429 protein-coding genes, 2 tRNA genes, 1 pseudogene and 1 riboswitch are annotated in these 435,788 nt (G+C 61.7%); of the genes and pseudogenes, 194 read left to right on the top strand and 238 right to left on the bottom strand.

What is annotated here, in order from left to right; genetic code table 11:
* On the top strand, positions 1-558 hold a 558-nt coding region (locus AAD018_RS13695; protein ID WP_412005272.1), incomplete at its 5' end, for a DUF4177 domain-containing protein.
* Here AAD018_RS13695 and AAD018_RS13690 read toward each other — a convergent pair.
* On the bottom strand, positions 555-809 hold the full coding sequence (locus AAD018_RS13690; protein WP_367314653.1) for a BolA family protein: 255 nt from the start codon (positions 807-809) through the stop codon (positions 555-557). The two genes, AAD018_RS13695 and AAD018_RS13690, sit on opposite strands and share 4 nt — an antisense overlap.
* A gap of 79 nt (positions 810-888) precedes the next feature.
* Here AAD018_RS13690 and AAD018_RS13685 point away from each other — a divergent pair, with 79 nt between their 5' ends.
* Positions 889-1,518, top strand: a complete 630-nt coding sequence (locus AAD018_RS13685; RefSeq protein ID WP_367314652.1) for a DnaJ domain-containing protein — start codon at positions 889-891, stop codon at positions 1,516-1,518.
* A 204-nt stretch (positions 1,519-1,722) separates the two neighbouring features.
* Here the strand turns inward: AAD018_RS13685 and AAD018_RS13680 are convergent, their stop codons facing one another.
* Positions 1,723-2,193, bottom strand: coding sequence for a hypothetical protein (locus AAD018_RS13680; RefSeq protein WP_367314651.1), 471 nt, complete (start codon positions 2,191-2,193; stop codon positions 1,723-1,725).
* Between the two features lie 131 nt (positions 2,194-2,324).
* Entirely contained in the window at positions 2,325-2,777 is a 453-nt protein-coding gene (locus tag AAD018_RS13675; RefSeq protein ID WP_367314650.1) for a hypothetical protein, read from the bottom strand.
* Positions 2,778-2,954: 177 nt separating this feature from the next.
* Between AAD018_RS13675 and cobS (AAD018_RS13670) the strand changes: the two genes are divergently transcribed.
* A complete protein-coding gene (gene cobS, locus AAD018_RS13670) occupies positions 2,955-3,941 on the top strand; it encodes a cobaltochelatase subunit CobS (protein WP_367314649.1) in 987 nt (328 codons plus the stop codon).
* Between the two features lie 65 nt (positions 3,942-4,006).
* Here the strand turns inward: cobS (AAD018_RS13670) and AAD018_RS13665 are convergent, their stop codons facing one another.
* Positions 4,007-5,152: a TRAP transporter substrate-binding protein gene (locus tag AAD018_RS13665; protein WP_367314648.1), complete on the bottom strand. Its 1,146-nt coding sequence runs from the start codon at positions 5,150-5,152 to the stop codon at positions 4,007-4,009.
* An 18-nt stretch (positions 5,153-5,170) separates the two neighbouring features.
* Positions 5,171-6,199 carry a hypothetical protein gene (locus AAD018_RS13660; RefSeq protein WP_367314647.1) on the bottom strand — a complete coding sequence of 343 codons (1,029 nt, stop codon included), beginning with the start codon at positions 6,197-6,199 and terminating at the stop codon, positions 5,171-5,173.
* A 308-nt stretch (positions 6,200-6,507) separates the two neighbouring features.
* Here AAD018_RS13660 and AAD018_RS13655 point away from each other — a divergent pair, with 308 nt between their 5' ends.
* Genes AAD018_RS13655 through grxD form a run of 3 tightly spaced genes read left to right on the top strand, consistent with a single transcriptional unit; the run spans position 6,508 to position 7,319 of the window.
* The gene (locus tag AAD018_RS13655) at positions 6,508-6,750 is read left to right on the top strand and encodes a BolA/IbaG family iron-sulfur metabolism protein (protein WP_367314646.1); all 243 of its coding nucleotides are present in this window, start codon (positions 6,508-6,510) and stop codon (positions 6,748-6,750) included.
* Positions 6,747-6,887 (top strand): hypothetical protein, encoded by a 141-nt coding sequence (locus AAD018_RS13650; RefSeq protein WP_367314645.1) that lies wholly within the window; start codon positions 6,747-6,749, stop codon positions 6,885-6,887. Before AAD018_RS13655 ends, AAD018_RS13650 begins: the two co-directional genes overlap by 4 nt.
* A 57-nt stretch (positions 6,888-6,944) precedes the next feature.
* Positions 6,945-7,319: a Grx4 family monothiol glutaredoxin gene (gene grxD / locus AAD018_RS13645; protein ID WP_367314644.1), complete on the top strand. Its 375-nt coding sequence runs from the start codon at positions 6,945-6,947 to the stop codon at positions 7,317-7,319.
* On the opposite strand, the gene AAD018_RS13640 is transcribed toward grxD, so the two are convergent.
* Positions 7,316-7,618 carry a cell division protein ZapA gene (locus tag AAD018_RS13640; RefSeq protein WP_367314643.1) on the bottom strand — a complete coding sequence of 101 codons (303 nt, stop codon included), beginning with the start codon at positions 7,616-7,618 and terminating at the stop codon, positions 7,316-7,318. The two genes, grxD and AAD018_RS13640, sit on opposite strands and share 4 nt — an antisense overlap.
* Complete coding sequence (locus AAD018_RS13635; protein WP_367314642.1) at positions 7,618-7,971, bottom strand: hypothetical protein; 354 nt, start codon at positions 7,969-7,971, stop codon at positions 7,618-7,620. Before AAD018_RS13635 ends, AAD018_RS13640 begins: the two co-directional genes overlap by 1 nt.
* Positions 7,972-8,164: 193 nt before the next feature.
* Between AAD018_RS13635 and tkt the strand changes: the two genes are divergently transcribed.
* From tkt to gap, 3 genes are all read left to right on the top strand, one after another.
* On the top strand, positions 8,165-10,183 hold the full coding sequence (gene tkt / locus AAD018_RS13630) for a transketolase (protein ID WP_367314641.1): 2,019 nt from the start codon (positions 8,165-8,167) through the stop codon (positions 10,181-10,183).
* A 289-nt stretch (positions 10,184-10,472) separates the two neighbouring features.
* Entirely contained in the window at positions 10,473-10,616 is a 144-nt protein-coding gene (locus tag AAD018_RS13625; protein WP_367314640.1) for a hypothetical protein, read from the top strand.
* A gap of 51 nt (positions 10,617-10,667) precedes the next feature.
* Positions 10,668-11,672, top strand: a complete 1,005-nt coding sequence (gene gap / locus AAD018_RS13620; protein WP_367314639.1) for a type I glyceraldehyde-3-phosphate dehydrogenase — start codon at positions 10,668-10,670, stop codon at positions 11,670-11,672.
* 37 nt (positions 11,673-11,709) lie between these two features.
* On the opposite strand, the gene AAD018_RS13615 is transcribed toward gap, so the two are convergent.
* A complete protein-coding gene (locus AAD018_RS13615; RefSeq protein WP_367314638.1) occupies positions 11,710-12,447 on the bottom strand; it encodes an extensin-like domain-containing protein in 738 nt (245 codons plus the stop codon).
* The gene (locus tag AAD018_RS13610) at positions 12,444-13,397 is read right to left on the bottom strand and encodes a L,D-transpeptidase family protein (protein ID WP_367314637.1); all 954 of its coding nucleotides are present in this window, start codon (positions 13,395-13,397) and stop codon (positions 12,444-12,446) included. The genes AAD018_RS13615 and AAD018_RS13610 overlap by 4 nt, the downstream gene beginning before the upstream one ends.
* Positions 13,398-13,584: 187 nt before the next feature.
* On the opposite strand from AAD018_RS13610, the gene AAD018_RS13605 reads away from it, so the two are divergent.
* Entirely contained in the window at positions 13,585-13,743 is a 159-nt protein-coding gene (locus tag AAD018_RS13605) for a hypothetical protein (protein WP_367314636.1), read from the top strand.
* Between the two features lie 6 nt (positions 13,744-13,749).
* Here the strand turns inward: AAD018_RS13605 and coaD are convergent, their stop codons facing one another.
* Together coaD and AAD018_RS13595 are read right to left on the bottom strand one after the other, a co-directional pair.
* Positions 13,750-14,244 carry a pantetheine-phosphate adenylyltransferase gene (coaD, locus tag AAD018_RS13600; RefSeq protein ID WP_367314635.1) on the bottom strand — a complete coding sequence of 165 codons (495 nt, stop codon included), beginning with the start codon at positions 14,242-14,244 and terminating at the stop codon, positions 13,750-13,752.
* Positions 14,245-14,321: 77 nt separating this feature from the next.
* Positions 14,322-14,756: a CBS domain-containing protein gene (locus tag AAD018_RS13595; protein WP_367314634.1), complete on the bottom strand. Its 435-nt coding sequence runs from the start codon at positions 14,754-14,756 to the stop codon at positions 14,322-14,324.
* A 133-nt stretch (positions 14,757-14,889) separates the two neighbouring features.
* Here AAD018_RS13595 and AAD018_RS13590 point away from each other — a divergent pair, with 133 nt between their 5' ends.
* Positions 14,890-16,389, top strand: a complete 1,500-nt coding sequence (locus AAD018_RS13590; RefSeq protein WP_367314633.1) for a CoA-acylating methylmalonate-semialdehyde dehydrogenase — start codon at positions 14,890-14,892, stop codon at positions 16,387-16,389.
* Between the two features lie 185 nt (positions 16,390-16,574).
* On the opposite strand, the gene AAD018_RS13585 is transcribed toward AAD018_RS13590, so the two are convergent.
* The gene (locus AAD018_RS13585; protein ID WP_367314632.1) at positions 16,575-17,537 is read right to left on the bottom strand and encodes a glycosyltransferase family 2 protein; all 963 of its coding nucleotides are present in this window, start codon (positions 17,535-17,537) and stop codon (positions 16,575-16,577) included.
* 103 nt (positions 17,538-17,640) lie between these two features.
* On the opposite strand from AAD018_RS13585, the gene AAD018_RS13580 reads away from it, so the two are divergent.
* From AAD018_RS13580 to AAD018_RS13565, 4 genes are all read left to right on the top strand, one after another.
* Positions 17,641-18,777, top strand: coding sequence for an acyl-CoA dehydrogenase family protein (locus AAD018_RS13580; protein WP_367314631.1), 1,137 nt, complete (start codon positions 17,641-17,643; stop codon positions 18,775-18,777).
* Between the two features lie 56 nt (positions 18,778-18,833).
* Positions 18,834-19,868, top strand: coding sequence for an enoyl-CoA hydratase/isomerase family protein (locus AAD018_RS13575; protein WP_367314630.1), 1,035 nt, complete (start codon positions 18,834-18,836; stop codon positions 19,866-19,868).
* A complete protein-coding gene (gene mmsB / locus AAD018_RS13570) occupies positions 19,865-20,734 on the top strand; it encodes a 3-hydroxyisobutyrate dehydrogenase (RefSeq protein WP_367314629.1) in 870 nt (289 codons plus the stop codon). Before AAD018_RS13575 ends, mmsB begins: the two co-directional genes overlap by 4 nt.
* 373 nt (positions 20,735-21,107) lie before the next feature.
* On the top strand, positions 21,108-21,245 hold the full coding sequence (locus AAD018_RS13565) for a hypothetical protein (protein WP_367314628.1): 138 nt from the start codon (positions 21,108-21,110) through the stop codon (positions 21,243-21,245).
* A gap of 35 nt (positions 21,246-21,280) precedes the next feature.
* Here AAD018_RS13565 and uvrA read toward each other — a convergent pair whose 3' ends face one another.
* The 3 genes from uvrA to AAD018_RS13550 all read right to left on the bottom strand — a co-directional run bounded on the left by uvrA (position 21,281) and on the right by AAD018_RS13550 (position 26,190).
* The gene (gene uvrA / locus AAD018_RS13560) at positions 21,281-24,145 is read right to left on the bottom strand and encodes an excinuclease ABC subunit UvrA (RefSeq protein WP_367314627.1); all 2,865 of its coding nucleotides are present in this window, start codon (positions 24,143-24,145) and stop codon (positions 21,281-21,283) included.
* 84 nt (positions 24,146-24,229) lie between these two features.
* Positions 24,230-25,399: an MFS transporter gene (locus AAD018_RS13555; RefSeq protein ID WP_367314626.1), complete on the bottom strand. Its 1,170-nt coding sequence runs from the start codon at positions 25,397-25,399 to the stop codon at positions 24,230-24,232.
* A gap of 110 nt (positions 25,400-25,509) precedes the next feature.
* Positions 25,510-26,190 (bottom strand): outer membrane protein, encoded by a 681-nt coding sequence (locus AAD018_RS13550; RefSeq protein ID WP_367314625.1) that lies wholly within the window; start codon positions 26,188-26,190, stop codon positions 25,510-25,512.
* Positions 26,191-26,626: 436 nt separating this feature from the next.
* Between AAD018_RS13550 and AAD018_RS13545 the strand changes: the two genes are divergently transcribed.
* Entirely contained in the window at positions 26,627-27,157 is a 531-nt protein-coding gene (locus AAD018_RS13545; protein ID WP_367314624.1) for a hypothetical protein, read from the top strand.
* Here AAD018_RS13545 and lpdA read toward each other — a convergent pair.
* From lpdA to AAD018_RS13510, 7 genes are all read right to left on the bottom strand, one after another.
* Positions 27,133-28,530 (bottom strand): dihydrolipoyl dehydrogenase, encoded by a 1,398-nt coding sequence (lpdA, locus tag AAD018_RS13540; protein ID WP_367314623.1) that lies wholly within the window; start codon positions 28,528-28,530, stop codon positions 27,133-27,135. The genes AAD018_RS13545 and lpdA overlap by 25 nt on opposite strands.
* Before the next feature lie 114 nt (positions 28,531-28,644).
* The gene (locus tag AAD018_RS13535) at positions 28,645-29,223 is read right to left on the bottom strand and encodes a DUF924 family protein (protein ID WP_367314622.1); all 579 of its coding nucleotides are present in this window, start codon (positions 29,221-29,223) and stop codon (positions 28,645-28,647) included.
* 88 nt (positions 29,224-29,311) lie between these two features.
* Positions 29,312-30,574, bottom strand: a complete 1,263-nt coding sequence (locus tag AAD018_RS13530; RefSeq protein WP_367314621.1) for an MFS transporter — start codon at positions 30,572-30,574, stop codon at positions 29,312-29,314.
* 162 nt (positions 30,575-30,736) lie between these two features.
* Positions 30,737-32,035: a TRAP transporter large permease gene (locus tag AAD018_RS13525; RefSeq protein WP_367314620.1), complete on the bottom strand. Its 1,299-nt coding sequence runs from the start codon at positions 32,033-32,035 to the stop codon at positions 30,737-30,739.
* 1 nt (position 32,036) lies between these two features.
* Positions 32,037-32,564, bottom strand: a complete 528-nt coding sequence (locus AAD018_RS13520) for a TRAP transporter small permease (RefSeq protein ID WP_367314619.1) — start codon at positions 32,562-32,564, stop codon at positions 32,037-32,039.
* Positions 32,565-32,574: 10 nt separating this feature from the next.
* Positions 32,575-33,540: a TRAP transporter substrate-binding protein gene (locus AAD018_RS13515; protein WP_367315195.1), complete on the bottom strand. Its 966-nt coding sequence runs from the start codon at positions 33,538-33,540 to the stop codon at positions 32,575-32,577.
* A 121-nt stretch (positions 33,541-33,661) separates the two neighbouring features.
* A complete protein-coding gene (locus AAD018_RS13510) occupies positions 33,662-34,141 on the bottom strand; it encodes an Lrp/AsnC family transcriptional regulator (RefSeq protein ID WP_367314618.1) in 480 nt (159 codons plus the stop codon).
* Positions 34,142-34,268: 127 nt separating this feature from the next.
* Here AAD018_RS13510 and AAD018_RS13505 point away from each other — a divergent pair, with 127 nt between their 5' ends.
* Positions 34,269-35,066, top strand: a complete 798-nt coding sequence (locus AAD018_RS13505) for a phenylalanine 4-monooxygenase (RefSeq protein WP_367314617.1) — start codon at positions 34,269-34,271, stop codon at positions 35,064-35,066.
* Between the two features lie 22 nt (positions 35,067-35,088).
* Here AAD018_RS13505 and AAD018_RS13500 read toward each other — a convergent pair whose 3' ends face one another.
* On the bottom strand, positions 35,089-36,186 hold the full coding sequence (locus AAD018_RS13500) for a vWA domain-containing protein (RefSeq protein ID WP_367314616.1): 1,098 nt from the start codon (positions 36,184-36,186) through the stop codon (positions 35,089-35,091).
* A 268-nt stretch (positions 36,187-36,454) separates the two neighbouring features.
* Between AAD018_RS13500 and edd the strand changes: the two genes are divergently transcribed.
* The gene (gene edd / locus AAD018_RS13495; protein ID WP_367314615.1) at positions 36,455-38,254 is read left to right on the top strand and encodes a phosphogluconate dehydratase; all 1,800 of its coding nucleotides are present in this window, start codon (positions 36,455-36,457) and stop codon (positions 38,252-38,254) included.
* 36 nt (positions 38,255-38,290) lie between these two features.
* Here edd and AAD018_RS13490 read toward each other — a convergent pair whose 3' ends face one another.
* Positions 38,291-39,139 carry a sulfotransferase family 2 domain-containing protein gene (locus AAD018_RS13490; RefSeq protein ID WP_367314614.1) on the bottom strand — a complete coding sequence of 283 codons (849 nt, stop codon included), beginning with the start codon at positions 39,137-39,139 and terminating at the stop codon, positions 38,291-38,293.
* 432 nt (positions 39,140-39,571) lie between these two features.
* Between AAD018_RS13490 and AAD018_RS13485 the strand changes: the two genes are divergently transcribed.
* Both AAD018_RS13485 and eda read left to right on the top strand, forming a co-directional pair.
* On the top strand, positions 39,572-40,177 hold the full coding sequence (locus tag AAD018_RS13485; protein WP_367314613.1) for a pyridoxamine 5'-phosphate oxidase family protein: 606 nt from the start codon (positions 39,572-39,574) through the stop codon (positions 40,175-40,177).
* Positions 40,178-40,462: 285 nt separating this feature from the next.
* A complete protein-coding gene (gene eda / locus AAD018_RS13480; protein ID WP_367314612.1) occupies positions 40,463-41,104 on the top strand; it encodes a bifunctional 4-hydroxy-2-oxoglutarate aldolase/2-dehydro-3-deoxy-phosphogluconate aldolase in 642 nt (213 codons plus the stop codon).
* Here the strand turns inward: eda and AAD018_RS13475 are convergent.
* Together AAD018_RS13475 and AAD018_RS13470 are read right to left on the bottom strand one after the other, a co-directional pair.
* Positions 41,088-41,324 (bottom strand): hypothetical protein, encoded by a 237-nt coding sequence (locus tag AAD018_RS13475; protein ID WP_412005271.1) that lies wholly within the window; start codon positions 41,322-41,324, stop codon positions 41,088-41,090. The two genes, eda and AAD018_RS13475, sit on opposite strands and share 17 nt — an antisense overlap.
* Positions 41,325-41,385: 61 nt before the next feature.
* Positions 41,386-44,115, bottom strand: coding sequence for a [protein-PII] uridylyltransferase family protein (locus tag AAD018_RS13470; RefSeq protein ID WP_367314610.1), 2,730 nt, complete (start codon positions 44,113-44,115; stop codon positions 41,386-41,388).
* Positions 44,116-44,289: 174 nt separating this feature from the next.
* Here AAD018_RS13470 and AAD018_RS13465 point away from each other — a divergent pair, with 174 nt between their 5' ends.
* From AAD018_RS13465 to AAD018_RS13450, 4 genes are all read left to right on the top strand, one after another.
* Positions 44,290-44,733 carry a DUF2852 domain-containing protein gene (locus tag AAD018_RS13465; protein WP_367314609.1) on the top strand — a complete coding sequence of 148 codons (444 nt, stop codon included), beginning with the start codon at positions 44,290-44,292 and terminating at the stop codon, positions 44,731-44,733.
* Between the two features lie 62 nt (positions 44,734-44,795).
* A complete protein-coding gene (locus tag AAD018_RS13460) occupies positions 44,796-45,239 on the top strand; it encodes an RDD family protein (RefSeq protein ID WP_367314608.1) in 444 nt (147 codons plus the stop codon).
* A 123-nt stretch (positions 45,240-45,362) separates the two neighbouring features.
* Entirely contained in the window at positions 45,363-46,178 is an 816-nt protein-coding gene (locus AAD018_RS13455) for an arginyltransferase (protein ID WP_367314607.1), read from the top strand.
* Positions 46,175-46,564, top strand: a complete 390-nt coding sequence (locus tag AAD018_RS13450) for a VOC family protein (protein ID WP_367314606.1) — start codon at positions 46,175-46,177, stop codon at positions 46,562-46,564. The genes AAD018_RS13455 and AAD018_RS13450 overlap by 4 nt, the downstream gene beginning before the upstream one ends.
* 109 nt (positions 46,565-46,673) lie before the next feature.
* On the opposite strand, the gene AAD018_RS13445 is transcribed toward AAD018_RS13450, so the two are convergent.
* The 3 genes from AAD018_RS13445 to AAD018_RS13435 all read right to left on the bottom strand — a co-directional run bounded on the left by AAD018_RS13445 (position 46,674) and on the right by AAD018_RS13435 (position 51,231).
* Complete coding sequence (locus tag AAD018_RS13445) at positions 46,674-49,025, bottom strand: TRAP transporter large permease (RefSeq protein WP_367314605.1); 2,352 nt, start codon at positions 49,023-49,025, stop codon at positions 46,674-46,676.
* A gap of 12 nt (positions 49,026-49,037) precedes the next feature.
* Positions 49,038-50,021, bottom strand: a complete 984-nt coding sequence (locus AAD018_RS13440) for a TRAP transporter small permease subunit (RefSeq protein ID WP_367314604.1) — start codon at positions 50,019-50,021, stop codon at positions 49,038-49,040.
* A gap of 127 nt (positions 50,022-50,148) precedes the next feature.
* Positions 50,149-51,231: a TRAP transporter substrate-binding protein gene (locus tag AAD018_RS13435; RefSeq protein ID WP_367314603.1), complete on the bottom strand. Its 1,083-nt coding sequence runs from the start codon at positions 51,229-51,231 to the stop codon at positions 50,149-50,151.
* A 513-nt stretch (positions 51,232-51,744) separates the two neighbouring features.
* On the opposite strand from AAD018_RS13435, the gene AAD018_RS13430 reads away from it, so the two are divergent.
* From AAD018_RS13430 to ilvN, 4 genes are all read left to right on the top strand, one after another.
* The gene (locus AAD018_RS13430; protein WP_367314602.1) at positions 51,745-53,490 is read left to right on the top strand and encodes an acetolactate synthase 3 large subunit; all 1,746 of its coding nucleotides are present in this window, start codon (positions 51,745-51,747) and stop codon (positions 53,488-53,490) included.
* Between the two features lie 13 nt (positions 53,491-53,503).
* A complete protein-coding gene (locus AAD018_RS13425; protein ID WP_367314601.1) occupies positions 53,504-54,349 on the top strand; it encodes an FkbM family methyltransferase in 846 nt (281 codons plus the stop codon).
* A 95-nt stretch (positions 54,350-54,444) separates the two neighbouring features.
* Complete coding sequence (locus AAD018_RS13420; RefSeq protein ID WP_367314600.1) at positions 54,445-54,840, top strand: hypothetical protein; 396 nt, start codon at positions 54,445-54,447, stop codon at positions 54,838-54,840.
* A 3-nt stretch (positions 54,841-54,843) separates the two neighbouring features.
* On the top strand, positions 54,844-55,401 hold the full coding sequence (gene ilvN, locus AAD018_RS13415; protein ID WP_367314599.1) for an acetolactate synthase small subunit: 558 nt from the start codon (positions 54,844-54,846) through the stop codon (positions 55,399-55,401).
* 52 nt (positions 55,402-55,453) lie between these two features.
* On the opposite strand, the gene AAD018_RS13410 is transcribed toward ilvN, so the two are convergent.
* Positions 55,454-55,696: an EF-hand domain-containing protein gene (locus AAD018_RS13410; RefSeq protein ID WP_367314598.1), complete on the bottom strand. Its 243-nt coding sequence runs from the start codon at positions 55,694-55,696 to the stop codon at positions 55,454-55,456.
* Between the two features lie 281 nt (positions 55,697-55,977).
* Entirely contained in the window at positions 55,978-57,093 is a 1,116-nt protein-coding gene (locus tag AAD018_RS13405; protein WP_367314597.1) for an anhydro-N-acetylmuramic acid kinase, read from the bottom strand.
* A 66-nt stretch (positions 57,094-57,159) separates the two neighbouring features.
* Here AAD018_RS13405 and tyrS point away from each other — a divergent pair, with 66 nt between their 5' ends.
* The gene (tyrS, locus tag AAD018_RS13400) at positions 57,160-58,413 is read left to right on the top strand and encodes a tyrosine--tRNA ligase (RefSeq protein WP_367314596.1); all 1,254 of its coding nucleotides are present in this window, start codon (positions 57,160-57,162) and stop codon (positions 58,411-58,413) included.
* Positions 58,414-58,460: 47 nt separating this feature from the next.
* Here the strand turns inward: tyrS and AAD018_RS13395 are convergent, their stop codons facing one another.
* Positions 58,461-59,006, bottom strand: a complete 546-nt coding sequence (locus AAD018_RS13395; protein WP_367314595.1) for a peptidylprolyl isomerase — start codon at positions 59,004-59,006, stop codon at positions 58,461-58,463.
* On the bottom strand, positions 58,999-59,505 hold the full coding sequence (locus AAD018_RS13390; protein WP_367314594.1) for a peptidylprolyl isomerase: 507 nt from the start codon (positions 59,503-59,505) through the stop codon (positions 58,999-59,001). Before AAD018_RS13390 ends, AAD018_RS13395 begins: the two co-directional genes overlap by 8 nt.
* Positions 59,506-59,633: 128 nt before the next feature.
* Here AAD018_RS13390 and AAD018_RS13385 point away from each other — a divergent pair, with 128 nt between their 5' ends.
* The 9 genes from AAD018_RS13385 (at position 59,634) to AAD018_RS13345 (ending at position 68,706) form a co-directional block, all read left to right on the top strand.
* The gene (locus AAD018_RS13385) at positions 59,634-60,827 is read left to right on the top strand and encodes a phosphoglycerate kinase (protein ID WP_367314593.1); all 1,194 of its coding nucleotides are present in this window, start codon (positions 59,634-59,636) and stop codon (positions 60,825-60,827) included.
* A gap of 43 nt (positions 60,828-60,870) precedes the next feature.
* Entirely contained in the window at positions 60,871-62,430 is a 1,560-nt protein-coding gene (locus AAD018_RS13380) for a hypothetical protein (protein WP_367314592.1), read from the top strand.
* A gap of 108 nt (positions 62,431-62,538) precedes the next feature.
* Positions 62,539-63,468, top strand: coding sequence for a class I fructose-bisphosphate aldolase (locus tag AAD018_RS13375; RefSeq protein WP_367314591.1), 930 nt, complete (start codon positions 62,539-62,541; stop codon positions 63,466-63,468).
* A 322-nt stretch (positions 63,469-63,790) separates the two neighbouring features.
* Positions 63,791-64,090: a septum formation initiator family protein gene (locus AAD018_RS13370; RefSeq protein ID WP_367314590.1), complete on the top strand. Its 300-nt coding sequence runs from the start codon at positions 63,791-63,793 to the stop codon at positions 64,088-64,090.
* 155 nt (positions 64,091-64,245) lie between these two features.
* Positions 64,246-65,262, top strand: a complete 1,017-nt coding sequence (gene pdhA, locus AAD018_RS13365; protein WP_367314589.1) for a pyruvate dehydrogenase (acetyl-transferring) E1 component subunit alpha — start codon at positions 64,246-64,248, stop codon at positions 65,260-65,262.
* A gap of 18 nt (positions 65,263-65,280) precedes the next feature.
* Positions 65,281-65,709 (top strand): hypothetical protein, encoded by a 429-nt coding sequence (locus tag AAD018_RS13360; protein WP_367314588.1) that lies wholly within the window; start codon positions 65,281-65,283, stop codon positions 65,707-65,709.
* A gap of 39 nt (positions 65,710-65,748) precedes the next feature.
* On the top strand, positions 65,749-67,125 hold the full coding sequence (locus AAD018_RS13355; RefSeq protein WP_367314587.1) for a pyruvate dehydrogenase complex E1 component subunit beta: 1,377 nt from the start codon (positions 65,749-65,751) through the stop codon (positions 67,123-67,125).
* Positions 67,122-67,385 carry a hypothetical protein gene (locus tag AAD018_RS13350; RefSeq protein ID WP_367314586.1) on the top strand — a complete coding sequence of 88 codons (264 nt, stop codon included), beginning with the start codon at positions 67,122-67,124 and terminating at the stop codon, positions 67,383-67,385. The genes AAD018_RS13355 and AAD018_RS13350 overlap by 4 nt, the downstream gene beginning before the upstream one ends.
* On the top strand, positions 67,375-68,706 hold the full coding sequence (locus tag AAD018_RS13345; RefSeq protein ID WP_367314585.1) for a pyruvate dehydrogenase complex dihydrolipoamide acetyltransferase: 1,332 nt from the start codon (positions 67,375-67,377) through the stop codon (positions 68,704-68,706). The genes AAD018_RS13350 and AAD018_RS13345 overlap by 11 nt, the downstream gene beginning before the upstream one ends.
* A gap of 115 nt (positions 68,707-68,821) precedes the next feature.
* On the opposite strand, the gene cysE is transcribed toward AAD018_RS13345, so the two are convergent.
* The 17 genes from cysE to AAD018_RS13260 all read right to left on the bottom strand — a co-directional run bounded on the left by cysE (position 68,822) and on the right by AAD018_RS13260 (position 82,098).
* Complete coding sequence (gene cysE, locus AAD018_RS13340; protein ID WP_367314584.1) at positions 68,822-69,625, bottom strand: serine O-acetyltransferase; 804 nt, start codon at positions 69,623-69,625, stop codon at positions 68,822-68,824.
* 90 nt (positions 69,626-69,715) lie between these two features.
* Complete coding sequence (locus tag AAD018_RS13335) at positions 69,716-70,018, bottom strand: DUF7742 family protein (protein ID WP_367314583.1); 303 nt, start codon at positions 70,016-70,018, stop codon at positions 69,716-69,718.
* Complete coding sequence (locus AAD018_RS13330) at positions 70,018-73,920, bottom strand: baseplate multidomain protein megatron (protein ID WP_367314582.1); 3,903 nt, start codon at positions 73,918-73,920, stop codon at positions 70,018-70,020. The genes AAD018_RS13335 and AAD018_RS13330 overlap by 1 nt, the downstream gene beginning before the upstream one ends.
* On the bottom strand, positions 73,920-74,354 hold the full coding sequence (locus AAD018_RS13325; RefSeq protein WP_367314581.1) for an NlpC/P60 family protein: 435 nt from the start codon (positions 74,352-74,354) through the stop codon (positions 73,920-73,922). Before AAD018_RS13325 ends, AAD018_RS13330 begins: the two co-directional genes overlap by 1 nt.
* On the bottom strand, positions 74,351-75,229 hold the full coding sequence (locus tag AAD018_RS13320) for a DUF2163 domain-containing protein (RefSeq protein ID WP_367314580.1): 879 nt from the start codon (positions 75,227-75,229) through the stop codon (positions 74,351-74,353). The genes AAD018_RS13325 and AAD018_RS13320 overlap by 4 nt, the downstream gene beginning before the upstream one ends.
* Positions 75,226-75,861 carry a phage distal tail protein, Rcc01695 family gene (locus AAD018_RS13315; protein WP_367314579.1) on the bottom strand — a complete coding sequence of 212 codons (636 nt, stop codon included), beginning with the start codon at positions 75,859-75,861 and terminating at the stop codon, positions 75,226-75,228. The genes AAD018_RS13320 and AAD018_RS13315 overlap by 4 nt, the downstream gene beginning before the upstream one ends.
* Before the next feature lie 10 nt (positions 75,862-75,871).
* Complete coding sequence (locus AAD018_RS13310; RefSeq protein WP_367314578.1) at positions 75,872-76,522, bottom strand: phage tail tape measure protein; 651 nt, start codon at positions 76,520-76,522, stop codon at positions 75,872-75,874.
* Positions 76,509-76,715 carry a rcc01693 family protein gene (locus AAD018_RS13305; protein WP_367314577.1) on the bottom strand — a complete coding sequence of 69 codons (207 nt, stop codon included), beginning with the start codon at positions 76,713-76,715 and terminating at the stop codon, positions 76,509-76,511. Before AAD018_RS13305 ends, AAD018_RS13310 begins: the two co-directional genes overlap by 14 nt.
* Positions 76,712-77,023: a gene transfer agent family protein gene (locus AAD018_RS13300; protein ID WP_367314576.1), complete on the bottom strand. Its 312-nt coding sequence runs from the start codon at positions 77,021-77,023 to the stop codon at positions 76,712-76,714. The genes AAD018_RS13305 and AAD018_RS13300 overlap by 4 nt, the downstream gene beginning before the upstream one ends.
* A complete protein-coding gene (locus AAD018_RS13295) occupies positions 77,023-77,436 on the bottom strand; it encodes a phage major tail protein, TP901-1 family (RefSeq protein ID WP_367314575.1) in 414 nt (137 codons plus the stop codon). Before AAD018_RS13295 ends, AAD018_RS13300 begins: the two co-directional genes overlap by 1 nt.
* A 24-nt stretch (positions 77,437-77,460) precedes the next feature.
* Positions 77,461-77,853, bottom strand: a complete 393-nt coding sequence (locus AAD018_RS13290) for a DUF3168 domain-containing protein (protein ID WP_367314574.1) — start codon at positions 77,851-77,853, stop codon at positions 77,461-77,463.
* Positions 77,850-78,182, bottom strand: a complete 333-nt coding sequence (locus AAD018_RS13285) for a head-tail adaptor protein (RefSeq protein WP_367314573.1) — start codon at positions 78,180-78,182, stop codon at positions 77,850-77,852. The genes AAD018_RS13290 and AAD018_RS13285 overlap by 4 nt, the downstream gene beginning before the upstream one ends.
* Positions 78,179-78,778 carry a head-tail connector protein gene (locus AAD018_RS13280; RefSeq protein WP_367314572.1) on the bottom strand — a complete coding sequence of 200 codons (600 nt, stop codon included), beginning with the start codon at positions 78,776-78,778 and terminating at the stop codon, positions 78,179-78,181. Before AAD018_RS13280 ends, AAD018_RS13285 begins: the two co-directional genes overlap by 4 nt.
* A 157-nt stretch (positions 78,779-78,935) precedes the next feature.
* Positions 78,936-80,117, bottom strand: a complete 1,182-nt coding sequence (locus tag AAD018_RS13275) for a phage major capsid protein (protein WP_367314571.1) — start codon at positions 80,115-80,117, stop codon at positions 78,936-78,938.
* A 33-nt stretch (positions 80,118-80,150) separates the two neighbouring features.
* Positions 80,151-80,705, bottom strand: a complete 555-nt coding sequence (locus AAD018_RS13270; RefSeq protein WP_367314570.1) for an HK97 family phage prohead protease — start codon at positions 80,703-80,705, stop codon at positions 80,151-80,153.
* An 11-nt stretch (positions 80,706-80,716) separates the two neighbouring features.
* On the bottom strand, positions 80,717-80,944 hold the full coding sequence (locus AAD018_RS13265) for a GTA head formation protein, RCAP_rcc01685 family (RefSeq protein WP_459382423.1): 228 nt from the start codon (positions 80,942-80,944) through the stop codon (positions 80,717-80,719).
* Entirely contained in the window at positions 80,941-82,098 is a 1,158-nt protein-coding gene (locus AAD018_RS13260) for a phage portal protein (RefSeq protein ID WP_367314569.1), read from the bottom strand. The genes AAD018_RS13265 and AAD018_RS13260 overlap by 4 nt, the downstream gene beginning before the upstream one ends.
* A gap of 252 nt (positions 82,099-82,350) precedes the next feature.
* Here AAD018_RS13260 and AAD018_RS13255 point away from each other — a divergent pair, with 252 nt between their 5' ends.
* On the top strand, positions 82,351-82,614 hold the full coding sequence (locus AAD018_RS13255) for a hypothetical protein (RefSeq protein ID WP_412005270.1): 264 nt from the start codon (positions 82,351-82,353) through the stop codon (positions 82,612-82,614).
* A gap of 94 nt (positions 82,615-82,708) precedes the next feature.
* On the opposite strand, the gene AAD018_RS13250 is transcribed toward AAD018_RS13255, so the two are convergent.
* The 13 genes from AAD018_RS13250 to AAD018_RS13190 form a co-directional block, all read right to left on the bottom strand.
* Positions 82,709-83,074 (bottom strand): NADH-quinone oxidoreductase subunit A, encoded by a 366-nt coding sequence (locus AAD018_RS13250; protein WP_367314567.1) that lies wholly within the window; start codon positions 83,072-83,074, stop codon positions 82,709-82,711.
* 243 nt (positions 83,075-83,317) lie between these two features.
* A complete protein-coding gene (locus AAD018_RS13245; RefSeq protein ID WP_367314566.1) occupies positions 83,318-84,100 on the bottom strand; it encodes a crotonase/enoyl-CoA hydratase family protein in 783 nt (260 codons plus the stop codon).
* A 142-nt stretch (positions 84,101-84,242) separates the two neighbouring features.
* Positions 84,243-85,109, bottom strand: coding sequence for a hydroxymethylglutaryl-CoA lyase (locus tag AAD018_RS13240; RefSeq protein WP_367314565.1), 867 nt, complete (start codon positions 85,107-85,109; stop codon positions 84,243-84,245).
* Between the two features lie 49 nt (positions 85,110-85,158).
* Positions 85,159-85,827 carry a glutathione S-transferase family protein gene (locus tag AAD018_RS13235; RefSeq protein ID WP_367314564.1) on the bottom strand — a complete coding sequence of 223 codons (669 nt, stop codon included), beginning with the start codon at positions 85,825-85,827 and terminating at the stop codon, positions 85,159-85,161.
* Between the two features lie 3 nt (positions 85,828-85,830).
* Complete coding sequence (locus AAD018_RS13230) at positions 85,831-87,759, bottom strand: ATP-binding protein (RefSeq protein ID WP_367314563.1); 1,929 nt, start codon at positions 87,757-87,759, stop codon at positions 85,831-85,833.
* Entirely contained in the window at positions 87,759-88,166 is a 408-nt protein-coding gene (locus AAD018_RS13225) for an ASCH domain-containing protein (protein ID WP_367314562.1), read from the bottom strand. Before AAD018_RS13225 ends, AAD018_RS13230 begins: the two co-directional genes overlap by 1 nt.
* Positions 88,156-88,602: a hypothetical protein gene (locus AAD018_RS13220; protein WP_367314561.1), complete on the bottom strand. Its 447-nt coding sequence runs from the start codon at positions 88,600-88,602 to the stop codon at positions 88,156-88,158. Before AAD018_RS13220 ends, AAD018_RS13225 begins: the two co-directional genes overlap by 11 nt.
* Positions 88,599-90,182: a carboxyl transferase domain-containing protein gene (locus AAD018_RS13215; protein ID WP_367314560.1), complete on the bottom strand. Its 1,584-nt coding sequence runs from the start codon at positions 90,180-90,182 to the stop codon at positions 88,599-88,601. The genes AAD018_RS13220 and AAD018_RS13215 overlap by 4 nt, the downstream gene beginning before the upstream one ends.
* 180 nt (positions 90,183-90,362) lie before the next feature.
* The gene (locus AAD018_RS13210; RefSeq protein ID WP_367314559.1) at positions 90,363-90,896 is read right to left on the bottom strand and encodes a lysozyme inhibitor LprI family protein; all 534 of its coding nucleotides are present in this window, start codon (positions 90,894-90,896) and stop codon (positions 90,363-90,365) included.
* Entirely contained in the window at positions 90,893-92,056 is a 1,164-nt protein-coding gene (locus tag AAD018_RS13205; RefSeq protein WP_367314558.1) for an isovaleryl-CoA dehydrogenase, read from the bottom strand. The genes AAD018_RS13210 and AAD018_RS13205 overlap by 4 nt, the downstream gene beginning before the upstream one ends.
* 75 nt (positions 92,057-92,131) lie before the next feature.
* Positions 92,132-93,016 (bottom strand): hypothetical protein, encoded by an 885-nt coding sequence (locus AAD018_RS13200; RefSeq protein ID WP_367314556.1) that lies wholly within the window; start codon positions 93,014-93,016, stop codon positions 92,132-92,134.
* 73 nt (positions 93,017-93,089) lie between these two features.
* Positions 93,090-94,292 carry a DegT/DnrJ/EryC1/StrS family aminotransferase gene (locus tag AAD018_RS13195; protein WP_367314555.1) on the bottom strand — a complete coding sequence of 401 codons (1,203 nt, stop codon included), beginning with the start codon at positions 94,290-94,292 and terminating at the stop codon, positions 93,090-93,092.
* Positions 94,293-94,335: 43 nt separating this feature from the next.
* Entirely contained in the window at positions 94,336-94,998 is a 663-nt protein-coding gene (locus tag AAD018_RS13190; protein ID WP_367314554.1) for an HAD-IA family hydrolase, read from the bottom strand.
* Positions 94,999-95,114: 116 nt separating this feature from the next.
* On the opposite strand from AAD018_RS13190, the gene glmU reads away from it, so the two are divergent.
* Together glmU and glmS are read left to right on the top strand one after the other, a co-directional pair.
* Positions 95,115-96,452 carry a bifunctional UDP-N-acetylglucosamine diphosphorylase/glucosamine-1-phosphate N-acetyltransferase GlmU gene (gene glmU / locus AAD018_RS13185; protein ID WP_367314553.1) on the top strand — a complete coding sequence of 446 codons (1,338 nt, stop codon included), beginning with the start codon at positions 95,115-95,117 and terminating at the stop codon, positions 96,450-96,452.
* Positions 96,453-96,456: 4 nt separating this feature from the next.
* The gene (glmS, locus tag AAD018_RS13180; RefSeq protein WP_367314552.1) at positions 96,457-98,277 is read left to right on the top strand and encodes a glutamine--fructose-6-phosphate transaminase (isomerizing); all 1,821 of its coding nucleotides are present in this window, start codon (positions 96,457-96,459) and stop codon (positions 98,275-98,277) included.
* A 7-nt stretch (positions 98,278-98,284) separates the two neighbouring features.
* Here the strand turns inward: glmS and AAD018_RS13175 are convergent, their stop codons facing one another.
* Complete coding sequence (locus AAD018_RS13175) at positions 98,285-98,776, bottom strand: D-galactarate dehydratase (protein WP_367314551.1); 492 nt, start codon at positions 98,774-98,776, stop codon at positions 98,285-98,287.
* A gap of 93 nt (positions 98,777-98,869) precedes the next feature.
* Between AAD018_RS13175 and moaA the strand changes: the two genes are divergently transcribed.
* Both moaA and AAD018_RS13165 read left to right on the top strand, forming a co-directional pair.
* Positions 98,870-99,868 carry a GTP 3',8-cyclase MoaA gene (gene moaA / locus AAD018_RS13170; RefSeq protein ID WP_367314550.1) on the top strand — a complete coding sequence of 333 codons (999 nt, stop codon included), beginning with the start codon at positions 98,870-98,872 and terminating at the stop codon, positions 99,866-99,868.
* 136 nt (positions 99,869-100,004) lie between these two features.
* Positions 100,005-100,604: a short chain dehydrogenase gene (locus tag AAD018_RS13165; protein WP_367314549.1), complete on the top strand. Its 600-nt coding sequence runs from the start codon at positions 100,005-100,007 to the stop codon at positions 100,602-100,604.
* Between the two features lie 27 nt (positions 100,605-100,631).
* Here the strand turns inward: AAD018_RS13165 and AAD018_RS13160 are convergent, their stop codons facing one another.
* The 3 genes from AAD018_RS13160 to argE form a co-directional block, all read right to left on the bottom strand.
* A complete protein-coding gene (locus AAD018_RS13160) occupies positions 100,632-101,429 on the bottom strand; it encodes a glycosyl transferase (RefSeq protein ID WP_367314548.1) in 798 nt (265 codons plus the stop codon).
* A gap of 136 nt (positions 101,430-101,565) precedes the next feature.
* Positions 101,566-102,726, bottom strand: coding sequence for a M20 aminoacylase family protein (locus AAD018_RS13155; RefSeq protein ID WP_367314547.1), 1,161 nt, complete (start codon positions 102,724-102,726; stop codon positions 101,566-101,568).
* An 84-nt stretch (positions 102,727-102,810) separates the two neighbouring features.
* Positions 102,811-103,980, bottom strand: a complete 1,170-nt coding sequence (gene argE / locus AAD018_RS13150; protein WP_367314546.1) for an acetylornithine deacetylase — start codon at positions 103,978-103,980, stop codon at positions 102,811-102,813.
* Between the two features lie 221 nt (positions 103,981-104,201).
* Between argE and AAD018_RS13145 the strand changes: the two genes are divergently transcribed.
* The 6 genes from AAD018_RS13145 to AAD018_RS13120 all read left to right on the top strand — a co-directional run bounded on the left by AAD018_RS13145 (position 104,202) and on the right by AAD018_RS13120 (position 110,979).
* A complete protein-coding gene (locus AAD018_RS13145) occupies positions 104,202-105,212 on the top strand; it encodes an ABC transporter ATP-binding protein (protein WP_367314545.1) in 1,011 nt (336 codons plus the stop codon).
* Positions 105,205-106,242 (top strand): ABC transporter ATP-binding protein, encoded by a 1,038-nt coding sequence (locus AAD018_RS13140; RefSeq protein ID WP_367314544.1) that lies wholly within the window; start codon positions 105,205-105,207, stop codon positions 106,240-106,242. The genes AAD018_RS13145 and AAD018_RS13140 overlap by 8 nt, the downstream gene beginning before the upstream one ends.
* Before the next feature lie 10 nt (positions 106,243-106,252).
* On the top strand, positions 106,253-107,968 hold the full coding sequence (locus AAD018_RS13135; protein WP_367314543.1) for a peptide ABC transporter substrate-binding protein: 1,716 nt from the start codon (positions 106,253-106,255) through the stop codon (positions 107,966-107,968).
* A 103-nt stretch (positions 107,969-108,071) separates the two neighbouring features.
* Positions 108,072-109,109, top strand: coding sequence for an ABC transporter permease (locus AAD018_RS13130; protein WP_367314542.1), 1,038 nt, complete (start codon positions 108,072-108,074; stop codon positions 109,107-109,109).
* Complete coding sequence (locus AAD018_RS13125) at positions 109,102-110,106, top strand: ABC transporter permease (protein ID WP_367314541.1); 1,005 nt, start codon at positions 109,102-109,104, stop codon at positions 110,104-110,106. The genes AAD018_RS13130 and AAD018_RS13125 overlap by 8 nt, the downstream gene beginning before the upstream one ends.
* A 105-nt stretch (positions 110,107-110,211) precedes the next feature.
* A complete protein-coding gene (locus AAD018_RS13120; RefSeq protein WP_367314540.1) occupies positions 110,212-110,979 on the top strand; it encodes a lysophospholipid acyltransferase family protein in 768 nt (255 codons plus the stop codon).
* Here AAD018_RS13120 and AAD018_RS13115 read toward each other — a convergent pair.
* Both AAD018_RS13115 and AAD018_RS13110 read right to left on the bottom strand, forming a co-directional pair.
* Entirely contained in the window at positions 110,976-111,878 is a 903-nt protein-coding gene (locus AAD018_RS13115; RefSeq protein WP_367314539.1) for an MBL fold metallo-hydrolase, read from the bottom strand. The two genes, AAD018_RS13120 and AAD018_RS13115, sit on opposite strands and share 4 nt — an antisense overlap.
* A gap of 61 nt (positions 111,879-111,939) precedes the next feature.
* Positions 111,940-113,235 (bottom strand): DUF3422 family protein, encoded by a 1,296-nt coding sequence (locus AAD018_RS13110; RefSeq protein WP_367314537.1) that lies wholly within the window; start codon positions 113,233-113,235, stop codon positions 111,940-111,942.
* Positions 113,236-113,309: 74 nt separating this feature from the next.
* Between AAD018_RS13110 and AAD018_RS13105 the strand changes: the two genes are divergently transcribed.
* Positions 113,310-113,843: a pseudouridine synthase gene (locus AAD018_RS13105; protein WP_367314536.1), complete on the top strand. Its 534-nt coding sequence runs from the start codon at positions 113,310-113,312 to the stop codon at positions 113,841-113,843.
* Here the strand turns inward: AAD018_RS13105 and AAD018_RS13100 are convergent.
* Entirely contained in the window at positions 113,840-115,351 is a 1,512-nt protein-coding gene (locus AAD018_RS13100; RefSeq protein ID WP_367314535.1) for an NAD(P)(+) transhydrogenase (Re/Si-specific) subunit beta, read from the bottom strand. The genes AAD018_RS13105 and AAD018_RS13100 overlap by 4 nt on opposite strands.
* A gap of 13 nt (positions 115,352-115,364) precedes the next feature.
* On the bottom strand, positions 115,365-116,936 hold the full coding sequence (locus AAD018_RS13095; RefSeq protein WP_367314534.1) for a Re/Si-specific NAD(P)(+) transhydrogenase subunit alpha: 1,572 nt from the start codon (positions 116,934-116,936) through the stop codon (positions 115,365-115,367).
* Positions 116,937-117,128: 192 nt separating this feature from the next.
* Between AAD018_RS13095 and AAD018_RS13090 the strand changes: the two genes are divergently transcribed.
* The 3 genes from AAD018_RS13090 to AAD018_RS13080 are packed head-to-tail and all read left to right on the top strand — an operon-like array spanning position 117,129 to position 119,570.
* Entirely contained in the window at positions 117,129-117,890 is a 762-nt protein-coding gene (locus tag AAD018_RS13090; protein ID WP_367314533.1) for an SDR family NAD(P)-dependent oxidoreductase, read from the top strand.
* On the top strand, positions 117,887-119,080 hold the full coding sequence (gene kynU, locus AAD018_RS13085; RefSeq protein WP_367314532.1) for a kynureninase: 1,194 nt from the start codon (positions 117,887-117,889) through the stop codon (positions 119,078-119,080). Before AAD018_RS13090 ends, kynU begins: the two co-directional genes overlap by 4 nt.
* Position 119,081: 1 nt before the next feature.
* The gene (locus AAD018_RS13080) at positions 119,082-119,570 is read left to right on the top strand and encodes a GNAT family N-acetyltransferase (protein WP_367314531.1); all 489 of its coding nucleotides are present in this window, start codon (positions 119,082-119,084) and stop codon (positions 119,568-119,570) included.
* On the opposite strand, the gene AAD018_RS13075 is transcribed toward AAD018_RS13080, so the two are convergent.
* Both AAD018_RS13075 and AAD018_RS13070 read right to left on the bottom strand, forming a co-directional pair.
* On the bottom strand, positions 119,552-120,229 hold the full coding sequence (locus AAD018_RS13075) for a D-lyxose/D-mannose family sugar isomerase (protein ID WP_367314530.1): 678 nt from the start codon (positions 120,227-120,229) through the stop codon (positions 119,552-119,554). The two genes, AAD018_RS13080 and AAD018_RS13075, sit on opposite strands and share 19 nt — an antisense overlap.
* A gap of 25 nt (positions 120,230-120,254) precedes the next feature.
* On the bottom strand, positions 120,255-121,031 hold the full coding sequence (locus AAD018_RS13070) for a gamma-glutamyl-gamma-aminobutyrate hydrolase family protein (RefSeq protein WP_367314529.1): 777 nt from the start codon (positions 121,029-121,031) through the stop codon (positions 120,255-120,257).
* Positions 121,032-121,218: 187 nt separating this feature from the next.
* Between AAD018_RS13070 and AAD018_RS13065 the strand changes: the two genes are divergently transcribed.
* On the top strand, positions 121,219-121,449 hold the full coding sequence (locus tag AAD018_RS13065) for a hypothetical protein (protein ID WP_367314528.1): 231 nt from the start codon (positions 121,219-121,221) through the stop codon (positions 121,447-121,449).
* Positions 121,450-121,474: 25 nt separating this feature from the next.
* Here the strand turns inward: AAD018_RS13065 and AAD018_RS13060 are convergent, their stop codons facing one another.
* The 4 genes from AAD018_RS13060 to AAD018_RS13045 all read right to left on the bottom strand — a co-directional run bounded on the left by AAD018_RS13060 (position 121,475) and on the right by AAD018_RS13045 (position 124,542).
* Positions 121,475-121,903 (bottom strand): GlcG/HbpS family heme-binding protein, encoded by a 429-nt coding sequence (locus AAD018_RS13060; protein ID WP_367314527.1) that lies wholly within the window; start codon positions 121,901-121,903, stop codon positions 121,475-121,477.
* 66 nt (positions 121,904-121,969) lie between these two features.
* Positions 121,970-124,126 (bottom strand): malate synthase G, encoded by a 2,157-nt coding sequence (locus AAD018_RS13055; protein ID WP_367314526.1) that lies wholly within the window; start codon positions 124,124-124,126, stop codon positions 121,970-121,972.
* 66 nt (positions 124,127-124,192) lie between these two features.
* Positions 124,193-124,345, bottom strand: a complete 153-nt coding sequence (locus AAD018_RS13050; RefSeq protein ID WP_367314525.1) for a DUF2256 domain-containing protein — start codon at positions 124,343-124,345, stop codon at positions 124,193-124,195.
* 2 nt (positions 124,346-124,347) lie between these two features.
* A complete protein-coding gene (locus tag AAD018_RS13045; protein WP_367314524.1) occupies positions 124,348-124,542 on the bottom strand; it encodes a hypothetical protein in 195 nt (64 codons plus the stop codon).
* Between the two features lie 101 nt (positions 124,543-124,643).
* Here AAD018_RS13045 and pepN point away from each other — a divergent pair, with 101 nt between their 5' ends.
* The 7 genes from pepN to AAD018_RS13010 all read left to right on the top strand — a co-directional run bounded on the left by pepN (position 124,644) and on the right by AAD018_RS13010 (position 135,225).
* Positions 124,644-127,196 carry an aminopeptidase N gene (gene pepN / locus AAD018_RS13040; protein ID WP_367314523.1) on the top strand — a complete coding sequence of 851 codons (2,553 nt, stop codon included), beginning with the start codon at positions 124,644-124,646 and terminating at the stop codon, positions 127,194-127,196.
* Between the two features lie 100 nt (positions 127,197-127,296).
* On the top strand, positions 127,297-128,520 hold the full coding sequence (locus tag AAD018_RS13035) for an FAD-dependent monooxygenase (protein ID WP_367314522.1): 1,224 nt from the start codon (positions 127,297-127,299) through the stop codon (positions 128,518-128,520).
* A 476-nt stretch (positions 128,521-128,996) separates the two neighbouring features.
* Complete coding sequence (locus tag AAD018_RS13030; protein WP_367314521.1) at positions 128,997-130,301, top strand: AAA family ATPase; 1,305 nt, start codon at positions 128,997-128,999, stop codon at positions 130,299-130,301.
* A 50-nt stretch (positions 130,302-130,351) separates the two neighbouring features.
* On the top strand, positions 130,352-130,864 hold the full coding sequence (locus AAD018_RS13025; RefSeq protein WP_367314520.1) for a hypothetical protein: 513 nt from the start codon (positions 130,352-130,354) through the stop codon (positions 130,862-130,864).
* Between the two features lie 12 nt (positions 130,865-130,876).
* Positions 130,877-132,757, top strand: coding sequence for a cobaltochelatase subunit CobT (gene cobT, locus AAD018_RS13020; protein WP_367314519.1), 1,881 nt, complete (start codon positions 130,877-130,879; stop codon positions 132,755-132,757).
* A 290-nt stretch (positions 132,758-133,047) separates the two neighbouring features.
* Entirely contained in the window at positions 133,048-134,844 is a 1,797-nt protein-coding gene (locus tag AAD018_RS13015; RefSeq protein WP_412005278.1) for an aminopeptidase P family protein, read from the top strand.
* A gap of 39 nt (positions 134,845-134,883) precedes the next feature.
* Positions 134,884-135,225 carry a DUF427 domain-containing protein gene (locus AAD018_RS13010; RefSeq protein ID WP_367314517.1) on the top strand — a complete coding sequence of 114 codons (342 nt, stop codon included), beginning with the start codon at positions 134,884-134,886 and terminating at the stop codon, positions 135,223-135,225.
* Positions 135,226-135,292: 67 nt separating this feature from the next.
* Here AAD018_RS13010 and AAD018_RS13005 read toward each other — a convergent pair whose 3' ends face one another.
* From AAD018_RS13005 to AAD018_RS12925, 17 genes are all read right to left on the bottom strand, one after another.
* Positions 135,293-136,936 (bottom strand): chloride channel protein, encoded by a 1,644-nt coding sequence (locus AAD018_RS13005; RefSeq protein ID WP_367314516.1) that lies wholly within the window; start codon positions 136,934-136,936, stop codon positions 135,293-135,295.
* A 587-nt stretch (positions 136,937-137,523) separates the two neighbouring features.
* A complete protein-coding gene (recN, locus tag AAD018_RS13000; protein WP_367314515.1) occupies positions 137,524-139,176 on the bottom strand; it encodes a DNA repair protein RecN in 1,653 nt (550 codons plus the stop codon).
* A gap of 33 nt (positions 139,177-139,209) precedes the next feature.
* The gene (locus AAD018_RS12995) at positions 139,210-140,058 is read right to left on the bottom strand and encodes an outer membrane protein assembly factor BamD (RefSeq protein ID WP_367314514.1); all 849 of its coding nucleotides are present in this window, start codon (positions 140,056-140,058) and stop codon (positions 139,210-139,212) included.
* A 115-nt stretch (positions 140,059-140,173) separates the two neighbouring features.
* On the bottom strand, positions 140,174-141,085 hold the full coding sequence (gene lpxC, locus AAD018_RS12990) for a UDP-3-O-acyl-N-acetylglucosamine deacetylase (protein ID WP_367314513.1): 912 nt from the start codon (positions 141,083-141,085) through the stop codon (positions 140,174-140,176).
* A gap of 204 nt (positions 141,086-141,289) precedes the next feature.
* On the bottom strand, positions 141,290-142,843 hold the full coding sequence (gene ftsZ, locus AAD018_RS12985) for a cell division protein FtsZ (protein WP_367314512.1): 1,554 nt from the start codon (positions 142,841-142,843) through the stop codon (positions 141,290-141,292).
* Between the two features lie 347 nt (positions 142,844-143,190).
* Positions 143,191-144,522: a cell division protein FtsA gene (gene ftsA / locus AAD018_RS12980; RefSeq protein WP_367314511.1), complete on the bottom strand. Its 1,332-nt coding sequence runs from the start codon at positions 144,520-144,522 to the stop codon at positions 143,191-143,193.
* A complete protein-coding gene (locus AAD018_RS12975) occupies positions 144,519-145,442 on the bottom strand; it encodes a cell division protein FtsQ/DivIB (protein WP_367314510.1) in 924 nt (307 codons plus the stop codon). The genes ftsA and AAD018_RS12975 overlap by 4 nt, the downstream gene beginning before the upstream one ends.
* The gene (locus tag AAD018_RS12970) at positions 145,430-146,344 is read right to left on the bottom strand and encodes a D-alanine--D-alanine ligase (RefSeq protein WP_367314508.1); all 915 of its coding nucleotides are present in this window, start codon (positions 146,342-146,344) and stop codon (positions 145,430-145,432) included. The genes AAD018_RS12975 and AAD018_RS12970 overlap by 13 nt, the downstream gene beginning before the upstream one ends.
* A gap of 60 nt (positions 146,345-146,404) precedes the next feature.
* A complete protein-coding gene (gene murB, locus AAD018_RS12965; protein WP_367315193.1) occupies positions 146,405-147,331 on the bottom strand; it encodes a UDP-N-acetylmuramate dehydrogenase in 927 nt (308 codons plus the stop codon).
* A gap of 75 nt (positions 147,332-147,406) precedes the next feature.
* Entirely contained in the window at positions 147,407-147,670 is a 264-nt protein-coding gene (locus tag AAD018_RS12960; RefSeq protein ID WP_367314507.1) for a DUF2484 family protein, read from the bottom strand.
* Positions 147,667-147,927: a DUF2484 family protein gene (locus AAD018_RS12955; RefSeq protein ID WP_367314506.1), complete on the bottom strand. Its 261-nt coding sequence runs from the start codon at positions 147,925-147,927 to the stop codon at positions 147,667-147,669. The genes AAD018_RS12960 and AAD018_RS12955 overlap by 4 nt, the downstream gene beginning before the upstream one ends.
* Positions 147,928-148,014: 87 nt before the next feature.
* Positions 148,015-149,412, bottom strand: coding sequence for a UDP-N-acetylmuramate--L-alanine ligase (gene murC / locus AAD018_RS12950; RefSeq protein WP_367315192.1), 1,398 nt, complete (start codon positions 149,410-149,412; stop codon positions 148,015-148,017).
* 30 nt (positions 149,413-149,442) lie between these two features.
* A complete protein-coding gene (gene murG, locus AAD018_RS12945) occupies positions 149,443-150,528 on the bottom strand; it encodes an undecaprenyldiphospho-muramoylpentapeptide beta-N-acetylglucosaminyltransferase (protein WP_367314505.1) in 1,086 nt (361 codons plus the stop codon).
* Positions 150,525-151,688, bottom strand: coding sequence for a putative lipid II flippase FtsW (gene ftsW, locus AAD018_RS12940; protein WP_367314504.1), 1,164 nt, complete (start codon positions 151,686-151,688; stop codon positions 150,525-150,527). Before ftsW ends, murG begins: the two co-directional genes overlap by 4 nt.
* Positions 151,689-151,909: 221 nt before the next feature.
* Positions 151,910-152,362 carry a methylated-DNA--[protein]-cysteine S-methyltransferase gene (locus AAD018_RS12935; protein ID WP_367314503.1) on the bottom strand — a complete coding sequence of 151 codons (453 nt, stop codon included), beginning with the start codon at positions 152,360-152,362 and terminating at the stop codon, positions 151,910-151,912.
* 67 nt (positions 152,363-152,429) lie between these two features.
* On the bottom strand, positions 152,430-154,184 hold the full coding sequence (locus AAD018_RS12930; RefSeq protein WP_367314502.1) for a hypothetical protein: 1,755 nt from the start codon (positions 154,182-154,184) through the stop codon (positions 152,430-152,432).
* 362 nt (positions 154,185-154,546) lie between these two features.
* The gene (locus tag AAD018_RS12925; RefSeq protein ID WP_367314501.1) at positions 154,547-155,689 is read right to left on the bottom strand and encodes a serine hydrolase domain-containing protein; all 1,143 of its coding nucleotides are present in this window, start codon (positions 155,687-155,689) and stop codon (positions 154,547-154,549) included.
* 390 nt (positions 155,690-156,079) lie between these two features.
* Here AAD018_RS12925 and AAD018_RS12920 point away from each other — a divergent pair, with 390 nt between their 5' ends.
* Together AAD018_RS12920 and ptsP are read left to right on the top strand one after the other, a co-directional pair.
* Positions 156,080-157,261: a BaiN/RdsA family NAD(P)/FAD-dependent oxidoreductase gene (locus AAD018_RS12920; protein WP_367314500.1), complete on the top strand. Its 1,182-nt coding sequence runs from the start codon at positions 156,080-156,082 to the stop codon at positions 157,259-157,261.
* A gap of 125 nt (positions 157,262-157,386) precedes the next feature.
* Positions 157,387-159,630 carry a phosphoenolpyruvate--protein phosphotransferase gene (gene ptsP / locus AAD018_RS12915; protein WP_367314499.1) on the top strand — a complete coding sequence of 748 codons (2,244 nt, stop codon included), beginning with the start codon at positions 157,387-157,389 and terminating at the stop codon, positions 159,628-159,630.
* A gap of 212 nt (positions 159,631-159,842) precedes the next feature.
* On the opposite strand, the gene folE2 is transcribed toward ptsP, so the two are convergent.
* Complete coding sequence (gene folE2 / locus AAD018_RS12910) at positions 159,843-160,946, bottom strand: GTP cyclohydrolase FolE2 (RefSeq protein WP_367314498.1); 1,104 nt, start codon at positions 160,944-160,946, stop codon at positions 159,843-159,845.
* Between the two features lie 92 nt (positions 160,947-161,038).
* A complete protein-coding gene (gene metZ, locus AAD018_RS12905) occupies positions 161,039-162,208 on the bottom strand; it encodes an O-succinylhomoserine sulfhydrylase (RefSeq protein WP_367314497.1) in 1,170 nt (389 codons plus the stop codon).
* 56 nt (positions 162,209-162,264) lie between these two features.
* A riboswitch (SAM riboswitch) is annotated at positions 162,265-162,342 on the bottom strand.
* 122 nt (positions 162,343-162,464) lie between these two features.
* Between metZ and AAD018_RS12900 the strand changes: the two genes are divergently transcribed.
* The 3 genes from AAD018_RS12900 (at position 162,465) to AAD018_RS12890 (ending at position 164,498) form a co-directional block, all read left to right on the top strand.
* A complete protein-coding gene (locus tag AAD018_RS12900) occupies positions 162,465-163,373 on the top strand; it encodes an alpha/beta hydrolase (protein ID WP_367314496.1) in 909 nt (302 codons plus the stop codon).
* Between the two features lie 27 nt (positions 163,374-163,400).
* Positions 163,401-164,102: a glutathione S-transferase N-terminal domain-containing protein gene (locus AAD018_RS12895; RefSeq protein WP_367314495.1), complete on the top strand. Its 702-nt coding sequence runs from the start codon at positions 163,401-163,403 to the stop codon at positions 164,100-164,102.
* Between the two features lie 66 nt (positions 164,103-164,168).
* Positions 164,169-164,498 (top strand): PilZ domain-containing protein, encoded by a 330-nt coding sequence (locus AAD018_RS12890; protein WP_367314494.1) that lies wholly within the window; start codon positions 164,169-164,171, stop codon positions 164,496-164,498.
* Positions 164,499-164,501: 3 nt separating this feature from the next.
* On the opposite strand, the gene AAD018_RS12885 is transcribed toward AAD018_RS12890, so the two are convergent.
* From AAD018_RS12885 to AAD018_RS12870, 4 genes are all read right to left on the bottom strand, one after another.
* Positions 164,502-165,107 carry an inner membrane-spanning protein YciB gene (locus tag AAD018_RS12885; RefSeq protein ID WP_367314493.1) on the bottom strand — a complete coding sequence of 202 codons (606 nt, stop codon included), beginning with the start codon at positions 165,105-165,107 and terminating at the stop codon, positions 164,502-164,504.
* Positions 165,108-166,010, bottom strand: coding sequence for an EamA family transporter (locus AAD018_RS12880; RefSeq protein ID WP_367314492.1), 903 nt, complete (start codon positions 166,008-166,010; stop codon positions 165,108-165,110). It abuts the gene before it with no gap.
* Between the two features lie 53 nt (positions 166,011-166,063).
* Positions 166,064-167,143, bottom strand: coding sequence for a signal recognition particle-docking protein FtsY (ftsY, locus tag AAD018_RS12875; protein WP_367314491.1), 1,080 nt, complete (start codon positions 167,141-167,143; stop codon positions 166,064-166,066).
* Between the two features lie 79 nt (positions 167,144-167,222).
* Positions 167,223-168,917: an NAD(P)H-dependent oxidoreductase subunit E gene (locus AAD018_RS12870; RefSeq protein ID WP_367314490.1), complete on the bottom strand. Its 1,695-nt coding sequence runs from the start codon at positions 168,915-168,917 to the stop codon at positions 167,223-167,225.
* A 159-nt stretch (positions 168,918-169,076) separates the two neighbouring features.
* On the opposite strand from AAD018_RS12870, the gene AAD018_RS12865 reads away from it, so the two are divergent.
* The gene (locus tag AAD018_RS12865; protein ID WP_367314489.1) at positions 169,077-169,484 is read left to right on the top strand and encodes a hypothetical protein; all 408 of its coding nucleotides are present in this window, start codon (positions 169,077-169,079) and stop codon (positions 169,482-169,484) included.
* A 6-nt stretch (positions 169,485-169,490) separates the two neighbouring features.
* Here AAD018_RS12865 and xseA read toward each other — a convergent pair whose 3' ends face one another.
* Entirely contained in the window at positions 169,491-171,029 is a 1,539-nt protein-coding gene (gene xseA / locus AAD018_RS12860; protein ID WP_367314488.1) for an exodeoxyribonuclease VII large subunit, read from the bottom strand.
* Positions 171,030-171,099: 70 nt separating this feature from the next.
* Here xseA and purD point away from each other — a divergent pair, with 70 nt between their 5' ends.
* Positions 171,100-172,353: a phosphoribosylamine--glycine ligase gene (purD, locus tag AAD018_RS12855; protein WP_367314487.1), complete on the top strand. Its 1,254-nt coding sequence runs from the start codon at positions 171,100-171,102 to the stop codon at positions 172,351-172,353.
* A gap of 65 nt (positions 172,354-172,418) precedes the next feature.
* On the opposite strand, the gene AAD018_RS12850 is transcribed toward purD, so the two are convergent.
* From AAD018_RS12850 to AAD018_RS12830, 5 genes are all read right to left on the bottom strand, one after another.
* Complete coding sequence (locus tag AAD018_RS12850) at positions 172,419-172,928, bottom strand: CarD family transcriptional regulator (protein ID WP_367314486.1); 510 nt, start codon at positions 172,926-172,928, stop codon at positions 172,419-172,421.
* Positions 172,929-173,163: 235 nt separating this feature from the next.
* A complete protein-coding gene (gene fdxA, locus AAD018_RS12845; RefSeq protein ID WP_367314485.1) occupies positions 173,164-173,499 on the bottom strand; it encodes a ferredoxin FdxA in 336 nt (111 codons plus the stop codon).
* 51 nt (positions 173,500-173,550) lie between these two features.
* Complete coding sequence (locus tag AAD018_RS12840) at positions 173,551-173,943, bottom strand: RNA-binding S4 domain-containing protein (protein WP_367314484.1); 393 nt, start codon at positions 173,941-173,943, stop codon at positions 173,551-173,553.
* Positions 173,940-176,834, bottom strand: coding sequence for a helicase-related protein (locus AAD018_RS12835; protein WP_367314483.1), 2,895 nt, complete (start codon positions 176,832-176,834; stop codon positions 173,940-173,942). The genes AAD018_RS12840 and AAD018_RS12835 overlap by 4 nt, the downstream gene beginning before the upstream one ends.
* 25 nt (positions 176,835-176,859) lie before the next feature.
* Positions 176,860-177,414 (bottom strand): hypothetical protein, encoded by a 555-nt coding sequence (locus AAD018_RS12830; RefSeq protein WP_367314482.1) that lies wholly within the window; start codon positions 177,412-177,414, stop codon positions 176,860-176,862.
* A gap of 75 nt (positions 177,415-177,489) precedes the next feature.
* Between AAD018_RS12830 and AAD018_RS12825 the strand changes: the two genes are divergently transcribed.
* Positions 177,490-177,777: an SCP2 sterol-binding domain-containing protein gene (locus AAD018_RS12825; protein WP_367314481.1), complete on the top strand. Its 288-nt coding sequence runs from the start codon at positions 177,490-177,492 to the stop codon at positions 177,775-177,777.
* 5 nt (positions 177,778-177,782) lie between these two features.
* Complete coding sequence (locus AAD018_RS12820) at positions 177,783-178,742, top strand: alpha/beta hydrolase (protein ID WP_367314480.1); 960 nt, start codon at positions 177,783-177,785, stop codon at positions 178,740-178,742.
* Here AAD018_RS12820 and AAD018_RS12815 read toward each other — a convergent pair.
* Entirely contained in the window at positions 178,739-179,509 is a 771-nt protein-coding gene (locus AAD018_RS12815; protein WP_367314479.1) for an HpcH/HpaI aldolase family protein, read from the bottom strand. The two genes, AAD018_RS12820 and AAD018_RS12815, sit on opposite strands and share 4 nt — an antisense overlap.
* Positions 179,510-179,630: 121 nt before the next feature.
* Here AAD018_RS12815 and AAD018_RS12810 point away from each other — a divergent pair, with 121 nt between their 5' ends.
* The gene (locus AAD018_RS12810; RefSeq protein WP_367314478.1) at positions 179,631-180,335 is read left to right on the top strand and encodes an NAD(P)-dependent oxidoreductase; all 705 of its coding nucleotides are present in this window, start codon (positions 179,631-179,633) and stop codon (positions 180,333-180,335) included.
* Here AAD018_RS12810 and AAD018_RS12805 read toward each other — a convergent pair.
* The 6 genes from AAD018_RS12805 to AAD018_RS12780 all read right to left on the bottom strand — a co-directional run bounded on the left by AAD018_RS12805 (position 180,332) and on the right by AAD018_RS12780 (position 187,904).
* Positions 180,332-182,146 carry a M3 family oligoendopeptidase gene (locus AAD018_RS12805; protein ID WP_367314477.1) on the bottom strand — a complete coding sequence of 605 codons (1,815 nt, stop codon included), beginning with the start codon at positions 182,144-182,146 and terminating at the stop codon, positions 180,332-180,334. The genes AAD018_RS12810 and AAD018_RS12805 overlap by 4 nt on opposite strands.
* A 94-nt stretch (positions 182,147-182,240) precedes the next feature.
* Positions 182,241-183,092: an amidohydrolase family protein gene (locus tag AAD018_RS12800; RefSeq protein WP_367314476.1), complete on the bottom strand. Its 852-nt coding sequence runs from the start codon at positions 183,090-183,092 to the stop codon at positions 182,241-182,243.
* The gene (locus AAD018_RS12795; RefSeq protein WP_367314475.1) at positions 183,085-184,674 is read right to left on the bottom strand and encodes an ATP-dependent DNA ligase; all 1,590 of its coding nucleotides are present in this window, start codon (positions 184,672-184,674) and stop codon (positions 183,085-183,087) included. The genes AAD018_RS12800 and AAD018_RS12795 overlap by 8 nt, the downstream gene beginning before the upstream one ends.
* Entirely contained in the window at positions 184,671-185,690 is a 1,020-nt protein-coding gene (locus AAD018_RS12790; protein ID WP_367314474.1) for a ligase-associated DNA damage response exonuclease, read from the bottom strand. The genes AAD018_RS12795 and AAD018_RS12790 overlap by 4 nt, the downstream gene beginning before the upstream one ends.
* A gap of 120 nt (positions 185,691-185,810) precedes the next feature.
* The gene (gene rpoH, locus AAD018_RS12785; RefSeq protein ID WP_367314473.1) at positions 185,811-186,707 is read right to left on the bottom strand and encodes an RNA polymerase sigma factor RpoH; all 897 of its coding nucleotides are present in this window, start codon (positions 186,705-186,707) and stop codon (positions 185,811-185,813) included.
* Between the two features lie 183 nt (positions 186,708-186,890).
* Positions 186,891-187,904, bottom strand: coding sequence for an RluA family pseudouridine synthase (locus AAD018_RS12780; protein WP_367314472.1), 1,014 nt, complete (start codon positions 187,902-187,904; stop codon positions 186,891-186,893).
* Here AAD018_RS12780 and AAD018_RS12775 point away from each other — a divergent pair.
* Positions 187,903-188,208 (top strand): DUF6476 family protein, encoded by a 306-nt coding sequence (locus AAD018_RS12775; RefSeq protein ID WP_367314471.1) that lies wholly within the window; start codon positions 187,903-187,905, stop codon positions 188,206-188,208. The two genes, AAD018_RS12780 and AAD018_RS12775, sit on opposite strands and share 2 nt — an antisense overlap.
* A gap of 5 nt (positions 188,209-188,213) precedes the next feature.
* Here the strand turns inward: AAD018_RS12775 and AAD018_RS12770 are convergent.
* Together AAD018_RS12770 and AAD018_RS12765 are read right to left on the bottom strand one after the other, a co-directional pair.
* Positions 188,214-188,290: transfer RNA gene (locus tag AAD018_RS12770), tRNA-His, on the bottom strand.
* 44 nt (positions 188,291-188,334) lie between these two features.
* The gene (locus AAD018_RS12765) at positions 188,335-188,820 is read right to left on the bottom strand and encodes a GNAT family N-acetyltransferase (protein ID WP_367315191.1); all 486 of its coding nucleotides are present in this window, start codon (positions 188,818-188,820) and stop codon (positions 188,335-188,337) included.
* A 24-nt stretch (positions 188,821-188,844) separates the two neighbouring features.
* Here AAD018_RS12765 and AAD018_RS12760 point away from each other — a divergent pair, with 24 nt between their 5' ends.
* On the top strand, positions 188,845-189,039 hold the full coding sequence (locus AAD018_RS12760) for a DUF6324 family protein (RefSeq protein ID WP_367314470.1): 195 nt from the start codon (positions 188,845-188,847) through the stop codon (positions 189,037-189,039).
* On the opposite strand, the gene AAD018_RS12755 is transcribed toward AAD018_RS12760, so the two are convergent.
* The gene (locus AAD018_RS12755) at positions 189,023-189,481 is read right to left on the bottom strand and encodes an MmcB family DNA repair protein (RefSeq protein WP_367314469.1); all 459 of its coding nucleotides are present in this window, start codon (positions 189,479-189,481) and stop codon (positions 189,023-189,025) included. The genes AAD018_RS12760 and AAD018_RS12755 overlap by 17 nt on opposite strands.
* Positions 189,482-189,635: 154 nt before the next feature.
* Here AAD018_RS12755 and ribB point away from each other — a divergent pair, with 154 nt between their 5' ends.
* From ribB to nusB, 3 genes are read left to right on the top strand one after another with little or no spacing between them, the layout of a single operon-like run.
* On the top strand, positions 189,636-190,760 hold the full coding sequence (gene ribB, locus AAD018_RS12750; protein ID WP_367314468.1) for a 3,4-dihydroxy-2-butanone-4-phosphate synthase: 1,125 nt from the start codon (positions 189,636-189,638) through the stop codon (positions 190,758-190,760).
* Positions 190,760-191,284, top strand: coding sequence for a 6,7-dimethyl-8-ribityllumazine synthase (locus tag AAD018_RS12745; protein ID WP_367314467.1), 525 nt, complete (start codon positions 190,760-190,762; stop codon positions 191,282-191,284). The genes ribB and AAD018_RS12745 overlap by 1 nt, the downstream gene beginning before the upstream one ends.
* Positions 191,284-191,751 carry a transcription antitermination factor NusB gene (nusB, locus tag AAD018_RS12740; protein ID WP_367314466.1) on the top strand — a complete coding sequence of 156 codons (468 nt, stop codon included), beginning with the start codon at positions 191,284-191,286 and terminating at the stop codon, positions 191,749-191,751. Before AAD018_RS12745 ends, nusB begins: the two co-directional genes overlap by 1 nt.
* Positions 191,752-191,820: 69 nt before the next feature.
* Here nusB and AAD018_RS12735 read toward each other — a convergent pair whose 3' ends face one another.
* From AAD018_RS12735 to AAD018_RS12715, 5 genes are all read right to left on the bottom strand, one after another.
* The gene (locus AAD018_RS12735; RefSeq protein WP_367314465.1) at positions 191,821-192,555 is read right to left on the bottom strand and encodes a COG3904 family protein; all 735 of its coding nucleotides are present in this window, start codon (positions 192,553-192,555) and stop codon (positions 191,821-191,823) included.
* Positions 192,552-193,835: a hypothetical protein gene (locus AAD018_RS12730; RefSeq protein WP_367314464.1), complete on the bottom strand. Its 1,284-nt coding sequence runs from the start codon at positions 193,833-193,835 to the stop codon at positions 192,552-192,554. The genes AAD018_RS12735 and AAD018_RS12730 overlap by 4 nt, the downstream gene beginning before the upstream one ends.
* 12 nt (positions 193,836-193,847) lie before the next feature.
* Positions 193,848-194,705 (bottom strand): glycosyltransferase family 2 protein, encoded by an 858-nt coding sequence (locus tag AAD018_RS12725; protein WP_367314463.1) that lies wholly within the window; start codon positions 194,703-194,705, stop codon positions 193,848-193,850.
* Between the two features lie 388 nt (positions 194,706-195,093).
* Complete coding sequence (locus tag AAD018_RS12720) at positions 195,094-195,609, bottom strand: hypothetical protein (protein ID WP_412005269.1); 516 nt, start codon at positions 195,607-195,609, stop codon at positions 195,094-195,096.
* Between the two features lie 32 nt (positions 195,610-195,641).
* Positions 195,642-196,235 carry a riboflavin synthase gene (locus AAD018_RS12715; protein ID WP_367314461.1) on the bottom strand — a complete coding sequence of 198 codons (594 nt, stop codon included), beginning with the start codon at positions 196,233-196,235 and terminating at the stop codon, positions 195,642-195,644.
* A 142-nt stretch (positions 196,236-196,377) separates the two neighbouring features.
* Here AAD018_RS12715 and AAD018_RS12710 point away from each other — a divergent pair, with 142 nt between their 5' ends.
* The 3 genes from AAD018_RS12710 (at position 196,378) to AAD018_RS12700 (ending at position 200,918) form a co-directional block, all read left to right on the top strand.
* Positions 196,378-197,658, top strand: coding sequence for a capsule biosynthesis protein (locus AAD018_RS12710; RefSeq protein ID WP_367314460.1), 1,281 nt, complete (start codon positions 196,378-196,380; stop codon positions 197,656-197,658).
* A 106-nt stretch (positions 197,659-197,764) separates the two neighbouring features.
* Positions 197,765-198,901, top strand: coding sequence for a polysaccharide biosynthesis/export family protein (locus tag AAD018_RS12705; protein WP_412005268.1), 1,137 nt, complete (start codon positions 197,765-197,767; stop codon positions 198,899-198,901).
* A 4-nt stretch (positions 198,902-198,905) separates the two neighbouring features.
* Positions 198,906-200,918: a capsular polysaccharide biosynthesis protein gene (locus AAD018_RS12700; protein ID WP_367314458.1), complete on the top strand. Its 2,013-nt coding sequence runs from the start codon at positions 198,906-198,908 to the stop codon at positions 200,916-200,918.
* Between the two features lie 94 nt (positions 200,919-201,012).
* On the opposite strand, the gene ribD is transcribed toward AAD018_RS12700, so the two are convergent.
* Both ribD and nrdR read right to left on the bottom strand, forming a co-directional pair.
* A complete protein-coding gene (gene ribD / locus AAD018_RS12695) occupies positions 201,013-202,086 on the bottom strand; it encodes a bifunctional diaminohydroxyphosphoribosylaminopyrimidine deaminase/5-amino-6-(5-phosphoribosylamino)uracil reductase RibD (protein ID WP_412005277.1) in 1,074 nt (357 codons plus the stop codon).
* 23 nt (positions 202,087-202,109) lie between these two features.
* Positions 202,110-202,580, bottom strand: coding sequence for a transcriptional regulator NrdR (nrdR, locus tag AAD018_RS12690; RefSeq protein ID WP_367314456.1), 471 nt, complete (start codon positions 202,578-202,580; stop codon positions 202,110-202,112).
* A 174-nt stretch (positions 202,581-202,754) separates the two neighbouring features.
* Between nrdR and AAD018_RS12685 the strand changes: the two genes are divergently transcribed.
* Complete coding sequence (locus tag AAD018_RS12685; protein ID WP_367314455.1) at positions 202,755-203,426, top strand: SDR family oxidoreductase; 672 nt, start codon at positions 202,755-202,757, stop codon at positions 203,424-203,426.
* Between the two features lie 103 nt (positions 203,427-203,529).
* Complete coding sequence (locus AAD018_RS12680) at positions 203,530-203,733, top strand: dodecin family protein (protein WP_367314454.1); 204 nt, start codon at positions 203,530-203,532, stop codon at positions 203,731-203,733.
* A gap of 43 nt (positions 203,734-203,776) precedes the next feature.
* Here AAD018_RS12680 and AAD018_RS12675 read toward each other — a convergent pair whose 3' ends face one another.
* The 10 genes from AAD018_RS12675 to AAD018_RS12630 all read right to left on the bottom strand — a co-directional run bounded on the left by AAD018_RS12675 (position 203,777) and on the right by AAD018_RS12630 (position 214,770).
* Positions 203,777-204,181 carry a secondary thiamine-phosphate synthase enzyme YjbQ gene (locus AAD018_RS12675; protein ID WP_367314453.1) on the bottom strand — a complete coding sequence of 135 codons (405 nt, stop codon included), beginning with the start codon at positions 204,179-204,181 and terminating at the stop codon, positions 203,777-203,779.
* A gap of 4 nt (positions 204,182-204,185) precedes the next feature.
* Complete coding sequence (locus tag AAD018_RS12670) at positions 204,186-204,527, bottom strand: hypothetical protein (protein WP_367314452.1); 342 nt, start codon at positions 204,525-204,527, stop codon at positions 204,186-204,188.
* Between the two features lies 1 nt (position 204,528).
* Complete coding sequence (rpoD, locus tag AAD018_RS12665) at positions 204,529-206,523, bottom strand: RNA polymerase sigma factor RpoD (protein WP_367314450.1); 1,995 nt, start codon at positions 206,521-206,523, stop codon at positions 204,529-204,531.
* Positions 206,524-206,701: 178 nt separating this feature from the next.
* Positions 206,702-208,642 (bottom strand): DNA primase, encoded by a 1,941-nt coding sequence (gene dnaG, locus AAD018_RS12660; RefSeq protein WP_367314449.1) that lies wholly within the window; start codon positions 208,640-208,642, stop codon positions 206,702-206,704.
* 121 nt (positions 208,643-208,763) lie between these two features.
* Entirely contained in the window at positions 208,764-209,309 is a 546-nt protein-coding gene (locus tag AAD018_RS12655) for a sarcosine oxidase subunit gamma (RefSeq protein ID WP_367314448.1), read from the bottom strand.
* Complete coding sequence (locus tag AAD018_RS12650) at positions 209,302-212,217, bottom strand: sarcosine oxidase subunit alpha family protein (protein WP_367314447.1); 2,916 nt, start codon at positions 212,215-212,217, stop codon at positions 209,302-209,304. Before AAD018_RS12650 ends, AAD018_RS12655 begins: the two co-directional genes overlap by 8 nt.
* Positions 212,214-212,456 carry a sarcosine oxidase subunit delta gene (locus AAD018_RS12645; RefSeq protein ID WP_367314446.1) on the bottom strand — a complete coding sequence of 81 codons (243 nt, stop codon included), beginning with the start codon at positions 212,454-212,456 and terminating at the stop codon, positions 212,214-212,216. Before AAD018_RS12645 ends, AAD018_RS12650 begins: the two co-directional genes overlap by 4 nt.
* Positions 212,457-212,459: 3 nt before the next feature.
* Entirely contained in the window at positions 212,460-212,966 is a 507-nt protein-coding gene (locus tag AAD018_RS12640; protein WP_367314445.1) for a hypothetical protein, read from the bottom strand.
* Between the two features lie 72 nt (positions 212,967-213,038).
* Positions 213,039-213,539 (bottom strand): hypothetical protein, encoded by a 501-nt coding sequence (locus AAD018_RS12635; RefSeq protein WP_367314444.1) that lies wholly within the window; start codon positions 213,537-213,539, stop codon positions 213,039-213,041.
* Positions 213,517-214,770 carry a sarcosine oxidase subunit beta family protein gene (locus AAD018_RS12630; RefSeq protein ID WP_367314443.1) on the bottom strand — a complete coding sequence of 418 codons (1,254 nt, stop codon included), beginning with the start codon at positions 214,768-214,770 and terminating at the stop codon, positions 213,517-213,519. Before AAD018_RS12630 ends, AAD018_RS12635 begins: the two co-directional genes overlap by 23 nt.
* Before the next feature lie 413 nt (positions 214,771-215,183).
* Here AAD018_RS12630 and AAD018_RS12625 point away from each other — a divergent pair, with 413 nt between their 5' ends.
* Positions 215,184-216,170: a hypothetical protein gene (locus AAD018_RS12625; protein ID WP_367314442.1), complete on the top strand. Its 987-nt coding sequence runs from the start codon at positions 215,184-215,186 to the stop codon at positions 216,168-216,170.
* Positions 216,171-216,294: 124 nt separating this feature from the next.
* Here the strand turns inward: AAD018_RS12625 and AAD018_RS12620 are convergent, their stop codons facing one another.
* On the bottom strand, positions 216,295-216,708 hold the full coding sequence (locus AAD018_RS12620) for a VOC family protein (RefSeq protein ID WP_367314441.1): 414 nt from the start codon (positions 216,706-216,708) through the stop codon (positions 216,295-216,297).
* A 126-nt stretch (positions 216,709-216,834) separates the two neighbouring features.
* Between AAD018_RS12620 and AAD018_RS12615 the strand changes: the two genes are divergently transcribed.
* Both AAD018_RS12615 and AAD018_RS12610 read left to right on the top strand, forming a co-directional pair.
* Positions 216,835-218,142 carry an O-acetylhomoserine aminocarboxypropyltransferase/cysteine synthase family protein gene (locus AAD018_RS12615; RefSeq protein ID WP_367314440.1) on the top strand — a complete coding sequence of 436 codons (1,308 nt, stop codon included), beginning with the start codon at positions 216,835-216,837 and terminating at the stop codon, positions 218,140-218,142.
* Positions 218,143-218,353: 211 nt separating this feature from the next.
* A complete protein-coding gene (locus tag AAD018_RS12610) occupies positions 218,354-221,014 on the top strand; it encodes a hypothetical protein (protein ID WP_367314439.1) in 2,661 nt (886 codons plus the stop codon).
* Positions 221,015-221,077: 63 nt separating this feature from the next.
* Here the strand turns inward: AAD018_RS12610 and hppD are convergent, their stop codons facing one another.
* Positions 221,078-222,175, bottom strand: a complete 1,098-nt coding sequence (gene hppD, locus AAD018_RS12605) for a 4-hydroxyphenylpyruvate dioxygenase (protein WP_367314438.1) — start codon at positions 222,173-222,175, stop codon at positions 221,078-221,080.
* 140 nt (positions 222,176-222,315) lie between these two features.
* Here hppD and AAD018_RS12600 point away from each other — a divergent pair, with 140 nt between their 5' ends.
* Positions 222,316-222,771 (top strand): Lrp/AsnC family transcriptional regulator, encoded by a 456-nt coding sequence (locus AAD018_RS12600; protein ID WP_367315190.1) that lies wholly within the window; start codon positions 222,316-222,318, stop codon positions 222,769-222,771.
* Between the two features lie 14 nt (positions 222,772-222,785).
* On the opposite strand, the gene cobT (AAD018_RS12595) is transcribed toward AAD018_RS12600, so the two are convergent.
* Positions 222,786-223,796: a nicotinate-nucleotide--dimethylbenzimidazole phosphoribosyltransferase gene (gene cobT, locus AAD018_RS12595; RefSeq protein WP_367314437.1), complete on the bottom strand. Its 1,011-nt coding sequence runs from the start codon at positions 223,794-223,796 to the stop codon at positions 222,786-222,788.
* A gap of 66 nt (positions 223,797-223,862) precedes the next feature.
* Between cobT (AAD018_RS12595) and cobS (AAD018_RS12590) the strand changes: the two genes are divergently transcribed.
* Positions 223,863-224,603 carry an adenosylcobinamide-GDP ribazoletransferase gene (gene cobS, locus AAD018_RS12590; protein WP_367314436.1) on the top strand — a complete coding sequence of 247 codons (741 nt, stop codon included), beginning with the start codon at positions 223,863-223,865 and terminating at the stop codon, positions 224,601-224,603.
* Here cobS (AAD018_RS12590) and AAD018_RS12585 read toward each other — a convergent pair.
* The 9 genes from AAD018_RS12585 to AAD018_RS12545 form a co-directional block, all read right to left on the bottom strand.
* Positions 224,600-225,289, bottom strand: a complete 690-nt coding sequence (locus AAD018_RS12585) for an FG-GAP repeat domain-containing protein (RefSeq protein ID WP_412005276.1) — start codon at positions 225,287-225,289, stop codon at positions 224,600-224,602. The two genes, cobS (AAD018_RS12590) and AAD018_RS12585, sit on opposite strands and share 4 nt — an antisense overlap.
* Before the next feature lie 140 nt (positions 225,290-225,429).
* Positions 225,430-225,753: a 2Fe-2S iron-sulfur cluster-binding protein gene (locus tag AAD018_RS12580; protein ID WP_367314433.1), complete on the bottom strand. Its 324-nt coding sequence runs from the start codon at positions 225,751-225,753 to the stop codon at positions 225,430-225,432.
* A gap of 149 nt (positions 225,754-225,902) precedes the next feature.
* Positions 225,903-227,348: a Do family serine endopeptidase gene (locus AAD018_RS12575; protein ID WP_412005275.1), complete on the bottom strand. Its 1,446-nt coding sequence runs from the start codon at positions 227,346-227,348 to the stop codon at positions 225,903-225,905.
* Positions 227,349-227,585: 237 nt separating this feature from the next.
* Positions 227,586-227,756 (bottom strand): DUF2065 domain-containing protein, encoded by a 171-nt coding sequence (locus AAD018_RS12570; RefSeq protein ID WP_367314432.1) that lies wholly within the window; start codon positions 227,754-227,756, stop codon positions 227,586-227,588.
* 3 nt (positions 227,757-227,759) lie between these two features.
* On the bottom strand, positions 227,760-228,797 hold the full coding sequence (gene hflC, locus AAD018_RS12565; protein ID WP_367314431.1) for a protease modulator HflC: 1,038 nt from the start codon (positions 228,795-228,797) through the stop codon (positions 227,760-227,762).
* A complete protein-coding gene (gene hflK / locus AAD018_RS12560; protein ID WP_367314429.1) occupies positions 228,797-229,963 on the bottom strand; it encodes an FtsH protease activity modulator HflK in 1,167 nt (388 codons plus the stop codon). Before hflK ends, hflC begins: the two co-directional genes overlap by 1 nt.
* An 83-nt stretch (positions 229,964-230,046) precedes the next feature.
* The gene (locus tag AAD018_RS12555) at positions 230,047-231,522 is read right to left on the bottom strand and encodes an FAD-dependent oxidoreductase (protein WP_367314428.1); all 1,476 of its coding nucleotides are present in this window, start codon (positions 231,520-231,522) and stop codon (positions 230,047-230,049) included.
* Positions 231,523-231,525: 3 nt separating this feature from the next.
* Positions 231,526-232,311, bottom strand: coding sequence for a ribose-5-phosphate isomerase RpiA (gene rpiA / locus AAD018_RS12550; protein ID WP_367314427.1), 786 nt, complete (start codon positions 232,309-232,311; stop codon positions 231,526-231,528).
* 86 nt (positions 232,312-232,397) lie between these two features.
* Entirely contained in the window at positions 232,398-233,063 is a 666-nt protein-coding gene (locus AAD018_RS12545; RefSeq protein ID WP_367314426.1) for a thiamine diphosphokinase, read from the bottom strand.
* Positions 233,064-233,201: 138 nt separating this feature from the next.
* Between AAD018_RS12545 and AAD018_RS12540 the strand changes: the two genes are divergently transcribed.
* Positions 233,202-235,049 (top strand): hypothetical protein, encoded by a 1,848-nt coding sequence (locus AAD018_RS12540; protein ID WP_367314425.1) that lies wholly within the window; start codon positions 233,202-233,204, stop codon positions 235,047-235,049.
* Between the two features lie 41 nt (positions 235,050-235,090).
* On the opposite strand, the gene AAD018_RS12535 is transcribed toward AAD018_RS12540, so the two are convergent.
* Positions 235,091-235,318, bottom strand: coding sequence for a DUF2842 domain-containing protein (locus AAD018_RS12535; protein ID WP_367314424.1), 228 nt, complete (start codon positions 235,316-235,318; stop codon positions 235,091-235,093).
* 13 nt (positions 235,319-235,331) lie between these two features.
* Entirely contained in the window at positions 235,332-236,624 is a 1,293-nt protein-coding gene (locus AAD018_RS12530; protein ID WP_367314423.1) for an adenylosuccinate synthase, read from the bottom strand.
* 129 nt (positions 236,625-236,753) lie between these two features.
* Between AAD018_RS12530 and secG the strand changes: the two genes are divergently transcribed.
* The 3 genes from secG to AAD018_RS12515 all read left to right on the top strand — a co-directional run bounded on the left by secG (position 236,754) and on the right by AAD018_RS12515 (position 239,784).
* Positions 236,754-237,113 (top strand): preprotein translocase subunit SecG, encoded by a 360-nt coding sequence (gene secG / locus AAD018_RS12525; protein WP_367314422.1) that lies wholly within the window; start codon positions 236,754-236,756, stop codon positions 237,111-237,113.
* 159 nt (positions 237,114-237,272) lie between these two features.
* Positions 237,273-238,916 carry a CTP synthase gene (locus AAD018_RS12520; protein WP_367314421.1) on the top strand — a complete coding sequence of 548 codons (1,644 nt, stop codon included), beginning with the start codon at positions 237,273-237,275 and terminating at the stop codon, positions 238,914-238,916.
* A gap of 1 nt (position 238,917) precedes the next feature.
* Positions 238,918-239,784: a PhzF family phenazine biosynthesis protein gene (locus AAD018_RS12515; protein ID WP_367314420.1), complete on the top strand. Its 867-nt coding sequence runs from the start codon at positions 238,918-238,920 to the stop codon at positions 239,782-239,784.
* Positions 239,785-239,903: 119 nt separating this feature from the next.
* Here the strand turns inward: AAD018_RS12515 and AAD018_RS12510 are convergent, their stop codons facing one another.
* The gene (locus AAD018_RS12510) at positions 239,904-240,671 is read right to left on the bottom strand and encodes a MipA/OmpV family protein (RefSeq protein ID WP_367314419.1); all 768 of its coding nucleotides are present in this window, start codon (positions 240,669-240,671) and stop codon (positions 239,904-239,906) included.
* Positions 240,672-240,895: 224 nt separating this feature from the next.
* Here AAD018_RS12510 and AAD018_RS12505 point away from each other — a divergent pair, with 224 nt between their 5' ends.
* From AAD018_RS12505 to AAD018_RS12465, 9 genes are all read left to right on the top strand, one after another.
* Positions 240,896-241,339 carry a tellurite resistance TerB family protein gene (locus tag AAD018_RS12505; protein WP_367314417.1) on the top strand — a complete coding sequence of 148 codons (444 nt, stop codon included), beginning with the start codon at positions 240,896-240,898 and terminating at the stop codon, positions 241,337-241,339.
* Positions 241,336-242,100 (top strand): phosphate/phosphite/phosphonate ABC transporter substrate-binding protein, encoded by a 765-nt coding sequence (locus AAD018_RS12500; protein WP_367314416.1) that lies wholly within the window; start codon positions 241,336-241,338, stop codon positions 242,098-242,100. Before AAD018_RS12505 ends, AAD018_RS12500 begins: the two co-directional genes overlap by 4 nt.
* 61 nt (positions 242,101-242,161) lie before the next feature.
* The gene (locus tag AAD018_RS12495) at positions 242,162-242,938 is read left to right on the top strand and encodes an ABC transporter ATP-binding protein (protein ID WP_367314415.1); all 777 of its coding nucleotides are present in this window, start codon (positions 242,162-242,164) and stop codon (positions 242,936-242,938) included.
* Between the two features lie 48 nt (positions 242,939-242,986).
* The gene (locus AAD018_RS12490; RefSeq protein WP_367314414.1) at positions 242,987-243,709 is read left to right on the top strand and encodes a transporter substrate-binding domain-containing protein; all 723 of its coding nucleotides are present in this window, start codon (positions 242,987-242,989) and stop codon (positions 243,707-243,709) included.
* A gap of 36 nt (positions 243,710-243,745) precedes the next feature.
* Positions 243,746-244,561, top strand: a complete 816-nt coding sequence (locus tag AAD018_RS12485) for an alpha/beta fold hydrolase (RefSeq protein WP_367314413.1) — start codon at positions 243,746-243,748, stop codon at positions 244,559-244,561.
* A 3-nt stretch (positions 244,562-244,564) separates the two neighbouring features.
* The gene (locus AAD018_RS12480) at positions 244,565-245,431 is read left to right on the top strand and encodes an ABC transporter permease (protein ID WP_367314412.1); all 867 of its coding nucleotides are present in this window, start codon (positions 244,565-244,567) and stop codon (positions 245,429-245,431) included.
* Positions 245,428-246,225, top strand: coding sequence for an ABC transporter permease (locus AAD018_RS12475; RefSeq protein ID WP_367314411.1), 798 nt, complete (start codon positions 245,428-245,430; stop codon positions 246,223-246,225). Before AAD018_RS12480 ends, AAD018_RS12475 begins: the two co-directional genes overlap by 4 nt.
* Before the next feature lie 204 nt (positions 246,226-246,429).
* Entirely contained in the window at positions 246,430-247,107 is a 678-nt protein-coding gene (locus AAD018_RS12470; RefSeq protein ID WP_367314410.1) for a type 1 glutamine amidotransferase, read from the top strand.
* A complete protein-coding gene (locus AAD018_RS12465) occupies positions 247,104-248,456 on the top strand; it encodes a glutamine synthetase family protein (RefSeq protein WP_367314409.1) in 1,353 nt (450 codons plus the stop codon). Before AAD018_RS12470 ends, AAD018_RS12465 begins: the two co-directional genes overlap by 4 nt.
* Positions 248,457-248,483: 27 nt before the next feature.
* Here AAD018_RS12465 and AAD018_RS12460 read toward each other — a convergent pair whose 3' ends face one another.
* On the bottom strand, positions 248,484-248,666 hold the full coding sequence (locus AAD018_RS12460; RefSeq protein ID WP_367314408.1) for a hypothetical protein: 183 nt from the start codon (positions 248,664-248,666) through the stop codon (positions 248,484-248,486).
* A 274-nt stretch (positions 248,667-248,940) separates the two neighbouring features.
* Between AAD018_RS12460 and AAD018_RS12455 the strand changes: the two genes are divergently transcribed.
* Positions 248,941-250,143 carry a DegT/DnrJ/EryC1/StrS family aminotransferase gene (locus AAD018_RS12455; protein WP_367314407.1) on the top strand — a complete coding sequence of 401 codons (1,203 nt, stop codon included), beginning with the start codon at positions 248,941-248,943 and terminating at the stop codon, positions 250,141-250,143.
* Here AAD018_RS12455 and AAD018_RS12450 read toward each other — a convergent pair.
* The 4 genes from AAD018_RS12450 to AAD018_RS12435 all read right to left on the bottom strand — a co-directional run bounded on the left by AAD018_RS12450 (position 250,140) and on the right by AAD018_RS12435 (position 254,172).
* Positions 250,140-251,087, bottom strand: coding sequence for a LysR family transcriptional regulator (locus AAD018_RS12450; RefSeq protein WP_367314406.1), 948 nt, complete (start codon positions 251,085-251,087; stop codon positions 250,140-250,142). The two genes, AAD018_RS12455 and AAD018_RS12450, sit on opposite strands and share 4 nt — an antisense overlap.
* Positions 251,088-251,096: 9 nt before the next feature.
* Complete coding sequence (gene phaR, locus AAD018_RS12445) at positions 251,097-251,633, bottom strand: polyhydroxyalkanoate synthesis repressor PhaR (RefSeq protein ID WP_367314405.1); 537 nt, start codon at positions 251,631-251,633, stop codon at positions 251,097-251,099.
* Positions 251,634-251,771: 138 nt separating this feature from the next.
* A complete protein-coding gene (locus AAD018_RS12440) occupies positions 251,772-252,218 on the bottom strand; it encodes a phasin family protein (RefSeq protein ID WP_367314404.1) in 447 nt (148 codons plus the stop codon).
* Positions 252,219-252,375: 157 nt separating this feature from the next.
* Positions 252,376-254,172, bottom strand: coding sequence for a PHA/PHB synthase family protein (locus AAD018_RS12435; protein WP_367314403.1), 1,797 nt, complete (start codon positions 254,170-254,172; stop codon positions 252,376-252,378).
* 122 nt (positions 254,173-254,294) lie between these two features.
* Between AAD018_RS12435 and phaZ the strand changes: the two genes are divergently transcribed.
* Positions 254,295-255,569 (top strand): polyhydroxyalkanoate depolymerase, encoded by a 1,275-nt coding sequence (gene phaZ / locus AAD018_RS12430; protein ID WP_367314402.1) that lies wholly within the window; start codon positions 254,295-254,297, stop codon positions 255,567-255,569.
* Between the two features lie 91 nt (positions 255,570-255,660).
* Entirely contained in the window at positions 255,661-256,758 is a 1,098-nt protein-coding gene (locus AAD018_RS12425) for a Hint domain-containing protein (RefSeq protein ID WP_367314401.1), read from the top strand.
* Positions 256,759-256,767: 9 nt separating this feature from the next.
* Here the strand turns inward: AAD018_RS12425 and AAD018_RS12420 are convergent, their stop codons facing one another.
* From AAD018_RS12420 to AAD018_RS12375, 10 genes are all read right to left on the bottom strand, one after another.
* Positions 256,768-257,469, bottom strand: coding sequence for an alpha/beta fold hydrolase (locus tag AAD018_RS12420; RefSeq protein ID WP_367314400.1), 702 nt, complete (start codon positions 257,467-257,469; stop codon positions 256,768-256,770).
* The gene (locus AAD018_RS12415; RefSeq protein ID WP_367314399.1) at positions 257,466-258,584 is read right to left on the bottom strand and encodes a cobalamin-independent methionine synthase II family protein; all 1,119 of its coding nucleotides are present in this window, start codon (positions 258,582-258,584) and stop codon (positions 257,466-257,468) included. The genes AAD018_RS12420 and AAD018_RS12415 overlap by 4 nt, the downstream gene beginning before the upstream one ends.
* Before the next feature lie 16 nt (positions 258,585-258,600).
* The gene (locus AAD018_RS12410; protein ID WP_367314398.1) at positions 258,601-259,554 is read right to left on the bottom strand and encodes a nuclear transport factor 2 family protein; all 954 of its coding nucleotides are present in this window, start codon (positions 259,552-259,554) and stop codon (positions 258,601-258,603) included.
* The gene (locus AAD018_RS12405; RefSeq protein WP_367315188.1) at positions 259,551-260,306 is read right to left on the bottom strand and encodes an SDR family NAD(P)-dependent oxidoreductase; all 756 of its coding nucleotides are present in this window, start codon (positions 260,304-260,306) and stop codon (positions 259,551-259,553) included. The genes AAD018_RS12410 and AAD018_RS12405 overlap by 4 nt, the downstream gene beginning before the upstream one ends.
* Before the next feature lie 16 nt (positions 260,307-260,322).
* On the bottom strand, positions 260,323-260,949 hold the full coding sequence (locus tag AAD018_RS12400; protein ID WP_367314397.1) for a hypothetical protein: 627 nt from the start codon (positions 260,947-260,949) through the stop codon (positions 260,323-260,325).
* A gap of 66 nt (positions 260,950-261,015) precedes the next feature.
* On the bottom strand, positions 261,016-261,399 hold the full coding sequence (locus AAD018_RS12395) for a VOC family protein (protein ID WP_367314396.1): 384 nt from the start codon (positions 261,397-261,399) through the stop codon (positions 261,016-261,018).
* A gap of 12 nt (positions 261,400-261,411) precedes the next feature.
* Positions 261,412-262,359: an ester cyclase gene (locus tag AAD018_RS12390; protein ID WP_459382424.1), complete on the bottom strand. Its 948-nt coding sequence runs from the start codon at positions 262,357-262,359 to the stop codon at positions 261,412-261,414.
* A gap of 103 nt (positions 262,360-262,462) precedes the next feature.
* Positions 262,463-263,788, bottom strand: coding sequence for a histidinol dehydrogenase (gene hisD, locus AAD018_RS12385; RefSeq protein WP_367314394.1), 1,326 nt, complete (start codon positions 263,786-263,788; stop codon positions 262,463-262,465).
* 97 nt (positions 263,789-263,885) lie between these two features.
* On the bottom strand, positions 263,886-265,226 hold the full coding sequence (locus AAD018_RS12380) for an MFS transporter (RefSeq protein ID WP_367314393.1): 1,341 nt from the start codon (positions 265,224-265,226) through the stop codon (positions 263,886-263,888).
* Positions 265,227-265,352: 126 nt separating this feature from the next.
* Positions 265,353-266,093, bottom strand: coding sequence for an alpha/beta hydrolase (locus AAD018_RS12375; RefSeq protein WP_367314392.1), 741 nt, complete (start codon positions 266,091-266,093; stop codon positions 265,353-265,355).
* Positions 266,094-266,562: 469 nt separating this feature from the next.
* Here AAD018_RS12375 and thrS point away from each other — a divergent pair, with 469 nt between their 5' ends.
* From thrS to AAD018_RS12345, 6 genes are all read left to right on the top strand, one after another.
* Positions 266,563-268,509, top strand: a complete 1,947-nt coding sequence (gene thrS, locus AAD018_RS12370) for a threonine--tRNA ligase (protein WP_367314391.1) — start codon at positions 266,563-266,565, stop codon at positions 268,507-268,509.
* Between the two features lie 172 nt (positions 268,510-268,681).
* On the top strand, positions 268,682-268,984 hold the full coding sequence (locus tag AAD018_RS12365; protein WP_367314390.1) for a BufA1 family periplasmic bufferin-type metallophore: 303 nt from the start codon (positions 268,682-268,684) through the stop codon (positions 268,982-268,984).
* A gap of 57 nt (positions 268,985-269,041) precedes the next feature.
* The gene (gene bufB / locus AAD018_RS12360; RefSeq protein ID WP_367314389.1) at positions 269,042-269,881 is read left to right on the top strand and encodes an MNIO family bufferin maturase; all 840 of its coding nucleotides are present in this window, start codon (positions 269,042-269,044) and stop codon (positions 269,879-269,881) included.
* Complete coding sequence (locus AAD018_RS12355; protein WP_367314388.1) at positions 269,878-270,600, top strand: HvfC/BufC family peptide modification chaperone; 723 nt, start codon at positions 269,878-269,880, stop codon at positions 270,598-270,600. The genes bufB and AAD018_RS12355 overlap by 4 nt, the downstream gene beginning before the upstream one ends.
* Entirely contained in the window at positions 270,597-271,112 is a 516-nt protein-coding gene (locus tag AAD018_RS12350) for a DoxX family membrane protein (RefSeq protein ID WP_367314387.1), read from the top strand. Before AAD018_RS12355 ends, AAD018_RS12350 begins: the two co-directional genes overlap by 4 nt.
* 174 nt (positions 271,113-271,286) lie before the next feature.
* Positions 271,287-271,493 carry a cold-shock protein gene (locus tag AAD018_RS12345; RefSeq protein WP_367314386.1) on the top strand — a complete coding sequence of 69 codons (207 nt, stop codon included), beginning with the start codon at positions 271,287-271,289 and terminating at the stop codon, positions 271,491-271,493.
* 40 nt (positions 271,494-271,533) lie between these two features.
* Here the strand turns inward: AAD018_RS12345 and thyX are convergent, their stop codons facing one another.
* Entirely contained in the window at positions 271,534-272,451 is a 918-nt protein-coding gene (gene thyX / locus AAD018_RS12340; protein ID WP_367314385.1) for an FAD-dependent thymidylate synthase, read from the bottom strand.
* A gap of 148 nt (positions 272,452-272,599) precedes the next feature.
* Here thyX and AAD018_RS12335 point away from each other — a divergent pair, with 148 nt between their 5' ends.
* Positions 272,600-273,028, top strand: coding sequence for a VOC family protein (locus AAD018_RS12335; RefSeq protein ID WP_367314384.1), 429 nt, complete (start codon positions 272,600-272,602; stop codon positions 273,026-273,028).
* The gene (locus AAD018_RS12330; RefSeq protein ID WP_367314383.1) at positions 272,995-273,852 is read left to right on the top strand and encodes a DUF1194 domain-containing protein; all 858 of its coding nucleotides are present in this window, start codon (positions 272,995-272,997) and stop codon (positions 273,850-273,852) included. The genes AAD018_RS12335 and AAD018_RS12330 overlap by 34 nt, the downstream gene beginning before the upstream one ends.
* Here the strand turns inward: AAD018_RS12330 and AAD018_RS12325 are convergent.
* The 3 genes from AAD018_RS12325 to AAD018_RS12315 form a co-directional block, all read right to left on the bottom strand.
* On the bottom strand, positions 273,846-274,355 hold the full coding sequence (locus tag AAD018_RS12325; protein ID WP_367314382.1) for a MarR family winged helix-turn-helix transcriptional regulator: 510 nt from the start codon (positions 274,353-274,355) through the stop codon (positions 273,846-273,848). The two genes, AAD018_RS12330 and AAD018_RS12325, sit on opposite strands and share 7 nt — an antisense overlap.
* Before the next feature lie 93 nt (positions 274,356-274,448).
* Positions 274,449-274,667: a succinate dehydrogenase assembly factor 2 gene (locus AAD018_RS12320; protein WP_412005274.1), complete on the bottom strand. Its 219-nt coding sequence runs from the start codon at positions 274,665-274,667 to the stop codon at positions 274,449-274,451.
* Positions 274,668-274,702: 35 nt separating this feature from the next.
* On the bottom strand, positions 274,703-275,092 hold the full coding sequence (locus AAD018_RS12315; protein ID WP_367314380.1) for a helix-turn-helix domain-containing protein: 390 nt from the start codon (positions 275,090-275,092) through the stop codon (positions 274,703-274,705).
* 78 nt (positions 275,093-275,170) lie between these two features.
* Between AAD018_RS12315 and AAD018_RS12310 the strand changes: the two genes are divergently transcribed.
* Positions 275,171-276,373 (top strand): pyridoxal phosphate-dependent aminotransferase, encoded by a 1,203-nt coding sequence (locus AAD018_RS12310; protein WP_367314379.1) that lies wholly within the window; start codon positions 275,171-275,173, stop codon positions 276,371-276,373.
* A 16-nt stretch (positions 276,374-276,389) separates the two neighbouring features.
* Here AAD018_RS12310 and AAD018_RS12305 read toward each other — a convergent pair whose 3' ends face one another.
* The gene (locus AAD018_RS12305) at positions 276,390-276,686 is read right to left on the bottom strand and encodes a hypothetical protein (RefSeq protein ID WP_367314378.1); all 297 of its coding nucleotides are present in this window, start codon (positions 276,684-276,686) and stop codon (positions 276,390-276,392) included.
* 342 nt (positions 276,687-277,028) lie between these two features.
* Here AAD018_RS12305 and AAD018_RS12300 point away from each other — a divergent pair, with 342 nt between their 5' ends.
* The 11 genes from AAD018_RS12300 to AAD018_RS12250 all read left to right on the top strand — a co-directional run bounded on the left by AAD018_RS12300 (position 277,029) and on the right by AAD018_RS12250 (position 291,771).
* Positions 277,029-277,427 carry a hypothetical protein gene (locus tag AAD018_RS12300; protein WP_367314377.1) on the top strand — a complete coding sequence of 133 codons (399 nt, stop codon included), beginning with the start codon at positions 277,029-277,031 and terminating at the stop codon, positions 277,425-277,427.
* Between the two features lie 346 nt (positions 277,428-277,773).
* Positions 277,774-279,411, top strand: coding sequence for a phosphate ABC transporter substrate-binding/OmpA family protein (locus tag AAD018_RS12295; RefSeq protein WP_367314376.1), 1,638 nt, complete (start codon positions 277,774-277,776; stop codon positions 279,409-279,411).
* Positions 279,412-279,491: 80 nt separating this feature from the next.
* Positions 279,492-280,514, top strand: a complete 1,023-nt coding sequence (locus tag AAD018_RS12290) for a DctP family TRAP transporter solute-binding subunit (protein ID WP_367314375.1) — start codon at positions 279,492-279,494, stop codon at positions 280,512-280,514.
* A 265-nt stretch (positions 280,515-280,779) separates the two neighbouring features.
* Positions 280,780-283,374: a serine/threonine-protein kinase gene (locus AAD018_RS12285; RefSeq protein WP_367314374.1), complete on the top strand. Its 2,595-nt coding sequence runs from the start codon at positions 280,780-280,782 to the stop codon at positions 283,372-283,374.
* Between the two features lie 286 nt (positions 283,375-283,660).
* Complete coding sequence (gene egtB / locus AAD018_RS12280) at positions 283,661-284,923, top strand: ergothioneine biosynthesis protein EgtB (RefSeq protein WP_367314373.1); 1,263 nt, start codon at positions 283,661-283,663, stop codon at positions 284,921-284,923.
* Positions 284,916-285,854 (top strand): L-histidine N(alpha)-methyltransferase, encoded by a 939-nt coding sequence (gene egtD / locus AAD018_RS12275; RefSeq protein ID WP_367314372.1) that lies wholly within the window; start codon positions 284,916-284,918, stop codon positions 285,852-285,854. Before egtB ends, egtD begins: the two co-directional genes overlap by 8 nt.
* A gap of 563 nt (positions 285,855-286,417) precedes the next feature.
* Positions 286,418-288,370, top strand: coding sequence for a Tad domain-containing protein (locus AAD018_RS12270; protein ID WP_367314371.1), 1,953 nt, complete (start codon positions 286,418-286,420; stop codon positions 288,368-288,370).
* A complete protein-coding gene (locus AAD018_RS12265) occupies positions 288,367-288,921 on the top strand; it encodes a TadE/TadG family type IV pilus assembly protein (protein WP_367314369.1) in 555 nt (184 codons plus the stop codon). The genes AAD018_RS12270 and AAD018_RS12265 overlap by 4 nt, the downstream gene beginning before the upstream one ends.
* A gap of 1 nt (position 288,922) precedes the next feature.
* Entirely contained in the window at positions 288,923-289,492 is a 570-nt protein-coding gene (locus AAD018_RS12260) for a TadE/TadG family type IV pilus assembly protein (protein ID WP_367314368.1), read from the top strand.
* A 184-nt stretch (positions 289,493-289,676) separates the two neighbouring features.
* On the top strand, positions 289,677-290,591 hold the full coding sequence (locus AAD018_RS12255) for an MBL fold metallo-hydrolase (protein WP_367314367.1): 915 nt from the start codon (positions 289,677-289,679) through the stop codon (positions 290,589-290,591).
* Positions 290,592-290,661: 70 nt separating this feature from the next.
* Positions 290,662-291,771: a PAS domain-containing protein gene (locus AAD018_RS12250; RefSeq protein WP_367314366.1), complete on the top strand. Its 1,110-nt coding sequence runs from the start codon at positions 290,662-290,664 to the stop codon at positions 291,769-291,771.
* 102 nt (positions 291,772-291,873) lie between these two features.
* Here the strand turns inward: AAD018_RS12250 and AAD018_RS12245 are convergent, their stop codons facing one another.
* The gene (locus AAD018_RS12245; protein ID WP_367314365.1) at positions 291,874-293,559 is read right to left on the bottom strand and encodes an NAD+ synthase; all 1,686 of its coding nucleotides are present in this window, start codon (positions 293,557-293,559) and stop codon (positions 291,874-291,876) included.
* A gap of 110 nt (positions 293,560-293,669) precedes the next feature.
* On the opposite strand from AAD018_RS12245, the gene AAD018_RS12240 reads away from it, so the two are divergent.
* Complete coding sequence (locus AAD018_RS12240) at positions 293,670-295,199, top strand: MORN repeat-containing protein (protein WP_367315187.1); 1,530 nt, start codon at positions 293,670-293,672, stop codon at positions 295,197-295,199.
* Positions 295,200-295,206: 7 nt separating this feature from the next.
* Here AAD018_RS12240 and AAD018_RS12235 read toward each other — a convergent pair whose 3' ends face one another.
* Positions 295,207-296,733, bottom strand: a complete 1,527-nt coding sequence (locus tag AAD018_RS12235) for a cryptochrome/photolyase family protein (RefSeq protein ID WP_367314364.1) — start codon at positions 296,731-296,733, stop codon at positions 295,207-295,209.
* The gene (locus AAD018_RS12230; RefSeq protein ID WP_367314363.1) at positions 296,727-297,392 is read right to left on the bottom strand and encodes an SDR family NAD(P)-dependent oxidoreductase; all 666 of its coding nucleotides are present in this window, start codon (positions 297,390-297,392) and stop codon (positions 296,727-296,729) included. Before AAD018_RS12230 ends, AAD018_RS12235 begins: the two co-directional genes overlap by 7 nt.
* 212 nt (positions 297,393-297,604) lie before the next feature.
* Between AAD018_RS12230 and AAD018_RS12225 the strand changes: the two genes are divergently transcribed.
* From AAD018_RS12225 to AAD018_RS12195, 7 genes are all read left to right on the top strand, one after another.
* A complete protein-coding gene (locus AAD018_RS12225; protein ID WP_367314362.1) occupies positions 297,605-299,173 on the top strand; it encodes a 2-isopropylmalate synthase in 1,569 nt (522 codons plus the stop codon).
* A 134-nt stretch (positions 299,174-299,307) separates the two neighbouring features.
* Complete coding sequence (locus AAD018_RS12220) at positions 299,308-300,354, top strand: rod shape-determining protein (RefSeq protein ID WP_367314361.1); 1,047 nt, start codon at positions 299,308-299,310, stop codon at positions 300,352-300,354.
* A gap of 149 nt (positions 300,355-300,503) precedes the next feature.
* Positions 300,504-301,403 (top strand): rod shape-determining protein MreC, encoded by a 900-nt coding sequence (gene mreC, locus AAD018_RS12215; RefSeq protein WP_367314360.1) that lies wholly within the window; start codon positions 300,504-300,506, stop codon positions 301,401-301,403.
* Positions 301,396-301,935, top strand: coding sequence for a rod shape-determining protein MreD (locus tag AAD018_RS12210; RefSeq protein ID WP_367314359.1), 540 nt, complete (start codon positions 301,396-301,398; stop codon positions 301,933-301,935). Before mreC ends, AAD018_RS12210 begins: the two co-directional genes overlap by 8 nt.
* Entirely contained in the window at positions 301,932-303,881 is a 1,950-nt protein-coding gene (gene mrdA / locus AAD018_RS12205) for a penicillin-binding protein 2 (RefSeq protein ID WP_367314358.1), read from the top strand. The genes AAD018_RS12210 and mrdA overlap by 4 nt, the downstream gene beginning before the upstream one ends.
* Positions 303,878-305,017: a rod shape-determining protein RodA gene (gene rodA, locus AAD018_RS12200; protein ID WP_367314357.1), complete on the top strand. Its 1,140-nt coding sequence runs from the start codon at positions 303,878-303,880 to the stop codon at positions 305,015-305,017. The genes mrdA and rodA overlap by 4 nt, the downstream gene beginning before the upstream one ends.
* A complete protein-coding gene (locus AAD018_RS12195; protein ID WP_367314356.1) occupies positions 304,998-305,945 on the top strand; it encodes a 2-hydroxyacid dehydrogenase in 948 nt (315 codons plus the stop codon). The genes rodA and AAD018_RS12195 overlap by 20 nt, the downstream gene beginning before the upstream one ends.
* A 6-nt stretch (positions 305,946-305,951) precedes the next feature.
* Here the strand turns inward: AAD018_RS12195 and AAD018_RS12190 are convergent, their stop codons facing one another.
* Both AAD018_RS12190 and AAD018_RS12185 read right to left on the bottom strand, forming a co-directional pair.
* Positions 305,952-306,716, bottom strand: coding sequence for an SseB family protein (locus AAD018_RS12190; RefSeq protein WP_367314355.1), 765 nt, complete (start codon positions 306,714-306,716; stop codon positions 305,952-305,954).
* Positions 306,709-307,305, bottom strand: a complete 597-nt coding sequence (locus tag AAD018_RS12185; protein WP_367314354.1) for a uracil-DNA glycosylase family protein — start codon at positions 307,303-307,305, stop codon at positions 306,709-306,711. Before AAD018_RS12185 ends, AAD018_RS12190 begins: the two co-directional genes overlap by 8 nt.
* A gap of 268 nt (positions 307,306-307,573) precedes the next feature.
* Here AAD018_RS12185 and AAD018_RS12180 point away from each other — a divergent pair, with 268 nt between their 5' ends.
* On the top strand, positions 307,574-308,440 hold the full coding sequence (locus AAD018_RS12180; RefSeq protein ID WP_367314353.1) for a DUF2927 domain-containing protein: 867 nt from the start codon (positions 307,574-307,576) through the stop codon (positions 308,438-308,440).
* 125 nt (positions 308,441-308,565) lie between these two features.
* Here the strand turns inward: AAD018_RS12180 and AAD018_RS12175 are convergent, their stop codons facing one another.
* Positions 308,566-308,901 carry a hypothetical protein gene (locus tag AAD018_RS12175; RefSeq protein WP_367314352.1) on the bottom strand — a complete coding sequence of 112 codons (336 nt, stop codon included), beginning with the start codon at positions 308,899-308,901 and terminating at the stop codon, positions 308,566-308,568.
* 502 nt (positions 308,902-309,403) lie between these two features.
* Between AAD018_RS12175 and AAD018_RS12170 the strand changes: the two genes are divergently transcribed.
* The 4 genes from AAD018_RS12170 (at position 309,404) to AAD018_RS12155 (ending at position 313,126) form a co-directional block, all read left to right on the top strand.
* On the top strand, positions 309,404-310,057 hold the full coding sequence (locus tag AAD018_RS12170; RefSeq protein ID WP_367314351.1) for an ABC transporter ATP-binding protein: 654 nt from the start codon (positions 309,404-309,406) through the stop codon (positions 310,055-310,057).
* Complete coding sequence (locus AAD018_RS12165) at positions 310,041-311,636, top strand: capsule biosynthesis protein (protein WP_367314350.1); 1,596 nt, start codon at positions 310,041-310,043, stop codon at positions 311,634-311,636. Before AAD018_RS12170 ends, AAD018_RS12165 begins: the two co-directional genes overlap by 17 nt.
* A gap of 5 nt (positions 311,637-311,641) precedes the next feature.
* Positions 311,642-312,988, top strand: coding sequence for a mechanosensitive ion channel domain-containing protein (locus tag AAD018_RS12160; RefSeq protein WP_367314349.1), 1,347 nt, complete (start codon positions 311,642-311,644; stop codon positions 312,986-312,988).
* Between the two features lie 63 nt (positions 312,989-313,051).
* A tRNA-Gln gene (locus AAD018_RS12155) sits at positions 313,052-313,126 on the top strand.
* Positions 313,127-315,418: 2,292 nt separating this feature from the next.
* Here AAD018_RS12155 and AAD018_RS12150 read toward each other — a convergent pair.
* Positions 315,419-315,631: a LysR family transcriptional regulator gene (locus AAD018_RS12150; RefSeq protein WP_367314348.1), complete on the bottom strand. Its 213-nt coding sequence runs from the start codon at positions 315,629-315,631 to the stop codon at positions 315,419-315,421.
* Between the two features lie 95 nt (positions 315,632-315,726).
* On the opposite strand from AAD018_RS12150, the gene AAD018_RS12145 reads away from it, so the two are divergent.
* Together AAD018_RS12145 and AAD018_RS12140 are read left to right on the top strand one after the other, a co-directional pair.
* On the top strand, positions 315,727-315,876 hold the full coding sequence (locus AAD018_RS12145) for a hypothetical protein (protein ID WP_367314347.1): 150 nt from the start codon (positions 315,727-315,729) through the stop codon (positions 315,874-315,876).
* A gap of 283 nt (positions 315,877-316,159) precedes the next feature.
* Positions 316,160-316,366, top strand: coding sequence for a hypothetical protein (locus tag AAD018_RS12140; protein ID WP_367314346.1), 207 nt, complete (start codon positions 316,160-316,162; stop codon positions 316,364-316,366).
* A gap of 1,172 nt (positions 316,367-317,538) precedes the next feature.
* Here AAD018_RS12140 and AAD018_RS12135 read toward each other — a convergent pair.
* The 5 genes from AAD018_RS12135 to AAD018_RS12115 all read right to left on the bottom strand — a co-directional run bounded on the left by AAD018_RS12135 (position 317,539) and on the right by AAD018_RS12115 (position 321,966).
* Positions 317,539-318,336, bottom strand: coding sequence for an N-acyl homoserine lactonase family protein (locus AAD018_RS12135; RefSeq protein WP_367314345.1), 798 nt, complete (start codon positions 318,334-318,336; stop codon positions 317,539-317,541).
* A complete protein-coding gene (locus AAD018_RS12130; RefSeq protein WP_367314344.1) occupies positions 318,333-318,623 on the bottom strand; it encodes a putative quinol monooxygenase in 291 nt (96 codons plus the stop codon). Before AAD018_RS12130 ends, AAD018_RS12135 begins: the two co-directional genes overlap by 4 nt.
* Entirely contained in the window at positions 318,623-320,122 is a 1,500-nt protein-coding gene (locus AAD018_RS12125) for a tripartite tricarboxylate transporter permease (protein ID WP_412005267.1), read from the bottom strand. The genes AAD018_RS12130 and AAD018_RS12125 overlap by 1 nt, the downstream gene beginning before the upstream one ends.
* A gap of 13 nt (positions 320,123-320,135) precedes the next feature.
* Positions 320,136-320,891 (bottom strand): hypothetical protein, encoded by a 756-nt coding sequence (locus AAD018_RS12120; RefSeq protein WP_367314342.1) that lies wholly within the window; start codon positions 320,889-320,891, stop codon positions 320,136-320,138.
* A gap of 67 nt (positions 320,892-320,958) precedes the next feature.
* Positions 320,959-321,966 (bottom strand): Bug family tripartite tricarboxylate transporter substrate binding protein, encoded by a 1,008-nt coding sequence (locus AAD018_RS12115; RefSeq protein WP_367314341.1) that lies wholly within the window; start codon positions 321,964-321,966, stop codon positions 320,959-320,961.
* Between the two features lie 134 nt (positions 321,967-322,100).
* On the opposite strand from AAD018_RS12115, the gene AAD018_RS12110 reads away from it, so the two are divergent.
* The 3 genes from AAD018_RS12110 to AAD018_RS12100 are packed head-to-tail and all read left to right on the top strand — an operon-like array spanning position 322,101 to position 324,891.
* Entirely contained in the window at positions 322,101-323,192 is a 1,092-nt protein-coding gene (locus AAD018_RS12110) for an isocitrate/isopropylmalate dehydrogenase family protein (RefSeq protein WP_367314340.1), read from the top strand.
* Positions 323,189-324,220, top strand: a complete 1,032-nt coding sequence (locus AAD018_RS12105) for a Gfo/Idh/MocA family protein (RefSeq protein WP_367314339.1) — start codon at positions 323,189-323,191, stop codon at positions 324,218-324,220. The genes AAD018_RS12110 and AAD018_RS12105 overlap by 4 nt, the downstream gene beginning before the upstream one ends.
* A gap of 2 nt (positions 324,221-324,222) precedes the next feature.
* A complete protein-coding gene (locus tag AAD018_RS12100) occupies positions 324,223-324,891 on the top strand; it encodes a GntR family transcriptional regulator (protein WP_367314338.1) in 669 nt (222 codons plus the stop codon).
* Positions 324,892-325,068: 177 nt separating this feature from the next.
* Here AAD018_RS12100 and AAD018_RS12095 read toward each other — a convergent pair whose 3' ends face one another.
* The 9 genes from AAD018_RS12095 to AAD018_RS12055 form a co-directional block, all read right to left on the bottom strand.
* Positions 325,069-325,449: an ester cyclase gene (locus AAD018_RS12095; RefSeq protein WP_367314337.1), complete on the bottom strand. Its 381-nt coding sequence runs from the start codon at positions 325,447-325,449 to the stop codon at positions 325,069-325,071.
* Between the two features lie 391 nt (positions 325,450-325,840).
* Positions 325,841-326,041, bottom strand: a complete 201-nt coding sequence (locus AAD018_RS12090) for a hypothetical protein (protein ID WP_367314336.1) — start codon at positions 326,039-326,041, stop codon at positions 325,841-325,843.
* Between the two features lie 22 nt (positions 326,042-326,063).
* Positions 326,064-326,267 carry a hypothetical protein gene (locus tag AAD018_RS12085; RefSeq protein WP_367314335.1) on the bottom strand — a complete coding sequence of 68 codons (204 nt, stop codon included), beginning with the start codon at positions 326,265-326,267 and terminating at the stop codon, positions 326,064-326,066.
* Positions 326,268-326,425: 158 nt separating this feature from the next.
* Positions 326,426-326,719 carry a hypothetical protein gene (locus tag AAD018_RS12080; RefSeq protein WP_367314334.1) on the bottom strand — a complete coding sequence of 98 codons (294 nt, stop codon included), beginning with the start codon at positions 326,717-326,719 and terminating at the stop codon, positions 326,426-326,428.
* 219 nt (positions 326,720-326,938) lie between these two features.
* Complete coding sequence (locus AAD018_RS12075; protein ID WP_367314333.1) at positions 326,939-327,106, bottom strand: hypothetical protein; 168 nt, start codon at positions 327,104-327,106, stop codon at positions 326,939-326,941.
* Complete coding sequence (locus tag AAD018_RS12070; RefSeq protein WP_367314332.1) at positions 327,103-327,426, bottom strand: SMP-30/gluconolactonase/LRE family protein; 324 nt, start codon at positions 327,424-327,426, stop codon at positions 327,103-327,105. Before AAD018_RS12070 ends, AAD018_RS12075 begins: the two co-directional genes overlap by 4 nt.
* 359 nt (positions 327,427-327,785) lie before the next feature.
* The gene (locus tag AAD018_RS12065; protein ID WP_367314331.1) at positions 327,786-328,001 is read right to left on the bottom strand and encodes a hypothetical protein; all 216 of its coding nucleotides are present in this window, start codon (positions 327,999-328,001) and stop codon (positions 327,786-327,788) included.
* Entirely contained in the window at positions 327,998-328,183 is a 186-nt protein-coding gene (locus AAD018_RS12060) for a hypothetical protein (RefSeq protein WP_367314330.1), read from the bottom strand. The genes AAD018_RS12065 and AAD018_RS12060 overlap by 4 nt, the downstream gene beginning before the upstream one ends.
* 708 nt (positions 328,184-328,891) lie before the next feature.
* Positions 328,892-329,230: a helix-turn-helix domain-containing protein gene (locus AAD018_RS12055; protein ID WP_367314329.1), complete on the bottom strand. Its 339-nt coding sequence runs from the start codon at positions 329,228-329,230 to the stop codon at positions 328,892-328,894.
* An 800-nt stretch (positions 329,231-330,030) separates the two neighbouring features.
* Between AAD018_RS12055 and AAD018_RS12050 the strand changes: the two genes are divergently transcribed.
* From AAD018_RS12050 to AAD018_RS12040, 3 genes are all read left to right on the top strand, one after another.
* Positions 330,031-331,005: an alpha/beta hydrolase gene (locus AAD018_RS12050; RefSeq protein ID WP_367314328.1), complete on the top strand. Its 975-nt coding sequence runs from the start codon at positions 330,031-330,033 to the stop codon at positions 331,003-331,005.
* A 226-nt stretch (positions 331,006-331,231) separates the two neighbouring features.
* A complete protein-coding gene (locus AAD018_RS12045) occupies positions 331,232-331,354 on the top strand; it encodes a hypothetical protein (protein ID WP_367314327.1) in 123 nt (40 codons plus the stop codon).
* Between the two features lie 43 nt (positions 331,355-331,397).
* Positions 331,398-331,937, top strand: a complete 540-nt coding sequence (locus AAD018_RS12040; protein ID WP_367314326.1) for a nuclear transport factor 2 family protein — start codon at positions 331,398-331,400, stop codon at positions 331,935-331,937.
* 263 nt (positions 331,938-332,200) lie between these two features.
* Here AAD018_RS12040 and AAD018_RS12035 read toward each other — a convergent pair whose 3' ends face one another.
* Positions 332,201-332,353, bottom strand: coding sequence for a hypothetical protein (locus AAD018_RS12035; RefSeq protein WP_367315221.1), 153 nt, complete (start codon positions 332,351-332,353; stop codon positions 332,201-332,203).
* On the opposite strand from AAD018_RS12035, the pseudogene AAD018_RS12030 reads away from it, so the two are divergent.
* From AAD018_RS12030 to AAD018_RS12010, 5 genes and pseudogenes are all read left to right on the top strand, one after another.
* Positions 332,352-332,402 (top strand): annotated as a pseudogene (locus tag AAD018_RS12030) (hypothetical protein); the annotation flags it as partial. The gene AAD018_RS12035 and the pseudogene AAD018_RS12030 sit on opposite strands and share 2 nt — an antisense overlap.
* A gap of 18 nt (positions 332,403-332,420) precedes the next feature.
* Positions 332,421-332,600, top strand: a complete 180-nt coding sequence (locus tag AAD018_RS12025; protein WP_367315220.1) for a hypothetical protein — start codon at positions 332,421-332,423, stop codon at positions 332,598-332,600.
* 46 nt (positions 332,601-332,646) lie between these two features.
* Complete coding sequence (locus tag AAD018_RS12020) at positions 332,647-333,543, top strand: helix-turn-helix domain-containing protein (protein ID WP_367314325.1); 897 nt, start codon at positions 332,647-332,649, stop codon at positions 333,541-333,543.
* A 1,017-nt stretch (positions 333,544-334,560) separates the two neighbouring features.
* Positions 334,561-336,615 (top strand): bifunctional diguanylate cyclase/phosphodiesterase, encoded by a 2,055-nt coding sequence (locus tag AAD018_RS12015; RefSeq protein WP_367314324.1) that lies wholly within the window; start codon positions 334,561-334,563, stop codon positions 336,613-336,615.
* A 985-nt stretch (positions 336,616-337,600) separates the two neighbouring features.
* A complete protein-coding gene (locus AAD018_RS12010; protein ID WP_367314323.1) occupies positions 337,601-338,278 on the top strand; it encodes a serine hydrolase in 678 nt (225 codons plus the stop codon).
* A gap of 955 nt (positions 338,279-339,233) precedes the next feature.
* Here AAD018_RS12010 and AAD018_RS12005 read toward each other — a convergent pair.
* The 11 genes from AAD018_RS12005 to AAD018_RS11955 all read right to left on the bottom strand — a co-directional run bounded on the left by AAD018_RS12005 (position 339,234) and on the right by AAD018_RS11955 (position 353,982).
* On the bottom strand, positions 339,234-339,656 hold the full coding sequence (locus AAD018_RS12005; protein WP_367314322.1) for an RHS repeat domain-containing protein: 423 nt from the start codon (positions 339,654-339,656) through the stop codon (positions 339,234-339,236).
* Between the two features lie 88 nt (positions 339,657-339,744).
* Positions 339,745-340,131, bottom strand: coding sequence for a hypothetical protein (locus AAD018_RS12000; protein WP_367314321.1), 387 nt, complete (start codon positions 340,129-340,131; stop codon positions 339,745-339,747).
* Positions 340,132-340,133: 2 nt separating this feature from the next.
* Positions 340,134-340,445, bottom strand: coding sequence for a scabin-related ADP-ribosyltransferase (locus AAD018_RS11995; RefSeq protein ID WP_367315186.1), 312 nt, complete (start codon positions 340,443-340,445; stop codon positions 340,134-340,136).
* A 9-nt stretch (positions 340,446-340,454) separates the two neighbouring features.
* Positions 340,455-340,733, bottom strand: a complete 279-nt coding sequence (locus tag AAD018_RS11990; RefSeq protein WP_367315185.1) for an RHS repeat-associated core domain-containing protein — start codon at positions 340,731-340,733, stop codon at positions 340,455-340,457.
* A 138-nt stretch (positions 340,734-340,871) separates the two neighbouring features.
* Positions 340,872-341,282 (bottom strand): hypothetical protein, encoded by a 411-nt coding sequence (locus AAD018_RS11985; RefSeq protein ID WP_367314320.1) that lies wholly within the window; start codon positions 341,280-341,282, stop codon positions 340,872-340,874.
* Entirely contained in the window at positions 341,275-341,838 is a 564-nt protein-coding gene (locus tag AAD018_RS11980; protein WP_367315184.1) for an RHS repeat-associated core domain-containing protein, read from the bottom strand. The genes AAD018_RS11985 and AAD018_RS11980 overlap by 8 nt, the downstream gene beginning before the upstream one ends.
* A gap of 846 nt (positions 341,839-342,684) precedes the next feature.
* Complete coding sequence (locus AAD018_RS11975) at positions 342,685-347,295, bottom strand: RHS repeat-associated core domain-containing protein (protein WP_367314319.1); 4,611 nt, start codon at positions 347,293-347,295, stop codon at positions 342,685-342,687.
* Between the two features lie 10 nt (positions 347,296-347,305).
* Positions 347,306-347,731: a DcrB-related protein gene (locus AAD018_RS11970; protein WP_367314318.1), complete on the bottom strand. Its 426-nt coding sequence runs from the start codon at positions 347,729-347,731 to the stop codon at positions 347,306-347,308.
* Between the two features lie 9 nt (positions 347,732-347,740).
* Positions 347,741-349,645, bottom strand: a complete 1,905-nt coding sequence (locus AAD018_RS11965) for a type VI secretion system Vgr family protein (RefSeq protein ID WP_367314317.1) — start codon at positions 349,643-349,645, stop codon at positions 347,741-347,743.
* A 131-nt stretch (positions 349,646-349,776) separates the two neighbouring features.
* Positions 349,777-352,881: an efflux RND transporter permease subunit gene (locus AAD018_RS11960; protein ID WP_367314316.1), complete on the bottom strand. Its 3,105-nt coding sequence runs from the start codon at positions 352,879-352,881 to the stop codon at positions 349,777-349,779.
* Between the two features lie 6 nt (positions 352,882-352,887).
* Entirely contained in the window at positions 352,888-353,982 is a 1,095-nt protein-coding gene (locus tag AAD018_RS11955; RefSeq protein WP_367314315.1) for an efflux RND transporter periplasmic adaptor subunit, read from the bottom strand.
* Between the two features lie 285 nt (positions 353,983-354,267).
* On the opposite strand from AAD018_RS11955, the gene hemP reads away from it, so the two are divergent.
* From hemP to AAD018_RS11940, 3 genes are all read left to right on the top strand, one after another.
* The gene (gene hemP, locus AAD018_RS11950; protein ID WP_367314314.1) at positions 354,268-354,444 is read left to right on the top strand and encodes a hemin uptake protein HemP; all 177 of its coding nucleotides are present in this window, start codon (positions 354,268-354,270) and stop codon (positions 354,442-354,444) included.
* Entirely contained in the window at positions 354,441-354,893 is a 453-nt protein-coding gene (locus tag AAD018_RS11945; RefSeq protein WP_367314313.1) for a hypothetical protein, read from the top strand. Before hemP ends, AAD018_RS11945 begins: the two co-directional genes overlap by 4 nt.
* A gap of 110 nt (positions 354,894-355,003) precedes the next feature.
* On the top strand, positions 355,004-355,915 hold the full coding sequence (locus tag AAD018_RS11940) for a LysR family transcriptional regulator (RefSeq protein WP_367314312.1): 912 nt from the start codon (positions 355,004-355,006) through the stop codon (positions 355,913-355,915).
* On the opposite strand, the gene modC is transcribed toward AAD018_RS11940, so the two are convergent.
* From modC to modA, 3 genes are read right to left on the bottom strand one after another with little or no spacing between them, the layout of a single operon-like run.
* The gene (gene modC / locus AAD018_RS11935; protein WP_367314311.1) at positions 355,912-356,955 is read right to left on the bottom strand and encodes a molybdenum ABC transporter ATP-binding protein; all 1,044 of its coding nucleotides are present in this window, start codon (positions 356,953-356,955) and stop codon (positions 355,912-355,914) included. The genes AAD018_RS11940 and modC overlap by 4 nt on opposite strands.
* Positions 356,952-357,653: a molybdate ABC transporter permease subunit gene (modB, locus tag AAD018_RS11930; RefSeq protein ID WP_367314310.1), complete on the bottom strand. Its 702-nt coding sequence runs from the start codon at positions 357,651-357,653 to the stop codon at positions 356,952-356,954. Before modB ends, modC begins: the two co-directional genes overlap by 4 nt.
* Positions 357,653-358,381 carry a molybdate ABC transporter substrate-binding protein gene (gene modA, locus AAD018_RS11925; RefSeq protein ID WP_367314309.1) on the bottom strand — a complete coding sequence of 243 codons (729 nt, stop codon included), beginning with the start codon at positions 358,379-358,381 and terminating at the stop codon, positions 357,653-357,655. The genes modB and modA overlap by 1 nt, the downstream gene beginning before the upstream one ends.
* Before the next feature lie 93 nt (positions 358,382-358,474).
* Between modA and AAD018_RS11920 the strand changes: the two genes are divergently transcribed.
* A complete protein-coding gene (locus AAD018_RS11920; RefSeq protein ID WP_367314308.1) occupies positions 358,475-359,704 on the top strand; it encodes a 3-deoxy-D-manno-octulosonic acid transferase in 1,230 nt (409 codons plus the stop codon).
* Here the strand turns inward: AAD018_RS11920 and AAD018_RS11915 are convergent.
* Positions 359,650-360,813 (bottom strand): arginase family protein, encoded by a 1,164-nt coding sequence (locus tag AAD018_RS11915; RefSeq protein ID WP_367314307.1) that lies wholly within the window; start codon positions 360,811-360,813, stop codon positions 359,650-359,652. The genes AAD018_RS11920 and AAD018_RS11915 overlap by 55 nt on opposite strands.
* Before the next feature lie 109 nt (positions 360,814-360,922).
* On the opposite strand from AAD018_RS11915, the gene AAD018_RS11910 reads away from it, so the two are divergent.
* From AAD018_RS11910 to AAD018_RS11890, 5 genes are all read left to right on the top strand, one after another.
* Positions 360,923-361,390 carry an NUDIX hydrolase gene (locus tag AAD018_RS11910; protein WP_367315183.1) on the top strand — a complete coding sequence of 156 codons (468 nt, stop codon included), beginning with the start codon at positions 360,923-360,925 and terminating at the stop codon, positions 361,388-361,390.
* 58 nt (positions 361,391-361,448) lie between these two features.
* Positions 361,449-361,841: a DUF1178 family protein gene (locus AAD018_RS11905; protein ID WP_367314306.1), complete on the top strand. Its 393-nt coding sequence runs from the start codon at positions 361,449-361,451 to the stop codon at positions 361,839-361,841.
* Between the two features lie 63 nt (positions 361,842-361,904).
* Complete coding sequence (locus tag AAD018_RS11900) at positions 361,905-362,549, top strand: SDR family NAD(P)-dependent oxidoreductase (RefSeq protein WP_367314305.1); 645 nt, start codon at positions 361,905-361,907, stop codon at positions 362,547-362,549.
* A gap of 207 nt (positions 362,550-362,756) precedes the next feature.
* Positions 362,757-363,992, top strand: a complete 1,236-nt coding sequence (locus tag AAD018_RS11895) for an aspartate kinase (protein ID WP_367314304.1) — start codon at positions 362,757-362,759, stop codon at positions 363,990-363,992.
* 173 nt (positions 363,993-364,165) lie between these two features.
* Entirely contained in the window at positions 364,166-365,263 is a 1,098-nt protein-coding gene (locus AAD018_RS11890) for a rhodanese-like domain-containing protein (RefSeq protein ID WP_367314303.1), read from the top strand.
* 181 nt (positions 365,264-365,444) lie between these two features.
* Here the strand turns inward: AAD018_RS11890 and AAD018_RS11885 are convergent, their stop codons facing one another.
* Complete coding sequence (locus tag AAD018_RS11885; protein WP_367314302.1) at positions 365,445-366,218, bottom strand: ABC transporter permease; 774 nt, start codon at positions 366,216-366,218, stop codon at positions 365,445-365,447.
* 108 nt (positions 366,219-366,326) lie between these two features.
* Here AAD018_RS11885 and AAD018_RS11880 point away from each other — a divergent pair, with 108 nt between their 5' ends.
* Together AAD018_RS11880 and AAD018_RS11875 are read left to right on the top strand one after the other, a co-directional pair.
* Positions 366,327-368,429, top strand: coding sequence for a 4Fe-4S binding protein (locus AAD018_RS11880; protein WP_367314301.1), 2,103 nt, complete (start codon positions 366,327-366,329; stop codon positions 368,427-368,429).
* Positions 368,426-369,313, top strand: a complete 888-nt coding sequence (locus tag AAD018_RS11875) for an FAD:protein FMN transferase (RefSeq protein ID WP_367314300.1) — start codon at positions 368,426-368,428, stop codon at positions 369,311-369,313. The genes AAD018_RS11880 and AAD018_RS11875 overlap by 4 nt, the downstream gene beginning before the upstream one ends.
* A gap of 53 nt (positions 369,314-369,366) precedes the next feature.
* On the opposite strand, the gene AAD018_RS11870 is transcribed toward AAD018_RS11875, so the two are convergent.
* The 6 genes from AAD018_RS11870 to pedF form a co-directional block, all read right to left on the bottom strand.
* Entirely contained in the window at positions 369,367-370,185 is an 819-nt protein-coding gene (locus AAD018_RS11870; protein WP_367314299.1) for an FAD binding domain-containing protein, read from the bottom strand.
* Positions 370,186-370,281: 96 nt separating this feature from the next.
* Positions 370,282-372,648: a xanthine dehydrogenase family protein molybdopterin-binding subunit gene (locus AAD018_RS11865; RefSeq protein WP_367314298.1), complete on the bottom strand. Its 2,367-nt coding sequence runs from the start codon at positions 372,646-372,648 to the stop codon at positions 370,282-370,284.
* Between the two features lie 111 nt (positions 372,649-372,759).
* On the bottom strand, positions 372,760-373,251 hold the full coding sequence (locus AAD018_RS11860) for a (2Fe-2S)-binding protein (protein WP_367314297.1): 492 nt from the start codon (positions 373,249-373,251) through the stop codon (positions 372,760-372,762).
* Between the two features lie 34 nt (positions 373,252-373,285).
* The gene (locus tag AAD018_RS11855; RefSeq protein ID WP_367314296.1) at positions 373,286-373,828 is read right to left on the bottom strand and encodes a CoxG family protein; all 543 of its coding nucleotides are present in this window, start codon (positions 373,826-373,828) and stop codon (positions 373,286-373,288) included.
* 77 nt (positions 373,829-373,905) lie between these two features.
* The gene (locus AAD018_RS11850; RefSeq protein WP_367314295.1) at positions 373,906-374,814 is read right to left on the bottom strand and encodes a substrate-binding periplasmic protein; all 909 of its coding nucleotides are present in this window, start codon (positions 374,812-374,814) and stop codon (positions 373,906-373,908) included.
* Between the two features lie 25 nt (positions 374,815-374,839).
* Positions 374,840-375,541, bottom strand: a complete 702-nt coding sequence (pedF, locus tag AAD018_RS11845) for a cytochrome c-550 PedF (RefSeq protein WP_367314294.1) — start codon at positions 375,539-375,541, stop codon at positions 374,840-374,842.
* 173 nt (positions 375,542-375,714) lie between these two features.
* On the opposite strand from pedF, the gene AAD018_RS11840 reads away from it, so the two are divergent.
* The 7 genes from AAD018_RS11840 (at position 375,715) to AAD018_RS11810 (ending at position 381,407) form a co-directional block, all read left to right on the top strand.
* Positions 375,715-376,887 carry an ABC transporter substrate-binding protein gene (locus AAD018_RS11840; protein ID WP_367314293.1) on the top strand — a complete coding sequence of 391 codons (1,173 nt, stop codon included), beginning with the start codon at positions 375,715-375,717 and terminating at the stop codon, positions 376,885-376,887.
* A gap of 68 nt (positions 376,888-376,955) precedes the next feature.
* The gene (locus AAD018_RS11835; RefSeq protein WP_367315182.1) at positions 376,956-377,912 is read left to right on the top strand and encodes a YVTN family beta-propeller repeat protein; all 957 of its coding nucleotides are present in this window, start codon (positions 376,956-376,958) and stop codon (positions 377,910-377,912) included.
* A 4-nt stretch (positions 377,913-377,916) separates the two neighbouring features.
* Positions 377,917-378,693, top strand: a complete 777-nt coding sequence (locus AAD018_RS11830) for an ester cyclase (protein ID WP_367314292.1) — start codon at positions 377,917-377,919, stop codon at positions 378,691-378,693.
* 71 nt (positions 378,694-378,764) lie between these two features.
* Positions 378,765-379,208 carry a hypothetical protein gene (locus tag AAD018_RS11825; RefSeq protein ID WP_367314291.1) on the top strand — a complete coding sequence of 148 codons (444 nt, stop codon included), beginning with the start codon at positions 378,765-378,767 and terminating at the stop codon, positions 379,206-379,208.
* The gene (locus AAD018_RS11820; protein WP_367314290.1) at positions 379,201-379,920 is read left to right on the top strand and encodes an ABC transporter ATP-binding protein; all 720 of its coding nucleotides are present in this window, start codon (positions 379,201-379,203) and stop codon (positions 379,918-379,920) included. Before AAD018_RS11825 ends, AAD018_RS11820 begins: the two co-directional genes overlap by 8 nt.
* A gap of 106 nt (positions 379,921-380,026) precedes the next feature.
* Positions 380,027-380,809, top strand: coding sequence for an ABC transporter permease (locus AAD018_RS11815; protein WP_367314289.1), 783 nt, complete (start codon positions 380,027-380,029; stop codon positions 380,807-380,809).
* 58 nt (positions 380,810-380,867) lie between these two features.
* The gene (locus AAD018_RS11810) at positions 380,868-381,407 is read left to right on the top strand and encodes an SEL1-like repeat protein (RefSeq protein WP_412005266.1); all 540 of its coding nucleotides are present in this window, start codon (positions 380,868-380,870) and stop codon (positions 381,405-381,407) included.
* On the opposite strand, the gene AAD018_RS11805 is transcribed toward AAD018_RS11810, so the two are convergent.
* Together AAD018_RS11805 and AAD018_RS11800 are read right to left on the bottom strand one after the other, a co-directional pair.
* Positions 381,347-382,039 carry an ABC transporter ATP-binding protein gene (locus AAD018_RS11805; RefSeq protein ID WP_367314287.1) on the bottom strand — a complete coding sequence of 231 codons (693 nt, stop codon included), beginning with the start codon at positions 382,037-382,039 and terminating at the stop codon, positions 381,347-381,349. The genes AAD018_RS11810 and AAD018_RS11805 overlap by 61 nt on opposite strands.
* Before the next feature lie 2 nt (positions 382,040-382,041).
* Positions 382,042-383,013: an ABC transporter substrate-binding protein gene (locus tag AAD018_RS11800; RefSeq protein ID WP_367314286.1), complete on the bottom strand. Its 972-nt coding sequence runs from the start codon at positions 383,011-383,013 to the stop codon at positions 382,042-382,044.
* A 198-nt stretch (positions 383,014-383,211) separates the two neighbouring features.
* On the opposite strand from AAD018_RS11800, the gene AAD018_RS11795 reads away from it, so the two are divergent.
* The 4 genes from AAD018_RS11795 to AAD018_RS11780 all read left to right on the top strand — a co-directional run bounded on the left by AAD018_RS11795 (position 383,212) and on the right by AAD018_RS11780 (position 389,229).
* A complete protein-coding gene (locus AAD018_RS11795; RefSeq protein WP_367314285.1) occupies positions 383,212-384,978 on the top strand; it encodes a PQQ-dependent methanol/ethanol family dehydrogenase in 1,767 nt (588 codons plus the stop codon).
* A 137-nt stretch (positions 384,979-385,115) separates the two neighbouring features.
* On the top strand, positions 385,116-385,805 hold the full coding sequence (locus AAD018_RS11790; RefSeq protein ID WP_367314284.1) for a response regulator transcription factor: 690 nt from the start codon (positions 385,116-385,118) through the stop codon (positions 385,803-385,805).
* A 44-nt stretch (positions 385,806-385,849) separates the two neighbouring features.
* A complete protein-coding gene (locus AAD018_RS11785) occupies positions 385,850-387,028 on the top strand; it encodes an FIST N-terminal domain-containing protein (protein ID WP_367314283.1) in 1,179 nt (392 codons plus the stop codon).
* Positions 387,022-389,229, top strand: a complete 2,208-nt coding sequence (locus AAD018_RS11780) for a hybrid sensor histidine kinase/response regulator (protein ID WP_367314282.1) — start codon at positions 387,022-387,024, stop codon at positions 389,227-389,229. The genes AAD018_RS11785 and AAD018_RS11780 overlap by 7 nt, the downstream gene beginning before the upstream one ends.
* On the opposite strand, the gene AAD018_RS11775 is transcribed toward AAD018_RS11780, so the two are convergent.
* Complete coding sequence (locus AAD018_RS11775) at positions 389,226-390,050, bottom strand: EcsC family protein (RefSeq protein ID WP_367314281.1); 825 nt, start codon at positions 390,048-390,050, stop codon at positions 389,226-389,228. The genes AAD018_RS11780 and AAD018_RS11775 overlap by 4 nt on opposite strands.
* A 30-nt stretch (positions 390,051-390,080) precedes the next feature.
* On the bottom strand, positions 390,081-390,566 hold the full coding sequence (locus AAD018_RS11770) for a GNAT family N-acetyltransferase (protein WP_367314280.1): 486 nt from the start codon (positions 390,564-390,566) through the stop codon (positions 390,081-390,083).
* 85 nt (positions 390,567-390,651) lie between these two features.
* Here AAD018_RS11770 and AAD018_RS11765 point away from each other — a divergent pair, with 85 nt between their 5' ends.
* Both AAD018_RS11765 and AAD018_RS11760 read left to right on the top strand, forming a co-directional pair.
* On the top strand, positions 390,652-391,257 hold the full coding sequence (locus AAD018_RS11765) for a flavin reductase family protein (RefSeq protein ID WP_367314279.1): 606 nt from the start codon (positions 390,652-390,654) through the stop codon (positions 391,255-391,257).
* A 1-nt stretch (position 391,258) separates the two neighbouring features.
* A complete protein-coding gene (locus AAD018_RS11760) occupies positions 391,259-391,915 on the top strand; it encodes a CatB-related O-acetyltransferase (protein ID WP_412005273.1) in 657 nt (218 codons plus the stop codon).
* Here AAD018_RS11760 and AAD018_RS11755 read toward each other — a convergent pair.
* Entirely contained in the window at positions 391,912-393,585 is a 1,674-nt protein-coding gene (locus AAD018_RS11755; protein ID WP_367314277.1) for a SulP family inorganic anion transporter, read from the bottom strand. The two genes, AAD018_RS11760 and AAD018_RS11755, sit on opposite strands and share 4 nt — an antisense overlap.
* Positions 393,586-393,834: 249 nt before the next feature.
* On the opposite strand from AAD018_RS11755, the gene AAD018_RS11750 reads away from it, so the two are divergent.
* The 4 genes from AAD018_RS11750 to AAD018_RS11735 all read left to right on the top strand — a co-directional run bounded on the left by AAD018_RS11750 (position 393,835) and on the right by AAD018_RS11735 (position 396,495).
* Positions 393,835-394,707 (top strand): S-methyl-5'-thioadenosine phosphorylase, encoded by an 873-nt coding sequence (locus tag AAD018_RS11750; protein WP_367314276.1) that lies wholly within the window; start codon positions 393,835-393,837, stop codon positions 394,705-394,707.
* A 10-nt stretch (positions 394,708-394,717) separates the two neighbouring features.
* Positions 394,718-395,347 carry a LysE family translocator gene (locus AAD018_RS11745; protein WP_367314275.1) on the top strand — a complete coding sequence of 210 codons (630 nt, stop codon included), beginning with the start codon at positions 394,718-394,720 and terminating at the stop codon, positions 395,345-395,347.
* Positions 395,344-395,886: an adenine phosphoribosyltransferase gene (locus AAD018_RS11740; RefSeq protein WP_367314274.1), complete on the top strand. Its 543-nt coding sequence runs from the start codon at positions 395,344-395,346 to the stop codon at positions 395,884-395,886. The genes AAD018_RS11745 and AAD018_RS11740 overlap by 4 nt, the downstream gene beginning before the upstream one ends.
* A gap of 207 nt (positions 395,887-396,093) precedes the next feature.
* Positions 396,094-396,495, top strand: coding sequence for a VOC family protein (locus AAD018_RS11735; RefSeq protein WP_412005265.1), 402 nt, complete (start codon positions 396,094-396,096; stop codon positions 396,493-396,495).
* A gap of 73 nt (positions 396,496-396,568) precedes the next feature.
* Here AAD018_RS11735 and AAD018_RS11730 read toward each other — a convergent pair whose 3' ends face one another.
* The 12 genes from AAD018_RS11730 to AAD018_RS11675 form a co-directional block, all read right to left on the bottom strand.
* Positions 396,569-397,987, bottom strand: coding sequence for an FAD-binding oxidoreductase (locus AAD018_RS11730; RefSeq protein WP_367314272.1), 1,419 nt, complete (start codon positions 397,985-397,987; stop codon positions 396,569-396,571).
* Positions 397,984-398,793 (bottom strand): MBL fold metallo-hydrolase, encoded by an 810-nt coding sequence (locus AAD018_RS11725; protein ID WP_367314271.1) that lies wholly within the window; start codon positions 398,791-398,793, stop codon positions 397,984-397,986. The genes AAD018_RS11730 and AAD018_RS11725 overlap by 4 nt, the downstream gene beginning before the upstream one ends.
* Positions 398,794-398,981: 188 nt before the next feature.
* On the bottom strand, positions 398,982-399,572 hold the full coding sequence (locus AAD018_RS11720) for a GNAT family N-acetyltransferase (protein ID WP_367314270.1): 591 nt from the start codon (positions 399,570-399,572) through the stop codon (positions 398,982-398,984).
* Positions 399,569-400,834 (bottom strand): M16 family metallopeptidase, encoded by a 1,266-nt coding sequence (locus tag AAD018_RS11715; protein ID WP_367314269.1) that lies wholly within the window; start codon positions 400,832-400,834, stop codon positions 399,569-399,571. Before AAD018_RS11715 ends, AAD018_RS11720 begins: the two co-directional genes overlap by 4 nt.
* Positions 400,831-402,222, bottom strand: a complete 1,392-nt coding sequence (gene thrC, locus AAD018_RS11710; RefSeq protein WP_367314268.1) for a threonine synthase — start codon at positions 402,220-402,222, stop codon at positions 400,831-400,833. Before thrC ends, AAD018_RS11715 begins: the two co-directional genes overlap by 4 nt.
* Positions 402,219-402,884 carry an SURF1 family protein gene (locus AAD018_RS11705; RefSeq protein WP_367315181.1) on the bottom strand — a complete coding sequence of 222 codons (666 nt, stop codon included), beginning with the start codon at positions 402,882-402,884 and terminating at the stop codon, positions 402,219-402,221. The genes thrC and AAD018_RS11705 overlap by 4 nt, the downstream gene beginning before the upstream one ends.
* Positions 402,885-403,004: 120 nt before the next feature.
* Positions 403,005-403,796 carry a cytochrome c oxidase subunit 3 gene (locus tag AAD018_RS11700; RefSeq protein WP_367314267.1) on the bottom strand — a complete coding sequence of 264 codons (792 nt, stop codon included), beginning with the start codon at positions 403,794-403,796 and terminating at the stop codon, positions 403,005-403,007.
* 25 nt (positions 403,797-403,821) lie between these two features.
* Positions 403,822-404,403 carry a cytochrome c oxidase assembly protein gene (locus tag AAD018_RS11695; protein WP_367315180.1) on the bottom strand — a complete coding sequence of 194 codons (582 nt, stop codon included), beginning with the start codon at positions 404,401-404,403 and terminating at the stop codon, positions 403,822-403,824.
* Positions 404,404-404,417: 14 nt separating this feature from the next.
* Entirely contained in the window at positions 404,418-404,618 is a 201-nt protein-coding gene (locus AAD018_RS11690) for a hypothetical protein (RefSeq protein ID WP_367314266.1), read from the bottom strand.
* Positions 404,615-405,544, bottom strand: coding sequence for a heme o synthase (gene cyoE, locus AAD018_RS11685; protein WP_367314265.1), 930 nt, complete (start codon positions 405,542-405,544; stop codon positions 404,615-404,617). The genes AAD018_RS11690 and cyoE overlap by 4 nt, the downstream gene beginning before the upstream one ends.
* Before the next feature lie 40 nt (positions 405,545-405,584).
* Positions 405,585-406,436 (bottom strand): cytochrome c oxidase subunit II, encoded by an 852-nt coding sequence (gene coxB / locus AAD018_RS11680; protein WP_367314264.1) that lies wholly within the window; start codon positions 406,434-406,436, stop codon positions 405,585-405,587.
* Positions 406,437-406,567: 131 nt separating this feature from the next.
* The gene (locus AAD018_RS11675) at positions 406,568-407,128 is read right to left on the bottom strand and encodes a GcrA family cell cycle regulator (RefSeq protein ID WP_367314263.1); all 561 of its coding nucleotides are present in this window, start codon (positions 407,126-407,128) and stop codon (positions 406,568-406,570) included.
* A gap of 134 nt (positions 407,129-407,262) precedes the next feature.
* Here AAD018_RS11675 and AAD018_RS11670 point away from each other — a divergent pair, with 134 nt between their 5' ends.
* Together AAD018_RS11670 and AAD018_RS11665 are read left to right on the top strand one after the other, a co-directional pair.
* Positions 407,263-408,081 carry an ABC transporter permease gene (locus AAD018_RS11670; RefSeq protein ID WP_412005264.1) on the top strand — a complete coding sequence of 273 codons (819 nt, stop codon included), beginning with the start codon at positions 407,263-407,265 and terminating at the stop codon, positions 408,079-408,081.
* Positions 408,081-408,638, top strand: coding sequence for a glutathione peroxidase (locus AAD018_RS11665; protein ID WP_367315179.1), 558 nt, complete (start codon positions 408,081-408,083; stop codon positions 408,636-408,638). Before AAD018_RS11670 ends, AAD018_RS11665 begins: the two co-directional genes overlap by 1 nt.
* A 3-nt stretch (positions 408,639-408,641) precedes the next feature.
* On the opposite strand, the gene AAD018_RS11660 is transcribed toward AAD018_RS11665, so the two are convergent.
* The gene (locus AAD018_RS11660; protein ID WP_367314261.1) at positions 408,642-409,412 is read right to left on the bottom strand and encodes an AAA family ATPase; all 771 of its coding nucleotides are present in this window, start codon (positions 409,410-409,412) and stop codon (positions 408,642-408,644) included.
* Between the two features lie 231 nt (positions 409,413-409,643).
* Between AAD018_RS11660 and AAD018_RS11655 the strand changes: the two genes are divergently transcribed.
* The 3 genes from AAD018_RS11655 (at position 409,644) to gndA (ending at position 413,309) form a co-directional block, all read left to right on the top strand.
* On the top strand, positions 409,644-410,825 hold the full coding sequence (locus tag AAD018_RS11655; protein ID WP_367314260.1) for an aspartate aminotransferase family protein: 1,182 nt from the start codon (positions 409,644-409,646) through the stop codon (positions 410,823-410,825).
* A 79-nt stretch (positions 410,826-410,904) separates the two neighbouring features.
* Positions 410,905-411,831, top strand: a complete 927-nt coding sequence (argF, locus tag AAD018_RS11650) for an ornithine carbamoyltransferase (RefSeq protein WP_367314259.1) — start codon at positions 410,905-410,907, stop codon at positions 411,829-411,831.
* Between the two features lie 80 nt (positions 411,832-411,911).
* Positions 411,912-413,309, top strand: coding sequence for an NADP-dependent phosphogluconate dehydrogenase (gndA, locus tag AAD018_RS11645; RefSeq protein ID WP_367314258.1), 1,398 nt, complete (start codon positions 411,912-411,914; stop codon positions 413,307-413,309).
* 56 nt (positions 413,310-413,365) lie between these two features.
* Here gndA and hrpB read toward each other — a convergent pair whose 3' ends face one another.
* Entirely contained in the window at positions 413,366-415,735 is a 2,370-nt protein-coding gene (gene hrpB, locus AAD018_RS11640; RefSeq protein ID WP_367314257.1) for an ATP-dependent helicase HrpB, read from the bottom strand.
* Positions 415,736-415,880: 145 nt separating this feature from the next.
* Between hrpB and meaB the strand changes: the two genes are divergently transcribed.
* The gene (gene meaB / locus AAD018_RS11635) at positions 415,881-416,873 is read left to right on the top strand and encodes a methylmalonyl Co-A mutase-associated GTPase MeaB (protein WP_367314256.1); all 993 of its coding nucleotides are present in this window, start codon (positions 415,881-415,883) and stop codon (positions 416,871-416,873) included.
* A 104-nt stretch (positions 416,874-416,977) separates the two neighbouring features.
* Entirely contained in the window at positions 416,978-417,259 is a 282-nt protein-coding gene (rpmB, locus tag AAD018_RS11630; protein WP_367314255.1) for a 50S ribosomal protein L28, read from the top strand.
* 224 nt (positions 417,260-417,483) lie between these two features.
* Here rpmB and AAD018_RS11625 read toward each other — a convergent pair whose 3' ends face one another.
* Together AAD018_RS11625 and AAD018_RS11620 are read right to left on the bottom strand one after the other, a co-directional pair.
* Positions 417,484-418,176, bottom strand: a complete 693-nt coding sequence (locus AAD018_RS11625; RefSeq protein ID WP_367314254.1) for an NAD-dependent deacylase — start codon at positions 418,174-418,176, stop codon at positions 417,484-417,486.
* Between the two features lie 7 nt (positions 418,177-418,183).
* Positions 418,184-418,495 carry an arginine transporter gene (locus tag AAD018_RS11620; protein ID WP_367314253.1) on the bottom strand — a complete coding sequence of 104 codons (312 nt, stop codon included), beginning with the start codon at positions 418,493-418,495 and terminating at the stop codon, positions 418,184-418,186.
* 279 nt (positions 418,496-418,774) lie between these two features.
* Between AAD018_RS11620 and ettA the strand changes: the two genes are divergently transcribed.
* Positions 418,775-420,430, top strand: coding sequence for an energy-dependent translational throttle protein EttA (gene ettA / locus AAD018_RS11615; RefSeq protein ID WP_367314252.1), 1,656 nt, complete (start codon positions 418,775-418,777; stop codon positions 420,428-420,430).
* Complete coding sequence (locus AAD018_RS11610) at positions 420,427-421,413, top strand: hypothetical protein (RefSeq protein WP_367314251.1); 987 nt, start codon at positions 420,427-420,429, stop codon at positions 421,411-421,413. Before ettA ends, AAD018_RS11610 begins: the two co-directional genes overlap by 4 nt.
* Before the next feature lie 455 nt (positions 421,414-421,868).
* On the opposite strand, the gene AAD018_RS11605 is transcribed toward AAD018_RS11610, so the two are convergent.
* Positions 421,869-424,724, bottom strand: coding sequence for a Hint domain-containing protein (locus tag AAD018_RS11605; RefSeq protein ID WP_367314250.1), 2,856 nt, complete (start codon positions 424,722-424,724; stop codon positions 421,869-421,871).
* A gap of 483 nt (positions 424,725-425,207) precedes the next feature.
* On the opposite strand from AAD018_RS11605, the gene AAD018_RS11600 reads away from it, so the two are divergent.
* Entirely contained in the window at positions 425,208-425,414 is a 207-nt protein-coding gene (locus AAD018_RS11600; protein ID WP_367314249.1) for a cold-shock protein, read from the top strand.
* 30 nt (positions 425,415-425,444) lie between these two features.
* On the opposite strand, the gene AAD018_RS11595 is transcribed toward AAD018_RS11600, so the two are convergent.
* Positions 425,445-425,837: a BrnA antitoxin family protein gene (locus AAD018_RS11595; protein ID WP_367314248.1), complete on the bottom strand. Its 393-nt coding sequence runs from the start codon at positions 425,835-425,837 to the stop codon at positions 425,445-425,447.
* A gap of 177 nt (positions 425,838-426,014) precedes the next feature.
* On the opposite strand from AAD018_RS11595, the gene AAD018_RS11590 reads away from it, so the two are divergent.
* From AAD018_RS11590 to AAD018_RS11580, 3 genes are all read left to right on the top strand, one after another.
* Positions 426,015-426,800, top strand: a complete 786-nt coding sequence (locus AAD018_RS11590) for a Stf0 family sulfotransferase (protein WP_367314247.1) — start codon at positions 426,015-426,017, stop codon at positions 426,798-426,800.
* Positions 426,801-426,963: 163 nt separating this feature from the next.
* Entirely contained in the window at positions 426,964-427,173 is a 210-nt protein-coding gene (locus tag AAD018_RS11585; protein ID WP_367314246.1) for a cold-shock protein, read from the top strand.
* 37 nt (positions 427,174-427,210) lie between these two features.
* The gene (locus AAD018_RS11580; protein ID WP_367314245.1) at positions 427,211-427,714 is read left to right on the top strand and encodes a DUF4329 domain-containing protein; all 504 of its coding nucleotides are present in this window, start codon (positions 427,211-427,213) and stop codon (positions 427,712-427,714) included.
* Here AAD018_RS11580 and AAD018_RS11575 read toward each other — a convergent pair.
* Together AAD018_RS11575 and AAD018_RS11570 are read right to left on the bottom strand one after the other, a co-directional pair.
* The gene (locus tag AAD018_RS11575) at positions 427,708-428,316 is read right to left on the bottom strand and encodes an SOS response-associated peptidase (RefSeq protein WP_367314244.1); all 609 of its coding nucleotides are present in this window, start codon (positions 428,314-428,316) and stop codon (positions 427,708-427,710) included. The genes AAD018_RS11580 and AAD018_RS11575 overlap by 7 nt on opposite strands.
* 7 nt (positions 428,317-428,323) lie before the next feature.
* Complete coding sequence (locus tag AAD018_RS11570) at positions 428,324-428,995, bottom strand: arylesterase (RefSeq protein WP_367314243.1); 672 nt, start codon at positions 428,993-428,995, stop codon at positions 428,324-428,326.
* Between AAD018_RS11570 and AAD018_RS11565 the strand changes: the two genes are divergently transcribed.
* From AAD018_RS11565 to AAD018_RS11555, 3 genes are all read left to right on the top strand, one after another.
* Entirely contained in the window at positions 428,994-429,689 is a 696-nt protein-coding gene (locus AAD018_RS11565; RefSeq protein ID WP_367314242.1) for an ABC transporter ATP-binding protein, read from the top strand. The genes AAD018_RS11570 and AAD018_RS11565 overlap by 2 nt on opposite strands.
* Positions 429,690-429,813: 124 nt before the next feature.
* The gene (locus AAD018_RS11560; RefSeq protein ID WP_367314241.1) at positions 429,814-432,342 is read left to right on the top strand and encodes an ABC transporter permease; all 2,529 of its coding nucleotides are present in this window, start codon (positions 429,814-429,816) and stop codon (positions 432,340-432,342) included.
* A gap of 85 nt (positions 432,343-432,427) precedes the next feature.
* Positions 432,428-432,985, top strand: coding sequence for a gamma-glutamylcyclotransferase family protein (locus tag AAD018_RS11555; RefSeq protein ID WP_367314240.1), 558 nt, complete (start codon positions 432,428-432,430; stop codon positions 432,983-432,985).
* Between the two features lie 174 nt (positions 432,986-433,159).
* On the opposite strand, the gene gltX is transcribed toward AAD018_RS11555, so the two are convergent.
* On the bottom strand, positions 433,160-434,479 hold the full coding sequence (gltX, locus tag AAD018_RS11550) for a glutamate--tRNA ligase (RefSeq protein WP_367314239.1): 1,320 nt from the start codon (positions 434,477-434,479) through the stop codon (positions 433,160-433,162).
* Positions 434,480-434,530: 51 nt separating this feature from the next.
* On the opposite strand from gltX, the gene AAD018_RS11545 reads away from it, so the two are divergent.
* Complete coding sequence (locus tag AAD018_RS11545; protein WP_367315178.1) at positions 434,531-434,932, top strand: metallopeptidase family protein; 402 nt, start codon at positions 434,531-434,533, stop codon at positions 434,930-434,932.
* A gap of 51 nt (positions 434,933-434,983) precedes the next feature.
* Positions 434,984-435,610 (top strand): dTMP kinase, encoded by a 627-nt coding sequence (gene tmk / locus AAD018_RS11540; protein WP_367314238.1) that lies wholly within the window; start codon positions 434,984-434,986, stop codon positions 435,608-435,610.
* Positions 435,611-435,788: the final 178 nt, after the last annotated feature.

Genomic DNA, 435,788 nt, shown 5'->3' with positions numbered 1-435,788 from the left:
GGCAAAGACAGCTCGTACCCCGGCACCATCCCGCCCGCATCACCGCTTCGCGATTGGACCTCCCGCGCCGATTTGCTAGACCCTGCCGCGCATACAGGAAAGAACCCCATGACCCTCTACGAATACCGCGTCGTCCCGGCGCCCAAGCGCGGCCTTAAGGGCAAGGGCGTCAAAGGCGGCGAAGCCCGTTTCGCCAATGCGCTGGAGACCGCGATCAACGATCTGGCCGCCGAGGGCTGGGACTATGTCCGCACCGACACCCTCCCCTTCGAGGAACGCGACGGGCTGATGTCGAAAAGCACCAGCTTCCAGAACCTGCTCGTCTTCCGCCGCCCCCGAAGTGAGGCCGAGGAGATCTCGGATGAGACGCGCGAGGAAATCCTCGCCATCGCACCCCCAGAGGCGGCCGAGCCGGAGCCGGAGCACCCCCCTCTGGCCGCGCGCCGCGACGACGACGACCCCGATGTCGATCCCTCGCGCCTGGCCGCGACGCTCGACGATGTGCCGGAAGGCCCCAGCCCGCAGATTACCGCAACGCGCCGCGACACCGACAGCTAACGGATGTCCAAAGCCAGCGCATGGATCCGCCCGATCAGGTCGGGTCCAAGCGCCGCATGCACCGCCCGATGCCGGGCCACGCGCGACATATCGCCGAGTGCGGGCGCGGCAATCGTCACGTGAAAATGGCTCTCCCCGCTGCCATCATCGCCCATATGCCCAGCGTGGCTTGTGCTATCGTTGCGCACGCTGACCTCCGCGCCGGGCCACTCTGCGACCAATCGCGCCTCTATCTCGTCTGCAACCGCCAATTATTTTCCTCCTGCCTCTTCAATCCTTGGACCCGATGTTTAAACTCCCACGCTCGAGTCGAAAAGCGAGGCAGAGCAGATGTCCAAAGACGATCCGTTCGGGTTCGACATGTCCGTGTCGTCAGCCAAGAAAAAGAACCCCCGCGCCCGCAGGGGCATGTCCGGCGCGTTCGAGACGTCTACACGGGTCTGCGATCACCCCAATTGCCAGGAGGCGGGCAAATACCGCGCCCCCAAAAGCCCGGATGTCCTCGACGACTATTACTGGTTCTGCAAGGACCATGTTCGCGAATACAACACCAAATGGAATTTCTTCGACGGCGCGACCGAGGCGGAATATCTCGAACAGGCCGACAAGGACCGCGTCTGGGAACGCGAGACGAAACCCTTCGGCAAACGCTCCGAGGAACAGCGCGCCTGGGCCCGGCTCGGCGTGGACGATCCCCATCAGGTACTGGGCGAAAACGCGACCCGCAATCCCGGCAAGGGCGCGGGCGTCCGCAAGCTGCCGCCCACCGAACGGCGCGCCATCGATATCCTCGAAGCCAAGGACAACTGGACCAAGCCCGAGATCCGCAAAGCCTACAAGGCGCTTATCAAGGTGCTGCATCCGGACATGAATGGCGGCGACCGCGGCCACGAAGAACAGCTGGCAGAGGTCGTCTGGGCCTGGGACCAGATCAAGGCCAGCCGAAATTTCCGGGATTAAACCGATACGCGCATTGGTTTGATTCACTGGGCGTAATCGGATGCGCAGCATCTGCGGGCCCAAACCCATGATCTAGAAAGACAGGTTCCAGCCAAGTATCTTTCTTGGGACGGCGGGCGGGGCGATTTTGGGACGGCGGGCGGGGCGATGCGCGAGGCCGCAGGCCAAGCGCGAGCGCCGGACCGCCGGACGTCCGGGCTGCCTTTACAGATCCTCGTCGTCCGTCACCTCACCCTTGCGCAGATCCAGCATCATCAGATGCGCTCCGGCCAGCATCCCCGCCAGAACGACCAGCAGGACCGGTGCCTCCACGAGCGTGATCGCAACCGAAATCGGCCCATAGATCGTGCCATATCCCGGCAAGGCCAGTGTTCCGGCCACCACCGCCCCGAAAAGCGCGACCCAGACAGCCGTCGCCAAGGCCCGCACCGCGCCTTGCCATCCCGGAAACCCAAGATGCGCCTCGCCGGTCTGGTAGGCAATCGCCGATCCCAGCATCCCGCTCAGGATGACCCAGAACTCATAAAGCCCGAACTCGGTCATGAAACCGCTCCGCATCTGCCGGACCACCGTATAGGCGATAAGCCCGCCATACAGCGTGATGGCCAGCATCACACGGCGGCGGCGCAGTTGAGCGAAGCTGCGGCCCCAGATGCCGCGCGTGTCACGTCCCATATAAAACTCGAATAAAACCCCTGGGTTCGGTTTTGGCGCGACTCCGCCGATATTTGAAAGGCTTTCCAAGAAACCAGACAGAAACGGTCAGTTTCAGCCACCTTTCTGACAGCCTTTCGCCCCGATTGCCGTCAGACGCTCGCCTTCTGCGGGACATCGCGCCGCATCCGGCGCGCCATGATGTGGATCCCACTCATCAAGATGATCCACATCAGACCCGCCGGCCAGATAACGATCAGCAAAAGCAGCCCGGCAAAGGACAGCTCCAAAGCGTCCCGAGCAATCGCGGCGATCATCGTGTCATTGACCAAGATGATGCCGATCGAGGCTGTCAGACTGCCGATCCATGTCGCAAGCAATGCCCCGCCCAGCGCCAGTTGCAGGCCGATCCAGCCAGACCGGCCGAACAGCTGGGCCACGGCCACACCTCCGATCACGCCGCCCAGTCCTGCGAGGACAAGAATGAGGGCCGACTCTTGGTTCGTCCCCGGACACTCGCCGATCCCGCAAAACCCGATCGACACGCAGATCGCGGCGGTCACGCCCATCGCCAGCCCAATCGCCGCGTAATTCCATATCGTCATACCGGATCTCCCGTCCTTGCATCCGCTGGCAGATCACCCGCCCGGCTCCGCAACAGCCCTGCCCCTCTCGTGCAGCTTTTACGCAGATCCCATCCCGTGCGGCACCCCTTCCCCTTGAAGGCCCTCGCGATATGTTGCATCCCCGATCCGATCTTCCCAGAACGAAAGCCTCCCGCCATGGCCGACGGCACCCAGACGCCCGCTTCGAAACCGACCGAGGATATCTCGGTGCGCGATACGTTCGGCCTCGACACCGACATGAAGGTCAAAGGCTTCGCCGAGCGGACCGACCGCGTCCCCGAGATCGACACGACCTACCGCTTCGATCCCGACACGACGCTGGCGATCCTCGCGGGCTTCGGCTGGAACCGCCGTGTCATGATCCAGGGCTATCACGGCACCGGAAAATCGACCCATATCGAACAGGTCGCCGCCCGTCTCAACTGGCCTTGTGTGCGCGTCAATCTCGACAGCCACATCTCCCGGATTGACCTGATCGGCAAGGACGCGATCAAGCTCAAGGACGGCAAGCAAGTCACCGACTTCCAGGAAGGCATCCTGCCATGGGCCCTGCGCAATCCCTGCGCCATCGTCTTCGACGAATACGATGCGGGCCGCGCCGATGTCATGTTCGTCATCCAGCGCGTGCTCGAGGTTGACGGCAAGCTCACCCTGCTCGACCAGAACGAGGTGATCGAACCCCACCCCTCCTTCCGCCTTTTCGCGACAGCCAACACCGTGGGGCTCGGCGACACGACGGGCCTTTATCACGGCACCCAGCAGATCAATCAGGGTCAGATGGACCGGTGGAGCCTTGTGGCCACGCTCAACTATCTCAGCCACGACGCCGAGGCCGCGATCGTTCTGTCCAAGAACCCGCATTACAACACCGAAAAGGGCCGCAAGACCGTCGACCAGATGGTCACCGTCGCAGGCCTGACCCGTACCGCCTTCATGAACGGAGAGCTCTCGACCGTGATGAGCCCCCGGACCGTCATCGCCTGGGCTCAGAATGCCGAGATCTTCCGCGATATCGGCTATGCTTTCCGCCTCAGCTTCCTCAACAAATGCGACGAGCTCGAACGCCAGACGGTCGCCGAATTCTACCAGCGCTGCTTTGACGAGGAACTCCCCGAAAGCGCTGTCAGCATGGCGCTCGGCTAGGATCAGCCCAGACCGGCACGGCCAAAGAGCATCAGGTCTCTGGCCATACCGGTCCGCGCAAGTCCCTATCGGTCGAAAAAGTCGAAGGCAGCGGACGACCACAAGGGATCGACGCTCCGCCTGCGCGACAGATATTCCGCCTGATCCAGCGGCGCACCGCCAAGCATCAGCGACCGGTGCGCATCGAAGCTCTCGAAGATCCGGCGCGCCAGATCGTCGTCATTGGCCACGCCCGCGACGACCTCAAGCGACTTGGTCGCAACCGCATCCCAGACCTCGTCCGGCAACAGCGTCGGCTCGACACCGTATTCCTCGATCATCTGCGTCAGCGCGATCCCGCTATTACCGTAGTAATCCGACGAATGGCGCGAGATCTCGATCTCGCATGCCGTTTCGATGATATAGCGGTCGCGATCCTCCAGACTGTCCCAGAAAGCCGTGTTCATCCCCAGCGATGCCATCGTCCCGGGCTCGTGGAAACCAGGATACATGTATGTGCTCAGCAACTTCTGGAACCCGAAATCCAAATCGTTATAGGGCCCGACCCATTCGGTCGCATCGATCGTCTGCTCGAACAAAGCTGTCACGATGCCGCCCCCCGGCAGCACCACGGCTTCGGCGCCCAGCTCCGAAAGAACCTGCCCGCCCAGCCCCGGCATCCGCATGGTCAGACCGTTGAAATCCTCGGCGCTTTCGATCGGTTTGCTGAACCAGCCGCCCATTTGTACGCCAGTGCCGCCCACCGGCAGCGATTTGACACCGAACGGCGCGTTGACCTCATCCCAAAGGGCTTGGCCCCCGCCATAGGACAGCCACGCGGCCTGCTCCACCATCGTTAGCCCCAAAGGAACCGTGGTAAAGAAGTTGAGCCCCCGGTGTTTGCCCTGAAAATAGTATTCGGCCGAATGATACATCTCGATATCGCCGGCTCCGGCGGCATCATGCACCTCCAGGGCACCGACCAGCGCGCCGGGACCGTAAATCTCGACGGTCAGCCGCCCCTCGCTCATCTCGGTGATGTTTTTGGCCACGCGCGCCGCGCTATCGGCCAATCCGCCAAGGCCCGCGGGCCAGGATGTCGCCATCCGCACCGTCCGCGTCGGCGCCGTCTGCGCGATGGCTGGCGCGGCAAGCAGTCCGGCGGCGCCCGCAAACCCGCCCCTGAGGACAGAGCGGCGTGTGGATCTCGCTGTAGTGTTCTCGATCGACATTGTCATTTTCCCCACCGCCTAAAGCAAATCTGACAGAATGCGTTTGCGGCCTTCGAAATACGAGGCCTCCCCGATATCGCTCCACCCGGCGACATCCCTCAGAAAGAGCAGATAAGACTCGACCGCGCCCGCCCGACTTTCATCCAGCCCCTGCATGTCTTCCAAAAGCGCCCGGCCCGCCTCCATTTGGGCCTGCCATAGCTCCGGCGCCTCATCCAAGAGCGTCACATCGGAGGAGATCGCGGTAAAGGCTTGCGCATTGCGATAGGCGGCCTGCGATCTGACCTGGCCGTTATGTGCAGCCGCGCAGCGCTCGATCAGAAGTGCCCCGCTCTCGCCCAGCTCCGCGACCAGATCCCGGTTCACGCCCAGCGTGATGGCCGAACTGGGAAGACCCGCGCTCGGAGCGCACAGATAGGGGAAGGTCTGGTGAAGATCGCGTTCGACGATCTCCTGAACGGACAGCCCTTCAATCCCGAATGCCTCCGTCATATCCGCGCCAAGCGCCACCGGTGACACGCCCATCCGCTCCCAGGCAAGCAGGCCCGCGCCCATGCTGGCGATAGGCCCCTGAATGGACGCGATCGAGGTGATCGGCTCCCGGCTCCAGATCGGCATCGGGCCCGTATCACCGGCCAGAAAAGAGGTGACATTCGCGGCCTGACCAATCCGGTCCCAGACAGCAGCGCCGGAGCTGACGTAGATCCAGGCCTCCATCTCCTGAGACGCCATCCCGCCCGGCATCGCCGAGAACAGCATCAGCGCCGGATCGTCCGCCACAAAGGCCGCGTCGGACGCCAGATAAAGATCCGCCGACCCGTCTCCAACGGCCTCGCGAAACCCGGCCGCCTCTTCGGCAGGCCGAACCGAAAGATCCAGCGTGACCCGCCCATCCGACAGGCGCGCGATCCGCTCGGCCAGACGCGTTCCATCCTCGCTGCGATCCGTGATCATGCGCAACCGCCGCGCAGCCTGGGCCAGCGCCGGAGCCGCCAGCCCGATCCCGGCGCCTCCCGCCAGTCCCGCCAGAACAGATCTTCTTTTCATGCCAAACCCCTTCGCGACCCTGAGCCCTACCGACCTCAGGATCGTGACGAAAACATGACGCAGATCATTTAAAATCAATACAAAATTGGGGCCCGATCCAGCCTCCCCGGCCAAGCTTGAACTAGCTCCTCACCCGTCTCTCAAACCGACCCTGCCGTCTTTGCCTGCTCAAATATCCCCGTCGGAGGCTCCCGCCCGTGCCGCTCACCCGGCGCCCGGATCCGGCAGAGGCATCGCGCCACATCCCCTTGCGGCCCCGCCCTCCGGGCCCTACCTTGATACTAGCGACACAGAAGGACCCGCCCCGAATGGCCATGCAGGCACGCGATATCGAAGATCTGATCCGCGACAGCTTTCCGCAGGCGAAGATCACGATCAGCGATCTGGCCGGAGACGGGAACCACTACGCCGCCGAAGTCATTGACGAAAGCTTCCGCGACATGAACCGGGTCCAGCAACAACGCGCCGTCTATGCCGCCCTCAAAGGCAAGATGGACGGCAGCAACGGAGACCTCCACGCTCTCGCTCTCACCACAAAGGTGCCGGAATGATGCTTATCCTCCTCCTCGCAGCCGCCCTCGCAGGCGCTTTGATCTTCACCGCACAGGCCGGACCCAGACAGGACCGCCTGCCCGTCCGCATTCGCAAGGACGAGGACCGCAAGCGCCTGCCGCACCGCAAGAAATAGCCAGACGCAGCGCACCGCGCCGCTCTGTTGACCGATATCCGAAAGGACGATGACCCGATGACCACCGACACCCCGACCGCCGAAGCCCAGATCAAAGACACCGTGGCCCAGAACGACGTCGTCCTCTTCATGAAAGGGACCAAGGAGATGCCCCAATGCGGCTTCTCCTCGCGCGTGGCGGGCGTGCTCAACTTCATGGGCGTCGATTTCAAGGACGTGAACGTGCTCGCCGATGAAGGCCTGCGCCAGGGCATCAAGGATTATTCCGACTGGCCTACCATTCCCCAGCTCTACGTGAAGGGAGAGTTCGTCGGCGGCTGCGATATCATCACCGAGATGACGCTCTCGGGCGAACTGGACGATCTGCTCGACGACAAGAAGATCGCCTTCGACAAGGCCAAGGCCGACCAGATCCGCCAGTCCAACGCCTAACCCTCCAGCCGCGCCTCGACTGCATCGGCCAGCGCCTCGGCCCGTTCGGTCGCGGCGCGCAAGCCCGTCACATCCGGCGCGCTGACCGGCGCGGCCCCGCCTTCGGTCGACGCCCGGTCCGCCAGCATCAGCCCCGACATCAGCAGCATCTGCGTCTCCGTCATCCGCCCCGACTGGCTCGCAAAGGCCTGCGCCTCCCGGTCGAGCATCCGTGCGGCCGCCTCCAGCGACGGCTCCTCGCCGTCCTGACAGGCCACATCGAATGTCCGGCCCCCGATCGTCAGCTTCACCACCGCCATCACGCATCCTCCCCGATCACAGGCTCCAAAGCGGCCAGAACCGTCTCTACCTCGGCCTTGTCCGCCGCCCGCGCCGCCTTAAGCGCATCAAGCTCCGCCGCCAGTGCCGCATTCACCAGCGACGCATCGGCAAGACCCGCCGCATTCGCCTCGCGCAACTGCGTATTGACCGAACGAAGCGCGTCATTCGTCGCCCTGAGCCGCTGCAGATCGCTGTCGAGCCGCGTCATCTCCTCGGCCTGCCGCGACAGCGACACCTCCAGCTCGTCCATCTGCCTGAGCTGATCCAGACCTTCCGAGATCCGCGCCAAAGCGCGCTCCAGCCGGGCTTCCAGTTCGCTGCTTTCGCTCATCCGCCTGCCTTCACCTTTCCCGCCGCCCGGAAAAGTCCGGAGCGGCCTGCTGCCCGATTCGCCGCCGGGCCTGTCTCAAAGTTTCGCCGATTGACGCCAGAGCCGCAAATCACCGGGCCGCGCGGTTGCGCTCCGCGTCGCCCCTGCTATGCAATCGGCCAAGCTCTGCCGCTTTCCGAAAGGACCGTTTCCAGTGGATATCGATACCCTCCGCGCCACCCATCCCGATCATTTCGCCCGCGCTGCCGCGATCCGTGTGCTCACGCTCGATGCAGTCGCCGCCGCCAATTCCGGCCATTCCGGCATGCCGATGGGCATGGCCGATGTCGCCACGGTCCTTTATTCCAAGCATCTGCGCTTCGATCCCAAGGCCCCCGACTGGCCCGACCGTGACCGCTTCATCCTGTCTGCAGGTCACGGCTCCATGCTGCTTTACAGCCTGCTCTACCTCACGGGTTACGAGGCGATGACGCTTCAGCAGATCAAGGACTTCCGCCAATGGGGCGCCCGCACCGCAGGCCATCCCGAACATGGCGAGGCGCCGGGGATCGAGACGACCACCGGCCCGCTCGGCCAAGGCATCGCCAATTCCGTTGGCTTTGCCATCGCCGAAGAAGCCCTGCGCGCCCGGTTCAGCGACCGGGTCGTCAACCACCACACCTATGTCATCGCCGGTGACGGCTGCTTGATGGAAGGCGTCAGCCAGGAAGCCATTGCCTTCGCGGGCATGCAGCAGCTGTCCCACCTCGTCGTCTTCTTCGACAACAACAACATCACCATCGACGGCACCGTCGATCTGGCCGACCGCACCGACCAGACCGCGCGCTTCGAAGCCTCCGGCTGGCATGTGCAAGAAATCGACGGCCACGACCCCGACGCCATCGATGCCGCGATCACCGCGGCCAAGGCCGATCCGCGCCCGTCGATGATCAACTGCACCACCAATATCGGCTACGGCTCGACCGCGCAGGACACCTCCAAGGCCCATGGCGCTCTGACCGATGCCGATCTCATCGCGGACGCCAAAAAGGCCTATGGCTGGACGACCGGCCCGTTCGAAGTGCCGGATGACACCAAATCCTGGTGGGAAAGTCTCGGCAAACGCGGCGCCGAGGCGCGCGCCGACTGGCAGTCGCGCTATGACGGTCTGTCCAGCACCAAGCGCAAGCAATTCGATGCCGCCCTCAGCGGCGAGGCCCCCTCCAAGCTTTCGGCCACGATAAAGGCGCTGAAAAAGCAGATCTCGGAAACCGCGCCGAAACACGCGACCCGGAAATCCTCTGAAAACGCGCTCGAGGTCATTAACCCGATCTTCCCCGAGACTATCGGCGGCTCCGCCGACCTGACCGGCTCGAACAACACCAAATCAGGCGATATGACGATCTTCTCGCCCGAGAACCGCAAGGGCCGCTACATCCATTACGGGATCCGCGAACACGGCATGGCCTCCGCGATGAACGGGATCATCCTCCATGGCGGCCTGCGCCCCTATGGCGGCACGTTCATGGTCTTCACAGACTATGCCCGCCCCGCCATTCGCCTCTCCGCGCTGATGAAGCAGCCGGTCATCTACGTGATGACCCATGACAGCATCGGCCTGGGCGAAGACGGCCCGACCCACCAGCCGGTCGAACATCTTGCTGCCCTGCGCGCGATCCCGAACCTTCAGGTGATCCGCCCCGCCGACGGTGTGGAAACCGCCGAGGCATGGGAGATCGCGCTCCAGACCACCGACAGACCCACGATCCTCGCCCTCTCCCGGCAAGGCCTGCCCACCGTCCGGACCGAGCACAAGACCAAGAACCTGACCGCCCAGGGCGGCTATGTCCTGGCCGAGGCCGAGGGCAAGCGTCAGGCGATCCTAATGGCCACCGGCTCCGAGGTTTCCGTCGCGCTCGCCGCCCGCGATCTGCTACAGGCAGACGGGATCGGCACCCGTGTCGTCTCTATGCCCTCGATGGAGCTCTTCGCCGCCCAAGAGGAAAGCTATCGCAAGCGCGTCCTGCCTGGCGGCGCGCCTGTTCGCGTCGCCATCGAGGCAGGTGTCCAGCAAGGTTGGGACCGCTACCTGTCCGGCGAGCGGGGCCGCAAGGCGAAATCCGGCTTCGTCGGCATGTCCAGCTTCGGCGCCTCCGCGCCCGCCGAAACCCTCTTCGAGAAATTCGGCATCACCGCCGAGGCCGCCGCCCAAAAGGTGCGCGATCTTCTCTAGGCACGCATCCCGCGACCGCCCCGGCCCCTGCGCCGGGGCCTCTCGTCCAAAGACGCGCGGCGGCTGGACGCAAGGCTGGTTTTGGCCCGTTGCGCCGCTTTTCGGCGAACGCTCCGTTAACCCGGCTGCCGTATCAAAATTCACCGACACGATACCGACCGGATACCGACGTGATACCGAAGGCCCAAATGACCCCGTTCCGCGCCGTTAACCCGAATCTCCTGGACGGGCCGGCGAAGACCCGCCCGCCGCACAAGCCTGCGCGCGGCCTCCCCTGGCGACACCCCCGATGACCAACAGCATCGCCATCGGCCTTCTTCTTGTAATCGCAGGGTTTTTCGCCCTTGATTACTATGTTCTCGAGCTCGATGCCCCGATTTTTCTGGGCAAAAAGGCGTTCGAACTCATCGAATACCTCGCCTTCTGGCGTTGACCTTTCGGCCCCGATGGCAATGGTGGCCCCAACCAGTAAGGAGGATGTCTCATGACCGTCAAAGTCGCCATCAACGGCTTCGGCCGCATCGGCCGCAACGTGCTTCGCGCCATTATTGAATCGGGCCGGACCGACATAGAAGTTATTGCGATCAATGACTTGGGCCCGGTCGAGACCAACGCCCATCTCCTGCGCTACGACAGCGTTCACGGCCGGTTTCCCGCTCAGGTCTCCACGACAGAGGATAGCATCGACGTCGGTCGCGGCCCGATCCGCGTCACCGCGATCCGCAGTCCCGCCGATCTGCCCTGGGGCGATGTCGATATCGTCATGGAATGCACCGGCATCTTCACCTCCAAAGAGGCCTGCCAGGCCCATCTCGAAAACGGCTCCAGCCGCGTCTTGATCTCCGCTCCCGGAAAAGATGCCGACAAAACAATCGTCTACGGCGTCAATCACGACAGCCTGTCCGCCGATGACGTCATCGTCTCGAACGCCTCCTGCACCACGAACTGCCTGACGCCGGTCGCCAAGGTCCTGCACGACACGTTCGGCATCAAACGCGGCTTCATGACCACCGTCCACAGCTATACCGGCGACCAGCCGACGCTCGATACGATGCACAAGGACCTCTACCGCGCCCGCGCCGCCGCCGTGAACATGATCCCCACATCGACCGGCGCGGCCAAGGCCGTCGGCCTCGTCATGCCCGAACTCAACGGCAAACTCGACGGCGTCGCAATCCGCGTGCCCACCCCGAATGTCTCGGTCGTCGACCTTACGTTCGAGCCGGAACGCACTGTTACGGCTGAGGAAATCAATGACGCCATGCGCAAGGCCGCAGGCGCTGGACCGCTCAAGGGCATCCTCGGGATCGTCGACGATCAACTTGTCTCGTCCGACTTCAACCACGACCCGCATTCGTCGATCTTCGCGACCGACCAAACCAAGGTCCTCGACGGCACGATGTGCCGGATCCTGACCTGGTACGACAACGAATGGGGCTTCTCGAACCGTATGTCCGACACCGCAGTCGAGATGGGCAAGTACCTCTGAAAACAGACCGCCCCGGCCTCGCGCCGGGGCCTTCGCCCTACTGACAGATCCGGTAGCCGCCTTTGCGCGACTTTACGTCGAGATGAAGATGATCGTCATGAGTGGCATCCGTGCCGGGTCCCAGAACGGTGGTAAAGCTCAGGCAAGCCCCGCCGCGCACCGCCCGCTGGAACGCTTCCTCGATCGTCCCCGCATCCGCCCGGGGCTCAATCGCGAGTGAGGTGCCGTCCTCGAACCGGAACCCCATCACATCGACCGCATTTCCAAAGGAATGTTCGCTCAGCTTGCCAGTTGCGGCATTGTTCCGGCGACGACAGATATAGGTCGAGCCGTGATCGATCCCGGTCACGGCCCCTTTTTCTTCCATCATCTCGGCGGCAGGCAGCACGATCCGCGCCGTCCACTCCGCCAAAGCCACAGCCGTCTCGCAACGCATCATCGCATCGGGCTGGAGCGTGAGCCCCGGCACGATCTCGGACACCATGACAGGTCGTGTGATCCCGCAATCGCCGTCCGATGGATCAGAGACAGCATCCCGCGTTTCATAGACCGTCCTATAGTTATCCAGATCCGCCAGACAGGCCTCAAAGGCATCGTCCGTCTCCGTCAGCCCGACCCGCACAGGCGGGGTCAGTGCGTCCTGCGCCTCCGGGGCGACGATCTCCTCGCGATCCTCCGGATCGGGCCGCGCCATGGGCGTAAGGGACGTATCGGGCGCCAGATCCTGCGCCAGAAGCGGTCCCGCAAGACAGATCAGAACCAAAGCGGCCCTCACTCGATGAACTCCACGCTCACCCCTTGCGTGACCATCTGCGCCAGTTCCTGCACATCCCAGTTCGTCATCCGGACGCATCCATGGCTCTGGCTGACGAACAGCTTCGCAGGCTCCGGCGTGCCGTGGATCCCATAGGTCGGCTTGGACAGATCGATCCAGACCAGACCCACCGGACCGTTCGCGCCCGGCGGCAGGGTCAGCACCTCGTCGTTGTCGCCCTGCTGAAAATTCACATCCGGATTATAGGTGTAAGTCGGCTCCACCGCGACCGCGTTGACCTCGACCTTACCGGAAGGCGACGGCGTCGACTCCGAGCCTACCGCAACCGGATAGTTGCCAAGAACGGCCCCGCTTGCATCTAATGCCTCAAGGCGCCCCGTCGCCTTTTGCACCAAGATCCGCGCCACCTCTCCGGTCGCATCCGCCTTGGGATACACGACCGTGATCGTCTCGCCTTCGGCAAAGGAGGCGCCCGGGTTCATCGTGACCAGAAAATCCTCATCCATGTGAAACTTCTCGGCCAAAGCCTCGGCCCCGCTCTCGTAGCCCAGCCGGTCCAGTTCGGCGAGCTTGGCGTAATCCTCGGGCAGCGTGCCGCCCACATGTTCAAGATCGGCCGCCGTGATCGTATAGGTCCCGGCCACCGGCGCGCCGCTGCCTGCGCCCAAAGCCTCCCAAACCTCGGCATCCAGCTCCCCGTCCACAGTCAGCCCCTCGCGCCGCTCGAACGCCTTAAGCGCGCTCTCCACCATGCCGCCCTTATAGCCGTCCACCACGCCGGGCGAGATATCGGCCCGATCCAGCAGCACCTGCGTCTTGACGGCCAGGGCCGTCTGCCCGTCCGCCAGCGGCGCGCCGTCGAACGTGGCAGAGTTGATCTCTTCGGGGGTGAGCGCCATGGCGGGCGCGGCCGTGCAAACGGCAAGGGAAAGGGCTAGGAAGCGGGTCATCTGAAAAACCTCTGTGTTATCTGCTCTCTAGCCAACTCCGAACCGGTCATTTAGTTCGACCCCGCGCCTAATCTGCTTTGCATTCACGTCATAGCGGCTTTCGAAAACCGGCATCTGGTGCAACGGGAAAAGCTGTCTAGATAGGGCTCAACAGACGGCGCAATCCCGCGCCAGAAAGGAGAGCCACATGTCCCTCATCACCACACTCAAGGATCAAGCCCGCAAGCGCGCAGCCTACCGCCGGACCGTGTCCGAGATTAGAAAGCTGCCCCTCGACGTGGCCCTCGATCTCGACATCGACCGCGCCGATGCCAAGCGGATCGCAAGCCGCGCCGTCTACGGCTAAGCGAGGCTAGGACCGCGCCCGCCGGATCAACGCCTCGTTGACATCCGGCGGCACGAATTTCGACACATCCCCCCCAAGCCGGGCGATCTCCTTAACCAGTTTCGAGGCGATCGCCTGGTGTTCGGCCTCGGCCATCATGAACACCGTCTCGATGCTGTCGTCGAGCTTTCGGTTCATGCCGACCATCTGATATTCATACTCGAAATCCGCAACGGCCCTGAGGCCGCGAATGATGATCTGCGCGCCCACATCGCTGGCGCAGTCGATCAGCAGGTTCTCGAACGGATGGGCCACGATCTCGACCCCGTTTTCGGCGCTGATCTGCGCGCATTGCGCCTCGACCATGGCGACCCGCTCATCCAGATCAAACATCGGCCCCTTGTCGCGGTTGATCGCAACCCCAATCACCAGCCGGTCCACCAGAAGCATCGCCCGCCGGATGATATCAAGATGCCCAAGCGTGATCGGATCGAAAGTGCCGGGATAAAGACCAATGCGCATGGGTCGTCCTTGAACGTCACAAAGAAGTGGCCCCACGCAACATTATTGCGCAACTAATGGCAAGCGGTAAAAGCGGATCAATGTCCCATGATCATGCTCTCAAGCGCGGTCTTCTCGCCTTCGAGCTCTGACAGACGCGCCTTGACGACATCTCCGATGGAAATCAGCCCGACCATCGTCTCACCGTCCATCACCGGGATATGGCGAAACCGCCCATCCGTCATCTGGCCAAGCACGGCATCCGTCGTATCATCCGGAGCGCAGGTCGTCGGGTTCTTCGTCATCATGTCGCCCGCCGTCTCCATCAGGCACTCCGTGCCGCGCTTGCCGATCTCCCGGACGATATCCCGTTCGGACAGGATCCCGTCCGCCCGCGCCCCGTCGCCCGAGACGACAACGGTCCCGATCCGCTTCTCCGACAGCATCTTCACCACATCCGATACGGTGTGATCGGGCCGGACGGTGACGACGTCGTCGCTCCCCTTCATCTTCAGGATCTGTTTGACGAGCATGGGCTCCTCCTCTCAAGGCCGTATCCCTTGACCCCAGCGTCAACTCCCGCGAGCGCCCTGTCAAGCGCGGCCCCTTGTTCCTCCGGGCGCCCCGCGACTATGGTCGCGCAAATTGCACGCACGGGAGGATATCATGCAGGACCTGACCCACTACATCGGCGGCAGCCATGTCGCCGGAACATCGGGCCGCTTCGCCGATGTCTTCAACCCCGCCACGGGCGAGGTTCAGGCCCGCGTCCCGCTCGCCTCCTCGGACGAGATGGACCGTGCCGTCCAGATCGCCGCCGAGGCGCAGCCCGCCTGGGCCGCCACCAATCCGCAACGTCGCGCCCGCGTTCTGATGCAATTCGTCCACCTTTTGAACCGCGACATGGACAAGCTGGCCGAGGCGCTCTCCCGCGAGCATGGCAAGACCCTGCCCGACGCCGCAGGCGACGTGCAGCGCGGCCTCGAAGTCGTCGAATACTGCATCGGTGCGCCGCAAATGCTGAAGGGAGAGTTCACCGACAGCGCCGGCCCCGGCATCGACATGTATTCCATGCGCCAACCGCTCGGCGTCACCGCCGGGATCACGCCCTTCAATTTCCCCGCCATGATCCCGATGTGGATGTTCGCCCCCGCCATTGCGTGTGGCAATGCCTTCATCCTCAAACCGTCCGAACGCGACCCGTCCGTCCCCCTCATGCTGGCCGAGCTGATGGAGGAAGCGGGCCTGCCCAAGGGCATCCTGCAGGTCGTCAACGGCGACAAAGAGGCGGTCGACGCCATCCTTCATCACCCCGTCATCCAGTCGGTGGGCTTCGTTGGCTCCACCCCGATCGCTGAATATATCTACTCGACCGGCTGCGCGAACGGCAAACGCGTCCAGTGCTTTGGCGGCGCCAAGAACCACATGATTGTCATGCCCGACGCCGATCTGGACCAGGCCGCCGACGCGCTCATTGGCGCAGGCTACGGCGCCGCGGGCGAGCGCTGTATGGCGATCTCGGTCGCCGTCCCCGTGGGCGACGAGACGGCCGACCGCCTCATCGACAAGCTCGCCCCCCGGATCGAAGCGCTCAAGGTCGGCCCCTACACCTCCGGCACCGATGTCGATTACGGCCCTGTCGTCACTGCCGCCGCCAAGCAGAATATCGAACGACTCGTCCAGTCCGGCCTCGATGCAGGCGCCAAGCTCGTCGTCGATGGCCGCAATTTCAGCCTTCAGGGCTACGAAGACGGCTTCTTTCTCGGCCCCCACCTCTTCGATCACGCGACCCGCGACATGGAGATCTACCAAAAGGAAATCTTCGGCCCTGTCCTGACCACCGTGCGTGCCCAGACCTATGAAGAGGCTCTGACGCTCGCCATGGACCATGAATACGGCAACGGCACCGCAATCTTCACCCGCGACGGAGACGCCGCCCGCGATTTCGCAAACCGCGTCAATGTCGGCATGGTCGGCATCAACGTCCCCATCCCCGTCCCGCTCGCCTATCACACCTTCGGCGGCTGGAAGAAATCGGCCTTCGGAGACCTCAACCAACACGGCCCCGACGCTTTCAAGTTCTACACCCGAACCAAAACCGTCACCGCCCGCTGGCCCTCCGGCATTAAAGAAGGCGGCGAATTCTCGATCCCTGTGATGGAGTAAACGTCAACGTCATTGCACCAGCGATGACGCGTGCCGGTAAGCGGTTGCGAAGCAACTGCGGCGGACACCCGGTCGCAATCCTGGGTGCACCGCCAGACACCCCCGTACCACCAGAACTCCGGGCTCCGCCCATTCGAGTCTCGATCTCTCCTCCGAAGAGATCCCCGCCCGCAGCGGAGTGACCTTCACTCCTCCCGATGCGCCGCCGCCTTTTCCGGATCGTAATGGCGGCTCCCCCGCCCGAGGATCCCGCGAAATCGGCCCGCCGCATAGCCGAACTTGTAGACCGCCTTCGCCGCATGCCGCCGACCAAGCAGAGGCGAAACCGCCATCAGCACCACCCCCTCGATGGCCCGCGACAGCGACTGCGCGATCGCCTGCCCCGCAGGCTTGCGGTTCAGCACATAGGCATTCGTCGACTGATCGCGCGCCCGCCGGTAATGATAGCCCGCCTGCAACCGCCGCTCCGGGATCCGGTCATAGACCAAGGCCTCCGGCACCCACCCTGTCCGCGCTCCGGCGGCTGTGAAATCACGGCTAAATTTCGTGTCCGACCCACCTGTAAACTGCAACGCCTCGTCAAACCGCAGCCCGGTCTCGCGCACCTTGTCCAGCCGAACGCACCAATTGTTCGTGTAGATGTTGAACGCGTCATCCGTGCCCGCGCGCACCCCCTCGGCCCGCTGCAGGTTCCGCTTCTTTGCCCGCTCTTGCAGATGCTCCAGAAAGGCCGCCGGCCAGGCTCCAATGCGATCCTCGGCCGCCTCAAGCACCAATGGACCGCCCGCCAGATCCAGATCGCGCTCCGTCACCGCACCAATCATCCGGACGAGCCAATCCTCCGTCACACGCTCGTCGTCATCGACGAAGGTCATGTAATCGCAGCCTTTTTCCAGCGCGATCTGTAGCGCGCGGTTACGCACCATCGGGATCCCCGGACGCGGCTCGATGTCGAAGAGTACCTCTTCCGCCACCTGCCCCCGAAACGCTTCAACGATCTCCCCGACCGTCGGGGCCTCCCCGTTCTCCACGAACACAAACGTCACCTCGGCCCCCTCGGGCCGCGCCATCGCCGCGAAGGAGTCAAGCAAAACCCGGAACATATCCGGCCTCTTATGGGTGACGGCGGCAACGGCAATCTGGATCATCCCTTTCTCCTACAGTCCCCGAAAAAGAGCGCAACCCTTGCCCTCGGCGCGATCGCGGCCCATGAATTAAACAAGCGTTCAGTTTTACGGGGGAGGAGACGCCGTGGATTTCGGATTGAGCGAGGAGCAAACGGCCATCTTCGACATGGCCCGCGACGTCGCAAGCGAGCATATCGCCCCCCATGCCCGAACATGGGAAACGGACGGCACGATCCCTAAGGATCTCTGGCCCAAACTGGCCGAGCTGGGCTTCGCGGGCCTCTATGTGAGCGAGGATCGCGGCGGCTCGGGTCTCTCCCGGCTTGATGCGACGCTCGTCTTCGAGGCGCTCTCCATGGCCTGCCCCTCCGTCGCCTCCTTCCTGTCGATCCACAACATGTGCGCCAAGATGATCGACGCCTTCGGTTCGGACGCGCTCAAGGACCGCCTCCTGCCGCCCGCGCTGACGATGGAGACCATCCTCTCCTATTGCCTGACCGAACCCGGCTCCGGCTCGGACGCCGCCGCGCTCAAGACCCGCGCCGAGCGCACCAACGAAGGCTACACGCTGACCGGCACAAAGGCCTTCATCTCCGGCGGCGGCTATTCGGACGCCTATATCGTCATGGCCCGCACCGGCGAGGCGGGCCCCCGGGGCATCTCCGCTCTCATCGTCGAGGACGGCGCGGACGGACTTTCCTTCGGCGGGCTCGAAGACAAAATGGGCTGGCGCTCGCAACCCACCCGCCAGGTTCAGCTCGACGCCTGCAAGATCCCGGCCGAGAACCTTCTGGGCGAGGAAGGGCATGGCTTCCGCTACGCTATGATGGGCCTCGATGGCGGGCGCCTCAACATCGCCGCCTGCTCACTTGGCGCCGCCCAGGCCGCCCTCGATGCGACGCTCGCCTATATGGCCGAACGCACCGCCTTCGGTTCGAAACTTCAGGACTTCCAGGGTCTCCAGTTCCGCCTCGCCGATATGGAGATCGAACTTCAATCGGCCCGCACCTTCCTGCGCCAAGCCGCATGGAAACTCGACCAGAACACGCCCGATGCCACCAAATTCTGCGCCATGGCCAAGAAACAAGTGACCGAGGTCGGCAGCCGCGTCGCCGATCAGTGCCTGCAACTCCATGGCGGCTACGGCTATCTGGCCGATTACGGGATCGAGAAGATCGTTCGCGATCTGCGCGTCCACCAAATCCTCGAAGGCACGAACGAGATCATGCGCCTGATCACCGCGCGCCACCTTCTTAGCTAGACCCGCGCTGTCCCGGGCCTGACCCGGGACCTCCCGCTCAAAGGCAAGACCGCCCCATGCCCGATATCCTCATCCGCAAGACCGCCCGCGCGGGTCACATCACGCTCGACCGGCCAGAGGCCCTCAACGCCCTTACCTGGGAGATGTGCCGCGCCATCGACACCGCGCTCGAGGACTGGCGCAGCGATCCCGACATCGCCCTTGTTCTGATCGACGCCGCAGGCAACCGCGCCTTCTGCGCCGGCGGCGACATCGCCGAGATGTACGAAGCCGGCCAGCGCGGAGACTTCGACTACGGCGCGCAGTTCTGGGCCGACGAATACCGCCTCAACCTCAAACTCTCCCGCTACGACAAACCCATCGTCAGCTTCCTGCACGGCTTCACCATGGGCGGCGGCGTCGGCATCGGCTGCCACGGCTCGCACCGCATCGTCTGCGAGAGCAGCCGCATCGCGATGCCCGAATGCGGCATCGGCCTTATCCCCGATGTCGGCGGCTCGCTGCTGCTGGCGCGTGCACCGGGCCGCCTTGGCCTCTATCTCGGCCTCACCGGCGCCCGCATGTCGCCCGGGGATGCAATCCAGTGCGGCTTTGCCGATCACTTCCTCCCCGAAGACAGCTGGCCCGCGCTGAAAACCACCCTCAGCGACACCGGCGACATCGCCGCCCTCCAACCCGAGACGCCGCCGCCCTCGGATCTCGCCAAAAACCAGCCCCAGATCGACACCCTCTTCGAAGCCAGCACCGTCGAGCTGATCCTCGACGCCCTGGACGCCGCAGGCACCGACCTCGCCGAAAAGACCGCTGCCCAGATCCGCAGGAACTCGCCGCTCTCCATGGCCTGCGCGCTCACGCTGATCACCCGCCTCACCGAGAGCTCGACGCTGGCCGAGGCGCTGAACTGGGAATACCGCTTCACCTCCCGCGCGGCCCGCTACGGCGATTTCCTTGAAGGCATCCGCGCGGCCATCATCGAAAAAGGCAGCACCCCGAACTGGCGCCATCCCATCGGCGGCATTAGCGGAGACGATCTGGCCCGCATGCTCGCGCCCGTCCCGAACCCGCCTATCGCAGAAGGAGACATCCCATGAAAATCGGCTTCATCGGCCTAGGCAATATGGGCGCTCCCATGGCCCGCAACCTGATCGCGGCGGGCCACGACGTCACCGGCTTCGATCTGGCCGCGACCCCCGAGGGCATCACAATGGCCCATTCCCTCACAGAGGCTGCCGACGGCGCGGAAATCGTAATCACCATGCTCCCGAACGGAGAGATCCTGCGGCAGGTCGCGAGCGACCTCCTCACTCATATGAGCCCCGGCAGTATCCTCCTCGATTGCTCCACCGTTGACGTCGCCAGCGCCCGCGCTGTCGCCGACCAAACCGGGACCAAAGGCATCCCCAGCCTCGACGCTCCCGTCTCTGGCGGCGTCGGCGGCGCGACCGCAGGCACGCTCACCTTCATGGTCGGCGGCCCGGACGACGCCTTCGCCAAGGCCAAGCCACTCTTCGACATCATGGGCCAGAAAGCCGTCCATTGCGGCCCGTCCGGCAACGGTCAGGCCGCTAAGATCTGCAACAATATGATCCTCGGCGTCACGATGATCGCCACCTGCGAGGCCTTCGCGCTCGCCGACAAGCTCGGCCTCGACCGGCAAGCCATGTTCGACGTCGTCTCGACCTCCTCGGGCTATTCCTGGTCAATGAACGCCTATTGCCCCGCCCCCGGGATCGGTCCGCAAAGCCCGGCGGATAACGATTACATACCCGGTTTCGCGTCCGAGCTGATGCTCAAGGACCTCCGCCTCAGCCAGCAGGCCGCCGAAGATGCCGATGCTGACACGCCCATCGGGCAGGCTGCCACAAATCTCTATGCCCAATTCGTAGAAGACGAAAATGGCAAGGGGCAGGATTTCAGCGCGATGCTCCCGAGGTTCGAAAGCAGATCCCGCAGCTGACCGGCGGGTCAAGGCAGCCGCAGGCTCCGCGCGCCAGCGCGGCTTGGCCTTGACGCGCTGGTCAGCGGCAAGACCCTCGATCTGGCCTGTTTGATGGCAGACCTGCCAGCAAACGGCCTCTCAGCAAAACCCACTCAAAAGCAAACCGCGCGCCCGTCAAAAACAAGGCGTCACGCCGCCCTCCCGTTATAAAGAAAAATGCGCGGTAGCGCCCCTTTAGGCTTTGCTCTGCAAAACCGCCCCGCAAACCCGATCAAACGGCCTCAACCGGCGGTTAGACGCCGAATTTCTCTGCTGACGACCGGCCACATCTTGCATCCTCGCCTGCCGACCCCAGCTTTCCTTACAGAAACGCTAGGAAAAGGAACCTCATATGCAAGACCCCGCCGACACCAACAAAACCAGCCTCACGACCTGGATGAAATCCGATCTCACGATCACCGCGCCGGGCTGGGCCTATGCCGCCGCCGGACTGGTCGCCCTGGTGCTGCTCGGGGTCGCTCTCGACTGACATGCGCACTCGACGGCCCAAGCAAGCGCGGCGGATCACTCCGCCGCCATCTTGCGCGCGGTCAGCATCGGCTTGAGGTAGTGCCCCGTATGGCTCTCCTCGACCTCGGCCACCTGCTCGGGCGTGCCGACGGCGACCAGAGTGCCGCCGCCATCGCCGCCCTCGGGGCCGATATCGATGATCCAGTCGGCGGTCTTCACCACGTCGAGGTTATGTTCGATCACAACAACCGTATTGCCCTGCTCGACCAGCTCGTGCAGCACCTCGAGCAGCTTGCGCACGTCCTCGAAATGCAGACCCGTCGTCGGCTCATCGAGGATGTACAAAGTCCGCCCAGTCGATCGCTTGGCCAGCTCCTTTGATAGCTTCACCCGCTGCGCCTCGCCGCCCGACAGCGTCGTCGCCTGCTGGCCCACCTTGATGTAGCCCAGCCCCACGCGCACCAGCGCATCCATCTTCTCGCGGATAGACGGCACCGCCTTAAAGAAGTCCTGCGCATCCTCGACGGTCATATCCAGCACATCGGCAATCGACTTGCCCTTGAACTTGATCTCCAGCGTTTCGCGGTTGTAGCGCGCCCCGTTGCAGGTCTCGCAGGTCACGTAGACATCCGGCAAAAAGTGCATCTCGATCTTGATGACCCCGTCGCCCTGACACGCCTCGCAGCGCCCGCCCTTGACGTTGAAGCTGAACCGCCCCGGCTTGTAGCCGCGCGCCTTTGCTTCGGGCAGGCCCGCGAACCAGTCGCGGATCGGAGTGAACGCCCCGGTATAGGTCGCGGGGTTCGACCGGGGCGTGCGCCCGATGGGCCGCTGGTCGATGTCGATCACCTTGTCCAGATGCTCCAGCCCCTTGATCGTCTCGCAAGGCGCGGGCGTCTGCCGCGCTCCATTCAGCTGCATCGAGGCTGTCTTGAACAGCGTCTCGATGGTCAACGTCGATTTGCCCCCGCCCGAAACACCGGTGACGCAAACGAACTTGCCCAGCGGGAAATCGACCGTCACGTCCTGCAAATTGTTCCCGGTCGCCTTCTTGACCGTGACCTTCTTCTTGTTGCCCTTGCGGCGGGTGCCCGGCACCTCGATCTCGCGCCGCCCGGCCAGATAGTCGCCGGTCACGCTGTCTTCCTGCGCCATGATCTCGGACGGCGTGCCGTGGGCCACCACCTGCCCGCCATGCACCCCGGCTCCGGGGCCGATATCGAAGACGTAATCAGCCTCGCGGATCGCCTCCTCGTCATGTTCGACGACGATCACCGTATTGCCCTGATCCCGCAGGTTCTTAAGCGTCGTCAAAAGCCGGTCATTGTCCCGCTGATGCAGCCCGATGGACGGCTCGTCCAGTACGTAAAGAACCCCGGTCAAACCAGACCCAATCTGCGAGGCGAGCCGGATACGCTGGCTTTCCCCGCCTGACAGCGTCCCGGCATTCCGGCTCAGCGTCAGATATTCAAGCCCCACATTGTTCAGGAACCCAAGCCGCTCGCGGATCTCCTTCAGGATCGCCCGCGCGATCTCGTTTTTCTGCGCCGTCAACGCTTCGGGAACGGCCTGACACCACTCGAATGCCTCGCGGATCGACATCTGCACGACCTGCCCCACATGCAAACCAGCGATCTTGACCGCCAACGCCTCAGGCCGCAGCCGGTAGCCATCGCACGTCCCGCAAGAGCGGTTGTTCTGGTAGCGCTCGAACTCCTCGCGGATCCAGTTGGAATCCGTCTCGCGATAGCGCCGCTCCATATTGGGGATCACCCCCTCAAAGGCGCGCTTGACCTGATAGACCCGGCCCCCCTCGTCATAGCGGAACTGGATCTCCTCATCGCCAGAGCCGCGCAAAAAGACCTGCTGCACCTTCTCCGGCAGATCCTTCCACCGTGCATTCTTGTTGAACTTGTAATGCTTGGAAATCGCCTCGATCGTCTGAAGGAAATACGGGCTCTTGCCCTTTCGCCACGGCGCCAAAGCTCCGTCCGAGATCTTGAGCGTCACATCCGGCACCACCAGCCGCTCGTCGAAAAACAGCTCCACCCCCAACCCGTCGCAGGACGGGCACGCCCCGAACGGCGCGTTGAAGGAAAAGAGCCGCGGCTCGATCTCGGGGATCGTAAAACCGCTGACCGGACAGGCGAAATTCTCGGAAAACGTGATCCGCTCCGGCTCGCCCTCGCCCTCGCTCGGCGCCGTCTCGAGGATCGCGATCCCGTCCGCCAGATCCAGCGCTGTCCGAAACGAATCCGCCAGCCGCGTCTCCAGCCCCTCGCGGATCACGATCCGGTCGACCACCACGTCGATATCGTGCCGGAACTTCTTGTCGAGGGTCGGCGGCTCGTCCAGCTCGTAGAACTCCCCGTCGACCTTGACCCGCTGAAACCCCTGCTTGCGCAGCTCCAGAAACTCCTTGCGGTACTCGCCCTTCCGGTCGCGGATAATCGGCGCGAGCAGATAGCCGCGCGTGCCCTCCTCCATCGCCATGGTCCGATCGACCATGTCCTGCACCTGCTGCGCCTCGATAGGCAGCCCGGTGGCGGGCGAATAAGGCGTGCCGACCCGCGCAAAGAGCAAGCGCATATAATCGTAGATCTCGGTCACCGTCCCCACGGTCGATCGCGGGTTCTTCGACGTCGTCTTCTGCTCGATGGAAATGGCCGGCGACAGGCCCGAGATGTGATCCACATCCGGCTTTTCCATCATGTCGAGGAACTGCCGCGCATAGGCGCTCAGGCTCTCCACATACCGCCTCTGCCCTTCGGCATAGACCGTATCAAAGGCCAGCGACGACTTGCCCGACCCGCTAAGCCCGGTAATCACCACAAGCTCGTCGCGGGGAATATCGACATCGATGTTCTTGAGATTGTGCTCGCGCGCGCCGCGAACCTCGATCTTTTTCAGCTCTGGCATCTCGGCCCCCGGGTCCCGTGTCAGCTTAACCAGATAGGGGCTGGGGCCGGATTCTCCAATCGAAAAATGAGAACGAAAAGCGAACTAGACGTAACGCTCCTGACGCCTGCGGACAGAAAGAGCAAGATGCGCCAGACCGCCTGCCACCAGCGCCAGCGCAAGACCGATCATCATCGCGCCCGCTCCCCCGGCGGCCAGAACGACAAAGAGCAGCGGCGTGCCGATCGTGTTGCCGATATTGCCGGTCTGCGCCATCGCTCCGTTGGCCTTCGCGCGCGCATCTGTCGCCTCATTGAGCTGCGGTACCGCTGCAAAGCTGGCCCCCTGAATCAGCCCCAGCGACGCCGCAAAGGCCAAGCACAGGACCGGATCCCCCGGAAAGACCGCCAGCGCGACCGCACAGACCGCCGAGGCCGCAAAGCCCAGCAAAACAACCCGGATCGCAGGCCACCACCGCAGCAAAAAGACCCCAAGCGTCAGCGACGAGACGATGGAGATCAGCGGCAGCGCGATCATCACAGGCGCCCGCACGGCTTCGTCGATGAAGGGCGGCACGAGCGTCAGGAAACTGACGAAACAGAATGTATAAAAGAGCCATCCGATACCCGGCGCGCTGATCCACGGCGAGGCGTAGATCCTCCCATGCGTCCGCAGCATATGGCGCAAGGACAGCTGCGGCCGCACCCGCGCGCCATCCGCAGGAACCAGCCAAAGCACCGCGACCGCAAAAACCGCCATATAGATCCCGTGCGCGCCCATCAGCGCCGCAACCCCGCTGCGTTCGGCCAACGGAACCCCCAGAAACGACAGCAGCGCGAAGGCCACCCCGAAAAACGAGCCCCACAGCGTCAGCGCCGCGCCGCTGTCCCGGGGCGTCGCCAGCCGCGCGATCAGGGTCGGCGCGGCCACCACGATCGCCAGATGCGACAACCCTTCGATCAGGCGCGAGACCAGAAACATCTCAAAGCTCGGCAGCGTCGCCTGATAAAGCGACACTGCCGCCCCGACGAACAGCCCGCCGATCAAGGTCCGTCTTAACCCCGCTCCGGCGACCAGCAATCCGGCCACGACGCCCAAAACGATCCCCGTCGCGCCGACCAGCGAAACGGTCAGCCCAATGGCCTTGCCCGCCTCGGGATAAAGCGCGGGCAGCCGGTCGAAGACGACGCTCATCTTGCCATATTGCGCCGCAGCCCCGAGCCCGGCGAGCCAAAGCAGGAAGATGATAGGCCAAGAGGTCCGCTCGGTCTGCATGACAGCTACCTGCGCCCACGACACGGCGCCGTCAATCGCACCCTTGACCCAGGGCCAACAAAAAAGGACCGCCGGTCTCCCGGCGGCCCCCTCCAAGCGTTCAGGCTTGTTTAGAAGCGGTAGGACAGACGCGCACTGACGGTCTGGTAATCCACGTCAGCATCGGTGTCGTCGAACTCGTTGAAGTCATGCTGCATGTATTCCACGCCCAGCATGATCCGCTCGGTCACGAGGAAATCTGCACCGGCACCAAAGGCGATCCCGGTATCAGAGACGTCCTCATCATCGGCTTCGATGTCGAGATAAGCCAGACCGGCCGTACCATAAAGCATCGTGCGACCCAGCTGGTAGCCAGCCCGGCCCATAACACGTGCACCGAAGTTGATCTCGGCATCCGCGTCAGCGCCATCCGTGGCTTCCGCACCGATCTCGCTTTCGCCAAAGAACAGGGCGACCTCGGGGCCGTAAACGAAGTTATTGTTCACGAAGTTATAACCGCCGTGGATCTGATAGGCGCCAGCCGTATCGTCATCATCGAAGTTCTCGAAGAGAAGCTCGGCTTCGTCCTGAATGTCCTCGTCGTCACCGTCTGCGGTGAACGTACCACTGCCCAGGCCGGCACCGACATAGGCGCCCGAGAAATCCCAGATCGGGGCAACAGGCGCGACCGGAACCGGCGCTGCGATGATCGGCTCGGGGGCCGGCTCCACCAAACCGCCTGCAAAGACAGGGGCGGACATCAGTGTGACCATGGCGGTCAGGGTAGTCAGGCGACGCGTTTGAATGCGCATTTTATGTGCTCCTTTTTCGGCACGATTATTTGTACCGATTAGTTTGGTTACTGCCGCAGCGACTTAAAAGAGCGGGCCAGACAAATTGCCATTCACGCCAATGAGACCGGTGTCTTTCAGCGCAAAAGGGCCGAGCATCGGCCAAGCTTCGCTGATATAGGCGTGAGCATGTTTCAGCCCCGAAAGCAGACGTGAGGCAGTGGGAACGGTCCTCTCAAGGTCCGGAAAACATGACTTTTCTCTATCTTCCCAAGGCTTAGCCGTCTGTGCAAGGATCGCCACAGGAGAGGGAGAAAGGAGTTTTTCAGATGTTTGATTTCAAACCGACATATGTTGTGACCATAGCGGGCCCTGGGGCGGGTCTTGAAAAAAGGCGCGGCCCGCCAGTGCCAATGCGCGATGCAGATCCGTCACACTCCGCCGAACGGAGGGTCGGATGAGCGGCGTTACGACTCAGCCATGGATGGCGTTTATCGATCTGATCGCCGGATCGAACCTGGCCTATGGCGGCGTGCTGGCGCTCCATATCTTTTCCATGGCCGCGCTCATCGGCAGCGCGCTTGCCCTTGATCTAAGGCTCCTGCGCATCTCGCACATTGCCACGATCGAAGAGATGGCGGGCCATATCAGGCCGATCTGGCTCGTCAGCATCGCCATCGCCATCCTGACAGGTCTGCTGCTGTTCCTGATCGACCCCGCCGCCTTCACCGGCAACGGCTGGTTCATCGCCAAGATCGCGCTTCTGGGCGGCATCGTCTTGAATGCCATGGTGCATGCCCGGATCACCGTGCTCAGCTCCTGGACCCAATGGCGCGCGGGCTTCGTCTCAGCAGTTCTCTGGCCCGCCCTGACCCTGGCCGCCGTGATGTCGGGACAGGACGACCGGCCCGGCACCGATATCATCACTGATACCGAGCTGCCGGTCCTGATCGGCGAGTTGGATCAGAAGTGGATCGCCCGTCCGTAAGCGTCGAGCACGCTTTCATGCATCATCTCGCTCAGCGTCGGATGGGGGAAGACCGTCTCCATCAGGTCTTCCTCCGTCGTCTCAAGCTGCCGCCCCACGACATAGCCCTGAATGAGCTCCGTCACTTCGGCGCCGACCATATGGGCGCCCAATAGCTCTCCGGTCTTGGCGTCAAAGATCGTCTTGACCATCCCTTCCGGCTCTCCCAGCGCAATCGCCTTGCCGTTACCGATGAAAGGGAAGTGCCCGACCTTGATCTCGTGGCCCTTCTCCTTGGCCTGCTCTTCGGTAAACCCGACAGAGGCGACCTGCGGGTGACAATAGGTGCAGCCCGCAATCGCCTCCTTGCGCACGGGATGGACGTTGTTCTTGCCCGCGATCAGCTCGGCCACCATGACACCTTCATGGCTCGCCTTGTGCGCCAACCAAGGTGCGCCTGCGATATCGCCGATGGCGTAAAGTCCCTCGACCCCGGTGCGGCAGTATTCGTCCGTTACGACATGGGATTTCTCGACCGTCACGCCCGCCTCCTCAAGGCCCAGACCCTCGGTATTGCCGACAATGCCGACTGCTGAAATTACCGTGTCGTAGTCGTGCTTTTCCACCTTGCCGCCGCTCTCGATACTGGCCGTCACCTTGTCCTTGCCGCGCTTCAGCTCCTTGACGATGGCCTTGGGCAGGATCGTCATCCCCTGCTTCTCGAACTGCTTCTTAGCGAAGTCCGAGATCTCGGCATCCTCGACCGGCAGGATCCGGTCCATCACCTCGACCACCGTCGTCTCGGCACCCAGCGTGTTGTAGAAGCTGGCGAATTCGATCCCGATTGCGCCCGATCCGATGACCAGCAGCTTTTTCGGCATATGCGCCGGCTGCAGCGCATGTTTGTAGTTCCAGACCCGCTTGCCGTCCGCCTCCAGCCCCGGCAGATCCCGCGCCCGCGCGCCCGTAGCGAGAATCACGTTCTTGGCCGACAGCGCCTCCTCGCCCTTGTCGGTCTTCACGCTGACCTTGCCCTTGCCGGTCAGCCGCGCCTCGCCCATCACGACGGCGACCTTGTTCTTCTTCATCAGGTGGCCAACTCCTTGATTAAGCTGCTTGGCCACATCCCGCGACCGTTTGACCACCGCATCGAGGTCATATCCGATCCCGTCCGCCTTCAACCCGAACTCCTTGGCGCGGTGCATCAGGTGAAACACCTCGGACGAGCGCAGCATCGCCTTGGTTGGAATGCAGCCCCAGTTCAGGCAGATCCCGCCCATATGCTCGCGCTCGATGATGCAGGTCTTCAGCCCTAGCTGACTGGCGCGAATAGCTGCCACATAGCCGCCCGGACCTGCGCCGATGACAATAAGATCATAGGATGTATCGGCCATGGCGCAGTCCTCGCAGCACAAGATTGTTTAACGTTGAACAAGTCCTGCCACAGCCCGCCCGGATTGTCACCCAGCGGACGGTCAGCCCCTCGTTCCAATGCTGAAAGATGCGTCTTACGCCGGCTCCTTCAAGGCCCGCACCGTCGCACCATAGCCGCCCTCGTCCAGCCAACGCTTCTCGACCTCGGTCGTCTCGCGGCTGAGCGCCTCGTTGCGGAACGGGAACCGGCCGAAGCGGCGGATCACCTCGCGGTGCGCCTTTGCGTGCAAAAGGTTCGATGCGCCCTGATCCGGCATCCGCGTCAGGATCAGCCGTACGGCCCGGTCCTGATCGCACAGGTTTTCGGAATGCATCAAAGGAAGATAGAAAAACTGCCGCGCAGGCTCGTCGATCTTGAAATCCCATCCATGCCCGATCGCCGCTTTCGCCGCCGCGCGCGAGATCCGGTCGGTCGTGAACGCCTCCGCCTCACCGCGATGAATGTTGCGCGAAAACTGGTCGGTCAGGATCAGATATGCCAGCGTGCCGCTCGCATAGGTCAGCCATAGAGAAAACGCGCCCTCCTTGGCCTCCTCCAGCGCGTCTCCGAACCGATCCGTGATTTCGGTGTCGCGCGCGGCGTCGGCATCGTACCAACCGGAGGGGCCAACCTCGTCCAGCCAGTATCCCAGAACGTCGTCAGGGCGGGTCATCGCGAGCCTCGTTATCGCTGCGTCAGCACTATCTCAAAAACTGTTTCAGCATCCAAACCACCTGACAAGCCAATTGGTTGCCTTAGCGTTAAGCTGCATCTTCCCCGTCACTGAGCTCTGTCTCGATATAGACCTCCTGCGCCATATCCACAGCGACGGGCGACGCGGTGGCAAGAACCGGCGCATAGGGCGTCATTTCCTCCACCGGGGTGGCGCCCGGCCGCCGCGACATCCGCCAGGCGGCATAGCCCGCCAGCGACACCAGAAGCACCGCGATCAGAACGAAGAACCCCGCCGGGCCCAGAACGCTCATCAACCAACCGATGGCCAAAGGTCCCGAGATCGCTCCCACTCCGTTGATAAAGACCAGCCCGCCCGAGGCCGCAGCCATATCCTCGTGTTCGAGGAAATCGTTCGTATAGGCGATCAGCAGCGCATAAAGCGGGTTCGACGCGCCGCCGACTACAAAGGCGGCCATCAGCAGCACGCCGTAGCTTTGCCAGAAGATGAACCCGACGATGGCCGCCAGCCCTCCGACCGCCGACATCAGCAGGATCAGGAGCCGCCGGTCGATCCGGTCCGACAGCCATCCAATCGGCCATTGCGCGATCAGCGCCCCGATATAGAAGGCCGACACGAAAAGCGAGATCTGCGGCACGCTCAGCCCCGCCTCGGTCCCAAAGACCGCCGCCATCCCGAACTGCGCCGCAAAAATCCCGCCCATCAGGAACATGCCAACGCAGCCCAGGGGCGACGTGCCGATCAGCTCCCGCAGGCTCATCCGCTTGGCCGCGCCGAAGGCGGGCGTCGGTGAGATCGACAGAAGGATCGGCGCGAACGAGACCGAGACCAAGACCGAAGCCAGAATGAACAGCGCATAGCCCGACGCGTCGAAGCCGAAAAAGAGGTACTGCGCCAGCACGATCCCGGCCATCTGCACGATCATGTAGACCGACAGCGCCTTGCCCCGGTTGGAGTTGTCGGCGGCATTGTTCAGCCAGCTCTCAGCGGTCACGTACACGCCTGAAAAGCAGAACCCGATGATAATCCGCCCCACCGTCCAGGCAGGCCAGTAAGTCAGCGCCGGATAAAGGATCATCACCGCCGAGATCAGCGAGGCAAGCGCCGCAAAGACCCGCACATGGCCGACATTGCGGATCATCTGCGGCGTGAACCAAGAGCCGCCCAGAAAGCCGACGAAATAGGCCGACATAACGAGCGACATCTCGAATGTCGAAAACCCCTCGATCCCGCCGCGCACACCCAAAAGCGTACCCTGCAGACCGTTGCCCACCATCAGCATGAACATCCCCAAAAGGAGAGCCCAGCTCGAGCCGAGAACCTGTATCATGGCGTGGCCTTTCGCGGGCAGGTGTTCTCTTGCCGCCTATGCCCGCATCGCCATCAGGGCAAGGTCTGAAACGACGGTTTGCGGCTTGTTTTCGCCCCCCTTGTCCGGCGGCTATCGACTCAGTCTAGACCATGGTCCGTAAGCGACCGGTTAACGTCGCTCTCAGCCCATCGCGTCCGGCAGGACGGTGACGATCTGCGGGAAAACCGTGATCAGGATCACCCCCAGCAAAAGCAGCAGAAAGAACGGAAAAGCCGCCTTGGCGATGCGCAGGATATCGATCCCCGTCAGCCCCTGAATGACGAAGAGGTTGAACCCCACCGGCGGGGTGATCTGGCTCATCTCGACTACGATCACCAGATAGATCCCGAACCACAGCGGATCGATCCCCACGGCCGTGACCATCGGCATGATGATCGACGTCGTCAGCACGACGACCGAGATCCCGTCCAGAAAACAGCCCAGCAGGATGAAAAACAGCGTCAGCACCGCCAGCAGCGCATAAGGAGACAACCCGAACGTGCCGATCCACTCCGCAAGATTGCGCGGCAGGCCGGTGAACCCCATCGCCACCGACAGATAGGCTGCGCCCAGCAGGATCGCCGCGATCATGCAAGAGGTCCGCGTCGCCGACATCAGCGCCTCGAAAAACGCGCCCCATGAAAAGGTCCCCGACGCCCAGGCCAGCACCGTGGCCAACACGACACCCAACGCCGCTGCATCGGTCGGAGAGGCGATCCCGGTATAGATCGACCCGATCACTCCTCCGATCAGCAGTGCCACCGGAATCAGGTTGCGCGAGGCGCGGATCTTCTCGCGAAAGCTGGCCCTCAGCGTCTCGGTCGGGATCAGACCCGGATCGCTCCAGGCCCGCACCGCGACATAGCCCGCAAAAAGCAGCACCAGCATCAGGCCCGGCAGGATCCCCGCCACGAAAAGCCGCGCGATGCTCTGCTCAGTCGCCACGCCATAGACGATCAGGATAATCGAGGGCGGGATCAAAAGCCCCAGCGTGGCCGATCCCGCCAGCGTGCCCAGGATCAGCCCTTCGGGATAGCCGCGCTTGGTCAGCTCCGGCACCGACATCCGCCCAATGGTCGCCGCCGTCGCCGCCGAGGACCCCGAAACGGCGGCAAAGATAGCGCAGCCCAGAACGTTCACATGAAGCAAGCGCCCTGGCGCCTTCACCAGCCACGGCGCGAGCCCCGAGAACATATCTTCGGACAGCCGCGAGCGCAGCAGGATCTCTCCCATCAGAATGAAAAGCGGCAGCGCCGCCAGAGCCCAGCTGTGGCTATGCCCCCAAAGCGTCGTTGCAAGGATTAGCCCCGCAGGCGCGCCCGAGAACAGCGTGATCGCAACGAACGCGACCAGCCCCAACGCCACCGCGATCCAGACGCCCGAGGCGAGCAGCGCGAACAGCACACCCAGCAGAACCAAGGCGGTAACGGGATCGCTCACCTCAGATCTTCCACGCTTTGCAGGACCGAGGCTCTGCCGGACGGCGTACCAGCTCGATCGCGCTGTCCAAAGCCGCAACGGTGAACAGCCCCAGCCCCAGAACCAGTGGCACCTGCACGATCCAAAGCGGCACGGCCACGATCCCCGTCGAGGTATCGCCATAGCGCAGGCTCTCTTCGATCAGGCTGCCCGCGTAGAAACTCGCATAGCCCCCCGCCACCGCGACCAGCACCAGCACCGCCACGCCCAGCCAGCGCCGCACGCCCGGACCGAACCGGTCCGTGACCAGCGTCACCCGCACATGCGCCCCCTCCCGCAGCGTATGCGGCATCGCCAGAAACGTCGCCGCCGCCAGCATGAAGCCTGCGAAATCCGCATAGGACGGGATGGTCGAGGGCAGCACGGGCCCGAAAATCCGCGCCGACAGGTTCAGCAGGATCTGCGCGCTGATCAGCAGACAGATCCCAAGGATCATCGCACCGGCAACAAACCCGGCGCCGCGATAGACCCCATCGAGGATCCTGCGCATAAGGCCCGCCCTAGTTGCTCTGATAGCCCGTCAGGATCGACTTGGCCTGATCGGACGCCGCATCCTCCCAGGTCTCCAGCATCTGCGTGCCGACATCCAAAAGCTCGGCCATCAGCGCGTCGCTCGGCGCATAAACCTCGACGCCATTCTCGGCCAGCACCGCCGTCTTTTCCTCAGCCTCGGTCGCCGACATCTCCCAGCCGCGCTGCTCTGCCGCCGCCGCTGCGTCCATCACGGCAGCTTGAGTCGCCTCGTCCAGCCCGTCAAAGACCCGCTGATTCACCACCACGATGTTCTTGGGCAGCCACGCGTTGATCGGGCTGAAATGGCTCACGAAATCCCAGGCCGAGGAATTGGCTCCGGTCGAGGGCGACGTGATCATCGCCTCCACCTGCCCTGTTGAAAAGGCCTGCGGAATGTCCGGCGCTTCGACCTGCACGGGCGCCGCGCCCACGATCTGCGCGAATTCTTCCAGCGAGGCGTTATAGGCCCGGAACCGCAATCCCCCAAGCCCGTCCACGCCCGCGATCTCTCCATTCGTGTAGAGCCCCTGCGCAGGCCAAGGCACGGAAAAGAGCGGCATTAGACCCTCTTCGGCCAAAAGCTCCGTGATCACCGGCTTCTGCGCCTCCCACAGCTTCTGCGCCTGCTCGTAGCTGGTCGCCAGAAACGGCTGCGTGTCCAGACCGTAAGCCGCATCCTCGTTCGACAGACGGCTCAGCAGAAACTCCCCGATCGGCACCTGCCGCGAGCGCACGGCGTTCTTGATCTCCGCATGCGGAAAAAGCGATCCCGCCGAATGCACCGTGATATCCAAAGCGCCATCCGTCGCCTCCCTCAGATCATCGGCGAATTGCGCGATATTCTGCGTGTGGAAGGTGGCATCCCCATAAGGCGTCGGCATATCCCAGGCCTGAGCCAGGGCCCCGCCCGCGCTCAACATCATCCCCGCGGCGGCAGCGATCCAGGTCTTCATCATCGTCTCTCCTGTCGAACCGGGGCTCTGGCAGCGGCCCCCTTCCGGCACCTCGACGGGCACCGTCTCGCATGGTGACGTAAAGTCAGCCGCAATGGCAATGGCCGATTGACTTCGGGCCCTAGCCCTCCTCCGGCTCCGCCAGCGAAACAGGCAGGGCTGCCGCAACCTTGGTCTGGCGCAGCACGAAGTTGGTCATCGCGTTACGCACGACGCCCAGCCGCAACACCTCTTTCATGATGAAATGCTCTAGCGCCTCGGGATCGGTCTCGGCCACCTTCAGCACGTAATCGCTCTCCCCGGTGATCGACGCACACTCGATCACCTGAGCGCTCCCGTCCACGAACGCATTGAACGTCCCGACCGACGCCTCGCTGTGATCGGTCAGCGAGATATGGACATAAGCAAACGCCTTCAGCCCCAGCTTCTTGCCGTCGAGAATGGCGGCATAGCGGCGGATATACCCCTCGTCTTCCAGCTTTCGGACCCGCCGCCAGCACGGCGACGGCGACAGCCCGACCGCCTGAGACAGATCCTGCATGCTCGCCCGCCCGTTCCGCTGAAGCTCCCGCAGGATCCGGCGCTCATAGACATCCAGCATGATCTTTCCCTCATTTCGAGCCTCAGCGCAAAAACCCACCTCAGATCTCGGCAAAACCGTCAACAACAGACAGAACCCTCCTCATTCAACATCATATCCTGTCTTCAGACCAGTCAGGGAGGATCCGATGCCAAATTCCACGAGCTACACCGCCAAGATACCGGACGAGAGCGGCCAGATACCCTATACCGACGCCGAAAATGCCGTCTGGGCCGATCTCGTCGCCCGGCAGCAGCCCAACGTCGAGAGGTTCTCGGCTCCCGAATATCTCGCCGGTCAGCGCAAGCTCGACCTGCCCCGCACCCGCATTCCGCAATGCAAAGACGTCTCCGAGCGCCTTCTCGATCTGACCGGCTGGCAGGTCGAGCCTGTCCCCGCGCTCATCGGCTTCAAGCAGTTCTTCGGCATGCTCGCGAACCGGACCTTCCCCGCCGCCTCCTTCATCCGGCGCCGCGAGGATTTCGATTATATCGAAGAGCCCGACATCTTTCACGAGATCTATGGCCACACGCCGCTTCTCACCGCCCCCCATTTCGCCGTTTTCTCGCAAAAGATCGGAGAAACCGGCCGCGCCTGCGAGAGCGCCGATTATGCCTGGCTGATCCGCCTTTACTGGTTCACCATCGAATTCGGCCTTCTCCGGTCAGGCGGTCAGATCAAGGCCCTCGGCTCCGGCCTCGCCTCATCGCCGACCGAACTGATCCATGCCGTCACCGAAGCTGGCCCGCAGCGCAAACCCTTCGACGTCATCGACATCCTGCGCACGCCCTATCGCATCGACATCCACCAGCCGATCTACTTCGTCCTCGAAGATGCCGACCAGCTCTTCGAGGCGATGGACCGCGACCTGCATGTCGACATCCGCACGGCCCGCCAGATGGGCCTGCACGCCCCGACCTATCCGCCCGAGGCAAAAGCGAGCTAATGTCTCTCAAGGGCGCGGATCGTTACCGGTCGCTCTCAAACCCGCCAGGCCACCGGTCATCGACGAAAACGAAGTCTCCCCGCGGAATCGCGATCGGCTCAAGGTCCATCCCGTCCTGCACGAGTGTGTATTCCCCCGGCGGGATCTGATGCGGGGGGCCGGCAGTGACGTGAAAGATCTGTCCCGTCGGCCCCCGCAGCTCGAACTTGGCAGACGACCACATAACGGCGACGGTCGCGAGACCGTAATCCGAGGCCGAGATCGTCCGGATATCGTTCGGCTCCGCGATGAAGGGCGGCGAGGTGAAATTGGGAAAGGCGAACCGGTAGGCGCCCGCCGGAAGCGGCTCGAATGCGGTCTCTGACAAACGCGTCAGCACGGTGCCGCTCGAGGCGTCGATTACATCAACAGACCCAAGAACACCGCTGCCTAACCGAATCTTCGACACCCCATCCGGATCCTCCTCCGGCAGAGGAAGAGAGGCGTCCAGCACAAGCATGTCCCGAAGCTGGCCAAACGTCTCGTGCAGCGCATCCATCGTCTCGACGCCATGATACGTTCCGCCCGTCGTGTTGGCGATGCAGCTCAGGCTGTCCCTCACCCTCGCGTCCACCACGACCCCCACCACATGGATGGTGACGTCGACCCCCTCGCGGCGCAGCTCGCGCGCCACAGCGCAGGGATCACCCCCGCAGGTCTCGAACCCGTCGGACACCAGAACGACCGATACCGCCTTGTCGGCCTGGCGGATCACAGCCCCGGCGCGCCGCAAGCTCGCCGCGATGGGCGTACCGCCGCCGGGCCGGATATAGGCCAGCGAATACATCATATCCGCCCGCGACATCGCCCCCGGAGCGGCGATAAGCTCCACCCCACCGCAGGCTTGGGGCCGGGGGTGACTGTAGGACATGAGCCCCGCCTCGATCTCCTCCGGCAAGCTATCGATCAACCCCGCCATGACATCGGTCGCCGCAGCGATCCGGGATACACCATCCAAAGACCGCGTCATCGACCCCGACCCGTCCAGAATGAAAAGAACCCGCCCCCCGGGCGCCTCCTCCGCCTGCGATACAGGCGCGAGAGCCATCAACGCGCCGATCAGAAATGACAAAGTCTTCATGAAAACCTCCAGGGATCCAATAATCTCAGACGAATAAAATAAGGAAAACGAACCTAAGGTAGAAGATACCGACCAATCCCCCGATCTCCAAAAGAAAACCAGTCTCATGACGCGTCGGACCCATCCATACCGATGGCGCCGATCCACCCGACTCCACCCGTTCCGCTGCTAGGTTCCAGCCAAACGCGAGCCATGCATCCACCGCCCGTTGTTAGCGCAAACACCGCATGCTAAACTTGCGCCAACCCCTCCAGTCAGGAGCAGCCTCATGCCACTCGACGACACTATTGCCCGCGTCACCGACCGGATCCGCGAACGCTCGCGCGACACCCGCACGGCCTACCTCTCCAACATGGCCCGCGCCGCCGAGGACGGCCCCCGCCGCGCGCATCTGAGCTGCGGCAACCAGGCCCATGCCTATGCCGCGATGGGCGGCGACAAGGATGCGCTCACCGGCACCGCGCCTAATATCGGCATCGTCACCGCCTACAACGACATGCTCAGCGCCCACCAACCCTTCGCCACCTATCCCGATCAGATCAAGGAGGCCGCCCGCGCGGCCGGGGCCACCGCGCAGGTTGCAGGCGGCGTGCCCGCCATGTGCGACGGCGTCACCCAAGGCCAGACCGGCATGGAGCTCTCCCTCTTCTCCCGCGACGTCATCGCGCTGGCCGCAGGCGTGGGCCTCTCGCACAACACCTTCGACGCCGCGCTCTATCTCGGGGTCTGCGACAAGATCGTCCCCGGTCTCATCATCGCCGCCGCCACCTTCGGCTACATCCCAGGCCTCTTCGTGCCCGCCGGTCCCATGACCTCCGGCCTGCCCAACGACGAAAAGGCCAAGGTCCGCCAGCAATTCGCCGCCGGAGAGATTGGCCGCGATAAGCTGATGGAGGCCGAGATGGCCTCCTATCACGGCCCCGGCACCTGCACCTTCTACGGCACCGCCAACACCAACCAGATGCTGATGGAGTTCATGGGCCTCCACCTGCCCGGCGCAAGCTTCGTCAATCCCGGCACACCTTTGCGCGACGCGCTCACCAAAGCAGCCACCGAACGCGCCGCCGAGATCACCGCCCTCGGCAACGCCTATACCCCGGTCAGCGAGGTTCTCGACGAGAAAGCCTTCGTCAACGGTCTCGTGGGCCTCATGGCGACCGGCGGCTCCACAAATCTCGTCATCCACCTGCCCGCCATGGCCCGCGCCGCCGGGATCCACATCACGCTCGAGGATTTCTCGGACATCTCCGAAGCCGTCCCGCAGATGGCCAAGGTCTATCCGAACGGTCTGGCCGACGTGAACCACTTCCACGCCGCAGGCGGGCTCGCCTACATGATCGGCAACCTCCTCAAGGCGGGCCTCCTGCACGAGGACGTCCGCACCGCCGCCGGAGACGGGCTAGAGCTCTACACCCAGGAGCCCAAGCTCGACGGCGACACGCTCACCTACGGCCCCGGCCCCACGACCAGCCAGAACGACCGCATCCTCCGCCCCGCCTCCGACCCCTTCTCGCCGCATGGCGGGCTCACCCAGCTCAAGGGCAATCTCGGCACAGGCGTCATCAAGACCTCCGCCGTCGACCCCTCGCGCCACATCATCGAGGCGCCGGCCCGCATCTTCCACGACCAGCACGACGTCAAAGCCGCCTTCCAGAACGGAGAGTTCACCTCCGACACCATCGTCGTCCTGCGCTTCCAGGGCCCGAAATCCAACGGCATGCCAGAGCTGCACGCCCTGACGCCCGTCCTTTCCGTCCTGCAGGACAGAGGGCTTAAGGTCGCCCTCGTCACCGACGGCCGCATGTCGGGCGCCTCAGGCAAGGTCCCGTCAGCCATCCACGTCTGCCCCGAAGCGGCGGCGGGCGGCCCCCTCGCCTATCTCCAGGACGGAGACATCGTCCGCCTCGACGCCACCACCGGCACGATCGAAACCCACGCCGATCTGACTGCCCGCCAGCCCGCCAAACCCGACCTCACCGGCAACGGCACCGGCGTCGGCCGCGAGCTGTTCGAAGCGTTTCGAAAGAACTGCGGCATGGCCAGCGCAGGCGCAGGGGTGGTGGTATAGGTTCGAGAGACTTGAGACCACGCCAGCTCCAGACACCTAGCGCGACTTCAGCCACCGATCGATCTGCCTGTAGCGAGGAATATGCGCCCATGGATCGTCGCGCCGCATGATCTCGTTCCATCGCCCCTTCGTCGCCGAGAAAAATGTCGCGTCCAATCCATAGATGTCCAGGATCCGCCGACGCAGCGCAGGGTCCAGTATCTCTTTCTTCTGGCCTAACGCGCGTCCGGATCGGTTCTTTTCCAGGGATGCGATCACCTCTCCAATGTCAGGCACGATGGGAGAGAGAAGAAGCTCAAGCTGACTGGACAGATCGTTCAACAGCAGGATCTTCAGATTGGCCGCGTGCATCCGCTTCTTGCGACCCAATTGCGGCGTCCAATGGCCATCTCGCGGAAGATGCCGCTCATCCGCAAGGTTCTCTTCGATAAAGGATGCCAGTGCGTAAAGGTTCGCACGATGCGCCTCAATGGTCGATGCATCGGGATCCAGATCGTAATGCGCGAGGAGAGTGTCGCGCAGACGGACGAAACTCCGATGCCGCTCGCCAATTACCTTGTCGGAGTAAAGGGAAAAAAACCGATCCACCGGATGGCGGATGACGGTGAACGCAAAATCTTCCTGCGCGACATCCTTGTCCGTAAGGCCAAGCGCCATAGCCCTCAGAAAATTCCGGTCTTCCTTGTGAATTCTGATCTGGTTTTCGTAGATCGTTCCCTGTTCGAGACGCCAAAGGACGTTCTTTACGAAAGTACAGCCAGATTTTGGAATAACGAGATATCGTATCGGGAGGTTAGAGATCGTAAAAAGATAATGGACCGCATTCAAATTCTCTGCCTTGGCAATGATCTTGGCTGCCTTTTCATTCGATCTCGACCATCTCATTTCTGAGGTCCTGTCCTTTGTCTGGCCCGCAATCCGGATGCGGGCGCCTGCTTGTCCGATGGCTTTCTGCCGCTCTCCAATACCACCCTCCGTCCTAAGCCTCCAACGCATTGCGGCGGATCCGGCCACCAGAGGATAGCCGCGAACAAGACGTCCCGCACCGCTCTCCACTGGTACAAGGCAGCCAATCCGCTGGACGGCACAGAGCCGCAGCCGCTTCAGGATCTTTTACAAGATGCAGCAAGCGCAGGATGGGTGATTTCACCCGTCACCCAAACCCACCATAAATCACAGGACCACGTGGTCCGCACACGCGCAGACAGATTTGACGTCCCGGGCTTGACCCGGGACCTCTCTTAACCCGCGCGCATCCACGAACCCTATCCGCATGACGCCTCTTCCGCTAAACCCCTCCCCGCTAAACCCCTCCCCATGCCCACCTTCCTCACCTCCGAAGACGAGCTCCTCGCCCTCTACGGCACGCCCAGACCCGCCTCCACGGTCAAGGTCGCCCGCCACCTCACCCCAGAATACCGCGCCTGGATCGAAGCCGCGCCGTTCTGCGCACTTGCCACTGTCGGGCCCAAGGGGACCGATTGCTCTCCGCGCGGCGATGACGGGGCCGTTGTGCAGATCGTGGACGACACCACGCTCGCCCTACCCGACCGGCGCGGCAATGACCGGATCGACACGCTACGCAACATTATCCGCGATCCGCGCCTGTCGCTGATGTTCCTCGTGCCCGGCTCGGCCACGGTCATCCGCGTAAACGGCACCGGCCGCATCGCTGCCGATCCCGGCACGCTCGAGCGCTTCGCCATTCACGGCAAAGCGCCCCGAAGCGTCCTCTTCATCGAGATCGGCGAGATCTATTTTCAATGCGCCCGCGCCGTCCTGCGCGCGGGCCTCTGGACCGGGCAAGAGGCGCCGGACCTTCCGACCCCCGGTGACATCCTCGCCTCGATGACCGAAGGAGAGGTCGGCGGCCCGTCCTACGACGCTGCATGGCCGGACCGCGCCAGAAAGACGATGTGGTAGACACCCCGCGCGACGCGCCCCGGCCCCCGAGCCGGGGCCTCCCCCTTCGACGCACTTCCCGGCCGCAAATCAGGCGCCAACCACCGATCCTTGCCTATGGTTCCAGCGTTGCGCAGCCTTTTGTCCGAACGCTTCGTTAACCCCGCATCATGCCGGGAATCCACCGACCAGATACCGACGCGATACCGACCAGATACCGAAGGGCCAAATCCCTTGTTTTGCGCGTGTTAACCTCTTCCATCTGTCGCTCAATCCGCTACTGCTAAACCGAAAGAGGAGGCTCTGATGACCCCAGAAAAGATGAGCGACGCTACCGAAGCCCTCTGCCGCAAAGCTCCGGTCATTCCGGTCCTGATCGTCGAAAAAGCGAGCGATGCCAAGCCCTTGGCCGAAGCGCTCATCGCCGGAGGCCTGCCCTGCCTCGAGGTAACTTTGCGCACAGAGGCCGCCCTCGAAGTCATCGCCGAGATGGCCCAGGTCGCCGGAGGCCATGTCGGCGCAGGCACCCTCCTGACTCCTCAAGACGTTGAAAACGCAAAGAAATCCGGCGCGACTTTCGGCGTCTCCCCCGGCGCCACCGACCGAATTTTGGACGCCGCAGAGGCCAATGATCTCCCTCTCCTGCCCGGCGCAGCCACGGCCACGGAGGCCATGCAACTCCTTGAAAAAGGATACAGAATCCAGAAGTTCTTTCCCGCCGAAGCCAACGGAGGCGCCCCCGCCCTCAAGGCGCTCGCCTCTCCTCTCCCGCAGATCAGCTTCTGTCCCACAGGAGGCGTCAGCCTCGCCAATGCGCCTGATTATCTGGGTCTTTCCAACACCCTCTGCGTCGGCGGAAGCTGGGTCGCTCCAACGAAGGCGTTCGAGGCAAAGGATTGGAAAACAATAGAAAACCTCGCCCGAGAGGCGGTCACTCGCCTGTCCTAGCTCGCCGTCCACCGCGCCGCCGAGGCTCGGCCATTGCCCCCAAACCATCCCGCAGGACCTGCGTCATCGGATGATCGGGCTCCACGATCCCATAGGACATCAGCAAGGTCTCGATCCGCGGCCTGACCGCCTCCCCATCCGGGACGGTCAAAACCCAGTCCAGAAAGATCGATCGGCATTCCGAAGCCGCGATCCCTTCGATCCGGTAGGCCTCACGCATCAGCCCCTTAGGATCTATATCCTTGTTGCACATGACAATTTTCCCCTGGCTGGACAAAGACCTAGGGCGCGCCTCTAGCTCCGGCAAGGGCTGCTGAAATCCGGGCCTCCGCACGATCGATCTGATCGATCAGAGCCCCCTGCAGATCGTCCATTGTCGCAAAGCCTGTCTCTCTCAGGAGAAACGCCCGTGCGCCCTCGCCCGCGGCTTCAGGCTCGAACGGACCGGCCGTCAAAAGCCGCATTCCCGTCTGGAGCGTTCGCAGAAGCCGGGCGACATCTGCAAGCTCCGTCTCATCCGCAGCCTCCAGCTGCTGAGCGATCCCGCGCTCCGGAGAACCCGCGAGCAGCGTCAGGCTTTGGGCGAAAAGTTCAATGTCCTGAAGGCGTCCCGGCCCGTCCTTCATGTTCCAAAGACCTCCGGGCTTCGCCTCGAACAGGCGCCGCCGCATGTCGTCAAGGTCCGCCAGAACGGCGTCTTTCTGGCCCATATCGACGAGCAAATCCACGCGAAATGCCTCGAACCTTTTACAGAAAACCTCGGGCCCCGCGACTGCTCTGGCGCGGGTGAGCGCTAGATGCTCCCATGTCCACGCTTCATTTCGCTGATAGCTTTGAAAGGAGTCCCAACCGGTCGCGACGGGCCCTTGTCGCCCGGACGGCCTGAGGCGCATATCCACCTCATAGAGCCGCCCCTCCGACATTGGCGCAGACAGGGCTGTGACAAGCGCCTGTGTCAGACGGGCATAGTACAGCCGCGCCGCAAGGGGCCGCCCGCCATCGGAATCCGCTCCGGCCTCGGCCTCGTAAATCACCAATAAATCAAGGTCCGACGTGGCATTCAGACGCTGCGCGCCCAAGGATCCCATCGCCACGACCAAAGCGCGTCCCCCCGGCACGGACCCATGCTTTTTGGCAAACTCTTCAGAGACAACGGGCAACAGGGACTGCAACACGGCATCTGCCAGATCCGCATAGCTGCAAGCCGCTTCATCGGCATCGATCAGCCCGCGAAGATGGTGAACCCCTACCCGAAAATGCCACTCCCGCGCCCAGCGACGTGCGGTGTCCAACTTCCGCTCGTAATCAGCCTCAGCCGCCAAAGTTTCGCTCAGCGCAGTGCGTAGACCTGCTGCTCCGGGCCATGCAACGAAGAATTCACCCCCGATCACGGCATCCAAGACACTGGAATTACGAGATAAATAGGAAGCGAGAGCCGGGGAAGTCGCGCAGATATCGACGATAAGCGAGACAAGTTGCGGGTTGGCCTCGAAGAGCGAAAACACCTGCACGCCCGCCGGAAGACCGCGCAGGAACCGATCGAACTGGTTCAAAGCTTCCTCCGGCCGCGCCGCCCGGTGAAGCTGGGTCAACAAATCAGGCTTGAGTCGACCAAAAATCTCGACCGCGCGAGGCGATCGAAGTGCAGGATAGCTCGCCCATTGCTCGACCATATCGGCACCAAAATCGGACGGCGGCCCGCCATTGGACTTCGTTGGTTCAAAGAAGTCCTCGGTCAGAGAAGAAACCGCCTCGAGCCGCTTCCCAAGCATGTCTTTAAGGTCAGGCGGATCCATATCCATGAAGGCGGCAAGACGGTCGAAGCCTTCAGGTCCTGTCGGCAGACTATGGGTCTGCGCATCACGGATCATCTGCAGCCTATGTTCAACCTCCCGATAGGCGCGATAATGACCCGCGAGCGCGGTTGCGGTCTCTGCAGGCACCCATCCCGCTTTGGCCAGGCGGTCCAGCGCCTCCACGGTTCCGCGACATCGAAGCGAAGGGTCGCGCCCGCCTGCAATCAGCTGGCGGGTTTGGGTAAAAAATTCGATCTCCCGAATACCTCCACGGCCCAGTTTCAGGTCGTATCCATCAAGCGCGCGGCCATGCAGACCCTTGTGCTTCCGGATCTTCAAACGCATGTCGTGAGCGTCTTGGATCGCTGCAAAATCTAGATGTTTGCGCCAGACAAACGGGGCAAGCGTGTCGAGAAATCCCTGCCCCGCCCTGATATCTCCCGCCGCGGGACGCGCCTTTATATACGCAGCCCTTTCCCATGTCCGACCGACACTCTCATAATAGCGCTCCGCCGCTTCCATCGAGAGGCAGACCGGCGTGACGCTGGCATCAGGCCGAAGCCTCAGATCGGTCCGGAACACATATCCATCCGCAGTTCGGTCGTTCAGAAGTGCCGCCATCTTGCGGGTGATCCGGATCAAAGCGGCACGCGCCTCCGCGTAGTCGGATGGGTCGTACTGTGTCTCATCGAAAAGGCAGATAAGATCGATATCGGAGGAATAGTTGAGCTCGCGCGCTCCCATCTTTCCCATGGCAAGCACCGATAAACCCGCCATCGGCGCTGCTCCCGGCAATCGTCCGCGTGTCCGTTCAGCATCGATCAAAGGAGAGAGCGCAGCGGTGATGGCTGCATCTGCAAGATCGGTTAGCCAGCCGGTCACCTGCTCTAGCGTCCATACTCCGCCCAGATCGGCAAGCGCGGTCATCAGGGCAACACGCCGTTTTGCCTGACGAAGACGGGGGCCAAGGTCGGGAAGCGGGCGAGCCAGATCGCCAAGTTCTGATCGGCAGGCCATCTCCGGGTGATCCAATGCGGAGCGGAACCAGGTCTCTTCCTGCCGCAGAAGATCGGCGAGGTACGGGCTACATCCTGCAGCGCCCCGAATGAGAGCTCTCAAGGCAGGGTTCTCATCGTAAAAACGGCGTTCGATATCGTTTCCCAGCGACGGATCGAAGGGGCGCGGCGATCGAAGGATCCGTGAAGCAAACCTCATAAAATCAACTGTGTGGACGCCTATTGTCCGGCGTCAATGCAATTCTCTGGCGCTCTGATGTAAAAAACTTTCACATTGTCTCTTGATCTGCTGCTGACCCATTCCCATCTTCAATAATGTGAAAAGCCTTCACATGATGTCGAAACGCCCTCTACCGACCCAAAGGAGATCTGAATGTATACCGCGTCCCCCTACCCGCAAACGACCGAGATGCGCCGGCCAAACTGGTTTGCGCGCTCGGAAGCCTGGCTCGACGAGCGCGGCAAGCCAGCTTGGATCGTCGCAATGGTCCTCGGGTTCATTTTTGTCTGGCCCATTGGTCTCGCGATCCTTGCCTATATGATCTTTGGTAAGCGCATGTTCGCAGGTGGCGGTGGCTGCGTCTCCCGTAAACTCCACAGCTCAAGAAGCTCGACGGGCAATAGCGCCTTCGATGCATACAAGGCCGATACCCTGCGCCGCCTGGAAGACGAGCAAGCCAGCTTCGAGCAATTCCTCGAACGCCTGCGGGACGCGAAGGATAAGGCAGAATTCGATCAGTTCATGGACGAGCGTGCGAGCCGCGAGGATGACGATCAGGGCGATGAGAACGATACCCCGAACGGACAGCCTGCCTGATCCTATTTATCGAAGAGCGGCCCCAATCTGGGCCGCTCATGAATACCAACCCGGAGACCAAGATGTCTGTAGCATTGACCCGCCTGCCCGATCCTATCCACGCGCCGGATTTCTACGAAAGCGTAACGGTCAAACGGGCGCTAAGCTGGATCATCGATGTAACGCTTGTTGCGATCCTCTGCGTCCTGCTTTTGCCATTCACCGCGTTTCTCGGCCTTCTTGTCTTCCCTGCGATGATGCTTGCTGTCGGAGCGCTTTATAGGTGGATCACGATCTCGGCCCGGTCTGGCACATGGGGCATGCGCCTGATGGGGATCGAGCTTAGGAATGCCGATGGAGATCGATTGAGTAGCGATCAGGCCTTCATGCATACCGCGCTCTATATCGGTGCGGTTCTTGTGGCGCCATTACAGTTGATCTCTGTTATTCTGATGCTGACGACCCCGCGCGGACAAAGCCTGTCCGACATGATTTTGGGTACGGCGATGCTCAACCGAGCGGTGTAGGCCGCGGTTCCGGCTCGCGGAATGCGACCAAAGACTTAAGGATCCTTTAAGGCTGAGGGCAAAGTCATCTTGGCCTTTGACAAACGTCACGCTAGTCTTTGAGGATCAACCTTAAGAAGTGTTATGCGCCACACCCTTCCGATCGCCCCTCAGTTCTACGTGACGGCTCCCCAGCCTTGCCCGTATCTTGACGGCCGTATGGAACGTAAGCTTTTCACTGCCCTGCAAACCGACAATGCCGAAAAGCTGAACGACACTCTGTCGCGCCAGGGATTCCGGCGCTCGCAGAATGTCCTTTATCGCCCGGCCTGTTCGGAATGCACCGCCTGCCTGTCTGCGCGAATCCGCGTCGCCGATTTCGAATCGTCGAAGAGTCAGCGCCGTATTCTCAAGCGGAATGGGGATCTTGTTCGAAAGGTCAGCTCTCCTTGGGCGACGGATGATCAATATGCGCTGTTCCGAACCTATCTCGACAGCCGCCATTCCGATGGCGGTATGGCGGATATGGATATCTACGAATTCGCGGCCATGATCGAGGAAACTCCGATCAGAAGCCGCGTGGTCGAGTATCATGAAGGTGATGTCTTGCGCGGTGTGTGCCTGACGGATGTGCTCGAAGACGGTCTTTCGATGGTCTACAGCTTCTTCGATCCAAAGCTCGAAAAGCGATCTTTGGGGACACAGTTGATCCTCGATCATGTGGATATCGCCCGAGAGGCTGATCTGCCTTATGTGTATCTTGGATACTGGGTCCCGGGCTCACCAAAGATGGGATATAAAAGTCGGTTCGGAGCGCTCGAAGTCTACCGCGGCGGAGAATGGCAGCGCCTGACCGATCCTTCGCATTTCGCGAAAGAGGCACATCCCCTCTCTGTTGATCCGATCGCCGAGCAAGTGGCTCGCATTCAATTGCCGGATAGTCGCCCTACAAGCAAATGACGCGGTCGCATCTGCATGCCGTAGCTCTTCTGGTTTCCGATTATGATGAAGGCCTCGCTTTTTGCGTTGGTGTGCTGGGCTTTGAACTGCGTCAGGACAAAACCCTAACCGCCGACAAGCGCTGGATTCTCGTCGCGCCTCCAGGGGCGGAAACAGCTCTTCTTCTGGCGCGTGCTGCCACACCGGAACAGAACAGAGCCGTGGGCCGGCAGGCCGGCGGGCGGGTTGGTTTCTTTCTGCAGACAGGAGATTTTGCAGTTGAGCATGCCCGGCTCTCGGCTGCAGGTGTCATCTTCGAAGAAGAGCCGCGACACGAACCCTACGGGACCGTCGCGGTTTTTCGCGACCCGTTCGGAAATCGCTGGGACCTGTTGCAGCTTTCCTGAACCTGACCTTCCAGGCGAGGCAAAATCTTCTAGAAGATTTTGGAGTACATATCCTTCTAGAAGGATATGAACCCAAGATTTTTCTAGAAAAATCTTTCCAGCGTCGAGCCTAATTCAACAGGTTTGGAATGATCGTGACGACACCTGGGAATAAGGCCAGCAAGGTCAGACCCGCAACCTGGATCAGAACAAAGGGAATGACGCCTGCATAGATATGACCCGTCGTCACCTCTTTGGGTGCGACCCCCCTGAGATAGAAGAGTGCAAAGCCAAAGGGCGGTGTCAGGAAGGACGTCTGCAGATTGACCGCGATCATGATCGTGACCCATTTGGGATCCATGGTTCCGCCATAGATCACCGGCCCCACGATCGGCACGACGATGTAGATGATCTCAAGAAAGTCGAGCACGAAGCCCAAGATAAAGAGCACCAGCATCACGATGAGGAAGACCGTGAATTCATTGTCAAAGCTTCTAAGGAATTGCTGGATGTAGTGCTCTCCTCCAAAGGAGATTACCACCAGATTCAGCAGTTGGGACCCGATCAGGATCGTAAAGACCATGCTCGTGACCTTGGCCGTCTCTCGCACGACCGGCGTCAGAACCCCTCCAAGCCAAAGGACGGCGCAGCTGTAAAGAATTCCGAACATTGCGAAGAGAAAGCAGCTGAAAGCCGCAAGAAAGGCGAGCCAGCTTTGAAGGTCGGCGCCCGGACGGTTCACCCGCAGATCGAAGTTCACCCCGATCAAAATCATCGTCACGATCGAAAGCGTTGTCAGAATGACAATCATTCCCGAGCGGCCCTGATCTTTCAGACGGCGATAGGCGGCCAGGAGCAGCGCACCCCCCGCGCCGAGTGCCGCCGCTGGCGTCGGATTGGTAATCCCGCCAAGGATCGAGCCCAGAACCGCGACGATCAAGACGAGCGGCGGGAAGACCACGCGCAAAAGCTCATTTCGGCCCAACAAAACCGCTGCCTTGGCACATCCATAAAGAGCAAGCGCGAGCGGGATTGCCAGAATAAGTGTCCTTACTCCGGGCCGCATTGTCGGTCCCATCAGCAAGATATCCGCAAGGATGGCCAACACGATCCCGATACCACCAATGATCAGCGGCCGTGGATTGGCCGTCGGCGCGACCCCACGCGCAACTGTCAGCCAAAGAGCAAGCAGGAGAAATCCAACAGCAAGACCGGTGCCGATGGGCGGAGCGTTGTCGATCCGCTCCTGCATCCGCTCGAGCCGTTCTTCTGGCGTGAGCTCTCTGGCTTGTTCGACCCCGCCTGCCTCGTTGATGACCGCTTGCTCGGCTAAGGCCGCGTCCCAGGCGCTTTGGCCATGCAGTTCAATCATAGCCTCCGCGCATTGAGGTGAGACATTTGTGCGTAGCGACGCAGACTGACCCGCATCCGAAAAGCTGTCGACCCGGACGGACTGACTTCCAACGATGTTAACTTGGCCTAGAACGATGACCCCGATGATCAGCGCGGCCGGGATCCCCAGAAACCAAGTCAGAGCCTCGTTTCGGGTGATGATCTCGCCATTGGCGCTTCCCATCTCGACCGCCGGGGCCTTGGATGGGTTCAGCAAAGCGTATCCAAAAGCGTAGAGGCCATAAAGCAGCGCGAGGAGAATGCCGGGCAGCAATGCCGCCTGAAAGAGCGTTCCGACGGAAACGACCGCAGGCTCGCCCAGATAGGTCAGCGCATCCGAGCAACCCACGTCCTGGGCGCGTTGTTCTTGTGCGGCCGAGTAGAGATCCCCAGCGAGCGTTCCCAGAAGAACAATCACGATCGAAGGCGGAATAATCTGTCCAAGCGTTCCGGAGGCGGCGATGACCCCGGTAGAAAGCTGTGGAGAGTATCCGTTCTTGAGCATCGTCGGCAAAGAGAGAAGGCCCATCGTAACGACGGTGGCTCCGACGATCCCGGTCGAGGCTGCAAGGAACGCACCGACCACGACGACGGAAACGGCCAAACCGCCCGGAAGCGGGCCAAATACGCGGGCCATCGTCTTGAGCAGATCGTCGGCGATCCGGGACCGCTCGAGCGTGATGCCCATCAGGACGAACATCAGGACGGCGAGAAGTGTTTCGATCGACTGACCGGCCAGCACTCGTTCGTTGATGCGGTTAACGATGAAGGACACATTGCGGTCCAGCGCCGTCTCCCAGCCCTGAATGAAAACAGGCTCTCCGATCCGCGGCAGATCGGGATATCGGAAAACCGATATCGTGTCGGGTCTCAATCCCTCAGCGACAAGGGCCCTATACTGCTCGGACGAGGTATCGATAGCCTGATGGATCAGCAGGCCCGCGCTGTCGAGCGCCGCTATAATAGCAAAGGAGATGATGGCGGAGCCACCAATGGCAAAGGCGACGGGAAAGCCGGACAGGATCCCGGCAAAGAGCGTCAAGAAGACGATAAGGAGCCCGATTTCAACTCCGTCTAGACCGAATAGCATATCGTCCGCCCCTTACTGACGCGCAAGATGTTCGGGCGCGGCCATTTCGACCTCCCCGGGTTCAAGAACGTCTCTGTCTAGATATTTACCTTCGCTCTCTTCACCCTCTTTCCACTCCAGAAAGGAGCGGAAGAAGAATGCGATGCCCTGTAGGAAGACCAGCCCCGCAAACATCACCAGAAGGACCTTGAAGAGGAAGTAGGCGTCAAACCCGTTGGGAGAGAAGCCGATTGTCTCGACATTCCAGCGTAGGGCGCGGCTTTTCATCATTAACCGATCCAACGTGTCCGATGCCGATGGGTTTGGGGTAACAAGGTGGCGCCAGAGGAAGAACCAGCCATAGAGCCAGACTAGGATGGCAACCGGCATCATGAAGACCAGCGAGCCAAACATATCGATGACCCGCTTGGCCCGGTGGCCGATGGCGGAATAGACCAGATCGACGCGCACATGGCCGCCCTGCACGAAGGTGTAGGTGCAGCACAACGTCACCACGAGCGCGTTCTCGAACTTCAGCATTTCAGCCCACCAGCTGATGTCCTTTGTGAAGGAGGTGCCGATACCGAGTGAGATCTGCGACGCCGTGAAAATCCGCTGCATGAAAACGATGAGGATCTGCTGGAGCACCATCAAAAGACCGGCCCATGCGAAGATGCGACCGATCAGGTTCGCCCCTCCTTCGAGGCCGCGCACGACGCCCCACATGAATTCATTTCGGATGAACCCGATGATCGCGACGACCAAAACGATCAGCAGCACCGCAAAGAAAAATTCGACCGAGCCGCCGAAGTAGATGAAACGCATGAGCGCTTCTTTGTCAGACCAATTGAGCCAGGCCGCCGGCTGCGCGAGTGCCGCGCCTATATTGTAGAAGGCTTCAAGAAGATTGCCGAAAAACCACTGTATCGCGCCGCTCTCTTGAAATGCATCCAGACAGCTAAGCGTGTCCTCATCGCGGGCCCGAAAAAATCCGGTGCAGGCGGTTTCGTTTTCCATGGTAAAGCCCCCGATAGAACAAGGCCGCTCCAAGCACTATGTGCATCCCTGCGGTCTTGTTTTTCGTAAGGCCCTTCCCGGAAGGAAAGGGCCTGACGTGATCGTCGTGCGGATTTTATCCGGGCAATTAGCCCAGGATACGATCCCGCTGGGTCCGGTACACGCCCTCGGAGCGCGTGATCCAGTTGGAAGAGGAGCGCATCGACTCCATCGCACTTCCATGGATCTGAGCGTAAAGCTCGTCATCCATATACTGGTTGAGCGTTTCCTCAGCCGCAGTGCCCATTGCATCCCAGACGCTGTCGGGGAATTCGAGGATCTTCACACCGCCGGACTGCAGACGCTGAAGTGCCGAACCATTGTTGGAGAGGAACTGAGCGAGGTTCCATTGGTGCGCTTCGGCGCTGGCGATCTCGATGATCTTCTGCTGCGCGGGTGTCAGCTCTTCAAAGACATCGCGGTTCGTCGCAAGCGACAGGCCTGCGCCAGGCTCATGGAAGCCTGCAGCATAGTAGAACTGGGTGATTTCCTGGAAACCGGCCTTTTCGTCAGCCCAAGGCCCGATCCATTCGGTGCCGTCGATCGCACCGGAAGCGAGCGCCTGATAGACTTCCGCACCCGGAAGGTTCTGAACAGACGCACCCATCTTGCCAAGTGCTTCGCCGCCAAGACCCGGCATCCGGAACTTCAGACCGTTGAAATCGCCCGGTCCGGTGATCTCCTGGCGGAACCAGCCGCCGGCCTGCGCACCGGTGTTGCCCGCCAGGAACGACTTCAGACCGAAGATCTGACCCAGTTCGTCGTGCAGGTCCATGCCGCCGCCGAAATGATACCAGTTGGTCAATTCCTGCGCTGTCATGCCGAAGGGCACGGCGGTAAAGAACGCGTAGCCGGGATGCTGACCGACGAAGTAGTAGTCAGCGCCATGATACATGTCCGCCTGACCGGCGGTCACGGCGTCGAAAACTTCGAATGCGCCGACGAGCTCGCCGGCGGCTTTGACGTCGATGGTCAGCTGGCCATCGGACATTTCGGTAATCGTATCAGCGACACGTTGTGCCGCGTCGAAAACGCCAGCAAGTCCGCGACCCCAGGTCGTGACCATGGTCAGTGTACGATTGCCCTGTGCATAAGCCGGTGCCGCAAGCGTTGTCGCTGCAGCTGCCGAGCCGCCCAGAGCCGACGTCTTCAAGAAAGAACGACGATCCATAGGTGGTATCCTCCCATTTTTTTAAACCTGCCCCCTCCCCCCGGGGACGGGCCAACTCGTTGCAAGTGGCGCGAGACTAGCGTCTGGGACAGGGGTGTAAATAGCGGAAAAGCGCTTCTTTTCGGCGCATTTGCCAAAGTTCTCAGCGACTTTGCGATACCGAAAGTTGCGTTAGCGGTCACAGATGATGGGCGGGGGAATGCTCTTTACATCTCGGATTGGGATGCAGGTCCCTCACCTACTCTCTTCCGCAGAAAGGAAGTTGCGGAGATTCGCAAATTTGCGACACAATCTCCCGAGGACTGTTGACCTCCCAAAAGAAGACCGGCATAGGTATGTTGCACGATGGAGAAAATGATGAAGCTCGTACTCATTCTTGTAGGAAAAAGGCGCATGGGTCGATAATCGACAACCAGACCGGTTCCCATGCGCCCCCGATACAATCGGGGGCTTTTTTTTGTCTAACGCATGTATGATGACGCGCAGAACTGACGACACACGGAGATCCTCAAGATGACACGTCAGATGACTGGAGCAAAAATGGTGGTTCAAGCGCTGAGAGATCAGGGTGTGGACACGGTATTTGGATATCCCGGCGGCGCTGTCCTTCCAATTTACGATGAGATCTTCCAGCAGAATGAAATCCGTCACATCCTCGTTCGCCACGAGCAAGGTGCGGTTCACGCTGCCGAGGGCTATGCCCGTTCGACCGGAAAGCCAGGCGTGGCCTTGGTCACTTCCGGCCCGGGTGCGACGAATGCCGTCACTGGTCTGACCGATGCGCTGATGGATTCGATCCCGATCATTGTTTTGACCGGGCAGGTTCCGACCTTCATGATCGGCTCAGACGCCTTTCAAGAGGCCGATACGGTCGGGATCACCCGTCCCTGCACCAAGCATAACTGGTTGGTGAAAGAGACGGACCGTCTGTCCGCGACCATTCACGAGGCGTTTCACGTTGCAACCCATGGTCGCCCGGGACCGGTTCTGATCGACATTCCGAAGGACGTCCAGTTCGCCACAGGCAAGTACAGTCCAGCCCACGCGGTAGAGACGCATTACGCTCCCCGGACTGACGGCGATCCCGAGGCGATCGAAGTGCTCGTCGAGCTGATCGAGACCGCAAAGAGGCCTGTCTTCTATACCGGCGGAGGGGTTATCAACTCTGGCCCCGAAGCCAGTCAATTGCTGCGCGAACTCGTCGCCGAGACGGACTTTCCCATCACGTCCACACTGATGGGGCTCGGCGCTTATCCCGCATCCGGCAAAAACTGGCTGGGCATGCTCGGGATGCATGGTCTCTACGAGGCCAATATGGCGATGCATGGTTGCGATCTGATGATCAATATCGGTGCCCGTTTCGATGACCGGATCACGGGGCGCACAGACGCATTCAGCCCGGGCTCCAAGAAGGCTCATATCGACATCGATCCCTCTTCGATCAACAAGGTCATCCATGTCGATGTCCCGATCCTCGGTGATGTTGGCACCGTTCTGAAAGAGGTTCTGCGCATCTGGCGTGAGCGTGGATCGAAGACCGCCGACACCACATTTTGGTGGGACAAGATCAAGGAATGGCGCAAGATCAATTGCCTTGCCTTTACCCAAGAAGGTCCGTCGATCAAGCCGCAATACGCTCTGGAACGGCTCGAGGCGCTGACGAAGGATCATGATCGGTACATCTGCACCGAGGTCGGCCAGCATCAGATGTGGGCCGCGCAATATCTGGGCTTCGAAGAGCCGAACCGATGGATGACCTCTGGCGGGCTCGGGACGATGGGCTATGGCCACCCCGCCTCGATCGGTGTGCAACTGGCCCATCCAGATGCACTGGTGATCAATGTCGCCGGCGAGGCCTCCTGGCTGATGAATATGCAAGAGATGGGCACGTCAGTTCAGTACCGCTTACCCGTCAAACAGTTCATCCTCAACAACGAACGCCTCGGCATGGTCCGCCAATGGCAGGAACTCCTGCATGGAGAGCGCTATTCCCAAAGCTGGTCCGAGGCCTTACCCGATTTTGTCAAGCTGGCGGAAGCCTTCGGAGCCAAGGGGATCATGGTTTCAGATCCCGCAGATCTGGACGATGCGATCATGGAGATGATCAATCACGACGGTCCGGTTCTTTTCGACTGCCTGGTCGAGAAGCACGAGAACTGTTTCCCGATGATCCCGTCAGGTAAGGCGCACAATGAGATGCTGCTCGCCAATGCGCAAACTCAGGGACAGATCACGGCCACGGGGGCAGTATTGGTCTAGCAAGGATCACCAGATGAGCGAGCCATCGACCCTCGAACGCAAAAAGATCGTGACCGTAGACTCCTGCTTCGGTCCGATCGAAGCCTATGAAGATGACCTCATCACCGAACATCTTGAGCAATTCGGGAACCACACTCGGCCCGAATTCGCTTTCGCCACAAGTGTTTTGATGCCTCACACCAAAATGTTCGATCTTGGCGCGCATATCGGCACGTTCTCGATGACCGCGATGGCAAAGTTGTCCTCCAATGCGCAGATTCTGGCGGTCGAGGGAAGCCCCGCCACCGCAGCGATCTTGGATCGCAATATCGGCCGCCTAACGCAGGACGAAAAAGGACTCCAGATCGATGGCCGTCCAAAAGTCACGGTGTTGAATGCTCTGATGGTTCCGTCCGAAGACCGGTTCTCTCTGGCCGAAAATGAAACCAATACCGGGGCCAGTAGGCTTTCCGTGCAGCAGCACGACACAGCTCCTAAAATAGAGACGCCGCAATTCGGGATCGATCAGCTTGTCGAGCGGTACTTCCGGCCCGACTACATAAAAATCGACCTGGAAGGTATCGAAGGTCTGCTTCTGGGCTCTTCCACGTATGTCTCGGGAACCAAGCCACTGATCTATATGGAGATTGCCCGGCACGTGATGGCCAGCTTCGGAACGAAGCTAACCGAACTCGATGCGTTCATGAAGAAGCTGGGATACGTCTTTTATGTCAATGATTTCGCCCGAAACGGCCCTCACGACATCTTCCGGGTTCGCCATATCAGCAGTCTCGCGACCTACAGAAAGTTCTTCGACGTCCTCTGCGTGCCGGAAAGCAGTGAGCTGAGCGGAACCTTCAGCCGCTATTTCGGGACGTGAGATAGCCGAAATGCTAAGTCCGGGCTTCAAGATGGCAATCGCAATTCGCTTCGGCCAAAATCGGCAATTTTCTCAGAAAGAGCGGGATTGAAGAGATGATCGATAAGAAAGATCGCGCTAGGGGTCTGGATCCCGCAAAGCGCAAGGAAAAGGACGATGCGCGTCAACGCAAGATCATGGCCAACAGCTCTGACAAGGCCGCGCGCAAGCATGCGAGGACGATAAAGGCCATTGAGAACCGTCGTGTTCGGCGGACCGGAAAGGTCGATCTGACTCTCGCAGAGTATTCCGAAGAAAATGCGGATGCCCTTCGGCTCTCCCATCGTTGTAAAGACAGACATTGGGGCACTAAAAATGCGGCCACGCACAGGGCACACCGCAGCGAAGAGCGCGCTTTGCTTGATGAAACGGCCGGCCAGACCCCGTCAGGTCGACGCCGGGCTTCCCTGATCCGGACGGGTTTGCGGAACCACAACGAGAAAGAGGAATAGGATATGTCAGCCCTTAAGATCAAAAAAGGCGCCACGAGCCATTCCGCCTACAACCTGCGCCCCGCCTTCTCCGAAACGATCGAGCGTCACACCCTCGCGGTCGTCGTGGGCAACGAGCCGGGCGTTCTGGCACGGGTGATCGGCCTCTTTGCGGGGCGCGGTTATAATATCGAAAGCCTGACGGTTGCGGAAATCGACCACGAGGGACACCGCTCGCGCATCACGATCGTTACCACCGGCACGCCGCAGGTGATCGAGCAGATCCGGGCGCAGCTGGGCCGTATCGTTTCGGTCCACGAGGTGCACGACCTCACCGTCGAAGGCGCATCCGTCGAGCGGGAGCTGGCTTTGATGAAAGTGAAGGGAACCGGTGACAAGCGGGTCGAAGCCATGCGCATGGCCGATATCTTTCGGGCCAAGGCCGTCGACAGCACGCTTGAGAGCTTCGTTTTCGAACTGACCGGAACGCCCGAAAAGATCGATGCCTTCATCGATCTCATGCGTCCGCTTGGTCTGTCGGATATTGCGCGGACGGGCGTTGCTGCCCTGTCTCGCGGGTAAGTCCCGCCGCCTCCGGGGGGAAGATAGAGAGGGGAGGCGGCGGAGCTCGGTCTTAGCCGCCCGAAGGGACGAGACCATTCGCTTCAGCTGCCGCCATCTCTTCGACATCGGCTGCACCATCGGCATTCACGTCGATTGCCGTGAACAGGTCTTCCGTCATGTCGGGATATGCAGCGGTCAGCTCAGGGTAGCTGTAGAGCCCATCACCATCGGTATCGATCGCAGGATCGACTTCCTGAGCGATAGCGGGAAGGGCGAAACCAATTGCAGCAAGGGTCAAGACAAGCTTTTTCATTGTAAGTACTCCTGTTGATCACTGTTACGAGAAGCGCCTGTATCTGCGTCCTCGAGACTGATCTGACAGCAGGCCGATCGGTATCGCCACACAAACCGAGGATTGCCCGATATCCACGCGGAGCTTTGCTGCACGGCCCATTTTTCAGGCGCGGCTTTCCGCGCGAGCTGCCGGTAGGGGGCTTTTTCGGCGGATTAGCACCATAAAAAATAGGGCTTTTAAGCGGTGCGCAGCCAGAATTGGCCTATTTGGACGAACCCGCGAGCGAATCGCTTTGGGTTTTACAAAGCGATTTTTGCCAGCTTCCCGGGATCTGTGACGAATCCGCCGCAGATCGGTGCGGTAACACCTGTCGAACCGGGCGCAGATGTCGGCAATCCGCGAAGCACCCGCGCTGCGAGAAAGGCAAAGGCCTGCGCCTCGAGCATATCGCCATTCAGACCGACAGCCTCGACCGGATCAGCGGCGCCCTCGGTCCGAGCCGCGATCATCGCCATCATCACCGGATTGTGCCGTCCGCCGCCCGTCACGAACAATCGGCCCGGCCGGGACGGACAGTGTCTCACCCCCGCAGCGACCGTGGCGGCTATCACAGCACATAGGGTCGCTGCCGCATCTGCATCGGACAGCGCGCCAACGCGGTCTACCAGATCCACGACATCCAGCCGGTCCAGCGATTTCGGCGGGAGGTCTGAATAGAAGGGATCGGTCAGAACAGCGGCGACGATCGTTTCATCGACATGCCCCGCCGCTGAAAGCCGTCCATCCTGATCTTCGGCAAGGCCAAGGCGGGTCTTCATCAGATCATTGAGCGGCGCATTTGCAGGCCCGGTATCGAAAGCAAGGATCGCTCCGTCCTGCGATGGATCGGGCATATACGGATCGCACCAAGTCAGGTTCGCGATGCCGCCGAGGTTGAGAAAGGCGACCGGCTTATCTTCCTTCATCCAACGCGCACACGCATGGTGATAGAACGGAGCGAGCGGCGCGCCCTGCCCTCCCGCCGAGACATCCGCCGATCTAAAATCATGCACCACCGGGCAGCCCAGCATCTCGGCGAGCCGCTCGCCCGAGCCGGCCTGCAGAGTCCTATGATGGGCCGGATCGTGAGACAGGGTCTGGCCGTGAAACCCGATCAGATCGATATCTTCGAACTGCGAAAGGAGATCGATATGCGCGGACGTCACGACATCTGCTGCCGCCTCGACCTCCGGCCCAGACCATTGACCAAAGGCAGCCCGGATCACCTCTCGCTCCGTCGAAGTGTAGGCGCGGTAGTCGCTCGGCCCAAAGCCTAAGATCCGCTCTCCATCCGTTTCTAGGACCGCCGCATCGACCCCGTCGAGCGAGGTTCCCGACATTGAACCCAAAACGCGCAGGACAGACCCTTTCGACATGCCGCTTTCCCTGACCAAGGACCGCCACTATAGAAGGCGGCACCCGCAAATCTAGAGAACGGTCCCATGACATACCATCCGAAATCGGACTTCATCGCCATCATGATGGAGCGCGGCTTCGTCGCAGATTGCACCGACTATCAAGGCCTCGACGAAGCTTTGGCGAAAGGAACCGTTCCCGGATATATCGGCTTTGACGCTACTGCATCCTCATTGCATGTCGGCTCGCTGATCCAGATCATGCTCTTGCGTTGGCTGCAGAAAACCGGCCATAAGCCGATCACCCTGATGGGCGGCGGTACGACCAAGGTTGGCGATCCCAGCTTCCGCTCGGATGAACGTCCACTGCTCGGCCCCGAACAGATCGACGAGAATATCGCCGGTATCCGCAAGGTCTTTGCCACCTATCTAAGCTATGGCGACGGCGCGACCGACGCGATGATGATCAACAATGCCGAATGGCTGGACGATCTGAATTACCTCGATTTCTTGCGGGATATCGGGCGGCATTTCTCGATCAACCGGATGCTGTCCTTCGAGAGCGTCAAGTCGCGGCTCGACCGGGAGCAATCGCTGTCGTTTCTCGAGTTCAACTACATGATCCTTCAGGCCTACGACTTCCTCGAGCTGAACCGCCGCTATGGATGCGTTCTGCAGATGGGCGGATCCGATCAATGGGGGAATATCGTCAACGGGATCGACCTGACCCGCCGGGTTCTCGATCACGAGATCTACGGTCTGACTTCGCCTCTTTTAACGACTGCGGATGGGCGCAAGATGGGCAAATCAGCAGGCGGCGCGGTGTGGCTCGACGGCGATCTGCTGTCTCCCTACGAGTTCTGGCAGTATTGGCGGAACACGATGGACGCCGATGCGGGGCGTTTCCTCAAGCTTTATACCGAGTTGCCCGTAGAGGACTGCGACCGGCTCGGCGCGCTCGAGGGGGCCGAGATTAACGAGGCAAAGATCCGTCTTGCTAACGAGGTGACAGCGCTTCTTCACGGACCCGATGCGGCACAGGCGGCCGAAGCGACGGCGCGTGAAGTGTTTGAAAAAGGCGGGGTCGGAGACGATCTTCCGACACTTTCGCTGACCTCGGAGGATCTGGGCGACGGTATCTCGGTAGTCCAGCTACTTGTCCGGTCAGGTCTCGCGCCCTCCGGCAAGGAGGCCAAGCGGATGATCGAAGGCGGCGGCGCGCGTCTGGACGATCAGCCGCTCACCGATACGGGACGTTTCTTCGACCGGGCCGCCCTCTCCTCACCGCTGAAGCTCAGCGCAGGCAAGAAGCGACATGCACTGATCCGGCTCGACGATTAATCCTCATAGATTGGACCCCCTCGCCACAGAGCGAAGGGGTCCGTTGACTATTCCGCCACCGTCACGGATTGCATGACATCCGCTTCACCGACGACAGCACCGTTGCCGCCCGTGCCCCGCTTGATGGCATCGAGGATTTCCAGACCCTCGGTCACCTCTCCGACAACCGTATACTGGCCGTCCAGATGAGGAGCGGCATCGAACATGATGAAGAACTGGCTGTTGGCAGAGTCGGGGTCCGAACTGCGTGCCATTCCAACGGTGCCCCGCGCGAAGGAGCGATCGGAAAATTCAGCCTCCAGATCGGGACGTGACGAGCCGCCGGTCCCGGCCTGGCGCAAATCGCCCGACGCCAATCCGAATTCGACATCGCCGGTCTGCGCCATGAAGCCGTCGATCACCCGGTGAAAGACAACGCCATCATAAGCGCCCTCCCCGGCCAGCGCTGTGATCTGCTCCACATGATTGGGCGCCACGTCCTCAAAAAGGTCGATCATGATCGTCCCGTTCGCCTCACCGGCGACCTCGATCTCGAGACCCGTCGCTGCAGCAGGACCGGCGGTCAGAAGGGCCAGCATCAGAACATTACGCATCGGCAGCCACCTTCACGCTCATCATCCGGTCGGGGTTCATCGGCGGCTCACCCCTGGTGATCTTGTCGACATGCTCCATCCCCTCAATGACGCGGCCGTAAACAGTGTACTGCCCGTTCAGGAAATGATTGTCGCTGAAGTTGATAAAAAACTGCGAGTTGGCCGAGTTGGGGCTCTGCGACCGGGCAGCGCCCAGCGTTCCCCTGTCATGAGGCAGCTTCGAGAACTCCGCAGGCAGGTCCGGCAGATCCGATCCGCCCGTTCCGGCAGAACGAATGTCGAAATCCTTCTCCATATTGCCGTTCGCGACATCGCCGGTCTGCGCCATGAACCCGTCGATCACCCGGTGAAAAGCCACGTTGTCATAGGCCCCCGACCGGGCAAGCTCTTTCATGCGCTCTGCATGTTTGGGCGCCACATCGGTCAGCAGCTCTATCGTGACGGAACCATCTTTCAGCTCGATGATGATCGTGTTTTCGGGGTCTTTTATGTCGGCCATCTGGGCCTCCTTGAACTTTCAGTTGACGAAGACCCTAGGGCGAGCACCTACCTTTGCCAAGGCTGAGACCTTGACCAGGCCCGATCCCCGGGCGATCAACCGCCCAATACCGAAAAAGGAGCATCGGCATGGGATGGACCAGCCTCGACGGGATCGATCTTGCGGACAAACGCGTTCTGGTGCGGGTCGATATCAACGTGCCGATGGACGACGGCAGGGTTACCGATGCCACCCGGATCGAGAAGGTCGCCCCGACAATCGCAGATATTCTGTCCAAGGGGGGGCGGCCAATCCTGCTCGCGCATTTCGGTCGACCGAAGGGACATAGAGTTCCTGAGATGTCGCTGAAGCCGCTTCTTCCTGCGCTGCAAGATGCTTTCGGAGTTCCCGTTCGATTTGCTGCAGACTGCGTAGGGGCGGAAGCACAATCAGCCGCAGGAGCGCTTCCCACTGGGGAGGTCCTTCTGCTCGAAAACACGCGCTTTCACAGTGGAGAAGAGGCGAACGCCTCCGACTTTGCGGCGGAGCTGGCAAAGAACGGCGATGTCTACGTAAATGATGCCTTTTCGGCAGCTCACCGGGCCCATGCATCGACCGAAGGCCTTGCACGACGTCTTCCCTCTGCTGCGGGCCGGTTGATGGAGCAGGAACTGAAGGCGCTTGCGCAGGCGTTGGAGGATCCCGAACGCCCGCTGATCGCGGTCGTCGGAGGCGCGAAGGTCTCGACGAAGCTCGACCTGCTGGCGCATATCGTCACCCGCGTCGACATCCTTGTCATCGGGGGCGGCATGGCCAACACGTTCCTCGCGGCGCAGGGTCATGAGATCGGCAAATCGCTGGCCGAACGCGACATGACAGAGACCGCCCTCGAGATCCTCGATAAGGCGAAAACTGCAGGTTGCCGCATCCTCCTGCCAGCCGACATCGTGGTCGCCCGCGCGTTCGAAGCGCATGCCGACAATCAGACGGTTGACGCCTCGGACTGCCCGCCCGACGCGATGATCCTGGACGCCGGGCCGGCCACGGTGGACGAGATCAAGGCGGCTATCGATGCTTCCAAAACTCTGATCTGGAACGGTCCTCTCGGTGCGTTCGAGATCGAGCCTTTCAATGCTGCGACCGTCGCCGCAGCACAGCACGCCGCAGCTCGAACGGATGAGGGTGCTTTGGTTTCAGTCGCCGGCGGTGGAGATACGGTCGCTGCGCTCAATGCCGCCAAAGCTGCTGAGCGATTTACCTATGTGTCCACCGCAGGCGGCGCCTTCCTTGAATGGATGGAGGGCAAGACCCTGCCCGGGGTGGCCGCATTACAAACAGACTGATAACCATTCAGGTTACTCGCATTTGAGGACAGGGATTTTTCACATGAAATTGACAACATGCTCTATCGCAATGGTGTCTTTCCTGCTTGGCACGCCAAGCCTTCAGGCACAGGACAAGGCCGAGCCAAGCTTGCTTGATCTTTTCACGCTCGAGGCCATCGCGACACGGTTTCTTCAAAGCGGTGTCTCGATGGCGCGGTCGTTCGCCGACATCACCTATGATGGGCTAAGCGCCGATCCCCTCGGCAGCCGCTATAGCCTTGTGGGGCTGGTCATTCGCCCCGACCTCGAGAGCATCGCAGGGGCAGAATGCTCGATTTCAACAGAGCGCCTGACCCTCAGCGGCGCGCCTTTGGCATCGATCGAGAGGGTTCGGCTGACTGCGACGTTGGATGAGACCGTCATAGATTACGACTGTTTGCCGCGCGAAATTCGACCCGTCATCGGAATGGCGGGGATCGAGGACATCATCGTTCCACGCCTCCGGTTTGATATCGAGTATCATATACCCTCTGGGCAGGTCGGGACCTCGATGATCGCGGACGTTGCGGATCTTGTTTCGATCTCGGGCTATATGGACGCAGATTATGTCAGTTACCGCATGGATGCGGAAACGAGCGAGCCGGGCCTGCGCATCGATCTGGATGAAATGCGCCTCAGCATAGAAGACCAGGGCATCTGGAGCCGGGTCGAGCAGATTGTCCCTAAAGAAGCGCGCAGCGAGGACGCCTTGGCCAAGTTGATCGAAGGCGTGCTGACCGACGCTTTGATTAGGGCCAATGGCCCGCTCGATCCGGATCTGTCACCCGAGCAAGTTCGATTTGTTGCACAAGCGACTGATATCGCATCACAGTTTCAGGACGGTCCTCGCCGGGTTATTCTGAATATGCAGCCATCCCGCCCGATCCGGCTTGGACCGCAGGAAGACACGGAAACAAAAGCTCTTTTTGCTGATTTGGCCCCCCAGTTGACGACCCAGCCGCCGGAGCTGTCAGAGACCCTCCCGCTCGATCTGCTCGAGACCGCGATCTCAGGCAATCTCGCCGATGCCGATCGCCTCACCATCGGGACAGCCCTTGCAAGCGGGATCGGCGCACCGCGTGACCGCGATCTTGCGCGGGATGTCCTTGCGCCCATAGCGGATGCTTCACCCGAGGCGGCCGTGCTCATGGCGGAGCTGACAGAGGACCCGGAAGAGGCTTATGTCTACGCAAGAACGGCCGCCGCGACAGGGATGGGACATGCGCTTAGCCTGATGGATCGTCTGGAGACAGAGGTGACGTTTCAGGATCTGATCCGGCTGCAAAGCACTGACGAAATCGACGCCCAGGTCTATAACTCTGTCGGAGCGATGCGCGGTCAGGCCCTTGCCAGGCTGATCGGAACAAGAACGCCCCGAAGCTATGAGCGTGCCTATTATTGGGCGGTTCTGGCCGCCGCCGCGGGCGACCGTCCTTCGGCGGATCTCCGCGACGAAGTCGACGAGATGATGCGCGTCAGAGGAGCGGACGCTGAGTGGGAGCCGATTGCATCGCGGATCAGTCGCGCAGCTCTGGAAACCTGGATCGACCGCGATCTGCCAAACGCTCTTTTGGCGGAATAGTCCGAAGATGTTAGCGAAAACAGAGGCTTCTGTTGGCGCTAACCAGTTGCAACCTAAGACACGGCGGGTCAGGACGACACAGAACACGGCAACAAAAGGGTGGGCCCTATGAAAGCGACGCGTGCGGTACAGCGAATTCTGTCGAATTACGAAGGCGAAGCGCCGGGCGTGAAGGCCAACCTGTGCCGGATGCTGATGACCGGAAAACTGGGCGGCACCGGGAAGATGATAATCTTGCCGGTAGATCAGGGATTTGAGCATGGTCCGGCCCGCTCCTTTGCCCCTAATCCGGATGGATATGATCCGCATTATCACTACAAACTGGCGTTGGATGCTGGACTGAACGCCTATGCCGCTCCCTTGGGAATGTTGGAGGCCGGGGCGGACACCTTTGCCGGGCAGATCCCGACAATCCTCAAGGTGAATTCGGCCAACTCCTTGATGCCAGACGAGCAATCGAAGGATCAGGCAATCACGGCAAGCGTCGACGACGCGCTGCGGATCGGGGCCTCGGCGATCGGGTTCACGATCTATCCAGGCTCCTCCTCCGGTCTGGAAATGTTTCAGGAAATCAAGGAGATGCGGCGCGAGGCGCAAGCCAAGGGCGTGGCCACCGTCATCTGGTCCTACCCGCGCGGTGAGGCGCTCGACAAAGACGGTGAGACGGCTATCGATATCGCGGCATATGCTGCGCAGATCGCGGCCCTGCTGGGCGCACATATCATCAAGATCAAGCTTTCGACCGATCACCTATCGCTCCCCGAAGCGAAAAAAGTCTACGAATCCGAAGGGATAGCCATCAAGGACCAGGCCGATCGCGTGCGCCATTGTGTGCAATCCGCGTTCAACGGTCGTCGGATCATGGTCTTTTCGGGTGGCTCGAAAAAGGGCGAGAACGACGTCTACGATGATGCCCGCGCGATCCGTGACGGTGGCGGAAATGGCTCGATCATCGGCCGCAATTCGTTCCAGAGAAGCCGCGAGGACGCGCTCGCGATGCTGGGCAAGCTCGTGGATATCTACCGCGAAAAAGCGTAAAACGGCGTGTCGGTATCCGGTCGGTATTGCGTCGGTATCCGGTCGGTGGAATCGGAGTACCTATCGCGAGCTACGATCTAGGAATACCGATTGCAAATGGATCACCTTAGCCGGGTTCGAGCCGACCAAGGCTCGTCCCGGCATCGATCTGAGCCGTAACCGCGAGGACCGAACCCACGTCGCGCGACCGGATCAGCTCTGGATCTAGCGGTGGGCAGATCCGAGCGGAGCCGAACAAAGGGGATTCACAAAGCGAATCGGATATGCGAGTCTGCGCTGAACGGAGGCGGTCAGACTTCCGGTACTGAGGCATTGGCAGGTTATGACGGTACGGTCACGCTCCGCATTGGGCGGTCTTCTTTACGGCGGAGGAGCACTGCTGCTCGCGCTTTATTTTACCTTTGCCGCCGTACAGGGCGATTACGGCCTCTTCCGCCGGGCCGAGATAGATGCCGAAGCCGCACAACTTGCCGCCGAGCTTGAAGCGCTGAGTTTCGAAGTCTCCGAGATGGAGATCCTGACCCGGCGCCTGTCGGACGATTTTCTGGATCTGGATCTACTCGATGAACGCGCACGCGATATGCTCGGCATGGTGCGCGCCGACGAGATCGTCATTCCCTAAACAAACAGATTTCCGGAACGGAACCGACCGGCTTTCAAGGGATTGGGTCCCAAGGAATGGCGATCGGGAGAATGGGGGTCGCAATCCGGAAAAGGCTGGGCTACGGATTGTTTAGCGTTAAACTATCCCCCAACCTCGCCGCAGGGAGGTGCCGAATGGCCGCACGCAAGACGACGAAAAAGCCCAATGTTTCGGCCGAGGAGCTGAAGCATTACTACCGGGAAATGCTGCTGATCCGGCGGTTCGAGGAAAAGGCCGGTCAGCTTTACGGGATGGGCCTGATCGGCGGCTTCTGCCACCTTTATATCGGTCAGGAAGCGGTTGTCGTGGGCCTCGAGGCGGCGGCGGATGAAGGCGACAAGCGCGTCACCTCCTACCGCGATCACGGACATATGCTGGCCTGCGGAATGGATCCCAAAGGTGTCATGGCCGAGCTGACGGGCCGCGAAGGCGGCTATTCCCGCGGTAAGGGCGGCTCGATGCACATGTTCTCGAAAGAGAAGCATTTCTATGGCGGACACGGGATCGTCGCCGCTCAGGTGCCGATCGGAGCAGGGCTCGCGTTTTCGGACAAATATCGCGGCAATGACCGGGTCACCTTCGCCTATTTCGGCGACGGAGCTGCAAACCAGGGTCAGGTCTACGAGACCTATAACATGGCGGAGCTATGGGATCTGCCCGTCGTTTTCGTCATTGAAAACAATCAATACGCGATGGGCACAAGCGTGAAGCGGTCCACCAAATCCCCGTCGCTCTGGGAGCGCGGCGCAGCCTACGGCATCCCCGGCGAAGAGGTCGACGGAATGGACGTGCTGGCCGTGAAAGCCGCCGGAGAGAAGGCGGTCGCGCACTGTCGGGACGGGAAAGGTCCCTATATCCTCGAGGTGAAGACCTACCGCTATCGCGGCCATTCGATGTCGGATCCGGCCAAGTACCGCACCCGCGAGGAAGTCCAGAAAATGCGCGAGGAGCGTGATCCTATCGAAGGCGTCAAACAGATGCTCCTGACCGGCAAGCATGCCAGTGAAGATGACCTCAAGACGATCGACAAGGAGATCAAGGACATCGTCAACGAAGCGGCCGAGTTCTCAAAAGAAAGCCCGGAGCCCGATGTAAGCGAGCTTTGGACCGATATCCTGGCAGAGGAAGTTCCGCAGGAGGCGTCGGCTTGATCGGTGGATCCGTCGGACATGCCTTGGATCGCCTTCCCCGCGCCTGGGGTCATGTTAATCGGTCTGGCTCTTGTCGCGGCAGCCGCTCCGGTCGCCGCGCTTGTCGTTCGCAAGACGCTGCGCCCGCAGATCGAGCTCCCTTTCGGCCAGATCCTGCAGATCACTGCGATCTCTTTGGCCGTCTGGATGGCCACGCCGATGGTATTCGCACCCGTCCTGCTTGCCATAACCGGCCTGGCTCGCAGCCTTTCGGCCGTGATGGTCGGAGCGCCTCTGGGCCTTCTCTTCTATCTGCTGGTCTTTCGCTATCTGATCAGGCCGCATGTCCCCGCTCGCGCCCGAAGCGGGCGCGCCGCCATCTGGAGTGCTGCGGCGGCCCTTGGCGTGCTGGCCGGGCTGCTCGTCCTGTTCTCTGTGATCCTGTCTCCGGGCTATCGTGGCCTGTGATGAAGGATCGCAGTCTGTCCTCTTGTTCGGAGATGTCTCATGGCAACTGAAATCCTCATGCCCGCCCTGTCCCCGACAATGGAGGAAGGGACGCTCGCCAAATGGCTGAAGAAGGAGGGCGATACCGTGTCCTCCGGCGATATCATCGCTGAGATCGAGACCGACAAGGCCACGATGGAATTCGAGGCGGTCGATGAGGGTGTGCTTGGCAAGATCCTCGTTGAGGAGGGCACCGAAGGGGTCAAGGTAAACGCCCCGATCGCCGTGCTGGTCGAGGAAGGAGAGGATGCGTCCGACATCGAGGTGTCCGACACGCCCGCCCAGGCCCCTGCCCCCGCCGACAAGGAGCAATCCTCGGAAACCGCGCCAGCCGCCGCGAAAAGCCATCCCGAGCCGCAGGTCGACCGCTCGCCCGATTGGGCCGAGGGAACCGAGGTGAAATCGACGACCGTCCGCGAGGCGCTACGCGACGCGATGGCCGAAGAGATGCGCAGCACCGACGAGGTCTTCGTCATGGGCGAGGAGGTCGCCGAATATCAGGGTGCCTACAAGATCACACAAGGCCTGCTGGACGAATTCGGCGCCAAGCGGGTGATCGACACGCCGATCACCGAACACGGCTTTGCCGGTCTTGGCGTCGGCGCGGCCTTTGGCGGGTTGCGGCCTATCGTAGAGTTCATGACGTTTAACTTCGCCATGCAAGCTATTGACCAAATTATAAACTCCGCCGCAAAGACACTCTACATGTCCGGCGGTCAGATGGGCTGCCCCATCGTCTTCCGCGGCCCGAACGGGGCCGCCGCCCGCGTCGGTGCGCAGCACTCACAGGATTACGCGGCCTGGTATTCCATGGTGCCGGGCCTGAAGGTCGCGATGCCCTATACGGCCGCCGATGCGAAAGGGCTGCTCAAATCAGCAATCCGCGATCCCAATCCGGTGATCTTCCTCGAGAACGAGATCCTTTACGGACGCAGCTTCGACGTGCCCGTCCTCGATGATTTCACGGTCCCCTTCGGCAAGGCGCGGATCGCGCGCAGCGGATCAGATGTCACCATCGTCAGCTTCGGCATCGGCATGACCTACGCGATGGAAGCGGCCGAGCGGCTGTCCGGCGACGGGATCGAGGCCGAGGTCATTGACCTGCGCACCCTGCGCCCGATGGATCGCGGCGCGATCATCGAGAGCGTCAAGAAAACCAACCGCTGCGTGACGGTCGAGGAAGGCTGGCCCGTCGGCTCTATCGGCAACCACATCTCGGCACTGCTGATGGAGGAGGCGTTCGATTATCTCGACGCTCCGGTCATCAACTGCACAGGCAAGGACGTGCCGATGCCCTACGCGGCGAACCTTGAAAAGCTTGCGCTGGTGACGACCGACGAAGTGGTCGAGGCGGTGCGAAAGGTGACCTACAAGTGAGCGTGCGGATCGATGTGATGGGCCGCGACGCGGCGGCAGAGGCGTACCGGCTGACCGTGCATCTGCCACACGGGCCGGCCGACGTCATGCTGCCCGAACGCTTGGCCGGACGAGCCCCGTCGCACCAGACCGCCTATGAGTTTATCGCGGAGCGCGCCTCTGCCATCGCCGCCGCTGCCCAGGCGCGCCTTTGGGGCCGCACGCCGCCTGCGCCCTACGACACCCTCACCCTGATCGGGGAGCCGACCCATGCCGACTAAAATCCTAATGCCCGCGCTTTCGCCCACGATGGAAGAGGGCACGCTCGCCAAATGGCTGGTCAAGGAGGGCGACACCGTCTCCTCAGGCGATCTGCTGGCCGAGATCGAAACCGACAAGGCGACGATGGAATTCGAAGCCGTTGATGAAGGCACGGTTGGCAAGATCCTCGTGGACGAAGGAACCGAGGGCGTGAAAGTGAATGCGCCCATCGCAGTCCTGCTTGAGGATGGCGAAAGCGCCGAGGATATCGGCGATGTCTCGTCCGAGCCGAAGGACGCCCCCGCATCGTCAAAGGCCGCACCGGCAGAGCCGTCCGGACAGACCGACCCGGCCGAGGGCTATGGCCGCAACGGCGCCGCCCCCGAGGCGCCAAGCGAACCCTCATCCCAGCGCGCGGACGGGGAGCGTATCTTCGCATCCCCCCTCGCCCGCCGGATTGCCAACGACAAAGGCCTTGATCTCGCCTCCATCAAAGGTTCAGGACCGAAGGGCCGGATCGTCAAAGCGGATGTGGAAGCCGCCGAGGCACAGCCCGCCAAGGCAGCAAATGCAGCCGCAGAGGCACCAAAGGCCGCCGCTCCTGCGGCAGGGCCCTCAGCGCAGTCCGTCCTGAAGATGTATGAGGATCGCGAGACCGAAGAGGTCAAGCTCGACGGGATGCGAAAGACGATTGCCGCTCGCCTGACCGAGGCCAAGCAGACGATCCCGCATTTCTATTTGCGGCGCGACATCCAACTCGACGCGCTGCTCAAGTTCCGCAGCGATCTGAACAAACAGCTGGAAAGCCGCGGCGTGAAGCTGTCGGTCAACGACTTCATCATAAAGGCGGGCGCGCTGGCCTTGCAGGCCGTCCCCGATGCCAATGCCGTCTGGGCCGAGGACCGGATCCTCAAGCTCAAACCGTCGGATGTGGCCGTCGCCGTCGCGATCGAGGGCGGGCTTTTCACGCCGGTTCTGCGAGACGCGCATCTCAAATCGCTCTCCGCCCTTTCCGCCGAAATGAAGGATCTCGCCACGCGCGCCCGCGACCGCAAGCTTGCCCCTCACGAGTACCAGGGCGGCAGCTTCGCGATTTCCAACTTAGGCATGTTCGGGATCGACAATTTCGACGCGGTCATCAACCCGCCGCACGGCTCGATCCTCGCCGTCGGGGCGGGCATCAAAAAGCCCATCGTCGGTAAGGATGGCGAACTGACCACCGCAACCGTCATGTCGGTCACACTCAGCGTCGATCACCGGGTGATCGACGGCGCGCTCGGGGCGGAGTTCCTCCAGGCCATGGTCGACAATCTGGAAAATCCGGTCGTCATGCTCGCCTGATGATCCTTTTCATCTGGCGAAAAATACTCCGGGGATTTTCAAGGGGCAGCGCCCCTTGAAGGCCTGCGTGGCCTGAACGCAAAAGCATCTTGCGTGGCGCAGCCACACATCGGAATCACTGCTTCAGAAGCTGATCCATCGTCACGGATGGCTGCGAGCAGCCCGCCTCGCCCACGATCCGCGCAGGCACGCCCGCGACGGTCTTCATCGGTGGCACATCCCCCAGAACGACCGATCCGGCGGCGATCCGGCTGCAATGGCCCACCTCAATATTGCCAAGAACCTTGGCACCCGCACCGATCAGGACGCCGTCGCCGATCTTGGGGTGACGATCGTCATCCTCCTTGCCGGTCCCGCCAAGTGTCACCGAATGCAGCATGGAGACATTGTCGCCAACCACCGCGGTTTCCCCGATGACGATGGAATGGGCGTGATCGATCATGATCCCGCGTCCGATCCGGGCAGCCGGGTGGATATCGATCCCGAAGACCTCGCTCACCCGCATCTGCACGAAATAAGCCAGATCGCGGCGGCCCTCCTGCCACAGCCAATGACCAAGCCGGTAGGCCTGAACGGCCTGAAACCCCTTGAAGTAAAGCAGCGGCTGCATCAGCCGGTGGCACGCAGGATCGCGCTCATAGACCGCCACCAGATCAGCGCGGGCCGCTGCAATCAGCTCCCCATCCTTGGCGAAGCCCTCATCAGCCAGCTCGCGCAGGATCTGCTCGGACATCTCGGGCGACGCGAGTTTCAGGGAAATCCGAAAGGCCAAAGCCCCTTCGAGAGAGCGATGATGCAGGATAGAGGAATGGACGAGGCCGCCCAGAAGCGGCTCCGAACGGACAGCCTCTTCGGCTTCGGTTTCGATCCGCGACCAAACCGGATCCACCTGGGTCAGGCTCGTCTTGACGTTTGCCATCTGAGATCTCCTCGTTGATCTTTCACTATGGCAGATGGGGCTGCCCTGCAAATATCAAAGATGTGAGGGATCCGATCACGGATTGGAATATCAGTCAGAGCGCCGTGCGGGATCCTGCCTCCAATCGTCAAGACCGGCCAAAGCCTGTCCCAGAACCTCCGTCCAGACCGGATCATAGCGCAGCCGCTTTGGCGCAAGAGGGTGGGCCATGGCCGCCGCGGCAAGAGTTCCATCGCCCCAGACCGAATGAGCCCGTCCCGTTCGCCGCCTCCACAGATCGGCGATATGCGCACGCTCGCAAAGCGCCTGCATAGCCTTTCTTCGCTCGGGGGCGGCGCGGCAGAGCAAAGCCCGCGCCGCCAACTCGATATCGACCGACAGAACCGCCCGCATCACAGATCAAAGCTGCGCCGGACGAACGGCCCTGGCCCGAACCTGTCCGAAACTTGCGCGACACCGATCTCGGCGGCGCCGAATACGCTATCGGCCGTTCGCTGGGCCCCAGTATAGCGCCAGACCGGCGCATCGAGCAGGACCTCCCGGACAACCGCTTCGGCGCGATAAACACGCAACAGATACTGCTCGCGCTCTTCGCCCAGAGGCACATCGAGCCCGGTCCAGGTATCGCCGTCGATCCGGGTGCGGCGGATCCAGCTCAGATCCAGATCCGATCCTAACAGAGCCCCCTCCAGGTGCCCAGGCCGGTAGGGCCGCAGACCGTTCCCCTGAAAGCTGTGGACCAGATAATCATAGGCCGGATCGTCGATTGGCCGCTGGGCCGGACCGTAGCGGAAATGTTGCTCCACCCCCCGAAGCGAGGCGGGCATCTCAAGTTGACGAGGCGCCCCGTCCAACAACACGAACCGCGATCCCGGCGGCCAGTCGGCCGGAGCGATCCCGTCGCTGCCCGCCTGCCCCCTAAGCCGCAAGGTCAGATCGTAGATGTTCTCGTCAACAAGCTTCGCCGTAGCGAACTGGAAGACCTCCCAGCCATCCGGCGTCCCATCCCCGATCGCCGCGACATTCGCGCCCGATAGAAGCCGGTCGAGTGCAACGCTGCTGAGCTCGCCCCGAACCAGTCTCACACGCAAGGCCGCACCGCGGTCCACGACGCCGGGAGGCGCTCGGAAAAGCGGCGTCTGGGTAAGGCCGATCACCGATTGGGCCGCAAAAATATCACTCAGCGCGTAGTCGCTGTCCTGCGTCGAGCCATAAAGCGCGACCGATCCCGGCCATGGAACACCCGTGAAGGCAACATGCGGTGCATGGGGAACTTCCTCACCGCTGAGAAGCGGCAGATCGAGGAAGGTCGCGGCGACAGGAACCGGCGCAAGGAACGAGCTTTTCGGCACGCCTTCCTCAAGCAGCTCATGGGGCCGATAGGTCTCCGGCTCAACCCGCGTCGCCTCCAGCAGCTGTGCCTCCGTCTGCTCCACCCGGTCGACGCGAAAGAGCCCCCGCTCCGGCACCCGAAGAACATCGCCCGCCCCGATATCAAGTCGCGACGGCGGCAATGTGAGCGTCAGCGTATCACGCGCCACGCGCGCCTCGGACAACCAGCGTTCCGCGATCCGCTGCCCTTCGGCCCGCGTCAGGACCAGGGACAGATCCGATTGCGAAACCGATGCTGACCCGTCGCCCGGAAACACCGCTTCTGAGGAAGCAACCGCATAGCTGTCATCGCCTTCGACAAAGCTCACGCGCACCCGGCCGGATGTCTCGGCTTCCGGCAGACGCACCGCCTCGATCGGTCCAGCCGCATCCGCCTCCTGCACGATATGATCAAGCGTCACCGCCTGCGTCTCGCGCCCGGTCCGGGTCTGAAAGACAACCTTTCCGTCCCGCTCGACCGCATCAAAACCATAGGCGATCATCAGCGGCTGAAGCGCCGCTCGCGCCGTCGTCACGTCGCTCAGGGCATAGCCCCGGACAAGCCCCCAAAGCTCCGACGTGTCGTAGTCGCTCAGCCCGGCCCGCTCGCAGATCTCCTCGACCACCGACGCCAGAGGCCGCGCCGAGGCCCGTCCCGTGATCCAGTGACCGCGGGCATGATTGGCGCCATCGCTCCAGGTCTCACGGTCGTTCGGGAAAAACGGAAAGGGCCGTGCATCCCAGGCCCAGACATGAAAGCGATTGAACCGCAGAAGCCGGACCCCTGTCTCGGGCATGACCGGATTATTCCATTCCTGCGAATAGAAAAGGAACATCGCCCGCAGGTACTGAAGCTGAATAAAGTCGTCGCGCAGCCCGTTCGAATAGCGCGGCAAACTCGATTCCGAGGATTTGGGATCGACGAACTTGTTCGGCTGGTTCGTCCCCTTGTCGACCGCCGCACAGCCCAATTCGGTGAACCAGATCTGCTTGGATCCCGGCACCCAGTCCGTCGGATTGGCCTGACGAACCCCGCCGATGCGATTGTGATGCGCGTTTGCCCACCAGCCCTGCAGATCCTTGTAGCGAAAGACCCAAGGCTCGCCGTAAGCGCCATCGGTAATCGGGGTCCGGATTTGCGCCGCCCGCGCCTCGGGCGAATGATAATACCAGTCGTATCCCTCCCCGCCCTCGATATTGGAAGTCAGGTATTTAAGGTTATAGATCGATCCCCAATCGGCATCCGCGTGATCGTCGCCATCCCGCCAATCCGACAGCGGCATGTAATTGTCGATGCCGATGAAATCGATCGCATCATCGGCCCAAAGCGGGTCGAGATGAAAAAAGACATCCCCCGATCCATCCTGCGGATGATAGCCGAAATATTCCGACCAGTCGGCGGCATAGCCGATATTGGTATCCGGCCCGAGGATCGCGCGCACCTCGCGGGCCAGCCGAACCAATTGCGCCACCGCGGGAAAGCTGTTGGCCGCCCCCCGGATCTGGGTCAGCCCGCGCATTTCAGAGCCGATGCAAAAGCTGTCGATCCCGCCTGCTGCGGCGCATAGATGCGCATAATGCAGGATGAACCGGCAATAGGACCACTCCGCCGGTCCGGTATAGGTGATCGTCTCACCGCTCCGGCTGAAATGCTCGGGACGCGCCTCGCCAAAGAACGCAGCCACCTCCGCCTCCGCAGCCGCCGTGCCATCGGTCGATCCCGGCTGGCCCGGCGCCTTCAGCGTCGTGATCCGCCCTCTCCACGGCAGCACCGCCTGATCGGCGGCATCGCTGTAGGGATCGGCGCGTCCATTCCCCGCAAGCTGCTCCATCAGGATGAACGGATAGAAGACGACGCGCTTTTGCTGGCCCGCCAGATGCTGGATCGCCTGAATGACCGATGCGTCCGACGGCGTGCCGCCATAGACCGGCCTACCATCCTCGGTCGGCACAACCTCCACCTGGCCGCGCCCCGCGCCCGAGACCGCCCAATCGCCGCCGCCTGCCGAACGCTCGACCTTGGGTTTGAGCCGGCAATCGCCCGCTCGCAGATCGTCCCCGAACCACGACACGATCAGGGACACCGATACGCATTTCGGAACCTCCTCGACCAATGCCTCGACTGAGGTCACGAAATCCGTCTTGCCCGACGGCGTGTTGATATTGGCGATCTCGGTTTGCCCATACTCGATCTGCCGCCGCACCGGGGACGTGGCCAATGAAAACTCACCGCTGCCCGGCATCATCGCGACAGCACGCACGATCTGCGGGATGTCCTGCGGAGGCAGGTCCTCCGGCACCGGACGCATCACTTCGAACGACAGCTGCGGGATCCGGTTGCCGAACTGGCCCAGTGGCAGGTTGTCGAGCACCACATAGGCGGTGCCGCGATAGGCAGGCACGTTGCCCGCGCCTTCGATGGCCTCGATCTTGGCATCGGGAAGTTGGTCCTGCCCGCCTTTGTAGACACGCATGTTCAGATCATCGCGCGCGATCTCGACCCCGTCCGCCCAGACGCGCCCCACGCGGCTGATCTCGCCATCACACAAGGCGACCGCCATGTTGATATAATAACTGTATTCCTTGGTCTTGGGCTGGCTCGGTGCCCCGCCCTTCCCGCCGCCTCCGCCGGAGGTCTTGGTCTTCTCGCGGAATTTCGACGCCCAGATCACCTGGCCCGACACCCGCATGCGTCCGAAGATGCGCGGGATCGCCGTCCCTTCGCTCGCGCCCGTCAGGCGGAACCGGTCGACGCGCCCGACCTCGACCGTCTGGCTGCCAGAGCCCATGAGCCGCTGATCGATGACCCGGCCCAGCGCCGCGCCCGCTGCGCGACCGATGACAGCCGTCGACAGACCCAGAACCGAGCCGCCGATCGTACCACCGATCGCCATGCCCGCCGCGGAAAGAACAAGTGTCGCCATCAGATAGTCCTCTCAGGAAAGGCAAAACGCGCCACGATCCGGCGCCGCCAGGGCTCGCTCAGCGGGCTTTCGACCACGCCGTGTTCGGAATAGGCGTGAATGAAAGAGGCCTCGGCCCCGGTCCCGGCCTGGATCCCTAGATGCTTTGCCACGGCCCCTGCCCGCATCCTGAACAGCAGAACATCACCGGGCATCTCTATCGCCCCGTCCCTCGCCGCCAGATGCCGGAGCGCAGCGCGCCAAAGCACCTCGTCGCCCTGCGGCTCGGACCAGTCGGCGCTATAGGCCGGAACGGGTTCGGGCTCGGCCCCGTGGCAATCGCGCCAGACGCCGCGCAGCAGGCCAAGGCAATCCGTGCCCGCCCCCTTCACCGAGGCCTGATGCAGGTAAGGCGTGCCGATCCAATCACGCGCCGCCGCAACGACCGCGCTCATCGCGTCCGGCTCCCGCCGCTATTGTCACCCGAACGCGTCGGCACGCTGATCAGCCAGTCCTCGCCGGGGATATCCGGAAAGCCTTGAAAATTCAGATAGTTGTTGAACTTGAGCCGGCAGGTCTCGGCCCGCTTGTCGCAGCCCGCCGTCATCCGCAGCGTATCGCCCTCGGCCACATCCGCCCGGATCGGAGCCCAAAGCTCCACCACGCGCACCCCGTCGATGACCCGGTCATGTTTGATGACGCCCGACAACCCCACGGCCGCGCCGCTCGTCAGTGTCAGCGTGCCGCGCTCAAACCAGCGGTCCTCGAAATTCAGAAGACCGGGAAAGCGAAAGACCTGCCCCTCCGTCTCCGCGCTCGCCACTTGGCTCGTCACATAGCCGTCCGCGTTCAGATCGAAGCGGCAGGTCTCATCGCCCAGAACCGCGCCGCAGCCGCGCTGAAAGACCCGTCCCATCGGCTCGTTCAGCTTCTCGGCCAAACCGCGCAGCTCGGCATGGAAGGCCCCGCCCTGCCGCCGGATCTCTCCGATCGAGCCCTTGAACTGCAGCATCCGCTCGGTCACATCGGCCCAGTTCACCAGCCAGGCGCGTACCTCGGCCCCGTCAAAGCGCCCTGCCTCGATATCGGCCTCGCGGATCGACGCATCGCTCAGCGCGCCCATCGCCTCGGTATTGTCCACGGACAGACCCGTCGTCTGGCTTAGCGCCTTGGCGGTAAGACCGCTATCGGCCCGGAACGAGATATCCTCGAAGCTCAGCTCGGTGTCGTGATCGGTGAACCCCAGAACCGTCCCGTCCGCACGCGTCACCGCCCAGCAGCGGCAGACCGTGGTCGTGCCGGTTCCCAGATGCTCCAGAAGCGCGCTCATACCCGCACCTCGACAATCGGTACATTCGGCACTTCGCCTGCCCGAAAGCTGGCGACCGAGGTCTGGATCCGGTCGACATCGAACCGCACCGGCACGTCGAACTCGAACCCGGCCCGGATCGTCACGCCTTCAGCGGGCGGCTCCGCGAAAGAGATCTCTCCGGTCGCCGTATCGATCTCGAAATCGATGCGCTCCTGAAGCTCGACCTGCTCCAATGCGATCCGGACCGTCCCGGCTACGGGCTTGCGGATCGGACGCGCATAGCATTGATCGCCCGACGCATAATCCTTGATCAAAGGAAAGACATCCTGCCGTTCAGGCGTTCCATACCCTATGATCTGATCGAAGGCTGTCACATCCTTGGACGGCAGGCTCGATTTGAAATCGCCCCAATCCTTCCAGCGAAACCCGAACAGCTGCCCCTGACGCGCCTCGAAAAACGCGATCAGCGCCTCGACATCGTCGAGCGACCGCAAGCCCACGCCCGCATCATAGCGCCTGCGCGAATCTCGCCAGGGCGTGTTGCGCTCTTCGAACCCGTTGGCCAGCGTCACGACCTCCGTACGCCGCTCCGGGCCGCCGACCGATCCGAAACTCAGCGCGGCGGGAAATCTCACCTCGTGAAAGCTCATAGCGTGCTCCTCATGCGTTGCGCTGGCCGCGGCCCAGCATCCGGCTCATCTGAGCGGCGATCTGGCCTTGGCTGCGCTGAAACCCGGCGACGTCGGGCGTGGTGATGTTCATGACGATCTGCGATGCGCCGCCCCCCTGGGCGCGCACACCCAGACGGCCATCGGCGCCCCGGGTCAGCGGCATGATCGCCTCAGGTCCCGCCTCGCCCATCAGGCCCATCCCGCCGCGCATCGGAAAGGTCGTCGGGCCGCTGACGACACCGCCTTTTGCAAAGGGCGTCACGCGCCCCGAGGTAAACGCGCCGCCTTTCTCGTATGGCATCAGCCCGCTGACGATCGAATTGATCCCGTCCGAGATCAGACCGCCGAAATGGTCCGTCACCGGCCGCATCGCGGTGTTGTAGGCCGTGTCGATGATCGACCGGCCCAGCACGTCGAGCGCATCGGCCAGCTTCATTCCGTCGAAGGCCAGCCCGTCAAACGCGCGCCTAAGGCCGCGGCTGATCCCGCTTTCCAGATTGCCCAGATCGCGCACCGTGCCGTCCATCCCGCCGCGCAGGCTCGCCAGCTCCGCGCCGAAAGCCGCCGTCATCCGGCTGGCTTCGCCCAGATCGCTTTCCAGCCCGTTCAGCTCCGAGCCAAGCTCGTCATAGTCCGCCATCCTGTCCTCCGTCCGCGTCGGGATATGCCGCCGCCAGTTCCTCAAGCCGGGAGCGTCCCAGCGGCGCCTCAGCCGCGCTGCGTCCCAGCAAAAACATCAGCTCCGCCGGGCTCAGCGCCCAGAACTCCGCCGGTTTCAGACCGGCGCCGTGCAGCCCGGCCCGCATCAGGCCGGGCCAGTCGAGCCCTCTCATGGCTGCGAAAAAGCCCGCGCCAGAAGCGCCGCCGCCGCCTTGGCTGCGCCCACCGGGCCGCCCTCGATCTCGGCAGTCAGCAGATCCGCCCAGCGGCCCTGCCAACCGCCACCGCGTAGGCCCGCCACGACCAGCGCCATCACGTCGCCCGCGCGGAACCCGCCCGCCTCGAACCGCTCGACCAGATCGACGATCCCCTCGCTTTCAAGCTCGGCCTCCAGTTCGGCCAGCGCACCTAGCGTCAGCTTGCAGACATGCCGCTGGCCATCGATCACAAGGCTTACCTCTCCTGCGAAGGGATTGCCCATCACAAAGCCACGAAGCTCAGCTCACCGGCCGAGGCCATGCTCAGCTCATAGGTCGCCTCGCCCTGAAGCTGGCCCGCATACTCGATCGACGCGATCTGGAACGCGCCTTCGATCGTGCCGAAATCGGGGATGATGACCTGAAAGTTCGGCACTTCGCCGTCGAAAAAGACCTGCCGGATCCGCTCGTCCGTGGCCGCATCCTTGAAGATGCCCGACCCCGACAGCGCCGCGCTTTTCACGCCCGCGCCGCCCAGCAATTCCCGCCAGCCGCCCTGGCTTTCCAGCGACGTCACATCGACGCTCTCCGCGTTAAAGCTGATCCGCGTCGCCCGCAAACCGGCGGCGGTTTCGAACAGGCCATCGCCTGTCATGTCGATCTTGATAAGAAGGTCCTTGCCGTTCTGAGCCGCCATGAGCTTTACTCCATAAGTCGTTGATTAAGCGTCGTCGTCGACGATCGCACGAAAGATAAGGTCGATCCGCCGGACGCCCTCCTGCGAGGTGCGCCGCGCCCGGGCGCGCAGAAAATCGAGCGCCACAAGCGTGCCGCGCTCCAGCGCCAGATCGGCGTCCGAAAGCACATCGCTGATCTCGCCCGCCACGGTCTTGGCGCTCCGAAACCCACTGGCATCGCTGATCACGGACACGGTGAAGTCATGCCGCGCGACCTTCGCACCGACCCCCGACCGGTCCCGAACCGTCTCCGGGCCCAGCGTCACGTAAAGCTCCGGCAAGGGCCCCGAAGGCAGCGCGTCGAAGACCGGTGCGCCGACCCCAGCCAGCGCCCCATAGACCGCCGCCTGCAGCGCCTGAGAGACGGCATAGCTCATGCGGTCACCTCCTCGGCGCTGCAGACCAGATACCGGCGGCTTGCATCGCGTTCGGCCACGGCATCGATCCGGTAGAACCGCTCTCCGTCGCGGAACCGTTGTCCTGCCACAGGCCGCGAGCGGGCCCCCACCGGCGCCGCCCGCACCGTGATCTGGTAGGGCACCGCCGACACCGCCGTCGTCACGCCCGCTTTGGCGCGCCCACGCCCCGGCGTAATCTCCGCCCAAAGCGATCCGAGGATCTCCCAGGAGGCGCTATAGCCCCCCGCCCCGTCAGGCGCTTCGACCCGATGCTCGAGCACCAGCGCCCGGTTCAAACGCGGGATCATCGCGTCACCCCCCGCCCGATCCGGCGCGCCTTGTAGCGCTCGATCAGGGCCGTCACGCCGAACGGCATGCAGCCATCGCCCAAAGCGGTCTCGTGGCGGTATTCGTAGTAATGCGCGGCCAGCAGCAGCACCGCCTGCGCCAGATCGGATGGCAGCGCATCCCAGCTCGCGCCATAGCCCGCGCGCAGCCGGATCTGGACCGAGCCGCCGATCGGGATCGCGGGCAACGCGCCCGAAACCGACATCAGCCACGGCACCTGCGCATCGGGCTCCAGCCGCAGGCTCGACGCCGCGATCTCGCGCTCCGATCCATCGGGAGCGACCGCGCGGACAGACAGGATCTCCTGCACCGGCGCCAAGGGCAGCGGCTGGGCTCCGGGGCTCTTCCACAAGGTCAGGCGCAGCAGAAAGTCTCGCGTAATCAGCGCCTTGCCGGTTCGCCCTTCGATCCCGGCAATCGCCGCCCGCAAAAAGCTCTCGAGCACGCCATCCTGCAATCCGGTCTCGCCAAAGCCGGTGCCGAGCCGCAGGTGGTCTTTGAATTGCGCGACCGGCAGCGCCCCGGCGGACACGGCAGTCTCTTCGGTCAACATCATCGTCGGTCTCCAGCAAAAGCCGTTTGTTAGGTGGACGCACGCCACCGCACCCCTCGGACGGAAGGGAGCAGCTAGACGGTGCGGCTTGCCTTACGGCGTGCGCCCGTCGAGATGGACCGGCTCTGTCCGAGCCGGCCATCCCATCCGCACGTCCCGTTTAGGAGGTCGAGGCCTTGAGGACCTTGATCGCCGCGAAATCGCTGACATCGCCGCCTACGCGCTTGGTCGCGTAGAACAGCACATGCGGCTTGGCCGAGAACGGATCGCGTAGGATGCGCAGGTCCGGACGTTCAGCCACGGTGTAGCCGGTCGCGAAATCGCCGAACGCGATCGAGTGGGATCCGGAGGCCAAATCGGGCATATCCTCGGCAATCAGCACCGGATAGCCGACGAGCCGCGCAGGCTCGCCCGCCGCCAGACCGTCGGACCACAGGAAGCGGCCGTCATTGTCCTTGAGCTTGCGAATTTTGCCCGCCGTCTTGGAGTTCATGACGAAGGTGCCATTGGCGCGGTATTCGGCGCCCAGCGCATAGACCAGCTCAATGATCGCATCGGCATCGGTGATGTCGCCATCGGTGCCCGAGGGAACATAGCCCAGCTCGCCCCATTCCTCGGTGCCATCGGCCACGATGGGATGACCCAGGAACCCTTTGGGCTTGTCGACACCGTCGCCTGACACGAAGGCCTGCGCCTCGGAGCGTGCGAATTTCTGCGCGATCCGGCCCGCGAGCCAACCCTCGATATCGAAGGCCGCATCATCGAGCAGCCGCTGCGACGCTTTGGGCAACGCCGACAGCTCATGGAGCGGGATCGAAATCCGGTCGATGCGCGGCGTGTCCGTCTCTGTCACGCCGCCCGCTTCGGCAACCCAGCCTGCGCCCATTTCCGTGTGATCGACCAGTACGTCAAAGGACGTGCTCTCGACCTGCACGACATTGGCGATAGACCGCAGCGAGGCGGTCGAGCTCAGCGTGGATTTCACCGTCTCGGAGGTCTGCGGATCCACCAGATAGCCGCCATCAGCCGCCACAGATGTGCCCAGCGCCTTGCCTTCCAGTTCCAGCCCGCGCAGCCCGTCATCGTCGCCCGAGCGCAGATAGGCGGCAAAGGCCTTCTGATGGGGCTGGCCCTCTTCGGCCTTGGTGTCCAGAAGCGGGCGGCGCGCCGCCAGGGTCTTGCGATCGAGTAGGGTCATACGGTCGTCCTGCCTTTGAAGTTTGGTTTGAATGTCGTCCTTGAACGTCTTGATCTCGCTGGCGAACCCGCTCATCGCGGCCGCCAGATCGCTGGCCGGAGACACAAGCTCCCCGGCCCGAGCCTTCATCTCGGTCTTGCTCATTCTTGATCCTCTGTCAGTTTCGAGAGTGCCGGCTCAGGTCCCGGCAAGCAGACGGCGTCCTTCCTCGATCGCCGCCGCCAGATCGCGCATCTCGGTCGCTTCGGGATCCTCTCCCTTGGCGTCCACGCGCGCTTGAGGAAGCATCGGGAATGTCACCAGCGACACTTCCCAAAGCTCCAGTTCCGACAAGAGCCGTTCGCCCTTCGCCGATGTTCCCGCCTTCACCGTCCGGTAGCCGATCGAAAGCCCGTCAATGGCCCCCGCCGCGACCAAAGCCGCCGCCTCCCGCGCCTGCGCCACCTCGTCCAGAAGGCGTCCTTTGACGTAAAGGCCGCGCTTATCCTCGCGCACCTCGTCCCAGACGCCGATCGGCTGCGCCGGATCGTGCTGCCACAGCATCTTGACCCGTCCGCCCGCCTCCGTCAGCCGCGTCAGCGACGCGCCATAGGCCCCCGCCTCGACGATATCACCGCCCTGATCGCAAACCCCGAAAAGCGAGGCATAGCCTTCGATCACCGCGCCTCCGGCCGCCGCTTCGCGCACCGAAACCTCGCCGCCTAGGCGGCAGAATTTGTGTTCCAGATCCATGCTCGTTCCCCTTATGGCGCCACAGTCAGGATCGACTGAAACGCTTGCGCCAAAATCACGCCCACCACGCCGTACACGGTGAGCCAAAGCCGCTTGTCGAGCCGCTCCATCATCGCTTCGATCTTCTCCAACCGCGTATCGAGCTGCGCGAATTGCAGGGCCGCGATCCGCTCATGGGCCGCGATCCGCATACCGGGCGCGCAATCGAAGGCCTCGAACCCAAACCGCTCCTCGCTCACGTCTCCATCTCCTTGGGCGGCAGCCCCAGAAGACGGCGCTTTTCGGCCTCGGTCAGGAAATCGGCGTCCCCGACGCGCCGCCAAAGCGCCTCCCGCTCCACCGACAAGGCGGGCACCCCATCGAGATCCGGCGCCAGCGCCAAAGTCTCGCCCATGAAATCGGACAGCCAATCGCCCAGCGCGCTCAGCGCCCGGCTCGCGAACGGCAGAACCGTCAGCCGATAAAAGGCCCGGTTCGCCTCGGCATAATTGGCATAGGTCGCATCCCCGGGGATCCCCAGCAGCATCGGAGGCACCCCGAACGCGACCGAGATCTCCCGCGCCGCCGCTTCCTTGGCCTGCTGGAACTCCATATCCGACGGCGAAAAGCCCATCGGCTTCCAATCGAGCCCGCCTTCCAGCAGCATCGGCCGCCCCGCATTGCGCGCCCCCTGATGCTGGCTCTCCATCTCCGATTGCAGCCGGTCGAACTGATCGGCCGATAGCTGCCCCTGCCCGTCGATGCCCCGGTAGACGATCGCACCCGAGGGCCGCGCCGCATTATCCAGCAGCGCCTTCGACCAGCGCGAGGCCGCATTATGCACATCGATCGCCTGCGCCGCCGCCTGCATCGGGCTCAGCCCGTAATGGTCGTCCTGCGGATGAAAGCTCCGGATGTGGCAGATCGGGGAGACGCCGCCGTTCAGATCGAACCGATGCTTGCGCCCCCCTACAGCATACTCATAGGCAACCGGCCAGCCGTCGGCGCCAGGCACCAGGCTCATCCGGTCCGAGCGCAGCACATGCAGCTCCACCGGACGCTCCTCGCCCACCGCTTCGACATAGCCGTTCCCGGTCAGCAGAACCTGACCGTAAAGCGCCTCAAGAAACGCCTCCCCGCCCTGCCCCAGATTGGGCCGCGCGAGCAGATCGATCAGCGGATGCTCGGCATAGCGCGTCTGCCGGTCCTGCAAGCCCAAAGGCAGCGTCGCGGCGGCCTCTGCGATCAGCTTGACCGCGCGAAAGCCCACCGGATTGCCCGCGAACCCCGTGCGCGTTAGCGACGCCGCATCCCGAGGGCTCCACGCCACCCGGCCCGCGCTGGCATGCGCAATCACCCGCCCCGTGGCCGAGGCCTTCGCCTCGGGTGCGCTGCGCTTCAGAAAATCGAACATGCCCGTCTCCTCGAATCTCGCAGGGTACGTGTCCTGCGTCGTTGAGAGAGGTTTTGACGGCAAAGCCTGAACGAGTGCTGACAGGTCAGTTCGATGGGTGTTGCGGGAGGCGGTGTGTGGAGCGGTTGTTATGGAACGGGGTGTGGCTAACGTCTGCTCCGCGGGACGAAGCTGCCGTTGCCGACTAGCCTACCGAAGTGCCATAATACTTGGATGAGAGACTGCGATAAGATAAATTGGCAAGACTGGGAGTTGGTCGAAGAAAACGAACGGACGCTTCTTGAAAAGCAGCTACGAACGGAAATAGGAGTTGCGCATCATCTATATCAAGCTGTTGAAAGACTTAGAGTAATTGCAAGAGACTATGCTTCGGATGATGTTCTTGTATCCGATCCGACCGTAACGCCGCAATATTATGTTGTGCATTTGACATGGTCAGATACGCCAAGTGAAAACGAAGAATTCCCAACCTTCTGTTCGGTTTTGAAATCTCTTTTGCCGCTCGAATATCAGTGAGGGCCATGCAATTTGGGCTCCAAGCGGATGTCGGATGCGTCACGCAGTATAGATTAAGCCGAACTCCGGGTGACCACTCGCCCAACCGACCCCCTCACTCCCAGTCGAGAGCGCCCTTCTTCCATTCATAGGCAAAGCCCACGACGAAGACCGCGATGAACACCATCATCGACCAGAACGCGAGCTCCGAGATCCCCTGGAACGCCACGGCCCAGGGCATCAAGAAGATCAGCTCCAGATCCACGACGATGAACAGGATCGACACCAGATAGAAGCGCACGTCGAACTTCATCCGCGCATCGTCGAACGCGTTGAACCCGCATTCATAGGCGCTGACCTTCTCGGGATCGGGATTGCGCACCGCAAGGACGACCGCCGCGAGGATCAGCACCAGTCCTAGCCCGATGGCCAGTCCCAGGAAAATCACAATGGGCAGGTACTCTCTCAGCAGGTCATCCATGGACCGGATCCTCGTCAGCAAATCGCGCCGTCTGTCCCTACGACGCCCCCGGCAAAGGGTCAACGTCCTCCGCCTGTCAGGCATGTGAACAATCCCAGCTCCAGAGGCCCTATTCTTCAGCCCCGTTGCGTCAACGCCGACCGTTCGCCCCGTTAACCGAGATGGAGCCTTAAAATCCACCGACGCAATACCGACGCGATACCGACCGGATACCGAACCGCCGTTTTCAGCAAAACCGGGCCGTTAACCCGCTCCGCGCATCCACGCCGCCTTGCGCTTGCCGAAGAACGCCGCCGTGCCCTCTTCGGCCTCATCGCCCTCCCAGCGCGCAACCAATGCGGCAATCGACCGCTCCACGTCATCGGCCTGCCCGAAAGAGCGCAGGAGCGCCTTGGCTTCCGCCACCGCACCGGGCGCGGCATCGAGATACGGCGCAACCTCCGCCTCCACAGCCTCGTCCAGCTCCGCCTCCGGCACGGCGCGGGCCAAAAGCCCAAGCGAAACAGCCTCTTGCGCCCCAAAAAGCCGCCCTGAAAAGAACACCCGGCGCGCCTTGGCGACCCCCATCCGGGCGGCCACGTAAGGCCCGATCGTCGCCGGGATCAGCCCCAGCCGCACCTCGGTCAGCCCCATCTTCAGGGCATCCACCCCCACCGCGACATCGCAGACCGACACAAGGCCCACGCCGCCGCCAAAGGCATTGCCCTGCACCCGCCCGATCACCGGTTTGGGCAGCGCGTCCCAGGCCCCAAGCATCTCCGCCAGCTTGCGCGCCTCCGCGCCCCGCGTCGCCGCATCCGCCGCCATCTGCTCACGCATCCAGCCCAGATCGCCGCCTGCGCAAAAGGACTTGCCCTCGCCTGTCAGGACCACCGCCCGCACGGCGTCATCGGCGGCCAATATGCCAGCCGCTTGAGAGAGTTCCGCGATCATCTGCGCCGACATCGCGTTATGCTTTTCGGCCCGATCCAGCGTGACCCGAGCCACCCCGCGCCCTTCGATCTCGACCCTGACTGTCTCGCTCATATGGCCTCCGTCCGGCCCGTCCGGACCCTGTTAACGCTTTTGCCCCAATATCAGGACCTCAGACGCGATTCGCTCGTCCTGCTCCAAAACCGGCACATCGCACTGCCGCTAACCTTAACCTTTCGGTCATTAAGGTTAACGCTCACCCCGCCTTCATGGCCAAGGCGATCTCCCCGGCCCGCGCCAGCGCGTCCCGGTCGATCCCCGTCTCAACCCCCAGCGCCTCCATCCGGGCTGCCACCGCTTCAGTCGCGACATTCCCCGGCGCTCCGGGCGCATAAGGACACCCCCCAAGCCCGCCCACAGCGGCATCGAAAACCCGCAATCCAGCCTCCACGGACGCCTCGATATTTGCGACCGCCCGCCCTCCGGTATCGTGAAAATGCCCGGCCAGAGCCTCCGCCGGAGCAACAACCAGAACCGCCTTCAACATCCGCGAGACGCTCTTCGGATCCCCCGCCCCGATCGTGTCACCCAAGGACACCTCCATCGGCGCCAGCGCCCGTAACCGCTCGACCACAGCCGCCACCGCCCCCGGCGCCACCTCCCCGTCGAACGGGCACTGGATCACGCAGGACACGTAGCCTCGCACGGGCACGCCTGCGGCCAAAGCGGCCTCTACGACCGCACCAACCCGCTGAAAACTCTCGTCAATCGACGCGTTGAGATTGGCCCGGCTGAATCCCTCCGTCGCCGAAACGAAGACGGCGATCTCCCCGTCGAACCCCTCCGGGGCGGCGTCCAGATACCGCTCAAAACCTTTAAGGTTCGGCACCAGCACCCCGTAGCGCAGACCGTCCAGATGCGGGACCCCCGCCACGATCTCGGCGGTCCCCGCCATCTGCGGCACCCATTTGGGAGAGACGAAACTGCCGATCTCGATCCGGCTCAACCCGGTCCCGGCTAAAGCCTCGATCAGCCTCAGCTTCTCACCCACCGGGATGATCCGCGCCTCGTTCTGAAGCCCGTCACGTGGCCCCATCTCATAGATCCGGACCTCGCCCGTCATGCGGCTCTCTTCATCTTGTCATAAATATGCATGATCCGGCCCTCCGCCATCAGGCGCCCGGCTCGGCCGGCCAGGCGGGGTAGAAGTCCCGATCGTAAAGCCGCTTGCCCTCGCCCGGCAGGCTCTCCTGAAACGCCTCGCGCTCGGCGCAGCGCCCATACCAGGCAGCAAGCTCCTCATAGGGCTCAATCTTCGTGAAATGCCGCGCCATGTAGACCGCCTGCCCGACCGAGATATCGGCGGCCGAAAACCCGCCCTCCAGCAACCAGTCATGCCCGCCCAGAGCCTGCTCGATCGCTTCATAGCATTTGCCGATCCGGGCCGCTTCCAGCTTCATCACGATGGGCGAGCGCATCGCGTCCTCATAGAGCATCACATGCTGCTGCGTGAGCGTCGCTGCATGCTGGCTGATGGTCTCCGCGAAATGGACCCAAACCAGCCAGTCGCGCCGCTCCGCCTTGCCGGGAAGCCGCCCCAGACCGGCCTTGGGATAGCGCTCGCACAGATATTCGGTGATCGCGCCCGTCTCGAACATCACATCCCCGTCGATCTCGAGCGCCGGAACTCGCCCCGCCGGGCTTTTCTCAAGGAAATCAGGGGCCCGCAGCGCCTTTCCAAAGCGATGGAGTACAATCTCGAAGGGCACCCCGATCTCGTTCAACAGCCAGAGCGTCCGCATCGAACGGGTCTGCGGGCAGTGATGCAGACGAATATCCAAACCCTACTGCTCCTCGTCTTCCAGCCGCACCAAGGGAGCGCCTGCCGTCACCTGATCCCCGGCCTTGGCGAGCACTTCGGCGACCCGTCCCGCGCGCCCGGCCTTCAGGACATGCTCCATCTTCATCGCCTCCAGAACGGCCAATCGGTCGCCTTCCGCCACCTCGGCGCCCGCCTCTACATAGACCGCCTTGACCAGACCCGGCATCGGCGCCTCGACCGTGCCAAGCGCCGCCTCCGCACCGCCCCGCGCCAGCGGATCAGGAATCCGGAACCCATAACTTGCGCCCCAAAGGACGGTCACCCAGGGATCTACCATAAGAACCGTCGCAGGCACCTGCTGGCCGTCGACAAACCAACGCTCCTGTCGCCGCTCGATCTCGTGGCGCGCGTCTTCAATCCGAACCTCAAAACGATCCCGTCCAAGAACCGCAAGCCGCCCTTCGATCTCCTCGTCCCGCCAGATCAGATCAATCCGCCGCTCCAGCGGCGCCCACAAAGCGAACCCGGCAAAGTCCGGCATCCCGCCTTGCATCGCGGCGCCTACAATCGCCAGAGACCGCGACCGGCTGCATGGCACATTCTCGACCGCCAGCGTCTCCAGATGGCGGTCTATCAGCCCCGTATCGAGCCGCGCCGCCGCGAAGTCCTCGTGCCGCACCAGACGGCGCAGGAACCCCAGATTAGTCACGGTTCCAACGACTTGCGTCTCCGACAGACCCCGCTCAAGCCGGGCAAGCGCCTGCGCGCGGGTCTCTCCATGGGCGATCACCTTGGCGATCATCGGATCGTAATGCGGGCTGATCTCGTCGCCCGTCCGCACGCCGCTATCGGCGCGGATTGCGTCCGGAAAGGCCAGATGATCCAGTCGCCCCGTCGCAGGCAAAAAGCCGGCAGGCACGTCCTCCGCATAAAGCCGCGCCTCGACCGCATGGCCGGTCAAAGGCGGCACATCGGGCATCACTTCACCCGAGGCCACGCGCAGCTGCCACTCCACCAGATCGACGCCGGTCACGGCCTCCGTCACCGGGTGCTCGACCTGAAGGCGCGTATTCATCTCCATGAACCAGAACCCGTCAGGCCGCAAAGGCCCCGAGCCGTCCACGATGAACTCGACCGTCCCCGCCCCAGCATAGCCAATCGCCTCTGCGGCCCGGACCGCAGCGCCAGTCATCGCCTCCCGCACCTCCTCGGTCATCCCTGGCGCGGGCGCCTCCTCGATCACCTTCTGGTGCCGCCGCTGCAGCGAGCAATCGCGTTCATATAGATGAACCGCCCGCGCCCCGTCTCCGAAGACCTGCACCTCGATATGCCGCGGCTGCTCAATGAATTTCTCGACCAGCACCCGGTCGTTCCCAAACGCCTTCGCCGCCTCCGACCGGCAGGCCTCCAGCGCCTCGGCAAAGTCCTCGGCCCGCTCCACCAGCCGCATCCCCTTACCGCCGCCGCCCGCAACTGCCTTGATCAAAACAGGGTACCCGACGACCTCCGCTGCCTCTTCCAGCCGTTCGGCGTCCTGATCGGCGCCGCGATAATCCGGCACGACCGGCACCCCGGCCTTTTCCATGACTTCCTTGGCCGCATCCTTAAGCCCCATGGCCCGGATCGCCTTAGCCGACGGCCCGATAAAGACCAGGCCCGCGGCCTCGACGGCCTCTACGAAATCGGGATTCTCGCTCAGAAATCCATAGCCCGGATGGATCGCCTCGGCCCCCGTGGAAAGCGCCGCTTCAATGATCGCATCGCCGCGCAAATAGCTTTCGGCGGGCGCCGGAGGCCCGATGCGAACCGCCTCCCCCGCCATCGCCACATGCTGCGCCCCCGCATCGGCATCCGAGAACACCGCAACCGTCCGCACCCCTAACCGGTCGCAGGTCCGCATGATCCGGCAGGCAATCTCGCCCCGGTTCGCGATCAGGATCTTTGAGAACATTACCGCAAATCCTCCACTACACGGAACCGCTCGCAGATCAGCTCCATCTCAGGGTCGAACCCGCCATTGCGCCCGAAATACGCCTCATGACCGCGCCGCCAGTCGTCATAGGTCCCCTCTCCCTCGGCCACCGCGAAATCCTCAGGCACGTCGCAGAACCGCTGCCGTGTAACCTCGACCGTTTCGACCACCAGCTGTGGCACCCCGTCCCAATCGAGCACCACATCGCAATGCCCCTGAAGCGGCATGTCATCGGGATCATCGTTGAAATCGCGCGCTGCACCGCAGGTCGCCGTCTTGACGCCCGAACGAACCAGCCCGATCAACTCGGCATTCAGCTCCCGGCTGTCACCGAACTTGAAACCGACAGCGCCGGGATATGTCTTTTGCAGGTCCTCAAGCGTCATGATCCGCCTCCGAATAGGCTCTGTAGCGGTGCCGGAAGATGAGGTTGGGCCGGTCTCCTTCCAGCAGATAAAAGACCACGCCTGCGGCAACCACCGCCTGCCCGAGCACCAGAAGCGGCAAAAGCTGGTCGGTCACGGCGATCGAGCCGACCAGCTTGACGTCCCGCGCCAGACCGATCACCTGCCGCGCCGCCAGCAGCACGGCCAGCACCAGGGACCAGGGCGCCCCGATGGCGAGCCCAAGCGCCGCCACCAAAGCCAACCCGCCGAAAAAGGCCCACCAGATCGACGCGCCTGCCCAGATCGCCAGCACAACCTCGAAGGCGCCTGTCGCGGCGAACCATCCCGCAACGAGCCACAGAACCAGCCCGGGCCGCCCCTTGGGATGGGCCGCCGCCTCGGACGGGGTGACCTGAACCCATGGCGCGCCCCTCACATGCGAAAGACGCCGAACCGCGTCTCCTCGATCGGTCTGTTCAAAGCGGCCCTGAGCGACAGCGCCACCACCTGCCGCGTCTTGCGCGGATCGATCACCCCGTCATCCCAAAGCCGGGTCGAGGCATAAAGCGGATGCGACTGCTCCTCGAACTGGTCGATCACCGGCTTCTTGAACGCGGTCTCCTCCTCGGCGCTCCAGTCTTCGCCGCGGCGTTCCATCGCCTCGCGCCGAACGGTCGCCAGAACCCCCGCCGCCTGCTCTCCGCCCATGACCGAGATGCGCGCATTGGGCCAGGACCACATGAAATTCGGGCTATATGACCGCCCGGCCATGGCGTAGTTTCCAGCCCCGAACGAGCCGCCGATGACAACCGTTACCTTGGGCACCGATGTCGTCGCCACCGCCGTCACCATCTTCGCGCCATGCCGCGCGATCCCCTCGTTCTCGTATTTCTTGCCGACCATGAAGCCGGTGATGTTCTGCAGGAACAAAAGCGGGATCTTCCGCTGCGAACACAGCTCGATGAAATGCGCGCCTTTCTGCGCCGCTTCCGAGAACAGCACGCCGTTATTGGCCACGATCCCCACCGCCAGCCCGTCGATCTGCGCAAAGCCGCAGACCAGCGTGTCTCCGAACCGCGCCTTGAACTCGTCGAACTCCGATCCATCCACAAGCCGCGCAATCACCTCACGCACGTCATAGGGCGTCCGCAGATCGGCAGGCACGACGTCGAGCAGGCTTTCGGCGTCATACACCGGAGCCTCCGCGTCGCCCTCGGCAACAGCCGCCGGAGGCCCCAGCGACGCCACCGCCTGCCGCGCCAGCGCCAGAGCATGGGCGTCATCCTCGGCCAGGTAATCCGCGACCCCGGAGAGCCGCGTATGCACGTCGCCGCCGCCGAGCTCCTCTGCCGTGACGACCTCGCCCGTCGCCGCCTTCACCAAAGGCGGGCCGGCCAGGAAGATCGTCCCCTGCTCCTTCACGATGATCGACACATCCGACATCGCAGGCACGTAAGCCCCGCCCGCCGTACACGAGCCCATGACCACCGCGATCTGAGCGATCCCTTGCGCGCTCATCCGCGCCTGATTGTAGAAGATCCGCCCGAAATGGTCCCGGTCGGGAAAGACCTCGTCCTGGTTGGGCAGGTTCGCTCCGCCGCTATCGACCAGATAAATGCAGGGCAACGCACATTCTTCGGCTATTTCCTGCGCTCTTAGGTGTTTCTTAACGGTGATGGGGTAATAGGTCCCTCCTTTCACCGTCGCGTCGTTGCAGACCACCATCACATCGCGGCCCGCAACCCGGCCCACCCCGGCGATCACACCTCCGCAAGGCGCGGCCCCGTCATACATCCCATGCCCGGCGGTCGCACCGACCTCAAGGAACGGAGATCCCGGATCCAAAAGCCCCGCGACGCGCTCGCGCGGCAGCATCTTGCCACGCGACAGATGCCGCTCCCGCGCCCGCTCGCCGCCACCGGCAGCCGCCGCCTTAGCCGCGTCTTCAACTCTCTGAAGAAACTCCAAATGCAGCGCTCGTTGCTCGCCCGGCCCCGCAACAGTCCCGATCTTCATCTTTGTTCTTCCTCGAAAGGACACAAGGTCTCAAACCCGCTCTCCAACACGTCTTCCGATATCCAAGACGCATCAACCTGCCGCGGCAAACAAAACCGAGTCCTCTTCGATTCAAAAGCCCGCCCGCTAAGGCCTGCATAGACGTAAGGCGCTGATAGGTCGTTGGATTTCATCTTCGGCTCACCTTTGTACAGGACCTTGAGACCGCCGCTTGGAAATCGTCTCCAGATACAGCGTCTGCTCTGCCGTTCTGCGCAATCGGCAAGCGGATATCGCGGGTCCAGCACCTGTTCCGCCGCCCCAAAGTGACTGCTCATATCTGCAATTTGCGTCCCGATAGGCAATCCAGGCCCGCTGCATCGCCCGCAGACTTTCCGCTCGTGGGAGGAGGTTGGAGCCAACTGTCTCCAACTCGGCATCTATTTTCTGTGCTCCGGCCATCATGTCTTGATAAATCACGTTCAGCCGGGCGTCCCACCAGTCCAGTTCCTCACCAAGGCAATACACCATACCAGCCGTGGTCGAGCCTGCCGGAAGGGATCCATCCTCGCTCTGCGGCGTCTCCATGCAATCGTTCGCAGCAAGACCAATACAAACCCGAGCATCCTCGGCGACCTCCACGCACTCGTTTGTAGCCGCGATGTCAAACTCGATGTCCTCAGCATAAGAAAAAGACGCAAAGACGCTGAAACAGAAAGCAAATCCTGCCTTCACCCCATCGCCCCCATCAGCTCCCGGCCGACCAGCATGCGCCGGATCTCAGAGGTTCCCGCCCCGATCTCCATCAGCTTGGCATCCCGGAACAGGCGGCTGACGGGGCTGTCATTCATGAAACCCGCCCCGCCCATGGCCTGCACCGCCTGATGTGCCTGCTTCATCGCCTCTTCGGAGGAATAAAGCACGCAAGCCGCCGCATCCTGCCGCGTCACCTGACCCCGGTCACAAGCCTTGGCGACCTCGTAGACATAGGCGCGCGCCGAGTTCATCGCGGTATACATATCCGCGATCTTGCCCTGCATCAGCTGGAACGACCCGATGGGTTTTCCGAACTGCTTGCGCTCGGCCAGATAAGGCATGACTTCGTCGAGGCAGGCCGCCATGATGCCCAGCCCAATCCCGGCCAGAACGACCCGTTCGTAATCCAGCCCCGACATCAGCACCTGAACGCCCCGGCCCTCCTCGCCGAGCACGTTTTCGAACGGCACCTCGACATCCTCAAAGATCAGCTCAGCGGTGTTCGAGCCGCGCATCCCCAGCTTGTCGAAATGCGGCGAGGTCGAGAACCCGGTCATCTCTTTTTCGATCAGAAAGGCTGTGATCCCCTTTGATCCGGCCTCGGGGTCGGTCTTGGCATAGACCACCAGCACATCCGCATCGGGCCCGTTCGTGATCCAGTATTTCGTGCCGTTCAGCCGGTAGTGATCGTTCCGCTTTTGCGCGGTCAGCTTCATCGAAACCACGTCCGATCCCGACCCGGCCTCGGACATCGCCAATGCACCCACATGCGCGCCGCTACACAGCTTGGGAAGGTACTTCGCCTTCTGCTCCGCATCACCATTCAAGGCGATCTGATTGACGCAAAGATTGCTATGCGCCCCGTAGGACAGCGACACCGAGGCAGAGGCCCGCGCGATTTCCTCGACCGCCACGGTATGCGCCAGATAGCCCATCCCAGAGCCGCCATCCTCTTCGGATACAGTGATCCCAAGCAGGCCCAACTCGCCCATCTCGGACCACAGATCGCTCGGGAAGGTGTTGTCGCGATCGACATCGGCGGCGATCGGTTTGATCCGCTCCTGCGCCCAGCGATGGACCATCTCGCGCAGGGCGTTCACATCCTCGCCCAGATCGAATGACATGGAGGAGGTGAACATGGGCGGCTCCGTTATTGAACAAGTGTTCAATAACTAGGCGGAGCCGCCGATCCGGTCAACAGATTAGCAGGTGCCTTATCTGCAGATCCCGGGGCCATCTTCAACGAAGGCCGCAATCCGCGACTGTTCCTGCGCGGTCAAAAGCAGGTATCGCGTATCCTCGAGCCGCTGCCAGGCATCGCGCGCCACGGCCTCGAGCCGCTCTTCGCCGCTTCCAAGCTCCGCCTTCACCCGTGCTGCGCCTTCGCGGCAAATTCCGAAAAGCTGACGCTTCCGGCGGCCATCGACGCCCGCGATGAAAAGCTCCGCATCAAGCGCGTTCTTGCAGCCGTCCTTTTGTGCCAAAGCCAAACCGCGTGCTGCCACCATATCACCATCGCTGGCCCATTCAGGAGGCAGTCGCAGATCGTAGTAAGGCAACGCGGGGTTATGCGAGGCGAATGTCCCCTTCGGATTGGGGATTAGCCAAACATGCACCATGGCAAGCCGCCCCCGCCCGTCCTTTTGAAGGACATTGCCCTGAAACCAGTTCTCCGCGATCCCGCCAATCAGGGGCCGAGCCTCGCGCATCGCCGCCAGAAACTTCACCGCATCATGCACATGCCAGATGTCTTGCGATCCCGCGAACCCTTCAGGTATCGCCTCATCCGGCCCGATCCGCATATTATAGGCCAGCGCGACCAGCCGCGGCTCGCCGCCGACACGCGAATAGACCAGGTTCGACGGTCTGAGAAAGTCGATCTGTTCGCCTTTGGTGTAGTCGGGATTGTCGGGGTGGAAATAATGACGCCCCATCAGGGACGCATCGCCGCCAAAGGGCTTCCAGCCGGTCCTGCGCGCGGTGCGGAACTCCTCGTAGGGGGCCGCCGCCGCACGGGCTTCGGCAAGCTGCCTGGACAAGGTCTGTGCCTCTATCGGCCCCGCAGTCAAAAGCGCGAGAGCCAGAAGAAAACGCCACATACGGTGCCTCTTGTGTTTGGGTTCGGTCTCGATGCGTTAAGCGGCATCTACACTGTTATACGATAGCAGCCGGCTATTCCGCCGCAGCCCGGCCGGATTTTGCCGAAGTCACCTCGTCGCGGATGATCTGTGCAATCAGCGCGCAATCCTCTTCAGAGAAAGTGAGCGGCAGGCGCATGTCCAGAAGACCGCTCAGCACGCGGTCGGTCTGCGGCAAGGGATCAGAGGCGACATAGCGCCAATGATCATAACGCGAGGTGAAACCCGCCGGATCGGGCGCACCAAACCATTTCAACTCGACCCCTCGGCTGACGCATCCGCCGACGACCCGCTCGATCTCCTCGGGCTCCCAACCGGGAAGCAGGAACTGAAAGGAGGACGCGACATAACGCTCCGCCTCCGGACGGTGCGGCAGGTAAAGATCCGGCGTGCCGCGCAGCCCCTCCTCCATGGCGCGGTAACGCGCGTTCCACCGCTGCGCCTGTTCGTCGAGGATCGCTAACTGAGGCCGCAAGATCGCCGCACGCAGATTGTCCATCCGGCCCGAGATATTCGGCGTTTCGAACCGTAGGGCCTCAAAGGCCTCCTTCGGCGGTGACGCCCGATGCCGATCATAAAGCATATAGCTGCCCGACAGCAGGATCATCCGCGCCATCACCGCCTCATCGTCCGAGACGATCAGACCGCCCTCACCGGAATTGACGTGTTTGTAGGTCTGGGTCGAATAGCAGCCGATCTTGCCGTGCCGGCCCGATGGAACACCGTTCCACGCCGCTCCCATCGTATGCGCGCAATCCTCGATCACCGTGACACCCGCCGCATCGCAAAGCGCCATCAGCCGGTCCATATCGCACAGATGCCCGCGCATATGGCTCAGCAGCAGAACCTTGGCCCGGTCAAGCTTGACCTCCAGATCCTTCATATCGATCACCAGATCCTCTGTGACCTCCACGAAGATCGGCTTTGCCCCAAGGCTCGCAATCGCCCCCGGCACTGGCGCAAGCGTGAAGCCATTGCTGAGCACCGCATCACCTGGACCCACACCGCACGCGCGCAAGGCCGTCGCCATCGCGTAGCCGCCCGATGCGACGGCAAGGCAGTACTTCGCGCCGGTCAGCGCCGCGAAATCCTCTTCCAGCAGCGCCGCCTCTCCGGCCTCGCCCGGGCTCACATTGTAGCGGTGCAGCCGTCCGTGCCGCAGAACGTCCATCGCAGCCGCAATCCCGGCCTCCGGGATAGGCTCCTGCTGCGTGAAACTGCCGTTGAACCGCTTCATTCGGCCATCCTGTGATGCCCGGTCGTTGCGGTCAACGATTCCACTAAAGCGCCAACCTTTCGACGATCCCCGGCAATTCGTCGTAATGCGCCAGAAGTGCTTCAGGAGCGAGCGCCGCGACCTCGTCCCCATCCGGCCCGAAGGTCACGAGGATCGAGGCCACGCCAGCGGCAGCCGCCGTATCGCGATCCGTCTGGGTATCGCCGACAAGACAGGCCCGCTCCGGATCTCCGCCCGCCCGGCGCACCGCCTCGATGAAAGGGGCCGGATTGGGCTTTCGCACCGGCAACGTATCGGCCCCCACGAGCGAGGCGAAAGCCTCCCTAAACTCCAACGACACCATCAGCTTTTCGGCCAGCGTCTCGGGCTTGTTCGTACAGATCCCCACAGCATATCCCATCTCTCCAAGGCGCGAGACCGCCTCGCGGATCCCGGGATAAAGCACCGTATGCGTGTCGATATCGGCGTCGTAATACTCGATCAGCCGGGGATATTGCCGGTCGATCTCCTCGGACCAGTCGCCGTCCACCCGGGCGAACCCCGCCTCCAGCATGGCGCGTCCACCGCGATGGGCGATGCCGTCATCGGCGCCCCGGCTCAGCAGATCGCCAAGCTCCAGATCCCGAAAACAGGCATTCGCCGCCGCCAGCAAATCGCCCGCCGTATCGGCAAGCGTCCCGTCGAGATCGAAGATAACCGTGCGCATGCCTGTCTCCCTTGGTCCGTAATCATACGAAACGTGATGTGAAGCGCCGAGCCCTTGCGCCAAGGGGGCTTTGCCGTCAAGACCGACAAAAATCGTCGCGAGGCAGGACGCAGCATATGGAAACGGCACTTATCATCCTCGCTGCGGGCAAGGGCACCCGGATGAAATCCGACCGTCCCAAAGTGCTGCACGAACTCGCCGGTGCGCCGCTTCTCCATCACGCCATGCGCGCCGGATCGGCGCTCTCGCCCGCCCGCATCGTCATCGTCGCAGGCCACGAGGCCGAGGCGGTAAAGGCCTCCGCCCTCTCCCTCGATCCCGATGCGCAGACGGCGCTCCAGACCGAACAGCTCGGCACCGGTCACGCTGTCCTTCAGGCCCGCACGGCTCTGGAAGGCTTCGAGGGGGACGTCATCGTGATGTTCGCCGACACACCTTTCGTCAGCCCCCAGACATTGCAGGCCATGGCCCGCGCCCGCCGGGACCATGCCGTTGTCGTCCTCGGCTTCGAAGCCGCCGATCCCGCCCGCTACGGACGCCTCCTCATGCAGGGCGACACGCTCGAGCGCATCGTCGAATTCAAGGACGCCTCGCCCGACGAACGCGCAATCACCCTTTGCAACAGCGGCGTTGTCGCCGCCGATGCCAAAACCCTCTTCGATCTGCTGGACGATGTGACGAACGACAACGCGGCGGGCGAATACTACCTGACCGACATCGTGGGCTTGGCCCGCGCACGCGGTCTGTCCGCCACGACCGTGATCTGCGACGAGGCCGAAACGCTCGGCGTCAATTCCCGCGCCGATCTCGCCGCCGCCGAAGCCGCCTTCCAGACGAAGGCCCGCGCCGATCTTCTGGAGGCGGGGGTGACCATGACTGCTCCCGACACCGTCTTCCTCTCGCTCGATACAGCCATCGGCCCCGACACGACGATCGAACCCAACGTCGTCTTCGCCCCCGGCGTCACGGTCGAAAACGGGGCCGTCATCCGCGCCTTCAGCCATCTGGAAGGCACCCATATCTCTTCCGGAGCCGTGATCGGCCCCTATGCCCGCCTGCGCCCTGGCGCCGAGATCGCGGAAGGCGCGAAAGTCGGTAACTTCGTCGAGATCAAGAATGCCGAGATCGCAAGCGGCGCGAAGGTCAATCACCTCACTTATATCGGCGATGCGAGTATCGGCGAGAACGCCAATATCGGCGCGGGGGTCGTCACCTGCAATTACGACGGCGTCTCCAAACACCGAACCGAAATCGGCGCTCGCGCGTTCATCGGGTCAAGCACGATGCTCGTGGCGCCGGTCAAGGTCGGGGACGAAGCGATGACGGCCAGCGGATCGGTCATCACCTCTGATGTGCCCGAGGGCGATCTGGCCCTTGGCCGCGCGCGTCAGACCAACAAGCCGGGCCTGGCCCGAAAGCTCTTTGCGCGGCTGCGCGCGGCGAAAAAGGACTAGGCCCATGTGCGGTATCATCGGCGTTCTCGGCGATCACGAAGCAGCTCCCATTCTGGTCGATGCGCTCAAGCGGCTGGAATATCGTGGCTATGACAGCGCCGGGATCGCAACCGTCCGCAACGGCCAGCTCGACCGCCGCCGCGCCGTTGGGAAGTTGGTGAACCTTTCCGATCTGCTGGTGCACCAGCCGCTTTCGGGCAAGGCAGGCATCGGCCACACCCGCTGGGCGACCCACGGCGCTCCGACCGAAGGCAACGCCCACCCCCATCAGGCCGGACGGGTCGCCGTCGTCCATAACGGGATTATCGAGAATTATCAGGACCTTCGCGAGGAGCTGGCCAGCCACGGCATCACGCCCCAGACCGATACGGACACCGAAACCGTGGCCCTGCTGGCCGAGCATTACCTCGATCAGGGCAACAGCCCGCGCGACGCCGCTCAGCTCACGCTGTCCCGCCTCGACGGCGCCTATGCGCTTTGTTTCCTCTTCGAAGGTGAAGAGGATCTGCTGATCGCTGCCCGCAAGGGCTCCCCGCTTGCCATCGGCCATGGGGACGGCGAAATGTTCGTCGGCTCCGATGCCATCGCCCTCTCGCCCATGACGGACCGTATTACCTATCTCGAAGAGGGTGACATGGCCGTCGTTACCCGAACGAGCCTCGAGATCCGCAATGCCGAAAACCGCGTCGCCAACCGCCCGGTCAAGACGATCCGCATCGATGCCGCCCGTATCGACAAGGGCGGCCACCGCCACTTCATGGCCAAGGAAATCGCAGAGCAGCCAACCGTTCTCGCCGACGCAATCTCGCGCTACCTGCCTGCGGGCGCGGATGACATCGTTCTGCCCGAGGCCATCGATTTTACCGCCATAGACCGCCTGACCATGGTCGCCTGCGGTACCGCCTTTTATGCCTGCAATGTCGCGAAATACTGGTTCGAACAACTCGCCCGCCTGCCTGTCGAAATCGATGTCGCCTCCGAATTTCGCTACCGCGAGCCTCCGGTGCCCAAAGGGACCGCCGCGCTCTTCGTCAGCCAATCGGGCGAGACGGCGGATACGCTTGCGGCCCTGCGGTACTGCGCAGGCAAGGCGGACCGGATCCTCTCGGTCGTCAACGTGCCCGAAAGCTCCATCTCCCGCGAAAGCGATCTGGCTCTGCCGATCCATGCGGGCGTCGAAATCGGCGTCGCCTCGACCAAGGCCTTCACCTGCCAGCTTCTGGTCCTCGCCCTTCTCGCGCTCGAAGCGGCCCGCCAACGCGGAGAGATCACCGCAGGAGAGCTTCAGGACCGGCTCGAGGATGTCCGCGCCCTGCCCGGCCTGCTCAATCAGGCGCTGACCATCGGCGATCCGGTCGAGCGGCTGTCCCGCGATCTGGCCGAAGCCCGCGACATCCTCTTTCTGGGTCGCGGCGCGATGTATCCGCTCGCCCTCGAAGGCGCGCTCAAGCTCAAGGAAATCAGCTACATCCATGCCGAGGGTTACGCATCCGGAGAACTCAAGCACGGCCCTATCGCCTTGGTTGACGACCACGTGCCGGTCATCGTGATGGCCCCGCGCGATGCGCTCTTCGAGAAGACGATCTCGAACATGCAGGAGGTGATGGCCCGGGGCGGACGGATCCTTCTGGTCAGCGACGCCAAGGGGATCAAATCGGCCGGAGACGGCGTCTGGCGCACGATCCAGATGCCCGACGTCTCCGCCTTTCTGGCACCGATCCTCTACGCGATCCCGGCTCAGCTTCTAGCCTATCACACCGCCGTCGCCAAAGGTACGGATGTCGATCAGCCACGCAATCTCGCGAAATCAGTGACAGTCGAGTAGCGGCGGATCAGTCGGCGTAGACCGTCAGCTCCGGCAGATCGGTCAGCGGCACCTCCAGAAGGCGCAAAGCCGCCAAGGAAATCTGGCTGCCCGATCCGGAGGACCCGCCCGACGGGCGCAGCTCCACATTGGCGGACCTCCCGCCCCCGCTCAGCTCCACCCGCCCGGGCGTCACCTCGCTGACAAGCGGCGTCTCCAGCCAGAACCCCGGCTCCGTCGGCGATCCAAGCGAGGCGATCGTCGTCCCCAGCCGCCGTTCGCTGGCCGCTTCCTCGGGCGCAGGAGCGGCAGCCGCCTCGGCTCGGTCCTCAGCGGATGTCGTATCGAACTCGTCCACGGTCCGCGCTGCGGCAGGAGGCGGCGGCGGCGGGGTCGGATCCAGCGTCCTCGGAGGAGCAGCCTCCGGCGCAGGACCGGATCCCGGCGCCATCGCGGCCTCGCGCACCTGATCGCATCCCGCAACCAGGCCGATCGAAAGAAGAAGGGCATATGATTTCATACCGGCACGCTAGGATGACCCCGAGGGACGAACAAGCCCCGCAGACCTTTGGCGCACTTGAAGAGTTTAACTTCCCTGCATACGGTCCTTTACATGAACACCCTCATCGATCCCTTTCACCGCACGATCGACTATCTGCGCCTGTCGGTGACGGATCGGTGCGATTTCCGCTGCCTGTACTGCATGTCCGAGCAGATGACCTTTCTTCCGAAGAAAGAACTTCTGACGCTCGAGGAACTCGACCGCCTCTGTTCGACCTTCATCGGTTTGGGCGTGAAAAAGCTCAGGATCACCGGCGGCGAGCCGCTTGTCCGGCGCGAGATAATGACATTCTTTCGCGCAATGTCCCGCCATCTGGAGAGCGGCGCGCTGAACGAGCTAACCCTGACCACCAATGGAAGCCAGCTCGAGCGATTCGCGGGCGATCTCGCCGATGCGGGCGTGCGCCGGATCAATATCTCCCTCGATACGCTCGACGAAGAGAAATTCGCCCACATCACCCGCTGGGGCCGTTTGCCGCAGGTCATGCGCGGCATCGACGCCGCCCAGAAGGCCGGTCTGCGCATCAAAATCAACACCGTCGCGCTCAAGGGCTTCAACGAAGACGAGCTTTTCACACTCACCGAATGGTGCGCCTCCCGCGACATCGATCTGACCTTCATCGAGGTGATGCCGATGGGCGATCTCGAAGAGGACCGCCTCGATCAATATTGGCCCCTCTCCGATCTGCGCAGCCGGATCGAGGAACGCTATACCGTCACGCCTCTGGCCGAACGCACCGGCGGCCCAGCGCGCTACATGCGGCTCGAAGAGACAGGCCAGAAGGTCGGTCTCATCACGCCGCTGACCCACAATTTCTGCGAAAGCTGCAACCGTGTCCGCGTCACCTGCACCGGCGAGATCTACACCTGCCTCGGCCAGGAGGGGAAATCGGACCTGCGCAAGCCGCTGCGCGCGTCCGAAGAGGACGCCCATCTCGAAGACGCGATCCGCGCCGCCATCGCGCTTAAGCCCAAAGGGCACGACTTCGACTATTCGCGCCAGACCGAAGGCGGCAAGATGACCCGTCACATGAGCCATACCGGCGGCTAAAACGCTCCGCTGGACGCTTGACTCCGCCTCCTCCTGCTGTCCGGGTCAGCTCGGTCAGACCTGCCCTCGCAGGCACCGCAGATGTCATCAAGAGGCGAGAGAACCCCAAAGATCAACGATATAAAGGCGATCCCGAATGAAGATAATCGTGATCGGCGCGGCCGGAGATATCGGACAGGCCGCCTGCAAGGAACTCGGCGCGCGACACGAGATTGTCACCGCCGGACGCTCCAGCGGCGATCATCAGATTGATATCGCCGATATCGACGCCGTAAAGGATCTCTACCGCACAATCGGCCGGTTCGATGCCGTAGTCTCCTGCGCAGGCGACGCGACCTTCGCCCCGCTAGCCGACATGGATCAGGATGCCTTCATGATCGGCCTTCAGCAGAAGGTCATGGGACAGGTGAACCTTGTCCTCGCCGGTCTGAATCTCATCGCCGATAGGGGATCCTTCACGCTCACAAGCGGCGTGCTGGACCGCGATCCGATCCGGATGGGCTCGAACGCGGCCACCGCGAACGGCGCATTGGCAGGCTTCGTCAAAAGCGCCGCGATCGAGATGCCCCGCGGGCAATGGATCAACGTGGTCAGCCCGGGGATGCTGGACGTCTCGGCGCCCCGCTATGGCGCATGGTTTGCCGGCCATAAGCCTGTATCATCGGGCGATGTCGGGCTCGCCTACGCGAAATGTGTCGAGGGGGCCCAAACGGGCCAGGTGGTCATCGTCCAATAGGCGCCCGTCCCGTCACCCCTCTGGGCGCTAGGCCCAATCCTCTCCCAGATCGGCCCGCGCCCGGTCGATCCAATGCTCCTTCAGCCATGGCGTGGCCCGGCACCAGCGCAGGAGCGATCCGCGATAGCCCGCCACCGCCTCGTCCATCTTCGGATTTCCGTGAAAACAGACAACGCTGGCGCCTTCCGGAAAGCGCGGAACCCGCGTATAATTCAAAGGCGGCAGATCCATGCAATCGTGCTTGAAGCTCACGACCTGCGCCTCCGGGATATAATCGAATACATCCCGCTCCATCGCCTCGTGCGATGTATGCCGCTGCTCGGATCCCCGCGCTTTTTCGACCGCACCCACAGGATCCGCAGCCACGCTGTCATAGAGAAATCCGTGCTCTGCCGGATCGAAGCGGAACACCGATCCATGCCCGGTCGGTCGCCCCCGGCGCGCCTCCACCCAGTCATGGCGCATCCGTACCTTGCCCGGCGCCCCATCATGGATCGGCGCCAGTGGACCCGTGATCACGACATCCAGATCAAAGCCCAGCACCGGCCCCTCCACAGGAAGAACCCCCGGCCGAAAAAGCGAAACCTTCCGCATCGCCCCCTTACGGTCGGCAACTGCCAGAGCGGCATCCATCTCGGCACGAAAAGGCTCCTGCGGAAGATCGATCACCTCGATCTGAGGATGAAACCCCGCCGCATCCTCGGTCATGCAAAAAAAGCGGATCGGACGGTCAAAATGCCGCCGAGCCCCGGAATAAAGCCGGTTCACATATTCGGGTCCGTAAAGCGAGCCCCATTTGATGCAGGCCACGAGTGCCGACGTCACGACATCGCTCCTGTCGCGCCACCGCAAAAAACAGCTAAGACGACATTAAGGTTAACGCTGCCCTTAACAAAAATCGTCCTCATCTTGCCAAAAATACCTCCGCCGGAGGCACCTGCCCGCGCAACCGGCGCATTTGTCAAGCTGCCGGGAGCCGCATCTCCACCAGCTCCGCCCACCAGGAGCAGCCCGCCGGGATGGCGTCGTCATTGAAGTTGTATTCCGGATGATGAACCGCCGCCGTATCTCCATTGCCGACAAGGATATAAGCCCCCGGACGTTCCTCGAGCATGAAGGCAAAGTCCTCGCCCCCCATCACCAAAGGTGCCGGATCGCATTGCCCCGAAACCCGGCGCGCCGCTTCCGCCGCGAAATCCGTTTCGGTCTCGTGATTGACCATCACCGGATAATTCCGCTGGTAATCGACCCGCGCCACCGCCCCGAAGACCTCGGCCTGACCGGTTGCGATCGCGGTCAGCCGATCCTGCGCTAGGTCGCGCATCTCAGGCGACATCGTCCGAACCGTTCCCTTGATATGAACCGTCTGCGGGATGACGTTGAAGGCGGTGCTCGATGTCTGGAAGGACGTGACCGAAACGACGATCTGCTCGGTCGGATCGGCGTTGCGGCTGGCAATCGTCTGAAGCGCCGTCACGATCGAGGCCGCCGCGACGGTTGTATCGACCACCTCCTGCGGCTTGGCCGCATGGCCGCCCTTTCCTTCCACCTCGATCTCGAACAGATCGGTCGCCGCAAAGAACGCGCCTGGCCGGATCGCGAAAGACCCGACAGGCCTCCCGGGCCAGTTATGCATCCCGTAAACCTCGTCGATGGACCAGCGATCCATCATGCCGTCCTCACACATCTCCCGGCCGCCGCCGCCGCCCTCTTCGGCGGGCTGGAAGATCAGGACGACCGTACCGTCGAAATTCCGCGTCTCCGCGAGATACTGCGCGGCCCCCAGCAGCATTGCCGTATGCCCGTCATGGCCGCAGGCATGCATCGCGCCGGGTGTCTTGGACGCATACTCGACCCCCGTCGCCTCGTGGATCGGAAGCGCATCCATATCCGCCCGCAGCCCGATCGTGCGACCGCCATCGGTCTTGCCCTTGATAACACCGACAACGCCCGTCCGGCCAATCCCCTCGACCACCTCGTCGCATCCGAACTCCCGCAGCTTTTCCGCGACCAGCGCCGATGTCCGCTCCGTCTCGAACAGGATCTCAGGATGCGCGTGGATATCCCGCCGCCATTCGGTGATATCTCCGTGGAGATCGGCAAAGCGGTTCTTGATCGGCATGGGTGTCCTCCGGAAATGTTCGCCCGGATCCTGACCCAGGACCGGTGCGGCAACAAGAGCTAGCCGCAAATTCTCAACCAAAGCCTAAGCTGGAGCGGCCAGATCCTCGATCAAGCGATCCAGCATGGCTTCTCCTGCCTGAAACTGGCTGATCTCGATATATTCGTCGGGCTGATGCGCCTGCGCGATATCGCCCGGCCCGCAGATCGCGACAGAATATCCCGCATCCTGAAAATGCCCGCCATCGGTGCCGTAACTAACCGTATGGACGCCGTTATCTCCCGTCAGCCGCCGCAGCAATGTCTCGGCGGCGCCGTCCGTTTCGGGTTTCAGACCGGGGCCAGGCACCGACAATTCGACATGGATCGCAGCATCCTCAGAGACCTGCCGGATCTCCGCCTCGATCCGGGCGGCTTCCTCGCGCAGCCGCTCCAGCCACTCGGCGGCGGTCTCGGTCGGAACGCAGCGCACATCGACGCCGAACCGGCAATCGCGCGCCGTGATATTCTGCGCCGTACCGCCCGCAATCGTGCCCACATGCAAGGTCGTGAAAGGCGGATCGAACATCGCCTCGATCTCGCTCGGGGCCTTACGCATATTCGCTTCGGTCTGCTGCCTGATCCATTCGACGAGCCGCGCCGCCGTCATAACAGCCGACACGCCGGTATGCATGAGGCTGGAATGCACCTCGTGCCCGCGTACGTGAACCTCGAGGCCGTCACAGCTCTTGTGGCCGGTGACCACCTTCATCCGCGACGGCTCGCCCACGATGACCGCCCGCGCCTGCGGAAGATCCCGGCGCATCGCAGCAGCCAGACCCGGCGCACCCAAAAGCCCGACCTCCTCGTCATAGGAGAACGCGATCTGCAGCGGACGCTGGATCCCCGCCGCCAGCGCCTTGGGCACAGCCGCAAGCGCCAAAGCGTCGAACCCCTTCATATCGCAGGTCCCGCGCCCGTAAAGCCGGCCGTCCCGTTCGGTGACCGCGAAGGGACCGCTCAACCAGTCTTGCCCGTCGATGGGCACCACGTCCGTATGACCCGACAGAACGACGCCGCCCTCCACCTCGGGGCCGATATTGGCGTAGATCGACGCCTTCTTTCCGGTCTCGTCATAAACTCGGTGCGCGGCGACGCCATGCCCGGCCAGATACTCCTCCACGAAATCCACCAGCGGCAGATTCCCGTCGCGACTGACCGAGGGGAACGCGACAAGCGCTTCGAGAAGATCGCGCGCGGTCATGTCAGATGCCATCTTGGTTCCTCCGGATCAGGCCGCTCTCAGGCTGCGCCCGGACAGGGCATAGGTCAAGACCACTGCCCAATTGCCGCGCAGTTAATCCCTCTGATGGCCCTTTGAGACCCGAAAGAGGCTTGCGGCATGCAGAGTAACTGCTAACGTTTTGACCTATTCACACTTCGGTAACGGGACGTGTGCCAACAATAAAAGACAAGAAACCGCACGGGAGGGTTTCGATGGCCGATGGCGCCGCTTCGCGCAGCGATGTCATTCTTGATGTATCCGGCTTGAAAACCGTCTTCCGCACCCGCGGCGGCGAGGTTCATGCCGTCAACGATGTCAGCTTCGATCTCCGGCCCGGAGAACTTTTAGGCGTCGTCGGCGAAAGCGGATCGGGCAAGTCGGTGACGATGATGTCGCTGCTCGGCCTTCTGCCGCAGCCCCCGGCCGAGATCCGGGCGGGCACGGTGATGTTCGGCGGCCAGGACCTGCTCAAGACCCCCGACCGGGACCTGCGGCATATCCGCGGCGCCCGCATCGGCTTCGTCTTTCAGGATCCGATGACCTCGCTCAACCCGGTCTTCACCGTCGGCTACCAGCTGCGAGAGCCGCTTCGCAAACATATGGGCCTGTCCAACAAGGCCGCGCAGGACCGCGCCTTTGAACTGCTCGAACTCGTGGGCATCCCCGATGCCCGCAGGCGGCTTTCGGACTACCCGCACCAGTTCTCCGGCGGCATGCGCCAGCGCGTCATGATCGCCATCGCGCTGGCCTGCGATCCCCAGATCCTGATCGCGGACGAGCCGACGACCGCGCTCGATGTCACGATCCAGGCCCAGATCCTCGATCTGATGGCCGAGCTGCGCGAGCGGCTGAAGATGGCCGTGATCTGGATCACCCACGATCTGGGCGTCATCGCGGGCATCGCCGACCGCGTTCTGGTGATGTATGGCGGGCAGGTTGTCGAACAGGCCCCGGTGCACGAGCTTTTCACCGCACCAAAGCATCCCTACACCCAGGCGCTTCTGACCACGATCCCGCATATCCGCGGTGCCCGTGCCGACAAGCTGACAGTGATCGAAGGTCAGCCGCCGATCCTCTCGGCCGCGCCCGCCGCCTGCTCCTTCGCCGCCCGCTGCCCGGTCGCGTTCGGGCGCTGCAAGCAGGAGAATCCGCCCCGCTTCCCCGTCGCCCCTGACCACGATGCCGCCTGTTTTCTGCTGACCGAGGAGCCTGCCCATGCCTGACGGCTCCCCCCCGCCGCTGGTTTCGGTCCAGAACCTCAAAATGCATTTCCCGATCCATGCGGGCCTCATCCGCCGCCGCGTCGGAGAGGTGAAGGCCGTCGACGGCGTCTCATTCGACATCGCCGAAGGCGAGACGCTCGGCCTTGTCGGCGAGTCCGGTTGCGGCAAATCCACCTGCGGCCGCGCCATCCTGCGCCTTTACGATCCGACCGAAGGCGAGATCCGCATCGACGGCACCGACATCGCCAGCCTGAACCACAAAGACCTGCGCGCAAAGCGCCCCGTGATGCAGATGGTCTTTCAGGACCCGCAAGCCAGCCTCAACCCCCGCATGACGGTCGAGGCGATCATCGCCGAACCCCTTGACGAACACACGAGCATGACCACCGCAGAGAAACGCGAAAAGGTGCGCGAGCTGATGGATGCGGTCGGGCTCAACCGCGCCTTCGCGGGCCGTTATCCGCATGCCTTCTCGGGCGGCCAGCGCCAGCGGATCGGCATCGCCCGGGCCCTCGCGCTTAACCCCAAATTCATCGTCTGCGACGAACCCATCGCGGCCCTCGACGTCTCGATCCAGGCCCAGGTCGTCAACCTGCTCGAGGATCTGCAACGCCAGTTCGGCCTGACCTATCTCTTCATCAGCCACGATCTGTCCATGGTCCGCCATATCGCGACCCGCGTTGCTGTGATGTATCTCGGCAAGATCGTGGAAATCGCTCCGCGAGAGGCGCTCTACGAGGCGCCCAAACACCCCTACACGCAGGCCTTGCTCAGCGCGGTCCCCGAACCCGATCCCGCCTTCCGAACCGCGCGAACGATCCTTCAGGGCGACGTGCCCTCGCCCGCGAACCCGCCGCAAGGCTGCAACTTCTGCACCCGCTGCCCGCAGGTCATTGACATCTGCCACAAGACAGAACCTGCAATGCGCGAGCTTGCCCCCGGCCAGTTCGCCGCCTGCCATCTTTACAACGAGACTTCCGATCACGCGGAAGCACCCGAGGCACAACAAGAGCAACTGGAAGTCCAATAAGGAGAGAGACATGAAACTCAGAACAGCCCTGTTCGGCGCCGCGGCCTCGATCGCCGCCACCGGCGCATGGGCCGAAGCCCATGAAGGCGAGCGAGGACGTGACGGTCAGCTCAACATCATCTACTGGCAAGCGCCCTCGACCCTGAACCCGTTCCTGTCGGGCGGCACCAAGGAGGTCGAAAGCGCCTCGCTCATCATCGAACCGCTCGTGCGCTTCAACCCGCAGGGCGAGATGGTGGCCTGGCTCGCAGAGGATATTCCGACCGTCGAAAATGGCGGCGTGGCCGAGGATCTGACCTCGATCACCTGGACCCTCAAAGAAGGCGTCCAATGGTCCGACGGCACGCCTCTCACCTCCGAAGACGTGATCTTCACCTGGGAATACTGCACCCACCCCGAAGGCGGCTGCGCTCAGTCGAGCTATTTCGACGGCGTCTCCGACGTTGTGGCGGTCGATGACCGCACGATCCGCGTCGAGTTCTCCTCGCCCAAACCGTTCCCCTATACCGCCTTCGTCGGCTCCGAGAGCCCGATCATCCAGAAGGCCCAGTTCCAGGAGTGCCTTGGCGCCCGCGCGCCCGAATGCACCGACGCCAATTTCGGCCCCATCGGCACCGGCCCCTTCATGGTCACCGACTTCCGGCCCAATGACGTCGTCACCTTCGAGGCCAATCCGAACTTCCGCGAAGAGGGCAAGCCCGCCTTCGCCAGCGTGAACTTCAAAGGCGGCGGCGACGCCCTCGCGGCAGCCCGTTCGGTGCTCGAAACCGGCGAATTCGACTACGCCTGGAACCTGCAGCTTGCGCCCGAGGTCCTCGATCAGCTCGCCGCCGCCGGCAATGGTCAGATCGTCACCGCCTTCGCGACTTCAGTCGAGCGTCTGCACCTGAACCAGACCGACCCCGATGCCAGCCTCGGCGAAGGCCGTGCGACGATGGATCACCCCCATCCCTTCCTCACGGATCCGCGCGTCGGACAGGCCCTTTCGATGGCCATCGACCGCCAGCTGATCGTCGATGTCGGCTACGGCGCGGCCGGTCAGGTCACCTGCAACGTCCTGCCCGCGCCGGAGGCCTATGCCTCGACCGCCAATGACGCCTGCAAGACGCAGGACATGGAAGGCGCCAAGGCGCTGCTCGAAGAGGCGGGCTGGGTCGACAGCGATGGCGACGGCGTCCGTGAAAAGGACGGCGAGCGCTTGTCGGTCCTCTACCAGACCTCGACCAACGCGGTTCGTCAGGACACCCAGGCGATCATCAAACAGCTCTGGGAAGAGCTTGGCGTCGAGGTCGAGCTTCGCAATATCGACGCATCGGTCTTCTTCGGCGGCGATCCGGGCAGCCCGGACACGTTCCAGAAGTTCTTCGCAGATATCGAGATGTACACCAATAACTTCGCCGGTGTGGATCCTGAAGCCTACATGGCCAACTGGCGCTGCTCTGAAATCCCCTCGCCCGAAACGCAATGGCAGGGCTCCAACATCCAGCGCTTCTGCTCCGAAGAGTACGACGCCCTGGTCACCCAAATGTCCGAGACCGCCGGTCTGGAAGAGCGGGCAGAGCTGGCCAAGCAGATGAACGACATGCTCATGCAGAGCTATTCGATCGTTCCGCTGGTCCACCGCGGCAATCCCTCGGCCCATGCCAATTCCCTCGGCGGAATTGAGATGAACGACTGGGATGCGGAAATCTGGAACATCAAGGACTGGTACCGCCAGGACGGATGATCAGACGACGGGGCGGCGCCCACCCGGCGCCGCCTTACCCGTTCCGCTCCCGACAGAGGCCCCGCCTCCAACGGCCCACTCCCTTCCCTAACGGATCAGGCCCATGCTGACCTTCACCATCCGCAGGCTCCTGACGGCGGTTCCGACGCTGCTCTTCATCAGCCTCGTGATCTTCCTCCTGCTCGAACTGGCGCCGGGCGATCCGATGGCGCAGGTCCCCCTGACCGTGCCCCCCGAGGTGAAGCAAAGGATGCGCGAGGCCCTCGGCCTTGGTGAGCCCGTCCCCGTCCGTTTTTACAAATGGCTGGTCCAGATGTTCTGGGTCGAACCCAAGGTCTTTATCGACTGGATGACCCGCGACAGCTGGCTTCTCGGTTGGCTTCCCGACACCGCGCTCTACGGCGGGGAGCAGCGCGTGATCTCCTGGCAGACCCGCTCTCCGGTCATGGACATCATCGTACAGCGCCTGCCCCAGACCCTCTGGGTCGTCGGCATGGCCTATGTCATCGGTGTCCTGATCGCGCTGCCCATCGGGATCATCTCGGCCTACCGGCAATATTCCGTCTTCGACCAGGTCGGCACCTTCGTGTCGATGATCGGTTTTTCCATCCCGCCCTTCTTCTCAGGGGTGGTCGTGATCGTCATCTTCTCGGTCCAGCTCGGCTGGTTCCCGTCGATCTACGACACCACCCACCGCGTCGTCGATTGGGAGACGTTCAAAGTCCAGATCAGCCAGATGGTCATGCCGGTCATGGTCCTCGCCTTGCAGACCACCGCCCAGATCAGCCGCTTCATGCGCGCCTCGATGCTCGACAATCTGGGACAGGACTACGTCCGCACCGCCCGGGCCAAGGGCATGCGCGAGCGCACCGTCGTTCTGATCCACGTCCTCAGGAACTCCATGATTCCCGTCGTGACAGTGATTGCGCTGGGCGTGCCCTCGATCTTCGGCGGGGCCATCATCACCGAACAGATCTTCAAGGTGAACGGCATCGGCCAGCTCTTCATCACCGCGCTTCAGGCGAACGATCTGCCGATGGTTCTGACCGTGGCCTTCATCTTCGCCTTCCTCATCGTGCTCTTCAACCTGATCGCCGACGTGCTCTATGGCGTCCTTGACCCCAGGATCCGCTATGACTGATCAAACAGCGACAGCCGACCCCGCGCCCATCAAGGCGGCCAAGGAGCGTGGCCAATGGGCCGATGTCTGGGCGCAGTTCCGCACCCATAAAGGGGCACTCATCGGGTCGGGCGTCTTCCTGACCATCGTCGCGACCGTCCTCTTCGGGCCCTATATCTGGACCGTCGATCCCGGCTATCAGGACTTCCGCTCGCGCAATGTGCGCCATATCCTCGCCTGCTTCTCTCTCCCGTGGGGAGAGATCGCGAGCTGCTTCACCTCCCCCGATACCGCCGCCGTCAATGTCACATGGGTCCACCCGCTCGGCACGGACAATATTGGCCGCGACACGCTCGCCCGGCTCCTGTTCGGAGGCCGCATCTCCATGGCCGTCGGCCTGACCGCCATGGCGATCGCGTTGCTGCTCGGCACACTGATCGGCATCCTCTCGGGCTATTTCCGCCGCATCGACGGCCCGCTCATGCGGCTCACAGATCTCTTCCTCGCCCTGCCGCTCCTGCCGCTTCTGCTGGTCATGGTCCTGCTCTTCCGCGAGCGTCTCTCCAGCGCATTTGGCCCCGAAGGCGGCATCTTCATCCTCATCGTCTGCGGCATCGGCATCACCTCCTGGATGCCCACCGCCCGCATCGTGCGCGGCGACGTCCTCGCCTTGAAAGAGCGTGAATTCGTCCTCGCCGCCCGCTCCATTGGGACCCGACCCGCCCGGATGATCCTGCGGCACGTCCTGCCAAACGTCATGAGCCCGATCATGGTCTCGGCCACCCTCGGCATCGCCACCGCCATCATCACCGAATCCGCGCTCTCGTTCCTCGGCCTCGGCTTTCCGCCGGACTTCCCAACCTGGGGCCGCCTGCTGAACGACGGGGTGCAATACATGCAGCAATACCCCGAACGCGTCGTCTGGCCGGGAGCGCTCATCTCCGTCGTCGTGCTGTCGGTCAACTATATCGGAGACGGCCTGCGGGATGCCCTCGATCCCCGCATCCGCGGCCTCTGACCCAAACGGCTGGTCCTATCCGCTCGTGACGCTACGTCATTTCTAATGCTTGTTGCTATTTTGAACAATGTTCACAAATATCGGGCAAGACGACGGAGGACGACCATGTTTGCACCTTATCTCTTTCCCATCGGGTACTGGATCACGTCGATCCTCTTCACGCTGCTCGCGGCGCCGCTCCTGATCTTGCCAAGCCGCAAACCTCTGATGAAATGGCTGCGCCTTTATGCCCGGACGATGGTCGGGGTGATGCGCCATCTCGGCGGCATCGATCTGACCTTCAAGGGCCACGAGAACCTGCCGGATGGCCCCTTCATCCTGGCCCCGAAGCATCAAAGCTGGGGCGACGGCTTCGCCTCCTTCTCGCAGATCCCGGATCTGGGCTTCGTGACGAACAACCGCATTCTGAACTACCCGCTCGTCGGTCCCATCCTGCGCAAGATCGACGCCATCGTCATCGATTCCTGCGGCGGAGATGCCGCCCGCGACAGCGTCACCGGCAACGGCCTCGACACCGCCCGCACCGAAGGCCGCCATCTTCTGATCTACCCCGAAGGACGTCTCGTCCCCGTCGGCGAGACCGAGCGCTTTCGCAAAGGCGTCTATCACATGTACGAGGCCTATGGCTGCCCCGTCGTGCCCGCCGCGACCGACCTTGGTGTGCGCTGGCCGCAGCACGACACGTTCACCGTCCCGGGCCCCGCCACGCTCGAATTTCTCGAACCGATCCCGCCCGGCCTCGATAAAGAGACGTTCATGACCCGCCTTCAGGACGCCATCGAAGGCCGATCCAGAGCGCTTCTTGAAGAGCAGCGCGCCGCCGGAACCCTGCCGGACGGCGTCGAACTGCCGCCTCTGCCGCAGCCCGCCTAAAGCCCGTTCACCGGAACCTTCAACACCGGGCGGCCCTTCTCGTCGCGCGGCACATGCCCGGCCCGCATGTTCACCTGCAAGGATGGCAGGATCAGCTTGGGCACCGGCAGCGTCGCATCCCGCGCCTCGCGGATCTCGATGAACTCGTCCCGGCTCTGCCCCTTGCCGACATGGATGTTCGACGCCCGCTCCTCGGCGACCGTCGTCTCCCACGCGATCTCGCGCCCGCCGCCCGCACCGTAATCGTGGCACATGAAAAGCCGCATCTCCTCCGGCAGGCTTAGGACGCGCTGGATACTGTCGTAAAGCTGCCCCGCATCCCCGCCCGGAAAATCCGCCCGCGCCGAGCCGCTATCGGGCATGAAAAGCGTATCGCCCACAAAAGCCGCGTTCCCGATCACATGCGTCATGCAAGCAGGCGTATGCCCCGGCGTCGCCATAGCGAAAGCCTCCAGATCACCGATCCGGTAGCTGTCGCCCTCCTCGAACAGGTGGTCGAATTGCGATCCGTCCCGCTGAAATTCGGTTCCCTCGTTGAAGATCTTGCCAAAGACATCCTGCACCTCGAGGATTTGCGCCCCGATCCCGATCTTCCCGCCGATCCGATCCTGCAGATAAGGCGCCGCCGACAGGTGATCGGCATGGACATGCGTTTCGATAATCCAGTCCAGCGTCAGATCCTGCGCCGCGATATGGGCGATGATCCGGTCCGCATGATCGCTGGTGATCCGCCCGGCCGCATAATCGATGTCCATCACGCTATCGATCACCGCGCAGTGCCGCGTTGCGGTATCGACCACGACATAGCTGATCGTGTTGGTCGCCGCATCGAAGAACGGCACCACCTCCGGCACCGCGCTCAGATCGATCCGGGACGCAATCTTGGCCTCAAGGGTCATGGCTGTTCTCCCTTCAATCACGGTCAGGGTGCCGCAAATCCATCAGCCCGCGCAAGAGCGCTCAGATGCGCTTGCGGATCCGCCGCACCATCCACCAGACGCCCAGAATGACAATCGGCGTGACGATGGCGGTCAAAGCAAGCTTGCCCAGACCCACGCCCTGCGCCAGCGGCTCAAGCACATATAGCGCCAGATTGACCGCGTAATAGCTGATCGCCACGACCGACAGCCCCTCGACCGTCTTTTGCAGTCGCAACTGCAGATCCGCCCGCTTGTCCATGCTCTCGAGCAGCGACTGGTTCTGCGCCGACCGCTCCACATCGACCCGCGTTCGCAGCAGCGACGACGCGCGAGAGGCCCGCTCCGACATCGCCGCCAGCCGCCCCTGCGCGGCCTTCACCGTCCGCATCGCCGGATCGTAGCGGCGCATCATGAACTCTGCAAAGGTCTGCCGCCCGCCGAAACGCTCCTCGCGCAACACCTCGATCCGCTGGTTCACGATGGCCTCATAGGCCGCCGTCGCCCCGAACCGGTACGAGCTGCGCGCACCCATCGCCTCAAGCTCGGACGAGACGGCCAGCAGCGATTTCAGCGTCGCATCCGGCTTGGCCACATCGCCGGTCATCTCTCCGACCAGATCGGTCAGCGCCTCGTCCACGCGCGTCAGATCCGAACCCATATCGCGCACCCGCGCAAAGCCGAGCATCGACATCGTCTTGTAGGTCTCGATCTCGCAAAGCCGCTGCACGATCCGCCCGATCCGGCGTGATCCGCATTCGTCCTGCACAAAGACGGCAAAGCGCATATGCCCCTTCTCGTCGATGCGGAAATCGCCCGCAATCGTCGCGCTGTCGTCCAGAACCCGGCTTGCGGCAAGGCTCTCGGGGACGAACCATTCGGCCATCCGCTCCGCGATCGCCTCCTCCCCCGGCCAGGTCTCGACCCGTACCAGGGCCGAGGTCATGCGAACCCCCGGAGAGGCCGCAAGCCAGTCATCGGGAAACGCCGCGAATGTCGTCCCGTCGAAAGGACGCTCCGCCAGACCGTCCCCGAACAGCGTATAGGTCACGAATTCCGTATGCGCTTCCCACTTAAGCTGATGCCGCCCCAACTGCCCGAACCAGTGGGTTGCCCCCGGCGAGGGATGCGGCGCGCCATGCCGGTCCAGCAGCGCGATCAGATGCGCCCGATCCTCGCCCTTGTCCCGCGAGGCCGCATCCTCGGGCCGCTTGATCGCCAGATAGGCCGCATGACAGGGCGCATCCAGCGTCGGAAAGGGGCGGGCATGCAACTCGTTCGCCAACTTGTAGCGAAGATCGTGATCCGCGACCGGACTGGTATGGGCGTCTCTCGGCATGGGCGTTACCTAGTCTGACTGAGGGGCGTGAACAGCCGCTTTACTTCACCCGCCGTTCTAGCACAGCTTCCCCCATGGCCCGCACGATCCTTTTCAACAAACCGATGAACGTGTTGTCGCAGTTCACCGATGGCGGCAACCGGGCAACGCTCGCTGACTATATCGACGTGCCGGGCGTCTATCCCGCAGGCCGCCTCGACCGCGACAGCGAGGGGCTGCTTGTCCTCACCGATGACGGCCGCCTTCAGGCGCGCATCTCCTCGCCGAAGTTCAAGGCGCCCAAAACCTATCTCGTCCAGGTCGAGGGCCTCCCCTCGGACGACGCGATCACCGCGCTGGCCAAGGGCGTCATGCTCAAAGACGGTCCAACGAGACCGGCTAAAGCCAGCCGGATCGAGCCGCCCGATCTTTGGCCCCGCGATCCGCCGATACGCGTGCGCCAATCCATCCCCGACAGCTGGATCAGGCTCACCCTCACCGAAGGCCGCAACCGACAGGTCCGCCGCATGACCGCCCAAATCGGCCATCCGACGCTGCGGCTGATCCGTTGGAGCATCGGCAACTGGACGCTCGATGGCCTGCCCCCCGGAGAGTTGCGCGACACCTAGTCAATCAGCGGCAGCAGCTTATCGACCGAGGCCTTCGCGTCGCCATAGAACATCCGCGTGTTATCCTTGAAGAAAAGCGGGTTCTCGATCCCCGAATAGCCAGTGCCCTGCCCTCGTTTGGAGACGAAGACCTGCTTGGCCTTCCACACTTCCAGAACCGGCATCCCGGCGATTGGAGAGTTCGGATCGTCCTGCGCCGCCGGGTTCACGATGTCGTTCGAGCCGATGACGATCACCACATCCGTCGACGGGAAGTCGTCGTTGATCTCGTCCATTTCCAGCACGATGTCGTAGGGCACCTTCGCCTCGGCCAGAAGCACGTTCATATGCCCCGGCAAACGCCCGGCGACCGGGTGGATGGCAAACCGCACCTCTTTGCCCGCCGCACGCAGCTTGCGCGTCAGCTCGCTGACCGCCTGCTGCGCCTGTGCCACCGCCATGCCGTAGCCCGGCACGATCACGACGCTGTCCGCCTCGTTCAGAGCCGAGGCCACACCGTCCGCCTCGATGGCGACCTGCTCGCCCTCGACGGCCATCTGCTCCCCAGACGCGCCGCCAAAGCCGCCCAGGATCACCGACACGAAAGAGCGGTTCATCGCCTTGCACATGATGTAGCTCAGGATCGCACCGGACGAGCCCACCAAGGCGCCTACCGTAATCAGAAGATCATTGCCCAGGGAGAACCCGATCGCCGCGGCCGCCCAGCCCGAATAGCTGTTCAGCATCGAAACGACGACCGGCATATCCGCCCCGCCGATCCCCATGATCAGGTGATACCCGATGAACAGCGCGGCGAGCGTCAGAATGACAAGCGGGAACGTCCCGCCCGAGCCGAGAAACCAGAAGAGGCAAATCAACGACAGCGCAGCCGCCCCCGCATTCAGCGCATGCCCGCCCGGAAGCTGCTTGGCCGAAGTGTCGATCTCGAACGGCAGAAGGCTCGAGCTGCCCGACAGTTTGCCATAGGCCACGATCGACCCGGTAAACGTGATCGCGCCGATCCAGACGCCCAGGGCAAGCTCGATCTGTAGGATCGTGATCTCCACTGGGATCTTCTTGGCGACCACCGCGCCAAATCCGCGGAACTGCTCGGCCACGGCCAGCGCCTCGGGCGTGACGGCGACGTCATAGGGCCGGGGGAAGATCTGCCCGGCCTCTGCAAAGGCTGCCGCGACGCGGCCGATCTCGATATGAGCGTTCAGCCCCACGAAGACAGCCGCCAGACCGACCAGCGAATGCATCGCCGCCACCAACTCCGGCATCTGCGTCATCTGCACGCGCGTCGCCAGCTGATAGCCAATCGCTCCGCCCAGAGCGATCAGCACGAGCGAGGCCACCCACAGCCCCGATCCCGGCCCGATCAGCGTCGCCAGAACGGCGATGGCCATCCCCACGATCCCGTACCAGATCGCGCGCTTGGCGCTTTCCTGGCTGGACAGCCCGCCCAGCGACAGGATGAAGAGAACGCCCGCGACCACATAGGCCGCATTGGTGAATCCAAGTTCCATGATGCGCGTCCCCTTACGATTTCTGGAACATGGCGAGCATGCGCCGTGTCACGAGAAAACCGCCGAATATATTGATCCCGGCCATAAAGACCGCGAGGCCCGCCAGCAGCATCACGAGGACCGACCCCGATCCGATCTGCAAAAGCGCCCCCAGAATGATGATCGACGAGATGGCGTTGGTCACCGCCATCAGCGGCGTGTGCAGGCTGTGCGCCACGCCCCAGATCACCTGAAAGCCGACGAAACAGGCCAGTGTGAAGACGATGAAATGCTGCATAAAGCTCGCCGGCGTATATAGCCCCGCCAGCAAAAGCAGCACACCGCCCACAGCCAGAAGGCCCACCTGAAACTTCGTCTGCTGCTGGAAGGCCAGCGTCTCCTGCGCGCGCTTCTCCTCGGCCGTCAGCTCCTTGGGCTTTTCCTTCTTCGGAGCCGCCGCAATCGCCGCCACCTTCGGCTTCGGCGGGGGATAAGTCACCTCTCCGCCATGGGTCACGGTCGCGCCCCGGATCACGTCGTCTTCCATGTCGTGATCGATGACGCCGTCCTTTTCAGGCGTCAGATCGGTCATCAGATGGCGGATATTCGTGGCATACAGCGTCGAGGATTGCGCGGCCATCCGGCTCGGGAGATCCGTGTAGCCGACGATCGTCACGCCGTTATCCGAGACAATCTTCTCGTCCTTGACCGTCAGCTCGCAATTTCCGCCCCGCTCGGCGGCCAGATCGATGATCACCGATCCCGGCTTCATCGCCTCGACCATGTCCTTGGTCCACAGAACCGGCGCATCCCGGTTCGGGATCAGGGCCGTCGTAATGACGATATCGATATCGGGTGCCATCTCGCGAAACTTGGCAAGCTGCTTTTCCTGAAACTCGGGCGAGGACGGCGCGGCATAGCCGCCCGAGGCGCTTGAATCCTGGCTATCCTCGAAATCGAGGAAGACGAACTCCGCCCCCATCGACTCGATCTGTTCGGACACTTCGGGCCGCACATCGAACGCGTAGACAATCGCCCCCAGCGACGTCGCCGTCCCGATCGCGGCCAATCCTGCCACGCCTGCGCCCACGACCAGCACCTTGGCCGGCGGCACCTTGCCCGCCGCCGTCACCTGCCCGGTGAAGAACCGCCCGAAATTGGTGCCCGCCTCGATCACCGCGCGATAGCCCGCGATATTGGCCATCGAGCTTAGCGCATCCATCTTCTGCGCTCGGCTGATGCGCGGCACCATATCCATCGCCACGACCGTCGCGCCGGTCTTGGAAACGGTCTTCATCTGCGCCTCGTTCGATCCCGGATAAAAGAACGACACCAGCGTCTTGCCCTCTTTCAGCCGCTTGGCCTCGGTCTCGGTCGGCGGGCGGACCTTGGCGATCACATCCGCCTCGCTCCAGACCTTCGCCGCGCTTTTCAGGACCGTCACACCGGCCGCCTCATAGGCCGCATCCTCAAAGCCAGCCGCGCGTCCCGCGCCCGCCTCGATCAGGCAGTCATGCCCCAGCTTCTGCAATTCCGTGGCGCTTGCAGGCGTCATCGCGACCCGCGCTTCACCGTCTGCGATTTCCTTGGGTGTGCCGATCTTCAAAGGGGGGCCTCCTTCCGTCTTGGCGTCCGAACCGGACCTCGCCTTGCTTAGCCAAGGTAATTTTCTTTCACAAGACGGCCACCCCGCTTTGCAAATGGAATACGATTGCATGCCGCGCCGTCACCGACCCGGTCGCCCTTGCCTCCCCGCCGCCGCACCGCCACTCTGGCGTCAGGTCCAAAGGGAGGTTTCATGGAACATCAAGGACGCCACGCCCTCGTCACCGGCGGCGGCAGCGGCATCGGATACGAAATCGCCAAGGACCTCGCGGCGGCAGGCGCCACGGTCACGATCACGGGCCGCCGCACCAGCCTCCTCAAAAAGATCGCAGAGCGGCACGAGCGCATCCATCCCCTCACCATGGACGTCTCCGACGAAGGCAGCGTCCGGGACGGCATCGCGCAGGCCGCCTCCGATCACGGGCCCGTTGCGATCTGCATCGCCAATGCGGGCATCGCAGAAGGCGGCCCTTTCGCGGGCGTTGCGCTCGAGGATTGGCGCCGCGTTCTGACCACGAACCTCGACGGCGCCTTCCTCACCCTGCAGGCCGCCATGGCCACGCTCGACCGGGACAGCTGGGGCCGGATGATCGCCATCAGCTCGATCGCCGGGGTGCGCGGCCTCAAAGGCGCGATCCCCTACACCGTCTCCAAACACGGCATGATCGGCCTGATCAGGGGCCTCTCCGAAGAATACATGGGCAGCCAGATCACCTTCAACGCCGTCTGCCCGGGCTATGTCGAAACCGATATCGTCACCAGTCAAGCCACGGCCATCGCCAAGCGACAGAACATCTCCGAAGACGAGGCGACGCAGTACATGGCCAAAGGCAACCGCCACCGCGTCCTTCTTCAAGCCGACGAGATCTCGGCGGCAACGCTCTGGCTCTGCTCCGAGGCCGCTCGGTCGGTCAACGGCCAGACCATCCAAATCGCCGGAGGCCAGGTCGCGTGACCGACTTCACTCGAACCAAAACGCTCTTCGACATCCCCGAAGGCATGATCTACCTCGACGGCAACTCTCTCGGCCCCCTGCCCAAAACCGCAGCCGCGCGCGTCGCGCAAACCCTGCAGGACGAATGGGGCGCCCAGCTCATCGGTGGCTGGACCGCCGCCGGATGGATGGAGCAGCCGACCCGCCTCGGTGACCGCATGGGCCGCCTGATCGGAGCCGAGCCCGGCACGACGACCATCGGCGACACGCTCTCGATCAAGGTCTTCCAGGCCCTCTCCGCCGCGCTGCAACTGCGCCCCGACCGGCGCGAGATCCTCAGCTGCACCGGCAATTTCCCGACCGATCTCTACATGGCGCAAAGCCTGATCGACGCGATGGGCAAGGGTCATAGCCTCAAGATCGTCCCGCCCGAGGAGATCGCCGGCCACATCACCGACGCGACCGCCGCGCTTTTGCTGACCGAGGTCGACTACCGCACCAGCCGCCGCCACGACATGGCCGCTCTGACCCGCAAGGCCCACGCCCATGGCGCCCTCGCAATCTGGGATCTGGCCCATTCCGCGGGCGCAATCCCCGTCGACATGACCGGCACCGGCGCCGATATCTGCATCGGCTGCACCTACAAATATCTCAACGCAGGCCCCGGCGCGCCTGCCTTCATCTCGGTCGCGAGGCGGCATCTGGACAAGGTCGAACCGATCCTCGCCGGATGGCTCGGCCACGCCGCCCCATTCGCGTTCGAGCCGGACTACCGCCCCGGCCCCGGTATCGAGCGCTTCCGCGTCGGCACGCCTCCCGTCCTGCAAATGGCCGCCCTCGACGCCGCGCTCGACATTTGGGACGACATCGACCTCGGTGCCCTCCAGACCCGCTCCGCCGCGCTATGCGATCTCTTCATTACCGAAGTCGAAACCCGCTGCCCCGATCTGACCCTCGCCAGCCCCCGCAGCGCGACGGAGCGTGGCAGCCACATCTCCTTCCGGCATCGCGACGGCTACGCCATCATGCAGGCCCTCATCGCAGATAAGGTGATCGGAGACTTCCGCGAACCCGACATCCTGCGCTTTGGCATCACGCCCCTCTTTATCGACGAAGAGGACATCAAGATAGCCGCAGAGCGGCTTGAATCCATTATGAAATCCGGTCTATACCAACAGGACGACTACAAGATCCGCAAGGCCGTCACCTGACATGATCGAGATCCGCCCGTTCCACGTCTCCGAGACGGCATCGGCCCGCCGCCTTCTCCACGATGCCGTCCGCATCGGCGCCGCCGAGTTTTACTCGCAGGAGGAACGCCGCGCCTGGTCCGCCTCCCCCACACCAGAGCCGGAATGGCGCGACCGCGTCGCCGATCACATCACGCTCATGGCCTACGAGGTCCTGCCCGAACTTGACGTGCTCGCGGGCTTCGGCACGATCCGGCGGGACGGCTATATCGACTTCCTCTTCGTGGCCCCCGACAAGCGCCGCACGGGTCTCGCCGGGCAGATCTACGATGGCCTCCTCGATGCCCTCCCTGACCCAAAGCCCGAAACGCTGACCGTCCGCGCCTCGCTTTATGCGCGCCCGTTCCTCGAGCGGCGCGGATGGCAGGTCACAGGCGACGCCAGCGAAGAGCGCAATGGACAGACCCTGCAAACCTTCCACATGGCGCGGCCCTACAGCCGGGACGCGTAATCGCTCACCAGAAGATGCCGCGGCGGCGCGTCTTCCTCGACCTCGGCAAACCGCCCAATGGGCTCGCGAAAGACATTGTCGGTCTCGTCATCATTCACCGTCGACACCTCCCCGATCAGCACATCGCCCCCCTCGCCCCAGAAGGCATGCCAATCCCCCGGCATCAGCGTCACGCTCTCTCCCGGCGCCAGCTTCAGAACCTCGCCGGGCGCAAAATCCCGCGCGATCCCGTCGCAGAAGACCCGCCCGCCCGCGCTCTCGTCAAAAGCTCCTTCGGCGTCCGAGCCATAAAGCTCCACCGCCAAGGTCGCGCCGCCGCGATTGATGATATCCTCGGCCTTGATCACATGCGTATGCATCGGCGACAGCTGATCTTTGCGCGAAATCAGAAGCTTCTCGGCATAGCACATGCCCTGCCCGGCCCTCAGATCCTCCAACCTCCCATTGCGCAGGGTGAAGAGGAACAGCCCCATCTCATCGAACCGGCCCTCCCCGTAATCGGTAATGTCCCAACCGCACCGCCGCTCCACGATCGCCGCCGCCTCGGGCCGCCGGAACTCTGCCTCGGACCAGCGCGCAAAAGGCGGCAGCACAAAGCCGTGCCGCGCAATCATCTCCTCGGCCTCGGCCATGATCTCATTGATCCGGCTACGCTTCATGTCTCAGCTTCCCAAAAATGACAGGTCACGCCGACAGCCGCACCCGTCCGTCTCGCCCGGCCGCCCAGACCCGCGCGGCTTCTCCAAACGCCTCGAACAATGGCCGAGAGACAGGATCGGCCGCCGCGTTCCACTCCGGATGCCACTGCACCGACAGGGTAAAGCCCGTCGCGCCCTCGACATGCAACGCCTCTGCCGTCCCATCGGGCGCCGTTCCATCGATCACGATCCGCTGCCCCGGCGTCTTGATCCCCTGCCCATGCAGCGAATTGGTCATCACCTCCCGCGCGCCAAAGAGCCGATGAAACGCGCTCCCCTCGCAAAGCGTCACCATATGGCGCAGCGCGAACTTCTCCTCCAGCGTCCCATCGGGCGGCATCCGGTGATTGTCCCGCCCCGGCAGATCGCGGATCTCCGGATGCAGCGTGCCGCCCATCGCGACATTCACCTCCTGAAAGCCCCGGCAGATCCCCATGAAAGGCTGCCCCCGCTCGACCAAGGCCCGGATCAGCGGCAGTGTTAGCGCATCGCGGCTCCGATCAAAGGCGCCATGCGCGGGCGTCTCGTCCTCGCCGTATTCCTCGGGATGCACATTCGGACGCCCCCCGGTGAAGAGGAACCCGTCGCAGACCTCCATCAACTCCTCGGCCCGCGCCATCGACGGATCCGACGGCACGATCAGAGGCAGGCAATCGGCAACATTGGCCACCGCACATGTGTTGATCGTCCCGCCCGCATGGGCCGGATACTCGTCATTGACGAGATACGAATTACCGATGATGCCAATGACCGGGCGGGTCATGCCAAACCTCCGTTGCCTCTTCAAAGCTCAACATAAGCACCTTCCGAGCCGCGAAAATCCGTTATTTTCGCACAGTGCCCCTGCAAGTCCGGAATCCCGGACTGCCGGTTCATGACATGAACCGATAGCACAGACATCAGGATCATTTGTTAGATCCTGTTTTCGTTAAAAAGTAGTGGAGTACATCATGATTTTAGAACTCAACGATGAATTCGTCATCAATCCTGGACCGTGGTGGGCCTCGCCGGACGGCATCGATCCAGACGACATCATGCCGGTTCAGCCCCCTCTCGAGGGCCCCGACTACGGCATCGTCTTGCCGAACGGAGAGTTGTCCAGCAACCCCGGCGCCTTTCAGCGGTGGGTCGAACAGGACAGGCTCGAGACCAGCATCGCGGACAGCCTCGAGTTCCTCTAGGCCTGCAAGACGACAGGGAGGGGCGCTACGCCTCTCCCTTAAGCCCTGCCGCCTCAATCCCGGCCAGCGCCGCCTCCGCGTCATTGTCGGATGTATCGCCCGTCACGCCCAGCGCCCCGATCACCACTCCCGCATCGTCGCGGATCAGCACACCGCCCGGAACCGGCACGACCTGCCCGCCAAAGACCCCGTTCGCAGCGGCCATGAAATAGGCCTGCTGTTCGGCCCGCGCCATCTGCGCGCTGCCCGGCATATGCAGCATCACGGCGCCATAGGCCTTGCCTTGCGCAATCCCGAACCGCCCCGGAGACGCCCCGTCCTCGCGCTCGAACGCCTTCACATGCCCGCCCGCATCCAGAACCACGACCGAAAGCGGTTTCAGCCCCATCTGCCGCCCCTTCGCCAGCGTCTCCCGCACCATCACGCGGGCCTGCTCAATCGTAATCTCTGCCATAGGTCTTCTCCTCCTGCGCCGTGACCGGCTTTTCTTCAGCGGTATTCCCGCCGAAGGCCAATCGATTTACCCCGCCGCCTTCAGCTCCAGCCGGCGCTGATGCAACACCGGCTCCGTATAGCCCGAGGGTTGCTCGCGGCCCTTGAAGACCAGATCGCAGGCCGCCTGAAACGCCAGCCCGTCATAGCCCGGCGCCATGGGTCTGTAGGCCGGGTCGCCCTCGTTCTGCCGGTCCACGACCTTCGCCATCTTGCGCATCGCGGCCATCACCTGATCGCCCGAGACCACGCCGTGATGCAGCCAATTCGCCAGCGCCTGCGAGGAGATCCGGCAGGTCGCCCGATCCTCCATCAGGCCCACATCGTGGATATCAGGCACCTTCGAGCAGCCGACCCCCTGATCGATCCAGCGCACGACATAGCCGAGGATCCCCTGCGCGTTGTTCTCGATCTCGCGCGCAATCTCTTCGTCGGACCAGTTCCGCCCTTCGGCGACCGGGATCGTCAGCAGATCCTCCAGCGTTCCGCGCGGCCCGCCCTTGGCCAGCTCGTCCTGCCGCGCCAGCACGTCAAGCGTGTGGTAATGCGTCGCGTGCAGCGTCGCTGCCGTCGGCGACGGCACCCAGGCACAGGTCGCCCCGGCCTCGGGATGCCCGATCTTCGCCTCCAGCATATCGGCCATCCGGTCCGGCATCGCCCACATCCCCTTGCCGATCTGTGCGCGCCCCTTCAGCCCGCAAGCAAGCCCGATATCGACATTGCGATCCTCGTAGGACTTGATCCACGCGGTCTCTTTCATCGCGCCTTTCTCGACCATGGGTCCGGCTTCCATCGAGGTGTGGATCTCGTCTCCGGTCCGGTCGAGGAAGCCGGTATTGATAAACGCCACCCGCGATTTCGCCGCCCGGATGCATTCCTTGAGGTTCGCCGATGTCCGCCGCTCCTCGTCCATGATCCCGATCTTGACCGTGTTGCGCGGCAGCCCCAGCATGTCCTCGACCCGGTCAAAGGTCTCGACGGCAAAAGCGACCTCCTCGGGCCCGTGCATCTTGGGTTTGACGACATAGACGCTGCCCGTTTCGGAATTGCGCGGCCCGTCTGTCTTCTTCAGATCATGCATCGCGATCAGCACCGTGCAGACCGCATCCATCAACCCTTCCGGGACGTCCGAGCCATCCTCCAGCAGGATCGCCGGGTTGGTCATCAGATGCCCGACATTGCGCACCAGCATCAGCGACCGGCACTTCACCGGAACCGCCGAGCCATCCGGCGCCGCATAGCTGACATCCCCGTAAAGCTCCCGGGTGACCGTCTTGCCGCCCTTCTCGAAGGTCTCGCTCAGATCGCCCTTCATCAGGCCCAGCCAGTTGCGATAGGCCTGCGCCTTGTCCTCGCCATCGACACACGCGACGCTGTCCTCGCAATCCATGATGGTCGATACCGCCGCCTCAAGATTGACGGCAGCGATCCCGGCGGGATCATCCTTGCCGATGTGATTGTCGCGATTGACCAGAACTTCGATCCGCAAGCCGTTGTTCTGAAAAAGGAACATCCCGAACCCGCCGGACTCCGTATGCCCGAGGAACTGTCCCGGATCCGACAGTCCCGCCGATCCGCCGCCCTGCTGCAGGGAAAGCGCTCCACCCGAGACACCCAGCTCCGTCACATCGCTCCAGGACCCACTTGCAAGCGGCACGGCCTGATCCAGAAAACCCTTCGCCCAGGCAATCACCCGCGCTCCGCGCTCCGTGTCATAGCCCCCACCCGAAGGCAGATCGCCCAGCGCATCCGTGCCGTAAAGCGCATCGTAAAGGTTGCCCCACCGCGCATTCGCGGCGTTCAGCGCGAACCGCGCATTGGTGATTGGCACGACAAGCTGCGGTCCCGGAAGGTTCGCTATCTCGGGATCGACGCCCTCCGTCTCGATCTGAAAGTCCGGCCCCTCCGGCACAAGATACCCGATCTCCTCGAGGAACGCGCGGTAGCCGACGCCGTCATGAACCGCCCCGCGATGCTCCACATGCCAATCGTCAAGCTTCGACTGAAGCGCCTCGCGGCGGGCCAGCAAATCGCGGTTCCGGGGCGCAAGATCCGACAGCAGCTGCGCGAACCCCTCCCAGAATGCCTCGGCCTCGATGCCGGTCCCCGGAAGAGCCTCTTCATCCACAAACCGCGCCAGAACGGCATCCACACTCAAGCGCCCGCGCGCGACCCGGTCCGTCATCGTCATCCTCCCAGAGATCTGCCGTCCTGCGCCGGACAGTAGCGGCAACCTCTCCGGAGGCAACCGCTAGCGCGCCTTCCGGCACCGGTCAGAGCAATAGCGGACCTCGTCCCAGACATCGGCCCATTTCTTGCGCCAGGTGAAAGGGCGCTCGCAAACGGCGCAGATCTTGCTCGGAAGATCGCCTTTCCGAACGGCCTTTCCCGCCTTGCGCGGCATCCCTACTGGGACACCACCGCGCCGGTGCGGCCATCGACCTGATCCTCGGACCCGCTCGGCGCGCCGCCCGAGATCACCAGATATCCCACGAAGACGATCAGCAGAACGACGCCGAACCCGGCGGCGGCCCCCATCCCGATCAACGGGCCCTTGTGCTTCTTTTCCTGCTTCTCGAGGTCGGTATCGGGTGCGGACATGGGGCTACTCCTGTAAAGGCGGGCAAGGCCGGGTTGTCGCCCGGCAGTCACAGACCTAACGTGCACCGGTAGCCCCGGTTCCCCCAAGGAGAGCAAGCCCGATGAAGGACAGCACGCCCCAGCGCATTCACCTCTCGGACTACACGCCGCCGGCCTATCTGGTGGACGAGGTCCATCTGACCTTCGTACTCGATCCCACCTCCACCCGCGTCAAAAGCCGCATCGCCTTCCGCCCCAATCCGGACGCGCCCGGCACCTTCGCGCTGCACGGCGAGCATCTTGATCTGATCTCCGCCAGCATCGACGGCGAGCCGGTCGATCCGGCCTTCACCGAAGACGGCCTGACGCTCAGCGTGCCCGAGGCGCCCTTCATCTGGGAGGCCGAGGTCGAGATCTCGCCAGAGACCAACAAGGCCCTCGAAGGACTGTACCTGTCGAACGGCATGTACTGCACCCAATGCGAGGCGCAGGGCTTTCGCCGGATCACCTACTATCCCGACCGCCCCGACGTCATGGCGACCTTCACGGTGCGGATCGAAAGCGATCTGCCCGTTCTGCTCTCCAACGGCAATCTGACCGGCCGCGGCGACGGCTGGAGCGAATGGCACGACCCCTGGCCCAAGCCCGCCTATCTCTTCGCCCTCGTCGCAGGCGATCTGCTCGACGTCCACGACACCTTCACCACGGCCTCCGGCCGCGAGGTGCAGCTCGCCGTCTGGGTCCGCAAAGGGGACGAGCATAAATGCGGCTGGGCGCTGAACTCCCTCAAGAAATCCATGGCATGGGACGAAGAGGTCTACGGGCGCGAATACGATCTCGACATCTTCAACATTGTGGCCGTCGACGACTTCAACATGGGCGCGATGGAGAACAAGGGCCTCAATATCTTCAACGCCTCCGCCGTCCTCGCCAGCCCCGACACGTCGACCGACGCCGATTTCGAGCGGATCGAGGCTATCGTGGCGCATGAATACTTCCACAACTGGACCGGCAATCGCATCACCTGCCGCGACTGGTTCCAGCTGTGCCTCAAGGAAGGGCTGACCGTCTTCCGCGACCAGCAATTCACCTCCGACATGCGCTCCGCCCCGGTCAAGCGGATCGAAGACGCGATCCTGCTGCGCTCCCGCCAGTTCCGCGAGGATGCAGGCCCCCTCGCCCATCCGGTGCGCCCCGAAAGCTTTGTCGAGATCAACAACTTCTACACCGTCACCGTCTACGAAAAGGGCGCCGAGCTGATTGGCATGCTCAAGCGGCTCGTCGGCGACGACGCCTATTACCGCGCGCTCGATCTCTATTTCGACCGCCACGACGGCGACGCGGCCACGATCGAGGATTGGATAAAGGTCTTCGAGGACACGATCGACGGCGACCTCTCGCAATTCATGCTCTGGTATTCCCAGGCGGGCACCCCGCGCCTGACCGTCACCGAAACCTTCGAGGACGGCACCCACGAGATCATCCTCGAACAGACCATCCCCAACACACCGGGCCAGACGAACAAGCATCCCCACCATATCCCGCTGGCCTTCGCCCTCTTTGATCCGACAACCGGCGCGCAGCTGGGCGAGGAAGTTCTCGCCGACCTCACCGAAGCGCGCACCGTCCTGCGCCACGAGGGGCTCGAGCGTAAACCGGTCCTGTCGCTCAATCGCGGTTTCGCCGCGCCGATCATCCTCGACACGACATCGCTTGCCGATAATCGCCTCTTCGCGTTGGCCAACGAAACCGACAGCTTCAACCGCTGGGAAGCCGCGCGATCGCTCACCCGTGACGGTCTGATCTCTCTGGCCACCGGCGAGGGCGGCCCGGACGACCCCTATTTCGACGCGCTCGCAGGGCTCGTTCAGGACGACACGCTCGATCCCGCCTACCGCGCCCTCATCCTCGGCCAGCCGTCGCAGGACGACATCGCCCAGGCCATCTTCGAGGCGGGCGGCACCCCCGATCCGCTCCTGATCTACCGCGCCACCGAAGCGCTCCGCCTGCGCGTCGCCCAGCGCCTTCAGGACATCCTCCCGGCGCTTTATGCCAAGATGCAGGTCCACGGTGTCTACAGCCCCGAGGCAAGCGATACCGGCAAGCGCGCTCTGGCCAACCGCCTGCTCGGCCTGCTCTCCCGGCTCGATGGCGGCACCGCCGCCCAGATCCAGTTCGACCGCGCCGATAACATGACGAACCAGATCGCCGCGCTCCACGCCCTTCTCAGCATCGACCGGGGCCAGACCGCCCTTGCCGCCTTCGAAGCGCAATGGCGCGACGACCGCCTTGTGATGAACAAATGGTTCTCCGCCCAGACCGGCACCGCCGCGCCCGAGGCTGCCGTCGCCACCGCGCGCACCCTGACCGAGCGCGAGGATTTCGACTGGACCAACCCCAACCGCTTCCGCGCAGTGATGGGTGGCCTGATCGCCAATTCGGCGGGCTTTCACGCCGAGGATGGCGCAGGCTACACCTTCCTCGCGGACTGGCTGCTCAAGGTCGACGCCAAGAACCCGCAACTCGCCGCCCGCATGTCCGCCGCCTTTGAGACCTGGAAGCGCTATGACGCGGACCGACAGGATCTTATCAAGACGCAACTCGACCGGATCCTGGCCAAGGACAGCCTCTCCCGCGACCTGACCGAGATGATCTCCCGCATCCGAAACGCCTAAAAGTTCGCCCATACGCCAAGAAAACAGGCACGAACCCCTTTTTTGGAACGTTCCACGGCGCGTGTCCCTTCTTTCTGGTGACCCTAGAAGGAGGACCAGCATGTCACGACGCGTTTTGATCTCCGGAGCGAGCATCTCCGGCCCCATGACCGCCTATTGGCTCGCCAGACGAGGCTTCGACGTCACCGTCATCGAACGGTCCGATAGCCTCCGACTGGGCGGCCAGAACATCGATCTGACCGATGCCGCCCGCGACATCGTGCGGATGATGGGCATCGAGGACAAGATCAAGGCGCAGCATACCGGCGAGAAAGGTCTGCAATTCGTGGACAGCGACGGCAAGGCCGCAGCCAGCTTCCCGACCGACAAGAAAGGATCGCTCACCCGCGAGATCGAGATCCTGCGCGGCGATCTGGTCGAGATCATCGTCAACGCCAATCCCGACAGCGTCGATTACCGCTTCGGCGAGACGATCGAGGAGATGACCGAAACCGGCAACCAGGTCGATGTCCGCTTCGCCAGCGGCAAGACGGACTCCTTCGATCTGGTGATCGCCGCCGACGGCATGAACTCCTCGACCCGAAAGATGATCGTCAACGAGCCCGATCAGGAGAAGTATCTGGGGTGCTGGTCGTCCTATTTCACGATCCCGCGGCTCGAGCGCGATAACGACTGGTGGCGCTGGTATACCAGCCCGACCGGCGTCATCGCCTTCTTGCGACCTGACAATCAGGGCACGATGCGCGCCTCCGTCAACTTCCTCAGCGACGAAAGCGATCCCCCGCATATGTCGCTTGAGGACAAGAAGGACCGCCTGCGCGCCCGCCTCGACGGCGCAGGCTGGGAGGCGGACCGCATCGCGGACGCCCTGACGGATGTGGAGGACATCTTCCTCGGCCCGCTCCACCAGATCAAGGCAAGCCGCTGGTCGAACGGCCGGATGGTCCTGGCCGGAGATGCCGCGCACTGCCCCACGCCCTATACCGGCATGGGCACGACCCTTGCGGTCATCGGCGCCTATGTCCTGGCCAACGAACTGGCCGAGCATGACGACCACACCAAAGCCTTCCAGGCCTACGAGGACAGGTTCCGCGCCTTCGCCGAAGCCTCGCAAAAGCTCCCGCCCGGCGTGCCGGATCTGGCCTATGCCAATTCAAAGCTAAAGGTGAAGCTGATCAATTCCGGCGCAGCCATCGGCGCCTCGGGCCCCGTTCAGTCCTTGATCTCGCTCTTCACCGGATCGGGAAAGGACAAGAACGACTTCACCCTGCCGGATTACGCAGAGCCGGCGGACAAGGCGGCAGCAGACCAACGCGCCGCCTGATCCAAGCCGAACCGGGCAAGCCTGCGGCGGACACGCCGCGGGCCATCCCAGTTGCCGTTTCAACACAGCAAATAGCGACGCCGCGAAAAAGCATTTGCCGCAGCCCGGGTCTGCCCTTAGGAGAGCCGCCTGACATGTGCCCGGGGCACCCCAATCGCCCCTCAACCAGGAAAGGGCAGACCATGCTGAATTGCTTATCCGCCCGTCTGGGCCCGATCACAGCCTAAGTCCCCACCGGCCTCTGTGATCCCGTATCGGTCCTCCCGCCGATCCATCTGTCTTACAGTCTTCAGGTTCGATCCAATGGACAGCTCTGTCTTGCCGGAACGCGCACCCGCCCTCCCCGGCGGTGCCGCGCCATCGAAATCTCGTCCGTTCCCTCTTCGGATCCAGGATAGCCGTCCTCCCGCCCCGGCGCACGGGGGATCCATCCATCTTGTCCCGAAGACACCCCGTTTCTACGAAAGCGTCCCCCCATGGACCTTCTGACCACGACACTCACCGCAGCCGTTCAAAGCGACTTCTTCGCAGGCGGTCTGGCTCTCGGCGCATTCGGCCTTTTGGCCGCCTCCCTGCGCCTTGGGGGCCAGATGCTCCACCGGATGATCTCGCGCCGCATCTGGACCAGCCTGACGCTCGACAACCGCAGCACGGCCTATCGGCATTTCTACATCTGGATGGAGCATAACGACGTGCTCGCCGGATCGCGCCATGTCCGCATGACCGATGATCGCTGGGCCATCGGCACCAAGGGTTACGCGCCTGCCCCGGGATCGCACTGGTTCATCCATCAGGGCCGGATCTGCCGCCTAGACCGCGACCTCAGCGAAAAAGCCAAAGTCGGTGCGCCCTACGAACAGCGCCCGATGGAAACGCTGCACCTGACCATCCTCTTCGGCCAGATCGGCACGCTCCTGCGCTGGATCGACGAAGGACGCCGCATCGCCTGCACGAAGGATCGGATCGGGCCGGGCCTGCATATCCTCAAGGGCGATTACTGGGACAGCCTCGGCGACGTCCCCCGCCGCCGGATCGACACCGTGCTCGTGGACGACGACCGCATCGAGCGCGTTCTTGAGGATATGCGCTGGTTCTACGCCGCCCGCGACTGGTACGCCAAGCGCGGCGTGCCGTGGCGGCGCGGCTATCTCTTCCACGGGCCGCCCGGCACCGGCAAATCCAGCCTGATCCGGGCGCTCGCCTCCGAGCTTTCGCGCGACATCGCCGCGCTGGATCTGGGCCGCCCAAGCCTCGGGGACGACGATCTGCGGGACGCGATGGCCTACGCCCCCACGGGATCCCTGATCGCTATCGAGGATGTCGATGCCGTCTTCACCCGCCGCGACAGCGCCGAAAAACCCACAGGCGTCAGCTTCTCGGGCCTGCTCAACGCGATCGACGGCGTGGCCGCGCAGGAAGGCCGCGCGCTGATCATGACGACCAACCACAAGGAAAGGCTGGACCCCGCCCTGATCCGCCCGGGCCGGGCCGATCTCCATATGGAGCTCGGCCTCATCAGCGCCGCCACGGCGACCCGCCTGTTCGAAAGGTTCTTCCCCGAAGACCGCGCGCTGGCCCGGCAATTCCGAACCCGGTTGGACGGGCACCGCATCAGCCCGGCAGCGGTGCAAGGCTGGCTGCTGGCAAGCAGCGCGGACCCGGTCCGGGCGGCAGGCGCATCGGGCCTGATCCCCGCCGGGCCGCGAATCCCGCCGCCGGATCGCCCTTGCCGGGCGGCGGCGTCGCCATACCGTCTGCCCATCCCCCTTTCCAAACCGTAAGCCTACCCCCAGTTAATCTTAACGCGCCCCTCGCCGGAAAAGAGCTGTCCATGCCCGTCTTTGCCTCTCAAATATCCAAACCCGCCGCTCTCCTTCTCGCGCTGGTCTCTCCGGCTTACGCGGATCTCGATCTCGGCCCCGATCCGCTCCCCGATCTGGTTCCGCTGAACGAGCTGACCGAGGATGACGTCTGGCCCTCCTACCGCGCCATCCGCTGCGCCGCGCTCTACGATGCGCTCGACCGGTTCGATCTGCCGCCCGCCGCGCTCGGCGCGGGCGGCGATGCCGCAAGCCTCGCTGAAAGCTTCGAAACCGCCGCCATCCAGGCCTGGCGCATCGGCGCGGGCCAGCCCGAGCAGGAGGACAGCTTCTTCTCCTCGGCCGCCCCCGCTCCCATCGCAGGCGGGATCGAGCTGATGTCCGTCAGCTACCAGGTCCGCCTCTCCACTGCCTTCATCGAAACCGGGCGGCCCGTGCGGAACGGCGATCTTGTTACGCTCGATCTGGCCCATTGCACCGCGATGATGGGCCGCGCACCCTTGCCAGCGCCCCCCGCCGACTGACATATCCAAAGCATGGCCCAGAACACCGATCACCCCGCCGACCCGTTCAAGAAAGCGCTCGCCGACGCGACCCGCACGCTCGCTGACGATCCCGATCTGGGCGTCACCTATTCCGTCGACCCTCCGGGCCAGACCGGCGACACGATCCGCCTGCCGCAGGTCTCCCGCCGGATGACCGCCGATGAAGTGCTGCTCACCCGTGGCACCGCTGACGCCTACGCGCTCCGCCACCGCTACCACGACGACGGCACCTTTCAGAAATACGCCCCCCAAGGCCAGATGGCCCGCGACCTTTACGAGGCGATGGAAACCGCCCGGATCGAAGCCGTCGGCGCCCGCCATATGCCCGGCACGGCAGGCAATATCGACGCCAAGATCGGATCGGAGGCTTCCCGACGCGGCTACGACCAGATCCGCGATCCGGCCGAGGCGCCGCTCAGCGTCGCGGCAGGCTACCTGATCCGCCATCTGGCCACGGGCCGCACCCTGCCGCCTGCCGCCGACAATGTCATGCAACTCTGGCAAGGCTATATCGAGGAACAGGCCGGCGGATCGCTCGAGACCCTGCAGGAGGCGCTCGGCGACCAGCAGCAATTCGCCCGCCTCGCCCGCCAGATCATCGACGATCTGGGTTACGGCGACCAGTTGGGCGACGATCCCGATGACAGCGACGACGCCTCCGAGGACGACGCCGAGGACAGCGGCCAGGACGATGACCAGCCCGACAGCACCGGGCAGGACGACGATCAGCGCGACGACGAGATGGACGCCGCCCCCGAGCAGTCCCAAGAGGACCAGCAGGACGCCTCCCAGGCCCAGGTCTCCATGGACGACATGGCCGAAAGCGAGATGGGCGAAGAGGCCGAGATGCCCGAAGGCGAAGCCCCGCTCGAGCCGCCTGCCCCGCAACCCGTCTCCGAGGCTGATCCCAACTACGACGTCTACGAGACCGCCCATGACGAGGAAATCCGCGCCGAGGACCTCGCCGATCCGGCCGAACTGGAACGCCTGCGCGCCTATCTCGACCAGCAGCTCGACCCGCTTAAAGGGGCCGTCTCGCGGCTCGCCAACAAGCTTCAGCGCCGCCTTCAGGCCCAGCAGAACCGCGCCTGGGAATTCGACCTCGAGGAAGGCATGCTCGATGCGGGTCGCCTCGCCCGCGTCGTCGCCAACCCCACGACGCCGCTCTCCTTCAAGGTCGAAAAGGACACCGAATTCCGCGACACGGTCGTCACGCTGCTCCTCGACAATTCCGGCTCCATGCGCGGGCGCCCCATCTCGATCGCCGCGATCTGCGCCGACGTGCTCGCCCGCACGCTCGAGCGCTGCCAAGTCAAGGTCGAGATCCTCGGTTTCACCACCCGCGCCTGGAAAGGCGGCACCTGCCGCGAAGCGTGGCTCGCCGCAGGCCGCCCCTCCCAGCCGGGCCGCCTCAACGATCTGCGCCACATCATCTACAAATCCGCCGACGCCCCGTGGCGGCGGACCCGCGACAATCTCGGGCTGATGATGAAAGAGGGGCTGCTCAAGGAAAACATCGACGGCGAAGCGCTCGAATGGGCGCATCGCCGCCTCGTCCACCGCCCTGAAAGCCGCAAGGTCCTGATGGTGATCTCGGACGGTGCCCCGGTCGATGACAGCACGCTGTCGGTGAACCCCGCGAATTACCTCGAAAAGCACCTGCGCGACGTGATCGCCATGGTCGAGAAGAAGAAGCTGGTCGAACTGCTCGCCATCGGCATCGGCCATGATGTGACCCGCTACTATGACCGCGCGGTGACGATCACCGATGTCGAACAGCTCGCCGGGGCGATGACCGAACAGCTCGCTTGTCTCTTCGATCCCGACCCCCGCGCCCGCGCCCGCGTCATGGGGATGCGCAAGGTCGCCTGAACCGGGGCCGGACCCGATTTAATCAATCTGGCCCTGAGAGAGATGATTGTGCACGTCGTTGCGCGACCGGACCTCCGCTCGCGGCGTTAATCAGGCACGACGCCGAAAATCCACCGACCAGATACCGACGCGATACCGACCGGATACCGAACGCTCAAATCCAAGCCCCGCTTGGCGTTAACCGCTGATTCTCTGGGATCTGCCGCAAAGGGTCCGGGCGCGCCCTCAAGACCCTCGACATCCGCCTTCCCACGGGGCAGCAAAGGACATCTCCAATGAGGATCGCGCCGATGCTTCAGACCTTCGCTCCCTCGACCTCGCCCGATCAGTCGCCTCCGCGCCTCGCCGCGCTCAGGCAGCAGCTCGAAAGCAAGCAGCTCGACGCCTTCCTGATCCCCCGCGCGGACCGCTTCCAGGGCGAATATGTCGCCCCCGCCGACGAGCGTCTAGCCTGGCTCACCGGCTTTACCGGCTCGGCGGGTTTCGCTGTCGTAACCTCTTTAAAAGCCGCGCTTTTTACCGATGGGCGCTATACGCTTCAGGGGCGGAGCCAGACCCCGGATGAGATCGATATAGTCGGCATCCCGGGCACGAAACTCGCCGATTGGCTGGGCGAGCATCTGGGCACCGGCCGCGTCGCCTATGACCCGTGGCTGCACACGGCAGGCCAGATCGAAACGCTCCGCAAGACGCTCGCCCCGGGCCTCGACCTGATCCCGTCGGACAATCTCGTCGACCTGGTCTGGGACGACCGGCCCGAGCCGCCCGCAGAGCCCTTCAGCGCCTATCCTGCAAAGCTTGCCGGTCAGACATCGGCAGGCAAAATCAACGAGATAGCGGACAAACTTCGCGAAGCGCACCGCTCCGCCACGGTCTTGACCCAGCCCGACAGTCTGGCCTGGCTGCTGAACATCCGCGGCTCCGACATCCCCCGCAATCCGGTCCCCCACGCCATGGCCATCCTGCACGAGGACGGGCATCTCGACCTCTTCGCCGCCGAGGAAAAACTGGCCGGGCTCGACGACCATTTCGACGCTGATATCACCCGCCGCGACCCCGGCGAAATCCTGCGCTATATCAAGAAGTCGAGCAGCCCCGTCCAGGTCGATCCCGACACCCTCCCGGACCGGATCGCAACCGTTCTGGCGGATGCCGATATCACCGTGGAACACGCGCCCGATCCCTGCCTTTTGCCCAAGGCCCGCAAGACCGAAACCGAGCTGGCCAATACCCGCGAGGCGCATCTGCGCGACGGCGCCGCCGTGGTCGACTTCCTCGCCTGGCTCGACGCACAAGCCCCCGGAACCGTTGACGAAATCACCGCCGTCACCGAGCTGGAGAACCGCCGTCACCAGACCGGCCAGCTTCTGGATATCTCCTTCGAGACCATCGCGGGCTCCGGCCCCCACGGCGCCATCGTGCATTACCGCGTGACGAACGAAACGAACCGCACCGCCCAGCCCGGAGAGCTCTTTTTGATCGACAGCGGCGGGCAATATATCGACGGCACAACCGACATCACTCGGACCGTTCCGATCGGCGAACCCACTGAAGATCAACGGAAAACTTACACCGCTGTTCTGCAAGGCGTCATCGCCATCTCGACCGCGCGCTTTCCCAAAGGCACCGCCGGACGCGACCTCGACCCGCTCGCCCGCGCCGCCCTGCGCCGCATCGGCCGCGACTACGACCACGGCACGGGCCACGGCGTCGGCGTCTACCTCTCCGTCCACGAAGGCCCGCAGCGCCTCTCCAAAGCCTCCCAGATCCCCCTCGAACCCGGCATGATCCTCTCCAACGAGCCAGGCTATTACCGCACGGACGATTTCGGCATTCGCCTTGAAAACTTGATCGCGGTCGAGCTGCCACAGCCTCTCGACGGCCAGGACGACCGCGACTGGCTCGGCTTTGAGACCCTGACCTGGGTGCCCTTTGACCGAAGGCTAATCGACACGAGCGCACTGGCCCGGTTCGAGAGAGATTGGATCGATGCCTACCACGCTGAGATCATGGAGAAAATCGGCGGCCGGGTGACAGAAACCGACTGGCTCGCCGGGGCCTGTGCCCCTTTGACACAGAGCGCCTGACCCGTCACTGTTAGCGCGATCACTGGGGAGAACTTGACGATGGCCGATCACATCAAGATCCGCAAAGTAGGCGGAAAATGGACCGTCCGCGCCGGTGGCGCCGTCTTGGGCGAAAGCGCAAATGTGCTCGAGCTCAGCGAGGGCGACTACCCGGCTGTGATGTACTTCCCCCGCGACGACATCGCGATGGCCTTCCTCGATGCGTCCGGCCGCACGACCTATTGCCCGCACAAGGGCGAGGCACGCTACTTCCATATCGTGGCCAAGTCGGGCCAGATCGATGATGCAGTCTGGTCCTACGAAGACCCGAAATCCGGCGTTGCCGAGATCAAGGATCACCTTGCGTTCTACACCGATCGCGTTGCGGTCGAGCAGATCTAGGGCGGCAAATTCTTCTAGAAGAATTTGAAGAATTTTCTAGAAAATTCTTGCCCTTAGCGGCATCCGGTTATGAATGCTCCTCCGCTGCCGTCGCGGCGAGCGCCCGATTGAAAGCCTTGAGCGCGTCGACCTGAAAGAGAGCGCCCCACAGCTCCGGCGGTCCGTCCTTCACCCGGCGCACGACCGGAATGAAGGCATAGTTGCCCGCCTCGAACATCGGCATCGCCTGCTCCAGCGTCGCATCCGCATCCAGAACAACCCCGCGAGAGATCATGTCCCGGCATTGCTCCTCGGACGCCGCTTTGGGATGATCCGGCCCCCGCATCACGCTGGCCACTTTGAAGACGCCGAGCAGATAGGCCTGCGGCCCTGCCGCCAGATGCACCCCGCGCCGCTCCAGCTGGGTAAGAAAGAACGACCGATCAACGAGCCTTGAGGCTACCGCTGTCGACATCGACACCGACGTCATCACCGCGATCCCCGTCTGCCAGTCCCCTGTCAGCTCGAAGACGATAAGCGTCGTCGAAATCGGTGCTCCCAGCACCGCCGCCGCGACCGCGCCCATCCCGGCGAGCGCATAAAGCGTTCCGGTCCCCGACACATTCGGGAAAATCCCCGTTGCGACCAGCCCGAAAGCCAGCCCCGTCAATGCTCCGATCATCAGGGACGGAGAGAACACGCCCCCTCCCATCCGGCCTCCGACCGTGATCGACACCGCGATCACCTTGAGGATCACAAAGATCACCGCCTCGCGAAAGCCCAGCGTTCCCATCAGGGCCAGCGAGGTCGTCTCGTAACCGACCCCGATGATATGCGGATACCAGATCGCGAGGCCCCCCAGCAAAAGCCCGGCGACGGCAGGCCTCAGGTAGCGCGGCAAGCGCGTGCGCCCCTGCACGTGGTTCGCCACGTCGTCGGCCCAAAAGATCGCCTTCATCTGCACGACCGCGACAAGCCCGCAGATTAGGCCCAGGATCAGGAAGGCGGGCAATTCCACATAGAAGATCAGGGCGTTAGGCTCAGGCAGTGTGAACTCCGTCAGCCCTCCGAATTCCAGCCGGTTGATAACGGTCCCGGCAACCGAGGCGATGACGATCGGCGCGAAGGCATGAACCGCAAAGTGCCGCAGGATGACCTCCATCGCGAACAACGCACCCGCGATCGGCGCATTGAACGAGGCCGACACCGCCGCCGCAACCGCGCATCCCAGAAGATCCCGCCCGGTGATTCCGTCCGCCCGGATCGCGTTCGAAACATAGGTCGACATCACCCCCGCCAGATGGACGACAGGCCCCTCCCGCCCGGTCGATCCCCCGGTTGAGAGCGTGATGAAGGAGGCCAGGGTCGAGATCAGACCGCGCCGCCGCTGCACACGGCCATCGCTCAGCGCCGCCCCTTCGATCACGTCAGCGACGCCCCTGACGCGCCCATCCTCGGTGAAAAGATGCAGGATGATCCCGACGGTTGCGCCGCCGAGCACAGGGATGATCAGAACCCAGTACCAGTCCAGCGAGGCGGCAAAGGAATGGAGCAGATTGACATCGTCCGTGCCGTAAAGAAACGCCTGCAGCGCATCGATCCCTTTGCGGAAAAGAAGCGCGGCAAACCCTGCCGCGATCCCGATCATCAGTGCGATGAACCAGAACTGAATTTGCGACGGCCCTTTGTGCCGTACCACGTAGATCCCATCGCGGCAGGACTTCAGCACCATCCGCGCGGTATCACGCAGAAAACCAGAAGACGAAGGCGGATCCGAAGGCGTCACAGGACTCAAGGCTCATTCAGGCGCGCCAAGGCGGAGAGCACGCAGTATCACCGGGATATCCGCTCCGCCTGCCCATGCTAGGTCAAAGCGCGAGGCGCTCCAAGCAAGATCTTGGCGGGTCTTGTCCCCGAATCGCGCGACAAGATCCAATGCAACCTTCGCGAATGAAACTCTTTCATGACGAGGCATCCGGGTCTCATCCCCCCTTGGGGGGGATTGAGGATTAATGCACCTTTTGTTAATTATTATCTCATAAGAGCGACGGCCTCTTAGCCAAGGTTTCGCTCATCGACCATAGATCAGGGGAAGACAAAACGGGTTTAGACGTTGTTTTCGCTGCCAATTTTTTAAACGACATATCGGGGTGGCTCCATGTTGGAGCCGCCCTTTTTCGTGGCCGGACCGGAATCTGAACCAGCCCGCATCGCGCAAGAAAAGCAGAAAACCGGCAGATCAAGGTCGGAAACACACTGTTCTGACTGAGGTAGAGCACCTGTCCGACGTCCCTGATCACCCGGATCGGACGATCCCTGTCATTGCGCTTCGATCAATACCCGTGCCGCCTCGCGCGCAGCCTCTGTGATCCGGTCACCCGAGATCATCCGCGCAATCTCATCCACCCGGTCCCCCTCCTCCAGAGGCGTCACCGTCGACAGCGTCGTCTCCGCCTCCTGCCGTTTCTCCACCCGCCAGTGATACCCGCCGCGCGCCGCAACCTGCGGCGAATGCGTCACCACCAGAACCTGCCCGTCCTCCGCCAACGAGGCAAGCCGCCGCCCTACAGCATCCGCGGTTGCGCCGCCCACCCCACGATCGATCTCGTCGAAGATCAGCGTCAGTCCCGAAGCCGTGCCCGTCAGGCATACCTTGAGCGCCAGCAGAAACCGCGACAGCTCCCCGCCCGACGCGATCTTGGCCAGCGGACCGGCCGGCGCGCCCGGATTGGTCGCGACCACGAAGGCAACATCGTCAATCCCCTCAGGCCCGGGCGACCCCTCGGCAATCTCGGTCGAAAAGATCGCACGCTCCATCTTGAGCGGCGCAAGCTCGCCCGCCATTGCTGCGTCCAGCCGCGACGCCGCCGCGCGCCGCGCGCCGCTCAACGTCAGGGCCGCCGCTCGATAGGCCTCATCAGCTTCAGCGGCGGCGTCGCGCAATGCCGTGATCTCACCGGCCCCACTCTCAAGGGCCGCGACCTTCGCCCGGATCTCCTCGGCAAAAGTGCCAAGATCGTCAGGCGCCACCCCATGCTTGCGCGCCAGTCCCCGGATCGCGAAAAGCCGCTCCTCGGTATTTTCGAGCGCATGGGCATCGAAGGACAGCCCCTCCAGCGCCTCAACGACCCCGCCTTGCGCCTCGCCAAGCTCGACCATCGCGCGCTCCAAAGCGGCCAGCGGCGCATCAAGCCGCCCCTCCGCCTCTCCGGCCACGCCCTCGAGCCAGCGCAGCCCATCCGTCATCTGTCCTTCGGCGCCCTGCAGTCCAAGGGCCTGCTCGGCCCGCCGGATATCCTCGCGGATCTTCTCAGCGGCCTGCATCAACCGCCGCTCGGTATCGAGCGTCGCCTCCTCGCCCGCCTCGGGGTTCAGCGCATCCAGCTCGGAAACCGCGTGGCGCAGGAACTCCTCCTCCGCCTGAACCTCTTGCAAACGCAGCTCGGCCGCCTCGACCGCCGCCATCGCCTCACGCCGCGCCTTCCAGCCCGCGCGCACGGCCTTTCGCTCAGTCTCGACCCCGGCGAACTGATCCAACAAAGCCCTGTGACCCCTGGGATCGAGCAACCCGCGATCGTCCTGCTGTCCGTGCAACTCCACCAGCCGGTCCGACAACGCCCGCAGGACCTCACCCGAGACGCGCCGGTCGTTGACCCAGGCCGTCTTGCGCCCATCGCGCGCATTCACGCGCCGCAGGATCAACTCTCCGTCAAAGCCAATCCCGGCCTCCTCCAGCACCTCTGCCACAGGATGATCGTCCGCCAGATCGAACCAGGCCGTCGCCTCGCCCTGCTCGGCCCCGGCGCGCACCAGCTCGGCCCGGCCGCGCCAGCCCAGAACGAACCCCAGAGCATCCAGAAGGATCGATTTGCCCGCCCCGGTCTCTCCGGTGAGCACGTTCAGACCAGGCTGGAACCGCAGCTCCAGCCGGTCGATGATCAGCATGTCCCGGATGTCGAGCCCGCGCAGCATGTCAGATCCGGAAAGCCCGCGTGCCGCCCGAGGTCACAACCACTGGCCGCGCACGACCTGACGGTAGATCTGCGACAGCCAGTTGTCGCCCACCGGCTCGGCGCGCAGCCCTTGCCCGGTCAGCAGCGCAAAGCTGTCCTGATACCAGTCCGTTCCGCGATAATTGTAGCCCAGGATCGCGCCCGCCGTCTGCGCCTCGTCCGTCAGGCCCAGCGACAGATAGCTTTCGACCAGCCGGTGCAGCGCCTCGGGCGTGTGGGATGTCGTCTGGAAATCCTCCACCACGATGCGAAACCGGTTGATCGCCGCCGCATAGTGCCGCTTGCGCAGGTAATAGCGACCGATCTCCATCTCCTTGCCCGCAAGGTGATCGAAGGCCAGATCGAATTTCAGGATCGAGGAGCGCGCGTAATCGCTTTCGGGATAGCGCTCGATCACCGTGCGCAAGGACTGCAAAGCCTGAAAGGTCAGCCCCTGATCACGCCCGACCTCGTCGATCTGATCGTAATAGGACAGCGCCAGAAGATATTGCGCATAAGCGGCATCCTCGTCGGCGGGGTAGAAATCGATATACCGCTGCGCCGCCGCGCGGCTGTTGGGATAGTCGCGCGCCTGATGATAGGCGAAGGCCTGCATGATCAGACCGCGCTTGGCCCATTCGCTATAGGGATAAAGCCGCTCGATCTCGCCAAAGAAGAAGGCCGCGTCATCCTCGTTGCCATCGGCGAGCTCGAATTCACCACGCTCATAGATCTGCTGCGCGGAAAACGCCTCAAGATCGCTGCCCTCGGCATCCGGAGCCCGATTGCCGCCACAGGCAGCAAGTGTTCCCATCAGCAGGACGGTCATTGCCATCCGGGCCCATGCCCTGCCCCAGCTCATTTCCCGATGACCTCTCGTTCGTCGCACGGTGTCTCACCGCTGCCCTTCGGGACCATCTAGCATGAAAAAATCCGGGGCAAAATGCCTTTGCGACCGATCCGGCGTCAGAGCAGGATCAGGCCACAAGTCGCAGATCGTCAACGGCAATCCCGGTCCCGGGCAGCCGCCGCATCTGCGCACGATCGCAGGTTACGACCCGCACCGCATCCGGCGTCGCAAAGAGGACCCGCAGCAGCGCATTGGTCAGCGCATGACCGGCCCGAATGCCCTCATACCGGCCAAGGATCGGCGCGCCCGCCGTCGCCAGATCGCCAAGCGCATCCAGCATCTTGTGGCGCACAGCCTCATCCGCGTGGCGCAGGCCGCCGGGGCTCAGAACCGACGCCCCATCGACGACGACGGCATTGTCCATCGACCCGCCAAGGGCCAGCCCTTCGGCGCGCATCGCATCCACATCCGACTGGCGGCAGAATGTCCGACTGTCGCACAGCTCGCGAATGAACGTACCGTTGCCCATATCCAGGACCTTGCGCTGACGTCCAATCGCCGGATCGGGAAACTCGATGGTGAAATCAATCTCCAGCCCGTCCGCAGGAAGCAGCTTGGCTGTCGAAAGCCCCGCCTTCACCTCGACCGGACGCAGGATCTCGAAGGCCCGGACCGGCGTATCGAGCCGCTGCAGTCCGACATCGAGGAATTTGCGGACAAAGCCCGCAGCACTTCCGTCTAGGATCGGAACCTCGGGACCGTCCAGCTCGATCTCGGCATTGCCGATCCCGCACCCGGCCAGCGCAGCCATGATGTGCTCGATCGTGGAGACGTCAACACCGCCCTCGCCCACCAGACGCGTGCAGAGCGGAACCTGCGCAACGCGGTCCCATAGAGCCGGGATACGCACAGCCTTGTCCAAACGGTGAAACCAAATGCCGTGATCTGCCGCGGCCGGACGAACGGACATGCGAACAGGTCGGCCGCTATGCAGGCCGATCCCGTTAAACTGCGCCGTTGTCCTCAGTGTCGTTTGCAACAGATGCCTCTGACGATTGGTTAAGATTTCGCTCATCGTCAGCTATGGGAGAGGCCCGCGCAGTACAATTCACGCTTTGCAACGGCCTGAAACAGAGGGGACCGGAACATGGCAATAGTTTGCTTTCGCGCCCTCAACCCTTTGTTGTGGAATAGAAAAAGCCGCCCCGAAGGGCGGCTCTCTTTTTTCAGATTGTGACCGGCTTTAGTTCGCCTGACGCCGCAAGAAGGCGGGAATCTCGATCCGTTCCTGGTCGGGATCGACCGCAGGCTCGGGTTGGGCCGCCGGTTGGGGCCGGCTCATCCCCGGTTGAACACGCGGCAAATCAGCCTCGTCCTGGGGGTGTCCGGTCATCCGGTTGATCAGCGAATTGATCCCGAAACGCGGCTTTTCTTCCTGCTCGGCGGCAGGCTCGGCGGCGCCGGGTGCTTTCTGAACCGCATGCTGCAATCGCGCCATCGTCTCGGCGGAGGGCTGACCGGGAGTTTCGGCGTTCTGCATTACGACCGGCTCAGGCGCGGCCTGCTGAACCGGCTCGGGCTCAGGCTGATAGGCCGGGGGAGGCATATCGCCTTCGGACCAGAGCGATTCCGCAGCAGGCTCATCGACCGGCGCATAGCCCGGGAAAAGCTCAGGCTCTTCCTGCTGCGGCTCGGCTTCGGCGACCAGCGCGATTTGCGGCTCCGGGGCAGGTTCGGCCACCGGCGCGTCCTGCGTCTCAAGCGACACCTTGTCGGTCAGCGGCGGCCCAGACAGGCTCCGGCGCGGCAGCGGCGTCTCGGCGTGGCTCTCGGCGGCATCGATACCGGTCGCCACGACGCTCACGCGCATCTGCCCTTCCATCGTGTCGTCCAGGGTCGAACCGACGATGATGTTCGCATCGGGATCCACCTTCTCGCGGATCTTGTTGGCTGCCTCGTCCAGCTCGAACAGCGTCAGATCATAGCCGCCCGTGATGTTGATCAGCACGCCCTTGGCGCCATTCAGGCTGATCTCGTCGAGCAGCGGGTTGGCAATCGCCTTCTCTGCGGCCTCGATCGCGCGGTTCTCGCCATCGGCCTCGCCCGTGCCCATCATCGCCTTGCCCATCTCGTCCATCACGGCGCGCACATCGGCAAAGTCGAGGTTGATCAGACCCGGCCGGACCATCAGATCCGTAACGCCCTTCACACCCTGATAAAGGACATCATCGGCCAGCCCGAACGCCTCGGTAAAGGTCGTGCGCTCATTGGCGAGCCGGAAGAGGTTCTGGTTGGGAATAATGATCAGCGTATCGACGACCTTCTGAAGCGCTTCGACGCCCTCCTCAGCCTGCCGCATCCGCTTGGCACCCTCGAACTGGAAGGGCTTGGTGACGACACCGACCGTCAGAACGCCCAGCTCCCGCGCCGCCTGCGCAATGATCGGAGCGGCGCCGGTCCCGGTGCCCCCGCCCATCCCGGCGGTGATGAAACACATATGCGCGCCCGCCAGATGATCGACGATCTGCTCGATGCTCTCTTCGGCAGCAGCTGCCCCGACCGAGGGCCGCGCCCCGGCGCCCAGCCCTTCGGTGACCTTCACGCCAAGTTGAACCCGGCTCGGGCTCTTGGAGCTTTGCAGCGCCTGCGCGTCGGTATTGGCGACGACGAATTCGGTGCCTTCCAGCTCCTTTTCGATCATGTTGTTGACCGCGTTGCCACCGGCACCGCCAACGCCGAACACGGTGATCCGCGGCCGAAGGTCGTCCTGCCCGGGCATGGTGAGATTAAGTGCCATATCTGCTCCGCCTGTTATGTCGCCCGCGACGTCTGACGCGCCGTCGGATCTGCCTGCTTTGTCCCGACTTTAGAGCGCAAAGCCCCCTACGTCACGTGTAAAGAGCGCTTTTGCTACAAAATATTGCAGCTCCCGTGACCCCAATGGCGGGATTTGGCCCACTCACCGAGATCTAGCGTAGCGACATCCGGACACGACTAGAGAGCGCACAAACCAAAGGCACTCCGCAGGTCTCCCCGCTCTCGATCATCGATGTCAGGTCAGCACCGCTCGCGCCAAACCGTCGGCATTATGGTTGCCGTTAAAGTAAGATTACCGACAAAGACGTCCCGACTACAAGAACACTCTTACCAATTGTCCTTGAACCACTTCACCGCTCGCTTGAGCGACCGGGCCGGATAGCGCTCTGCCGGGATCTCGAAATCCCACCATTCGTCCTGCGGATGCGCCGCGAAGAGGCACAGCCCCACCGCCGAGGCAAAGGCCGCCCCCGTCGCCGCCTGCGGCAACCCTTGCACGCGCAAAGGCCGCCCAAGCCGCACCTGCTGGCCCAATATCTTGGAAGCGAGCCCGTCGAGCCCCGGGATCTGGCTCCCCCCGCCGGTCAGCACGATCTGCTGGGACGGCAGATGCTCGAACCCCGCCGCATCCAAGCGAACGCGCACTTCCTCGAGGATCTCCTCGACCCGGGGCCGCATGATCCCGATCAGCTCGGCACGGCTGACCGTGCGCCGGTCATGCTCCCAATCGCCGGTATTGCCGCCGATCTCGATCATCTCGCGGTCGTCCATGCCAGTGGCGACCACGCCGCCATAAAACGTCTTGATCCGTTCGGCCGTCGCGGTCGGCACCTGAAGCCCCATCGAAATATCCGACGTCACATGATCGCCGCCCATCCGCACCGTGTCGGCATAGATCATGTGCTTCTTGACGAAGATGCTCAGCCCCGTCGCGCCGCCGCCCATATCGATACAGGCCGATCCCAGCTCCTGCTCGTCCTCGACCAATGAGGAAATCCCGCTCGCATAGGCGGATGAGGCAACGCCCGCCAGCTCCAGATCGCAGCGCTTGATGCAGTAAAGGATGTTCTGGATCGCCGTCGCATCCACGCTCAGCATATGCATATCGGCGGCCAGAACATTGCCCATCTGCCCGCGCGGATCGCTCAGCCCCGAGCGGTGATCGAGCGCGAAATTCACCGGATGCGCATGCAGCACTTCGCGCCCGTCGCCAATGTCCGGCACGTCGCAGGCCGCCAGCACCCGGCCGATATCGGCCTCCTGCACCTGCGCATCCTCAACCTCGACCGCCCCGGCCAGCCCGTAAGAGCGGGGCCGCGCCCCCGCCAGACAGGCGATCACATGATCGACCCGGACATTGGCCATCTTCTGCGCGGCCTGCACAGCGGTGCGGATCGCCCGCTCCGTCTCGGTCATCGCATCGACTTCGCCGAACCGGACCCCGCGAGACCGTGTCGTCGCCGCTCCAATCACCCGGAACGAGGATTGCCCGGCCATCGAGCCCACCCCTTCGACGCCAAAGGTCTCTGGCCCGTCAAAGCGCAGGATCAGGCAGGCGATCTTGGAGGTGCCCACATCGAGAATGGCGATCACGCCGCGCTGCATCGCCGCCCGCCGCATGTGCCGCATCGCCCGCTGGTTCTCGTATAGCTCCGTCATTGCCCGCTCGTCCTCGTCATCGCTCTTGCATCCCTCAATGTCTCGACTGCCTGCGGCGCCATCCGGATCGTCGGACGCGCGGGGTTTCTGAAATCGACCACCGTCACATCCCGCTCCAGCGCATCCTGCGCCTCATGCAGCGCCACGATCCGCTCCATCGCCGCGACCGCATCCTTGGCGGGCAGCATCACGCGCTGATTGCGGTCGAGCACCAGATCCCAGCGCCGCTCGCCCATCCGCACCAGCCCGCGCACGCGCCGCAGGATCGGATCGGCCGCCGCAAAGACGGCGAGCCCCTCTTCCAGCGCATCGGCCGCCCCGTCGCCCGCGATCAAGGGCAGATCCGGCCGCTCGATCCGGGTGGCCAGCGGGCCGACGATGACATGCTCGGCGTCCAACAGTTGCAGCCCGTCGCGCGAGCGCCAGATCGCGACCGGCACACGCGGCTCGACCTCGACCGACAAAACCCCGCCGGGTTTGACCCGCAGCCAGGCATCCTTGACCGGATCCAGTGCCACAACTGTCCGCCGCATCTGCTCCAGATCCAGATCAAAGGACGAGATCGGAAACTCCACCGGCAGCACCGCCCGCACGCCATCGGCCAGCGATCCGTCCACACCATCGATCGTCATCAGATCGACCTGAAATTCGGGCCGCCCCTCGATCTGCAACCGCGCCTCCGCCACCGCGTCGACGACGATCTGCCGGTTGCTCTCCTGCCCGACCCAGCTTGCGATCAGCCCGCCAAGCACCAAGAGCGGCAGCCCGCGCCGCAGCATCCACAGGTAAAACGGCGTGAGCATCATCCGCTCCAGCCGGTAGCTCCACCGCGAGGGCGCCGGATCGCGCTTGACCGGCGGCTCGGCCCGCCCGCCGGACGCATCGCCGCCGCGCTTCAACGGAGGGGTCAGCGGTCGCATGACGCATCCTCCACCATCCATCGGCACAGATCGGGAAAGCTCATGCCCGTCGACGCCGCCTGCTCGGGCGTCAGCGAGGTCGGCGTCATCCCCGGCTGCGTATTCGTCTCCAGCAGGATCAGACCATCAAGCCCGCGCGCCTCATCCCAGCGGAAATCGGTGCGCGTCACACCCCGGCAGCGCAGCACCTCATGCGCCCGCAGCGCATAATCCAGACAGGCCTCGAAAATCTCCGAAGGCACCTCCGCAGGCACCACATGCCGCGAGCCGCCCTCAACATACTTCGCATCGTAATCGTACCAGCCATCGGTCAGGATATCCGTGACCGTCAGCGCGCGATCCCCGACCACCGTCGTCGTCAGCTCGCGCCCCGGCGCGAAGGCTTCGACCATCACGGTCTCGGGCATCTCCTCGCCCAGAACCGGAGGCCGGTTCGCCCCCGCCTCCACCAGATAGACCCCGACCGAAGAGCCTTCGTTATAAGGTTTCACGACATAAGGCGGCACCATAACATGCCTTGCCGCTACCTCGGCCTTCGGGACCAGCACACTCTCCACCACCGGCAGCCCCGCCTCGCGATAGACGGCCTTGGTCCGCTCCTTGTCGAGCGCCAGCGCCGAGGCAAAGACCCCCGAATGCGTGTAGGGAAGCCGCATCCATTCGAGCAGCCCCTGAACGCAGCCATCCTCGCCCCAGCGGCCATGCAGACCGTTGAACACCACATCCGGAGAAATCTGATCCAGAACGGAACACAGATCGCGGCCCGCATCGACCTCGATCACTTCACATCCTGTCGTCCGCAAGGCGGCCGCGCATTCGCGCCCCGAACTCAGAGAGACCTCCCGCTCCGCAGAAGGCCCGCCCATCAACATCGCCACCTTGGGGTCTGTCCTGCTCGACATGCCCAAGTGCCTCGAAATTCCGACCGTTGCCCGGCCGTGTGTGCCCCTTATGCGGAGCGTTTACTTAGGGGCCGGTTCGCCGACCCTCATGATTTCCCACTCTAGCGTCAGACCACTGGAATCGTAAACCTTTTTCCGGACCTCTTCGCCCAATTCTTCCAGATCCGCCGCTGTGGCATCGCCCGCATTGGTCAGAAAGTTCGAGTGTTTTGCATTCATGACCGCCCCGCCCCGTCGCGCGCCGCGCATCCCGGCCTCGTCGATCACCTTCCAGGCCTTCAGATCATGGGTATCGTCCGCCTTGCCGGTCGAAGAAAAGCCCGCCGGATTGCGAAACGTGCTGCCCGCCGTCCGGTCCTTGGTAGGCTGCGTCTCGTCGCGCTTGGCCAACTGCTGCGCCATTCGCTCGGCCAGCGCCTCCGGATCGCCTTTCGGCCCTTCAAAAACCGCCTCCACGATCACCGCCCCGTCCGGCACGCGGCTCGAGCGGTAGGCCAGATCCAGCTCCGCCGCAGACAGCGTGACAAGCGATCCGTCGCGCAAGACGACCGTCACCTCGACCAGAACGTCCTTCACATAAGAGCCATAACAGCCCGCATTCATCCGCACCGCCCCGCCGATGCTCCCCGGAATGGTCCGCAGAAAGGTCAGATCCACCCCGGCCTGCGCTGCCTTGCGCGCCACATGCGCATCGAGCGCCGCCGCCCCGGCCCGGACCCGCGATCCCTCCACCTCGATCCCGTTAAAGCCCCGCCCCAGCCGGATCACTACACCGCGCACGCCGCCATCCCGCACGATCAGGTTCGAGCCGACCCCCATCGGAAACACCGGCACCTCTGGGGCAAGCTCCGCCAAAAAGGCGCTCAGATCCTCGTCATCGGCGGGCTGAAAAAACCACTCCGCCGGCCCGCCGACCCGAAGCCAGGTCAGATCCGCCAAGGACCGCTCGGCAGTCAGCGCGCCGCGCGGGCTTGATATATCCGTCATCTTCATCCGATCTCTCCCGGCGGGCTTTGTGGTCAAGTCGAACGGCCCGCTAAGGTTCCGGACATCGGCCAGCCGTCACGCATCATCCCGCCGCAGCCCCGTCACACGCAACACCCACCGTCCAAGGTACCGCAGCGGCCAGCGGAGCACCGAGGCCGCCCCCAGCAGAACCAGAAGGCCAAAGCCGATCCCGTTCTCCATCACGAACCAGATCCAAAGCGGGATCCCCGTCCCGATCAGCCAATAGGCCAGCTTCCAATGATGGTCCTTCGTCGGCAGCATCGCCCCGATGCTCGCCACCCCGAACCAGATCAGCATCAGGATCAGCGGAGCATTCACTTCGGAACCCTCGGCTGCTCCCCCCGGAAGCGTTTCCAGAAATAGATCAGCGGGTTGCGGAACATCGACACAAACCCGGCCATAGCGGCCAGCCCCCAAAGCCAGCCATCGGCGATCCAGACCCAGCCGATCAGGATCGGAGCAGCGATGAGCAGCATGATCCCAGGTGGATACTGCCAGCGCATCGGCATGAACGCGACCGCGGTGGCAATCACCACCCAAAGGCAAATCAGAAGGATCGGCAAGCTGACGGGCACGGGCGGTCCTTGTGTCGCTTCGGTTGCATCGACCTGTCTCCCCTCACCAAAAAGGGGAGACAGCTTTGACCGATACTACCAGAAGATTTAGCCCGCCTTAAGGCGCTCCGGCAATGCATTCGCCCAGGTCGAAATCGTACCGGCCCCAAGACAGACAACCATGTCGCCTGGCCTTGCCTGCTCTTTCACAAGCCGAACCAGATCGTCCTCTCCGGTGACGGACCGCGCATGGCGGTGCCCATGCCGGATCAGCCCCGCCACCAGATCGTCGCGCGACGCGCCCTCGATCGGATCCTCCCCGGCAGAGAACACCTCGGCGATCCCCGCGACATCGGCATCGCTGAAGCAATTGCAGAACTCCTCGAAAAGCGAGGACAGACGCGAATATCGGTGCGGCTGATGCACCGCGATCACCCGGCCCTCGCTGGCCTGCCGCGCGGCCTTCAGGACGGCGGCAATCTCGACGGGGTGATGCCCGTAATCGTCGATGATAGTCACGCCATCCACTTCGCCGACCTTGGTAAAGCGCCGGTTCACACCGCCGAACTTGGCCAGAGCCTCGCGAATCTCGTCTCCCTTCATGCCCAGATGCCGCGCCACGGCGACGGCACTCAAAGCATTCGAGACGTTGTGATCCCCCGGCATCGGCAGGCTGCAGCCCTCGATCACGCCCGCATCGCGCAGCTCAACATCGAAATGCGCGATCCCGGCCTTGTAATGCAGGTTCACCGCCCGCACATCCGCCTGCGCGTTGAACCCGAACGTCACGACCCGCCGGTCCGTGATCCGCCCCACAAGCGCCTGCACTTCGGGATGATCGGTGCAGCAGACGGCCAGCCCGTAGAACGGAATGTTCGACACGAAACTGTCAAAGCCCCGGCGCAGGCTGTCGAAATCGCCCCAATGCTCCATATGCTCGGGGTCGATATTGGTCACGATCGCAATCGTCGCCGGCAACCGGTTGAAGGTACCGTCGCTCTCGTCGGCCTCCACCACCATCCATTCGCCCTGCCCCACGCGCGCATTCGAGCCATAGGCATGGATGATCCCGCCATTGATCACCGTCGGATCCAGCCCGCCCGCATCCAGCAGCGCCGAGACCATTGTCGTCGTCGTCGTTTTTCCATGCGTGCCCGCCACCGCGATATTCGAGCGAAGGCGCATCAGCTCAGCCAGCATCTCCGCGCGGCGCACCACCGGCAGGCCGCGCCGCCGGGCCTCGGCCATCTCGGGATTATCCGCCTGAATTGCTGTCGAAACGACAACCACCTCGGCTCCATCCAGATTGTCCGCCCGCTGCCCTTCAAAGACAATTGCCCCAAGCTCCGTCAGCCGCTCGGTGATCTTGGAGGATTTCAGGTCCGATCCCTGCACCGTATAACCGTGATCGAGAAGAACCTCGGCGATCCCCGACATGCCGATCCCGCCGATCCCGACAAAATGGATCGGCCCGACATCGACGGGGACTTTCGTTGCGGCGGCCATGAGCGTTCCATCCATTCTTGTTCTTCTCCGTTATCCGCCCGCGATACGCTCCACCAGAGCCACCAGACGCTCCGTCGCGTCGGGCCGTCCGGAAGCCAGCGCCGCATGGGCCATTTTCACCGCTCCATCGGGATGACCCAGCACGAGGGCGATTTGTTCCGACAAAGACTGCGCATTAAGCTGAGATTCCGGCACAAGGATCGCGGCCCCCGCCTCCACAAGGCTCCGCGCATTGGCCGTCTGGTGGTCTGCCGTCGCGGCAGCATAGGGCACTAGGATCGCAGGCCGCCCGATGACGCTCAGATCCGCAACCGACGAGGCGCCCGCCCGGCTGATGACAAGCTGCGCCTCGCTCATCCGCGCCGGGATATCGTCAAAGAAGGGCTGTACATCGGCGCCGATGCCATGCTCGTCGTAAAAGGCCGCAACCCGCTCGCCGTCTTCGGCCCGCGCCTGATGGCTGACCTTCAGATGCCGCCGCATCGCCTCGGGCAAGGCGGCAATCGCACCGGGCACGACATCCGACAGGATCTTCGCGCCCTGCGAGCCGCCGATCACCAGAAGCTGCATCGGATAATCGCCGGGCGGAATATAAGGCGCACCCTCCCGCTCCAGCACCGCATTGCGCACCGGATTGCCAATCGGCTCGCCCTCGACGCCCTCAGGCAACTCGGTCGGCCAGGTCCCGCAGGCCACAGCATCGACGCGCTTGGCAAAAAGCTTGTTCACCCGTCCCAGAACCCCGTTCTGCTCGTGGATCATGCGCGGGATGCCCAGCAGCGTCGCCGCCGCCAGCGCCGGGATCGACGGATAGCCGCCAAAGCCGACCACAAGCGCAGGCGCATCCTGCCGCATCTGCTGCAACGCCGACACGCTTCCGCCCAAGATCCGCGCAGGCGCCATCGCCTTGGCGACAAGGCCGCCTCGGGCAAAGGTCGCGCTTCTGACCTCGCGGATCTCCACCGCCGCCGGAAAGCCGCCCGCATAGCGCGCGCCGCGCTCGTCCGTCGACAGGATCACCCGCCAGCCCATCGCCAGCATCGCCTCGGCGAGCGCCTGCGCGGGGAACATATGCCCGCCAGTGCCGCCCGCTGCGATGACGATCAGACGGCTCATCGCCCGCGTCCCAGCAGATCCGAAATCTCACCCTGAGGCCGCGTCCGCGTGAAGGCCAGAAGCATCCCCATCGCGATCCCGCTCGCGATGATGGACGAGCCGCCGTAGCTGACGAACGGCAGCGTCATCCCCTTGGCGGGCAAAAGCCGCACGGCCACACCCATGTTGATCATCGCCTGAACGCCGAATGCGCAGGCCAGCCCGGTCCCCGCGAGCCGGATGAAAGGATCACGCTCCTTCATCAGCCGCGTGAGCGAGCGCACGACGATAGCCGCGTAAAGGACGATGATCACCAGAACGCAGATCAGGCCGTATTCCTCGGCGGCGACCGCGATGATGAAATCGGTATGCGCATCGGGCAGCGACCACTTCACCTGCCCCTCGCCCAGACCCACGCCGAAAAAACCGCCTTCGCGGATCGCGTTGGTGGCATAACCCAGCTGCGTCGTCGGATCGACATCGGGGCTCAGGAACCCGTCAATGCGGCGCGCGAAATGCTCGGATCCCGAATAGGCGATGGATCCCGCCAGGATCGCCAGCATCCCGAGCCCCACCAAAAGGGCAATCGGCGCACCGGCCACGAAATACATCACACCCCAGGAAAACATGACAAGGCAGGCCTGCCCGAAATCGGGCTGCAGGGCGAGAAGCGCGCAGATCGTCATCGCCAGAAAGAAAGAGTAGGTCCGCCCGGGCGGGCCGCCGATCTCTCCGGCGGCGGCCATGAACCAGGCGGCCACGACGATGAAGCCGGGTTTGAGGAATTCCGACGGCTGCACGCTGGCAAAACCCAGCGAATACCACCGCACGGCGCCCTTGCCGAAATCGGTGCCAAAGACAGGCAGGAAGATCAGCGCCACGAAGGCGGCCAGAAAGCCCAGCACCGCCAGACGCCGCACGACGACCGGCATCATCATCGAGGTGATCGCCATCGCGATCAGCGCCGCCGCGCCAAAGACGGCCTGCCGGGTCACGTAATGGAAAGGCTCGAACCCGTTCTTTTCAGCCAAGGGAGGGGATGCGGCAAAGCCCAGAAGCAGCCCCATGCCGAATAGCCCTAGCACGAAGGCCATCGACCAACGGTCGATGGTCCGCCACCACCGTGGAAGAATCGGATCGCCGCTCCGGATCGGAGCCGCTCCATAGACCATTTCCGTCATGGAGTTCTGCCTACTGCCTCTGCCTTGTCCCTTTTCGGGATCTGACCAAGGGCTTAGCCCGAAATCAGGCGCAAGGCCAAGGAAAATTGAGCCATAGGCCGCAATTTGCAACCCGCGATGGCCCCCGGGGCAATCCGCACCCTCTCCGCGGGGGCAGAATTTTCTAGAAAATTCTGGCAGCCAAAATCTTCTAGAAGATTTTGCCCCGCCCCGCGCCGGTCTCAGATCAGCAGAGAATACGCGCCTTCATGGCGCAGCAGCGCGATTTTTGTCTCTATCCCTCCGGGGGCGGAGAACCCGCCCAGCCCAGAGGCGCCGACGACGCGGTGGCACGGAATGACGACCGGGATCGAGTTGCCGCCGCAGGCCGCCCCGACCGGTTGCGGCATGGCGCCCAGATCCGTCGCAATCTGCCCGTATTGCCGCGTCTGCCCAAACGGGATCGCCTGCATCGCCGCGCAGACAGAGCGCTGGAACGCCCCGCCCGACGGCCGCAGCGGCAGATCGAACACCGTCAGGTCCCCGGCAAAAAAAGCCTGCAACTGCCGCTCCGCCTCCCGCAACAGCTCGGTCTCCGCCGCCCCGTCCCGGCGCCAATGGATCGCCGTAATCGCGCCGTCCTCCTCGGTCAGGGACAGCCACCCAAGCGGTGTTTCGACGCATCGCGTTGGCATATTGTCTCCTTCCGCCTGTACCGGACCGATCCTAGACCGGCCAAAGCCGCACCAAAAGAGGTTCCGCTCAGTTCTGCTCCGGGATCACAAGCTCCACATCGAACGCATAGGGCACCTCGACGATCGGCCCCGCTGTGAAGAGCTCGATCTCATCGACCTGCCCGTAGTAGAATTCGACCTGGCGACGCGAGGCGGCCGCTTCATCGGAATAATTCACCGTCTTGAACGGTTTGAGAAACCGCCCACCCGACCGCGCGAAATGCCGATACTGGACCTGAACATTCCCGGGCACCTTGTTGAAGCTGGTGATGATCCGGTTGCCATCCATCTCCAGCCAGTCCGGCAGAACGTCAGCTCCAAGCCGTTCCCGTTCGATCCCGGGCATCGTCTTCACGATGAACTGCCCCTGGACCCGTTCAGGCGTCACGGGAAACTGCTCAAGATCGTACTCGATCCGGTTGATCGTCCAGTCATAGGCATCTTCGCCTAGCGCGATGGGATCGCCGGATGCATCGACGAATGTCGCCTCCACCGCCTCGTCCTCCAGTTCGTAACGCGAAAAGACATCGAGGAAGAGCCCGCTGACCGCATCGGGGTAGTCAAACGCCACCTGCGCCGAATAGCCGTTCTGGCGCGGCGTGATCGCCCCTGCGATCTCATCCGCAGGGATCTCGAACGGCTCGGAGGCAAGCCGTGCGGCGACCTGCTCTCCAAGATAAACCGGTCCGCCCAGTTCAATCCCCGGCAGCGTCTGCACCTCGTCCAGCGCGTCGAAATCCACGACATCCAGCACCACCAACTCGCTCAGCATCTCCCCGCCGTCCGGCGCCAGGATCGTCACGCTGACATCCCGGGGGATCCCGTTGAACCCGGCGCTTCCGTGGTAAAGATCCGGAGCCATCATGCCGCTTTCGGTCATCGCCTCATCGATCAGCGCCTCGACTTCCGCGTCCTGCAGATCCCCCGATAGAGCCTGCTCCAAAAGCCCGTCCAGGATCTCGACCATCGCCTCGATCTGCTCCGGGTGGCCCCAACTGCCGCTGCTTCGGAACAGATGCTGCCCGGTCTCGTCACGGGCCTCGATAAAGATCGCATCCGTCTCAAGATCCACCGGCTCCCCGTCGGTTCGTTCGATCTGCACAAAGACCTGATGATCCTCCTGCGCCGTAAAGGTGACCTCGTAGGGCCCGATCTTCTGCGTCTCGCCAATGTCGCGGGGGCCGAACTCTGCCTCCAGCACCGCGCCCGGAAGGTCCGCCTCGAACCGCCCTTCGATCTGCCCGGCCAAGCTCGCATCCTCCGGCGTCGTTCCCTCCGCATTATAGATCACCCGAACCCATGTGCCGTCGAAGACCCCCTGGATCGACGGATCGGTATTGTCATATTCGGTCCCGATGCCGATCCGTCGCCCATCCTCGAGTATCACCGTCTCCCAGGTCAGCTGCGAGTCGAGGGGAAAGTCGAAAGCCTCAATCGGAACGGCCGCGCCCGTAAACGACAACTCGGCCGCCAGCGTCTCGAGATAGATCTGCACCATCTCGGAGGTAGATCCGTAATCCTCGACAATCGTGATCTCGGGCGAGGTATACTGGACCGTCTCGGGCGGCATTTGTGACTGCAAGCGGCGGCTCTTTATCCAGTAAAGCATCCCGTAGGTCCCGTTGAACCCCTCGCGCAGCGCCTCGTCCTCGATCGTCGCGATCCGCGTGCGGACCTCCGCCTCTTCCGCCTCGAGCGCAGCCAGCTGATCCTCCAGATCCTCCTCGCATCCCGCCAGAGCAATCACCGCCATCAGACATAGCGGCCCCTTGAAAAACCTCATCGAAATCCGTCCCCTTAAACCTATTCCCCTCCCCCTATCGCCAGATCAGGCAAGGCTCAATGCAGCGCCGCATATTGCGGGCCCGCGAGGACTTTGCGGGACGATGTCGTAATCCAAACCGGGATCCCGCAGGCACAAGCGCACCGAAAATGACACAGCACTGCTCTGGAGAGCGGATCTGCGAGCTGACGCGGTCACTCATGCTGGCTGGACAACGGGCGGCCGTCTCAGGATCGACCACTTCCAAAACCGGATCTCTTCAGGCGCCGATCTGGTCTCAGCCCGTCGGCAGGTGCCCAACCACATGGGCGGACATGTCATCCAGGCGCGGGCAGCCCTCTTTCCCGCACCCGGCAGCCCTGTCAGCTGGCATATACCGCCGTTTCAAATGCTTCATAGGTTCGCATATAGGGCTCTTCCGCAAAGGGCAGAGACTGCGTGAAGATCACACCGGCCACGTCCGAGCTGCGATCGACCCAGTAATGCGTATTGCAGACGCCGGCCCAGCTTTGTGACCCTGCCTTCCTGCGGCCCGGCACATCGGACTCGAACCGAATGGCTGCAAAGCTGTGCGTCGTCCCTTCGGGAAGGACCACATCAGCGCTTACCGGTGGAGCGACAGTGACCATACGCTCGAACAGCTTTCCTTCCATCTGGTCTTCCAGCATCGCGGCAAAGGCACCTTCCGAAAGGATGCGGTTGCCGTTCAGCTCCCCGCCGCGCAGAACCATCCTCAGAAATTTGATATAATCCGGCGCTGTCGAATAAAGGCAATGTCCCATGCCATATACCTCCGGCTGCGGCGGCGGGGCCAGGTCAAACGGGCCGAACCTGCCGTCTTCACCGCGGGCCTGAACACCGGCCAGGCGGTCCGCCATGGCGTCCGGTTCGAAAGCGGTGTCCGTCATGTCCAGAGGATCGAAGATTTCCTCCCGGCAGAATTGGTCAATGCGCCGCCCGTCGAGGGCTTCGACGACTTGTCCCAACCAGTCGATACTCGGACCATAGCCCCAGCGTTCGCCCGGATCATACATCAGCGGGTAGCTCAGCGAGGCCTTGGTGCCGCTCAGAATGCTAGGATGGCCCGTCACCGCAAGGTATTTGGCAGCGTCAGGAGACCAGAACTCGTATTCCAGCCCGCTCCGGTGGGTGGCAAGATGGCGCATAGTCGCTTTCGTCTTGGGCGCGCGCATGATGGGCGTGTCACCATCCCAGCCCTCCAGGACCTGCAAGGCATCCCACTCTGGCAGTACATCCGCCACAGGCGTGTCCATCGACATCTTGCCCCGATCGATCAGGATCATCGCAGCAAGCGATCCGATAGCCTTCGTCGCCGAGAAAATTCGAAAGACGGTATCCTCTGCGGCGGCGCGCCCTTCGGCGGCTTGCCCGGCGTGTCCCGAATAGGTCACGCCGTCGGCATTCGCACTCATCGCGACAACAAACGGCACGTCCCGCGCCGCAACGGCATCCTTCAGGACTTGGTCAATGTGATCAGGCGACATGTTTCCCTCCCAAAATTTATCCCGAAAGGGTAAAGACTTGCACGCAACAAGCAAACATCCTCTCAAAGCAACGTCTTGCGCAATCTGAAGGTGGCCACGCGCATCGCGATAGACGCTGCAACGCCGACCGAATTCTGGTATTTCTGTCACCGACCGAACACCAACCTAAATCGCCTGAGTTATCCTGTGGTTTACGTGGATCGCCAAACTCGGTCCGGCCCCTTCAAGACTGTCTCCCGGGTCCAAAGCAAACATCCGCGCAGCCTCGTCGACATGGATGCGCAGATCTTCACACCGCCCTTTACATCCGCACGGTCAGGCCGGTTCCAAATGTCACGACCCGAACCTGCCACCTTGCCCTGAACCGCCCGCTCTGCCACCTCCCGTTCCATGACGCGAACCCTCATCATCGGCGCAGGCGCGGCGGGCCTGATGTGCGCGGCCCATGCCGGGCCGGACACGCTCGTGATCGACCACGCCAAGGCAGCCGGAGAGAAGATCCGCATCTCCGGTGGCGGGCGATGCAACTTCACGAACATGCATACGGCGCCCGACAACTTTCTCTCGCAGAACCCGCATTTCGCCAAATCCGCGCTCTCGCGCTACACGCAGTGGGACTTTCTGGACCTCGTCCAGGCCCACCAGATCGCCTGGCACGAAAAGACCCTCGGACAGCTCTTCTGCGACCGCTCCGCCCGCGACATCATCGCGATGCTGCTGGCCGAGATGGAGAAGGCAGACGCCACCCTTCAGCTCCAGACCTCCGCCCTCGACATCGCAAAGACCGAGACCGGCTTTCGCGTCACACTCGAAACCCACGGCAAGCGCCGGACGATCACTCCGCAACACATTGTCCTCGCCACCGGCGGCAAGTCCATCCCCAAGATGGGCGCCACCGATTTCGCCTACCGCATCGCCCGCCAGTTCGGCCACGCCGTCACCCAGACGCGTCCCGCCCTCGTCCCGCTCACCGTCGAAGACCGCTTCAAGCCGCTCGCCGGAACTGCAGCCCCCGCCCGCGTCTGGACCGAAACCTGCGCCCCTTTCGAAGAGGCCGTCCTCTTCACCCACCGGGGCCTCTCCGGGCCCGCCATCCTGCAAGCCTCCTCCTACTGGACGGACGGAGCGCCGCTGTGGATCGATCTTCTTCCCGATACGGATCTGGCTGTCGATCTAAAGGCTCAGAAAAAGTCTTACGGACGCAAGGCCCTGACCACCGCGCTTGCCCGCCACCTGCCCCAACGCCTCGTCGATCACCTCGCCTCCGAACTGGCACTGACAGGCAACGTCGCCGACCAGCCCGATGCTGGTCTCGACGATCTGGCCGCCGCCCTCGCCGCCTGGAAGGTCACCCCCACCGCGACCGAAGGCTACCGCACCGCCGAAGTCACGCTGGGCGGTATCAACACCGACGGGATTTCCTCGAAAACCCTGCAATCAAAGACCGTCCCGGGCCTTTACATGATCGGCGAAGCCGTGGATGTCACCGGCTGGCTCGGCGGCTACAACTTCCAATGGGCCTGGTCCTCCGGCTGGGCCGCCGGGCAGGCCATCGCGCAGACCGCCGCCTGACCGGCAAATGGCCCCGCCCCCTGTCACCCTCCGTTAACATTCCCGTCGTTGCGCCGGTCTCGCACAGGCTGTAAGCCGAAGACCGCGCCCCGTCACTCCGGGGCCTGACCGGGGGACCCACCACCATGCCGCACCGCGCCGAGACATCGAGCCGCGCCCTTCTGGGCCGCTTGCGCGATGCCATGGCCGACGGCTCGGGCAGCGGTCAGGCGCGGCTCGACAGGATCGTCGATCTCATCGCAAGCTCGATGACCACCGAGGTGTGCTCGATCTACCTGTTCCGCGACGAAGAAACGCTCGAGCTTTGCGCCACGCGCGGCCTTGCCCCCGAAGCGGTCCACCAGACCCGCATGCGCCTCGGCGAAGGCCTTGTCGGCCGCGTCGCGCGCCAGAAAACCGTCATCAATACCGCCGACGCCCCGTCCCACAAGGGCTTCCGCTACATGCCCGAGACCGGGGAGGAACGTTTCTCCTCCTTCCTCGGCATCCCGATCCAGCGACTTGGGGAATCGCTCGGCGTGCTCGTCGTCCAATCGAAGGAAGCCCGCCAGTTCACCCCCGACGAGGTCTACGCGCTCGAGGTGACGGCGATGGTTCTCGCCGAGATGACCGAACTGGGCGCCTTTACCGGCGGCGATCACGGCATGCTTGTGCGCCACCAGCAGCCTGCCCTCTTGCGCGGCGTCTCCGCCCAGGAAGGCGCGGTTGAAGGCTGCGTCTTCCTGCACGAACCCCGCGTTGTCGTCACCAATCCCTTCGCGGGCGACGAGGCCCAGGAACTCGCCCGCCTCAACGAAGCCGTCGACGAGCTTCGCGTCTCCGTCGACCAGATGCTGTCGGGCACGCTCGGCACCGGCGAACAGGCCGCCGTTCTCGAGGCCTATCGCATGTTCGCCAATTCCCGCTCCTGGCTGCGCCGGATGGAGGACGACGTCAAAAGCGGCCTCTCCGCCGAAGCCGCCGTCGAAAAGGAACAATCCCTCGCCCGCGCCCGGATGGAGCAGGCCGGCGACGGCTATCTGCGCGAAAGGCTCCACGATCTGGACGATCTGTCCAACCGCCTGCTACGCATCCTGACCGGTCAGGGGCAGGAAACCGGCGCCGAAATGCCGTCCAATCCTGTCCTCGTCGCTCGCAATATCGGCCCCGGAGAGCTGCTGGATTACGGCAAGACCCTGCGCGGCATCGTGCTGGAGGAAGGCTCCGTCGGCTCGCATGCGGCTATCGTCGCCCGCGCCTGGGCGATCCCCCTCGTCATCAACGCCAAAGGGGTGCTGAGCGAAGCACTCAACAACGATCCGATTCTCGTCGATGGCGATCAGGGCATCGTCCACCTGCGCCCCGACGATACCGTTCAGGGCGCCTTTCGCGACAAGATCGCCATGCAGGCCCGCGCGCAGGAACGTTACGCCTCGCTGCGCGACAAGCCGGCCGAGGCAAAATGCGGCTCCGTTGTCCGGCTCGAGATGAATGCCGGCCTGATCGCCGATCTGCCCTCGCTCGTCGGCTCGGGCGCCGAGGGCGTGGGCCTCTTCCGGACCGAGCTTCAGTTCCTCGTCCGCAACCAGATGCCCACCCGCACCGAGCTTGTGGACATCTACAAGCGCGTCCTCAAGGCGGCGGGCGACAAGCGCGTCGTCTTCCGCACGCTCGATATCGGCTCCGACAAGGTCCTGCCCTATATGAAGCCGCAGGACGAACCGAACCCGGCCTTGGGCTGGCGCGCGATCCGCGTCGGCCTCGACAAGCCGGGCGTTCTGAGAATGCAGCTACAGGCCCTGATCCGCGCGGCCGATGGCGGCCCGCTCACGGTGATGTTCCCTTTCATCGCCCAATACGAGGAATACACCGCCGCCCGCGCCGAGCTCGACAAGGCGATCGAACGCGAGCGCATCCTCGGCCATGTCCTGCCGTCCGAGGTCAAAGTGGGCGCGATGCTCGAAACCCCGTCGCTGGGTTTTGCGCCCGAGAAGTTCTTCGAGGAAGTCGGGTTCCTCTCCATCGGCGGCAACGATCTCAAACAGTTCTTCTTCGCCGCCGACCGGGAAAACGAACGGGTCCGCCGCCGCTACGACACGCTGAACGTGTCCTTCCTCAGCTATCTGGAAATGGTGGTCGAACGCTGCCGCGCCACAGACACCCCGCTCTCCTTTTGCGGAGAGGACGCGGGCCGCCCGATCGAAGCCGTCTGTTTCGCTGCCATGGGCCTGCGCGCCCTCTCGATGCGCCCCGCCTCCATCGGCCCGGTCAAGCACCTCCTGCGCCGCGTCAATCTCGATGAGGCCAAGGCCGTCATCGACGAGGCCCGCACCCGAGGTGACATGAGCGTGCGAGGTGCAATGGCGGAGTGGCTGAAGACCGTCAAATAGCTCGTAAACACTCGACACTATCGCACCGCCATTGTTTCCGCTCGTTGCCCCCAGCGATGATCGCGCGGCTCGTTAACCCGCACAGGCCCTCGCGACTCACCGACCAAATACCGACGTAATACCGACCGGATACCGAAAGCCCATTTCAGCGCCGATCAGGGCGTTAACCTATTAAGGTCAGCCGGACGGAACGCGAACTTTAGGTCCGTCGCCTAACCAACTGCAATCAAACTCGAAAACAGCTTCGGATCCATGCTTTCTGACGCGAAGGTATCGCCTTCCGTCAGAACGCTCACGGCGTCATGCGAATGCAGGCTCTCCTGATGGCTCGCGATCACCCGGAAATCCACAACCCGTTGATCTGCGAGCAGTTCTTGATAGAATAACCGCGCCGCGTCCTCGACAAAGATCGGATTGGCGGCATTCAGCTCCGCAAAGGCCTGCTCGTCCTCGCGCTTGACCATCACTTGCGTCTCAGTCGGCACCGCTGTCCGGCACAGCTCCACCAGATCCTCGAACCACAAACATCCAGCTTTTTCATCCACTTGCACCGAAATCCGTGCGACCGATCTCTGCGAATGCGGCGTCGCCAACTGCCCCCGAACCTGCCGCGCATGCTCGCTCAATTCCAGCGAACAGGGACAGGTCGACGAATAAACGTAATCGAGGTGAACGATCTTCTTCCGCTCCCCTGCCAGATCAACGACTTCAAGCGCTATATCGTAGTATTGATACCCTTCAAGACCCGACCGTAAGCTGCTGACTTTAATCGGAAAAGAGAGCCGCATCTGAATGCGCGCGTCAAAGCTCTCAAGGTCCGTCTTGTAGTCGTCCAGTGCCGCCTCGATCACCTCGAAACTAAACGTCTCCTCCGCCCGCCGGTAGAAGGTCCGCATGATCCGGCTCATGTTGATGCCCTTCTTCTCGGCCTCCAGGCTCACCGTCCCGGTCACGCTGGTCTCGAGCGTCAGTTCATTCCCCTCCCGCGTATGAAAGCGGATCGGCAGACGAAAGTTACTGATTCCAACATGTTGGATCGCCTGCTTCGCCCCCCGGATCAGCGACGACGGCCCATTCTGCAGGTCCGGCAAGGACGCTTTATAGGCCGCGTCGACCTCGAAATCAGCCGGATAGGTCCGCGCCAAAGCTGGATAATTCGACACCTCCTGCCCCGGCAAAAGCCGCGCAACCAACGGATCTAGATCCGCCACTTCCTCCGCCGTCGCAGCCCCCGCCCATTGCCGAAGCAACGCCAAGGCCTGTTCGGCGGCCTCGCGATCGGGTTCGCGGTCAAAGTCTCGGGAAATAAGGTTCATCGTGTCCTCCGTCCGATGGACAAGGCTTCACATATGGCCCGTGCAACGCCGATTTCCAACGGCAGCTTAAGAATTATGCAACCTTTTCGGTGTCAGCTGCGTTTCAAAGCCCCGCGAAAGTCAGCGATTAGATCCTCCGCGCTTTCCAGACCGCAACTGACCCGGATCAACCCGGGCGTGATGCCCAGCATATCCTTCTGTTCATCCGGAAGGCGCTGATGCGTGGTCGTCGCGGGATGCGTCACGATGCTTTTTGCATCGCCCAGATTGTTAGAAATCGTAAAGATCTCCATCCCGTTGAGCGCGTCAAAGGCCCGCTCCTTGGACCCCAGATCGACCGCCAGAACCGTGCCGCCCGCCCCCATTTGCTCCATGGCGAGCGCGTGCTGCGGATGCCCGCTAAGCCCCGGATAAATCACCTTTTCTCCGTCATCACCCAGCGCCGAAGCCACCGCCAGTGCCGTCTCAGCCTGCGCCCGGACCCGCAGATCCATCGTCTCAAGCCCCTTGAGCATCATCCAGGCGGTGAAGGGGCTCATCGCCGCCCCGGTATGCTTGAGGTAAGGCTCCACCGTTTTGCGAATGAACTCCTGCGTCCCAAGAATAATACCGCCCAGCGCCCGGCCCTGCCCGTCGATATGCTTGGTCGCCGAATAGATCACCACATCCGCGCCCTGCTCGATGGCCCGCGAATAGACCGGAGTGGCAAAGACGTTGTCGACCAGAACCAGCGCCCCAACCGCATGGGCTAGCTTTGAAACTGCTTCGATATCAATGACTTCAAGAACAGGGTTCGAGACGCTTTCAAAGAAAACCGCCTTGGTCCCCGGCCGGATCGCCGTCTCCCACTCAGCCAGATCGGTCCCGTCGACAAAGGTCACCTCGACCCCGTAGCGCGTCAGCACCTCCTCGAGGATATAAAGGCACGACCCGAAAAGCGCCCGCGCCGACACCACGTGATCCCCCGCCTTCAGCATCGAGGTCAGCGCCCCGCTGACCGCCGCCATGCCGCTCGCCGTCGCAAACCCGTCCTCAGCCCCTTCGATTGCCGCGATCCGGTCCTCGAACATAGCGACCGTAGGGTTGCCGTAGCGCGCATAGATGAACTCATCCTGCCCTGTCTCGAGAAACCGCGCCTCGGCAGCTTCGGGTGTGTCATAGACGAAGCCCTGTGTCAGATAGATCGCCTCGCTCACCTCGCCGTACTGACTGCGCCGGATCCCGGCATGAACCGCCTTGGTGCGGCTGGACCACTCGGTCATGTTCTTCTCCCTGAAGGCACCCGCCCACAAAAAAAACCCCGGACCGACAAAGGCACCGGGGCTGACCCTGCACCTCTTTAGCGGCATGTTTAACGTGGCCCGCAATCCGGTAACAAATCGCCACGAGTCCCGCCTACCGCTGCCAGGCCTCACGGTCAAGCAACGCGCGGGCCGTTGTCATCTCCTTGAAACGTCTCCGTCACGTTGCCGAAACATCCGAAGCCTAAGGCGCCATCAAGATGTGGTGGTGAGGACGATGACCCTTATCAAGATCAACGCAAGCAGCGCGGAAATCGGCAACGCCGCGCAGTCGGCCAGCACCACCGGTCCCGTCATTGTGATGATCCACGGCTACAAATATGCACCGGATCATCCACAGGCCTGCCCGCATGATCTCCTCCTCTCCGTCGCGCCGCAACGTAGCTGCAACCGGATCGTCAGCTGGCCGCGCAGACTGGGCTTCGGACGGCAGACATCGGAAGGCACCGCGCTCGCCTTCGCCTGGCACGCCCGCGGAACGCTGGGCCAAGCCTATCGCCACGCCGGAGAGGCAGGCCTTCATCTTGCTCGCGAGATCTCGGCCCTCAAGGCAGCCGAGCCAACCAGACCCATCCATATCTTTGCCCATTCTCTGGGAGCGCGGGTCGCTCTTTCGGCCCTGCACCAACTCCAGCCGGGTGACGTTCACCGCATCATTCTGCTGACCGGTGCCGAGTTCCGCGATCGAGCCGCGGCGGCGATGGAAACCCCGGCGGGACGCACTGCCGAAGTGATCAACATCACGACCCGCGAGAACGACTTTTTCGATCTTGTGACCGAGCGGTGGCTGTCTCCGCTTCGGATCTGGCGGCGGACCTTGGGGCATGGGCTGAGAGATCCCCGTCCGAACTGGCTCGATATCGAGATCGATCAGCCCGAGAGCATCACCGCCCTGCGCGGCTTCGGGTTCCCCATCGCTCCTGTCGCGCGCCGGATCTGCCACTGGTCCACCTATCTGCGTCCAGGTCTCTTCCCGTTCTATCAGGCGCTCCTGCGGCGGCCCGAGCAACTCCCTTTCTCGGCCCTGCGCGCCGCATTGCCCGAAAGACAACGCCGCCGCTGGACGCGCCTTCTAGCGCCCCCGCGCGCCCTGCCCTTGCCCTTTGCGCCAAAGACGCCATCCTGACGGGCAACTAGACCCCAGGGAGGCTCCATGGCGATCGATCTATATTATTGGCCCACACCAAACGGCTGGAAAATCTCCATCGCGCTCGAAGAGATGGGGCTCCCCTACAACCTGCATCTCATCGATATCGGTAACGGCGATCAGTTCGCCCCGGATTTCCTCAAGATCGCGCCGAACAACCGGATGCCGGCCATCGTCGATCCGGAGGGCCCGGATGAGAAGCCGATCTCAATCTTCGAATCCGGCGCAATCCTGCAATATCTCGCTCGCAAGACCGGCCAATTCGGCGGCGCGACAGAGCGGGATCGCATCGCGGTCGACCAGTGGCTCATGTGGCAGATGGGCGGGCTTGGCCCCATGGCCGGTCAGGCGCATCATTTTTTGAAATACGCGCCCGCGATGGATCCGCCGAACGATCTTCCCTACGCCAAGGACCGCTACCGCAACGAGACGGCGCGCCTTTACGGCGTTCTCGACCGCCAACTGGCCGAAACCAGCTATGTTGCCGGATCCGAGTTCACCATTGCGGATATGGCGATCTGGCCCTGGGCCTCCCTGTGGGAAGGCCAGCAGCAAACACTCGATGACAAACCACATATGGCCCGGTGGCTTGACCAGGTCGGTGCACGCGATGGCGTTCAGAAGGGTCGCGCGGTCGCGGCTGACAAAAGAGGCGACATCCAGACCGATCGAAAGGCACAATCCGTTCTATTCGGAAACAAAAGCTGAGTTCTGCTAAGATTATTTTAATCTCAAGCCTCTAGGGATCAGGACAACCTGACTCTGGAGGCCATGATGAATTTCCGTGATCGCCGACTGCCTTGCCGCTTCGACGTCGCCGTCAACACCTCGGCTGGAGCGACAAGCGCACAAATCCTGAATGTGACGCGCAAAGGGGCGCGTGTCGCAGGTCTGCCCCTACAGAAGCAGGGAGACGAGGTATCGCTTAAGATCCTTCACCGCGACGTGAAGGCCACCGTGATGTGGCAGACAGGCGAAGTGACCGGTATCGCGTTCAAGGATATGCTGGACCTTCGTCAGTTCGACGCGATCCGAAAGCCAAGGGCTGTTCGCACCACAAGCCGCAAGGTTCGCAAGGTTCACAGTTTCCAGGAGATCGGGTGATCCCTACTCCGTCGTTTCCTCTTCCGGCATGTATTTTTGCAGGGAAACGATTTGCAGCCAGATGAAAACGAAAAGTGCCGCGGGAAAACCGAAGGTCTCGATCTTGACCCAGGTTTCTTCGGACATGGTGCGCCAGACAAACTCGTTCGCGGCGGCAAGCACGACAAAGAACACAGCCAACCGGCGCGTCAGAATCATCCATCCCTCCTCTGACATGGCGAGCATCTCGCCCATCACCCAGGCCAAAGGGCTCTTTCCTCTCAGCAGGCCGATCCCGAGGATCGTAGCCAGACATCCGTAAACGATGGATGTCTTCATCTTGAAGAAGCGCTCGTCATTGAACCACGCCGTCAGCCCGCCGAAAAAAATGACCATGAACGCAGTGAAAATCTGCATTCGGCTCAGCTCGCCTGTCAGGTACCAAAGTACCCCCATCGCAACGAGCAGGATTGGTACAGAAGCCAGGGTCGCTACGATAAACCCCGAGTAATCCACACCGCCAAAAGCAAAGTTCTCGTCCCGGATCCTCATGTAAAGGATGAAGAACGCGACCGTCGGCCCCAGCTCAAGCACTTGTTTTACAAACGGATTTACGTCTCTCTTTGCCATCTAGCCCCCAAATTCCACGATGACCGCACCTATCGCAATCAACCCCATCAGCCCTGCCCGTCGCGGCCCGACGGTCTCCCCCAGAATAAGCCACCCAATCAGCGCGGCAAAGATCGTCGACGTCTCGCGTAGAACAGCCGCTTCTCCCACACTGTCAAGCCGTGTCGCCATCATAACGGCGCCAAATGATCCGAAGGCGATCAATCCGCCTAGAACGCCCCGGGCCATCAATGGTCCAAGCGCCGGTGGGTTCTCCATCCGCCGCCAGCGAAGCGCCGCCACGACAGGCATCCACAAGCCGTCGAGAAAAAAGAACCATGCCAGGAAGGTAAAGGGATTTGCCGCCGCACGGATGCCATAGGCATCGATTGTCGTATAGAGCGCGACGAAGAGCCCCGTCAGGAAAGCCAGTCCAAGGGCAGTCTGAAGCTGCCGGATGGGCACCGTCGCATGTGCGAGATTGTAGCCTGCAAGCCCGAAGATCCCCGCAAGCAGCACCGCCACGCCCAGCCATTGGACCAGCATGAACGTTTCAGCGAAAAGAAGGCTCGCCCCGATCACAGTGAAAAGCGGCCCGGTCCCGCGCACCACGGGATAGACGACCGTATAGGCCCCTTTCGAATAGGCGAACCCCTGCAGCAGCTTGTAACCCACATGGATGACGAACACGACCGCGAAGATCGGCCACATATGATCGCCTGGCCAAGGCACCACGAAAAGCGCAAAGGGGGCCGCCATCAGGCAATAGCTCGCATCGATGGCACCCCGGCTCAGCCAAGGATCATGCCGCCCCTTCTGGAGAGCTCCGAAGATCGCATGCAGGAACGCCGCCAGAAGAGCCAGAACCATCGCGAGGCGATGACCTCCATCGGTTCCTTCAAGAGAGATCAGCCACTCCGTCAACCAATCATGCCAAGTCTGAAGGCCCCGATCTGCTTGACAATACTCATCAAAGACTACTGGCTGACACCCACAAGAGCCGCTGCGAATTCCTCGGGATCAAAGGGCGACAAATCATCGATTTGCTCGCCGACTCCGATTGCATGGATAGGCAACCCGAACCGATCCGCGAGGGCGACAAGAACCCCGCCTTTCGCGGTCCCGTCAAGCTTTGTCATCACAAGCCCCGAAACATCGGCCAGCTTTTGAAACGTCTCGACTTGTCCCAGCGCATTCTGTCCTGTCGTCGCATCCAGCACCAGCAAGGTGTTATGCGGCGCTTCGGGATCGCGCTTTCGGATCACGCGAACGATCTTTGCCAGCTCCTCCATCAGATCTTGCCGGTTCTGAAGCCGCCCAGCCGTGTCGATCATCAGCAGATCAGCTCCGTCCTTTTCCGCCATCGCCATCGCATCATAGGCAAGGCTCGCAGGGTCCGACCCTTCCGGCGCGGTCATGACAGGAACGCCTGCCCGCTCTCCCCAAACCTGCAACTGCTCGACCGCCGCGGCCCGAAATGTGTCGCCTGCGGCGATCACTACGGATTTGCCCGCGGCCCGGAACTGGCTGGCCAGTTTGCCGATTGTTGTCGTCTTTCCAGATCCGTTTACGCCGACGACCAAAACGACCTGCGGACGCTTGGCGTAGATCGGTAGCGGTTTGGCCACCGGCTCCATGATCCGGGCCACCTCGGCGGCCAGAGCGCCCTTTATCTCGCGGGTCGAGACCTTCTTTCCGAACCGCCCCTCCGCGAGATTTTCGGCAACACGCAACGAAGTCTCGACCCCCATATCCGACTGGATCAGCACCTCCTCGAGGCTTTCAAGCATCGCATCGTCGAACACTCGGCGCGGCGCGGACTGATCCTCCGCCCGTCCGAAAAGACGGCCCAGCAACCCGCCGGATTCAGTACTGTCGACCTCCGGCTCAGGGGCAGGCTCGACCGCTATCTCAGGCAGCGGCTCGGGCGACGGAATCGGCATCGGAGGCGGCGTCCGCTGAACTTCGCTGCCCTCTTCTACGATAGCTTCGATCCCCTCCTCGAGTTTCGAGGAGGATTTGAACATCCGGTCCTTGAGCTTTCCGAAAAACGACATGAAGCACGCGCCTTGGCTTGAGGGACCCGCTTCACCTACTCCCGCATGAGGCCGCTCTCAAGCCCGAGCGGAGCAACGGTCAGATTTCATCGGGAAAATATCGCATGACATGCATGAACGGATTGACCGCCGCCTGCCCGAGACCGCAGATCGACGCATCCTGCATGACTTTCGCAAGGTCCTCCAGAAGAGGTTGGTCCCACTGGTCGGCCTGCATCAGCTTGACCGCCTTCTCGCAACCGACCCGGCACGGTGTGCATTGACCGCAGCTTTCGTCCTCGAAGAAGCGCAGCATGTTCAGGGCAGCTGCACGGATGCTGTCCTGATCGGACAGCACAACGACCGCAGCCGAGCCAATGAAACTGCCATGAGCCTGAAGCGTGTCGAAATCGAGAGGCACTTCGTCCAGCGTCGCGGGAAGCAACCCTGATGATGCACCTCCCGGCTGATAGGCCTTAAAGATATGACCTTCCTTCATTCCGCCAGCCGCCGTGATCACGTCTTTAATCGTGGATCCTGCGGGCAAGAGATGAACGCCAGGATTGGTGACACGACCCGATACCGAATAGCTGCGCAAACCGGTTCGTCCGTTGCGCTCGACACTGGACAGGATCTCAGGACCTTCCCGGCAAATGCGGGCCACCCAATGAAGCGTCTCTACGTTGTGAACCAAAGTTGGTTGGCCAAAAAGGCCGACCTCGGCGACATAAGGTGGACGGTGACGCGGGATGCCGCGCTTACCTTCGATCGACTCGATCATCGCGCTTTCTTCACCGCAAATATAGGCGCCTGCACCCCTTCGCAGCTCGATGAAGCCTTGTGAAATTAGGCCTTCAGATTCGAGCGCCTCGATCTCGCGCGCGAGAATCTGCAGGACCGCGGGATATTCGTCCCGCATGTAGATATAGCATCTCTTCGCTTCGATCGCCGCACCGGCGATCAACATACCTTCGAGAAAGAGATGGGGCTCACGCTCAAGGTAATAGCGATCCTTGAAGGTTCCCGGCTCGCCTTCATCGCCGTTGACTGCCAGATATCTTGGTCCGGGATGTTCCCTGACAAAGCTCCACTTTCGTCCACTGGGGAACCCCGCACCGCCAAGGCCGCGCAGACCGCTGGCGAGGACGGCGTCTTGAACAGCCTCCCAATTGCAAGTGCGTCGAAGCTCTTCAAGCGCTGTATACCCCCCCGCAGCGCGGTAAGCAGCTAAGTCCTGGTAGTTTGGAACATGCGTATGGATATGGGCATTGGCAATCGCGTCGCGGACCATCTCAGTCGTCGCAAAGTCCACGTGATTGTGACCTAATTCGCAAACTGGGGCGGTGTCGCAACGACCCATGCAGGGCGCGCGCACGACGCGGACATCTTTGGGATCGAGCTCTGCCTCGAGCGCTGCTTTCAATGCATCCGCACCGGCAAGCTGACAGGAAAGACTATCGCAGACCCTGATGGTCAATGCAGGTGGCGGGGTCTCTCCGTCCTTTACGATGTCGAAATGCGCATAGAACGATGCGACCTCGTAGACTTCGGCCTCGCTCATCCGCATTTCTTCGGCCAAAGCCTTTAGATGTGGGCTCGACAGATACCCGAACCGATCTTGGATCAAATGCAGATGTTCGATCAGCAGATCAGCGCGGCGGGGACTATCCTGAAGCAGATCGCATATATCAAGATGCGCCTGATGATTCAGCGCTCGTCCCTTGGGTCGGTGCCGTCCTTTGCCCCGCCCCGATTTCCAAACGCCCTTGCTCTGCTTTTCGCCGTCAAGCGCCATAGTGTCCTCCGCATGGCTGCTGGCACTCTACTGGTCCCTCTGGGCACGACCACGCCAAAAACGACCGGATGACGATCCGAAACGCAAAGGCCAAGCAGGAAGCTGCTTTGCTTGGCGTTGAGACTGGCCACATGGCGGACAGCTTGTCATAAAGACCGAATGAGACATGCCATAGCCGCCCTCGCCTTCGCTATTGCGCTTCCTGCCGCAGCGGAAACACCTTTATCAGCCGAAGAATTCGGAGCCTTCACCGAAGGCAAGACTCTGAACTTTTATCGCGATGGGGTCCTTTTTGGCGCGGAGCAGTACCGCTCGAACAAACGGGTGCGCTGGTCCTTTATCGCGGGACAAGAGCAACAGGACTGCATGGAAGGTGTCTGGTACGAACAAGAAGGTGATATTTGCTTTTCCTACGAAGATGGGCTTGTTGACCAATGCTGGGCGTTCTTTCGCGATGGCGACGGCTTGCGGGCGACATTCCGAAACACCGTGCCGAACGTGACCGGCTACACGGCGCAGGAAACGACTGAACCGCTTTTGTGTCTTGGGCCAAATGTAGGGGTCTGACGGGGTCTAGAGCAGAGTACCCTGCTCTGGGGGCGGTGGTTTGCGAGATGCTTTTTTCGGCTTCCCGTTAAGTGGCAGGCGTCCATCGGCGAACTCGATCTCCAAATGCTGCGCCGTCTCAGCCTGCGCCTTTCGGGTCAGAACAGCATCCCCGTCTCGTACAACAGCATATCCGCGCTCGAGCGTTGCGCGATAGCCCAACGTCTCGTGAAGGCGCACAAGCGCCTCAAGACGAGCCGACCGATCCGCGATCACTCTGGCAGATCCTTCGGAAAGACGGCGCTCCAACTCCAAAAGCTTCATTTGCAATCGGTTCAGATCTTTAAGGATCTCATGGACCTTCAAACCATCCGAGCGGCGGGCGAGCCGCTCGCGATCCATAGCGATCCGGCGAGACAAGGCGGGTGTCAAACGTCGGTCCCGATCTATCAGGCGCTGCCGGTCCGATTCGATCCCGCGTCGCAGCAGCCCGGGTCTGAGAGAGCCTGCTACCTCGCCCAGTCTGATCCGGCGCACCTGCGCGGTCCGGCGCAGCGCATCGGGCAGCCTCGTCTCCCAAAGATCAAGCCGTTGCCGGGCACTTTGCGTCAGCGCATCACTGCGCGGCAGGGCGCGGGTCAGATCCCGCAGCCGCTGGCGCCTTTGTGTAATCGCTGCAGTTACCGCGCGCGACAGCCGCGTTTCCTGCTCCCCGATCCAGGTCAGCAACTCAAGTCGAACTGGCACAGCGAGCTCCGCCGCCGCTGTTGGCGTCGGGGCGCGCCTATCCGAAACGAAATCGATCAGTGTCGTATCTGTCTCGTGACCGACCGCCGAGATCAGGGGGATATCGCTCTCCGCAGCAGCCCTGACCACGCTTTCCTCGTTGAAGCCCCACAGATCCTCGAGCGATCCGCCGCCGCGCGCCACGATCAGAAGATCCGGACGGGGAAGCGCTCCTCCTTCGCTGAGCGCATTGAAGCCGTGGATAGCCCGCGTGACATCCGGCGCGCAGGCCTGTCCCTGCACCGCGACCGGCCAGACCAGAACCTTGCGCGGAAACCGGTCGCGCAGACGATGCAGGATATCGCGGATGACAGCGCCCGACGGCGAGGTCACGACCCCGATCACCTCGGGTAGGTAGGGTAAGGGGCGCTTACGGCTTTGCTCAAAGAGCCCCTCGGCGGCAAGCATTGCCTTGCGCTTTTCCAGCATCGCCATAAGGGCGCCAACACCCGCCGGCGCAATCTCTTCGATGACGATCTGGTACTTGGACTGGCCCGGAAACGTCGTCAGCCGTCCCGTCGCGACGACCTCCATCCCCTCTTCGGGTTGCGTCGCGAGCGCTTGGGCACGTCCTTTCCAAATCACGCCCGCTATCACCGACCGGTCATCCTTCAGATCCAGATACAGATGCCCCGACCGAGGACGGGAGACGCGCCCGACCTCGCCGCGCACCCGGACGAAAGAGAACTCGCCCTCCACAACTCGTTTGACTGCCCCCGAAAGCTCGCTAACCGTAAATTCCGGCGCGTTCCCGGCCTGCCCGTCATCGATAAGATCCATGTCGCCGCTCCTTGCCTGGCGCTTCTGCTCACCCTAGAACGCGGCTTAGGCAAGGCCAAGGCGAGAGCGCATGAACATCCTGATCCTGGGCGGCGGTGGCCGCGAACACGCGATGGCTTGGGCTGTTCGGCAGAACCCGAAATGCGACCGGTTGTTCATAGCGCCCGGTAACGGCGGAACCGCCGGCATTGCGGAAGCGATCGATCTGAACATCGAAGACGGCAAGCAGATCACAAAGTTCGCTCAGGGCGAGGACATCAATTTGGTCCTCGTCGGACCCGAGGCTCCGCTGGTTGCGGGCGTCGCCGGCGGGCTAAAAGCGGCGGGCATCCCGGTTTTTGGCCCGACAGCTGCAGCCGCCCGACTTGAAGGATCCAAGGCGTTCACAAAAGAGATCTGCGATGCCGCCTCGGTTCCGACAGCGGCTTGGGCGCGCTTTGATGCATCGGATGCAGCGCATGCCTATATCGACGAGGTCGGCGCACCCATCGTCGTCAAGGCCGATGGTCTGGCCGCCGGAAAGGGTGTGACCGTCGCCGAAACCGCGCTGGCTGCCCATGACGCCGTCGACGCCCTTTTCGCTGAGGCGGGCGCCTCCTGCGTTATCGAGGAGATGCTGACTGGAGAAGAGGCCTCGTTCTTCGTGCTTTGCCAAGGCGAAAACGCTTTGCCGCTGGGCACGGCGCAGGATCACAAACGCGCCTTCGACGGCGACCTCGGCCCCAATACCGGCGGCATGGGCGCCTATTCCCCCGCACCGGTCGTGACAGATACGGTCACCGCGCGCGCCATGGACGAGATCATCCGCCCCACCCTTCGCGAAATGGTGCAGCGCGGCACACCGTTTGAAGGGATTCTCTACGCGGGACTCATGATCGAGAACGGCGCGCCTAAGCTTATTGAATACAACGTCCGCTTCGGCGACCCGGAAGCTCAGGTTCTGATGATGCGGCTGGGCGCACAGGCGCTCGACCTGATGCAAGCCTGTGCCGAAGGACGTCTGGAGGAGGCGCGCGTCAACTGGGCCGACGATCATGCCCTCTGCGTCGTTCTAGCGGCCAACGGGTATCCCGGCGCCTATGAAATAGGTAGCCGGATCGATGGCTTGCCTAGCCTTCCGCAGACCAGCGACCGAATGGTTTTCCATGCAGGCACCGCCCTCGAAGACGGCACCACCCTCGCAACAGGCGGCCGCGTCCTGACCGCCACAGCCCGCGGCGCTTCCCTGCAAGAGGCCCGCGATGCGGCCTATGATCTGGCCCGGCGCATCGACTGGCCCGAAGGACGCTTCCGCACCGATATCGGCTGGCGCGCCTTGTCGTGACACCACAAACGAACACGCCGCACCTTATCCAAGGCGCGGCGTTGTCCTATCAAGGATGCAGCAGCTTACGCGGCGCGGCTGATTAGAACGTCACCGATTTCCTTTGCGGCATCGGTCTCGTCCCCGTTGCCCACGGCTGCAATCTCACGCGTAAGACGCTCCAGCGCAGCCTCGTAAAGCTGACGCTCCGAATAGCTTTGTTCTCGCTGATCGTCGGCCCGATGCAAATCGCGCACAACTTCTGCGATGGCGATCAGATCGCCAGAATTGATCTTCTGTTCGTATTCCTGCGCCCGGCGGGACCACATCGCCTTTTTGACCTTGGCTTTGCCGCGCAGCGTCTTCATTGCGGCGGACACCACATCAGGCGAGCTGAGTGAGCGCATTCCCACTTCGGTCGCCTTGTGCGTCGGTACGCGCAACGTCATCTTGTCCTTCTCGAACGAGATCACGAACAGCTCCAGTGTAATCCCGGCCACTTCCTGCTCTTCGATCGAGACGATCTTGCCGACGCCATGCGCTGGGTAGACGACAAACTCGTCTGGGCTAAAGTCTCTTTTCTTCGATTTAGTCATACCGGTCTTTCTCCTCGGTCATCTCGGCAGTCACACCTTGACATCAAGCGACAGAAAACCGGCGGAGACGCATCTCCGTCGGCCCAGATGTCGCAATGTCTATTCAAATGGTGGACAGCATTGAGCGCCTTATAGCACAGAAATGGCTTCTTCGCTACGGTGCGATACACTGCCAAATACCAATGTCCGTTGGAGAGAAGCGGGACGTTGTTTTCAAGTACCGTTCAGGCCCGAATCAGCCGCCCTCGCCTGCGGCTTCTGAGAAGAGCTCCATCTTGCCTTCCTTGCCGTCCATCTCCTCGGCGGTCGGAAGCGGATCCTTCTTGGTGATGATCACCGGCCAAATCTCTGAATACTTGCGGTTGAACTCGACCCACTTCTCCATATCCGGCTCTGTATCGGGGCGGATCGCATCGGCTGGGCACTCCGGCTCGCAGACGCCGCAATCGATGCACTCGTCGGGATGAATGACGAGCATGTTCTCGCCTTCGTAGAAACAGTCGACCGGGCATACCTCGACGCAATCGGTGTATTTGCAGGCGATGCAGCTGTCGTTGACGATATAGGTCATAATGCCTTCCCGATTGTCGGACCCCATAGCGACCTACGCATAAAGACCGCCCTAATCAAGATCACCCGAGCCGGTATCGCGACGATGACGGATTATGTAGCGGCGTTCCTTCTTGCCCGGGCGTCCCTTGCCGTCGAAAGATGGGTTTGGATCGCTCCGGGGCGGGGGCGGCGGGCTCAGATCCTCATACAATTCCTGCGCTTCAGCAGCGGGGCCGCGACGTTCTCCGATTGCCAGAATGCGTACGACCCGAACGGCACGCCCTTGCGGGAACGTAAGGACCATGCCCGGCCCGACCATCCGCGCCGGTTTCGAAATCGGCGTGCCATCGACGCGCAACCGCCCTTCGCTGACCAGCCGGGTGGCGATGCTGCGCGTTTTGAAAAACCGGGCATGCCACAACCATTTGTCCACCCGAATGGTCGGCGCCGGATCGCCCGTCACTCGGGCTTGAAGCCTTGCAAGGCAGCCGCAAAGGGATTGTCGGGATCGATCTGCTTCTCGCGCCGTGCCGGTTTGGCGGCGAAGGTCTTTGCCTTTTGATCGGCCTTCCCTTTTCCACGCGGCCCGCCTCTGCCCTGCGGCTTAGGCTTGCCTCCCTGCTTGGGCCGCTGCCCTTGCCGCGAAGGCCGGTTGCCGGCCCAGGTGAAGGTGTAGAACACCTCCATCTCAGGTTCTGCCTTAGTGTCCGGCATGGCACTTGCTGCACTTTCGCCCTCGGCATCCACATCAGGGGAAACAGGGGTGGCCGTCTCAGGCTGAGCCGTAGCTGCCGACATCGTCAGCGCATCTGGTGGCATGTCCGGCACGCTTTTAGAGATTTCGGTTGGAATCTCCGGTTGTGGATCCTCCACCGGCGGTGAAAGCGGCGGCGCATCAGGCGTTTCGACCGGTGTTTCCTCCGGCGCCGGCGGCTGTGTCTCATCGGACGGACCGGGCCGTTCCGGATCACCTTGCGCCGCTTTCACCTTCAGCCGTTCGCTCTTCTCGGCCTTGTAGCCAAGGCCTTCCATCAGCTTCGAAAACTGCTCGAGCGTCATTCCGGTGATCGAGAGCATATCGGGATTGGCCTCGAAACCGCCGCGCGTGTCTTGCCCCCGGATCAGATCGGCAAGCCGCTCCAGCATGTCGATCCGGATCGCCCGGTCGCCCGCCGCGCGATAGCCCGCAACGGTCCAATACCCGGACGGCAAACCTTCGGTCACAGGTACCGTCACCAACCCGGGCGGAGGGCTCTCGGGGAATTCCTGCAACTCCTTCGCCAGCGACCACAGCACCAACCGCAGCCGAACCGGTGCGGGCTTCAGCAGAAGCGGCTGAAAGATCGTGAACTGCCCGAACCGCACGCCATGCTTGCGCAAGGCCGCGCGGGCATCCTGCTCCAGCGCCTTCACCTCCGAGGCCACGTCAGCGCGCGGCAGGATCCCCATCGCCTCGACCATCCGGAAGGCAAAGCCGCGTGCAAGACCTGTCAGCGTCTCGTCCTTGGACATCGCCAACAGCGGCTCGAACAGCGTTGCGATCTTGCGGTCGATGAAATGCTGTAGCCGCCGCTTCACCTTTTCGGCGATCTCGGCCCCCGCCTCGTCATCGACAAAGGCGGCGATCTGCGGCTTGAGCGGTTCAGAGCCCGCAACCAGCTTGCCGACCGCCATCTCTCCCCACATCAGGCCGCCCTGCTCGGTAAAGTCGATCTCGGTATCGGGCGCATTATAGAACCGGTCCGCCCGCAGATGCATCTGCGGGACAATAGCGGCAAGCGACGCGGCGCGCAGCGTCTTGGCCTCGTCCGGGCTGGATGCGCTGTCCTGCCGGAACCGGAACCCGTCCAGCTTTCCGACAAACTGCCCTTCGACAGTCACTTCGCCCTTATCGTTCACCTCGGCCATGAGGCGCTCCTTCTGTTTGAGCCGCCGGAGCAAAACGCTGGTCCGGCGATCCACGAATCTTTGGGTCAATGCCCCGTGAAGGGCATCCGATAGGCGGTCTTCTACCGCCCGAGTCTCGCCGCGCCAATGCATTTCATCGCGCGTCCAGCCCTTCCGCTGCGCGACATAGGTCCATGTGCGGATATATGCCAGCCGCTTGGAGAGCGTGTCGATATCCCCGTCGGACCGGTCGATCCGCTTGACCTGGCGGGCCATCCAATCATCGGGCACCTGCCCGTGCTGATGCAGGAACCCATGGATGTCACTCAGCAAACCGGCATGTTCGCTTGCGCTGATCCCCCGAAAATCAGGCACGCGGCAGACATCCCAAAGCAGCCGCACAGACCGAACATCAGAGGCCCGCGCCATCACCTCGGCCTCTTGCGCCAGCGTCTTGAGCGCGGCCAGATCGTCGCTTTCACGCACGCGCGTCAGCCACTCGTCGTCCGTGCGCTCCTCTAGCGAGGCGATCAAAACACCAACCGATCCGAACCGCAGATCGCCGTTCCGCCATTGCAGTTTGCGCACGGGGGCAAAGCTGTGGCTCGTGATCGCCTCCACCACGCCGGGATCCATCTCGGTCACTTCGCCGGTCACGCCGAAGGTCCCGTTGCTCATCCCCCGGCCCGCCCGGCCCGCGATCTGCGCCAGCTCGTTGGGCATCAGGGGCCGCATGCGGCGCCCGTCGAATTTCGTCAGACTGGAGAACGCGACGTGATCAATATCGAGGTTCAGCCCCATCCCGATCGCATCCGTCGCCACGAGGTAATCGACATCCCCGTTCTGATAGAGATCGACCTGCGCATTGCGCGTCCGCGGGCTCAGCGCACCCATTACCACGGCAGCCCCGCCCTTCTGGCGCCGCAGAAGTTCGGCGATGGCGTAAACATTATCGACCGAAAACCCGACAATCGCCGACCGCGGCCGCAGGCGAGAGACCTTCTTGGACCCGCTGTAACTCAGCGTGCTCAGCCGCTCGCGGCCCATGAAATGCACCTTCGGCACCATTGCAGCAATCGCGCTGCGCATTGTCGAGGCGCCCAGAAACAACGTTTCTTTATGCCCCCGCGCATTCAGCAGCCGGTCGGTAAATACATGCCCCCGCTCGGGATCGGCACAGAGCTGGATCTCGTCAATGGCCAGAAAATCGCAGCCCATTCCCTCGGGCATCGCCTCGACCGTGCAGACCCAATAGGCGGCCCGCTCCGGCACGATCCGCTCTTCGCCGGTGATCAGAGCGACGACCGACGGGCCGCGCACAGCCACGATCCGATCATAGACCTCGCGCGCCAGAAGCCGCAGCGGTAGGCCAATGATGCCGGTCGGATAGGCCAGCATACGCTCGATCGCGTAATGCGTTTTGCCGGTGTTGGTCGGGCCGAGAACGGCCGTGATCTGTGCTGTCATGAGGGTCCCCGGCGCGCCGCGCCGTTCAGATCGTTTGCCCGTCGAGCCGGCGTTCGAGCCGTTCGATCGCCCCTGCGATGGAGGGCTCAAGCGGATGAACGGCTGCCGCCGCCTCATAGGCTTCCAACGCGCGAGCGGGTTCTTCCATCGCTTCGAACATGATGGCAAGTCCGGCCATTGCGCCGAAATGGCGCGGCTCAAGAACAAGCGTCTGTCGCAGATCGTCAAGCGCCGGACCGAATAGCCCTAACTCGAAATAGGCCTGCGCCCGTCCCGCATACCCTTCGGCAAAATCCGGCGCATGGTCGACCAGCGCCGAGAAATGATCGAGCGCGGCCTCGGTGTCGCCAACCTCGATCGCTTCGCGACCCCGTTTTACGAGTAAATCCATGGAAGCCGAGCCAGACCTGCCCCATTCGGTATAAATCTGCTCTTCAATCGAAAGATACGTGTCTTCTGTCGCGTCCTGCAGTTGATCGTAAAGCGCATCGAGCTTGCCAGTCTCGGCGACTGCCGCAGTGCTGATCAGTAGGGCGCCTGCCGTCACGATATGTTTGATCTGTCCAAGAGAGCGATACATGATACCGATATTAGCGGAAGACAGCGGCGATGCTAGCCTTGACCGCGTCACAAAATGTAGAGGACGATCCAAAAGATGAGTGATGTCGTGACAGAGGCGGTTGCCGCCCTCAACGCAAAGATGGACGGCGGCTTTGACGGCAAGGCCAAATTCGTGATCGAGGATGAGGGCTCTATCATCATCGACGAGGCCGGCGCGCGCGCAGCCGACGAAGAGGCCGAGGTCACGCTGACCGCCTCGACCGAGACCTTCAAGGCAATCCTCGACGGCGAGGAAAACCCGACCACAGCCTTCATGACCGGTAAGCTGTCGGTCGATGGCGATATGGGTCAGGCGATGAAACTGGCCGGCGTGCTGAGCTGACGCCGATGGAACAGGCGCCCTTCCACCACGATGTCTCCCGCGGCCCCGAAGGCGGCGCCGCCTATTGGTTGCGCACCGAGGACGATCTTCGGATCCGCATCTCGGTCTGGACATCTCCGGACACGCAAAAGGGCACTGTTCTTCTTTTCCCCGGACGCACGGAATACGCTGAAAAATACGGCGTCACCGCCGCCGCACTGGCCGAACACGGCTATTCGTCGGTCGCGGTGGATTGGCGGGGGCAAGGCCTCGCCGATCGCCTCTTGCCCAACCGCGCCACCGGGCACGTGCTGCGCTTTCCCGACTATCAGCTCGACGTGGCCGCCGTCATGGCGGCCCTTCCATCGCTGTCACTGCCCGCGCCCTATAACCTCATCGCCCATTCCATGGGCGGCTGCATCGGCTTGCGCTCGCTGATGGAGGGTCTGGCCGTCGACACCGCCACCTTCTCGGGTCCGATGTGGGGAATCCGCCTGACCCCGCCGCTGCGCCCCGTCGCATGGGGCCTTTCGACCCTGTCGCGCCCGCTGCGCTTCGGTCACATCTATCCCCCCGGCCAGGGCGGAGAGACCTATGTGCTGCGTGCTCCGTTCGAGGATAACACCCTCACCTCCGACGCCGAGATGTTCGATCTGCTCAAAGAACAGCTAATCAATCACCCCGATCTCGCGCTTGGCGGGCCCAGCCTGCACTGGCTGAATGAGGCGCTCCGCGAAATGCGCCACCTCGCCAGCCGCCCCTCGCCCGACATCCCCGCCATCGCCTTTGTCGGAGAGAACGAGCGCATCGTCGACAAGCTTCGGATCAAGGCGCGCATGGACCGCTGGCCCCGAGGCCGGATGGAGGTGATGGAGCGCGGAGAGCACGAGCTTTTGGTCGAACGCGCCGAGATCCGGTCGCGGATCATCGACGAGGCGGTCGAGATGATCGAAAACCCGCCAAAAGCGCTCGCGACCGTCGCCTAACCGGTCGCCTCGCCGATCTGGCGCACCGCTTCGCGCGCACCCTGCGCCATCCAGGAATGCTCGGATCCAACCACGAATGTGGTCAGGCCGTACGCACTGCACTCCGCCGCCTTGGCCGCATTTGGCACCCAGGTCACGAAGCCGCGCCCCTTGGCCGCGCAGGCCTCCCCCACCTTGCGGAAAGCCGCGTCCAGCTCGTCGCTCGACAGATCCCGCTTGCCATAGGCCACCGACAGATCCGCCGGCCCGATGAACAGCGCATCGATCCCGTCCACGCCCGCGATCGCCTCGCAAGCCTCCACACCGGACGGCTCCTCGATCTGCGCGATCACCACCGTCTCGTCCGACTGATCCAGAACCTCGCCCATCCCGCGCGTCGCGAACCCCGCCCAGCGGGTCGAACCGGCAAATCCGCGCCCGCCTTCCCCGAAATGCGCCGCCTTGGCCACGGCGGCCGCGGTCTCGGCGCTACCCACATGCGGCACCACGACGCCCACCGCGCCCGCATCTAGGGCCATTAGAATATTGGCAGGCGTCCCCGCAGGCACCCGCACCAGAGCCGGAAAATCCATCGCCCGGGCCAGCGCAAGGCACGCATCCAGCCGCCCGCGATCAAACGCCGCATGCTCTGCATCGAGGCACAGAAAATCGAGGCCCGTCGGCGCCAGAACTTCGATCATTTCATGCGCCGGGGTCTTCAAAAACGTGCCCACCAGCCGCTCCCGCCCGGTTAGACGCGCCCGAAACCCCGAAATCCGCTTGCCCATCTCATCCTCCTGATCCGCGTCGCGCGACCCTCGCCCCGGCAGATCCGAACATCAACCCAAAGAGGCGAGGAACGGAAAAGCGACGTCGCCCGTTAGCCCTCGAACCACGAGGAGGCGAAGCATGTCCCAACCCCGCAAAACGATTGTCATTCTGGGCGCAGGCGGCAAAACCGGGCTGGAGCTTGTCGCCCAGGCCAGGGCACGCGGCCACCGCGTTCATGCGGTCGAGCATAACACGCCCTTCGACGCCGCCGACGGAAAGGACGTCCTGCATTTCGAACATGACGTCATGACAGACGATCTCGGCGACGCGATGGAGGGCGCGGATGCCGTCCTCTCCGGTCTCGGGATCGCTGCCGGGCCGGACACCGTCTTCAATCCTCCGCCGCTTTACACCGAAGGCACAAGACGCACGGTCGAGGCGATGGAAAAGGCCGGTATCAAACGCCTGATCGTGGTCTCCGCCTCGTTCACGCAGACCCTGTCGCGCGGCCCGATGTGGTTCCGCGGCGCGGCGGCCGTCGGGCTCAAGTCGATCTTCGAGCAGATGAAACAGATGGAATGGTATCTGCGCGGCAAGGACGGCCTCGACTGGACCGCCGTCCGCCCCGGCTGGCTCCTCGAAAAGCCGCTGACCGAGGATTACACCGTCAGCGAGGACGTCATCCCCGACGATCTGATCCGCACGCGCCATGCGGACCTTGCCCATTTCATGCTGACCTGCCTCGAGGACGGCACCTGGATCAAAGGCACGCCCGCCATCGCGAGGCCCGAGGACGCCAGCGTCTCAAGCCCGCTGGCCGTCCTCAAAGAGATGACGGGCTAGCTGTCCATCGCCTCAAGCTCGTCGATCATCCCCTCGATCATCGACAGCCCCTTGTCCCAGAACGCCGGCTCCGACGCATCCAGCCCGAACGGCGCCAAGAGCTCTTTGTGGTGCTTCGACCCGCCCGCTTTCAGCATGTCGAAATACTTCTCCTGAAAGCCTGCATCGCCCTCTTCGTAGACCGCATAAAGCGCATTCACGAGGCCATCGCCGAACGCATAGGCATAGACGTAGAAGGGCGAATGCACGAAATGCGGGATATAGGCCCAGAAGGTCTCGTAGCCGTCCATGAACTCGAAGACGGGACCAAGGCTTTCGCCCTGAACCGACATCCAGATCTCGTTGATCTGATCGGGCGTCAGCTCTCCGCCACGCCGCGCGTCGTGCAGCTTGACCTCGAAATCATAGAACGCGATCTGCCGGACGACCGTGTTGATCATATCCTCAACCTTGCCCGCCAGCAGAACCTTGCGCTCGGCATCGTCCTTGGCCGCCGCCAGCAGCTTGCGGAAGGTCAGCATCTCGCCAAAGACTGACGCCGTTTCGGCCAGCGTCAGCGGCGTGGAGGACAGAAACTCCCCCTGCTCCGCCGCCAGCCGCTGATGCACCCCGTGCCCCAGCTCGTGCGCCAGCGTCATCACATCGCGCGGTTTTCCTAAATAGTTCAGCATCACATAAGGATGCACATCCGTGACGGTCGGATGCGCGAACGCCCCCGGCGCCTTGCCGGGCGTGACGCCCGCATCGATCCAGCCATCGGTAAAGAACGGTTGCGCCAGCTCCGCCATCTTCGGATCGAACCCCGAATAGGCGTCCAGCACGGTGCCCTTCGCCTCGTCCCAGCCGATCTTGCGGTCATCCTCCATCGGCAACGGCGCGTTCCGGTCCCAGACCTGCATCTTGTCCAGCCCCAGCCACTTCGCCTTCATCGCGTAATAGCGGTGGCTCAGCCGCGGATAGGCGGACGTCACCGCATTGCGCAGCGCCTCCACAACCTCCGGCTCGACATGGTTCGACAGGTGCCGAGGCGTCTGAGGCGTCTCGTATTCGCGCCAGCGCTGCTCGATCTCGCCCATCTTGGTGAGCGTGTTGTGCACCCGCGCCACCAGGCCGATATTCTGGCCGAGAACCCGCGCGATCTCCCGCGCGGCAGCCTCCCGCACCGACCGGTCCTGCTCGGTCAGAAGCGTCGTCGCCGCCTCAAGCCCCAACTCCTCGCCGTTCACGGTGAAGGCCAGCCCCGCCATCGTCTCGTCGAACAGCTTATTCCAGGCCGACCCCATCGTCGGCGACAGATCATGCTCGAACTTCTCCAGCTCATCGGACAACTGATAGGGCTTCATCGCCCGCAGACGGTCAAAGACCGGCTTATACCGCGCCAGATCCGTATTCTGCTCCAGCAGCCGCTCAAGATGATCGTCGTTCAGCCGGTTCAGCTCCAGCATCCAGAAGACCAGCGGCGCGGTGTAATTGGTGATCTTTTCCTGACAATCCGAATAGAACTTCGCCCGCTCCGGATCGGTCGTCTTCTGATAATAGGACAGCCCCGCAAACGACATGATACGCCCCGCGATCATGTCGATCTTCTCGTTGCGCTGCACCGCCTCCAGCAGCCCCGCCGCATCGAGCGATGCCAGCTTGCCTTCGTAACCGGCGGCAAAATCGCGAGAGGCCGTCTCGAGCCAATCCAGATCCCGCTTCAGCTCGGGCGCATCCTGCCCTGCATAAAGATGCGACAGATCCCAGACCGGCAGATCCCCGAACGGGCTGTCTCCGGACGTTGCGTTTGCGTCGAATGTACGGGTTTTCATGCGGGCCTCTCCTTTGGCCCCCTAGCTAGGCGAGCTTGCGGCCAAGGAAAACCGGCAAGCGTCCCTTTCACCGTCTTTTCGCGCGGCAAAATGCTTAAAGGCGGTAAAGCCGGGCGGGTGTCTCCGCAAAAATACGCTGGCGGCTCTCCTCATCCGTCACGACATCGAACACCGCGTCCAGCAAAGCGCCCGCATCCGGCATCCGGGCATCCCCCAGCATCAGATGCGGCCAGTCCGACCCCCAAAGGCACCGCTCGGGATTGGCGCGCACCAACGCCTCCACAAACGGCGCGGCCTGGTCATAGGGCGGATCGCAAAGCCGATAGATCGCGCTCAGCTTCACATGCACATGCCCGTCGGCGAGCAGCCGAAGCAGCGTCTGAAACCCCGGCTCCTCGACCCCAAGCGTCAGATCCGGCCAGCCCAGATGATCGATCACCAAGGGCGTCGCAAGCGCCCGGATATCCTGCTCAATCGCCTCCAGATGCGCATGTGTATGCAGCAGCATTTCGATATGCAGATCCCGCTCGGCCAGCGCAGGCGCCAACGCCAAGGCCCCCTCCCAGGACAGCACGCCGCCATGCACATGGTTCAGCCGCACGCCCCTGAGCCGCCAGTCCGGGAACCGGTCCAGCACGGCCCCGTCCGCCTTGTCCGAAACCAGCCCGATCCCGGAAAAGCCCGGGCCAAGCTGCCGAATCGCCTCGACCGTCACTGAGTTATCGAGCCCATAAAGGATCGAATGCACCAGCACCCCGCGCTGGCATCCCAACGCAGAAAGCTGCGCGCGATAGCCCGCAACCGTCGCCGCCAGCCCGATCTCCGGCGGGTCCTCCGCCCGCCCCGGCGCCAAGGCAAACTCGGACCCGATGATATGCGCATGGCTGTCGACCGCCCCCTCGGGCAACGCCTCACGTGGCACCCTGGGCACAGGCAGATCAGCCATAGATCTCGAGCATCTCGTGCAAATCGGTCAATGTATTCGCCTCCTGTATCGGTTTGTCATGCCGCCAGCGCGACATCCGCGGAAACCGCAAGGCAATCCCCGACTTGTGCCGCGAGCTGGACTGGATCCCCTCGAATGCAATCTCGAAGACATGTTCCGGCGTCACCTGCCGCACCGGTCCGAAGCGTTGCAACGTGTTCTTGCGCACCCAGGCGGTGATCTTGCGAAACTCCACATCGGTCAGCCCCGAATAGGCCTTGGTAAACGGCACCAGATCGTTCCCGGACCAGACGGCAAAGGTGAAATCCGTGAAGAGGTTCGCCCGCCGCCCATGCCCCTGCTGCGCATAGATCATCACCGCATCGACCGTCAGCGGATCGACCTTCCACTTCCACCAATCGCCCTTCTTGCGCCCGCTCAGATAGGGGCTCCCCGCCCGTTTGAGCATCAGCCCTTCGGCCCCCAGATCCCGCGAGCGCTCCCGCTCCTCGGCCAGCCCCTCCCAGCTGTCGAACGGTACATCCTCCGAGAGCCGGATCGGAGCATCGCCGGGAAGCCCCCCAACCAGATCCGTCAGGATCACCCGCCGCTCCGCAAAGGGCGTCTGGCGGATATCCTCGCGCCTCCATTCCAGCAGATCATAGGCCTTGAGAATGACCGGGGCCTCCGCCAGCAGCCTTTTCGGCACCGTCTTTCGCCCGATCCGCTTTTGCAGATCGTTGAACGACAGCGGCGCCTCGTCCCGCCAGGCCAGAACCTCCCCGTCCATCACCGTCCCGTCGGGCAGGAAATCGACCAGCCGCGCAAGCTCCGGAAAGCGGTCCGTCATCAGGTCCTCGCCCCGCGACCACAGGTGATGCTGCCCCTCCCGCAAGATGAACTGCCCGCGGATGCCATCCCATTTTCTCTCGGCTTTCCAATCCTCTGGAGCGCCAAGATCATCGAGATCATCCAGCTGATAGGCCAGATAGAACGGATAGGGCTTCGACAGATCCGAGGTCGGATCGTCCGCCAGAACAAGGCTCTCGAACGTCACCGTCTCGGGTGTCCAATCCCCCATCAGCTTGTGCGTGACCTCCGCCTCGTCCTGCTCGGTCGCCCGCGCCAGCGCGCGCGTGACCAGCTTGGCCGACACCCCGATGCGAAAGCCGCCGGTGATCAGCTTGTTAAAGAGAAACCGCTCCGTTGCCGCCAGCCGGTTCCAGGCCTCCAGGACCGCCGCCTTCCGCTCTGCCTCCTCGAGGCCGGAAAGCTGCTTCACATAGGAAATCCAGTAGGATAGCGACTGATCCTCATCTTCTTCCGCCTCCGGAAGAACCAGCGCAATCGTCTCTGCCAGATCGCCGACAATCGGATAGGCCTCCTCGAACAGCCACAGCGTGATCCCTGCCCGCTCTGCCGCCCATTCGCGCAGGAGCGTCGTGTTCACCGACCGCTTCGGCCGCCGCCCGGTAAACAGCGCAACCGTCCATAGCCGATCCTCATCCGGCGCCTCCTGAAAGTAAGACGTCAAAGCCTCGACCTTCCGCGTCGTCTTCGTCGTCTGATCGACAGCAGTAAAGAGCCGGGCGAACCGTTTCACTCCACCACCTCTTCGGCGGCATCCAGCGCCTCGCCTTCATATTCGGTCTCGACAATGGCCGCGTCATACCCTTCGGAGTCCAGCCACCGGCGAAAGATCGACGTATAGCCATGCGTGACGAAGATCTTCTCCGCCCCCGTCTCCCGGATCGCCATGTTCAGCCCCGCCCAATCCGCATGATCGGACATGATGAACCCGCGATCCGCCGCCCGCCTGCGCCGCACTCCGCGCAGCGCCATCCAGCCCGAGGCAAACGCCGTCGAGGCCTGCCCGAACCGCCGCGCCCAAGGCGTCGCAAGCCCCGACGGCGTCGACAGAACCAGCGCCCCGGCATGCGCCTTCACATCCAGATCCGGTGTCACCCGGATCGTGTCCGGCAACGCAACACCCTGACTCCGCAACACCTCGTTCGTGTTCTCGATCGCCCCATGGGTCAGGATCGGCCCGATCGATGGATCCAGCCCCACGAGCAACCGCTGCGCCTTTCCCAGCGCATAGGCGCCGAGCAGGGAAAACCGCCCCTCCGCCGCATTGGCAGCCCACCAGCGATTGATCTCGTCCTTCAACACCGCCTGATCGGTCCAGGTAAAGACCGGAAGGCCAAACGTGCATTCGGTAATGAACGCATGGCACAGCACCGGCTCGAACGGCTCGGACAGGCCATCGGCCACCGTCTTGTAATCGCCCGACGCCACCCAGACCTCGCCCTTATGCTCCACCCGGATCTGCGCCGATCCCGGCACATGACCCGCCGGGTGAAACGACACGGACGCGTCCCCGATCCGCCGCGTCTCGCCATACCGAATGGTCTCTAGCGAAATCTCCCCAAGCCGGTGCCGCATCACGGGCGCCGCAGCTTCGGTCGCCAGATAACGGCCCATCCCGTCGCGCGCGTGATCGGCATGCCCATGGGTGATCAAGGCCCGGTCCACGGGCCGCCAGGGATCGATATAAAAATCACCGGCCGGGCAATAGATGCCCTTGTCGGTGAAGGTCAGTACAGGGTCTTTGGCCATGGCGTGAAAGGATAGAGCATCCCCCGCCCGGGGAAAGAAACTGGATTGCAGACAGACCGCAAAGACAAAGGGCCGGTTCGAAAACCGGCCCTCATGTTCAACAGGTCAGGGGAAAAGGGCCTAGGCCGTCGCCAACATGCCCCGCTCGTCCGCCAGCTCACGCATCCGCGCTTGCAGCTTTTCGAACGCCCGCACCTCGATCTGGCGGATGCGCTCGCGGCTGACATCGTATTGACCCGACAGCTCTTCAAGCGTGATCGCTTTGTCCTGCAAGCGGCGCTGAACCAGGATATCCTTCTCGCGGACGTTCAGGACATCCATGGCCTCGTTCAGCAGCTCGCGGCGGCTTTCCAGCTCGTCCCGCTCCGCATAATCGCCGGCCTGATCGGCATCCTCATCCTCAAGCCAATCCTGCCATTGCGTGGCACTATCGCCATCGCTACCGACCATGGCATTCAGCGACGCATCGCCGCCCGACATCCGCCGATTCATCGAGATGACCTCGGTTTCGGTCACGCCCAGATCATGCGCAATTCGCTGAACATTCTCGGGCCGCAGATCGCCATCTTCCAGCGCGCCGATCCGGCTTTTCGCCTTGCGCAGGTTGAAGAACAGCTTTTTCTGCGCGCTGGTCGTGCCCAGCTTCACAAGGCTCCAGGATCGCAGGATATATTCCTGGATCGAGGCCCGGATCCACCACATGGCATAGGTCGCAAGCCGAAAGCCCTTCTCGGGATCGAACCGCTTGACCGCCTGCATCAGACCGACATTCGCCTCTGAAATCACCTCAGCCTGAGGCAATCCATAGCCGCGATAGCCCATGGCGATCTTCGCCGCGAGCCGCAGATGCGATGTCACCATCTTATGCGCGGATTCAGTGTCTTCCTTCTCCACCCACGCCTTGGCGAGCATGTATTCCTCTTCGGGCTCCAGCATCGGAAACTTACGGATCTGCTGGAGGTACCGGTTCAAGCCCTGCTCTGGCGAGGGGGCGGGTAAATTGGTGTAACTGGCCAAATCTTTCCTCCAATGTTTATTAACTTAACATTGATATGGTGAGTCGATCCAGACCTTACAAGATGTCGCAGGCCAACTGAACCGATTAGTTCAAAATGGGTATACCGATAGGGCTGGCTCCCGTCCAGCCCCTTCTCTGTGTGTTTTTGTCAAGAATTCGTGCAGATTTTGCACAATTCGCTGTTACGTCTTCAGCGCATCCAGCAAACCCTGCATGTCCTGAGGAAGATCCGCGTCAAAACAAAGATCCTCGCCGCTCACCGGATGCACGAAGCCCAGCACGCCCGCATGCAGGGCCTGCCGCGCAAAGCCGCGCACCTGCTCTACCGTCTCCGCGCCAAGCGCCTTTTCCGAAAGCTTGCGCCGCCCCCCATAGACCAGATCTCCGATGATCCCGTGCCCGATATGCGCCAGATGCACCCGGATCTGATGGGTCCGGCCCGTCTCGAGCCTGCACGTGACGCGCGCCGCGCTCTCTCCGAACCGCTCTGCGACCTGTAGACGCGTGACCGCATGGCGGCCAGATCCGAAATAGACCGCCTGCTTCTGCCGGTCGGTCCGATGGCGCGCCAGCCCGGTCGTGATCTTCACTGTCCCGCCTGTCTCGACACTAACCCCGCGTATCCCCCGCAGCCGCGGATCGGCGACATCCGGCACTCCGTAGACCAGCGCCTGATAGACCCGCTCCACGCTATGCGCTTCGAACTGTGCGGCCAGCCCCTGATGCGCCCGGTCGCTCTTGGCGACCACCAGCAGACCCGACGTCTCCTTGTCGATCCGGTGCACGATCCCGGGCCGCGCCACGCCGCCCACGCCCGACAGGTCCGCCCCACAATAATGCAGCAGCGCGTTGACCAGTGTGCCCGACGGCGTGCCCGGCGCGGGATGCACCACCATCCCGGCAGGTTTGTTCACCACGATCAGATCCGCATCCTCGAACACGATCTCCAGCGGGATCGCCTCGGCCTCCATATGGGTGGCCTGCGCCTCAGGCAGAACGATCTCCACCAGATCGCCCTCCGCCGTGCGCGCCTTGGCGTCCTGCATCACCGTCCCGTTCACCTGAACCGCGCCCTCTCCCAACAGCCGCACAAGCTGCGACCGGCTCAGCGCCGCCGCCTCTGGCACATCGCGCGCAAGCGCCTTATCGAGGCGGGGCGGAGGATCAGCAGCGATCCTGAATCGAAGAGGCTCCATGAACGACGCTCCTGACGATCTGCCCGAGCCGGCAAATCTGCGGTTTCTCCGTCGGCTGGTCACGCTCCTGACCGCCGTGATGATCGGAGGGGTTCTACTGATCGTGGCGCTTCTTGTCATGCGGCTTGCGCCGACCGAGGCCGCCCCGATCCTGCCCGACCGAATCACCCTTCCGGATGGCGCGACCGCCACCGGCTTCACCGTTACGGACCGGATGATCGCGATCGTGACCGAGGACAGCCGCATCCTGATCTACGATCCCACCGGCCAGACACTCCGCCAGACGATCCAGATCGAGAACTAGGGGGGTGGTACCAGCGCCCCGGCTCGAACGGGGGACCTCCTGATCCACAATCAGGCGCTCTAACCTACTGAGCTACGCCGGCACACCGCGCGCAATAGCGCCGGGCAAGCTCATTTGCAAGACCGCTCAGGGCGCAAATAGAATCTCCCAATCCTGCTCCACCAGATCACATCCGTAGCTTTGAACCGGCCGCGAAGCGACCCGGATCCACCCAACCTTCGCATAAAGCGCGCAGGCCGCCTCGTGGCTTTCATGGGTCGACAGCCGCATCGCCCCGGCCCCGTTTTCGCGCGCGAACGCCATGCAGGTCTCCAGCAGACGCCGCCCCATCCCGGTCCCGCGCGCCTCCGGCTCTAGCAGAAACAGCCGCAGCCGCGCCCAGCCCGGCTCTTCCATCATGCAAAAGATGCACCCGGCGGGCGCCCCGTCCTGCTCCGCTATCCAGCCGCGCCCGCTTGCGCCTGCAAAGAACCGGTCCAGAACCCCGCGCACGACCGCTCTAAAGCTGTCGTCAAAGCACGCCTCCTGCGCATACAGCGCCGCATGCCGCTCCACGATCCAACCCGCATCCTCCGGGACCGCCGAACGCAGCGCCACCCTTGTCATTTCCATCCGCTCCACGCTAATCCCCTGTCCATGGGTATCAACAACGAACGCGATCTCGAAGCCAACCTGCAAATCGGTCCAACCGACCGGGGCATGGTCCGCCTTTTCATCGAAGGCGGCGGAAGCGAGATCCCCATGGATTTCGACCCCGCAGAGGCCCGCGAAATCGCCGAGGAAATCCTCGCCGCCGCCAAGGCCGCCGACGCGCTCAGATCGAAAAAATAGCTCCCGGATCGCGCAGCCCCTGAAGCCGCCGCGCCGCATGCCGCGCAAACCGCGCCGTCATCGCCTTGCGCCGCGCCGGCGCCAGCTTATCCGCCTCGGGCATCCGGACGATCTCGGCATCATAGGCATCCGCCAGGATCAGACCGCTCTCCAACGGAAGCAACTCTGACGGAAACGCCTCATCCACCCCCCAGAAATACCGGTCGCAAAACTCCAGATACCCCTCCCATTTCCGGTCCGAGGTGAAATCCGCCCGGCTCGACTTGCACTCGACGATCCAGATCTCGCCTTTCGGTCCCAGAGCCATCACATCGACCCGCAGCCCCGGCGCCGGAATGAATTCCTCAAGACAGGCAAAGTCATGGCTCGCCAGATGACGGCAGATCCCCCGCGCCAAAAGCTGGCCGGGCCGAAGAGGATCCAAAGACATATCATCGGGCATGGCTTTCATAATGAACAAAGAGTGAACACAAGACAAGATCCTTCATCTGACCAAAATATGCAAAATCCGACGCTGCGGCATCTCAAACCGCGCTCTGGCCATCGCGGCATCCGCGAGATATCCAGCGCCCATCCTACCCGAAAGGTCGCGCCCCATGAGTTTCGAACAGCCCGGACCGGTCGAGGAAAGCTGGACCGACGCCATTTCCTCAACCGAGGAAATTATTGAGGATGCGCGTAACGGGCGGATGTTCATTCTCGTCGACCATGAGGACCGCGAAAACGAGGGCGATCTCGTCATTCCCGCCCAGATGGCCACGCCCGACGCGATCAATTTCATGGCGACCCACGGACGCGGGCTGATCTGTCTGGCCTTGCCGGGCGAGAGGATCGACGCGCTCGGCCTGCCTCTGATGGCCTCGCAAAACTCCTCGCGCCACGAAACCGCCTTCACCGTCTCGATCGAGGCCCGCGAAGGCGTCACCACCGGCATCTCCGCCGCCGACCGCGCACGCACCGTCTCAGTCGCCATCGACAGCGCCGCGACCGCCGCCGATATCGCGACCCCGGGCCATGTCTTCCCGCTGCGCGCCCGCGACGGCGGCGTTCTCGTGCGCGCAGGCCATACCGAAGCTGCCATCGACGTCTCCCGCCTTGCGGGCCTCAATGCCTCGGGCGTAATCTGCGAGATCATGAACGAAGACGGCTCCATGTCTCGCCTACCTGATCTCGTCGCCTTCGCTCAGCTTCATAATCTCAAAATCGGTACAATCAGCGATCTCATCTCCTACCGCCGCCGGCATGACAATCTCGTGCGGGTCCGCGATCGCCAAACGATCCAGAGTGAATTTGGCGGCGAGTGGGAAATGCGGATCTTCACCGATGAAACCCAGGGCGCCGAGCATATCGCGCTGGTCAAAGGCGATCTGTCCGGGGACGATCCCGTCCTCGTGCGTATGCATGCCCTCGATCCGCTCCTTGATGTCGTCGGCGTCGGCGGCACCGGCCGCGCAGCGGAATTCGGCGACGCGATGAAGATAATCGCCGAGGAAGGCCGTGGCGCGCTCGTTCTTCTGCGCGATCTGCACATGCGCCTTGCCGCAGGCGAGGAAACTTCGCCTCAGACACTCCGGCAATACGGGCTCGGCGCACAGATCCTGTCGTCGCTGGGCCTGTCGAAACTCATCCTCTTAACCAATTCCCCGCAGCCCAAGGTCGTCGGCCTCGATGCCTACGGGCTCGAGATTGTCGCGGTGCGCAAGATATCGGAGATCGGATAATGGCAGGCTCCCAGCACCATGTTTTGGATCGGCCCGGCTTTGACAACCCCGTCAAGCTGCTGATTGTCGTGGCGCCTTATTACAAGGACATCGCCGATGCACTCGTCGCCGGCGCCAAGGCCGAGATTGAGGCCGCGGGCGGCACCCACGATCTGATCGAGGTGCCCGGCGCACTCGAGGTTCCTACCGCCATCGGCATCGCCGAACGGATGAGCAATTTCGACGGCTATGTCGCGCTCGGCTGCGTCATTCGCGGCGAGACGACCCATTACGAGACCGTCTGCAACGACAGCTCCCGCGCGATTACGCTTCTGGGCCTGCAAGGTCTGTGCATCGGTAACGGCATTCTTACGGTCGAAACTCGCGAACAGGCCGAGGTCCGCGCCGAAGTGGACGGCCAGAACAAGGGCGGAGGAGCCGCGGCCGCCGCGCTCCACCTGATCGCACTCTCCCGCAAATGGGGGAAGAAAGGCAAAGCCATCGGCTTTGGCCGCGACATTCTTCTGGCGAGCGACACGGTCTGATGGCGCTCTCGGGAAATCAGAAGCGGCAGATGCGCTCTGCCGCGCGGCTCTTCGCGGTTCAGGCACTCTACCAGATGGAGATGTCGGACCGCACGGTCGAAGCGGTCGTGCGTGAATTCGAGGATCACCGCTTCGGCGAGGTCTTTGACGATTATGAGATGGCCGAAGGCGATCCTGACACTTTCAAGGCCCTTATGGACGGCGCCGTCACCGATCAGGCCCGGATAGACCAGATGACCGACCGCGCCCTCGTCGCCAAATGGCCCATCGCCCGGATCGATCCGACCCTGCGCGCCCTCTTTCGCGCCGCCGGGGCCGAGCTTGTCGGGCGCGATACGCCGCCAAAGGTCGTCATCACCGAATTCGTGGACGTCGCGCGCGCCTTCTTTCCTGACGGCAAAGAGGCCAAATTCGTGAATGCGGTGCTCGATCACATGGCCCGAGAGGCCAAGCCTGAGGCGTTCTGAGCGATCCCGTCATCTACGCCGCTGGTTCTACCCGGCGACCGCTGGCAGCGACCTGAACACGACGATGCCTCAGCGATCTCCAATCTCCGTCGCCAGACCGTAAGTCTCAAGCTCATTCGGCGTCAGGATGTAGATCTCGTCCGGCGGCGTCACCAGCGCATGCTGCATGACAAGCGGATCGACCCCCATCTCGTCGAGATACCGCATCACTTCGCCCTGCCCCCGCTGGATATCCTCGACCGCCGTGAAGGCGGGCAGAACGGTGCTTTCGCCGAAATAATGCTGATGCACCCCGACCGAGGCAGAGATGTGAACCCGCCGCTCCGTCCCGGCGGCAAGGATATAAGGACAAGCCGAAAGACAGACGCCATCGGCGGTCATCTCGGTCGACAGCCTCTCGTCTCGAAGACGACGACCGATATCGAGCGCATCCAGAACCGACCCCCCCGGACTCATCAGCCGGATCGTCTCGATGGTGCCGACACGGTTCAGCTCTTCATCGAAACGGGCGGCGTCCCCCTGCTCGATCGCGCCGGTCAGCGTCAGAACATCCCCCTCTCGGTCAAAGACAAGCCGGCGCGGCAGCGGGCTCGTATCCGGTCCGGTCGTGATCCGGCGCGGCGCGTAGCGGCGGGTCTGATCGCCCGGCGCCGTCGGACGATCGAAGGTCGGCGCCTTTGACGGCGAGAGAATCGACGGCAAACGACCCAGCAGATCGGTGCTGAACATCAGGATCGCGACGCCCACCTGCAAAACCAGGATCCAGCGGATCGCCTTCTGAACGGGAGGAGCTGTGGTCGTCATGCGCTTCGGTCGGACGAGGGCAGCGGCTCGACATTGGCACCCGGCGCGGCCGCAGCGGGCGGAGTGGCTTGCCGTCGCGGCCGCTCATGGTCGTGGATCGCCTCCATGTCATGAGCGGCCTTCAGCGCGGCGCGCAGCTCGGTCAGCGTCAGCGTATCCTCGATGCTCTGCTCGCGGCGGCCCGCACGAATCGCGGCCTGCGTGATCGCAAGAATGAAAACAAGGACGGCGGGCAGAAGATCGATGGCGATGGCCCCGGCCCAGGACGGCACGAAGTTGCCTGCATAAAGGATTACCGCATCGGCGGTCGAGATCGGCGTATAGGTCGTCTCTTCTGGCTGCTCCATCGCCATCACGCCTTCGGCGGCGGCCTGCAGGCTTTCTGCGCGGGTCGACAACACACCGAGGACGCTGTCAATGGTGCGGGCCTGATCTCCCCGGTTCGCATCCGTACGCCCGTCAAGCTCCGGCAGAACTACGGAGGCATCGAGATCGGCAGCCGCACGGGCCACCAGCGGCGCGACGGAAAGTTGACGCAGCTGGGTGATAAGACCCGCAAGACGCACGGCCTCCTCGGAAAATTCCACCGACCGCTCCTCGACCGCACCAGTCCCGACGGTCAGAGACCGCATCCGCGACAGGATCTCGTTGCCTTCGATGAAGGCCTGCTCGATCAGAGGATCCTGCGCCCCGATCTGCGCCTCGAGGGCCGCGAGCTCGGCGGATTTCTGGTTGAGAACGCGGAAGACAGCGCCGCGACCCGCAAGGCCCGACAGCGACCCTTCGGCCTCCTGCTCGGAGAGATCCTGGAAACTCTGGCGCACGCGCGAGACATCGCGCTGGAGTCCCTGAGCCGTGACAGCGGTCGTATGCGCCTGTTCGAGGCTGTCCTGATAGTCGCCGATCGTCTCGGCGAGATGCTGCTCTACCGCGGCCGCCCCCGCCAAAGCCGCGGCGTTCAGCCAGGACGACATGGCGACAATCGCGACCGAGCCAAGCAACATCGAGCACAAAAGCCCGACACGAGCCCCCGCCGTCCGGACAGCGGGCAGAAGCCGCATCATGTAGGACCAGAAAACGAAGATCCCGACCGAGACGGCGACGGAGTAGGAAATCGCAGCAAAGACACTTAGCGCGCCATTGTCGTCGAGAAGGGACGAGACACCCAGATAAGTATAGATCCCCGAGGCCACGGCCAGCACGCCAAGGGCGGCACCGGTGATGCTGTCGAGCCAACTGACATGGGCCTCCAGCTCTCGGGAATAGGGCGTACTTTTCATCTCTCGCTCCTTCTAGGGCGCGGTCAGTCCAAAGTCTGCGCGGATCCGTGCGATCCGCTCTGGGTCCTCAATGCGATGAGTTTGCGCATAAGACAGCTTGCTGTCGATGGTGCCTCTGCGGGCGACCATGTTTTCTCCGTGCCCGACAAGGTACAGCGCCGCCGGAAACGGGATCGGGGTCATTTCAAGGCCGTAGTAGGCCATGCGGGCCGGAATAGCGGGATGCGCCTTCATTTCGCTTAGAACCGTCTTACTGGCGCGCGAGCGGCGAAAATCGAACCGGACCGCGTTGGACGAGCCGCAGATCCGGTTGAAGGGGATATGGCCTGGCTCGGGATCGAGCGGGGCAAGATGCCCGCCCGGCTCCTCGATCATGTAGCCGCGCTCGACATAATAGCCCGCACCGTTATCGGTGGCGTGAATATGTTCGACAACGCCAGGATGCAGAAGGTCATCGGCATCAAACTGAAAGAGATAACCGTCATCCTTTCGGATCTTCGCCGCGTGGTGGATGATGGCGCGCCGCTTGCGACCCTTGTCGAAAAAGGCGTCGGAGCCCGGATAGCGCAGGAACTGCACCTGGTCGTCAAACTCGATCCCATCCGGTTCGTCCTGCCCGCAAATGATCAGCTCCCACCGGCCCGAGGTCTGGGCGCGCATCGATGCGAGCGTCGCGGCAAGGTTGTACGAGACCGTGCCCCAATCACCCGAGCGGCTTCGCGAGACAAGTGGCATCGCAAATAGTGTGACCGGATCGCCGGAGGGTGAATCGAACCGATTTAGGCGCTGCCAAAACTGCCCTTTAACACGCATCTGCGCCGGAGTCTTGCCGCGTAGGATGGTCTTGATCGTCTTAACGGTCTTGGCCATGGCGGGCGCCTTTGTCATGTCGCCCCCGGGCGTGATGTGGCGGGCCCACACGCAACCGTGCGGTTCATTAAATTCCCGAGGACCTGTATGTACAGGTGGGCGCCAGATAACCGGACCAGGATCCGATCAGAGCCAGCTCCCTCGGAATTGCTTAAGGCCACCGGAATTTGACCGAGCACGAGAAGGGCAGAACCCGCCGCTCTCTTAGTTAGGGGGCCGTGGCCCCCGGGGCAAGGTGTGATCGAGTGTTGCGACACGGAGGCGCTTGCGCGCCACGACATGTTTCGGGCCGTCCGGCATTGACTGTGGCGCATGACGGTCAAGGCCTTGTGCCGCCCCCCACCAGCGGATTTGCATATTTGTGACAAGATGAAGAGGGAGCCGCACCCTAAAAGAAGCGGTCTGCCTGAATGAACCCGGCGGTTCGGGCCGCTTCGGCCCAGTCCCGCTCGATCGCGGTTTCGCCAATGACCAGAACGCCATCCGCCGGAAGACCCCGCGCGCGCAGGGGCGCTGCGAGGGTGACGCGCATACCAGGCCAGCTATGCGTGAAGAGCGGTGCGGCGATCCTGTCATCCAAAGGCGGGATCGGCACCTCGCCCAGCGGAAAGCCCGGCTGCACCACCGCCAGCTTGTCGCATCCGGTGAGCGCCACAAGCTTTGCCGCCCGGCTCGCGGGCAGGACATCCCCGGCGCGCAGGAGCCGCAGCGCATTGCTGGAAAAGAGGAAACCGATTACATCGCGCCCCGTGCTGGCTCGAACGCCGGCATAGGTCTTGTAGGGCAGGCCCAGCTCCTTCGCGCGGCGGACCCGCACCCGAACAACCTCCAACGGCAGCTTCGGTAGAAGATCGGCCCTGGCGCGCGTCCAGACATGCCGTCGCCAGGCTCGGCCATCCTCCATGGAAGGGCCATTGTTATGGCCGATCCCTGCGTTCATGCGACCTCTGCCAGACGCGCCACATAACGCGCGAGCGTGTCTATCTCGAGGTTGACTGCATCCCCGACCGCCGCATCGCCCCAGGTCGTGGCCTCTTTGGTATGCGGGATGAAGTTGATGCCGAACTCCGCACCCTCCACCTTGTTCACGGTTAGCGACGTGCCGTTGAGCGCGACCGACCCCTTGGGCGCAATGAACCGCGCCAGAGCCTCCGGCGCGCGCAGCGTCACCCGCGTGCTCGCCCCCTCATCCGTCATCGCGATGATCTCAGCCACGCCATCTACATGGCCCGAGACTATATGCCCGCCGAGCTCGTCCCCTACCCGAAGCGCGGGTTCGAGGTTGATGCGCTTACCCGGCGCCCAGTTGCTTTCGGCGATATTTGTCTTTTCGACCGTCTCGGCGCTGATATCGACATCAAACCAGTCGTCGCCCTTGGCCACGACCGTCAGGCAGACGCCGTCACAGGCAATCGAGGCGCCCAGATCAACGGATCCCATCTCGTAGCTAGTGCCGATCCGCGCCCTGAGATCGCCTTGACGCGTCACGTCTCGGACCTCGCCGATATCCGTCACGATCCCGGTAAACATGTGGCCATCCTCCGCCGATCCGCCCCTTTGGTAGGCCGCGGCTCGCCGAGGAGCAAGCGATCCTCTTTTGCGATAGGGAAAATTAAGGTTAAGCAGTCAAAGTCACCTCGCAATATCCGCGTTAGTTAGGCCCGTCACATTCATGCAAAGCGAGCGAAAGTTCCTTTTTCTTCAAGGCCCTCACGGCCCTTTCTTCTGGCGTCTGTCCTGCATGCTGCGCGCGGCGGGGGCTCAGGTGACGCGCGTCGGCTTTAACGCAGGCGACCGCGCTTTCTGGCATGACGCTGCAAGCTATATCGCCTTTAAGGACCGCGCCGAGGCTTGGCCCGAGCGCTTTGACAAGATCGTGGACGAGCGCGAGATCACCGATATCGTCCTTTACGGCGACGTGCGTCCGATCCACGCTCAGGCAATCGAGCAGGCCCGGGATCGCGGGCTGACGATCCACGTCTTTGAAGAAGGATATCTCCGTCCGTTCTGGGTCACATACGAGCGTGGCGGGACCAACGGTTATTCGCGTCTGATGGACATGTCCGTCACCGATATGCGCAGGGCGCTGGAAAAGGCCGACCCCGATGATCCGCCGGCTCCGGCCAGTTGGGGCGATATGCGCCAGCATATCTTCTACGGCGCGCTTTACCACACCTTCGTTCTCTTCTGGAACGGCGCTTACGCGAATTTCCAGCGCCACCGAGAATTGCCCGTGAGCGCGGAGGTCGTGCTTTATGGGCGCCGTCTTCTTTTGATGCCCTTTCACGCGCTGGGCCGGGCCCTCTCGACGGCGCGAATTAATCGCTCGGGCCACCCTTTTCACCTTGTTCTGATGCAGCTTGAGCACGATGCCAGCTTTCTCGCCCATTCCCGCTTCACCCGGATGGAGGAGTTTCTACAAGTTGTCATCGAAGGCTTCTCGGCGGGAGCGCCGCGCCATCACCATCTTGTGTTCAAGGCCCATCCCCTTGAGACGGGGCGCAGCCCGCATAGCAAGCTCATCGCCCGCATTGCCGCCGAACAGGGTGTGACGGGCCGCGTGCATTATGTTAGAGGCGGCAAGCTCGCAGGGCTGCTCAACAATGCGCGATCCGCCGTTACTGTAAATTCCACCGCCGCCCAGCAGGTGCTTCGGCGCGGAATTTCACTAAAGGTCTTCGGCGATGCCGTATACGACAAGCCGGAGTTCGTCTCCGAGCAACCGCTGGCTGACTTCTTTGCCCAGCCCAAGCGTCCAGACCGAAGCGCCTATACGGATTATCGCCTGTTCTTGCTGGAGACGAGCCAGGTTCCCGGCGGATTCTACGCCGCGCGTAGCCGCAGACCGCTTTTGCGCCAAGTGGTCGACATGATGCTGCAACCCGAAGATCCCTATGACGCGCTTGCTGCCGGGACCGCTGCGCCACGGCAACAGTTGCGCGTTGTTCCTTGAACTTTCGCCATCTTTTTGCCGAATTGACCTGCGCTTTCCCGAAATCTTTGCGACAAACGGCGCAATCGCCGGGCCGAAGACCTGCCCGCATGAAGGAGATATGTCCGTGACCGATTGCACGCGTCTGACGAAAGTCGCAGCTTGTACCGCCGCCATTCTCTCTTTGTCCGCCTGCGGACTGCCGCGTTCTGGTCCGACCAAGGCCGAACTGCTTGACGCGTCCGTTGTTGAGGGCGGGCAGGCCTATGTTGTCGCCGTCAATGACAACGTGAATGCCATCGCGTCCGTCGATCAGACGCTCGGTTTTCCTGCCTCGTTCCGGAATGCCGCCGTCGTCGGCTCCGATACGATTCGCGCAGGCGACGTACTGGGCCTGACGATCTACGAAAACGTCGATGACGGTCTTCTGGCAGCGCCAGGGCAGAACGCGGCAATCCTCAATGAGGTGCAGGTCGACGGATCAGGCTTTATCTTCGTGCCCTATGCGGGCCGAATCCGAGCGGCAGGCAACACGCCCGAGGCCGTTCGGCAGGTCATCACCAACCAACTCGGAGAACAGACGCCCGACCCGCAGGTCGAGGTGCGCCGCGTCGCCGGTGACGGCGCCGCCGTGTCCGTCGTAGGCGCCGTCACGGCGCAAGGCGTCTACCCGATCGAGCGGCCCACGCGAACGCTCTCGGGCATGCTCGCCCGCGCGGGCGGCACCGTGGTTGAACCCGAAATCACACGCGTGACCCTTTTGCGTAATGGCGAACGCGGCTCGATCTGGTTCGAGGATCTCTACAGCCAGCCCGGCAACAACATCGCTCTGCGCAACGGCGACCAGATCATCGTCGAGCAGGACACCCGCAACTACACCGCCCTAGGCGCAACCGGGCAGCAGACGCTCGTTCCCTTCGAAAAACAGACGATCTCCGCACTCGAGGCGCTGGCGCAGGTCGGCGGTCTGTCCTCCTCCATCGCGAACCCGACGGGGGTCTTCATCCTCAGACGCGAGCATGAATCCATCGCCGAACGCCTCGTCGGCGCGGATCTGCCCAGCGATCAGCGGGTCGTCTACATCATTGATCTGACCGAACCGATGGGCCTTTTCCATGCCCGCGGCTTCGACATTCGCGACGGCGATACCATCTACGTGACCGAAGCGCCCTACACCCAGTTCAACAAGGGCGTGGCCGCGCTGACCGGATCGCTTGGCGCCGTGCGCACCGTGAACCAGACCGCGACCGGTCTGGGCGGCTGACCGCGTGACCGACGCCGCCGGGCCACGGCGGCTCTACGTCTATAATGGCGGGTTTCTCACGCAATCGCGCATCCGGCGCATCCTGTCCCTCTCGGGCTGGGATGTGCGCCTCGGCAAACCTTCCGAAGGCGACTGGATCGGCGTCTGGGGGAAAAGCCCCACCTCCCCGCGCGGCGAGAAAGTCGCCGAGCTCACCGGCAATCCCATCCTTCGGGTGGAAGACGCCTTCCTGCGCTCCGTCCGCACCGGCCGCGACGGAGACGCCCCGTTGGGCCTCCATCTCGACACCAAAGGCGTCCATTTCGAGGCTGAACATCCCTCCGATCTCGAAACCCTCCTGAACGACAATCCCCTCGATGACACCTCAATCCTCGATACGGCGCGGGCGGGCATGGCGTGGATGACCGCCGGGCGCCTGTCGAAATACAACAGCCACGACCTGACGCTCACGCCGCCCGATCCCGGCTATGTCCTCGTGATCGACCAGACACGCGGGGACGCCTCCGTCGCAGGCAGCCGCGCCGATGCCAACACCTTCCGCGAGATGCTCTTTTACGCGCAGGACGATTATCCCGGCGCCCGCATCCTGATCAAAACCCACCCTGAAACTGTCGCGGGCCACCGGCAGGGCTATTTCGACTCTTCCGACGAAAGCGACCGGGTCAAGCTCATCGATGCCCCCTTCGCCCCGCAGGTCCTTCTGGAAGGCGCGATCGCGACCTACACTGTCTCCTCGCAAATGGGGTTCGAGGCGATCCTCGCAGGCCACCGCCCCGTCACTTTTGGCCAGCCGTTCTATGCCGGATGGGGCCTCACCGACGACCGCCTCCCGCTCGACCGCCTGTCCCGCCGCAAGCGGAACCTGACGCGCGCGCAGCTTTTTGCAGGCGCGATGATCCTCTATCCCAAATGGTACGACCCTTACGGCGACCGCCTCGCGACCCTCGACCAAACGCTGGCCACGCTCGAGGCGCAGTCGCGCGCCTGGCGCGAGGATCATCACGGCACCATCGCCCACGGCATCCGCCTGTGGAAACGCGCGCCCATCCGCCGCTTCCTTCACACCGGCAAGGTGCGCTTCACCGACGATCCCGGCCGCGCCATCGCCATGGCCGATCCGCCCCAACGCCTTATCAGCTGGGCCGGCAAAACCACGCCCGAACTTGAGACCGTCGGCGCCATCCGGGTCGAGGACGGCTTCATCCGCTCCCGCGGCCTCGGGGCCGAGTTGATCCCGCCTCTCTCCCTCGCCTTCGACGATCTGGGCATCTACTACGATCCCTCGCAGGAAAGCCGCCTCGAGAGGCTCATCGCCGCCAGCGAGGCCCTGAACGACACCGCCCGCGCCCGCGCGAACCGCCTGAAACACAGCCTCATCGCCGCCCGTCTGAGTAAATACAACCTCGCGGGCCAGCCGCTCCCGAACCTGCCCGAGGGCCACCGTATTCTCGTGCCCGGTCAGGTCGAGGACGACGCCTCGATCCTCAAAGGCACCGGCGCGATCCGCACCAACCGCGCCCTTCTCGAGGCGGCCCGCGCTGCCAATCCGGACGCGATCCTCATCTACAAGCCCCATCCCGATGTCGAAGCGGGCCTGCGCAGCGGCGATCTCGACGCATCCGATCTGGCCGATATCGTCACCCGCGATACCAGCCCGATGGACCTGCTCGATCACGTCCACGACGTCCACACCATGACCTCCCTCCTCGGCTTCGAAGCGCTGCTGCGCGGGATCAAAGTCACCTGCTACGGCACGCCCTTCTATGCTGGCTGGGGCCTGACGACCGACCTCGGTCCGCCCTGCCCGCGGCGCACGGCGCGGCCCGACCTGACGGGGCTGATCCACGCCGCGCTCATCGATTATCCGCGCTATCACGACCCGGTCACGAACACGGCCTGCCCGCCCGAGATCGCCCTCCAGCGACTCGCCGAATCCGAGATTCCGGCCCCCGGCCCCTTCAACCGCAGCCTCGCCAAACTCCAGGGCCTCTTCGCCAGCACCCCTTTCTGGAGGTGACACCGCTCTCGACTCAGACGCAGCGTCAGCCATTGTCCCAGCCTCGCGCCGGGACCTCTGCTCCAATCCAACTGGCTATCTGCAAAAAAGCTGCCTAGAGCGATCTGCCCCGCACCCAGCGCGCCATCACATCCCCGCCCAGCGGACGCACCTCCGCCAGCGCGAACCGCTCCGCCTCGCTCAACCAAGCGATCTCGAGCGCCCCCAGCGCCGGAACGCCTTCGGCCCCCAGCGCCAGCCCCGCCGCCATCGTCACAAGCTCATCCACCAGCCCCGCCTGCAACAGCGAAGCGGCAAGGCTCCCGCCCCCTTCGCAGAAGACCCGCGTGAGCCCGCGCTCCCCTAGCGCCATCAAGGCCGACCGCACATCCACATAGCGCCCTCGCACATCGCACGGCACACCCACCGCCCCCTGCGCGGCGAATGCCTCGGGCAGCGGATCCTCGCGCCCATGACAGACCCAGACCGGCACCTCGGCGCCCGTCCGCGCCAGCACGCCGTCCTCGGGCAACCCCGCCCGCCGCGACAGAACCACCCGCACCGGCTGCGCGCTCACACCCAGCCCCCGAACCGTCAGCGACGGATCATCAGCCCGCGCTGTCCCGCCGCCAACCATCACCGCATCGTGGCGCGCGCGCATCGCATGCACCGCCCGCCGCGCCTCGGGCCCTGTGATCCACTGGCTCTCTCCCGATCCGGTCGCGATCCGCCCATCGAGCGACATTGCCAGCTTCAGCGTCACCATCGGCCGCCCGTCGGTCAGCCGCATCAGGAATCCCGCATGATCGCGCCGCGCTTCAGCCTCCATCAGCCCGGTCTCGACCGTTACCCCCGCCTCGCGAAGCCGCGCATGGCCCCGGCCCGACACTTTGTGAAACGGATCCTCCATCGCCGAGACAACCCGCGCCACGTCCGCCTTGATCAGCGCATCCGCACAAGGCGGCACCTTCCCGTGATGCGAACAGGGCTCCAGCCCGACATAAACGGTCGCCCCCCGCGCCGCCGCGCCCGCCTGCCGCAAGGCCAGAACCTCGCCATGCGGGCCCGTCTGCCCGTCCGTCATCCCGCGCCCCACGATGCGCCCATCGCGAACGATCACGCAGCCCACCGCTGGCCGAGGCCAGACGCGCCCCAGCCCGCGCCGTCCCAAGGACAGCGCCAGCTGCATGAAACGGCGGTCGCCCGCCTGCGTCACGTCTCGTCTGCCGGATCCTCGGGACGCAGCTCGGCAACGAATTTATCGAAATCGTCAGCCGCCTGGAAGTTCTTGTAAACGCTGGCAAATCGCACATAGGCAACCGTGTCGATCCGTTGCAGCGCTTCCATAACGATCTCTCCGATCACCTTGGAATCGATATCCGTCTCGCCCATGCTCTCAAGCCGCCGCACAAGACCGGAAATCATCTGATCGATCCGCTCGGGATCGAGGGGCCGCTTCTGAAGCGCAATTCGGATAGACCGCTCCAGCTTGTCGCGGTCGAAATCCTCGCGTTTCCCGTTCGACTTGATCACCACCAGATCGCGCAGCTGCACTCGCTCATAGGTCGTGAACCGGCCACCGCAGGCCGGGCAAAACCGGCGTCTGCGGATCGCCACATGATCTTCGGCAGGGCGAGAATCCTTCACCTGAGTGTCGACATTTCCGCAAAAGGGACAGCGCATGAAAAGATACCTCGATCTTGCCCTAGGGGTCTCGGCCCCACTTATCCACATGACTATAGGAGGCCCGCCACAATTTGGGTAGATGCCAATTCCACCCCCAAAACCTTGCGTTGGCCTGACGGCAACACCGCCCTACCTGACCTGCTGAATCCCACGACATATCGGAGCTCTCCCATGTCCAAGACCCTCTTCATCACCGGCGCCTCCTCCGGCATCGGCGAGGCAACTGCCCGCGCCGCCGCCAGCGCAGGCTGGAACGTCGCGCTGATGGCCCGCAGCGCGGACAAGCTCGAGGCGCTCGCCTCCGATATCGGCGACCGGGCCCTCGCCATCCCCGGCGACGCCACCAAACTCGAAGCACAAGAGGCCGCCATGACCCTCACCGCCGAACGCTTCGGCGGGATCGACGCGGCCTATGCCAATGCGGGCACCGGTGTCAGCACACCGGGCACCGAAACCGGCGATCCGCAGGAATGGCAGGGCATGATCGACATCAACATCATGGCAATCCTCTGGACCGCCCGCGCCGCCATTCCGCATCTGAAAAAGACCAAGGGCCACCTGATTTTCACCGGCTCCGCCGCAGGCCGGATGCATATCAAAGGCTCGATCTACGGCGCCACGAAATGGTTCGTCCACGGCTATGCAGGCAATCTCGCCGAGGAGATGCGCGAGTGGGGCGGGCGCTGCACCGTCATCGCGCCGGGTATGGTCGACACCCCCTTCTTCGACGAACCGCGCCCGGACAAGCTCAAGCCCCGAGATGTCGCGGATGCCGTCTTGCACGCTATCACCGCCAATCCGCGCAATTGCGTGCGCGAAATCTTCCTGATGCCGAACGACTGACAAAGACCCCACAGTCTTTACGCGCCATGCTATACCCTAGGTCCAACCAACGGGCTGCGGACCCTTAGCGGTGCCCCGGCTCTTTCAAAAGAAGGATCGAACCATGAGTGTTGCCCGCGTCACAGAGATCTCCGCCACATCGACCGTTAGCTTCGAGGATGCCGTTAAGATCGGCGTTGACCGCGCGAACAAGACGCTACGCAACGTCGCCAGCGCCTGGGTCAAGGAACAGACGGTGCGCGTGACAGACGGAAAGATCGACCATTATCAGGTCAACTTGATGGTGACCTTCGTTCTCGAGGATTAAGCCGTAGGGCGGGGTTCACCCTGCCTACCGCTCCAACCTGACCCTATCGCAGCATCGCGACGATCTCCCGCCGCTTGGGCGCGTCGCGATGCTCGAACAGGTAAATCCCCTGCCAGGTCCCCAGCTGCATCCGGCCCCCGATTACCGGGATCTGCAAACTGACCGGCAAAAGCGCCGCCTTAATATGCGCGGGCATATCGTCGGGCCCCTCATAGGTATGGGTCAGATAGGCCATCGACGGATCCGTGGTCGGCGGCACCAACCGCGCGAAAAACGCGGCCAGATCCGTCTGTACCTCGGGATCCGCATTCTCCTGAATGAGCAGCGAACAGGAGGTGTGCCGCACGAGAAGCGTCAGCACCCCCTCGCCCTGGACAAGATCCGCTACCTGCCGCGTGACGTCGTAAAGCCCCGGCCCGCGCGTTTCGACACTTAGCGTGCGTTGCACCGGATTACTGGCTGAACCCGTCGCGGGTCAGTTGGCAGGACGTGTCATAGGATCGGGGCTGCGGGCAGGACAACGCCTGCTGCGGAAAGCTGATTGCGCGATCCTCGAAATCGATCCGGAACCCGGCCCGGCCGCGCACCCATTCGCCCTCGCCCAGAACATCCGAGAACGCATCGCAACTGCGCCCCAGATAGAGCGTCCCCGACGGAATAACCGGCTGGTTCGGCGTCAGCACATATCCATTCCGATTGCAGTTCAGCCCGTATTCGCGACCCTCGGTCGACGTATACCCGAATGCGGAGGCTGTTCCGACGATCAGCCACAAACCTGTCAGAAAGATCCGCATCTCACTGATCCAGGAAAGATCGCAGCTTACGCGACCGTGACGGATGCTTGAGCTTGCGAAGCGCCTTCGCCTCGATCTGCCGGATCCGCTCGCGCGTCACTGAAAACTGCTGGCCGACTTCCTCCAGTGTGTGGTCCGTGTTCATTCCAATTCCAAAGCGCATCCGCAAAACCCTCTCTTCTCTGGGGGTCAAGGATGCCAGAACTCTGGTCGTTGTTTCCTTCAAGTTTTCTTGAATGGCACTGTCGAGCGGCAGAACGGCGTTCTTGTCCTCGATGAAATCGCCAAGCTGGCTGTCTTCCTCGTCGCCAATCGGCGTCTCCAGAGAAATCGGCTCCTTGGCGATCTTCATCACCTTGCGGACCTTCTCCAGCGGCATCTGCAGCTTCTCGGCCAGCTCTTCGGGCGTCGGCTCGCGGCCGATCTCGTGCAGCATCTGGCGGCCCGTGCGGACCAGCTTGTTGATCGTCTCGATCATATGGACCGGGATCCGGATCGTCCGCGCCTGATCGGCAATCGACCGGGTGATCGCCTGCCGGATCCACCACGTCGCATAGGTCGAGAATTTATAGCCGCGGCGATACTCGAACTTGTCGACCGCCTTCATCAGGCCGATATTACCTTCCTGAATAAGATCAAGGAATTGCAGGCCGCGGTTCGTGTACTTTTTGGCAATCGAGATCACCAGCCGCAGGTTCGCCTCGACCATTTCCTTCTTGGCCTGACGCGCTTCCTTCTCGCCCTTCTGGACCTGCTGAACGATGCGGCGGAACTCGCTGATATCCAGACCGATATACTGACCGACCTGCGCCATGTCCCCGCGCAGCTCTTCGATCTTCTCCGTCGACCGCTCAATCAAAGCCTGCCAGCCGCGACCGGGCTTCTCGCTCATCTCACCGAGCCAGTTGGGGTCCAGCTCGCGCCCGCGATAGGCATCGACGAATTCACGCCGGTTGATCCGCGCCTGATCGGCCAGCTTCACCATCGAGCTGTCGATCGACATAATGCGCCGGTTGATCCCATAAAGCTGGTCGATCAGCGCCTCAATCCGGTTGTTATGCAGATGCAGGCTATTCACCAGCTCCACGATCTCCGAACGTAGCGTCTGATAGGTCGTCTCTTCCTTCGCCGAGAATGATGAGTCCTCGTTCAGCGTCGCCGAGATCCGCGCATCCTGCATGTCGCTCAGCTTGGCGAAGTCGCGCGCAATCAGCTCCAGCGTCTCCAGCACCTGCGGCTTGAGAGCGGCCTCCATCGCAGCAAGCGACATGTTCGCCTGCTCGTCTTCGTCGTCGTCATCGTCCTTGGCGATCGGATTGCCGTCCGCGTCGAGCTCCTGCTCTTCGGTCTTGGCTTCCCCACCCGCGGCAGGTGCAGCAGTCGCAGCGGGCGCACTCACAACGGTCTCTTCGTCGTCCTCGCCCATCTGATTGCCGAACGTGGTCTCAAGGTCGATCACGTCGCGCAGCAGAATGTCTTCGGACAGAAGTTCGTCCCGCCAGATCGTGATTGCCTGAAAGGTCAGCGGGCTTTCGCAAAGCCCCAGAATCATCGTGTTCCGCCCAGCCTCAATCCGCTTGGCGATGGCGATCTCGCCCTCGCGGCTCAGCAGCTCGACCGATCCCATCTCGCGCAGATACATCCGTACCGGATCGTCAGTCCGGTCCAGTTTTTCGCTCTCGGCGGACGATACCGCAACATCACGATTCGAGGACGTCGTCGCGACCTCGGTCGACCCTTTCTGGTCGTCGCCGTCCTCGGCTTCTTCCTCTTCGATGATGTTGATGCCCATTTCGGATAGCATCGACATCACATCTTCGATTTGTTCGGAATTCACCTGATCGGGCGGAAGCACCTGATTCAGTTGATCATAAGTGATGTAACCACGTTCTCGCGCTTCCGCGATCATCTTCTTGACGGCGGTCTGGCTCATATCGAGCGAGATATCGGCGTCAGCATTATCGGACTTGCGGTCGTCGTTGTCTTTGGCGGCCATCCGTGGCTCCTGTCACTGCACCTTCGTCAGATAGCGCGTCCTCGCTGTCCACCAAGGGCGAATCGGGTGATTCGTTGCTCCGAATCAATCGACGTCGGAGATGATTCGCAAGCGGCTGCCTGAAAGGAGTGCCCAGCTGTGACCTCCTGCCACGCTGTTGCTCTCTCAAACCGCCTGTTTATGGGTCGTTTTGCGGTCCGATCTGCTTTAGCAGCGCCTCGAACGCGCTCTTTTCATCCTTCTTGATCCGCGCTCCATTGGGCCCGGTCTGATACTCAGTTTTATCGTCGTCTCTGACACCAGCGTTTCTCATCGCTTCAGCTGATCGAGCTACTCGTCGCGTAACCTTCTCATCTGAGAAGTCAGCTATATCGTCCTCAGCCTGCCTCATCTCAAGTCGGTGTCCGCGATTTACTTCAAGTAAAGCTAGTTGCTCGGCAACGGTCATTTGCGGGATGTCGCTCTCGAGGTCTTTCTTTAAGGCTGGAAGAACCCTGACATAGGGGTCCGACCGAATTCTCGAGGAGACATGGCTTAGACCCATCTGTCCTATATTCTCCAAGATTTGCTCGTCACTGTGAGATAGATAGAGCTCAATCAAAACAGAAAGAACTTTCTGATAGTCTTCATCAGCGAATTGCATTTCCTCTAAAGTCGGTTCGAAGGTCTCCGTCAGGCCGGGGAATTTAAGCAGAACAGCTAGAATGACCGTCTCTCGTAAAAGCTCAATCTGTAATTCTGATGGAGTCTGGGCAAGGAAACTTAGCTTTGCTGCAGCAGATGCTGCACCAGATCGCTTCTTAGACCAAGCGCCCCCAGGTGCCCAGTTCTGGGGGCGAAATTCGTGATCTCGGAATTGCTTAATAGCCTGACCGTAATAAAACTTCACATCACGATCATTGATTAGTGAGATCTTGGAACGTAGGCGACGCATCAACCCAGCGCGCGCTTCTGGAGTATCTGTCGGCGCTTGTTTCAGCTCCCTATCCCAGAGCATTCGAACCATAGGGACGGTTTTCTCGCTCTCGAGAAGCGTCTGCATCGTCTCTGTGCCCTTCTCACGCAGGACATCATCGGGATCCTGCCCTTCCGGCATCAGCGCGAACCGCAGGGACTGCCCCGCCTCCAGCAGCGGCAGCGCGATATCGATCAGCCGCATCGCCGCTCGCAGCCCGGCCGTGTCTCCGTCCAAAGCGATGATCGGCTCCGGCGCAATCCGCCACAAAAGCCGCAGCTGATCTTCCGTGATCGCCGTCCCCAGCGGAGCCACCGCCCCGGTAAACCCCGCCTCGCTCAGCGCGATCACATCCATATAGCCTTCGGCGACAACAAGCGGCTGCCCCTTGCCCGCCGCCTCGCGCGCGCGACCGTGATTGTAAAGCTGCCGCCCCTTGTCAAAGAGCAGCGTCTCGGGCGAATTGAGATACTTCGCCCGCGCGTCTTTGGCCATCGCGCGCCCGCCAAAGGCAATCGCCCGCCCCCGCGCATCGCGGATCGGAAAGATGATCCGGTCCCGGAACCGGTCATAGGGATCGCCGCCCCGGTCGCTTTCGGCCGCGATCCCCGCATCGATTACATCCTGCGCCGCCATCCCCTTGCCGGTCAGCGCCGCAAAGGCCCCGCCCTGCTCGGGCGCGAAGCCGATCTCCCAGCGCTCCAGCTTGGCCGCATCGAAACCGCGCCCCTCCAGATAGGCCCGCGCCTCGGCCGCCCCCCCGGTTTTGAGCTGCAGGCGGAACCAGCGGGCCGCCTCCTCCATCACGCCCGTAAGCTCGGTCCGCCGGTCGGCCCGCGCCTGCTCCTGAGGCGAGGCCTGCGGCACCTCCATGCCCGCCTCGCCCGCAAGGATCTTCACCGCCTCCATGAACCCGACATTCTCGGTCTCGCGCACGAAGGAAATCGCATCGCCCTTCGCATGGCATCCGAAGCAGTAATAGAACCCCTTCCGGTCATCGACATGGAAGGACGCCGTCTTCTCCTGATGGAACGGACAAGGCGCCCAAAGATCCCCCTTGCCCTGATTGGATTTGCGCTGGTCCCACGCCACTTTGCGCCCCACGACCTGCCCGAGGCTCAGCCGGTTGCGCAACTCATCCAGAAATCCCGGGGGCAAGCTCATGACTGTCATTATCCGCCGCAGCCTGAGTCAAGTCGAGTCACAGAATTAGCAGCGGAAATGAGCATAATCGCAGCGCGAGCCTTCAATTTAGATAGCGCCGCAAGAAAAGGCTTTTGAGCACTCACCCGCGCAAAGCCAGCCCTTCCGAAGCTTCGCGCAGATCACCAACGAGCGTCTTCGCAAACGAGCGCATCACAAAGATCTCCACCGTTTCCTCCGACGTCCGGACGAGCATGGCGCCCGTATGCTTGACCAGCGACCGCACTACCGCGCCGGAAGGAAACGCAGACACCCGCAGATCTACCGGCACGAGCCGCGCAAGCACATCGACATGCTGCTCGCCGCAGATTTTGAGAGAGACCCAGCCGTCCGACTGGTCCACCACCGCGGCGAGCCCATCCAGATCCGCCGCCAGCGCGGGCCCGCACAGCAGCGCCTGCCCGCGCGCGAACCAAAGACATCGCGCCTCGCCCGAAGCCAGCATCCGTCCCGGCTCCGACAACCGGAGCCCATGCGTCGCCTCAAGAGCAGCACTCACAGCCTGCTCCTGACCCGCGAACGGGGAAATCCATGTCAACGCACCAGCATCGCCCACCTCGATCCGTAGACCCGCCTGATCCACGGGCAAAGCCTCGCCAAAAGGATCGGAGGCGACCAGCCTAACCACGCATCCGACCTCCCTCAGGATCGAAGAAGACCGGACCGGTCACCTCGCAAACCGTGCGGACATCGCGCAGATGATCCACCATCTCGATCACCTCGCCATGCCGCGCGCGCCCATCCGCCAGAAAACCGAGCGCTAGATCGTGCCCGAAGGTTGGCGAATATCCCGCGCTCGTCACATAGCCTGCGCTGTTCTCGCGGATCGCCTCAGCCCCTTCGGCAAACAGATGCGCCCCCGCGAGCAGCCGCCCGTCTTCTGCCAAAGGCCGCAAACCAACCAAATGCTCCCGCTCCGGCCCGTTCAGCCCGGGCCGCGCCGCCATGACCTTCCCAATACACTCCTTCTTGTCAGACACCATCCGGCCAAGGCCCAAATCAAAAGCCGTCGTCCGCCCATGTAATTCCGCATGGGTCAAAAATCCCTTCTCGATCCTCAGAACGTTCAGCGCCTCCATCCCGTAGGCGCCGCCGCCGAGCCCTTCGGACTGCGCAACCAAAAGCCGGAACAGCGCATCGCCATAGCGCGAGGGCACCGCGATTTCATAAGAATGCTCCCCCGAGAACGAGATCCGAAATAGCCGCCCTGCGACCCCGCACATCTCGACCGGTGCGCATGCCATGAACGGCAGATCGACTGGCCCAGTCAGGCTCTCCAGCACCTCCCGTGACCGCGGCCCCGCCACCGCGAACTGGGCCCACTGATCCGTCACCGACGCGAACCGGACGTTCAGATCGGGCCGCAGCACCTGCGCGGCAAACTCCATATACCGCATCACCTGCCCCGCGGCGGCGGTCGTCGTCGTCACAAGGTAATGCCCCTCGCCCAGACGGGCGCAGGTCCCGTCATCCATGACGAACCCGTCCTCGCGCAGCATCAAACCATAGCGCACCCGGCCTGCGCCGACCTCGGACATCAAATTACAATACAGAAAGTCCAGAAACGCCGCCGCGTCCGGCCCCTGCACATCGATCTTGCCCAGCGTGGAGACGTCACAGATCCCGACCGCCTCACGCACCATCCGCACCTCCCGGTCGCAGCTCTCGCGCCAGGTCGTCTCGCCCGCGACGGGAAAATACGACGGCCGATACCACAGGCCCGCTTCGATCATCGGCGCCCCCCGCGCCACGCTCGCCCGGTGCGACGTCGTAAACCGCTCGGGCGCAAAGCCGTGCCCGCGCCCGCCCGCGCCCATCGCGGCAATCGGCACCGGCACATAAGGCGGGCGGAACGTCGTCGTGCCCGTCTCGGGGATTCCCCGCCCCGTCGCATCGGCCAGCACCGCCAGCGCCAGCACGTTCGACCCCTTCCCTTGATCGGGCGCCATCCCTTGCGTCGTGTAGCGCTTCATATGCTCGACAGAGGTGAAATTCTCCTGCGCCGCCAGCCGCACATCCTTGACCGTCACGTCGTTCTGCTGATCAAGCCAGGCCCGCCCCGGCCCCTCCACCACCCAAAGCGGAGAGATCCTATAATGCCCATCGCGCGCCCGCGGCACCGCGACCGGAACGACCCGCTTGGCCAGCGCATCCAGCGCCCCCTTCGCCGCCTCAAACCCGCTCGCAAGGCAGCCCGCCGTCGAAAAGACGCCGCCTGCCGCGCCCGCAACGCGCATCCCCGGGATCGCGTCCTCTTGCGGAATGAAGGACTGGATCGCCTCGTCCCAGACGGGCCGCCCATTCATATGGCAGGTCAGATGCACCGCCGGGTTCCACCCGCCCGACACGCAAAGGCAATCCGCACGAACTTCGCGCAGACCGCGCACCGTGGCGATCCGCACCCGCTCGAGGCCGCGCCGCCCCGTCGTGCCGACGACCTGCGCCCCGGCATGAACGGCAAAGGGCTGCCCCTCCGCCGCCCGCTCCGGTTCCGCCCGGCTGTCATAAACCGCCGGATCCGCCCCGGCATCCACCAGATCCGAGGCGACGTCATAAAGGCTGTCGTTATTGCCGAACAGAACCACCCGCTGCCCCGGCAGCGCCGCCCAACGATTGGCATAGGCCTGCACCGCGCCCGCCATCATGATCCCGGGCCGGTCATTGTCCGGAAACGCAATCCCGCGCTCCAACGCGCCCGCACACAGCACCGCCTGCTTGGCCGCGATCCGCCAAAAGCAATCGCGCAGCCCCTGCGCCCGGTGCCGCTGAACCCGTTCGAGCGCGCCAAAGGTCCCCTGATCATAGGCCCCCGTGACGGTCGTGCGTGTCATAAGCCGCACATTCGGCATCGCCGCAAGCCGCGTGACGGCGCCCTTGGCCCACTCCGCCCCCGGCTTGCCATCGACCTCCTCGCGGACCGCCAAAAGCCGCCCGCCCATCCGGTCATCCTCATCGGCAAGGATCACATCCGCCCCCGCCTCGGCCGCTGTCAGAGCGGCCATCAACCCCGCCGGACCGCCGCCGATCACCAACAGATCGCAAAAGGCGAACGCCGTCTCGGATCGCCCCGGATCCGCCTCGCCGGACAAGGCACCAAGCCCCGCTGCCCGCCGGATCACCGGCTCGTACAGACCCTCCCAAAAGGCGCGCGGCCACATGAACGTCTTGTAATAAAACCCCGCCGCCAGCATCGGAGCCAGCGCGTCATTCACGCTCATCGCGTCCCAGCGCAGCGACGGCCAGGCATTCTGGGAGCGCACCTCGAGCCCGTTAAAGACCTCCTGCACCGTCGCCCGCACATTCGGCTCGCGCGCCGCGCCCTCGCCCACGGTCACCAGAGCGTTCGGCTCCTCCGAGCCTGCCGTCACGATCCCGCGCGGCCGGTGATATTTGAAAGACCGCCCGACCATCCGCACGCCCGCCGCAATCAGCGCCGAGGCAACGGTATCGCCCTGATAGGCATCGATATCCCGCCCATCGAACCGGAACCGCAACGGGAGCCCCCGGTCGATCAGCCCGCCACCCGCCAGCCTCATTCCGCCAGCTCCACGCCGTAGATCTCATGCGTGACCGTATCGCGCTCCACGATCAGCCAAGCCCCGCAGCCCGCCTCGTGAAACCACCAATCCCGCACCCGCCCCGCCGGGTTCTCCCGCAGATGCACGTAACTGTCCCACGCCGCCGGATCGTCCGCCTCAGGCCGCTCCAAAGCGGCGCCCTGATAATAGAACTCTCGCCGGTCGCGCTCGCCGCAGAGGGGGCAAGTCAGCCGCATCGTCTAATTCCTCAGACACACGATCGGATCGACCCGGTAAAGGCGATAAGTCGCTGGATCCGCGCCCGCGTGAGACAGGTCGGCCAAGTGATCGCATTGATCGTCAAGCCCCAAGCTGAACGTCGTCGAAACAGAGATATCGATTTGATCATCCGTCCGGGCGACAATCTCAAAGCCTCCCTGATCTGGACAGCTTTGAACGCAAGTCGCGGGCGGATCAAAGCTGGGGCAATAGGCGGATCCCAGGACGATCTTGTTGGAATGGCCTTCCCGCCAAAGATGAGGGCTATTTCCCAAACGCGCGATCACCCGAACTGATCCGCCTGTTTGGGAAAGCGGCAGAACATCGACCACAAGAACGGCGACATCTTGCTCTAGTCTCCTCTCCAGATCCGCTTTTTCATACGCACGGGCAAAGCAGCCCTCAAACAAACCAGATCTCTGCTCTGCCGCAGCGAACGAACAGATCATCCCGAAAACCGCCGCGCTCGGACCGATCATGCTGCGCATCTGCCCTCCTTTACTTCCAGAATCCATCCATACACCGCACAGCCACCATCTCTTCCATCCACCGCAAACCGCTCAGCGTTCGTCATACCAGAACCCCTCGCAGGCCGCGTCCGCGACCTGAAACAGACGATATGTGACCGGATCGCCCTCCGCTTCGGCCAGGATAGAAGTGCCGCCGCAATCGTCATGTCGACCGATGGTCAGACTCTCCGTCCGGATCTCGAGGATCCCGTCCTCCTGCCGGAGGATGTCGAACGTACCCCCATCGCATTCCACACCGCAGCCCGTGGCACCATTGCGCTCCCAACACAGCAGCGATTGCGACAGAACTCTCCCGCCGAACCCGTCCTTCACCGCATGCCCCTGATCGGCAAAGACCGCCTCGATCTCGGCCCCGGAAAAGGAGGAGCTGCCGATATCATCTCCAAGCCGCAGCCGCATCGCGGCGACCACCTGATCCGGGTTCTCCGCCAGATGCCGCTCGCCATAGACGCGAACGTAGCATCCCGGCTCCGGAAGCGCTCCCGCAGACCCGGCACAAAGGCCCACACTAATGCAGATTATGCTGCGCACCCGTACCCTCCTCGTCCATCAGCCCCACGCCGTCCCGAAACCGGTCCAGCCGGAACCGCGCGGCGACCTCGTGGGGCTGCCCCGTCGCCATCAGGTGGGCGAACACGTTCCCCGACCCCGGCACCGCCTTGAAGCCGCCATAGCACCAGCCGCAATTGAGATAGAGCCCCTCAATCCCCGTCCGGTCGATAATCGGCGAGCCATCGGGCGTCATGTCCATGATCCCGCCCCAGGATCGCAGAACCCGCGCCTTGCCGATCATAGGCATCAGCGTCATCCCGGCCTCCATCACGTGTTCCTTCATCGGCAGGTTCCCCCGCGCCGCATAGGACGCGTAGAAATCCAGATCGCCGCCGAAGACGAGCCCGCCCTTGTCCGACTGACTTATATAGAAATGCCCCATCCCGAAGCTGACTACGTGGTCGATCACCGGCTTCAGCCCCTCGGTCACGAAGGCCTGCAGCACGTGGCTCTCGATCGGCAATCGCATCCCGGCCATCGCCGCCACCTGCGATGACCGCCCCGCAACCACAATCCCGACCTTGCCGGCCCGGATCGCCCCGCGCGAGGTCTGCACCCCCGTCACCCGGCCGCCCTCGACATCGATCCCCGTCACCTCGCAGTTCTGGATCAGATCGACGCCCAGCGCATCGGCACCCCGCGCATAGCCCCAGGCCACCGCATCATGCCGCGCCGTGCCGCCCCTCGAATGGTAAAGCCCGCCATAGATCGGAAAACGCCCCTGCTCGAAATCGAGGTAAGGTAGCATCTCCCGCACCCCCTCTCGGTCGAGCAATACAGCATCGTCGCCCTGATTGATCATCGCATTCCCGCGCCGCGCAAAGGCATCGCGCTGCCCGTCCGAATGGAAGAGGTTGATCAGCCCCCGCTGTGAATGCATGACGTTGTAGTCCAGCTCTCCCTCGAGCCCCTCCCACAGCTTGAGCGAATGGGAATAGAACTCCGAATTGCCCGGCAGGAAATAATTGGCCCGCACGATCGTCGTATTCCGCCCGACATTGCCGCCGCCCAGATAGCCCTTCTCGAGCACCGCGATATTAGTCAGCCCATACTCGCGCGCGAGATAGTAGGCGGTCGACAGCCCATGTCCTCCGCCGCCGATGATGACGGTGTTATAGGCATCCTTCGGCTCGGGATTACGCCAGACGGGACCCCAGCCGCGCTGCCCGCGCAGACCCTCCCGAATGACTCTCCAGCCGCTATAGCGCATTACCATCTCCCTCTCACAAGAAACCTAGACAGCAGCGCCGAGGAAATACAATCGACCTGCGACATGAGACGTCGGTTCTTGCATCAGACTTCGTCCTATCCAGATCGTCAAAACGACATGCCTCAGAAGACGGCGGCAAACGCATCACTATATCCTTCAGCCCAGGATCGACCTTTGCGTCCGGCCGATGGGCGCTCAAATCACGGTCGTGATGCATCCTTGAAATTCTTGCCGATACAGAGCGAGACATGAGGGCAGGAAATTGCCAAGGCTTTCTCTAACGTCTCAGTGAAGGCAGAAAAAACCCGCATACTCCCGAATTGGCGGATCTGATCTCATCACGCGAACTGTGATGGCTCTTGCCACGAGAGCGCGCTAAACCAATGACAAGAAGCCTTTTGCGGACCAGACCGATGAGCAACATATCGCCTTTTAATATCCTGATCATCGCGCAGAAGGGGCGTCTGCAATACGAGGCAATCCTCTTCGCGGCATCCTTAAAGAAAGCAGCCCCAAAATTCCCGGGCCGTTTGATCGTAGGGGAGCCGCAACCGGGTCCGCTCTGGGAGCAGGATCCTCGTATCGAAACCGAACCGCGGAAGCTGCTGGAAGAACTGGGCGCTGAAATCCGCCCGTTTGAGTCCCGCTATTTTGGCGGAACCTATCCTTACGGCAACAAGATCGAGGGCCTTTCGGTTCTGCCCGAAGGCGAGCCGTTTATCTTTTTCGACACCGACACGCTGATCCTAAAGGATCCAATGACGCTCGATATCGATTTCGCAAAACCGACCGCGTCGCTCAGACGCGAAGGCACTTGGCCCGTGCCCGAGCTTTACTGGCCGGGATATACGGCGATCTGGAAGAGCCTCTACGACCGGTTCGAGCTTGATTTCGAAAGCTCACTGGACCCCGATCAACCCGACGAGTTCTGGCGGCGCTACCTTTACTTCAATGCCGGCTGGTTCTTCTTCGAAGATCCTGTCGCCTTCGGCGATCTTTATCTCAGCATGGCGCTATCGGTTCGCGACGACACACCAAAGGAGATTGAGCTCCAGCCGCTCAAACCCTGGCTTGATCAGATCACCCTCCCGCTTGTGATCCACGCGCTGGGTGGTGGACGCGAAGGGCCGCACGAGCAGTTGGACGGAAGCCATAGTTGCCACTGGCGCTCTTTGCCGCTTCTCTATGCGCGTGAGAGTGATGCGGTGGTCAAGCAATTGCATGATATTGCGATGCCTCATCGCCTGAAGAAAGTCCTCAAGGAATACGATCCCTTCAAGCGGACGATCTACCAGGAGCGTGGCGAAAAGGCGCGCGCGCTGTTCGATCAGTCGGCATTGCCTCGTAAAGAGCAGGATATCCGCGCCCGATTGCGCCGCGAGGGACTTTGGATGAGGTAGTTGTCCCTCTTTGCCTTTCTAAATATCCCCGCCGGAGGCTCCTGCAACTGCCTCCTTCCGACGATCCGATCCCAGCGAGATTATGCGCCGCCCGCATTCTTAAGAGGAATGCGCCGTTAGGCGCTCAATGCTCGAACACCCTCTCGAGATCAGGAAAACCCTTCACCTCGATCGGATTTCCGGACGGGTCGTGAAAGAACATCGTCCACTGCTCCCCAGCCTCGCCCTGAAACCGCACCTGCGGCTCCAAAATGAAGGACATCGTCTCGCCCTTGAGGCGCTCAGCGAGCGCCTGCCAGTCCGCCAGATCCAACACCACACCGAAATGCGGCATCGGTACATCGACCTCACCCACCCTGCCCGTCGCGGCGACACGAAAAGGCTCGCCTAAATGAAGGCTGATCTGATGACCGAAAAAATCGAAATCGACCCAGGTAGGCGTACTGCGTCCTTCGGCGCATCCCAGGACACGTCCATAGAAATCCCGCGCCACGTCTAGGTCGGTCACATGAAAGGCAAAGTGAAACGGCGTCGGCATCGCAGGCTCCTTGAGGATGGCGGAACGGTTGAGCCACCGTCCCGCCTGATCTAGACACGAAAGCCAGGGCACGACCAGCCTCTCCGGCCCGATCCCATAAGGGCCCCCATCGATGAAGGATCTCCTATGCCAGATGACGCCAGCCAGACCGGCCCCTCCTACGGCTTTGACACGCTTCAAATCCATGCCGGTGCCCGTCCGGACCCTGCAACCGGCGCGCGGCAGACGCCCATTTACCAGTCGACAGCCTTCGTCTTTCGCGATGCCGATCACGCCGCCGCGCTCTTTAACTTGCAGGAGGTCGGCTATATCTACTCGCGTCTGACCAATCCTACGATCGCCGTCCTTCAGGAGCGCATCGCAACGCTCGAAGGCGGCGTGGGCGCGGTTTGCTGCTCGTCCGGGCATGCCGCCCAGATCATGGCGCTCTTTCCGCTGATGTCGCCGGGCAAGAACATCATCGCATCGACCCGGCTTTATGGCGGAACGGTCACACAGTTCACCCAGACGATTAAACGCTTCGGATGGTCCGCCAAATTCGTCGATTTCGACGATATGGAGGCCGTCAGGGCGGCGGTCGACGATGATACGCGAGCGATCTTCTGCGAAGGGATTGCCAATCCGGGCGGCTACATCACTGACCTGCGCGCCGCTGCTGATGTCGCCGATGCCAATGCGATCCCTCTGATCGTCGATAATACTTCTGCCACGCCCTATCTGTGCCGCCCGATCGAACATGGCGCTGCGCTGGTCGTGCATTCGACCACCAAATATCTGACCGGGAACGGAACGGTGACCGGCGGCGCGGTCGTCGATAGTGGAACATTCGACTGGGCAGCCTCCGGCAAGTTTCCGTCGCTGAGCGAGCCTGAGCCTGCCTATCACGGCCTCAAATTCGCCGAGACCTTTGGACCGCTCGCCTTCACGTTTCACGGCATTGCCATCGGGCTGCGCGATCTGGGAATGACGATGAACCCGCAAGGCGCCCATTACACCCTTATGGGAATGGAGACATTGTCGCTTCGGATGGAGCGGCACGTGGAGAATGCAGTCAAGATCGCCAAGTGGCTGGAGGCCGATCCGCGCGTCGATTACGTGACTTATGCAGGTCTCGAAAGCTCGCCCTATTTCAGCCGGGTCAAATCCGTTTGTCCAAAAGGCGCAGGGGCTCTGTTCACCTTCGCTGTCAAAGGGGGCTATGATGCCTGTATTAAGCTGATCGACAGTCTCGAGATCTTCAGCCACGTGGCCAATCTCGGCGATACGCGCAGCCTAATCATCCATTCGGCCTCCACGACCCACCGCCAGCTCGACGCCAATCAGCAACGGGCGGCGGGCGCCGATCCAGAGGTCGTGCGTGTCTCGATCGGGATCGAGGATGCCGACGATCTGATCGCCGATCTCGACCAGGCGCTCGCCAAGGCAACGGCCTAAGAGAAGCGCTCCGGCAGACTGTCTTTCCGGAGCGCGATCCTATCGAGAGCCATGCCCCTATCTGGCGGCCAGCCCGCGGGAGACGACCGGCAGGCTTTCGCCCGATGCAAAGGCACCGTCTTTCCTCCGCCCCGGCACTGGGATATCAAATCAGAATAGGGACGGACCTTCTGGGGCAGGGTTCGGGAATAAACGGGTTAACCGACGTCATATGATTGCGAGATTCGCACTTTCGCTCTCGACAGAGGGCATCCAGCTTTTGCATCGTGTCGAAGGCGGCTGGATTTTTGTCGGCGATGTCGCCCTCGATCATCCCGATCTCAAGACCGCTCTGGCCGATCTTCGAGCATGCGGTGAAGAGCTGGCCGGGGGTTCCTATTCCTGCAAAATCGTTCTTCCCAATGATCAGATTAGATATCTCAGCCTGATCGAACATCATGTGACAGAGGATCGGGTTCGCGATGCGCTTGAAGGCTCGACGCCCTATGCGGTGGATGACCTGAGCTACGACTGGCGCGAGATCGCAGGCCATACCTTCATTGCCGCTGTCGCTCGTGAAACGCTGGACGAGGCGGACCAGTTTACTCGCTCTCACGGGTTCACCCCGCATTCTTTCACCGCGATCCCCGAGGCTTTCACCTTTGACGGCGAGCCGTTCTTTGGCGCGGCAAAAGATGTTCCGGATGCCGCCCGCGATAGCAATGCGATCCACGTTATCGGCGTTGCAGATGCGTCGTCTTCCGATCCTGAAGGTGAGGCTGAGCCAAAGCTCTCGCTCAACTTTGACAATTCGGAGACGGCAGGTCCTGCAAGTGAAAATCAGCTTTTTGCTGAAGACATGCAATCGGAAAGCTCATTTCCGGAGCAGGTCGAGACACCAAAGGCGTCTCCGGTAGAGTCGGCCGATGAGCCCATTTCGAAAAAAATCCCTGAATCTCTTGAGACGCTCCATCCTATTGAAGACACCTCTAGTCTCGCGGACGCTGATGCTGAGCCGAACTTGATCAGTGAGGTTCCAGATGAGCGATCCGCGCCAGACCTTCTTTCTCTGCTAATTAGTCCGGATCCCTCCTATTTCGTCATCCCTGATCAAGCACACCACGAGAAGCCAGCAATACAGCTTGCAGAGCACGTTTTACCAGAACCAGCTCTCTCAGCTGCTTCTGAATTCGCAGAGCCATCCCCTGCAGTCTTCGAGACAAAACCAAGCGTCAAAGAGGCTGGGCAATCCCCTTTCCTTGCCGTTGCGCCTGCCGCTTTGGCCGCGTCCCATCCCGTGGCTGGCAGCACCGCGCCTGCCATTACGTCTACTGGCGATGCCCCCATCGGACCCACGAAGCAGGCGCCAGCCGTCGCTGCGACTCTGGACCCGAAGCCGCTCTTTCCCGAAGAGACGGCTCGCACAAACGTACGCAAATGGGCGCTGCCTGTCGCCGCTGCTTTGGTAGTTGCTGTCGGTGCTGGAGCAGCGGTCTGGCTGGGTTCGCCCACCGCCGACAATTCCGCGGGGGCAGAGCTGGCCTCATCCGATCAAATCGCAATCCCAGTCGCAATCCCGACTGAGACCGCCCCCTTCCCGAGTGAGACGCAAGAGCGCGAAGAGGCAGTTTCACCAGCGCTGGCCGGCGCTGTTGCGGGCGCAATTGCCGACCTCGCAGCACCCGAAGCCCCTGAGGAAACGACGGCACCTGAGACAGCACCGCTGATAGAAACGACTGCTCCAGCAGAAAGTACCTCCCCTCAGATCCCAACCCGCACCGAGATAGCGCGCCCCGGTGCCTCACCTCAGTCTCCAATGACGGCATCCGATGTCCGGCGCCTTGTTCTCAGCACACCGGAAGCTGAGCGGCGCCATATCGCGACCGGCGTTTGGCAAAAAGCTCCCCGCCGAAGCCCCGTTCCAGTAAGCGCCGAGATTGGCGATCCCCGTTTCCCCTTAATCGCCTCGCCTGTTGAGCCACCCGCTGCCCGGCCTGAATTGACGACAGCTGTGATCCTATCAAGCGATCTTCCTATGCCGGTCCCAATGAATCCTCCGGCTCCGACCGAGAGCTTTGTTCTGGACGACCGTGGCTTTGTCGAAGCGGCCCCGGATGGCGCAGTCACGCCGGATGGGGTCGTGGTCTATGCCGGAGCGCCACCTGTCATTCCCCCTCTGCGGCGAACCCTTTCCGAGCAGGAAAACCCTGAGGACACAGCGGTGGGCCCATCGCGCGAGGCGGCGACACCGGGCGGCGTAAGCTTGGAGGCTCTGGCTTCTGATGCCCGCCCAAGGCTGCGCCCCGCAGCCCTGCCGCTTCCTCTGACCGAAGGACCGGCAGCCGATCCCGAGACATCCGCTCGCCTCAGACCACAGGCGCGCCCTGAAGATCTAGCATCCCGTCGCCCTGATACACCGGCCCCAGGCGCGGTTGCCTCCGCCCTCGAGACTGCGCTGACGACGCCTGCGGATCCAATGGTCGTCGGCACAGCTCAAGCTGTCACGCGCTCGCTTCGTCCGTCGAACCGGCCCGCTAATCTGGCCGCCCGCCGTGCTTCGGTGGCTGCCGCGGCACCCACTCCGGCCCCGGCGCCCGCCCCTGCTCCACCTGTCCCGGCGCCTCAAGTTGCTCAACCATCCGGTCCGACATCGACAACGGTCGCGCGCGGGGCCACGATCGACAATGCGATCAACCTGCGCCGGGTGAACCTGATCGGTGTCTATGGCCGCCCAAATGCTCGAAGCGCACTGGTGCGTCTCCCCAATGGTCGGTTTATGAAGGTCCAACCGGGCGACCGTCTTGATGGCGGTCGGGTTGCAGCGATCGGCGAGAGCCAGCTCAGCTACGTAAAGCGCGGCCGGACTATCGTTCTTGACGTCCCGTCGGGCTAAGGCGGTGATATCGGGACGGCGGGCGGGGCGATCTGTGCAGCAGGAGCGTCGTCTCGGCGTCCCTTACGAGGTCTCGTTCAGGACACCACGCGCAATTTGATCGGCCTCTATCGACTCAAAAAGCGCCTTGAAGTTGCCCTCCCCAAATCCGTCGTCGCCTTTACGCTGGATGAACTCGAAAAAGATCGGTCCGATTACCGTTTTCGAGAAGATTTGCAACAAGATCCGCGTCTCACCTCCCCCCACGACGCCCTCGCCATCAATGAGCACGCCATGGGTCATCATGCGCTCCTTTGGCTCCTCATGCCCGGACACGCGGTCGTAACTGAGATCATAGTAGCTCTCGGGCGGTTTCGGCATGAAGCGGATCCCATTCTCAGCAATCGCATCAATCGCATCGTAAAGATCACGCGCCCCAACGGCGATGTGCTGGATGCCCTCGCCCTTGTAGCGCTTGAGGTATTCCACGATCTGTCCGGTCTCTCCGCGATCTTCGTTGATCGGGATGCGGATCCTCCCGCAGGGCGATGTTAGCGCCCTGCTGAGGAGCCCGGTGAACTTGCCCTCAATATCGAAAAAGCGGATCGCCCGAAAGTTGAAGAGATCCCCGTAGAACTTGAACCAGACGTCCATATTTCCCTTGTGGACGTTATGAGTAAGGTGATCGAGATAGTAGAATCCCACACCTTCGGGATGAGCGGTGCCGATCCAGTCGAATTCGGCGCTATAGGAGCTGGTCTCGTAATAATCCTCAACAAAGTAGATCAGCGATCCACCGATCCCGATAATCGCGGGCACATCGAGCGTCTTGCCGTCCCCGTCATAGGGTTCGGCGCCTTTCGAAATGGCATGGTCGAACGCGTGCTGTGCATTCGCCACCCGCCACGCCATCGATGGCGCGCAGGGTCCATGTTCTTCGACAAACCGGCGCGCGTGACTGCCGGGCTCGTCATTCAGGATGTAGGTGATGTCACCCTGCTGCCAGACTTCGATGGCCTTCGCCCTGTGTGTCGCCACATGCCGATAGCCCATACGCGCAAAGAGAACCCGAAGCTCCTCAGGTTCGGGATGTGCGAATTCCACAAATTCGAACCCATCGGTGCCCGCCGGATTTTGCTCTGTAATCTCAGCTTTCGGGGCATCATGTGGGAATGGTCCCATCCCGGCCTCTCCTCTTGCAGCATCTTCGCGTACACTATATCTCCGATACCGTGCTAGTAGCGCGCAAATCTGACGACCTCCTATGAATATATCGTTTGAATTTGACAGAAACCGAACGTTCTGCGCGTATAGCCCGCATGATCTTGGATGATGTGGACAAACGCCTTCTCCGAACGCTGCAGCGGAACGGTCAGATAACGGCGCAAGAGCTCGGCGAAGTGCTTGGCCTGTCGGCCAGCCAAGCAGGTCGGCGACGGCAGCGCCTCGAGGCCGAAGGCCTCATTACTCACTATGCCGCCCAAATCGATCCCGAACCTCTGGGGCTAAGCATACAGGCTTTCGTTCAGGTCCATCTCGGCACACACGGTCCCGAGGCGGCACGTGATATCTCGCGCCTGATACACAGCAGGACCGAGATTACCTCGGCCTGGACAATGACCGGTGAGGCTGACTACCTCCTGCGGGTCTGGACGCCCGATCTCAAGGCGCTGCACCGCCTAATCCATGATGTGCTGCTACCGCATCCAGCCGTGGCTCGTGTTCAAAGCCAGATCGTAATGGACCAGCTCAAGACCGATGCGCCACTGCCGCTCTAGCCTCCGCAGGCTGATCAGCCATCGCTCACCCCGGCTTCGGCGAAGGTCGCCATATCCTGATGACAGGCAAGTGCGCCACGTAGGATCTGGATGGCAAGCGCGGCGCCGGAACCTTCGCCCAGCCGCATCCCGAGCTGCAGCAAAGGTATCTTTCCAAGCGCGTCCAGGATCTGTCCATGTCCCGCTTCAGCGCTCAGATGACCCGCAACTGTGTGATCAAGCGCACCGGGCACGGCCTGTTCGAGGCTTGCTGCCGCCGCCGAACAGATGAACCCGTCAAGAATGACCGGGATGCGGTGCGCTCTTGCGCCCGCGATCGCTCCTGCCATCGCGGCCAGCTCGCGTCCGCCCAGGCATTGCAGCAGGCCTAATGGCCCCTGTTGCCCGTGGAGCGAGACGCCTGCCTCCACAACCCGGCGCTTGATCGACAGACCGTCGTCGCCCACGCCTGTTCCACGCCCGGCCCAACTGCCTGCATCGCCACCGAAAAGAGCAGCTGCAAGCGCGGCCGCCGATGTGGTGTTGCCGATCCCCATCTCGCCGGTGACGACGAGATCCGCCTCCGGGCTCACCGCGCCCCATCCGGTCGCGAGGGCGGCAACATAATCTGCCTCGCTCATCGCGTGACCGGTGGTGAAATCTGCTGTCGGCGTGTCGAGCGAGAGCGCATGGATGTCGAGCGTCGCCCCGGCCAGACGGGCAAGCTGATTAATCGCAGCCCCGCCCGCCCGGAAATTGGCCACCATCTGCGCCGTGACCTCTGCGGGAAAGGCCGAGACGCCCTGCGCGGTTACGCCGTGATTACCCGCAAAGATGAGAATTTGAGGCGAGTTGCATCGCGCAGCAGGATCGCCGCGCCAACCGATATACCATTCTGCCAGTTCCTCGAGCCGCCCCAGCGCACCCGGCGGTTTCGTCAACTGGGCGTCACGATCTCGCGCTGCAGCTGCGGCTGTGTCATCGGGGCCGGGGAGCCCGGTCAGGACATCGTGGAACTCGGCAAGCGTGGCAAAGGGTGCGGTCATTTTCATCCATCGTTGCAAAGGTCTCCGCTCCTCTTTACCGCTGGGCACCGCAAAGGGAAGGCCGCTTTGATCGAGCTTGCAGATATCGCCCGCGCTCTGGGTCTTTTGACCCGCCTGCCCGTCCCCGTGGACGCAGAGGCGGCCATGGCGCGCGGGGCGCGGGCGGCTTGGGCCTGGCCGCTCGTCGGGATGCTTGTCGGAGGGGGTGCGGCGGTTGCCGGATATGGCGCCGCGCTTCTCTGGTCCTCGCCCCTGATCGCAGCAGTGATCGCGCTTGGCCTGATGACCGTGCTGACCGGAGCGATGCACGAGGACGGGCTGGCCGACTGCGCGGACGGCTTTTTCGGCAGCCATGAGCGGGAGCGGCGCCTTGCGATCATGAAGGATAGCCGGATCGGGACGTTCGGGGTGATGGCGCTTGTTTTTATCACCCTCCTCAAGGTCGCGGCACTTGCCATCCTGCTGGCGGAACCTGCTATTCCCCTCGGCCTCGTGGTCGCCGCTATGCTGTCGCGGTCGATGATGGTGCCGCTCATGTGGCTTCCGAATGCCCGCACGAACGGGTTGTCACGCGCGGTCGGAACGCCGCCCGGCTCTGCGCTGTCGCTTGCTTTGGCAACCGCCTGCGTTGCGTCGCTGCTCGTCCTGGGGTGGTCCGCTCTTACGGCTATCGTAGCGGCGGTTCTTGCCGCGATGGCTTGCGCCGCAATCGCACGCTCCAAGATCGGGGGGCAGACCGGCGATGTTCTCGGAGCCACCCAGCAGATTAGCGAAACAGCGGTTCTGCTGACACTGGCCGCGCTTTAACAGCGCAGGGCGGTTTCGAAGGACGGAGCTCCCTCGAACGGGCCGATCCTGCGAACGTCGAAGCCATTTGTCGTCCAGCGAACCCCAAGAACAGAGCGCCAGTCGGCATCTGCGACGATCATTTCAGGCAAACCGCCACAGGATCGAATCCCGCTTGAAATATAAGGCTCGCCGATCCGGTGGTTGGTGATACCCTCCAGAGCCGCGACCTCGGTCAGCGTGTTATCCTCGAACCGCCACACGCGCAGGATCTTCGCCAGGTGGGGTCGATCCACATAGGCGATCTCGATTGCGCCGTCCCCGTCAAGATCGGCCCAGGCGACCGGGGCGAGCCATCGATGTCGCCTGCCGATATAGGGCGTTGTCGCAAGCAAGCGGTAGGGACTGTCGCCCCACGATCCCGAAGGCTCAGTCTTATCGGCGCCGTAAATCGCGATCTGCGCGCCTTTGGTGAGACTCGATCGAACAGTGATGATCTCTAAATATCCATCTCCGTCCAGATCGATCGCCCGTGGCGCGACGTCTTCGAAGACATGTCCCTTACCGGCGGCCACAGATGTATAGACATAGTCAGGTCGGCATCGAAGTAAGTCGAACTGTCCGAAGACAATGGACAAGGTTTCTGCCTCAGGCACATCACCTAAAACACGATGCCCGTAGATGTCCGTTGGATCCGCATAGTGCATCAACGTGATGTGGCCGGGGAGTCCGCGGACGATGTCGAATGGCCCAGCATTATCAGAAAACGAGACGCTGCATGCCCGGCTCGTCGTGGATAGACAGATCAGTACCAAGGCAAGCGCAGCCGCAGCGCCGCGCCATGTCATCAAATCTGCTTTTCAGGCATCTGTACGACAAGCCCATCAAGCGCGTCGCTCACCTTAAGCTGGCAGGTCAGGCGCGACCGCTCGGGATCCGGCTGATAAGCGAAGTCGAGCATATCCTCCTCCATCGGGTCCTTAGCCGGCAGCTTGCCCACCCAGGCTGGATCGACATAGACATGGCAGGTCGAACAGGCACAAGCGCCGCCGCAATCGGCCTCGATTCCCGGAATGCCGTTGTCGCGCGCGCCTTCCATGACCGACAGGCCATCTGCGACCTCCACCACATGCTCTTTGCCTCCGTGTTCAATATAGGTAATCTTGGCCATGTCGGGTCCTGATCTGGTGTCTTTGCCCCCCTTGTCCTAGCGGGACTGACCGGCACGTCAAACGCTTTTCTAGGGTGGTCTTACCCCGATAAGAAAAAAGGGCACCTCCAAAAAGATGCCCCTTGATCGGCCTATTCAAAAGTCGAGGGTCATTCTTCCTCGACCGGCAGCGCAACAAAGCGCGGTGCGCCATCGCGGCGCACGAGAAGAAGGATGGACTTGCGCCCTTCCTCGAGTGCCTCATCGACTTGTGAAGTCAGATCCGCGATGGCAGTCACATTCTGCTGCCCCGCTTCGGTAATGATGTCGCCGGGACGCAGGCCCTTTTCGAAGGCGGCACTATCCTCGTTCACATCCGTGACGAAAAGGCCCTCGACCGTCTCGCCGAGTTGCAACTCCTCGCGGAGCGCATCGTCCAGCTCGGCCAGCGTGAGCCCCAAAAGCTCGGTCTCGCCGGTCTCGGGTTCCTCGTCGGTCTGCGCCCGGGCGGGGATCGCGGCCTCGGCGGTCTCGCGACGTCCCAGCGTGACACTGAGCGTCTCGCGCTCGCCCTCGCGCAGCACGATCACTTCAACGGCCTTGCCGACAGCGGTGTTGCCAACCTTGCGGACAAGCTCGCGGATATCGCCAACCTCGGTGCCGTCGAAGCTAAGGATCACGTCGCCCGACAAAATGCCTGCCTCTTGCGCCGGTCCTTCGGGAACATTCGTGACCAATGCACCTTCGGCCACCTCAAGCCCCTCGATCGCGTCAACCAGATCGTCGGTGACATCCTGGATGTTGACGCCCAGCCAGCCGCGGCGGGTTTCGCCGAACTCCTGAAGCTGATCGACGACGCGCGTCACAACCTCAGAAGACATTGCGAAGCCGATGCCGATCGAGCCACCGTTAGGCGACAGGATCGCGGTGTTCACACCGATCACTTCACCGTCGAGGTTAAAGAGTGGACCGCCCGAATTACCCCGATTAATCGCCGCATCCGTCTGAATATAGTCGTCATAGGTCCCGCTGAGTTCGCGGTTGCGGGCCGAGATGATTCCGGCGGATACAGAAAAGCCCTGCCCCAGCGGATTGCCCATCGCCATCACCCAGTCACCGACTTCGGCGCTGTCACCGCTGCTATCGCCGAAGGGCACGAAGGGCAGTGTCTCGTCTTCTGGCAGCTCGACCTTGAGCAGCGCAATATCGGTGTTCGGATCGGTCCCTACGACCTCGGCAGGAAGCTCGTCCTCGCGGTCATAGAACTCGATGAGGATCTCGTCGGCCCCCTCGATCACATGGTTATTCGTGACGATGTAGCCGTCACCCGAAATGATGAAGCCCGACCCCAGCGCCGAAGACCGGCGCGGGCCGTTGTCACGCTCGGGCAAATTGCGGAAAAAGTCCTCAAACGGAGAGCCTTCGGGAACGATCCCCTGCGGACCGGCCCGTCCGGCGACGGTGGTGGAGGTCGTGATATTCACGACGGCCGGGCTGATCTGCTCGGCCAGTTCAGCAAAAGAGGACGGCCGGTTCTGCCCCTCGACGTTCAACTCCTGACCGCTAACCATCTGCGCGCCGCCGATGGCTATGGCGGAACCCAGAAGCAGTGCCATGAGCGTCTGCCTAGTATCGGGCCGGGTACGGGAAATCACTTTGGAATTGCTTTGCACGGGATACTCCTTGTTTCGCATATGCCGTGAAAGGCGGGGAAACTCCGCCCGGCGATGCCGCGTGTTCTAAAGTTGTAGATGAATGTAGGGCGTGTTTGCTGCAACGCAAAGGGTCGTCGCATCTGGTCACTTGCCTGTGAAACAAGGGCGAGCGCATCAGATAGGGAGAAACCGTGCGATTCAGACGAGGCTGACACCCGTTGCGAGCGCAGCGAGGCCAATCAGACGCCGTGTCTCTAAAGGCAACTCGCGCAGCGTCTGAAGCATGTCTTCAATAGCAGAAGGGGCCAGCGCATAGACCAGCCCCTCCACGATCAAGACTAAACCGATCGCCAGGATCGCCCAGCTCATCGATCAGTTGCCAAGCGGCGCTGTCTCCTCATCCGCGGCGTTGCCGCCACCATCATCCGGCGAAGCTGGGATCGGCGCTTGTTCGACAGGCGCGGCGCCCTGACCGCCCTGACTTTCTGTCGAAGGACCTTCCTCCGGCAAAATTGCCTGGATCTCCGACGGGTCCAGACCCTCGGCTCGAATCGCGCCGAACAGCTCGCGCACGATCTCGCTATCGGGCGACAGAACGAGAGTAGAGTTCTGCTGCTGCAAGGACTGCTCGAACGCCGAGAGCGAGCGCTGGAACTCAAAGAACTGCCGGCGCGGGCCATAAGCTTCTGCAAAGATCGCATTGCGGCGCGCATCAGCTTCACCGCGAATGATCTGCGCTTCGCGTTCCGCGTCAGATGTCAGCTCAACCACCGTCCGGTCAGCCTGCGCTGTGATCCGCTGCGCCGCTTCGCGGCCTCGTGCTCGCTCGTCTTCGGCTTCGCGTTCCCGTTCGGCAATCATCCGGTTGAAGGTCGCCTGAAGGTTCTCCTCGGGCAGATCGGTCCGCTTGAGCCGGACGTCGATTACCTCAAGTCCAAGAGCAAGCGCTTCGCTGATTGCGCCATTGCGGATCTGAAGCATCAGTGTAGCCCGGTCCGTCGACAGGATGTCATTTGAACTGACCGAACCCAGAACCTCCCGCATTTCGGCGCGTAAAATACCGTCGAGACGGCGTGCGGCTGACTCCTCGCCGCCTTCACCGACGGCTTCACGGAACCGGCGAACGTCCGATATCCGGTAGCGCGCGAACGCATCGACGACGAGCCGCCGATCATCAAGCGGTGTGACCTCCAAAGGCTCAACATCGCGGCTGAGAATTCGGTCGTCATAGCGCACGACCCGCTGGATGAGCGGGATCTTGAATGCCAATCCCGGCTCTTCCTTGACGTCGACGATCCGCTCGAATTGCAGAACAAGCGCCTTCTCACGCTCGTCCACAATAAAGAGGGACGACATGAGACCTAGGACGACAATTGCCAGGATTGGCAGAAGGACGGTTGCTTTATTCATCAGTTCGATCCTTCCGACGTCGTGGTCTGTCCGCCACGGCGCAACTCATTCAGCGGCAGATACGGCACAACACCCTGTCCGCCGGCCCCGCCGCTCGCGGCTTCGTCCAGAATAATCTTGTCAACTCGGCCAAGCACACGCTCGATCGTCTCAAGATAAAGACGTCTCTGCGTAACTTCTGGTGCCTTCGCATATTCCTCGGCAATAGCGACAAAGCGGTTCGCTTCACCAACAGCGCCGTTCACTTCGCGTGCGCGGTAGGCTTCAGCGCCCTCAAGCGTTTGAGCTGCATTACCACGTGCTTCAGCGAGAACGCGGTTGGCATACCGGTCCGCCTCGTTTCGAAGTTGATCCCGCTCCTGCTCCGCGTTTTGCACGTCCCGGAAGGCCGCAATCACCGCACCGGGCGGATCTGCCTTATCAAAGTTCACACGCACAATATTAACACCGCTGCCATAGCTATCGAGCGTCGATTGAATAAGCGTCTCAAGGCGATCGGCGATTGCTCCACGATCCCGGTTCAGGACCGGCGCCAGCTCGGACTGGGCGATAATCTCGCGCATCGCGGACTCGGACACGGCCCGGATCGTTTGCGGTGGATCGGACAGGTTGAAGAGATATCTGTCCGGCTCCGTGATGTTCCAGACAACCTGGAAATCGATATCTACGATGTTTTCATCGCCCGTTAGCATAAAGCCCGCTTCACCGCCGGTGCGGCCCGTGCCGATCTCCTCGGTCTGCTCTCGAGTCACTTCAAGCTTTTCCGCTGTGATAAACGGCCAGGGTGCGAAGTTCAGACCCGGTTCACCGACACTGTAGAATTCGCCAAGGAAAAGCTCGACCGAGCGTTCTTCCGGGCGGACTGTGTAAAAGGATGAGGCTGCCCAAAGCGCAATCGCGCCCAGCGCGATCAAGCCGATCGTGCCGCGTCCGATGCCGCCGGGGCCATCCCCGCCAGATCCCGTGCCGCGACCGCCACCTTGGCCCCCCATAAGAACGCGGAGCTGTTCACGTCCCCGATTCATCAGCTCGTCGATTTCCGGAATCTGAGGCCCGTCGCCTCTGGGACCTTGGCCAGTCGGCCGTCGCCGATCCTCTCCGTCCCTATCGTCGCCGCCGCCGTTTCCGGATCCACCGCCCCAGGGGCCGCTCCCACGTCCTGCCATCTAAATTGTCATCCCTTGCTCATCGTCCGCGACCTCGAGGCCGCTCTCGTGTTGCCTTCTAACTGTGAGTCCCGACCGGAAATTCAAGCAGTTCTCACAGGACTGCGCATTGTGACGATTTCCTCCGAGATCGTCGGATGAACCGCAACGGTCCGGTCAAAGTCTTCCTTGGTCGCTCCCATTTTGATCGCAACGCCCGCCAGCTGGATCATCTCCCCGGCCTGAGCACTCACGATATGGCATCCTAGCACCTTGCGGGACGCGCGCGAGACGACGAGCTTCATCAGAACCCTGTCGCTGCGCCCGGCAAAGGCCTGCTGCATCGGACGGAACGAGGTGCAAAAAACCTCGATCTCTTCCTGATCCCGCGCCTCTTCCTCGCTCAGACCGACCGTGCCGAGTTCTGGCTGAGTGAAAATGGCGGACGGAACGAGATCGTGATCGGGCTTGGTGGGCTTGCCCTCAAAAACGGTCGAGACGAACGCCATCCCCTCGCGGATCGCGATAGGTGTCAGATTGAGACGATTGGTCACGTCCCCGATCGCATAGACCGACGGGACCTTCGTCTGGCTGTATTCGTCAACGACGATCTCGCCGCGGCGGCCCAGCTCAATGCCCAGATCCTGAAGCCCCAACCCGCGAGAATTGGGATCGCGGCCAGTCGCGAAGAGCACCTGATCATAGACGCCCTCCTGACCGGAGGTGGATTTGACCCAGATCGGCCCCTGCTTGCCGCCATATTCGCCGGAAGCCTCCGCCACCGATTGACGTTCGCGGACCGCGGTTACGCTGGCGCCCATGGCAGCATCAGAGGCGGTGCCCTTCGCCTCGCCCTCTTGATGGTCACTCGCACGCTTCATCTCGAAGATGTTTGTGCCCAGCCGAAGATCAATCCCGCGCTCGCCCATCATCTCGGCCACGAGGCCGCGCGCCTCGTCGTCGAAGCCCCGCAGGATCTGGGCGCCGCGATAGTATTGCGTCACTTCGACACCGAGCCCGTGCAGGATGCAGGCAAATTCGCAGGCAATATAACCGCCGCCCACAATCAGGATCGATTTGGGCAATTCAGGCAGATGGAAAATATCATTCGAGGTGATCCCCAGATCCGCGCAAGGCAGATCGGGCCGCACCGGATGTCCACCGGTTGCGATGAGAATATGCTTCGCAGTTTTTTCGATACCGTCGGATAGGCGAACGGTATGCGGATCGCCCAATGCAGCACGGCTGTCGAAGATCTCGACACCCGACTGGTTCAGAAGGCTGCGATAAACTTCTTCAAGACGTCCCAATTCTGTTTCGAGGCGACCGCGGAAGGACGGCCAATCAAAGGCACCGTCTTCGACGTCCCACCCATAGGAACGGGCATCACGGAAGCTCTCGCGATAGCTTGAGGCGAAGACCATCAGCTTTTTAGGCACGCAGCCGCGGATCACGCAGGTTCCGCCCATGCGGTCCTCTTCGGCAAGCGCAACCGTCGCGCCTTGCGCCGCTGCCATCCGTGCGGCCCGTACGCCGCCGGAGCCGCCGCCGATTACGAAGAGATCATAGTCAAAGGCCATCACTTACTCCGGCAGATCAGCAAACAGGTTTTCCGTGCCATCCAGATCGACCCAGGGTTCGCGCACAGCGTCGGCATCTGCCTCGATCACATCGACATGCCCGTCCTCGTGACCGAGGAAAACCGTGTCGCAGATATCGAGGAAAAGCCCGTTCTCAACAACGCCTGGCACCTGGTTGAGCATCAGGCTCAGCTGGTGGGGCTTCCCAATTCGCCGCAAATGCAGATCGAGTATTTGGTTGCCCTCATCCGTCACGAATGGTTGCCCGTCTACCATTCTCTGCGAAACCGTGCGGCCTGCGACGTCAAGCGAGGACAGCATCTCCTCGATCAGCTGTTTGGTCAGGGACAGGCCGAACGGGATTACCTCGATCGAGAGAGGGAAGGCCCCCAGACCCGCAACCGTCTTCGAGCTATCGGCAATCACCACCATCCGGTTTGAAGCAGTCGCCACAATCTTCTCCTGAAGCAATGCGCCCCCGGCCCCCTTGATAAGGTTCAGGTCAGGATCGTATTCGTCCGTTCCGTCAATCGTGAGATCCAGCCAGCCCGCCTCATCCAGCTTCAAGACCTCGATCCCGACATCCTGCGCCAGCTTGGCCGTTCTGGTCGATGTCGGCACGCCGCGGATCTTCAGCCCCTCATTGCGAACCCGCTCCCCCAGACAGCGCACCATCCATGCGGCAGTAGAGCCGGTGCCGAGACCGACAGTCATTCCGGATTTCACAAGCTGCGATGCCTCTCGGGCTGCAGCAAATTTCGCCGTATCGATCGGGGACAACTCGGGCATGGGCAAACCTCGTGGCAACAGCGTGAGCGCGTTATAGGCGGAAAGATCGGGGCGGTGCGAGCGGAGAATCCTCGTGTCGACGCAGTTCAGGGCCATCCTTCTGTGCGGTAGAGCCGCTCGATCACGTGATCGAGCGGCTCTCGCGGCAGCAAAACCAGCATGCGCGGAGCATCCGGAACCAAGGCGATAGGCCCCGAGACCTCATTGGACGTCCCAATGCGACCGTCCGGTGCAAATTCGATACCACCGGTCGGCCAACGCAAACCCTCGCTTTCGACACGAACCCGGCCCATCGGAAAAAGCGAGAAGATGGATCCCAGCGGTAAATCAAGGGTCAGGCGTGGCGGGCAGAGGAAGACGAGAGTCTCCTCTCCCAGAACGATACAAGGACGATCCGGATAGCGCACCAGAACGGTCAATGTCGCCAACTCGTGATCAAGGCGTTTACCGGTCAGACCCAACGCCAAGACAAGCGGCGTGCTAATTGATCGGAGCGCCTTATCGAAATCCGTACTGTCCTGCTCATCGATCTGATATATGCGCCCTTCCAGCCTCGGATCTGATAAAGCAGAATCCATATCTCCGATCACAAGATCGGGAACCTGCCCTGCTGCAAGAACCGCTTGCGCTCCGCCATCGGCTGCGACGACATGGCTTACGCGTTCGGAAAGGGTCGTGAAATCATCCAATTCCACAGCTCCTGCCCCAACCAAAAGGACCGGCTCATCGCTCGAAAGGATGGTGCGGCTCATGAGGTCTGACCGATTTCGGCGCGTCTGCGCCACATTTTCGCCATGAAATGATACCTGAAAAAACCCCAGATCGTTCCTGTTTGCGAACCAATTGATGATACAGAGGCGAATAGAGGCCTGTTTAAAAGCGAGCGTACCATGTCTGAATCGAATAAAGTTCTTTCAGTGTCCTATGGCACCTTTTCCTGCACGCTGGAAGGTTTCGACGATTCGGTCGAGACGATGAAAGCTGTCGCAAGCTATTTTCGCGATCTGGCGGCCGAGGATCGCGATTTCGGCGTCGACACATGGGAGCCCAATCCGGAAACACTCGCCCGTATTGCGGAAGGGGAGTACGACCGCCGCGTCGATGCAACCGTCACCGACGGGGAAATCGTTCTGACGACAGGCGTCGCTCTCGCGGAAGCGGAGGAGGAAAGCGACGAGACCGGTGGTAACCGGATCGCCAATCGCCTTCGCCGTATTCGCGATGTCGCTGCAGCCGGCGCCGCGGTCGCAGATTCCTCGAGCGACGAGATCATCACTAGAGACGAAGAGCCGGTTACTGTTGCTGTGGTTGATACGCTTGAGGAAGAGATTGCGCAGGGCAGTGGCGATCTCGATCCAGAAGAAGATATCAGCATCGAGGATTCTTTAGAGGCTGAGCAGCCTCCCGAAGAGCAGTTCGATGAAGATGAGGACGAGATCGAGGAAGTCCTTTGGCCTGAAAAGGTCGAGGAAGAAACCGCATCCGAGGAAGAGGACACACTCGAGGAAGAGGATACGCCCGACCCCGATGAAGAGATCGAAGATACCTCCGAGATCGAAGAGATTGCTGCTCTTGACAGTCTAGAGGGAGAAGAGGTCGACGAAGACGACGAGGTCGACAGCGCTTCTTCCGAAGAGGAGACCGTAGCGGAGGATGCAGAGGAAAACATCGAGGATGACAACGAAGAGGCGTCATCCCAGGAAGCAGAATTTCCCGTCTCGCCCCTTCGCGCGCGTATCATCAAGCTGCGCCGCTCTGATCTCGCCAAGCCAGAGGATGAGACTGCCGAGCAAAATACTAACGCTGTAGCGGACGACGTGCCGTCATCCGACAATGAGAGCGATGCCCTCACCGCGCAGGCCGACGAGACGGATCTCGATGATGACGCGGACGACATCGAAGATGTTGCGGGCTCCGAAGATGTTTTCGTCCTGACCAACGCGGCCCAGCCCGACGCCGAGGAGGAAGACGATGACGATCTGGAAAGCGGGGACGAGGAAGAGATTGCGGAGAGCGAGGACGGTTCCTCGGACGAAGCGCCATCCGACGACGATCGTGAAGATGCTGGTATCGCCGGTGCTCGCTTTGCCGCCCGCCTGTCGAAACGTCATCAGTTTGAAACCGACGTAAGCCACGATGACGAGGATATGGAACGTATCCTTGATCAGACCAATGCGCAGCTCGACGAACCGGAGAGCCGCAGCCGTCGCTCGGCCATCGCTCAGCTCAAAGCAGCGGTCGCTGCAACGGTAGCTGATCGTGAAGGCAATGATAGCTCTGCGGCGGACGACAATCCCGAAGACGCCTATCGCGAAGATCTGAGCGAAGCGGTGAAAGCTCGCGGACCGGAAGCGAGCCGCCCGGCCCCGCTCAAGCTCGTACCATCGCAACGTGTAGGCTCTGAGGACGACGCCAGCGCGTCTTCGGCAGCCTCAAAGACCGATGCGCCAAGCTTTGCTGAATTCGTTCGCACCGTCGATGCCGAAGATTTGCCCGAACTTCTCGAAGCGGCAGCGGCACATACTACCTTCATCGAAGGGAAAGCCCAGTTCTCGCGTCCTCAGATCATCCGCAAGATCAACGACCTTGCAGGGGCAGACTTCACCCGCGAAGACAGCCTACGCCACTTTGGCAAGCTCCTGCGCGACGGTCGGATCCGGAAGGCCTCAGGCGGACAATTCGCGGTGACAGAAGATACTCGCTACCGCCCGGACGATCAGGACATGGGTGTCGCGTAAACGCAGATTCTGATGCGGCCCTCTCCGGGGCCGCATCCAGTCTACGCGTCCGGATCCGCCTGCCCTACCCCTTTGAAGACGTTTTTAAAGGGAAGAGCCCAGAGCAACCCCAACGTCAGATAGATCAGAAGTTCGACCAGGATCGGAGGGCGAGCACCGATGTCGGTCAGCCATGCCATCAGGGATACCGCGATTATCGCATAGACTGGCAGACCAATCAGGAGAATGATCAGCGCCCAGCGTCGCTTGGCCTTGTAGGACAGTGCCATGTCCAAGATCTCCTTAGTCAGCGAACGGATCGGTCACGAGGATCGTATCGTCCCGTTCAGGAGAGGTGGACACTAGGGCAACGGGACAGCGGATCAATTCCTCGATCCGTCGCACGTACTTGATCGCCTCGGCGGGAAGATCGGCCCAGCTGCGGGCACCGGCAGTGCTTTCCTGCCAGCCCGGAATGGTCTCGTAGACCGGAACAACCCGCGCCTGCGCCTCGGCGGCGGTCGGCAGGTAATCGAGCCGCTCTCCATCCAGATCGTAGCCGACACAGATCTTAAGCTCGTCCAGCCCGTCCAGCACATCCATCTTGGTCAACGCGATCCCGTTCATACCCGAAAGCGCGCAAGTCTGCCGCACCAGCACCGCATCGAACCAGCCGCAGCGCCGCCCCCGGCCCGTAACCGTCCCGGTTTCGCGCCCGACTGTCGCCAGATGCTGACCGATCTCGTCGTCCAGCTCGCAAGGGAAAGGCCCCTCGCCCACGCGTGTTGTATAGGCCTTTACGATGCCCAGAACGAAGCCGACCGATCCCGGACCAAGTCCCGTCCCGTTGGCTGCCATCCCCGCAAGCGTTGTCGAGGACGTAACGAACGGATAGGTCCCGAAATCCACATCAAGAAGCGATCCCTGCGCCCCTTCAAAGAGGATCCGCTTGCCCGCCCGTCGCTTTTCATCAAGCACCTTCCAGACCGGCGCCGCGAATTGCAGGATCTTCGGCGCAACCTCCAGAAGCGCGCTTTTCAAAGCATCTCGGTCAATCTCAGGCAGTCCAAGCCCGCGACGCAGCGCATCGTGATGCACCAAAAGCCGCCCGAGCCGAGCATCAAGCGTCGTCTCGTCCGCCAGATCAGCGACCCGGATGACGCGCCGTCCAACCTTGTCCTCATAAGCCGGACCTATCCCGCGCCCGGTTGTCCCAATCTTAGCGACGGAATTTGACTGCTCGCGCGCACGGTCCAGCTCTCCATGAATAGGCAGAATAAGCGGCGTATTCTCGGCAATCATCAGGTTCTCGGGGCTGACCGTGACCCCCTGCTTCTCGATCCGGTCAATCTCGTCCACCAAGGCCCAGGGGTCCAAGACGACCCCATTTCCGATTACGCCCAGCTTGCCCTCGCGAAGGATACCGGAAGGAAGCAGCGACAGCTTGAAGACCTCACCTTCGATAACCAGCGTATGACCGGCGTTATGCCCGCCTTGAAAGCGAGCGATCACATCGGCCCGCTCGCTCAGCCAGTCGACGATCTTGCCTTTTCCTTCGTCACCCCATTGGGCGCCGACGACGACGACATTGGCCATCCGGTCTCTCCTTCTTGTCCCGCGCCCCTCTTAAAGAGCCGCAACGTCGCCGGAAAGCACCAATCGCGCGGGTTGCAGCGGTCGCTGCGATGGCCTATCTCGCCCCAAACCAAAGCGTTACGGATCCCCATGGAAAACGTCATCCTCATCGTCCACCTCCTGCTCGCGCTGAGCCTGATCGGCGTGGTGCTGCTTCAGCGTTCCGAAGGTGGCGGTCTTGGAATTGGGGGCGGCGGTGGGAATACCGCGGGCCGCTCGGGCACAACCGCACTGAGCAAGGTCACTTGGGCCCTCGCCGTGGCCTTTATCGCAACTTCGATCACGCTGACTATCGTCGCGGCGCAACAGACAGCAGGTGCCTCTGTTGTGGACCGGCTAAGAGACGTGCCCGTCCCAACCGAGGCAGAGGAAACGCTGCCGACCGGTCAGGACCTGCTGCCCCCCTCTTCGTCGGATGCAGGCGCTCCGCTTACACCGACGCTCGACTAGCACCACAAGAGTTTGCGGCGGGGCGATTAATCGGACGCATCATCTTGCGGCTAGTCCCCGAATCCCGTAACACTTAAATCCCGTGATACCGCGCAGTGTTGGGTCTCTCCGGCCCTGCGCAAAACGATCGAATTGGCACTCACGGGAGCATCCGGATATATGGCGCGCTTCATCTTCATTACCGGCGGCGTAGTCTCGTCGCTCGGAAAAGGGCTCGCCTCGGCGGCCCTGGGCGCGCTTCTTCAGGCTCGCGGCTATACTGTCCGCCTGCGCAAGCTCGATCCTTATCTCAATGTCGATCCCGGAACGATGTCGCCTTTCGAACATGGGGAAGTCTTCGTCACCGATGACGGCGCGGAAACCGACCTCGATCTCGGCCATTACGAACGGTTCACCGGCGTAGCTGCCCGCGCCACCGACTCCATTTCTTCGGGCCGGGTCTATTCCAACGTCCTCGAGAAAGAGCGCCGCGGCGATTATCTCGGCAAAACCATCCAAGTGATCCCGCATGTCACCAACGAGATTAAGGATTTCATCCGCATCGGCGAAGATGAAGTCGATTTCATGCTCTGCGAGATCGGCGGCACCGTCGGCGATATCGAGGGTCTGCCCTTCTTCGAGGCGATCCGCCAATTTTCGCAGGACAAGCCGCGCGGCCAATGTATCTTCATGCACCTGACGCTCCTGCCGTGGATCGCGGCATCGGGAGAGCTCAAGACGAAACCAACCCAGCACTCCGTCAAAGAACTGCGCTCGATCGGCATCGCACCGGATGTGCTGGTTTGCCGGTCTGAACGGCCCATCCCCCAAAAAGAACGCGAGAAACTGGCGCTCTTTTGCAATGTGCGGCCAGACAGCGTCATTGCTGCAATGGACCTCAAATCAATCTACGAGGCGCCGCTGGCCTATCACAAGGAAGGCCTTGATCAGGCGGTTCTCGACGCCTTCCAGATCAGCCCGGCGCCAAAGCCTGATCTGAGGGTCTGGGAAGACGTCGCCGACCGCATCCACAACCCCGAAGGCGAGGTCCGGGTGGCCATCGTCGGTAAATATACCCAGCTTGAGGATGCTTATAAGTCCATCGCCGAGGCGCTGACCCATGGCGGCATGGCCAACCGCGTCAAAGTCCGCATCGAATGGGTCGATGCAGAGCTTTTCGAACGTGAGGACGCCGCGCCCCATCTCGAAGGTTTCCATGCCATCCTCGTCCCCGGCGGCTTTGGCGAACGCGGCACCGAAGGCAAGATCAAGGCCGCCGAATTCGCCCGGACCCGCAATATCCCCTATCTGGGCATCTGCCTTGGCATGCAGATGGCGGTGATCGAGGCGGCCCGCAACGTCGCGGGCCTGACCAATGCCGGATCGCAGGAATTCGACCACGAGGCGGGCAAGGAGCGGTTCGAGCCGGTCATCTTCCACCTCAAGGAATGGATCAAGGACAACCAAAAGATCGCCCGCGATGTGCTCGACGATAAAGGCGGCACGATGCGACTCGGGGCCTATAACGCGACGCTTCAGGACGGCTCCAAAGTGGCGGAGGTCTATGGCAAAACCGCAATCGAGGAACGCCACCGCCACCGCTATGAAGTCGACATCAAATATCGCGACAAGCTCGAAAAAGAAGGACTGTGCTTCTCGGGGATGAGCCCGGACGGACGCCTGCCTGAAATCGTCGAATGGTCGGACCATCCGTGGTTCATCGGCGTGCAGTTTCACCCCGAACTCAAATCCAAACCCTTTGCACCGCATCCGCTTTTCGCCGATTTCGTCCGCGCTGCCGTCGACACGTCCCGGCTGGTCTAAGGTGGACCTGTCCTATCACATCTACGACGTCTTTACGAAGACCCCCTTTTCCGGAAACCCGCTTGCCATCGTCACCGAGGCAGACGCGCTGACAACTGCGCAAATGCAGACCATCGCGCGCGAGTTCAACCTTTCCGAGACGATCTTCGTGATGGCGCCCCGCGATCCGGCGAACAGCGCGCACGTGCGAATTTTCTTTCCAACCACAGAGATCCCCTTCGCAGGTCACCCCACGATCGGCTGCGCGCTGCATCTGGCCGCACAGAGCGGCGCATCCGAGATCCGGCTCGAAGAAGAGGCAGGTCTCGTTCCAGTCACGATCAACGATGGCCGCGCGGAGTTCACCGCTCCGATCCCGCCGCGCCTGACCGACGCCAAGGTCGACCGGTCTCTTCTGGCGCAAGCTCTGGATCTTGCGCCCGTCGATCTCGCCTCCACCACGCCGAGGGTCGGCACCGGCGGCCCGGCCTTCCTGTTCACGCAGCTGTCAGGTCCGGACGCGCTCGCACGCGCCCGCCCGATCGAGCCGCACTGGTCTGCACTGATGACGGAGTGCGGCATCGACAGCGGATATCTCTACATCACCGAGGCTGGTGGATATCGGGCTCGCATGTTCTCCCCAACCGCAGGCATCCCAGAAGATCCTGCGACAGGCTCGGCCAGCGCGATCCTCATGGCGCATCTGCTCGAAACGACAGGTCTGCCCGAGGGCGAAAGCCGATTTCAGCTCCGCCAAGGCATCGAAATGGGTAGGCCAAGTCAGATCGACGTTACCGCCCGTGTCACAGGCAAAGATCTCGTTTCAGTCAGGGTGGCTGGACACGCGGTCCCCATAGCGACAGGCGCCATTGTCTCTCCGGCAACCTGATCGTTCTTTGCCTTCGAAATATCCTGGGGGTTTGGGGGCAACGCCCCCAAGGCCTGCGTGGCCCGAACGCGATAAAACCAATTGGCGCCGTTAGGCGCCTCCTCTAGGCAGCCTGCGCTTCAGAAGCCGAAGGAGAATGTCCGCACCAGACCGACGCGGGCCGTATATTGGTCTTCGCTGCCTTCTTCCATGATCGGGCTGTCGGCGGCATCGCCGAGGTAGCGGTCATAGGCCACCGCCCCATCGACGGACCAGCGGTCATTGAAGCGATAGCTCACGCCAACTTCCAAACCTGCGGACAGCGCACCGCCTTCAGGATCGAACGCATCGAAGTCGGAAGCAGCAGCCTCTTCCTCGGTGATACCGAAATAGGTCTCCGCATAATCATCAGACCCAAAGAAAACCCGAGGGCCAACAGACATACTCAGCTGATCCGTCGGCCGCAGGATCGCGTCCGCACCAACCTCGCCAACAAGGCTCTCATGCCCGCCAAAACCCTGTCGCAAATCGGCGAAGACCTCGTAGCCCGGCTGTGTGTAGACAATGCCGAACCCCAACTCGAGTGCACGGTCAATATCGTCCAGCCCGTCCAATTCACCGAAATCGTCTGAATCGCGCTCCCCGATCGATCGGAACGAGCCGCGAAAGCTTAGGCCATCCGCCGGATCGCCGCCAAAGGAGCGTCCATTGCCGAAGCGGACCTCTTCTAGCGACAGCTTGAAATCGGGCTGCGTCTCGTACTCGTCCGAGCCGAAATATTCCGGACGGACCTGAACGCCCGCTCCAAAGGAAAATTCAACGCCGGCCCCCGTATCGGGCGACGATTGCGCAAATGCGCCAGCGGGGATCCAAAGGATCGCCCCAATAAGAGCCCCGGCTCTTTTCATTCGAATCGCTCCCGTAAGACGCGAGTGCCACGCCTAGTCCGCAAGTTAGCTGCGAATTGAAACCGATCAAGGCCCAACACTCCTCAGACCGATCACGTCTTGCCTAACCTGTGACACATTTAAATCAGGTAAAGATTTCAGATAGCTGTGATTGGCTAATTCAAGCGCATCAATCCCGCATCCTGGCCTTTCCCAAGATAGGTCCGCGCCCTATACCCATTCTCATGTTTGCCGATTTTCTCAAGCGCCTGACCGCGCCGGACCCCGCCCCCCTGCCCGAGCTGGACGCCCGCCTCGCTCTGGGTGCCCTTCTCGTTCGGATCGCGAAATCCGATGGCACCTATGATGCGACAGAGATTGCGCGGATCGATCGCATCCTCGCCCGCCGGTACGATCTTAATCCCGTCGAGGCGGCCCAGCTGCGCGCCGATTGCGAGCGGATCGAACACGAGGCGCCGGACACCGTGCGTTTCACGAAGGCGATCAAGGAAACCGTGGCATACGAGGATCGCGAGGCAGTGCTCGAGGCCCTTTGGGACGTGGTTCTGGCCGACGGCGAACGCGACGATCACGAGGATGCGCTGCTCCGCATGGTCGCCCCGATGCTGGGCGTCACCGATCAGGACAGCGCGCTCGCCCGTCAACGGGTGGAGGCCCGCCGCATTTGATCGCCGCTCTGCCGATGTATCTTCGGCCCGAAAACCGGGCCGCTCATGATACCTTATGGTCCCTGATCCGCGATAATCTGAATGCAGGCGGACTTGATCCCCCCAATACGCTCTCTCATGATCTCGATATCTGGACCGGCTGGACTAGCCCCGATCTATTGCTCGGCCAGATCTGCAATCTGCCCTATCGCGCCAAGCTTAGGGGCAAAGTCCATATCGTCGGCCTCCTTGATTACGGCCTGCCCGATGCGCCGCCCGGCTATTATTACAGCTATTTCGTCACGCATGATCCGACGGTTAAGGATTCGCTCGCCCTCGTGAATGCACGTTTTGTCTGCAACGAGACGCTATCGCAATCCGGCTATGGCGCCCCTCAGCTTTGGGCGAAACGACACGGCACGCATTTTGCAAATGTGACAGAGACCGGAGCCCATGCCGAAAGCGTGCGCGCGCTAAAGGAGCGCCGCGCGGATATTGCGGCGATCGATGCAATTACCTGGAACATGCTCGAACGAAGAGGCGAAACCGACGGTCTTCATATCATCGGACAAACCGATACCTCGCCTGGTCAGAGCCTCATCACCGCCCGGCCTGACGCAGTCGCGCCGTTGCGCAAGGCGATCAGCCAGGCGATCGAGACCCTGCCGGACGCGCATCGCGTAAATCTTGGTATTCGCGGATTGGTTGTGCCTGACCTCGAGGCATACGATCTCCCGCTGCCGGATCCTCCTGAAACGCAAGGGCAACAGAGCACCTGCTGACTTGCAATCCGGGACGATCTGCGCCCTACTCTGCCGCTGAAACCAAACGTCCGGACCACCCTTGACCGACACCGCGCCCGTGATCGAGATCCGTGATCTCCACAAGAGCTATGGCCAGCTCGAAGTCCTCAAGGGCGTCGACATCACGGCCCGCAAGGGTGATGTCGTCTCTCTCATCGGCTCCTCCGGATCAGGCAAGTCCACGCTCCTGCGGTGCGCCAATCTGCTTGAGGACAGCCAGCAAGGCGACATCCTCTTTTGCGGTGAGCCCGTCTCTTGGAAGGGCACCGGCGCGGGCAGACATCCGTCCGACCGAAAGCAGGTCATGCGCATCCGCACCAACCTCTCGATGGTGTTTCAGCAGTTCAACCTCTGGGCTCATATGACGATCCTGCAGAACGTTATGGAAGCCCCGCTCACCGTGCTCGGTCGCGACCGGGCCGAGGTTGAACCGGCGGCTCGCGCCTATCTCGATAAGGTCGGCATAGGCGACAAGGCCGATGCCTTTCCCGCCCAGCTTTCAGGCGGTCAGCAGCAGCGCGCCGCCATTGCCCGCGCCCTGTGCATGGAGCCTAAGGCCCTTCTCTTTGATGAACCCACTTCGGCCCTCGATCCAGAGCTGGAGCAGGAGGTCGTCCGCGTCATTCAGGCGCTCGCCGAAGAGGGCCGCACCATGATTCTCGTCACCCACGACATGAAGATGGCTCGCGACGTGTCGGACCATGTCGTCTTCCTCCACCAAGGCCGGATCGAGGAACAGGGCGCCCCTGCCCGGCTCTTTACCGATCCCAAGACAGACCGTCTGCGCGGCTTCCTCTCCTCGACGCTCGCCGCCTGAGACGCTATCCACACCCATCAACATCAATAAACCACAGGGAACACACTCATGAAAAAGCTGCTACTGACGACCGCGATTGCGTTTGCAGGCACCGCTGCTCTGGCTCAGGACGTTGTCCGCCTCGGAACCGAGGGCGCATACCCTCCCTATAATTTCCTCGACGACAACGGCGAGGTCGCAGGCTTTGAGCGTGTCCTGGGCGACGAGCTGTGTGCCCGCGCCAACCTGACCTGCGAATGGGTGACGAACGATTGGGACAGCATCATCCCCAACCTCGTCTCCAGCAACTACGACGTGATCATGGCCGGCATGTCGATCACCGACGAGCGTGACGAGGTTATCGACTTCACCCAGAACTACGTGCCGCCCGCAGCCTCCGCCTATGCGGCGCTCAGCGAGGATGCAGATCTTGAAGGTGGCGTCGTGGCCGCTCAGGTCAACACCATTCAAGCGGCTCATGTCGCCGCCTCCGGTGCCACACTTCTGGAGTTTGCAACCCCCGACGAGACCGTCGCAGCCGTTCGCAACGGAGAGGCCGATGCCGTCTTCGCCGACAAAGACTTCCTCGTGCCGATCGTGGACGAGGATGCCGAGATGGCTTTTGTCGGAGACGACGTGCCCCTCGGCGGCGGGCTGGGCGCCGGGATCCGCGAATCCGATGGAGAGCTACGCGAAACGCTCGATGCCGCCATCCAGTCGATGAAAGACGACGGCTCGCTCAATGCCCTGATCAAAGAGTGGTTTGGAGACGACGCTCTCGTCTTCGAATAAAGCCATCGGGGAGCGTTCCGGCGCTCCCCTTTTCCCATGTGGACACTTGACCAGCAGCACGAGACTTCAGCCGGCACGGTTGCCGCTGGTCGGACCGGTCATGGACCGGATCTGGTGCTCGCCCATGGCTGGCCGTGGTCCTCCTTCGCTTGGCACCGCATCATTCCCGCGCTCGCCGAGCGCTACCGCGTCCATTGGTACGACATGCCGGGCTTTGGCCGATCCCAGATGGGCGGACCCCGCTCCGCCTCCATCGATGTCCAAGGCGAGGTCTTCGGCGAAATGCTCGACGCCTGGGAGCTAGAGCGCCCGCTTGTCGTCGCCCATGACTTTGGTGGCGCGGTGACGCTTCGCTCACATCTCCTTCACGGTCGCGATTTTGCGGGTTGGATTCTGATGAACGTCGTCGCGATGAGACCTTGGGGATCGGAGTTCTTCGATCATGTCGGTCGCCATGTGGACGCCTTTACCGGCCTGCCGCCGCATATCCATGCCGCTCTCGTCAACGCCTATATTGGCGGTGCGCTCGCGCACGAGATCGACCCAGGCGACCGCGCGCAGCTGGCCGCGCCTTGGCTCTCCGAAACGGGCAAAGACGCCTTCTACGCTCAGTTTGCCATGGCTGACGAACGGTACACGGCAGAGGTCGAGCCGGACTTCGACAAGGCGCGATGCCCGGTGCGCATCCTTTGGGGTAAGGATGATCCCTGGATCCCCCTTTCCCGCGGCAAAGCGCTTGCCAGCGCTATGGGTGCCGATCTGACCGAACTGCCCGGCCTTGGTCACCTGCCGCAGCTCGAAGATCCCGCCACGGTCGAGCGCACCCTGCGCGACGCGCTCGAGGATATGTAGCCGATGTTCTCCTTCTGCGCCGATCCCAGCACGCTCGAAGGAGCTCGCTGGCTGGCGTGCTACCTGACCACCGGGAAGCACATGGTGTTCTATGCCAGCTTCGGAACGGTCCTGCTTCTGCTCGCAATCACCGCACCGGCCGCCCTCGCCTTCGGGTTTCTCGGAGCCATGGCCGCGCGCGGCCCAGCCCCGCTCAGCTGGATCGGCAAGACCTATATCGCCATCGTCCGCGGCATTCCCGATATCGCCTTCTTCCTCTTCTTCGTCATCGCCCTCGATCAGGGCTTCGAATGGATCCGGCACCAGATCCTCTGTCCCGACTGGGAACAGCCCATCCGGCAAGGCAATGATTTCGTCGTCTGCTCGGCCGCCAAGCTGCCACTCTCCTCGTCTCCGCAATGGGTCCACGAAATCTACGGCTTCCTGATCGCTGTCCTGACCTTCGCGATCGTCTTCGGCGCCTTTGCGGCCAATGTCCTCTACGGCGCCATGCGGGCCGTTCCCCGCGCCCAGATCGAAACCGCTCAGGCCTATGGCATGACCCCGCGCCAGACATTCTGGCGCATCCTCGTGCCGCAAATGTGGGTCTATGCCCTTCCCGGTCTCGGCAATCTCTGGATGGTCCTAATCAAGGCCACGCCGCTTCTGTTCCTGCTGGGCGTCGAAGACATCGTCTACTGGGCGCGCGAGCTTGGCGGGGCGAAGACACCGCGCTTCACAGACTACCCGCACGGAGATTGGCGGCTCTGGTATTTCCTTTTCCTGCTCGTCTTCTACCTCGCCTTTACCAAGGTCTCCGAAGCCGCCCTCGAACGCCTGATGGCACGCCTCACCCATGGCCAGGCCTTCGGAGCCAGAGCCGCCTCATGACCTGTCTCGAAACGATCCAGGCCTACGGATTGCGCTCACTGGGGATCGGAGAGCGTCTTTTGCCGCGAGACGACTTTACTCTTTGCCAACAGTTCACACTGATCGGCTCGGGGCTGATCTGGAACATCTATTTCGGTCTGGTCGCGCTCTTGGCCGGGTTCATCCTCGCGACGGCACTCGCCTTGGGCAAGGAAAGCCGCCTGCCCCCGATCCGGGCCCTCAGCCGGGGCTTTATCCTGCTCTTTCGCGGCTCCCCGCTCTTCATCCAGTTCTTCCTCGCCTATTTTCTCTTCCTGCGCCTCAGACAAGCCGGGATCGGACCTGACTGGCTGACCAGCGCATGGGCGGGCGCGGCCATCGTGCTTTTCCTGAACACCTCCGCCTATTCAGCCGAGATCTTCCACGGCGCCCTGCGCACCATCCCGCGCGGGGAGATAGAGGCAGCCGACGCTTACGGCTTCACAGGCCTCAAACGCTTCACCCGCATCGTCTGGCCCACCATGCTCCGCCTCGCCTGGCCCGCCTATATTAACGAAGCCATCTTCCTTTTTCACGCCACGACACTGGTCTTCTTCTCCGGCTTCCCCGCCTCGCAGCAGCGCGGCGATGCGCTTTATTATGCAAGCTACTTCGCCGATAAGACCTTCAATCCCTTCGTGCCCTACCCGATCCTCGCGGGCTATTTCATACTGCTGACGCTGACGATCATCACCCTGATGGGATGGATGAACCGTCGCCTGAACCGTCACCTGCCACAGGCCCCCAAACGCCCCCGCATGATGATCCTGCGCTAGCGCGAGCCGCCCCGCGGCTCGCATCTCTGCCCACCCCAAACGCCCGCTCGTCATCTCGCCTCGGAGGCCAAAGACGAAAGGAGCGCTGGATGACACACTCGGCGAGCCAATCCTGGCAACGAGGGACCAAAAAACATCGCTTGCAGTGCAGTGGCGGGGGCAGCGCCTCCATGCTAGTACCCACCAAAAGAACGAAGGCCTCCAATGAAGATCGGCATTCTCCAAACCGGCCACGCTCCCGACGAAATCCGCCCAACCCACGGGGATTACACCGATTTCTTCCAGCGTCTTCTCGGCGGTCAGGGTTTCACCTTCGCCACTTGGAGTGTCGTCGATGGCACATTTCCAGAGAGTCCTGACGACGCCGATGGCTGGCTCATCACCGGCTCCAAACACGGCGCCTACGAGCCCCTGCCCTGGATCGCCCCTCTCGAGAATCTGATCCGCGCGATCCGCGCGGCAGGCAAACCCATGATCGGCATCTGCTTCGGCCATCAGATCATCGCCCAGGCCCTTGGCGGCAAAGTCGAGAAATTCTCCGGCGGCTGGTCCATCGGGCGTCAGCCCTACCACATCGACGGACAGACCCATCATATCAACGCCTGGCACCAGGATCAGGTGACGCAGATTCCACCGAACGCCGAGGTCATCGGCCATAACGACTTCTGCGCCAACGCCGTGCTGACCTATGGCGACCAGATCCTCACGCTTCAGCCGCATCCGGAGTTCGACCCGGACACCATTCGCGGCCTTATCACCCATCGCGGCCGCGGCATCGTCCCGGAAGTTCAGCTCGACGCCGCCGAGAGAACCCTAAACGTTCCCCTCGACACCGCAGCCATTGCGACGCGCATGGCCGCTCATTTCAAGGCCCCCCGATGACCCACTGGACGCAGACCCTTCCCGACGCCGCCCAGCGATATCTTGCAGGCCAGCGCCTCGACGAGGTCGAATGCATGATCCCCGATCTTGCCGCCATCGCCCGAGGCAAAGCCGTCCCGGCGTCGAAATTCGAGCGTCAGACCGAATTCTTCCTGCCCAATTCCATCTTCTTTCAGACGATCACCGGCGGCTGGGGCGAAGCTGCGGGCGATGGGGGCTTTACCGAACCCGACATGGTCCTGAGGCCCGACATGGCCACCGCAACCGCTGCGCCCTGGACGGGCGACTGGACGCTGCAGGTCATCCACGACGCCTACAACCACGATGGCACACCCGTCCCGTTCGCCCCGCGAAACGTCCTAAAACGCGTCTGTCAGCTCTATGCGGACAAGGGCTGGACCCCGATCGTCGCCCCAGAAATGGAGTTCTACCTTGTCGCGCGCAACATCGATCCTGCCGCCGCGATCCAACCCATGATGGGCCGCTCCGGTCGACCCGCTGCGGCGCGTCAGGCCTATTCGATGTCAGCCGTCGACGAATACGGACCCGTCATCGACGATATCTACGATTTCGCCGAGGCGCAGGGCTTCGAAATCGACGGCATCACCCAGGAAGGCGGCGCCGGTCAGGTCGAGATCAACCTGCGCCACGGCGACCCGGTCTATCTGGCCGACGAAGTCTTCTACTTCAAACGGCTCATCCGCGAGGCCGCACTCAAACATAACTGTTTCGCCACATTCATGGCCAAGCCCATCGAGGGAGAGCCTGGATCGGCCATGCATATCCATCACTCCGTCCTCGACGCCGAGGGTCGGAACATCTTCTCTGACGGCACGACCGAAACACCGGCCTTTCACCACTTTATCGGCGGGATGAAAAAGCACCTGCCCTCGGTCGTCGCCCTACTCGCCCCTTACGTGAACAGCTATCGCCGCTACGTGAAGGATCACGCCGCTCCAATCAATCTTGAATGGGGCCGCGACAATCGCACGACCGCGATCCGTATTCCTGTCTCAGGTCCGGACGCGCGCCGCGTGGAAAATCGCCTCGCCGGAATGGACTGCAATCCCTATCTGGGGATCGCAGGATCGCTCGCGACAGGCTATCTGGGAATGCTCGAGAAAACCGACCCGGGCGCGGAATTTAGAGGCGATGCCTACGATGCCGAGGAGGACATTCCCCGGGGGCTTTTCGCGGCGCTCGATGCGTTTGACAGTAGCGCGGCGATGCAGGAAATCCTCGGCCCGGAATTCGCACGCGTCTACTCTATCGTGAAGCGCGCCGAATACGACGAATTCCTGCAGGTCATCTCCCCCTGGGAGCGAGAGCACCTGCTTCTCAACGTCTGACGAAACAGACGTTGAACGCGCCTGCTCTCAGATCTCGACGCCGTCCTCGCTGTTATCCTCCGCCGTCCGATTGTGCCGATCACGCCCGTCGTCATCAAAGCCTCTGGACGTCGCTGCATTACCCGAAAGCCCGGTCTGACCCGTCGATCCACAAGCTGCCAGCCCAAGCATCAAACCCGCAACAAGCAAACTCTTAAGAGAAACGGTCATCGACACCTCCATCGGAAATTGAGAATCCTAATCTGTATTTAGAGTGGGATCAGACGGTTTCACGTCACGTGCTCAGCCCTTTCGATCACAGAAACGAGATAGCTTCGAAGAAGGCCAGCATGGCATAAGCCGGTTCGCATCGCTCATTTCAGTTCAAACTCGGGCAGGCATTGCTCTGCTCGATAACCGCGCACGCTGCAACGCGAGCAAAAGGTCTAGTCACCCACAGCCACATAAGTTAATATATCCGAAAATTATATTCGGATAATATGAAATGAACCGCGCAGTCCCCGATGTCCATACGGCCGAACCGATCCCGGCATCCGCCCAGTCGGCGATCGAAAGCTTGCTTCGGACCGGCGATCTTTTCCGCTATACTGCCAATGAAAAAGCCCCGGTTTCCCTCTTGGAGTCGGAATTCGCGGACCTGATGGGCACTCGCTATGCACTCGCGGTCTCCTCCTGTTCAGCCGCACTTTTCCTTTCGCTCAAGGCATTGGATCTAAAGCAGAATGCCCGCATACTTATCCCCGCCTTCACCTTCGCCGCAGTCCCGTCCGCGGTCGTTCACGCAGACTGCATCCCGGTTCTCGTAGAGTGCGGCGACAACTACCGTATCGATCTGGAAGACTTCGCCGCAAAGCTACCGCAGGCCGACGCAGTGCTCATTAGCCATATGCGCGGCCATACGTCGGACATGGACGCGATCATGGGGCTCTGCGATGCCGCAGGGCTCCCGGTGATCGAGGATGCGGCGCATTCCCTTGGCACGCTTTGGACTGGTCGAAAGATCGGCACGATAGGCCAAATCGGATGTTTCAGCTTTCAGTCCTATAAGATGGTAAACGCAGGCGAAGGCGGGATCCTGATCACCGACGATGCCAATCTCGTCGCCCGCGCGATCATCATGTCCGGCGCCTACGAGCATATGTGGAAGAAGCACGCGCAGGACGCATCACTGACCGAGGCGCTGAGCCGCTGGCAGAACCAGCTCCCCCTCTACAATCTTCGTCTGTCGAACCTCTCGGCAGCCATCATCCGCCCGCAACTGGCCGAGATCCCGCGCAGGGTCCGCGATGGTCTTCGGAACCACGACTATGTTGCGGCCCGCCTTTCTGCAGAACCCGGCTTCCACGTCCCGCCGCCTCTGCCCCAGGAACAGCGCGCTCCGGATTCGCTACAGTTCAATCTTGTCGGCCTGACGCCGGATCAGCAAACGGCCTTCGCGGGCACCGCTGCCGCCCGCGGGGTCAAAGTGCAGATCTTCGGTCAAAGCACGGACAATGCCCGTGCCTTCTGGAACTGGCAGTTCCTAGGGGACCTGCCTGATCTGCCCGCGACACGCGCCATGCTGAAGAAAGCCTGTGACGTAAGGCTTCCGGCCCGTCTAACGCTCGAGGAGTGCGACGCCATCGCTGACATTCTGATCGACGCGATGCGCGAGGCAGTACGGACCGACGAAAGGAACGTGGCCTAAAGAACCCGCATCGTATCGCGCAGCCACGGCATCTCCTGCGTCGTCGGAGCCACGATCGCATCAGCTATCTGCGAACGCAGGTCGCCTGAAACCCATCCGGGCACGCTGCCGAGCAGATCTTTCCGCGCCATCAGCGATATCCGCCGCGACAGGGTCCCGAATGGCAAAGGCATCACATCCACCTTGTCGCGAAACCGCGACGCCCTGAGCCATCCCAGCGGGGTCAGGATGGACCAGCCCGTCCCCTCCGCCACCATCGCAAGGATCGCATGGTAGCTGTCCAGCTCGAACCGGTGCGAGAAGTTCAGTTGCTGGCTTTTGAGATGCGCCGCAATCTGACGGCCCATCAGGTGCCGTGTCGTATAAGAGATCAGCGGCATGTCCCGAAGCATCTCAGACCCCGCACCTTTCGGAACCGCCGCGATGAAGGGCTCGGCAAGCAGCGGATGGACCTCGACCCAGTCGGGGAGCGCCCCGCCCTCAGCCACAACCGCAATATCCAGTGCCCGTTGATCCAGCAGATCAAGCAATCGGTGCGACGCTCCGGTCTCCAGCAGGAACTGGCAATCGGGCATCGTCTCCGCCATGCCTGCCAGCAAACGCGGCGTGACCTCAGCGTCGAAATCCTCGACGATCCCGAGCCGCAGGCGCGTCATACGAGTATAATCGGCAGAGGCGAGTTCGGCTCGTGCCAAGGCCGCCTCGTTCAGGATCGCATTGGCCCGTCTTAGGAAAAGCTGCCCCGCCGCCGTCGGACTGATCGGCCGGGTCGACCGATCCAGAAGCACCGTCCCAAGAACGCCTTCGAGGTTCGTGATCTGCTGGGATACCGTCGCCGGAGACGATCCCAGTCGACGCGCCGCCGCCGAGATCGAGGCTTCCTCCGCAGTCGCCACGAAAACCTCGACGCCCCAAAGGGTGATCCGTCCTGGCCCGTCTGCCATCAATCGGGCTTACTTGCTCATCCGCGAAAGCTTGCTCTGCAACTCCGCAAGCTGCTTCTTGATCTCGTCCAGCTCGGTCGCATCGTCATCGCTCTCCATCTGCGGACCCGAACTGCCCATCAGTCCCCCGGTCATCGCCTTCATGAACGCTTCCTGCTGCGCGCGCATCGCATCATAGCCCGGCATTTTCGCCATCGGATTCATGTTTTCCATCATCTTCGACTGACCGTCGCGCAGCATGTCAAAGCTCATCGCCAAAAACTGCGGCACGACCGATGCGGCCTGCGTTGAGTAGCTGCGCACCAGATCGTTCAGCACTCCGACCGGCAGCACGCTTTCTCCGCGAGATTCGTGTTCTGCAATGATCTGAAGCAAATATTGCCGAGTCAGATCGTCTCCGGATTTGAGATCCACAATCTGAACCTCGCGTCCGTCCCGGATAAAGCCCGCAATATCCTCGAGCGTCACGTAGTCGGACGTCTCGGTGTTATAAAGCCGTCGACTGGCATAACGCTTTATCAGCAACGGTTTGTTGGTCTCTGCCAAGATACTCCCCCCAAACGACTGCCGATCTTTGCGGCATTGCAGCAAGCCTAAGCGCGCCTCGCCCAAAAAGAAAGGGCGAGCCGCAAGGCTCGCCCAGTAGACATCACCATCGGGAAGGCGATGGAGATGAGGCAATCGTTACTTCGCAGCAGCCTTCTTGGCAGCGGCAGTCATTTCGTTCGTGGTCTTCTTGGCCATCGACGTCATGTCCTCGGACATGTCCTTGCCAGCGGCAAGCATCAACTCGACGGTTTCCATCTGAACTTTCTTCGCGACTTCAGCGAAGGCAGCCATGTGCTCGGATGCGCTCTCGGCCCAGCTGGAGGCAAAGTCGGTCATCGACTTGGCATAGTCAGCAGGCTCGGATTTCGCAGCGGTGAGCGAGCCCATCTTGGCGAGGGTCTCTTTCGTCCACTTCGAGGAGATCTCGGTCGACTTCTCGGCTGCATCCAGAGCAACGTGGCTCATCTTCTCGTTGAGGGTTGCCTGCGTCTTGAACGCATCTTCCATGACCTTCGTATCGACGGGGAACGAACCCATCATGTCTTTGAAGATCGCGGTGTAATCTTGTGCCTTGGGTGTCATATCAGTTGTCCTTTCGGTGCCACTCTCAATTGGGTCTCGACCGGCTCATCCGACTCAACCCTTGTTCTGTCACAGAATATGCATGCTGCGGCGCAGCATTGCAAGGTTTTTCTGCGCTGCAGCGTAGATTTCTTGCGGATGCAGCAATATCAGGGGGTTAGCTGTCCGAAACGCTTAAAACATAGGTCCCCGGCGCCGATCCAAGGCTGGGATGCTCCGAATCCCCGGGCGATCTCGCCTTGATCTTCTTGCCTGACATCTTCGCCAGCCAGACTTGCCAAAGCGGCCACCAGGACCCGTCCTGCTTGGTCGCCGCGTCCAGCCATTCATCGGGGCTCACCGTCAGATCATCGCCCGTCCAATGGCCGTATTTCTTCTTCGCAGGCGGATTGACGATCCCCGCTATATGCCCCGACCCGGACAGGATAAACGTCTTGTCTGTCGATCCCATCTGCTGGATGCCGCGATAGCTCGACCGCCAGGCCGCGATATGGTCGGTCTCGCACGCAATTGCGCAAAGCGGCACATCGACATCCTCAAGGTGCAGCCGCTCGCCCAGAATCTCGATCCCGCCATCGGCGAACCGGTCCTGCTGACAAAGCTGCCGGAGGTACTGAACCGACATCGCCGCAGGCAAATGCGTGCCATCTCCGTTCCAGAACAGCAGATCGAAAGCCGGCGGCGCCTGCCCCATCATATAGCTCTTGATCGCCGGGCCGTAGATCAGATCGTTCGACCTCAAAAAGCTGAAGGTCCTTTGCATATAGAATGCATCAAGGATCCCGTTACGCTCGACCTCCTCTTCGATCCCGTCGACGAAATCATCGTCCAGAAACACACCGACTTCGCCCTGATCCGAAAAATCCGTCAGCGTCGTAAAGAACGTCGCCGAATTCACGCTGGTATCGCCCCGATGTTTCATCAGCGACAGCGTCAGAGCCAGCGTCGTGCCTGCGATGCAGTATCCCACGACATTGACCTTTGGCACATCGCAGATCGCCTTCACTTCGCGGATCGCGGTCAGATAGCCCTCCTCGATATAATCGCCGAGCGCCGCATCCCGGTAGCTCGGATCGGGATTCACCCAGCTGACAACGAACAGCGTGAACCCCTGCTCCACCACCCAGCGGATCAGCGAATTCTGCGGCTTCAGATCGAGGATGTAGAACTTGTTGATCCAGGGCGGGAAGATGATGAGAGGCGTCTGATGGACGGTCTTGGTCTTCGGCGCATACTGAATCAGCTCGAAGAAACGATTGCGAAAGACGACCTCGCCTTCGGTCGTCGCAAGGTTCTCTCCGACCTTGAATGCATCCTTGTCCGCCAGCGTGACCTGAAGATCCCCCTCATTCGCTTCAAGATCCGCAACCAGATTCTCGAGCCCATCGACCAGGCTCTGCCCGTCCGTCTTGACGGCCTGCTCCAGCGCTTCGGGGTTCGTGCCAAGAAAATTGGAGGGCGAGAATAGATCCACGATCTGCCGGGAGAAGTAATCGAGCCGCTTCTTCTCTTTTGGATCCAGACCTTCAATATCACCGACCGCGCGCGTGATTGCGTCGGAATTGAACATGTATTGCTGCTTGAGGAAATTGAAATAAGGATGTGTTTCCCAAAGCGGGTTCGCAAAGCGCCGGTCAGAGCCTGTCTCGTCAGGCGGCGCGGTCAGCCTGCCCGAGGCAAGCGCCTGCTGCGCCTCGACATAATGCTTCAGCGATTTGCCCCAATAACTCACCTGATGCTCGATCATCTTGGCCGGGTTCTGCATCATATCCGTCAGGTAGGCGGCCATCGCCTTCACATAAAGATCCTGACTTGGCCCCTGCAATGCCTCAGGAACGGACCGTTTTGCGCTTAATGCTCCCACAAGGCGTTGCGTCAGCTCTTCGATTCGGGCGAGGTTGTGCTCTAGTGCTTCAAGGTCTCCGTGGCTCTGCTCGGAATTCGTTGTTGTCATAAGTCGGCCCCCGGAGTACTTTGCAGGTGCAGCATAGCGCGTGCAGCAATCAGGCGCGTGTACTGAATGTGAAATGTAACAGGCTATTCGTCCCAACTCAACGAAAGGCCTGGGGAGTGATCATGCGCTTTATGGCGACATACGATCTGATGGAAACGACCCGAAACACCAACCAATGGCTTGGTGCAACAGCGCTTGCGTTTGGCTCTTACCCGGCCATGGCCATGCTGCCGAACCCGATGCTCAGCTGGATCCGCGCTTGGGGAGAAGTGACCGAACGGTCCTTCGCCCGCATGGTCGCCCGTCCCGACTGGGGCATTCCCTCCGTGACCGGCCCCGATGGACGCGATCATCCGGTCGAGGTTGAAACCGCCCTCTCGAAACCTTTCGGCGATCTGGTCCACTTCAACGTGACCGGCCGCACCGAAGCCAAGCGCCGCGTCCTTCTTGTGGCTCCGATGTCGGGGCACTACGCCACGCTCCTGCGTTCTACGGTGATCAGCCTGCTGCCCGATTGCGACGTCTACATCACCGACTGGCACAATGCGCGCGAGATCCCGGTCTCCGAAGGCAAGTTCGATATCGAGGATTATACCCTCTATCTGCTCGACTTCATGAAGCATCTGGGCAGCGACCTGAACGTCATCGCCGTCTGCCAGCCCGCCCCTCTCGCCCTCGCCGCGACCGCGTTGCTGGCAGAAGAGGATCCGAAGGCCCAGCCGCGCACCCTTACCTTGATCGGCGGCCCCATTGATCCGGATGCCAACGCAACCGACGTCACCGATTTCGGTCGCCGCGTTACGATGGGCCAGCTTGAAGAAACGATGATCCAGCGGGTCGGCTTCAAATATCCCGGTGTCGGCCGAATGGTTTATCCAGGCCTGCTGCAACTTGCATCATTCATGTCGATGAATGCCGAAAAACACACCAAGGCCTTCACTGACCAGATCCTGCGCACCGCCAAAGGCGAGGCGTCCGATCATGATAAGCACAATGGTTTTTACGATGAATATCTCGCCGTGATGGATATGACGGCGGAATTCTACCTATCTACAGTTGAGCGGATCTTTAAGGGTCGCGAAATTGCCGACAATGCTTTTACGGTCGCCGGCCGGACCGTGGATATCGGAAAGATCACGTCGGTCGCGGTCAAGATCGTCGAAGGCGAGAATGATGATATTTCCGCGCCCGGCCAATGCCTTGCGGCATTGCCTCTTCTGACGGGAGTTCCCGACAGCAAGAAAGCGGCCCATCTCGAACCAGGCGCGGGACATTACGGGATCTTTGCCGGAAAATCCTGGCGTAAGAATATCCGGCCTCTCGTGCTTGACTTTATCGATACGAACCGGGAAACGACGTCTCGGACGAAACCCGCCAATAAAAATGCAGCCGCTTAACAATTAATTGCGTTGCCCGGTATAAAGACGGGATATCTAGAACACAGCATGCCATTCGAGCAAAGATCAGGTAAGAGTAGAGTAGATACTAATGGCCACCTTCAATCTTCTTATATTCAACGCGAATAACCTGACCGACGCCGAGGGAAACCAGGCCTTCTCTGTCAGGGATACGAACTCGCAATCGACCAGCGACGATCTCTTCGTCGGAAATGACGCTGGTCAGCAAGTCCAGATCGAAGATAACGGAAACGGATCAGCTTCAGGCGATCAGAACATCTTCGAGGATGGTACTGGCCGCGATCAAACGCTCGCTGAAGCAACCTCGTTTACCTACGTCGATGCAAGCGGCAACACGGTCACCACCGAGTTTCCAGCAGGAACTCAGGTTCAGGCGGAATTTTCAGGAACGCTCGGAAATGGCGATCGGATCGTTGCAATCCGCCTCGACCCTCCCGGCGGTGGAGGAAATGATCGGGCAACCGTTGGATATGCCGTCATCGATGGCAATGGCGATGGCGTAGCTCCCGCCCCGGGGAGCAATGTCGGTCCCCTGACCGGAGAGGCTGCGGGCGATCAGAACAATCCTTACTCCGACTTCGCGACCGACGTCGCCTGTTTTGCTGAAGGCACGATGATTGAAACCCCGAACGGCTGGGTTGCCATCGAAGAGCTTGAAATCGGCGACATGGTTCTGACGCTCGATCGTGGCCCCCAGCCAATTCTCTGGATCAACGGCGACAGCTTCGACATGGCAGCGTTTGCACAGAATGCCAACACGGCGCCTGTCAAACTTCCGGCCGGAACGCTCGACGCAGACAAAGACACATATGTCTCGCCGCAGCACCGACTTCTGTTCACATCTCCACAGGCGGAACTGATGTTCGGCAGCTCCGAGGTTCTCGCGCCCGCCATTCATTTCGACGGCTGGAACGGGATCGAGCAGGTCAAGCCCGAGGGCGGCATCCACTATATCCACTTCGCGCTCGATCATCATGCGATCATCCGCGCAAACGGTGTCTACGCTGAAACCTTCTTCGGCGGCGCCCTTCTGGCAGGTCACATTGCCGATCTCGATCTTGGCGCACCGACTTTCCTCAAGGCGATGAGCCCGGCACGCCCCTTCCTCAAGGCTTTCGAGTTGAGCATCCTGCTCGGCACGGAAGAACCGCTCAAGGAAGCGATCTAAATCGATCTGTCAAACGGGGTAACGCAACCAGTCCGAAAGGGCTTGCGTTACCTCCTGAGGCGTCTCCAGACTTGGAAGATGCCCTGCCGCCTCAATAATCTTCAGCACGGCTCCCGGAATCAGTTCGGCCATGAATTCATGCCGCCGCACAGGGCACAGCGCGTCGTGCCGCCCGCATAGCACCAGCGACGGGATGGTAATCTTGCGCAGCACGGCCTGCTGATCGGGCCGCCGCTGCAGCGCCCGCGACTGCCGAATGAAAACCTCTGGCCCCAGATCGCGCGCCATCGCCATGACCGTGTCTAGAACCTCCATCCGCCCCGGTCCCGGTGCCAGATAGGCCGGTTTCATCTCGTCGCGCATCACATCCTCAAGCCGACCGGTTTTGGCCGCGATGATCTGCGGCTCGCGCATCGCCGCGATCTGCGGCGTCTCGGCCAGCGGGTTGGTGTCCATCAGCGCGATCCGCGTCACCCGCTCGGGCGCGCGCCGCAGAACCTCCATCGCGACGATCCCGCCCATCGACAGGCCCGCCAGAGCAAACCGGCGCGGACAATAATCCAGCACCCGGCTCGCGATCTCCTCAACCCGGTCACCTTCATTGATCGGCGCAACCATGACTCCCGTCTGCCGCGACAGCGCGTCAATCTGCGGCCCGAAAAGCCGTGCATCGCACATCAGTCCCGGCAGCAGGACAACCGGATCGATCACGCCCGCCGCGCTCCTTCGACAAGCGCCCCGATCTTGGCCCAGGCGATCTCGGGATCGACCGCGCCAAAGCCCGCGAAGGTCCCGAAGCCGCAATCGCTCCCCGCGATCACCCGGTCCTCGCCCACGATATCGACAAATCGCGCAATCCGCTGCGCCACCAAATCGGGATGCTCCACGAAATTGGTCGTCGTATCGACGCAGCCCGGCACCAGGATCTTGTCCTCCGGGATCTCGGATTTGCGATCGCGGAACACGGTCCATTCGTGTCCGTGCCGCGGATTGGACGTCTCAAAGAGCAGATGCGAGGCGCCGACATCCATCAGAACGGGAAAAACCGTCGCCATGTCGATATCGCAGATATGCGGCCCCTCGTAATTGCCCCAGCAGATATGCACCCGCACCCGCAAGGGATCGATCCCGTCCAACGCGTGATTGAGCGCCTCCACATTCGCCTCTGCAACCTTAAGGAACTCGGCGTCGCTGAGATCCTGAAACAGCATGTGCCGCGATAGCGCCAGATCCGGGCAATCGAGCTGCAGCACCAGCCCCGCCTCGACAATCGTCCGGTACTCCTCGCGCATCGCATCCGCCAGGGCCGCCAGATACGCTTCCCGGCTCGGGTAGTGGTCATTCTGCAAGAACAAAGAGATTACCCCGGGAGACGCCGCATTCATGAACGCTTCCTCGGCCCCATGCGCCGCCATCGCGTCCTTGAGATGCCGGATATCCCGCTCGAGCTCTCCCTGCCCCTTGGACTTGACCTCGCCGACACACATGGGCCGCGCATATTTCGGTGTCCCCCCGTCCGAGGCCAGCCGCTTCATGTAACCCGGAAAGAGCTTGAGATCCCCCGGCGGATTGCGCGGGCTGTCGCCATCGAACCCTGTATAGCGATCCTTTACATAGGTCGCGTAACTGATCTTCGACATCTCGCCGTCGCTCACCACGCTCACGCCTGCTTCGACCTGCCGCTTCACAGCCGCGCCAACCGCCTCGGCCATCACGCCGTCAAAGGCCGCCGCATCGACAGCCTCCCCGCGCTCGCGAGCAAAGATCATATCGACCACGGCCTGACTGCGCGGAAGGCTCCCCGCATGGGTCGTTTTCACTGTCATCTATTGTCCTTCCCCATCAGCCTGCCGCCGCATGGATCTGCATCCAGATCGCGGTCTCGTCCCACAGCGTCCATTCCCGCCGCAGCCCCCACGGCCCGAACTCGGCCTGCGTAATCCCCATCACATGCACCGGCGCTCCGCTCGGCGCGCCGAACGCCCCCCAGCCGTCATGCAAACCGGTAAGCGACCACCGCACCGCAGCGCGAGGCGCCATCATCGGATCCTCCCGCCCGATCACGTGATGCAGCTTGAACTCCGCCGACGGAAAGGCTGCGCGCAGCCCCAGCCAAACCCGGTCCGCATCGCGCCAGCCATGGCCGTCGATCCCCCCGGGATAGGCCAGCTCGCAAGCCCGGTCCCATTCCGCCGGGATCACCGAGAATTCCGCCGCCATTAACCGCTCCAGCAGATCGGCGAGCCGCGCCCCCCACTCATTCTCATTCCCACGTCCCAGATAGGGCCCGTCCTGATCCTGATCCGGCGTAAAGGCGCGCCGCCCGGCGGCGACCTTCTCCGCGGCCCAATCCCGTGGATCCTGCCCGATCTGGCGCACCACCGCACCATTGTCGCGGATCAGCCACTCGTCGCTGATCTGGTTGTCCTTGGCATAGCAATCGGCCAGCGCCCGGCTCGCAACTGCGCGCCCTGTCGGCGCACCAAAGATCCCGTGGCCCAGATGCGTCGCAGTCGAATAGATCCGATGCGAGGACAGCATCCCCGCCTCCGGATCGCCCGACCAGATCACATCCTCGCCCAAAAGCCGCCGGTCCGGAAACTCCACCAGCGTCGCCATTGTCGCCGCCGTCATCCCGGGCTCGCCGGTGCCGATCCCCCAGGGCGTGCGCACCACGACCTCCGGGTGGTAATAATCCCGCATCCGCGCGCCAAGCCCCCGGTCCTCCCAGATCTCGCGCGTGATCCCCAGAATATAGTCCGGAAAATCCGCAAACCGCTCGTCGAACCCCTTCATTCCGCCGTCCATCCTCCATCGACCAGCAGGCTCGTTCCCGTGATCATCGCCGCTGCATCCGAGGCCAGAAACACCACGGCCCCCATGATATCTTCCACCTCGCCCACCCGGCCCAACTTGATCTTCTCCTCGATCCAGGCTCGCTTCTCCGCTTGCGCAAAGGTCGAAGCGGTCAACTCCGTAAGGATAAAGGTTGGGCAGATCGTGTTGACCCGGATGCCGCGCCCACCCCATTCGATCGCCATCGCCTTGGTCATCCCCTCGACCCCATGCTTGGTCGCGCAATAGACCGCGCGCTCAGGCCCGCCCACATGGCCCATCTGGCTTGAGATCTGCAGGATCGCCCCGCCGCGCGGCATCTTCTGCGCCACCGCCTGCGCCAGAAAATAGGCCGCCCGCAGATTCACGCCGACAACCGCGTCAAAATCCTCCGGCACGGTCTCGATCGATGGCCCGTGCCGGGCAAGTCCCGCCGAATTGCAAAGGATATCGAACGGCCCCCTGGCCTCGATGCCTGCGCGCACCGCCTCCACATCCGTGACATCAAGCGTCCAGGCTTCGGCCTGATATCCCTGCCCCTGCATCGCGGTCACAGCCGCATCAAGCGCGTCGGCCCCGCGTGCCGCGACCACAACAGACGCACCAGCCTCCGCCAAAGCCGCGGCGCATCCCAGCCCGATCCCGCGCGAGCCGCCCGTGACCAGCGCCCGCTTTCCCGCCAGCCCGAAGGACGGCGTCCGAGGAAGTTGCATATCCATAGGCCGGACCCTAGGCATCCCCTCCGGCAGAGGCAACGCCGCGCAAAGGCGGAAAATCGGCATAGCGCGCCCGGCGCGCCTCAAGCGGCTCACATGGCTCCGCTCCGGCGCGCAGCAGCATCCCCTTCGGCGCCACATAGGACGAGATCGTCCGCCACGGCGCTGGCCGCCAGACGAGGTTGAAGGCGCACAGCTTCGGGAAAAACCACATCTCCGAATAGGGCAGATGATCATGGATCCACCAGGCCAGATCCCGCCAGTCCCGCCCCACCTCGTAGCGGTCCACGAACCAAGGGATCACGATCGATGCTCCCGCAACCGCCGCCTCCCCGGACGCCCAATCCCAGATATGACATTCCATCGGATTGTCGTTTCGCGCGCAATTCAGACGGTTCTCGTTCCCGAACCGGTTCACAGCGCGCGACCGATATCCCGACCGCACCGCGACCCGGCCAAAGGTCTCCTCCAGCGGGTCGAGCAATTCGGTACAGAACCGCGTTCCCGTTTCCACCGCCAGATCTGGATCATCTGGAATATTCTGCATCCCGTAGAAATTCGCGATCTCAGAATAAAGAAATTCCCGCATGTAAAAGTGCCGCGAGAGCCGCACCCGCCCCAACGTCTCAAGGCTCCACATGCTTTGCGGTCGCCGCACCTGTCAGAGGATCCGCTTCATCTGGCCAAAAATACTCAAGATCCCACCCTACCAGCTCGGCGCCTCGGTCTGGGGCGAATAGCTGCCAAAGCTCCATTCATGCCCTTCGGGATCCTTCGCCCGCCAACGCTGCGTGCCCCATTCGGTCTCCTCGGGCGGATAGACCTCCCCCGCGCCCGCCGCCATGGCCCGCGCGTGATGGGCGGCCACATCCTCGACCACCAGATAAATGCCCGGCGATCCCTTCGGCAGATCCGCCGTGCCGATCAGGATCACGCCATTGCCATAGCGCAGCTCCGCATGCTGAAGCGCCCCCGCCTCATCTTCTTGCTTGAACAGCAGCTCGAGCCCAAAGGCAGCCGTCAAAAACTCGATCGCCGCCGCACCGTCCTTATACGACAGATACGGCACCACACTCGGATGATCGGCCATCACGCCCTCCGCTCAAAGAATCTCTCGCATCCGTCCTAACACATCGACGCCCAGTTGAGCCCACACATCCAGCAGATCGATCAGCACCCAGTTCTCCCGGATCATCCCCGCATCGACCCGCCAGAAATCGAGCGAGCGCATCGTGATCTTCTGCCCTGCCGGCGCGATCCCCAGCCAGCCGTCACCAGTGACCGTCATCCGCATCCCCGGCCAGCCCGTGAACCCGACATAATCGCCCTCAGCAAAAAGATGCCCGTTCGCCGGATCCCCGTTCCGGTCCGGCAGAGCATTCAGAAACGGCACCTGATGATGCGCCCGAAACCCGTCGATCCCCCGCGCCGTCCCGATCCCAGCCGGCCCGTACCACGAGCAATGCGGATGCCAAAACGCGGGCAGCCGCATCGCCTCGACACTTTCGGTCGATTTGCCCAGATGCTCCAGCATCTCCCGCACAACACCCAAAGCCGCCGCCCCATCGCCTGCCACCCGAAGCCCATCCTGCGTCTGAGGCCCTGGCACCTGCCAGTCCCGCCCGGTGGACGGCCCCATCGGCCAGAAGCCCGCCTGCATCACAAGCTCGGGGATGTCCCAGATCGCCTGCATCTCGACGATCCGCTTCTCCTCGATCCTGAAAAAGTCGTGATACCGCATCGCCGCAATCCGCCCCGTTGGCGGTATCCCCAGATAGGGCGCCGTAAACCGCCCGGCCCAATAGCCGCAAACCCCGATCCACTCGGACCCGTTCGCATCGTGCCCCCGCAGCCGGATCAGATCCCGCCGCTCCAGATCGGGGAACGCTGCGAACAGAGGCGCCATCCCAATCTCGAACAGCCCCTCCGCCCCAATCGCATCTCCCAAAGGATGACACAGCCGAACCGCCGTCTCTGGGGTCATCAAAGCACCCAGCGCCTCCCGATACGCTCCGGCCCCCTCATCCGCCGCAGACCCCAAAACCTCAATCACAGCGCAACCACTTCCTCATCTTGCCAAAAATACCTCTCCGGAGGGGAACTGGGACGGTGGGCGGGGCGATGCGCGCAGCGCGAGCGTCGTCCCGCCGTCCCTACTCCGCCGCATCCCGGTACGGAGCACCCTCCCCGTAAGGCACGTTCACCCCGCCATAGCGTCTTACCCGGATATTGCACTGCTCCGCATGACCCACGAATCCTTCCAGCATGCACAATCGCGACCCATATGAGCCGACCAAAGCCGCCGCCTCGTCGCTCGTGACCTTCTGATAGGAATGCGTCTTCAGAAACTTGCCGACCCACAAACCGCCCGTATACCGCCCCGCCTTTTTCGTCGGCAGCGTATGGTTCGTCCCGATCACCTTGTCGCCATTGGCCACATTCGTCCGCGGCCCCAGAAACAGCGCCCCGTAGGAGTGCATGTTCTCCAGATACCAATCGTCCCGATCGGTCATCACCTGCACGTGCTCGGACGCGATCTCATTGGCGACCTGCAGCATCTCGTCATGATCCGCGCACAGGATCACCTCCCCGTAATCGCGCCAGGACGCGCCCGCCGTCTCAGCCGTCGGCAGGATCTGAAGCAGCCGGTCGATCTCCGCGAGCGTCTCATCGGCAAGCCTGTGCGAGGTCGTCAGCATCACCGCCGGTGAATTATACCCATGCTCCGCCTGCCCAAGCAGATCGGTTGCGCAGATCTCCGCATCGACCGTCTCGTCGGCGATGACCATCGTCTCGGTCGGCCCGGCAAACAGATCGATCCCGACCCGCCCGAACAGCTGCCGTTTCGCCTCGGCCACAAAGGCATTGCCCGGGCCGACCAGCATATCGACCGGCGCAATCGTCTGCGTGCCCAAAGCCATCGCGCCGATCGCTTGCACGCCGCCCATCACATAGATCTCGTGCGCGCCGCCTATCTGCATCGCGGCGATCACCGCCGGGTTCGGGCGGCCCTGAAACGGCGGGGTGCAGGCGATGATCCGCGGCACACCCGCGACCGAGGCCGTCGCCACTGACATATGCGCCGAAGCCACCATCGGGAACTTCCCACCCGGCACATAGCATCCCACCGATTGAACCGGGATCGTCTTGTGCCCCAGGATCACACCCGGCATCGCCTCCACCTCGATATCGGTCATCGACGCCCGCTGCGCCTTGGCAAAGGCCACGACCTGATCGTGGGCAAAACGAATATCGGCCATCTCGCGCTCGGACACTTGCGCCACGATGCCCTCGACTTCGCTCTCGCTCAGCCGGTAGCTCTCCCGCGAATAGCCGTCGAACTTCTCCGACAGCTCCCGCACCGCCCCATCACCGCGCATCTCGATATCGGCGAGCAGCCCTTCGACCGTCCCTCGCACCTTGGCATCGTCCTGCGCCCGCTCGCCCGCGCTGCGCGCCTCCTTCAGATGCTCCGCCATGCCAATCCTCCCGATTGCTTTACCTGCGACTCGCCGGTCCAGACCAAAGGATACGCCCCCCTCGTCCCGCCTCAACGTCAAAACGCGCGTCCCTCCCTCAGCGCTGCAAAACGCGCTGCTCCGCCGGACGATAAATCGCCAGAACCGCCACAACGGACAGCGCCAAAAGAGCCGCCGGAAGCAGCGTGGCCCCCGCCTTTAGCGCCAGAACGGCACCCTCCGTCTGCGGCACGACCTCCCCGCCCGACGCTTCCTGCCAACCATAGGCCCCAAGAATCAGCGACAGGATCAGCGGCCCGACCGCGTTCGCCGCCTTCTGCCCGAAGAGCCAGATCGCGGAGAACGCGCCCTCGATCGCCTCTCCGGTCCGGGCCCGCGTGACATCCATCAGGTCCGGATAGATCGCCCAAGGGATCTGCTGGTAAGATCCGTTGGCCGCTCCGACCAGAAGGAACACACAAAAAACCAGTCCCAGATCGCCCGAGGGCAGCACCGCAAAGACCGCGCAAAGAACTCCAATGTAAAAGACCAGCCCGGCCACCAGCGCCATCACCTTGCCGAGCCGCGCCGACAGCCAGACCCAGCCCGCCTGGCTCAGGATCGAGCCGATGACGAAGGCCGCAAACATCAGCGACGCCATTGGCAACCCCGTCGCCGCTTGGCTCAGTGCCGATGAGCCAGGATCGATCACCAGATAGACCGCCGCGAACGGTACCGCCGCCGTTAGCACCGCGATCCCCAGCGTCATCAATCCGTAAATCAGGACCAGTCGCACGAAGGCGCCATTGGACAGCACCATCCGGACCAGACCAAGGAACCCTTCCGTCGTGCCTCTCATGATCCGCGGCGCGCGCCATGTCGCCCACACCGACAGCCAGACCGCGATCACGGTCACCGGTGCAAAGATCGCCATCGCCACGAAATACCCCTGGCTCGCCGCCACGGCCGGGATCAGCGCCCCGCCCACGAGGATCCCTAGCGAGGCAAAGGCCATGCGCCAGCCCGTCATCGCCGAGCGCTCCGCCGCATCCTGCGTCATCTCGCCAGCCATCGCTCCATAGGGAATAGCGATCATGGTAAAGCCCAGCGTCGCCACGGCAAAGAACCCGCCGACCCATACCAGATCCAAAGCCGCCGTCCGGTCCGGCGCGGCAAAGATCCCCAACATGCCCAGCGCCAGCACCACCGCGCCCACGACCATCCAGGGCGCCCGCCGCCCGAACCGCGTCTCGGTCCGGTCGCTCAGAAACCCCACCAGCGGATCGGTCACCATGTCGAAGGCCAAAATTGCGGTCGTCAGCGCCCCGGCCCAGACCACCGGCACGCCCAGAAACTGCGTCAGAAAGGACAGAACCAGCAGCTGCTTGACGACCACGAAGACGTTCACGCCCATATCGGCCAGCCCCCAGCCGGCCTTCTGCCCGATGCTCAAACTCATACCGTCCTCCCAGGCACCACCAAGCGCAAATCACGCGCCGATAGCAAGCCGCCCCGCGCTCCCGAAGGCTCCGGGCGGGCGGGTGTCGCTCCGGCGCAGCCGCGAGCGCAGTCGCCCGTCCGGATGTCAGATACGCCCCAGCACATCCTCCACCGCCGCCTCGATCAGCGCCAGCTCACCTGGCGCCGAAAATCTGTGATCGGACCCTTTCGCGAGCGTCAACCGCACATCCTCCCCTTCCAGATGCTCCAGAAGCCGCAAAGCCCAGCCCATAGGGACATCCGCATCCGCGGTCCCCTGCAGCATACGCACCGGCACATGCGCGGCCAGCGGCGAGCGCAGGACCAAACGCGCCCGCCCCTCCTCGATCAGCCGCCGCGTAATGACATAGGGCTCCCCGTAGTCCGACGGCACCGCCACGGCCCCCTCCGCCATCAACCGCGCCCGATCCGCCTCCGAAAACCCGGCCCAGTATCCATCCTCGGTAAAGTCGGGCGCAGCCGCGATGGTCACGAGACCCGCAACCAGATCGGGCCGGTCCCGCAGGATTAGAAGAGAAATCCAGCCGCCCATCGACGAGCCCACCAGAACCTGCGGCCCTTCCGTAACCGCTTCGATCACCGCCAGCGCATCCTCGAGCCAGTCGCCGATGGCACCCTCCTCGAACGCCCCGTCCGACGCACCATGTCCGCCATAGTCAAGCCGAAGGAACCCGCGCCCCGTCCGCTCGGCCCAGTCTTGCAGATGCACCGCCTTGGTTCCGGTCATGTCCGATTTGAACCCTCCCAGAAAGACGACCCCCGGGGCCTCCCCATCGGTTTTTTCGTAGGCAAGCCGCCCGCGCGCTCCGTCCAGATAATCCACCAATCATCCCTCCATTCCGGTCCCGATCACGCTATGCGAGAACGCGCCTGCTTCGCATCCCGAAAATGACCGGAGGAAGATCGGAAACCTTCGCTCGAGAGACCGACCGGACCGGCCCATCCCAAACATGTCGTCGGTACGAGCGCCCGTATGGTCATCGGCCTGATCAAACCTGCGGCTGAGCTTATCGAACTCACCCAGAGCCGCATCTCGGTCCGCCTGGTGCGGTCGCCGAAAACTCGCATATCTGTCTGCCTCGGATCCGACAGCAAACCATCAACGATCTCCCATTTAGATCACGTTTGTTTCCAAAACATCATTTAATGACACAATTCGACCGACAGGATACCGACGCAATACCGACCGGATACCGCATCCCCTTGACGGAGCTCAGACGCCCCGTCATCAAGCACCAATATCAACCCGCAACCGGGCGTCCCGTAGGCGCCAAACTGACGAGGAGCATCGGACCATGTCCCAGATTTCCCTGACTTTTCCTGATGGTAACAGCCGCTCTTACGACAAGGGCGTCACCGCCCAAGACGTTGCAGCGTCGATTTCGAACAGTCTCGCAAAAAAAGCGATCTCGGCCAATATCAATGGTGATCACTGGGATCTCCAATGGCCAATCGAGCAAGATTCCTCCATTGAAATCAATACGCTGAAGGACGAAGCTCCAGCGCTCGAGCTTATCCGGCACGACCTAGCCCATATCATGGCCCGCGCCGTTCAGGAGATCTGGCCCGATATCCAGGTCACCATCGGCCCCGTCATCGCGAACGGTTGGTACTACGACTTCGACCGCGCAGAGCCCTTCACACCCGAAGATCTCGGACTCATCGAAAAAAAGATGAAAGAAATCATCAACCTGCGTGATCCCGTCCGAACCGAGATCTGGGACCGGGAGCGCGCGATCCAGCATTACAAGGACAGCGGCGAGCCCTATAAGATCGAGCTGATCGAGGCGATCCCCGGCGACGAGCCGCTGCGGATGTACTGGCACGGCGACTGGCAGGATCTGTGTCGTGGGCCCCACCTTCAGAATACAGGCCAAGTCCCTGGAGATGCGTGGAAACTCATGTCGGTCGCCGGAGCGTATTGGCGCGGTGACAGCGACCGGGCGATGTTGCAAAGAATTTACGGGGTCGCCTTCCGAAATAAAGAGGATCTTAAGAAACACCTGCTAATGCTCGAAGAGGCGGCAAAGCGCGACCACCGCAAACTCGGACGCGAAATGAACCTCTTTCATATGCAAGAAGAGGCGCCCGGTCAGGTCTTCTGGCATCCCAACGGTTGGTCGATCTATACCGAATTGCAGGACTATATGCGCCGCAAGCAACGCGCGGCCGGATATCAGGAGGTGAATACACCGCAAGTCGTCGATCGCTCCTTGTGGGAGAAATCAGGACACTGGGATAAATATCAAGAGCATATGTTTATCGTCGAAGTCGACGAGGATCACGCCCGGGAAAAGGCCGTCAATGCGCTCAAGCCCATGAACTGTCCGGGTCACGTTCAGCTTTATAATCAGGGTCTTAAATCCTACCGCGATCTTCCCTTGCGCCTTGCCGAGTTTGGCTCGTGCAACCGGTACGAACCTTCAGGCGCGCTCCACGGCATCATGCGTGTGCGCGGCTTTACCCAGGATGACGGCCACATCTTCTGCCGCGAAGATCAAATCGAGGGGGAGTGCGCTGCTTTCATCGATTATCTGGCGGGGGTCTATAGCGATCTTGGCTTCGACACCTTCGAGATCATGTTCGCGACACGGCCTGAAAAGCGTGTCGGCAGCGAGGAATCCTGGGACCATGTCGAAAGCGCGCTGGAAAGCGCGATCAAATCAACCGGTCATCCCTATACCCTCGACGAGGGGGAAGGCGCTTTCTACGGCCCCAAGCTTGATTTCAAACTGACCGACGCCATCGGTCGCGAGTGGCAATGCGGCACCTTTCAAGTCGATCCCAATCTGCCGGAACGGCTTGATGCAACCTATATCGCCGAAGACGGTGCGAAACATCGTCCCTATATGCTCCACCGGGCCTGCCTCGGCAGCTTTGAGCGGTTCATCGGCATCCTGATCGAGAATTCTGCCGGAAAGCTGCCCTTCTGGCTCGCCCCCCGACAGGTGGTGGTGGCCACAATCGTGTCGGATGCGGACGACTACGCGAACGAGGTTGTTGAAATACTTCGGCAGAACGGTATTCGTGCCGAAGCCGATACTCGTAACGAAAAGATCAATTACAAAGTCCGCGAACATTCGGTCGGCAAGGTGCCCGTCATCCTTGCGATCGGTCAGCGGGAGGTGGAAGAGCGGACAGTTTCCATTCGGCGACTTGGAGAAAAACAAAGTAGTGTCAGACCCTTAGAGGAGGTTACAAATGATCTCGCCCGCGAAGCAACACCGCCGGACCTGGCCTAAATCTGACTGGTTCTCGCTGTAACCGGATCCTTGCGAGCCGTGACAGGCGTTGACGGCTGCGTGATTGACGCGCTCGTGAATGGGCAGGGCAAGGTCTGCGGTTCTATCCTGCGAACGTCCCCGCATCCCGCGGGCAGACCACAGTTCGATACGACATAAGAAAGGTCGCTCCATGTCCACCACGATCAAGACGTTCGCCATCGCCTCCGCCGTCGCTACAGCCGTATCCGGCCTCGCCCAAACCGCCAACGCCCAAGCGAACGAGAAGTGCTACGGTGTGTCCCTCGCCGGCGAAAATGACTGCGCCGCCGGTCCCGGAACGACCTGCGCCGGCACGTCGACCGTCGACTATCAAGGCAATGCCTGGACACTCGTTCCCGCAGGTACCTGCAGCGAGATTGAACTTCCAACTATGGCCGATGGCTCCGAACGGGCTGGGTCTCTCGAAGAGCTCGACCGCGATCTGCCTGCATAAACCTCGCGCGCCCGCCAGATCCTTGAGCGGGCGCCTTCCCAACCGAAAGCTGGTTGAATGCTGGACACCACTGACAGAACCTTGCCAAACCAGCCCGGAATTGGCTTTAAATCCCAGCATTTTCAGGACCTTCTGGACGATCCGGGTCCTGTGGCCTGGCTTGAGATTCATGCTGAAAACTATATGGGCGATGGTGGTCGACCCCTGGCGCAGCTCCGCGAGCTCAGCGCGCACTTTCCGATCTCAGTCCATGGCGTCGGCCTTTCCATCGGCGGCGAGCGCCAGCTCGATCCCGATCATCTGGCCCGGCTCAAATATCTTTGCGACTGGCTCTCCCCGGCAAGCTTCTCGGAACACCTCGCCTGGTCGACCCACGATACCGGCTATTTGAACGACCTGCTGCCTCTTCCCTACGACAAGGTATCCTTGAGCCGGGTCGCTGGTCACATCGCGCAAGTGCAGGATACACTCGGTCGCCAGATGCTTCTCGAGAACCCCTCCAGCTACCTGTCCTTTGACACCTCGACGATGACCGAAACTGAGTTTCTAAGCGAGCTGACGACCCGGACCGGCTGCGGCCTGTTGCTTGATGTGAATAACGTCTTCATCTCCGCCACCAACCTCGAGACTGAACCTCAAGCATATATTGACGCCTTTCCCACCGATGCTGTGGGAGAAATCCATCTCGGAGGGCATGACGAAGAGGATCAAGGCAGCAGTCGTCTTTTGATCGACAGTCATGCAAAATCCGTAGCTGATCCCGTGTGGGATCTTTTAGCGTATACGCTGTCCCAAACCGGTCCGGCACCGCTGCTTGTTGAATGGGATACCGATGTCCCGCCCTTCCCCGTCCTACGCGACGAAGCGGCCCGTGCTCAGCTTGCGCTGGCCGGATGACACCTTTTACAGCCGCTCTTTTACGCCCGGACGCATCGCCTCCGGACGATATCTCAAAAGCCACCCGAAATCGTTTTGATATCTACCGAAATAATGTCGCGGTCTCGTTGACCGGAGCGCTGGAAGCCGCCTTTCCGACCGTCCGAACTCTTGTCGGTGACGAGTTCTTCAAGGCGATGGCTGGGATATTCCTTCGCGGACATCTTCCACAGGACCCTCGTCTTGCGCTCTATGGGGGGGAATTGCCAGCCTTTTTGGATAGCTTTCCTCCCGCTAAGGACCTGCCCTATCTTCCAGATATCGCAAGGCTCGAACAGGCGCTTCGCGAAAGCTACCACGCAGCCGATGCGCGCCCTATCCAACCGGCGAGATTGACGGATCTGACCGAAGATGAGCTGCTCGGCACCTGTCTTGTCCTTGCACCGGCATCCAGGACCATCCGATCCAATTGGCCGATCCATGGTATCTACAAGGCTCAGACCGACAAGAGCCTCAGGCCTAAGATGAGAGCCGAGACTGTGCTCATCACCCGTTCAAAATACGATCCGGTCATGACCGTCGTCGATCCCGCAAATGTGGGGCTGCTTGAGGCGATTGCGGATCAGCAGACGCTAGGCGCTTCCCTTTCGAGCCATCCCGGCGCAGATCTTACATCTGTGCTTGGTCTTCTTCTCGGGCAAGGCACAATCATAGATCTCCATCGAAAGGCCAACCCATGAATACCCTCTACCGCACGGTCGATAGCCTCGATCGCGCTGCCTTTACGATCCTGCCAACCCTGGCGCGCGTGATTTTTGCAGGCGTCCTCTTCTTTTACTTTTGGAACTCAGCCTTAACCAAGTTGGATGGCACTTCGTTGAGCCTTGGAGCCTATGCACAGATCTTCCCGCGCGCCATGGAAGCCGCCGGGTTCGATCCTTCTCAGCTTTCCCCTGTCCAGACAGCGATCGTCTGGGCGGGAACGATGGCGGAGTTTGTGTTACCCGTTCTGCTTCTTATCGGCCTTCTGACACGTCTGGCAGCCGTGGGTATGATCGGCTTCGTCTTGGTGCAAACCGCAACTGACATCTTAGGGCATGGTGCCGATTCTAGCACGATCGGTCTGTGGTTTGACAGATTACCGGACGCCGCACTGGCCGATCAAAGAGCGCTGTGGATAGCTCTGTTCTCTATTCCGCTCTTTCTTGGCGCAGGTCCGCTGTCCTTAGATCGCCTTCTCTTCAGGCGCTGAGGCCTCGGAATCGGCAGACGGCCACCGATCTCCTGTTCACCCTATCCTGACGGTTTGAAATTCCCAGAATCACGCTATCGTTGAGTAGAAGCCGAAGTGACGTCCCCTCGCGCGAGGGCGCCGGACGATTGGCACCTGGGTCCGACCTTGGACACGACGAGAGGAGAGACGGAGATGCCCACTGGCACCGTGAAATGGTTCAACACAACCAAAGGTTACGGCTTCATTGCCCCGGATGACGGCGGAAAGGACGTATTTGTCCATATCTCGGCCGTCGAAAGATCCGGAATGACCGGTCTTGCCGATGATCAGAAGATTGAATTTGACCTCGAAGAAGGCCGCGATGGCCGGCAAATGGCGGGTAACCTGAAGGCGCTCTAGTCGCACTGGGGCCAACTAGATGATGGATATGGCCGGTCCATTAGGGATCGGCCGATCCGATAGCGGCTTGAAATTCCCTCCATTCCCCTTTCGAAAGACCAGAGTTGTCTTGGCTGACATCTTCTCCAGCGAGCATACGCTTGAGAACGGCGAGACCGCTTGCCGAGAACTGAGCGCCGCCAAGTCTGTAATCCTCAAAAGCAGAATAGGCCGCGGGGACCCAATCGCGCACAATATCGCAGATCACCTCCGCATAGACCCGAATCTCCATTTGCGCATGGGCATCTGCTCGAAGCCTCAGGAAATGGAAGAGGTTATGCAGATCGACCTTCCAGTACCATTGCGTGTAGATATTCGCGGGTAGGTTCATGCGCGCGAGTTCCCGGGCCAGCCCCTTTTGTCCCTCTTGGCCCAGCATCTCTTCGTAGTGGTCGTAGGCCCGACCGGAGTCGGATTTCAGGATCTCGAGAACGCGTTCCGCCTCATCTCCCTCAAGGGTCTCTCCGCGTCCCTGATTGTTCGAGGTCGATTGCGCCGCAAGCGCGTCTGGCTGCGGAATGTAGAACTCGCGATCAAGGATCGAATAGCGCGCGGAATACTCGTTCACATTTGCAGTCCGATGCCGGATCCACTGCCGGGCAACGAAGACCGGCAGTTTGACGTGAAGCTTAACTTCGCACATCTCGAACGGTGTCGAATGCCAGTGTCTCATCAGATAGCGGATCAGCCCCTCATCGTTCTGAACCGACTTAGTCCCTTTGCCGTAAGAAACGCGTGCGGCCTGACAGATGGCGGCATCATCGCCCATGTAATCGATAACGCGAACGAAGCCATGATCTAGAACCGAATGGGCTTTGTAGAGATGCGCTTCCATCCCCTCACTGACGGCCCGGAGCGTCGAGCGAGGAGCATTGCGTAAAGCGTCTATCTCATCCTGCTGGCTCTGTGTGACGGCCATGTTTGATCCTTCCACTCTTCGACTCGCCTCGCCACCCTATCTGGCGAAAAGACGTCGTGCGACCTCAATATTTGGTGCCGCAACGGAGCGTCTGGTAGATACGAGAAAGACAAGTTAGTGAGATGATCGAACAGAGGGAGATCTCATCATGCCACTGAAATACCTTCACACCATGGTCCGCGTAAAGGATTTGGAGAAATCGATGGCGTTCTATGAGCTTCTTGGCCTCAAGGAAACGCGGAGAATGGAGAATGACGGCGGACGTTTCACCCTAGTCTTCATGGCGCCTCCGGGACAGGAGGAATGTCCGGTTGAGCTGACTTATAATTGGGATGGTGACGATGCCCTTCCCGATGACAGCCGACATTTTGGGCATCTCGCTTATCGCGTCGACAATATCTACGATATGTGCACCAAGCTTCAGGAAAATGGCGTGACGATCAACCGTCCTCCGCGTGATGGTCACATGGCCTTTGTGCGGTCGCCTGACAATATATCAATCGAACTCCTTCAAGAGGGTGACGCTTTACCAAAGGAAGAGCCTTGGGCGAGCATGCAAAATACAGGCCACTGGTAAGCTTGCAGACCGCGCAGTATCTATTGAAAGGCGACGGGATGACGGTCTCGCGGACCGACACTCTTTCACGATGCGTCAGGCAAACTCGAAACCGCCGTATGGGGGTGGCCATTTGTTTGGGATTGACGGCTCTGTCTCTTGGCTCTTTGGCCGAAGCAGGCTGTCGACAAGCGCTCGTTCTCGCTCTTGATATATCAGGATCTGTGGATCAGGCAGAGCATTCCCTCCAGCGCCGTGGTCTCGCGGCTGCGCTGAATTCAGATGATGTCCGCGCTGTTTTGTTAAAAGATATCGAAAATCCCGTAAGATTTTCGGTCTTCGAATGGTCTGGCCCTGGCGACCAACAGACAATTTCGGACTGGCTCCAGGTCGATAGCGACGCAGCTTTGGATCAACTTATCCAGCGGATTGAAACTGCACCGCGAGTGGCGGCCAATCCTTCAACCGCTCTCGGTCAGGCGATGCTGCATGGAGGGGAGCTCCTTACATCACAGCCCTGCTGGCAATTGACACTCGATATCTCGGGCGACGGCGTCTCGAACACCGGCCCCCGTCCGCAGGATGTTGATCTTGATCCGGCTATTACGGTGAATGGGCTTGTTATCAAAACGACCCCAGCTCCAATCGGCCGTAGAATCCGGGAGCAGACCGACGAGCTTGAGGTCTATTTTGAAACGAATGTCGTCAGAGGCGATCTGTCCTTCATCGAGATCGCTAATGGCTTTGAGGACTACGAGCGTGCCATGCGACGCAAGTTGTTAAGAGAGCTGACCAGTCTCACTGTCGGTTCGGCCAGTCTGTCCGCTCCTCGGCTGGCTCAGTAGATATAGCGGATCTGATCGGTCCAATACCGCTCTACACGGCGCAGGGCTGTCGTGATTTCGTCCATCCCCTGCATCCCAAGCACACCATTACTTTGAAGGCCATCCGCATGTCCCTCAAAGAGACGCCCTACGACATCGCGGATCATGCGCCCCTTATTCGTAAGGCGCACACGGACGGATCGCCGGTCAATTTCGCATCGCTCGTGATGCATGTAGCCGCTTTCGACCAGCTTCTTTAGATTATAGCTGACGTTGCTACCCTGATAGTAGCCGCGTGTCTTGAGCTCACCCGCCGTCACCTCGTTGTCCCCTATATTGAAGAGCAACAAGGCCTGAACCGCATTGATTTCAAGAACGCCGACCCGTTCGAACTCATCTTTAATGACGTCGAGCAAAAGTCGATGAAGACGCTCTACCAACGCTAAGGCTTCGAGATAGCTCGTCATGAAGGCGGCCGAATGGTCGCTGGTCTGGGTCGGTTCAAGGTCAGTGTGAACGGTCATGTCCGGCTGTTCCTCATTATCGGGTTGAGCCAGAAATGACGGGAAATCCCGAACAATAAGTTAAACGGTGATCAAAAGCTGCTAAAGTTTGACTTAGTTCAGCATATGGCGTCGGATATCAGCGACAAGGAGGCGATATGTCTCTGGAGCCTCTTCCTGTCCGGTTATCCAACGATAGAGGTCCTGATCGTTCTCGTTGAGCATATCGTCGTAGAGGGACAGCCTATCAGGCTCCATCGTATTGAGTCTGCTCTGGGCATAAGCCGACAGGATCAAATCCATCTCTTTCATCCCGCGTCGCATCGACCTCATGGCCAGGCGCCGGATGCAAATCTCTCGAGGCTCGCTCATCCTTGCTCTGCTAGGCGCTTGCGCAGCCGTTTCTCCAGACGTGAAAGCTGATCGGATGCACCGTCGATCACCGTTTTGAGCTGGCGCATCTCAATAAGCACGTCCTTCATATCGCTCCCCACCGCATCCTGCTCTGGCGCATCGAGCCCATCGCCCTTGCCAGTCATCAGCCAAGTCAACGACACGCCTAAAAGACCCGAGAGCATCTGGAGCTTATTGGCGCGGGGCTCGTTGAGGTCCTCTTCCCAATTTCGAAGGGTGCTTAGCTTTATCCCCAAGCGTTTGGCCAACTCCTGTTGATCCAGACCCGCTGCTTCGCGCGCTCCGGCGACCCGGTCGCCAAATGTCGCTGCTTCGGCGCTGTACCAGCTCTCGACTTCGGTCATGAAGCATCCTCTGTCTTGCGTGCATACGTCCCCGCTCCTATGACAGCGGGAGGCCCATATTCCAACCCGGAGGCTCTCATGTCTTTTCTCTCCGCGACACTCGATCGCGTTCAGCCGTCAGCGACGATTGCCGTCACGAACAAGGCGCGAGAGCTCAAGGCCGCGGGCCGGGACGTGATCGGCCTCGGCGCTGGAGAACCGGACTTCGACACGCCCGAAAATATCAAGAACGCCGCCAAGGTTGCCATCGACGCTGGCAAGACGAAATACACCGCAGCCGACGGTATCCCCGAGCTGAAAGAGGCGATCTGCGCCAAATTCAAGCGCGACAATGGGCTGAACTATACCCCCGCGCAAATCTCGGTCGGCACCGGCGGCAAGCAGATCCTCTACAACGCGTTGATGGCCACTCTGAACGAGGGCGACGAGGTCGTCATTCCAGCGCCCTATTGGGTCAGCTATCCTGATATGGTCAAACTCGCTGGTGGCATGCCTGTGACCATTGAGGCCGGTGTCGATCAAGGCTTCAAGATCACACCCGATCAGCTCGAGGCTTCGATCACTGACAAGACAAAATGGTTCATCTTCAATTCGCCGTCCAATCCAACGGGTGCGGGATACACCGCCGATGAGGTGAAGGGGCTGACCGACGTTCTGATGAAGTATCCGCATGTTTGGGTCATGACTGACGACATGTACGAGCACCTTACCTACGATAACTACGTTTTCGCGACCCCTGCCCAGATCGAGCCCGGCATTCTGGACCGCACGCTGACCTGTAACGGTGTCTCAAAGGCCTACGCGATGACCGGCTGGCGGATCGGCTATGCAGGCGGGCCGGAAAAGCTGATCTCGGCGATGCGTAAAATACAGTCGCAGTCGACATCGAACCCTTGTTCGATCTCGCAATGGGCTGCTGTTGAGGCGCTTAATGGCACGCAGGAATTCATCGCCGAGAACAACCGTACCTTCGCTCGGCGCCGCGATCTGGTCCTGTCGATGTTGCGGAAGATCGATGGGATCAGTGTGCCGACCCCAGAAGGCGCGTTCTACGTTTACCCATCGATTGCAGGATTGATTGGCAAGACCTCGGCAGGCGGGACGCGTCTTGACAGCGATTCGACCTTTGCAACTGCCCTGCTTGAGGAAAAGGGCGTCGCCGTCGTCTTTGGCGAGGCGTTCGGCCTCTCGCCCGCCTTCCGGATCAGCTACGCCACCTCCGACGAGGCGTTGACTGAAGCCTGCACCCGAATACAGGATTTCTGCGCGACGCTGACCTGACGCCGCACAGACTACTTCATACTCTCACCGCATCACGGCTTCGTCTGTCGAAGCGGTCGCGCATCCATTTCAAGACACCACCGGGTTCGACAGGCTCGAACCGCGGATCGGCCGTGGGATCTTTTTCGGGCTGCGCCCGGTGAACTGGGATCGGACCGCCCAGCAAACTATGCGGTGGGAAGTGACCGGACGGCTCGAAGGACGTGATCGCCAAAACCTCTGGCGATGTGCGTTTGACAATGGATCGCCCGCGAGACGCGGGATCGGACCGGTGATCGACACGCGGGTCGACCACCCAAAAAGGCGGATGCATGGAATGTCCTGACATCTTTTGGAACGGGTGAACGCCAATTGGCGCTCTAGAACGGTATAGGCTGCCTCTAGCAGCGGGATAGGGTTTCCGTTTTCATAGTGTCCTCCGTTCTGATGGCAGACGGCAGCTCGCTAACATACCTGCGACATATTGGAAAGGAGTTCCAAGTCATCGGCGGGAAACTGCATGCGTTATGACTATGTTCCGCGAACAGACGTATAACTCAGATCGAAGCGGACAGTATCAAACAGCATAGAAAGACGGTCAGAAGGCTGATACGCACCTCAGCGCCCCAAAAGACGGGCCACGATCAACTGACCAAAGACTCGGAGACGCCCAACCATGTCGCAGATTCTTCCTCCCTATTATTTCCGCGTTCGTGAAAATGGAGCGACTGTATTTCGGGTGAGCACCGACAATCGGCATCGCCGTATCGAGATGGACCAGATTGCTGTCATAAACACGCGCAACGGCACAGTCCGGCCGAAGAACGGGATCGAACTCACAGAGGAAGATCAGACCGAGATCGACCAGTGGATGTCCAAGCGGACGGAGATCCTGAAGAAGAGGGACATCGACGACATCCACCGAGCGGTGGATTATCTAAACCTGACCACCCAATGGGCCCAGTCCTCTGCCACCGATGACGAGCTTGAGGAGGTGACAGACGCACTCTTGATGGCCATGCATGATCTTCGAAGCGTCTTGGTTCGGAAAAAGTCACACCGTTTGAACGGCTGAGCACGCTTATTGATGCGTTCTCGACGGCGTTGACATAAGGTGAGCCTCGAAAAGAGGTTTTTCAGGATGCAACACCTTTGATCAGCAGCCCGCAGATGCGAGCAGTGTTTTGCCTACCAGGCAGCTGGATTGGGCGAAAAAATGCTCGCGCTCAGAGGGCTTTTTTAAGGCAGACACGTTCTATCTGCCTAGTTTTAAAAGCTCTTTCGCACGAATTCCCTTTCGTTTACAGTGTGTTCACGTTTTCAAAACACGTCATCAATCCGCAAGGTTGACCACGAATTGTCAACAAATTGGCCGTCCGGTGCACCGATTTGGTCGCATTTGTCCGTCACTGAAGACCTAGATGAGGCCGTTGGCCTTCTTCCCTAACTGCTCAATCGCCTCGGAGGTTCACCCCATGAAGACCAGAGCGCTAAAAACTTTGCTGGCCACTACCGGTCTTAGCACACTCATGCTTGGCGCAGTTGCCAATGCAGAGCCTGTTACCCTTGAAACACTGGACAAGTCTGTATCGATTGCGGGTGACCTGCTCGAATTTGATGGTCAAACCTATGTCGTACGGACAGCAATCGGCACCGTTTCGATTGCCACAGACTTCGTGACCTGCGGCGGCCCCGGCTGCCCCGACGCTGAACCCGATGATTCGCAATTCTCAATCGCTGGGTCCCGGTCGCTGACGGACGAGCTGATTCCGGCTCTCGTCAACGGCTATGGTCAGAGCGTTGGCGCCGATCTCATGAAAGAGATCCGGAATGGCAACGACACAACTTATGAAGTGTCCACAGACGAGCGCGGAACAGCTGAAATCAGCATTGCGCCGTCAAACACTCGTGATGGTCTGCAAGCTTTGCTGCAAAACAACGCGACCTTCGCGCTGGCAACTCGTCCGGCCCGGAACCGCGAAGTCGAAGCTTTTGCGGAAAACAATCTCGGTGACCTGCGCTCGCCAGGTCAGGAACACATCGTGGCCCTCGACGGTCTCGTCCTTGTTACGCATCCGGAAAACCCCGTCCGTGCCGTTTCCGAAATCAACGCAGCGCTTGCCTTCGGCGGTCAGATCAGCAATTGGTCCGAACTCGGCGGTCGGAATGGTCCTATCAACCTTTATGTTCGCGAAGCCGACAGCGGCACACGCGAAGTCTTCGACGCTCTCTTGATGCGCCCGAACGGCCTGACCGTTAATGGCAACATCACGATCCTCGAAAGCGATGCTGAAATCACCGAAGCGGTCAAGAATGACCCCAATGGTTTTGGTTTCACAAGCTTTGCCAAGGCCGACGACGCAGCCGCTCTTGCCATCGAAGGTGTCTGCGGCCTGAGAACGCCGCCGACATCTTTCACGATCAAGACGGAAGAATATCCGCTGACCCGTCTGCTTTACATGTACAACACGGACGATCAGCTTCCTTTCCACGCGCGTGACTTCCTTGATTACATCTCGACAGAAGATGGGCAGCAACTTGTCGCGAATGCTGGTTTTATCGATCAAAGCGTCTCGTCCGAAACGATCAACTCCCAAGGTATTCGTGTAGCCTCGGCTATCGTGAACAACGAAACACCCGAAGAACTGATCTCGATGCGCAACATGTTCGAGCTTCTTCTCGCAGCCGACCGTCTTTCTACGACGTTCCGCTTTGAGACGGGGTCGGCACGCCTCGATAGCCGCGCCGAAGCTGACGTTGAACGTCTGGCCGAGCTTCTTTCGAGCCCGCGTTTCGCGAACAAGGAAGTGCTGTTCGTTGGCTTCACCGACTCCGTCGGACGGGCCGATCTGAACGAGCTTCTCTCGCAACAGCGGGCAGAACTGGTTCGCCGGTCGGTCCTCGCTGCGAACCCGGATCTGAATACCTCTACCCAAACCCGTGCAATCGGCTTTGGCGAGGTTTCACCGCTCGGCTGCAACGAGACGGATACCGGTCGCCGGATCAACCGTCGCGTTGAGGTATGGGTTCAGGACGTGGTCGCAGGCGACCGCACCTAATCCGGCATCTAAACGGTACATAGCTTGATCCTGTCTGTCTGCTCCGGCGGGCAGCGGGATCGGCGAAAGGAGTAAGATCGATGAAGTTTTTATCGACACTAGTAGCGGCTACGCTGGTCGCACCCTTCATGGCCGCCGCTGACCCGACAGGATGTGACGGTAACGAAGAAGTTCTAAAGTTCAGTGTTGTCACCTCCCTGCAAGGTCACCCTAAGGGTGAGGCAGCGATGGAATATGCATCGCAGATAAACGCTCAGATGGACGGGCGCTACTGCGTCGAAGTCTACGGCAGCAGCGAGCTTTATCCTGATGACGAAACTCTGTTCCAGGCAATGCTGGATGGCGATGTACATTTCGCGATGCCCGCCTTTGCCAAAATCTCGGCCTATAGCCAGAAGTCGGATATCTTCAATCTGCCATTCCTCTTCGACGGTCCTCTGCACGTCCTCGAATTCCTGCAATCCGATGTCATCAATGAGATCGGCGAAGAGGTGAAGGACGACGGCTTTGAAGTTCTGGGATATGTCAGTAACGGCATGCGCCAGTTTTCCGCAACCGTTCCGATGCGCAGCCCTGGCGATGCCGAAGGCTTGACCTTCCGGGTCTCTTCTAGCTCGCCAATCACTGCAGCAGTGTTGGACATCATGGGTGTTACACCAAAGAAGCTTAAGTTCTCGCAAGTCTATGACGCGCTCGCTTCTGGTGAAGTCCAAGGCCAGGAGAACACTTGGGCCAATATCGCCACGAAGGAATTCTACCGCGTTCAAGCGGCTGTGACTGAGACGAACCACACCTATATCGGCTATCCGATGATGACCTCTCAGAGCTTCCTCAATGACCTTGATGAGCAGACACGCGCGGATTTCATCACTATCGCCAACCTGGTCACACACGAGCGCAATCGTTTCGCGTTCGAACTGAACCAGCAGCAGCGTCAGTATATTCTGGACGACGACGGTATCATTCTGCGCCTGACCCCTGCTGAGATGCAGGAATGGCGTGACGCCTTCGCTCCGATCCTAGATCGATTTAAGCCCAGCATCGGGACTGAGTTTGTAGATGCGGCCATCCGGATCAACGCAGAGGCCGATCCCTTCAACTAGACGTAGGGATCTCCTGACTGACTTGGCGTCTGCCCGGCTGAAACGTCGGGCAGACGTCGTTCGTTTCGACCAATTTCGTTGCCAAATCATCGCTTTGCCCGAAAAGATGTCAGGCAAAACCCGTGAATCGACCACGAAAATGTCTGATTTGAGATGAATTTTGTTAAGAAGGCCTGCCATGAGTCGGCGTAGGTATTCGACAGGCGACGCTCTCGACCATCGGGATGTGACGCAAACTAGATGCGCTTGGGGGCGCTGAGACGTGATGAAGAACGCACCGAAAGACGAAAGCGAAAGTCTCGACGAGCACGATCGTCATGACGAGCTTGAAGACGGAACAAAATTGCTTGGTGGTCTCTACACGATCACCCGGTTCCTGAATGCAGGCGGCTTCGGCATCACCTATCTCGCGACTGACAGCCTCGAGCGAACGGTCGTTATCAAGGAATGCTTTCCCGCCGCTCTTTGTCGCCGCGTCGGAACTGTCGTCAAGGTTCGCTCCCGTAGTCAAGAAGATGCGCTCAAGACGGTCATCAAATGCTTCGCTCAAGAAGCACGTAGCCTTTCCAAGCTGGATCACCCGAACATCGTTAAGGTCCACCTGGTCTTTGACGACAACGAAACCGCCTATATGGCAATTGATTACGTCAACGGTCCCGATCTTCTCGACCTGATCGACCAGAAGTCCCCGCTTCTGACACCGTCAAGCATCACGTCGATGCTGCGCCGTATGCTGGACGCCATTGGCTACATCCACTCGCAAGGCCTGCTCCACCGCGATATCTCGCCCGACAACATCCTTGTCGATGAAGCCGGTAAGCCGATCCTGATCGATTTTGGCGCCGCTCGGGAGCAAGCCTCCCGCAAAACCCGCGTTCTGACCGCTGTCAGCGTCGTTAAGGATGGGTATTCGCCACAGGAATTCTACCTGCAAGGATCCCAGCAATCGAACGCAAGTGACCTCTATGCGCTCGGTGCCAGCTTCTATCACGTCATTACAGGGGAAGCCCCGCCTCCTAGCCAAGAACGCCTTTTCGCCGTGGCCGAGGGCAAGGACGATCCGTATCAGCCGCTTGCCGGACAGCACGAAGGCTATTCGGAGGATTTCCTGCGATCCATCGACAAGGCGATGGAAGTCGTTCCGAAGAACCGCGTCCAATCGGCTGCTGAATGGCTTGCCCTCATGGACGGCACCGCAGATGCGGCCAATGTCGTCCATATCGGTCGCCAGCCCGAGGATAGACGCCGCGAAGAGACTAAATCCGCGGCGGACGACGAGGAAAGTGCAGCGGCGGCTGCAGTTGTCTCACCACCTCCGGAGAAATCGAACAAGACAGCGTTAATGGCCGGCGCCGGCCTGGCCGCTCTCGTTGCTGGTGCCGCTGGCATTTACATCGCAACGTCCGGAGGATCTGCCGACGAGTCCGCGCCGCAAATTGTTGCGGGAACGACTGTGACTGAAGCCGCTGAAAGCACGCCTTCTCAGATCGCGGCGCAGCCCGACACACCCGCAGCGTCTGCCGATACAGAGGTCGCTGCAACCCCGGAGGCCAGCGAGCCCCCCGCCATCGTCGAGGCGCCTGAGGTCACTACAGAGCCGACAACGGTAGAAACGGCCGAGGTCGAGCCTACAACCTCAGAGGATCCGGCTCCTATCGTCCAACGTGACACGATCGAAGAAGCTCAAACAACCGAACCGGAGATCGAAGACGCAAGCCCATCGACAGAAGTCGCCGCTGCCGAAATCGAGACACCTGACGTTCCGGTTACGACGCCCGACGCCATTGAGCCCAGCATTGTCGAACCGGCGGAAGCGCCAACAGACGCGATTGCCCTGGCTGTCGACACGGCGCTTGCCGACACTCCACAAGCTCCGGAGTCTTCGCTTCGGCCTGTGACACGTCCGACCGATCTGGCAGAAACTGGCGCAGCGGCGATCCCCGATGACCTGCCCGTGACAGTGCCGGATCTGGTGACGCCCGAAACTCTGGCCGCAACGCGCACGGCAAACGGCGATACACTCACCGAACTTCAGCCGGGAACCAGTGACGTTGTCGCCTCCGTCTCCTCAGGTAATTTGACTGTCTTGCAGGAAGGACAGGGAATACCGTTGGGCGCAAACCTTGTTGCGAACACGGATCAGGCCAACATTACCGCATCGGTCTCCGAACCGCGTGAAACGGTTGCCGTCACATCTGAAATGATCGTCGAACAATCATCCGAACCGACAGGATTTTTGATCATTGGTGACAACGCCGCCTCCTCAGAAGCTGACAGTGTTGATGCCGGTGACATCGCAAGAACGATTGATCTTTTGAACAGCGGCGTCTCGGCTGTCCCAGCCCCGCAGCCGGCACCTGAGCCGGAGGAGCCCGTTGTCGCAGCGATCGAACAGCCGGAATCTGAGCCAGTGACAAGCTTCATTCAAATCGCCCCCCCCGCGACCGAAGTTGAACCGGAAGAGCCTGCAGCTCCGACCGAGCCGGAAGGAAATGCGTTCGAGATCATCACCTTTGGTGGTGATGCTGAAGCAAACGCATCGCCAACCGCACCCGCAGCGGATCTTGCCTTGAACTGGCCCTTCGTGACTGCAGCGGCACAGACAGAATACGGTCGTTTCCCGCAGATCATCGGCATCAATGACAATCCGATTGTGCAGATCGAGAACGACTGGCTCAGAACCGGTCTGACGATCATGTCGATCAACGGTCAGCTCGTTGAAACAAGCGAAAACTTCCAGGATGCGTTCGAAGCCTCTGCAGAGCGCATCGGGAACGACCGGCTTTCGGCCAGCGTCCTTGTGATCGAGCCTGGAGCAGATAGCTTTGCCGAACGCATCCTGACGCTGCCTCTCGAGTAAGTTTCGCATCCGAACACATACGCAGAAGATCTGAAAGGCTCGCGAACCAGTAGTTCGCGGGCCTTTCTTCTTTGGATGCACTCGCTTAGCCCTGAACGTCCCAGTCCTTTCAGGGCTACGACCCGTCCTGCCTAAATGTATTGGCCAGCTCTGGCGTATCTTTGCCTGGATTAGAAAAGGACGAGATCGTGATCGAACCTGCGGTTGTTTTGTCGCAAAGCGCGGGACATCCTGATCGCCTGTCGTCGCACGAAAATCTATGAAGCTGGACCGAGGAAGGCCCTTTATGTCCCCGATTTCCGCCCCCGCGCCTCTGGCCGCCAAAGAGGCGGCTTCCGTCTTTCAATCGGTTAGGGCTCAGACCGAAACGCTGGTCGCGCCGCTTTCGGAGGCAGATATGATGCTGCAATCGATGGAGGACGCCAGTCCGGCAAAGTGGCACCTCGCCCATACCACATGGTTCTTTGAAGAATTCATCCTGAAGCCAAGGGACCCTGACTATCGCACAATAGATGACAGGTTCGCCTTCCTGTTCAATTCCTATTACGTTCAGGCCGGGCCGCGTCATGCTAGAGATAAACGTGGTCTCGTGTCCCGCCCCGGCACATCCGAAGTCATGGATTATCGTCACCACGTTGAAGCGGGTTTGCACTCTATCCTAGATGCCAATCGTGATGATGCCAACGATATCGCGGCCCTCGTTGAACTGGGCTGCCATCACGAAATGCAGCATCAGGAGCTGCTGATCACCGATCTGCTTCATGCGCTTTCTTATAATCCGCTTCTGCCAGCCTATCGCGATCCGCAGCCTATGCCGGTGACCCAGGAAATCTCGTTGACTTTCACCTCCCACGACGGTGGTCTGCGTGAAATCGGTCATGGCGGAACCGGTTTTGCCTATGATTGCGAAAATCCGCGCCACCAGACCTATATCGCTCCGTTCCAGTTGGCTGATCGGCCGGTTACGAACCGGGACTGGATCGCTTTCATGGAGGATGGCGGATACTTGAACCCGACCCTTTGGCTTATGGATGGATGGGCGACCACGCAACGTGAAGAGTGGACATCTCCGCTTTACTGGTGGTCAGAGGATGACGTCTGGTGGAGCTTCACGCTGCGAGGGCCGCAGCCCGTCAATCTCGACGCGCCTGTGGTTCATGTCAGCTACTACGAAGCGGATGCCTTTGCCCGATGGGCCGGAGCCCGGCTACCCACCGAGGCAGAATGGGAAGTCGCCGCATCTCTTAAACCGATAGAGGGCAACTTTCTGGAAAGCACTGCGCTTCGCCCTCTGCCAAATGGCGGTCTTTGGGGGGATGTCTGGGAATGGACCCAAAGCCCCTTCACTCCCTATCCCGGTTTTACGCCGCCCGATGGAGCCATCGGCGAATATAACGGTAAATTCATGATAAATCAGATGGTTCTGCGAGGCGGCTCATGCGCTACACCTCTCGCTCAAATGCGTCCGACCTACAGAACCTTCTCCTATCCCCACCAACGCTGGCAGATGCTGGGTCTTCGTCTGGCAAAGGACGATACCCGTGGATAAACGGATTGTAGAAAACCAAGCACTGCTTAACGAGGCGCGTGCCGGTCTGACGGCGATACCGAAGTCCCTACCCAGCAAGTGGCTTTACGATGATCGTGGCAGCGCGTTGTTCGAACAGATCACAGGTCTTCCAGAATACTATCCGACACGCACCGAAATCGGTATTCTCACCGATACCGCTTCCCGACTTGCACGTTATGTTCCCAAGGGCGGAGCTCTCGTCGAACTTGGAAGCGGATCGAGTCTTAAAACTCGGATTCTGCTTGACCAACTGCCTGATCTCGGAACCTACCTTCCAATCGATGTTTCCGCTAGTTTTCTGCAAGCGTCAGCCTCCGATCTCGCGCGCAGCTACGCCTCCATCACAGTCACACCCGTCGTGGCTGACTTTTCTGATGACATCGATTTCCCGGTCGAACATGGAGCCCAGCCCAAGACTGCGTTCTTCCCCGGCTCAACATTGGGCAATCTGACCGCCGACGAGGCCACGGCTCTTCTAACCCGCGTACGTCAGTGGCCTGGTATCGAGGCATTCATCATCGGAATCGACTTGGTCAAGGACATCCGGACGCTTATTAACGCCTACGACGATGCCGCCGGAGTAACGGCGGCCTTCAATCGCAATATCCTTCACCGTATCAATCGCGAAGCGGGCGGAACCTTTGATCCTGATCGTTTCGCCCATGAAGCTCGTTGGAGTTCTGAGCATTCACGGATCGAGATGCATCTTGTCAGCCATGTCGCACAGACCGTTCAGCTCGCCGAAACCGAGATTGCCTTTCGGCCCGGCGAAAGCATCCACACCGAAAGCAGCCACAAATACACCGAGGACACACTCGAAAAGATCGTTCGCGCCGCAGGCTGGACCGTCGATCTCTTCCTGACGGACGCCAGCAAGGCTTTCGCTGTCGCAGCCCTTCGTCCGAAATGACGTTCTGCACCTTGTCCGTAGACGACTGTGAGTAACAAAGTTGGCCCGACAATGTGGCGTGCGGCGCCATGGTCCTGCCGTTCTCGACGAATTCTAACAGCAAGCGATCAATATCGAGACCGAAGCAGGTGAGTTCAGAAGGACACTTCGCTCGAGAGGCGAGCTTCATCATCAAAACAATAGGAAATTGAGCCTCTGGTCTCGGGAACCACCTCTTAGAGAGCCCTCTGGTTGATTCGCAGCCACATCTGCAACGCGCTGTAATCCTTTGAATTGTCTTAACATGGCGAACAGTTTCTAGATATTTCGCGCATTGTGATTGCAAATCCACAATACCACCCGTCTTTCGACAAGTTCGGACCAAATTTGCTCATGCTGTTTGAGTAAGAAACTGTTAAGGAAGGGATCACCACTCAGGATGTCTAGCCCGCTCTTCTGCCGAGCGGACGAAAGGTAAAGCAATGTTTTCTGCGCGCGTAAGGAATAGCGTGACCTCGGCCTTTGCTCGGTCGACCCCGCGAATCTCTCACCTCCAGCGTTTCCGCAAGGATAATGAGGGTGGCATGATGATCTTCAGCTTGTTCATCTTTCTGATGATGATCATGGCCGGAAGCCTCGCCGTCGATTTCATGCGTCTCGAGTCGGAACGTGCTCGCCTTCAGACATCCATAGACCGCGCCGTGCTTGCTGGCGCCGCTCTCGATCAGACACTGGATCAGAGAGAGGTTATCACCGACTATCTCAAAAAATCAGGCGTCAAAGGATATGTCCCGGACGATAAGATTGTCGTTGTCAATAATGGCCGCGAGCGGTCCGCGAAGGTTACCGGCATCGTGAACCTTGATACGGTTCTTATGCAGTTCATCGGCATCAATCAGTTGGCCGCAGCCGCAGCTGCAAAGGCAGACGAGAGCACGCCGCATATCGAAATCTCTCTGGTTCTGGATATCTCCGGCTCGATGGGACGAAACGGGCGGATCGAGAAACTTCGCGAAGCAGCGGAAGGCTTTGTGAACATTATTATCGAGGACGCTCAGGACGCCAATACGTCGTCTCTCAAAACGATTTCGATTGTTCCATATTCTGCGACGGTCAATGTTGGTGAAGACCTCATGGACTTCTACAATGTAGACGGAAACACGGATCACCCTTATTCGAACTGTGTAGAATTTGAGGATTCTGCATTCGAGACAACGGCACTCAGCAAAACCCTTCTTCTTCAGCAGTACCCACATTTCGACAATCGTAATAATGACAGATACGAACCTCATGAAGACCATGCCAGTGTAGGCGAACGCCAGCTCGAGGCCCCTCGCTGCCGAAGAGCGGCTGATGTCGATCCGAATACAAAGGTCGAGGACAACGCAATTTTGGCCTTCCAGACCCAAGCTGGAGATAACAGCCCGCTTGTCGAACATATTCGTGACCTGACTGCGGATGGATCGACGAGTATCGATATCGGTCTAAAATGGGGTCTTGCCCTGCTCGATCCGGGTAGCCGCGATGTTAACGCAGATCTACGCACTGCCAATATCATTGAGGATTTGGCGCAGAACCGTCCATTGGATTTCGACACAAGCGAGGCGACGACCCGTAAGATCCTCGTCTTGATGACAGATGGTATGATGAACTGGGTGGTTCCGCCCCGTCAAGAATTCCGCGATCGCCCGTCGAACGTCTTCTTCGATGAAGATACGGGGTTTAAATCGGTTCTCCTGCGCGGTCAGATTACAACGCCCGACGGTGTCACCGCGCCGATGGAGCGTGTGTCTGTAAGCGACAAGAACGACAATGCTCCGGGCAATGAGTGGTATTGGGTCGAAGAAGAAGAGTACATGCCGTGGCCTGATACTCCGGCCGCCCGCGTCGCTTGGCTCTATCTCAACGAAAGTGATGAGTACGATAGCGGCGATCGCTTCGATACCGCAGATTTGATCGCCGTTATGAACGAGCTTCCGAATGCGGACTATAATGACGTCAGAACGACGGACGAACAGAACGAAGACAAAGCTCTATGGGACAGCCGTGCTGACTGGGCTTATCTTCTTGATGGAGTTGATCCGCCGCTCACTAGGTTGAGCCATCCAGATCTGTTCGACCGCTACGAAATGGTCGATCTCCGGGATGATCTTCTTGAAGATTTGTACGATGACGGCGAACTCTCGGATGAAGAATGGGCCATGTATCAAACACTTTGGGCTGATGCAAAAGACAACGAAAACGCAAAGTCTCGCATGCTGGAGCTGTGCAACATTGCCAAGGGTTTGACACCTGATAGCCCGCAAATAGCGGATAATGATCCGCCCCTACCCTTGGAGATGGACGACACCAATGATCGCAATGTCACGATTTACAGTGTTGCAATGAACTTGAGCGGCGACACTGCGGCTCGGGATCTGATGCGCAACTGCGCGACACGCGGTGAGAAATATTTCAAGGACACCAACACCGCAGGAATTGTCGATGCTTTCAAGGACATCGCTCTCGACGTCAAGGCATTAAGGTTGACACAATGATCCGCGTCTTGTCATCGCTCCACCAAGCAGCCTCTCGTTTTCGCAAAGATGAAAGCGGCAACCAGACTATTGAGTTCATCATCTTCTTCCCAACGGTAATGTTCCTCTTTCTTGCTGCGGTCGAGGTGGGCGTCTACTCGATCCGGCATGTCGTTCTGGAACGCGGACTGGATCTGACCGTAAGGTCGATCCGTCTCAACCAAGCTGCTATCACAGCTGAAGATATCCGTGCGGATGTTTGTGCAAACTCACTAATGATCCCGGATTGCCCCAATCAGGTCCGTGTCGAAATGCTGGCTTTGGACGCACGCAATTTCACTGACTCAAGCGTTCCGGCTGAGACGAAATGTCTTGATATCAGTGACGGAACGCCTGTTCAGCCGGCAAACGAAGTGCAAGAGGGAGCGCCTAATCAGCTCATGGTTCTGCGTGTCTGCGCTTTGTTCAATCCTTTCTTCCCGACAACCGGGTTTGGAAAGTCGATCCCCAAGGCAAGTGGCGGATCCTACGCCCTCGTCTCTCTCGGAGCTTTTGCAATTGAGCCCTTCTAGTATGAAACAGCGTCTTAACCAGTTCCGCCGCGACCAGGATGGGGTTCAATCCATCGAAATCGCTCTCATGTTTCCATTACTCGCGTGGGGTTTCCTCGCTTGTTACATCTTCTTCGATGCCTATCGAGAACGAGCTTTGAACATCCGGATGGCTGATACGATCGCAGATATCGTCAGCCGCGAGGTCAATCCAGTCGATGATAGTTATATCGATGGCATGTACCGCCTTCAGAAGACACTGACACGCTCCAAAACCACGCCCACGCTCATCATTTCCAGTATCACCTACGATTTGGACAATACCCAATACCTGGTCGAATGGTCCGAAGCGCGCGGCGGCAGCATTCCTCTTCCGACCGGTGCAATCGGCGATACGCAAATTTCCGACCGACTGCCAATCATGTCGGATGGCGATACAATCGTACTTGTTCAGACCAAATCCGACTTTCAGCCATTCTTTAATATCGGCATGTCAGGTTTTGACCTCAACGAATTCGTTGCAGCCCGTCCTCGTTCAGGTAGGATTTGCTTTGATACTTGTCCGGCATCTCCGGATGACCCGATCATCTAATCCAAGACGCACCGAGTTCTTGGCGCGATCGATGGGCCTCTTTCTTGATAAGGAAGAGGCCCTTGGTGTTTAAACGGCATGTCGATCGTGCAGATGTGACCGCGATCCCTTCGGAACAGCCCTTTCCATTCGCTGACCTGCCCTATTTGAAGGACTATCGGGACCATCGGAAGGATATCTCAAGATGCATTTTACTCGTCGACAGACGCTGGTGGCCGGACTGGCCTCCCCTGCTCTGATCCTCACCCCCCAGATCGCGACAACCGCTGGACATTCGGAAACGTCGTTCTTGCCGTCCCATCGATCCTTTCAGCTGGGAGAGTTCAAGGTCGTGACCTTGCTTGATGGCCACACGCCGCGCGATGAACCCCAGTCGATTTTTGGCATGAACGTCTCTGCCGAAGAATTCCAAAGCGTGAGCGAGGCGAACTTTATCGGCACCGACGCCGCGCATTTCTTTTTCACACCAACCTTGGTTGATACAGGATCGGAAGTGATCCTGTTCGACACCGGGCTTGGGCAGGGCGGCTTGCAAACCGCACTCGGCGATGCCGGATACAGCCCGGAGGATATGACCCATGTCGTGATCACTCACATGCATGGCGATCATATCGGAGGACTGATGTCCGACGGTGCTGCAACTTTCGGGAACGCGGAGCATCTAACCGGCAAGCAAGAGTTCGACTATTGGACTCAGAATTCAAACGAGGCAGTCACGGCGAACGTCACACCTCTCCAGGACCGGTTCACGCTTTTGGACGATGGAGCCGAAGTAAGGACCGGGATCACAGCTCGCGCGGCATTCGGACATACTCCCGGCCATATGACTTACTTGCTGGAAAGCGGCGGTCAACAGATGCTCCTGATGGCAGATCTGGCCAACCACTACGTCTGGTCGCTGGCCTATCCCGACTGGGAGGTGCGGTTCGACATGGACAAGGAAGCAGCCGCCCAGTCGCGGCGTAATATTCTTGGTATGGTCGCAGCGGAGAGAATTCCGATCATCGGTTATCATATGCCCTTCCCCGCAGCTGGCTTCGTCGAGGAGCGGGGAGAAGGCTTTCACTACATTCCGGTGAGCTATCAGTTCATCGGTTAAAGGCCGATCTTAGGAATTTATTCATTCCCATGTTGTTCTCTCCAGTCAAAGATCCCGACTGGAGAGACAGATGACCGCTCCCATTGATGCCGCCAACTTCGTAACGATCGATCGTCTCGTTGATTCTCTCGCACAGATCATGTTTTTGATCGATGTCGAACCTGACGGCGGTTTTCGGTATCGCAGACTCAACCTGATGCATCAGACGCTTACCGGTCTGACCAACGAGGATTTGATGGGGCGGACGCCTCAAGAAGCCCTTCCTCCGCGGGTCGCCGACGCCGTCTGTCGCAATTACTCGATCTGTCTCAACAGTCGCAAACCTTATACCTATGAAGAAGTTCTCGAAATGAAGGGGGGCGCACGATGGTATCAAACAACGCTCTCGCCCACCTTCAATGATGATGGCGACGTCTGTCTAATCATCGGAAGCGCTGTCGATATCACCGATTACAAGCAACGTGATTTTGAGTATGTCGCGGAACAATCCCAGCTCACTTCGCTGATCGACGATCTGCGCCTGTTCTCCGCCATGGCTGTCGAAGATATGCGCGGGCCGCTCAGGACTATTTTGGGTCTCGTAGCCATCATCAAGGACGGATTCCTCGATCTCGGTGACGAAAAGATTAACCACATCGATATGATCGAGAATGTCACCGAGTCGGCGCTGAACACGATGGGAGGAATCCTCGAACGTGCGGAAGAGTTCAGCCTTAAGAGCGAATCGCATACAGACATTAGTCTGGAAAAGATCTGCAAGGAGTTCACGGCCCTTCTCGATCCGGAAAAAAAGTTCCGGATCGTCTTTCCCCACCATCGCATCAAGACAGACCGCGTCGCGCTGCAACTGATAATCCGAAGCCTTCTCGAAAATGCGCTGCGCTATGCTGGCCGCAAGATCGAATTGTCAGTCATGCAGGATAACGGATCCGACGATCGGCTTTGGTTCACCCTGTCAGATGATAGCCTCGGACCCGCTCCTAACTTAAGGGCAGACGGTCGCTGTGTTGTGCCTCGTCGGGACGATTCCGATGCAAGACCTGAGATGCTTCTTGTGAGGGATTTGATTGAAGAAAGAGATGGAACCATCCGGCAGATCAACACCAATCGCCCGGGAACCTGGGTCGGTTTCTCGCTTCCCGGACAGCTCCTTTCTCAGAACGAGCTGGTAGAAAGCTAACGGTCCGAGAATCCCTTATGCCTCAAGACAGCGAGTAAAAGCTTATTATTTTGGTGAAAAGCCTCAATCGGCGAGGGTCTTCCGAGGCTCACCATATGTGGATTAGCCGCTTGGGTCTCGCCATCTGTTGACGATCGGATACCGCCGATCAAGCCAGAATGCTCTCGGAGAGAGACGTGCCCCCGGAGCAGATTGGAACCGCTTATACTCACTGATATAAATCAGATGTTCGATCTTCTTGACGATCTCTCTCTCGTAGCCTGCCTCAACGCAATCGGCGACTGACTTTTCGTCGTCCACCAGCATTTTGAGGATGCCATCAAGCACCTCGTAAGGCGGCAGCGAGTCCTCGTCCTTCTGATCCGGTCGCAATTCGGCGGAAGGAGGTTTTTCGATGATAGAAACGGGAACGACCTCTCCCTCCGGCCCCTTCATCCAGGTCCGCCAGGTCCGGTTCCTCCACCGGCAGATGTCAAAGACGCGGGTCTTGTAAAGGTCTTTGATCGGGTTGTAGCCACCTGACATGTCGCCATAGATCGTGGCATACCCGACAGCGACCTCAGACTTGTTTCCGGTCGTCAACAACATTTCCCCGAACTTGTTCGACTGCGCCATGAGAAGAAGCCCGCGCAACCGCGACTGTATATTCTCCTCGGTGACGTCTTCCGCCTGCCCTTCAAAAAGCGGTGCAAGTGCATCGTGGACGGCCTCTTGCGATCCCGCAATCGACACTTCATCCAACTGGCATCTCAAAAGTCCGGCCGCATCCGCTGCATCCTGCAAGGAACTCTCGGACGTATATCGGGACGGCAACATGACACAGCGGACCTGATCCGCTCCCAACGCATCGACCGCAATCGCAGCCACGAGCGCCGAGTCGATCCCCCCCGAGAGTCCCAGCAAGGTCTTTGAGAACCCGGTTTTCGACATATAATCACGCAACGCCTCAACCATGACGCGGTAGTCCTGCTCGAAAGAGCACGGAATATCCGACAACATTCCGGGTTCAGGCGACCACCCGCCCTCTTCCCGCATAAAGGCTATCTCTCCGTAGCCTTCTTCAAAAAGAGGCATCTGCATGACCAACGCGCCATGACGATCCAGAACAAACGAGCCGCCATCGAACATCTGATCGTCCTGTCCGCCCACAAGGTTGAGATAAACCAGGGGAAGTCCCGTCTCGACCACTCGCGACACCATGTGATTGAGGCGCACTTCCATCTTGTCGCGAAAATAGGGCGATCCGTTAGGGATGACGAGGATCTCGGCACCGCATTCCGCCATCGTCTCGGTCACATCCGGATACCAGGCATCCTCGCAAATCGGATTCCCGATCCGCGGGCCATGATTGTCCAAGCTCCAAGGCCCCTGAACCTGCCCTCGATTGAACACCCGAACCTCGTCGAAGACATTGAAGTTCGGAAGAAAATGCTTGAACGCACGGCTAACGATCCGACCGTCATGAAAGACGTGATAGGCGTTGTGCAGCCGGGTTCCGTCAAGGAAAGGCCCGCCAATCGCAATCGCCGGGCCAGCGACACAGTCCGACATGAGCCGGTCAAGATGCTGCGCAGCATCAAGAACAAAAGCCGGTTTCCGGATCAGATCCTGCGTCTGATATCCTGTCAGGAACATCTCGGGCAAAGCGACAAGATCGACCCCTCGCTCGCGCCCTTCCTTCCAAGCCGCCAAAGCCTTCGCCGAATTGCCCGACAAATCTCCCATAACGGGATTGAGCTGCGCCAGAAGAATACGAAAGCGCGCGTTGATATCCGTTGTTCCATCCATACAAATGCGATGTAGCAGACCCACGGCGCGAGGAAACCCGCTCCTGAAGCTTGACGGCCCTCCTCCCGCCTATACCCTGCGAAAAACTTCCCCGAGGACTTGAAATGAGCATGACCCTGACCCGCCTCGCCACGATCGGACTGGCTCTCGTCCTTGCCGCCCCGCTTCCCGCGCAGGACGTCGAAACAAAACAGTACGAAGACGGCGGGGTCTACGAAGGTACGTTCCGAAATGGAAAGCAGCATGGTCAGGGGACCTACCGGCTACCAAACGGATATGTCTATAGCGGTGAATGGGTGGATGGAGAGGTCCGCGGACAAGGCACCGCAGAGTTTCCCAACGGATCGGTCTACGAAGGAGAATTTGCCAACGGCAAGCCGGAAGGAACCGGCAAGATCACGTTTTCCGATGGAGGAACCTATGAGGGCGAATGGGTCGACGGAAAGATTACCGGCGAAGGACAGGCGACCTATGCGAATGGCGTCACCTACGAGGGCGGCTTTCTGAACGCGACACATCATGGCCGCGGGACCATGCGTGCGCCGTCGGGTTACGTCTACGAGGGCGACTGGCTCAATGGCGTCAAAGAAGGCCAAGGCACGATCACCTATGCCGAAGGCGCCGTCTACGAAGGCGCGCTGGTAAACGATCAGCGTCAGGGTGAAGGCACGCTGACGCTGCCCGATGGTCTGACCTATACCGGGACCTTCGAGGCGGGAGAGATCCAAGGCGAAGGCCGCCTGATCCAGCCGAACGGCGATATCTACGAAGGCACCCTTGTGGCAGGCAAACGCGAAGGCCAAGGCAAGGTGACCTACGCCAACGGCGACGTCTATGAAGGTGCCTTTGTCAATGATCGCCGGGAGGGACAAGGCACCTTCACCGGAACCGATGGCTATACCTATAGCGGAAGCTGGGTCGACGGGCGCATTTCGGGCGAGGGAACCGTCACTTACCCAGATGGCGCGGTCTACACGGGTGAGCTGGCCGAAGGTGTCGCAAACGGTCAAGGAAAGATCACCTATCCCGATGGCGCCACCTATGAAGGAGCTTGGGTCGCCGGTGTGATCGAAGGCGAAGGCACCGCCGCCTATCCCGATGGTATCATCTATGAAGGCAGCTTCGAGAACGCTTTGAACCACGGCTTCGGCGTCATGACCTACCCCGACGGATACCGCTATGAAGGCAATTGGGTCGAGGGCCAGCGCGACGGCGAGGGCAAGGCGAGCTACGCGGACGGGACCGTCTATGAGGGGATGTTCTCGGAAGGCGAGCGGGAAGGTCAGGGCACGATCACAATGCCGGGCGGCTTCACCTATACGGGTGAGTGGCAGGATGGTGAAATGAGTGGAAGCGGCGTCGCGACCTACTCGAACGGCGACGTCTATGAAGGCAGCTTCGTCGGCGGCAAACGTCAGGGTCAAGGCACGATGCGCTTTGCCAGCGGAGAGGAAGCCTCCGGCGAGTGGACCAATGGTGCGCTGGCCACACAGGATGCTCCTGCCACAGAAGAGGACGCAACCAGCACACCGGATGCGCCAGCAGAAGAGGCGTCACCCGATAGTGAGGGCTCGACCGACACAAACGCCGAGACTGAGACCGAACCTCAAGAGACCGAGGCGACAGAGCAAAGCAACTAAGGTCTGGTTAGACCAGTGCCCCCTTATCAAGCGCGCTGAGCCAGTCCTGAGCTTCCTTCAGCACGGTCTCTTTGCGGTCGTCGTCCATCCGGTCCCAGTTGCGGTACATTTGCCCCATCCGCGGATTATTCTCGAACCGGGCTCGGTGCCGGTCCATGAAGTGCCAGTAAAGTAGGTTGAAAGGGCAAGCGCCCTCGCCCGTTTTCTTGGACACCTTATATTCGCAGCTTTTGCAGTAATTCGACATCCGGTTGATGTAAGCTCCGCTCGAGATGTACGGCTTCGAACCCACGATCCCACCATCTGCGAATTGGCTCATCCCGATGACATTCGGCGCTTCGACCCACTCATAGGCGTCCGCATAGACGGCCAGATACCATTCATGGACCTGATGGGGATCGACCCCCGCAAGCAACGCGAAATTACCGGTAACCATGAGCCTTTGGATGTGGTGGGCGTAGGCCTCTTCTGCTGTCTGCGCCACGGCTTGTGAGACACAGTGCATCTTAGTCTCATCGCCCCAATAAAAGCCGGGCAGATCGCGCGTGTGATCTAGGCCATTACGAGTGGTATAGTCCGGCCCTTCAAGAAAATAGATGCCCCGCATATATTCGCGCCAGCCGATGATCTGGCGGATATAACCTTCGGCCGCATTGATCGGCGCATCCCCGGCCCGAAAGGCGGCCTCTACCGCCTCGCAGACCTCCATCGGATCCAGCAGACCGGCATTGATGTAAAAACTGATCAGCGAATGATAAAGGAACGGCTCCCCCGTCATCATCGCATCCTGGTAATCCCCGAACTTCGGCAAAGCATGCTTTACAAAGCGGGTCAGCTGCCGCCGCGCCTGCTCCTGATCCGTCGCGAACCAGAACGGACGCAACGCTCCGAAATGATTGTCGAACCGGCGCTCGACCAGATCGAGAACATCCTCGACCACATCATCGGGCGTGAATTGCATTGGCCCCGAAAAATCGATCCCGCCGGGCGGTGGCTTGCGGTTCTCATGATCGTAGTTCCACTTCCCGCCAACCGGATCGTCGCCATCCATCAGAAGACCGGTCTTGCGGCGCATCTGCCGGTAAAACCACTCCATCCGCAGCTCTTTGCGATCCTTCGCCCAATCCTCGAATTCCTTGTGCGACGCGATAAAACGCGTATCGGCAAACTGGTGAACAGGGATCGGGCTTTCTTCGAGCAGGGAAATCAATCGCCACTCACCGGGCTCAGTTGCGATGACATCCGTCGCACCATGCGCCTCCGCGCGCCGGATCAGCTCTCCAACGATGCTGCCTGAATTGTCGGCGTCATCAAGCTTCGTATACTCGACGGTCCAACCCTCGTCCTTCAACCGGCTTGCGAATTTTCGCATCGCGGCAAAGATGAAAGCGATCTTTTTTGGATGATGACGAACATAGGAGGCTTCGTCCGCAACCTCCGCCATAACCACGACATCGCGGCTCTTGTCAGCCTCTCGCAGGGCCGAAAGACCGGAACTCAACTGATCCCCCAGAACTAGAACCAGCTTCACCATGGGATCTCAGCTCCCGAATAGTCGTAAAATCCGCCTGAGGATTGGACCGAAAGATCCGCTACGACATCCAGAAGATCCGCGGCCGCCTGCCCGGCCGAAACCGTCTTGTGGCGCCCCGCATACTCGGCGGTGAACGGCGTCTCGACCGTCCCGGGATGAAGAGCCACGCAAATTCCCTGTTTATGCGTCCGCCTCATCTCGATCGCGGCGCCATGCAGGATCTGATTCAAAGCCGCCTTTGCCGCCCGATAGGCATGCCAGCCGCCAATCTTGTTGTCCCCGATCGATCCGACCCGGGCCGACAGCGCTGCAAAAACCGACCGACGGTCCTTGGGTAACAATCTAAGAGAATGCTTCAGCACCAAGGCCGGTCCGATCGCATTCACTGCAAACTGATCCGCAAATCCGTCGAAGGTGACGCTCGAGAACGCCTTTTCCGGCTCGTGCCCGTTCACCACCAAAGCCCCGGTCGCCACGAAGATCAAATCGAAAGGCCCTTCGAGCGCTCCGAGTATTTGCTCAACAGACGCCTCATCCGTCACATCAAGACCGTCCTGCGTCCGAGAGATCCTCGTCACCTCGGCGCCCCTCTGTTCTGCCTCCTGCGCGATGGCGCTGCCGATCCCGCCCGAGGCTCCGATGATCAAAGCTCGTTCCATAGAGGCGACAGCTAGCGCCCTGCTACCACATGGCAAAATCTGAGCATTTCCCGTCTTCCACCGAAGCCAAACGTGGCTATACTAAGCGCATGGCACAGTCGCAGTTCCGCCTTCTCCTTCTTCTTAGCCGCCTCTGAGCGTGCCTTTCGGCGCGACCGCTCAGGGGGGATCAGCGCCGGACCAAAGCTAAGACACCAAATGGAGAATGAAGAATGACTGATCCCAAGGACAGGGTGCTGATCTTCGACACGACACTGCGCGACGGCGAGCAAAGCCCTGGCGCCACCATGACCCACGCCGAGAAACTGGAAATCGCTTCGCTGCTCGACGAGATGGGCGTGGACATCATCGAGGCGGGCTTTCCCATAGCATCCGAAGGCGATTTCAACGCGGTCTCCGAGATCGCGAAACACGCCCAAAACAGTGTCATCTGCGGCCTCGCCCGCGCCAACCTCAAGGATATCGATCGCTGCTGGGAGGCCGTCAAGCACGCCGAGAGGCCCAGGATCCATACCTTCATTGGGACATCGCCGCTCCACCGGGCGATCCCGAACCTCGATCAGGATCAGATGGCAGAGCTGATCGAACAGACCGTCACCCATGCCCGCAATCTTTGCGACAACGTGCAATGGTCCCCGATGGACGCGACCCGCACCGAGGAAGACTACCTCCTGCGCGTGGTCGAGATCGCCATCAAGGCGGGTGCCACCACGATCAATATCCCCGACACGGTGGGCTATACCGCACCCATCGAAAGCGCGGATCTGATCCGGATGCTGATTAACCGCGTCCCCGGCGCCGACCAGATCATCTTCGCAACCCATTGTCACAACGACCTTGGCATGGCGACGGCCAATTCGCTCGCCGCAGTCGAGGGCGGAGCGCGCCAGGTTGAATGCACAATCAACGGTTTGGGAGAGAGGGCTGGTAATACCGCCCTCGAAGAGGTCGTGATGGCGCTTAAAGTGCGCAATGACATCATGCCCTACCACTCGGGCATCGATACGACGAAGATCATGAACATCTCGCGCAGGGTCGCGACTGTCTCGGGCTTCGCGGTTCAGTTCAACAAGGCCATCGTCGGCAAGAACGCCTTCGCCCATGAAAGCGGGATCCATCAGGACGGCATGCTCAAGAATGCCGAAACATTCGAGATCATGCGCCCGGAGGATGTGGGCCTGTCCGAAACCTCGCTTGTCATGGGCAAGCATTCGGGACGCGCTGCCCTGCGCTCCAAGCTCAAGGATCTCGGCTTCGATCTGGCCGATAATCAGCTTCAGGACGTGTTCGTTCGCTTCAAGGCCCTCGCCGACCGTAAGAAGGAGGTCTACGACGAGGACCTCGTCGCGCTGGTATCAGAACAGACGTCCGAAGGCGAAGATGCAATCAAACTGCTGTCCCTCGCTGTCGCCTGCGGCACAGACGGGCCGCAGACCGCCGCGCTTAAGCTAATGATCGCGGGCGAAGAGAAGGACGTCGAAGTTACGGGCGATGGCCCGATCGACGCTCTGTTCAACGCGGTCAAGCAGCTCTCGGGCGAGAATGCGACGCTTCAGCTCTATCAGGTCCATGCGGTCACGGGCGGCACCGACGCTCAGGGCTCCGTCACCGTCAGGCTGGAGGAGAATGGACGTATCGCCACAGGACAAGCCAGCGATACCGACATCATCGTGGCCTCCGCCAAGGCCTATATCAATGCGCTCAACCGGCTCATCTTGCGACGGCAAAGCGGGAATCCGGGCAGCGATCTTAAGACGGTGAGCTATAAATCGGTCTCGTGACCCAAGGTTTGCGGCGGGTCTTTGCTGACAGACCTTCCGCAAGGCCTTTCCCCTTGCCTGCGCCGCTCCTATAAGGACGACCGGTCGCAGCCAAGGGGAGTCGCGACCCAATAGCACTGGGATAGGGGCAGCGAATGGCACGTTTCGGAGGCTTCGGCGGGCTTTTCTCGTCCGATATGGCGATCGACCTCGGGACAGCGAATACGCTCGTCTACGTCAAAGGCAAGGGCGTGATCCTCAGCGAGCCATCCGTGGTCGCCTACCATGTAAAGGACGGCCAGAAAAAGGTGCTCGCTGTTGGAGAAGACGCGAAGCTGATGCTAGGCCGGACACCCGGCAGCATCGAGGCGATCCGCCCGATGCGCGAAGGCGTCATCGCCGACTTCGATACGGCGGAAGCGATGATTAAGCACTTCATCCGCAAGGTGCACAAACGCACGACATTCTCCAAACCCAAGATCATCGTCTGCGTGCCCCATGGTGCAACCCCGGTCGAAAAACGCGCGATCCGTCAATCGGTTCTCAGCGCTGGCGCCCGCCGCGCGGGCCTTATTGCCGAACCCATCGCCGCCGCCATCGGAGCCGGGATGCCTATCACCGATCCGACCGGCAACATGGTCGTCGATATCGGCGGCGGAACCACCGAAGTCGCCGTCCTGTCGCTCGGCGACATCGTCTATGCCCGCTCCGTTCGCGTCGGCGGCGACCGGATGGACGAGGCCATCATCTCCTACCTGCGCCGCCAACAGAATCTGCTGATCGGCGAATCCACGGCCGAGCGGATCAAGACCTCGATCGGCACCGCCCGGATGCCCGACGACGGCCGCGGCGCCTCAATGCAGATCCGGGGTCGGGACTTGCTGAATGGCGTGCCCAAGGAAACGGAAATCTCCCAAGCACAAGTGGCCGAAGCTTTGGCGGAACCCGTTCAGCAGATCTGCGAGGCCGTGATGACAGCGCTCGAGGCGACCCCGCCGGATCTCGCCGCCGATATCGTGGACCGAGGCGTCATGCTTACGGGAGGTGGCGCACTTCTGGGCGAGCTTGATCTCGCGCTCAGGGAGCAGACGGGCCTGGCTATCTCAGTTGCTGACGAGTCGCTCAATTGCGTGGCCCTCGGCACCGGCAAGGCGCTCGAATTCGAGAAACAGCTTCGCCACGTGATTGATTACGATAGCTAAACCTGCGGAACCCGAAAGACATTTTCGGGGTTCGCTCTTTTGATCTCTCTTTGTTCAACCCAATGTGACCGCTATGCTGGTCAAAATGGCAGACTATTGATTGGGGTCGGCCCGCAACGGCAAGGCGCGCAAGCTGAAAGAGACGCATTGTGGCGATGGACAGAGGCTCGGGACAGGATTTCGTAGGCCCGCTCAGGCGGCTCTTGGTTGGCATCCTGCTGCTCTTCCTGATCGGCATTTTCATCGTCTGGCGTATCGACAGCCCGCGCGTTGAACGGTTTCGCGCGGATGTGATCGACCGGGTTGTGCCCAGCTTTGACTGGGTCATGGCTCCGATCACGGGAACGGCCCGCATCGTGGCAGATTTTCAAAGCTATACGAGGATCTACGAGCAGAACCAGGAACTCAGAAGGGAATTACGGCGCCTGCAATCGTGGAAAGAAGCGGCCTTGCAGCTCGAGCAGCAGAATGCCCGCCTGCGCGATCTTATCGATATGCAGCTCGATCCGCGCCTGACCTATGTAACGGGCGTGGTCCTCGCCGATAGCGGATCACCCTTTCGGCAGTCCGTCCTTCTGAATGTCGGCAGCCGCGACGGCGTCCGCGACGGATGGGCGACCATCGACGGTCTCGGCCTCGTCGGTCGGATCTCGGGCGTCGGAGCCGAAACCAGCCGTGTCATGCTTCTGACCGACACATCCAGCCGCATCCCCGTGACGATCCAGCCTTCAGGCCAGAAGGCAATCCTCGTCGGCGATAACACGATTGGACCCCTGATAGAGTTTCTCGAAGATCCTGACGTCGTCCGCCCCGGCGACCGGATCGTAAGCTCGGGTGACGGTGGCGTCTTTCCCGCAGATCTCCTCATCGGATCCGTCACGCTTGGGACAGACCGCAGGCTCCGCGCCCGCCTTGTCGCCGACTACGAACGTCTGGAGTTCCTACGTGTCCTGAGAAGCCAGCCGAGCGAGGCGATCACCGATCCCGGATCGCTCATCGCCAACCCAGGCATCGGACCCATGCCGGTTCAGGACCGCCCCGATGGCTGAGACCCCAACCTCAAGAATTTGGAGCCATCGGTTGCTCTTCGCCGCCGTGTCGCTCGGGATCATCTTCTTCAGCCTTGTTCCGATCAACGCGGTTCCAAGTCGTTGGATCCCGCCCGATCTGCTCCTCGCCCTCGCTTTCGCCTGGGTCGCGAGACGTCCGGATTTTGTGCCCGTCTGGCTGATCGCCATAGTATTCCTGCTGACCGATTTCCTTTTCCAGCGCCCGCCCGGCCTTTGGGCAGCATGGGTTGTGATCGGGACCGAAATCCTACGATCCCGAACCCGATCCCTGCGCAACAGCTCCCTGCTTTTGGAATGGCTGACAGCTGCGGGTATCATTCTTGTAATCTTCGTGGGTCATCGCATTTCATTGACGATAACCTTCGTGCCCCTTCCACCCTTGGGGCGTAGCCTGCTTCAGGTCGGTGCGACGATTTTGGCCTATCCGCTTGTCGCCATTGTGTCCCATCTGTTCTTTGGCGTAAAAAGGACGGCCCCCGGCGAAGTAGACTCATTTGGACACCGCCTATGAAACGTGGACCTCAGGAAGCGCAAGACAGCACTCGCTGGATCAACCGGCGGACCTTTGTCATGGGCGGCGTGCAGCTTGGCATCATTGGTGCTCTGGGCTGGCGGATGCAATCGATGCAGGTCGACCAGGCGGCGCAATACCGGCTCTTGGCCGAAGAGAACCGGATCAATGTGCGGCTCATCGCACCCTCCCGGGGCCTGATTTTTGATCGCGATGGCCGCCCGCTTGCCACGAACGAGCAGAATTACCGGATCGTTATCGTCCGCGAGGATGCCGGCGATATCGGAGAGGTCCTCGCTCGGTTAACCCAGCTCGTCGATCTGCGCGAAGAGGATCTGACCCGCGCGATCGAGGAGATGGAGCGCCGCTCGCCCTTCGTGCCCGTCACCATCGCCGACCGACTGTCCTGGGAGGACGTGGCTCAGGTCGCCGTCAACGCTCCTGCCCTGCCGGGTGTGACAGCTGAAGTCGGCCTTTCTCGGGGCTACCCGATGGGTCCCGATCTCGCCCATGTCGTGGGCTATGTCGGGCCGGTCTCGGATTTCGACCTGACACGCGGATACCTCTCTGAAGACGAGGATCCGCTCCTTCAGATCCCAAAGTTCCCCGTTGGAAAGACCGGCATCGAAGCAAAGATGGAGCAAACCCTGCGTGGCAGCGCAGGCACCAAGCGGATCGAGGTCAATGCCGTTGGCCGTGTCATGCGAGAGCTGGACCGCCTTCCCGGAGATGCGGGCGCCGATCTTCAGCTCTCCATCGACACACAGCTTCAGAACTTTGTTCAGGCTCGCTTGGCCGGAGAAAGCGCAAGCGCCGTCGTTCTCGACTGCGAAACCGGTGACATCCGCGCAATCGCGTCCTCTCCCTCGTTCGATCCCAACCTCTTTACCCGTGGGATATCGGTCAAGGATTGGACCGATCTGAATGAGAACAAGTACAGACCGCTGGCCGCTAAAGCTGTTCAAGGCATCTACCCGCCGGGGTCGACCTTCAAGATGATCACAGCCCTCGCCGCGCTCGAGGCCGGTGTTGTCGGACCCGAAGAGACGGTCTATTGCCCGGGCCATATGACTGTCTCAGGAACCCGCTTCCACTGCTGGAAACGCGGCGGCCACGGCAATATGAATTTCCACGAAAGCCTGAAGCAAAGCTGCGATGTCTATTACTACGACATCTCGCAGCGCGTTGGCATCGACCGGATCTCCGAGATGGCCAAGCGCTTCGGGATCGGCGTAAAGCACGATTTGCCACTCAGCGCGGTCGCCACCGGAATTGCTCCGAACAGGGAGTGGAAGCGCCTGACCCGCGACGAAAGCTGGCGTATCGGCGATACGATCAATGCCTCCATCGGACAGGGCTACGTTCTGTCCTCCCCGCTCCAGCTTGCCGTTATGACCGCGCGTCTCGCCACGGGCCGATCGGTCACGCCCCGTCTTGTCCGAACGGTCGATGGCATCGCCCAACCGTCTGGTGCGGGCAAGCAGATGGAGCTCAACCAGAATATCCTCAACCGCATCCGCCGGTCGATGTACGATGTCTGCAATCATCGTCGGGGGACGGCCTATCGATCCCGGATCGTCGCCGAGGGCCTGGAAATGGCTGGCAAGACCGGCACGAGCCAGGTCCGCCGGATCACCGTTGAGGAACGCGCACGGGGCGTGACACGCAACGAGGATCTTCCATGGGAGCGCCGCGATCACGCGCTCTACGTTGATTATGCACCCTATGACAATCCACGCTACGCCGTCGCAGTTATCGTCGAACATGGCGGAGGCGGATCGCGTGCCGCCGCTCCAATCGGACGCGATATCACCCTGCAGGCTCTTTACGAGGGCGAACCACCGCTAGAGGCCTATCCCGCCGGGGTGCACGAGGAAATTAAGGAGATGCGCGCGCGGCTGAACCTCCGGAACTTCGACGACGTCTCGGGAAGCGATAAAGCGTGAGCTATCTCGTCTACAACACGCCGTTTGTCCCATCGGGGCTCCGCAAGCTTCTCTTTCTGAACTGGCCGCTGATCTTCCTTCTGATCGCTGTGGCAAGCGCTGGCTTCCTGATGCTCTATTCGGTTGCTGGCGGCTCGATGTATCCTTGGGCGAGACCTCAGATCGAGAGGTTCGCGCTCGGGTTCATCCTGATGATCGGCATCGCGATGGTGCCGATCTGGTTCTGGCGCAACATGGCGGTCCTCGCCTATATCGGATCGCTCGCTCTTCTCGTGGCGGTCGAATTCATCGGGGTCGAGCAAAAGGGCGCGCAGCGTTGGATCGATCTGGGTCCGATGAATCTCCAGCCTTCAGAGATTGCCAAGATCACACTCGTGATGCTGCTTGCGGCCTATTACGACTGGCTTCCGCTTAAGAAGACCTCTCATCCGTTCTGGGTTATCCTCCCGCTCTTCTTTATCATGCTTCCTGTTTTTCTGGTCCTCAAGCAGCCGGACTTGGGAACGTCCCTCCTGCTTGTCATGGGCGGCGGTACGATGATGTTTCTGGCGGGCGTCCACTGGGCCTATTTCGGCACGGTCGTTGCAGCCGGTATCGGGACGATCATCGCCGTATTTCAGTCGCGAGGCACGCCGTGGCAGCTTCTGAAGGACTACCAATACCGTCGGATCGATACGTTTCTCGACCCGTCAAACGATCCGCTAGGGACCGGGTATCACATCACCCAAGCGAAGATCGCGCTCGGATCAGGCGGCGCCACGGGACGCGGCTTCATGCAAGGCACGCAAAGTCGACTGAACTTCCTTCCTGAAAAGCATACCGACTTCATTTTCACGACCCTCGCCGAAGAATTTGGCTTCATCGGCGCCTCGACGCTTCTCGTTCTCTACGCCCTGATCGTCCTCTTCTGCATCGCGACCGCCATGACGAATAAGGACCGGTTCTCATCGCTGTTGACCGGGGGGATTGCGATGACGTTCTTCCTTTTCTTCGCGGTCAACATGTCGATGGTTATGGGCCTCGCTCCGGTTGTCGGCGTACCGCTTCCGCTGGTCTCTTACGGGGGGTCGGCCATGCTGGTTCTGATGATCGCCTTCGGTCTCGTGCAAAGCGCCCATGTCCACAAACCCCGCTGACCCGGCGCAGATCCTCTTCGCCGCGACAGAGGCGCGTTGGAACACCTATGAGACGCCTCTGCGCGATGCGTTTGACGAGATTGACCTGTCCTATCGTCTCGCAACGGAGCTGCCGCCGGACCAGGTGGACTTCATAATCTATGCTCCGAACGGCCCGGTTCAGGATTTCGCGCCTTTCACACGCCTTCGCGCTGTCCTGAACCTCTGGGCCGGGGTCGAAAACGTTGCCGGAAACGACACCTTGACGGCTCCTCTCGCCCGCATGGTCGATCCAAGCCTGACACAAGGTATGGTCGAGTGGGTCCTGGGCCACACCCTGCGCCATCATCTCGGAATGGATGCGCATATCGTCAATCCAGGGAACGACTGGACGCCAGCCGCCCCTCCTCTAGCCGAGGACAAGCGCGTGACCATACTCGGATTGGGTGAGCTTGGCCTAGCTTGTGCCGAAGCCCTGCACCGCGTCGGATTTCAAGTCGCAGGATGGAGCCGGTCCAGAAAAGAGGCTCCCGGCATTATATGTTTGCACGGACAGGACGGTCTCGTGGACGCCCTGCGTCGCGCGGACATCCTTGTCCTGTTGCTGCCTCTGACATCGCAAACCGAAAACCTCCTGAACGCCGACCGTTTGGCACAGCTCCCATCGGGATCGGTCATCCTCAATCCCGGTCGGGGCGCTCTCATCGACGACGACGCGCTGCTCGAAGCGCTGAAGCGCAACGTCGCCCACGCGACCCTCGATGTGTTCAGAACGGAACCGCTCCCGCAGGATCATCCGTTCTGGCACCATCCGCAGGTGACCGTCACACCGCATATCGCCTCGGAGACACGTCCCAGATCTGCCGCGCGGGTGATCGCCGAGAATGTCAGGCGCGGCATCGCAGGAGAGCCGTTGCTGCATCTCGTCGACCGCACAGCCGGATACTGAACACCCTCACTTCAACCGCGGCGGAAGTGTCGGATCCAAGGCACGCGGTCTTTCGGCCTCCGGCAGATCGATCCGCAAACCCACGTTAGCCAGACGGTCCAAGACGGGATCTGATGACGCGATAAAGATCACATCGATCGACCTGTCATCCTCTCCGCTGAAGACAAGCGCCTCTCCAATCGCAGCAGCCAATGCCGCCTCGGCTTCCGGAACGACATCCACGAACGCCAGCACATAACCCGCGCGCCCATCCGCATAATCCGCCGCAACCAGATAGGCCGTCGAAGCCAACCCGGCGAACGTCCCGAATTTGTCCTCGATGGCCCTAATGATCCTGTCCGGCAAACCTTCGGGCAGACGGACCGATCTGATCTGATCCATCGCCGCCGTCGGTCGCTCGACCAGGATCCCGGCGAGCCATGCGATCTCCTCGCCCGATAAAAGGATTTCCGCTTCGGTGCCCAGGTTCAGCGCAAGCCCCAGACCCGCCCCCGATAGCAGATCAGCCAGTTTCCGTCCTGACATCGCCGCGTAAGGCTTTGCCGCTCCAGCAAAATCCGCCAGACGAAGCTCGCGGTCAAAGGCCAGGGCAACAGATCCCGACCCGGGATCAAACAGCATCGGCTCGATCATCTCCCCGCTTGGGTCCGCCTCAAGGAGCAGGACCAGATCACTCTCGGCCAGCCGGTCGAAGAACCGCAGACGCAGCGTCTCATCCTCTGGCGCAGCCGTCATCGCAATCACGGCGCGATCAAGTGGCGTCTCAATCATGCAAAGCGTCCTCTACGGATGTCTTCAGAACCGGCAACAAATCGGTCTCGAACCAGGGGTTACGTTTCAGCCAGGCCGTATTCCTCCAGGACGGATGCGGCAACGGGATGATATCCGGCGCATAGTCCCGCCAAGATGCGACGGTTTCGGTCACACTCTTCGTCTTTCCCAAATGCCATTTCTGCGCATACCCGCCAATCAGAAGCGTCAGCTTGATATCGGACAACGCCGCCAGGATCTCTTCCCTCCACGTCTCGGCACAGATCTTGGGAGGAGGAAGATCCGACCCAGCGGCATCATAGCCGGGGAAGCAAAAGGCCATCGGGACGATCGCAACACGGCGCCGGTCGTAAAACGTTGCCTCATCCACCCCAAGCCAGTCTCTCAACCGGGTACCCGACGCATCCCAGAACGGCGTGTTGGCCTCATGAACCCGTAATCCCGGCGCCTGTGACGCGATCAGGATCCTCGCTCCTTCGCGAAACCACACAACCGGATTGGGCCGATGCGCCGTCGCCGTTTGGGCAAACCGCTCCCGACACAACGTGCAGGCGGACAGATTCCCTCTGAGACGGTCAAGATCAGACATGCAAAGTCAAAATAGGACGACGCCCGCCAGTGCCAGTCCAAAAGGCTGAGAAACACAACCGAACTCCAGGACATAAAGCGCCCAAGCAAGATCGGCCGGTAAGTTCCGCTTACTCAACGACAAAAGCGCCCGCTCGACAGTCACGACAGGATATTGCGTGAGGGGTTGCACGTTTGCCGCATTGATGACGTGATCGCGCGTATGCTGAACTGAACCTTGCGCGACTCGTATGCGTTTTTCTTCGGTGCTGGTTTAAGGAGCTGGATATATGACGACATCGGACCGGTTTCAGTGTGCGATCCTTTCCGCCTGTATAACCGCCCTGACACTCACCGGTCCCGCCCATGCGGAAACGCCCTCTTCCCTCAAAGACAGCCGTCTCGGGCAGTACTATGCCGCCGTGCAGTCAAAGCTGATGGCAGCGGGGCGTCTCAGACGCGACCCCAGCCCGTCGGATGCTCCTTACGGCCCCTCCGGTCTTGCGCGGAACTTCTTCGAAATCGCCATGCGGCACGAATACGGGACCTCAGGCCAGAAACCACTCCTCAGATGGGAGGATCCGGTCCGATATTCGATCCGCTTCGGCGCGTCCGTCGGGCCAGCACAGCAGCGCGCGGATCATGCCTCGATTTCCGGGATGTTCAGTGAAATCCGGCACCTGACAGGGCATCCGATCAGGCAGGGCGGCTCCGCGAATTTCCACGTCTTCGTTCTTGGCGAGGCAGAGCTGAAAGGTATCGCGCCCATTCTTCGACAAGAGGTCGCGGGCCTTTCTGCCAGTCAGGCCCGATCCATCGCACGCATGCCGCAGAGCCATATGTGCCGGGTGGTCGCCGTGCCTCACCAGCACAAATCGCGTGGGTACCGAAGCGTGGTCGCGATCATTCGCGCCGAACATGCGCCCGTAATGCGCGCCTCCTGCATTGCTGAGGAAATCGCCCAGGGGATGGGCCTTCCGAACGACTGCCGGACCGCAAGGCCATCGATCTTCAATGATGATGAGGAATTCGCGGTGTTGACCCACCACGACAAGACGCTTCTGTCGATGCTTTATAGTCCGTCTCTTAGATCCGGGATGAGCGCCGCCGAAGCGCGCCCGGTCGTCGAGCAGCTGTCGCGTCTCGCCACACGATAAAACGCCAGCCCCTCAAGTCACTTTCGCGACAAGAGGAACTGGCGCTCCGCAACGCACCTCGGCAAGACAGGGAGAGATGCAGGGAGGGGTGCGTTGGTGTCAGGTCCAGCCAACCGGCCGGATCTTTAGTTGTCTGCGACGCCTTCGTCTTCATTCGCGCTGCGCAGCTGGATCAGCTCGGCAACGCTGTATGCGGACGGGTCGACACCAAGCTGAGCGGCGAGCTGGGCTTTACCGGCATTGGCACCGATGCTCTGCGTCGAGACGATCTCGGATCCGCCATCGCGGTAGAAGTCTGCAAGAGTGCGCTCTTCGTTTTCGCCAGCGGACCGCAGAACGATTAACTCGTGGGTGGAAAGAGTACCAGGCTCGACACCAAGCTGTAGGGACAGCTGATCGTTGGCGAGAACCGGACCGGCAAGAGTGACAGCGGCTACGGCGGCAATGATGAACGTTTTCATATCTTTTATCCTTTAGTAGATGGCCCTGTGCGGAGGACCTGTGCGTTTGCGTTTGCTTCGAAGACTGTTGCCCTCGACACGAATGAAGATGAGCGCCCCGCCGTCTTTTCGCCATTATCGAAAGATAGAGATACTGAAGTGCAAAAATGCACATAACTAAGTAACTGATATATAACAATAATAATAGATTACAGGTTTGTGATGGCTATATCTGCAATAAATCTGCGCGACCACGCTCTTTTGTGTGATCTCCCTGTGCGCCTGCGTGATTGGTTGAAACAAAACTCTATAGATCGCGGTCTCGGCCCGCTCGATCCCAAGTATGCCCTGCTGCATTCACCGGCAGACATGCCGACATAAGGCCGATCTATTATAACGAAAGATCAATCGGCCGAGATCGGCCAGCGGCCGCATCTTTCCACCAATCGCCTGACACTCCATGTTCCGTTAACTTAGACCGGGATAAGGTCGTATAGGGTCCGAAGGATCACAGGTTTGAACCATGCTTGAATTCGACAATGTCAGTAAGTCGTTCTGGACCGGGACCCAGCGCAAGGTGATCCTTGACCGGGCCTCCTTCCGGGTCGAGCTTGGAACATCCCTTGGCATCCTCGCTCCGAACGGCACCGGCAAGACCACGCTCATCAACATGATGGCGGGTCTGGAAAAGCCGGATGAGGGGACAATCCGCCGATCCTGCCGCATCTCCTTTCCGCTCGGGTTTATGGGCGGCGTGGTCAACAAGCATACAGGCCTTGAAAACAGCCGCTATATCGCGCGGCTCTACGGTCTTGATCCCGACTACGTCGAGGCGTTTTGTAGGTGGCTTTGCGGAATTGAGGAATATTTTGATATGCCCGTCGGGACCTACAGCTCCGGTATGCGGGCGCGGTTCACCTTCTCGCTCATGCTGGCTCTCGACTTCGACATCTATCTCATCGATGAAGGGATGCCATCGACCACCGACGTAGAGTTCAACCGCAAGGCAGGTCAGATCCTGCGCGAAAGACTGGAGACGACGACCGTTGTAATCGTGTCGCACCAACCCGAGACACTCGAGAAATTTGCCCGCACAGCCGCCGTCCTGCGCGACGGGCATATTCATCTCTTTGATACGCTGGAAGAGGCCAAGGTCCTGTATGACTACCAAAGCTAAGGCACAGAAATTCAGCCTCCAGGCCAGCGAGACAATCGCGAGCCGGGCACTTCAGAAACGGGGTCAGCCCACCGTTCGGGTCGTCAAGCGCCGGACTGATCCGTCCGGCGCCGCGGCGGGATCCGCGCTTGGTCCAACCTCTATCGAAGAAATCCAGGCAGAAGGCCTGACGGCAAAGCAGCTGCGGACAGCAAGACGGCTGGCCGGAAAGAACGGTCTCAATCCCCAGTCCGATTTCGAGGCGGTTCGCGAACTTCGCCTGCGCGGCATCGATCCCTTCAAACGATCCGGCGTCCTCGATGTCGTGCCCGCCGGGCAACCCCAATCAACAGAGGTCGCGAAAGAAAGCCGCGTTCAACTTCCGCAGACGATGCCGAAGGGCCAGAAGAACCTCCCTTCCAAAGATCTCGCCTCACCTCAGCAGCGAACCGTCGAGATTCAAGCGATCCAGCGAGATATCGCAAAGCGGCGCAGGCGTCGTTTGGCGATGCTGCTGGCACGCATGACGGCCTTCGTATTCCTGCCGACCATCTTCGCAGGATACTACTTCTATGTGCTGGCCACGCCGATGTACGCGACGCATACGGAATTCATCGTCACAAAGAACCAGTCCCAGGGCGCCGGTGGCGGCGGGGGGATAGGCGGGCTATTCCAGGGCACCGGGCTTGCCACCCAGCAGGAAAGCGTTGGCGTGCAATCCTTCCTCCAATCCCGCGAGGCGCTCCAGCAGCTCAATGATGACAAGGGCTTCATCGCGCATTTCAGTCAGGACTGGATCGATCCGATCCAGCGGCTCGAACCGGACGCCACATTCGAGGATGCCTTTGACGTCTACAAAAAGAGGGTAGAGATTTCCTACGACCCGACTGAGGGCCTCTTGAGGATGGAAGTCGTGGCCGCCGCGCCCGAGACCGCAATCGAATTTGCGGACGCGCTCATCGATTACGCGGAAGAGGAGGTCGACAACCTGACCCAACGCGTGCGCGAGGACCAGATGGCCGGCGCGCGTCAAAGCTACGAGGAAGCGGAACTGCGCAGATCCGAGGCACTCGCCGAGCTTGGGCGCCTGCAGTCTGAGGTGCAGTCAATCGACCCCGTCGGTGAAACCGCGGCGCTCGTGCAGCAGATTGCCCAGCTCGAAACCCAGATGCAGACCAAACAGCTGGAACTGCGCGGTCTGATGGACGTCAGGCGCCCCAATCAGGCGCGCGTCGATGGCGTTCAGGGCGAAATCGACAGGATCGCCGCTCTGATCGAACAGCTGAGGGAACGGGCGACACAGGCCGGAACAGAAGGCGTCAGTCAGGCCGTCAAGAACAGCGAGTTGCGCACGGCGGAAGAGAACTATCAGTTCCGTACCGTCATGGTGCAACAGGCCCTCCAGCAGATGGAAACGGCCCGGATCGAGGCGGATCGCCAAAGCAGCTACCTCTCGCTCAATGTTGAGCCGATCGTCCCGGACGAGCCGTCTTATCCAAGGGCCTTCGAAAATACGATCCTGACCTTTCTTCTGCTGATCGGGATCTATCTGATGACCTCTCTGACAGCGTCGATATTGCGCGAACAAGTGACATCGTAAGACCCATGCAGATCCTCAAGGCCCTTCTTGTCGCGCTGGCCCTCTTTGCCGGACCGGGCGCGACCGCCCAGACGACGACGGACCAGCCGAACGGGACGATCGCGACCGGCAGCGACAGCACTCCCGATGCCGCGATCGAAACCCGCATGCGCGCCATCCTCGATGAGCTTGGCGGCTACGGCGATGTGAGCATAACGGTCAATTCCGGTGTCATGACCCTGCGCGGAGAAACCGACGAAACGGCCGACGCGACCGAGCTGACGGCTCTGGCCGCCCGGATCGAAGGGGTGGTCCAGGTCAAGAACGAGGTGCAGGCCACCGCAGACATCTCCCGCCGGCTGGATCCCGCAATGGATCGTCTCGCGTCCCGCCTGACCCAGATCCTCTCCGCCTTTCCGCTGCTTTTGGTGGCGCTCTTCGTCTTCGGCCTGATCGTTTTCGCGGGCATCGCCATCTCCCGACTGAAAGAGCCATGGGAACGCCTCGCCCCCAATGCCTTCATTGCGCAGATCTACCGCCAGATCATCCGCCTGCTCTTCATCATCGGCGGCCTTGTCATCGCGCTCGACATCATGGGCGCGACCGCGCTTCTGGGCACGATCCTCGGCGCTGCCGGTATCATCGGTCTTGCCATCGGTTTCGCGGTCCGTGACACGGTCGAGAATTTCATCGCCTCCGTCATGCTCAGCTTCAGACAACCCTTTCGGCCCAATGACGTGGTCGAGGTCGAAGGCCATGAGCAAGGCAAGGTCATCCGCCTGACCAGCCGCGCCACGATCCTGCTCAGCTTTGACGGCAACCATATCCGCATCCCCAATGCGATTGTCTTCAAAAGCCGGATCACGAATTTCACCCGCAACCCCGAGCGGCGGTTCCTTTTCGAAATAGGCGTCGCCTCTGATGCGGATCTGGCCGCCATCCGAAAACTCGCGACGCAGGTTGTCAGGGATCTGGCCTTTACACTGGCTGAACCTGAGCCGCTGGTCTGGATCGACAGGATCGGTGACGGCGCGATCTTCCTGACGGTCACGGGCTGGATAGACCAACGCGAAACCTCCATCCATCGCGCAAGAGGAGAGGCGCTTCGGCAGGTAAAGAACGCGATCGAAGCCGCTGGCGTCGAAGTGCCAGACACCACCTACCGCGTTCAGGTCCTGGGCGGCAATTTGCTCGGCATCGAAGAAGCCGATACGGTCCAGCCCGCTTCGCCCGGACAAGTTTCCGGCCCCGACCCCGAAGATCCCGATCCCGTCGATACCGCGAACGAAGACGCTCTCGACAGGATGATTGACGGCGAACGCGAGGATGAAAGCCGATCGGATCTCCTCTCGGAAGATGCACCTACGGAATAAAGCAATCTCGTCATCCCGGGTCTTGCGTCGCCCCACGGCTAGCAGTAAGACGCGTCTCGCCAATGGGGTGTAGCCAAGCGGTAAGGCATCGGTTTTTGGTACCGTGTATCGTAGGTTCGAATCCTACCACCCCAGCCAGGCACCTCTCTCCCACCGGCATTCTCTCTTTTCCCGTTATATCACGACGAGATTTCAGCGCCTTGGCAGTAAGGCCCTGTCGATGAGACTTGGCTCGAAGGCGGTTACGCAGCCAACCAGGCTAGGCATCCCGGTTCGCTGCTTAGGCGGTCCGACTTTACGAACATCCCAGAGGGGGCAGTCTATAGGTCGGCGAACTTCTGGATCTGGTCTGCCCAGACAGGCAGGACGCCGGTCTTAATCAGGCAATCGAAGGTCCGTCCCGCTGGTCGTGCGCCTGTCGCAATCGCCTCAAGGACCTCGGAGTCAGCAGAGCCAAATCGCTGAGATCCTGCACCCGGCGCCGGCAGGTGCCTTCTGCGACGATTTGCGCCGCGATGCTCTCTGGCCGGAACCTTACGATCAGCGCTCCCGGCCTCAGATCGACCTACTCGATCCACGCAAGCCTCTCGCCGCAGCGCACGGGATTGCGCAAACTTCTCCAACGCGCTCGCCAACCGCGCGGTGGATTAATCCCCCAGCATCAGAGCAAAGATCCGTGACGAGGTCCAAGACGCATCGATCAGCATCCGCTCGAGGGGGTGGGCGAGCACTCTCCAGCCGCACGGATGTGCTTGGCGTCGATCCGCGATAACCGGTGCGAGAGCCATACAGGACCACTATCCCTTTTCGCGTCAAACAGTTCGGCGTCAACCGCTCCCCGATGCATCGAAAAGCTTGCCAGTCAAAGGAGAAGGCGCAGTCCTGCGCGCGCCTGCCCCACCTGGTCCTCCAAATGCAGTGGACCCCCTTCCAAGGCGCGGGGTCAATGAGGGCGGGATGCAGCCCCCTGATGATCCGGCTCTCACGACGGATCCGCCTCGCATAGAACCGATTGCGCAAGAGCTGAAGAAGATACACGTACGAGAAGGGCAAACCGCCTACAAAAAGAACCCGACGTTGGCTGGCGCAACATATTACAGCATGCCGCGATGCATTCGAAGTTTGGGAAAGAGCCCATCTTGTTCGATACTACGCGGTGCACAAATGACGGTTTCAGCTTTATCGATTTGCCTAAAACTTAGTCATTTTTCAAAAACTCTACCCTGCGCGACTTCGCTTCTTAAGCTTCTCAATATTATACTGTGCTTTCGGTTGAGGAATGACGTGTTGCCGAAATTCATCTACAAGAGTTCATACTGAAGGAACGCGCTATTATAGCAAAAATGAGTCCAAGATGGATGGCCGCGAGTTTAATGCGCTCGGTCTAAAAGCAAAGGTGCCCGAGTGATGTTCAACTTCTTTCGACGATTGATAGGTTGATTCCGTCCCACGACGTATGATCCCAAGAAGCCTCCTCTCGGAATGGAAGCAGCGAATCTAGAGCAGTCAACCAAACAAATTCAGAGAAGGAAGGGATCGAAAACAAAAAATTGGCGAGACATAAACTGACGCTAGAACAGAATGGAGAATGACGAACTCGTAGCCGGATTGCTTTTTCAAGTTCGATGAGGTTCCGTCAGTTCAAATCTGTGAACCGACACCGGGGGAGCCGCAGCAAACGGCTATGTTTTTCCGAACCCGCCCTTCGTGGCCAACGCAGCGAGGTATCAGGAGAGCCTGCGATGACCGATACTGCTTGCGCTGCAATTGGCTTCCTCTCAAAGCCGGCAAGACGTGTTCGCTTGATGATCTCCGAAAGATTTCTAGCAAAGTCCTGACCATGTGGCAGCGGTCAAGACTGCGTCAAACGATACTTGTTCCCGGCTCCGCTTTCAGTCGTACGCCATTTGGGCAAGTCTTTTTATAACCGAATGGACTGGGAAAATCCCCTGGTCTGACCGACGGGCCTTACTCCGCATAGGACATTACGATCGCGCTGAATGCCGTATTCACCTCTGCCGCGCGTCCACCTCCACTGCCTGAGGGTTCGCGACGAGCAAACTCTGCTACGAGAACCGGAGCATCGCGTCTGTGTAGCGGATGGCGGACGGCCGATCATGGGGAAACGCTATTGCATCATACTTAATAAGTCATTGTAGAATTAGCGGGAGCTCGGACAGCCCAGCATGATGTACGGGGGGATGAAAGAAGGCTAAATCAATTAGATTCTGCTCGACCTATGCCTCTAAAATAGACGAGGTCTTCCGCTCAATCTAGCGTGGGCAAAGGCGTACTTTTCGCGAAAGACTTCAATATTGGGAGAATAACTTGAACAGCGGCGATTTGCGTTAAGCTGATACACAAATGTTGGCCCACGCCGCGATCCGAGTGTCGGGCGTCTTCCGCAAATTGATCCGCCATCTCGATGATCTACCGAGCAGCATCGATGAATGCCTCATCGGCTGGCGTTACTAAGGCACCATGCCTGCCGCGCCAGAACAAGCAAACGCTAAGATTTTCCTCGATAGTCCGTAGCCGTGCAGTCAGGGCAGGTTGGGAAACGCCCAGAACCTCGGACGCCTGAGTAAAAACTCCTTTCCTCACTTGGCGCGACGACACAGCGATAATCCATACCTGAAACATATATTACTTTCACTTGTGGAAATTATCGGAAGCATTGGTTTTCGCCCCAACAAAGAAAAGCGCTGGAAAGGAAAGCGATAGAACAGGAGATCCTAGTGAAAACCACCGTCGCTTCGATCGCGCTCGTTGCCTCTACAACGTTTGCGCTAGCCGATGATATCAGCGCTCTCTCGACTGCATCTGATGATACTTTTGCGCTCGAAGTCTGGTCCGAACACCTGCCCGATGACTTCACGCGCAAATAACAAGATCTGCGTATAGAAGACAGGAGGCTCATCTTAAAACCAGTGTTATCCGGCTGATTTTAAGACAATGAAGCGGGGCACCTTTAATACCGGGTCAGCAACAACTTTATCTTGACCACGCGTATTCAGGTGACTGGCACAAAGGCCGACCTCATTCTCGCTTGCAGGACTGTTCATACGTGAGCCAGGTAAGGTTTCCGCTGCAATCTGGACGCCCAGGCAGGAAAACTGGTCATTTTTCTCAATCGGCACAGCTGCCTCGGCTGGCAAGCCGCATTACGAGTTGAAGACAACTGCCAATACCTTGTCGGCACTGCCGATCCTGCCCGCCTCAATTGGTCCGATCGACCTCCGCATCACGCGCGATTGCGAGATTTTCACGCTTCTGACCCGGTCGGAAGGCCAGGACTGGGAAGTGATCGAACAGATCATTCGCCCGGACCTGCCACTGGTCCTATACGTCGGTCTCTGCGTATGCCGATTACGATAGCGTGGCTCCGATCTATGTGACTTTCAACTCTACAACACCGAAGGCGCTCCGACTGAGAATGCGGGCCTGATCGCTCATGTTGACAGTTTCGATATTCAGTGTCCCAGAACGGGCTGTCTACCAATTGGGAACATCGATGCGCCCGCAGTTCTAGATGTGATCGCTCAACACTGCGCAAATGTGATGGACGACTGATTGATGCAGTCAATTCGATTGTCTGCGTGCAGCGCCAATAGTGCGCAGCATGCCCGTAACGCTTAGTAATCGGAGGGAGACCTTTGTACGTGTGTGTTAGAACGTCAGCAACCTCACCTTCCCGACCCGCATGATTAACTGCAGGGGTAGCGGCGGCAAAGCGTTGTCAGGATCGGTGTCCGGCAGCATCGACAAGGCAACTAAGTCGGTCGACTGTAGATGAACCGTAGCGCCTGTACTTGTACGTGTTTCTTAGAACGTGGAGTGCAGGGGGACCTTGCTTGGACGATCGCTAGAGAGCAAATTGAATTCCGCATCGAGGCGGCTGATCTGCGCGGGATTAAGAAACCGCATTGTTTGTCTCGTCGGGGTGCTCAAGGAAGAACCCGTAAGACAAATGCGCATAGATGTTCCCCGAGGACCCTCAGGTCAGACCGCGGTTAAGAAATGACTTCGCGAGAACGCAGATATCTTCTCTGAGTCTGGTGCCTCGCGCACACGTTCGTCTCCACCGCGCTCCGTGTCTTTTGGAAAACCTAAGATCTTCTAAAGGTCCCGGATTTCAGGACAAGCGCCAGTCTGTTGGACGAGACCAGAGGCACGCCAACAGCCGCGCGGGGTCCGATCTTGCGGTGCCGGGCCGCAAGGCCCCGCACCGTGGAGGCTGCGGTTTACCTGCCAGCAACGATGATCCTACGCACACCATAATGCGCCAGTTCAGACGCCAGCCGTTCAGACAAAGTCTCGATTGCTACAGCGGTTGGCCCTGCTCCGAACCGCTCTCAAGCAAATTTCACGACATCCGGATCGGCGGACGAATGGATCAATCCAGGACGGTCCTGCGCCGGCACCTAGACCAAGTTCGGGGGCGTCAGTCGGCACGCCGCTGAACTGAGCGACAGGCGTGCCCCCCCCCCAGCGGATGTCAGACCAATGTCGGATGCGCCGGTAGAATCCATCCGCGATGACACCGATCCTTAGATCGTGAAGTCTCTGTTTGGCCCGGCATCCAATCGAAAGATATCGCTGGACAAGGTGCTCGGGAAATAGGCTCGAACAAGCGGATCATGGCCCGGCACGACCAGACGTGGCGACGAGGCAAGCCTGTCCAAAGTTGTAAATCCGTCCAGCATGTCCTCCAGATCGACGACAATAGGGAAAGGTTTGCGCGCCAGGAAATTCTCGTAGAAATGGGCTGCGTCCGACGCCAGGACCATCCAACCCGCTTGCGTTCGGATACGGACGCATTGCAATCCGCGGCTATGGCCCCCGATGCAATGCAGCGACACGCCATCGGCCAGCTCCGCATCGCCGTCATAGAACGTCACCTTGCCCGCATAAAGCCGCTTGATCGCCTCGCAGACATGGGCTGCTGTAAAGGGCATACGAAGAGTATCGTGGCACATGCAGGGGCCGGTGGCGTAGGCCATCTCTGCAGCTTGCATGTGCAGTCGCGCATTCGGGAACAGATGCAGCCCGCCCGCATGATCGTAGTGCAGATGGGTGACGATGATGTCGGTCACGTCTTCGGGCCTGACCCCGAACGGGGCCAGCGCCGCCACCGGATCGAGCCGGATCGGCCGCCCACGAAAGCTGGCCTCCGCCGCATCATACCCGGTATCGACCAAGATCATCTGCGGCCCGCGCTTTAACAGCCACATGAAGTAATCCATCGCATGGGGTGCGTCGTGGTTGTCGTCAAAGATGAAGCTGTCCGCGCGGGTCCGCGCCGTTCGCTCCGCATATTTGACGGCATAGACCTCCCATTCGCTCACGATGCGACCTCGGCATATGTGCGGATATCCTTCCTTTCGATCATTTCGGCCACATGGGCATCGAAAGTCTTGAAGTAAGCGGAGGCAAGATGAGCCTCGAAGGCGGACCGGTCCGTGTAGAGCTCGTAGAGAAACACCTCGTTCGCGCGGCCCGGGTCGGTGCAGATGTCAAAGCGATGGCACCCCGGTTCTTGTGTCAAAGAGGTTCGCGCATTCTGAAGCATCGCGGGCATGAAGGCCTCGATCTGACCGGCTTTGATCTGAAAGGTCACAACAACCGCGTACATTATACTCTTCTCCTGCGCAGTCGCCCGAAGATCCCTTTTACCGCTGGTATCTGCGCAGCGATCAAAACGAGGTTCAGCGTCAGCAAAATGGCAGCAACCGGGCGCGAGGCAAAGACCACCAGATCGCCACCGGAAATAAGGAGAGACCGGCGAAGGGTCTCGTCAAAGAGCCCGCCCAGAATGACCCCGATGACCAGCGGCGCGATGGGATATTTCAGAAGATTCATGAGATAGGCAACAAAGCCGACACCCAACATCAGGTAGAGGTCATTGATACCGCCGCCCACACTGAACGATCCGATTGTGGTCAGAACCATAACGATCGGCAGGAACACGACCTGCGGAATCGAAAGGATCTTGATAAAAATACGCGCCGTGAACAGCCCCATGATGAACATCGTTAGCGAGGCCAGCACCATGATCGCAACGACACGCAAGATGATCGCGGGATCGATCGTCGGCCCGGGAATGATGTTGTTGATCTTGAACGCTCCCATCAGCGCCGCCGCCGGGGGCGACCCGGGAATACCGAGGACCAGCAGCGGGATCAGCGCGCCTCCAATGCAGGCATTGTTGGCCGTCTCGGAGGACAAAAGCCCCTCGAGCGAGCCTTTCCCGAACTTGTCGCCTTCCTTGCTGACCGTCTTGCCCACGCCGTAGCTGACCCAGCCCGCTACGTCCTCACCGACGCCGGGCAATGCGCCAACGCCGGTGCCGATCACGCCGGACCGGGTGATCGTGGGCAGGTAGCGACGGATGGATTTCAGGTTCGGCAGGATGCGGCCCTTCAGCTGGGCCACCTTCCCCATTTCCACATGCCGCATCCCTTCGATGATCTGTGGCACCGCGAAGGCACCCATCAGAACCGGGACCACCTGAAATCCACTCAGCATATAGGACCAGCCGAAGGTGTAGCGTGGCTCTGACAAGAGCGGGTCGAGCCCGACCATGGCCATCGCCAGCCCGATCAGCCCCGATATCCAACCCTTGATCACAAGATCTTCGGACATCAGCGTTCCGGAGAGAAGGATCCCGAAAAGCGCCAAAAGAGCTTTTTCGGGACTGGCGATATTCTGAGACAGCAAAAGCAAAAGCCAGACGAAGACCAAAAGCGCGATGGTTCCGATCAGGGTGCCGATGAAGCTGGCCGTCGTGGTCAGACCAAGCGCCTCTCCGCCGCGCCCTGCCCGAGCAAGCGGATAGCCATCCATGGCTGTTGCTGCGCTCGCTGCGGTGCCCGGTATGTTTAACAGGATAGATGGATAGGAGCCGCCATAGGTCGCGCCGACATACGCGCCCAGCAAAGCGATCAAAGAATAATCCAGTGGGATCTTATTCCCGAAAAAGCCGGTCAGGATCGTCACAGCCAATGTCGCCGTCAGTCCGGGCAAGGCCCCAAAGGTGATCCCCAAAAAGACCGAGATGATGAGATAGGCATAGGTCAGCGGGTCCAGGACAAGACCCATGAACGCGCCGCCAAATCCCGAAAGCTGCGTCATCACGAAGTCCATCTCAGGATCTCCAGATCGGACGGATCGTGACGAAGTAATGGTATTCGATCTGCTTAAAGAGAAGTCCGCCCCGGTTCGGTACGTTTTGCCGAAAACCAAAGGCCATGGCACAGACCAGCAGTGTCGGCGCAACAACCGCGATGACCGGCACGGCGCGCAGCACCCGGTCGCCCTTGGCGCGCAGCAGCATCACAAGTGTCAAACCGGCCCAAACAGCAAGCGTCAGCCAATCATCGTCATGGGCGGCCCATTCGGATTGGGGCAGATGCCTTGCCATCGCATAGGCACCACAGACGGCCACAGCCCCGGCCGACGCGGCCATGCGCGCCCTCAGACCCTTGTGGTAGCCAAAGGTGAGCGCCGTGATCAACAGGCCGCTGCAGAGGATGAAGTCGACACGTGGCACCAGCCCGGTGATGTAGAAGAATAGAATGATACCGATGGTGCAGAAGCGCCAAGCCTCATCTGGGTTCCAGCCAATACCGACTGAAGACATGGCAGCGCTGGCCCCGCCAGATCGAATGGCAATGATCAGAAGAATTACGGAAAGGACGAGAAGTGCCAAGAATATCGCAAGTGGAACGATCGCCGCCGAGCTTTGCCAGGCGGCAGCGCTGACCCCCGCGCGGTTACCGCCCCAAAGCGGAATATCCATCGTACGCCAGAGAAAGAAGAGCGACAGCACGATTAGCGCAAGAGCTCCCAGAAAATCGCGAGCCCGCAGGATCGCGGTCTCATGATCCTTTTCGCGCTGCATCAGGTCCCCTCCCCTGGTCGGGTCCGGGCGCAGGATAATCCCGCATCCGGAGTGTCAGCCGTCCGACTTACGGCTTCTCGATGCCAAGGCTGGCAGGATCGACCGTGGTCGCCCCGAGGTCCTGCAACGTGTAGGCGAAATTGCTTTCCAGCGTGGCAAAGATCGCCTGCGCTTCTTCGCCATAGGCGCCACTGACCGCGTAGCTGTTGGCCTCGGCCCATTCGGCCACGACGTCCGAGGCAATCGCCTGCTCGAACGCTGCCCCGAGGGTCGCCTTGATATCATCGGACGCGCTGTCATGAACGGCAAAGCCGATCGCCTGCATCAGCGGCAGGTACTGGTCCAGCCCGTCATAGATGTCGAAGGCCGAGGGGACAGTCATGCCGGCAATCTCGGCGTTTTCGGGCGTCAGCATAGCCAGCGGCTTCAACTGTCCGCCCTCGATCAGCGCCGCCTGCTCTGCCAGAGACGTGACGACAAGCTGCACTTCACCGGCCATCGCTGCCTCCTGCCCAGGGGCAGACCCTTGATAGGGGATGAAGAGGAACTCGGCATCCGTGCCATTCTGAATGGCCAGCAGGTTCAGGTGATGGATGGACCCGGCCCCCGACGCCGCAGCCGGAATAGTGCCGGGGGTGGCCCTTGCAGCATCGATGAGCTCTTCGAGGGAGGTGTACGGGCTATCCGCCGGGACCGAGATCAAATCCGGAGAGCCCCCGACAATAAACGGATACCAATAATCGAACGTCTGGTCCCAGCCACCCTGCACAGACGCAGTCACGTTGGACTCGGAAAGGCCAACGAGCGTGTAGCCGTCATCAGGTTGGTTCATCACATAGACCATCCCGTTAGAGCCCGCGACGCCCCCGGTTTGGTTGATCACACTAATGCTGACCGGCAGGTGCTTCTCCATCTCCGCCATGATCATGCGGTTGATGCTGTCGGTCCCGCCGCCCGCGCCCCACACCACAGCTGTGATGATGTCGCGGTAGGGATAGTCTTGCGCTGAGTTGGCCGTTCCCAGCCCGCTGGCAAGGACCGCGATCGCGGCCATTCTGGCAAGTCTAAGTTTCATTATTTGACCCTCCCTAAGTCATCGTAGTATATGTTGCATTTATTTGCGTATGCATTAAATAATTCATTGTCAACTTTTCGTTCTGATGAGATTGAAAAACTCGCTCACAAGTCCCCCGCAGAAAGGCCATCGATATGACCAAGACATTCAGCATTGCGGTATTTCATGGCGACGGGATCGGCCCTGAAATCATGGCCCCGACGCTCGAAATCCTGCGGCGCATGTCGGAGGCGTCCAACGGCTACGCACTGCGTTTCATGGCCCCCCCCGCAGGGGCGGCTCACTACGCGGCAACCGGCGAATCGCTTCCGGCAGCGTCCATGGAAACAGCGCGAAACGCCGACGCGATTTTGCTGTCCGCAATGGGCCTGCCCGATGTCCGGTACGAGGATGGCACAGAGATTTCTCCGCAGATCGATTTGCGAAAGGCGCTTAAGCTCTTTGCCGGTGTTCGGCCTGTCCGCCTTAAAGTCGGGCAAAAAAGCCCGTTGAACCTGCCCCCCGGCCGCGAGATCGATTTCGTGCTGATCCGGGAAAGCACCGAAGGACTGTTTTACACCCAGGGTCGAGGCGAGGTGACTGAGAACGAAGCGCGCGAGACCCTGCTTGTCAGTCGCGACGTTTCGGAAAAGCTCTTCGCTTTCGCCTTCGCACTTGCCAGGACCCGCAAGGAAACCGGGCGCGGGCCGGGCCGGGTAACCTGCGTGGACAAGGCAAATGTTTTCCGGGCCTTTGCCTTTTTCCGTCAGATGTTCGACGCCGAGGCTGCAAAGTACCCGGACCTGACGGCGGATCACGCCTATGTGGACGCGACCGCTCTTTGGATGGTTCAGAAGCCGTGGGATTTTGACGTGCTTGTGACGGAAAACATGTTCGGCGATATTCTGTCGGATCTCGGAGCTGGCCTGATGGGCGGGCTTGGACTTGCTCCCTCCGCTGACATTGGCCTTGACCACGCTGTGTTCCAACCGTGCCACGGATCAGCCCCCGATATCGCCGGACAGGGCCTTGCCAATCCATTCGCGATGATCCTGTCAGGGGCCATGATGCTGGAATGGCTTGGGATCAAACACGCGGATCCGGAAATGACGACGGATGGATCCAGACTGCGCGAAGCGATCGAAGAGGTTATTGCTCAAGGCGACGCTGTCACCCGCGACATCGGTGGCACGGCATCGACGAAAATCGCGGCCAACGCCGTGCTCGATGCACTATTCGTGGCATGACGAAGACCCCGGAATTGAAAGTGGCCTGCATTGGCGCGGGCTATTTTAGCCAGTTTCATTACGGCAGCTGGGCTCGCATGGATCGGATCAAACTCGTCGGTTCATGCGACCGAGATATCGAGAAGGCCAAGGCGACTGGACTGCCTGCCTATTCCGACCTGAACCGCATGCTGGCAGAGCAAGATCCGGATCTTCTCGATCTTATCCTCCCGCCCGAGGCCCATGCCAAAACAATCAGAACTGCAATCGGCGCCGGGCTAAAGTGGATCATTTGCCAAAAGCCCTTCTGTCGCGACCTTGCCGAGGCCGAGGACATCACAGCCGAAGCCGAGGCGGCAGGCACGGTGATTGTCGTGCATGAGAACTTCAGGTTTCAGCCATGGTACCGCACCATCAAAACCGCGCTCGACCGAGGCGATATCGGCCAGGTTCAGCAAGTTACATTCCGGCTGCGGCCGGGGGATGGACAGGGCCCCGAGGCATATATGGCCCGGCAACCCAATTTTCAGAAGATGACCCGGTTTCTTGTCCACGAAACCGCCGTTCACTGGGTCGATACATTCCGCTTCCTGCTTGGCGATCCATTGGCCGTTTATGCTGACCTGCGCCAGATAAACCCCGCAATTGCCGGTGAAGATGCCGGCTACATTCTGTTCGATCACCCGAATGGCGTCCAGGCTTTGTTCGATGGCAACCGGCACCTCGATCATGCCGCCGACAACCTGCGGCGCACCATGGGAGAGGCGCTTTTCGAAGGAACGGAAGGCGTGATCAAATTGAGCGGGGATGGGGCGGTCCATCTGCGCCCGTTTGCATCGTCCGACATTCAGGTTCTGATGGGGCCGGACATGTGGGATGGGTTTGGCGGCGATTGTGTCCACACTCTGCAATCGCATGTGGTCCGGTTCATTCTGGACGGAACGCCTTTGGAAAATCGAGCCTCCGAATACCTCACGGTTGAACGGATCGAAGCCGCCATCTACGCTTCAGCGCAAAGGGGCTGCAAACTGCCTCTTGGAGCGCAGTGACCATGTCGGAAAAGACCCTCTCCAACTCTCAACGTGCCGTTCATGAGCTTCGCGAACGGATATTTTCAGGCGATCTCAGCGCGGGCTCCGATCACTTGGAGTCGGAGCTGGCAAACTTGCTGGACATGTCGCGCACCCCGGTGCGCGAAGCGGTTCTGACCCTCGAGAGCCAGGGGTTGCTTGAGCTTCGCCCGCGCAAGGGCGTGCGCATCCTTCCGCTGTCGCCCGATGACATGGCCGATATCTACGACGTTCTGACCGAACTGGAGAGCCACTCCGCTGAACGAGCCGCAGAGGCTCGATACGATGAGCAGGATCTGGCTTTCCTCGCCAAAGCGATCGACGACATGGACAAGGCGATTGCCGCGTCCGACCTCGACGCTTGGGCCGAAGCGGACGATCGGTTCCATGCCGAACTTGTAAGACTGGGACGCAATAGCCGTATCGCAGGTATTGTCGGTATGATGAGCGATCAGGTCCGTCGCGCACGCATGACCACCCTTTTCATGCGCCCATTGCCCACAAAATCCAACGAAGATCATAGACAGGTTTACGACGCCATACGCGATGGCGATGGATATCAGGCCAGAGAAACGCACAGGGCACATCGCCAGCATGCCAAATCAATAATTGTCGAACTGCTCCAAAGGCATCGTCTGAAGTTTCTTTAATTGATTTGGTTATACCAGCCCATTCCGGACATCCAATTTGCAGCCTTAATGCTGCGGTCACAATTCGCAGCGAAAGCGAAAATCGTAAGCTCATTGAAGTTGAAAGTGCGGACATTCAGGGCCTTCGCTGCGCCGTCCAGCAAGGTCAGGTCTAATGAGGCATAGCTTCATGGACGCTTATCTGATCTGACCCACAAGCGTCAGCCTGTCGGGCATTTGCCAAGGTTTAGCGATGGCTCCGTCTTCCAGACAATGGACAGCGATGACTGAGAGTTCTACGGATCGGCCTGTCGGTGCGTAACCAATGATCTCGCACATATGGGTTCCGCGAAGCATGTCGATCACAGTGACCATGTCGGCGGCGAAGTGCAGGCTGCAGACGGCGAACTGGATGTCGGGTATATCGTCCTTGTAGGCATCGATTTCCGCCAGGTAGCTGTCGACGTTGCGGGTAGGACCCGACGGACTTTCGCCGTGAATGAACCATGCAACGCCCACTATTCCTACGAAGGGATCGTCGTCGCGAGAATTGAATGCCTCATAATAGCGTTCAACCATTCCAAAAGCGGCTCTCTCACTCAGAAGCGGTGAGGCCCGCACATCGGCGAAGTGACCGACATCGGGTGCTGGCCGAGCACAGGCGCAGGTGCCCGAGCACGAGGTTATTGCGACGTGGTTCGATCACGAGGATCTCGCTTTCGAAAACACGAAACTGCGTAAGTTCCTCGGTGTGGATATCATGCGATACAATTCGCGGTGGGCTGCTGCGTTCGGGATCTCCTTCCCAAGCCTCGATCCGCTCGCGCAATGGCCTTACGCCGGGCGAGCTTTAGAGAGACCGAAGCCAATTGAGGTTTGGTGTGGTTTCAGCCGGTATGGCCTGAGGAATTGTAAGATCGACCTCGCCCATGCCTGCGAGTGGGTTTTCTACCGTTTGCTAGTTGCGATACTATTCTCTGACGTCGATCCGCGCCGGAATAATTCCGTTCGATGCGAAGGACGCACCTATATCACCCACGCTCGTATGACCGTCATCGACCATCACGCGCTGGTTTTCGCAATCGGTTGGCGCGACGTTCCGTTCGTCGAGCCGCGACCAATCCGTCGGCCCATGCCGTACAAGATAAACGATGTTGTCTCGTGTGAACATATAAGCCAATCGCTGATATGGCTCAAAGATACAGCCGATCCTCAAACTCGCGAGGTCCCGATGTCTCTGCGGACATGGCCATCTCGCCGATATGCTTAGAAACTTGAGCCGCGCTTGGCGTTCGGTATTCCTGCGCAAACATGGCTAAGGACGAAGAAAAGACTAACGTGGTGGAAAACGCCGTTTGCACCAATATCCTGGAGAGGCGCGTATTTGTACGCGTCATTCATCGTCTCCTTTCTTAGGACTGGTTAGAGATTATGCGTAAAGTTCGTGGCGACCGAGTTATTGGTCAGGACGCTTAATCGCCACCCTTCGCTTACTCCCCGTTCAAGGCGAGCTCTATCGTGCTCCGTCGTCCGCCCTCGTGATCGTCGTTCATGATCATGATGATCTCGACAAGTTGAGCGAGCTCGAGCGAGCGCGTATCAGGGCGAGCATGTGAGCGCGCTCTAGGACGAGCGTGGTTAACGTGCGGTGGATATTCTGTACGCCCCTGCCAATTTCAGAAACCTGAAGATCGCCCAGCATTCTTGTTACGGAGACAGTTGCGGTATGCGCCGCGGCGTGTGTGCCGCGCAAACCGATGCCTGCTGCTGCGACGGCCAGACCGATAGCCACGGCGGTTAAAATGCCGCGTCGTGTTGGGCCGTTATGACTGTTGATCGAGCCGGTCATAGCGGCTCTCCCTTCTGTTGTGTGAGGACCTTTCTCGACGGATTGCGTGTCGCGGCTCTAAGTTCTAGTCGCTGCGGCGAGCCTCGGTCCGAAACGCCGCCCTCTTCAACCGAAGCGAGAAAGCTTCAGGCGGCATTTTATGGTTGCATTCGCACATGGATGCGGAGCAAGGCGCCAGTGATCTGACGGTCCGCGTCCGCACAGACCCGCAGGACATCGTCAGACCGCATCAGGCGCTCCTAATGTCGATAAGCGGTCCCATGGAGATACAGCGGTCAGCGCCAGAAACACGGCAGGAGCAATCTCGGACGAGCCGTCGGTACCGCGACGCGATGCCATCTTGGGCAGCCGATCACGTCCCCCCGAGATCGCGCTTGGACGGGTCATCGTGTGGCCTCCTCGATCAGTGGCCGCCCGTCCAGCCCGGGTAGAGCGATCCCCGGTATCCGGCTGCTGTCACGAAAGGTGGGCCCCGCAGCTGCGATGACGAAGAAGGCATCGCCCGCTGGATCGAAGGCGAGGTTCGCAATCAAGGGTGCGCCTATATTAATTAAGGCCGGTATCTTGCCCTTCGCAGCGATGCGGCGGACGAATAGAGCCCCGACATGTGCGATGTAGAGTGTGCCGTTTTCCGACCGCTCATATTCGCCGGGCTGTAGCACTTCCGCCGGAGTCCTGAACTTGCCAGACGCGTCGAAGATAATCACGCGGGCTTATCATGGGGTCGAGGCTAACTTCAGACCTGCGGCATCGAAGACCACACCCTCGCTGAAGTCCGGCAGGTCGGCGAAGATGTATGCATCTTGCGCCGCCACAACTTCAGACAACGCCGCCGCTGCTACAAGTGTCACAGCTTGGGTGAGCGCTAAAAGCGCCTAGGGACATCGGCGCAGCCAAGGCAAGCGCTATCTCGACGTTCTCCGCCTTGATCGCACCTGCACAGGAAGCGCGCAAAATGCTCAGTGAAGTTCGACTTGCATCTGCCCCCTGAGATCTCATGCCGTGTCATGCGCGTTGGCCCCCTCCGCGACGTCGACGGTGGCGCCCGTCATCGGACGCGCTGCGTCTAAGACGGGTAGCAGGCGGTCAGCGCGATGTGCTCGGGCTCGAGGGGGCCAATGTTCATCAGATGGTAGTTCTCCTCGAGGCATTTGGCGCCTTGGGTACATGGCTCGGGCGTCTGTGGGCCGGAAAGTCCGGTGCGGACAGCAGTCGGCACAATCGCTTTCACCATCACGCCTGACGCAGCGGCTGCCGCGGCTGAATTTACGAGCTCGTTCACGCCCCCCTGGACGCCACATATCGTGCGTTGCCGGGTCTGACGTGACGCACCAAGGACGAGGATCTCGCTATGACGCATCCGCGCTCGCGCTCCATCATCGGTAGCGTAAACTCGCAGATGAAGTTCGCAGCACGGGCGAGGTTCACCTCGATCGCGTCCGGATCGGTGATATTGGCAATCATGCGTGCAGGTTCGAGAGCGACGGCACGTGCGACGCGGGTAAGGACAGCTGCCTGTCCGGTCAGTTCTCCTACCCCCTCATATGCGCTCTGTGCCCGCGCGCCAATGGCCGCAACGCTCGTGCCGGTGGCAACCAGGCTCCCATGGCGAGAAGCGTTCGGCGTGTCGCATCGGGTCGGATCGGTTGATCATGCTATATTCTCCTCATATCCAACACACTTTTGCTTGCAGGGTCGGCTTTGGGGTGACGAGAAGCCCAGCGCCCCGTACCGAGAGCCAGATCGACCTCTCAACTGGCCTCGTACGGGCGCCAAGTCTAGAGGCGGCCGTTCCTTGTCCTGGTGAAGATAGGATAGACACGACATGGGGCGGTCATTGCATAGGACATGCAGGGCTTTGCACAATTGTGCCAGGCTCGACCGCTACTGTCATATCGACGATCCGAGATGCCGGTGGGTCCAAAGACTCACGGTCGCTCTATGGCGTTGACCGCCGATAGGATTACTGCGTTCGCGTGGATACGGCGGGGATTGAGCCGAGACCGGCGGCGGCGCGCGCTAACTTCAGACAACTGGTCAGCAACGATCGTCAAAGACACCCTTGGCGCCAGCTTTCGGGCGCCTTCGTCTTTCAGGCTGCGCGTATCGTTCCCGGCGTCGCCCCGAACCGTGCCGTGAAGTACCGCGTGAGGTGACCCTGATTAGCAAACCTCAGCAGTAGGCGATTTCCGCGACGGGCAGTTGCGTGATCGTCAGCATCTTTTTTGCCCGCTCGCAGCGGCGCTCCGTGACGTGGCTCAAAACCGGCAGGCCGATGGTTGCCTCGAAGGTGCGCGTGAGGTGGCCCGGTGACAGACATGCGATGGCGGCCAGTTCGGCGATGGTCAGCGCTTTGTCGTAATGTGCCTCGACATAGTCGATGACCTGGGCCATGCGAGCGTCTCTGGGGCGTTCGGGCTCCACGGGCGACATCGCGGCCTGCCCTGCGGCCAGCGCGAGGAACTGCAGCGTCGCGCCATCGAGATAAAGTAAGGCGGCCGGCGCGGGCATGTTGGCGTAGCGCCAAATCGTGTCTAGGGGAGCGATAGCGGGGGCGCGAAGAGCGAGGTGGCGTAGAATGGAGGAAATGAATGCCCTGCCATTCCACGACTCGCTAGTAGAGCACGGATCGTGCAATCCGGAACTGCAAGAATAGAAGGTCAACAGATCTATAGCTTTCGATCTTCACTTCCGTGTTGGGCGGGGAGATGTTGAGCGTATTCTGCCCATCCGTCTTTCTATGCTCTCTCAGACCATCTCCACGATCTATCCTTATATGTCCAAAGCCTTTTCGCTTAGTGACGAATGCATGTTCAGGAATTAGGGGTTCGACGATTTCGAACGGCTTCTGCGGTGTGCTGATCAGGCTTATCCCGAACGATCCGGTGGACCGACGCGCCTGAGAGCTGGATGCGTGAGGCGAGTTGCGGAATATCTCCATTAGACTTCCGACCGGACGATCCGCCGCTTTATACCGAAAGCCTCTCAACCTACCATCTGCCACCTGATCGTGTTCAAGTGCTACTACGAAGATTTGACATCGCTTTCGGCCCCGATCTCAAGACGCGATCGATCTGTCGTTGCGAAAGAAGACTTTGGATACCGGCAGATCTCGCCTCGCACCTTCGAGTAGAACAAGTCTTGCGCCGGGCCGGTTTGTATTGGGCACCTGCCACAGAGAGCCGCTCCGGTATCCAGTCGTCGTTTCTCAGGCGTAATGCTTCAAATACTTGGGATGTGTGTTCAAGCGCGGGGCAGGCGGGCGGCATAGGTTTGGGTCATCGCAACGAACCCGAACCGGAGATACAAACATGTCACGTCTTTCATTCAAAATCGCATCTTTCGCGACCGCCGCTTCCCTCCTGATGGGAAACACCGCGATGGCCGAGTTGACCACCCAGACGTTCACCTTCGAGAATGCAGGCGCGACGCTATCCGGTACGCTCTACCTGCCCGAAGACCACGACGGCTCCGCCCTGCCGACTGTTGTCGTCACCGGCTCCTGGACTTCTGTCGAAGAACAGATGCCTGCACTTTACGCTGCTGAGATGGTCGAACGGGGCTTTGCTGCCGTCACCTTCGACTTCCGCGGCTGGGGTAAGTCCGGCAACCTGCCCGCTGCAACGCCGGGCGGGATGCGCTTTATCGAGGATCCGGTGGCCAAGATCTCGGATATCGATGCCGCCGTGACACATATCGCGAGCTTTGCAGAGGTCGACGCAGAGATGATCACCGGCCTCGGGATCTGTGCATCGGCCGGTTACATGGTTGATGCGGCAACGCACAATGACATGATCCGCTCCGTCGGTCTGGTGGCTCCCTGGCTACAGGACCGGGCGATCATCGAGACTGTCTATGGCGGTCCCGAGGGGATCGCGGGGCTCGTTTCCGTCGCCGAGGCGGCCGAAGCGCAGGGAGGAGAAGTGATCCACGCAGCCTATACCGAGGACAGTCTGATGGCGGACTTCGACTACTACGGCAATTTCAAACGCGGCCTCATCGCCGCCTATGACAACAAATGGAACAATGCAGGCTGGAACGACTGGCTGTCCTATCAGCCGGTGGACAGCGCGCCCGATCTGACCCAACCGCTCGCCATCGTGCATTCTCGGGCGGCTGCGATCCCGCAAGGCGTCGACGCTTTTCTCGACGGCTATGACGGCGAGGCGACGGTCGAATGGTTCGACGATGTCGCGCAGGACGGATTCTATGACGGTCAGGCCAACATCGAGGCCGCTGCCGATATCGTGGCCAATCATTTCCGGATTACCGCGCCGGATACCTGATCCCGGTTTTAGGACGCAGCCTACGTTTCGTGTCGCTGCGAGAAAGACGCCCGCTCGATTTTTCGAGCGGGCGTCTCTTTTCTCGGACGGGAGACGGAGGCGTCTGCAGGATCGTGCAAATCTTTTGCCGCCAGCTTCAAGTCAGAGAGCGCGCCGCGATGTATCTTTGAGATATCGGAAGGCACAGCGTCCTTCCCAAGTACACACCAGATCCTGGAGAGATCCCATGCTCAAGACACTTGCCCTAATCGCCGCTTTCACCGCCCCCGCCGCTTGGGCTTCGCTCACCCCTGAGGAAAATACCAAGCTCCTGCCCGAGCGGATGGCCCAGAGCGACGCGATGATGTGATCGGCCCTACGCTTCAGCTCACTCACTTAGAAAGGACCCTAAAATGACCCGCTTTGCCTCTCTCGCCCTCGCCACCTTCCTCGCTGCTCCTGCCACAGCACAGATCGGCGGCGACCCTGTCACCACAGAGACCTTGGTCGATCGCGCCGAGATGATCCGTATTGCGGACGCTATCGATGCCGCCGTCGACGCTAAGGATTGGCCCGCCGCGCGCGCTTTCTTCACAGAAACGATCGAAGTGGACTTCACCTCACTGGCCGGAGGGGAGCCCGCGACCATTCCCGCCGACACGCTGATAGCCGGTTGGTCCGGCAACCTGACCGAAATGAAGGAGAGCTTTCACTTGCGCGGCAATCACCGGATCGCCTTCGACGGTAGTGATACCGCCCTGATGACGTCACACGGCTATGCCTGGAACCGGATGCCCACGCCTGATGCGCCCGATGGCGCGCTTTGGGAAGTCTGGGGCACCTACGAGCACGGCTTCACCCGCTCTGGAGATGCTTGGTTGGTGGACTCCATGACTTTTACCGCCACAGCGCAGCGCGGCGAGACATTCGTGCGCGACACGCCAGGCAACTGACCCCCTAAACAGCAGAGATCCCATGTCCCAGGTCCATTTCAGCACCTGGGGCATACTCAGGCCTTGACCGCGTCTATGCACTTTACGCCCTCAACGATGGCAACAAGGTCGTCGTCGCCGCGCGTCGGACAGATAAGTCTTCGAGATCGAGGCCCGTGCGCCGGATGAGGTACTGGCCGCCACGATTGATGTGACTGATCCAGGCCAAGTCGATGTCGCCGTCCAGGCTGCGATGGACCGCTTTGGCCGCATCGATCTGCTGGTCAATAATGCAGGTACGGCATCGTCGGCGCGGTTGAGGAGACGTCGGACGGCGTTTTGCGCGACCCGACAGAGACCAACTTCTTCGGCGCCGTAACCGTAACCAATGCCATGTTGCCGATCATGCGCGCGTAGCGGTCCGGCGCCATCGTCATGGTTTTGTCTTTCGGCGGACAGATGTTGTTTGCTGGCTTCGGGCTGTACCCGGCTTCGAAATTTGCAATGGAAGGCCTGACCGAGGCGCTCGCACGGGAGATCGCGTCGTTGCGGCTGGCAATGGGTTGGGATGCCGTCGACGCGATCCGCGATCACGCGCAATCGGTTCTGGCCGAGCTCTCGGTTTGGGAGAGCGTGGCCCGCGATATCCCGATCGATGCCTCAAAGACGATCGCCGCCGAATGATCCGGCGCACCTGTGACGCGAGCTGCCGGCGCGCTACACTTTGGCCATGCCGAACCGCTATCGCGACATCTATCCGTCCCTTCCCCTGCTCGACAGTGAAGGAACTCTTCATGCCTCGGCAGCTCAGCTGATGAGCGTGCAGTATTTCCAAGCTCCGCCCGATATGATGCCCGAAGATGTGTTTGCAGAGCATCACTTGCTATTGAACCTTAAGGACGACCCCCACCGCGTCCAGAACCGCCGCGACGGCCAGATGCGCGACTTTACCTTCCGCAAGAACGAGATCGTGATGACGCCCGCGGGCACCCGCTCCGGATGGCGCTGGTTCGCGACCTCTGACGTCATCGTCATCACGCTCCAGCCTGAAGCCGTCGCGCATTTCGCAGAACGCGAGCTTGGGATGCTGCTGGACGAGACGCAGTTCAAAGACACGCCGCAATTTCTCGATGCCGATCTTTGCACCGCAGGCATCATGATGCGCGACACGTTGGAAGCCGGCGATATTACCTCCGCCGTAATGTTCGAGGCGATGGCCCGCGTTTTCCTGGTCAAGCTGCTGCAACGCTACGGCAAACAGCGCCCGGAAGAAATCGCGGCCGCCGGTCGCTTCACATCCGCCCATCATCGCCGCGTGCTTGCCTACGTGCGCGCAAACCTCGACCGCACAATCGCGCTCGAGGATCTGGCACGCGAGGTTGGCATGAGCCCCTCGAGCTTCAGCCGCACCTTCAAAGAGGTCATCGGCCGCACACCCATGCAGTTCGTTCTGTCCTACCGCATCGAGCAGGCCCTGAAGATGATGAACGACCCGGCCCGACCCTTGGGCGAGATTGCCCTCGCCTGCGGCTTCGCGGACCAGGCCCACTTCTCGCGCTCGTTCAAGCAAGTCATCGGGACCACCCCGTCCAAGCATCGCGCAACGGCACTGCCAACGCCGGGATAAGGTGACCGGCCCGCACACGGCTATACATCAACTTAATCAAAACTACGAAGGCACTATTCAGTACTCCAATTTAACGCGAATGCCTCGGACCTTAAAGCAGATATACATGTATCGTTCCTTGTCCCGGAACGCCCCCGGGCATGGTTCCGGTCATGTCCTTGACCCACTCAGGTCAAATGGACTTGGCCGGACAAGCCACAGACAAAGGCGATCTCAGCGATTAGGAAGTATACCCCATCGGCAGCAATATCACGCGGGCGATGAGGCGGATCTTCCACTCAGTCCCGATCCGGAACCGGCCATCGAGGTGGGTTCGCCTACTGCCGTGACGCTCTTCGATACTGCACGCAACCCTCGAGAACGCTTAGTTGCCATACATCCACAGCAAGTCTGATACGGGACCTGTGCGGAGTGGAGATACGATATCGGTTCAATACGCTGCGTTTATGCTATTCGCCCGCAGGACATCTTATCTTGATGCAAGACAAGAAATAATATTAAATTTTTACAAAAACTGTCGTGCCTGCCAGAACTAGAATCAACTCCGGCTTGGGGAAGCGGAACTACAACGATCTGCAGCATGGCGGCTTGACAGTATCGATTACCTTAAGCGGAGATATTCTCGTCTTGCGGCGCATACTTTCTAAGTGAGGATGGCCCATTGTCCCCGTTCGTATTGTCTCCAAACGCCTCGGGACGATCTCAAATTCCGGGCGTTCGCTCTAAGCACATGTCTAAGATAGACTCAAGTCATTTGGATAAAGGAAAGATCTGGGGTTTTAGGTTTTTCATCAATGGTGACCTTTTCACCTTCCCCGCTTCCAGGAACCATCGTGAATCTGTCAGCGCTACAAGGCGCTAGTTTCAGAGGAGATGAGATCTTTAAGGATCATAATTCGAGTATTTTCATAGCATCTTAAGCTTAGAAGTCTAAAATGATTAATAATTTTGGCCTCTGCGTAAGATGACTGTTAAGCTCTGTTGCGTAGCGAAGGTACATAGTTTCTGGAGACTAGAGTGTACCACCTCATTGAATGCCTAACGCAGGAGCATCATTACGGGTTGCTTGCTGTTGCTGTTCTAGTCTGCCTCAGTGGCTCGCTTTTGACAGCGATCGTCGCACGGAAGACGATTGTTTCATATGGGGTGCGAAGGCGCATTCAGATATTTTTGGCGGCGCTGATCGGCGGCACTGCTATTTGGTCAACTCACTTTATCGCCATGCTGGCTTATGAGCCTGGATACCCTCATGGATATGATGCGACGTTAACCGCCGTGACCTTACTTATATCTGTAAGCGGCTTATTCATCTCCAAAATGATACTCGGATATGCATCATCGCCTCTCAACTATGGGTTGGGGGGCATTACTTTCGGGTTGACGGTTGTCGTGATGCATTATGTTGGGATGGTCGCTTACGAAGTCCCTGGAAAGCTTAATTGGAATCCGATCACAGTATTCGCCTCAACCGCCTTGGGATGTCTTTTCGGCGTGGCCGCATTTCACCGATTCATTCATCCTGTCACCAGATATTGCTGGATGGGGGGCGCTGTGCTTATCGTGCTGTCGATCTGTTCGATGCATTTCATCGGAATGACTGCCTTTACGATTGAATTAAGCCCGCTTGTCGAGGTTCCTGAAACTCTGATATCTGACACGACGCTTGGACTACTGATATTTGGCGTCACATCCGCCTTGTTTGCTATTGGTTTCATTGGCATCAGACTCGAAGATGGCGCCGTCAACGATGCACAGGTCAAGATTGAAGAAACCGCCACGATTGATGCGCTGACTCTATTACCCAACCGTCTGGGGCTAACAAAAGAGTTATCGCGCTGTAAGGCACTGTTAGAGATAGATAAAACAATTAAGATCGCAATACTAACAATTGATCTTGATCGGTTCAAGGAGGTGAACGACCTCTACGGCCATGCCGATGGAGATATCGTTCTATCACAGGTAACTAGCCGAATCTCCAAGGCACTGATCCAGGGTGAATTTATTGCCCGCTCAGGAGGCGACGAATTTGTTGCAATCAAGAGAGGCTTCCGCCGCATGGAGGAAGTGAAAGCCTTTGCAGCCAGACTCAGTTCAGCGTTTGTTGAGCCGATCGAGCTTCTATCTGCCTCCGTGCTAATAGGCGGCTCTATAGGAATAGCAACAACAGTCGAAGATGGTAAGGATATAGACGGCCTTCTGCAAAAGTCCGATCTGGCCATGTACCGCGCAAAGGACGACCCGGATCGAAATATACGATTTTTTGACATTGAGATGGGCGAAATCAATCGAGAGCGTCTTTCGTTGATCCAAGATTTGCGCAAAGCCCTTGCTAAAGATGAGTTTGAGCTTGTCTACCAGCTGCAAAACGATGTGACATCGAGGGCCCCAAGCGGCTTTGAAGTGCTCCTACGATGGAATCATCCTGATCGTGGCAGGGTCTCTCCGGGAGAATTCATTCCCTTGGCAGAAGAAACGGGGCTCATTCGAGAAATTGGACTATGGGTGTTGCGCAAAGCGTGCCTCGAAGCGGCCTCCTGGCAGATCCCCTACACAATTGCTGTCAATGTCGCACCCCAACAGTTGGTCCAGCCTTCCTTCCTGGAACACCTCTCCGATGTTCTTATGGAGAGCAGACTGGATCCTGCCTTGCTGGAGCTTGAAGTGACGGAGGCGAGCATCATCGATGATCAGGAATACACTCTCAAAGTGATGTCCAGGATCAAGGACATGGGCGTACGTATCGCGATGGACGATTTCGGAACCGGATATTCCTCTCTCGCGACACTGCAAGCCTTCCCCTTCGATAAGATCAAGATCGACAAGAGCTTCATACGGGATGTTCACATCAACAAACAAAGGGCCGCAATCGTGCGCGCAACAATCCTGCTTGGTGACGCACTCGACGTTCCGATCCTCGCCGAAGGTGTTGAAGTTGAAGACGAACTCTCATTCCTGAACAATGAGTGCTGCAAGTTCGTCCAGGGGTTTTTGTTTGGTCAACCCATGTCCGTCCAGCAGGTTCGCGAGCTTACGGACGATCTTCCTGAAAACAACTCATTGATGACGGGATGAACAAAATGGAGCTGAACCTCATATGCTCTCAATGCATCACAGTTAGCGGTCTGGCCAGAAGGAAATTTAGACACTAGCAATTGACATGAACTATTCAATGTCAATTGCTGAAGTTTGTGCACGACGCAGCGTCGGTATGTAATTAGATTATAACACGATCGCTTCCCACCCATTCTTGCCGTTCGTCGCGTAACTGCTATACTCCGTAAATGCATGTTACAGCTCCTTTTTTCTGCGCAGCGGCACTCCCAAATCAACTTGATGCCGACCATCCGAACGAAGCTCTCAGTCGCCTAAAGCGTCTCTTTTCGCGATTTCTTCGATATGCCTCTTTGTACTAAGAGTATCTAAATCAGCCTATTTGAAGATCATAATGTTGAAAGTGCCAGCTCCCGCAGGAAGCCCTAGCGCCAGCCATGGCAACGCAGGCAACGTGAAAGGCTCATTAAGAAGCGGCCCAGCCACTAGATACCGGTCACGTTCTCTGGAAGGATGCCAAGACTATCGAGCCAAACTTGATAGGCAAGATGCATTCTCTTTGGATCAGTTCTCGAAAGAAGGCTTAGATGTCGCCCCAATACGTGCATCACCCATTTTAATCGGTATTATACTCTGATAAGTAGGCCGACGCACAATCAATCGAGCTCAGACCGCATGTCGAACTCGTTCGATGTATAAAGTGGAGCCGGTTTCTAGCGGACATAGAGGCGCCTAGGTCTGTTATTGGCCAATCGATCAAGACCTTGCAATCGCAGCGCTAATAGCTGCCGTTTTCTATATTTACATGACTTCAATAACGACCGAGGTCCTAAGATCGGAAAAGCGCCAATTCTTTATGCCTGCACTAATGCCTACTATTTGATGCTAGATGACATTGCTAACAGAGGGTTTAACTGCCAAAAGTGACGTCATGAACGAGCTACCAAACCAGATAAAAGCCATCGCGATCTGATTTCTCCTCATCTTATGTCTACCCATCGCTGCATTGGCCGAACCAGTTATCGACGTCATTCACAGCATAGAACGTGATCTGGCAGCGCGTGTCGGTTTCTATATGCACGATACACAAACCGGGGAGGTAATCGCCTACGCTGCAGATGACAGATTTCCATTGAATAGCACTTTCAAGCTTCTGGCATGCGGCGCGCTACTGCATCGAGTTGAAAATGGTAACGTCAGTTTAGCTGATAACGTGCCATTGGAAGACATCGAGACCGTTGACTACTCACCGGCGATTGAGGCTTATAGTCGAGCAGAGAACCTCGAAGTCTCGCTCGGCATCTCTTGTAGTATGATGTTGTCTGTCAGTGACAATACGGCAGGAAATATCGTTTTATCAGCGCTTGGCGGGCCGGAAGCTCTGACTGCGTTTCTCAGATCAACCGGTGATCAGGTCACCCGGCTTGACCGCTGGGAGGCTGAACTGAACTCAGCTGTTCCTGGCGACCTGCGTGATACGACAACTCCGCGTGTGATTGCACAGACCATTCAAAACTTAATTTTGAGAAATGCTCTTGAACCAGCCTCGCGAGCAACACTTCGAGCATGGCTTGCGGACATAGTGTTGCCGATGCCTTGTTTCGTGCCACACTTCCATCGAATTGGTCGATCCACGATCGAACAGGCGCAGGTGGCTATGGATCTAGATCAATTGTCACCGTGATCTATCCACCTGATAGGGCACCAATTGTCGCAGCGCTGTTTATCACAGAAACGGAGGCAGACATCGATGCCCGTAATTCTGCTGCTGCAAGAGTTGGTGAGGCTATCGTTAAATATGTCACCAATAGGTGAGGGCGAATTGCCGACATTTGCGCAGCTTGTCGGATCCAGTGAACCGGGCTCATAGTAGACCCTCTCAGCACCGCAAAGTGCGTAAAAACTCAACGCCTCTATCACCTGCGGAATCAACCAGTCTAGGCCCGTGAAGTTACGGCAAGGGTGCTCTGCCTTTCAACAGATCATCAAGGTCGTCGCGGCACGTCTTCTTTAGTCTTCAGACGTTCCCTTGAGGCGCTCCGGAACCTCACAGCCGGCCTTAATTAGATAACAGAACCATCTCGACCGGCCATTTCATTGGAGCGCAGTTATAAGAACATCAATCTCCAAAGCTGACGTAGCGTGACCCGGTCTTTGCCTTCCCGCCGCAGGAAATGTTATCGCCTATTCCAGTGGCAGGCTTGCGATTCACGAAGACGATCCCGGACCTGCATGACAATCGCGACGATGTACCGGATCTGGGCACGAGCCGCAGATATGAAACGCACAGACTTGGCCTTGCCGAATGGGCTTAAGCCTTCGCTGAACTTATTCGCTACCGAACTCATAAGGTTCCCAGTGTTAGTGGTGCCCACATCGATCGACATGTTGCTGCCAGTGAGCTCGTTGTGATTGTTGGGGGCCTCGACCGCTTCGTCGTGATCCATCGATCGAAGCCAATAGTTGTTGATCCGCTCAGTATGATCGAGCTTGATCTTCTAGTTCCGGTCATCGTGGGAAAGGACCGATATCTTTACCGGTTTTGCCGCTACCATAGGCTTGCGTCCTGAACTGCTAGCTCGCCTTGAGACACATGAACCTCTGCCCTGCCGCTCCCAACAGATCTTCGCCGAAAACAATCACTCGCACCCCTCCACTTCGCCCACGAGCCCGATCGGGTCCGGCGACAGGTACTGCGTCGCCTCCGGGTCGTGATAGCGGAACCTGTTGTGACGCAACCCGCTCTCCTCGTCCTCCCATTGACCCTGGAACCGGATTAGGCAGGAGGCAGAGGGATGAGCGTCATTCGCCGCCCGTAGCTCTGGCTCGGCTTTCCCCCAGAGGCCGGGATCGGCGCGCCAGGCGACCGTCTGGCCGTCCTCGGAGAACAGCTCCCTTGGCGTGCCCAGATGATCGATCGTCACGTACCACAGTTGCTCTCCGGCCACCTTCGCGACGGGGATGAAGCTGCCCGGCTCGTAGATCCACGCCTCCGAGCAGTCCCAAGCGATGGTGCCGTCCGAATAGACCGGTGCACCGCCGCGATCTGATCGACGTCCCACTGATAAGCCCGGCTGCAAAGGAGAGCTGCATCGAACGTGAAGGAAAGAGGGACTTTCGAGCGCAGCCCGCGAAAATAGTTTTTGCACCTTATAAAGAACTTAACCATTTTTGAAAAAATTCTTTCTGCTCATCAACTCGAGAAAGATCGTCTCCTGAATATTGATCGAATGTTCGAACTAGATCGGCGCGAGAGGCTGCCTGACCTTTAGTTAATACATAGCCAACCAATCCATTAGACATACTACGTGACATATTCGAGGGGAAGAAGCTCAACCGTGCACCATTACAGCGCACCAAGAAGCCTCCTTTCTCCAAAAATCGTCTCATCTCGCAGAATGCATCGAAGAGATCCTCTCCATAGAAAATTTTCCTTTGACCGAAGATTACAGTAGAGATCTCATTCTCTTCCTCATCAACTTCGAGAGATATTATTTTCTTAGACGCGCTAGAAAAGATCTCAAGATCTGCCATCATTCTTAAAATCCGTAGTATTTAGAATTAAGAATAGAGTAGTCAACCAGATTTCTATTACTATCAATCGGAGTAGCGCCCTTAATTTGATTTGGGCTTACTGAGCTGGGAATAGCAATCTCTTGCTTTGTTGGAAACGGACTTCTAGACCCAAGGGATTTGTTCACATCTATACCTTTGTTCCCTGTATCAACCGCGTATATGTAACCATCGCGCGTTCCATAACCGGTAGCAAAATCGTTCGCGACATCCATTGATTTTGACGTCGACACGTAAGCCGAGGGTGGATTTGTGTTGTCTGCGGCGTGAGAAAGCAGGTCCTTACTTCAGCCGCGTGCTTTAAAGCCATCTTTAAAGACTTGAGCCGGACCCTCTCTAACACCGCGATAGGTCGTTTGCCTCGGCGCAGAAACATGCGGACACCCCGCTAACCCCAGCGGATCGACCCAGCCGTTCGGGTCCGCCACATAGCCCTGCGGCCGCACGCCTCCTGCTAGCCCGATCGGGCCCGGCGACAGGTACTGCGTCGCCTCCGGATCGTAGTAGCGGAACCGGTTGTAGTGAAGCCCGCTCTCCTCGTCCTCCCACTGCCCCTGGAACCGGATCGGGCAAGTTGCGAAAGGGCGGTAGCGGCGCCGGAAGGGCGACTAGACCCAGCCCTAAAAGCTCAAGATCAGCGTGCAGAGTCTAGCATGTATGGTAAGTTCTTAAATACATCCAATCAAGCCAGGGGTCGGCACAACCTACTCACCTTCCCCAACGGAAAGCGACCTCTTAAAGAAGGCAAATCGGTCTCCCTCTTCAAAAGTTATTCCTACGATCGTGTCTTTGTCCGCAGCCAATATGGCACAATCAATCTCGTGATCTGCTGGATAACCGCGCTCCCAGATCTTCTCTAACTCATTTGCCTCCACGATGATCCAATTCCCTGAGCTATCGCCCCCAATATTTAGATATAGCATTGCTCGCGGATCAGAGAAGAATTGGCGCCAGGCCTTCGAAAACCCTTCAATATCAGATTGTTCGACTACAAGATCCGGTTCATCAGCCATCATGATGAACGTCTTCCAGACGCTCATTGGGTCAATGAGATCTAGGTCTACGATTTTCGCATTAACCAGAGACGTTCTCTCAATAAAAGCATTATTATCCATCGGGATTAGCCGGTTCGTAATAGAAGTGGTGGCTGCCATCAATCTGACTGTACCTCTCCGCCGTCTTAGTGCTACCACCGCTGCCAAAATCCACACTGCTCCTTGTCGGATCGCCCTTTGGCTGACCCGCATGAAAATGGGACGCTCCATCTCTCTGGTGTTCAGCTATCACGCGAGAACCATTTGGCGTCTCATACTGACGATAAACACCATGCGAGCCCTTATCTTCTGAATAGAGATAGCCTTTCCTTCCAAGTCTTTTTGGATTATCGCCCACGGTCCAAGTCTTGTCAGGCTTGGTTCCAGGCTCGATCTTTGCTCTTCTCTGAATCTCTGTAAAGGCTTCTGCTCTCGTATCAAATTGCCGGTTACACGCCGCCAACCCCAGCGGATCGACCCATCCGTTCGGATCCGCCACAGAGCCCTGAGGCCGCACGCCTCCGGCCAGCCCAATCGGGTTGGGCGACAGGTACTGCGTCGCCTCCGGATCGTAATAGCGGAACCTGTTATAATGAAGCCCGCTCTCTTCATCCTCCCACTGACCCTGGAACCAGATCGGGCACGAGGCGGACGGCTGGTCGCCCTTCGCCGCCTGCAGCTCTGGCTCGGCCTGCCCCCGAGGCCCAGACCAGCGCTATGGCAAACCGCAAGAGCTGCCGGACAACCTCCCGCCTGACCGAGCACACCTCCCGGTGACAATGATCGTCATGTATTTGAGGTGGCTCTCGATAGTCGGCATGGTGCTATACACCGATCCCCGACGCGTCCCGCTGCTCAAATGCGTTGTAGACCCTCTACTGCAATGCGACCGGAAGCAAAACCGTCAACCCGCCCGAGTACCGCCCGCTCTCCCATCTCGCCTCGGCGGCAAGCAGCTGGTCAGTAGGGACCGAGCGAATCGTCTCGCTCCGCGACGCTGCCCTCGGACGAAAGGCCGAAATCAGGTAGATGGCAGAGGGATGACAGATTTGGTTCAGCCCATAAGAAATGAGCTACGACTTGCTTCCCCCGACAAGAAACCAGCCAACATAAACAGGTTCTCAGTAAGGAAAACTCGGTTCAGTATGGAAATCCGCATTGACCTTCATCAACCTAGATATCGCAAGTTGAGCATCCACGGCGCTTCCCTCAAAAATGCAAGAACCCCCCACCTCGATCAGCTTCTTTGATTCAATATAATTCTTTCCTGAAATCTGAGAAACCACCTTCATGAGATCCATTTCGGCCCTTTGCGGTTTTGAGAGGAATATTCTGTAAACATTTTCATCAGATGCGATAGCCGGTATGTGGGTGGTAACAATTTCCCACCTACCACATTCCTCACAATACCAACCCTCAGAGGATCCCTCGATCTTATGGATAAGGGATCCGTCACACCTAGAGCAAAAGTCTGAGCTAACGCTCACTTTCCGCCCCCTGGCTTGAATATTTCGAATTGACCGCGCAACGTGGGATGAGGCGTTCTATTTGGCTGCATTGGCGCAACAAACATATCTCCGTTAGGATAAGCCCAAAGAACTTCATTTGGCGCCAACACCTCAACGCCCAGCTTGTTTGACAGATTCTGGGCAAATCCGGTCGGACATTTTCCGGTCGAACAGGATAGTAGTCTAATGTTCTGACCAGTATACCCATCTTGTTGCTTTATTAACTTAGCAGCGACCCTATGATCAACCAGCATAGGGCCGTTCTTAGTTTGAATTTCCACTCTATTCTCGTTGCCATGCGCGATGACGTCATAATACCCTTTTGAGTCTATGTCTTTTCTATTGCTGACGCTTTGGAAGAACGGATCATTGTCCTTCATGAGATTTGCAGCTCCGGGGGCAGCATTTCGATTACTTGGCCCACACCCCGCCAACCCCAACGGATCCACCCATCCGTTTGGATCGGCCACATAGCCCTGCGGCCGCACGCCTCCCGCGAGCCCGATCGGATCCGGCGACAGGTACTGTGTCGCCTCCGGATCGTAATAGCGGAACCGGTTGTAATGGAGCCCGCTCTCCTCGTCCTCCCACTGGCCCTGGAACCGGATCGGGCAGGAGGCGGGCGCATGATCGTCATTCGCCGCCCGCAGCTCCGGCTCGGCTTTCCCCCAAAGGCCGGGATCGGCGCGCCAGGCGACCGTCTGGCCGTCCTCCGAGAACAGCTCCCTCGGCGTGCCCAGATGGTCGGTCGTCACGTACCACAGCTGCTCTCCGGCGACCTTCGCGACGGGGATGAAGCTGCCCGGCTCGTAGATCCACGCCTCAGAGCGGTCCCAGGCGATGGTGCCGTCCGCATAGACCGGCGCATCCGACACGATCTGATCGCCGTCCCACTGATAGGCCCGGCCGCCGCCCGGCGCGATATAGCCCGGCGCGTCCGGCTCGTCCCGGCGCCCCGCCACCAGCTTGAGCCTGCGCACGCGGCGTCCCAGCGCATCGTAGCCATAGCGCCAGACCGATCCATCCGGCGTCTGAAGCCGCACGAGGCGGTCCTCGCCGTTCCACTCCATCTGCCAGACCTTCGGGCGGAATCCCGGCTCCTCCACACGCTTCTGGATGACGCGCCCGCAGGCATCATGCACGTAAGACACCCGTCCCCGCTGGCGGATCCGTCCGCCGGGAGCCTGCGCGATGGGTGTCTGGCCTTGAGGATCGCGGATTGCGGTCAGGTTGCGGCAGGGATCATAGTCATAGGCGGTGCGCGCCGTCTCGACCCCGTAGCGGTCAAGGCGCTGCGTCAGGGCGACCTGACCGCGCGCGTCATAGCCAAAGCGGGTCTCGCCCCAATGCTTGTCCGCCAGACGGATCGCCCGACCGGCCCGGTCCCAGTCATAGCTGCGATGGGTCCGCGAGGCCGAGCCGCCGAGCGCATCATAGCGGGTCGAGATCGAGAGCATCCCCCGCCGCGCCTCGTCCGGCAGCGCCTCGATCGGTCCCGCCATCTGCGTCTTGAGCCGCCCTGCAGGGGTGTAGCCCTGCGCCAGCGCAAAGCCCTCGCCGCTTTGGCGCAGCACCTCGGCGCCGCGCGCATCGCGCTGGAAGGTCAGCGGCGCGTGACCGGCGATCCGCAGCTCCTCGGGCAGGCCCGCCTTGCTGTAGCCTGTCGCCAGCGGCAGGACATCGCCAGCGCGCTCCGTCCGGCGCGAGGCGCTGTCGGCATAGCCCGAGAGGATCTCCCGGCCATCGACGCGCTCGGTCACTACGCGACCCAGCGCGTCGTAGTCGTACTCGACCCGCGCCTCTGCGTTCTCGGCCAGCGTCATCAGGCCCCGCGCGTCGTATTCGAACCGCGTGACCAGCGGGCCATTCGGATGGCCCACCTGCATTTCGATCAGATCGCCGCGCGGCGAATAGCTGTACCGCGTCTCCGTCCCGTCCGGCGCGAACTTGGCAACCACCCGAGAGGCCGCGTCGCGCACATACCGCGTCACCAGCCCGGAGAAATCCCGCTCAGAAACAAGCGCGCCCACGGCGTCATAGCCGTATTCGTACCGCTCGCCCGCCGCGTTGACGACCGCCGTCAGCCGCATCTCGCCGTCATGCTCAAGCTGTAGGCTGTGCCCCGCCGCATCCGTCACGCTCAAAGGCAGATCGAAGGCCCCGGCCTCGAACCTCCGCGTCTGCCCTTCGCCATCGGTGAGGCTGGACAGCTGCCCCTCCCCGTCCCAGCTCATCCGGGTGGTGCTGCCATCGGGCAAGGTCATCTCGCGCACAGCCCCGCGCGGATTGTCCGGCCCGCGCGCCATGTCATAGCGCGTGACGCTGCCTGCGGCGTCCTCGACCAGCGTCAACCGCCCTTCAAGATCGTAGCGCGTCCGCTCCTCGTGCCCGTCGGCCGAAACGCGCATGCGCGGGCGCATCAGGGCATCGTAATAGATCCGCTCCTGACGGCTGCCCGGCATATCGATGCGCAGAACCTCGCCTTTCTCGCCGCGCCGCAAGGAGGTCACACCGCCCAGCGGATCAGTCACCGCGGACAGATTGCCGTCCCCGTCGTAAAGGAAACTCTGCGCCCCCCCCGACGCATCCGTCTGCTCGGTCAACAGACCGTTGGCATCATAGGTCCAGCTCTGCGTCTCGCCATTGGCATCGGTCAGCTCTGTCAGGAACCCCAGGTCGTTGAACACATAGCCGACCTCGGCCCCCAGCGGATTGACCCGCTTCACGACGTTGAACCGCGCATCCCACTCGGTCAGCCAGACCTCCCCGGCCTCGTCGACTTCCTTCCAGACCAGACCGTCGGCATCGTAATGGAAAAGGCTCCGGTCGCCGTTCGAATTAAAAACCTCGGTCCGCCCATTCTCGGGATCGTGGATCAACCGGACCGCCATATGACCGCTCGTCGACCAGGACCGCACGATCCGGTCCGTCGCGTCATAATCGTAGAAAACCTCGGTCGCATTGGTATCCGCCCAGCGCGAGATCCGCCCCTTCGCATCATAGCTGTAACAAAGCGTCCCCATCTGGGACGAGCGCGCCTCCTTCAGCCGCCCGGACGAGGTATAGTCCCAGGCAAAGGTGCAATCGCCCTGCTCATGGTCCCGCAGGCTCGCCTCGCGGATCAGCCCCTCATGACTGATGACATCCACGATGAACCCGTCCGAGTGCGAGACCCGAACCAGATCGGCCCCGTCATACTGAAACGCGATCCGGTTGCCGTTCCGATCCTCGATCGCCGAGAGCAGGATCCGGTCCTCAACCCTCTGATTGAACACGTAAAAGATCTGCTCGGCGCGATCATAAAGGAAAATCTCGCCGCTCTTCTTGCCCATCAGCTCCAGATGGGGAAAGCGCAAATGCTCGGCGTCGATGAATTCGTCCGGCGTGTGATAGACGATCCGCGTGTCTTCGGCGTTGTGGTAGACGATCGTCGGCCCGTCGATCCGCAAATGCTGCGACCAGCTCGATGCCCAGTCGCGTCCCAGAAGACCGCTCGCACCCGGCGCATAGGACCGGGTGAACTCAAGCGGAATGGTTCCCGGGATCGACAGATCCGTGCGCACATCCACAAGCTGACCCGACGCGACATCAATCGGATCCCCGCAAGTCGTACACCGGTTGCGCGGCGTCGGCCCGTCGACAGTGCGCGAGCGGCTGCGCCCCCGGGAGCCTCCGCGCGGGATGGGCAGGATATCTCCCAGAACCATCAGCGTCCGGGTGATCCTCATCCCCCAGCCCTCGTCGATATCGAGCGCAATAGGACTCGTATCCATATCGATGGCGATGGACTCGCAGCCCGCGTTGATGACGCCCGCGCAGGTCGACTTGTGACCGATCCGCGCGATGGGCCAATTGTTGGCAAAGACGGTCTCGGCCCCTTCGGCGACAGCTTGCGGACCGTGCGAGGAACAGGCGACCTTGTCGGTGACCCGCGCCACCGGACGGCCCTCGAAATGAACGTTAAGCGACCCTTGCGCAATCGTCCCCTTGTTCGTGCCGTACTGGCCCGCCGCCGAGGCGAACCCCATCCCAAGCCCGCCGACCAAACCGCCCGCCGCCGCCGCGCCAACCATGACGACCAGGGCGGCTCCGCCGGTGGCCACGATCAACGCGCCCGCCGCGACAGCGGCCACGGCGCCTAGAACCAGACCGCCGAGCATCCCGCCCATCACAGCCAAAGAGCTGGTATGCGCAATCGGATCGCCCATCGTCGCGGGCATTTCGCCGTTCTCGGGAAGCCTCTCATAGCCGGGGATCCGGCTCATCACCGCATGGCCCAGCGCATCCCCGGCATAAGCGCCCACGGCACCCGCGGCGATGCCGACCCCGATCGCAGCTGTCGCCGACGCCGCAGCAATCGCGCCTCCGGTATAGGCGGCGACGGCGACCGCGCCGCCCGCCATCGAGTAGCTGACCGCATCGCTTTCCGCGACATTCAACGCCGCATCCCAGGTCCGTTCGGTCGTGGAGCGATCATACGGGCTGCGAACGGTGGGTTCGGCGGTGGACCGTGATCTGTTCGTCGATGTCCGGCGCCCGACATTGCTCCCGACCCGTCCGGGGTTGCCGATGGGATTGCCGAACATCCCCATCCGATCAGGCCGCCGGTTCCGTCAGGGACAGCGTCTCTACGATCCGCTTGACCTGCGCCTTCTGCGCGTCGCTCATCTTACCCGGCATCGAGGCTGTCAGAACCATCGCATGGGACGGTGCATTCACTGTCGTAATGACCTGATGCATCGGTCCCTGCTTGGCGGTCCAGGTGCACTCGATCTCGACCGCTTCCCGCTCCGAGACAGTCAGCGCCTGCTGTGCGAGGATCTTGAACTCCGTCAGCGATTCCGACGCTTTCTCGATCTCGCCCGAAACGTATTCGGTGAACTCCATCCCCCACGGAATATCGTCGCGCGTGATCGTGAACGACAGCCCCGGCTCGGAGCCGCCCGTGCTCGAGATGATGTTGATCGATTGATCCTTCCACTGATCGGGAAGATCGATATGGCCTTCATTAAAATGATACATGTCTGAAATTTATCCGGCGGAATCTTTGTTAAGATGAATCATGCCCGCGATCTGATCGATGATACCTTCGGTCAGCACGATCTGTGAGCCCTTGAACCGCAGGACAATCGCCTCCTTGGTCATCACGATCGTCCCATCTCCGACGGTCAGCACGATCTCGTCGCCCGCTTCCATGAAGATACTGTTCTCGGCCCCTGCCACGATCTGCCCTGGCGCGCCCGATCCGCCTTTTCCGGCGACGGCTGTCGTTGCGATAGTGTTCGCCACCAGGCTCCGGGTCTGCGCGACATCCTCGCTTAGGTTCCCGGCGGTGATCGTCTTGGCCTCATCGCCCGTCTGAACCGTGATCTGCCGGTTGCCGTCCCGCAGAAAGGTGGTCTCGTTATCAAGGATCACCCGGTTGAGGTCCTTCTGGGCATGCACAAAGATTTCCTCGCGGCCCGACTGGTCCTCAAAGGTCATCTCGTTGAACCCTTCGCCCTCATGGCTCTTGGTCTTGAACCCGCTTTTCGTCTTGGCCGCAGGCAGCCCCTGCGCGGGCATATTCTTCGAGTTGTAAACGCAGCCCGTCACGATCGGCTTGTCGGGATCCCCGTCGAGGAACTCGACCACAACCTCCATCCCGATCCGCGGGATGACCATGCCGCCCCAGCCGCCATGGGCCCAGGTCTGGCTCACCCGGCAGCGCATCGACTTCGCGCCTTCCAGATCCCAATGGAACTGCACCAGGATCCGCCCGAACTCATCGCAATCGATCTCGCCCTCGCCCACGACCTTGGCGGTCTGCGGCCCCTGCACCGTCGGCGCCTGCGTCTTGCGGCGCGGTGCCAAAGGCGCGGTGGCGGGCATCAGCGTGTAGCTCCCGCGATAGGGCTGCTCGTCGCTTTCTCCGCCCGAGCCGTAATTCTCGCCCTTGAAAAGATGATCGGCCGCCAGACACAGATAGGCCTGAGGCACCGCCCCCGGAGCGGGATCTCCGGTCAGCATCACCGTCATCCCCGCGCGCAGCGACATGCAGTTGCCCTCGGCCATGTGGCGCGCATCCCGTCCGCGTTCTTGCGCGGTGCGCAGCGCGGCAACATCCTTGCCCTGCGCCTGGTCGAGGTAATCGCCCGGATAATCGAAGCTCTCAATCTGCCCCATCGCATGGGCCGCATCCCCGACCCGGTCGACCTCCATCGCGGCGGTTGGCGTCTTGAAGTTGTAATCGATCAGCCGCACCGCACCCGTCGTCATGTTGCGCTCGGGCTTCCAGCTCCAGAAATGCTCCTCATCGGCAAGGTAATGGCCATCGGCACCCTTATAAGGCCGCGCAAGACCCGCGATCGGCTGATGCTCCTCGATCGCATCGGTCAGCACCATCGTGTGGCTGCCTTCGGTATGGGTGAAGTGATAGCTGATCCCGAACCGCTCCATCATACGGGTCGCAAAGCTCAGATCGTCCTCGCGGTACTGCACCACATATTCGATCGGCGCGTAATCCCGGGTCAGACGGTTCTCCAGATGCGGATCGCCCAGACCCGCATAGGTCGACAGCAGCTCCTCGAGGATCTCGACCACGCTCTTTTCGTGAAAGATCCTCTGGTTCCGCCGCCGGCTCGCCAGCCAGGCCCAGGGCCTGAGCGTCAGATCGTAGCGCACGCCGTTCTTGGCCGGTCCCGTACACTGCATCTTGGTGACGATCCCGTCGAACCACTGCGCGCCATGGGCCAGCGACTGGATCTCGACGCTCGCATGGGTGCCGATCACCGCATCGAAATCGATCTCCGGATCAACCGACAGCGCCTCGACGCGATACTCATAGAGAGTGTTGACCTTGTCCGCGCCCTCAAAGGACGCAAGAACCAGCGCCTCGGGCCCCAGGGATGTCAAAAGACGCCCCAGACGGGCATCCTGCTTGAAAATCGTGTTCATGGGTAAACCCCAGAAAGAATCGATGAAATGCGATGGCGCTATCGTATCCCTTCAAGCGCATGGCGCAAGCCCGGACAAAGCAGGGAAATCCCGACCTTTTGCGCCCGGGCCACAGGATCCAAAGACCGCCGCTACTGCGCCGCGACCGCCAGATCGCCGGATTTTCCCTCAACCTCGGGTTTGCCCGTCTTGCCCGAAGCCTCCGCCTTCCGCTCGCGCCGGAAGTAGGTCTGGTAGAAGACCGGCACACCCACCAGCGTCAGGATCGTCGCAAAACCAAGCCCGCCCATGATCGTCACCGCCATCGCGGCAAAGAACGCGTCCCAAAGCAGCGGCACCATCCCCAGGATCGTCGTGCCCGCCGCCAGAACCACGGGCCGCAGACGGCTGGTCGAAGCGACGACGATAGCCTCGGATTGAGGCTTGCCGGTTTCTTTCTCCGCATCGATCTCCTCGACCAGAACGATGGCGTTCTTGATCAGCATCCCCGACAGGCTCAAGAGCCCCAGAAGCGCGGTAAAGCTGAACGGCAACCCGGTAAACAGCAGCCCCAGCGCCACGCCGTTGACCGCCATCGGCACGATCGTCCAGATCACCGCCGCCTGCCGCAGCTTGCCAAAGAGAAGGATCGTGATCAGCAGCATCGTCCCGAAACTCAGCGGCATCTGCCGCCCCAGAGAGGCCTGCGCCTCGCCCGCGCTCTCGAACTCGCCGCCCCATTCCATCGTGTAGCCCTGCGGCAGATCGATTGCCTCGATCAGAGGCCGCACCTCGGCAAAGGCGGTCGGCGGTGTCACCCCGTCGATCACGTTGCCCTGCACCGAGATCGTGGGCACCCGATCTCGTCTCTCGATCAGCGTATCGCGCGCCAGAACCCGAAACCCGTCCACCACCTGCTCGAGCGGCAGGTAATCTTGCGTCGCGGGAGACCAGACCAGCTGATCGCGCAGCTCTCCGTCCTCCACGTCGCTGCGCGGCGCCCTCAGAATGATCGGGATCAGCCGGTCGCGCTCGCGGTAGCTGCCCGCCTGCACCCCGTCTGTAGCCAAAGCGATCGTCGTCGCCACATCCGCGCGCGAGATCCCGACCGCCTGTGCCCGGTCCTCCGCCAGGATCGGACGCGTCACCAGCTCCCGCTCGCGCCAATCGGTCCGCTCGGTATGCAAAAGCGGCGTCGCCGTCTCCAGAACATCCTGCGCCTGCCGCGCCAGCGCCCTGAGGACATCGGGATCGGGCCCGGAAAAGCGGGCTTCGACATCGGCGCCCACGGGCGGGCCATAGATGATCTGCTCGGTCCGAAGCTCGGCCCAAGGGGCGGCTTCGGCGGCAAAGAGATCCAGATCCCGCTTGAGCGCCGGGATCGCCTCATAATCCTGCGCCCGGATCACCAGCTGCCCGACCGAACTGTCCGTCGGCAGCGGATCATAGGTCAGGATGAACCGCGTCACCCCCTGCCCCGCCACTGAGGTCACCGAGACGACATCCTCCCGCTCGGCCAGCCAGTCCTCGATCACCGCCAGATCGCGCGACGTATCGTGGATCGAGGTGCCCTGCGCGCCCTTGTAGTTAAGATAGAACAAGGGCGTATTCGCGGGCGGAAAGAACTGCTGCTTGACCATCGAAAAGGCAAAGATGCAGGCCGCCGTCGTTCCGATCAGCCCCAGGATCACGAGCCAGCGCGCCTTGAGAGCGCCCCGCACCAGCGCCCCGTAGCCGCGAAAGATCGGCCCGCCATAGGGATCCTCCCCGCTTTCGGCATCGCCCTGCTTGAAGAGGTATTTCGAAAGAAGCGGCGTAACCGTGATCGCGAGGATCCAGCTCAGCGTCAGCGAAATCGCGATGACGGCAAAAAGCGAGAACAGGAACTCGCCCGACGCATCCGGGCTCAGCCCGATCCCGGCAAAGGCCATGATCCCGATCACTGTCGCGCCCAAAAGAGGGATCTGAACGCGCCCCGCCACCTTGTCGGCGGCCTCCTCGGCGGTCTTGCCGCGCTTCATCTCGGTCTGAATGCCCTCGGCGACGACGATGGCATTATCGACCAGCATCCCCATCGCGATGATCAGCGCGCCAAGGCTGATCCGTTCGACCTTCACGTCCCAGAGGTTCATGAAAAAGAACGTCGCCATCACCGTCAGCAAAAGCGACGCGCCCACCACGATGGCCGCGCGCCACCCCATGAACAGCGCCAGAACCCCGATCACCACGCTGACCGACAGCGCAAGGCTCAGCAGGAAGCCCGAATTGGCCTCGTCCACGACCCGGTGCTGCTCGTAGATCGGCTCCAGCTCGACACCCAGCGGCAGGATCGGCTCGATCTCGCCCAGCCGCGCCTCGACCCCCTGTCCGACCGTCACGATGTTCCGGCTGGTCAGCCCCGCAATCCCGATAGTAAAGGCCGCCGTGCCGTTATGGCGAATGATCGTCTCGGGCGTCTCCACCCGCTCGCGCCGCACTTCGGCGATATCCAGAAGGTTCAGAACCTCGCCGCCCACTCCGAAACTCAGGCCCGCAATTTCGGAAACGCTGTCATCGCCCGACGGTGCATCGACCCTCAGATCGCGCCCGCCCGACGGCGCCGTGCCGGTCGGCACGACCGAATTGGCGCCAGAGATCGCGTTGATGATAATCGCGGGATCGACGCCCAGATTGGCCAGATCGCGGCTCGCCGCCTCCACATAGATCGCCTCTTCGGGCAGCCCCAAAAGCTGCGCATTCGCTACCCCGTCGACGGCCAAAAGCTCGCGCCTGAGAAAGGTCGCGATCTCCCAGATCTCCGCATCGGAAAAGCCCTCTGCCGTCACCGCATAGTAGATCCCGAAGACATCGCCGAAATCGTCGTTAACCACCGATGATCGCGCCCCCTCCGGAAGCAGGGCCGCCGCATCGGCCACCCGATCGCGCAGATCGTCCCAGACCTGCGGCAGCTCGTCTCCGCCAAAGGTGTCGCGCACCTCGACCTCGATAACCGACACGCCCGGCGCATTGCGCGAGGTGACCTCCTTGATCTCGTCCATCCGCTGGACCTCGGCCTCGATCACTTCCGAGATTTCGGTCGCGACCTCGGCCGCCGACGCTCCGGGATAGGGCGTGATGACCAGCGCCGATTTCAGCGTGAAAACCGGATCCTCTAGCTTGCCGACCGAGATATATCCCGCCGCGCCGCCAAAGATGCAAAAGAGGATCAGAAGCCACGTATAAAGCGGCTTCTCGATGGAAAAACGAGCGATCTTCACGGCGCCCTACTCCTCGACCGACAGGCCGGTATAGGGCCGCACGCGCTGCCCTTCGTTCAGCAGATGCCCGCCCGTCGCCACGATCTGCGCGCCGTCGGGCAGCCCGCTCACGGTCAGGTCCGTCCCCGAGATCGAGGTGACCTGCACCTCCTGCGCGCGCACCGTTCCGCCGGTCTCGCCCTCAGGCTCGTAGATCATCACCCGCGCCGCCCGGTCCGCCCCCGGCAGCAACGCCGTCGCGGGCAAAGGTATCCCCGCCCCTGCGTCGATGTCCGTGCTCGCGATCACTGTCATCGTCGCGCCCGGGATCAGCGTCGGAATGTTCAGCTCGGGCAGGCGCAGTGTCACCAGAAACGTCTGCCCAACCGATCCGGTCTGCGCATCGAACTCCACCAGCTCTAGCGGGATAGGTCCCTCGACCTGTGGCAAAAGCCCGTGAAACCTCACCGAATCCGGCCCTGTTGCGCGCTGGAACAGCCGCTCGGGCACATCGATCTCGACCCGGATCTCAGACATGTCATGAAGCCGCACGATCGGCAGACCCGCCTGCACGTTGGAATACTGCGCCGTCAGTCGCGACGCGACGAGCGCTGCGAATGGCGCCTCCAGCGTGGCATCGGACAGCGCTTCCCGCGCATTGCGCAACGCCACCCGCGACAGATCCCGCGCCGTGCGCGTGTCGTCGGCCTGCACCTGGCTCGCGACGTTCTGCTCGGCCAGTTGCGAGGCCCTCTCGTAATCGCGCTCCGCCTGCGCCAGCGCCAGCTCCGCCTCCTCGACGGCCCGCTCGAACGGCCCGTATTCCAAATGCGCCAGCAGCGCCCCCTCCTCGACCGTCTCGCCTTCCACGACCGGGAACTCCACCAAAAGCCCGCCGACCTCGAAACTCAGATCGACCGTCTCCCGGGCCGCGATCCGCCCGAAAAAGCTCCGCTCCGCCGACGCCTCGGACGGCGCTGCATCGACAAGCTTCACCGCCGGAACAGGCAGCGCCACGCCGGACGATCCGACATCTCCGCCCTCGTCCTGCGCCAGAACGCTGGCCCCCAGAACGCAAATCGCTCCCAAAAGGCAGCATCGAAAAAGCTTAAACCGAGGCATGGGCGGTCTCCCTCAAGCGCGGTGGATCGCGCTTCGATAACCATGAACACCCGCGTTAAAGTAGTATAGGCAATCCAGGATCAACCCGAAAAACACAGGTGAATTCTCAATACTGACAGAGCGCGCCACCCTCCTGCCATCTCCTGACACTGGCAACAACCAAGCGGAAATCGGCAGCCCCGCCCATTGCAAATTGACAAACCCGACTGATTCACTCAACAATGCCATCGATCCCTAGCCAAGCCTCCCCTAGCCCCGGATCTCCTTTTCATCCGGAGATATGCCATGCTCATCCAGAAGATCCCGACAGCCCCCGCTCCCAAACCGGCGACCCAGGCGTCCACGGGCACCTATAATGCGCGCGACCTCATCGCCGACGGCGTGCAGACGACGATCCAGCTGGACGAAAAGACCTACGTCCTGCGCATCACCAAAGCTGGCAAGTTGATCCTCACGAAATGAAACATTACGCGCCTCGTCCATCGCAGGAGGCAAGACCCGTCCTGGAACGGCTCGATCCGTTCCAGGCCCGCGTCGTGGCGCATCTGCGCTGGTGGAGCGATGGTCCAAGCGGCCAGGACATGGTCCGGCTCGACTACCGCACCGCGCTCGGCGCCGCCGAAACCGAAGAGGCGGTGGGCCTTCTCGATGCCGTCATCACGCTGGTGGGCGACAATGCCCGCCGTCCGCTCAAGCGCCAGCAAAGCGGCTGCCAATGCATAGGCTCCGACGAGGCGCTTTTCGCGCGGCTCGTCGCCTTGGCAGGGCACCATCTGCACGAGGATGCCACACGCATCGCGGCAGAGCTTGTGACCGGCGCGCGCGCGGAACAGATGGCCATTCTCGCCGCCGGTCTCGGCCGCTATATGAAATGCCTTAAGCCGCATGTCAGACCGGCACGGCTCCACTGACAGCCCAACGCCATTGCGACCCAAACCCGTGTGTCAATCCGTGATCGGATCGGCGATCTTGCGCTGGCCTACGTATTTTACTCGGGGTCACAATAGAAGTATCCAGCGCCATGGGCAGACCCAAGAAATGGCATTCGATCCCTGAATATCAGGCGCTTCGTGCACTGATGCAGGCCGGCACGACGACCGGAGCCGCGCGTCAGCTGGGTCTGTCGCAATCGGCGATCAGCCGCTCCATCGCCAATCTGGAGGACCGCGTCGGCGGCACGCTCTTCGAACGCGACGGCGGGCGCCTGCGCCCCACGCAAGAGGCCGTCCGCCTGAACCGCAGGCTCGACCCGCTCTTCGACGCGCTCGACCGGATCGACGGCCCGCCCGAACCGGTGCAGGAAACGCTGCGCCTGATCGCGCCGCCCACCTACGCGCATCGCTTTCTCGTCTCGCAGGTCGGCACGTTCCTCAAGACGAACCCGACCTTCTTTGTCAGCTTCGAGGTGAATACGTCCGACGAGGTCACGCGTGGCATTCTCGATGACCGGTTCGATCTCGGCGTCACCGGAACCGAGGCGACCCGCGCGGGGGTCAAGCTCATCCCCTACCGCAAATCCGAAGCGGTCTGCGTGATGTCGCGCGGCCACCCGCTCGCCGAGCGCGACAGGGTCGAACCGAGGGACCTTCACCGGCAGGATCTCATCGCCCTGACCCACCGCCATGCGCGGCGCGGCCATCTCGACCGCCTGCTGCAGCAGGCCCATGCGGCGCCGCATCTCGTGGCCGAGGTCTCGACCTCCTTTGCCGCCGCGGATCTGGCCAAGGACGGGCTTGGGATCGCGGTCATCAATCCGTTCCCGCTCTATAATTACCGCGCAGAGGATCTGGCCTTCGTGCCGTTCGACTCCCCAATCCGCTATCAGATCTATTTCGCGGTCTCCGATGCGCGCCCCGTTCCCCGCGTCGCGCGCGCCTTCATGCGCCATCTCAGGCTGAACACCGCCACCGATCCCTATTCGACGAAGGGCTAGCCGCGCAGGACCGGCCGGACGATGGCCTTCAGGCGTTGCCCCGGTCGCAACTCCAGCTGCAGCGCTGCCCGCCGGGCAAGCCGCGCGGTCAGCCGGTCCGGCCCCGCGCGCAACCCGATCGTCACCGTCTGCCCGGACAGACGCATCGCATCGACCGTCACATCCAGCACATTCAGCGCGCCCAAGGCCGCAGGCAGCTCGGCGGCCAGCGTGATCTCTTCGGCCCCGATCCCCAGCGCGACCCGCTCTCCCGGCGTACCCGGCGCATCGCTCAGATAAAGCCGCCCGCCCGCCGCCGTGACCTCGGTCAGGCCATCCGCCTGCTTCGCACCGATCACCCCCTCAATCACGGTGCCCACCGGCGCCTCCGGCACGGCTCCCGCAATCGCCGGATGACCCGCCATCTCGGCCACGGGACCGGCCTCAAGAACGCGCCCGCCCTCGATCAAAACCAGCGTCGTCGCCAGGCGCAGAACCTCCTCGGCGGCGTGGCTGACATAGATCACCGGCAGCTTGGTCTCCGCCACAAGCCGGTCGAGGTAAGGCAGGATTTCCGCCTTGCGCCCCGGATCAAGCGACGCCAGCGGCTCATCCATGAGCAGCATCCGGGGGTCACTCAACAGCGCCCGCCCGATGGCGACCCGCTGCTTCTCGCCGCCGGACAACCGCGCTGGATAGCGCGTCAAAAGCCCGCCCAAATCCAGCAGATCCACAACCTTGTCCGGCGAGGCACCACTCCGCCCATAGGCCAGATTGCGCGCCACCGTCAGATGCGGGAACAGCCGCCCGTCCTGAAACACATAGCCCATCCGGCGCTTATGGACCGGCACGAAGACCCCGGCCTCCGTGTCGACCAGCACGTCACCTCCCAAAGCAATCCGCCCGGCATCCGGCTTAAGAAGCCCCGCCACCGCATTGACAACGCTGGTCTTTCCAGCGCCGGACGGCCCATACAAGGCCGTCACTCCGCCCGGCGCCTCAAAGCCCAGATCCAGCTGGGCGGCCCCGAAATCATGCGTGATGCAGACCGACAGCGTCATGTGCCCGCGATCCGCCGCGCCGCCCGGCGCGCCAGCGCCTCCGACAGCAGAACCGCCGCCATCGCCACCGCGATGGAGATCCCGACCAGCGCCAGCACCGCATCCTCCCGGCCCGGCACCTGCAGCGCCGTGTAGATCGCGGACGGGATGGTCAGCGTCTCTCCGGGGATCGCGGCCACGAAGGTAATCGTCGCGCCGAACTCTCCCATCGCCTTGGCGAAGGCCAGCACCGCCCCCGCCAGCAGTCCCGGCCAGATCAGCGGCAACGTCACCGTCAGGAACACCCGCACACGCGACGCACCGAGCGTCGCCGCCGCATCCTCCAGCCCCGGATCGACCGCTTCGATGGCCAGTCGCACCGCGCGCACCAAAAGCGGAAAAGCCATTACTCCGGCGGCAATCGCAGCTCCCGTCCAGCGGAACGCAATCACCAGCCCGAACGTCTCCTCCAGCCACGCGCCCAGCGCGCCCCGCCGCCCCAGCAGAACCAGCAGCAGATAGCCCGTCACCACCGGCGGCAGCACCAGCGGCAGATGCACCAGCCCGTTCAGCAGCGCATGACCCGGGAACCGCCAGCGCGCCAGCGCATAGGCCACGAAAACCCCGAGCGGCAAGCTGACCAGCGTCGCCACCAGCGACACGCGCAGCGACAGCCGCACCGCCTCCCATTCGGCGGGTCCCAGCTGGTCGAGGTCCATCAGGGCTCCAGAAATCCGGCCGCGAGAAAGGCCGCCCGGCCCTCCGGGCGTTGCAGGTAATCATAAAGCGCCCGCGCGGGCTTGGCCTCGCTCAAAAGCGCCAGAGGATAAAGGATCGCCGGATGGCTCTCCTCCGGCAGATCGGCGACGACAAAGACATCCCCGTCCGCCTCCGCATCGGTCCGGTAGACCAGCCCCAGCGGCGCCTCTCCCAAGGCCACCAGCGCCAACGCCGCGCGCACATTGTCCATCTCGGCCAGCCGCTCGGCCACGCCGTCCCACAGTCCCAAAGCCTCCAGCGACGCGCGCCCGTAAATCCCCGCCGGCACGACCTTACTCATCCCCATCGCCAGCCGCCCGTCCCCGAGCCGCGCCTCCACAGCCTCCGCCGTCAGATCCAGAGCTCCCGGCTCCGGCGCGATCAGCACCAGCCTGTTCGACAGATACGCCACCGGGGCCTCCGCTCCCGCAAATCCCCGCTCCGCCAGCCAATCCGCCCAAAGTGGGCTCGCCAGCAGAACCAGATCCGCAGGCGCGCCCTGGTCGATCTGCCGCGCGATGGTCGCCGAGCCGCCATAAGCCACCTGCGCCTCGTGACCCGTCGCTTCGGCCCAAGCCTCGACCGCCCGGTCAAGCGGCCCTTTCAGGCTCGCCGCCGCGAAAACCCGCACGGTTTCCGCCCCCGCAGGCGCGGCCAGACATACGAAAAGAACCAAAGCCCGGATCATGGGGCGAAGACTGACCGCGCCCCTTCCGACTTGCAAGCCTTGCACCAGCGCCCGCACCGTCCTATCGGCGGACTATCCCACATCAAGGCTCCCATGCGTTTCTACCGCCTGCTCATTACCCTGCTCGCGCCGCTCCTTGCGGGGCTTTTCCTCTGGCGGCGGCTCACCGGGCGAGAGGATGCCGCAGCCCTCCGTGCCCGCCTCACCGGCCCGCCGCGCGAGGATGGCCCCACCCTCTGGCTCCACGGCGCCAGCAACGGAGAGCTGATCTCCGCCCGTCCCCTCATCGAGGCCCTGCTCGAGCGGCATCCGCGGCACCGCCTCTGGATCACCGCGAACACCGTCACTGGCCGCGACCTGGCGCAGGGCTGGCAGCTCCCCCGAACCACCGCGACGCTCGCGCCGCTCGATCTGCGCTGGCTCACCCGCCGCGCCCTCCGCCGCCAAAACGTCACCGCGTTCCTGACCCTCGAAAACGAGCTTTGGCCGAACCGCCTGACCACCTGTGCAGCGCGCGACATCCCCACAGCCCTGATCGCCGCCCGCATGTCCGAGCGCAGCGCCCGCGGCTGGTCCCGCCTACCCAGCCTCGCCAAAGCCGCCCTCGAGCCCATCACCCTCCTCTCTGCCCAAAGCGCCGAGGCCGAGCGCCGCTTCCGCACCCTCGGCGTCCCCGAGGCCGCCATCGCGCCGCAGATCGACCTCAAGGCGCTCTACACCCCGAACACCGACCCCCTGCCCTTCGACCTGCAAACCGCCTTCCCCAGATCCAACACCATCCTCTTCGCCTCCACCCATGACGGCGAAGACGCCCCCCTCCTCGACGCCTTTCTCCTCGCCCGCGAACAGCAACCGGCTCTCAAGGCCATCCTCGCCCCCCGCCATCCCCGCCGCGCCGATGACATCGCCCGCCTGATCACCGAACGCGGCCTCACCCTCGCCCGCCGCTCCTTGGGCGAGGCCCCGACCGCCGATATCTACCTCGCCGACACGATGGGAGAGATGCCGCTTTGGTATCGCCTTGCCGCCGTCACTTTCATCGGCGGCTCGCTCGTGGACAAAGGCGGCCACACCCCGTTCGAGCCTGCCGCCTACGGCACCGCAATCCTTTACGGGCCCCATCTCGACAACTTCCGCGCCGCTTACGAGGCGCTCGATACCACCGGCGGCGCAGCCCTCGCCGAAACCCCGGACCAGATCGCCAAGGCCATCCTTTCCCATCTGAATGGCTCCGATATGCCCGCCAAGGCGCAAGCCGCCCTCGCCTCTCAGACCGATCTCGACGCGCTTCTCGCCCGGCTCGACCCGCTCCTGCCCCGGTAAAGCTCCGCAATCCGCGCCCCGATCTCGTGCCGAACCGACCCGTCGCGCGGCGCATCCGCCAGCGTTGTGAACCAATACTCCGGCGGATTGCGCCCCCGCCGGTCATGGTCCCAGCTCAAACGCCGCAACACAGCTTCAGCCTCATCGGGCAACCGCTCCGGCGGCGCCTGCCCGTTCAGCACCCCCCAGATCCCGGTCCAAAGCCGCCCGACCGACCACGGATTATACCCGCCCCCGCCCAGCGCCAGAAAGCGCGGCGTCATCGGAAGCAGCCGCTCCACAATCGCCCAATGCGCCCGGTTCGACAGGCTCAGCCGCGACTGCGGATCCTCCTCGACCGCATCCGATCCGCATTGCAGCACGATCGCCTCGGGCGCAAAAGCCTCCACCACCGGCCCGATCAGATCCTCCCGGATCACCGCCATCTCGCTGTCGTTGAGCCCGCGCGGCACCGGCAGGTTCCACACCTGCCCGGCCCCCCGCACCTCCAGCCCGCCCGTGCGCGGCCACCGCCTCGCCTCGTGGACCGAGAGCATCAGCACATCCGGATCGCCGCCGAACGCCACCTCCACTCCATCGGGATGATGCGCATCGATATCTACATAAGCGACACGCCGCACGCCATGCGCGCGCAGCGACAGCACCGCAAAGACCGGATCGTTGAAATAGCAGAACCCGTTCGCCCGCCCCGGCAGCCCGTGATGCGTACCACCCGCCGGATGATGCACGATCCCGCCGCCTTCCAGCAGCGCTCCGGCCAGGATCGACCCGCCCACCGCCGTCGCGGGCCGCCGGAACATCTCCGGATAAACCGGGTTGGAGGGGGTTCCCAGCCCATACCGCTCCCGCTCCTCGTCCGACACCGCCCCCGCCGCCTCTGCCCGCGCGACAGCGGCGACATAATCGGGCGCATGCCACTCCGTCAGCGCCGCCACCCGCGCCCGAGGCGACGTCCGGTACTGCCGGTCCGGCAGCCAGTCCAGCGCCCGCGCCAGATCGATCACAGTCGACACGCGCGGGATCCGCAGCGGATGCCAGCCCCCATAACTGGAATGCCGGTAAATCTCGTGCCCGATAAAGACCGGCTCCGTTAACCACTTTTTAGTCACGGTTGAGAGATCCTTTACGGGCTGAACTTTGCAATAAGGCCTTGAAACCGCTAACAAGAGGCTTCGAGTCCACCAACAAAGGCTAGACCGCCTCAGACCGATGACCATGATGCGTCCCTTGAACAAGCCCCGAAAGCTCTCGCTCTCGGGCGTCTCCAAGCGCAGCGTGCGCACCCAGTTCGCGGCGCTCTGCTGGCGCGTCAAGAAAGGCGAGGTCCAGATCTGCCTCGTCACCAGCCGCACGTCCAAGCGCTGGATCCTGCCCAAGGGCTGGCCGATGCATGGCCGCACCCCCGCCGGCGCCGCCGCCATCGAAGCCTACGAGGAGGCTGGCCTGCGCGGGCGCAGCTACGACATCTGCCTTGGCGTCTTCGACACCCGCAAGCACCACGACAAACGCCAGCCCTATCTGGCGCTGGTCTACCCGATCAAGGTTAAGACCGTCCTGAACAACTGGCCGGAAAAGGACGAACGCCGCCGCAAATGGTTCACCCCCGAAAAAGCGGCAGAGCGTGTGGACGAGCCGGGCCTTGCCGAGATCCTGCGCCGCTTCGACCCTGCGTCACTCGCGCCCTGACCCCTGTGCGCGCGCCCGCCGGAAGGCTAGATATCTCGCAGCACGCGAAAGACCCGGCATGATCAAGTACACTCTCAAATGCGATCAGGGACACAGCTTCGAAAGCTGGTTCCAATCCTCGGACGCCTACGAGGACCTGCGCGCCGCAGGCCGCCTGACCTGCCTCGACTGCGGCTCGACCTCCGTGGAGAAAACCCTCATGGCCCCCAAGATCGGCGGCGGGGTCAAGATCGATCCCGCCAAGGCACTCGCCGCGTTCAAATCCCATGTGGAAAGCAATTGCGACTATTTCGGCCCCGACTTCGCCTCCGAGGCGCGCGCCATGCAGGACGGCACCGCCCCGGACCGCCCGATCTACGGCGAGGCCAAACCGGCCGAGGCCAAGGCCCTGATCGACGACGGCATCCCCGTCGCTCCCCTGCCCTTCACGCCCACCCGCAAGGTGAACTGACCGCACTCGACCCGGGCCGCCCCCGCGTTACGTCCTGAGGCCAGACAGTCTCGGAGGTCCCCCATGCACGCTCTCATCACCGGCGCCAATCGCGGCATCGGCGCCGCCCTTAAGACCGCCCTCGCCCTCGATTACACCGTCATCGGTACCACCCGCGGCACCCCGGACGGCGACGACTGGCGCCAGCTCGACCAGTCCGACCCCGCCTCGATCGCCGCCCTGGCGCCCACCCTGCCGGATACCCTCGATCTCCTCGTCTGCAATGCCGGGATCTACCCCGACAAATCCGAGAGCCTCGCGGACGGCTACCCGCCCGAGATGTGGGAAGAGACCTTCGCCACAAACGTCACCGGCATCTTCGGCCTGATCCAGACCCTCCTGCCGCAACTCACAGCGGCACAAGGCAAGATCGCCATCCTCTCCTCCCAGATGGCCTCCGACACCCAGGCGCCGGGCGGCAGCTACATCTACCGCGCCTCCAAGGCCGCCGTCCTCAATCTCGGCCGCAATCTCGCGACCGACCTCAAACCGAAAGGCGTCTCCGTCGGCATCTACCACCCCGGCTGGGTCCGCACCGATATGGGCGGCGATCACGCCGCCATCTCCCCCGAACAAAGCGCAACCGGCCTCGCCCAACGCTTCGCCGACCTTTCCCCCGACACGACCGGCATTTTCGAAACCTGGGACGGCACAGCCCACCCGTACTGACCTCCTCATCTTGCCTTAAATACCTCGGGGTCCGGGGCAGCGCCCCGAGCGGCTGACCCCTTCAAAAACCATACCCATCCCCGCGCCCGCGAAGGCCGGGCCGGGCGGGTGTCGCGCCCCCCGGGGCGCGCAGTCGCCCAGCTCCGGCTCTTGCCCTCCCGCCCCGCTTTGCATATTGCCGCCTCGGCGCGCATCCAAAGGACCCCCATGCCCACCCTCGTGATGAAATTCGGCGGCACCTCCGTCGCCAATCTCGACCGGATCCGCCGGGCGGCCAAGCGCATCGGCCGCGAGGTGGCGAACGGCTATGACGTCATCGTCATCGTCTCGGCCATGTCCGGAAAGACCAACGAGCTTGTCGGCTGGGTCGAAGAGACATCGCCCCTCTTCGACGCCCGCGAATACGACGCCGTCGTCTCCTCGGGCGAGCAGGTGACCGCCGGTCTGATGGCGCTTACCTTGCAGGAGATGGATATCCCCGCCCGCTCCTGGACCGGCTGGCAGGTCCCGCTCAAAACCACCTCGGCCCACAGCTCCGCCCGGATCGAAGAGATCCCGACGGACAACATCGCCGCCAAGTTCAAGACCGGCATGAAGGTCGCCGTCGTCGCGGGCTTTCAGGGCATCTCCCCCGAAGGTCGCATCACCACGCTGGGCCGTGGCGGCTCGGACACGACCGCCGTCGCCTTCGCCGCCGCCTTCGGGGCCGAGCGCTGCGATATCTACACCGATGTGGACGGCGTCTACACGACCGATCCGCGCATCAGCTCCAAGGCCCGCAAGCTCGACCGCATCGCCTTCGAGGAAATGCTGGAGCTGGCCTCCCTCGGCGCAAAGGTGCTCCAGACCCGCTCGGTCGAACTCGCGATGCGCTACAATGTGCGCCTGCGCGTGCTTTCCAGCTTCGAGGATAACAACGAAAACGCCGGCACGCTCGTCTGTGCCGAGGAGGACATCATGGAATCCAACGTCGTCTCCGGTGTCGCCTATTCCCGCGACGAGGCCAAAATGACCCTGATCTCGGTCGCCGACCGCCCGGGGATCGCCGCCGCCATCTTCGGCCCCCTCGCCGAAGCAGGCGTCAATGTCGACATGATCGTCCAGAACATCTCCGAGGACGGCCGCACCGACATGACCTTCTCCTGCCCGGTCTCCGACGTGCCCCGCGCCGAAGCCGCGATGGCCAAGGCCCAGCAGGACGGCGCGATCAACTACCACGATCTTGTCGCCGATACCGATGTCGCCAAGGTCTCGGTCGTCGGCATCGGCATGCGCTCCCATGCGGGCGTCGCCTCCAAAATGTTCTCGGCGCTCCGCGAGGAGGGCGTGAATATCAAAGTCATCACCACCTCCGAGATCAAGATCTCGGTTCTGATCGACCGCAAATACATGGAGCTCGCCGTCCAGGCGCTGCACGACGCGTTCGAGCTCGAAAAGGCGTGATCCTCTCGAATACCTGACGATTTTCGTCGCAAATATGTCCCACTTTTGTCGCAGGTCTTAACGCTGGACTCGCGGCGCGACTTGCCCTTACGTCATTGCATTAGCCGTCCACGCGCTTGGGGAGAGTGCGCGGCACGGGACTGTGTAGATGTATTTTTATGAGGGAGGACGCCATGTTTTACGGCATCCTGGCAAGTGTTCTGGGTTTAGGTCTTGCCGCCACCGCCGCTCAGGGATGCGGCCAGATCCACCAGATAAAATCCGGCGAAACGCTCGGCAAAATCGCGCAGGACAGGCTGAACGACAGCGCTGCCTACAGCGTCATTTATGACCTGAACAAGGCGCTGATCGGCCCCGATCCCAACGTGATCGAAATCGGCATGACCCTATCCCTGCCATGCGGCGCCTCCGGCGACACCCCTGCCGCCGCCGCTCCGCCGGACTGGTCCGCGCTCCTGTCGCCCGCGGGCCTCGCGGATCTCAAAACCGATCCCGCCATTCAGATCGTCGATCTGAGATCCGCCAAAGCCGCGGCCTCCGGCGTGATCCCCGGCGCGCTGCCCGTCCCCTATTCCCGCTGGCGCGGCGCCAAGGACAATCCAGGCCGCCCGCCCACCGATGCCCAGCTCAGCACATTGATCGGAGAGACCGGCCTGCGCCTCGACCGGCCCATCGTTCTGATCCACACCAAGGCCGATCCCTTCGATATGGGCCGCGCCGCCTATGTCTACTGGCTCCTCAAATCCGTCGGCGCGCCCCGGATCGCCATTCTCGAAGGCGGCCACGCCGCCTGGGCCGCAGCAAAGCTGCCACTCGCGGACATGCCCGCTGCGCCCGAACCCTACGAGATCGCGCTGACCATGTCGGACCGCTGGTACGCCTCGCTCGCCGATGTCGAGGATATCGGCGCGGGCCATACCCGCGGCCACCTCCTCGACGGGCGCCCCTCCGGCATGTTCGCCAAGCGCAACGACCAAGGCCAAAGCGTGCCTTCCACCCTGCCCGGCGCCGCTAGCATGCCCGCCCCCGGCTTCTACCGGCTCATGGGCGCGGAGATGCCCGAGCTCGAGATGCTGACCCACCTCAAGGCGCAATCGGTCCTCTGGGAAGCCCAACCGGTCGTCACCTTCTGCAACACCGGAGAGCTCGGCGCGCTCACCTGGTTCTACGCCTCCGAGCTGACCGGGATCGAGAACGTGAAACTCTATCCCGAAAGCACGAAGGGCTGGCTCGCCGCCGGTCTCGAACTGGTCGTTCCGTCGCTGAACTAGGACCCTTTCCAAAAGCGCCCCAGTGACGGAGCAACCAACAGGATTGTCTCCAACGTTGCGCAACAAAGGCAGCGTGCGCTGCATTAACGCGGCACCCTCCGTCAAAAGCACCGACCAAATACCGACGTGATACCGACCGGATACCGAACCGCCGATGTCCGGCAAACGGCGCCGTTAACCCCTAGGCTCCACTCGCTCCGCCAAGTTCGCGCCAGCGCACCACACGCCGCTCCCAGACCTGCAGCAGCCCGTATTCCAGCGCCAGCATCAGGATCACGAAACTCAGCGCATAGGCCATTACGTAACCGACCTCAAATAATTGAAAGTAAAGGTGAATCTGAAATCCGACCCCGTTCGAGCGGCCCAGAAACTCGACCACCAGAACGATCTTCCAGATGATCGCCAGCCCGTTGCGCATCGAAGAGGCGATGAACGGCCAAAGCTGCGGCAAAACCACATGTCTCAACCGCGCCAGCCGGCTCATCCGGTAGACCCGCGCCATATCCGAAACCCGCCGATCCAGCGCCCAAACCCCCTCCCGGATCGTCACCGCGACCATCGCCGTCTTGTTCAGCGCGACCGCCGTGATGGCTGCCAACTCATTGAGACCAATCCACAAATAGCAAAGGACGATCACGACCAGAGCAGGGATATTTAGCAGCACAACCACCCACGGCCCGAACCACCGGTTCGCCCGGTCGCTCGACCCAAGCAGCAATCCCAGCAGCAATCCGATCCCCATGGCGAGCGTGAACGCCGCCGCCACCCGAAGCGCGGTCGCCGTCAGATGCAGCGGCAACTCCCCCGACCGCCACTCCGCAACCCCGATCCGCCAGACCTCCCAGGGCGCAGGCAACACATCGGGATCCGCCCAGATCGCAGCCAGCGCCCAGACCCCGACCAGCGCCGCCAGCGACACTGCGATGACGCCCGCCCCAGGCTGCGTCCGGCTCAAGAGGGATCGGCCTTGTTCATAAGGCCGATCCTGCCACGCCCGATCCGCCAATCCTCCTAGACAATGGTCCCATTGGGCCGCGCGCCCGCCCTTCCTAATCTGCCTTGTATGGGAGGACTTCGCGCCCTGATCGCCGTCTGGGGCATCCTGCTCGCCAGCCTCGCCCTGGCCGAGCCGCTTCCGCGCGAGCAAATCGCGAGCCTGATCGTCCCGCCCATGTCACTGGGCGAGCCCGTGACCGAAGACGGCGTCTACGAGCTACTCAATTCCGGCGGCGCCCCGGCAGGGTACGTCTTCGAAACCGAACCGATGGCCCCCCTGCCCGGCTTCTCCGGCAGCCCGATCAACGTCCTCGTTGTCCTCGATCTCGACGGCCGCTTCCTCGACGTGAAACTGATCGAACACAACGAGCCCATCTTCGTCTCCGGCCTAGGCGAGGCCCCGTTTTATGCCTTTTTCGAGCAATATCGCGGCCATTCCATCTCTGACAGCCTCGTCGTCGGCACCCCCTACGGAGACGCCACCTCCGGCAGCGCTCTGGTCTATCTCGACGGCGTGACCAAGGCGACGGCCTCCGTCCGCATCGCCCATGAAAGCGTGCTCGCCGCAGCCCTTCAGGTCGCCCGAGAGAAGATGTCCGGCATCGCCACCGGCCCGCCTGCCGCGCCGGACCTGACCCACGAGGAGGACCTCACCTGGGAGGACCTGATCGCCCAGGGCCTCGTGACCCGCAAGACCGTCACCAACGGCGAAATCGAAGCCGAATTCGCCGGCACCCTCTGGTCCCACGACGACCCCGAGGCGCGCTCCGATCCGGACGCGCCCTATCTCGACCTCTGGATCGTCGATCTCGGCCCGCCCTCCATCGCGCGGGCCGTCCTGAGCGACCGCTCCCTCGCCGATCTTGAGCGGTTTCAGCAGATTTCCGAAACCGATGAGCCGATCCTTTTGATCGAAACCGCCCGCCACGGCCTCGTCTCCGAGGAATTCGTCCGCAACACCTCGCCCGACTGGATCTCGGCCGAACAGGGCGGCTTTCCCATCGCACTCCGTGACGCCGATCTGCTCGTTAACCTCCACGAAACGGTTCCGGACGATCTTCATGATGGTGTCGCGATGATTCTCCGGACGGATCGCCGTCTGGGATTCGATCCCGCCTCGGACTGGACCCTCCAGATCGAGGCGATTCGCGAACACGGCATGTTCCAGCCCGAGATCGGATCGGTCACGCTCGCCGCCACCCACTCGACGCCGGAGCGGTTCTTTACCCGGCCCGAAGTCGTCCGGCCGAACCCGCCCTGGCTCGACGCGCTGCAGAACCGCTCGACCGATCTGGCCCTGCTCGCCGCCGGTCTGACCCTTCTCGTCGGCGCGCTCGCCTTCGCGGACCGCAAGCTCGCGGCAGGGGCCCGCCTGACCCCGATCCGCCTCGGGACCCTCGCCATCGTGACCGTCTTCATCGGCTGGTGGGGTCAGGGCCAGCTCTCCATCGTCACCCCGCTCGGCGCCCTCAACGCCGCGCTTCAGGGCGGCAGCTTCGCCTTTCTTCTCTACGATCCCTTCTCGCTCCTGATATGGATCGTCTCCATCGCGGGCCTGATCGCTTGGGGCCGCGGGCTCTTTTGCGGCTGGCTCTGCCCGTTCGGAGCGCTCCAGGAATTCGCGGCTTATCTCGGGCGCCTCCTGCGAATCCCGCAAATCGAACCCAACGCCCTCTGGGATGCACGGCTCAAATATCTGAAATACCTCGTTCTTTTCGGCCTCATCGCCATCGCGGTCATCGCGCCCCAACACATCGACAAGGCCGCCGAAGTCGAACCGTTCAAAACCGCCATCACCACGCTTTTCCTGCGGGAATGGTATTACGTCGCCTACGCCGTCTTCTGGCTCGTGCTTTCGATGACCCTCTTCAAGGGCTTTTGTCGCTATGTCTGCCCTCTCGGCGCGCTCTTCGCGCTCGGCGGTCTGCTGCGCGGCCGCGACTGGATCGCCCGCCGCGCCGAATGCGGCTCTCCATGCCAGCTGTGCCGGGTCAAATGCCAATACGGCGCGATTGGAAAATCCGGAAAGATCCAGTATTCCGAATGCTTTGCCTGCCTCGATTGCGTCGCGATCCACGACGACGCGGACCGCTGCGTACCGCTCATCCTCGACGGCAAGGGCCGCAGCCTCTCGGGCCATCCAAACGCCGTCGGAGTGCCCGCCAAATGATCTCCCGCCGCCGCTTCATCGCCATCAGCGCAGCCGCCGGACTGGCCTCCCCCGCCCGCGCTACCGCCGCCGTCCGCTGGTCGGGCATCGCCCTCGGCGCGGAGGCAACCCTTACCCTCGACGGCCCCGAGGAGATCGCCCGCCCCGCCCTCGACGCCGCCCTCACCGAGATCCGCAAGCTCGAGAGCTATTTCAGCCTCTACGACCCGGACTCCGTCCTCTCCCGGCTAAACCGCGACGGCGCCATCGACGCCGCCCCGCCGGAGTTTCTTCACCTTTTCAAACAGATCGACCGGATCCACGCCCAGACCGGCGGCCTCTTCGATCCAACGATCCAAGGGCCATGGGCCGCCCTGGCCCGAAGCGATCTGAGGAGCGAATGGGGGTTCGTCGGCTGGACCCATGTCCAACGCTTAGACGCCGGGGGCGTCCGGCTCTTCAACGGTCAACAGATCACCCTCAATGGCATCGCCCAAGGCTACATCACCGACCGTGTCGTCGAGGTCCTCAAGAACCATGGCCTGACCGACGCCTTCGTCGATATCGGAGAGCAGTCGGCCATCGGCGCACCCCGCCGCCTCGCCCTCGAGGACCCCGCAGCGGACCGCGTGGGCACTGTCACGCTCCGCAATACCGCGATCGCCACATCAAGCCCGATGGCCACACCGCTCGCCGGTCGCGGCCATATCCTTCACCCAAAGGGTCCAAACCAGCCACTCCGCTGGTCCACCGTTTCGGTCGAGGCGACCAGCGCCACCCTCGCCGACGGGCTCTCGACCGCGCTCTGCCTCGCGGACCTGCCTCGCATCCGTCGCATTAAAGGCATCTCAGGCGTCCGGCGCATCCTGCTGGTCGATCCCGGAGGAGACGTCCGAACCCTTTGATGGGACAGCAAAAGGGCGCCCATCAGGACGCCCTTCGCAAAGACCCTCGACCATCAGTGCGCCGAGGTTGCCCCCGTCTCACCCGCAGCCGCCGCCTTCAAGGCCCTCTTGGTCATCACGCCAACCAGATGCGCGCGATACTCCTTGGTGCCATGCAGATCGCCGATCATGCCCGACGGATCGACCGTCAGCCCGTCGACCGCCTCTGGCGCGAAATTCCCCGACAGGGCGCTCTCGGCCTCGCCCCAGCGAAAGACACCCTCCTCGGACGCTCCCGTGATGGCCACGCGCACCTCGTCATCGAATTTCGCAACGAAAACAGCAACAAGCGGGAACCGCGAGGCGGGCTGGATGAACTTCTGATAGGCGGCGTGGGACGGCACCGGGAACTTGACCTCGGTGATGATCTCGCCCTCGTTCAGCGCCGTCGTGAACATCCCCTGAAAATAGTCGTCCGCCGCGATCTCGCGGCTATCGGTCACGATCACAGCGCCCGATCCCAGGGCCGCCGCCGGATAACAGGCCGACGGATCGTTATTGGCCAGCGAGCCGCCGATCGTCCCCCGGTTACGCACTGCAGGGTCCCCGATCCGGCTGGCTAACCAGGCCAGCGCCGGATAGCTACTCGCGCTCTCCGACACTTCCTGATGCGTTGTCGCCCCGCCGATATAGATGCGGCCTTCATCGTCGGTGCAGACGCCCTTCATCTGCGCGATCCCGTGCAGCGATACCAGCTTGGAGGGCATGGCAAGCCGCTGCTTCAGCGTCGGGATCAGCGTCTGCCCACCGCCCAGCGCCTGCGCGTCCTCGTCCTTCAGCGCAGCAACCGCATCGGCAATCGTCTCGGGTCTCTCCATCTCGAATGCATACATCTTCGCTCTCCCATCGAAGGTCGGGCGCGCGGCCCTTCCTTCATCTTGTCCTAAATATGCAAGCGGCGGCCACCACCGGCACCGCCGCCCGATCCGCTACGCGCCCTGCATCGCCGCCCAGACCCGGTTCGGCGAGAGTGGCATATCGATATGCGTCACATTCTTACCCCCCGATTGCAGGGCATCGACCACGGCGTTGACCACCGCAGGAGGCGATCCGATCGCCCCGGCCTCTCCGCAGCCCTTAACGCCAAGCGGATTGTGCGTGCACGGCGTCTGGCAGGAATGGTCCACGTCGAACATCGGCATATCGTCCGCGCGCGGCATGGCGTAATCCATATAGCTCGCCGAGATGAGCTGCCCGTCCTCGTCATACGAACAGTTCTCAAGGAGCGCTTGACCGATCCCCTGCGCCAGGCCGCCATGGACCTGACCTTCGACAATCATCGGATTGACGACATTGCCGAAATCGTCGGCCGCCGCGAACCGCTCGATCGTGACATGGCCGGTCTCGGGATCCACCTCCACCTCGCAGGCATAGGCGCCCGACGGATAGGTGAAGTTCGCCGGATCGTAGAAGGCCGTCTCCTCCAGCCCCGGCTCGATCTCTTCGAGCGGATAGTTATGCGGCACGTAAGCCGCCAGCGTCACATCCCCCCAAGCCACCGATTTATCTGTGCCCGCCACGGTGAACTGACCGTCCTTCAGCTCGATATCGCCTTCAGAGGCTTCCATCAGATGCGCCGCGATCTTCTTGGCTTTCGCGATGATCTTCTCAGTCGCCCGAACGATGGCCGAGCCGCCGACCGCCAGGGACCGCGACCCGTAGGTGCCCATCCCCATCGGCACCTTCGCCGTATCGCCATGGACGATATCGACCATGCCGTCGTCGATCCCAATCATGTCGGCCACCACCTGCGCAAAGGACGTCTCGTGCCCCTGCCCGTGCGAATGCGATCCGGTCATCACCGAAAGCCCGCCGGTCGCATTGACCCGCACGGTCGCGCTTTCATAAAGCCCAGCCCGCGCGCCCAACTGGCCCACCAGCGAGGAGGGCGCAATACCGCAAGCCTCGATATAGCAGTTCACGCCCAGCCCGCGCCATTTGCCGCTGGCCTCGCTTTCCTTGCGCCGCGCCTCGAACCCCGAGAGATCCGCAATCTCCTCCAGCTTGCTCAGCGTCGCTTCGTAATCGCCGGTGTCGTATTCCACCGCGACGGGCGTCGCATAGGGGAACTCGGTGATGAAGTTCTGCCGCCTCAGCGCCAGCGGATCGACCTTAAGCTCACGCGCCGCCTTGTCGATCACCCGCTCCAACTGGAAGGTCGCCTCGGGCCGCCCGGCGCCCCGATAGGCATCGACCGGCACCGTATTGGTAAAGACCGCTTTCACGTTCACATAGATCAGCGGCGTCTTGTAATTGCCCGCCATCAGCGTGCCGTGCAGCCAGGTCGGAACCGACGGCGCAAAGGTCGACAGATACGCCCCCATATTGGCATAGGTCTCGGTCCGGATCGCCGTGAAGTTATTCTCCGCATCCAGCGCCAGCTCGATCTTGGTCACGTGATCGCGCCCATGGGCGTCCGACATGAAAGCCTCCGATCGGCTTGCCGTCCATTTGACGGGTCGTCCGATCTGCTTGGCCGCGAAGGTGACGAATGCTTCTTCGGCATAATGGAAGATCTTGGTGCCGAACCCGCCGCCCACATCGGGCGCCACGACGCGCAGCTTATGCTCCGGGATGCCCAGAACGAACGCGCCCATCAGCAGCCGGATCACATGCGGATTCTGTGATGTAGTATAGAGCGTGTGATCGTCGGTGCCGGGATTGTAGTCGCCGACCGCGACGCGCGGCTCCATCGGATTGGCCACAAGCCTGTTGTTCACCAGCTCGAGCGTTGTCACATGCGCCGCCTCGTCCATCGCCTTGGCGACCGCATCGCGGTTCTCCTCAACGAACCCCCAGTCATAGCAAAGATTGCTCGTCAGATCGTCGTGAACCTTGGTCGATCCGTCCTTAACAGCCTCCTTCATGTCGATGACCGCCGGAAGCTCTTCGAGATCCGGCACCAGCGCCTCGGCCGCATCGCGCGCCTGGGCATAGGTCTCTGCCACGACCGCCGCGATCGGATCGCCCACATGCCGCACCTTGCCTTGTGCCAGAACCGGATGCGCGGGCTCCTGCATCGGCTCCCCGTGCCGGTCCGTCACCTGCCATCCGCACGGGATCGAGCCAACGCCTTCGAAATCCGTGCCTGTAAAGACCCTCACGACACCGGGCATCTTTTCCGCCTCGGAGCTATCGATCCCATTGATCTTCGCATGGGCCATGTCCGAGCGCAGGAAATGCACATATAGCTGGCCATTGATATTGATATCGTCGGTATACTGACCTCTGCCGGTCAGAAACCGCACGTCCTCGCGCCGCTTGGGGCTTGCGCCTATTCCACTATCCTTTGGCATGTCTGTCCTCCCTGCCGAAGGTCCGGACCGCGTGGCGCGTCCTCCCCTTCATCTGGCTAAAAATACTCAAGATCCGGAGACCGGCCTCCTCAACCGGCGCTCCGAAGCATCTCACTCGGCGGCTACCGCCGGCTGCGGCACATCCTGACCGGAGGCCGCCATGATCGCCTTGACGATGTTATGATATCCCGTGCAGCGGCAGATATTGCCCTCAAGATATTGCCGGATCTCCGCCTCGCTCGGTTTGGGGTTCTCCTTGAGCAAAGCCGCGCCCGCCATCACCATGCCCGGTGTGCAGAACCCGCATTGCAGCCCGTGATGCTCCTGGAATGCGGCCTGCACCACGCCCAGCGATCCGTCCGCATTGGCCATCCCCTCGATCGTCGTGACCTCGGCGCCCTCGGCTTCCAAAGCAAAGATCGTGCAGGCCTTCACCGCCTTGCCGTCCACGTGCACAACGCAAGCCCCGCATTGCGACGTATCGCAGCCGACATGGGTCCCCGTCAGCTTGAGATCCTCCCGCAGGAATTCGACCAGCAGGGTCCGTCCTTCGACCTCCCCTTTGGCATCCTTCCCGTTCACCTTCATCGACACATGCGACATTCAAGTCCTCCCCTCGTATTCGCGTTGCTTCCGGTCAGCTTTTGACAAGCCGTCCAAGCCAGCCTTTTTTCTCTGTTGTCGTCTCGTCCCCAGCCTCAGCCGTTTCAGGCGCGGCGTCTTCCATGACGTCCTTCGGTCCTTCGACCGCCTCTTTGAAATCGGTGAAAAACTGGTCGGCCATCTTCTTGGCGAACCCGTCGATAATCCGGCTGCCGAGCTGCGCCAGCTTGCCGCCGACCTTTGCCTCGACGTCATAATGCAGCTCCGTTCCGCCACCCTCGATGGGCTCAAGCCGGATATCCGCGCCGCCCTTGGCAAACCCGGCCGCGCCGCCCTTGCCTTCACCGGTGATCGTCAGGCTTGACGGCTCAACCATATCCTCAAGCGTCACGCCGCCCTTGAACGTCGCCTTTACCGGCCCGACCTTCTGGACGACAACCGCATCGAACCCCTCTTCGGCAGAGCCGGTCATCTCCTGACATCCGGGAACGCAGGCTTTGAGAATATCGGGATCCAGAAGGGCGGCCCACACGCGGTCCGGCGGCGCATCGATGGTCTGACTGTCCGTCATCTTCATTGGGTAGGGACCTCTCCTGTCTTGCTCACGCTACTGAAGGGCGCATGGCGCGCATATGCGACCAAGGTGTATCCATCTCAGCGCTCTGGCGGGGTGAAGGTCAAGCCGTAGCTGTCGAATATCGCCGCGATCCGGCGATCCTGAAGGGCCGCATAGATCGCGTCGTCGACCGAATAGGCCAGCGGGCGGTAGCGAAAATTGATGCCCACACCGAGCGTCCATTTCGATTTCGCAAGACCGGGCAAAGGCGGTTCGTGCACCTCCATCGCATCGGTCAGACCATGGTCGATCTGGCTGCGCGGCCCCATCGCCGCCATGACCTCGCCCGCCTCGAGCGCCGCCATCGCCTCCTGCATGGTCGGGTAATGCTTCACATTCGCGCGCATCTGTCCGCCCGCGAAGGTCGACAGATAGAAATCCGAGATCGAGTCGGTCTCCACCCCCACCGTATCGAACCGGAAATAGGCCGGGACCGGCTTGTCCTCTGGGTAGGACGCCCTGTCATAAGCGATCGCCAGCGTCTCGGTCATGTATTGCCCGGTAAAGACCACCTGCTCTACCCGGCAGGCAAACGCGCTGTCATAGGGCACCCGCATCATCACATTCGAGACGCGCTCCGCCCCGCCGATCAGCGGTCCTTTCCAGACATTGTCACGCAAATCCGCATCGAGAGTCTCGCCCCCGTCAACAAAGCTGAACCGCGCCTCCACGCCGAGATCTTCGGCGATCAGCCGCGCAATCTCAACATCGACGCCTGCGGGCACTTCGCCATCGAGAAAGCTGTAGGGCGGGAAATCCTCGTAGACCGCGACGGTCAGATAGCCGCGCTCCATGATCCGGTCGAGATCCTGACCGACCTCATCGCGACTGGCATTCTGCGGCTTGGCCTGCGGCACCCAGTCGGCGCAAGGATCCTCTGCAAAAGCCGGAGCCGGCCCCGAAAGCCCGATCCCGAAAACCGCCGCCCAAAGCGCTCCCTTCGTCATCTGCGCAGACCGACCTCTCAAGACCCTACTGTGCCGCCGACAGCCCGACCGTCAGCGTATCTGCAGCCGCCTTGTACCCTGTCTCGGTCCCATCAATCACCAATGCCGCCCGTCTGGCGATGGAATCGGCCACCGGCGCGCCCGAGAGCGTCTCGATCCCGCTCGCGATCTCGGTCAGCTCCATCCGGGCCGCTTCCGCATCGGCGCCCGAGGCATCGCTGGCCCAGCCCGCCATTTGATCACGCAACGCTTTCAGCGCATCGGTCTGCTCGGCAACGGCCTGATCGTCGGGCCGGGTCTCGATATAGGTCCGGATCGCCCAGCCGGCCTCCTGACCCAGCAGCTCTCCGAAGCCCGGCATCCGCGTCACGCCGCTCTGGGTATAGCCGTGCTGATAGCGTTCCATGAACCACTCATCGCCATACTCCTCGGCCTCCAGATACCGCAGATCCGGCGCGAGCCCGCCCGAGACGCCCTCGATCCCGTGGCACCGTGCGCAGTTCTGGTTGTAACCCGACGCGCCGATCTCGATCGCTGTGGACCAGACCTCCTCGCCCGCAGCTTCCGCGCGATAGGGATTCTCGATCAGCCACTCTTCGCCAAGGTCCGGCAGGCCTGTCGTATCCACCGCCTGCGGTGTGATCGGCGGGCCAGCGGCATGAAGCGATCCTGCAAGGGCAAGGCCCGCGCAAAAGACGGCAGGCCGCAATGGGATGGAACGGGTCATGGCACTCTCCTCGGGGCCTTGATCGGCGGCCCGTCTGACGTTCGGCCCTTTTGCTAGGCGACGGAGGAGCGCGAGGATATTGGACCAAAGTCCGCCCCGCCCAAAGGCAAGACAAAAGTCTCATTCGCCCTTCCCGGCGGCGCTTGATAGCGTCCAGACCGAGGGAGGATCACATGCGAACTCTGCTTTGCACGATTGCGGCCTGCGCCCTTTGGGCATCCCCGTCGCTGGCTCAGATCGACATCGTGATCCAGTATCTCCAGGTGGAGGCTCCCGCCCCTTCGACGCTCTCCAATCTAGATCCGCGCCCCGAAGATCTCGGCCTCGCAGGTGCCCGGGTGGGGATCGAGGATAACGCGACAACCGGCCGGTTCCTTGGCCAGACCTACGGGCTGCAGACCCATACCGTCCCCGAAGGTGACGATCCGCTCCCAATTGCAATCACAGCGCTGGCGCAAAGCGATTTTCTTGTTATCGACGCCCCGGCAAAAGCCCTGCTCGCCATCGCTGACCTACCCGAAGCGCAAGGCGCGCTTCTCTTCAACACCAGCGCCCCGGATATGCCCCTACGCAGCGAGGCCTGCCGCCCGAACCTGCTCCACACCGGTCCCTCGCTCGCGATGCGCACCGATGCGCTGGCCCAGTTCATTCAGACCCGCCGCTGGACCGATCTTGCCCTGATCGCGGGCGAACACCCCCTAGATATCGCCTTCGCCGAGGCCCTCCGCGGCTCACTCAAGAAGTTCGGCCTCACCCTGAACGCCGAAAAGACATGGGCCTTCGACGCCGACATGCGCCGCAATGCCGCGCAAGAGGTCCCGCTCTTCACGCAAGAGCTGGGCGATTACGATCTGCTTCTTGTCGCTGACGAAATCCAGGATTTCGGCCGCTACATCGCCTTCAACACATGGCGCCCTCGCCCCGTTGCCGGCTCCGAGGGGCTAACGGCGGCAGGTTGGTCGACGGTAGTCGAACAATGGGGCGCCGCCCAGCTTCAGTCCCGCTTCCGGGATGCGGCAGGCCGCGATATGGCCCCCGAGGATTACGCGGCCTGGGCGGCGATCCGCGCCATCGGCGAGGCGGTGACCCGCACTCAAAGCGCTGAGGCGGCCAGCCTGCGCGCCTACATGCTCGGGCCCGAATTCGAATTGGCCGGTTTCAAGGGTCGCCCTTTGACCTTCCGCAACTGGAACGGCCAACTGCGCCAGCCGATCCCGCTGGTCCACCCCCGCGCGCTTGTCGCTCTGGCCCCGCTCGAGGGCTTCCTGCATCAACGAAACGAGCTTGACACGCTCGGCCTTGATGCCCCCGAAAGCGCCTGCACCACCTTCGAGGCCCCGCAATGACCGATCCTCTTCATCTGGCCAAAAATACTCAAATCCCGACCTCACCCATCGGACACCGGCATCTCCGAATGGTAACCGTCTTCGCCGCCCTCCTGCTTACCACTCCTGCCTCGGCTGACGAGATCTGGGTGACGAACGAAAAGGACGACACGATCTCCGTCATCGATATCGAAACGCTCGAAGTGGTCCGCACGATTGAAACCGGTGAGCGCCCGCGCGGGATCACCTTCAGCCAAGACCATTCGGTCATCTACATCTGCGCCTCCGACAGCGATGCGGTGCAGGTCATGGACCCCGAAACAGGCGAGATTCTGCATGACCTGCCCTCCGGCGAGGACCCCGAGCAGTTTGTTCTGCACCCCGACAACCGGCGCCTTTATATCGCGAACGAGGATGACGCGATCACTACCGTCGTTGATACTCAGACGCGTCGCGTCATCGCCCAGATCGATGTCGGGATCGAACCTGAAGGCATGGCCGTCTCTCCAGATGGAACCATCGCGATCACGACGTCCGAAACTACAAACATGGCTCACTGGATCGACACCGAAACCGAAGGGCTCTTCGCCAACACACTCGTCGACACCCGCCCTCGTCATGCGGAATTCACGCGCGGCGGAACCGAGCTCTGGGTCTCCTCTGAGATCGGAGGCACGATCACCATCTTCGATGTCGACACCCAAAGCGAGATGGCCAAGATCGACTTCGAGGTGCAGGGCATCCACCCCGACCGCGTCCAGCCCGTGGGCTTCGAATTCACTGCGGATGAAAGCATCGCCTTTGTCGCGCTTGGTCCTTCCAACCATATCGCGGTGGTGAATGCCGAAACCTACGAGGTCGAAGACTATATCCTCGTCGGACGGCGCGTCTGGCATATGGCGTTCAACGCCGACCGGTCGCTCCTCTTCACGACAAACGGTGTCTCCGGTGACGTCACCGTGATCGACGTTGAGCGCCGCGAAGCGCTCAAGACGATCAAGGTTGGCCGATTCCCCTGGGGCGCGGCTTTCCGGCCAACGGAGTGATCTAATGATCCAGACCAACAAAAAGGTGGTCCGCCGCCTTTTCCTCGAGGGATTTTCCCGCAATGACGCCAATGTGCTCCGAGAGGTCCTGCATCCGGAATTCACCCTGACATCTGCCGGTGCGGTTGCGAAGGACAGCGCCGACCGGAACGGATCCATGGATACCCTGATCGACGGAATGCACCACAACCATCGCAGCTTCGAAGGCTGGTCCTTCACCATCGATCATCTAATGGCAGAGAACGACCACGTTTCGGTCCGGTGGACAGCCACCGGTCGGCACGTCGGCAGCTTCATGGGCGAGGCACCGACGGGGCGCGAGGTCACGCTTCAGGGCAATTCCCTCTACGAGATGCGCGACGGACAGATTCTGCGCGACTGGGTCTTCGCCAACCAGCGCGATTTCCTGATAGCTCTCGGCGTCGGCGCGCCGCCCGAACCGGAGGCGGGCGCGGCGCTTGTCCGTCGGTTCTGGACTGATATCATCGATGCCCATAGCATCGATCCGGTGAACGAGATCATATCGCCCGATTACCGTCAGCACGCCGATGGTATTGCGCAGGGACCGGACGGTCTGAAGGCCTTCTTGACCGATACCTTTACCGCCAGCCGCGGCATGCGGGCCGAGATCCACGATATCGTCTCCACTGGCGAAATCGTCGTGTCCCGGACCACCGTGCAGTTCGAAACGCCCCCTCCCGGCTGGGATCCGTCCCAGACGATCATCGACATCTTCCGCACCGACGGCCGTCACCTGACAGAGCATTGGGACACAAGATAGGGCCGATGCGCTCTCCGTAGACCGATCCAGCTGTCTCAAAGGCCGGGACAGGGCCTAGAAAGGACAAATCCATGAAAACGCTATCCGCTGTCGCTCTCATAGCGGGCCTGACCGCCAGCATCGGGCTCGCCGATGGGGACGATACCCGCTTTGGGCTCGCCGGCATTCTCTCTGCCTCGAACAAGGAGGACCTGCCCCCGATCACGCTGAGTGCCGGAATGCCCTTGGCAGACGCACCGCTTTCTTTGAAATCCGGAACATATTACGAGATCGAGATCGAGGCCGACGGCTCGCAGGAACTCGGCCTTGTGGGCGCAGAGTTCTTTCGCGCCATCTGGATCGACGAAATCGTCATCGAAGGGCTGGAAATTCGACCCCTCGGTCTCGATTCCGTGGAGTTTGACGAAGCTGGCACCATGGAAATCGGATTTCTCGCGATCAAACCCGGCAGCTACAACCTACGTGTTCCCGGATCGACCGGCGAGACACAGCGGCTCGATATCACAATTGAATAACGGCCTCTCGATCCGGAGGACCAGCTTCGCCTATGGCGCGAGGCAAGCGCTGGACGCGGTCTCTCTCGATATTGCTCCAGGAGGATTCTGCGCTCTTCTGGGTCCGAATGGGGCCGGCAAATCGACTCTCTTCGCGCTTCTGACCCGGCTTGTCACAACGCCCAGTGGACAGATTATCATCGAAGGCCACGACCTTCGCGCGGCGCCTCGCGCCGCCCTCGCGCGGATCGGTGTGGTTTTCCAACAGCCGACCCTCGACCTCGATCTAACGGTTCGTCAGAACCTGAGGTATTTCGCAGCCCTACAAGGTCTCTCCGGTAGGTCTGCATCAAGCCGGATCGATGCCGCCCTGGATCGGCTCGCCATGCGAGAGCGCGACGGCGAGAAAATCCGGGCGCTCAATGGAGGACATCGCCGCAGGACCGAAATCGCGCGCGCCCTGGTCCATGATCCTGCCGTCCTCCTCCTCGATGAGCCGACCGTAGGTCTGGACGCTGCCGCGCGCGGCGCAATCACCAGCCATGTGCACGACCTTGCAGCGGACCGATCGCTGACGATCCTATGGGCCACCCATCTGACGGACGAGGTCCGACCGTCCGACCGTCTTGCGGTCCTGCATCAGGGCCGACTGATCGCGGATGGGATCGCCAGCGAAATTGCAGGCGCTGTTTCGCTCTCTGACCGCTTTCTCGCCCTGACGGAGGCCGCATGATCCGCTATCCTCATCTTGCCTCAAATACCTCCGCCGGAGGCCAAGGCGCGGCCGGGCGGGCGGGTGTCGTGGCGCAGAAGGCGACACGCAGGCGCACGCGGCCGCGATGATCCCGTCCCTGCTGGCCATCATAACGCGCGAAGCGCTCCGGTTCATCCATCAGCGCGAGCGCTTTGTCGCGGCGCTCGTGCGTCCCCTTGTCTGGCTCCTCGTCTTTGCCGCAGGCTTCCGAGCCGCCCTGGGCCTTTCGATCATTCCGCCCTACCAGACCTATATCACCTACGAGACCTATATCGTGCCGGGCCTGTGCGGGATGATCCTTCTCTTCAACGGGATGCAATCCTCGCTCAGCCTTGTCTACGACCGCGAAATGGGCTCGATGCGTCTGCTGCTCACCAGCCCTCAGCCGCGCTGGTGGCTCCTCTTTTCCAAGCTCGTCGGTTCGACGGCGATCTCCATCCTGCAGGTCTATGCTTTTCTGGCAATTGCCGCCTTCTTCGGGATCACCCTGCCGGCCTGGGGATACATCACAGCCCTTCCTGCCTTGCTCATTGCAGGCCTCATGCTCGGCGCGCTCGGTCTTCTGCTCTCCTCCTTCATCAAGCAGCTCGAGAATTTCGCGGGCGTGATGAACTTCGTGATCTTTCCGATGTTCTTTCTCTCCTCCGCGCTCTATCCGCTGTGGAAAATGGCGGAATCGAGCGAGCTTCTGCACGATATCTGCGCCGTGAACCCGTTCACACATGCGGTCGAGCTCATCCGCTTCGCGCTTTATACCGAACTTAACCTACCCGCTTTGGGCTGGACCGTGCTGGCGACAGCTGTCTTCACTGCAGCAGCGCTTTGGGGTTACGATCCGGCCCGCGGCGCGATGCGCCGCAAGACATGACCCCATCTACGACCACAGCACGGGCTGAAATCGGCGTCCAATATGCTATAGTCGCTCCATGTTCAGACACATGATCACCGCCCTCGCCCTTCTGGCCACGCCGCTTGCCGCGGAAACCGAAGACGATCTCGGAACGCTCAATCCGGACGAGATGACCTGGCAATCGATCCTCGACAAGGCCGAGAACGGCGAGACGGGGATGGTCGTCTGCTCGACCGGCTACGCCCTGACCAAATCGGGCGATCATGAAAGTGCCCGCACGCTTTTTCTCGCCTGCGCCGAGGATGGGTATACCGGCACGATGACTTGGCTTAGCCAGCTCGACAATAACGGCCTCGCAGGGCCTTACGATCCGGATGCAGCCGCCGACTGGGACAGGCGCGCGGCCGATCTGGGCGATCCTGTGGGCAAGTTCAATCTGGGGCTCAACATGCTGCGCGGCCATGGCGTCACGCGAGACGCCGAAGCGGGCCGCGCCCTCATCGATGAAGCCGCCTCCGATGGCCTATCGATCGCCCAGCGTCTTCAAGCCGCAGACTACAATCCGGATGAAGTGACACCTGACGCCGATAACTGGAAATACGCCCCGCTCTTCTGACGCGTCTCGAGGATCCGGGCGGGATGCCCGCCCAGTGTCACAATCCGGTCCGCAAGCTCTTTGGCCTCCGACATCACATGTGTGACCAAAACCGTCGCAACCTGCCGCGTCCGGCGAAGGGTCTGAAAGAGCGTCATCATCTCGCCCACCAGATCGGGATCAAGCGAGACGAATGGCTCGTCCATCAAAAGCAAGTCTGGCTTTGCGGCAAAGGCCCGGGCAAGGCTCAGCCTGCGCTGCTGACCAAGGGAGAGCTGACCGGGGAAATCCTGCCAGCGCCCCGCCAGCCCCACCTCGTTCAAGGCATCGATGGCCGCTTCCCGGCTGATGCCCGCCGTCACGCGCAAATTGTCGGCGAGCGTTCGCCACGGCAGCAAGGTCGGCTCCTGAAAGACGACCGAACAGCGGCCCGGTGCCTCAAGCTGCCCTTCAAAGCCGGTCTCGAGCCCCGCCATGATCCGCAGAAGCGTGGTCTTTCCAATTCCGGACGGGCCAACCAGCGCAAGTGTCTCGCCCGCCGCAAGATCCAGCTCTATCGGACCAAGGACCGGCCCCTTGTCAAAGGCAAGCCCCTTCAGTGCCAGCCGCAAAACCGGAATGTGCTCGCCCGGCTCATCGACTGCATAAAGCATCCTTAGCTGGCCGGCTCGAGGAAGGTCCCGCCCGGAAGCGTCGTCGCCTCCCCCAGCAGCTCCGTTCCACCCAGATCGACCATCAGCTCCAGCATCCGCGCGGCAGCCTCTTCATCGACAGCGCCCTCCGCCGGAATACCGGCCCGAAAGCCCGCCTTCAATTCCATGAACTGCGCATCGGTCTCGACATTCATACGCGGGCGCAGACGGTCCCATTCGGCATCGTCTTCCGCCAAAAGGTCCTTTGCCGCCCGCGAGGCCGCGGCAAGCCCGTGAACCAGCTCTGGCTGCTCGGCCAGAAGCTCGCCCTTCACCACATATCCCAAAAGCGGCGTCTCCGCATCCAGTCCCAGCGCCTCGGCAGCCTCGGACGTTGAAATCAACTCGCGCATCCCTTCGGCTTTCATCTTCGCCATGAAATGCCAGTAGTTGACCGCTCCGGCGACATCCCCGTCGAGCGCAGTCTTGAAAATCAGAGGCGGCGCACCGAAGACCTGTTCGGTCTGGCCTTCAAGATCCATCCCCTGCTGGGCCGCATAGGCCCGCAGGATCAGCCAGCTCTTGTCGAGCGGCCCGCCCGCGATCCCGACTTTCTGACCCGCCAGATCCGCCAACGTCCGCGCTTCGCTGTCGCCCGCGACCATGACCCCGCCGACAGCCTTGGAATAGGGGATGAAAACGTAATCCCGACCAGCCGCCCTCTGGCGCGCGACCCACAGCCAGTCCGAGACGATCACATCGGCTTCGCCGCCCTGAAAGGCAACCTGCGTCGCAGATCCTCCGGCCATGCCGATGACCTCAAGATCGAACCCCTCGGCCGCGTCGAAGCCGTGATGGTCGATCGTATCGAGTTCCCAGTTCACCGTCCCGAACTTGAGCACCGCCACCTTGAGCGTCGGCCCCTCGGCCCAACCCGCACCCGCCCCAAGAACCAGAGCCAAAGCTGCTGCGGCAGCCTCCCGAAAGATCCGCATTCTCATCCTCCCTGACGATTGCGCCAAAGCGTAGCAAACCCGCCCTTTGCCGCCATGCGACCAAAGGCCAATCACCAATAGCGGGCTCTTACGACCATTGTTCAATGGCTCTGCCGGGATCCTTGCCGGACACTAAGCGCGGTATGGTCGGGCCGGGATTTTACCGCGCGCCCATCACGCAGGACAGGGAGGACGTCCATGAACCGTTTCATTCTCGCCGCTACGGCGACGCTCTTATTGGCCGGGCCGGGCCAGGCTCAGGTGACCGAGGAAGACCTCGCCAACGATCAGGCAACGCCTGAGAATGTTCTGACCAACGGCATGGGGCGCCACCTGCAACGCTATTCACCGCTGGACATGCTTAACAAGGACAATGTCGCCAATCTGGTGCCTGCCTGGGCCTTTTCACTTGGTGGAGAAAAGCAGCGCGGTCAGGAGACCCAGCCGCTGATCCACGATGGCATGATGTACATCACCGGCTCCTATAGCCGCATTTACGCCATCGATATCGAGACGGGCAAAGAGATCTGGCAATACGACGCCCGCCTGCCCGAAGGCATCCTGCCTTGCTGCGATGTGGTCAACCGAGGCGCCGCGATCTTCGGCGACAAGATCTATTTCGGCACGCTTGATGCGCGCATCGTGGCGCTCGATCTCAAAACTGGCGATGTCGTCTGGCGCGACAAGATCGCCGATTACAAGGCCGGCTATTCCTACACGGCAGCCCCGCTGATCGTGGACGGCCTCGTCATCACCGGCAATTCCGGCGGCGAGTTCGGGATCGTCGGCGCGGTGCAGGCCCGCGACGCGGAAACCGGCGATCTGGTCTGGGAGCGTCCGGTGATCGAAGGTCACATGGGCATGCTCAACGGTGAAGAAAGCACCATGACAGGCGAGCTGAACGCGACATGGCCCGGCGATATGTGGAAGACCGGCGGCGGCGCGACATGGCTCGGCGGATCCTACGACATCGACACCGATACGCTCGTCTTTGGCGCGGGCAATCCCGCCCCGTGGAACAGCTGGCTGCGCGATGCAGGCACACCGACCGAAGGCAATACCGGCGACAACCTCTATGCCGCCTCCCGTCTCGGCCTCGACCCGGCGACAGGCGAGATCAAATGGCATTTCCAGACCACACCGCGCGAAGGCTGGGATTATGACGGCGTGAACGAGGTCGTCGCCTATACCGACCGCGAGGGCAATGGCCGCTACGCCACAGCAGATCGCAATGGCTTTTTCTACGTGCTCAACCGCGAAGACGGCGCCTTCGTCGCGGCCTACCCCTTCGTCAAGGATATCAGCTGGGCCGAAGGCATAGACGAAAACGGTCGTCCGATCTTCGTCGAAGAGAACCGCCCGGGCGATCCCTCCGCCTCGGCCGAAGGCAATAAGGGCGAGATCATCTTCGCCTCCCCGTCCTTCCTCGGCGGCAAGAACTGGATGCCGATGGCCTACAGCCAGAACACCGGCAATTTCTACGTCCCCTCCAACGAATGGGGCATGGATATCTGGAACGAGCCAATCACCTACAAGCAGGGCGCGGCCTATCTGGGCGCAGGCTTCACGATCAAGCCGAATTACGAGGACCATATCGGCTCGCTCAAGGCCATCGATCCTGACAGCGGAGAGATCGTCTGGGAATTCAAGAACGACGCCCCGCTATGGGGCGGCGTCATGACCACCGGGGGCGGCCTTGTCTTTACCGGCACGCCCGAAGGCCGCTTCATCGCCTTCGATGACGAAACCGGAGAAGAGCTTTGGTCCTTCCAGACCGGCTCCGGCATCGTCGGCCAGCCCATCACCTGGGAACAGAACGGCGAACAATACGTCTCGGTCATTTCTGGCTGGGGCGGCGCGGTTCCGCTCTGGGGCGGCGAGGTCGCCAACAAGGTCAACTACCTTAACCAGGGCGGCCTTCTCTGGACCTTCCGTCTGCCAAAGGAACTGGCATCAGCCAACTAGACGCCTATGAAATCTTGACCGGATCAGCGCGCCCCATCGGGGCGCGCTTTTCGTTTGCAGACCGTATCATGCAAAAGACAGCCGATAAGACCTTTTGCCAGATGCCGCACGGCCCGTCATCGGTCTAGAGTGATCCCATGTCATCCGCCGCCCCCTCCCAAGCCGCCGCACCAGAGCCTGACTGGGCTCTCGTTGTCGACGATCATCCTCTTTTCTGCGACGCCCTCGAACTGACGCTTAGATCGGTCGGCGCCTTCACCGAGGTTGCGACTGCCGATCATCTCGAGGCAGCACTCGATATATTGGATGGGCGGGACCCGCCGACCATCGTCATCCTCGATCTGAATCTACCTGATGTCAGCGGTCTGGATGGTCTCATCCGTCTGAGGACCAAGGCGAAGTCAAGCCCGGTCATCGTCGTCTCCTCGATGGCGGAGAACGCGATTATCGCGGGTGCGCTTAAGGCTGGGGCTGCAGGCTTTGTTCCGAAGCATTCACCAAGGTCAGTCTTTCGCGCGGCCCTCGATGCGATAGCCGCAGGAAATCGATACACGCCCGCAGGGTTCATCGATCCGGGCGAAACCTCCGAGGGAGGGGACACACTCACCCGGCTTGCCTCCCTGACCAACCAGCAAGGCCGCATCCTTCAGTTGATCTGCGAAGGCAAGCTGAACAAGCAGATCGCCTATGATCTTTCCATTGCAGAGACCACGGTCAAAGCTCACGTCACGGCGATCATGCGCAAGCTCGGCGTACAATCACGTACCCAGGCAGTGCTCGTCGCCAATGAAGCGCGCTTTGCAAATGTCTTGCCAAGACCGGAATGAGTCTCCTAACCTGAGCCAAGGGAGATCATTGAAAGACGCAAGGAATGGACGGACGCGATATCCTCGCTGCTGGGGAAACGCCGACCGGTCCCACTGCCCTGAGGTATGCTGAAGCCCGTATCGACGACGTCGATCCGCTTCGGTCCATTGCCGAAAGGCTCGGTGCGGGTCCGTTCTCGCTTGTCCTGCTCTTCGTCAGCTCCGAGGCGCCTTTCGACAACCTGATCGCGGCAAGCCGGGACCTATGGTCCGGCGCCCGTGTTGTCGCATGCAGCACCGCGGGAGAGATTGGCGCCGAGGGCTACACAGACGGGCATATCATCGCGGCTGGATTTCCCCGAGAGGATTTTGCCGCGACATGTCTGTCGGTCGAGGATCTCTCTAATCTCGATGTTCGCCCCCTTATCGACCGCGTGGTCACAACCCAGATTGATCTGTCTCAGGCGCATGCTGAGATGGAACACGGGTTCGGCTTTCTTCTGATCGACGGCCTTTGCCTGCGCGAGGATGTCGTGACCGCCGCCATCGCGCCCGCCCTGGGATCTACGCCCCTCTTCGGAGGCTCCGCAGGCGACGGGACGGCATTCGAAAATACGCGGATCGCGTTGGACGGGCGTGTCTTGCAGGATGCCGCCGTTCTCTGCCTCGTTCGAACCCGATTTCGGGTAAAGGTCTTCTCTGTCGATCACATCCGTCCGACTGAACACCGCATGGTCGTCACCGGCGCCGATCCGGCCCGTCGCCGCGTCAAATCGATCAATGCGGAACCGGCGGCCCGGGAATATGGCCGCATCACAGGTCTCGACCCGGACGAGATGGGTCCTTTCGCCTTCGCCGCCCATCCCGTTGTGGTCCGACTTGGCGGCTCGCATCATGTACGTGCCATTCAGCGCGTAACCGACGAGGGCGAGTTGGTGTTCTTCTCGGCCATAGACGAAGGCATGGTTCTTTCCGTCGCCGAACCCGCTGACATCGCCGCGCATCTCGACGCATCCCTCCAACGGCTAAGCGATCCTCAACCGCCGGCCGCCATCCTCAGCTGCGACTGTCTGCTCCGCCGGATCGAGGCCGATCAACGGCAGGCGGGGCGCGCGATCTCCGACATCCTGTCCCGCCACGGCGTCCGGGGCTTTTCGACCTATGGCGAACAGATCGGCTCGCTGCACGTCAATCATACAATGACAGGCGTTGCGCTCTATTCCACCGAGGAGCCGTCATGCTAGTCGATCCGTCTCTTCCAGTTGAGGATCAGAACAAGCGGCTGCTTCGGATCACGCAATCGCTCATGCGCAAGATCGAACAGAATACCGATGCAGACGGGCTGGCTTACGTTCAGTTCGAACGCGCCGCCCTGCTCGAAGCGCAAGTGCGCGAGCGCACTCGTGATCTTGAGCGGACGCTGGACCTGCTTCAAGAATCGAACGCGCGTCTGGCCGAGGCCAATGCTGAAACCGAAGCCGCCCGCTCCAACCTGGGTGAGGCGCTCGAGACGGTTCGCGAAGGCTTTGCGCTTTTTGATGCGCGCGACCGGCTCGTTCTCGCCAACAGCCGATTTTGTCGCGACTTTCTCGATATCGGGGATGGGATCGCGCCGGGCCTTTCTTTCGCGGGCTATGTCGAGCTTGTCAGCTCCAGTCGGTTTCTGGCCCTGCCGGAAGGAGAGGCGCCCGACAGTTGGGCCGCGCGACGTCTTGCCCGGCACGAGGACAGTCGTGCGGAATTCAACGTGGAGCTAATCCTCGATCGCTGGCTCAAGGTCAGTGAGCATCGGACCGCCTCTGGCGGAACGGTAATCTTGCAAACCGACATGACGGATATCATCCGCGCTGAGCGGCAAGAGCGCGACCGCTTACGCGACAGACAGGCCCGGATGGTCCGCGCGACGCTTGATCACCTCAACCAGGGCGTCGCAATCTTCGCGCGCGATGGTCATCTCGTCGGCTGGAACCGCAAGATGAATACTCTGCTCGGTCTCAGTCTGGCAGATCCGGGACGGCACGCGCTTTTCTCCGATCTACTCGACCAGCTCGAGGATCAGATCAGCTTCCACGACGGCATCACCGCCGAGACGCTTAGATCCTGGGCCGGACGCGGATCGGGCCGACGCCCGATCGCCTTCGAGGTGCGCCGGGCCCCGGACAGGATCCTCTCTGTCTTTGCCCAGGAAATGCCCGATGGCGGATTCGTCATTTCCTTTACCGACGTCACCGCTGAACGGCAGGCCGCCCAAGCGCTTTTCGAGATGAATGAGCTGCTCGAGCGCCGCGTGGAAGAGCGGACGCTAGAACTTGGCGACGCGCTGAGCGCGGCCGAACGCGCCAATGCGTCAAAGTCCCGCTTTGTCGCCGCTGCAAGCCACGATCTGCTGCAACCGCTTTCCGCCGCCAAACTCTTTGTCTCCAGCCTTGCCGACCGTCCTCAGGACGATGCCGCCCGCGATATGATCGCCAAGGCGGAAACAGCCCTCTCCAGCGTCGAGGATATCATCGACGCCTTGCTCAACATCTCGCGCCTCGACAGCGGCAAGGCCGATCTGCGGGTCGAGCCGATGCGTCTTTCCGCGGTTCTGGGACCCCTGCTCGACGAGCTTGGGCCCGTCGCCGAAGCGAAGGGGATCGAACTTCGGGTCGTTGACAGCAGCCTGACGGTCGACAGCGATCCCGGCTATCTTCGCCGCATCATCCAAAATCTGATGTCAAACGCCATTCGCTATACAGAAGCCGGGCGGGTGGTGGTGGGCGCGCGCCGCACTGGCCGGTTTGCCCGGATCGAGGTCTGGGATACTGGCCCCGGTATCGCCAAAGACGATAGGGATACGATCTTCAAAGAGTTCCGGCGGCTCGGCAACAAAGAGGCGGGACCAACCGGGATGGGTCTTGGTCTTGCCATCGTGGAACGGGCTTGCCACAGCTTGGATCATCCCCTCTCGCTCTGGTCGGAGCCCGGGATCGGCAGCTGCTTTTCCGTCGGTGTCCCGATCCATGCCAAAGACCTCCCTGAGCCTAAGATTCACCGTCCGACCGAACGCCCCCATGGCTCCTGCGAGGGCCTGATCGTGCTCCTGGTCGAGAATGATCTTCAGTTTGCCCGCGCGGCATCTATCACGATCGAAGATTGGGGCGCCCACGTCATTCATGCGGCATCGGGCAAAGAGGCCTTGGATCTGCTCGAGGAAATCCAGATCACACCTGACGCGCTTATCCTGGATTTTCAGCTGAGCGATGACATGACTGGGATCGAGGTCCACGACTGCATCTGCGACATCTACGGTGATATTCCCGCCCGCATCGTCTCAGCAGATCGCAGCCGAACGCTTCGACAGGCCTGCGTGGACCGGGGGATCGACCTGATCGCCAAACCCATAGATCTGGAGAAACTCCACGGTTTTCTCAACCGGATCGGTCCGGCGGCAACCGCCGCCTAAGCGCGTTTTACAGGAACGTCGCGGCCCACGACTGCCGCATGAAAAAGATCGAGCACCGCCTCTTCGCCATGATCTCTGGCCAGTCTGCGAAGACCGAAATGGACATGGGCCAGCTCGACATAGTAATTCGTAAAGCTCGCATTGATCCCGGCCCCGGCCACTGCGCCGATCAGCGGAACCGCTTGTGTTGCAAGCTTCTGGCTCAGCACTGCCGCAAATCTCGGTGCAATCCGCGCGATCAGGCCATGAACGGCGGCGCCAGAAAGGCTCAGCCGGGCCCCGATAAAGCTGGTATCAACCGCATCGTCGTCAGTGCCTGGACCACCACTTCCGAAGACACGTAGGCATTCGATCCGGGTCTCGTCGGATAGGGGATCTTCCCCGTGAGCCTCCGCAACACTCTGGACAGCGCGAAAGATGACCGTCGTCGCAACCGGCAGTTCGGCCATCGCGGTCGGAAGGCCTCCAACCCCGCCGATCGCGCCAGACACGGCAGCCATGACCTTATGCGAACGATCCGTCGTCTGCTCGCCCACGATCCGCGCCAAAGCAGAGCTGTCCCGACTGCGCTGAGCGGCATTGTAACTGATCTCAAGCGCATTTCGGGCTGACTTCTCAACCTGGCTGCGCACGCTCTGAGGCAGCAGTTTAAGGCCATCCTCGACCTGCCCGCCCGCAAAGTTAATCACCTTCATCAAAAGGCCATTCGCTCGCCTCTGACGGCGAGCCATCGCCTCGATTTCGGCTCTCGTCGCCTCGTCGATAGGCCGTGGCACCTGCGCGGGGCTTCGCGGTTCAATGTCGATTTGCGCGTCGCTCATATCCTATAAATGCGCCCGCCTGAGCGAATTTCAATCACAAGCCCGCTCCACGTTGCCTTCAAGACACGCCCATCCTGGTGCAGCAAGATCCAGTCCCAGCACCCGCTCGGGATTGGTCGGCGGCGGCATCATCACTCCCGGCAGCTTGCGAAACCCAAACCGGCCGTAATAGGGCGCATCGCCGACAAGCAGCGCCCGAACCCAACCGCTCCGGCGCGCCTGCTCAAGTCCTTCCCGCATCAAGGCAGCCCCCAACCCTTCGCCTTGTCGCGTGGGGTGAACAGCAACAGGACCCAGTAGAACCGCCTCTGCCGAGCCGACCCGAACCGGCCAGAACCGGATCGCCCCGCCTAGAACTCCATCGCCGTCCCGCGCCGTGCGACACAGCCCGGTCACCGGCGCAACCCCGTCTCGCAATCTGTAAGACGACAGCGCTTCTCGCCCGGGCGCAAAACACAGATCGAAGAGCGCTTCGACCTCCCACCAATCCTCGGGCGTTTCCTGCGAAAAGATCATCTCTCAGCTCCGAACTGGACCGAGCGTTAACATGCCGATATTGCGAGTGTAATCCGGATTTGCGCGATCAGCTTGAGAGGCCCCGATGTTCTACCGCCCAGAAGACGGCCATGGCCTGCCCTTCAACCCGTTCAACGCGGTCGTCTCCCCCCGCCCCATCGGCTGGATCTCGACTCGCGCCAGCGACGGCAGCGAAAACCTTGCGCCCTACTCTTTCTTCAACGCCGTGGCCTACGTGCCGCCACAGGTTATGTTCGCCTCCACCTCCGCCAAGCCCGACCGCGACGGCACCAAGGACAGCGTCGCAAATATTCGCGCCACTGGTGTCTTCTGCGTCAACACCGTGGCCTACGAGATGCGGGACGCGATGAACCAGACATCGGGCCCGTGGGAGAAGGAGACCGACGAATTCACTCTCGCAGGGATCGAGCGAGCAGAATGCGAGACCATCGCTTGCTCGCGGGTGGCGGGCGCGCCCGCTTCGCTCGAATGCCGGATGAGCCAGATCATCCAGATTGAGGGCGAGGCGAACTTCATCGTTCTAGCAGAAGTGACCGGCGTTCACCTGCGCGACGATTGCCTGAAGGATGGCCGGTTCGATGTGACGACGTTCGAGCCGCTCGCCCGCTTGGGATACCGTGATTACACGCGGGTTCGCGATCTCTTCCCACTGGACCGTCCGGATGACTGACATGGACATGCCCGATCCAGATCAGACCTATCCGATACGCTTGCCAGACGGATCGAGACATCAGGGGACGATCCACGTGAACCGGATGCTCGATCATCCCAATATCGATGTCGGCGACTACACCTATTACTCTGATTTCGACCCGCCCGCCGATGGGGCAGCGCTCGCCGCCCGGCTTGCCCCCTATCTGTTCCCGAACTCCAGCGAAATGCTCAGGATCGGCAAATTCTGCCAGATCGCGCACGGCACCCGCTTTATCACGGCGAGCGCAAACCATCCGGCGGGTCTTATCACCAGCTACCCGTTCCAGATCTTCGATCCGGCACATATGGCGAACTACCACCCCGATGAGCGTGACACCCGGATCGGTAACGACGTATGGCTGGGCTACAACTCGATGGTCCTGCCAGGAGCGACCGTCGGAAACGGCGTCATCGTCGGAGCAGGCTCGGTGGTGCGAGGCGATATCCCTGACTATGCCGTCGTGATCGGCAATCCTGCGCAGGTCATCCGGATGCGGTTCCCGGAGGCTGAGATCGAGACACTCAACGAACTCGCCTGGTGGGACTGGCCCGCGGGCAAGATCGCCGCGCATCGACTTCTGATCGAAGGCTCGGATGTCACGGCCTTGGCAAAGGCCGCAGCCACCCCGTCCTAGTGGCTGCCAAGGATCCCCGTCCGCACGCCGTAATCCACCGCCACCGCGTAATCGGGATCGTCGTCGCTATCGACCACCAGATGCCCCGCCTTTTGCAGCAACCGGTGGCAATCGCGGCTCAGATGGCGCAGCTGAATACGCTTGCCTGACGTCTCATACTTCGTGGCCACAGCCTCGATCGCCTGCAGAGCCGATTGATCGACCACCCGGCTTCCATCGAAATCCACAATGACGGTCTGCGGATCGCCATCGACATCGAAGAGCTCCGCAAACCCGTCAGCCGAGCCGAAAAAGAGCGGCCCCTGCACCTGATAGACCTTCGCACCCTCTGGCGTGATATAGCTCTTCGCCCAGATGCGCTTGGCATTGCCCCAGGCATAGACCAGAGCGGAGACAATCACGCCCACGACGACTGCCACTGCAAGGTCCTCATAGACCGTGACCACCGTCACCAGCAGGATCACGAACGCATCCGCCTTAGGCACCCGGAACAGGATCTTGAGCGAGTTCCACGCAAAAGTGCCGATCACGACCATGAACATAACACCGACAAGGGCGGCCAACGGGATCACTTCGATGATTGGAGATGCGACCAGAATGAAGGCGAGCAGAAATAGCGCCGCCGCAACACCCGCGATCCGCGTGCGACCCCCAGATTTCACGTTGATCATCGACTGACCGATCATCGCGCAACCGCCCATCCCGCCAAAAAAGCCGGTGACGGTGTTGGCCACGCCTTGCGCGATACATTCCTGACTGGCGCCGCCCCGCTTATTGGTGATCTCTCCGACAAGGTTCAGCGTCAGCAGGCTCTCGATCAGACCGATCGCGGCAAGGATCACCGCATAAGGCAGAATGATCCAAAAGGTCTCCATCGTGAACGGCGCAAGGAACCCCTCGTAAAGTCCCGCAACAGGCTCTTCTGCGAAAGTGAACGGCACGTGGAAACTCGGAAAGCCGCCGCTGATCGAGGCCAAATCGCCGACCCGCGGCACATCGAGCCCCAGCGTGATCACGAGGATCGCAACGATCCCGATCCCGGCCAGCGGCGCGGGGATCGCGTTGGTGATCTTCGGCATGCCCCAGATGATCGCCATCGTCAGCGCCGTCAGACCCAGCATCAAGGACAGCGTGGCTGCAGGCAACCAGTCGCCATCGGGCAGCAGCCCGTGATGGGACGGATCGGCGGTCCCGGCGATCTGAAACTGGCTGAGCTGCGCCAGAAAAATCACGATGGCCAACCCGTTCACAAAGCCCAGCATCACTGGATGCGGCACAAGGCGGATGAACTTGCCCCATCGCAGAACCCCCGCCGTGATCTGCAGGATCCCCATTAGGATCACCGTCGCGAAAAGGTATTCGACCCCGTGCTCGGCAACCAAAGCCACCATCACGACCGCCAAAGCGCCAGTCGCGCCCGAGATCATGCCGGGTCGCCCGCCGATCAGTGCCGTGATCAGCCCGACTAGAAACGCTGCATAAAGCCCGACCAGAGGATGCACCCCCGCAACAAAGGCAAAGGCCACAGCCTCCGGCACCAGCGCCAAGGCAACCGTCAGGCCAGAGAGCAGCTCGATCTTGAAGCGGGTCAGCGTCAGTCTTTCATCCGCTCCGCTCAGCTCGGTCAACGACAGACGGTCGGCGAATGCCGCCAAAATGGCTCGGGCCATGGGTATCGTCCTTCGATTCGGGATCCATGATCGGACAAGACATAGCCCGCAAGCCGCCTCGCTCTGATAGCTGTCTTTCGGCTCTCCGGACGCGTTTGGCAACCCGTGCCGCCGCGTCCCGGGTGTGTGTTGCATGCATGGCTCAACGGCTCCGGATGCGCTGGATCCGGAGCGTCCTCAAGAGATGTCTTCCCTATTCCGGCACGGATTGTCATGATCGCATGGGCCGATCCTGGAACGCATCGCTTCATGACAAAGACCTATCTCGGCATTATCGGTGGATCGGGCCTTTATGGCATCGACGGGCTGCAAGACTCGATCTGGCAGTCGATGACGACCCCTCGGGGCGCGCCATCCGACCAGATCCTGACGGGCCGATTGGACGGCCTGCCGCTCGCCTTTCTGCCGCGCCACGGTCGCGGCCATGTCCACGCGCCGGACACGATCCCCTATCGGGCCAATATCGACGCGCTCAAGCAGCTCGGTGTCACAGATGTGCTTTCGATCTCGGCTTGCGGATCCTTCCGTGACGAAATGGCACCGGGCCATTTCGTCCTCGTCGATCAATATCTCGACCGCACCAAAGGCCGCGCGCCCAGCTTCTTCGGCACCGGCTGCGTCGCCCATGTCAGCCTGGCCCATCCCGCCTGCGACCGTCTGACCGATTCCGTCGCAACCGCCTGCACCAAAGCCGAAATCAAGGCCCATCGCGGCGGCACTTATCTGGCCATGGAGGGCCCGCAGTTTTCTTCGCTCGCCGAAAGCCGCCTCTATCGCGACACGCTTGGCTGCGACGTCATCGGCATGACCGCCATGCCCGAAGCCCGCCTCGCCCGCGAAGCAGAGCTTTGCTATCTGACCGTCGCCATGATCACCGACTACGACAGCTGGCACCCGGATCACGGCGCCGTCTCGATCACCGACATCATCGCCACCGCGCACTCCAACGCGGGGCAGGCGCGCGCCCTTATCCGTGCTCTCCCCTCGGCTCTCAACACGAGCCGCGATCCCTGCTCCGACGGCTGCGACCGCGCACTCGATCACGCGATCCTCACCGCACCGGCCCACCGCGACCCGGCCCTCGTCACCAAACTCGGCACAATCGCCGGACGCATTCTCTAGGGAGCTCCTCATGCCGCTCGATCTCTGGCTGACCTTCGTCGCCGCCGCCACGGCGCTTCTCCTAATCCCCGGACCAACCGTCCTTCTCGTTCTCAGCTACGCAATCAGCCAAGGCCGCCGCGTTGCCGTCGCGTCCGCCCTTGGCGTCGCGACCGGAGACCTCATCGCCATGACCGCCTCTCTCGCGGGTCTCGGTGCCCTGGTCCTCGCCTCTGCCACGGCCTTCACGATCCTGAAATGGATCGGCGCGATCTATCTCGTCTGGCTCGGGATCAAGCTGTTGCGCAGCGCGCCCTCGGGCGGCCTCGCTCCCACGGATGTCCCTGCAACCCGCGCCAGCCGCATCTTTGGCCACACCGCGACGGTCACCGCGCTCAATCCCAAATCCATCGCCTTCTTCATCGCCTTCGTGCCGCAATTCCTGCAGCCCGCCGCACCGCTCGCCCCACAATTCGCGATCCTCATCGCAACCTTCGTGACGCTTGCCGCGCTCAACGCGCTGGCCTATGCCCTCTTGGCCGACCGGCTCCGCACGACGATGGGTCGCCCTTCCGTCCTGACCGGCCTGACCCGGCTCGGAGGCGCCGCCCTGATCGGCATGGGCCTGATGACCGCCACGCTAAGGAGAGCCGCCCCATGAAGGACATGGCCCGCACCGTCCGCGACTACATCCGCACGATCCCGGATTTCCCGGAACCGGGCATCATGTTCCGCGATGTGACGACACTGTTTTCGGACCCGCGCGGCTTCCGCATCGCCATCGACCAACTCCTCCACCCCTATGCTGGCATGGAAATCGACAAGGTCGTCGGCCTCGAGGCGCGCGGCTTCATCCTCGGCGGCGCCGTCGCGCACCAGCTCTCGACCGGCTTCGTGCCGATCCGCAAGAAGGGCAAGCTGCCCGGCCAGACCATCGAGCAACCCTACCAGCTCGAATACGGCGAAGCAGTGATGGAGCTTCACGACGACGCGCTCGAGCCTGGAGAAACGGTCCTACTGGTCGACGATCTGCTCGCCACCGGTGGCACCGCCGAAGCCGGCATCAAGCTCATCGAACGCCTCGGCGCCCAATGCATCGGCTGCGCCTTCGTCATCGACCTCCCGGACCTCGGAGGTCGCGCCAAACTCGAAGCGCTCGGCCAGCAGGTCCACGCTCTGTGCGCATTCGAAGGCGATTGAAGCGGACCATGGCCCTCGTCCTGCTAAGCCGAGATGGATACCAAGGCATGCCAGATTTTGTCTTTCGTAGCGCCTGACCGCCATCGGCGATATGCTCGAAGGGCTGTGGCTGGCGAAAATGGTTCTATATCTCGGCCAATGACCCGGACTTGCTTTGCCATACGAGTAAGTTGACCGCACACCTTGCGGAAAGAGGTACAAGACAAAATGCTTGGATACACGATCCTAGGAACAAAGGACCTTGGGAAGGCGAAAGAGTTTTACGATCCACTCTTCAAGCGGATGAACCTTGCCCGATGTTACGAAGACGCCTTGGTAGCATCATTGGGCGACGAGAACGACCATACCGTCCCAAGGTTCTTCGTCTGTTATCCCTACAATGAGAGGCCCGCCAGTGCCGGGAACGGGAGCATGACCGCGTTTCGGGTAGAGCGCGCATCGGACGTGGATGAACTATATGAAATGGCCATTCAAAGTGGCGGGCAGGATGAAGGCAAGCCGGGTTTTCGTCCCGAAGCCTATGGTGACAAGTTCTACGTCGCCTATGTCCGGGATCTAGATGGAAACAAGCTCGCCTTCTGCTGCTACGATGGCAAGGCTAATCCGTAGCTGAGACCTAAGGCATTCGCGCGGCGCCTCGGCCGGTCTCCTCGACGATATGAAGCTTGCTTCCGGGTTACCTCTAGACTTCGCGCAGCACCGCTCCCGGGTTCATGATCCCCGCCGGATCCAGCGCCGCTTTGATCGCCCGCATCGCCATCAGCTTTCCCGGATCGCCATAGCGCTCCAGATCCTCGACCTTCAGCCGGCCGATCCCGTGCTCGGCGCTGACCGAGCCGCCCATCTCGTCCACCAGATCATGCACCGCCCGCTTCACCAGCGCCCGCTCCGCCTCATGATCCGCCCGCGAGCGGCCCGGCACCGGGAAGACGTTGTAATGCAGGTTCCCGTCCCCCACATGTCCAAAGCAGTTGATCCGAAACTCTCCGATCCGGGCGATCGCCTCATCGCCCCGCCGGATGAAGTCCGGAATCGCCCCCAGCGGAACCGAGATATCGTGCGAGCTGACCGAGCCGATCCGGCGGTTCGCCTCGGGGATGCTTTCGCGTACGGCCCAGAACTCGGCCCGCTGCGCCTCGGACTGCGCGATCACCCCGTCCGAGACGATCCCGGCGGCCACAGCCGCCTCGAACAGCCCTTCCAGCACCGCCTCCTGCGATTGCCCCGCAGGTAGCCCCAGATCGATCAGCACCACCCAATCCGGCGCCTCCTCGAACGGCAACCGCACCTCCGGCATGGTCTCGCGCAGAAACGCCAGCCCCATCCGCCCGATCAACTCAAACGCTTGCACGCCGCCACCCAGACGCTCGCCCGCCAGCGCCAGCAGATCCAGCGCCGCCTCGGGCGAGGGCACGACAAAGAAAGCCGTCCCCTCTTCCACCGGACGCGGCTGCAGCCGTAAGGCCGCCGCCGTAATCACGCCCAGCGTGCCTTCTGCCCCAATCAGCAGATGCCGCAAATCATACCCCGTGTTGTTCTTGCGAAGCCGCGTCAGCCCATTCCAGATCGTCCCATCCGGCAGGACCGCCTCAAGCCCCAGCACCTGATCGCGCGCATTTCCGTAGCGCAGCGTATTGATCCCGCCCGCATTCGTCGACAAAAGCCCGCCGATCCGTGCCGACCCTTCCGAGGCGAGTGACAACGGGAAAAGCCGCCCAGCCTCAGCCGCCGCCGCCTGCACATCCGCCAGGATCGCGCCTGCCTCGACCACCATCGCGTTCTCCAGCGGAAAAACCTCCCGGATCTGCGTCATCCGTTCCAGCGACAGAATGATAGGCGCAATTCCGTCCGGCGCGATCTGCCCGCCGACCAGCCCAGTCCCGCCGCCATAGGGCACGACCGGGATATGCGCATCGGCCGCCACGTTGATGATAGCCGCAACCTCCTCGGTCGATGCAGGCGCAATCACTCGGCCGTCACGCCCGGCGTAGCGTCCACGCGGCTCTTCCAGATACCGGGGCTCGAGGTCCCTAAACGCGGCGTCAGGCACGACCTCTCGCAGCCGCGTATCGACCGAGGTCACAGAGCGAAGCGCCGTCATTCCTCGGTCAGCCATCCTGGTTGCAATACGCGCACGGTTGGGCGATTGGGCAGCTCGCGCAGGGAGACAACCATCTCGTTCCCATCCATCCGCTCGATGGCAAACTCATCTTCCATTCCGTCCAGAAACCGCTCCAGATTGCCCGGTCCAAACCAATGCATCGGAATGACCACCGAAGCGCGGAACCGCTTCAAAACCCGGATCATCGTCTCCAGATCCAGCGTCAGCCCGCCATCGACCGGGGCCATCACCACATCCAGCCGCCCGATCGCCGCATAGTCGGCCGCCGTCGGCTCGTGATGCAGATGCCCCAGATGCCCGATACAAAGGCCTCCCGCCTCGAAGATAAAGATCGAATTCCCATCCGGCTCGGCTGCCGCTCCCCCGTCTCGAGACCGGATATCCGTCGGCACGTTGCGAACCAGCATCTCTCCCAGATCCAGATGATGCTCGGCCGTGCCATCAGGCTCCCAACCCCAGAGCACATGGGGAATGGCCGGATCAGGCAAGGCCGTCCAATGACTGGAATGGGCCTTGTTCATCGTCACCACATCAGGCACGAACTCGACCGCCCCCATGAACCCGGTAAAATCCGTCGCCGCCGAAAGCCCTCCGGGGGTCTGCAGCAAAAACATCGCATGATCGACATAGGTGATCCGGATCGTGTCGTCAGCTACCGGATCGCGAAACCCGGCCCGCATCACCGTCTCGGGCCCGCCCACCATGGCAATGCAATGGCTGGGGCGCCGCTCCTGCGCGGATGCGCCTGCCGCCAGAACGATCAGACAAAAGATGAAATACCGCATGACGCAAATCTAGCACATCCCGCGCCGATCTCACCCCTTCATCTTGCGATAAATACTCAAATCCCCGGCCCGCCCAAAAAAGCGGCGTCTACTTTCACGGCGCTCGGGATCTGACCGCTCGGCCTGCGCGGCCTTGAGCGCAAAAACATCGCGTGCGGCGCAAGCCGCTCAGTCAGATCAAGACGCGTTCAGCCCGCATCGGTCCGGCCCCGCCGGTCACTGCGCAGGTTGGCGTAAAGCACATGCGTGCGCCACCGACCGTTGATCTGCAGATAGCTCTGGGCCACGCCCTCGTATTTATATCCCGTCGCCTCCAGAACGCGCCGAGAGGCGACATTCTCCGGCAGGCAGCCCGCTTCGATCCGGCTCAGATCAAGCTGCGTGAAGGCATAATGCACGACAGCCTCGATCGCCTCGCGCATATACCCCTTGCGTGAATAGGCCTCGCCGACCCAATAGCCCGTCGTCCCCGCCTGCGCGGGCCCCCGGCGGATATGATCGAGCGTAATCGCCCCGATCAGCGCCTCGTCCTCGCGCCGGATCAGAAAGAGCGGAACCGCGGTCCCATTGGCGACGGATCGCTGTGCCCAATAGACCCGGTTGGTAAACGCTTTCCGGCTGAGATGATCGGCGGCCCAGGTCGGCTCCCATGGGGTCAGGAACTCTCGGCTCGCCTGACGAAGCGACATCCAGGCGCGGTAATCAGCATGGGTCGGAGGCCGAAGGCTCAGCCGCTCGGTCTCGAGCCGGACGCGCCGGCGCAGGCTCAGAACGCTCACGCCACCGCAGGCAACCGCAGCGCATCGAGCCGGGGTGCCCCCTCCACAGGTCCATAAAGCGTCATCGCGGCTCCGGCGTCCGAAACCAGCCGTCCGGCATGGGCGCGCACATCGCCGGTCGTGACCGCGTCGATCATCGCGACAGTCTCGTCAAGCGGCGGAACCCGGCCCCAGATGGCGATCAGCCGCGCCAGCCGCTCCGCGCGGCTCGACGGGCTTTCCAGCCCCATCAGCAGCCCCGCCTTCATCTGCGCCCGGGCCCGCGCCACTTCTTGCGCCGTCATGTCCGAGGCAGATCGCGCCAGTTCGTCCCAGGTCAGCCGCGCCAGATCGCCCAGCTGCTCGGCGCTGGTGCCGGCGTAGATCGTCGTCAGACCGGTATCCTCAAAGGCCCCGGCCTGCGCAAAGATCGTGTAGCACAGCCCCCGCTTTTCCCGGACCTCCTGAAACAGCCGCGAGGACATCCCGCCACCAAAGGCCGTGGCAAAGATCTGCGCCGTATAAATCTCCGGATCGCGATAATTCGGCCCCTCCAGTGCAAGAGCAAAGTGCGCCTGCTCCAGCGCCTTGACCTCGTGCCGCTCTCCGCTTGCGAACCTCGCAGGCACAAGAGCCTCCCGTTCAGGCAAGGCGGGAAGATGGCCGAATAGCCCCTCGGCCATCCGAACGATCTCGTCGTGATCGACCGACCCGGCTGCTGACAGGATCATCTGCCCCGGTCCGTAATGCTCTTTGACGAACCGCTTGAGATCGTCTCGCGAGAAGGCCGCAACGCGCGCCTCGTCGCCAAGGATCGTCCGGCCGAGCGGCTGATCGGGAAACGCCACCTCCTGCAACCAGTCGAAGACGATATCGTCCGGCGTATCCAGCGCCTGACCGATCTCCTGCAGGATCACGCCGCGCTCCACCTCGATCTCGCCTGCATCGAAGATCGGGTTCAGAACGATATCGGCAACCACATCCATCGCCAACGGCACATCCGCCTCCAGAACACGGGCGTAATAGGCGGTCATCTCCCGGCTGGTATAGGCGTTGATATACCCGCCTACATCTTCGATCGCCTCGGCAATCTGCAGGGCAGAGCGCTTCTTGGTTCCTTTGAACGCCATATGTTCAAGGAAATGGGCGATCCCATTCTGCTCGCCGCGCTCATGACGCCCGCCCGCCATGATCCAGATCCCGATACTCGCCGAAGCCAGCCCCGGCATAGCTTCGGTGACAATGCGAAACCCGTTCGGCAACTCGTGTAGATTGACGCTCAAGAGGCGATCCGTTCCCTGATGATTTCCTGGATCGGGGCGAGCTCTCCCGGAACCCGCGTCACCCGTTCTGGCCGCTCATACAGGTCTGCCATCCGGGAGGGAAGAGGCGGCCGCACTCCCGTTGCGTCCTCGACTGCATCGGGGAACTTCGCCGGATGCGCCGTCGCAAGCGTGATCATGGGCACGGACGGGTCCAGATGACGCTCCGCCACCGCTACGCCCACGGCACTGTGCGGGCACAAAAGCTCTCCTGTCTCAGCCAGCGCCTGTTTGATGGTCGCCGACGTCTCCTCCTCCGAAACGCGATCCGAGCCGTAGATCTCCTTGAGCCCTTCATAAGCCCCTTGCGAGATCCGAAAACCCCCGCTGTCCCGCAGCTCCGACATCTGTCCGGCCACCGCAGCCCCGTCGCGGCCATAAGCGTCGAACAGGGCCCGCTCGAAATTCGAACTTACTTGAATGTCCATCGATGGGCTGATCGTTGGATGCACGCCTTCCTTCACATAGGCCCCGCTTTCCAGCGTCCGGTGAAGGATATCGTTCCGGTTCGTCGCCACCACCAGTCGCTCGATCGGCAGCCCCATCGCCCGCGCGATGGATCCCGCATAGATGTCACCGAAATTTCCGGTTGGCACGGTAAAGCTCACCGGCCTGTGCGGCGCGCCAAGGCTCACAGCGGAAGTGAAGAAATAGACCACCTGCGCCAGCACGCGCCCCCAATTGATCGAATTCACACCCGCCAGCGCGACGCCGTCCCGGAAGTCGAAATCGTTGAACATGTCCTTCACCAGTGCCTGGCAGTCGTCGAAATCCCCGTCGACCGCCAGCGCGTGCACGTTGTCGTCGGTCGGCGTCGTCATCTGCCGCCGCTGCACCTCGCTGATCCGCCCGTGCGGATAAAGGATGAAGACATCGACCGCCGCCAGCCCCCGGAACGCCTCGATCGCCGCCGATCCGGTATCGCCCGAGGTCGCGCCCACGATCGTTACCCGCGATCCCGACCGCGTTAGCGCCGCCTCGAACATCTGCCCGATGATCTGCATCGCGAAGTCCTTGAACGCCAAGGTCGGCCCGTGGAACAGTTCCAGCAGATGATGTCCTGCTCCAAGCTGCACCAAAGGCGCCCGCGCCGCATGTCCGAAGCCCCCATAGGCCGCATCAATCAGAGTGCGAAACTGCGCATCCGAAAAGGCCTCTCCCACGAAAGGCCGCATCACCCGGTAGGCCACTTCCTCGTAAGGCTGACCCGCCATCGCCGCGATCTCATCCTCCGGCAACGCAGGAACCGAAGCGGGCACATAAAGTCCCCCATCCCGCGCGAGGCCCGTCAGCATCGCCTCCTCGAAACTCAGCTCCGGAGCCTGCCCCCGGGTCGAGACATATCTCATGCCGTCCTCGCTCTGATCCGCGAAATCCAATAGCCCGTCATCGCCAGCCAGACGACGGCAAGCGAAAACCACGTAATCGCATAGCTCAGGTGATCGTTCGGAATTCCGCTCGTGTCCACCGGCAATGGCGTCACCCCCGGATCCTCAACCGATGTCGCAGCAAGCACAACCATCACCGGCGCGGTTTCCAGCACGTCCGACATCGCTGCCACATCGCGCCCGAACCACAGATTGCCCTCCGGTGCGGGGGTCGAGCTGTTGACGTCATCGGGCCAAAGCAAATGCCCCGACACGTCCATCTCGTCGGTCGCCAAAACAGTGCCGCGCCCGTCCAGACCTACGAGGCCCCGGTCGACCAATACCCGCATATCGGATGTCTCGAATGCCTGGATGACCCGATATCCGGTCCCCGCCGCGGTGCCTGAATCCAGAACGTAAAGCACGTCGCCCACCGGTGTTCCGCGAAACCGTGTCGCCCGGTACTCGTCCTCCGCCTCGGTCAGGTCATCGCTCAAAGTGACGGGATCCCCCGCCAGCCGCGCTTCGATCTGCGACAGCACGCCCTCTTTCCACTCCAGCCGCTGCAGCTGCCAGACGCCAAGCGCGATCAGGACGGCACATCCTATCGCGCCCAGAAGGATCGGCGACAGATACCGCGTCACGGACAAGAAAAACGCGCGATCAAAACCGCGCGTCCTTTCATCTGGCTCAAAATATGCATCTCCGACATCTTATGCCAGCACAGCGTCCGGTCGATCAGATCGACCGATCCGCGAAATGACTCATCCGCCCCAGATATAGACGGCGAAGAACAGGAACAGCCACACCACGTCGACGAAGTGCCAGTACCAGGCTGCAGCCTCGAACCCGACATGTTTCTCCTGCGTGAAATGCCCCGCTTGCAGACGGACCAGACAGATCAGAAGAAAGATCGTCCCGATCACCACATGAGCGCCGTGAAACCCTGTCGCCATGAAGAAGTTCGCGCCGTAGATATTGCCCGAGAACCCGAAGGCTGCATGCGTGTATTCATACGCCTGAAATCCGGTGAAGATCACGCCCAGCACCACTGCCAGGATCAGACCCCACTTCATGTCTTGGCGGTTGTTATCATGAACCAGCGCATGGTGCGCCCAGGTCGCAGCGGCCCCCGAACACAGCAGAATCAACGTGTTGATCAGCGGCAGGTGCCAAGGATCGAAGGTCTCGATCGACGGGGGTGGCCACTGGCCTTCGCTAAACATCTCCATCGGGTAGATGGCATGCTTAAAGAACGACCAGAACCAGGCCGCGAAGAACATCACCTCCGACATGATGAAGAAGATGAAACCGTACCGCAAACCGATGCGCACAACGGGCGTATGATCGCCCACCCGGCTTTCCGTCACGACATCGGCCCACCAGCCATACATGACATAAAGGACTGCAACGAGGCCCATCAGGAACAGATAAGGCCCGCTCCCATGCATCCAAAGAACAGATCCAAAGAGCATGACAAAGCCCCCGACGGCACCGATAAAGGGCCAGATCGAAGGGGGTAGAATATGGTAGTCGTGGTTTTTGGCTCCGGCCATGGATCGGGTCCCCGTCTGCTCTCGTCTATTGTGTCTCGATGGGTGAGGCCGCGGCCTCTGTCAAGACGGCCTGCCGGGACGTCTCCGGCAGCTCGATCTCGGAAAACTGATAGCTCAGCGTGATCGTGTGCACATACTGGCCTTCGCGGTCGTCCACGATCTCGGGATCGACGTAGAAGCTGACCGGCATCTCGACGGTCTCGCCCGGTTGCAGGACTTGCTCCTCGAAGCAGAAGCAATCGATCTTCACAAAAAAGCCGCCCGCCTGATACGGGGCCACATTATAACTCGCGGTTCCTGCCACGGGCCGATCCGTCGGATTGGACGCCCTGTAATAGGCCAGATTGGTCGCCCCGATCTGCACCTCCATCGTGCGCTCGATCGGCTCGAGCTCCCAAGGCATCCCGCGCGCCAGACCGCCGTCAAAGCGGATCGTGATGGTCTGATCCAGAATCTCGTCCGAGGCGACATCGCTCACGCCCGTCGCGCCGCCAAAGCCGGTCACGCGGCAGAACCAGTCGTAGAACGGCACCGACGCCCAGGCGAGCGATCCCATCAGGAAAACGACCCCAACCGCCTGCGCAGCCGTCTGTTGCGGCGGGCTCATGCGCGACCAGAAGCTCACTGATCGGTCTCCGGAATAATCTGGGGGCGCGCGACGTGATCGAACTTCTCGAACTTGGCCGCATCGCCAAGCTCCAGAACCTTCACGACCGTCAGACCAAAGACGATCCCGACCACGCCGATCAGCGCAACGAGCACGCCGATATTCCGGCCGGACCGCCGGTGGTGAAGCTCGTGCTCGACCTTGTCAAAGCTCATGACACGCCTCCCAGGCGCAAAGCGGCTTCGATCAAAAGCGCTCCGAAATGGACGAAAAGGTAAAGAAGCGAGAACTTGAACACCGCCTTCTCGACCGCATAGCTGTCGGCCTCCGCCGCGGCTTCGTCCCGCCGCCAAATGTCAAAGGCGCCTTTCAGAAACCACAGATTCGCGGCCACCGCGACCGAGCCGTAGACCCAGCCACCAACGCTGGTAAACGCCAGACCGACCGCAACCGGCACCAGAAGCACCGTATAGGCCAGAATGTAGGCCCGCGTTGCCTTGCGCCCGTGCGTGACAGTCAGCATCGGCACGCCGGCATCGTCGTAGTCGGACTTCATGAACAGGGCCAGTGCCCAGAAATGCGGCGGGGTCCACATGAAGATCACCGCGAACATCAGCACGCTCTCGATCGAGACGCCGCCCGTCGCGACCGCCCAACCGATCATCGGAGGAAACGCGCCAGCCGCCCCGCCGATCACGATATTCTGCGGCGTCGACCGCTTGAGCCACATCGAATAGACCACAGCGTAGAAAAAGATGGTGAAGGCCAAAAGCGCCGCTGCAAACCAGTTGGTCGCCAGCCAAAGCAGGACGACGGAAAATCCGCTCAGCCCCAGGCCAAGGCCCAGCGCCTCACCCGGTTCGACCTTCCCCGCAGGGATCGGACGGCGGGCCGTCCGGCGCATCACGCTATCGATATCGGCATCCCACCACATATTCAGCGCGCCCGACGCGCCTGCTCCGATTGCGATGCTCAGGATCGCGACGAAACCGATGAAGGGATGCACCGGGACCGGCGCGACAAGCAGACCCACCAAAGCCGTGAAGACAACCAGCGACATGACACGCGGCTTCAGAAGCGCCACGTAGTCGCCAAACCCCGCCTCTCTGGGCAGGCCTTCGTTAAGGCTCACATCTGTCATACGTCTCTCACCGTAGGGCGGGGATTACCCCGCCGATTGCTTACGCGGGAAACTCTTCCTTCGCGCCCGCCAGCCAGTCGTCATAGACCTCTTGGCTCACGACCTTGACCGTGATGGGCATGTAGGCGTGATCCTTGCCGCACAGCTCGGAACATTGGCCGAAATAGATGCCTTCACGCTCCGCCGCGAACCACAGCTCGGCCAGACGTCCGGGCACGGCATCCTGCTTCACGCCAAAAGCCGGAACCGTCCAAGAGTGGATCACATCCGCCCCCGTCACCTGCATCACAACCGTTGCGCCGACTGGCACGATAACCGACGTGTCGGTTGCCAGCAGGAACTCATCCTCGGAATAACCCGCTTCTTCGAGCTGCTCGATGATCCCGTCGTTGAGGTTGCCCTCCCCGTAGCCGATCATGAAGCTGTCGAAAGCCACCGCCTCGTCGACATACTCGTAACCCCAGTACCACTGGTATCCCGTCACCTTGATCGTCAGATCCGCCTCCGGGATCTCCTGCTGCTTGAACAGGACCGGCAGGGAGAATGCGCCGATAAAAACAAGAATGACGATTGGAACCACCGTCCACGCAATCTCGAGAGGCGAGTTATGCGTGAAGGTCGCAGGTTCCTTGTTGGCCTTAGAATTGTAGCGAACGATCACATAGCCGATCAGTCCCATCACAAAAAGGACGATCGCCGTGATGATCACCAGCAGCATCCCGTCGAGCCAGTGCACATCCCGCGCCAGCTCGGTCGCGGCGGGCTGAAACCCCATATTGCCCTGCTCTGGCGCCCCGATGATCTCGAGGTCCTCGATAGCCGTCTGGGCCCGGGCGGCACCGGCGGCAAGGAAAGCGGCAAGAGCGGCGGAGAGAGTGCGGATTGCGGTCATATCTTGTCCTGCGGAAGACGACCGCAGATGCGGTCCGGTTCGAGCGATCTAAAATCATAACTGGCTCAGCGAGACAAGCGATCCCGGCGCGTCAGATAGACGCTAAAGTCGGCCCGTGGCGACGGCAGTGCTCAGCGGCGGCGATCCCGGCGCGAGCTCATCGGCTGGAAGGCGACGCCCACATGCGCTTCGCAATAGGGCTTGCCCTGCTGAACCGGCAGTCCGCAAAACCAGAAGTCGTCCGTCGCCGGATCGCCCACGGGCCATTTGCACGTCCGCTCTGTCAACTCCATCAAAGAGATCTTCTTGGATCCCTTCTCGACTTCCGACACCTTCGCCAGCGCCTCGGGGCTGATCTCGTTCGCGGAAGGCTGCGGCGGCAAAGGCTGTCCGGCAGGGATGATCGCACGCCTTGCAGCGCTCATCGGAATAACCGGATCGGGATCCGTCTTGGCCTTCGTCTGCTCGGCGGTCTGGGCTCGCGCAGGCTGGGCCGCCGGTTTGGGCGCGGCCTTTTCCTTGACCGGAGCGGCCGGCGTCGCGCCCGCACGGTTCGACAGGCCAAGGCGATGCACTTTGCCAATGACGGCGTTGCGGGTGACGCCGCCCAGTTCCTTGGCGATCTGGCTGGCCGACTGGCCCTCGCTCCACATGCGTTTGAGCGTTTCGACGCGTTCGTCGGTCCAGGACATAGAAGCTTCCTTGATGGCTGGCGGGCGGATCGGCCCGGGCCCGGGAAGCGGGCCTTGAGAAATCTGACGAGGTCCTATTCTAAGCAGAGTGCCCGGGGATACAAGCCCGTGGCGCAACCCCGAAAGGTCACAGGATGCGCGACATGACAGCCCAAGACACCGACGGAATGGGGCTGCGCCGGTTCGGCCGGGTCAACTGGCTGGGCACATGGACACTCGCCAAGCGCGAGGTGCTCCGGTTCCTGAACGTCTGGTCCCAGACCGTGGCCGCCCCGCTGATCACCGCCGGGCTGTTTCTTCTGATCTTCACCATCGCCATCGGTCCAGGCCGCCCCGACGTGATGGGTGTGCCCTTCATGGAGTTCTTGGCCCCCGGCATCCTGACGATGACCGTGATCCAGAATTCCTTTGCCAACACCTCCTCCTCCATCGTTGTCGCCAAGGTGCAGGGCAATATCGTGGATACTCTGATGCCGCCTCTCTCGCCCGGGGAATTAGTCGCGGGCTATATCGCGGGCGGTGTCGGACGCGGCCTGCTGGTGGCGGTCGCCATCGGGGCAGGTCTGGCCCTGGCCTTCGGGATCGTGCCGCAATATCCCGTCTGGGCGCTGGTCTTCGTGGTCCTCGGCTCGATCTTCATGGGCGCGCTCGGGATCGTTGCCGCGATCTTCGCCAACAAGTTCGACCAGATGGCGGCCATCACCAACTTCATCGTCACGCCTTTGGCGTTTCTGTCGGGCACGTTCTACTCGATCACCGCTTTGCCCCCCGCGCTCGAGCTGATCAGCCGGTTCAACCCGGTCTTCTACATGATCGATGGGGTCCGCTACGGCATGCTCGGCGTCTCGGACAGCTCGCCGTGGCTAGGGTTGGTCGTCGTGCTCCTGTCATCGGCGGCCCTTGTGGCTCTGTGCTGGCACTGGTTCCGAACGGGCTACAGGATGAAGCCGTGATGCAACCAAAAGGCCGCTTCGCGACACCATTCTTTGTCCGCTGCGGCGCGGTCTGCGCTGCCGCTCTCTGGGCAGCGAATGCGGCCGCCTTGCCGCAGGACGACCGCTTCGCCTCGATCGATGGCGGAGAGCTGGCCCTCTCGGACTGGGCCGGGCAGCCGATCCTGCTGGTGAACACCGCCTCGCTTTGTGCCTTCACCGCCCAATACGAAGATCTGCAGGCCCTTCAGGACCGGTACGAGGGTGCAGGGCTGGTCGTGCTGGCGGTCCCGTCGGACGATTTCGCGCAAGAGCTGGGATCGAACGAGGAAGTCGCCGAGTTCTGCGAGCTGACCTACGGGATCGACATGCCGATGACGACGATCACCAGCGTCAAAGGCCCGGACGCCCATCCCGTCTATCGCTGGCTCAAGGACGAAGCCGGGTTCGTGCCCCGCTGGAACTTCAACAAGGTCCTGATCGGCCGGGACGGAGACATCCTCGACACCTGGGGCTCCGGCGCTCGCCCTCTGTCGCGCGGCGTGACCTCCGCGGTCGAGGCGGCGCTTGACGGCTGACGGTCAGAACTGGCTGTCCGTCTCATCCGCAAGTGCCTCGGCGATGAAAGCGTCGGGATCGACGGTAAAGTCCTGATACAGCCGAAAATGCCGCGTCTGCATCAGATCCACTGGCGCAAAGCCCGACTTCGTCACCTCCAGAAGCGTCGCACCGGGCAACGCCATCAGGATCGGGGAATGGGTCGCCATAACGATTTGACTGACTTCGCTCTCTGAAATGCGATTCAGGATACGCAAAAGCTCGAGCTGCCTGCGCGGCGACAGGGCGCTTTCCGGCTCGTCCATGAAATAGATCCCCTGGCGCGACAGACGCTCTTCGAAAAACCTCAAGAATCCTTCGCCGTGCGACATGGAGAGAAAGTCGGCAGACGGACTTCCGGCCTCATCAAGATACCGCGCCACCGAAAAGAAGCTTTCGGACCGGAAGAACCAGCCATCCGTGACCTTTGGCAACCATCCCGCCCGCAAAGCATCCGCCAGTTCTGCACCACTGCGGTCTTTCGCCCCGGAATGATCGACCGCACGATACCCCTTTCCGCCGCCGGACTCGTCATATCCCGACAGCGACGCCACCGCTTCGATCAGGGTCGACTTGCCTGCTCCGTTCTCGCCGACAAGGATCGTGACAGGGGTCTCGAACTCAAGCTCAAACTCCGCGCTCAACCACGGAAGGGTGAACGGATAGCCAGAGCGGGCCTCCAGCACATCTTCCAGAACGGAAAGACGCCTCAAGAACGGGGCCGGAAGGGAGATCGGCTTTCGTCTGCGTGCCATGGATCGGCCTTCCAAACGGGGATTTCCGGCCAAGCCTAATTTGGCATCTTTCACAACGCCAACCGATACTCTATGCAAACCCCATGAGCAAAACAGGCATCTTCCGCATCCGACGTCGAGGCTGATCCAGCCTCCCCGTTTGCCTGCCCGTTTCTCACCTTCTTCAAAATCGTTGACCCAAGCCCGCCGCTCCGGCACCAAAGGGCTTCTTTTGCTAAAGGATATGCTCCCATGATCCCGTCCCTGCTGCCGACCTATAACCGCACGCCAATGAGCGTCGATCACGGGCAAGGCTCCTGGCTGGTCATGGCAGACGGGCGACGCTTTCTGGATATGGGCGCGGGGATCGCGGTGAATGCGCTGGGCCATGCGCATCCCGCCCTAACCGAAGCGCTGACCGAACAGGCGGGCAAGCTTTGGCATGTCTCGAACCTCTACCAGATCCCGCAGCAACAGGCGCTGGCCGACCGGCTGGTCGAAGAGACCTTCGCCGACACGGTCTTCTTCACCAATTCCGGCACCGAAGCCTGCGAGCTGGCCGTCAAGATGGCCCGCAAATACTGGTTCGAAAAAGGCGAGGACCGCATGCGGATCCTAGCCTTCGAAGGCTCCTTCCACGGCCGCTCATCGGCAGGCATCGCCGCCGCCGGATCCGAGAAGATGACCCACGGCTTCGGCCCGCTCTTGCCCGGCTTCACCCATCTTCCCTGGGGCGATCACGACGCTCTTGAGGCGGCCATCAAGGAGCCCGATATCGGCGCCGTCCTGATCGAACCCGTGCAGGGCGAAGGCGGCATCCGCCCCTTGCCCGACCAATGCCTCAAGGGCCTGCGCGATCTGTGCTATCAGCACGGCGTCCTCCTGATCCTCGACGAGGTGCAATGCGGCGTCGGGCGCACCGGGCGTCTCTTCGCCCACGAATGGGCCGGGATCACACCCGATATTATGATGGTCGCCAAGGGCATCGGCGGGGGCTTCCCGCTCGGCGCGGTGCTCGCCACCGAAAACGCCGCCTCCGGCATGACCGCCGGCACCCACGGCTCGACCTACGGAGGCAACCCACTTGCCTGCGCCGTGGGTCTCAAGATCATGGAGATCATCGCCGATCCCGCCTTCCTCGAGGACGTCCGCCGCAAGTCGGGCCACCTGCGGCAAGCCCTCGAAGGGCTGATCGCGGCCCACCCGGGCATCTTCGAAGAGGTCCGTGGCTCGGGCCTTATGCTCGGCCTGAAATGCCGCGTTCCTAACACGGACGTCCTCGCCCGAGCCTATGACGAGGATCTGCTCATCGTGCCCGCCGCGGACAACGTCCTGCGGATCCTTCCCGCGCTCAACATCGAAGAGGCCGAGATGACCGAAGCGGTCGCCCGGCTGGACCGCGCCGCCAGCGCCGTGATCGCGGCAGCCGCCTGATCCTCTTTGCCTTCCAAATATCCTGCGGGGGTCCGGGGGTGCAAAACCCCCGGTCCTGCCGCCAAGATCCAGGACCGACATGAACCATTTCCTCGACATCCACAAAACCGCCCCCTCCGATCTGCGGCACATGATCGACCATGCCCGCGAGATGAAGACAGCGCGCGAAGGCCGCCCCCGCGGCGCGCTTGACGACGATCAGCCGCTCGAGGGCCGGATGGTCGCGCTAATCTTCGAAAAACCCTCCACCCGAACCCGCGTCAGCTTTGATGTCGGCACCCGCCAGATGGGCGGAGAGACGATGGTCCTCTCCGGCTCGGACATGCAGCTCGGCCATGGAGAGACCATCGCCGACACCGCCCGCGTGCTCAGCCGCTATGTCGATCTGATCATGATCCGGACCTTCGACGAAAGCGTGCTGACCGAAATGGCCGAATTCGCCGATGTGCCCGTGATCAACGGGCTCACCGACCGGACACATCCCTGTCAGGTCATGGCCGATGTAATGACCTATGAGGAACATCGTGGACCGATCACCGGCAAAAAGATCGTCTGGTGCGGCGACGGTAACAATGTCTGCGCCAGCGTCATGCACGGCGCGGCGCAATTCGGCTACGACGTCGTCTTTACCGGACCCAAGCAACTCGATCCCGAAGAGGACTGGCAAGGCCTTGTGCGCACAGCGGGGCAAAGCTTCAGCATCGAACGGGATGCGGCCAAGGCGGTCGAGGGCGCGGATCTAATCTTCGCCGATACCTGGGTCTCCATGCACGACGCCCAATCGGCGCGCGAGCGGCGGCACAACATGCTCCGCCCCTATCAGGTCAACGAAGAGCTGATGGCAAAGGCCAAACCGGACGCCCTCTTCATGCATTGCCTGCCCGCCCACCGCGAAGAGGAAGTCACCAGCGCCGTCATGGACGGTCCGCAATCGGTGATCTTCGACGAGGCAGAGAACCGGCTGCATGCGCAAAAGGCTGTTATGCGCTGGTGCCTTGGGGTCTGACGCTGCCCGAACGTCACCGGCTGGTTGACCGCCCCCGCCGCCCTACCCTTCGTGTCACCTGAATAAGAAGGACGCCTCGCATGACGGATATGGCTCATCTCGGTCTTTATGGCCTCGGCACGATGGGATCGGCGCTGGCGCTGAACATCTTGGACAACGGCTTCCCGCTAGCGGTCTCCAACCGAACCGATCAGGTGGCGCGGGACTTCGCCCGCGAATCCGGGGATCTCGGTGAAAAGCTGACGACCTATGACGACCTCACCGCGATGATCAAAGGCATGAGCGCCCCCCGCGCCATCATCGCCATGGTTCCAGCCTCCGCCATCGACGACGTTATCGCGGATATGATCCCGCATCTGGACAAAGGCGACACGATCATCGACGCGGGCAACACAGATTACACTGACACGATCCGCCGCACCAAAGAGCTCGAAGAGAAGGGCCTCAGCTTCATCGGCATGGGCGTCTCGGGCGGAGAGGACGGCGCCCGGCACGGCCCCTCCATCATGGTCGGCGGTACCCCCGATGCGTGGGAGGGCATGCGCCCGGTGATCGAGGCGATCGCCGCCGATTACGAGGGCACGCCCTGCGCCGCCCATCTTGGCCCGGACGGGGCAGGCCATTTCGTCAAGACCGTTCATAACGGCATCGAATACGCGGATATGGAGCTCATCGCCGAGATCTACGGCCTCATGCGCTATGGCGGCGGCATGTCGCCTGCCGCCATCGGCGAGCAGTTCACGTCCTGGAACGACGGGCGCCTCGCCTCCTTTCTGATCGAGATCACCGGCAAGATCCTCGCCTACGACTGGAAAGGCGGCCCGGCGGTCGACCGCATCCTCGACAGCGCCGGCCAAAAGGGGACAGGCCGCTGGACCGTCATCGAGGCGATCAAGCTCGGCAGCCACGCTTCGGCCATCGAAGCGGCCGTCGGAGGCCGGGTCCTCTCCGCCCTCAAGGAAGAACGGCAAACGGGCGAGGCCACCTTCGGCGCCATGCGCGATGCCATCGATCTAGATCTGGCAACCTATGAAAAGGCCTTCCTCGCCGCCCGCATCATCGCCTATGCGCAAGGCTTCGACATTCTCAAAATCGCCTCCGAAGAAAACGGCTGGGACCTCGATCACGCCCGCATCGCCGAAATCTGGCGCGCAGGTTGCATCATCCGCTCCGCCCTGCTCGACGACATCTCGGAGGCGTTCCGCAGCGATGACCTGCCCCATGGCCGCCTCCTCTTCGCCCCCTCCTTCACCGATCTTCTCACGAACGGCACGGATGCAATGCGCACCCTCGTCTGCGCCGCCACCGGAGCGGGCCATCCGATCCCCGCCTTCTCCGCCGCCCTCTCCTGGTTCGACGGCTTCCGCCAGTCGCGCGGCACCGCCGATCTGATCCAGGCCCAGCGGGATTTCTTCGGCCGCCATGGCTTCGTGGACCTGAACGGCAATACCGATCAGCACGGACCCTGGTGGGACTGAACCCTCCTTCATCTGGCCAAAAGTACTCCCGGGGGTCCGGGGGCTGGCCCCCGGTCCTACCGCCGGGGTTTGGCCCGCCGCGTCGGCTCTGCCTCCACCGGGTCTTCCGGCCAGGGATGCTTCGGATACCGCCCGCGCATATCCTTGCGCACATCCGCATAGGCCCCGGCCCAGAACCCCGGCAGATCCGACGTCACCTGAAGCGGACGCCCGGCAGGCGACAACAACGTCACCTCTAGCGGTCGGCCCGCCACGCTGGGATGAACCGCCGTTCCGAACATCTCCTGCAGCTTCACAGCCACCGAAGGCCGTTCGCCTCCATAGTCCACAGCCACCTCCCGGCCCGTCGGTGTCCGCATCTTCGGTGGAGCCGCCTTGTCCAGAACCTGGCGCGCCGACCAATCCAGCATCGCCTCAAGCGCTGGCAACAGATCAAAGCGCCGCCAATCTTCCGCCGTTCGAACCCCGGCAAGATGCGGCAGCAGCCACACGTCCAGCCCCTCCATCAGCGCGCTGTCATCCATCACGGGCAGATCCGCTCCACTTTGACGCACCATCTCCACCCGCGCCCTAAGCCGCGTCGCCGCCGGCGAAAGACGCAGACCCAACTCCCGCACCCCCTCCAGCATGGCGCCTGCCATAGCTTCGGGTGGCGCATCGGGCCAGATGCGATCCTCGAGCACGATCGCCCCGAACCGTTCTTGCCGCCGTGCGATCACCTGCCTCTCCCGGCGGGACCAAGAACACGTCTCATGCCATGCGATCTGCGGCCCATAGAGATCCCGCAAGGCGCTCTGCGAAATCGAAGCGGCAAGGCGGATCCGCGCCTCTGTCGCATCCCCATCCAGATCGCAGGCGACCAGAAGCCGCTGCCCCGCCAATGAATCTTCGGGGCCAAGCACAGCGCCCTTGCCGCCTGACAACAGATAGCGCGGGGCGTCCCCCGGCCTGCGCAGCGCGACCCGGTCGGGATAGGCCAGCGCCGCCTGCTCGCCGAGGCTCAGGTCCCCGCGCGCAGGGGCAAGCTTGGCCAGCCGGGCGGCCTCCTTTCGGATCCCGGCAAACGCCGGATCGCGCGGCAGGGCGGCCATCCGTTTGGCCAAATCGCTCCCCGCGCCTCGCAGCGGATCCCGATCCGACAGCAGCGCGGCCAGCGGCGCAGCCTCCGAACCCGCCCTCAGCAGCATATGCCCCAGCCGCGCATGAAGCGGCAGACCCGCCAGCGCCCGGCCATGGGCCGTGATCCCAGAGCCGTCCAATGCTCCGAGCCGCTCCAGCAAGTCCCGCGCCCGCTCCAACGCCGCCTCGGGCGGAGGCGTCAGAAACGGCAGATCGCCGCTCCCCCACAGCGCCAGCTCCAGCACCAGATCCGTCAGATCCGCAGAGGCAATCTCGGGCGGGGGCGCGGCTGCCAGCGCCCCATCCTCGCCCCTCGTCCAAAGCCTGTAGGCCGCCCCCGGCGCGACCCGGCCCGCACGGCCCGCCCGCTGTGTGGCCTCGGCCCGGGTCACCCGCTCGGTCACAAGGCGCGACATACCTGAGCCGGGATCGAACCGCGCCCGCCGCGCGCGCCCCGCATCCACGACGACGCGAATATCCTCGATTGTCAGCGACGTCTCGGCAATCGAGGTCGACAGCACGACCTTGCGGCGCGTCCCGGTCGCGATGGCGGCCCGCTGCGCCGCGAACGGCAGCGCTCCGTGAAGCGGGAGAATGTCGAAGCCGGGCAGCCGTCCCCCCAAAGCCGTCTGGGTGCGGCGGATCTCCGGTGCGCCGGGCAGAAAGGCAAGCAGACTACCCTCCTGCTCCCGCGCCGCGCGCTCGATCAGATCGGCGCAGGCCAGCTCGAACCGGCGGCCCTTCGGCACCGGACGATCCAGCCAGATCTCCTCCACCGGAAAGCTGCGGCCCTCGCTTGTCAGAACCGGTGCAGCCCCCATCAGCGCCGCAACCGGCGCGGCATCGAGCGTAGCGGACATGACCAGAAGCATCAGATCGGGCCGCAACGCCTCGCGGATCTCCAGGCAAAGGGCCAGCCCTAGATCCGCCTGCAAGGACCGCTCGTGAAACTCATCGAAGATCACCGCGCCGATCCCGGCCAGTTCGGGATCGGACTGGATCATCCGCGTCAGGATCCCTTCGGTCACGACCTCGATCCGGCGCCCCGGCTTGGTCGCGCCCCGCATCCGGTAGCCCACGGTCTGGCCGGGCCGCTCCCCCAATTGCTCCGCTAGCCGCTCGGCAGCGGCACGGGCCGCAAGCCGGCGCGGCTCCAGCATGACAATCTTGCCCGGTGCCACATCCAGCAGTGCCAGCGGCACGCGCGTCGTCTTGCCCGCCCCGGGCGGCGCCTGCAAAACGGCCCGCCCGGCCGATCGGATCGCCTCCACGAGGTCGGGTAGGATATCGTCGATCGGCAGGTGCATTCCCACCTTATCGGGCGCGCAGCGCTCCGGCGCAACGCGAAGCGCGCCTCTTCATCTGGCCAGAAATACTCCCGCCGGAGGCGTCCTGCAGGACCAGACCACGCTGCGGCTGGACATGGCGCACAGAGGGTTCCACAAACTCCGGATGAAGATCGACGAGCTTGCAGACCGCATCCGCGCGGCCGACAGGCGCGCGCTGGCGCGCGCGATCACCTTGATTGAAAGCGCGCGCGCCGATCACCGGACCGATGCGGTGCGGCTGCTCGACGCTCTCGGGCGGGACCGGCAGGCGCTGCGAATCGGCCTTTCGGGAACACCCGGTGTCGGAAAGTCCACCTTCATCGAAGCCTTCGGATTGATGCTGACCGCGCTTGGCAAACGGGTCGCTGTCCTTGCCGTCGATCCCTCCTCGGCGCGGTCGGGCGGGTCGATCCTCGGCGACAAGACCCGGATGGAACGCCTGAGCCGCGAGCCCTTGGCCTTCATCCGCCCCTCTCCGTCGCAAACCGAGCTGGGCGGGGTGGCCCGGCGCACGCGCGAGGCGGTGGCCTTGTGCGAAGCGGCCGGATTTGATGTCGTCCTGATCGAGACGGTCGGCGTCGGCCAGTCCGAAACCATGGTGGCCGAAATGGCCGATCTCTTCGTGCTTCTTCTAGCCCCCGCAGGCGGGGATGAGCTGCAAGGCGTCAAACGCGGGATCATGGAGATGGCGGATATAATCCTCGTCAACAAAGCTGACGGCGATCTGAAGTCCCAGGCGGTACGGACCTGCGCGGATTACGCTGGCGCGCTTCGCCTCCTGCGCAAACGGCCGCAGGATCCGGACGGCTTTCCAAAGGCGCTGACCATCTCCTCGATCGAAGCGGACGGGCTGGAGCAGGCCTGGGACGAGATGACGATGCTTGCCGACTGGCGCAGATCCCGAGGGATCTGGGAGAGGAAGCGCGCCGATCAGGCCCGGTTCTGGTTCCGCGAAGACGTCAGGCATGGGCTGATGCGCCGGCTGACCGAGGATGCGGCGTTGCGCAAGCGCCTTGCGGAACTCGAAAAGGCCGTGGCAGAGGGCCGGATCGCTCCCGCAGCGGCAGCGACCGAGGCCCTTGCCCCATTGCAGTCCCAAAGGGCAAAGGACGCTTGACGGGAGACGCAAATGGTCTTAATCGCCCGGGACTGAATTCAGACAGGTCGCCCCCTGATGCCGTCCCGGCCGTGCGACCGTCCCACAGCCTTGAGGATGATGACATGTCGCGCCGTTGCGAACTGACCGGAAAAGGGCCGATGACTGGCAACAATGTCAGCCACGCCAATAACAAGACCAAACGCCGCTTCCTGCCGAACCTGCAGGACGTGACCCTTCAATCCGACATTCTGGGCCGAAGCTTCCGGTTCCGGATCTCGAACGCAGCCCTGCGCACCGTCGATCACCGCGGCGGCCTCGACGGCTTCATGGCCCGCGCGAAAGAGGCTGAACTGTCTCCCGGTGCCCTCAAGGTCAAGAAAGAGATCGCGAAGGCACAAGCCTGATCTTCGGCTGACCCATCGGCTTCGATCGGCGTCCCGTCCGGGACGCCTTTTTCTTTTTTGCAGAAGCCCGTTTCCGCTCGGGCGGCTCTGCCGCCGTCGCAAAAACGGCGCGCGCCGTCAGCGCGTGGGCACCATGGCTCGGGCGCTGCCTCTTATTTTCCGATACGCAGAGTGGTGATCTTGGATGCCTCCGGCGGAGGTATTTCTGGCAAGATGAGAACAGCCTACCCTCCGAGAAGACGTGCGACCCATGCCGGAACGGCCTCGGTCGCAGGGCGGTGATCGATTTCATCGAACCGAGCACTGATATCGGACCGCTCGAGCGTCAGCTCGACCGTGCGGGCACCGACCGATCGTGCCGCATCCACGAACCCGGCTGCCGGATAGACCTGCCCCGCAGTTCCGATGGCCGCAAAGAGTGTCGCCTCGGACAATGCAGTCTCGATCTCGTCCATGTAGTACGGGATCTCTCCGAACCAGACGATGTCGGGCCGAGTGGCCAGCGCTCCACAGGTCGGACAGGCATCCGAAGGCGCCATCTCCGGCGGTGCGGGCCAACGGCTCGCGCAGGTGGCGCAAAGCGCCTGATCGAGCTGACCATGCATATGCAAAACGCTTGCACCGGCCGCTTCATGAAGCCCGTCCACATTCTGCGTCACGATCGTGACAGATCCTGCAAAGTCCCTCTGCAATCGGGCAAGCGCCTCATGTGCGACGTTCGGCCCGGCCGCCATCGCCGCCCGCCGGCGCGCATTGTAGAACGCATGAACGCGGACCGGATCACGCTCAAAGGCCTCCGGCGTGGCCACATCCTCCAGCCGGACCCGGCTCCAGATGCCGCCTGCGGACCGGAACGTATCCAGCCCGCTTTCGGCGGAAAGACCCGCTCCAGTCAGGATCACGATCCGCTCGGTCACCCTGTGCTCATTCGCCGGAGCAGAGCCGCTCCGCCGTTCCGAGGAACTCCTTGTAGCGCAGCCAAAAGGCCTCATCGCTGGGATTGTCCGACTGCCGCGTGTCCTGTGCCTGCTGCGGATCGGAGAAGAACTCCGCCGCCCGCCTTTGATCGCTGCGGCTGAGCGTCCGGTCCGCCGCACCCTGCACGCAGGAACATAAGGCCGGATTGGCCGCCGACCGCGAGGACGAGGCGCAGGCCTCGCCAACCGTACCGCTCACACGCGCGCCGCAGGCCTGAAGCGCCAGCACCGACATGAGACAAAGAAGGAAAGACCGCACTGCTCTGGTCCTTTCGAGTTGCCTGTTGCTCCTCCCGCCCCGGTTTTCCCGCGATCAGGAGAATATCGCCTCCCTATATGTGGCCTTGCAACCGATTTGGCAAAGGGATCCTGCACCGGCCAGCCGAGAAACAGACCGCTTCGTAGAAACCCGGCTTCCGTCATCTTGTCATAAATACTCATCTCGCCCGGCCCGCAGACTGCGCATCGCCCCGTTGCAGCCCTGCCGCCGCAAAGCTAGAACCGCCTAACCTTCATTTCCATGACCAGGAGCATCGCCATGGCCGCCTATCAATACGTCTACTTCATGGACGGCGTCTCCAAGACTTATCCCGGCGGCAAGAAGGTGTTCGAGAACATCCGCCTCAACTTCCTGCCCGGCGTGAAGATCGGCGTCGTCGGCGTTAACGGCACCGGGAAATCCTCGCTCATGCGGATCATGGCGGGCCAAGACAAGGACTTCTCGGGCGAGGCCTGGGCCGCCGAAGGCGCCACCGTCGGCTATCTGCCGCAGGAGCCGCAGCTCGACGAGGCGCTCACCGTCCGCGAAAACGTCATGCTCGGCGTAAAACCCAAGAAGGACATCCTCGACCGCTATAACGAGCTGGCGATGAACTACTCGGACGAGACCGCCGACGAGATGGCCAAGCTCCAGGACGAGATCGACGCCCAGAACCTCTGGGATCTCGACGCCCAGATCGACGTCGCGATGGAGGCGCTGCGCTGCCCGCCCGACGACGCCATGCCCGCCAACCTCTCGGGCGGCGAACTGCGCCGCGTCGCGCTCTGCAAACTGCTGCTGGAACAGCCCGACATGCTGCTGCTGGACGAGCCGACCAATCACCTCGACGCCGAAACCATCGCCTGGCTGCAGAACCACCTGATCGAGTACAAGGGCACCATCCTCGTCGTCACCCATGACCGTTATTTCCTCGACGATATCACCGGCTGGATCCTCGAACTCGACCGCGGCCGAGGCATCCCCTACGAGGGCAATTACTCCGCCTGGCTCGAACAGAAAGCCAAGCGGCTCGAGCAGGAAGCGCGCGAGGATAAGTCCAAGCAGAAAACGCTCGAGCGCGAGCTGGAATGGATGCGCCAGGGCGCCAAGGCCCGGCAAGCCAAATCCAAGGCCCGGATCAACGCCTACGAGGACCTCGCGAACCAATCCGAGCGCGAGAAACTCGGCCGCGCGCAGATCATCATCCCCAACGGCCCCCGCCTCGGCGGCAAGGTGATCGAAGTCGAGGGCCTTAAAAAAGCCATGGGCGACAAGCTCCTGATCGAGGATCTCTCCTTCGCCCTGCCCCCCGGCGGCATCGTCGGCGTCATCGGCCCCAACGGCGCGGGCAAATCCACGCTCTTCCGCATGCTCACCGGGCAGGAGCAGCCCGACGAGGGCACCATCACCTATGGCGACACGGTGGAGCTCTCCTATGTCGACCAGTCCCGCGACGCGCTCACCGCAGACGCCACCGTCTGGGAAGAGATCAGCTCGGGCGGAGAGATCATCCAGCTAGGCGATGCCCAGATGAACTCCCGCGCCTATTGCTCGGCCTTCAACTTCAAGGGCGGAGACCAGCAGAAAAAGGTCGGCTCTCTCTCGGGCGGCGAACGCAACCGCGTCCACATGGCCAAACTGCTGAAATCCGGCGGTAACGTCCTCCTCCTCGACGAGCCGACCAACGACCTCGACGTCGAAACCCTGCGCGCTTTAGAGGACGCCCTCACCAACTTCGCGGGTTGCGCCGTCATCATCAGCCACGACCGCTTCTTCCTCGACCGCCTCTGCACACACATCCTCGCCTTCGAGGGAGACGCCCATGTAGAGTGGTTCGAAGGCAACTTCGAGGCCTATGAGGAGGATAAGAAGAAGCGATTGGGGGTGGATTCGCTGCAGCCGAAGAGGGTGAAGTTTAAGAAGTTTGCGAGGTGAACAAAGAGCTAAAAATGATGTCAGAAGTCATTTCAGCTGCAAACAAAGTTGAAAAGAGGTGTCTATATACTGACGCACGAGGAGTAAGGTGCAAAAACAAAGCAATCTTATCTCATTCCATTCAAAGACGCGGCCCACTGAGATCCATTGAGGATAAAGGGCACGTCTTAAAGATTGGAGAAGAACTTCAAGTACGACACCCCTCTAAATCACAAGAAACAAAGAGAATTGGGCTAAAAAATGCATCAACCTTCCCAGGATTTTGCAGCAACCATGACAGCAAAATATTTGAGAAAATAGAAAATAGTGATGGAGATATCGACAAAGAGTCAGCATTTCTTATCTGCCTAAGAGCTAATTGCCTAGAACTCTACAAAAAGAAAAAGTCTAAGATTATCTATCGTGAGCTCTCAAAAAGAATCTTGCACGAACAAGGTCGAAAAAGCGCTATTGCAGCGTTACGCGGCACAATGGCAGGGATTAGCGACTTGGAGCGTAACATTGCCTCATACTTTAAAGCTTATCATTCTTCAAAAATGGAAAATTTTTTCTTCTTCTCGCTAGAGTTCAAAGCTCCCCTACCAGTTGCCATATGTGGTGCATACTCTCCCTACTATAGTCCATTTGGATCATTTAGCTATAAGATGGATCCACTCAAAACAAGCTGGAACTCACTTGGTTTATTTCTAGGGAACCTACAAGGAAGGCCAGTATTTATCACGGGTGGAATTAGAAAATATTACGCCCACGACATAGAGAAAACACTAGATGACTTCAACACCTTAAATTCGGAAGAAGCGGGCAATGTAGCTGTGAGGCTATCATTTGAAAATATCGAAAATGCATACGCAAACGAGCCGTGGTACAATAGCCTTTCGGATTTTAAGAGACAAGAGATCATAAGGCTATCGCGGATAAATAGGGCGTCTGATTTAGACTATGAAGACCACAGAGGAAAGTATAACATTATCGACTTCGACTAAAAAAATGCAAGAAACCCGGCCCCAACAAATGTAGGGCGGGGTTCACCCCGCCACTCCACCAGAACCCCAATTCAAACCGCTCGGCGGGGTAAACCCCGCCCTACGGCTCTGACCCGGCCCAAGCCTCACCTTCCTGCACCGTACCAACCCATTCCGGCCCAACCCGCCCGCGCGCAATATCTTGATTAACGGACGAATACGGCCAATCCACCGCGCGGGACACAACCCAATGCTTCACCGGACTATTCCAGCAACACCGCACACAAGCGGAGACCTCCTCAGCTCCCCGCATAGACCGCCCGCAGAACTGGCGCTGCCAAATCACCGCCTCTGGGCGCTCACCATCGCCCCAACGAAGCGGGCCAAAGCCGCCCCGGTATGACCGACATCGACCGGCAGAAGATCAACACACCAAACTCGGCCAGCCGCCACACACGGGGGCTGGCCGAACTATCCTAAACGAGCAAAGCCGCCTCGTGGCTATTGAGTGATTTGCGCACCGACGCATAGCCCGCGCGGCGATCCGCATACCGCAGGTCAGGGAAGAGCGTCTTAAGCTCTTCAAAGATGTCCTGATGCGCCTCGTGATCGACCATATCGCCGGGCTGGAAGCTTTCGGTCCAGCAATTGTCCGACAGAACCACCTGGTGGCGGTCGAACATGATGTGGATATAGGTCACCCCATCGGCCGCAACCTGATCGATGCCCGGACGCGCGGTCAGATGCTTAGCCCGCGCCAGAACTTCTTCCTCGCCCAGCCACAGCTGCACCGACGCATCGCGCATCAGCACCCGGTGCTGGGGCGAGACCATCATGTCCCGATCCGGAGCCGACGCACCCAAAGCGCCTTCGCGGATCAGGATCGGCTGCAGGTTCGGATGCGCCTCAAGCTCGGCCGCGCTCACATGCTTGCGCCCGATCCAGCGGATCGGCTGCAACCCGTCATCCAGCGTCTCGACCAGATCACCAACCCGAAGATCCTCGACAGCAACCGGTCCAGTCTCGGCCCGGATCATCGTACCGGGAGTGAAACACGGCAGAACCACATTCTCGATATTGACGAAGGTCGCCTCGCTGCCGTCCGAGAAGGTGATCGTCCCGTTCTCGGGATTGTTCGGATCATAGGCGACCGTCGCGCCTTCATCCTCGATGATCAGCGTATCGAAATCCGACCCGCCTTCGCCGCCATCAATAACGTCGCCCGCGCCGATCGTGATCGTATCCGCGTCATCGCCGCCATCGATCGTATCGGCACCCGCACCGCCATCGATCGTGTCATTCCCGGCGCCGCCGGTGATCACATCGTCGTAGCCGGAATCGCCTGCCGAATAGACCTTCACATTATCGATGCCGTAGCTCTCGTTCTCGATCCCGATGGAGAAATCCCCGCCGAAGCCGATCTGCACGGATCCATTCGGGTCCTGAACCTCGATCCGGACCGGATGGATTTCGTCATCGAAGCCCTCGAACCCCTGATCGGACGGCGTATTGCCCCCGATCGAGATGTTGACGATCCGCCCGTCGGCCAGGGTCGCGGTCGCCTCGTAGCTTTCCGACGTCCCTTCAGCAAACCGGCCGACGAACACTTCCTCGCCGTCGATATAGATGTGGAACCCGTCGCTGGTTTCCCAATTGCCGATCTCGTAGAAGTCGAATTCCACGATGGCCCAATCGGCATTCGGATCGATGTCATAGGTCTTCGAGACCGCTTCGGCGCCGTTGGAATCCCCGCCCCGGCCCAGAAACTCGGTAAAGTCCCCGTCTTCGGCCGTGGTATTGTTGGTCCAACCCGTCGCGCCGCCTTCGAAATCTTCCGAGGCTTCCAGAACCGGCTCGGCACTGCCGCCAGCCTCGTCGCCGGTGATTGTATCGTTACCCGCGCCGCCGTCGATCGTGTCGGATCCGCCGCCACCGACGATGACATCGTCGCCCGCGCCGCCGGACAGATCGTCGTCCTGACCGCCGCCATCGATCGTGTCATTGCCGGAGCCGCCGGTGATCTCGTCTTCACCGTCGCCGCCATCCAGCGTCTGATCGCCTGAAGAGGCGCCCGCATCAATCGTGTCGTTCCCGGCCGTGCCGGTTACCGCCTCGATCGTGGTGAAGTTGACGCTGTCATCGCCCGCGGTTGCCGTTCCACTCTCGCTGCCGGTAAAGGTGACATCGACGGGCGAGGTAACCTCGCTGAAGTCGAGGGTGTCGAAATCGGTGCCGCCTTCGTTGCCGCGCACGCTATCGTCGCCAAAGCCATCCTCGAAGGTGAACGTATCGCTGTCATTACCGCCCCGCAGGTCGTCATCGCCCGCGCCGCCCGAAATCGTGTCGTTGCCGCTACCCGCGCGAATGATATCATCGCCCGAGCCGCCATCGATCGTATCGTTCCCGGTATCCCCGCGAATGTCGTCGTTTCCGGATCCGCCGGTAATCGTATCATCATCATTGCCGCCGCGAATGATATCGTTGCCCGCACCGCCATCGATGACATCGTTACCGATCCCGCCGAGAATCTCGTCGTCGCCAAAGCCGCCCGACAGCGTATCATTGCCGGTTCCGCCATCGATGAAATCATCGTCGCTCACCACCGCGTCGAAATGGACATCGGTAATCTGGATAAGCTGGCCGCCCGAGGATCCATTCGAATAGATGATCTCGACCCGGCCGACCGGTCCGGGGATCTCGACCAGAACCGAACCTTCAGCATCGGCAACACCGTCGCGACCGAATGCGGCCGTCACGGTGTCGGTGTCTTCATCGATGAAGTCCGACCCTTCGGCCGTCAGATCAACTTCGATCCGCTCGCCATTTGCATCATAGGCGCGGATCTCGACAATATCTTCCCACTGATCCTCATCGATATCCTGCAGCCGGAACGTGACGTTCTCGACCGTGTCAGCGAAATCCGATCCGGCAGAGGCCTGGAACTGCAGCTCGGTCGTCCAGGATCCTCCCGTTCCCCCATTCGCATCGAGAAGGACAGAAGAATTGCTGTCGAACGGATCACCGGCCTCGGTATAGGTCGTCCCGGTATCGACAAGAACATTGTCGCCGGTTCCGTCATTCTGGAACGACACGGTGACGTCGATTCCGCCCGTATCCTGCGTAAAGCCGCCGGACAGGTCCGTGCCGTCCCCACCTTCATCGGTCCAGTCTAGAACGAGAGGCGTCGAACCCACCGGGACACCGCCGCCATCGACAACGTCGTTGCCGTCTCCCGCTGTGATCGTATCATCGCCGCCACCGCCCTTGATCGTATCGTCGCCGGTCGTTCCTGTGATGACGTTATCCTGATTGTCGCCAGTGAAATCGGCCATACCATTACCTCTCAAAATTCCGTGTCGCGACATGCGCGTGTTTGGGCAGGATCTAACAATGAAACGTGGTCTCAGCACGTCTGGACGTGCAAAGTTCCGCAGCGTCATGACACGATTTCGTCAATATCATCAGTTATTTACAGTTAACGCGGGTGTCGATCGGGCATCTCTAAACTCTGGGGCGAAGAGTCCCTCCCGCTCCGCGATTTTCGAATCGAACCGGGCTCAATCACCGGCTGTGCTGCATCCCTGTCCAGGCGCCGGTTTTCCCACGGGCAGCGGTCGCCCGAACGGGGCCGCGGCATCTTGCCGGTTACCAAGACAAAGCTTGCCAGATGCCCACCCCCCTGCCATAGGGTCCTTGCGCTACGACACTTTCGACCGTTTCCTTGCTCCGCCTGCCGGCCCAAGTTCTTCGATCCAGAGCTGACGACGCCGGGCCATCGCACTTCCGCGGATGGCACAGACTGCAAGGAATATCACATGGCCACTGGCACCGTGAAATGGTTCAACACGACAAAAGGCTTCGGCTTCATCGCACCTGATGGCGGCGGCAAGGACGTCTTCGTCCACATCTCCGCCGTGGAGCGGTCCGGTCTCACCGGTCTCGCCGACGACCAGAAAGTCACCTACGACATCGAGGCCGGACGTGACGGACGCGAAAGCGCTGTCAATCTCCAGCTCGCCTGACTTGGCACCGGGCGGAGGATCTCCTCCGCCCTACCCGTCCCAGCCCAGCCCCGGCGGATCTTCCCCGCGCAGTCGCGCATTCGCATCTTCCGCCAGCAAGGCCTGGCTCCGGGCAGAGCGGACCTCCTTGTCCTTCAGCCAGTTCAGGATCCGCATCTGCGCCCAGGTCGCCAGAACCCGGTTGATCCGCGTCTGATATCCCTGCCCCATCGCGCGGTAGAATTTGGCAACGCTTTCATCAAGATAAAGCGTCCCCTTGACCTTCTTTTCGGTCACATCCAGATCCCGCTCCAACGTATGCCAGGCCTCCGGAACCCTCCCGGCGACATAGCGCGGATCCATCACGACATCGAGGCTGTCCTCCAGCATCAGGTTCACCAGCTTCTCGCGGGCCAGCCGCTCCGTCTTCGTCATCTGCGCCATCTCGCACCTCCATTACTAGAGGTCTGACGACGCCCCCTTAATCAATCGTAAGTCATGCGTCCGCATCCGGCTGATAAACGCCGCACCCCTGCTGCTGACCAACTTTGATCTTGAACCGAGCATCAAAGACTTCCATCACTAACAAAGTGCCATCAGACGAGCGACCAAACGATCCCTATGGCAATATACGAAGATCAGTTCAGCGAAGATCTGGACCTGCCGCAAATCAGCGCTTCTCCACAGATCTACATGATCGCGAGTACCCCCCGCTGTGGTAGTCATTTCCTCGGCCATATCCTGATTGAAACGGGCGAATTTGGTGTTCCATTCGAGTATTTAAATCCCGGCAACCTCAAAATCTGGCGCAAACGACTTCAAACCGACAACAAGATCGAGACCCTTCAGGCACTTATAAGTCGCAGAACAAGCGCGAACGGCTGGTTCGGCCTGAAGGCGCACTGGTCCCAGTTTGCCCCTGCACAGCGCGAGGGTCTGCTTGACCCCTTGCCCAAGATTGCACGAATTGTCTTTCTCTATCGATCGGATCTGCTGTCCCAAGCTGTCTCATTTGCAATTGCGATGCAGACCGGTCAATGGATCAGCAAAACTCAAGCAGATCGAGAGGCGCATTATAATTACGACAAGATCTTGAAGGCCGGACAAGCCCTTCGAAATCAGAACAGAAAGTGGTGGAATTTCCTTCTCGCAAATCCGACGCCCGCCATGGTTCTCCGATACGAGGATGTTCTGAGCGAGCGCTCCAGCAACATTTCGGATCTTGTGTCTTTCTTGGATCCAGCCGTGAGCCCAAGCTCAATCTCGCTCGAGAGCGTAAGCACGAAGCGGCAGGGCACGTCCATGAATACGGAATGGAAAACCCGTATTCGCGCCGAGCTTCGGGCCGGCGACGACTGGATCCTGAAGTCTCAATATTTTGATCCAGCTGCGCTCCTCCGGCAATAATCTGAATTTTTCTTGAAACGCACATATGGTCGCCCCATATTTTTAATCGCGACGTTACTTCTATCGACCCACTGTTTCCTCACGGCCTCAGTCCTTCGATTCGACCCTGACAGAGCCGGTCCGCTGCCTCCTGCGAGCGGGAAAAGACAAAGGAAACAACACGATGGCAACTGGCACCGTGAAATGGTTCAACACCACCAAAGGCTACGGCTTCATCGCCCCCGATGGCGGATCCAACGATATCTTCGTTCACATCTCCGCCGTTGAACGCTCCGGGCTGACAGGTCTGGCCGACAACCAGAAAGTCAGCTTCGACGTCGAAGCAGGGCGCGACGGGCGCGAATCCGCGGTCAATCTGCAACTCGCGGACTGATCCCCTGCCCTTACATGCCCGAGGCCTCGTTTCGGGCATGATCCTTCTGCTCTGCCCCGGCCCCGCACTGGCGCAGCAGGCGGACGAGATCGCCTATATGAAGACCGTTCTGACCCGGATCCAGGCCGTGTCCTTCGATAGGAATAAGGAACTCTGCGGCGTTCTTGGCCGGACCTCCACGGGCCGCCTCGGCACATCCGACATCCATGTCGGCAGCTACGATACCTGCCTTATTCCGGCCTTTCCGGACAAGCTCGACATCATAGCAACCTTCCATACCCATTCGACCTACAGCCCGAACTACGCGTCGGAATTCCCTTCCATTCAAGACATAGATGCCGATATCGCGAACGGTCTGGACGGCTATATCGCGACCCCCGGCGGACGGCTTTGGTTTCACGATATCAACGAAAGACGGGTGATCCAGATCTGCTCGACCGGCTGCCTGCCGCAGGATCCCGGCTTCGCCAAGGAGACTGCCGATCCATCCAAGCTCAGCTACAGCTATGCCGAGATGAGAAAGCTATTCCCCCATCACTGATCCGGCAGCGGATCGGCCTTCTCCACCACAAGCCGCCCCTCCGGCCAGGGGCGCATCAGCGCCTTGGCCTCCGCCTCGTCGCCTTCCAGCCACGTCCCAAAGGCCTCCGGCGCAAGGATCACGCCCATTCGGTGATGGATCTCGCGCACATCCGCCGACGGTGCGCAGGTGACGGTCGCCAGCTGCGGCACGCGCGCACCGCCGGGACCCTCCCAGACATCGTAAATCCCCGCAAAAGCAAGCAGTCCGCCTCCCGTCGGCCGGATCGCCCAGGCCGTCTTGCGCCGCGTCTCGCCCGTCCATTCGTACCAGCCGTTCATCGGCACGATACAGCGCTTCACCCCCGCAAAGGCGGATTTCTCGAACAAGGTCTCCGAGCGCGCGTTGACCATAACCTCCATCACAGGCCGCCCTCGCGCATTGGTCCGCCCCTGCGGGATCAGCCCCCAGCGCATCCGCTCCAACCCGTCCCCGGCCCGGCAAAGCACCTCTTCGCCCGGAGCCACGTTCAGCCGGGGCGGTGCATCCAGGCCCTCCGGCGCGACGCCCAGAAAGGCGGCGATCTCCTCGATGCTCTCGGTCAGGAAAAACCGCCCCGGCACGCGCGCGCTACTCCGCCGCTCGCTCGGCCAGATCCTGCACCAGCGGCCCCAGCGCCTCGACTGTTGCCGCGACCCCTGCGGCGTTGGGATGGATCCCGTCTGCCTGCATGAAATCCTGCGGAGCGCCGCCGCTCACATCGATGATCCCGTCGAACCAAGAGGCGAAAAGCGGGACCTCGAACTCCTCGGCCAACTCGACATACATCGCATCGAAGGCCTGTTTGTAGTCGGGTCCGTAATTTGTCGACGCCTCCAGCCCCACTATCAGCACCTCGACCTCCGCCTCCTCGGCCGCCTCGAGGATGCCGCGCAGATTGGCGCGGCTCACCGCCGGATCGATGCCGCGCAGAAAATCGTTGCCGCCCAAAGCGACGATCATCGCATCGACCTCCGGCGTCAGCGTCCAGGCCACCCGTGCAAGGCCGCCCGCCGTCGTGTCGCCAGACACGCCCGCATTGACCAGCTCCACCTCAAGCCCCTGATCCTCAAGCCAGGTTTCCATCTGCGGCACGAAGCCGTCCTCCTGCGGCAGCCCGTATCCCTGGGTCAGACTGTCACCCAATGCCGCGATCGTGACCTCCGCCTGTGCTGCACCTGCAAAAACAACCAGCGCCGCAAGGTTGCGCATGCGCCGAACCGCCCCATATCCCAAAGCGACCGATCTGCGGAGAGCCTCCATGACCGATCCCGTTCTCGCCCTCGACGGCGCCACCCTGTCGCTCGATGGCAATGCGGGCCGGATCGAGATCCTCCATGGGCTGACGCTCGATGTCCGCCGCGGCGAGACGCTGGCGCTGGTGGGTCCAAGTGGTTCGGGCAAATCCTCACTCCTCATGCTCATGGGCGGTCTGGAACGCGCCACCTCCGGCTCTGTCATGGCGCTCGGCCATGATCTGGGCGGGATGGACGAAGACGCGCTCGCCCGCTTCCGCAGGGATCATATGGGGGTGGTCTTCCAATCCTTCCACCTTATTCCCACCATGACCGCGCTGGAAAACGTCGCAACCCCGCTCGAGCTGGCCGGACGCAAGGACGCCTTCGACCGCGCCGAGGCCGAGCTGACCGCCGTGGGTCTCGGCCACCGCGCCGATCATTACCCTTCCCAGATGTCGGGCGGAGAGCAGCAGCGCGTCGCCCTCGCCCGCGCCTCCGCCCCGCGCCCCGAGATCCTGCTCGCGGACGAGCCAACAGGAAATCTCGACGAGACCAACGGCTCGGCCATCATCGACCTCCTGCTCGGCCTGCGCGACCAGCACGGAGCCACGCTCGTCCTCGTCACCCATTCCCAAAGCCTCGCAGCCCGCTGCGACCGCACGATCCGCCTGCGCGACGGCCGTCTCGACACCGGCGCCACTGCAAAGGCCGCCGAATGATCCGCCGTATCTCGAAGGCCAACCGCCCGCCCTTTACGCGGATCCCCCCTTCATCTGGCCAAAAATACTCAAAATCCCGCCTCCTCCACCCAACCCCCACTTTCCTAACAAACGCCCCCGCCCCATGAGCCTGCCCACCGCTCTCCGCTTTGCCCGGCGCGAGTTGCGCGGCGGCCTCCGGGGCTTCCGCATCTTCCTCGCCTGCCTCGCCCTCGGTGTCGCCGCCATCGCCGCCGTCGGCTCCGTGCGTGCCGCGATCCAGGCCGGCCTCGAACGGGAGGGCGCGGCGCTCCTCGGCGGAGATGCCGAGCTCAGATACACCTACCGCTACGCCACTGACGCCGAACGCGCCTGGATGGACGCCACAGCCCTCGCCGTCTCCGAAATCGTCGACTTCCGCTCGCTGGCGACCACCGGAACCGGCACCGGCGCGGATCGCGGTCTCACCCAGGTCAAAGCCATCGACGACCTCTACCCCCTGATCGGAGAGGTCACGCTCACGCCCGACATCCCCCTCGCAGAGGCCCTCGTAGGCGATGGCAGCCTCCCCGGCGCCGTGATGGAAAGCGAACTCTCCGATCGCATGGCGCTCGAGCAAGGCGACACGTTCCGCCTCGGCACCCAGGACTTCGTGCTGACCGCGACGATGGAAGACATCCCCGACGCCAATGCCGGTGGCTTCGCCCTCGGCCCCACCACGCTGGTGCTGCTGGAGGATCTTGCGAATTCCGGCCTCCTCGCCGAAGGCACGCTCTTCGAAAGCCGCTACCGCCTCGATCTGCCCGAGGACGCCGACCTAGACGCGCTCCGCCGCGAGGTAGAGGACACCTTCCCGCAAGGCGGCGCACGATGGTCCGACGCCCGCAACGGCGCGCCGGGCATTTCCGAATTCGTGGACCGCCTCGGCGCCTTCCTCGTCCTCGTGGGCCTTTCGGGCCTCGCGGTCGGCGGCGTCGGCGTTTCCGCCGCCGTCCGCTCCTATCTCGCAGGCAAGACCGGCACGATCGCGACACTCAAGACCCTGGGCGCCACGCGAACCACGATCTTCCAAACCTACTTTCTGCAAGTCGGCGCGCTCACCCTCGTCGGCATCACGTTCGGCCTGATCCTCGGCGCGGCCCTGCCGTTGATCTTCGCCCCCCTGATCGAAGCGCGCCTGCCCGTCCCCGCCGAATTCCGTATCCATCCCGGCCCGCTGCTGGAGGCTGCACTCTACGGCCTGCTCGCCGCCCTCGTCTTCACGCTCTGGCCGCTCGCCCGCACCGAAGAGGTGCGCGCCGCAACCCTCTTCCGCGACGGGGGAGAAGCCGGATCCTGGCTGCCCCGCCCGGTCTTCCTGATCGCCACGCTTGCCTTGCTGGCGATCCTCATCGCCTCCGCCGCGTGGCTGACGGACAGCACCATGCTGACGCTCTACACCGCCGCCGGGATCGCCGGATCGCTCGCGATCCTCGCCCTTGCCGCGCTCGCGATCCGAAGCCTTGCGCGCCGCTCCACCCGCGCGGCACGGGGCCGCCCGGCCCTGCGCGCCGCGCTCGGATCCATCGGCGGGCCAAGGTCCGAGGCGATCTCGGTCGTCCTCTCTCTCGGCCTCGGCCTGACCGTACTGGCCTCTGTCGGCCAGATCGACGGCAATCTGCGGCAAGCTATTGCCCGCGATCTGCCCGAGGTCGCGCCCTCTTTCTTCTTCGTCGACATCCAGCCCGATCAGATCGACGGCTTCCGGACGCGTTTGGATGAGGACCCGCAGGTCTCCCGCGTCGACAGCGCCCCGATGCTGCGCGGCATCATCTCCCAGATAAACGGCCAGCCCGCCCGCGAAGTCGCGGGCAGCCACTGGGTCCTCGATGGCGATCGCGGCGTGACCTACAACGCCGCCCAGCCGGACAACACCACCGTCACCGAAGGGACGTGGTGGCCCGAGGACTATACCGGCCCGCCTCTCGTCTCCTTCGCCGCCGAAGAAGGCGCCGAGCTTGGCCTCGCCCTTGGCGACGAGATTACGATCAACATCCTCGGCCGCGACATCACCGCCGAGATTGCCAGCTTCCGCGAGGTGGACTTCTCCACCGCCGGGATCGGCTTCATCCTGACGATGAACCCCGCCGCGCTCGCAGGCGCGCCGCATACCCATATCGCCACCGTCTATGCCGAAGAGGAGGCCGAGGGGCAGATCCTCCGCGATCTGGCCAATGCCTATCCCAATATCACCGCCATCGCCGTCCGCGACGGCATCGCCCGCGCCTCCGATCTTCTGGACGGGATTGCCGCCGCCGTCTCCTATGGCGCCGCCGCGACGCTTGTTACCGGCTTTCTCGTCCTGATCGGCGCCGCCGCCGCGGGCGAGCGCGCCCGCACGACCGAAGCCGCGATCCTCAAGACCATCGGCGCCACCCGAGGCCGCATCCTGACAAGCTTTGCCCTGCGCTCAGCCCTTCTGGGCCTCGCAGCAGGAGCCGTCGCGCTTCTGGCGGGCATCCTCGGCGGCTGGGCGATCTCGACCTTCATCATGGAGACGTCTTACGCCGTGATCTGGAGCTCGGCGCTCCCGATCATCCTTGGCGGCATCGCGGCTTCGCTGCTGGCGGGCCTCGCCTTCGCCTGGAGGCCGCTGGCCGCCCCATCGGCCCGGATCCTGCGCGCCCGCGAGTGAGGCAAAATTTTCTAGAAAATTTTGAGGCCCAAATCCTTCTAGAAGGATTTGACAAACCAGAATTTTCTAGAAAATTCTGCTCCCCATGATCCACCCGCGTTTTTTCGGCTATGGCTCGCTCGTCAATACGAGAACCCACAGCTATCCTGATCCCCGCAAGGCCCGGCTCGACGGCTGGCGCCGCGAATGGCGCTCGACCGATCACCACCCCTACGCCTTTCTCTCTGCACACCCGTCTGAGGGCACGGCCCTCGACGGGCTTACGGCAGATGTCCCCAATCACGACTGGGCGGCGCTCGATGCCCGCGAGGCCGGTTACGAACGGCAGGATGTCACCGGCCGGATCACCGGCGGCCATCCCGAGGCGACCCAGATCGCCGTCTATCAGGTCACGACCCCGGCGGGCCCCGAGTTCAAGCCGATCCTGCTAAGCTATCTCGATGTCGTAGTGCAGGGCTATCTCGCCACATTCGGCGAGGCGGGCGTCGCGGACTTCTTCGCCACGACCGATAGGTGGGAGACAGGCCTGCTCGACGACCGCGCGGCCCCGCTTTATCCGCGCGCCCAAACGCTGACCTCCACCGAACGCGATCACGTGGATGCCGCTTTGGCCCGGCTCGATATCCCCAAAGAGGTGGCGTAATCCGCCTCCGGGATCGCTGCTGTTCGCCGGAAGAAAGACCGGCGCAACGCCCGCACCGTTCATCGCGCGGCGCCACTCAAAACCACCGACCGAATACCGACGCAATACCGGCCGAATACCGAAAGGCAAAAGACCGGGAGATGTAGACGTTAACCGGCGGATCGCAAGACCCCGTCAGACCGAGGGCTTCACCTGCAACAATGGCATCACCTCGGCCATCTCCGGCCCCCGCGCCCGTCCCGTCACGGCCAGCCGCAGCGGCATGAAAAGCCCCTTGCCCTTGCGTCCCGTAGCCTCCTTCACAGCAGCGGTCCACTCGCTCCAGGTCTCGTCCGAATAGGGCGGCTCGGCGAGCATTTCGAAAGCACTGACCACAAAATCCTGATCTTCCTCAGAAATTTCTGCCTCGGCACCGTCCCGAAACAGCGTCCACCAGCCCTCGATCTCATCCAGCGTCGCGATATTCTCGCGCACGACGCGCCAGAACCGCTCGGCCAACTCCTTCGGCACGCCCGCTGCCGCCACCCGGTCCGCGACCGCCTCCAGCGGCAGCGACGCAATATATCGCGCGGTCAGCGGCACCAGATCGGCCTTGTCGAACTTGGTCGGCGCCGACCCGAAGGACCTCAGCTCAAACCCGTCCACGACATCGGCCACAGTCCGGCGCAACTCCACCGGATCCGAAGAGCCCAGCCGCGCCATCAGCGACAGCACCGCTTCGGCAGCGATACCCTCGGCGCGCAGATCCCGTAAAGCCAATGTTCCCAACCGCTTAGAGAGCGCCTCGCCCTGTGGCCCCGTCAGCAGCGAATGGTGCGCGAACAGCGGAACATCCCCGCCCAGCGCCTCGATCATCTGGATCTGCGTGGCGGTGTTCGTCACATGATCCGAGCCCCGCACGACATCCGTCACCCCCATCTCGGTATCGTCCACAACCGAGGCCAGCGTATAAAGAACCTGCCCGTCCCCCCGGATCAGAACCGGATCGCTGACGCTCGCCGCATCGATCGAGATCTCCCCGAGGATCCCGTCCTCCCACTCGATCCGCTCCCGGTCGAGCTTGAAGCGCCAATGCGGCGCCCGCTCGGCCCGCAAGGCCACCTTCTCCTCCTCAGTGAGCTCCAGAGCCGCCCGGTCATAGACCGGCGGCTTGCCCATGTTCAGCTGCTTCTTGCGCTTCAGATCCAGCTCGGTCGGGGTCTCGAAACACTCGTAAAGCCGCCCCATCTCGACCAGCCGTTCCTTCGCCGCCGCATAGCGAGCCAGCCGCGCCGACTGCCGCTCTTCGCGGTCCCAACTCAGGCCAAGCCACTCCAAATCCTCACGGATCGCATCGACATACTCCTCCTTCGATCGCTCCGGATCGGTATCGTCGATCCGCAGGATAAAAGTCCCGCCTGCCTTGCGCGCGATCGCGAAATTGAAAAGCGCGGCCCGCAGGTTGCCGATATGCAGATAACCGGTCGGCGAAGGGGCAAAACGTGTCGTGACCATGGGCAAATCTCCTTGGCCAAGCCTCTTCCACGCCGCGCGGCTTTTGTCCATATGACGGGAATGCCAGAGCCCACCACCGACGAGATCGAAGAGATCGCCCGCCGCACGATCGCGGCCCTTCCCGCACCGTTTGCGGATCCCGCCAAGGCGGTGGCCATCATCAGCACCGATTTCATCCCTGACAATCTGATGGACCATCCCGGCGACAGGGCCGAGAAATGGGACATCACAGGCCTTTACTCCGGCATCCCGCTCACCCAGAAATCCAGCTTCGATCAGCCCGAGGCGCCCGACACCGTCTGGCTCTTCCGCAAGCCGATCCTGGCGGAGCTCGAGGATCGGCCCGAGGTGACGCTGAACGAACTTGTGGCCCACGTCACCATCCACGAATTCGCCCATCACTTCGGCTGGTCCGATGATGACATCGCAGCCATCGACGAATGGTGGACGTAGCGACGGCCCCGGCCCGTTGACACCCCCGCCCAGTCATCCGACACCCGCGCAATGACGAATTCAGTTTTCATCACTTTCGAAGGCATTGATGGCTCCGGCAAGTCCACTCAGGCCCGCCGTCTGGCCGAGCATCTGCGCCGCCGCGGCCTCGATCCACTTCACACCCGCGAGCCGGGCGGCTCCCCCGGCGCCGAAGAGATCCGTGCGCTTCTGCTGACCGGAGATCCCGCCCGCTGGTCGGCCGAAACTGAGATCCTCCTGTTTACCGCCGCCCGCCGCGATCACCTGGAAAAGACGATCAACCCGGCCCTGATGGCAGGCCGCCCGGTCATCTCCGACCGCTTCGCCGACAGCACCCGCGTCTATCAGGGCGCGACCCGAGGCGATCTGCGCGCCATCGTCGACGATCTGCACGCCCGCATGATCGGCCGCGAGCCGGATCTGACCTTCATCATCGACATGGACCCGGCCGAGGCGCTCTCTCGCGGGCTCGCGCGCCAATCCGGCGAGGACCGGTTCGAGGAGATGGGACTGCCGTTTCAGGAAACGCTCCGCCATGGCTTCCTGGCTTTGGCCCACGACCACCCCGAACGCTGCGTGCTCATCGACGGCAACCGCGCCGAGTCTCAGATCGCAACCGAGATCGCCGCCCGGGCCGAGGCGGCCTTGAATCTCTGATCCGACGTTTTTCGTATCTGACAGAGACTGCACAGAGCTTCTGCACAGAGGATCCAACGCACCGGACGGCTATCCATCAAACAGAGACCTGAGATCTCGAAAGACACGCCCTCTTTCCAAAGACGTTGAGGTTAACGACCCGCATCCGTTAACCTTAACGCGCGCCACGGCCGCAAAA

Origin of the sequence: Aestuariibius insulae (assembly GCF_040783535.2) — a bacterium.
Taxonomy (GTDB): domain Bacteria; phylum Pseudomonadota; class Alphaproteobacteria; order Rhodobacterales; family Rhodobacteraceae; genus Aestuariibius; species Aestuariibius insulae.
The sequence above is the reverse complement of the archived record's forward strand: the minus strand, read 5'-3'. Positions and strand labels throughout refer to the sequence as shown.

Coding starts and splice junctions, on each gene's coding strand:
- AAD018_RS12310 (WP_367314379.1), top strand. CDS start 275,171: ATGTCTTTTCTCTCCGCGACACTCGATCGCGTTCAGCCGTCAGCGACG.
- AAD018_RS12100 (WP_367314338.1), top strand. CDS start 324,223: ATGTCGGAAAAGACCCTCTCCAACTCTCAACGTGCCGTTCATGAGCTT.
- AAD018_RS11965 (WP_367314317.1), bottom strand. CDS start 349,645: ATGAACACGATTTTCAAGCAGGATGCCCGTCTGGGGCGTCTTTTGACA.
- pedF (WP_367314294.1), bottom strand. CDS start 375,541: ATGACCCGTTCCATCCCATTGCGGCCTGCCGTCTTTTGCGCGGGCCTT.
- thyX (WP_367314385.1), bottom strand. CDS start 272,451: ATGGCCGTCACACAGAGCCAGCAGGATGAGATAGACGCTTTACGCAAT.
- AAD018_RS13395 (WP_367314595.1), bottom strand. CDS start 59,006: ATGCGTAATGTTCTGATGCTGGCCCTTCTGACCGCCGGTCCTGCTGCA.
- AAD018_RS13225 (WP_367314562.1), bottom strand. CDS start 88,166: ATGACGCTTGAGGACCTGCAAAAGACATATCCCGGCGCTGTCGGTTTC.
- AAD018_RS13060 (WP_367314527.1), bottom strand. CDS start 121,903: ATGGCAGAGATTACGATTGAGCAGGCCCGCGTGATGGTGCGGGAGACG.
- AAD018_RS12720 (WP_412005269.1), bottom strand. CDS start 195,609: ATGGAGGATGGCCGAGCCTGGCGACGGCATGTCTGGACGCGCGCCAGG.
- AAD018_RS13625 (WP_367314640.1), top strand. CDS start 10,473: ATGACCAACAGCATCGCCATCGGCCTTCTTCTTGTAATCGCAGGGTTT.
- hppD (WP_367314438.1), bottom strand. CDS start 222,175: ATGGGACCATTCCCACATGATGCCCCGAAAGCTGAGATTACAGAGCAA.
- AAD018_RS12820 (WP_367314480.1), top strand. CDS start 177,783: ATGGAACAGGCGCCCTTCCACCACGATGTCTCCCGCGGCCCCGAAGGC.
- AAD018_RS11585 (WP_367314246.1), top strand. CDS start 426,964: ATGGCAACTGGCACCGTGAAATGGTTCAACACCACCAAAGGCTACGGC.
- murC (WP_367315192.1), bottom strand. CDS start 149,412: ATGGCCGCCGCAACGAAAGTCCCCGTCGATGTCGGGCCGATCCATTTT.
- cobT (WP_367314437.1), bottom strand. CDS start 223,796: ATGACCGCACCCTTTGCCACGCTTGCCGAGTTCCACGATGTCCTGACC.
- AAD018_RS12235 (WP_367314364.1), bottom strand. CDS start 296,733: ATGGTGAAGCTGGTTCTAGTTCTGGGGGATCAGTTGAGTTCCGGTCTT.
- folE2 (WP_367314498.1), bottom strand. CDS start 160,946: ATGAACCTTATTTCCCGAGACTTTGACCGCGAACCCGATCGCGAGGCC.
- hisD (WP_367314394.1), bottom strand. CDS start 263,788: ATGGCGGAGCATCTGAAGGAGGCGCGCAGCGCGGGCGAGCGGGCGCAG.
- ftsY (WP_367314491.1), bottom strand. CDS start 167,143: ATGTCGTTTTTCGGAAAGCTCAAGGACCGGATGTTCAAATCCTCCTCG.
- AAD018_RS13590 (WP_367314633.1), top strand. CDS start 14,890: ATGCAGGACCTGACCCACTACATCGGCGGCAGCCATGTCGCCGGAACA.
- AAD018_RS12810 (WP_367314478.1), top strand. CDS start 179,631: ATGTCCCAACCCCGCAAAACGATTGTCATTCTGGGCGCAGGCGGCAAA.
- AAD018_RS11905 (WP_367314306.1), top strand. CDS start 361,449: ATGATCAAGTACACTCTCAAATGCGATCAGGGACACAGCTTCGAAAGC.
- AAD018_RS12110 (WP_367314340.1), top strand. CDS start 322,101: ATGACCAAGACATTCAGCATTGCGGTATTTCATGGCGACGGGATCGGC.
- AAD018_RS11795 (WP_367314285.1), top strand. CDS start 383,212: ATGAACCGTTTCATTCTCGCCGCTACGGCGACGCTCTTATTGGCCGGG.
- AAD018_RS12210 (WP_367314359.1), top strand. CDS start 301,396: ATGGCTGAGACCCCAACCTCAAGAATTTGGAGCCATCGGTTGCTCTTC.
- AAD018_RS13665 (WP_367314648.1), bottom strand. CDS start 5,152: ATGTCGATCGAGAACACTACAGCGAGATCCACACGCCGCTCTGTCCTC.
- AAD018_RS11605 (WP_367314250.1), bottom strand. CDS start 424,724: ATGGCCGATTTCACTGGCGACAATCAGGATAACGTCATCACAGGAACG.
- AAD018_RS13605 (WP_367314636.1), top strand. CDS start 13,585: ATGTCCCTCATCACCACACTCAAGGATCAAGCCCGCAAGCGCGCAGCC.
- AAD018_RS13405 (WP_367314597.1), bottom strand. CDS start 57,093: ATGTCGAAAGGGTCTGTCCTGCGCGTTTTGGGTTCAATGTCGGGAACC.
- AAD018_RS13685 (WP_367314652.1), top strand. CDS start 889: ATGTCCAAAGACGATCCGTTCGGGTTCGACATGTCCGTGTCGTCAGCC.
- AAD018_RS11850 (WP_367314295.1), bottom strand. CDS start 374,814: ATGACGAAGGGAGCGCTTTGGGCGGCGGTTTTCGGGATCGGGCTTTCG.
- tmk (WP_367314238.1), top strand. CDS start 434,984: ATGACGAATTCAGTTTTCATCACTTTCGAAGGCATTGATGGCTCCGGC.
- AAD018_RS12490 (WP_367314414.1), top strand. CDS start 242,987: ATGAAAAAGCTGCTACTGACGACCGCGATTGCGTTTGCAGGCACCGCT.
- gltX (WP_367314239.1), bottom strand. CDS start 434,479: ATGGTCACGACACGTTTTGCCCCTTCGCCGACCGGTTATCTGCATATC.
- AAD018_RS11830 (WP_367314292.1), top strand. CDS start 377,917: ATGATCCAGACCAACAAAAAGGTGGTCCGCCGCCTTTTCCTCGAGGGA.
- AAD018_RS11740 (WP_367314274.1), top strand. CDS start 395,344: ATGAAGGACATGGCCCGCACCGTCCGCGACTACATCCGCACGATCCCG.
- AAD018_RS12270 (WP_367314371.1), top strand. CDS start 286,418: ATGATGATCTTCAGCTTGTTCATCTTTCTGATGATGATCATGGCCGGA.
- AAD018_RS13140 (WP_367314544.1), top strand. CDS start 105,205: ATGCCTGACGGCTCCCCCCCGCCGCTGGTTTCGGTCCAGAACCTCAAA.
- AAD018_RS11800 (WP_367314286.1), bottom strand. CDS start 383,013: ATGCGGATCTTTCGGGAGGCTGCCGCAGCAGCTTTGGCTCTGGTTCTT.
- AAD018_RS13015 (WP_412005278.1), top strand. CDS start 133,048: ATGCTTCAGACCTTCGCTCCCTCGACCTCGCCCGATCAGTCGCCTCCG.
- AAD018_RS13105 (WP_367314536.1), top strand. CDS start 113,310: ATGGCCCGCACGATCCTTTTCAACAAACCGATGAACGTGTTGTCGCAG.
- AAD018_RS12755 (WP_367314469.1), bottom strand. CDS start 189,481: ATGCCCGATGATATGTCTTTGGATCCTCTTCGGCCCGGCCAGCTTTTG.
- AAD018_RS12425 (WP_367314401.1), top strand. CDS start 255,661: ATGGCCACCTTCAATCTTCTTATATTCAACGCGAATAACCTGACCGAC.
- AAD018_RS12805 (WP_367314477.1), bottom strand. CDS start 182,146: ATGAAAACCCGTACATTCGACGCAAACGCAACGTCCGGAGACAGCCCG.
- AAD018_RS12930 (WP_367314502.1), bottom strand. CDS start 154,184: ATGAGGTTTTTCAAGGGGCCGCTATGTCTGATGGCGGTGATTGCTCTG.
- AAD018_RS13280 (WP_367314572.1), bottom strand. CDS start 78,778: ATGATGTTGACCGAAGAGACTGCCGTGTCCGCCGGGGCGCTGCCGGTC.
- AAD018_RS13120 (WP_367314540.1), top strand. CDS start 110,212: ATGTTTGCACCTTATCTCTTTCCCATCGGGTACTGGATCACGTCGATC.
- AAD018_RS12240 (WP_367315187.1), top strand. CDS start 293,670: ATGACCCTGACCCGCCTCGCCACGATCGGACTGGCTCTCGTCCTTGCC.
- gndA (WP_367314258.1), top strand. CDS start 411,912: ATGACGGATATGGCTCATCTCGGTCTTTATGGCCTCGGCACGATGGGA.
- AAD018_RS13420 (WP_367314600.1), top strand. CDS start 54,445: ATGATCGATAAGAAAGATCGCGCTAGGGGTCTGGATCCCGCAAAGCGC.
- AAD018_RS11775 (WP_367314281.1), bottom strand. CDS start 390,050: ATGAGCGACGCGCAAATCGACATTGAACCGCGAAGCCCCGCGCAGGTG.
- AAD018_RS11760 (WP_412005273.1), top strand. CDS start 391,259: ATGGACATGCCCGATCCAGATCAGACCTATCCGATACGCTTGCCAGAC.
- coxB (WP_367314264.1), bottom strand. CDS start 406,436: ATGACCGCAATCCGCACTCTCTCCGCCGCTCTTGCCGCTTTCCTTGCC.
- mmsB (WP_367314629.1), top strand. CDS start 19,865: ATGAAAATCGGCTTCATCGGCCTAGGCAATATGGGCGCTCCCATGGCC.
- AAD018_RS13345 (WP_367314585.1), top strand. CDS start 67,375: ATGCCGACTAAAATCCTAATGCCCGCGCTTTCGCCCACGATGGAAGAG.
- cobS (WP_367314649.1), top strand. CDS start 2,955: ATGGCCGACGGCACCCAGACGCCCGCTTCGAAACCGACCGAGGATATC.
- nrdR (WP_367314456.1), bottom strand. CDS start 202,580: ATGCGCTGTCCCTTTTGCGGAAATGTCGACACTCAGGTGAAGGATTCT.
- AAD018_RS13090 (WP_367314533.1), top strand. CDS start 117,129: ATGGAACATCAAGGACGCCACGCCCTCGTCACCGGCGGCGGCAGCGGC.
- AAD018_RS12725 (WP_367314463.1), bottom strand. CDS start 194,705: ATGGCCAAGACCGTTAAGACGATCAAGACCATCCTACGCGGCAAGACT.
- lpdA (WP_367314623.1), bottom strand. CDS start 28,530: ATGGCCGATACATCCTATGATCTTATTGTCATCGGCGCAGGTCCGGGC.
- AAD018_RS13270 (WP_367314570.1), bottom strand. CDS start 80,705: ATGGATCTGGAACACAAATTCTGCCGCCTAGGCGGCGAGGTTTCGGTG.
- AAD018_RS12535 (WP_367314424.1), bottom strand. CDS start 235,318: ATGGCACTGTCCTACAAGGCCAAGCGACGCTGGGCGCTGATCATTCTC.
- fdxA (WP_367314485.1), bottom strand. CDS start 173,499: ATGACCTATATCGTCAACGACAGCTGCATCGCCTGCAAATACACCGAT.
- AAD018_RS12735 (WP_367314465.1), bottom strand. CDS start 192,555: ATGACGACCACAGCTCCTCCCGTTCAGAAGGCGATCCGCTGGATCCTG.
- AAD018_RS11780 (WP_367314282.1), top strand. CDS start 387,022: ATGCTAGTCGATCCGTCTCTTCCAGTTGAGGATCAGAACAAGCGGCTG.
- AAD018_RS13110 (WP_367314537.1), bottom strand. CDS start 113,235: ATGCCGAGAGACGCCCATACCAGTCCGGTCGCGGATCACGATCTTCGC.
- AAD018_RS11555 (WP_367314240.1), top strand. CDS start 432,428: ATGATCCACCCGCGTTTTTTCGGCTATGGCTCGCTCGTCAATACGAGA.
- AAD018_RS13385 (WP_367314593.1), top strand. CDS start 59,634: ATGGGATGGACCAGCCTCGACGGGATCGATCTTGCGGACAAACGCGTT.
- AAD018_RS13585 (WP_367314632.1), bottom strand. CDS start 17,537: ATGATCCAGATTGCCGTTGCCGCCGTCACCCATAAGAGGCCGGATATG.
- AAD018_RS12160 (WP_367314349.1), top strand. CDS start 311,642: ATGCAGATCCTCAAGGCCCTTCTTGTCGCGCTGGCCCTCTTTGCCGGA.
- AAD018_RS12835 (WP_367314483.1), bottom strand. CDS start 176,834: ATGACAGCACAGATCACGGCCGTTCTCGGCCCGACCAACACCGGCAAA.
- AAD018_RS12830 (WP_367314482.1), bottom strand. CDS start 177,414: ATGTATCGCTCTCTTGGACAGATCAAACATATCGTGACGGCAGGCGCC.
- AAD018_RS13500 (WP_367314616.1), bottom strand. CDS start 36,186: ATGAAGACTTTGTCATTTCTGATCGGCGCGTTGATGGCTCTCGCGCCT.
- AAD018_RS12415 (WP_367314399.1), bottom strand. CDS start 258,584: ATGACAGTGAAAACGACCCATGCGGGGAGCCTTCCGCGCAGTCAGGCC.
- AAD018_RS12395 (WP_367314396.1), bottom strand. CDS start 261,399: ATGGCCGATCATCCGAGTGTGGTGCCGTATCTGTCGTATAAGGACGGT.
- tyrS (WP_367314596.1), top strand. CDS start 57,160: ATGACATACCATCCGAAATCGGACTTCATCGCCATCATGATGGAGCGC.
- AAD018_RS12890 (WP_367314494.1), top strand. CDS start 164,169: ATGAATTTCCGTGATCGCCGACTGCCTTGCCGCTTCGACGTCGCCGTC.
- AAD018_RS13010 (WP_367314517.1), top strand. CDS start 134,884: ATGGCCGATCACATCAAGATCCGCAAAGTAGGCGGAAAATGGACCGTC.
- AAD018_RS12265 (WP_367314369.1), top strand. CDS start 288,367: ATGATCCGCGTCTTGTCATCGCTCCACCAAGCAGCCTCTCGTTTTCGC.
- ftsW (WP_367314504.1), bottom strand. CDS start 151,688: ATGACGGAAATGGTCTATGGAGCGGCTCCGATCCGGAGCGGCGATCCG.
- AAD018_RS13250 (WP_367314567.1), bottom strand. CDS start 83,074: ATGGATGACCTGCTGAGAGAGTACCTGCCCATTGTGATTTTCCTGGGA.
- AAD018_RS12245 (WP_367314365.1), bottom strand. CDS start 293,559: ATGGATGGAACAACGGATATCAACGCGCGCTTTCGTATTCTTCTGGCG.
- AAD018_RS12900 (WP_367314496.1), top strand. CDS start 162,465: ATGACCCTTATCAAGATCAACGCAAGCAGCGCGGAAATCGGCAACGCC.
- AAD018_RS12025 (WP_367315220.1), top strand. CDS start 332,421: ATGGAAGGCCTGACCGAGGCGCTCGCACGGGAGATCGCGTCGTTGCGG.
- AAD018_RS11690 (WP_367314266.1), bottom strand. CDS start 404,618: ATGAGCTTTGACAAGGTCGAGCACGAGCTTCACCACCGGCGGTCCGGC.
- AAD018_RS11870 (WP_367314299.1), bottom strand. CDS start 370,185: ATGTATGCATTCGAGATGGAGAGACCCGAGACGATTGCCGATGCGGTT.
- AAD018_RS12315 (WP_367314380.1), bottom strand. CDS start 275,092: ATGACCGAAGTCGAGAGCTGGTACAGCGCCGAAGCAGCGACATTTGGC.
- AAD018_RS13355 (WP_367314587.1), top strand. CDS start 65,749: ATGGCAACTGAAATCCTCATGCCCGCCCTGTCCCCGACAATGGAGGAA.
- AAD018_RS13055 (WP_367314526.1), bottom strand. CDS start 124,126: ATGACGGACCGGGTCGCGCGCGGGCGCTTGAGTGTGGATGCCGTTCTG.
- AAD018_RS13175 (WP_367314551.1), bottom strand. CDS start 98,776: ATGAAATCATATGCCCTTCTTCTTTCGATCGGCCTGGTTGCGGGATGC.
- AAD018_RS12410 (WP_367314398.1), bottom strand. CDS start 259,554: ATGAAGGGGTTCGACGAGCGGTTTGCGGATTTTCCGGACTATATTCTG.
- AAD018_RS13330 (WP_367314582.1), bottom strand. CDS start 73,920: ATGGCGACACTTGTTCTTTCCGCGGCGGGCATGGCGATCGGTGGTACG.
- AAD018_RS12885 (WP_367314493.1), bottom strand. CDS start 165,107: ATGGCAAAGAGAGACGTAAATCCGTTTGTAAAACAAGTGCTTGAGCTG.
- AAD018_RS12380 (WP_367314393.1), bottom strand. CDS start 265,226: ATGAGTTTGAGCATCGGGCAGAAGGCCGGCTGGGGGCTGGCCGATATG.
- AAD018_RS12630 (WP_367314443.1), bottom strand. CDS start 214,770: ATGCGCTATAGCGGCTGGAGAGTCATTCGGGAGGGTCTGCGCGGGCAG.
- AAD018_RS11660 (WP_367314261.1), bottom strand. CDS start 409,412: ATGGCACGCAGACGAAAGCCGATCTCCCTTCCGGCCCCGTTCTTGAGG.
- AAD018_RS13380 (WP_367314592.1), top strand. CDS start 60,871: ATGAAATTGACAACATGCTCTATCGCAATGGTGTCTTTCCTGCTTGGC.
- AAD018_RS11920 (WP_367314308.1), top strand. CDS start 358,475: ATGCGTTTCTACCGCCTGCTCATTACCCTGCTCGCGCCGCTCCTTGCG.
- AAD018_RS13025 (WP_367314520.1), top strand. CDS start 130,352: ATGCCCGTCTTTGCCTCTCAAATATCCAAACCCGCCGCTCTCCTTCTC.
- AAD018_RS13335 (WP_367314583.1), bottom strand. CDS start 70,018: ATGCGGGCGGTTCTGTCGGTCGATATCGAGTTGGCGGCGCGGGCTTTG.
- AAD018_RS13300 (WP_367314576.1), bottom strand. CDS start 77,023: ATGGGCAATCCCTTCGCAGGAGAGGTAAGCCTTGTGATCGATGGCCAG.
- AAD018_RS12465 (WP_367314409.1), top strand. CDS start 247,104: ATGACCCACTGGACGCAGACCCTTCCCGACGCCGCCCAGCGATATCTT.
- argF (WP_367314259.1), top strand. CDS start 410,905: ATGAACCATTTCCTCGACATCCACAAAACCGCCCCCTCCGATCTGCGG.
- AAD018_RS12815 (WP_367314479.1), bottom strand. CDS start 179,509: ATGGGCAAGCGGATTTCGGGGTTTCGGGCGCGTCTAACCGGGCGGGAG.
- edd (WP_367314615.1), top strand. CDS start 36,455: ATGCCACTCGACGACACTATTGCCCGCGTCACCGACCGGATCCGCGAA.
- AAD018_RS12300 (WP_367314377.1), top strand. CDS start 277,029: ATGTCGCAGATTCTTCCTCCCTATTATTTCCGCGTTCGTGAAAATGGA.
- AAD018_RS13045 (WP_367314524.1), bottom strand. CDS start 124,542: ATGTCCGCACCCGATACCGACCTCGAGAAGCAGGAAAAGAAGCACAAG.
- AAD018_RS12645 (WP_367314446.1), bottom strand. CDS start 212,456: ATGCGGCTGACTTGCCCCCTCTGCGGCGAGCGCGACCGGCGAGAGTTC.
- AAD018_RS13555 (WP_367314626.1), bottom strand. CDS start 25,399: ATGCAGACCGAGCGGACCTCTTGGCCTATCATCTTCCTGCTTTGGCTC.
- AAD018_RS13550 (WP_367314625.1), bottom strand. CDS start 26,190: ATGCGCATTCAAACGCGTCGCCTGACTACCCTGACCGCCATGGTCACA.
- AAD018_RS11700 (WP_367314267.1), bottom strand. CDS start 403,796: ATGGCCGGAGCCAAAAACCACGACTACCATATTCTACCCCCTTCGATC.
- ettA (WP_367314252.1), top strand. CDS start 418,775: ATGGCCGCCTATCAATACGTCTACTTCATGGACGGCGTCTCCAAGACT.
- AAD018_RS11580 (WP_367314245.1), top strand. CDS start 427,211: ATGATCCTTCTGCTCTGCCCCGGCCCCGCACTGGCGCAGCAGGCGGAC.
- AAD018_RS12640 (WP_367314445.1), bottom strand. CDS start 212,966: ATGCGCAGCATGATCGGTCCGAGCGCGGCGGTTTTCGGGATGATCTGT.
- AAD018_RS12125 (WP_412005267.1), bottom strand. CDS start 320,122: ATGACGCAGCTTTCGGGATTTGGCGGCGCGTTCATGGGTCTTGTCCTG.
- rpiA (WP_367314427.1), bottom strand. CDS start 232,311: ATGCCCGAGTTGTCCCCGATCGATACGGCGAAATTTGCTGCAGCCCGA.
- AAD018_RS11940 (WP_367314312.1), top strand. CDS start 355,004: ATGGGCAGACCCAAGAAATGGCATTCGATCCCTGAATATCAGGCGCTT.
- AAD018_RS11745 (WP_367314275.1), top strand. CDS start 394,718: ATGCCGCTCGATCTCTGGCTGACCTTCGTCGCCGCCGCCACGGCGCTT.
- AAD018_RS13200 (WP_367314556.1), bottom strand. CDS start 93,016: ATGTGGCGTTTTCTTCTGGCTCTCGCGCTTTTGACTGCGGGGCCGATA.
- AAD018_RS13130 (WP_367314542.1), top strand. CDS start 108,072: ATGCTGACCTTCACCATCCGCAGGCTCCTGACGGCGGTTCCGACGCTG.
- AAD018_RS11985 (WP_367314320.1), bottom strand. CDS start 341,282: ATGGATAATAATGCTTTTATTGAGAGAACGTCTCTGGTTAATGCGAAA.
- AAD018_RS12935 (WP_367314503.1), bottom strand. CDS start 152,362: ATGCCAACGCGATGCGTCGAAACACCGCTTGGGTGGCTGTCCCTGACC.
- AAD018_RS13070 (WP_367314529.1), bottom strand. CDS start 121,031: ATGACCCGCCCGGTCATTGGCATCATCGGTAATTCGTATCTCGTCAAT.
- AAD018_RS12150 (WP_367314348.1), bottom strand. CDS start 315,631: ATGTTTCAGGTATGGATTATCGCTGTGTCGTCGCGCCAAGTGAGGAAA.
- AAD018_RS12405 (WP_367315188.1), bottom strand. CDS start 260,306: ATGCAACTTCCTCGGACGCCGTCCTTCGGGCTGGCGGGAAAGCGGGCG.
- purD (WP_367314487.1), top strand. CDS start 171,100: ATGAACATCCTGATCCTGGGCGGCGGTGGCCGCGAACACGCGATGGCT.
- AAD018_RS12040 (WP_367314326.1), top strand. CDS start 331,398: ATGACCCGCTTTGCCTCTCTCGCCCTCGCCACCTTCCTCGCTGCTCCT.
- AAD018_RS12305 (WP_367314378.1), bottom strand. CDS start 276,686: ATGCATCCGCCTTTTTGGGTGGTCGACCCGCGTGTCGATCACCGGTCC.
- AAD018_RS13635 (WP_367314642.1), bottom strand. CDS start 7,971: ATGAGCGAAAGCAGCGAACTGGAAGCCCGGCTGGAGCGCGCTTTGGCG.
- rpmB (WP_367314255.1), top strand. CDS start 416,978: ATGTCGCGCCGTTGCGAACTGACCGGAAAAGGGCCGATGACTGGCAAC.
- AAD018_RS13305 (WP_367314577.1), bottom strand. CDS start 76,715: ATGAGAGGGCTCGACTGGCCCGGCCTGATGCGGGCCGGGCTGCACGGC.
- coaD (WP_367314635.1), bottom strand. CDS start 14,244: ATGCGCATTGGTCTTTATCCCGGCACTTTCGATCCGATCACGCTTGGG.
- mrdA (WP_367314358.1), top strand. CDS start 301,932: ATGAAACGTGGACCTCAGGAAGCGCAAGACAGCACTCGCTGGATCAAC.
- AAD018_RS12575 (WP_412005275.1), bottom strand. CDS start 227,348: ATGGCACTGCTTCTGGGTTCCGCCATAGCCATCGGCGGCGCGCAGATG.
- AAD018_RS11955 (WP_367314315.1), bottom strand. CDS start 353,982: ATGCCTCGGTTTAAGCTTTTTCGATGCTGCCTTTTGGGAGCGATTTGC.
- AAD018_RS12290 (WP_367314375.1), top strand. CDS start 279,492: ATGAAGTTTTTATCGACACTAGTAGCGGCTACGCTGGTCGCACCCTTC.
- AAD018_RS13490 (WP_367314614.1), bottom strand. CDS start 39,139: ATGAGATGGTCGAGATCGAATGAAAAGGCAGCCAAGATCATTGCCAAG.
- cyoE (WP_367314265.1), bottom strand. CDS start 405,544: ATGACAGATGTGAGCCTTAACGAAGGCCTGCCCAGAGAGGCGGGGTTT.
- AAD018_RS12790 (WP_367314474.1), bottom strand. CDS start 185,690: ATGGCCAAAGACCCTGTACTGACCTTCACCGACAAGGGCATCTATTGC.
- AAD018_RS11730 (WP_367314272.1), bottom strand. CDS start 397,987: ATGACGGCGCTTCGCTCTGTGACCTCGGTCGATACGCGGCTGCGAGAG.
- AAD018_RS12080 (WP_367314334.1), bottom strand. CDS start 326,719: ATGACCGGCTCGATCAACAGTCATAACGGCCCAACACGACGCGGCATT.
- modB (WP_367314310.1), bottom strand. CDS start 357,653: ATGGACCTCGACCAGCTGGGACCCGCCGAATGGGAGGCGGTGCGGCTG.
- AAD018_RS13145 (WP_367314545.1), top strand. CDS start 104,202: ATGGCCGATGGCGCCGCTTCGCGCAGCGATGTCATTCTTGATGTATCC.
- AAD018_RS13005 (WP_367314516.1), bottom strand. CDS start 136,936: ATGGTGCTGAAGTCCTGCCGCGATGGGATCTACGTGGTACGGCACAAA.
- AAD018_RS12085 (WP_367314335.1), bottom strand. CDS start 326,267: ATGACGCGTACAAATACGCGCCTCTCCAGGATATTGGTGCAAACGGCG.
- gap (WP_367314639.1), top strand. CDS start 10,668: ATGACCGTCAAAGTCGCCATCAACGGCTTCGGCCGCATCGGCCGCAAC.
- AAD018_RS11875 (WP_367314300.1), top strand. CDS start 368,426: ATGATCTCCCGCCGCCGCTTCATCGCCATCAGCGCAGCCGCCGGACTG.
- AAD018_RS13260 (WP_367314569.1), bottom strand. CDS start 82,098: ATGTTCGATTTTCTGAAGCGCAGCGCACCCGAGGCGAAGGCCTCGGCC.
- AAD018_RS12120 (WP_367314342.1), bottom strand. CDS start 320,891: ATGCAGCGCGAAAAGGATCATGAGACCGCGATCCTGCGGGCTCGCGAT.
- AAD018_RS13190 (WP_367314554.1), bottom strand. CDS start 94,998: ATGCGCACGGTTATCTTCGATCTCGACGGGACGCTTGCCGATACGGCG.
- ribB (WP_367314468.1), top strand. CDS start 189,636: ATGAGTTTCGAACAGCCCGGACCGGTCGAGGAAAGCTGGACCGACGCC.
- AAD018_RS12765 (WP_367315191.1), bottom strand. CDS start 188,820: ATGGAAATGACAAGGGTGGCGCTGCGTTCGGCGGTCCCGGAGGATGCG.
- AAD018_RS13030 (WP_367314521.1), top strand. CDS start 128,997: ATGGACCTTCTGACCACGACACTCACCGCAGCCGTTCAAAGCGACTTC.
- AAD018_RS12775 (WP_367314471.1), top strand. CDS start 187,903: ATGAACGACGCTCCTGACGATCTGCCCGAGCCGGCAAATCTGCGGTTT.
- AAD018_RS13640 (WP_367314643.1), bottom strand. CDS start 7,618: ATGGCGGTGGTGAAGCTGACGATCGGGGGCCGGACATTCGATGTGGCC.
- AAD018_RS11600 (WP_367314249.1), top strand. CDS start 425,208: ATGGCCACTGGCACCGTGAAATGGTTCAACACGACAAAAGGCTTCGGC.
- AAD018_RS11865 (WP_367314298.1), bottom strand. CDS start 372,648: ATGCCAAAGGATAGTGGAATAGGCGCAAGCCCCAAGCGGCGCGAGGAC.
- AAD018_RS12095 (WP_367314337.1), bottom strand. CDS start 325,449: ATGGTTGAACGCTATTATGAGGCATTCAATTCTCGCGACGACGATCCC.
- AAD018_RS13425 (WP_367314601.1), top strand. CDS start 53,504: ATGAGCGAGCCATCGACCCTCGAACGCAAAAAGATCGTGACCGTAGAC.
- AAD018_RS13535 (WP_367314622.1), bottom strand. CDS start 29,223: ATGACCCGCCCTGACGACGTTCTGGGATACTGGCTGGACGAGGTTGGC.
- recN (WP_367314515.1), bottom strand. CDS start 139,176: ATGCTGCGCGGGCTCGACATCCGGGACATGCTGATCATCGACCGGCTG.
- AAD018_RS13230 (WP_367314563.1), bottom strand. CDS start 87,759: ATGTTCTCAAAGATCCTGATCGCGAACCGGGGCGAGATTGCCTGCCGG.
- AAD018_RS13360 (WP_367314588.1), top strand. CDS start 65,281: ATGCCTTGGATCGCCTTCCCCGCGCCTGGGGTCATGTTAATCGGTCTG.
- AAD018_RS12670 (WP_367314452.1), bottom strand. CDS start 204,527: ATGCGGATCTTTCTGACAGGTTTGTGGCTGATCGTCGGAACAGCCTCC.
- AAD018_RS11805 (WP_367314287.1), bottom strand. CDS start 382,039: ATGCTTTATGCAGTCGATGAGCCGGGCGAGCACATTCCGGTTTTGCGG.
- AAD018_RS13430 (WP_367314602.1), top strand. CDS start 51,745: ATGACACGTCAGATGACTGGAGCAAAAATGGTGGTTCAAGCGCTGAGA.
- AAD018_RS12130 (WP_367314344.1), bottom strand. CDS start 318,623: ATGTACGCGGTTGTTGTGACCTTTCAGATCAAAGCCGGTCAGATCGAG.
- meaB (WP_367314256.1), top strand. CDS start 415,881: ATGAAGATCGACGAGCTTGCAGACCGCATCCGCGCGGCCGACAGGCGC.
- AAD018_RS11835 (WP_367315182.1), top strand. CDS start 376,956: ATGGTAACCGTCTTCGCCGCCCTCCTGCTTACCACTCCTGCCTCGGCT.
- AAD018_RS12220 (WP_367314361.1), top strand. CDS start 299,308: ATGGCACGTTTCGGAGGCTTCGGCGGGCTTTTCTCGTCCGATATGGCG.
- AAD018_RS11560 (WP_367314241.1), top strand. CDS start 429,814: ATGAGCCTGCCCACCGCTCTCCGCTTTGCCCGGCGCGAGTTGCGCGGC.
- AAD018_RS12825 (WP_367314481.1), top strand. CDS start 177,490: ATGAGTGATGTCGTGACAGAGGCGGTTGCCGCCCTCAACGCAAAGATG.
- AAD018_RS11735 (WP_412005265.1), top strand. CDS start 396,094: ATGCTTGGATACACGATCCTAGGAACAAAGGACCTTGGGAAGGCGAAA.
- AAD018_RS11900 (WP_367314305.1), top strand. CDS start 361,905: ATGCACGCTCTCATCACCGGCGCCAATCGCGGCATCGGCGCCGCCCTT.
- AAD018_RS11860 (WP_367314297.1), bottom strand. CDS start 373,251: ATGTCGCATGTGTCGATGAAGGTGAACGGGAAGGATGCCAAAGGGGAG.
- AAD018_RS13575 (WP_367314630.1), top strand. CDS start 18,834: ATGCCCGATATCCTCATCCGCAAGACCGCCCGCGCGGGTCACATCACG.
- AAD018_RS12050 (WP_367314328.1), top strand. CDS start 330,031: ATGTCACGTCTTTCATTCAAAATCGCATCTTTCGCGACCGCCGCTTCC.
- AAD018_RS12485 (WP_367314413.1), top strand. CDS start 243,746: ATGTGGACACTTGACCAGCAGCACGAGACTTCAGCCGGCACGGTTGCC.
- AAD018_RS12365 (WP_367314390.1), top strand. CDS start 268,682: ATGTCCACCACGATCAAGACGTTCGCCATCGCCTCCGCCGTCGCTACA.
- AAD018_RS13565 (WP_367314628.1), top strand. CDS start 21,108: ATGCAAGACCCCGCCGACACCAACAAAACCAGCCTCACGACCTGGATG.
- AAD018_RS11785 (WP_367314283.1), top strand. CDS start 385,850: ATGGACGGACGCGATATCCTCGCTGCTGGGGAAACGCCGACCGGTCCC.
- AAD018_RS12230 (WP_367314363.1), bottom strand. CDS start 297,392: ATGGAACGAGCTTTGATCATCGGAGCCTCGGGCGGGATCGGCAGCGCC.
- AAD018_RS11675 (WP_367314263.1), bottom strand. CDS start 407,128: ATGTCCTGGACCGACGAACGCGTCGAAACGCTCAAACGCATGTGGAGC.
- secG (WP_367314422.1), top strand. CDS start 236,754: ATGGAAAACGTCATCCTCATCGTCCACCTCCTGCTCGCGCTGAGCCTG.
- AAD018_RS13650 (WP_367314645.1), top strand. CDS start 6,747: ATGATGCTTATCCTCCTCCTCGCAGCCGCCCTCGCAGGCGCTTTGATC.
- AAD018_RS13205 (WP_367314558.1), bottom strand. CDS start 92,056: ATGTTCACCTCCTCCATGTCATTCGATCTGGGCGAGGATGTGAACGCC.
- AAD018_RS13520 (WP_367314619.1), bottom strand. CDS start 32,564: ATGCGCAGGATCCTCGATGGGGTCTATCGCGGCGCCGGGTTTGTTGCC.
- AAD018_RS12615 (WP_367314440.1), top strand. CDS start 216,835: ATGCCAGATGACGCCAGCCAGACCGGCCCCTCCTACGGCTTTGACACG.
- AAD018_RS12180 (WP_367314353.1), top strand. CDS start 307,574: ATGACGACATCGGACCGGTTTCAGTGTGCGATCCTTTCCGCCTGTATA.
- AAD018_RS12225 (WP_367314362.1), top strand. CDS start 297,605: ATGACTGATCCCAAGGACAGGGTGCTGATCTTCGACACGACACTGCGC.
- AAD018_RS13435 (WP_367314603.1), bottom strand. CDS start 51,231: ATGGATCGTCGTTCTTTCTTGAAGACGTCGGCTCTGGGCGGCTCGGCA.
- AAD018_RS11910 (WP_367315183.1), top strand. CDS start 360,923: ATGCGTCCCTTGAACAAGCCCCGAAAGCTCTCGCTCTCGGGCGTCTCC.
- AAD018_RS12780 (WP_367314472.1), bottom strand. CDS start 187,904: ATGGAGCCTCTTCGATTCAGGATCGCTGCTGATCCTCCGCCCCGCCTC.
- AAD018_RS11815 (WP_367314289.1), top strand. CDS start 380,027: ATGATCCCGTCCCTGCTGGCCATCATAACGCGCGAAGCGCTCCGGTTC.
- AAD018_RS13215 (WP_367314560.1), bottom strand. CDS start 90,182: ATGAAGATCGGGACTGTTGCGGGGCCGGGCGAGCAACGAGCGCTGCAT.
- AAD018_RS11595 (WP_367314248.1), bottom strand. CDS start 425,837: ATGGCGCAGATGACGAAGACGGAGCGGCTGGCCCGCGAGAAGCTGGTG.
- AAD018_RS11975 (WP_367314319.1), bottom strand. CDS start 347,295: ATGTTCGGCAATCCCATCGGCAACCCCGGACGGGTCGGGAGCAATGTC.
- ilvN (WP_367314599.1), top strand. CDS start 54,844: ATGTCAGCCCTTAAGATCAAAAAAGGCGCCACGAGCCATTCCGCCTAC.
- cobT (WP_367314519.1), top strand. CDS start 130,877: ATGGCCCAGAACACCGATCACCCCGCCGACCCGTTCAAGAAAGCGCTC.
- AAD018_RS12175 (WP_367314352.1), bottom strand. CDS start 308,901: ATGAAAACGTTCATCATTGCCGCCGTAGCCGCTGTCACTCTTGCCGGT.
- eda (WP_367314612.1), top strand. CDS start 40,463: ATGACCCCAGAAAAGATGAGCGACGCTACCGAAGCCCTCTGCCGCAAA.
- AAD018_RS12545 (WP_367314426.1), bottom strand. CDS start 233,063: ATGAGCCGCACCATCCTTTCGAGCGATGAGCCGGTCCTTTTGGTTGGG.
- AAD018_RS11855 (WP_367314296.1), bottom strand. CDS start 373,828: ATGAAGATGACGGACAGTCAGACCATCGATGCGCCGCCGGACCGCGTG.
- AAD018_RS13275 (WP_367314571.1), bottom strand. CDS start 80,117: ATGAGCAAGACCGAGATGAAGGCTCGGGCCGGGGAGCTTGTGTCTCCG.
- AAD018_RS12190 (WP_367314355.1), bottom strand. CDS start 306,716: ATGATTGAGACGCCACTTGATCGCGCCGTGATTGCGATGACGGCTGCG.
- AAD018_RS12440 (WP_367314404.1), bottom strand. CDS start 252,218: ATGACACCCAAGGCACAAGATTACACCGCGATCTTCAAAGACATGATG.
- AAD018_RS13460 (WP_367314608.1), top strand. CDS start 44,796: ATGTCTGTAGCATTGACCCGCCTGCCCGATCCTATCCACGCGCCGGAT.
- AAD018_RS13290 (WP_367314574.1), bottom strand. CDS start 77,853: ATGAGCTATGCCGTCTCTCAGGCGCTGCAGGCGGCGGTCTATGGGGCG.
- AAD018_RS13440 (WP_367314604.1), bottom strand. CDS start 50,021: ATGGAAAACGAAACCGCCTGCACCGGATTTTTTCGGGCCCGCGATGAG.
- grxD (WP_367314644.1), top strand. CDS start 6,945: ATGACCACCGACACCCCGACCGCCGAAGCCCAGATCAAAGACACCGTG.
- AAD018_RS12020 (WP_367314325.1), top strand. CDS start 332,647: ATGCCGAACCGCTATCGCGACATCTATCCGTCCCTTCCCCTGCTCGAC.
- AAD018_RS12260 (WP_367314368.1), top strand. CDS start 288,923: ATGAAACAGCGTCTTAACCAGTTCCGCCGCGACCAGGATGGGGTTCAA.
- AAD018_RS11765 (WP_367314279.1), top strand. CDS start 390,652: ATGTTCTACCGCCCAGAAGACGGCCATGGCCTGCCCTTCAACCCGTTC.
- AAD018_RS13485 (WP_367314613.1), top strand. CDS start 39,572: ATGCCCACCTTCCTCACCTCCGAAGACGAGCTCCTCGCCCTCTACGGC.
- hflK (WP_367314429.1), bottom strand. CDS start 229,963: ATGGCAGGACGTGGGAGCGGCCCCTGGGGCGGTGGATCCGGAAACGGC.
- AAD018_RS11970 (WP_367314318.1), bottom strand. CDS start 347,731: ATGTATCATTTTAATGAAGGCCATATCGATCTTCCCGATCAGTGGAAG.
- AAD018_RS12435 (WP_367314403.1), bottom strand. CDS start 254,172: ATGACAACAACGAATTCCGAGCAGAGCCACGGAGACCTTGAAGCACTA.
- AAD018_RS12000 (WP_367314321.1), bottom strand. CDS start 340,131: ATGATGGCAGATCTTGAGATCTTTTCTAGCGCGTCTAAGAAAATAATA.
- AAD018_RS13410 (WP_367314598.1), bottom strand. CDS start 55,696: ATGAAAAAGCTTGTCTTGACCCTTGCTGCAATTGGTTTCGCCCTTCCC.
- AAD018_RS13675 (WP_367314650.1), bottom strand. CDS start 2,777: ATGACGATATGGAATTACGCGGCGATTGGGCTGGCGATGGGCGTGACC.
- AAD018_RS12730 (WP_367314464.1), bottom strand. CDS start 193,835: ATGAAAAGTACGCCCTATTCCCGAGAGCTGGAGGCCCATGTCAGTTGG.
- AAD018_RS12325 (WP_367314382.1), bottom strand. CDS start 274,355: ATGACCGTTCACACTGACCTTGAACCGACCCAGACCAGCGACCATTCG.
- AAD018_RS12505 (WP_367314417.1), top strand. CDS start 240,896: ATGTTTGCCGATTTTCTCAAGCGCCTGACCGCGCCGGACCCCGCCCCC.
- AAD018_RS12045 (WP_367314327.1), top strand. CDS start 331,232: ATGCTCAAGACACTTGCCCTAATCGCCGCTTTCACCGCCCCCGCCGCT.
- AAD018_RS12255 (WP_367314367.1), top strand. CDS start 289,677: ATGCATTTTACTCGTCGACAGACGCTGGTGGCCGGACTGGCCTCCCCT.
- AAD018_RS11695 (WP_367315180.1), bottom strand. CDS start 404,403: ATGAGCCCGCCGCAACAGACGGCTGCGCAGGCGGTTGGGGTCGTTTTC.
- AAD018_RS13375 (WP_367314591.1), top strand. CDS start 62,539: ATGAAAGCGACGCGTGCGGTACAGCGAATTCTGTCGAATTACGAAGGC.
- AAD018_RS13595 (WP_367314634.1), bottom strand. CDS start 14,756: ATGCTCGTCAAACAGATCCTGAAGATGAAGGGGAGCGACGACGTCGTC.
- dnaG (WP_367314449.1), bottom strand. CDS start 208,642: ATGAGCTTGCCCCCGGGATTTCTGGATGAGTTGCGCAACCGGCTGAGC.
- AAD018_RS12745 (WP_367314467.1), top strand. CDS start 190,760: ATGGCAGGCTCCCAGCACCATGTTTTGGATCGGCCCGGCTTTGACAAC.
- AAD018_RS13240 (WP_367314565.1), bottom strand. CDS start 85,109: ATGACGGGCGAGGTCCGGATCTATGAGATGGGGCCACGTGACGGGCTT.
- AAD018_RS11655 (WP_367314260.1), top strand. CDS start 409,644: ATGATCCCGTCCCTGCTGCCGACCTATAACCGCACGCCAATGAGCGTC.
- AAD018_RS13445 (WP_367314605.1), bottom strand. CDS start 49,025: ATGCTATTCGGTCTAGACGGAGTTGAAATCGGGCTCCTTATCGTCTTC.
- AAD018_RS12170 (WP_367314351.1), top strand. CDS start 309,404: ATGCTTGAATTCGACAATGTCAGTAAGTCGTTCTGGACCGGGACCCAG.
- AAD018_RS13165 (WP_367314549.1), top strand. CDS start 100,005: ATGAAGATAATCGTGATCGGCGCGGCCGGAGATATCGGACAGGCCGCC.
- AAD018_RS12580 (WP_367314433.1), bottom strand. CDS start 225,753: ATGGCCAAGATTACCTATATTGAACACGGAGGCAAAGAGCATGTGGTG.
- rpoD (WP_367314450.1), bottom strand. CDS start 206,523: ATGGCCGCCAAAGACAACGACGACCGCAAGTCCGATAATGCTGACGCC.
- ptsP (WP_367314499.1), top strand. CDS start 157,387: ATGCCGCACCGCGCCGAGACATCGAGCCGCGCCCTTCTGGGCCGCTTG.
- AAD018_RS13115 (WP_367314539.1), bottom strand. CDS start 111,878: ATGACCCTTGAGGCCAAGATTGCGTCCCGGATCGATCTGAGCGCGGTG.
- AAD018_RS13080 (WP_367314531.1), top strand. CDS start 119,082: ATGATCGAGATCCGCCCGTTCCACGTCTCCGAGACGGCATCGGCCCGC.
- murG (WP_367314505.1), bottom strand. CDS start 150,528: ATGAGCCGTCTGATCGTCATCGCAGCGGGCGGCACTGGCGGGCATATG.
- AAD018_RS11755 (WP_367314277.1), bottom strand. CDS start 393,585: ATGGCCCGAGCCATTTTGGCGGCATTCGCCGACCGTCTGTCGTTGACC.
- AAD018_RS12585 (WP_412005276.1), bottom strand. CDS start 225,289: ATGCACTATGCGGATCCAACGGACATCTACGGGCATCGTGTTTTAGGT.
- AAD018_RS12480 (WP_367314412.1), top strand. CDS start 244,565: ATGTTCTCCTTCTGCGCCGATCCCAGCACGCTCGAAGGAGCTCGCTGG.
- metZ (WP_367314497.1), bottom strand. CDS start 162,208: ATGACCGAGTGGTCCAGCCGCACCAAGGCGGTTCATGCCGGGATCCGG.
- AAD018_RS12520 (WP_367314421.1), top strand. CDS start 237,273: ATGGCGCGCTTCATCTTCATTACCGGCGGCGTAGTCTCGTCGCTCGGA.
- AAD018_RS11825 (WP_367314291.1), top strand. CDS start 378,765: ATGAAAACGCTATCCGCTGTCGCTCTCATAGCGGGCCTGACCGCCAGC.
- AAD018_RS12510 (WP_367314419.1), bottom strand. CDS start 240,671: ATGAAAAGAGCCGGGGCTCTTATTGGGGCGATCCTTTGGATCCCCGCT.
- AAD018_RS12685 (WP_367314455.1), top strand. CDS start 202,755: ATGTCCAAGACCCTCTTCATCACCGGCGCCTCCTCCGGCATCGGCGAG.
- AAD018_RS13510 (WP_367314618.1), bottom strand. CDS start 34,141: ATGCTGGATGTCTATGAGCGCCGGATCCTGCGGGAGCTTCAGCGGAAC.
- AAD018_RS13450 (WP_367314606.1), top strand. CDS start 46,175: ATGACGCGGTCGCATCTGCATGCCGTAGCTCTTCTGGTTTCCGATTAT.
- nusB (WP_367314466.1), top strand. CDS start 191,284: ATGGCGCTCTCGGGAAATCAGAAGCGGCAGATGCGCTCTGCCGCGCGG.
- AAD018_RS12555 (WP_367314428.1), bottom strand. CDS start 231,522: ATGGCCTTTGACTATGATCTCTTCGTAATCGGCGGCGGCTCCGGCGGC.
- AAD018_RS12285 (WP_367314374.1), top strand. CDS start 280,780: ATGAAGAACGCACCGAAAGACGAAAGCGAAAGTCTCGACGAGCACGAT.
- pepN (WP_367314523.1), top strand. CDS start 124,644: ATGAAGGACAGCACGCCCCAGCGCATTCACCTCTCGGACTACACGCCG.
- AAD018_RS13680 (WP_367314651.1), bottom strand. CDS start 2,193: ATGGGACGTGACACGCGCGGCATCTGGGGCCGCAGCTTCGCTCAACTG.
- bufB (WP_367314389.1), top strand. CDS start 269,042: ATGCTGGACACCACTGACAGAACCTTGCCAAACCAGCCCGGAATTGGC.
- AAD018_RS13135 (WP_367314543.1), top strand. CDS start 106,253: ATGAAACTCAGAACAGCCCTGTTCGGCGCCGCGGCCTCGATCGCCGCC.
- glmS (WP_367314552.1), top strand. CDS start 96,457: ATGTGCGGTATCATCGGCGTTCTCGGCGATCACGAAGCAGCTCCCATT.
- xseA (WP_367314488.1), bottom strand. CDS start 171,029: ATGGATCTTATCGATGACGGGCAGGCCGGGAACGCGCCGGAATTTACG.
- AAD018_RS12400 (WP_367314397.1), bottom strand. CDS start 260,949: ATGTGGAGCCTTGAGACGTTGGGGCGGGTGCGGCTCTCGCGGCACTTT.
- AAD018_RS12760 (WP_367314470.1), top strand. CDS start 188,845: ATGGGTATCAACAACGAACGCGATCTCGAAGCCAACCTGCAAATCGGT.
- AAD018_RS12320 (WP_412005274.1), bottom strand. CDS start 274,667: ATGAGGTCGATGCGACGCGGGATGAAAGAGATGGATTTGATCCTGTCG.
- AAD018_RS13050 (WP_367314525.1), bottom strand. CDS start 124,345: ATGCCGCGCAAGGCGGGAAAGGCCGTTCGGAAAGGCGATCTTCCGAGC.
- glmU (WP_367314553.1), top strand. CDS start 95,115: ATGGAAACGGCACTTATCATCCTCGCTGCGGGCAAGGGCACCCGGATG.
- moaA (WP_367314550.1), top strand. CDS start 98,870: ATGAACACCCTCATCGATCCCTTTCACCGCACGATCGACTATCTGCGC.
- AAD018_RS12450 (WP_367314406.1), bottom strand. CDS start 251,087: ATGGCAGACGGGCCAGGACGGATCACCCTTTGGGGCGTCGAGGTTTTC.
- AAD018_RS12570 (WP_367314432.1), bottom strand. CDS start 227,756: ATGAGCTGGGCGATCCTGGCGATCGGTTTAGTCTTGATCGTGGAGGGG.
- AAD018_RS13320 (WP_367314580.1), bottom strand. CDS start 75,229: ATGAGCGCGCTTCTGGAGCATCTGGGAACCGGCACGACCACGGTCTGC.
- AAD018_RS11665 (WP_367315179.1), top strand. CDS start 408,081: ATGCAACCAAAAGGCCGCTTCGCGACACCATTCTTTGTCCGCTGCGGC.
- AAD018_RS13655 (WP_367314646.1), top strand. CDS start 6,508: ATGGCCATGCAGGCACGCGATATCGAAGATCTGATCCGCGACAGCTTT.
- hrpB (WP_367314257.1), bottom strand. CDS start 415,735: ATGCACCTGCCGATCGACGATATCCTACCCGACCTCGTGGAGGCGATC.
- AAD018_RS11790 (WP_367314284.1), top strand. CDS start 385,116: ATGTCATCCGCCGCCCCCTCCCAAGCCGCCGCACCAGAGCCTGACTGG.
- AAD018_RS13455 (WP_367314607.1), top strand. CDS start 45,363: ATGCGCCACACCCTTCCGATCGCCCCTCAGTTCTACGTGACGGCTCCC.
- AAD018_RS12060 (WP_367314330.1), bottom strand. CDS start 328,183: ATGATTGCCAATATCACCGATCCGGACGCGATCGAGGTGAACCTCGCC.
- AAD018_RS12350 (WP_367314387.1), top strand. CDS start 270,597: ATGAATACCCTCTACCGCACGGTCGATAGCCTCGATCGCGCTGCCTTT.
- AAD018_RS12540 (WP_367314425.1), top strand. CDS start 233,202: ATGTCTGAATCGAATAAAGTTCTTTCAGTGTCCTATGGCACCTTTTCC.
- AAD018_RS12105 (WP_367314339.1), top strand. CDS start 323,189: ATGACGAAGACCCCGGAATTGAAAGTGGCCTGCATTGGCGCGGGCTAT.
- hflC (WP_367314431.1), bottom strand. CDS start 228,797: ATGAATAAAGCAACCGTCCTTCTGCCAATCCTGGCAATTGTCGTCCTA.
- ribD (WP_412005277.1), bottom strand. CDS start 202,086: ATGCAGCTGGCGCTGTCCTTGGGACGGCGCGGGCTGGGGCGCGTCTGG.
- AAD018_RS13245 (WP_367314566.1), bottom strand. CDS start 84,100: ATGAGCGAGACAGTCAGGGTCGAGATCGAAGGGCGCGGGGTGGCTCGG.
- AAD018_RS13545 (WP_367314624.1), top strand. CDS start 26,627: ATGAGCGGCGTTACGACTCAGCCATGGATGGCGTTTATCGATCTGATC.
- AAD018_RS13530 (WP_367314621.1), bottom strand. CDS start 30,574: ATGATACAGGTTCTCGGCTCGAGCTGGGCTCTCCTTTTGGGGATGTTC.
- AAD018_RS12870 (WP_367314490.1), bottom strand. CDS start 168,917: ATGGCGCTTGACGGCGAAAAGCAGAGCAAGGGCGTTTGGAAATCGGGG.
- AAD018_RS12620 (WP_367314441.1), bottom strand. CDS start 216,708: ATGCCGACGCCGTTTCACTTTGCCTTTCATGTGACCGACCTAGACGTG.
- thrC (WP_367314268.1), bottom strand. CDS start 402,222: ATGAGATATGTCTCGACCCGGGGGCAGGCTCCGGAGCTGAGTTTCGAG.
- AAD018_RS11750 (WP_367314276.1), top strand. CDS start 393,835: ATGACAAAGACCTATCTCGGCATTATCGGTGGATCGGGCCTTTATGGC.
- AAD018_RS12055 (WP_367314329.1), bottom strand. CDS start 329,230: ATGCCCGCGCCGGCCGCCTTACTTTATCTCGATGGCGCGACGCTGCAG.
- AAD018_RS12610 (WP_367314439.1), top strand. CDS start 218,354: ATGATTGCGAGATTCGCACTTTCGCTCTCGACAGAGGGCATCCAGCTT.
- AAD018_RS12345 (WP_367314386.1), top strand. CDS start 271,287: ATGCCCACTGGCACCGTGAAATGGTTCAACACAACCAAAGGTTACGGC.
- AAD018_RS11890 (WP_367314303.1), top strand. CDS start 364,166: ATGTTTTACGGCATCCTGGCAAGTGTTCTGGGTTTAGGTCTTGCCGCC.
- ftsZ (WP_367314512.1), bottom strand. CDS start 142,843: ATGGCACTTAATCTCACCATGCCCGGGCAGGACGACCTTCGGCCGCGG.
- AAD018_RS13075 (WP_367314530.1), bottom strand. CDS start 120,229: ATGAAGCGTAGCCGGATCAATGAGATCATGGCCGAGGCCGAGGAGATG.
- cysE (WP_367314584.1), bottom strand. CDS start 69,625: ATGGCAAACGTCAAGACGAGCCTGACCCAGGTGGATCCGGTTTGGTCG.
- AAD018_RS13660 (WP_367314647.1), bottom strand. CDS start 6,199: ATGAAAAGAAGATCTGTTCTGGCGGGACTGGCGGGAGGCGCCGGGATC.
- AAD018_RS13065 (WP_367314528.1), top strand. CDS start 121,219: ATGATTTTAGAACTCAACGATGAATTCGTCATCAATCCTGGACCGTGG.
- AAD018_RS11565 (WP_367314242.1), top strand. CDS start 428,994: ATGACCGATCCCGTTCTCGCCCTCGACGGCGCCACCCTGTCGCTCGAT.
- AAD018_RS13325 (WP_367314581.1), bottom strand. CDS start 74,354: ATGAGCGCGGTCGTTGCGGCGGCGCGTGATTGGATCGGCACGCCTTAC.
- AAD018_RS12355 (WP_367314388.1), top strand. CDS start 269,878: ATGACACCTTTTACAGCCGCTCTTTTACGCCCGGACGCATCGCCTCCG.
- AAD018_RS13390 (WP_367314594.1), bottom strand. CDS start 59,505: ATGGCCGACATAAAAGACCCCGAAAACACGATCATCATCGAGCTGAAA.
- AAD018_RS13100 (WP_367314535.1), bottom strand. CDS start 115,351: ATGGAACTTGGATTCACCAATGCGGCCTATGTGGTCGCGGGCGTTCTC.
- AAD018_RS13035 (WP_367314522.1), top strand. CDS start 127,297: ATGTCACGACGCGTTTTGATCTCCGGAGCGAGCATCTCCGGCCCCATG.
- AAD018_RS11725 (WP_367314271.1), bottom strand. CDS start 398,793: ATGCGGTATTTCATCTTTTGTCTGATCGTTCTGGCGGCAGGCGCATCC.
- AAD018_RS13125 (WP_367314541.1), top strand. CDS start 109,102: ATGACTGATCAAACAGCGACAGCCGACCCCGCGCCCATCAAGGCGGCC.
- AAD018_RS12470 (WP_367314410.1), top strand. CDS start 246,430: ATGAAGATCGGCATTCTCCAAACCGGCCACGCTCCCGACGAAATCCGC.
- AAD018_RS12530 (WP_367314423.1), bottom strand. CDS start 236,624: ATGGCCAATGTCGTCGTCGTCGGCGCCCAATGGGGTGACGAAGGAAAA.
- AAD018_RS13285 (WP_367314573.1), bottom strand. CDS start 78,182: ATGATCCCGCGTTTGAACCGGGCGCTGGTGCTCGAGCATCGGGTCGAA.
- AAD018_RS13370 (WP_367314590.1), top strand. CDS start 63,791: ATGACGGTACGGTCACGCTCCGCATTGGGCGGTCTTCTTTACGGCGGA.
- AAD018_RS13195 (WP_367314555.1), bottom strand. CDS start 94,292: ATGAAGCGGTTCAACGGCAGTTTCACGCAGCAGGAGCCTATCCCGGAG.
- AAD018_RS11895 (WP_367314304.1), top strand. CDS start 362,757: ATGCCCACCCTCGTGATGAAATTCGGCGGCACCTCCGTCGCCAATCTC.
- AAD018_RS12970 (WP_367314508.1), bottom strand. CDS start 146,344: ATGTCGAGCAGGACAGACCCCAAGGTGGCGATGTTGATGGGCGGGCCT.
- AAD018_RS12715 (WP_367314461.1), bottom strand. CDS start 196,235: ATGTTTACCGGGATCGTGACGGATATCGGCGAGGTCCGAGACGTGACG.
- AAD018_RS13515 (WP_367315195.1), bottom strand. CDS start 33,540: ATGAAGACCTGGATCGCTGCCGCCGCGGGGATGATGTTGAGCGCGGGC.
- AAD018_RS13475 (WP_412005271.1), bottom strand. CDS start 41,324: ATGCGTGAGGCCTACCGGATCGAAGGGATCGCGGCTTCGGAATGCCGA.
- AAD018_RS12460 (WP_367314408.1), bottom strand. CDS start 248,666: ATGACCGTTTCTCTTAAGAGTTTGCTTGTTGCGGGTTTGATGCTTGGG.
- AAD018_RS11545 (WP_367315178.1), top strand. CDS start 434,531: ATGACGGGAATGCCAGAGCCCACCACCGACGAGATCGAAGAGATCGCC.
- AAD018_RS12975 (WP_367314510.1), bottom strand. CDS start 145,442: ATGCGACCGCTGACCCCTCCGTTGAAGCGCGGCGGCGATGCGTCCGGC.
- AAD018_RS12895 (WP_367314495.1), top strand. CDS start 163,401: ATGGCGATCGATCTATATTATTGGCCCACACCAAACGGCTGGAAAATC.
- AAD018_RS13505 (WP_367314617.1), top strand. CDS start 34,269: ATGCCAAATTCCACGAGCTACACCGCCAAGATACCGGACGAGAGCGGC.
- AAD018_RS12710 (WP_367314460.1), top strand. CDS start 196,378: ATGCAAAGCGAGCGAAAGTTCCTTTTTCTTCAAGGCCCTCACGGCCCT.
- AAD018_RS12850 (WP_367314486.1), bottom strand. CDS start 172,928: ATGACTAAATCGAAGAAAAGAGACTTTAGCCCAGACGAGTTTGTCGTC.
- AAD018_RS12995 (WP_367314514.1), bottom strand. CDS start 140,058: ATGAGCTGGGGCAGGGCATGGGCCCGGATGGCAATGACCGTCCTGCTG.
- modC (WP_367314311.1), bottom strand. CDS start 356,955: ATGACGCTGTCGGTCTGCATCACGCATGATTTCGGGGCCGCCCAGCTG.
- AAD018_RS13295 (WP_367314575.1), bottom strand. CDS start 77,436: ATGGCGGCTCAGAACGGCAAGGACCTTCTTATCAAGATCGACATGACA.
- AAD018_RS11570 (WP_367314243.1), bottom strand. CDS start 428,995: ATGGAGGCTCTCCGCAGATCGGTCGCTTTGGGATATGGGGCGGTTCGG.
- AAD018_RS12075 (WP_367314333.1), bottom strand. CDS start 327,106: ATGACCCGTCCAAGCGCGATCTCGGGGGGACGTGATCGGCTGCCCAAG.
- AAD018_RS11810 (WP_412005266.1), top strand. CDS start 380,868: ATGTTCAGACACATGATCACCGCCCTCGCCCTTCTGGCCACGCCGCTT.
- AAD018_RS11670 (WP_412005264.1), top strand. CDS start 407,263: ATGCGCGACATGACAGCCCAAGACACCGACGGAATGGGGCTGCGCCGG.
- phaZ (WP_367314402.1), top strand. CDS start 254,295: ATGCGCTTTATGGCGACATACGATCTGATGGAAACGACCCGAAACACC.
- thrS (WP_367314391.1), top strand. CDS start 266,563: ATGTCCCAGATTTCCCTGACTTTTCCTGATGGTAACAGCCGCTCTTAC.
- AAD018_RS13610 (WP_367314637.1), bottom strand. CDS start 13,397: ATGACCCGCTTCCTAGCCCTTTCCCTTGCCGTTTGCACGGCCGCGCCC.
- AAD018_RS12455 (WP_367314407.1), top strand. CDS start 248,941: ATGAACCGCGCAGTCCCCGATGTCCATACGGCCGAACCGATCCCGGCA.
- AAD018_RS12680 (WP_367314454.1), top strand. CDS start 203,530: ATGAGTGTTGCCCGCGTCACAGAGATCTCCGCCACATCGACCGTTAGC.
- AAD018_RS11770 (WP_367314280.1), bottom strand. CDS start 390,566: ATGATCTTTTCGCAGGAAACGCCCGAGGATTGGTGGGAGGTCGAAGCG.
- AAD018_RS12195 (WP_367314356.1), top strand. CDS start 304,998: ATGTCCACAAACCCCGCTGACCCGGCGCAGATCCTCTTCGCCGCGACA.
- argE (WP_367314546.1), bottom strand. CDS start 103,980: ATGGCATCTGACATGACCGCGCGCGATCTTCTCGAAGCGCTTGTCGCG.
- uvrA (WP_367314627.1), bottom strand. CDS start 24,145: ATGCCAGAGCTGAAAAAGATCGAGGTTCGCGGCGCGCGCGAGCACAAT.
- ftsA (WP_367314511.1), bottom strand. CDS start 144,522: ATGACGGAGCTATACGAGAACCAGCGGGCGATGCGGCACATGCGGCGG.
- AAD018_RS12800 (WP_367314476.1), bottom strand. CDS start 183,092: ATGGCTGATCTGCCTGTGCCCAGGGTGCCACGTGAGGCGTTGCCCGAG.
- modA (WP_367314309.1), bottom strand. CDS start 358,381: ATGATCCGGGCTTTGGTTCTTTTCGTATGTCTGGCCGCGCCTGCGGGG.
- murB (WP_367315193.1), bottom strand. CDS start 147,331: ATGACGGATATATCAAGCCCGCGCGGCGCGCTGACTGCCGAGCGGTCC.
- AAD018_RS12250 (WP_367314366.1), top strand. CDS start 290,662: ATGACCGCTCCCATTGATGCCGCCAACTTCGTAACGATCGATCGTCTC.
- AAD018_RS13315 (WP_367314579.1), bottom strand. CDS start 75,861: ATGAGCTTTCACGAGGTGAGATTTCCCGCCGCGCTGAGTTTCGGATCG.
- AAD018_RS12035 (WP_367315221.1), bottom strand. CDS start 332,353: ATGACGATGGCGCCGGACCGCTACGCGCGCATGATCGGCAACATGGCA.
- AAD018_RS11945 (WP_367314313.1), top strand. CDS start 354,441: ATGAAACATTACGCGCCTCGTCCATCGCAGGAGGCAAGACCCGTCCTG.
- egtB (WP_367314373.1), top strand. CDS start 283,661: ATGTCCCCGATTTCCGCCCCCGCGCCTCTGGCCGCCAAAGAGGCGGCT.
- AAD018_RS12090 (WP_367314336.1), bottom strand. CDS start 326,041: ATGTTCACACGAGACAACATCGTTTATCTTGTACGGCATGGGCCGACG.
- hemP (WP_367314314.1), top strand. CDS start 354,268: ATGCTCATCCAGAAGATCCCGACAGCCCCCGCTCCCAAACCGGCGACC.
- AAD018_RS12115 (WP_367314341.1), bottom strand. CDS start 321,966: ATGAAACTTAGACTTGCCAGAATGGCCGCGATCGCGGTCCTTGCCAGC.
- AAD018_RS13470 (WP_367314610.1), bottom strand. CDS start 44,115: ATGAGGTTTGCTTCACGGATCCTTCGATCGCCGCGCCCCTTCGATCCG.
- AAD018_RS13465 (WP_367314609.1), top strand. CDS start 44,290: ATGTATACCGCGTCCCCCTACCCGCAAACGACCGAGATGCGCCGGCCA.
- AAD018_RS13310 (WP_367314578.1), bottom strand. CDS start 76,522: ATGGCGGACTATGACGAGCTTGGCTCGGAGCTGAACGGGCTGGAAAGC.
- AAD018_RS12165 (WP_367314350.1), top strand. CDS start 310,041: ATGACTACCAAAGCTAAGGCACAGAAATTCAGCCTCCAGGCCAGCGAG.
- pdhA (WP_367314589.1), top strand. CDS start 64,246: ATGGCCGCACGCAAGACGACGAAAAAGCCCAATGTTTCGGCCGAGGAG.
- AAD018_RS12295 (WP_367314376.1), top strand. CDS start 277,774: ATGAGGCCGTTGGCCTTCTTCCCTAACTGCTCAATCGCCTCGGAGGTT.
- AAD018_RS12920 (WP_367314500.1), top strand. CDS start 156,080: ATGACGCGAACCCTCATCATCGGCGCAGGCGCGGCGGGCCTGATGTGC.
- AAD018_RS12865 (WP_367314489.1), top strand. CDS start 169,077: ATGAGACATGCCATAGCCGCCCTCGCCTTCGCTATTGCGCTTCCTGCC.
- AAD018_RS11880 (WP_367314301.1), top strand. CDS start 366,327: ATGGGAGGACTTCGCGCCCTGATCGCCGTCTGGGGCATCCTGCTCGCC.
- AAD018_RS12335 (WP_367314384.1), top strand. CDS start 272,600: ATGCCACTGAAATACCTTCACACCATGGTCCGCGTAAAGGATTTGGAG.
- AAD018_RS12650 (WP_367314447.1), bottom strand. CDS start 212,217: ATGAGGCTGGCGGGTGGCGGGCTGATCGACCGGGGGCTCCCGTTGCGG.
- AAD018_RS12475 (WP_367314411.1), top strand. CDS start 245,428: ATGACCTGTCTCGAAACGATCCAGGCCTACGGATTGCGCTCACTGGGG.
- AAD018_RS12925 (WP_367314501.1), bottom strand. CDS start 155,689: ATGTCGCCTGATCACATTGACCAAGTCCTGAAGGATGCCGTTGCGGCG.
- AAD018_RS13155 (WP_367314547.1), bottom strand. CDS start 102,726: ATGCCGATCAAGAACCGCTTTGCCGATCTCCACGGAGATATCACCGAA.
- AAD018_RS11590 (WP_367314247.1), top strand. CDS start 426,015: ATGGCAATATACGAAGATCAGTTCAGCGAAGATCTGGACCTGCCGCAA.
- AAD018_RS12185 (WP_367314354.1), bottom strand. CDS start 307,305: ATGTCTGATCTTGACCGTCTCAGAGGGAATCTGTCCGCCTGCACGTTG.
- AAD018_RS11840 (WP_367314293.1), top strand. CDS start 375,715: ATGCGAACTCTGCTTTGCACGATTGCGGCCTGCGCCCTTTGGGCATCC.
- AAD018_RS12625 (WP_367314442.1), top strand. CDS start 215,184: ATGAGCAACATATCGCCTTTTAATATCCTGATCATCGCGCAGAAGGGG.